Here is a 459,643-nt window from a genome sequence, read left to right on the forward strand (position 1 = left end):
GGCTTCGGCGGCGGGTTCGGCGGCGGCGGAGGTGGTGGAGGCTTCGGAGGCGGAGCCGGCGGTAGTTTCTAGAGATACGCGGTTTATCCCAAGTAGTACGCAAATTTCAGCAGCACTATTTCGTATAGAAAGGTCCAACCATGACCAAGCAATCACTTTTCGGACGCGTTGCCCAGCTGGCAAAAGCCAACATCAACGCCATCCTAGATTCAGCCGAAGATCCTGAGAAGATGATGGACCAGATGGTCCGCGACTACACCGACAACATTGCCGAAGCCGAGCAGGCTGTGGCGCAGACCATTGGCAACCTGCGAATGTTGGAAGATGACTACCGCGAGGACGAACAGGCGGTCACTGAGTGGGGCACCAAAGCACTCGCCGCTTCCAATAAGGCTGATGAATTCCGCGCAGCTGCTGACTCAGCCAACGCCGCCAAATTTGATAATTTGGCCAAGGTAGCGATCCAGCGTCAGATGCAGTCCGAAAGCGAGATGAAATCCGCCAACCCGACCATCAACTCGCAGCGTGAAATCGTTGAGAAGCTGAAGACCGGCTTGAACCAGATGAAGGAAAAGCGCATTGAACTTGTCAGCAAGCGCGACGAGTTGATCGCTCGTTCCAAAGCTGCCCATGCACAGAACCAGGTCAACGAAGCCGTCAAGTCCGTGAACCTCATGGATCCGACCAGCGAGATCAGCCGGTTCGAGGAAAAGATTCGCCGTGAAGAGGCAAAGGTGATCGGTGCTTCCGAACTCGCCTCGTCGAGTCTGGACGCTCAGTTTGAGTCCTTGGAGGATCTTGGTGAACAGACTGAGGTTGAGGCTCGCCTGGCGGCTCTGAAGGCCAACCAGACCGGAGCCTTGGAGAGCTAAGCTCATCGAAATGAATAGTGGCGCCGGGTCAGAATGATATTTCCGTTCCGGCGCCTTTCTTTTCGTTCAGTTCCATGAGTTAAAACAAAAGTGGAGATCCATTCGGATCTCCACTTTTTCTCTGTGGCGGGGATAGGATTTGAACCTATGACCTCCGGGTTATGAGCCCGGCGAGCTACCGAACTGCTCCACCCCGCGTCGGTAAATACAACATTACCAACTCGTAAACCGTATGGCGAATCGAGGGGCCATGTCGTACATCACAGTGGTGCTATGTCGGCCTAAGCGGCGAAAATCAACGGTTCTCAATGCATGGATCGGAGATCGATTATGGTGCCTAAAAATTGATCTGAACGCGGACTTCCTGGGGCGGATCACCTGCTAAATGGAATTCATTGAATGAGAGCTAATCCGAGTAGCCAAGCCCAACACTTTTCTTGACGTTAAATTCAGGCTTCAAGAAATAGCGCTAGACCGGCGCAGCCCAACGTCCTATGATTCCAGAACGCAGGACAGATCAATTGACCCTGCAGCCACTACCCCCAACTGAGATTGTTTTCCTCAGTTCATCGCATCGCGCCGGCAGGTGAGCCCTTAGCCGGCAAATAGCGTGTAGTTTTCTCCGAATCCTAAGCTAGTCGAATAAGATTTGAGGCTCGCCGGCGAAGCCGAAGGCCCCGGCCACCACATACGCCCTCGGGCAAAAGCATGTCGGCATAGAACTATCCGTAGGAGCGAAGAAATCTACCCACAATCCGGCGAGTTCGGGGTTTCTGGACCTCACGCAGCTTGCTTTCGAAGTCCAGATCATGCCCGTTTCGAAGTCTTGAACGCTGGTCGGCGCGTTATGACCCCTGGCTTGGAGGAATTACTCCCCGGTAACGATGCCGGATCACCAGCTCATGGCTTAAAGCAAAAGTGGAGATCCATTCGGATCTCCACTTTTCTCTGTGGCGGGGATAGGATTTGAACCTATGACCTCCGGGTTATGAGCCCGGCGAGCTACCGAACTGCTCCACCCCGCGTCGGTAAATACAACATTACCAACTAGTAAACCTCATGCCTAATTGAGCTGACATGTCCTTAGTCACAAGGCGAATCTAAGCCCGGGAAGTTGCTCTAAAAGTTTCTGCTTCTTGCTCGAAGCTGCCGCTGATCGGCCGCACCGCATTCGGCCTTGCATGGGTACATTACGGAAAATGCTGCTTGCCCGCTGGTCCCTGCGGAGACTCAATCCGTTGAATGCGAAGGCCTATAGCGTGGCGCAACTAGCTTCTAGCTTCGTACCTGCTTAGGGTTCAGCCTCAACCAATGAACCGGAACGATGGGGCCACGAACCGCCAAGGCCTGTGCCGCGGATTAGGGACCTACCAGAGGTGCTTCCTCATTCGTGCATATTGCGTCACCGCACCGCTGCGCGGCGGTGAGCTTGCCGCCGATCCCCGCTTAGCCTTCCCTTGGTGTCGCGTACCCAAATTCATCATTCGGGCGCGTACGGAACGTTGAAAAGAGGATCCCTATTTAAGCTGCAGAAAAGCAAAATCCCCCAGTCCGAAGACTGGGGGATTTTGCTTGGTCATCGCCGAATCATTCTCGACTTGTCCCATAAGTGGCGGGGATAGGATTTGAACCTATGACCTCCGGGTTATGAGCCCGGCGAGCTACCGAACTGCTCCACCCCGCGATGACTAGACTATTCTTCATCATCGCGGAGTGGAATGCAAATCGGGGGTTCAGCTTACGAACATGACTATCCGTTATTAGCGTCGTTAGGCTCAGCGGACTCGCTCGGAGCTTCCGGGGCTTCGGAGCTAGTCTGTACTTCACCTTCCGGGGCAGCTTCGCCGTTGATGGCAGCGTCAGCTTCCAAGGCACGGCTCAGGGCCTCCTGAAGTTCCTTCTGTGCTTCGCCGTAGGTGGCGAAGTCGCCAGCCTTCAGAGCTTCGTCAGACTTCTGGATCGCGGCATTTGCCGCATCCAGAGCATCCGTTAGCTTCTGGGTTTCAGACTGCGTAGGCTGTTCGCTCTCCCCCGGCTGTTCTTCTGGTGTCGCACCATCACCGTTCTCACCGGTTACGGCGCCCGAATCGCCACCAAAGACCTCGTCGAGAGCTTCTGAGAGCGTATTCGCGAAGCCAACCTGGTCACCGAAGGCAACTAGCACCTTACGCAAGGTTGGGTAACTGGTCTGGCCCGAGGACTGAACATATACCGGCTGAACGTAGAGGATACCGCCGCCGACTGGCAGCGAGAGCAGGTTACCGCTCTTCACCTCGGAAGCACCCTGGCGCAACAGGTTCAACTCTGTGGTCACACGTGGGTTGGTATCAAAGTTCTGCTGTGCCTGGCCTGGGCCAGGTACTGCCGTATCGCGAGGGAGCTCCAACAAGCGAAGCTTGCCGTAGTCTTCTGTCTTCACGCCATCTTCACTGCCCGCGTCTGCATTCGCTGATAGGAAGCCGAACAGCACGTTACGCTGTTGCCCGTTGGCTGCTGCCTGTGGAATGAAGGTGGAAGTCAGCGAGAACGATGCCGCATCTTGAGTTGGCATCTTCAATGACAGGAAGTAAGGAGGCTGCTTCACTCCCTGAGTTGAAGAGGTCGGATCATCCGGCACCGCCCACGCGTCATTGGACTCGTAGAACGCGTCGGGGTCATCAACGTGGTAAGTCGTGAGGACTTCGCGCTGAACCTTGAACATATCTTCCGGGTAACGCACGTGCTCCATCAGATCACCGGAAATGTTATCCAGCGGCTGGACGGCAGTAGGGAAGACCTTTTGCCAAGCCTGCAAGATTGGGTCTTCGGTATCCCACGCGTACAGATCAACCTTGCCGTCGTAGGCGTCAACGGTAGCCTTGACCGAGTTACGCATATAGTTCACGCGACCCGACAATCGATCGAAATCTGAAGCGTTAGTCAGCGAGTCGGAAACAGCCGATTCAATCTGCTGCTGCTGTGCATAGGGGAAATCATTTGAGGTGGTGTAGCCGTCGACGATCCATTTGACTCGCCCATCGATAATTGCCGGGTAGGCACTGGAATCGAGCGTCAGGTACGGGGCTACCTTGCTCACGCGATCGCGCGGGTTACGGTCGTACAGAATCTGTGATTCATCGTTGACCGCGTTGGAGAGCAATAGGTCTGTAGAAGCGAACTTCAACGCATACACCACACGGTTGAACAGGTTGCCTACGTTAGGGCCGCCTTCTCCCTGGAAGGTGTAGCGGGTGTCTTCGCCCTCGCCACCAGCGCTTGGACGGTCAAGCTCCTGATCGGTCCAGCCTTCCGGACCGCCAACTACCGAGTACTCAGGAGAGTTCTCACCGAAGTAAATGCGCGGCTCGTATTCTTCTTCGGTGATCAAATCACCGGTGGACGGAATGCCTCCGAGCATAAAGTCGGGGCGGCCACCGGCAGCTACGCGGTTACCGTAAGCAGCAACCAGCCCGTAACCGTGGGTGTAGGTAATGTGCTGGTTCACCCAGGTGTCATTGGGGTTGACGTTGACTTCACGTGCGGCGATAACCGTATCTTCGACTTTTCCGTCAATTTCGTAGCGGTCAACATTCAAAGTTTCAGGGAAGGTGTAGTACCCACGGAACTGTTGCAGCTGCGCAAATGCGGCAGAAACCAAGTTAGGGTCCAACAAGCGAATATTCGCCGTTGTTTCCGTTTCCTTAGCCAACGCGTTCTTCTCGGTGCTGACCTTGGCGTCGTACGGAGTGACTTCGACATCGTCCAAGCCAAAGGCCTCACGCGTCATCTGGATATTTCGATCAATATATTCGCGTTCCAACGTACGCTGCGAAGGAACCACTTGGTACTGCTGTATCAGGAATGGGTAAACGCCGCCGGCGACAATCATCGTCACCACGAGCATGGCGGTACCAATCAGTGGCAAGCGCCAGCGACCGTTGAACGCCGCAATCACGAAGGTAACTGCGATCAGAATTGCGACAATTGCCAGAATCATCCGTGCAGGGATGACCGCGTGAACGTCTTTGTACAGTGCACCGGCTACGCGCCCGGACTGATTGTTAAGCGTCTCGTACTGAGAGATCCAGAAATTGACAGCCTGGAGTAGCAGGAACACTGCCACGACCACTGCGGTATGCACACGGGCAGCCTTGCCCACCGTGATGCCGCCACGTTCTTCAACGCGAATGCCACCGTAGAGGTAATGCGTTAGCAATCCTGCAACTCCGCCGAGCAGAACTACAGAAATCAAGAATCCGGTAATCAATCCGATGAATGGCAGGGTGAAGATAAAGAATCCCAGGTCCATATTGAACTGCGGATCGGTGGATCCGAATGGAACCCGGTTGAGGAACAACATAATGGTCTGCCATTGTCCGGCTACCGCGATGGCTGAGAACAAACCCACCACTGCAGGAATGCCGATCATGAGGAAACGGCGAACCGGTTCGAGCTGCGCTTGGTAGCGGGACATGGAGTCTGGACGACTCGTCTCCGGTGCGTAGACAGGGCGATGCTTGTACGCGCTGCGCATAGAGAACCACATCGGCACGGCCATCAAGACCAACGCAATGAAGAAGATGATGAGTTTGGCGATGCGCTCGGTCCAATAGACTTCCGAGAATCCCAGCTGATTGAACCAGAGGATATCTGCGTAGAAGTTCGAGAGGAAGACAAACACGGCCACCAAGATGACCACCGCAAATACCGTCAGCGTCAGTGGAGACGCCTTTTTATTTGCGGGCTTAGAAGGTTGTTGCGGCCCTTGGGGTCTCGGTGGACCCCCGAACGGACTATCCGATCCGTATGACACTATTCATTCCTTACCTAAATGTCCCGCACGCCTTTGCTAACGCCAGAACTCGTATATCTATCACTGTACTTACTAAGCTTCAGACACCAAGTTGTATGAATGGTGTCGAGTGGATCTATGAGCAGGATTCCAACGTGGTGGGGTCGGCTCCTTGCTCAATTTTCGTCAGCGCCTGCCGTGCTTCATGCAGCGTGCCCACCTTTACGACATGCAGCCCGTTCGGCACTCGTCCTTGTACATCCGAGCAGTTCTCTGACGGCGCTAGGAAGACCGTCGCACCATCTGCCTTCGCGGCGACCATCTTCTGGGCAATCCCTCCGATAGGCCCGACTTTACCCTCGGCGGTAATCTCTCCGGTCCCGGCGATGTGATGCTCTCCGGCCAGCGATCCTTCGGTCAACCGATCAATGATCGCCAAGGCGAACATCATGCCGGCGCTCGGGCCTCCGACCTCTTCCACGCCAAATTTCACGTCGATGGGAAAATCAAAGGCGCTGCTCAAGTAGACCCCAAGCTGGCGAGAGCCCTCTGCATTGGCTGACGTGGTGACGCTGACCTCAGTCTCCTTCGGCTCACCCTCACCGGAGGCCCTGCGAACCGTCATCGTGCTTGGCTGATCTCCACGCTCATTGAGGTCTGCCTTCAAGTCTTCCAAGTTGGATACTGGTTTTCCTTCGAACCCCAGCAACCTATCTCCTGGCTTTAATGAATCCCTATTGGTATCCGTGGAGAAATCCGCGACTTCCAACCAAGTGGAATATTCGTGCCCCAGCTCATTCATGGCTGCTGCAATCGACAATTCTTGTGAAGAAACCATCATCGAATCGTTGGCCGCGCCACGTTCTTCGCTAGTAACTCCACGCGGAATCATGGTCTCTTCCGGGACGATATCTTTGTTCGGATTAAATAGCGCTTCGAGAATCACCGGGGTTGACACCCGATTCTGCCCACCGCCTTGAACGTAAATGGTCGTCATGTCCAAAATGCTGTTGGACTGAAAGCTCTTGGCACCGTCGATGGTGATGAGCTCCTTGCCCTCGTACTCCCCCAGCGTGTTCAGCACTGGTCCAGGTGTGCGCACGACAAAGTTGGTGGGTAAGAAGAGGATCAGACCAACCAACAGCAGGGCTAGTGTCCCTGCGATCGTGGTTTTCACGGGCTTGGAACCAGGAACTTGCGTACCCAAATTCGGGCTCGCGCCCTTCGTGGATGATGGTTCCTGTTCGTGCACTGACCTTGCTCCCGCCGCTCAAAAATATTTCAGGGGCGCTTTCACAAACGCCACCCCCTCTAGCCTACTGAAAGCCCATGCAGAACTTCATCAGCTATAAGGAGTATTCGATGTGCCGAAAGCGAACTCAGGCTTGCATCGATGTGAACTCTCAGGCGTAGGGGGTACTTTTAATGACATGGCACAGAACCCTCCGAATAACCGACCCGACGGTGACGACGACGAAAACAATCCGCAGGATCCAATGTCAGCGATGTTCTCACAGCTCTTCGGTGGCAGTTTCGACCCAAACGATCTCCCGCCTCAGCTTCGCGAAGCGATGGGTTCACAGGATCCCGCCGCTATGCAGCAAATGATGCAGCAGGCACAAGCAATGATGTCGGCAATGATGCAGAACAATGCCTCTGAAGGGCCGGTGAATTGGAAGCTTGCTTCGGATACCGCGCTTCAGTCCTATGCCGGTGAAGACCCCGAAGTTTCTGACTCGCGCAAAAGCGCCATTGTCGACGCTTCCTATCTGGCCGATCTGTGGCTCAATAACGCCACGGCTTTTGAGTCCAAGGGCGAAGCTACCGAAGTCTGGACTCGCAAACGCTGGTACGACAAAACTTTGGGTGTTTGGAAGAAGGTCACCGAACCGGTGGCCGAATCCGTGACCCGTGCAATCACCAGCGCAATGAAGGACCAAATCCCAGAAGAGATGAAGGGCATGCTCGGCAACTCCGATGCGATGTTCCGAAATCTTGGTTCCAGCATGTTTGGAATGCAGCTGGGAACTGCCCTAGGCGGCTTAGCCAAGGATGTGCTTGGAGGCACCGATATCGGGTTGCCCCTGGCAGGAACGACACCCGGCCTGGTCGCCGCCAACGTTGCCAACTTTGGCGAGGGGTTGGAAATCCCTGAGCAGGAAGTGCTGCTCTACGTGATTCTGCGCGAGCACGCTCATGCGCGACTATTCAATCGGGTTCCATGGCTTTCTTCGAAACTCATCGGAGCGGTCGAGTCTTACTCACGTGGCATTCATATCGATATGTCACGTGTCGAAGAAGCAGTTCGCGGCATCGATCCGTCAAATCCGGAGAACCTGCAGGAACTGCTCGGCGAAGGGCTGTTTACGCCAGAGCGCACAGGCCAGCAGGAAAAGGCACTTGAAAATCTCGAACTGACGCTGGCACTGATCGAAGGTTGGGTCGACCACGTTGTGTCGCTCGCGGCCGCCAACTTGCCATTCGCGGCTCACCTTCGAGAAACCATGCGCCGTCGCCGTGCCTCTGGTGGTCCTGCTGAATCAGCATTTGCTTCGCTGGTCGGCTTGGAACTGCGTCCGCGCAAGCTTCGTGAGGCTGCCGCCCTCTGGGAACACCTCCATGAGGAACGTGGTACCGAAGGCCGAGATGCTATTTGGGACCACCCCGATTTGATGCCTACGGCCGAAGATCTCAGCGAGCCGGCGGGCTTTACCAAGCGCCGAGAGTCGGCTGCATCTGAATATGACGAGTTTGACGCCGCGCTAGGCAAGCTACTCGATGGCGGATTCGATAAGCCGGAACCTGAAGTCGAAAACCCTGAGGATTCTAATCCAGACGATCCGAAGAACTAACTAAGAGCTCTGATGTAAGTAGGGGGTCCAAGCAGCTCAAGCTGCTTGGACCCCCTACTTTTCGTTGGAGCGGACCTCAAAATCGCAGGTCACTTGTCGTCGAGATCGTCAAACCCGCCAGTTTCGGTATCGGTCTGTCCGTTTTCTTTGGCATGTGCGCGGAAACCTGCGCTGAATCCGGCGAGATACTGGTCCGCTTCGGCTCTTCTTTCGAACCGGTCCAGCAGATCCTGGAACCTTTTTCCGTGCCCTTGGCCCGGCGTTGCCAAATGGACTAGCTCATGGACCAAAACATAGTCTTGCACCCAATTCGGGGCATACTTCAGTTTGGCGGAAAGTCGGATGGTCCGCTGGATTGGGGTGGCAGAGCCCCACCGTTTATTTTGATTATTGACCCAACGCACCGATACCGGATTAGCCAGCCCATCAAGATACCTTAGGTCCAAATATGTGGCCCGTTCCATCAACGAGTCCTCGGTGATGGCCGCCGATTGTCGGCTCTTACGCTGGCGGTATTTCTTGAGCATTTCGTCCACGAATGCGCGCTCCGTGCTTTCATTCAGCGCCGCGGGCACCTGAACGACCAACCGGTCCTCGCGCCATTGCGAGGAGATGGTCTTCTTTCGTTTGCTCGAACGTACGATACGGACCGGGATGTCATCCGCGGCGATAAAATCAACGGTCTGAGGGTATGCCGGCATCGGGTGCCTCCACTTCTATCCTTCACAGGTTTGCGATGGTTTGTCGCTTATGAGCTCACCATAGGTCCACGTAGGTGAACCGATTTTTCATTCCCTGCGAGCTGTCGATAACTAGCCTTGGTATTCGGCCAAAACCGCCAGTACCGCTTCACCGTAGCGTTCAAGTTTGCTGCGCCCCACTCCTGAGATTTTGCCCAGCCCTTGGACCGAATTCGGTCGATGCTCCGAGATTGCCATGAGCGTCGCATCGGTGAAAATCACAAATGCGGGAATCGAATTGCTCTGGGCCACCGAGGCTCGCCAGCTACGCAGCTGCTCAAAGAGCGCTTCGTCGTACGCGGCGGGGCAAGAGGAACATCGTTTGAGTTTCCGTTCCTTCGCAGTGGTCAAAAATGATCCGCAACCGGCGCAAACAGATGGCGTGAGTTTCTGCTGCTTGCGGCGAACCGGTGCTTGCTGCCGGCTGCTGGCCTGCCGCACAGATTTAATCCCGTCCAGGAATCTCGACGGATATCGATGCGCCCGGCCACCCGGGGTCCGGGCTAAGGACCACGACAGGTAGAGCCGTATGCGCGCACGAGTAATTCCTACGTAGAGCAGCCTACGTTCTTCATCGTAGCCAGCCTGGTCCTTCGCATAGGTGATCGGTACGAGTCCCTCGCTGAGGCCTGCCAAGAAAACAACGTCCCATTCAAGGCCCTTCGCCGCGTGGAAGGACGCGAGCGTGACGCCGTCCAAGGTCGGCGCATGTTGTGTCGCGGCGCGTTCTTCAAGTTCGCGGACCACATCGCGCAAGGTCACTTCGTGCCCCTGGTCGCCTTTGCCGGCAACCAGGTCGTCGGCCAGTCGCACGAGGGCGGATAACGATTCCCACCGTTGGCGTACCGCACCGGTGCTGCCGGTGGGAGCTTCCGGAGCATACCCGTGCGAGGAGAGCACATCGCGCACCAGCTGAGGCACCGACAAGTCTCCTGCAACATTTAATGCGGCGCGGAGTGCAAGCATTCCCTCTTTGACTTCACGCCTCGAGAAAAACCGCTCGGCGCCACGCATGACGTAGGAAATTCCGTGCGCCGTGAGCGCTTGTTCAAAGGCTTGAGACTGACCGTTGGTGCGGTATAGCACCGAGATTTCAGAGACGTCTTGCCCGTCTTTGACTAGCGCCTTGATGCGTTGTGCAACCTCATCCGCTTCCTGTTCATCGTCGGCAGCCTCGAAAAATTCAGGACTGGGTCCATGCTCGCGCTGGGCAATGAGTTCCAAGGGTTCTGGCCAAATGACGGTCGGATCAGGCATCGAAGTTTCTATCCGGCGCATGGACAACACCTTATTCGCCAGATTCACCACCTCGGGTGTCGAACGGTAGTCACGCACGAGCTTGACGACGGTTGCTTCGGGGAATCGGGTGCCGAAGTTCAACAGGTAATCAGGTCGGGCACCGGTGAACGAATAGATCGTCTGGGAGGCATCGCCCACCACACACAGTTCGTCGCGCCCACCGAGCCACAGGTCGAGCAGCCGCTGTTGCAGCGGCGAAACATCCTGGTACTCATCCACCACGAAATGTCGATACTGGGACCTGACGTTGGCAGCGACTTTCTCGTCTTCTTCAAGAATTGCGCTGGTAAGCAGCAAAACATCTTCAAAGTCGATCACGCTACGGTCGTCTTTGAGTTCCTCATAGGTTTGGAAGATGCGTGCCATGCTCACCGGTTCCAAGCCGTTGGGCAGATCTCTGCTGGCAGCGACCTTGGCGTAGCTTTCGGGAGAATGCATCGATACCTTGGCCCATTCGATTTCGGAGGCAAGGTCGCGCACCATGGCGCGGTCGCTCGAAATTCGAAGTCGGCGCGCGGATTCAGCGATGAGCGGCGCCTTGTGCTCCACCAAGTTTGGCAACGTCCCACCGACCGACTGCGGCCAGAAGTACTGCAGCTGCCGAAGCGCAGCGGCGTGGAATGTCCGGGTCTGGACGCCCGGCGCCCCCAGCAAGCGAAGCCGTGTGCGCATCTCGGATGCGGCACGGGTCGTGAAGGTCAGGGCCAGCACGCTGGTCGGGTTGTAGACCCCGGTATGCACACCGTGCGCTATGCGGTGTGTGATGGCGCGGGTTTTGCCGGTCCCGGCACCGGCAAGGATGCATATTGGGCCGCTCAGGGTCTCGGCCGCGAGCCGCTGTTCGGCGTCAAGCCCTGCCAAAAGATCGGGGGCCGTTATATTTTCTTGCTCGGTCACTTGCTTTGGGCCTCCGGGAGGGCTTCTCCGTACCAGTTACGGATCAGTGCGTGTGCGATGGAAATACCGCGCGGAATTTGCAGGGTGCCGGCGCTCAATTCGGAGCCGAGTTGTTCGCGGGTGAACCAGCGAAGATCGAGTATCTCGGCACCGTCAGGTACCAGCTGCGTGCTCAGTGCCTCGCCGGTGAAACCCAGCATGAGTGAGCGCGGCATTGGCCATGGCTGGGACCCACGGTAGGCAACATCGCCTACGTGTACCCCTGATTCCTCAAAGATCTCTCGACGCACCGCAGACTCAAGTGATTCTCCTGCTTCGACAAAACCAGCTAGGACCGAGTACATCTTGGATTTGAACATGCTGTTGGCACCGAGCAGCAAACGATCTTCGGAATCGACGATGGCGGCGATCACCGCCGGGTCGGTGCGCGGGAACAGCTCGTGGCCATTGTCCACGCAGCGTTGCACCCAACCGGAGGTAGAGGACCGAAGTTCGGAACCGCACCGGGGACAGAACACTTCGTTGCGTCTCCAGTTGGCTATTGCCTGGGCCTCAACAAACAACTCGGCCTGAGCCGCATCGAGAACATTAAATGCGTCTCGCAGCGTGGTCCATGATGACTCGGTCCGTTCATCAAGCACCGAGGAGTCGACAATAGCTAAAACAAATAAGTGCTGCTTGTCACGGCCAAGGTAGACGAATTTTTCCTGCCCGGACGCCTGATAGTCCGGGCCTGGGATCAAAAACAACGATTCGCCGTTTAGCGCAGCACCAAGCTCGGAAAGCAGCATCACTCGACTCTGCGGGTCGGCCATGACCTGTGGTAGCAGGTCAGGCTGGTCATGCTCGGTCACCGGACGCTCATACACGGATCGTGCGAAGCTCAATGAGGTGAGTGGTAATCGATATTTTTCTGCCAACGCCATACTCCTAACCTAGTGCAATTCGCTGAGCACTGGCTTGGTTTGGCTTCACGGTGAAAACAATTGCGAATGATCTAAATCGCATCTGCCGTCATGTGCGTTGAAACTAGCCATCTTCCGTGCGTCATTAACGAATGAAACGCCGGATCTCGCATACGGTGGAGGATGTGAAACGCTCTGCCATGGAACTCGCCGCTATTGCCACCGCCGCCGTGCCGGGATTGACCCCGGTAAGGTTCGCCGCGTTGTCCGATGATGCAGAAGACTTCGATTCGGCACTCATCGTAGATTCCCAAAAACACCGCTGGCGCGTACGCTCGCCGCGCCACGACGAAGCGAGTATGCGCCTGGAAGCGGAGCTTTCCGCCTTGCGCGCTTTTTCGGCCAAGGTCAGGGCCGCGCTTCCGTTCGCCCTGCCCTCTGTCGCCGGAACTGTGCGTCAGGGCCCCTTGCGAACCTTCGTATATAAAGATCTTCCCGGCCGGGTTCCCACCCTCGACGAACTTGTCGAGGAGGGAAGCAAGCTTGCGGTGGCCTTGGGTCAGTGCATGGCGGCGATCCACCAGATTCCCGATGATTCGGTCGAAGTTGCCGGATTGCCGACCTACACCGCCGATGAAGTTCGCCAGCGCAAGCTCAACGAGCTGGACACCGCCGCCGCGACGGGCCGAGTGCCTAGCCGCCTGCTGCGGCGTTGGGAGCACGCCATGGAAGATGTGTCGCTGTGGCGCTTTAACGCCACGGTGGTCCATGGCGACTTCGATGAAGAGCAGCTGCAGGTTTCACACTCAATCATTACCGCCGTCAAGGGCTGGACCGACTTGCATGTGGGCGACCCCGCCGACGACTTCGCCTGGCTCTCCGCCATTGATGACCAGAGCTTCAGCGAACGAGTATTCGCCGCCTATGTGGAGGCTCGCGGCAACTCAGCAGATCCGCACATCATGCGCCGTGCTGCGCTGGCTGCGGAATTCGCGCTCGCCCAGTGGTTGGTCAAGTCCCTGGACAGCAAAGACACCGAGCGCATTGCCGATGCCGACGAAATGCTGCAGGAACTGGATACGAATATAGCCGAGTACGGCGGTGAGCCGCTGTCCGTCGTTCAGGCTCCGCGCCCGCTGGCCGCTCCGGCATCCGCTTCGGTTGAGAAACCTGAAGTAGCGCCGAAGCCGAGCGCTCCGGCAATCAACTCTTCAAAGGTTACACAGCTACCCGTCGAGGATGAGGTAGAAACCGACGCCCCACCGGAGGACAGCACGCCCAAGCCTCCAGCGGTCTCCGCCGTCCCCGTTGAAGCTGGCGTGCAGTCCCCCGCGGCACAGCACACAGACGACGCAGCGGCCGCAGACAGCACTTCGCCGGAGGATGCCGCGAAGGCCGATTCGGGAAATAACCCTGCACCGGATGCGAAGCCAAGCGAGTCGGTGCCCGTGGAAGGCACCGACTCCAAGGAAGAAACTACTTCGTAACTTCCGTTTCGACCTGCTCCGTCAGGTTTTCGAAGGCCCCGGCGATCATGGATTCAAGTTCTTCTTCGGATGCCAGATATTCGGCGTGAATCGTGATGCCGGCGCCAACGTAGTAGAACGCGGCCTGAATCTGTTCCAGCGGGATCCCGTGCAGGCGTGACCAGCCAAGACGGTAGACCGCCAGCTGCACCAATTTGCTCTTCAGGTCCTTGCCGCTGGGCACCCTTCCGGTTTTCCAGTCGAGCATCAGCCAGGTGCCATCTTCAAGCTGGAAGACCGCATCGATGCGCCCGCGTACCGCAACCGGGCCCACACGTGTTTCCAGCGGCACCTCAACATATGCCGGTTGGCGTTCGGCCCATTCGCTGGCTAGGAACGCTTCCTTCATCGAGGCAAGATCCAGCACGTCGTCAATATATCGATCCGCTGGCTCCACGATCTCGCCTAGGTCGAGCATCTGGGTTTGTTCGTAGTATTCCTCGATCCAGGCGTGGAATGCGGTGCCTCGCCGGGCAGCCAGGCCGGGGCGGCGCGGAACGGGGCGGCGCAGGTTCTCCAGCACCTCCACAGGGTCTTCGGCAAGTTCAACGAACAATGAGGCCCGCACATGCTCGGGCGCAGCGATGACGCGTTCGCGGTTGTTCAGGAACTCGCGTTGCGCCAGCAACCTCTCCGCCTCGTCCTTCCAATGCTCACCGAAGCCGGTCAGCATCTGGCTCTTCGCCTTGGCGGCAACAACGTCTTCGGCAAGCGCACTGAGCACCTCGCGACGAGAATAGGGGTGCGGCGACTTTTGCACGGTGCCGGTAATCACCGGCCCGTCAAGCGGGTCGTACGGCCAGCGCGCCTCCATCGGTTGGGAGCGTACCGGATTTTCCTCGGGCCCCTGATCGTTTTGGACCCACACTCCAATTTCGGCGCGGGGTTCCTCCCCTTCGGCCAGTGGCAGCAGTGCGTCCATGAAGACCGAAGGTTCACAGGGCTTGGAGCGCGATCCCGACCAAATGCTGCTTGAACAGATCAGCAATGACTTAGCCCTGGTGACTGCCACGTAGGCGAGGCGGCGTTCTTCGGCAATATGATGGTCGTCCACCCGATCTTTGAAGATCGATTCGGCCTCGATCAGTTCCTTCAGCGCCGGCTGGTCGGTATCCCACTGCGGCAAATCGCCGGCATCTCCGCGCAACGGCCAAGGCAGCGCCTTATCGCCGCTGGTCCAACGATCGGATTTGGCTCCCGGGAAGACCCCCTCGTTCAAAGACATCACCGCGACGATGTCCCATTCGAGCCCCTTCGAGGCATGAATAGTCAATAACTGTACCGCCAGCGGATCAGCATCTTCGGAGGGCAGCGGGAGCCCCTTTTCCTTTTCGGCGGCCTGTTCAAGCCACATGAGGAAACCCGCCAACTCCACGCGCGGGGCATTGCGGCAATATTCGCGCACCACATCGGCGAAGGCATCCAGGTTCACCCGATATTTGTCCGCGGCAATCCACGGTCTGGCAGCCACCTCGATGTCCAGGTTCATGGCGCGTTCGACTTCTCGAATCAACGCTTCCAAATCATCGTTGGCGATCAAACGCAATTGCCGCAGTTCGGATCGCAGCGCTTCGAGCCGTTCATAGCCGGTATTCGACAACCGCCGGCCGTCGGAGCTCGTCCAACCAGCCGGAGGAAGGTAATCCAGCGCCTCGATCAGGCTTGCAGCGTCGTTGAGCTCCGCGCGGGCCGCCTCCTCCGTGCTTTGATTCTGGGTGATCGGTTCGGCGGAGTCCAGTTCGGGATTCAGCCCGCGCTCCCGGCGCCGGGCCAGCGAACGCGACCAATCGGCGAATGCTGCGAGGTCGGCGGCGCCCAAACGCCATCTGGCGCCTGCGAGCAAGCGCATCAGCTTGTCCGAGCGCAACGGATCCACCAGCACATGCAAACAGGACACGAGGTCGGTGAGCTCAGGGGTGCTGAGCAGCCCGGACAGCCCCACCAGCTGATAGGCAATGCCCCGTTCGCCAAGCACCTCGCCCATCACCGAGAGATTCGCCCGGTTGCGGCTGAGCACCGCGCTGGTCTTGTGCTCGGCACCGACGCCCTGGCGATTTTCTGCCACGATGAGGTCCGCGATCCGTTCGGCCTCCTCGCGGACGCTCGCGCAGCGATTGAGCACTACTCGGCCGGGCTGCGCAAAAGCCGAGGGTTCAAGCGGCTTGACGGAGACCGGTCCAATGGCCGGCTGCTGACCGCCAGCGGTAATGTGGTTTGCCGCGTCCAAGACGTTCACGGTATTCCGCCATGCCACCGTGAGGTGCTTGACATGTGCGAGGTCTCTGCTCGATTCGCGCACTATGGGGAATTCCTGGGGGAAGCGGAATAGCTGGCCGGCGCTGGCACCGCGGAATCCGTAGATGGATTGGTTGGGGTCCCCCACCGCGGTCACCGGGTGGCCATCGCCATAAAGTTGCGAGAACAGCACCATCTGGGCATGCGAGGTGTCTTGGAATTCATCGAGCAGCACCACCTTGTGGCTGGTGCGCTCGGCAAGCGCCGCGGCCGGAACTTCCTGCGCAATATGCGCCGCGTGGGAGACCAGATCGCCGTAGTCCATTACCCCGAGTTTCGCCTTGGACAGGGCGTATTCCTGGGCCAGCTCGGCGATGGTCGCGCGGGAGGCGAGCCGGTCGATCATGTTCTGCGCCGCAACGGTCCGTTTCTTTTCCTTGTCCGCCTGCATCGGGAACAGGGAGACTTCGGCAATGAGGTTGTCGAGCCATTGCTGGGCTTGCGGCGGGGAGACCAGATGCTCGGAGGACTCGGAGCTAAATGAGACGATTGCGTCGATCAGCGTGCTGGTCGCCGAGCCGAGATGCTCGTAGTTTCCGGTATAGCTCTCCAACACCTGATGGGCCAGCTGCCAGGATTGCGCGGCACCGAGCAATACCGTGTCTTCTTCGATCCCCAGGCGAAGTCCGTAGTCCTGCACCAAGGTATTGGCATAGGAATGGTAGGTGGATACCGCCGGGTCCAGGAAGTCTCTGGTTTCCTCTTCGCCGAGCAGCCCCGTGGCCACTAGCTGCGCGATCTTGGCTCGGATACGTGCGGAAAGTTCGCCGGCTGCCTTGCGCGTGAAAGTCACACCGAGGATTTCTTCCGGGCGAACCAGCCCGTTGGCGACGAGCCAAACCACCTTGTCCGCCATGGTCTTCGTCTTGCCGGAACCCGCGCCGGCGATGACCAGCATGGGTTCCAAGGGGGCACAGATGATCTCGGCCTGCTGCGCGGTTGGCGGGAACTGCTCCCCTAGGGCTTCGGAAAGTTCCTGCGGGGTGAATCGAATATTGCTCATGGTTCGGTGACCTGTCGTCCTTGCTCGCACAATGGGCAGATTTCGGGCAGCGTGCACGATCCGCGCAGGCCCTCGGAGCCAATGGTGTGCCGGGTGGTGAATTCGCTCTCGCCCATCAGCTCGGCCGCTTCGAGAATCAGCTCCCGCGCCCAGGTTTCTGTTCCAAGGGCCGGCTGATCCCGCAGGGTGACCGACTTCGTCGGGGTACCGACGTAGACCAGCGACGCTCCGGCTGGTTCGGTGGAAAGCGCGGCGGTTTCATCGTGCTGCTGCAATGCACCGAGCTGCACCGCGGTCTGGTAGACGGCCAGCTGCGGGTGGGTTTCGGTGTCTTTGAGCGTTGGCGCTTTGCCACCGGTTTTCAGATCTACCACCGTGGCCTTGCCCTGCGCGTCGGCTTCCACCCGGTCGATGACTCCGCGCAGCTGGATATGCTTGCCTTCCTGCGGAACGTCAACCTGGAAGGACAGTTCTCTCGCTCGTAGTTCACGCCCGGAGGTGCGCATGGCGATGCTGTATTGCGCGAGTTTTTTGAGCATTTCTTCGGCTCTGTCAAAGTCGCGCTGCCCCTCCCAATTCGGGAGCTTTTCCAGCTCCGGCCACCGCTGCTCGAGGATGTTCGAGTATTCGCTCCCGCTGGCCTCCGGGTGCTCCTCGGCGATGGAGTGAATCAAGGTGCCCAGGGAGGCGGCGAAGTCATGCGCCGCTTCTCCCCCGGCGCTTTGCACAAACCAGTTCAGCGGCGACTTCACCAGGGTCTCGACCTTGGAGGGTGACACGCGCAGCGGTTGATCGGCGGGAACCACCGGGGCGCTGGTGCTCAGTGGCTTCAATCCCCACCAACCCTTTGGGTGAGCGCCACGCACCGGGTATTCGCTGTCGGCCAATTGCCCTAGCACCGTGATGGCGTCGTGGTAAATTTCGTCGGCCGAAACGTGCTCGGGAGCGGGGACCGCACCGAGTTGCGCGGCCTTGGCGCGTTCGGCCATCGAACGCAGTTCAGCCACCAGCGTGGGCAGGGCCCTGATTCGTGGGACCGCGGTGAGTTCTCGTTGCGCGCCGCCGTTTGGGTCAACCAGGTCCAAGAACGATGAGGGTTGCGAGTCCTCGTTATCCACCGCCGTGCAAATCAACAATCGCGAGGCGCGCGAAACGGCGTTGCTGAAGCTTCGCATTTCATCATTGCGGATTCCGCGCACCAGCTGCGTCGGGGTGCGTGTGCTCAGGAAGGCCAGGCCGTGTTCTACCGCGTCGGCCAGGGCGTTGGAACCCAGCAGCTCACCGCGCAGCCGCAGGTTCGGCCAGCTGCCTTCCTGCAGGCCCGGAATGAATACGACGGGCCAGTGCTTGCCTGCGGCCGCCGCGGTGGTCAGCACCGTGACCGTTTTCGTCCCGGTGGCTCGCGAGGCCAGCGAGTCCATCGGCAGTTCCTGATGCAAAATGTGATCGATGAAAAGTTCCACGCTGGCACCGGGCAGCTGATCCACAAACCGTTCGGCTGCCTGGAATAGCGAAAGGACCGCGTCCAGGTCGTGATCGGCACGACGGGCGGTATTTCCGGTGCCCAGCGCTTCCTTGCGCCAGGCGTTGGCCCGGCCCGAAGCTTCCCACAACGCCCACAGCGCCGTTTCCGGGGTTGCCTGCCCGCTGGCAAGTTCGGTGCGCAAGGCACTGAACATGCTCAGCAGGCGTTCCAAGCCAAAGGCTACGGGCCCCAAGTCACGGCTCAGTTCCGGTTCATGAAGGCTCGCTTCGAGAAGCTCTTGGCTGGATCGCCGTCCGCCCACCGAGCTTTCGCGTTGGCGCAGCAGCTGCCTCAGGCGTCGAATTTCCAAGGCGGTGCTCATTCCGTAGCGCGAGAGCAGCAGGTTCTGCATCAGCAGCGGATCGTCGCTTACGCCGCCGGCCAGGGCCAGCTGGACCAGGTCGAGCAAGGGCCGTACCGCGCCCTCATCCTTCAAGGGGATTTCGGCCGGTGGAACCTGGACCGCGATCCCTTGGCCTTCGAGGAACCGGCTGAAGGACCGTACCTGTGAACCGTTGCGGACCACGATGGCCATGTCGGAGAGAGGGAAGCCCTCGTAGAGATCCATCTGGACTATGCGTTGGGCTATGTAGCGTTCTTCCAAGGTGGAGTTTTCAAAGCACAGAGCTTGAACCTGCCCGGTTTCGGTTTCCGCTGGCGCTTCCAGTTTTCGTCCGCGCAGGCCGGCCGCTAGCGGGATTCGCCGCACGACGCGCTTCCAAGCATCCATAATGGCCGGTGCCATGCGCAAGCTGGTATCCAATTCGAAGAGTTGAGCCTCATCCTTGCTGCTGTAATTTTGCGAGAAACGGTTCAGCTCATCGGGGCGTGCACCACGAAATCCTTGGACCACATTATCTGGCGCCGCAAAGGCAACGAGCCGGCGATCACGCGCGATCAGCCGCAGCAGCCGATGCTGCGACAAGGTCGCTTCTTGCAGGTCATCGACGAGGATCAGCTGCAGTTTTTCGTGCTCTTCGGCCAGGAATTCTGGATGCTGTTCGAACAATTGGGCGGCACGGGTCATCAGACCCGCCGGGTCAAAGGCTTCGGCACTGCCTAGGTCCAGTAGGTCGCGGTATTCCTGATAGAAGCGTGCCGCGGCCACCCACTCTGCGCGCTTGGCCTGTTCCCCAAGCTGCGCAATATCTACCGGTTCAAGTCCAAGCTCAGAAACCCGGTCAAAGAATTCACGCAGTTCTTTCCTGAACCCGCGTGTTTCTACCGCTAAGTTCAAGTCCTCGGGCCACCCCGGGCCCGCGGTCAATCCCTGCTGGTGGCCTTCGAGGAGGTTGCCGATGAGCGTATCCTGTTCAGGTCCCGAAAGGAGTCGAGGAGCCCGTTCCAAATTCGGCAGCAGGCCTTCCAAGCGTGCCCTTCGGATGAGATCAAAGGCATATGCGGACCAGGTCCGCACCACCGGCTCGGTAAAAGTTTGATCCGCTCGGCGGCTGAGGTCGTCTCGAATGCCGGCAGCGGTCAGACGAGTTGGCGCAATAATCAACAGCTGCAGCGGATCCAAACCAGCGTCCAGATGCGCCACGGCTGTGTCCAGCAGGGCCGTGGTTTTCCCGGTCCCCGGGGCCCCGGTCACGAGGGTAGGTTTGGCTACCGTTGCCAGCCTTTCAAGCAGCGAAGACGTATCCAGTTGTGCCGGGTCGGTCATATCTTCCATGTTCATAGTTGATCATCCGCTTCGGACAAGTAGCCCGGTTGCAACGCCGCTTTGAGCGAATCAATTTGCGCCCATTGGGCATCGTTCGGTTTCCAGCGTGCTTGGGCCATATTCACGCGTCGACCCCGGCGGGGAGTGTTCTCCCGCGTCCACTCGTCCTCTCCTCGTTCGCCGAGTGCCACAGTCAGGGTGCCGTCGGTCCGAAGAATGCGCCACCAGGGTGTCCCCTCCGGTGAACTTCCCATCGCCTTGCCAGCCTGCCGAGCGCCGCCGACCCCCAGGAGCTCTGCTACGTCGCCATAACTGAGTACCGCTCCCGGCGGGACAAGTGCCGCGAGGCGATGGACGGCCTCGGCATAATCGAGGGGCAAGTGGCTTGATTCGGAGCTCATGTCCCTATTGTGCCAACTTGGACATCCTCGTCCACAACCGGAGCGTCAGCCCAATGCTTGACCGAATGAGCGGGTAGCGTTGATTTCATGAATGAATGGCATAAGGGCCTTGCAGTTGGCTTTGACTTGGAAACCACTGGCGTCGACACCACTACGGCGCGCATCGTCACTGCGTCGGTGGTTCTGCTTGATGCCCAAGGTCAGGTTGTGAACCAGCGGGAGTGGCTGATTGATCCCGGCGTTGAAATTCCCGAGGCTGCTGCCGCGGTGCACGGCGTGTCCACCGAAAAAGCTCGTGCGGAAGGCATTCCTGCCGCTCAGGGCGTTGCCGAGATCCTCAACCTGCTCCAGTTCGCCGCCCAGCAGTCCCCGGTGGTCGCGTTCAATGCCGCCTATGACTTCTCCGTCCTGCATGCCGAGGCCTTGCGCTACGACCTGGTGCCGTTCATCCCCGGAAACGTGATTGACCCGTTCATCATCGACAAGCAGGTCGACAAGTTCCGCAAGGGAAAGCGCACGCTGGCAGCTGCCTGCGAACACTACGGCGTCGTCCTGGAAAATGCCCACACCTCCTTCGCCGATTCGGTGGCATGCGTGGCGGTAGCGCGAGCCATCGCCGAGAAGTACCCGCAGCTACAAGTTGATCCGCAGGATTTGCACGGCTGGCAGATCGGGTGGGCTCGCGAACAAGCCGCGAGCTTCCAGGAATACCTGCGCAAGCGCGATCCCCAGGCCCTCGTCGATGGCGCTTGGCCGATAAAAGACAGCTAAACCATGCATTTCCAGTGAATGTTAGGCACTTCACATCCTAAAAACTGGCTCCCGCGAGATTCCGGGTAAGTCATTAGTTCATCTTCAGTCACAAATCTGCGAATCATCTTCGATTCGTCCCCGATTTTGGCCGCATATGAAGAATAGTGAATGTGTTTTGCGGGCGGTTCGGGCGATATTGTTCGATAGTGATTCAATGGAGGGTACTCTCTATACCCCTTGAGAATTGAAGGAACGCGCCTAGTGATCACAGTTAGTGACCTGCGTAAGGTTTATCGTCAAGGCAGCAATGACGTTGTTGCACTGGATGGTGTCAGCCTTGAAGTCCCGACCGGGAAAATTCATGGCATCGTTGGACATTCCGGAGCTGGCAAATCAACACTTGTCCGCTGCCTGACGTTGCTTGACCAGCCTACGTCCGGCTCCGTTGCGGTTAACGGCAAGGAACTGACGAATGTCGACTCCGACGCGTTACGCAACGCTCGTCGCCGTATCGGCATGGTCTTCCAGCATGCCAATCTGTTCGATTCACGAACCACCGAACAGAATGTTGCCTACCCACTGGAATTGGTGGGCACACCGAAGAAGGAAATCGCCGAGAAAGTTGCGCAGCTTTTGGAACTCGTCGGGCTGACGAAGTTCGCCAAGGGCTACCCATCGCAGCTTTCCGGTGGTCAGCGACAGCGCGTGGGTATCGCCCGCGCGTTAGCGACAGACCCCGACGTGCTGCTCTGCGACGAGCCAACCAGCGCTTTGGACCCGGCCACCACCGATGAAATTCTTGAACTGGTTAGGAAGCTTCGCGACCGGTTGAACATCACGGTACTGATCATCACCCACGAGATGCACGTCGTCAAGCAGATTTGCGATTCGGTTTCCCTGCTCGAAGCCGGCAAGATCGTGGAGCACGGCGACCTCGAAGCGGTCATCACCAACGCTTCAGGACGTTTGGCTTCTACGCTGCTTCCACTGCCGGGAGAAGCCCCGCAGGCAGAAGGTGCAGGTCGCGTACTTGACCTGCTCTACACGGGCGCGCAAGCCACCGAGCCGGTCATCTCCGGCATCGCACGAAAGTTCAACACCGACGTCAATGTCTTGGCAGGTTCCGTAGAGCATCTGGGCGACCAGCAGTTCGCGCATCTGCGTGTGCAGTTTGCCCCAGACGTGGACATCGCTGCGATTATCGAACATTTGGAGTCCACAGGTATTGCAGTGACCGTGAAGGAGGCCAAGTAAGTTATGGATTACTTCACTGAACTCTTGAATAACCCAGGCATCACCAAGGCCATGTGGCCGGCCACCGTTGAGACCATGCAAATGGTTTTCATCTCGTCGGTAGTATCCGTCGTGGTGGGTTTGCTGATTGGCATTTTATTGCACACCACCGATAAGACTGGGCTGGCGCCCATGCGTTGGCTGAACGTGATTTTGTCGGGCATCATCGTGAATATCACCCGTTCAATCCCGTTCGCAATCTTGATGGTCGCCTTGATTCCATTCTCGGCATTGGTTGTTGGCACATCGCTAGGTCCCATCGCCGCCTCAGTCTCGCTGACTATCGGTACGGTCCCTTTCTTTGCTCGACTGGTGGAGACCGCGCTACGCGATGTCTCATCCGGAAAGATCGACGCCGCGCTGGTCATGGGCTCCACCAAGATGCAGGTTATTCGCAAGGTCATGGTTCCCGAAGCGCTACCCGGTATAGTCTCGGCGATCACCACCACCGTCGTGACGATCATTGGATACTCTGCCATGGCAGGTTTGGTTGGCGGCGGCGGCTTGGGCCGGTTGGCCTACAACTACGGTTACACGCGCTACGAACTTGAAATCATGATCATTACCATCATCATCATCGTGATAATGGTGCAAGTGGTACAGATCCTCGGCGACTGGATTGCCCGCAAGGTTGATCACCGCTAGGAAATCACTATTCCGCCGGGCCACCGGCGGACTGGGGCGGCACCCTCACCGCTCCATTCAGCTCCCCCGTTACCGGCAACGGTCCATATCAAAGGAATCACTCACATGCGTCAAAAGCTCGCTCTCGCCGTCACTGGTGTCGCCACTCTCTTTGCGGTGACCGCTTGCGGTAGCACCGGTTCCACCGAACCATCCGCAGAAGCCAGCCTGGACCCGGCAAACCCTGTTGTCGTCACTGTAGGCGCAAGCTCTGTTCCACACGCTCAGATTCTTGAGTACGTTGATGAAGAGCTTGCCAAAGATGCTGGCATCGATCTGGACATCGTTGAATACGATGACTATATCCTCCCAAACACCTCGTTGGAAGATGGCTCACTTGATGCCAACTACTTCCAAACTGAGGCTTACCTAGCCCAGCAGGTTGCGGACAAGGGCTACGAATTTGAGCACGGCAAAGGCATTCATGTCGAGCCGATGACCGTTTTCTCCAAAAAGTTCAGTGAGCCAGCTGACGTCACCGAAGGTGCATCTGTCGTCCTCAACAACGACCCAGCGAATCAGCTTCGCGGCTTGCGTCTGTTGGAAAGCACAGGCTTGCTTTCCGGACTGGAAGACAGCGACACCGTGTTGACCATTGAGGACGACGAAGCAAAGAACCCCAAGAAACTGAAGTTCACTGAGATGAATGCCGAACAGGTTCCACAGGTTTACACCAAAGACGATTCCGTCGACGTTGCGGTAATCAACGGAAACTTCATTGCCCAGGCCAAGTTGAATCTTGACGAAGAACTTGATCAGGAAAGCGGCGAAAACAATCCACATGCTAACTTCCTGACCTGGCGTGCCGGTGAAGAAACTCCTGCAATCACCAAGCTCGACGAACTGCTGCACTCCGATGAGGTTGGAGCCTACATTAGCGAAACTTGGACCGATGGAAGCGTCATCCCAGCTTTCTAAGCACAAGTAAATAATAGAGCTGCGCTGTTCCCGTTTTGAGGAACAGCGCAGCTCTACTTTATGCGGTCAAAGTCCTAGAGATTAGCCAGCTTGCGAAAGTCCCAGCAGCCGTGCCCCGTTCTCCCAGAGCACCGCTCGCATCCAGGATTTTCCGTGCCCCAACCGGGCTAGTGCCTGCAGCTGATGCGCATAGGGATAAGGGATATTCGGGTAATCCGAGCCGAGAATGACTTTGTCCTGGAGTGAAGCCAAACGGGAAATATAGCTTTGCGGCATCGGCGCGAATTCGTTGGTGAAGTCGGTACCCACCATGGTCGTATCCAGGTAAACGCCTGAAAACGCCTCGGCAAGATCGGCAAATTCGTGATACTCGGGCATCCCCATATGCGCTATGACCAGCACGAGGTCCGGATACTTCTCCAGCAGGATTCGAACGTTCTGCGGCCCGGTGTAGTTGCCGCTCAACGGTGCCGAACCGGCATGGATGACCACCGGTATCCTGCTTTGCTCGAGGACTTCCCATGCTTCGTCGAGCAGCGCATCGTGGGGCGCGAACCCGCCGACTTGGATGTGGATCTTGAATAGTTGTGCCCCGGCATCGATGGCCTGCCGAACGTAGCTGCCTACCCCGGGCTCCGGGTAAAAGGTTGCGCAATGCAGTGCCCCGTCGACGCGTTCGGCGAAGCGCGCCGCCCAATCATTGAGCCAACTGGCCATGCCCGCCTTATGCGCGTACGAAAGCGCAGGGATAGCCGCCAACCCGATCTCACGGAGCCGTTGGATTCGGGCGTCCTCAGCCATGCGATAGGTAATCGGCCAGCAACGACCATAACGTTGCTCCGCCTCATCGAAGTACGCCCAGACCTTTTCCAGCATCGGCTCGGGCAGAAAGTGCACATGGATATCGGCCAACCCGGGTATGCCCAGATAGTCCAACAAATCCGGAATCTGCTCGTCGGTCAGGGGAATCATGTGCTCGGCGATCGTCTCGGTCATCTGGTGCTCCTCTGGTTTTCACTGCCGTTGCTGATGCTGATGCTGTGGGCCAAGCTATCAGGGACCGCCGGCGGCTGCCCAGTTCCCGGCCCAGGATAGCAAGAGGCCACGGTAGCCGCTGCCCGGATGGGGCGAGCGGCTACCGTGGCCTCTTGGTGCTGATGGCTACTATGCGGTGGCCGCAGCGGCTGCCCGAGCGGCCGCTGGCAGTGCCGCGAAGATCTTCTCCATGGCTGCGTCGTCGTGTGCCGCGGAGAGGAACCAAGCCTCGAACACGCTTGGCGGCAGGTAGATGCCAGAGTCGAGCATCGAGTGGAAGAACGGCGCGTAGCGGAATGCTTCCTGCCCCTGCGCGTCGGCGTAGTTGTGCACGCCCTTGGCCGAGGTGCCGAAGGCCACCGAGAACAGCGAACCGACGCGCTGGATCGAGTGGTCCACCCCGGCGGTGTCAAAGGCCTCGCGCAGCGCGCCTTCCAGCGCGGTGGACGCCTTGAGGATGTGTGCGTAGACCTCCTCGGTGGCGTGGGTCAGCTGTGCGATGCCGGCCGCCATGGCGACCGGGTTACCCGAGAGGGTTCCCGCCTGGTAGACCGGGCCCAAGGGAGCCAGATAATCCATCACCTCGGCGCGGCCGCCCAGGGCCGCGGTCGGCAAGCCGCCGCCGATGACCTTGCCGAAGGTGTACAGATCCGCGTTCCAGCCCTCTTCCTTGCCGGTCAAGCCCCAGTACCCGGAGGACGAAGCGCGGAATCCGGTCAGTACCTCGTCGAGGATCAGCAGCGCGCCATGCTTGGCGGTGGTGTCCTTCAGGAACTTGTTGAACCCCTCCTCCGGTACCACCACGCCCATATTGCAGGGTGCGGATTCGGTGATCACGGCCGCGATATTCGCCCCATGCGCGGCGAACGCCGCGTCGATGGCGGCACGGTCGTTATACGGCAAAACCAGGGTCTCGGCGGCGGTGGCCGCGGTGACCCCGGCGGAACCCGGCAGCGCCAAGGTGGCGACGCCCGAGCCGGCATCCGCAAGCAAGCTGTCGAGGTGGCCGTGGTAGCAGCCGGAGAACTTGATGATCAATTCGCGGCCGGTGAAGCCGCGGGCCAGGCGCACGGCGGTCATGGTGGCCTCGGTGCCGGTGGAAACCATGCGCACGCGGTCCACGCCGCCCATGCGATCCTTGATCAGCCGGCCGAGCTTTGCCTCATCCGGTGTGGAGGCGCCGAAGGACAACCCGCGGTCGACCGCGGCGTGCACCGCCGACTGGATCTCCGGGTGGGCATGCCCCAGCAGGGCCGGACCCCAGGAACAGACCAGGTCAACGTATTCCTTGCCATCGGCATCGGTGAGGTAAGCGCCCTTCGCGCCGACCATGAACGGCGGCACGCCGCCGACGGAGCCGAAGGCGCGAACCGGCGAGTTCACGCCACCGGGCATGACGTCACGGGCCTCGGTGAAAAGTTTCTCGGAATTCGACATTTATTTTTTTCCTTCGTTCAACCAGCCGGCGACTTCGGCTGCGTAGTAGGTCAAGATTTGCTGGGCGCCGGCCCGGCGAATGGAAAGCAGGGATTCGAGCACCGCGGCGCGGCGGTCGATCCAGCCGTTGGCCGACGCGGCTTCGATCATCGCGTATTCTCCGGAGATCTGGTAGGCGGAGACCGGCACCGGGGATAGCTGGGCGATATCCGAGACGATGTCCAGGTAGCTCATGGCGGGCTTGACCATGACCATATCCGCGCCTTCGGCCAGGTCCAGTTCGACCTCCAGCAGCGCCTCGCGGCGGTTCGAGGCGTCCATTTGATAGCTGCGGCGATCCCCCTGCAGCTGCGAGTCGACGGCCTCGCGGAATGGGCCGTAGAAGGCGCTGGCGTATTTCGCCGCATAGGCGAGCACCGCCACGTCCTGCTGGCCGGCCTGGTCCAGGGCCTCGCGGATCACCGCGATCTGCCCGTCCATCATGCCAGAAGGGCCCAGGATGTGCGCCCCTGCCTCGGCCTGGACTACCGCCATCTCGGCATAGATTTCTAGGGTCCGGTCGTTGTCCACCCGGCCCTGGGCATCAAGCACGCCGCAGTGGCCATGAGAGGTGAACTCGTCCAGACACACGTCGGACATGATGACCAGCTCGTCGCCGACCTCTTCGCGAACGGCCGCGATGCCCCGGTTCAAGATGCCGTTCGGGTCGATTCCGGCGCTGCCGTTTTCGTCCCGGTCCTCCGGGATGCCAAAGAGCATGATGCCGCCCAGGCCCCGTTCGGCGGCATCCGCCGCGGCGGCCTTGAGCGAATCCATGGTGTGCTGCACGACCCCGGGCATGGAGCTGATCGGGTTCGGCTCGCCGATGCCCTCGCGGACGAAGGCGGGCAGGATCAACTGACGCGAGGACAGCTCGAACTCCGCGACGAGTCGGCGAACTGCAGGATTCTGCCGGAGCCGGCGAGGTCGGTGCTGAGGGAAAGCCATGTCACTTCTTTCTAAAATTGATGATTCGCATTGTGCAAAAGTTCTTGGGCCGCGCGAGCTAAACCGGCGGGCGTCGGTTCCCCGGCGATGGCGTCAACGCGCAACCCGGCCGCGCGCAAGGCCGCGGCCGTAGGCTGGCCGATGGCAACGGTTTTCACCCGCTCGGGCAACCGGTCACCGGCTAGCTCCACGAATCGGCGCACGATGCTTGGTGCGCTAAACACCAGCAGATCCAGCCGATCCAGCTGCCCGGTTATCTCTTCCGGGGCGAGCACGCGAATTCCCGGTGGCGCCGGCACCGCCGTAAGCGGTGCTCCCCCGCTGCCGGCGGCAACCGTGCGGTAAGCCAGGACCTCGTGGACTTCATGGGCGCCGAGCCCGGCCGAGAGCGTCGAGCTGGCCAGGTCCCCATGCGGATAGAAGATCTTCTGCCCCGGTTCCAGCTGCCACTGGGCCAGCATTCCGGCCGCGGACTGCTCCGTAGGCACAAAATCCGCATCGAAGCCCAACCGCGCGCGGGCGGCCTTGGCGGTCTTCGTTCCCACCGCCGCCACGCGCAGCCGCGGCGGAAGCGGGCGTCCGGCCAGCAAGGTGGCGATCACCTCCACGGTATTCACCGAGGTGAGTACCAGCCACTGGTAGGAGCCCGCCGCCAGTGCCGCGACGCCGCGGGACAGCTCGCTGCGATCCGCGGGCCAGACGGTGTCGATCAGCCGGGCACAGCAAGATTCGATGCCCAGCTGCTCAAATTCCCGCACGGTAGCCGCGGCTCGCGCCGCGTCGCGCAGGATCAACGCCTGATAGCTCATGGTCGCAATTAAGCCAAGCCTGCGACTACCGCCGCGCCGTCGGCGATCATCGATTCGGCCAGACCGCGTCCAAGCTCGCGTGCCTCCGCTACGGTGGCCGCGTCTGCTCGGGCACTGCGGCGCATGGTTTCGGAGCCGTCCGGGTTGCAGGCGACCGCCTCCAAGACGAGCGTGCCGCCCTGAACCCGGGCCAGGGCGCCGATCGGCGCCGCGCAGCCGGCTTCCAAAGCCGCCAGCAGCGCACGTTCGGCCTCGACCTGCAGGCGCGTTGGCAGGTGGTCCAGTTCGGCCAGCGCCCGATCCAGGGCCGGGTGATCCGAGCCGGCGGCGCGCACCTCCAAGGCCAGCGCCCCCTGCCCGGGGGCCGGCAGCATGATGGCCGGATCCAGGTACTCGGTGATGTGCGCTTCCAGGCCGAGCCGGCGCATGCCGGCGGCGGCGAGGATGACGGCGTCCAGGTCACCCTGCACGCTGCGCCCCACGCTTCCGTCGTCATGGGTGGCGCCGGTGCCTTTCACCCGGCCGAGCCGGGTGGGCACGTTGCCGCGGATGTCGACGATCTGCAGATCCTGGCGGAAGGCCAGCAGCTGCGCGGCGCGGCGCGGCGAACCGGTGCCGATCTTCGCCCCTTCGGGCAGTTCGGCGAGCGTCAGCCCGTCGCGGGCGCACAGGGCGTCGCGCATGTCTTCACGTTCCGGGATGGCGGCCAGCACCAGGCCCTCGGGCTGCGTGGTGGGCAGATCCTTCAGCGAATGCACCGCCAGATCGCAGCCCGAGTCCAGCAACCGCTGGCGCAAGGCGGCGGCGAAGACCCCGGTACCGCCAAGCTGCGAGAGCGGCCCGGTGATCACATCTCCCTCGGTCTTGACCAGAATCGTCTCCACCTGAAGCCCGGAGGCTTCGGCCAAGCGCGTGGCGGCCCACCCGGTCTGCGTGGTCGCCAGCGCGCTGCCGCGCGTACCTACACGAAAGCTCTCGCTCATGCCTGGGGCACCCCCACTTCGGAATCGACCGCAGCGATGGTCGGACGCAAGGAGCCGTCCAACGCGCGCTTTTCACAACAATTCGGGCGGCACACGTCAAACCATGGTCCACCGGCAACGGCGCTCATCCGGCCTGCGCGCAGCGCTTGGCCGTTGGCATCTGCCAGGCGCTCTTCGAGCAGATCGACCAGGCCCGAGACGAAAGCCCGGTGCGTTCCCGGAGTTGCGACCCGGCTAAAGGCCAACCCCAGTTCGGCGCAGCTGTCCTTGGCCTCGGTGTCCAGATCCCACAAGACCTCCATGTGGTCGGAGATGAACCCGATGGGCACCACCACGACCCCGGCCACCCCGGCGGCGGCGTCCTCGGCCAGCGCGTCGTTGATATCCGGTTCCAGCCACGGAACGTGCGGGGCCCCGGAACGCGACTGGTAGACCAGGCTGTGTTCCAGGCCCTGGGCCTCGGGAACGTTGGCCAGAATATGCTCGGCGACCGCACGGTGCTGGGCGGTATAGAGATTCTCGCTCGCCTGTGCGCGCAGCTGAGCAGGTCCCGCGGCGTCCGCGTCGGCCCGCGGAATCGAGTGCGTCACGAAGACGATCTTGATCTTGCCTTCGGCATTGTCCTTCGCCGCAAGTTGTTCGCGCACCTCGGCCAGCGAGGCCCCCAGCCCCTCGATGAAGGGCTGCACGAAGGCCGGAGTGTCGAAGAACTGGCGCAGCTTGTCAACTTCCAGCACACCCTCCAGCCCGGTATCGCGCAGTCCCATGCCGAGGTCTTCGCGGTACTGGCGGCAGGCCGAGTAGCCGGTGTACGCGCCGGTGCCCAGCAGCAGCACCTTGCGGTGCCCGTCCTCGGCGATCTGCTTCAGCGTGTCGTTGACGAACGGGTGCCAGTTGCGGTTGCCCCAGTACACCGGCACCCCGATGGAACGCGCGGTCAGTTCGGCCTGCAGGGCGGCAAGCAGCGCGCGGTTCTGCGCGTTGATCGGCGAGACGCCGCCGTTCTTGCGGTAGTGCACCGCCACCTCTTCGAGGCGTTCGTCGGGGATCCCCCGGCCTGCGGTGACATTGCGCAGGAACGGGATCACGTCCTCCTGGCCTTCGGGACCGCCGAAGGAGGAGAGCAGAATCGCGTCGTAGGCTTTCGGCGCCATCTTGCCGTTGGCGTCATAGCCGGTGCGTGGATCGAAATCCTGGGTCACTTCAAAACCTCGATGACCTCGGCGGCCGAGATACGCCGTCCGGTGTAGAACGGCGTCTCTTCGCGCACGTGGTGGCGGGCTTCGGTGTAGCGCAGGTGGCGCATCATGTCGACCAGGTCGATCATGTCGTCGGCTTCGAGGCAGATCTGCCATTCGAAGTCGCTGAAGGCGAAGGCGGCAACGGTATTTGCCAGCACGTTCGGGAATTCGCGGCCGAGCATGCCGTGATCGCGCAGCATCTTGCCGCGGTCCGCCGGATCCATGGTGTACCAGTCGGTGGTGCGCACGAAGGGGTAGACGGTCATCCATTCCTTGGCATCCAGGCCGCGGGCGAAGGCCGGCGAGTGGTCCTTGGCAAATTCGGCTTCGCGGTGCACGGCCATCGTGGAGTACACGATCTCGGTGCCGGCCAGCAGCGAGCTGCGGCGCAGCTGGCGCATCGAGGCCTGCAGCAGCTCGGCGGCCGGTCCGTGCATCCAGAGCATCACGTCGGCTTCTTCGCGCATCATCGACACGTCGTAGATACCGCGCACGGCCACACCGGATGCGGCAAGTTCGGCGACCAGCGAGTCGAAGGCCGCAACATCCGCCGCGCCTAGTTCCACGTTGGCGGAGCGCTTGAACACGGTCCACAAGGTGTAGAACATGGTCGGGTTTTCACCAGCGGCGTCGCGGTCTCGCATGACCGGTGAATTGTGCTGTACTTCGTAGCTCACTTAGTGCTCTCCTTGATCAACTGATCTATCTCATGCTTTAAAACTAGTTAGCGGGCGCTGATGGCAACTGTCCGCCGGGTGTGTCCGATGACTCGGGCCAACCCGGTGCCGGCAAGCCACGCGCCCACGAGGTCCAAACCATCAAACTTCTCCACCGCCGAGTTCACCTGCGCCCGGCGTGCGCTGGCGGCCTCGCCCTGCAGCGGCACCATGTCGTTGAAGCGCGACACGGCGCTTCCCACGACATCGTCCTGATGCAATTCAACACCGAGAATCTTTGAAGCATCTTTGACTGCCTGCGCAAGCAGCGCCTGCTCGTCTCCGGATTCGACCAGCGGCTCATGCTGCCCGATCCGGCCGAAGGACAGCCGCAGCACGTGGGTGCCCGGACCGGATTGCTCTGCCAGCCACGGCCATTTCGCGCTGGCATGGGTCATGGCCTTGGCCGCCAAGGGCGCTTCCTTGGCCACGAGCGCCCCGGAACCGCGCGGCGCATCGTCGAGTTCTGGCTTATCGACCACGAGCACCACCAGGGCGATGGAATTGGCCTCGGCCTCGGCGCTGATGCGCTGCTGCTCTTCAAGCAGCGGGTTGAGCAGCTTGAGCGCGGATTGGGCCTCGGTGGCAATGACTACCCGGTCCGCGCCGAGCTCCTGGCCCAGGGTCTGCACGGTGTACGGCTGCGCGGCTTCGTCGTGATGGCGGATCTCGGTTACCGGCGAATTGCGCACCAGCGCCACCGAGGATTCCTGCAGCTGCTCGGTCAGCGTCGTCACCAGCGTGTACATGCCGCCGTCCAGGCCGGCGACTCGCGAACCTGCCGGGGCATCGCCCTGCAGCTGGGCCACGGCCTTGGCCAGGGATCCGGTTCGCTGCATTGCTTCGCGCAGCCCCGGGGCTGCGGCGTCGATGTCGATCCGTGCCGGGTCGGTGGAATACACCCCGTTGACTACCGGGGCGACCAAAGCGTCAAGCACGCTCTGCCCCATGCGGTGGCGCACCACCTCGGCGAGCGAAAGCTTTTCCGTGGCCCACTTCTTGGGCATCGGCGTGACCAGATCGGCCGCGGCACGCACGGTGGCGGCCCGGCCGATGATTCGGCGCACCTCATCGCTGCGGATATTCGAGGGGATCCCCAGCAAGGAGCTCGGCGGCAGCGGATTAGCCTCGACGTTTTCGGCGTCCCCCTGGATCAGCCAGGCGCCGACCCCGGAGGTCTGGGCGATTTTTTCGCTCAGATCCAGCTCATCGAGGTATGCGCTGACGGTGCCGCCGCGCAACGCGAAAGACTCGGCTCCGGCGTCGAGGGCCAGGCCGGCGACCTCAACCCGGCGCAGGCAGCCACCGAAATTGTCCGAGGCTTCAAGGACCGTAACCCGGTATCCGGTCTGGCTCATTTCACGCGCGGCCACCAATCCGGCGATACCGCCGCCGACAACTATCGCGTGCGGTGCGGCATCGTGCGGTGCGCTGTCTTTCGAGGCCCGGGTTTCCGCGGCCGCGCGGACCTTTTCCAGCAGGCGCAGGGCATGTGCTGCCGTGTCTCCGGCGAGATCACGGCGGATTTTTGCCGCCGGACGTGCACCTTGTTTGTCTGCCGCCGGGGCGTTGCGCTGATTCTTGGTCATGGGCGCTGCACCTTCCACCTTCAACTCGATGTTCCCCGCCGAACGGGACGTGCCGGGATTGCCGGCGCGTCCCGGAAGCGGAGATCTGTCTTTGAAACCTAGCCTAGCCCTGTGTGCCTAGAGCGAGTGGATGAGTTCAACCACTCGGGTGAGCACCGTCGGATCCGTGGTTGGCGGCACGCCGTGCCCCAGGTTCAGCACATGCCCGCGGGCCTTGGCGCCGCTGGCTACGACCTGGCGGACGTGGGCTTCGAGCACTTCCCAGGGGGCCGTGAGCAGGGCCGGGTCAATATTTCCCTGCACCGACACGCTCTGGCCCAGCCGCTCGATCGCGGTTTCCAGCGGGATGCGGTAATCCACGCCCACGGTGTCCACGCCGGAGTCGCGCATGGCGGTCAGCAATTCGCCGGTGCCGGTGCCAAAGTGGATTAGCGGCACGCCGGTATCGCGGACGAAGTCCAGCGCACGCGAAGAATACGGGGCGACGAACCGCTGATAATCCGGAAGGGACAGCGAACCGGCCCAGGAGTCGAACAGCTGCGCGGCGGAGGCGCCGGCCTCCACCTGGGCGCGCAGGAACTTGCCCGAAGCGTCGGCGGCCCAGCTCATCAGCTTGTCCCAGACCTCGGGGTCCGAATGCATCATGGTGCGTGGGCCCAGGTGGTCGCGGCTCGGCTTGCCCTCAACCATGTAGGCGGCCACGGTGAACGGTGCCCCGGCGAAACCGATCAACGGGGTGCTGCCCAGCTCGGCGACGGTCAGCGCCACCGCTTCGCGGATCGGGTCCAGGGATTCATCGGTGAGCTCGGGCAGATTGGCCACGTCTTCTGCGGTGCGGATCGGCTTGTCCAAGACCGGGCCGACACCGGGGACGATGTCCACGCCGATGCCCGCCAGCCGCAGGGGGATCACAATATCGGAGAAGAAGATGCCGGCGTCGACCTTGTGCCGGCGCACCGGCTGCAAGGTGATTTCGCTGGCCATCGCAGGGTCCAGGCACGAGTCAAGCATGCTCACGCCTTCGCGGAGCTTGAGGTATTCGGGCAGCGAGCGCCCTGCCTGGCGCATGAACCACACCGGGTGGTGGCTCGGTGTGCGACCGGTCAGGGCCTGGATCAATGCGGAATCGGAGGTACGTCCATCAACGAAGGGATGGTTCTGCGACAGAGTCATGATTCAATGATGCCAACTCTTGCAGGTAAAAGCCCATTTGTGCCGTTCACCCTCAGGGGAAGGTGAGCAACATTACGGGCCAAAACCCCCATCAGTTAGGTTCGCCTGCGTTGTTTAGCTGCCCTAATTCGGCCTATTCTTGGAACATTGTGGTTTTCTTATCTCTTGTCGCATCGCATTCACAGCTCGACCTGGAGACCGTGGCGCAACTGAGCGCTTCGGCCAGCGGGCTAGCCGCCGCTTCCATCAATGGTTCGGCGGCTATCAACGGTGCCGTGGTGCTAGCCACCTGCAACCGGTTCGAAGTCTATGCGGATGTGGAAAACGTCGAAGATGCCACCGAGCATCTGGTCAATGAACTTTCCGCGCACACCGAGCTGTCCGCGGACTTCCTCGCCCGCCGGCTGACCACCCTGGAAGGGGAACCGGTAATCGACCACCTCTTCTCCGTGGGCGCCGGCCTGGACAGCGCCGTGGTCGGCGAACGTGAAATTGCCGGTCAGGTCCGTCGCGCATTGACCCAGGCCCAGCAGGAGAAAACAGCCACGAGCAGCCTCACCCGGCTCTTCCAAAACGCCACGCGCGCCGCGAAGGATGTCGGAAGCAGCACCGATTTGGGCTCCCAAGGAAAATCCGTCGTTTCGGTGGCCTTGGATCTCGCCGAAGAGCTGATGGATGGCAGCCGCAGCTGGCAAGACCAGGACATCGTGCTTTTCGGGACCGGATCCTATGCGGGCGCCACCATGGCGCTGCTGAAGGAACGCGGCGTCAAGCGCATCAGCGTGTACTCCCACTCGGGCCGGGCCACGGATTTCACCGATAAGCGCGGCGGCTTCCCGCTGAGCGAGCAGCACCTGACCCAAGCCCTGCGCGAAGCCGACGTCATCGTCGGCTGTTCCGGCGGTGGAAACCGTTTGGAAAGCCATACCTTGGAGGAACTGCGCGTTGAGGGCCAGCCGCTGATAGCCATCGATATGGCGTTGACCCACGATTTTGATCCAACCATTGCGCAACTGGCCGACGTTGAGCTCATCACCCTCGAATCGGTTCGGATGGCAGCGCCCAACGACCAGGCTCTGGCCGTGCACGACGCCACCAGGATCGTCACCAAGGCCGCCCGCGAATTCTCCGCCGCGCAGCGCGAGCGCGAAGCGGACCACGCCATTGTGGCGCTGCGCGCCCACACCAAGACCGTATTGGACGCCGAAGTAGCGAAGGTCCGCGCGCAGCACGGATGCACCGCCGCGGCCGAAGAAGTGGAACTAGCCATGCGCCGGATGATGCGCCAGCTGCTCCACGTGCCAACCATGCGGGCCCGCGAGTTGGCGGCCGAAGGCCGTACCGACGAATATGTGGCAGCCCTCGAAACCCTCTACGGGCTGGATCTCTCCGGTTCCGCGGCCACCGCGCCGGCCAAGCCGGTGCGTGTCGACGCAGAATCTGCAGATAACGCCGCCTGCCCGGTACTTCCCTTGGAGCAAAGCGCTTAAGCACTTCAGACACCCCGCCGTCGCTGGCGATATTTTCGGCGCGACATGGAATACTACTTGCAAGTAGGTGGTGGTTTTACGGGCGGAGCATTCGCCGGCAACCACCACACGCAGCAGGTTGAAAGGTCTACATCATGGCGGAACTCGGGGAAATCAAGAATCCACGCACCCAGCGGATGCCTCGCGAAGCGCGCCGCCGCCAGCTGCTGCAGGCAGCCCACCAGGTATTCGTAGCCCACGGCTACCACGGGGCTTCGATGGACGAGATCGCCGAGGTTGCACTCGTCTCCAAACCGGTGCTCTACCAGCATTTCCCCGGCAAGCGAGAACTTTATCTGGCCTTGCTCGACTCGCATCTGGCCGATTTCACCAAGCTGCTGGATGACGCAATCTCCTCGACAAACGAAAACCGCCAACGCGTCTTCGAAACGATCAACACCTATTACCAGTACATCAAACGTGAGTCGCAGGCCTATCGGCTGATCTTCGAGTCGGATGTGCTCTCCGATCCGCTGGTCGCCGCACGCATTGAAGAATTCAACAATGCGCTGGCAACTTCGATTTCGAAGGTTGTTGTCAAAGATACCGACCTCGACGAGGACGAAGGGTTGCTTGTGGGGCGCGCCTTGGCCGGCCTGTCCCAGGTTTCGGCACGATATTGGGCCACCAGCGGCGAGCCGGTGGACCAGGAAACCGCAGTCGACCTGATCTCGCGTTTAGCTTGGCGCGGAATTTCACGGTTCCCGAAGGAAAACTAGCTAGATTTGTTTCAGAGGCCCCTGACGGGACTCGTAATTCTTTCGAGAGGATCATTGACAATCATGGAAATCCGGATTGGCATTCAGAATGTAGCCCGCGAAGTCGTGCTCGAGTCCGAGCTGAGCAACGCCGAAGTGAACGAGCTGTTATCCAAGGCGATCTCCGAGGGTACGATGCTATCGCTGAAGGATCCCAAGGGCCGCGAAGTGCTGGTCCCAGCGGCCGGTATCGCCTATGTTGAGGTTGGTCCCGAAGAGGCCCGCCGCGTGGGCTTCGCCCAGTAAGGCAAACTTTCCTGCGCTAGCGTGGCCGCCCCCGGCATTTGGGGGCGGCCACGCTGCGTTAATCGTGGTTTGAATCACTCTTCTGTGATAATCCTAGGTGTGTGACCAATCCACGAATCCACAGCCCCCGCAAACATGCCGCAGCGAATCTGGACGAGCTGCTGCTCGCCTTGGAAAGCGAATTGGGGGTCCCCGCGCCCTTCGACGAGCAAACCCTCAAAGCTGCCCAGGAGGCAGTCGATAACTTGCGGGCACCGGAACACGACGACACCGCGCTGCCGTTTTTCACGATCGACCCCGAGGGTGCCACGGATCTCGACCAGGCCATGTACCTGGAACGAAAAGACGACGGCTACCTGGTGCACTATGCGATCGCCGACGTTCCCACATTCGTCGCCTTGAACTCAAAACTCGATGAGGTCACCAGGGAACGCGGACAGACCTACTATCTGCCGCAACGCAAGATCAACCTTCACCCGCCGCTGATTTCAGAAGATGCCGGTTCCTTGCTGCCCGGCGCGGTCCGCCCGGTATTCCTGTGGCTTATCACGCTGGATTCCGCGGGGGCCATCACTGACGTGCAGCTGCGCCGCACCACGATCAAATCCCGGGAAATGCTGGACTACGCCTCCGCGCAAGCGAAGCTGGACTCCGGCCACGGCGGGGAGCAGCTGGAGCTGCTGGCACAAATCGGCGCGGTGCGCATCGAGCAGGAACGCCTGCGCGGCGGTGCCTCGCTGAACCTTCCGGATCAAGAGGTCGAGCCCGACAATGGCGGCTACAAACTGGTCAGCCGCCAGCCCTTGCCGCTGGAAGACTATAACGCGCAGATTTCCCTGCTCACCGGCATGGCCGCCGCCCGGATCATGCTCGATCACGGCACCGGAATTCTGCGCACCATGCCGGCCCCGGATGAGAAGGACCTGGCAGAATTCAAGGAGCAGACCAAGCTGCTGGGACACCCCTGGGATGGACAGCTTAACTACGGCCAGTATCTACGCACCCTAGACGTGAATGATCCGCGGCAGCTGGTCATCATGCATCGGGCCGCCTCGCTGTTCCGCGGCGCAGACTATGACGTGATCAACGGGCAAAACGAAGACGAGATGGAGCAGGCGGCGCTGGCCGCCCCCTATGCGCACACCACCGCACCGTTGCGCCGCCTGGTGGACCGCTTCGTGCTGCTGTGCTGCTTCCTGCAAGCCAATGCCAAGCCCATCCCGGACGAGTTGCGCGAAGCGCTGGAGCAGTTGCCGGGGCTGATGCGGGAAAGTTCAATTTCGGCGAATCAGATCTCCCGGGCGGCCATCAACCTGATCGAGGCCTACGTCCTGCAGCACCGGGTCGGCGAGAGGTTTGAGGCCATCGTGTTGCGCGAGGCCACCGGAGCGCACAATGGCGATCCCGCCTCGACCGAGGCCAAGGACCGCCCCGGAAACCTGCAATTGGTCACCGAACCGATCACCGGGCAGTTCACCGGAAGCGCGGCACCAGGCACGCTGGTCACCGTCACGCTGCGTTCGGCGGACCCCGCCACACGCAAGATCATGTTCGACATCGTTGGCTAGCGCCCCCGGCCGACGGGAATCCGGCGCGGAGAGGCTATGCTTGGGCTATCACTATTTAGGATGCCCGGTCGCACCGTGCTGAACGAAGAGAACAGTTTCGTGGTGACTTCCCAGCGGTCACCATTGCGACATCCGCCCGTGCGGCGGTTGACGTGTATGACGCGATCGGCTCCGCTGGACCCGCACCGGCAGGTGCCGGCCCCCTGGAAGCTCAGGGCTGGCAGCACCAGTACCGGTGCCACAAATGAAACGAGAACACACACATCGTGACCGACACGACGCTATCGACCGAACAGGTCGAACTCCCCGAGCCAATTGATACCGCCGACGTAGAGGTTCCCAAGCAGACCTTCGCCGAGCTCAAGGTCCGCGAAGACATCGTCGCTTCGCTGCTCGAAGCAGGTATTGAGTACCCATTCCCCATCCAGTCGCTCACCCTTCCGGTGGCGCTCGGTGGCAACGACATCATCGGACAGGCGAAGACCGGTACCGGCAAGACCCTGGGCTTCGGCATCCCCGCGCTGCAGCGCGTCATCCGCGAGGGCGACAAGGGCTATGAGAAGCTCGAATTCCCCGGCGCCCCGCAGGCGCTGATCGTGGCTCCGACCCGCGAGCTGGCCATTCAGGTCGGCGCCGACCTGGCGCAGGCTTCGAAGCACTCGAATATCTCGATCACCACCATCTACGGCGGCCGCCCGTACGAGGAGCAGATCAACGCGCTCAAGGCCGGCACCGACGTGATCGTCGGCACCCCGGGACGCCTGATCGACCTGAACCGCCAGCGCGTGCTGAACCTGAAGCAGATCAAGACCGTGGTCCTCGATGAGGCCGACGAAATGCTGGATCTGGGCTTCCTGCCCGACGTGGAGCGCATCCTGGCCGCCCTGCCGCCGCTGCGCCAGGCGATGCTGTTCTCGGCTACCATGCCGGGCGCCGTGATCACCATGGCCCGCCGCTACATGTCCCGCCCGACCCACATTCGCGCCACCGACCCGGGCGACGACGATTCGCTGACCAAGCGCAACATCCGCCAGCTGGTCTACCGCGCGCACAACCTGGACAAGGACGAGATGGTGGCCCGCCTGCTGCAGGCCGAGGGCCGCGGCAAGACCATCATCTTCACCCAGACCAAGCGTTCGGCAGCCAAGCTCACCGACGAACTGATCGACCGTGGATTCAACGCCGGCGCCCTGCACGGGGACCTCGGCCAGGGGGCCCGCGAGCAGTCGCTGAAGGCCTTCCGCGCCGGGAAGGTCGAGATCCTGGTCGCCACCGACGTCGCGGCCCGCGGCATCGACGTGGACGACGTCACCCACGTGGTGAACCTGCAGTGCCCGGATGACGAGAAGACCTACCTGCACCGCGTGGGCCGCACCGGCCGCGCCGGCAACACCGGCATCGCGGTGACCTTCGTGGACTGGGATTCGGTGCCTCGCTGGTCGCTGATCAACAAGGCGCTGGGCCTGAATGTGCCCGAGCCGGTCGAAACCTACTCCTCCTCCCCGCACTTCTTCGCCGACCTGGACATCCCCAAGGGCACCAAGGGCCGCTTGCAGCGTGCAAAGAAGACCGCGCCGGCCGAGGGCGACGGTTCCCCGCGCCGCGACCAAGCCGAGCGCACCGAGCGCACCCCGCGCAGGCGCAGCACCGGTGGCCGCAGCCGTACCCGCACCGTCGAAGGCGAACAGTCCGGCGACCAGGGCGCCAGCCGCCACGGGCATTCCAAGGGCAAGCAGGACCGCCCGGCGCGCGAGGGCGAACGCCACCGCCAAACCCACCAGCACGAGGAACAGCCAGCTGCCGGCACCGACTCCGAGCAGGAATCGCGTGCGCGCCGCCGGCCCCGCCGCCGCACCCGCAGCACCGAAGGTGGAACGCAGGACTAATTAGTTCTCCGTTTCCATTCTTCTTCCGAAAGGATTCAGTACCAACGGTGCTCGCTCAACCAGAGGATTCCACCCTGCCCGAAACCGGAGCGCCCGCACTCACCGCGGGCGCTCCGGCGCAGGAAAATACCGTGCTGCACGGTGACAATGTGAAGGCTTTGTCGGAACTGCCCGACGGGAGTTTCACGCTGATCTATGTCGACCCGCCGTTTAACACCGGCCGGAAGCAAACCCGGGCGCAACGCACCATGGTGCGGGCCGCCGAGGGCGAAGGCGATCGGGTGGGCTTCAAGGGTCTTTCCTACAACACCGAGCTGGGGGCCGCGCGCTCCTATCACGACAGCTTCGATGACTACCTCAGCTTCATCGAGCCCCGGTTGCACGAAGCCCACCGGTTGCTTGCCGAAGACGGCACGCTCTATGTGCACCTGGACTACCGCGAGGTGCACTACGTCAAGGTGCTGCTGGACCAGATTTTCGGGCGCGAGAACTTCCTGAACGAATTGATCTGGGCCTACGACTACGGTGCCCGCGCCAAAAGCCGCTGGCCGGCGAAGCACGACACCATCTTGGTATACGTGAAGGACCCGAAGAAGTACCACTTCGATTCGGCCGAGGTGGACCGCGAACCGTATATGGCTCCCGGTCTGGTGACCCCCGAAAAGCGCGCCCTGGGCAAACTGCCCACCGATGTCTGGTGGCATACCATCGTCTCTCCGACCGGCAAGGAGAAGACCGGCTACCCGACGCAGAAGCCCGAAGGTATCCTGCGTCGGATCATCGCCGCCTCATCGCGCGAAGGCGACTGGGTGCTGGATTTCTTCGCCGGCTCCGGGACCACCGGTGCGGTAGCCGCGAAGTTGAATCGGCGCTTCGTGCTGATCGACCAGAACGCCGAGGCCATCGAGGTGATGCGTTCCCGCTTGCCGGAAACCACCACCTACAAAGAGGCCTGAGCTCCGGTTCCCGCCGCAATAATTCGATCCAGCATGTCCGGCTCGGTGAGATTCTCACCGAGCCGGTTCAGTTTTCCGGCCCCATGGTAATCGGAAGAACCGGTCACGATCAGGTCGTATTGCTTGGCCAGCCGGGCCAGGAAGCGCTTGCCTTCCGCGCTGTTGTCCCGGTGGTGGATCTCCACCCCGGCCAGTCCCACATCGATCATCTCGTGGAAGGTCGCTTCGGGCACGACCCGTCCGCGCAAGGCGGCCGCAGGGTGCGCGAAGACCGGCACTCCCCCGGCTTCCAGGACCAGGCGCACCGCGTCGCGCGGGTCGATGGCCGGGTGCCCCACGTAGTATCGCGAGCGCGCCGAGAGGATGTTGGCGAAGGCCTCATTGCGGCTTTCCACCACCCCCGCGGTAATCAACGCGTCGGCAATATGCGGGCGTCCCACCGTGGCGCCCGGCTGGCAATGCTCGGAGACCAAATCCCAGCTGATCGGAAAATCTTCGGCGAGCCGATCCACGATGCGCTGGGCGCGGATGACCCGGGAATTGCGCGAAAGATCCAATTCATCGAGCAACGGCTGATAGCCGGGGTCCTGCAGATAGCACAGCAGGTGCACGCTGATTCCCTGATGGTCCTGGCAGGTGATTTCCATTCCGGGGACAAAACCCACACCAAGTTTCGCCGCGGCCTGCCGCGCCTGGCCCCACCCGGCGGTCTGATCGTGATCGGTCAGCGCCACCACATCCAATCCGGCGTGCTGCGCGGCCGCGATCAGTTCGGCAGGCGGTTGCGTCCCATCCGAAACATTTGAATGGGTGTGCAGGTCAATTCGCATATCCCTAGATTAGCTGGCCTACTGCTACTTTGCCCGGATACCCGAATCGGTGACACACTAAGTAGTATGACCAATCAAGTTTCTTCGCCTTCGGGCAACGACCAGCCGCTCGAAGATCGCGTCAACAACCGCTCCCAGCGTCCCACCTCGGAAGCATTCAAGAAGTTCATGGCTTCCTCTTGGGCGCCGGACACCTCCCAGCTTCCCGCAGCAGATCCTGCCGCAAGCTTTGCAGCCACCCGCCGTGCGGCCCTCTCCGCGCACTACCCGGGCGAACGCCTGGTCATTCCGGCCGGCCCGGCAAAGGTCCGCTCGAATGATACGGACTACCGTTTCCGCCCGCATTCGGCCTTCGCGCACCTGACCGGTCTGGGCGTCGACCACGAACCCGATGCGGTCCTGGTGCTGGAGCCAACCGACGACGGGGCCGGGGACCAGGGCGGCAACCACGCGGCCACCTTGTACTTCGCGCCGATGGCGGGCCGTGACAGCTCGGACTTCTACCTCGACTCGCGCGCCGGAGAATTCTGGGTGGGCCCGCGTCCCACGCTGAGCACCATGTCCGCCCGCACCGGCATCTCCACGCAGTCGCTGGATCTGCTGGAAAATGCGCTGACCAAGAACTCGGGACCGCAGGCCCTGGGCGGGATCCGCATCCGCCTGATGCGCGAGATCGACCTGAACGTCGAGGCGCTGGTCGATACCTCGCGGATCAACACCGGACAGGATCTGGAGGCCAGCGATGCGCTGGATAACGAGCTCGCCGAGTTCGTCTCCGAGCTGCGCCTGGTCAAGGACGAGTACGAACTAGCCGAACTGCAGAAGTCCGTGGATGCCACCATCGCAGGCTTCGAAGACGTCGTGCGCAACCTGGATGCCGCCATCGCCCACCAGCGCGGGGAACGCATCGTGGAGGGCACCTTCTTCGCCCGCGCCCGCCTCGAGGGCAACGAACTGGGTTATGACACCATCGCCGCCTCGGGCAACAACGCCACGATCCTGCACTGGATCCGCAACACCGGCGAGGTCAACGAGGGCGAGGTGCTGCTGTTGGACGCCGGAGTGGAAGCCGAGTCGCTCTACACCGCGGACATCACCCGCTCCCTGCCGGTCTCCGGGAAGTACACCGAGCTGCAGCGCAAGGTCTACCAGGCCGTGCTCGACGCCGCCGATGCAACCTACGCCGCGGTCCGCCCGGGGCTGAAGTTCCGCGACCTGCACCTCATCGCCACCACCGTGCTCGCCGAACGCCTGCAGGATTGGGGGCTGCTCCCGGTTTCCCTGGAGGAGGCGCTGTCCCCCGAAGGCCAGCACCACCGCCGCTGGATGCCGCATGGCACCAGCCACCATCTGGGCCTGGATGTGCATGATTGCGCCCAGGCCCGTGCGGATCTCTACCTGGACGCGGAACTCGTCGAGGGCATGGTGTTCACCATCGAACCGGGCCTGTACTTCAAGAATGAGGACCTGGCCATCCCGGAAGAGTACCGCGGGCTGGGCGTGCGCATCGAGGACGACATCCTGGTCACCGCCGATGGTGCGGTGAACCTCTCCGCGGCCCTGCCGCGCAAGCCCGACGAGGTCGAGGCGTGGATGGCAAAGCTGCGCGGCTAGTCCGCCAGCGGTCATTGCACAGTTGCCAGGGGCAGCCGGTTTCCACCTCGGAAGCCCGGCTGCCCCTGGTTTTTTGCGTCGCTGGCTGCCTGGCGGGGACCAGCGGGCAAGCAAAAACCCGCCACGCTGCTCCGCTCGGTGCGGAAGACTTCGTGGCGGGTTTGCTGCGCTTGGTTACTGCTGCTTGGTCTCTTTGTCGGATTCCTTGGCTTCGGCCTGTGGCTGGCCGGCCGTCTCCGGGGCGGCTTCGCCGGAGGGCGGCTGCACCGCATCCTGCTTCACCGTCGGCTCGGCCTGCGCCACATCCTGCGCCTCGGGCTGCGCCGGCGCCGCGGGCTTTGGCTCGTCCACGCGCACACCGTAGCGCGGGCGGCCATCTGGCAGGTCGCCGAATTGGCTGGTCGGTGCGGGCGCTGCTTCCGTTGCCGGAGCTGCCGGAGCCTGCGTCGCAGCGGGGGCTGCCGGCGGCTGCGCCACCGGGGCGGCGGGCGGCTGTACCGGCTGCGCTGCCGGCACGGTGCCCGGTGCCGGCTGCGGGCGCATCGGCAGCTGGGCGGCCAGCTGCCGGGCGGTCTGCGAATGCTCGAAGTCCACGACCACGTCGAAGCTGGTCGCCACGAACTTGCTCGAGGAGGCGAAGTCGCGCTTGCCCCGGCGCATCGAGTAGGAAACGACTCCGGCGATCATCCAGATCGCCATGCCCAGGCCGATGGCCGAGAGGATCTGGTACAGGCCGGTTCCGCTGCCGCCGAAGAGCGAGAGCAGCAGGCCCACGAAGAGGCCCATCATGCCGCCCTGCGCCGCGCCGGACAGCGCCACCTTCGGGTAGGAAAGCTTCGCGGTCACCCGTTCCACGGTGCGTACGTCGTTGCCCACGATGCTCACGGCGGAGACCGGGAAGTTGTTATCTGCAAGATAGTCGACCAGTTTCTGGGCATCCAGATAGCTGGTGTAGCGCCCAAGCAGTTCGCCACGGGGCAAACCGTTGGGGCTGATTGAATTTACTCCATGCGGCGAGGTCATACCTATATTGTGCACGCTAATACTGTGAGTGCGCCCAGTTGTACACCCACTATCGCTGAGGGTGAAAGAATCCTGTGCCGCTTCGTGGCCCAGCACACCGCCAACGGCCCCTTTGCACGCTAGGCTAGAACGGTGAGCGCACACGTTTCTAAAATCTTTGTCGCCCGGCTCCTCGGGCTGGACGTCTTCGACCCCTTGGGCGATCGCCTGGGCCGGCTACGCGACGTCGTCGTCGTTTCGCGCGGCCCGCAGCGGGCCCCGGCCTGTGTCGGCGTGGTCGTCGAAGTTCCGGGTAAACGCCGCGTCTTCGTGCCGATGACCCGGATCCAGTCGATGGAATCCACCCAGGTCATCTGCTCCGGACTGGTCAACATGCGCCGCTTCCAGCAGCGCGGGCAGGAAATGCTCGTCGTCGCCGAAATGTTCGACCGCACGGTCACCTTCCTCGATGCCTCCGGGCGCGGTTTGATCGAGGACGTGGGCCTGACCCAGACCCGGCGCGGGGACTGGGAGATCAACGAGTACTTCGTCCAGCGCCTGGAGACGACCAGCACGCTGCTGGGCCTGCGCACCCGCCGCCGCAACAAGGTGCTGGTCTCCTGGGCGGAGATCCGCCAGGGGGCGCAGAGCGAACCGCAGTCCGCGGATAATTTCGTGGCCACCCACGATGAGATGAAGGCCGCCGACTTCGCCGACGCGCTGCATGAGATGACCGGCAAACGCCGGCTGGAAGTCGCCGCGCATCTGCAAGATGACCGGCTGGCCGACGTCTTGCAGGAGCTGCCGGACCGCGAACAGGTCGAAATCCTCTCCGCGCTCAGCCTGGAGCGCGCCGCGGATGTGCTCGAGGAGATGGACCCGGACGACGCGGCCGACCTGCTCGCCGAGGTGGAAGAGGAGACCAAGCACCAGCTGCTGGAGCTGATGAACGAGGAGGAGGCCGAGGACGTGCGCCGCCTGCTGGCCTATCCCGAAGGCACCGCCGGTTCGGTGATGACCCCGGTGCCGGTGATCCTCACCCCGGAATCCACGGTGGCCGAGGCGCTGGCTTCGGTCCGCTTCGAAGAGATCAGCCCGGCGCTGGCCTCCACGGTCTATGTGGTGCGTCCGCCGCTGGAGACCCCCACCGGCCGCTACCTGGGCCAAGTTCACATCCAGGCGCTGTTGCGCGCCGCTCCCCCGGAGCCCTTGGGCGATATTCTTGACAAGGAACTTGAACCGATGTCGGACCTGTCGAGCATCACCGACGTGGTCCGCCATCTGGCCACCTATAACCTCACCTCGGTGGGCGTGGTCAACAACGAGGGGCGGCTCGTCGGCGCCATCACCGTCGACGACGTCCTGGACCACATTCTTCCCGATGACTGGCGCTCGGCGGATTAGGCCGGCAAGCTTCAGCATTCTCGATCAGCAGCAAAGGAGTTCACCGGATGGCCGAACAGCGCAAGAGCAACGGGCTGGATACTCCCCTTTCGGCACGCAGCCGGTTCTGGCCGAAGTTCTCCCCCGATCCGGACCTCTTCGGTTCGGCGACGGAGAAATTCGCCCGCTTCATGGGCACCCCGCAGTTCCTGTTCTACATGACGATCTTCTGCGCCTTCTGGCTCGTCTGGAATACCGTCGCCCCGGCCGCCTGGCGCTTCGATGACGCGGCCATCGGCTTCACCGCGCTGACCCTGATGCTCTCCTTGCAGGCCTCCTACGCGGCCCCGCTGCTGCTGCTCGCGCAGAACCGCCAGGATGACCGCGACCGCGTCTCGCTCACCGAGGACCGCAACCGCGCCGAGCGCAACCTCTACGACACCGAATACCTCACCCGGGAGCTCGCCTCCCTGCGCCTGGCCATGCGCGATGTCGCCACCCGCGACTATGTGCGTTCCGAACTGCGCAATGTGCTCGAGGAACTGCTCGAAACCACCGACGGCGAAGACCTGCATCTGCGCGCCAAGCGCAAGAACAAGCACAGCAATCCGTCCACCGGATTAATCGACACGGTTGACTCCAACCGCTCCCAGCATCGGAAGGCAAACCCAAAGTGACCCAATCCGCGGCCCTGCACCGCGCCCTTGAATCCGTCATCGACCCGGAGCTGCGCCGCCCCATCACCGAACTGGGCATGGTGGCTTCCGCCGAACTGGTCGAGGGCACCGCGCAGGTGCGCATCCTGCTGACCATCGCCGGCTGCCCGATGCGTTCGACCATCGAGGCCGACGTGGCCAAGGCGGTGGGCGCGCTGCCCGAGGTGGCGGCGGTGAACGTCGTGCTGGATGTGATGGACCCGGTCCAGCGCGCCGAGCTGCGCGCGAAGCTGCAAGCCAAGCGCACGGTATTCTCCGACCCGGATTCGCTGACCCGGGTGATCGCGGTGGCCAGCGGCAAGGGCGGGGTGGGCAAGTCCTCGATCACCGCGAATCTGGCGGCCGCCATGGCCGCGGACGGGCTGAAGGTCGGACTGATCGATGCCGACGTGCACGGCTTCTCCATCCCGGCGCTGATGGGCATCACCGGGAAACCGACCCGCGTGGACGAGATGATCCTGCCCCCGGTGGCCCACGGGGTGAAGGTCATTTCCATCGGCATGTTCCTGGACTCGAACCAGCCGGTGATCTGGCGCGGGCCGATGCTGCACCGCGCGCTGGAACAGTTCTTGACCGACGTGTACTTCGGGGACCTGGACGTGCTGCTGCTGGACCTGCCCCCGGGCACCGGGGATATGGCGATCTCGGTTTCGCAGCTGCTGCCCAATAGCGAACTGCTGGTGATCACCACCCCGCAGGCCACGGCGACAGCGGTGGCCGAACGCGCCGGAACCATTGCCTTGCAAACCAAGCAGCAGGTCATCGGCGTGGTGGAGAATATGAGCTACCTGAGCCTGCCCGACGGCGGCAAGATGGAGATCTTCGGAACCGGCGGCGGGCTGCGGCTGAGCGAATCGCTCAGCGAACAGCTCGGATATCCGGTGGAGCTGCTCGCCCAGCTGCCGCTGGAAGAGGCGGTGCGGGTGGGCTCGGATCGAGGGGTCCCGGTGGTGCTGGGCGCCCCGGAGTCGCCGGTGGCAGGTTCCCTGCGCCAGCTGGCGCAGAAATTAGGGCAGCGGCCGCGCGGGCTTGCCGGGCGATCGCTGCCAATGTCCTTCTAGAGGTTCTAGGTGGCTTCCGTGTCAAAGGGGGCCAGCTCGTCGGCCGCCAGCGGTTTCTGCTTGGCGGTCTCAACGGCCGTTCGCACCGGGGCCTGCGCGGGGTGCGGCGGGGCCTTGGCCGCGTTCACCGCCTCGTCGAATTCATCGACGAGCGCTTCCTTGATGATCCGCCGCGGATCGTACTGCCGCGGGTCCAGCTTGCGCCAGTCCATGTCTGCGACCTCGTCGCCGACCTCTTCACGCAGCTGCTCCTTGGCGCCATTGGCCATGCGGCGTAGTTCCTTGACCAGGTTAGCCAGTTTTTTGGCGTACTCCGGAAGCTTCTCGGGACCCAAGATCACCACTGCGAGGATGGCGAGAATAATGAATTCTCCGCCATTGATTCCAATTAACTCCACGTATGAAAGATTACCTTGTCGGCTTCGAATGGTCGAAGTCACCGCGCCACGGCGGATGACTTATGCGTCAGCCCTGCTTGGCGGTGCGCAGCCCCAACGGGATGCGCGGCAGGCTCACGGTCAACGGGGCGCGGTTGGCCGGGTTGCGGTGCGCCAACGCGTCGCGCAGCATGGCGCGCCCACGGTGGATGCGCGACCGCACGGTGCCCAGCTTCACATTCAGGATCTGCGAGACTTCCTCATAGGAGAAACCCTCCATATCGCACAAGACGATCGCCGCCCTGAAGTCGGGGGCGAGCGCCTTGAGCGCCTTGGCCACATCGACGTCCAGATTGTTGAATTCGAAGTCCCGCTCGGGGGTGACCGCGTTGCTCGGGAAGCGGTCCTCGGCGCCCTCGGCAAAACGGTCAAAACGGATTTTGGACTTGCGCCGCGCCTGGTCGAGGAACAGGTTGGTGGTGATGCGGTGCAGCCATCCGCCCATGGTGCCGGGCGTGTACTTCTCCAACGCGTTGAACGCCCGCACGAAGGCTTCCTGCGACAGGTCCTCGGCATCCTGGCGGTTACCGGTCAGACGGTACGCCAAACGGAAGACCCGTTCGCCATGGTCGTGCACCATGGAGTCCCATGAGGGGGTCTCGGTTTCGGGGCCGTCCACGGGGGCAATTAGCTGGCTACTTGCAGTGTTCACTCTTCAATTGTGACCCGGAAAGCTGAGCTGAAGCTAAGAATCGCCTGCGCACCTGCCAGCAGTTCGTCCAAGATCGGCCCAACTCGGTAGGTACGATGGTCTCCGGACCACCCGACAGACAACCCCAAGGACCTCACACTCATGCCTTCGATGAATCCAGAACTCCTCGCCAGCTGGGGCTTCAGCCAAAACCAGCTGCCCGAGCGCGATCATGTGCTTGCCGCACGCGAGCGGGCCGCGGATCTTGGTGTTCGATGCATCGATCCGGCCGGGCGCTCGATGCTCGCCTTGCTCTGCACCCTGCGCGCCCCGCACAGCATCGTCGAGATCGGCTCCGGAGTAGGTGTCGCCTCCATGGCGATGCTCGAAGCCATGGGCGCCACGGGGACGCTGACGGCCATCGAATCGGATCTGGAGCATGCCAACGCCATGCGCCAGGGCCTGCGCGAAGCCGGAATCCTCTCGGCGCGCGTGCGCATCATCAACGAGCGCGCCGAAAGCGTGCTCTCCCGCTTGGCCGACCACGCCTATGACCTGGTGCTCATCGATGCCAGCGCGGAACTGCTGCTGGACTACGTGGCCGAGGCCAAGCGCCTGGTGGGTCCGGGCGGAGTGATCGTGCTGAATAACGCATTCGATGAACACCGCCTCGCGCGTCCCGCGGTACGCCGCGCCTCCACCGTCGCCACCCGCGATGCGCTGCGCCTGCTGCGCGAGGACCCGAAGCTGCAGACCCACCTTTTCCCCAGCGAGCAGGGATTGTTCGTCGCCACGGTGCTGTCCGCACCTAAAGCGCGCTAGCGGGGCGTTCGGCGGGTAGAAAAACCGAGGGCCGGCATCTTGCCGGCCCTCGGTTTGCTAAAGAATTATTCGGTGACCCCAACTAGACAGTTACGCAGTTCAGTTGCTTCCGCACTGTTCAGCTCCACCACCAGACGACCTCCGCCGTCGATTGGCAGTCTCAAAATCAGGCTTCGACCCTCTTTGGTGACTTCCATCGGCCCGTCACCGGTACGTGGCTTCATCGCAGCCATATGAGCTGTTCCCTTCGTCCGTGGCTAACGCGCGCAACATTTTTTGCCTTGCGCACAACCCAATGTCTAAGTCCACCTTCTGCGATGATTCGTCGCTGATAAGGGACACTTATCTTCTATTATTGCTAATTTTGCGTCGTGTCGCTAATCACACGCCGGGACTCCATGTCACGAATTGTATTTTCCAGTCGGGTGATCTCGGCAGCCAGCACATCAAGAGTGTCGTCTACTTGATCGCAGCGGTAGCCGCGCAGCCCCAGCGAGAACTTCACGGAGTCAATATCGTTGGCGCGCGGATGCTCCGGCAACAACACCGGCGGCAACGACGCTTCATGCTCCACGAGCCCCACAATTGGCTCGCTCGTGGATTCGAAATGCCGGCCGGCCGGAACCGATTTCCGTTGGCTTGAAATCAACAACGCCACGCCGCCCACGGCCAGGATTGCCAATGCTATGAGAAAAAATGGCATGGCTAGCTCCGGCTCGATTGCTTCTTGTCCAGGTCCTCCACCATATTACGCAACACGATGTCCACGGCTTCGTCGGGATCGTCGGTGAGGTGGAAGAGATCCAGGTCCTTTGGTGAAATGGCGCGTTCCTTGGCAACCACATCCGTCAACCAGTCCACCAGCCCACCCCAATATTCGGTGCCAACCAAGACAATGGGGAATCCGGTGATCTTCTGCGTCTGCACCAAGGTCAATGCCTCGAAAAGCTCGTCCAAGGTGCCAAAACCGCCGGGCAGCACGATGAATCCTTGCGAGTACTTGACGAACATGGTTTTGCGCACGAAGAAATAGCGGAAGTTGATGCCGCGGTTCACCCAGGAATTCAGCCCGGTTTCGAAGGGCAGTTCGATCCCCAGCCCCACCGAAGAGCCTTCCGCATCGCTGGCACCCTTGTTGGCAGCCTCCATCACGCCCGGGCCGCCACCGGTGATGGTGATTACCCCGGACTGGGCTAGCCGTTGCCCGATGCGATAAGCCTGCTTGTAGTACAGGCTGTCCGGATCGGTGCGCGCCGAACCGAAAACCGACACCGCTGGTCCCAGCCCTGCCAACGAACCGAATCCAGAGACGAATTCCGATTGGATGCGCAGCACGCGCCACACATCGCTATGCGTGACGTCTTCCTGCGGACTCTCCAGCAGATAGCGGTCAAGTTGCTCGGCTGGCTCTTTGTTTGGCCAGCTCGCCTCAACGTGGACCTTGCGCCCTGCATGCGCATTTTCTTCGCTTTTACGCTTATGGACCATGACCTCACTCTATCGGTAACCACCCAGCATCCAGCGCATTGCCCGATGCACGATTACGGAACAGTTTGATAACAACTTTTTGTGACGCATTCGTAGCCTCGCATTATGTGCGTCACATGAAGTAATGTCTAGATTATGAAAAGCGATCAGCAAGCTCAAGCTTCGTCTGACGGCCCCATCGTTGAATTGACTGGGGTCAACAAGCATTATGGGGCACTCCATGTACTGAACGACATCAATCTTCAGGTCACCAAGGGTGAGGTTGTAGTCATTCTCGGACCTTCCGGTTCGGGCAAGTCGACGCTCTGCCGCGCCATTAATCGTCTGGAGACGATTGACGACGGCAAAATCAGCATCGATGGCAAGATCCTGCCCGAGGAGGGCAAGGCGCTGGCGACGCTTCGCGCCGATGTGGGAATGGTTTTCCAGTCCTTCAACCTCTTCGCGCACAAATCCATCCTGGAGAACGTGACTCTCGGCCCGATCAAGGTCAAGGGGCTGAAGAAGGCCGCGGCGGACAAGCTCGCCATGCAGCTCTTGGAGCGCGTGGGCGTCGCCAACCAGGCCGGCAAATTGCCGGCTCAGCTCTCGGGCGGCCAGCAGCAGCGCGTGGCAATTGCCCGTGCGCTGGCCATGAGGCCGAAGGTCATGCTGTTTGACGAGCCGACCAGTGCGCTGGACCCGGAAATGATCAATGAGGTGCTAGACACCATGGTCGGGTTGGCCAAGGAAGGCATGACCATGCTGGTGGTGACCCACGAGATGGGCTTCGCCCGCAAGGCCGCCGACCGAGTGATTTTCATGGCCGACGGGCAGATCGTCGAGCAGGCCACTCCGCACGAGTTCTTCACCAACCCGCAGAGCGACCGTGCCAAGGACTTCCTGGGCAAGCTCATTACCAACCACTAATTCCATCACCGCATTCTGTATTCAGGAGGAATCATGCGTAAGAATCGTTTAGGCGCTGTCGCTGCAATGGCAGCCGTGGCGGCTTTGGCCCTCACTTCATGTGGCGGCGGGAGCGGCGAAGGCGATGCCGAGAGCATCCGCATCGGCATCAAGTTCGACCAGCCGGGCCTCGGCTTCAAAGACGGCAACAACTACACCGGATTCGACGTAGATGTTGCCAAGTACGTTGCCAACGAGCTGGGCTACGCCGAGGAGAACATCGAATGGGTTTCGGCCCCTTCGGCGAACCGCGAAACCATGCTCCAGAATGACCAGGTCGACATGATCTTCGCAACCTACTCGATCACCGAGGAACGCAATAAGGTTGTCGACTTCGCCGGACCATACTTCGTTGCAGGCCAGGATCTGCTGGTGGCCACCGATTCGGATATCGCCAGCCCCGAAGACCTCAACGGCAAGAACCTGTGCTCGGTCACCGGTTCCACGTCGGCCCAGAAGGTGAAGGACAACTACGCCGAGAACACCAACCTGCAGGAGCTTCCGGGCTACGCAGAATGCGTGACCCAGATGGGCGGCGGCACCATCGACGCGGTGACCACCGATGACATCATCCTCGCCGGTTTGGCGGCCCAGCCTGCCTACCAGGGCAAGTTCAAGGTTGCCGGTGCACCGTTCTCCGAGGAAAACTACGGAGTGGGCCTTCCCGACGGAACCGACAAGTGCGGCGACATCAACGCGGCGATCACCAAGATGATCGAATCCGGCGCCTGGGAAGAAGCCTTGACGGCAAACACCGAGGGCACCGGCTACACGCCGAACTCGGAAACCAACCCACCGGAACTCTCGGATACCTGCGCTTAGCAGCATCCGTAGCAAAGGGGCCAAGCGCATTGCCCTTGGCCCCTTTGCACACCTTCATGTTTCGCGGTGCCCCGTGCAGCGGGCACCACACCCATAGCCGCTTGGCCGCAGGTGCGGCCATCGAGATAGAGGCTTGCAGTGGACAACTATCTATCGATATTCACTGAATACGACGTACCCGGAGCATTCTGGGTCAACATCCAACTAACTTTCTGGGCCGCTCTGGGCGCCCTGCTCCTAGGCACGGTACTTGCGCTCCTTCGCATTTCACCGGTCGCCAGCTTCCGTGCGATAGGCGCCAGCTATGTGAACCTCATCAGGAACACTCCGCTGACGATCATCATCCTTTTCGGAGTGCTGGCGCTTTACGGGCAATTGGGCTTCAACCTGGGTGGAGATTTCCAGGGGAACTTCTTCCGCTTGGCGGTCATGGGACTTGCCCTCTACCACGCAGCATTCGTCTGCGAGGCCATCCGCTCGGGCGTGAACACCGTGCCGCTGGGGCAGGCCGAGGCCGCTCGCGCCATAGGGCTGAGCTTCTTGCCTGCGGCCCGCGAGGTCATCTTGCCGCAGGCCTTCCGCGGCGCAATCGTCCCGTTGGGCAACACCTTGATCGCGCTGATTAAGAACTCGACCGTAGCAGCCGTCGGCTCGGTGGCAACCGAGGCCTCCTCGACCATGAAGACCATGATCGAATTCCGCGCGGACATCGTGATCCCGATCTTCCTGACCTTCGCCGTCGGCTTTGTGATCATCGTGATCCCGGTGGGTCTGCTAACAACCTGGCTCTCCAAGAAACTGGCGGTGGCACGATGAGCGCCTCGATTCTCTTTGACACCCCGGGTCCTAAGGCCCGGCGAAACATCCTAGCCATCAACGTCGTCGGCGCGCTGATTGCGGCCGGACTCCTGGCTTGGATCATCTTCGGGCTGGCCAACAAGGACCAGATGCAGCCTTCCCAATGGGATGACTTCATCGAAGGCAGCACCTGGGCCAACTATCTGCTGCCGGGTCTGCTGAACACGCTCAAGGCCGCCGTGCTGGGCATCGTCGGCTCGGTGATCTTCGGCCTGATCTTCGGCGTCGGACGGCTTTCGCAGAACAAGCTCATCAACGGGTTCAGCACCGTTGTCGTGGAATTCTTCCGCGCCGTGCCGGTGCTGCTGATGATCGTGTTCTTCAACGTGTTCTTCTCCCGTTCCCTGCAACTGCCCGGAGATACCGCGCTGTGGGCTGTGGTCGCCGCACTGGTGTTCTACAACGGTTCGGTGGTCGCCGAGCTGGTGCGCTCCGGCGTGCATAACCTGCCCAAGGGGCAACGCGAGGCAGGCATTGCGATCGGCCTGACCCGCGGGCAGTCATTGCGGTTCATTGAAATCCCCCAGGCGTTGGTGGCCATGCTGCCGGCCCTGATCGGGCAGTTCATCGTCATCTTGAAGGACTCGGCGCTGGGCTACATCATCAGCTTCAACGAGCTGCTGTTCTTCGCACGCACCTACTCGTCTCCCAACGGCAACGTCCTGCAGGCACTGATCGTTGCCGCGGCGATCTTCATCCTGATCAACTTCACCCTGGGCAAGATTGCCGAGATCGTCTCGCGCCGTCTGGGCAGCAGGGAGAAGAAGGACAAGACCGGCGGCCAGGCCCCGCAGGCTGCAGTCGTCGGAGCTCCCTCGGTATTGCCGGTGGAACCAACTCCGAACGCCGAGGACGAACCGAATCCTCGGAGCTAGTCGGATTGCTCCTCGCCAGCAGTTGCCTCTCCTTTGGGGGAGGCAACTGCTGTTTTAACCCCCGGGTCCAAGGGTCCGGCTACTATTTGGTTTCGCTCAACCAGGCACGCAGGGTGTTGCGGCAATCGCGGATGGCCTGCTGCGTGACATGCTCGTCATCGGTGTGGGCCAGCAAGGCGTCGCCCGGGCCAAAGTTCACCGCCGAGATTCCCAGCGCAGAAAAACGCGACACATCGGTCCAACCGTATTTCGGCTTGGGCTCCTGCCCGAGGATCTCGACCAGCGAGGCCGCAATGGCTTGGTCCAGGCCCGGGCGGGCGCCTTCGGCACCATCGGTGCGTTCGACCTCAAATCCCTCGAACAGCGAGCGCACGGCCGCTTCGGCCTGGGCCAGGTCCTTATCCGGGGCGAAGCGGTAGTTGACCTCCACCTCGCAATAATCCGGAATCACGTTCCCGGCGATGCCACCGGAGATCCGTACCGCGTTCATCGATTCCCGGTAGGCCAGGCCTTCGACATCGACGGTCTGCGGCTCGTAGGCTGCCAAGCGTGCCAGGATCGGAGCGGCCTTGTGGATGGCGTTCTCCCCCATCCAGGCGCGAGCCGAATGCGCCGCGGCGCCGGTGGTTCGCACCAGGAAACGGCTTGTGCCATTGCAGCCGCCCTCCACCGTGCCGTTGGTCGGTTCAAGCAGAATCGCAAAGTCGGCGGTCAGCAGCTCTGGCGCATTCCGGGCCAGACGTCCCAATCCGGATTTCGCCGCGGCGACCTCTTCGTGGTCGTAGAAGATGTAGGTGACGTCATAGCGTGGATCGGTCAGTTCGGCGGCCAGAGCCAGCTGGACCGCGACCCCGCCTTTCATATCCGTCGCCCCGCGGCCGTAGAGCACCCCGTCGACCACCGTGGCCGGCACCGTGCCGCGCGCTCCTTGGGTATGCGGCAACGGCACCGTATCCAGGTGCCCGGCCAGCACCACCCGTCGCTCGCGACCGAGCCGAGTGCGCGCCACGATGGAGTCCCCGTCCCGATGCACCTCCAGGTGCTCCAGCGCCAACAACGCTTGATGGACCGCATCTGCCAACGCCTTTTCGTTTCCGGAGACGGATTCGATATTCATGATCCGTTCGGTCAAGCTGGCGACGTCTTCTCGAAGGTCTAATTCGTTCACAATACCCATCGTTCTACACTTTTTGAGTTCATACCGCTGTCATTTATCAACATTACTCGCAGTGCAAACGCTACGATCAGAGAATGACTTTTGAACCTGCAGCAACTTCTTTTGACTCCTCAGTACGTTTGGCCTCCGGTCATGGTTTGGCCACCATCGCGACCGATGGCACCGTACTTGACGTCTGGTACCCGGCCCCCGTTCTCGGTGTGCTCGCCGAGGCTCCAGAACTTTCCGGCGAACTTTCCGCCGCCGCACTCGACGACGCCCAGCGTGGCACCACGCAGAAGGTCATTTCGCTGACCATCGACCTCGATGTGGCGCCTGCCGACACCGCCGATGTGTGGCTGCGCCTGCACCTGCTTTCGCACCGCCTGGTCACCCCGAACTCGATCAACCTCGACGGCGTGTTCGGACACCTGGCCAACGTGGTGTGGACCAACTTCGGCCCTTGCCAGGTGGCGGGATTCGAAATGACCCGACTGAAACTGCGTGCCCGCGGCAACGTCGATGTCTTCGGCGTCGACAAGTTCCCGCGCATGGTCGACTACGTGTTGCCCACCGGCGTGCGGATCGCCGATGCGGACCGTGTCCGCCTCGGCGCGCACCTGGCCGAAGGCACCACGGTGATGCACGAGGGCTTCGTGAACTTCAATGCCGGCACCCTGGGCGCTTCGATGGTCGAAGGGCGCATCTCGGCCTCCGTGGTTGTCGGCGACGGCTCCGATGTCGGCGGCGGCGCCTCGATCATGGGCACGCTCTCCGGCGGCGGCAAGGAACGCATCACCATTGGCGAGCGCGTCCTGCTGGGAGCCAATGCGGGGGTGGGCATCTCCATCGGAGATGACTGCGTGGTCGAAGCAGGGCTTTACGTTACCGCTGGCACCCGGGTGCAGCTCGGTGCGAAGTCGGTCAAGGCCCTGGAGCTCTCCGGTGTCCCGAACCTGCTCTTCCGCCGCAATTCGGTCAGCGGCGCCGTGGAGGCACTGGCCCGCGCCGGACAGCAGGTCGAGCTGAACAGCGCGCTGCACGCCAACTAGTTCTCCCAACGCAAAAGGTCGAGGGACGCACCGGCTGGTGCGTCCCTCGACCTTTATCCGTGCAGTGCTCAGGGGAAGATGATGGTCACCATGGGTTGGATGTAACCGTGAAAGGCCCGCCCGTCACGCAACAACGAGGTGCTCGCGACGATCGTCGCGCCGCCGATCAGCCAGGCCCGCGGCTCGGTGAGCGGCACGTCGATGACCTGAATCTGCATTTCTTCCACCTCTTGGGCATGTTCTACCCCGTGGTCGATGAGAATCCGTTCGACCTCGTCCATGCGCTGCGGAATATAGTCTTTGGACTGCTCGCTGAATTTCGCACGGTGCTGCTGAGCGTACAAGGTGGCCTGCCCGTAGTGCGCGCTGGCCAGCTTCGCTAGTTCTGGATAGCAGCCGGCGCCTAGGTCCGCCAGCAGATCCACGGTGCCTTCGGCATCGTTTGTTGGATTTCGGGAAATGAGCGAATCCCACCAGGAGGACCATTCCTGCTTGATTTGCCCGGCCGCCACCTGCCGATTGCCGCGTGCCTTGATGCCAGGCGCAAGTCCGGAGTTCGGTCCCACCTCGGTCGGGTCCAGCCCGCCCAACTCGCGTAGGTAAAGTGCCAACACCATGCTCGGATTTGTATTTATGGCCAAAGTCCAATTATTGCCACGACGAAAATACACGCGCACCACCTGACTTTTCCACGCATCATTGCGCCCTAGAACCCTAGGATACGCCGAAATTCCGCGTTAAAACAGGGAACGGCCGGGCAAACACTTTCGTGCTTGCCCGGCCGTTTCGCCAAGACTCAATCGTCTATCCGCGGCTTAGACGCCCGGGTAGTTGCGCTCGGTCTCACCCATGTACAACTGGCGTGGACGGCCGATCTTGGTCTCTGGGTCCTTGATCAGTTCGCGCCACTGGGCGATCCAGCCCGGCAGGCGGCCGATGGCGAAGAGCACGGTGAACATCTTCTCCGGGAAGCCCATCGCGGTGTAGATCAGGCCGGTGTAGAAGTCCACGTTCGGGTAGAGCTTGCGTGAGATGAAGTATTCATCGTTCAGCGCCGTTTCTTCCAGCTTCATCGCGATGTCAAGCAGCTGGTTATTGCCCTGCTTGGCCAGCAGATCGTGTGCGGTCTGCTTGATGATGCGTGCACGTGGATCGTAGTTCTTGTACACGCGGTGGCCGAAGCCCATCAGGCGTACGCCGTCTTCCTTGTTCTTCACCTTCTCCATGAAGGCCTCAGGAGTTATGCCCGAAGACTGGATCTCGCGCAGCATCTTGAGCACTGCCTCGTTGGCGCCACCATGTGCTGGGCCCGACAGGGCATGGATGCCTGCGGAGACCGAGGCGAACATGTTCGCATCCGAGGAGCCGACCAGGCGCACGGTGGACGTCGAGCAGTTCTGCTCGTGGTCTGCGTGCAGGATCAGCAGCAGGTCGAGGGCCTTGACCACATCTGGGTCCAGCTCGTAAGGCTCGGCGGCGGTACCGAAGCACAGGCGCAGGAAGTTCTCGACCATGTTCATCGAGTTATCCGGGTACAGCAGTGCCTGGCCGATGGACTTCTTGTGCGCATAGGCGGCAAGTACCGGCAGCTTTGCCAGCAGGCGCAGGGTCGAACGCTCGACCTGCACGTCATCGGTTGGATCCAGCGAATCCTGATACCAGGTCGACAGGGCCGAAACGGCCGAGGACAGCACCGGCATGGGGTGTGCATCGCGGGGGAAGCCGCCGAAGAAGCCCTTGAGCTCTTCGTGCAGCAGGGTGTGGCGGCGCAGGGAACCATCGAAGGTTTCCAGCTCGGTCGCCGAAGGCAGTTCGCCGTTGATCAGCAGGTAGCTGACCTCGGTGAAGCTCGAGTGCTGTGCCAGCTGCTCGATTGGGTAACCGCGGTAGCGCAGGATGCCTGCGTCGCCGTCGATGTAGGTGATCGCGGACTTAGTGGCCGCGGTATTCATGAAGCCGGGATCGTAGGTTACGTTCCCGGTGGTCTTCAATAGTGGCGCTACGTTAAAACCATCATTGCCCTCGGCAGCCGGGATAACCGGTAGCTCTAGGCTGGATTCACCAAAATGTAGCTGTGCAGATTTAGTATCTGTCATTGCATCTCCTAACCGGAAAGGCTTTAGTTCCGAAAGGTCAGTCGTCACGGTAGAACATACCGCTAACTGACCCGTTCATGCTAATTAGACTGTCATCTTCACCGGGCGGCGGATGAATTCAACCGCTCAACGGCCGTGGCGATCCGTTCGTCGGAACCGGTCAGCGCCACACGTACGTGCGACTGCCCGGCAGTTCCGTAAAAGGCACCTGGGCCGGCGACGATTCCAAGCTCCGCCAGGCGCTGCAGCGTCTGCCAGCTGGAGCGGCCCTCGGTGCACCAGAGGTAGAGTCCGGCCACCGAATCCTCGATGGTCAACCCGAAGTTTTCAAGAGCTGGGCGCAACGCTTCGCGGCGCGCCCGATACAGTTCACGCTGCGCGGCCACATGCGCGTCATCACCCAGGGCGATGACCATTGCGTGCTGAATGGGACCCGGGACGATCATGCCGGCATGTTTGCGGCTGTTGACCAACGCGGGCATCAAATTCGGGGCACCGGCAACGAATGCGGCCCGGTATCCAGCGAGGTTCGATTGCTTGGACAGCGAGTACAGCGAGAGTAAATTATCCAGGTTTCCACCGTTGACCCGCGGGTCCAGAACACTGGGCACCTGACCGTCGAACTCATCCCAGCCAAGCTCGGCGTAGCATTCGTCGGAGGCCACGACCGCACCGAGTTCGCGCGCCTCGGCGACCAATTGGCGCAGCGATTCCACGTCGCGGACCTTGCCGGTGGGGTTACCGGGAGAATTGACCCAGACCAGCTTCACGCGAGCGCGTTCCGCCTCGGTCAGTTCGCTCAAATCGTCCGCGGCGATGGCCGTGGCTCCAACCAAGCGAGCACCGATATCGTAAGTGGGGTAAGCAATCTTCGGACGCACCAAGATGTCCTCGGCACCCATGCCGAGCAAGAGCGGGAGCCAGGCCACCAGCTCTTTGGAACCAACGGTGGGCATGACATCGTCAATACCGAGCCCGGTGACGTTGCGCCGTCGGGCATACCAGTCGACGATTGCCTGACGCACCGCGGGCGTTCCGTGGGTGGTCGGGTATCCATGGGAATTTGCGGCTTCTGCCAGAGCCTGCTGGATTACCTGTGGTGTGTCATCGACAGGTGTGCCGATGGAAAGATCGACAACACCACCTGGATGTTCGGCAGCCAACTCGCGGTAGGGTGCGAGCTGGTTCCAGGGGTAATCGGGGAGCTCAAGCATATACGGGGGAACCTAGCCTTGGTTTTGCAGAGGCAGGACACTGATCAACGAGTGGTCATTTCCTGTGTTTCCAATCTTAGCGGCGCCACCGGGTGAACCAAGTTCGTCGAAAAACTCGACATTGGCCTTGTAATAGTCGGCCCACTCGTCCGGAACATCGTCCTCGTAGTAGATGGCCTCGACGGGGCACACCGGTTCACAAGCACCACAGTCGACGCACTCATCGGGATGAATGTACAGCGAGCGTTCGCCTTCGTAAATGCAATCTACCGGGCACTCTTCGACACACGCCTTGTCTTTAACGTCGACGCACGGCTGGGCGATGATGTAAGTCACGGGTGCTGAGACCTTTCTTAGCGCAATTTTAAGATTTCACTTCGGTTTCACGGATTTAACGACTGCTCGTTGAATCCGCAAGTAAGCTCTAGCTACAGTCTAGTCCTGATACCCATGCAAGGGATCTCGCACGCTCATCCTGTGACGTAATCGACCATTCACATTTCGTTGCGCGACTGCGAAAGTGAATTCTTCTTACAATTACATGACGGAAAATATGCTCAAATTTGAAGATCTTACTCCCGGTGACCGCATTGTGGTCCGCTACCGACTTACCGAGTCATCTGTCGCCACAGGCAACCGCGCCAGCAGCGACGTACTTGGGGAGGTCATCGAGGTGAATGCGGACAAGATCCGCATCAGCACTCGGCGCGGCCCGGTCGAGGTGGAGCGTGAAAATATCACCCATGCCAAACGCGTTCCGCCGCCACCGGTACGCCGATCTCGTCCGCCAACCCTGAAGTAATCCCTCCGCGCGAGCCCGCGCGTTGACAGGCCCGCAGAGGTTCCACGGAGCCCCGCGGAGCTCCTTGCGCGGTTGCGCCGCCGCCCGCAGACCGCTGGTTTCGCGACATGTGATTTGAAGATACCAATCACTGGGCCAATTTCGCGTATGCTGGCCATATGCCGTCCGACGAACACGTCCAAGCCCGCGCTCGAGCATTGAGCTCGCCGTTGCGGCTTAGAATTCTGCGCCTATGCCTGCATGAGCCTCGCACCAACAAGGAAATAGCTGACATTCTCGAGTTGAACCCGGCTACCTCGTTGCATCACGTACGCACGCTGGTGAGCAGCGGTTTTCTCAGCGCAGAGGAACCTCGCCGGGGAAACCGGGGGGCGAAGGAAGTCCCGTATCGCAGCACCCGCCAATCGTGGGGTACCCGCATCCCCGATGCCGCTCCCCTGCTTGTGGACACGTTCTTGCAGGAAATCAACGGGCTGGAGCCCGAGGAAATTCAGGTCATCCGCGTGGGGTTGAAATTATCCGAGGCTACGCAGAAGGAAATGATGGGCCGCATTCGCGCGGTTATCGAAGACTATGCGATGCGCGAACCGGAGGTTGACGGCGTTGCCACCTCGTTGTTCCTGGCCCACCACCTCGATGTGACCGGCAATAAGTAGTTTTTGCGCAAAAAAATCCCCAGCCATTGGCTGGGGATTTTTTGGCTTAACGCTGGCGTTTGCGAAGCACTCGCAGTGCAGCGGTTAACGCGATCACGGCGGGCACGATCATTCCATACATCCACAACAGGGACGCGATGGTCGGACCTGGCAGGTACTGAAGGTACTGCAGCGGCAAGATCAGCGTGTCGTTTCCGAAATAGGAAATCGAGCCGACGACCAGGTAGCAGCCGATGAAGCCGACCGCCCCGGCCCAGAGCTTGCCCGAGGCAATCACAGACCAGTAAACGAGCAGCCCCAGCAGCAGCCAAGCCAGCAGCACTCCCCAGACCAGCGGGATATCGCCCGCGTAGCTCAGCGAAGCGTGGATTGCCGTACCGAGTAAACCTGCAACCACGGCGGCAACCAGGCCACGCAGCAGCGCGCCCGGGTTGCCGCCGACGGTGAGCGGCTGGTTAGCTCTTTGCTCGTGCACGCGTTGCCTTGGCACGGTCGTTTGCGTTCAGCAGCACCTTGCGGATGCGGATCGCTTCCGGGGTCACCTCAACGCACTCGTCTTCGCGAGCGAATTCCAGCGACTCTTCGAGAGTCAGGTTACGCGGTGGGGTCAGGTTCTCGAAGGAGTCCGAGGAAGCCGCACGCATGTTGGTGAGCTTCTTTTCCTTGGTGATGTTCACGTCCATGTCATCGGCGCGCGAGTTCTCGCCAACGATCATGCCCTCGTAGACCTCTTCGGTTGGACGCACGAAGAAGTTCATGCGTTCCTGCAGGTTGATCATCGCGAACGGAGTGACCACGCCAGCGCGGTCAGCCACGATCGAACCGTTGATGCGGTACTCGATCGGACCGGCCCATGGCTCGTAGCCTTCAGCCAACGAGGCGGCAATGCCGGCGCCGCGGGTTTCGGTCATGAAGCGCGTACGGAAGCCGATCAGGCCTCGGGCTGGAACCATGAATTCCATGCGGACCCAGCCGGTGCCGTGGTTGGCCATGTTGGTCATCCGGCCCTTGCGCGAAGCCATCAGCTGGGTGATTGCGCCGAGGTACTCCTCTGGCACGTCAATGGTCATGTGTTCCATTGGCTCGTTGACCTTGCCGTCGATCATCTTGGTGACAACCTGTGGCTTGCCAACGGTCAGTTCGAAGCCTTCGCGGCGCATCTGCTCGACGAGGATTGCCAGTGCCAATTCGCCACGGCCCTGAACTTCCCAAGCATCCGGACGCTCGGTTGGCAGTACGCTCAACGAAACGTTACCGATCAGTTCCTTGTCCAGGCGGTCCTTGACCTGGCGCGCGGTCACCTTGGCACCCTTCACCTTGCCGGCCAGCGGCGAGGTGTTGATACCGATGGTCATCGAGATGGCCGGTGGATCAACGGTGATCAGCGGCAATGGCTTTGGGTTCTCAAGGTCGGTGAGGGTTTCACCGATCATGATGTCCTCGATACCGGCGACTGCAACGATCTCGCCCGGACCGGCTTCTTCGGCCGGAACGCGGGCCAGGCCCTTGGTGGCCAGCAGCTCGGTGATCTTGACCTGCTTCATGGTGCCATCCTGGCGGGCCCAGGCGACGACCTGGCCTTTGCGCAGGGTGCCGTTGAAGATACGCAGCAAGGCAAGACGGCCAAGGAATGGCGAGGCGTCAAGGTTGGTGACGTGCGCCTGGAGAACTTCGCCCTCGTTGTAGGTCGGGGCCGGCACGTGCTTGATGATGGTCTCGAACAATGGCTCGAGGTCCTCATTGTCTGGCAGGGTGCCGTCTTCTGGCTGGTTCTTCGACGCGTAGCCGGCCTTGCCCGAAGCGAAGACGACAGGAACGTTCAAGATCGCGTCCAGATCCAGATCTGGAGCTTCATCGGCCAAGTCCGAGGCCAGACCCAGCAGCAGATCCATGGAGTCGGAGATGACGCCTTCGATGCGCGAGTCCGGGCGGTCGGTCTTGTTCACGACGATGATCACCGGAAGGTTGGCGCTCAAGGCCTTGCGAAGCACGAAACGGGTCTGTGGCAGTGGACCTTCGGAAGCGTCAACCAGCAGAACCACGCCATCGACCATGGAAAGGCCGCGCTCGACCTCGCCACCGAAGTCAGCGTGACCCGGGGTGTCGATGATGTTCATGGTCATGTTCTTGCCCTCGGCGGCCGGACCGCTGTAGAACACCGTGGTGTTCTTAGCAAGAATGGTGATGCCCTTCTCGCGTTCCAACTCGCCGGAGTCCATCACGCGATCTTCGGTTTCACCGTGGCTGTCGAATGCACCAGTCTGCTGGAGCATTGCGTTGACCAAGGTGGTCTTGCCGTGGTCAACGTGAGCAACGATTGCTACGTTGCGCAGGTCGTCGCGACGGATGAGAGTTGTATCTGACATACGGGAAGGCTCACTTCGTGTAGAGAATTTAGGGTCTCGGAGGCGGGGCCACAGGCGACCCAACATACTATTTTACGCGCTCGAGGCAATTGCGTTGTTTATCTGTGGCGCAACATACAGAAATTACTTGATTAACGGGATCTAGCCGCGTGTTGAAATCCAATAGCGGAGCTTCGTATTTCCGCCGTTTTCTTCAACCGAGGGACGGTTTTGATCTATTTGGCCGCCGCACGCGATAATCGTTGCGCGCGAGGCGGCGTTCTGCTTATCACAGGTTACCAAAGCCGAGTCGACACCGTGGGATCCCAGCTCGGCGAGGGCGAATCTGCACAGTTGGGTGGCGATTCCCTGTCCGCGGAATTTCGGGACAACACCATAGCCCAGGTGTCCGCCGACTTCGCTGAGAAAATCGTTGAGTTCGTACCTCACCGAAACACGGCCAACGAGTTGTCCGTCCAGTTCGGCAACGAACAGTCCGCTGCGCACCCATCCCTCGGGGACGAACTCGCCGCTGCGCCCCTCGGCCATGCGCTCGATGTACGCCTCCCAGTTTTGGCGTGCGGACCACGTCGGAAGAAAATCAAAGTCATCGTCCAGCAAGTCGTGATGAGCGGCGATAGCCTGCCTTTCATCATCCGGAACAAGCTCTCTGATCACTAGTTTCGTGGAACGCTGCATAGCCTCAGTATGTCAGCACCGGCTAGTAAGTCACTATTTCATCGCGGATTTCCGCAAGCCACCCAAGCGTTCCCCCGCGCAAACTCCGCACCCGGGCGCTGCCTTCGGGGAGCGACTGGTTCAATTCCGTGGCGGCGCGCAGCGAGCGAACACCGGTTTTGCACACGAAAACCAGCTCGGTTGCAGGGAAGCTCTGAAGCTCCCGCCAGCCTTCGTTGGCAAGTCTTTCCAGCGGGAAGTGGACACTGCCGGGAATGACCGCAAGCTCGCGTTCCCACCCCTGGCGAACATCTACCACCAGGACTTCCCGGGCGGCCCGAAGCAGTTCAAATTCACTTGCGTCTAGCTCCTGGGCGGAGCCTGCAACCGCACAGGACGCCACGGTATATTCACCGAGCCCGGTGACCGGAGCACGCTCCGGATCTCGTGCAAACGTCAAGATGCGAACGCTTGCCTCCAACGCGTCGTAGAGCCAGAGCTTTCCGCTCAAAGGTTCTCCGACGCCGGTGATCAGCTTCAGCGCCTCGGTGGCCATCAGCGAACCGATGACTCCGCAAAGGGCCCCGAAGACTCCTCCCTCGGCACAGGAAGGGACCGAATCCGCTTCCGGGAGGTCGGGAAAAATATCCCTGAGCATTGGGCCCACTCGGGGGTCGAACACCGAGACCTGACCGGAGAATTGGAAGATGGTGCCCCAGACCAGCGGCGTCTGGGTCAACTCCGCGGCATCGTTTGACAGGTACCGGGTGGCGAAATTGTCGCTGCCGTCAATCACCACATCGTGTTCGGCAAAAAGTTCCAACGCGTTGCCAGGATCCAGTCGCTGTGCGTAGAGCCGCACAGAAACTTCGCTGTTCAGTTCTTCCGCCAGGCGCCGCACCGATTCAACCTTAAGCTGGCCCTGGTCCGTTTCACGGTGCACGGTCTGGCGTTGCAGATTCGAGAGTTCGACGGTGTCCGGATCGATCACGCTCAGCTCTCCGACGCCGGCCGCGATCAGGTAGCTGGCGATAGGGCTGCCCAATCCCCCAGCGCCCACGATCAGTACCTTCGCGTTCGCGATACGCTCTTGGCCTTCCACACCCACCCCGGGCAGGGACAGATGGCGGGTGTACCGGGCGAGTTGTGCACGGCTGCGCGGCGGCATCGGCTTGGTAGACATCAGAATTCTCCAACGAGTCTTTGCATCATTCCCGCTGTCGGAGATGAGGCCAGCGCGAGATCGCGTTGCGGAATACGCCCGGCAAGGAACGCCGCGCGCCCGGCCCGGACCGCGTCGCGCATCGCGGCGGCCATCAAGGGCGCGTTTTGCGCTCGGGTCACCGCGCTGGCGAGCAGCACCGCATCGCAGCCCAGCTCCATCGCCTTGGCCGCATCCGAGGCGGTCCCCACCCCGGCGTCGAGGATCACCGGCACCCCGGCGCGCGCGGTAATCGTTGAGATGTTGTGCGGATTCAGGATCCCCATTCCGGAGCCGATCGGGGATCCGGCCGGCATGACCGCTGCCACGCCTAGCTGTTCGAGCCGCATGGCCAGGGCCGGATCATCGTTGGTATAGGCGAAGACCTTAAAGCCGTCGGCGACGAGTTCTTCGGCCGCGGTGAACAATTCGATCGGATCCGGCAGCAGCGTATGCTCATCGGCGATCACTTCGAGCTTGATCCAGTCGGTTTCCAACGCTTCGCGCGCCAGCTGGGCGGTGAGCACCGCATCTCGCGCGGTGAAGCATCCGGCGGTATTGGGCAGCGGGCGCACCCCGTTGCGCGCCAGCAGCTCGTACACCGATCCGGAACCGGCCGCGGCGAAATGGCGAATGGCGACGGTGGTCAGCGCGGTGCCCGAAACATGCAGGGCCTGCTCGAGGGTATGCATCGAGGTCGCCCCGCCGGTGCCGAGAATCAGCCGGGAGTCGAAGCGTTCCCCGGCGACCTCGAAGCCATCGGTGTCAAGAGTTAGCTCTTCCATCTTCAGCCTCCCTGAGCCGCGGTGACGAGTTCAACCCGGTGGCCGGGCTTCAGCTCGAAGTCATTCCAGCCACTGCGCGGGACAACTGCCGAGTCCACCGCCACCGCAACGCCTAAACGCGACCCGTCGCTGGCCCTCCCGTCCGTTCCGATGTTCTTTCCCAAGTGCGCCGCGAGCAGCTCGCGCACGGTGCTTCCCGCCGGCACGGTGGCCGCCTCGGTGTTGAGGATAAATTCGATCTGTTGCATCTTCTCTGGCTCCTAGAATGGTGTGCTGTTGGCGAGTTGCGCGCCAAACCTATCGAGTGAAACGCTGGTCAGCTGTTGTGCATCTGCCGGGTTCCCGAGCAGCAGCTCGGTCCCCAGCCGTGCGCCGAGCGGGGTAAGCAGCACCCCGTGGCGCGAATAACCGGTGGAAACCACCAGTCCCTCATCCACGCGTCCGAGCAGCGGCCGATCATCGGGTGTCGCCGGTCTGGCCCGCACGATCGCCTCGTTCAAGGTGGTGTCGACGATGCCCGGCACGAGCCTGCGCGCATTGTCCAGCAGGGCGTGCATTTCTCCCACGTTCACCTGCTCTTGGCCGTCCTCGCGGCTCGACGCGCCCAGCACGAGGCTCCCATCGGTGCGTGGCACCAGGTAGACCGGCTGCCGATGCACGATTCCGCGCACGGTGTGCTTGATCAGCGGCGCGCCCACCGGTCCTTGGAGCCTGAGGATGTCTCCGTAGACCGGGCGCAATGGCAGAGCCGGCGCACCTGCTAGCGCGCCCAACCCGTTGGCAAGCAGTACCTGATCGCCATGGATTTCTTGGCCAGTTGAGGTAAGCACTCCACTGGTCCGTGATCCCTGGCGCAGCAGCCGCACCGCCGTTTCGCGCACGATCGACCGGTCAAGCTCATCGATCAGGATGCGCAGCAGGGACCGCGGGTCCAGCTGCTGGTCTTCGGCGCAGCGGATGGCGCCGGCGATGCCGGTGGCAAGCGCCGGCTCGAGTTTGCGTGCCGCGCTGCCCAGCAGCCGCTCGGCGCTGAATCCCAGCGAGGCTTGCAGCTTCATGAGCGCAAGCAGTGCGTCCATATCCGCGGTTTCGGCGGCGACGACCAGCGTGGAGTTTTCTACGTACGCTGGTCTGTTGCCGGTGGATTGTTCCACGCGGTCAATGAATGCGGGGTATTCCTTGGCCGAAGTGGCCATCAGGCGGTGAAGTGCGCCCTGTCCCCAGGTGGTTTCGGCGGTCGGTGCGAGCATTCCCGCCGCGGCGTGGCTGGCTCCCAACCCAGGCGCCGGATCCACTAGCGTGATTTCGGCGCCGCGGGCGCGCAGTTCGAATGCCGTGGCAAGCCCGATGATTCCGGCGCCGACAATGACTATATGCACGAAGGCATTTCCTTCCTACGGCGGCATGACCCGCATCAGGTGTAGCGGTCGGCACATGGCCCTCTCAGCCCAATCGCTGTTGGGCTCCCGCGGAGTACTTGGATTATAAGCATGCCTCAGCTCACTTTGGCGAACTTCATGACTTCAACCTGTGCTTCTGCCTGTGTTTTACTCGTTGGCATGAGCGAATTCAGTGGTCCGGAGGATTTGTCTACCGATCATCGGCTGGCACAGGTTGTCATCGATGGCGAACGGCAACTGCTCTTGCCTGCCGTCCGCCGGGATCGGCAGGCATTATTGCGGCTGCTCCACGCAGATTTCGAAGAGGTTGGTGCCTCGGGCAGGTGCTATTCTCGCGCGCAGATTATCGAGCAGCTGTGCAATGAACCAGTCGTTGAATCGACTAGGGACGAAGTGCATGATCCGCGCGTGCGCAGGCTCAGCGATTCGCTGCTGATGCTGCGGTGGCGAACCAAGCCGGAGAACCTGAGCCAACGCACCTCGCTCTGGGTTCATTCGGCCCAAGGTTGGCAATTGCTCTTTCATCAAGGCACCGGTCAATCCGCGTCGTCCCAGATCAGCGGCCGGCGGCTCGGCGCCGCTGGGCAAACGACGGCATCTTTGCGTCCGCTTCGCCTAGCGGATGCACCGCAAGTCCTCGCGGCCTTCCTTTCGAGCCCGGATATGGCCCGGCAAGGCGAGGTGAGTACGCTTGCCGAGGCCGAAGCCTATGTCCGCATGTTGCTCGAGTTCCCGGCCCGGCAGGTTCCGTTGGCCGTCGTCGAGAATTCTGCGCTCGTTGGCCTGGTGTGCGGGACCATCGATGAGGCGAACCTGAGCGCCTGGGTCTGGTATTGGCTGCACGCGGAGCATCGGGGCCGCGGGTTGAGCAGCCGGGCGTTGGCCGCCCTCTCGGCGGAGTTATTCTCCAGCTACCGCTTGCAGCGACTGGAGTTGGGTTTGCGCGTGAACAATCCGGCGTCGAAGATAGTCGCCGAGCGTTGCGGGTTCATTCTCGAAGGACGCGAGCGCGGCAAGTTCCTGATCAATGGCCAGCGGATCGATGTGTTGAATTATGCGCGGTTGCCCACCGATCCCATCCCGCCGATCAGTCCGCTGGAGTTTCGCGCGGAGGCGGCGGGAGGCTGATTTTCTTCGGGGCCGCAGCGGAACGGAAAGAAAAAGAGTGGGACCGGTTACCCGGTCCCACTCTTTGCTGGTTCTAAGTTCTAGAACTCATTTGGAGGCGTCGGCGGTGTCGCCGGCGACCGACGGGTTGGCGCGGTGCCCGAGGTGTCGGGACCGTCCATCTTGCTGATGTCGATTTTCTCCAGTGTGCGAGCCGCAGCATCGCGGCCGCCAAGGCCGAAGGCCAGAGCCGCTGCCAGGGCCGCACCGATCACGATGGCGCCGAAGGCCATGTTGATAATCGAATCGGCCAGACCCATGTACTTCAGGCCCATCGCGATGAACAGTGCGATGGCCGTGTAGCGGATGATCTTCGAGGCGGTGGTATCGCCCATCAACCGACCGATCACACTTGCCAGCACGAAGCCGATGGCGATGATGACGCCACCGAAGATGACCTTGCCGCCCAATTCCAAGACCTCGTTGAGGATGTTGGTGATTGCCGGGAAGTTCAGCATGCTTGCTGCCATGACCGCGAAGAACAGGATAATTGCGATCTTCACGATGGTGGCGATGATTCCCGATGCGCTCTGCCCCTCGGGAACAACTCCCCAGCCCGCCACAACTCTGTCGGTCCCCACACCGCGCAGCGTTGATTCAAGCAGCTTGCCAACAAACTTGGCGATCAGGAAGCCCACGGCCAGAAGGATCAGGGCCATGATCACCTGTGGAATTGCGGTCAGGACGATCTGCAGCATCTCCTGCGCTGGTACCGAAATGGCCTCGATGCCCAAAACCTGCAGTGCGGAAATAGCCACGACCAGCAGGATCAGCGCAAACACGATATTTGCGATGACATCCACGATGGTCCGCTGCGTGCGCAGTGAGGTCTCGGGGTCGACTTCTTCGCCGTCGCCGGGAGTCAGTTTGCGAACGAGGGAACTGAAATCGACAGTTCCCAGACCGGTCTGGATCAGCTGCTTGATTACATTGGCGATCACGTAGCCAATGATGAAGATGAAGGCCGCACCGATGAGGTTAGGCAGGAAGCCCATGATTCCGGCGAGCAAGTCCTGCACCGGGGTCAGCACCTCGGTCAGCGAGAAGACCTGGAGAATAGCGATCAAGCCGAAGAGCCAAACGACCAGCGACGCGACCTTGCCTAGCGAATCACCGATCTGCTTGCCATCGGTGCCCTCCTTCTGGAGGAACTTAATCTTGGTGACGAGTTTGGCGACAGCCCATTTGACAACCTTGGCCACCAGCCAGGTGATGATGAGAATAACAAGCGCGATGGCAACTTTTTGCAGCATCGACGCCCAGTCAATGTTTCCTAGAACGTTCTGAGTTTGCATCTCTGCTCCTTCAACGTGGGGATAATTTAGACACTACGACGAGGATTTTTTGCTGACTAGGGCAAGGAGAGAACCGGCGGCCCTAGCGGATGACAAATACCGACATCGAAGAACTAATTCCGCACCTAAAGAGTGCAAATTCAACGGATAGAGCAGTAGATCACAAGATTTGATACGAAACCACTGTACTTGAAGATTTTGGTTTCGACCCCGGTCACAAGTTCGACTTTCCGGGCTTGACTTTGGATGACTCGCAAGTGTCTGAATTCCCGGTTACATGCATCCGGTTTCCCGTGCGGACGGGCGCACCAGGAATTCACCATCCCGGCTATGCCGGCACAACAGCTGGCATAGCCGGTCAAATTCAACGCATCCCTAGTACTGGCCCACGAAAATGGTGGCCGATCAGGAAACCGAGTCGGTGCCCTCGATGGTGCTGGTGACCTTGGACCCCAGCTCGACGGTGCGCGAGACCGTGCAGTATTTGTCGTGGGAGAGCTTCACAATGCGCTGGACCATTCCGGCTGCCTTGCGGCCTTCCACGGTATCGGGGAACTTCAGGTTGAAGGACATATCGATGTCTTCCATCTGGCTCGCGCCACCTGCTTCGACCTTGTAGCCGGTCGCGGTGACCTCGAATTTTTCGGGCTCCGCATGCCTGGTCGTCGCGGCATCGACGTCAATCGATGAGCACCCGGCAATCGCGGCCAGCAGCAGTTCGACCGGGGAGAGCAGGCCTTCGCCTTGGCCGAACTCGATGCTCGCACCGCTCTCGGTGCTGGTGGCCTGGTAGCGGCGCGAGGCCAGGCGTTCGATGGAGACTTCACGCAGGGAACGGGTATTTTCTGTCATGCGTCTATCGTTCCACGGGTCGCTCGCGGACCCTTGCATGACGCAGGGACACGCTAGGGCTTTTGGCGTCGGCACCGACAAGACCGGCTTGGTCCTCCGATTCGAATCCGCAACGCCGGAAAAATTCCAACCCAGCGATGTTTTGCGCGTTGAGCACCATTTCGATCTCCGCGCAGCTGGAAAGCGCAAAGGCCGCCAGGGCCCTGCCGATACCTTGTTGGCGATGCTCATGGTGGACCCATAGGAGCTCCACACGCCGTTCGTCCATGGCCATGAAACCCACGACCTGCGCGCCCAGGTGCGCTACGAAAATTTCTGCACGTTGCGCATAAACGGTTTCCAAGGTCGAGGCTACGGAGGTCAAATCCGCGGCCGAGAGGAAATCCAGGCGCCCTTCGACGGAGGATCGCCACACGTCCAGCAGTTCCGGAACTTCTTCGATGCCCGTCCATGGGCGGATGCGCAAGGAGTGCGCGGAGGACGGCTGGTTCATGTCGGGGCTCTGCGAATCCATTGCTACTCCTCCTGCGCAGGGTGCACAACGCACCCTACTGATTCGTAACCTAGTGCTTCCTGAACCCCGCGTTCAAGTGCTGATCGCAGTATTTCCCCGCTTGGCGCGCCGCCCTGAGGGTTCTTGCCACGTCCCGAAGCAAGCCTTCGGGTCGCCCAATACCGCTTCCCCGGCCCCGGCAGGACGCCATTGTTCCGGCACCGCTGATGTGACCTAGACAACGCAAGGTAAGTTCGACATCCTAGTCTTAGCATCAACGAACATTCGATTACGCGGTTTCACCACTGAAAACACGGTGATGAGCGGCCCGAGAACCGCCGAACCTTGGAGGAGAGCCCATGGCCGAGGCCTACATTATCGATGCGCTGCGCACACCGGTGGGGCGCCGCGGCAAGTCTCTGGCGGCCGTGCACCCGCTGGATCTCGCGGCCGCGCCGCTGGCGGAACTGGTGCGCCGCAACGGCATCGATTCGACGCAGTATGACGAGATCATCCTCGGCTGCATCGACCAGGTAGGACCAAACGCCATGGACATCGCCCGCAGCGCGTGGTTGGCTGCGGGCCTCTCGGAACAAGTTCCGGGAACCACCGTTGAGCGCCAGTGCGGCTCCGGCCAGCAGGCGGTGTCCTACGCGGCCCAAGCGGTGCTCAGCGGCACCAGCGATCTAGTGGTCGCCGGCGGCGTGCAATCGATGTCGAGCATTCCGCTGTCCTATTCCAATACGGCCGCCGCGCAGTTCGGCTTCCCCGACCCGTACACCGGCTCCGCGCGGTGGGCCCAGCGCTATGGGGACCAGGAGATCTCGCAGTTCCGCGGGGTGGAGATGATGGTCCAGAAGTGGGGGCTCACCCGTGCCCAGCTCGAAGATTTTTCCGTCGCTTCCCATGAAAAGGCCCTGCATGCCCAGGAGCAAGGCTACTTTGAGCGGGAGATCCTGCCGCTGGCCGAATTGCGCGCCGATGAGGGACCGCGCATACCGGACCGGGCGAAGATGGCCTCGCTGAAGCCGATTGTCGACGGCGGCCTGCACACCGCCGCCAGCGCCTCGCAGATGTCCGACGGCGCCGCCATGCTGCTGATCGCCTCCGAAGCCGCGGTCAAACGCTACGGGCTGAAGCCGCGTGCCCGGATCCACCACATCTCGGCCCGCGCCGCTGACCCGGTGATGATGCTCTCGGCACCGATCAACGCCACGCGGCACGCGCTGGCCCGCACCGGGATGGGCTTGGCGGACATGGACCTCATCGAAATCAACGAGGCCTTCGCCGCCGTGGTCCTCGCCTGGCAGCAGGAAACGCAGGCGGATATGGCTAAGGTCAACGTCAATGGCGGCGCCATTGCGCTCGGCCACCCCATCGGTGCCACCGGTGCCCGGTTGATGACCTCGCTGCTGCATGAGCTGGAACGCAGCGATACCCGTTGGGGTTTGCAGACCATGTGCGAAGGCGGCGGGCAGGCGAACGTCACCATCCTCGAACGGCTCTAAGCCCCGACCGGGCCAACGATTTCTCGATTAAGGATTCCCGCTCATGAACGATTCCCTGCCAGCAAGCGAAGAGCCGAACTCGAGGTCTGCCGCCCTCAAGGATTCGCATAACACCATCGGGGCACTGCTGCGCCGCGGCGCCGCGCGCAACCCCGAGGCCAGCGCCCTGCTCTTCGAAGAGCGCGAGTGGAGCTACCGCGAGCTTGAAAGCGCGGCGCGGCGCGTGGCCCGCCGGCTGCAGGAGGCGAACCTCCCGCCGGGTTCCCGGGTGGCCGCCTACGCGGCGAATTCCGATGCCTACGCGATCCTCTTCCTGGCCTGCGCCCTCGCCGGGCTGGTGCATGTGCCGGTGAACTTCGCGTTGAAAGGCGATGAGCTCAGCTACCTGTTGGAGGATTCGGGCGCGGTGCTGGTGGTAGCCGACGAACAGCGGCTCGCCCTGGTCGACCAGGTTCGCGCGCAGGGCCGGGCCCCGGCGGTGGAACGGGTATGGACGCTCTTGCCGGCCGGCACCGGGGAGCCCGCGATCTTGGAAACCGCGCTGGATCCCGGGGCGGCGCAGCTGCCGGCGGCGCAGGGCTCCGGGACCGAGCTGGTGCAGCTGCTGTATACCTCGGGCACTACCTCCGCGCCCAAGGGCGCGATGATGACCCACGCCGCGCTGCTGGCCCAGTATGTTTCCTCAATCATTGCCTTGGATTTCACCGCCGAGGACCGCCCGCTGATCGCGATGCCGCTGTACCACTCCGCGGCCATGCACGTGTTCCTGCTGCCCTATTTGTCTCTCGGGGCACGCGTCCGGCTGCAAGCCAGTCCCGATATCGCCGAGACCCTGGAAAGGGTCGAAGCCGAGGGCATCGGGTCGCTGTTCTTGGCCCCGACGGTGTGGGTGCCGCTGAGCAACCACCCGGACCTGGAAAGACGTGATCTCTCCTCGCTGGCCAAAGCCCAATACGGTGCCTCGATTATGCCGGTGACGGTTCTGGCGCGGCTGCGCTCACGCTACCCGAAGATCGGTTTCTACAACTGCTTCGGGCAATCCGAGCTGGGTCCGCTGTGTTCGGTGCTGCGCCCCGAGGAGCATGAGGCTCGTCCGGCCTCCTGCGGCCGTCCGGTGTTCTACGTCGAGGCCCGGGTGCTCAACGCCGCCGGTGAGCTAGCCGAGGCTGGCGAACCCGGCGAGATCCAATACCGCTCCCCGCAGGTGATGAGCGGCTACTGGAACAAGCCCGAAGCCACGGCGCAGGCCTTTGACGACGGCTGGTTCCGTTCCGGTGACCAGGTCACCGTCGATTCCCAGGGCTATATCCAGGTGGTGGATCGGATCAAGGACGTGATCAACACCGGCGGGGTGCTGGTCGCTCCGCGCGAGGTCGAGGACTGCATCTACGAACTCGAACAGGTAGCGGAGGTGGCCGTGCTCGGGATCGCCCACGAGCGTTGGATCGAAGCCATCACGGCGGTGGTGGTGCTCAAGGAAGGGGCCGAGCTGAGCGCCGAATCCGTGCGCAGCCACGTGAAAAGCCGGATCGCCGACTACAAGGTGCCCAAGCGCGTGGATTTTGTGGCGCAGCTGCCGCGCAACCAATCCGGGAAGCTGCTCAAACGCCAGTTGCGGGCCGAACGTGCCAGAATTGAAAGCGGACCGCGCGCATGAGCCAGCCCATCCCCATCACCACGGTGGAAACCAAGAATCAGGCAGCAACCGCGATCCGCGTGAAGACTCGGCCGGGAATCGTGCGCATAGTTTTCCAGCGTCCCGGGCAGGGCAATGCGCTGAATCTGGCGTTGGCGCGCGAGGCCTTGGCCGCGCTGCGCGCCGCGGAGGAAGATCCCGACGTGCAGGTGCTGACATTGACCGGCGAGGGCCGGTACTTCTGCGCCGGCGGCGACGTGTATTCCATGGCCGCGCTCGCTGCCCGGGACCGTCCGGCGTATCTGGCGCAGCTGGCCGGGGCGGCCCACGAGCTGGCACTGGCGATCGTGCGTTCCCGGTTGCTGGTGATCGCCGCGGTCAACGGCGCGGCGGCCGGCGCTGGATTGGGGCTGGTGCTTTGCGCCGACTGGGTGCTGCTCGACGAGTCCGCTCCGCTGGTGGCCGCCTATGCCTCCATCGGGCTGAGCCCGGACACCGGGGTCTCCTATTTCCTTCCCCGGCTTCTCGGCCATCAACGGGCAGTGGAGCTGACCCTGGGCGGGCGCAAGCTGGACGGTGAGCAGGCGGTCGACTGGAGGCTAGCCAACGAGGCGGTGTCCTCCGAAACCTTCGCGCCGCGTCTCGCGGAGCTCGAAGACGGCTTCGTGCGCGGCGCGGTGCAGGCGATCGGCCCCACCAAGTCCCTGCTCCGCGCCGGCGTCGCGGAGGAACTCGAAGCCCATCTACACGCCGAGGCTTCGAGCATTGCCCGCCTGTCGGAACACCCCGATTCGGTTCGGCTGGTCAACCGCTTCGCCGGCAAATAGCGCACGCGGGCCGGCGCAACGCTCAGCGGAGGCCGCCGGCTTGGAGATTGCGCAGGTAGGCCAGCGAGTCGGCGGCCAAGGCATTCTGGCTGCTGGCCAGCGGCCGCCAGATCGCTGCGGCCTCCGCGAGCGTGGGGTTGTGCGGGTTGAAGGACTTCACGCACAGCGGTCCGTCGTAGCCCGCGACGTCCAGAGCATGGACGAACCCGTGCCAATCGAAATGGTCAGCTCCCACGATTCCGCGGTCATTCGCGCTCAGCTGCACATGGATGATGTGCTCCGTGGCCCGGGCCACCGCGGCGGCAATGTCCTGCTCCTCGATATTCAGATGGTAGGTGTCCAGCCCCATGCCCAATCCGGGGCCCAGCAAGGGCTCTAGCGCGTCGAAGCACTGGTCGATAGTGTTCAGCAGCGAGGTTTCGTGACGGTTCAACGGTTCGATGGCCAGCGTGATGCCTCGCTCGGCGGCGTGCTCTACCAGTGGGGCCAACGCGGTGCGCAATTGCGCATAGGCCGCCCTGCGCTGCCCGTCGTCCAGCGCGAACAGCCGGCCCGTGGCGGTGTACAGCGGGCCGGCGACGGTGGTTGCGCCGAGCGAGGCCGCCGCGTTGATGCAGCCGCGGAGGTAGTCCTGCGTTGCCTCGACTTCTGCCCTCGGCACCCCGATGAGGTTGTGCCCCGCAGGCATCACTGCGGCAAGCAACGGGTGCAAACCCAGTTCGCCCAGCAGGTCCTTGGCCCGTTCTGGATCCCAGTCGCCGAGTTGTTCCAGTGGTAGCTCGATGGCATCGAACCCCAGCTGCGCCGCTTGGGTAGCCAAATGCGCCAAAGATTCATCGGTCAGCCTGGCGGTCCACACCCAGGTGCTCACCCCGAGTTTCCGTTGCATAACCCTCCGCCTCCTGAAATGGGCCGCCCGGTGCGACCGGCCTGTGCGTTGTCTGCCGTCGTACTTTCAGGTTACGCCCGGAAGAACGACGCGGATAGGGCGGCCATTGACTCTCAAAAACATCTGGGACTAGCCATCGGCAAATTCTCAATTCCACAATGGGCACTGACCCGCTCAACCGGGCCGGCTGATCCGTCTGGAGTTTCCGGGCTTCTTGGGTGAATTTTTTCATTCACAGCCGCTAGATCACTTCACCTGCCGAACACTTATTTACCGGTTGCCGGGGCACAGCGCCCTTGGTGCCTATTAGTGGTCTACGCGGTGTGAGTTCCGGTGGATGGATTGGGGTTCGGGTTCGGTGACTGAATGAAAAAATATTCGCCCTTGTTCCTGCGCCAAGTTCGTGGGTGATTCTCCGGTTGCAGCGCAACGGCAGCCCAGTCTGCAGGTGCTGGGACTGCTGGCCGGCGAGATGCTTTCCCGGAGGTTTTGACTGCCAACTTTATTTGGCGGTTAAATCGCGACACTAATTGGCGGTTCATGGAGCTCCAAGAGTGGAGCCCTCGTAGAACACCGCAACGCCGGAAACTCAATCACCAACGTTCGTACTTTTCAACGTGCTTGAAACGTCTTGCAACCCATAGTTTGTTGAGACAACACGGATAGGGTCAAACAGGCATCTAACCCAATACCATCTCCTGCAACGCGGCAAGCAACATGAAGAGGGCCACACCTGGCAGGTGCGGCCCCGTCATGTCTGGCAACTTCAGGTATTGGCGTAGGGTGCTGGACACTTATTCCAAAAGCTCTCCGACGCCACGAAGGTTTATTTCACCGAGGGTAACGATGTGCAGGTATTGTTCCGGTGCTTGCTGTTCAGCGGCGTCCCGACTGCAATATAGAGCCGTGGGCTGTGGATTCTCCATGATCCCGAAGATTGGATTCCCATCGGCGTCCTCATCGTACGATGACAAAGTAGTATGCGTCAGATACAAAACGCAGCCATCTACCAGGTCTATGCTTTCGGCACCCTGCACCTTTCGAGCTTCCCAGCTGACTTTAGTGTCTAGATACTTTTCCTGAATCGCAAAGCATTCACGTTCACTGGCCACGATCGCAATTATTGGCTCTATGTATTCAAGATCTGGAAATGGGCTGGGTTGTTTCCCATAGACGACGTAGACCATCAGATCTTCTGAATATTTCGAGCCAAGGCGAATCTTGATTTTTGTCAGGATGCTGCTTAGAGACGGCATGGAACCCCCTTCTGTACAGGAGCGTAGGCATCAGCATAGTAAGTCTTGCCTTTGTAGACAATAGTTCCGAGAGTACGGCCTGACCATGTGGTTTTTTTCGCAGATTTGCATGACAGTGCGTGATTTGTCTGCGTGAAGACAACAGGATAGTAAGTGCCGTTATATTTATCGCCCTTTATCTTTTGGGCTGGCTGGCTAATATCCGGGCCACCTTTGATCCACCAGGCTAATCGTTTAAATCGCGCCTGTGAAGAATGCTTGATCGAAGTGACTTTCGTGGTGCAATAGGTTGTGGATTTGAAGCCACCCGTACTATAGTTCCCAGATTTTCTGGTGTGAAAACCTGCGGCAACGATCTTGCAAGGCCCATAATTCACTTTTGCCATGGCACCCACATTGAATCCGGCTTTGTGTAGTTCGTCCATCTTATCCATCTTGGCTACTGCATCGGCAGGCGATTCCGCTTCGATGTAGTTCGATTCCGTAGGGGTTTTTTCGGGGAAGAAATCTTTCGTTGAAAGGGCGTATTCCGAGGACTGCTGCACCGTGTGGGTTTCGCTAACAGGAGTTTCAACAGCCTGCGCCATCCCCGGTAATGCAGCTACCAAAGACAACGCAAGGGGTAATGCTACAAAAGTAAAATTCATCGTTATGCCTGACGCTTGTAGTTTAAACTTTTGGTTCTGGACTCAATATTTTTATTATCTTCAATAGTGTAACTTCTCGCCTAAAGTTTTTACCACAATGCACCCTACAGCAGGCTGAAAGTTCATAGTCTTCGATAAGGGCTGATTCGAGGCATCGGTCACGTCCGACTTTGCGACCTATCGAAGAAATTAGAACGCTGACAGGCGAGATCACTATTGATCCAAGCCAGGTCATTGAATTTGAGTGCCAAGGCCGCGGGGTGTGCGGTCCCTAGGAGCTTTGGCCTTTCTGGTGCTCTTGACGGCCCTGATGGCAGGCTTCCTGAGCTGACGTCACCTCGACGCGAATGCTCTCCATCTCACGGTCGATGCGTTGGGCTTCGAGATTTTGGACCGTGCCCTCGCGTTTCTCGGCGCTCACATATATAGTCCCGCTTATGGGCGCCTAAAACCGCCACTTGGAGCTGCGATTTAGCCGTCAAACGAACCCAACAGTCACAACTTGTAAAGTGGCGGCTTTAATATCCCAAAAACGATCGTTATCTAGAGTCGGGGATCGATGACTTGCCTTGACCTGCGGTTTCGTGTCTTGGACTGTGTCCATGAGGCGACGATCGCTACCGCCTGTGTGGACACCCGAAGTCGTCGGTGCTTCCGTCCAAGTCCTCAAGGCGTGTTGCGCAACTCGATCTATCCAGCGCTGGTGGCCCGGTAAAGCTCGGCATCCGGCAAGAGCGCCCGCTGGGTCGCCCCAGCCGCCTCGACTTTGACCTTAAGGCTTATCGGCTTGACTCTGCCGTAACGTCAACTGGCATTGTAATATTTATGACTGAGAAAAACGGACCGGACATCGACCGGTCGATCTACCCAATGCCAATGTTTATCAACCTGGTTGTCAGCGACCTCACGGCTGGGGAAGCCTTCTACGCGTCCGCGGGTTTCGTGACGCTGGCGACTATCCCCGGGCCCGGCGGGGTGCCCTCCCTCGTTCACCTGCGTCGTGAGAAGTATCAGGACATCCTCATGACTCAGGGCACGGCGGCGCGCGGCACCGTATCGGCGTCCTTTGCCGCAGGTCAGATCGACCTCGACGAAGTCGCGGACTCTATCCGCGGCGCTGGCGGCAATGTCACCGGTCCGATCGATACGCCCTGGTTCACGACCGATGTCACCTTCTCAGATCCGGACGGCAACACCGTGACGCTGACTGCGCCGCGAATGGTCGACCAGACTGCGGCGCAGGCATGGGTGAACGATCAGATCACAGGGGACTTCGAGGCCCCCGAATCCGTCGTTCCTAACCCGAGCGAAAACTAACCAGGAGTACACCCATGCCGGAGTGGCCGATCAGAGACGTGTCGCAAGCGACAGGCGTCACAAGTAGAACCCTGCGACACTACGAACAGATCGGCCTGCTGCGACCTTCGCGGGTTGCTGAGAACGGGTACCGATTCTATGGGGACGCTGAGCTGTCGCGGCTCTACCGGATTCTGTCGCTGCGCTCATTGGAGCTTCCGCTCGCGACCATCCAAATTGCCCTCGACGACGATGCAACACTCGCCGAGGCAATCAGGTCTCATCTCGCCCTTTTGGAAGAGCGAAGAGACCGCACCAATCAACAGATTAATGCCGTCCGGCACACGCTGGAGGCGGTAACGAAAGGCCAGACTATGACTATCCAGGAAATCTTCGCCGGATTCGACCATGCCCAGCATGAGAGTGAAGTGCGTGAACGGTGGGGGGACGGCGCTTGGGAGCACAGCGTCAAGCGCCGCGACCAGATGAGCGCGGATCAACGTCGAACCGACGATGAGCGAAGCCTCGATATCAATGCCGCACTCCGCGATGCTGCGACTTCCGGAGGCAACCCTACTGGCGCGGAATTTCAAGCTCTGGTAGCTGCGCACCACCGCTGGGTGACTGAATACTGGGGAGGACGTGTCCCCGACCGCGATGCCTACACCGGGCTGTCGGAGCTTTATGTCGCAGATGCACGTTTCGCTGCAACTTACGGAGGACAGCGGAACGCTGAGGTCATCCGAGAGGCGATGCAGGCCTGGATCGCGACCAACCTCAAGTAGAGGACGCGACGGACGAGAAGCTTCCGCGTCGCCGTTGTCACTTTCGGAAGTAGGTTGCACAACTTTCAGCATCCGCATGCTCAGCCCTCGCGCGTCCGTCTCGAACGGACCGCCAGCGCTCTCACCCTCACAAACACCCAGAAAGGCTCCGATGACCCCTGGTACTCAGAGGATGAGGACGGGCCGTCGTCTCCGTCGATCGAGATTGGGCGGCTCGACCAAACCGCAGAATGTGTCCAGGTGCCCGAAGTCGCCGTGGACGCAGGCTGTCATGATGCGCCGCACGGAGGACTGATGTCTGTCCAGCGTGTGCTTTCCCCGTTCGATGGCGGGGAGTCATGGACGGTGCTGGGCGATGACGGGGCCCCGGTGGCTCCGATAGAACGGTACCTGGCGTACTTGACCCAGATTGAGCGGTCGCCCAACACGGTCAAGGCCTACGCCCACGATTTGAAGGACTGGTTTGAGTTCCTCAGTGGCCAGGCCCTGGACTGGCGTGAGGTGCGGTTGGAGAACGTCGCTGAGTTCGTCGCCTGGCTGCGCCGTCCGCTGACCCTGCGCGACGGGTCGGTTTCGATCCTGCCGACGGTGGAACACCACTGCACTGAAGCGACCGTCAATCGCAAGCTCTCCGCTCTCAACGCGTTCTATCAGCACGCCGCGCGCCACGGCATCGACCTCGGGAAGTTGCTGAAGACGTGGCAGCCGGCCGGAGGCCGCAGCTCGGGCTGGAAGCCGTTCTTGCATCACATCAGCAAGGGCACACCGCAGCCACGGCGCGCCATCGTGCTGAGCGCGCAGCGCAAACTCCCGCGCGTATTAACCGCCGCCGAGGTGCAGACGATCCTCAATGCTTGTGGCCATCTGCGGGACCGGTTCCTGTTCGCCGTGCTGTTTGACACCGGGATGCGGATCGGGGAGGCGCTGGGTCTACGACATGAGGACATCGCCGCGGCTGAGTCCCAGATCACGGTTCAGCGTCGGGTCAACGGCAACGGTGCACGCTCCAAGTCACGCAACCCGCGGACGGTGCCGGTGAGTGCAGAGTTGGTTCGGCTCTATTCCGACTATCTGTATCTGGAGTACGGCGATCTGGACTCCGACTACGTCTTTGTGAACCTGTGGGGTCGACCCCACGGTCACCCGCTGACCTACACAGCCGTTTACGACCTGGTCAAACGGCTGCGCCGACGTACAGGGATCGACTTCGATCCGCACTGGTACCGCCACACCGCGGCCACCCGGATGCTGCGTGACGGTGTGCCCATCGAGATCGTCTCCAAGCTGCTCGGCCACGCCGACATCACCACTACTGCCGCCGTCTACGGGCATCTGAGTGCCGAGGACGCCCGCCGGGCGCTGGAGGAATCGGGCTGGTTCACCGGCAGAGAGGTACAACTGTGAGCACACCCAGCCCGCTGATACCCGAACAACTACCGAGGACGGGGCGCGTTCGACGCCGAACGTCCCGTCAGTCGAGTAGTCGGGACACCGAGTACGGCCGGGATGTTTGGCGGCTGCGTGAGCTCGGCATCAAGGACAAGCGGCTCGCCCGCATCTCGTTCGAGGACATCCCACAGCTCTGGCTCAAGGCCTTGGCCAAACGATGGGCCCGCTGGCGCCTGGCCACGGGACTCGGAGTGGTCAGCGTCTCCTCGGGCACCCGGGCGGTCACCTCTTTCGGGCAGTTCCTCACCGCTGCGGCACCCTCCGTCCAGGGGCTGGGACAGCTGGACCGGGAGGCGCTGGAACGCTACCTCGCCCACCTGCACGCCCGATACTCGGGCACCGTGAAACACCGCATGCTAATCGGGCAGCTGAATCTGTTCTTCACCACCATCCGGCAACACGGCTGGGATGACTCTCTGCCCTCAGCGGTGATGTTCTACAGCGAGGACTTCCCCAAGGAAGCCATCCGGCAACCTCGCGCGCTGAGCGAAACCTTGATGACCCAACTGGAGAACCCGAACAACCTCGCCAAGTGGAACAACCCCAGCTACACGCTGATCACGCAGATCTTGATGGGGTGCGGGCTGCGCATCACCGACACCGTCCGCCTGCCGACCGATTGCATCGCCTACGACGGCGAGGGCGCGCCCTACCTTCGCTACCTCAACCACAAAATGAAACGCGAGGCCCTGGTGCCCATCGACGCCGACCTCGCCGACGCCATCACCGCGCAGCGACACCGCCTCCAAGAGGACTGGCCGGACGGGACGCCGGTGCTCTTCCCCCGCGTCACCCACAACGACAACGGCGAGGAGCCGGTCAGCGACGGCGTCTACCGCAAGGCCCTTCACCGCTGGCTCAAGCGCTGCGCCGTCCGTGACGAGCACGGCCAACCCGTTCGCGTCGTCCCGCACAGCTTCCGGCACACCCTGGGCACCAGGCTAATCAACCGAGACGTCCCCCAAGAAGTAGTCCGGCGAATTCTCGACCACGACTCCCACGTCATGACAGCCCACTACGCCCGGCTCAGCGACACCACGATCCGCCGGCACTGGGAAGCCGCGCGGAAGGTCAACATCAAGGGCGAAACCGTCACCCTCGACCCCGACGGACCATTGGCCGAGGCGGCCTGGGCCAAGCAACGGGTCGGGCGAGCGACCCAGGCCCTACCCAACGGCTTCTGCGGACTGCCAGTCCAGAAGTCCTGCCCGCACGCGAACGCGTGCCTGAGCTGCCCGATGTTCATCACCACCTCAGAGTTCCTGCCCGAGCACAGGCAACATCGTCACCAGGTCGTGCAGATCATCACCGCGGCCGAAGCCCGCGGCCAGCAACGACTGATCGAGATGAACCAGCAGGTCCTGGGGAACCTCGACCAGATCATCACCACATTGGAACGCGACCAAGACGGCGAGGCAGCACCTGATGCATGCCGATAACAGCCATCACCTGATCGCCGCCGCCCAGCAACGCCACGAGAACACGCGTGCCAAAGCCATCCAGGCTCTTCGCGACCTCGACCGCGAGGGCGGCGCGGTTACCTTTCAGATCGTCGCGCAAAAGGCGAAGGTCTCACGGTCCTGGCTCTACACCCAGCCCGATATCTGCATCGAGATTCGACGGCTCCGCGACCTACAGCACGGCTCGGATGGCTCACCCCTGCCCGCGCCCCAACGTTCCACAGAGGCATCCCTGCTACGCCGCCTCGAAGTTGCCAACGCGCGCGCCCGGGACCTCACCACCGAGAACCAGCAACTCCGGAAGCAACTGGAACACGCCCTAGGGCGACTACGGGCATCGACGGCGGAACGGTGACGAGGCCGAGCCGCTTGATAGACGGCTCAAGATAACTACGTCCACCAGGAAGACTTCCGATCCGCTGAGTCGCGTGCTGGACGTCATGTCCACGTCTGACCGGACTCTAGATAACGATCGTTTTCGGTGTGGCATCTACTGCGTCCTCACCGAGGATTCACAGCCGCCGCGCAACGACGAATCAAATCCTGATCTTCACCTTCATGCACGCTCGTATCTCCGCACCAGCGAGAACCATCGGAACTGACCGCAGTGAAGTGATTAAACCCTGGGCCTTGCCCACCGTGCCCAACAACTACTGGAGGTAGACCGCGCGTCATAAGTCCCAGCCCGTATCCAGCTTCCGGCGACATCGGATGATTCTGCGGAGCACCAACCAAATGGGTTTTCAACATTGCTTCAGGCAAAGCCGACCCCAGCTCATTTCGCATGATTAATGCAATACCGCGTGCAGCTTCATCGGGCGTGGCAGCGAAAGTTCCGGTGTACACCCATCCTGGGTGGTAATTGCGCAATTCTTCAGTGATCGCGGGATGGTTGCACTGTTCCCAATCATCAGGGCAATCAAAAGGGGAGGCTTGAATACCAAGAGGGCTAAAGATCAAGCTGTCGAGCACGTTGAAAAAAGGCTTCTGGTGGAAATCTTCGAGAGCTAAGCGTAAAAGTAGATACCCGATATTTGAATAGCGAAATACGCCGGGGTTTTGCACCTCTGCACGAGCGATAATGTCCTTTGAGTCCCAGGGTTCTGCGGCGTTTTCTACTGCTACTCGATAGTCTGGCCAAACAAAGTAATCATTGAGCCCGGAACGGTGTGAGTGAGCTGTCTTCGAACGACAGAGGCTTCAAATGCGCAGGTAGCCAGGCTAGGCGATCACCGATGTGTTGTTGCGGATTAAACGTCAAAAGAACGGCGGCGGCGGTGTAGGATTTCGCGATGCTGTAAATAGGGACCGTATGCTGCATGTCTCCATTCTGACACCCGGTACCGACAAGAGGAGAAGTGCCCAGCTGAATCGGCCTCCTAAACGATCGTATTCGGTGCGCATATTCGGCATTCTAAGATCAGGAAAAGATCGTTCCGATTCACTCCCTCCGAAAAATCAACGCGCCTCTGCACAGCGGTGTACTGCGCAAACGGCTGCCCCGAACTTTCCCGTAGAACGTTCCCCCTACTGGGACTGCACGAACCGCCATGTAGAGCTGCAACTTAACCGCCAAATAAAGTTATCAGTCACACCCCGAGGTTTTCATCTGACGCAACGAATCAGAACTCCCGGAAGTAGTGGCAAGTCATGGCAGGGTGCGGCGAGGATACCGGCGAGCGCTAGCCGCTAATAGTGAGCGTCGCGGTCCAGCGCGCCAACGCCTGGGCGAAAATCTCGGGCTGGTCAATATGCGCGTTGTGTCCGGCACGGTCCAGTTCGAGGAAGGAAGCGTTGGGGTAGCGGACCAGCAGCGCCTTGGCGTCCTCGAACCCGACGATATGGTCTTGCCTTCCACAGGCGATGAGCACCGGAATCTGCGAAATCCGCTCGCGGTCCACCGGCAACGTCTCCAGGAAGTAGCGGGTGGACAGATGCGCCATGGCGCGCAGGTCAGCGGCGAGCACTCCGGGCAGCACATGGCGCTCGAATTGTTCCCAGTTCGCGCGGGTCTGGATCACCGACATCTGCGCGTAGTGCCCGGCATTGACCGGACCCAGCTCCTCGAGCAGCAGTTCGTCTTCGTGCACCACGCTGCGCGCCGGCACCGTGCGTTCCTCGGCCGCCGGTCGGGTCACCGGCGCCAGCAGCACCATTCCGCGCACCTGGGATTCGAAGCGGTCTGCCATCTCCTGGGCGAGCAGGCCGCCGAGCGAATTGCCGATCAGCGCGAACGGGCGTGCCCCCAAGTGGCTTTGCAACAGCTTCTGGAGCCAGGCGGCGAATTCGGGCAGGCCGGCGCGGCCCGCCAAGGCTGGAGTCCCACCGAATCCGGGCAGGTCGATGTAGATGCGCTGCAGGGTGCCGGCAGTTTCCAACTGCTCATCGAGGGCGAAGAGGATCCGGTGGTCCACCCCGTTGCCGTGCACCAGGACCACCGGAAATCCGGTGCCGTAGACCGCGGCGATGCCCTCGGGCAGGGGTTGAGACGGCTGTTGCTCTCTCACGATGTTTCCTTGCGTTGGGTGGTTCTCGCCAATGGAGACGAGACTAATCGCTCGTGTCGCGCCGGGCAATGAACACGAACTGCCGCCCGGGCCTATCCGGGGCCTCCTGCACCGTCTCCACCGAGAATCCCGCGGCTTCCACCGTGCGCGTCAGCTCTTGGCGAGTGCGGTAGCGAAGTGTGGAATGCGAGACCAGTTCGGTGCCTTCCTGCTCGAAGCGAAAGGTCTCACGGAAGCTGAGCAACTCATCGGCGTAGTCCAGCACTTCGATCCAGGTGCTGACCGGCCCCAGCCGATCGATCAGGGTCGTTTCGCGGGTCAATTCCGGCGTCCAATTCAGCCAGGCACGCGCTTCGGGCCGCCGTGCCTCGAAAATCAGCCGCCCGCCAGGTTTCAGCAATTGCGCGATGCGCTCCAGGGTCTGCTGCCACTGGACATCGCCGGTGAAGACCATCGCGACGTTTGCGGTCATCACCGCCACGTCATAATCTCCTGCCGGCACATCATCCACCGTCCCATGCACCCATTGCACCAGCGGCGCCTGGGGCTTGGCTCCGGCCACCGCCAAGCTGCCGCCCGCAGGATCGACCCCGGTGACCTGCAGTCCGCGCGCGGCCAGTTGGCAGGCGAAGGTTCCGGTCCCGCAGCCCACGTCCAAGATCTTGCGCGCACCCAACGAGTCGATGATCTGCGCATAAGGCTCCAGATCGCTGCGGTCGGCATCAAGCGGGTCATAGAGCTCGGCGAGGCGCGCATCGGCGAAGCAAGCGTCGGCTTCAAGCTCCTGGCTCATAGGTCATTTCCCGCCGCGGGCAGGACACAGAATTCGTTGCCCGAGGGGTCCTGATAGACGCGCCAGGGCAGTTCGCCCCAATTCGGATGCAATTCCGTGCCACCGCGGCGCACGATCTCTCCGGCGAGCGCCGCGGCATCATCGGCGGCTTCCAAACGCACGTCCAGGTGCAGCCGGTTCTTTTCCGGTCCCTTGGCCAGCGGTTCGGGGCATATTTCCAGCACCGGCCCGCGATAGCTTGGATGGCGCAGCGTTCCGGGCCGGCCAAGCGCGGTCTGCTCCCAGCCGGTGAGCCAGGACCAGAAGGCGGCATCGCGACGCACATCGGAGGAATCCAGGGGCAGCGCGGCGATAGGTCCGGTATTGCTATAGCTTGCGCGGCCTTCCATGACGCAGAAGGCGTTGTCTTCAGGATCGCCCAGCACCACCCAAGGGACATCCTGCTGCCCGATATCCTTGGGACTCGCGCCCAAGGCGAGCGCGTGGGCGATCACCTGTTCTTGCTCCTGGCCACCGAGCAGGTCCAGATGCAGCCGGACCGGATCCCGCGGAGCTTCGGGAACACGTTGAAAGCACAGGTCGAGGGTCGGCCCGTCGGGGATGTGCAGGCGCGTTTCGAATCCGCTGGCATCCTCGTCCAGAAATTCGCAGCCTAGCAGCTCTTGCCAGAATCGACCGAGACGCTGCGGATCCACCGAGTCAAAAACGATGTTTTCCAGGTACATGCGCCCAGCCTACCGTGCGAGCAGTCGCTGGATCGTGCGCCCCGAAATCCACCGCGGGACCTGCTCCTGGTAGCGGCGATAGCGCTGGCCGAAGGCCCTTTCGAGCGCTGCTTCCTCGGCGGGAATCTGCACCCTGTCCAGCAGCAGCACAACTCCCGCGGCCGGAAGCAACGCCAGCGCGCTGCGCCGCCACAGGGCGTGCGCTACGAGCAACCCCGCCAGGCTCAGATACATCGGATTGCGAGTCAAGGCGTTCGCCGAGTCCGTCACCAGATCGTTCACCGAGTCCAAGGCCATCGGGTTGATGGTCGTTTGCCGGCGGCGGAAGGCCCGGAGGCTGGAGATATCCAGCGCCAAGCAGACCGGCAACAGCAATCCCGCGAATACTCGTGAGCGCGGCGAGCTGTGGCGATGGCGCGACAGGAGCGCCTGCAGCGCACCGGCGCCCAGCGCTAATACCGGCGGTGGAATGCGCAGCATCGACATGGCTCCTCTAATTCGCGGCTCCGTCTAATGCTTCGATGCTACGCTCCCGGCTAGAATTTCGCGCCCCTGCCCATCTCGTGAACAGGCACAAGCAAAGGTAGGATCGGCATAACCGGTCGGCCCAATATTTTCCAGGAGCATGCATGTCCTATCTAGTCGATTTCAAAGAGGTGAGCACCGCGGGTCTGGAAAGCTCACCGGTGGCCGATGCCCTCGCCGGATTGCGCGCCAATGAGGCCCGGTACCTGAAGAATAAGTTCGACCACGACCTCTTGCTCAGTGCCGCCCAAGACGTCCCCGAAATTGTCGACTGGGTGCACCGCATCCTCGCCGACGAACGCGACCTGCAGATCGCATCCCCGGTGCTGCAGGCGAGCCTCTTCGAAGCCGATGGCGCCAAACGCGCCTACCTCTTCTACGAATCCGGTCTCTCGATCAATGTGCTCTACTCCCTGGCACCCGGTGCGAAGCGTGCGGTGGGATTCAAGCTCTCCGAGGGGATGGAAGTGCCCGAGGAACTTGCCCAGCGCTTCAAGTTCGCCCGGCAGAAGTCGAAACTTGCCGGAACCATCCGCGGATCCTACTTCGTGCTCAAGGGCGAATACTAGCGGTCCGGCGGAGCTCCCTAGCCAGCTATCGGAATCAGCTCTAGGCTAAGAGCCACCGGGCCACGCTTCGGATCCAGAAGCGGCTCAACTCACCGCACCGACGAGGATATGAGCATGTCGAGTTCCAGCACCCCGACCTCCGATTCCACCGCATCTGGTTCGCCGCCGCGGATCCGGCGGCGGATCTTCGCTTGGGATCCCGGCCGCGACACCGTCATTGCCTTGGGCACGCTGCTGGCGTTCTGGGCCTGCTATTGGGCCGGCAGCGCGTTCGGCGGCGGGTTCTTGATTGTCGGCATCCTGCTTTTCGGCACACTCATTCCGGCGCTTACCGTGCTTAGGAAGCGTCGGGAAGGCTGGGCCGGGCTCGGCATAACCCGCAGATTCCTTCTCCGCTCCCTGATCATCGCCGCGCTCCTCGGGGCCGGCTCCGCCTACCAGCTCATCACCACTGCCGCCGCGCAGCAGGTCGAGCTCCTCCCCCACCTGCTAGCCAACCTGTTGGTGTTTTGGGAGCCCTTCTTCGTCTTCGGCTGGCTCTATCTACGCTGGGAACGCGCCTTCGGCTGGCTGCCGGCCATCGCGCTCACCGGCCTCGGTTTTGCCCTGCAGCATGTGGGATCGGTTCCGCTGCCGGTGGCGCTGAGCTTCGGATTGTTCGCCCTCGCCTTCGCGATCGTCTTCGCCTGCGTGCGTAACCTCGCGATCCTCTGGCCGCTGTTCTACCCCGTGGCCAGCGGCATCGGCACCCTGCAGTCGGGCTTGGCAATGGGCTGGGACGGTGTCGGCTCCGGCGCGTTCCTGCTAGCCGCGCAGGCAGTGATCCTCTTTTTCGTCGTCCGCGGCCTTCGCACAAAACTGACCTTCTAAATCCCAAGGAACCCTCCATGGAGCAATCCTCAGCGTTGGAAATCGTCAAGAACTATCATCGGGCCTGGACTTCGGGCGATGTCGAGCTGGCGAAGAGCTATGTCGCCGATGCCATCACCTGCCGGGCGCCGGGCCTCGATCTGGAGGGCAAACAGGCCTACCGGCAGTTCATCGCCGGGTTCGCGCCGCTGCTGACCAGTACCGCGCAGATCGCCGAATTCGCCGAGGGCAACCGCGTGGCGCTGTTCTACTACCCGCAGACCGCCAGCACCTCCTCCGCCGTGGCCGGCGAATGCTTTACCGTCTCCGACGGCCAGATCAGCGACAGCGTGCTGGTCTTTGACCGGATGTCCTATGCTCCGGCCGAGCCCCGCTAAGCCAGGAGCGGGATCTTGAACCACGCTAAGCAGGAGCTCATCGAGCGCATTCGCGAGAGATTAGCCGGCGAGCCGGTCCTGCGCGAGGTATCGATGTTCGGCGGCCACTCATTTATGGTCAACGAGAAACTACTGGTCGGCGCGCTCAAGGAAGGGGCGTTATTGGTTCATGTTGCCCCGGCGAACCACGCCGAGCTCTTGCTGAGCCCCGGAGCCGGCCAGGCGGAAATGGGCACCGGACGGAGCATGGGGCCGGGCTGGATCCAGGTGGACGCCGCGAGCCTCGAGAAGGACGATGCTTTGGCTTCGTGGCTGGGCACAGCCCTGGAATTCAACCGTGCGCTGACCGGTGGCGGCCGCTGAACCCGACGTTGGACTACTCTTGCGGTACGCTGCCCACCTGCTTGGCGGGCACTCCCACGACGATGGCCCCGGCCGGCACGTCTTTGGTCACCACCGCCCCGGCACCGACCACCGCGCCATCGCCGATGCGCACCCCGGGGAGCACCGTCACATTCGCGCCAAGCCAGACGCCGGCGCCAAGCACCACTCGCGCCGGGTGCATATCCGCGCGCCGGCTGGGCACGATGTCATGGTTCAACGTGGTGATCACCGCGTTATGCCCGATCAGCGAGCCCTCGCCGATCTCGATCCCGCCCTGGTCTTGGAATCTGGCGCCGCTGTTGACGAACACGTTCTCGCCGAAGTGGATATTCTTGCCGAAGTCGGCCGTAAATGGCGGGAACAGCTGGACGGATTCTGGCACCTCTCTCCCGGTCAGCTCGCCGAGCAGCGCACGGACCGCCGCGGGCGAGTGGTAGCTCCCGTTCAGCTGAGCGGCGATGCGCAACGCCTCCTGGCTCGCGGCGTGCATCGCCTGGTGATGCCCGGAACCTCCGGTGATGCTCTGGCCCGCGTTCAGGGCGGTTAATAGTTCCTCGAGTCCTGCAATGTTGCTCATGGTCTTACGCTAGCGCACCGCGCATGGACTTCGGCCACAATTTCCCTGCAAGCAATCTATGCTGGGTTGACCCCTTCGCCGTCAGGAGCCGCCCGTGTTGATCACCGATCCGAACGCACCGATTCCCGTTCAGTTGCGCAACGAGGAGTTCTTGCTGCGTCCGCTCACCGCCGAGGACGCCGCATTGGACTACGCGGCGGTGATGGAAACCCGCGAGTCCTTGCGGCTCTGGGAGCAGGACCCGTGGCCGGCCGATGACTTCAGCGTGGCGGAGAACCGCGAGGACCTCATCGAGCATGAGCGCTTCCACAAGGAGCATCGCGCCTTTACCTACACGATGCTCGATCCCAGCGAAACCGAGTGCCTGGGCTGCGTGTACGTCTACCCGCCCGGCGCCAAATTCCTGGCCAAATCAACTGTGAGCGCGGTGGGCCCCTGCGCCTGGGCGGAGCTGGAGGCGGTCATCTATTTCTGGGTTCGTGAATCGCGGCTGGAATCCGGGCTCGATGAACGCCTCTTGGCTGCGCTGCGCCAATGGTTCGCCGAGCAATGGCAGCTGCGCGACACCGTGTATGTCATCAGCGAGCCCTACGCGCATCAGCTGCAATTGATCGAGCGCAGCGACCTGGAACTGCGGTTCAGGGTGCGCGAGCCCGGGAAATCCGCGCCCTACCTCGCCTTCGGCTAGAGCCCTGCGCCGCCTTTGCGAAGGAGGAGGGTACCGGAGAGCTCGGTAATGCGTATGCGTATTTCGCAGGTGTTAAGCGGGGTTGAGATTCGTGCTTGTTTTTGGAATGGTGGCACCCACGTGCCCTGATCTTGGCATGTCCGCAACCGGAAGGAGAGCCTCGTGCTCACACTGACCGACCAGGCAGATACGATCGTTACCGCGATCGTCACCAACCAGTCCGAGGCAGCCGATGCCGGACTCCGAATCCATCAGTCCGAAGGTGCCGGAGCGCCGAACGAAGCAGCCTTCGCGGTGCAGATCGTTCCCGCACCGGAACCAGCCGACGTGGTAGTTCGCGGCGAAGGAAGCCCGGTTTACCTCGACGAGCTGATCACCGATGAGCTCGACGACAAGGTGCTCGACGCGGCCGTAGACGAGCAAGGCGCCGTCAGCTTCCAGATCCTCCCTAAAAGCTAACCTCGGTTCGCTCCTTAAGCTTCCCGCGAGGGTCGCCCAGCCGGGCGGCCCTCGCAGGCTTTTTGGGCATCAGCCCAGCGCTTCATCCGAATTCCCCGGTCGCAGAATTCGCAGATCCCGCAGATGCGGGAAACAATGGCATTATGCCTTTCGCCGATCAACTCATCGGTGCCGATGTCGCCGAACAGCTCGCCCATGAGATCCAGGCCGTCGTCCCGGAGCACCCCTTGCAATTCCTGCCGGCAGCCAGTGCCGCTCTGGCCGAGCTGAGCCTGCGCGAACGCGCCGATGCCCTGCGCGATGCCCTGCTGGCGGAATTCCCCGAAGACTACACGCGGCTGGCAACGGTCATTCGAGAAGCCAGCGAGCGTTCCGCGACCTTCACCGGTTGGATGATCTGGCCGGTGACCAGCGCGGTGGCGACCCGTGCGGTACGGGAGAATACCTCCGCGGCATTCAACGACGCTATGGCCCTGCTGGCCGCGCTCACAGGGAGATTGACCGCGGAGTTCGCCATTCGGACGCTGCTCATCCATGACCTGGACAAGGCCCTGGAGATCGCCGAAGAGTGGACCCGGTCCCCCGACGAGCACGTGCGCCGGCTGGCCAGCGAGGGCACCCGCCCCTATCTGCCCTGGGCGGTTCGCGTTCCGCAGCTCACCGCGACGCCCGGCCGCACCATCCCCATCCTCGATGCGCTGTACCGCGATGAAAGCCAGTATGTGCGTCGTTCCGTGGCGAACCACCTGAACGACCTGAGCCGCGATGCTCCGCAGCTGGTCACGCAGACCGCTCGCCGCTGGCTGCAAGCTCCCGAGAAAACCACACTGCCGCTGGTGAAGCACGGACTGCGTACCTTGATCAAGCGCGGAGATCCCCAGGCCCTGGCGGTCCTCGGCTTTGCTCCGGCGACGTTGGAGATCGACGGCCCGCGGCTCGGCCAGCAACAAGTTCCATGGGGTGGAAGCGTGGAATTCACCGCGGCCATCCGCAATGCCGGCGCCGAGCCGAGCGCGCTGGCCATCGACTACCTCGTCCACCATCTCAAGGCCAACGGGTCCACCAGCGCCAAGGTCTTCAAACTTGCCACGCGCACCTTGGCACCGGGCGAAAGCCTGGACATCGGCCGTTCCCATTCATTCCGGGCGATCACCACCCGCCGGTATTATCCCGGGCTTCATGGGATCGCATTGCAGATCAATGGGGTTCCCACGCACACCGTGCACTTTGAGCTGCTCGCCGAGCCTCCGGGCTGACATAGCGCGGCGAGCGGGGCACAATTTGGAATATGGATTCCAAAGAGATGCTCATCCAGCTGGCTACGCGGCCGCTGTCGGCCGCCCGAAATCTTCCACCGCTCGGCGCCGCGCAGCTCAACGCGCATCCTGCGGGACACCCGAATTCAATTGCCTGGCTGCTGTGGCATAGCGCCCGGGAACTCGATGTGCAACTAGCCGAGCTCAACGACCGGCGCCAGGTCTGGGAAGACTTCGGCGAGCGGTTTGAGCTCGGCGAGATCGGGATGGGCTTCGGCTACGGGCACAGCCCAGAGCAGGCGAGGAGCATTGTCGTCGAGGACCAGCAGCTGCTGCTCGACTACCTCGAGGCAACGCTCGCCGCGCTGAGCGGGTACGTCCGAACCTTGGGCGAAGCGCAGCTCGATGAGATCGTCGACCGCGCGTGGGAGCCGCCGGTGACCCGCGGGGTTCGGCTGCTCTCCATGCTCGACGATGCAATCCAGCATGTCGGACAGGCCGCCTACGCGGCCGGAACCCTGGCCTGATCGCTGAAGCCACGTCTGAGGCTGGCCGCTCCCCCAGGGGATCGGTCATCCTCGATCGGGAAGTTAGCCGTCCCGATCGAGGACTGCGCTCCAGCGCAAATTACCTTTCGCGACGGGCTACTTGACCCATTTGGCCAGTTCCGCCGCGGAAAGTTCTGCCAACCATATTTGCCATAGCGGGCCGAAGGTCACGCGGCGAACTCCGAGCGAGCCGAGCTCCGCGAGGTTCCCTGCGCCGTGGGCTTTGACCGGATGAGCGGTGACGTTGACCGGGATCTGCACCGCGTCGACAAAGCGCCGGACCTGTTCGGCGGTGCTCAGCCCCACGGGGTAGACCGCACGCGCGCCGGCCTGCTCCATCAGCTTCATCCGGGCGATCGCTTCTTCGGCGGGGTCCGCGAAGACGTCGGTGCCGAATTTCAACGCGTCGGTGCGCCCATTGATAACAAAGGAAACACCCGCCTCATCGGCGCTCTGGCGCGCGGCGGCGATGTAATCGGCATGTTCCTGGCGCTCGCGCACGCGCTTTGACTCGGAGTGCACCACATCCTCGATGTTCGCTCCGGCGGCGCCAGCATCGAGAAGCCGCCCGATAAGTTCCGCTGGTTCCAGTCCGTAGCCGGATTCAACATCGACGCTGACCGGGATGCTGACCGAATCCATAATGACTTGGCTGTGGCGCAAATAATCCTTGAAGTCCATCTTTTCGCCATCTGCGCTGCCCGTGGCATCCGCTACGGGGTGGCTTCCGATGGTGAGACCTTCAAATCCCGCACTGACCGCAACATTGGCGCTCCAGGTATCCCAAACCGTGGGAAGAACCAAAGTACGGCCGGAATCGTGCAGGTCGGTGAGCTGCTGGGCGAGCTGTGTGACATCAGACATGTGGGTTCTCCTTGGAGTCGCTGAACAAGGCTCAGCGTACCAGTGACCGTATCCGCACTCTAGGGTGGCTTCCAATCAGTGTTTTAATCCCCGCGAAGCCTCCCGAGCTCTTGTAATTTTCTCCACAGTAGGCAATCGTTCAACGTAGGAGAAAAGGAGAAAACGGTGGCGATGCGCTCGGGACGTAAGCATGATTGGGCAACGATCCCCAACGCCATCACGGTGCTCCGCTTCCTGCTGGTCATACCCATCTGCGGCTACCTGATCTCCGATACGCGGCCGGTGCTCACCGCCATCTTGCTGCTGGCCTTCGGCCTGAGCGATTGGATCGACGGTTTCATCGCACGCAAGTTCGGCCAGGTTTCCCGGCTCGGCATTCTGCTCGATCCCATCGCCGATCGCCTGGGCATCGTTGCCATCGCCATCGCCTTTGTGCTGAACGGATCGGTTCCGCTGTGGATCGGGTTGGCCATCTTCATCACCGATCTGGCCTTACTGTGCACCTACTTCTTCTTGCGCCTGTCTTCCCCGCCGGAATCAACATGGCTTGGAAAGATCAGAACAGGGATCATGATGCTGGGCTTGGCCTGTGTTGCGCTGGGGCGCATCGATCAGCTTTCGGTGCTCTTCACCCCGGGTGTCTACATTCTCGCCGCTGGCGCCCTGCTGCATCTGTTCGTCGGTTTCGGCTACCTGCGGATCATGCGAAACGTCGCCAAGGAACAGCGCAAGGCACCCTAGCCAGCAGGCTTCCGCGATTCGGCTTCCCTTGGAAGGAAGTTGCACGGCGATCCTGTCCCGCTCCGCCACTTATCCGGCGCTCGGTCAGTGGTCACTGCACTCATCGTTGCACGCCTCTGTCTCCCGTTCCCCGGTGAGCACGGCCAGCGGGGCGGCACAGCAGGCATCGCCCTTCCACGCTTCGACTCCTTCGCGGATGGCAAAGACGGCGATCACGAGTGCGGCGACCGAGTCGGCCCATGCCCACCCGAGCAGGCTGTTGAGCAGCAGGCCGGCGAGCAGGGCGGCGCTCAGGTAGGCGCAGATGAGGGTCTGCTTGGAATCTGCGACCGCGGAGGCGGACCCGAGCTCGCGGCCCGTGCGGCGCTCGAACCAGCTGAACAGCGGCATGACGATGAGGCTCAACCCGGCGATCGCGATACCCACCGGGGAGTGTTCCGGCTCGCGCAGCCCGGAGAGCGAAAGCACGGCATCCACCGAGACGTAGGCAGCCAAAGCGAAGAACGAGACCGCGATAACCCGCAGCGCGGTCTTCTCCCGGCGTCCGGGGTCGGGCGCGGCGAACTGCCAAGCCACCGCCGCGGCAGAGAGGACCTCGACGATCGAGTCCAGTCCGAAGCCGATCAGCGCCGCCGAGGAGGCGGCCGAACCGGCGATCAGCGCGATCACGGCCTCGATCACGTTCCAGGAGATCGTGATTGCCACGACGATCTTGATCCGCCGCCGCAGCACGTCCCTCCGTGCCAGCGTGAGCTCCGCGGCCATCACTGCACGGCACCCTTTGCGCAGCAGCCCGGGACCACACAGGCCGGATCCAGGCACGTCGCGCTTTCGTCCACGGCCAAGGTCACGTCCACGAGCGCGGTGAGCGCCGCGGCGAGGTGCGGGTCGGCGATCTCGTAGCGGGTTTGCCGGCCCTCGGGTTCGGCGACCACGATCCCGCAATCGCGCAGGCAGGCCAGGTGATTCGAGACGTTCGAGCGGGTCAATTCCAGGTCCCGCGAGAGCACCGCCGGGTAGCTCGCCCCACCGAGCAGGGTCATCAAGATGCGGGAGCGGGTCGGATCGGCCATGGCCCGGCCGAGCCGGTTCATGACATCCAGGCGAGAAGCAATAGTCAGCATACAATGACTATACAGCGCATACTGACCTATATGTCAGGGGCTCCAGATCAAGTGCCCGATCCCTTTGACATCGCCATGTGCCGCTCAACCGGCCCACTCGCTGCGCAACAAGCCATACACCCAGGAGTCGTATACCACGCCATCGACGATGCAGTCCTCGCGCAAGGTGCCTTCCAAGCGGAAGCCCAGTTTTTCGAGCACCCGAGCCGATGCGGCATTGCGGGTATCGACCTCGGATTGGATGCGATTGAGGTCGAAGGCGCCGAACGCCCAGCGCAGCAGGGCGTGCGCCGCTTCCGTCGCATAGCCGTTGCCCCAGGCGGCCTGGTTGAGGCAATATCCCAGAGAAGCGCTTCGAAATGCCGGATTCCAGCTGTTCAGCGTGCACCAGCCGATGAAAGCCTGGTCGGAGCGGCGTTCAATGGCCACGCGGGCACCGCTGCCTTCCTCCGCCATTTTCCTGCACCCCACCATGAATCGGGCGATCGACGCCCGGTCATCCCAGGGCGGCGAGTCCCAATAACGCAGCACCTGGACATCGCTTTGCAAGGCGAAAAGGTCCTCCGCGTCGGCATCCGTGAAGGGACGCAAGCGCAGGCGTTCGGTCTCCATGGTCGGGGTCGGCAGAATCATGAAATCATTCTGGCACAATCTCGAGAATCTCAACCCGGAGCCTGAGGTTGAAGTCGTGGATCGGCCCGGCTCGATTGGAATGCCTCCGCGAGGCCCGGACCGTGGGGATTCATGCGCTTGCAGAACCATGCAGACCGTCCAGAAAAGCCTTGGCCGCCGGCGAGAGGTTGAAGCCGCTCCACGCCAGGTACTCGATGCGCGTGGGCCCGTCGCTGATCGGGATGGCGCGGAAGTCGCCGCTGTCGGGGATCACCGCCGGGGAGAGGAGCGCGATGGCGAGGTTGCTGCGCACCAGGCCCAGCATGAGGTCGGTGCTCATCGCCTCGAACGCGACCTCACGACGGATCCCGGCCGCCGCGAAGGCAAGATCCGAGGGGGCTCGTCCGGTTGTGCCTACGGGGAAGTCCACAAACGTCTCCTCGGCCAGCTCCGTCAGCCGCAGTTCTCGCCGGCCGGCGAGCGCATGCTGAGCGGACACGACGGCGACGAGCCGTTCACGCGCCAGCACGCTGGCGTCGACCCCGCCGTGCGGTATCGCCCCGGGGAGCCCCAGCACGGCCACATCCATGCTTCCGTCGGCGATGGCTGCGATGAATTCGTCGCTGCCTCCGCCGCGCAGCCTGATCCCCACCGCTGGATGTGCACGGTGGAAAGCTCCAAGCACCGCGGGAATGTCGAGCGCAGTCACCGTCGGAATCACCCCGATGGTCAGCGTGCCGCGGATCTCGCCGGTCGCGGCGGCGGCAGCCGAGGCCGCGCGTTCGGCCGCGTCGAGGCTCAGCCTGGCCGAGACGAGGAACGCTTCGCCGGCGGCAGTGACTTCGACGCGGCGGCTGGTGCGGGCAAATAGGCTGAGACCCAGTTCGCGTTCCAGGGCCTTGATCTGGTGGCTGAGCGCGGACTGCACCACGTGGCAGCGCGCGGCGGCGCGGGTGAAGCTGCGTTCCTCGGCGACCGCGACCGCATAGCGCATCTGCTGAAGTTCCATGCATTCATGATTGCAGTTCATCGATGGCATGACAACAATGTGTTGGACTCATGATTCGGTGCGGCAGAAGATGAATATATGAACACAACGACGATCCCGCTGCCAGTTCCCGGCACCCTGCTGACCTCGCGCATCGGCTGGACGCTGCTGACGGCGATCGCCCCGGCCGTATGGGGCACGACCTACATCGTCACGACGCACTTGCTGCCCGAGGGGCATCCCTTCTTCGCAGCGCTGATGCGCTCGCTGCCCGCCGGGTTGCTCGCCCTGCTGATCGCCCGGCGGCTGCCGCGCGGGTCCTGGTGGTGGAAGTCCCTGGTTCTCGGCACGCTGAACATGGGCGCGTTCTTTCCGCTCTTGTTCCTCGCCGCCCAGCACCTGCCCGGCGGCATCGCCGCCACCTTGGGTGCGTCGCAGCCGATCGTGGTGGCGCTGCTCGCCGGAGCAATCCTGCACGAAAAGCTCTCCGCATGGCGGGTCATCTGGGGCCTCGGCGGCATGGCCGGGGTCGGCCTCGTGGTGCTCGGTCCCGACGCGGGCCTTGATCCCCTCGGCATCCTCGCGGGCCTAGCCGGGGCCGCCTCGATGGGCACCGGCGTCGTGCTCACGAAGAAATGGGGCAGGCCCGAGGGCGTCTCGGCGATCGGACTCGCCGGCTGGCAGCTCACCGCCGCCGGACTGCTGCTGCTCATCCCGGCCATGCTCTTCGACGGAATCCCGCCGGGCATCGATGGCCCGGCGGTCGCCGGATACCTGTGGCTGAGCCTGATCGGCGCGCTGTTGACCTACGGACTATGGTTCTCCGGCATCCGCCGGCTGCCGGTGACCGCGACCGCACTGCTCGGGCTGCTTTCCCCGCTGGTAGCCGCAACCCTCGGCGCGGCCATCGCCGCCGAGGTCCTCACCCCAGGCCAACTTTTCGGCTTCGCCGTCGCGCTCATCGCCATGGTCGCCGGTCAACTGGGCCCAACGAAGAAGAAAGCACGGTTCCCCGCATGAACATTGCAGTTCTCGGCGCCACCGGCATGGCCGGCAAAGCCATCGCCGCAGAAGCCCTCGACCGCGGACACCACGTCATCGCGCTCTCCCGAGGGCACCACGCCGCACCTCGCCACGACCGGCTGAGCACACTGGCCGTTGATGCAGCCGACACCGCAGCGTTGCACCCGGTGCTCGCCAAGGCCGACGCGGCGGTGCTCGCCATCCGGCTCGGCCCGGGCGAAGAGTCCCGATTGGCGCCGCTCACCCGAGGCGTTTTGGACGCCGCCGAGCAGCACGGCACTCGGGTGCTGATCGTCGGCGGCGCGGCACCGCTGCGCTCCCCGACGGATCCCGGCCGGCTCTTGATCGAAGACCCCGACTACGTGCCCGCTGCGTGGAAGCACGTCGCGCAGGCCAGCCTCGACCAGTTCAAAACCTGCCAGCGGCACCCCTACAGCGGATGGATCTATCTGAGCCCGCCGGCGATTCTCGAACCCGGCGAGCGCACGGGCGGTTATCGGCGCGGGCGGGGCACACTGCTCACCGATGCGCATGGCATCTCGCGGATCACCGCGGCCGACCTAGCCATCTCCGTGCTCGACGAACTCGAGAGCCCCGGCGGCGGCCAGCATTTCACCGTCGCGCAAGCCGCCTCCTGCTGATCCACTCTCCCGGGCAGCCCGGCGGAAATTCCGGAATGCGGCGCATCGGCACCATGTATAGTTTCAGGCATGTCGAGTCCCGAGTCAGACAAGTCGGGGACTGCCGGTCACCCCGCCAGTCCCCTGAACCGCTAAGCACCAGCGCCGCGCCCTGCGCGCACGCGTGCCTGACTTATCCGGGCCCCTGGCCGTGGTGACAAAAAGGAACCCCTTTTTGACCTCTCACCTCGGAGTCCTCGATGCCTTTTGCTCTCTACCTGCTTGCCCTGGCCGTTTTTGTCATGGGCACCTCAGAATTCATGCTCGCGGGCCTGCTGCCCGCTATCGCCACCGAACTTGACGTGCCCCTCGGCACTGCCGGGCTGCTGACCTCCGCCTTTGCGCTCGGCATGGTCATCGGCGCGCCGGTGATGGCCGCTTTCGCCCGGCGTTGGCCGCCGCGGCTCACGCTGCTGCTCTGCCTTCTCCTCTTTGCCGCAAGCCACGTCATCGGAGCGATAACGGCCCTGTTCTCGATTCTGCTCATCACCCGCGTGCTCGGCGCCCTCGCCAACGCCGGATTTCTCGCCGTCGCACTGAGCGCGGCCGGCACGCTCGTGCCGGAGAACCAGAAGGGGCGCGCGCTGTCGATCCTGCTCGCTGGAACCACGCTCGCAACCATCGCGGGCGTGCCCGCGGGGGCGCTGCTGGGCACGGCGATGGGCTGGCGCACCACATTCTGGGCGATCGCCGTCCTCTGCATTCCCGCAGCCATTGGCATCCTGCGCGGTCTCGGGCCAACTGCCGGGCAGCCCGCGGACGCTTCGGGCGCTCCGAGGCTGCGCGTGGAACTCGGCGAGCTAGCCACGCCGCGCCTGATTCTCGCCCTGGGACTCGGCGCCCTGGTCAACGGCGGCACCTTCGCCGCGTTCACCTTCCTGGCACCGGTAGTCACCGAACACGCGCAGCTGGCCGAAGGGTGGATACCCGTAGCCCTGGTGATCTTCGGCGGCGGGTCGTTCCTCGGCGTCACGCTCGCGGGGCGGCTCGCGGATCGGCATTCGGGGGCCGTGCTCGCCTTCGGCGGACCGCTGCTGCTTGCAGGCTGGGTTGCCTTGGCCTTGAGCGCATCCCATCCGGGCGCCCTGATAATCCTGCTGTTCGTGCAGGGAGCGCTGTCGTTCGGCGTGGGCAGCACCCTGATCACACAAGTGCTGTACGCGGCTTCGGGGGCGCCGACGATGGGTGGCTCGTACGCCACCGCGGCGCTGAACATCGGAGCCGCTGCCGGGCCCGCGCTGGGTGCATTCGGCCTGGCCACCGGGCTGGGCCTGCTCTCCCCCATCTGGGTGGCCTCCGCGCTGACGGCGATCGCGCTGCTGATCATGCCCTTGGCGGGGCGCACCCAGGCGAAGACTCCTGCGGACGCCAATTGCTGACGCTCTGCAGTTCGGTGCCTGCCGCAAATGCCCCGGGGCGCACAGCTCTGCAGCTCTTATTCAGCGGCCAATTCGAGGAGCCAGAGCAGCAATCATGCTGATGCGGTGACCGCAAGGAAATCTGCGTCGAGTCGCAAGCCTGGCCTTCCGGGGAAGGGACGAGCTGGATATTATCCAGATAAGGACTACGGATCGTGCGAATCGCGAATCCCGCTATTGTTCCGTGGCGAAAACATCGACGGTCAGCCATTCGATAACAGATGAGCATTGCACGCCAGGTCTGAAATCCATAGAATGAACATCAGTTCATTCTATGGAGGTGTTCGTGCGTGTAGCAGAACAGAATCGGGCCTTGCGCGAGACTACGCGCCAGGCGATCGAGCGCGCCGCCGTCCGCATTTTTGCACGGCATGGATTTGCTGCGTCGAGCATCCGGCACATCGCGGAAGAAGCTGGGCTCAGCATCGGATCCATCTACCGGCATTATGCGAGCAAGGAAGTCCTCTTCGACGACCTGCTCAAGCAAGCCGCGGCCGGCCTAGAAGCGGTCTCCGATACTCTTTCGGGCGACGGCGATCCGCTCGCCTTAGTGCGCGGTTTCACACATGACTTCCTCTCCGACCTTGCGGGAGATCAAGAGGCAGCCGAGTTCTATCTCGTGATCAACCAAGGATTCCTGAGCGACACCCCGGCAGGAACGGCGGCACGGCTCGCGACCGAACAGGGCTCTCTCTGGGAAGCCTTCGCCGAGCTCATCCGTCGGGGACAAACCTCCGGACAGTTCGCAGATGGCGATCCGGAGCAACTAACCGCCTATTATTTCGCAATGCTGTCGGGTATTGCGAACATGCGCCTGGTCATCCAGGACGCGTTGACCGACTCAGGCGCAGACGTTGTGCTTCGCCTACTAACTGGCGAGGGAAACCCATGATCGAGATCAAACGTGGCGACGAGCTTGGCGAGAACTCCCGCCGGGACATCACCGCGGTGCTAATCCACGGATTTGCCGACGACTTCAAGTACTTCTCGAAAGACCCGCAGGTTCTGGCGGACGCTTTCGAACACATGATCATCCTAGAGCGCTTCTATATTGCACTGGTCGATGGAGAACCTGCGGCGGTTGCGACCCTGACGGAAGGAGATCAGGAGTGCTTCAAGCCCAGCGGACGTGAATTTCGGCGTGCGTTGGGAAACTGGCACGGAGCAATCAGCTACTTTATCGTTCGGAGCCAGTTCCTCGGGGCCTACGCGGACGCACGGCCCGCTCTGGCCGAGATCGGCTTCGTGACCACCGTGCCACAACGTCAAGGCCAGGGCGTCGCAACCGCTCTGATGAAGCATTTGCTGCGGTTGCCTTACCAGGAATTCGTGCTCCGAGACATCAAGAATACGAACACCGCCGCGTTGGCGCTATACCGCAAGCTCGGATTCCGTGAATCGCACTCGCGCCCGGTGAAGTTTGCCAAGCGTGCCGGATTCTCGAACTATCTGTCGATGAGAATCCGGAGCTCAGAATAACGAGGAGAACAATGGACTTGACGGAACCACAGCTTTGCGACTTTTCAAGGTGCTACTCCATTGCCACTGTGCTCCGTAGTAATTGAATGGCCCGTTGGATCCTGCGTTGAACCCCCTGAGCTCGTCCCGGATTGAGCGTGCTCGCGATTTTTGGGGATACCGCTATTCCCGCACCGTGTAGCTGCTTGCGAAAAGTCAGCCGATCCCAGCAGAAACATTCAATAGCCACGGGCAGGGCAACGCGCCCGAGGCTGGCGCCCGCACCGGAATCAGACGCAGCTCAATGGCTTAACTAGATTGATCAATTTCATCAAGGTGCCCGCCGGTGCTTGTTCCCTCGCTAGCCGTTGCGCTCGGCCAGGCACGTGCCGAGCCGGAGCAATTCATCGAGGGAACCGGCGTTGCGTTCCATGCTCTGCTCATCCATGACGCCCATGTCCACCTCGTAGATGCCACGGTCCTGCAGGTTCAGCAGGATCGCGGTCCCGCCGCCGTCGTCGCCGATCATGAAGTAGCCGGGCAGGTAGGCCTGCACCTCGTAGTCGACGTTGCGTTGCACTACGCCCTCGGCCCCGAGGATGCTCAGGTTCCCTTCGGTGTACAGACCGTTGGAGATCCGAAGCAAATCCACATATTCCTCGGGCAGCGGACCGCCATACTCGCCCCGCTCGGTCTCCAGAACAGCGGGCGAGGCGGGCGGATGCAGGGTGAACTTCTCGCTCAGTGCCTCTCTTGAAAGCATGGTTCAACCATCCCACACGATGAATGCGTCGCGGTCGAGATAGTGCTGGAACGCCAGGAGCAGCTCCGCGGTTGTCGCGCCCGGTCGCTGCGCTAGGGCGTTGGCGACGATGCTTTGCACGTCATCGATCGCGAGGACATACTCGTAGTCGAGCGCGATCGCTTCGGCCGGCAGATCCATGGCGGCATCGGAGACGTCATCCACATCCCAGACCAGCACCGGCGCGGACTCCTCGAAGGACCGCCGGCCTGCGGAAGCATACAGGGCGTGCGTCCACGGCAGATCGCCCGCGGTCCGCAACACATCCCCCAGCAGCATTCTCATGGTTCTCAGCTTCCCTCGTTCAGACAGGCCAGTGGCGTGCGGCAGGATGCATGCACAGTTCCCAGGCAGGCGTTGGACGCAGAAAGGCAGAATTCCAGTTCATGGTTTCCACTTGGTGGCCACATGAGGACTTCACTCGCGGCTCGTCCTATTCCACAACTGATGGGTCAGTCCGCTGGAGGTGCCAATGGATTCGACGCTGAAGCGGTCTTCCAAGCCGGCCAGGTGATCCCAGATCCGGACACCGGAACCGAGCACGATCGGAACGATCACCACATGCAGGAAGTCGATGAGATCAGCCTGCAAGAACTGGCTCACGGTCGATGGTCCACCGCCAATCCGGACATCCAACCCGCCGGCCGCTTCCTGCGCCAGGCCAAGCGCTTGCTTCGGCGACGCATCGACGAAGTGGAAGCTGGTGCCGTTGGCGAATTCGAGTTTCTGGCGTGGATAGTGGGTCAGGATGTACACCGGGGTGAGGAAGGGCGGTTCGTCTCCCCACCACCCTTCCCAGCCGTCATCGGGCCATTCGCCCGTCTGCGGACCGAATTTACGGCGGCCCATGATCTCCGCCCCGATCCCCTGGCCCCACATGCTGAACATGGCCCGATCCACGGTCACCGGGTCATCGATGCCATGGATGCCGTGGATGACGCGTCCGTCGAATTTGCCGAAAAGCGCGCGGGCGTCACCGATCGGCTTCTCGAGCGTCACGTACTCACCTGCGGCATAGCCATCCGAGGAAACTAGCAAGTTATGTACCCGCGTCCGGACCATGGCAACTCCCTAAGCTCTTGAGATCTGGAATCACTTGAACCCTAGCGCAGAGCATTTTCGATCCGCAATCGGTTTGGCGGCCGAATATCTGGAGAGCGAGCTCCTTGACGGGCATGATGTTCTCAGCTCCACTGCTGCGATCCGGGAAAACGCCTCTCAGAATGCGGGTTTCTTGGCATTATTAGATCTTGATGCGGGCCCCTATCTCGTCGCCACACCTAACAATCACCGGTAAGTCCAACCAATCCCCCGCCACAGACACCCGGCTAGCAACCTTTGTTGACAGGCGATTGCTTGGCAACGTAGGTTGACAGCATGGAGTCAACACAGATCACCACGGTCGCGGCAGACACCAGCGACCCACGCTCCGGGCTTCGCGCTATCGCTTCCCTGCGTGCACTCACCGAGCGGCTCGAACTCGCGCAAGTTGAGGCGGCCCTGCGCTTGGGCATGAGCTGGCAGAACATTGCCGACGCACTCGGGGTCTCCCGCCAGGCAGCGCACAAGAAGTACGCGAAGAAGGTCGATCAGACTATCCCCGTAGCAAGGAGGGCCCATTGAGCAAGTTCAGCGACGCGGCAACTACATCGCACACGCTCTCGCTCGCCGCCATGGAGGAAGCCTCCCGCATCGGACAGCGCACCGCCGACATCGAGCATCTGCTTCTTGCACTCGTCCTCAGCGAGCAGAGCGCCGGACAGGTCCTGCGAAGCATGGGGATCACTCTTGAATCGGCAAGAGCTGCCGTCAACGAGCAGCATTCGGCACAACTCGCCTCGCTCGGCGTCAACAGCGGACTCCCGCCACAAGGGCGGATCGTCTTCCATGAAACCGGTGGCTACGAATGGAGCGACCGCGCGTTAGCCGTGATCAAACGCGCGAGCGGCGGCGGGCGTCGGGGAACTGCCGCTGACGTACTGGGTGAACTCATGACGGAGCCGAGCGGCATGATCGACCAAATACTACGGCGGCTAAATACGGCACCCGATCAGGTGATCGCGCTAATCGATGAAGCCCAGCACTTCACTGCCTTCAAGCCACGACACAGCATTCGGCCGGACCAACGTTCGGGAAGCATCGAGGCATTTATTCCCGCTGCCGTTGAACAGGTCTGGGATTTGCTCTACAGCCCGTCGCGGATACCTCAGTGGGAACCGACTATCAATGAAATCGCCGGCAACGATCCACTGGGACGCATCCATATTGGCGAACGCTGGAGCGCACGCACTCGCACGCAGCGGCCCGATGGCAAGCAGCTTCGAATTAAGCCTGAATTCCAGACCCAGGATGTCGAGCTTGTCGCATGCAGAGACGCAACATTGATCGAGTGGCAGTTCACCTTTCCAGAATCGGCGCGGGCCAACATCAAGCGAATACGTATTGAGTTGGAGCCTGCAGCTGGCGGCACCCAGCTTCATATCCACCTGCGCTGGGAACGCAATGCCAACCGCGTCGTTCACCCATGGATCGAACTGCTCCTTCGCCCGCTCGTTCGTTTCGGGATCTGGATGCAGCTGTCGCAACTGAGCGGTGGCATCGGCCGAGTTTTCCGCTAAGCGCTCCACTGCTCACAGCTCTGTGGTGCCTCTTCGCTGCCAGTCCAAGCGACAAACCAACTATCGGGCCCGTCCAGATTCCAGAGGCGAGGGAGACTAAATTCAAACGGGCCAGCGCCATGCCTGGATCGAATCGCCACCCCAGTCCCTCGACGAAAGGTTGGGCTTCGCGGCCTTGACGGGGCCCTCGTGCTCAGCGGCTCGGTGATGTTCAGCCGGCCAGGTGCCAGCACCGCTATGTACTTTTCCCGCTCAACCAGCAAGGCTGGGATCATGGAAAACTCTGCGATTCGAGAAATTTGTGCGCTGGCCGAGATCCACGGATTGACGCTGGATCCTTCGAGTATCACCATCAACGAACTAGGCTTGGATTTCCAGGTCGCCATCGGCACCACAAATTCCGGCGATTCCTGGGTACTGCGGATTCCACGTCGCCCCGATGTCACCGAACGCGCGGCGGTAGAAGGCCGGCTGCTCCACTGCCTAGCGCCGCACCTGGACGTAGCGATTCCCGATTGGAAAATCCATAGCGAGCAGTTGATCGCCTATCCGCTATTGCCCGGCGAACCGGGGCTCACCCTCGACGAGGCAGGGCAGCCACACTGGCATTTCGACCTGGAATCCCGGCACTACGCGCACTCCTTGGCGGATGTGATTGCGCAATTGCATGCGGTGGATCCACGGGTAGTTGCCGACAGCGGGATCGAGGTGTTCACTCCCGACTCCGTGCGCCAACGCAAGCGAGAGGACATCGCCACAGTCGTGAACGAATTTGAGGTAGCCCCAGATTTGCAGGACCGCTGGAACGCCTGGTTGGCCGATGACCGGTACTGGCCGCAGCACACCACCGTGACGCACGGAGAAATTTATCCCGCGCACCAACTGATGACCGGCGAGCGCATCGACAGCATACTGGACTGGACCACCGCGGCCATCGGCGACCCGGCCCGGGATTTCGTCTTCCACCAGGCAAGCGTTTCTCCGCAGGCGTTCGATGCCACCGTGGCCCGGTACGTAGCTCAAGGCGGGGTGGTTTCTCCGCTTTTGGCGGAGCACTGCGCCGAACTTTTCAGTACCGCCGCCGTTGATTACGGCCTCTTCGCGCTGCAGACCGGGGCCGACGAACATCTCAAGGCCGCAGCGGCCCAGCTCAATTCCTAGGCCGACTGCCCAGAGACTTTGCCGCCGCGCTGAGTACCGGACTTCGTCCATGGCTGTCCGGCCGACAAGTGCAATCTAGTCCGCTCGGATTCTTGTCTCGTGAGCGTTGCTCGCCTCGGCAAGTACGGTGAGCTCACCGCTGATTGGTTTCCACAGTGCCGCCCGGATAGCGGTGAGCTGCTCCAAATTCCGTGGAGTCAGCTCATCCAATGCACGAATGTAGTCCGGGACGATTTCTCGTGGCAACCGCAGGCCCATCGTCAGATGCGGAGTCCATCTCGACCCTCGACCATCCGGGTTCAGCGCGCTAATCTCGCGTGCAGCAGATTCCAGTTCTTCGGAGGTTTCAAGCAACCAGGCGACGGTTTGCTTTCGCTTCGTTCCGAAAACAACGGTGCCCACACGCTCCAGCCGTGCCGGGATCAGCGCAGGAAGCAACCGCGCAGAACATTGCGCAACCTCATCGGCCATTGCAGGTGAAAAGGTGATGGTGATATGCGGCGTCTGCTGTTGCACCGGAAACCCACACTCGGAAAGACGCGCGAACACCTCGCGGATCTGTTGCTCCTCGGCATCCGCCAATCGCAACAAGATGTTTTCTGGCGAGCTTCTCATCAGCGCTTCCTTATCCTGCACCTTATCCCTTGACGGCGACAGTTTACCGGTTGGGCTTCCCCACCATATCGCTCATGGAGCGGGTCGATGAAAAGGCAGAGGTATTCCCAATAACTCTCGTTGGCCGGGGTAAACAACAGAGTGCTTACTCCCTTGGCTTTGCCACAGCTTAGAGGCCTAGTGCTTGAGGCAGTTCAAGGGCTTCCCGGCGGTCCATATAATTGCGCGAATCCCGGATTGCAGTGCGGTACAGATCAGACCCAAGAATAGTCGGTTCAGCTTCGACGCCTGATTGTTGCCTTCGGGAATAGCGGCTTCACCATAATCAGACAAGGGGTATCTTCGCCCCACAGGTTGGTCTCCTCCAGAGCAAGAAAACCGCACTTTTCATAAAAGTGGCGCGTGCGTCGATATCCTTCATCCGGATGCGATGCTCCGAGCGTCTTCACTTCCAGCAGCTTGACCCCGTTGCCGAGCGCCTCGGCTTCAAGCGCCTCAACCATCGCACTGCCCACGCCGGATCCATGGAATTCACGATCAACAACTATCAGATGGATTTCCGCGACATGCGGAAAATGCCGGTCGACCAGCGTGAGTCCGATGACTTTCCCTGCGTTGTCCCGAACCGTCCAGGTTTCTTTGGTGCGCGCGGCGTCGATGTACTCCGCATTGGATTCAGGCTGCCCAAACCATTCGGGAACGGTTGACAACAATCGTGCGGTGTCTTCCGGGAGCTGGGCATCACGTCCCGCCGTCCAAGGTGCACTATTCATCTTCACAACCGCATCGACCTCTCGCAAAGCGCGCTAACCGTCCTATCCGAGCGTAGCCCAGCACGTCGATTGGCAGAGCGACAGTCATCCCTGATTTCGTGGTTCAAATATCTAGATACACGTTATACTTAGATACATGAACGACGATGAGGTGAAACCGGAATGGCCGTCAACGTGGACCCGCGCCGCACTGGGAACGGCTGTTCTCGCCAGTCTTGAGAATGGGCCGCTGCACGGGTACGGAATCGCGCAGGCAGTTAACGAACTTGGCTTCGGGCGCCCAAAAGGCGGATCCCTCTACCCGCTGCTCACCGGCCTGGAAAACGATGGCGCCGTGATCGCGCAATGGGAACAAGGGCAGAACGGCCCCGGAAAACGCAACTATGCACTGACTCCGCACGGGCAGACAAGGCTCCAAGAGGAACGCCGAGCCTGGCATGCTCTAGCCGAATCGCTAAGCGCGCCAAAACCAGCTACTGACAACGACTCGGACCGCGAAGGAAAGCAGCCATGACTCAGCATTCCCCTCAGCCACTCACCGAGCTTGATCTCACCGGGCTCATCGAAGAATTTCGTGCGGCCCGGGGAGCGGAAAGCGACGTTGAGTGGCTTCGAACCGTTGCAGGGCGCCTCATGCTCGACGACGTCAAGCTTTCTACCGCCAAAGAGGCACTCATCAAGCTTTTGCCGGTACTCAGAGATGCGCAGGAACCGGCGGAAGACCTGTTTGGGGATCCAAAGGTCTGGGCCAAGGATCAGCAGGAGCGCTGGCAGCAGTCCGGAACCCCTGCCTACGACCGGCACGAACTGCTCTCCACGGGGCAGTTCACGCAAGCCGTCTGCTTCAGCGCGACATTGATTGCGGTAGCAGTAACCATTGTTGCGCTGATCGACGATGGGTGGACAGCACCCTTGAGCTGGATGATGTTCGCCCTTCCCTTCTTTTTGGCAGCAGCAACCATAGGCCTAGTGCAGGTTTGGAATCTGGCGGTGCGCAAATTTACGCGCCCGATGGCGATGGTCTGGACCGCGGTGTCCTTAATCGTTGGCACTCTTGCCCTCAGCTCTCTCGCCATGCTCTTGCAAGGTTCGGCTGGGACAGGAAGCGTTCTTTGGTATCTGGCAGCGGTGCCGCCGTACGTGCTCATTCACTACGCAATCGGCGTCGTCCTGAAGCGCAAGCCAAAGACCACTACGCACCTCGCACCGGAAGCCACTGCAGTTTCTCAAGACGAATGGGTGGGCGAGCTCCAGGCGAATCTCCGGCTTCGTGGTGATCTCAGCGACCGGCGGATTCGCGTGATCGTGAACGAAACCCGCGCCTACGCCGCGGAGGCCGAGGCATCTCTGCAGGAGGAATTCGGTACTCCGGCCAGATATGCGGCCAGCTTCACACCGAATGAGCCCTATCGCGCACGCCGTGCAGCGTGGGCCTGGACTGCTGGCAGCGCGCTGATCGCGGCGCTCATCGCAGTTTCGATCCTCAACGCGCAATCATTCTTGACCTGGCAGACAACGATTTTCGCAGCATTGCTGGTCGGCACCCTCTGCTACGCAGTTCAGAGTTGGCGGGCGTCTTTCAAGAATCGGTAGCATCGAGCAATAATGCGGAGTTCGCGTCCGGCAGCGAAGCCCAGTTTTCGCCAATCCTGGCAGTTGCATGATTCCGCCACGGGCAACAGTGGAGCGGTCGCTGTGTTTGCCGATGGCAAATGGATAGGCTGGGTGGATGGCAACAGTTCTTCTCGTGCGGCACGGCCGCACCACAGCCAACGCCACGGGCCTGCTGGCCGGCCGGGCGTCCGGCGTCAACCTGGATCAGACCGGGATGGATCAGGCGGCACTGGCCGGAGAGCGGCTCGCCCAAGTGCCCTTAGCCGGGGTGGTCACGAGCCCGCTGGAACGCTGCCAGCAAACCGCACGCTACATTCTGGACCGCCAAGCCGGCGCTCCCTACGCGCCCACCGATCTTGATCTCACCGAATGCGACTACGGCCAGTGGCAAGGCCGCACGCTCAGCGAGCTGGCTGCCGAAGAGCTCTGGCCGGTGGTGCAGTCGCAACCCTCGGCAGTCACCTTTCCCGGCGGTGAATCCATGGCACTGATGCAGGCGCGATCGGTCGCGGCGATTCGACGCCACGATGCGGCCTTTGAAGCCGAGCACGGGCCAGAGGCCGTGTGGGTTGCGGTGAGCCACGGGGATATCATCAAGTCAGTTCTCGCCGACGCGCTCGGCATGCACCTTGACCTGTTCCAGCGCATTAACGTGGGCCCCGCCTCCATCTCGATCGTGCGCTACGGCGCCAGTCGGCCTAGCGTCTACGCAATGAACACCGATGCGGGTGATCTGTCGTGGCTGGCCAAAGGCCTCCACTCGGCAGATGCCCCGGTGGGCGGCGGCGCAGGGCAACAGACACCACGGACTTCAGGAGCCTAGAATATTTATATGCCTACACGTATTCACGAATTTTCCTGGCCCGATCGGGTCGTCGTTGGCGTCACCGGCCTTCCAGGGTCGCGTACGTTCTACCTGCAGGTGCGCGCGGGCAAGCAGCTTGTGAGCATCGTGCTGGAAAAGCAGCAGTCGGCCCAGCTCGCGGAGAATATCGATGACATTCTCGACCAGCTCCTCACCGTCGACGGCAACCCGTTCAGCATTCCCACCGGAACTCCCCCTGAACTTGTCGACAATGACCCGATTGAGGAGGACCAGGAGCAGTTCCGCGCCGGCGCAATGAGCCTGGGCTGGGACCCCTCCACGTCCCAGATCGTGATCGAGGCCCATCCCCTCGTCGAGGAAGATCCCGATGCGCAGCTCGGCGAAGAGTCGCTTCACCCCGACGAGGCTGAGGAGACCGAAATGCTGCGCGTCCGGATGCCGGTGGGCACCGCCCGCGCATTCGCCAAGCGCACCCGCGAGATCGTAGATGCCGGGCGTCCGATGTGCCTGCTGTGCGGCTATCCCGTGGACGCTGACGGACACACCTGCACCCTTCCCGAGGTCTAATGCAATCTCCTGAACTCATGGCCGCCGAGTTGGCGCTCACCGGCCGCATCACCACCGCGTCAAACGCCACCTTTCTTGGCAGCATCGGCGAGACGGTGGTCGTCTACAAGCCGATCGCCGGCGAAAGTCCGCTGTGGGATTTCCCCCAGGGAACGCTGGCCCACCGGGAGGTGGCCGCCTACCAGGTCTCGCAGGCCCTCGGCTGGGACGTGGTGCCCCGCACCTGGCTGCGCGATGGTCCGCTCGGCGTTGGCATGGTGCAGCTTTGGCAGGAGCCGGATCCCGCCCAAGACGCCGTGAACCTGATCGCGGCGGACCAGGTGCCGTCAACTGGTTGGAAACAGGTTCTCCAGGGACAAGATGAGAAAGGTCGAGCGGTCTCCCTCGTTCACGAAGACACCCCGGCGCTGCGACGCATGGCGGTGTTCGACGTCATCGTCAACAACGCCGACCGCAAAGGCGACCACATCCTCGCCCTGGCCAGCGGTCACCGGCACGGCGTGGACCACGGACTCACCTTTCACCGGGAGCACAAGCTGCGCACGGTGCTGTGGGGATGGCGCGGAGATAAGCTAACCGCCGAGGAAGAAGCGGGCATACACCGTGTCAGCGAAGGGCTGCACGGTGAACTGGGCCAAAGCCTGGCGGCGTTGCTCAGCGCCGAAGAACTCGCATCTCTCGCCGCGCGCTGCGCCAAGTTGCGCTCGGCAGGGCAGTTTCCGGCACCGAGCGGTGAGATGCCAGCGGTTCCCTGGCCGCTGTTCTAAGGGAATTACGAACACAATTTTCGCCGCTGGTTGGTTGTGCACAAAATCTGATTGCTGCACCAAGGTGGCAACCGCTCGGAAATGCGCATGACCGCCACGAACACTTGTTCATGGCGGCCATCGCAAAGGTTTAGCGTAGCTCAGGGACCACGGCATTGAACCTGAAATCACCACGTCGCCACACGAAACCACCGCCAGGCGTGCTCTGCCGGAAACCTGGCAGCTTCTCGAACGGGAAGACTACGGCAAGCCAATAACCCCCGATTTTTCCGGCTGCCTCTGTGCGGTCACCCGATTGCCCGCTGACATAACAGCCGACATGCTCGCCGCCAACACCGAACGCCCACGCCCAGCGGTCCAGAAAATGCCGTCATCGGTTCGGCATTCAAGCAGAGTTAATGCCTCGCTGTCGTTGCCTGCACCCACGCTGGTCTGGTGCAAGCTGAGGACGTCAACTGCGATGCCGTGAATCTCCAGTGCGGAAGTCAAAGCCTCAACCGGCCCAACACCATCATGCGTGCTGCTGTGTTGCTGCCCGGAAACGTCGAGAACAACCTCTACACGAGCGGCTCCCTCCATATCTACAACCTGATAGCTGTGCAACGCGAGGCGCTCGGCCGATGAGCCCTGATGCAGATAGACCTGCTGAAAAACACTCCACAGCCCGGCTGCACTAGCTTCGCTGCCGGTGGAGTCCGTATGCCGCTGCACGTGGCGGGCGAAGTCAATCTGCAGGCGCCGTGGCAGCTCAATCCCGTACTCAGCTTCGAGCAGATATGCGATTCCGCCCTTGCCCGATTGGGAGTTCACGCGTATTACGGCAGCATAATTTCGCCCTAAATCTGCCGGGTCGATCGGCAGGTAAGGGACGTTCCAGGGAATATCGTGTTCCGGACGCTGTTCGGCGCTTGCCTGAACGCGATGAGCGATAAACCCCTTTTTGATCGCATCCTGGTGGGTGCCGCTGAAGGCGGTGTGCACGAGGTCCCCGACGTAGGGTTGGCGCGGGTGCACCTCCAGACGATTGCAATACTCCACCGTTCGACGGATCTCATCGATGTCGGAAAAATCGATCATTGGGTCGATGCCTTGGGCATGGAGATTCAGCGCCAGAGTCGCGATGTCGACGTTTCCGGTGCGTTCGCCGTTTCCAAAGATGCACCCCTCGACGCGTTGAGCTCCGGCGAGGACCGCAAGCTCGGCGCAGGCGATCCCGGTACCGCGGTCATTATGCGGATGCACCGACAGGATGACGGAATCCCGGCGTGCAAGATTTTTGTGCATGTATTCGATCTGGTCGGCATACACGTTTGGAGTTGCGATTTCGACGGTGGCCGGAAGATTGAGAATCACCGGACGCTCAGGCCTCGCATCCCACAGCTCTGTCATGCTGTTGCAGATGTCGAGTACATAGTCCGGTTCGGTCAGATTAAAAACCTCTGGGGAAAATTCGAAGCGTACGTTCGGCATGTCCCCCGCAAATTCGAGCACATCACGTCCACCGGCCAAAATCAGTTCTTTGAGCGCTTCCCGCTCGTATCCGAGCACCAGGTTGCGCCACGTTGGGGCGGTCGCCGTATACATGTGGATCACGACCGGGTTGGAAATCCCCTTGAGCGAGGCAACCGTCCGCTCGATGAGCTCTCGTCGAGCTGGGGTGAATACGACGATCGTCACGTCATTCGGGGCGATGCCGGTTTCCGCGATCAGCCGCACGAAGTCGTAGTCGGTCTGTGATGCCGAAGGGTAGCCGACCTCGATCTCCTTGTAGCCCATGGCGACCATGAGCTCGAAGAAGCGGCGCTTGCGTGCCGGGTCCATCGGCTCAGCGAGCGCTTGGTTGCCATCGCGCAAGTCAACCGGAACCCACTGCGGAGCCTCGGTAAGCTGCTTCGACGGCCAGTCGCGTGCGGCCAGTGGCACGTCGACTCGAGAGTAGACGTTGGAGTAGCGGTGCGAGGGCATCTGTGAGTATCGCTGCTGGTTCCAGCTCGGTGCATTATCCGGCACGGAGCCTGCCGGAGTCGAGATATGGGGAAATGATGTCTTTGTCATTTTTGTTTCCTTCAGTCCAAGAATTGCGACCGGCACAGCATTCGCCTCCACGACGGGGAGCCGGTCTGGCTACGCCCCGCCGTGGCGGCGAAGTAGAAGGAAATTTTCGAAGAACATGGATAGACTGTAACACAACTCCTCAGACAAGCTGATGAGTTGGAAGGCGATTACGTGGCACAAGTGACTCGAACACCGTTGGCGGATCAGGCAGCGGATCTGCTACTCGAACGCATCCGGTCGGGCGAATGGGCGCTGGGAGAAAAACTCCCGGGCGAGACCACGCTTGCTCCCCAGCTCGGCGTCGGACGATCCACACTGCGCGAAGCCATTCGCCAGCTGGCAGGGCGCGGAGTACTGGCCTCCCGGCAGGGATCGGGTGTCTTCATCACAGCCCTGGATGTCTCGGAAGACTGGGATATCGTCTTGCGTCGCGCCGGCATCATCTCTGTCATCGAGGCACGCATCGCCATCGAAACGGAAGCCGCCTCGCTCGCAGCCGCACGCCGGACCCCGGCGGATGTCAGTTCGATCCGGAAGGCCCTCTCCGCCCGCGCCGAATACCGCGATGAAATCGAGAGCCACGTCGATGCCGACACCGCGTTCCACCGCGCGATCGTGGCCGCAGCGCACAATCCAATACTTCTGGATCTGTTCGACAGCTTCACCCCGCGGCTTCGCGAGGCGATGATCGAAATGCTGCGCATCCGCAAGACATTTGGGCACGCGACGGACCAGGACCTTCACGGTGGCCTCGCCGACGCGATCTTCGATAGAGACGCGGCCGCGGCCGCTCAGCGCAGCCGCGCTCACCTGATGTCGCTGCGAGACAGCCTCGCCTAGGCAAGTTCTAGCCGGCTCCTGCCAGAGAAGTATCGTTGGAAATGGTTCTCGCGGCGGCATCACCACGCCGGGTATAAAAGCCGTCCTCAGCCCGCGAACCTACAAGCACTTTTCAATGAATTTTTACAAGTTGAAGCTTAGCTCCACCGGGTTCTAGCACGGAGCAACCTCTCGCGAAATCGCATTCCGACAGAAATACTGTGGGCCAAATCTTCTCGACGGGCTCGCTCGACATAGGCGCAAGGCTTTCTGGGCGACAAGCCGTTGACGAGTGTCAGAGTCCACCTCGTCGGTCCGCTCCCTTGCCCGCACTCGTTCAGATCACGAGCCGGCAATTCTTTACGCCCGGATTCTCAGGAAGCAGCTGCTTCCCAAGAAACCGGCTTCACCCCATAGTTCAGCCTCCACCAGCGGCAAAAATCCCCCACTTCGCGGAGAAAGCGCGTGTACGCGTGAATCCGGCATCCCGATGAGAGGCTGCGAGCGTCTTCACTTCCAGGAAGCAGGCCCCGTGGTGGGCGGCGTCATCGATAACCCTGCGCATCGAGGTACCGAGGCCTGAACCGTGCACTGCTCGGCCGACAACGGTGAAACGCAGCTCGGCGTTGGATTCCGGTTGCCCGAACTACTGGGAAACCGTGACGAGCAGGAGCGCGACATCATTTGGCATGTGTCGATCGGGGCCTGCGACCCGCACTCCACCGTTCATGCCACCTTCAGCGGCGTGATCGAAGCTATCTGCTCCCCCGCAATGTCCTCTGCGCGATCGAGCTCGTAGTGGCTCTGCAGGTTGAGCCAGAACTCGGCCGATGTGCCGAAGTACTTCGCGAGCCGCAGCGCGGTGTCCGCCGAGATCCCACGCTTGCCGTGCACGATCTCGTTGATGCGCCGCGGCGGCACTCCGATCGACACAGCGAGCTTGTTCTGCGTGATCCCGAATCCCTCGATGAAGTCCTCCATGAGGACCTCGCCCGGGTGGATGGGCTGCATCTTCTCAGTGGTAGTCAACGATCTCCACCTCCTCTGGTCCGGCGTCTGTCCATTTGAAGCAGATCCGCCATTGGTCATTAACACGTATGCTGTGCTGGTCGACCCGGTCGCCTTTCAAGGCTTCGAGCCGATTGCCCGGCGGACTTCGCAAGTCACCCAGGTTCGTCGCTGACCCCACCTGGCGGAGCTTGCGCAGCGCCACCCGGAGTATCCGAGGATCAATGGACGGCACGCGCTCACGAAGCCACAGACGCTCGGTATCCTTGCTGCCAAACGATCTGATCACAGTTCCAGTATATAACGGAGCGCGTCAATAACGCTAGACGTTAAACATGAATACAGCCGCGTTCTGGGACGTACGCCATTGGAAAAGTGGGCACTAGCTGTAGCTCTCGCGGTCGGGCACAACGAAGCTGCACAGTGTATTCGCCTCACGGATGTCCTCGTCTGATTCTCCCCCGGAGATCTCGCTCAGCATGTCCAGCAGCGACTGGCCTGAGCTGCCCAGACGGAACAAAAAGAAGGCCCCCACCTCACTTGCGATTCGTTCCATTGGAACGCGGTGCTTCGTCTTTCCGCTGGTCGCGCAACGCGGTGGCTACGGCTACAAAGAAAGCGAATAACAATGCGATCCACAGGTTTTCAAGAACTTCTACCGGCGACCTACCCGATATCAGGCAATACGCTCCAATCAGCAGGCCCATGCCAAAAACGGAGATGCCGAGGTATAGCGCCACGCGTTGCATGGCAACCCGTGAAATTTTTCTCACTTGCGATACCTCCCACCTATAGATGTTTCTGAATACCTCGCTCAGGATAGGTGGCGTTTCTGAGCGGAGCAAATTGCCTCGCGATCACCTCAGCCACCCGTCTGAGGGTTGCAAGACGATTAGGCGGCGGTGGGGTGTCGGACCGCGAGGGTCACGGCCAGATCCTAGATGGTCTCGTATTCGATGGGGCCAACAGGCCCAATCCGGTCTAGCTGCGATGATCGCAATTCACTGAGTCTTCCTCGACGATTGTGCCCTCGGGATTGATCCGATTCATGCCTGCCGGATGGCGCTCAGTTCTTGGCATCAATTCATGGATAGAGCCTGCTACGCTGCCGCTGTGGATCATGGAACCGGGCTAGCGCGACTGCGTCACGATCGCCATGCCTCGGGCCCTCTTGCATGACACAATAGCCCGGCTCAAGTTTAATGATTCGCCCGACGTTTATGCCTACGAACAACACCATAATCGTTCGCCGCAGGCGGGCTCGACGATGCCGAAGAAGACCGAGCGCTTGCCAAGCTTAGATATTGAAGCGGAACTCCACCGCATTACGGTACGGAATAACCTCTGACTCTGAGCCATACTGTCCCTCATCGATAGACCTCTCGCCGGTGGCCAAGGAGCAGAATCCGGGTTCCGATATTTCTATCCCTCGTCGCTTCCTGCTCCGGGGCGAGACTGGCAGGCCGGGCCCTGTTGCTATTCGTGGAAACTGTTCCGATATTGGCTAGGAGACGTGCCAAGAGAAGCGCGGAAGTGGTCACGGAGCGTGAAGGCGCTTCCGAAACCGGCTTGCTCTGCGACCTGATCAATGGGGAGCGTTGTGGTCTCAAGGAGCGCTCTCGCGAGTTCGATTCGTTGTCGGGTGAGCCACTCCCCGACGCTTTGTCCGACTTCCGCGCGGAATCGTCGGGTGAAGGTCCGGCGACTCATTCCGGCGTGTTCGGCCAGCTCGGCGACGGGTAGCGGACGCTGAAGGTGTCGGAGTGCAAACGTTCGGGTCCCAGAGGTGCTCGAGTCGTCAGAATGGGGCACGGGTCTTTCCACGTACTGCGCCTGTCCACCGTCACGCCAGGGCGGAATGACGCAGCGTCGTGCAACATCGTTCGCAACCCGGCTGCCGTGGTCGATGCGGATCAGCTGCAGGCACAGGTCGATGCCGGCCGCGGCTCCGGCGGACGTGAAGATCCGTCCACTTTGCACATAGAGCACATCAACTTCTACCTCGATGGCCGGGTAGGAAGCGATGAAATGCTCAGTTCTCTTCCAATGCGTTGTGGCGCGACACCCTTCGAGTAGGCCCGCCGCAGCGAGCACATACGACGCCAGGCAAATGGCAACGATGCGCGCAGCGGGCGGGACGAGCGCGACGGCGGCAGCGAGGTCCTCTGGGAGCTGCTCCGGCCCAGTGATGTTCGCGTGGTGTTCCGCCGCGGGGATGACGATAGTGTCCGCGGTCGCGAGAACGGACGCGTCGTGCGTCACCGTGATCGTGAAGTCTGCGGCCGTGCGGACCGGGTGCCCATCTGGTGAGCAGGTGATCACCTCATACAGAGGCTCACCATTCTCGTCGAGCGCGGAACCGAACAGCCGCGTCGCGATACTCAGCTCGAAGGGAAGCACCCCTTGGGATGCGAGAACTACAACACGATGCATGGCCCAATCCTCCCACATAATGGCCAGCGGGCCACTCGTCAGGGCGATGCGAGGAGACCAGAATTGGAACCATGACAGATCACACCATGCAAGCGCTCACCCAGAACATTCTCGGCGGGCCAGAAGTACTCCACTTGACTGAACAGCCGCGCCCGACCCCTGGACCAGCCGAAGTCCTCGTCCGGGTCCGGGCGACGGGACTGAGCCCGACAGACTGGGTGCACCGGCGTATCCCCGGATTCCTCGGGGACGGATCGAAAGTGCTCGGCTGGGATGTGTCGGGCGTCGTCGAGGAGGTCGGCCTCGGTGTCTCCATCCACAAGGCGGGTGATGAGGTGTTCGGAATGCTCCCTTACCCGCAGGGGCACGGGGCCGCGGCCGAGTTCGTCGTTTCCCCTGCGCGGCACTTGACCCGGAAGCCCGCGAACATCGATCATGAAGCAGCTTCTGCCGTGCCACTCGCAGCGTTGACCGCGTGGCAGGCGCTCGTCAATGTCGCCGACGTGCAACCGGGACAGCGAGTTCTCATCCATGCGGCCGCTGGTGGAGTTGGTCACTTCGCCGTGCAGATCGCCAAAGCCAAGGGTGCATATGTGATCGGGACGGCGAGTTCCAAGAACCATGAACTGGTCACGTCGCTGGGAGCAGACGAAGTCATCGATTACACCAAAGATGACTTCTCGGCAGCCGCACAAGACATTGACGTAGTACTGGACACAATCGGCGGCGACTACGTTCCTCGCTCCCTGCGAACCCTCCGAGCCGGCGGCATCATCGTCTCCATCGCATTGAACACCACCACTGACCATTCTGCCGAAGCCAGCGCCATCGGTGCCCGCCACGAGATGATGCTCGTAGAAGGCGACCAGGCGGGCATGCAGGCGATCGCCGAACTCCTCCACGACGGGGCTGTCCGCCCCGTGATCGCAGCTACCTTCCCTCTGAGAGATGGGCACCGCGCCCACGAACTCGGCGAGAGCGGACACGTCGCAGGGAAAATCGTTCTGACCGTCTGAGTTCGGGCACGCGAGAGCGAAGCCAACCGTGTCTTCAACGGAGTCCGGTTAGCTTCGCTCTCGCCCCTGGTGTCCTTTGTCGCCAACCACAGGCTGCTCGAACGTTAGGCTCAACGAAACCGACCCCGAACTCCGATGGCCGCCGGATCGAGGGACGATTGCTAGGCCTCCGATGGGCCCACCATCGAAATCAACACGTTCGCGACGGCTGCGACAAGTCGGCTACAGCTTCAACGAAACTACACCGATCTCAAGAAGGATAAATTCATTCTAGTCAGGAGTTTTAGGCGTTGAAGCGGCACTCCACCACGTCGCCACGGTTGGCAAACGTCTGGGCTCAGGCCACCCGGACGCGCTGGTCGCCGACCACGAACTCGATTGCCAGCCCGCCACCGACTGCCTCGAGGTAGCTGCGGATCGTGCCGATCTTCGCGCTGTCGAGGTCGCCATGCTCGATCTTGGAGACTTGGCGCTGGCCCACGCCGATGCGCTCGGCGAGCTGGGCCTGGGTCAGGCCCGCCCCTTCGCGCAACTCGCGGAGGCGGTACGCACGCACCTCGGCGAGCATCCGCTCCTTGTGCGCTTCAACGAGCTCCCGGTCCACGGGGTGCTTGGCGACGAAGTCCTTCAGGGTCTTGGCCATCTCGATCGTTCTCCTCTCGATCTGCGCAGGTGCTCATCGAACAGTACGTCAGCCAGTGGAATGCTCCTCTTGTACAAACGCTACTAATCGCCAGCCTTGTCGCCCGCGATCAGCTCGATGTCTACACTCCAGACGCCAACAGTTTAGACCCTGCAAGATCTGCAGGCAATTATCCAGAACTTGTGCGTCAGACGTTGAAGCGGAATTCAACCCAGTTCGGGCACCGAACAACTTCTGCGCTCTGGTCAGAACAAATGATGATTGACCTCCATCCAACGGGGAAGTAGGCTCTCCGCGATGATGACAAGTCAGGCCCAAGTCGGACGCACCGGGAACGGCTCTCTGGTTGTTCCCTGATTCGTGTCCATCCTTGCGTGAGGTCAGCGGAGCTCACTCACGCCACCACCAGGAGAATCATGACAGCGCACTTCAATCACACGATCATCGCCTCAACGGACCCTGCCGATATGTCCAGGTTCTATCGAGACCTGCTCGAAGCGGACGACGCTCCGGCCTGGGGTCCGTTCGTCAACATCAAAATCGCCGATGGTGTCCTGCTGCAGTTCGCAAGCCCACCGATGGAGTTCCCGCCGCAGCACTACGCCTACCTGCTCGATGACGCGCATTTCGATCGCGCATACGCGAAGATCGTCGACCGACGGCAGGAGCACTGGGCCGACCCTCAACGATCCCGACCCGGAGAGATCAACAATGAGCACGGCGGTCGCGGCGTCTATCTGCTCGATCCCTCAGGCCACTACCTCGAGCTGATCACACGCCCCTACCTGTGAAATCCGCTCGCAGTTAGCGTCTATCAGCCACCGTCCCGCAAGCTCTCCGGAAGCCGGAAGTCACCCGGCTTCCGGAGCACGGTGTTCTAGACGTTGGAGCGGAACTCCACCACGTCGCCACAGATACCAACCTCTGTGCCGCTGTCTCGAAGTCGACCGACGTAACCTCTGAGAGCTACTCGACAAGAGGTAGGGAACGTACGAGAACCTAACCTTAACGGCATAGTGAAACTCCCATAGTTCTCTATGAACTCCAGGAGGCGCTCATTGTGGTTGGCCAAGGACACGGCTTTCAATTTCTTTCCGAACGTCTAGTTGTAAAGATCGTTGTAGTCATCGATGTTGGAACCATCCTCAAAATCGGCATGATCGTGATCGAGGACAGAACTGAGTAAAACGGTACGTTCGCTGCCGGTCCTTTTAGCGTTCATCCCCACCGCATTTCGGTGGTGTGGGAGATCAGAACGAACTTCACGAAAGCACGTCCAGAATCAGCCTCTGAAAAACTCCTCATGCAGCTTCCCTTGGACGTGGTCTGCGGTGCTGAGTAAAAGGGCACAGCGTCAGATATCTTCGGTACAGTGCTTTCATGGACGGACTTGTAAACGAGCGGCAGCTCGAAGTTTTGCGATGGATCTCCGATGGTTGCCCTGAAGGCAAGTGGCCCGAGGACGGATTCCCCTATAAGACCAGTGCCGCCGCATTGAAGTCCCGGGGACTCGTAACGATCACGCGTCACGGCAGTACTTGGACCGCCGCTGTTACCAAAGCGGGAACCCACTACCTTGAGCACGGCACCTACCCGCCTAGCGCGTCGCCTAAGGCCCCTACCGTTCCCGCCGTCCGAGCCCACCGCGCCGTAGCAGTCGATCTCGGCCTTGGCGACGGCGCGTCAGAGACGCTCGCACAAGCGAAGGCCCTCATCGCTCAACTCCGGGACTCAGAACGAATCACCGTCGCGGACCCAGTGGAGTCGACTCGCGCCCGTTACCGCCGCGTTCTCCACGCGTGCAGGGTCCATCATCTGGTACCGGAAGACCACGAATTACGCTTCACCGGACGCAGCTCAGGTGAGATCGTCATCATGCTCAGCACGGGCTCGTCTGCAGATTCTTCCGACTGGGATCGCATCAGAACGACTACGCGAAAGATCACGACAAACCTCGACGTGCTCCGCAAAGCATTAGAGACCACATCTATCCTCAAACCGGTCAGCGAACCCCTCCGGCCCCGAGCCATTGAGATAGTCCTTGATCTCGCCGAGCACCTACGCGCGCATGACTTCAAGCTAGGTGCGAACACCAAGCTCAAGACACCGAAGTTGTTCGTTCAAGACGACACCCGCCGCCGAAATCTCTACCTCACCGAGATCCTGAATGAGGTCCCCCACGTTACGACAGCAGCAGAGCAGCGCGAGCTTTTGCGTGCACCGTGGACGCGAATCCCGAAGTTCGACAGCTCGCCATCCGGCCGATTGCAACTCCATGTGGAACGAGACGGCACGCACGAGGTAAAGATCGACCGCCAAAACTATCGGTACGAACGCAACGGCGATACGTGGTCTGACGAGAAGAAGAAGCCCCTTGAACGTCAAGTCCGCGAAATCGCACGCGAGATCAAGAAAGGGGTGATCGATGACGACGACGCCCTCGAACGCCAGAAACAACGGCACGCCGAGGCGCACGAAGCACACCAACGCGAACAAGCTGCACAACTGCGCGCATGGGAGAACTTACGGGACCATGCCCGAGCGAAAGCGATCCTCGAACTCCGAGAAGCTACGTTTGCACGCGCGTTCGAGGCTTGGCAAGGAGCCCAAGAACTGCGGGCATTCGCGAAACAACTAGAGACAGAAGCCACGGCACAGGGACTGCTGGCGAACCGTCCGAAGTTGCGAGAATGGCTCGAATGGGCGCGTATTCGCGCAGACGACATTGATCCGCTTGCCAATCTCGAACACCTCGACGACGGTGTATTCGATGCCGAACCCTCAGCAGACGACCTTCGTCCCCACATGGAGGGCTGGGATCCTTTGCGTCATCGCAAGGACTACAGCGCCGGATATGGCAAACCAGAGCAGCAACAGGTGCACTTACCGCAACCGCGCGCCTGGCACATGGGTATGCGCGACAGACCAAGCTGGTGGCGTCACTAAACCGACGTTCCCAGCATGAAGCTGCGGGCCAATCCGAGATTGGGATGCTATGCCCTGGACATCAAGTACGGGGCAATGCGCTCGGCAGACAATGGACTACCAGTTTTGAACTGGTCTTCCACACGAGTTCCGACATAGCCCAACCTCCGACTTCCAGTAGCTACGTTGCCATCGTTAGCGATCGCGAGGATCAGAGTGTTCCGCTGAGCAGGTCGTACTGTGCACGGCGGAGGCCAAGAGCGCGAAGCCACCTGCGATGCCCAGAAGCATATATGGGAATCCGTTCGGGCAGCTATGGCAGGCGACCGCTGTCGCAAAAAAACAAGCGCGTCGCTCGATCCTGAGCACCGTGAACGGGGGCAAAGGAATCTCAGGTCAAGGTTGCTAGGCCATCGCCAATTATCCGAGCGCCGAATGTTTCGATGTCGTGTACGCGGTGTGGGCGGCGAGAACGGCTGTCACGGCAAGTACGGCTGCACTGAGCCCGATTACCGGCAAGTGATCCATCAGCACCATCGCAGCGATCGTGATCACCACCAGCACGGCTGCTGCGATGAAACGGGACCGTGCGAGGCGTCCGAAGCGGGACCGGAGGAACAACAGGTTCCCCGCCAGGTAAACGAGCGGACCTGCTGCCGTCACGAGAACGATGGCGGGCGTGAGGTGGTCATGCGAGATCCGAAGTTCGATGGACACGGCGACGAGGATCGCGCCCAGGACCATGAAGGAATGCGCGTAGGCATAGGCCGACCTTAGAGCACCCGTGGAAGAATCTCCGCCTTGCGTATCTGGCCCGGCGAGTGCGAAGTAGTTCCACCAGAGCACGAACAGCGACGCGAAGCCGACGACCATGCTCAACGCGAGTGACGGGGTGAGCTGCCCGTGGGAGACGATGCTGCCGCCCATGAGTAGGATGGATTCGCCGAGGGCGATGATGAAGACGAGACGGTTGCGCTCGGCCAGGTGCTCGGCGTCCGTGTCCCAATGGTGCATGGGGGCTGCACCGATACCAGGGATCCTATAGTGGGCCAGCGGGGCCGCGTAGTCGATGAGCACCGCGATCAACCAGAGCCCCAGCCGCCATTCGAGGGGAAGCGCCGCACCGAGGACCCAGAAGATGCCGGCCAAAAGTGTCCACAGCAACAGCATGCGGTAGTTGGCTGCGAGCTGGTGGCCGCGGTAGGCGATCATCATGAACACCGGACGAAGTATGCCCATGAACAGGTAGCACCCTACGAACAACCATGCTCCATCGCCGAAAGCGCTGGGGATGGCGATCGACATGCCCAGTGCGGCAAGCATCAGCACTCCGGAGAGCAGCTGCACCGGGGTGCGGCTCGGATCCAGCCAGTTCATCGCCCAGGCGGTGTAGTTCCACCCCCACCACACGGCGGCGAACACCACGATGGTCTGGGCAGCGCCCTCCCAGGAGAGATGCTCGATGAGCAGGTGCGAGAGCTGGATGATGGCGAAGACGTAGACCAAGTCGAAGAAGAGCTCGACGGGGCCAACCTCGGATCGGCGGTGCCCGGTGCGGGCGAGCGGGACGGTAGTCATGGTTGGCGATCCTCGTATATGCGTGTCGTATGGGGGTCTCGAAGGCGACAGCACCGATCGGGCGTACATCTGGCTGGACGCCCGATCGAGATGCAAGTGCCGGCTCTCAGCCTTCGCGGATTGTCATCTTCGCGAGCTTGTCGCCGTCGATGTCGAAGACGAACTTCGACCGGCCGTTGGCGTGGGTGGAGCGCCAGTCGCCGATGACCGCAATTGAACCACCTACGCTCTCGACTTTCTCGACGGTGAGCGTGCCGTGTGAACCGATGAACTCTTTGTCGCTCCAGGTTTTGATCTGATCGCGTCCAGTGAAGTCGCGGCCCCAATCGTCGACGGCTCCCTGCGGAGTGAAAGCGTCCAGGAAGGCTTGTTCGTCGTGGTTGTTAACCGCGGTGATAAACGCGGCCACTGGTTCGGGGATGGTCGGTGCTGCCATGAGATACTCCTCTTTTCGTGGGGTCGAGCTCAGCGAGTGGTGTAGCCGCCGTTGGCGAAGATCGTCTGGCCTGTGATCCACCAGCCTTCGGAGGCGAGGAAGCGGACGATCGGGGCGATGTCTTCGATCTTAGTGAGCTGGTTGCCCATGCCCTGGGACTTGTGGAACTCTACCCGCTCGGGGGTCTCCTGGCCGTAGAAGAACGGCGTGTCCATGGGGCCCGGTGCGATTGCGGTGACGGAGATGCCGCGGCCAGCGAATTCCTTGGCCGCAGCTCGGGTGAAGTGCTCGACCGGGGATTTGCCTCCGGCGTAGGTTGAGTAGCCGTCGGTGAAGGCAGCCAGCAAAGCCGTGACGATGGTGATGATCTTGCCACCGTCGGCGAGGTTCTTGCCGGCCTCCTGAATGAAAAAGTAGGCAGCCTTGGAATTGATGTCGAACATCGAGTCGTACTCGTCCTCGGTGGTCTCCATGATCGGCTTACGCAGCACCTTGCCGGATGTGTTCACCGCAATGTCAATCTTTCCCAGAGCCGCCTCCGCGTCAGCGAACAGGCGGGTCACGTTCGAGGGCACGGTGAGGTCTGCCTGGAAGATTGCCCCCTTGGCTCCAGCCGCTTTGACCGAAGCGAGTGTTTGCTCCGCGTCGGCGCGACTGGAGTCGGAGTTGTAGTGGATCGCGACGTTCGCGCCGCCCTCGGCCGCTTGGCGGGCGATCAACCCGCCGAGGTTCTTCGCGCCGCCCGCGATCAGAACGTTCTTGCCCTTGAGTGTGTGCTCAGCCATGATGTTCCCTCTGTATCGTCAGTATGCAACAGTATCATCCCGCTATATCAGCTAACATAGCATCATGACAGTAACGCCGACAAGCCATACACGGGAGCGATTGATTTTGGCGGCTGCCGACCTCATCGCTGCCGCCCCCGGGGAGGAGTTCTCGCTACGTGCGGTGTGCGAGACGGTCGGAGTGAAGATGCCGACGCTGTACCACTTCTTCGGCTCAAAGCAGGGTTTGATCGATGCGGTCATTAAACATGGTTTTGACCTGTATCTAGGCGAGAAGTCTTCGATGGAGTCGTCCGGGGACCCCATCCACGACATCCGCGTCGGATGGGACGCCCACGTCGCCTTCGGCCTGGCCAATCCCGGCTTCTACTCACTCATGTACGGCAAAGTTCAACCAGGCTACTCCCCTGAAGCGCAGTCGCGGCCAAGCGAAATCCTCCTCGGCCTCACGACGCGCGCAGCCACGCAGGGCCGGCTCGCCGTTCCTGCGCAGCAGGCTGCGGCACACATCCTCGTGACAAATATCGGTGTCACCCTGCGGCAGATCGCCTTGGCAGCGCCGGACCCTACCCTCTCTCAAGCTGTCCGTGAAGGTGCTATCTCAGCGATCACCGGTGCGGGAACACGAGCCGACAACCCGATCACCACCACCATCGAGCTCGCCGCAGCACAACCAGACGTCCTTGGCAGGGCAGAGACCCAGCTCCTCATCGAATGGCTCGGCGGGCTGAGCAGGGCGAACGAAAAGCGGCAGTAGGCCAGTGCGACGAACTTCGGAGAGAACTGCAGCCGTTCGGAGGGTAGCCAAGACATCTCCTCTCAAGCCAATTCTGCGCCCGTGGGCGGGACTCGCGTCCCCGTAAACAGAATGCTTAGTTCAAGGCGAGTCCGTCGTAGAAGTGCTCGATGCACCGATCATCGGGGACATGGAGTGTGGCTCTGTGCAGTCGTCCTTAGCAATCGCCAACGGGGCGCTCAGCCTCCTACACTTAGGGACCCCTGTGGATAGCTCACGCAAACTTTTTCCTGAGAGACGAAATCAACCGAATCGACCAGGTAACGACAGAATGCCGTTTAGCACCTGGAAACTCACCAGACATTAGATTGAAAAGCGGAACTCCACCGCGTTCCGGTACTTAACTGTGCGCGTTAAATTGCCGTCGACGCGAGACCCATGCAGACTTCGGACGAAGCTGCACCCGCGGCGAAGCCATTCAGCCCTCATGGTCGAAGCACGTGAGTCGAGGACTTTTGGGTTGCCCGGAACACGGTAAAGATCAGGACGGCCACAGCCAGAGCGCCGATTCCAAGATAGGGAAGCCTGATGGCATCCAGCCCGGCGGTCAGTACTGCACCGCCGCGCCCTCCGGCGGCGGCGATGTTGAACGCGGAGCTGTTGACAGCGAGGGCCAGCCCGGGCGCGATTCCATCGGCACTGGTAGCGATCCAGGTGTTCAGAGGCGGGAAGGTGGAAAATACGTGGCACCGACCGGACTGGCACTGACAAATCCTGCGACGAGCAATGAGAGTCCCGTGCCGGTGAGCGTGATCATGTGAGCACGGTTCAGCTCTCGATCCGCAACCGCCCACCCACGGCGTTCCCTGCCAGACACGCAGCACCGTAGATCAGCAGCAGCGGTGCGACAGCGCAGCCTTCTGCGCTGTTACCGTGGGAGCAGGCTGCATCATCTGCGTGGCTGGCTTCACTGCAGTTGCCGGCGCATCCGTCGGACCGTGCTTAATCGGTGTCAGCTAATCACGAGAAACGAACAAGCAAATGGCAACGATTCGGAATAAGCCGTCCACCGCAAGGAAGAGCGCCGTCGTGGTGTTTCTCTTCCTCGCAGTGTCCGCGATCAACCTGCCTCGCGTCCCTCAGCTCGTCGACTACACTGTGGGCGGCTGGGCCGTCGGTGGAGCGCTGCTGCTGACGGCACTTGTGCTTGCGATCAGCAGTTATCGAGCCCACACGAAGGCCAGCGCTTCGAGACCCGGGGGCGTTTAGCTAAGCAGGTTTAGACGTTGGAGCGGAACTCCACCACGTCGCTGCACGAAGCAACCTCATGCTCAACGAGGCAGACGATTCTCATCTTCATCGTCAGGCGTAATGATCATTCCCTCGTGTGTCACTGTCGCTCCGAGCATCCTTCCCCACTTGTCGAGGAACACCACATCAACATCGCCCAGCTCTGTCCATTGTTCCGAGCTCGCAGATTCAGGGAAGAAACACCCAAAACGGTCAATGGCTCGGATGATTTCTCGGTCATAGACAAACCTTCGCTTCACCACCGTCGGACGTGGCCGAAAATAGTATCCGTTCCCAGACTCGACGCCCACCGTTCTAATTGATTTCAGGTGAGCCAATGCCGCAAGCAACGGGTGGCCGTCGTCCCCGTTGTTGAAGGCGAATTCTATGTGAGCAGTGTTCGGTCGAAGTGAGTGCATCCACTCCGACTGTGCAGCGCGCGAAATGTATTTCCCATACCCAGAAACCATGTTCTTCCCTCTCGAAAACCTGTGGGTTACTGCACCACACAGTATCGCTGAATCCAGTCAGCTCGGCATGAATGCTCGCTGACCTCTCAGCCTAACGAAAGAGGGCTGGAACCGCACCGAAGTGCAGATCCAGCCCTCTCGCTGCAAAACCAATAGAGTTAAGAGCGAAACGAGATTAGACGTTGAAGCGGAACTCCACCGAGTTCCGGTACATACCAGCCTCTCAACAGTCACCACGCGCGACCGCGCAGGTCAACCTCACCGCCGGGCCAGGAAGCAAGTCGTCGTTCAATGGGCAGGAGGACGAGCGGCTGCCCTAACTGGTCGAAAACTGACTGCCCGGCGCGGCCGATCGAACGCTTTGCAGCAGAGATCCGAGTCCATCCGCATGAAGTGTAGATCCGAACGCAGGCCGTGCTCCTCGCTGGCACGGGAAGCAAGATCCACGACTCCGCACTTCGACCAATGCTCAGCGGTAAATGGCGATTGGTTTGATCACCAAGACGGGCCCTTGCACGACGGACTCACTCGCCTCGACCTCGACTCCCAGCCCTTTCGCGGGCTCCACGAAATGCTGCACCGCGTCCTTCAACGTGTCGATCTCGAGAGGCGTCGGTGAGACATCCTTCGTTAGCCGAAGCACTGGGTATTCCTCTCCGGCTTCGACGATCTGAACAACTTGACCGACGATTCCGAAGGTCCCACCCAGCTGGCCCATACGTCCGATCAGCCATTTCTTTGAAACGGAGAGAAGAACCGAGGGCCCTGGCTGCCCCACAGGGGTCGCCAATAGCGGGACCTCGTCGTCATCATCCGACGCGTCGCCGAGGAGCTGTCGAATGCTTTTTGATGAGTTGGCGGTTGTTTTCAGCTCTTCACCCTTTTGGGAGAAAAGATTGCCATCTCGCGTTGCCTGGTCAGCGAACCAGAGGAACAATCGCAAAACCGTCTGGAGTGGTCCTTGCGACAGCTCCGCTCTAAACTCGATCGTGTCGCCCGGCTCTACGCCTTCGAGAGCGCCTTCGCCCCAGCCATCGAACGCGCCAACCGCTTTCTTCTCGTGCAGAAGCTGATACCACGCGTCAAAGATGGAAAAACGAGTCCGCGTACGAACCATCTCCTCTTCGATCTCAGAAGATGCCTTCTTGCTCGCACCGACCCCTAAATCGACTACTGGAATCTTGACCTCGCCACTAAACCCACCTTCCCTTGCGGTGGTGGTTCTAGAAACGATCTCGTCAACTTTTCCCGATTCCAGAGCCGAAAGGGAGTTGATCGCGACCTCGTCGTTCAGATAGAAGAAGTCACGGTGCAGTCGATTTTTGGGTGATTGATAGATAGCCATAACTATTTGTTCCCTACTCCCAGAGGTTAAAACGAAACACGACTAGACATTAAATCTAAACTCCACCACGTCGCCGCAGCTAACAACCTCAGCGGACACTGGTCCGCGTGTCGCTGGCCTGATCGCGAGATAACCAGCGGCGAAGCACGTCGATCCACTCGTCGAAGGCGTCGAGGTGCGCATCATGGCTGCCGCCAGAGAGATCGACTCTGACCGTCTCGGGCCTGCGCCGGATCAGCTCGTCCTTGTCGGCATCGCTGAACATCCCGTGCTTGGCGAAAATCGCGAGCGTCGGAACCTGCAGAGCTTCCCACTCGTCCCAGCGCGGTTCATGCACAGCCTCGATCGTGCGTTGCATGACCGCGGCGTCGAAACGCGGGACGAGCCCATCATCCGTCGACTGGAGATCCGCTACCCAGGCATCAACGATCGCGTCATCACCGAGGAACTCGCGGGCAGCGGCCTCGTCCCGGAACGGAACCGGCCAGGACGCGAAGTACGCGCCGAGACCAGCAGCCTCGCGCGGATCGTCACTCCCCGACACATGACCTTCGAGCATCACGAGCCCCTCGACCAGGTCTGGGCGCGCTGCTGCTGCGAGAAAAGCAGTGTGTGGGCTCCCATCGACTGCCCGACGAGCGTCGCTCGACTCCCTGGGGCGAGCTCCTCGATCGCCGCCACGACGTCGCCGACGAAGGCGTCGCGGGATAGATCATCGGGAAGCCGCGTGCTCGCACCGTGCCCTCGCTGGTCCACGAGCAGGACCCGATGGTCCTGCAACGCTCGCGCCGTGCGCAGCAACTCCCGCGAGCTCCCGGCAAGCCCGTGCAGCAGCACGACGACAGGGCCGTCGCCGCCGAGGTCGGTGACCGCGATGCAGACGCCTCCGGGGCGTTGCACGACGCAGCTGGTCACGCGACCTGTAGCGGCGCGATCGCCGCGATCTGCTCACCTGCTGCGTCCTCGGCGCGGTCGAGCTCATAGTGGCTCTGCAGGTTGATCCAGAACTCGGCCGACGTGCCGAAGTACCTCGCGAGCCGCAGCGCCGTGTCTGCGGTGATCCCCCGCTTGCCGTGCACGATCTAGTTGATCCGCCGGGGCGGGACGCCGATCGACACGGCGAGCTTGTTCTGTGTGATGCCGAAGCCCTCGATGAAGTCCTCCATGAGGACCTCACCCGGGTGAATCGGCTCGATCCTGTCAGTGGTAGTCAACGATCTGCACCTCCTCTGGTCCAGCGTCGGTCCACACGAAGCAGATCCGCCACTGGTCGTTGATCCTGATGCTGTGCTGCCCGACCCGATCGCCCTTGAGCGCCTCGAGCCGATTGCCAGGCGGGACGCGGAGGTCCTCGAGAGACTCTGCAGACCCCACCTGACGTAGCTTGCGCAGCGCGACCCGATGGATCCTCGGATCGATCGAGCGCACGCGCTCACGACGCCACAGCCGTTCGGTGTCCTTGTTGCCGAACGATCTGATCACGAAACCAGTGTATAACGGAGTCCGTCATTAACGCTATACGTTAAACCTGAACTCCACCGAGTTCTGGCACGAAGTAACCTTAGAGATCGCCATCGATACCGATGCTGCCAAGTCGCGCGCCAAAGCCAGCACAGAGAACGTGGGCATCGCTCAGCTTCATCCACCAGCACGTCCAGCTGACCGGTTGCCCGCCGTCAGATGCATCGTTCTCACCGCACTTCCACCTAACTTGAACATCCGAGTCCACCAGCTCAAGTTGAAAGAAGTGCCGTTCGTGCACCTCAGGCTTCGCAGGCCACATGTCGTACGACTCGACGCCCAGCGAGCGAACGATCCTGGCTGCGAGGCCGGTCTCTTCCCCCACCTCGCGCACGACGGCATGCGCAGGCGACTCGCCCTCGGCGATTGACCCAGCGGGCACCTGCACACCAGTGACTTCCATCGGGTAATCGTCGTGTGTGAACACGAGCAGGTTTCCGTCGTGGACGACGTACCCGACTGCCTTTTTGACCGAACGTCTACTCATGCTCACGATGGTACAGCGTGTTGTACGGCAGACCACACCGTGCGTTTGAATCCCCTAGATTTGGGGGCAGCCTTTGTTCTCGACTTCCGATTTACCCGACGATACGCGTTGGACTCTGAGATCAGACCAGCGAGAGTGGGATCACTTCATTCGCCTGCTAGGCAAAGCACTGTCGGAGAATCTCAGACATTCGGCTTTCGATGCAGCGGGCGTTCCAAGAAAAACGACACGAGCCAGCATCCATTCGGGACTATTGGACGTCTTCAAGAACTCATGACCATGAATCATGTGACTCCGGAACAAACGGAGCGGGCTGTCACGCCTCGCAAGTTGGTGAGGTCGGCTCGCCAGAAACCGGCGCACGCGCTACGCAAGAACGTCACTGACCGCACTCTAGTTCGGAAGTAGGCGGATCTGCTCCGATTCGTAAATGAAGTTCTGGTCAACATACGACAGTAGCTATCGAGTCATCCCAAGAATAAGGACTGGGAAGAAAACTGGCCGGACGCTAACGACTACTTCCTCTGACGCCTTCAGCCAGCGATCAACGCCGATCTTTGGCACAGACATGGCGCAAAGGGCAGTTTGACACATTTATTTTGTGTCAAACTGCCCTCAAAAAGCGCGGGATTGCGCGCAACTACACGTTGAAGCGGAACTCAACCGAGTTCCGGCACGCACCAACCCCTGGGTGCCGAACCGGTGCCACGAATCAATCCACCGGCCACCTGGCACCTCGCGGGCAGCAGCCCAGGAAGAGCACAGAGTTGTGCCGTCTGCGATCGAAGCATAAAATGAACAAAAGTTCATTGAAAGGATCTTCGTGCCGCGGACGACGGAACAGAATGAAGCGTTGCGCTCAGCCACGCGCTCTGCTGTGGAGACGGCCGCCGTCCGGGTCTTCGCGCACCGTGGTTTCGCGGCCACGAACATGCGTCAGATCGCCGTCGAGGCGGGGATCAGCACTGGGTCGATCTACCGGCACTATGCGAGCAAGGAAGAACTGTTCGATGAACTAATCGATCAGGCCTCACGCGGGCTCGAGGCTGTCGCCGTTCAGCTCTCGACCGAAGGGGATCCGCTCTCCATGATCCGATCCTTCACCGAGGTATACGTGGCAGACCTCGCAGCGAACAACGGCGCGGCCGAGTTCTACATGGTGATCAACCAGGGCTTCTCGACGGACACTCCTGAGGGGACTGCGGCGCGGCTGGCTGCAACGCAGGGGACGCTCTGGCGGGCCTTCGCCTTGCTCATCGGTCGAGGCCAGGCCGCAGGCCAAATCATCGCGGGAGACCCAACCCGAATGACCTCTCACTACTTCGCCATGCTTGCCGGTATAACGACGATGCACGTTGCTCTTCGGGAGGGATTTGCGGAGCCCGATGTCGAGCTGATCCTACGAATGTTCACAGGAGGACCCCGATGAAGATCGAAGTCGCGCGCGCAGACGAACTGGATGAGGGGTACCGGCACAGGATCGCTGAAGTTCTCACGCAAGGGTTCGCCGAGGATTTCGCGTTCTTCTCCAAGGACCCCGGTGTGCTTGCCGACGCGTTCGCCCCGATGCTCATGCTGGAGCGCTTCCACGTCGCGCTCGTCGACGGCGAGCCCGCCGCGGTCGCGGTCGTCACCGTAGGCGAGCAGGAGTGCTTCGAGCCGGATCGGCGCGAGCTCCAGCGCGTGCTCGGTCCAATACACGGCATGATCAGCTATCGGATCATCCGAAGTCAATTCATGGGGGCCTATGACGGTGCCCGCACCGGTCTGACGGAGATTGCGTTCGTCACGACAGCGCCGCAGCATCAGGGCAAAGGCGTAGCCACTGCGCTGATGCGCCGGCTCCTGGAACTGCCCTCCGACGATTTCGTGCTGCGCGACATCAAGGACACCAACACCCCCGCCCTCAGGCTGTACGCCAAGCTCGGATTCACCGAAACACAGCGGCGACGCATCAAGTTCGCGAAGCGAGCGGGGTTCTCCGCGTATGTCTCCATGGGGCTCAATCGCGCTCAGGCTGATACTTGAAGAGCGTCCGGGCTCGACAGGCCCGGACGCGCGCTTCTGGGCTGTCCGCAAGTTCGGACTCTAGTTCGAAAATCTAAACTCCACCGCGTCGCCGCAGATAACAACCTCTCAGAACCCGGCGAATCCCCGAAGCGTCGACCCTCTCCTGGCCCAGCGAACACCAAACTCGCCGAGCAATTAGGCAACCCAGGTTGACATCCGGCCACATAGCAACATAGGTTGACGACATGGAGTCTCCGCGGATCGCAGCAGTAGCAGCCGATACCAGCGACCCGAAAGCAGGATTGCGGGCCGTAGCGTCCTTGCGCGTGCTCGCTGACACCTTGGAACTCCGGCAGGTCGAGGCCGCGTTGCGTTCGGGCATGAGTTGGCAGGAGATCGCCGACGCGCTCGGAGTGACGCGACAAGCTGCCCACAAGAAGCACTCCAAAAGAATTGACCCCGCGATCTCGACACCCAGGAGGAACAGATGAACAAACTCGTCCGCGCCGCTCAGACCAGCCAATCGCTTTCCCTGGCCGCCATGGAGGAAGCATCCCGGCTCGGGCTCCGCGAAGCCGACATCGACCACCTGTTCCTCGCATTGGTCATCAACGACCAGTCTGCCGGCTGCGCACTGCGCGAGCTGGGTATCGACATTGACAGCGCCCGTCTCGCCGTCGAGGACCAACGTGATGCACAGCTGACTTCACTCGGCATCGAGGCGTCGTTCCCCGAGGCCGGGCGCATCGTGTTCCATGAGACGGATGGGTACGAGTGGACTCGTCGCGCTCGGGACCTCATCGCGAAATCCAGCAGCAAAGGCAAGTCGGGCGACGCTGCCGCCGTTCTCCGGGAACTCGTCGCAGAGCCCAGCGGCCTGATCACGGATATCCTCGGCCGCCTTGGCACGACATCCGATGCGCTCATCGAACGCCTCGATCGGGCCGTCTCGCCCTCTATGAAGTCCATGCCCCTCGCAACGAAAGTGAAGGGACGGACCACGGGAACGATTGAGACTTTCGTATCCGCACCACTGGACGAAGTGTGGGCGTACCTCACAGATCCCGCACGTATCCCCGAGTGGGAACCGAGCATCGGCACCCTCGACCAGACCGGTCAAGAAGCGATGCCGGGTACGGTCTGGGAGGGCACGGCACCCGCAATCTATCCAGACGGCAAACCTGTGAAGATCAAGCCTCAGTTTCGTCGACGCAGTGTTGAGCTCATCGCAATTCACCAACCGGACAGGATCGCATGGAGCTTTGGCTATCCCGACGTCGCGCAGGGTAATTCGATTCTGACTGAATTCACCTTGGCGAACGCGACCGGTGGCACACAGCTGCGGATCAGCAGGTCCTGGTCGCGACGCCAAGGGTGGCGAGGACTTGTCGCATGGCCGCTGCGTCCAGTCCAGAAGTTCCTGGTGTGGATCACCCTGTTCCAGACCGGCAGCGCGATCAGCCGAACATTTCGCTAGTCCCAGGCACGGCGACTCGCCTGCTGGTCGCACATAGATCAAGTGCCCGGATCTCCACAGGGAGATCCGGGCACTCGAGCGGGACATTGAAGCGGAACGCGACTACACGTTGAAGCGGAACTCCACCACGTCGCCGTCCTTCATGATGTATTCCTTGCCTTCGATGCGCGCCTTGCCCGCGGACTTGGCGTTGGCGATCGAGCCGACCTCGACCAGGTCCTCGAAGCCCACAACCTCGGCCTTGATGAAGCCGCGCTGGAAGTCGGTGTGGATGACGCCGGCGGCCTCGGGAGCGGTGGCGCCCTTGTTGATGGTCCAGGCGCGGGTTTCCTTCGGGCCTGCGGTCAGGTAGGTCTGCAGTCCCAGGGTGTCGAAGCCGACGCGAGCCAGCTTGCCCAGGCCCGACTCGACGATGCCCGCATCTTCCATCATCTCTTCGGCTTCGTCTTCTTCCAGCTCGGCGAGTTCGGCCTCGAACTGCGCATCCAGGAAGATCGCCTCGGCCGGCGCGACCAGCGCCGAAAGCTTGGCCTGCATCTCGGTGTCGGCCAGTCCGGCTTCATCGGTGTTGAACACGTAGATGAATGGCTTGGTGGTCATCAGCTGCATCGGGGCGAGCTCTTCGAGGTCCACCCCGTCGGTCTTGGCCGCGGAGTACAGGGTCTTGCCCTCTTCGAGGATCTTCTGCGCGTTGAGCACCGCGTCCACGAAGGACTTCTCGATCTTCTTTGTGCGCAGCTCCTTCTCCAGGCGCGGCAGCTGGTTCTCGATGGTCTGCATATCGGCGAGGATCAGCTCGGTGGCGATCGTCTCGATATCCGAGGCCGGGTCGACCTTGCCGTTCACGTGGATCACGTCGTCGTTGACGAACGCGCGGGTGACCTGGCAGATCGCGTCGGCTTCACGGATGGTGGCGAGGAACTTATTGCCCAGGCCTTCACCCTCCGAGGCGCCCTTGACGATGCCGGCGATGTCCACGAAGGACACGGTGGCCGGCAGGATGCGCTCGGAACCGAAGATTCCGGAGAGCACCTTCAGCCGCGCGTCCGGCAGCGGGACGACGCCCACATTGGGTTCGATGGTCGCGAACGGGTAGTTGGCCGCCAGTACCTGGGCACGGGTCAGCGCGTTGAACATGGTGGACTTGCCGACGTTGGGCAGTCCGACGATTCCGATAGTAAGAGCCACGGGAGGAAATTCTACCTTTGCTTAGGAGATGCGGGAAATGAAGTGCTTAGCGGGTTTCTGAGGAGCGCCGTCCGCCCAGGGCCCGGGCGTCGTCGCCGGATTCCTTGAGCTTGCCGCGGATTTCCTTGGGCAGCGAGAAGATGATGTCCTCCTGGGCGGTGGTGACCTCCGCGACGTCGGTGAAACCGTAGTCGGCGAGCAGGGCCAGCACCTCCTGGACGAGCACATCGGGCACCGAGGCGCCGGAGGTGACCCCGATGCTGGACACGCCCTCGAACCAGGTCTCGTCCACCTCGTTGGCGAAGTCCACCCGGTAGGCCGCCTTCGCCCCGTGATCCAGCGCAACCTCGACCAGGCGCACCGAGTTCGAGGAGTTGGCCGAACCGACCACGATCACCAGCTCCGAGCTCGGGGCGATCTCCTTGATCGCCGCCTGCCGGTTGGTGGTCGCGTAGCAGATGTCATCGCTGGGCGGATCCTGCAGGTTCGGGAAGCGCTTGCGCAGCCGGCGCACGATCTCCATGGTCTCGTCCACGCTCAGCGTGGTCTGCGAGAGCCAGATGAGCTTGTCCGGGTCCTTCACCTGCACGGTGTCGGCCTCTTCGGGGTTGTTCACGATGGTGGTGACCTCCGGCGCTTCGCCGTAGGTGCCCTCGACCTCTTCGTGGCCTTCGTGGCCGATCAGCAGGATTTCGTAGTCGTTTTTCGCAAAGCGCACGGCCTCGCGGTGCACCTTGGTGACCAGCGGGCAGGTCGCGTCGATGGTGCGCAGGCCGCGGTCCTCGGCGGACTGCACCACCGCCGGGGAGACGCCGTGGGCGGAGAACACCACCAGCGCGCCGGTGGGCACCTCTTCGTTCTCTTCGACGAAGATCGCGCCGCGGGATTCGAGTTCGGAGACCACATGCACGTTGTGCACGATCTGCTTGCGCACGTACACCGGGGCCCCGTAGTGCTCCAGGGCCTTCTCCACCGCGATGACCGCGCGGTCCACGCCGGCGCAGTAGCCGCGCGGGGCGGCGAGCAGCACCTTGCGTTCGGTGACCTGCGAGGAGGCTGCGGCGATCTGCTCGGGAGTGCGGCGAATACGCGGAATCCGAGGGATCGGCAACGAGACCGGGACAGAAGTGGAAGTAGCCATATCTCTAGTCTACGAACCCGGCGCAAGTTAGCGCATGCTCATATGATGCGCGCCACCCTTAACGGGCTGTGAGATCTGCCTCCGTGGCCGTAATCGCTGCTAGCAAGGCAGGGAACTCGGCAGCCTGACCGGGGTGCGCACCACGGCGCCGACGCCATCGGTCCCGTGATAGGCACGGCACACGTTCACCCCGCGCTGCGCCAGCTTGGCCTTGATCTGCTTCAGCGCATCGGGTGAGAATCCGTACCATTGCATATGCATCAGCACCGTGTCCCCGGGGACTGCCGCGCCGGCCCGAGCCACGGTGATCGACTTGGATTTCGCCTCCCAGTCCCGCGTGTCCCGCGTCCAGGTCCAGATTCCCATGCCGCGGCTGTCGTAGCCGCAGCGCACGCTGGCATCGATGGCGCCGTAGGGTGGCCGGCCGAAGTTCGTATGCACTCCGCTGCCGCTCAATTGGGCGCCGGCCTGCAGGCAGGACAGCGGACGCAGGTCCGGATGGCTGATCGAATGGTTGATGACCCATTGCCCCTTGGCCCGGGCCAGCGCCGCGAGGTCCACGCCGTAGCGCGATTTGTAGGAGCCGAGGCAATTACCGGTCGGAGCGAGCACCAGGCCGATGTTGTTGGTCGCCGCATAGGAAATGACCGAGTTGAAGGAGCTCAGGCTGCTCGGGCAGTCGTCGAAGGTCAGCACCACCCGGCTGGTCCGATTCGGGCCGGTGGACTGCGGGGCCGCCGGCGGCTTCGGATAGGTCGTGACATAGCTACCGCTGACCCAGCCGGTGCGCCCGGCATAACTGACTTTGTACCATCCGTTGCCCGCGCGTGCATAGGCCGGGATCGTGCTCCCGCGCGGAATGGTCACCAGAATCCTGTACGAGGTGGACGCTCCGCTGCGCAGATTCAGGCTGTCCAGGGTGCGCACCGTGGCGGCGACTACGTAGGATCCGCTGACGTAGCCGGTATGCCCTGCGTAGCTGACCTTGTACCACCCGTTGGAGGCGCGCCCGGAGACCGGGACCGCGGTGCCTTTGGGGATCGAGATCAGGATCCGATAGGCGGTGGACGGGCCGGTGCGCAGATTGAGGTTGTCGGTGGTGCGTACCTTGGCCGGCAGGTCGATGGACAGCTCCGCGGCCACAGCGATGGCCGCGCTCGCGGGGGCTGCCGCCGCGGCGGCCAGAGGCGCCATGCCCACCAGTAATCCCAAGGCCAAACAGGTCGCGGTGGACGAACGAACAAGATTTTTCTTCCCCAATGGCCACCGCATGATTCTGCATCTCTCTATGTAATTTTCCCCAATTACCGCTCAGTGTCCTCCCCCGCCCGAAGGCGGACAACGGCTTGAGGCAGGATTATCCCAATCGTTGAAAAACGCGCCGCGCACCGCCTGCGCGGCATGAAAATCCGTCATTTTTTGCCCGGATTGTGACCCTGGCACCGCCGCTCGCGCACCCCGGCGGGCACCCTGCAATCCGGCAAATCGTCGGCATTGTGCGATAGTCTCTCATGAGCCACCGGCACGTTTAATCACGGACGGGCCCCGGTTATGCAGGAGAGGACCCATGCCACCAGAAGCGCCGCGCACCATGCCGGCAACGGCCGCGGAGACCAGTGCCGAAAACCCGTGGCCGCTGCGCATACTGACCGAAAAACTGAAGATCCACATCGAGAACTCCCCGGTCACCTGGGTGGAGGGCCAGCTGCTCGAAGCGAATGTGCGCAATGGCCACGGCTATCTGACGCTGCGCGATGTGGACGCGGACAACTCCTTCTCGGTGACCGTCTGGTCCTCGGTGATGCGCAAGCTGGAATCCACCCCGGAGGTCGGCGCACGCGTGGTCGCCCGGGTCAAGCCGAGCCTGTATGCGAAAACCGGGCGGCTCTCGCTGAACGCCACCGACCTGCGCCCGGTGGGCCTGGGCGAACTGCTCGCGCGGCTCGAACGCCTGCGCCAGGCCCTGGGCGCCGAGGGCTTGTTCGCGATGGAGCATAAGCTGCCGCTGCCGGTGCTGCCGCGCACCATCGGGCTGATCACCGGCCGCGATTCGGACGCCGAGAAGGATGTGGTGCGCAACGCGACGCTGCGCTGGCCGGCGGTGCGCTTTCGGATCATCAACACCGCGGTGCAGGGAAACGACGCGGTCGCCCAGGTGCGTGCCGCGTTGTCCGAGCTGGACGCCGACCCGGACGTCGAGGTCATCGTGATCGCCCGCGGCGGCGGCGCACTGGAGGATCTGCTGCCCTTTTCCAACGAAGAACTCATCCGCGACGTCTTCGCCGCCACCACCCCGGTGGTGGCGGCCATCGGGCACGAGGCGGACCGGCCCATCCTGGACGATGTGGCCGATCTGCGCGCCTCGACGCCGACGGACGCCGCGAAGCGCATCGTCCCGGATTTGAACGAGGAGTTCGCCGGCATCGAGCTCTCGCGCCAACGCCTGGACCGGGCGATCAACAACCTGCTGCAGCGCGAGGCGCAGACCATCACGGCGCTGCGCCAGCGCCCGGTGCTGGCCAATCCGCAGGCCATGATCGACGCGCGCGCCGAGGATCTGGGGCGCTGGCGGGAACGCTCGATGGCGCTGATCCGCCACCGGGTGCAACGCGCCGGGGACGAGCTGGGCCATCTGCGCGCGCAGATGCGTGCGCTCTCCCCGCAGCAGACCCTGGACCGCGGCTATTCGGTCACCCAGCTTGCCGATGGCACGGTGGTGCGCACCGCCGAGGAGCTGCAGCCCGGCCAGGGCCTGCGCATCCGCGTGGCCGCCGGCAAGCTGAGCGCCACCGTCGACGAAATTTTCCCGGCCGCACCGGCCACCGAAGCACTTTAAGGAATGACCATGACCGAGCAAATCCCCGAAGATATCGCACAGCTCTCCTATGAGCAGGCCCGTGAAGAACTGATGGCGGTGGTCAATCAGCTGGAGACCGGCGGCGTGCCGCTGGAAGCCTCGCTGGCGCTGTGGGAGCGCGGCGAAGCGTTGGCCGCGCACTGCGAGAATTGGCTCAACGGCGTCTCCGAACGCCTGGACCAGGCCCGCCGCCGGGTGGAAAACTCGGCCGACTAGTCCGCTCTTGCCTGCCCAGCGGCCAGTATCTTGGCTACGCTGGGCATTATGAGCATGGCATGGTGGGCACTGATCTGGGGTCTGGTTTCCGGGGCCTCGCTTTTATTGGGCGCCGCGGCGGGCTGGTGGCTGAAACTTCCGCGGGCTGCCGTGGCCGGGATCATGGCCTTCGGCGCGGGCGTGCTGATCTGCGCGCTGGCCTTCGAGCTGGTCGCCGAGTCCTACGCCACCGGCGGGCTGCCGGTCACCGCGCTCGGGCTGATCTGCGGCGCGCTGCTCTACTTCTTCGCGAACCGGATCGTGGCCAAGCGCTCCCGCGCCCCGGGTTCCGCCTCGGCCTCGGGCAATGCGCTGGCCGTCGGGGCGTTGATCGATGGCATCCCCGAATCGGTGGCTCTGGGTGTCGGGCTGGTCGCCGGAGGCGCGGTGAATCCGGCGATGCTCGTCGCCATCTTCATCTCCAACATTCCCGAAGCGCTGGCCAGCACGGCGCAGCAGAAGCAGGCGGGCAAGAAGGCCGGCGGCATCTTCCTGCTCTGGGGCTCGGTGACGCTGGTCGCCGGGGTGGCCTCCTGGGCCGGGTTCGCCCTGCTTTCGCTCACCGATCCGGGGTGGACCGCCTTCGCGATCGCGCTGGCCGCCGGCGGCATCCTGACCATGGTGGCCGATACGATGATCCCCGAGGCCTGGGCCGTGGAGCACGACTTCACCGGGTTGATCGCCACCGCCGGCTTCCTCACCGCCTTCGCGGTGCATGCCGTCGGCTGAGCTCCTACTTGGTCGCGTCCAGGCGCTTGCGTTCGGCGGCGACGTCGAAGTCGGCCTTCGGCCAGAGCGGGTCGATCTCCCGCAGGGTGTGCAGCAGCAGCTCCGCCACGCAGAGCCGCGCCCGCCATTTCTGATCCGCCGGGATCACATACCAGGGCGCATCCACCGTCGCGGTGCGTTCGATGGCCAGCTCGTAGGCGCGCTGGTATTCGGCGAAGAGCAGCCGGTCCTCGACATCGGCCGGGGAATACTTCCAGTGCTTGTCTTCGCGATCCAGCCGTTCGCTCAGCCGCGCGTACTGCTCCGCGGGGCCGATATGCAGCATCACCTTGTGCAGGTGGATTCCGCGTTCGTGCAGGGCGTGCTCGAAGTCGACGATCTTCGGGTAGCGCGCCTCGATCTGCTGAGTGCTGCTGAGCTTCTGCACCCGGTGGATCAGCACGTCCTCATAGTGCGAGCGGTCGAAGACGCCGATGATCCCGGGCCCGGGCAGCCGCTGCTGAACGCGCCACAAGAAATCGTGGGCCTGCTCTTCGTCGGTGGGTGCCTTGAACGCGTGGTGGTCCACGCCCTGCGGGTCGAACAGGCCCATCACGTGGCGCACGATCCCGCCCTTGCCCGCGGTGTCCATGCCCTGCAGCACCAGCAGCAGCGAGTCGCGCAGCTGACCGTGCAGCGCGGAGGCGAAAAGCCGCTCCTGCAGCTCGGTGAGCTCCGCGGCGATGGCCTCCAGCCGCTTGGCCGCCTTGCGCTTGCTGCGTGGGGCGTCCTTCGGCCACCAGTCGGGTTCGCCGGTGGCGCGCTGGGACAGGTCGACCTCGCCGACCACGCGAAGCCGGGCCAGCAGATTCTGTGGATATTCGCTCATCGCTTCAGCTTAGCGCCCAGGCCTAGGCCTAGGCCCGGGCGCGCCAATCCTCGAGGAATACCGAGATGCGGCCCACCGCGTCCTTCAGATCCCGCACCGCCGGCAGGGTGACCAGGCGGAAGTGGTCCGGGGCCGGCCAGTTGAACGCGGTGCCCTGGGTGATCAGGATCTTCTGCGCCTTGAGCAGTTCCAGGGCGAACTTCTCATCGTCGTGCATCGGGTAGACCTCGGGGTCCAGCTTCGGGAACATGTACAGCGCGCCCTTGGCCTTCTGCACGCTCACCCCCGGAATCGCCTGGAGCAGATCGTAGGCGGCGTCGCGCTGTTCGCGCAGCCGGCCGCCGGGCAGGATCAGGTCATCGATGGACTGGTAGCCGCCCAGCGCGGTCTGGATCGCGTGCTGCCCGGGCACATTGGCGCACAGGCGCATGTTGGTGAGCAGGTTGATGCCCTCCACGTAGTCCTTCGCCAGGTGCTTGGGCCCGGAGATGGCCATCCAGCCGGAGCGGAAGCCGCAGACCCGGTAGGCCTTGGACAGCCCGGAGAAGGTCAGCACCAGCACGTCGTCGGCCAGCGCCGCGGTGTTGATGTGCACCGCATCGTCGTAGAGGATCTTCTCGTAGATCTCGTCGGAGAAGACGATCAGGTTGTGCTTGCGCGCCAGCTCCAGGATCCCCTCCAGGGTCTGCTTCGGGTAGACCGCGCCGGTGGGGTTGTTCGGATTGATGACCACGATGCCCTTGGTGCGATCGGTGATCTTCGCTTCCATATCGGCCAGGTCCGGCAGCCAGCCCTCTTCCTCGGTGTTCAGGTAGTGCACCGGTGTGCCGCCGGCCAGCGAGACCGAGGCGGTCCACAGCGGGTAGTCCGGGGCCGGGATCAGCACCTCGTCGCCGTTGTTCAGCAGCGCGTTCAGCGACAGCGTGATCAGCTCGGAGACGCCGTTGCCCAGGTAGACGTCGTCCACCCCGATGGTCTGGATGCCGCGGGTCTGGTAGTACTGCGAGACGGCGGTGCGCGCCGAGAGGATGCCGCGGGAGTCCGAGTAGCCCTGCGCGTTGGGCAGGTTGCGGATCATGTCCACCAGCACCGCGTCGGGCGCCTCGAAGCCGAAGGGCGCCGGGTTGCCGATGTTCAGCTTCAGGATGCGGTGCCCCTCGGATTCCATCCGCTGGGCGTGCTCAAGCAGTGGCCCGCGAATGTCGTAGAGCACGTTGTGGAGCTTCGAGGATTGCTTGAATTCTGCCATGGGTACACTTTCTCATGATTGGGGCGGGGCGCGCGCCTTCTTGTCGGCGCATGAACACCCGCCGCGGTTAGTTGTTCAGCAGCTTGTACCGGGTGGCGGCGGTTTCCGGGTCCAGCGCGTCGGCTCCGCTGACCATCCGGTTGATGCCGATCAACGCCTCCTGGTCCAGCTGCTCGCTGACTTGGTCCACGACGTTTTGCGCCGGCTCGTCGAGGTCCGCACCGGCCAGCGGCACCAGCGGCGCGTCCGCGAAGATCTCCTCGCTGCCCGGGACGATATAGAAGCCCTCGTCGCCGATGATCGCGTCGGCGGCCCCGAGCACCAGCACCCGATCCAGCGAGGCGCGCAGCTGCCCGGGCAGCTGCTCCGCGGCCACGGTTTTCACCTCGGGCTTGGCGCATCCGGCGTCTTCCAGGGCTTCCAGCAGCTGGTCGCTGGCCGGCTGGGCGCCGATGAAGCTCAGCTCCGGGCAGGCGGCGGCGAGGCTGGGCACCGAATCCACCGCATGGTGCTTGGCCTCGGCGGCGCTCATCACCAGGACCGCGGAGCCATTGGTGCCGCTGGCGGCCAGGCTGCGCGCCGCGGTTCCGGCGGTGGCCGCCCGCAGCTCGGCTGCGGTGGACTCGGCGAGGGCCACGTCGGCGTTGCCGTCGAGCACCTGCTGGTAGGGATCCGCGCTCGGCTGGAGCTCGGTGACCTGGTAGCCGGCCGCACGCAGTGCCTCGGCATAGATCTTTCCCAGCGCGCGCTGGGTGGGGTCCGTCCCGGCGGACAGGGAGAGCTCGATCCCCTTGGATTCTTCGACCGGTTCCGGTCCCTGGCTTGTGCAGGCGGACAGCGTCAGCGTCGCGGCGAGGGCCAGCGCGCCGGCGGTGGTGGTTTTAGCTAAATTCATCTCCCCTGAATTCTAGGCCAGCGGGTCTTGCTTTTGCGCTAGCGCACGCCGGGCGAGGTCAAACGCAGGATGCTGTCCACTCGTTCGATGCGGTTCAGCCCCAGGATTTCCTCCCGGGTGAACCAGGCCGCTTCGCTGGTGGAGCCGTCCTGCTCGTGGCGCAGTTGGCCGCCGAGCAGCCGCGCCCGGTAGGTCACCGCCACGGTCTGCATCGGGTGCCCATCCCCGGAGTAGCGCTTCGCGGCGGGGATGATGCCGGTGCTGACATCGAGCAGGGAGAGCTGGCCCACCCGGTAGCCGGTCTCCTCGTAGACCTCGCGGATGACCCCGTCGGTGGCCTGTTCGCCCAGGTCCACCCCTCCCCCGGGCAAGGACCAGCGCGGGGTGAATCTGGCATCGCGATGACGCATATCCCACAGCGTGAGCAGCACCTTGGACTCGTGCTCCACCAGGGCGTAGGCCGCCAGGCGGGTGTCGAAGGGTTCACCGGTGGTTTCGGAACGTCGTGTCATAGGCCCCAATATATCGGCCGGGCGCCACCGGCGGCGGGATCTGCGGGCTGAGGCGAAGCAGAAAACCGCCAAACATTTCAACGAACCGCGGCGGGTATGGTGAAATATTCTTATGTCATCGCACGCAGAGTCTTCCTTCGGCACCGATCTGGACGAGATCGATCGAATCATCATCGACGAGCTGGTCAGCAATGCCCGCATCTCCAATGCGACGCTCGCGCAGCGCGCGGGCATCGCCCCGTCCACCGCCTTGCTGCGCACCCGCTCGCTGGTGGACCGCGGCATCCTCACCGGCTACCACGCGGAGGTTTCGCTGGCCGCGGTGGGGCGCACCGTGCAGGCGCTGATCTCGGTCAAGCTGCGCGCCCACGACCGCGAGAAGATCGACACCTTCCGCCAGCGCATCCCGCAATTGCCCGAGGTGCTCTCGATGTTCCACGTCTCGGGCGGCACCGACTACCTGCTGCATATCGCGGTCGGCTCCACCGAGGAACTGCGCGACTGGGTGCTGGACAACCTGGCCACCGACGAATCGGTCGGGCACACCGAAACCACGCTCGTCTTCGACCACCAGCTGGGAAACCGCGGGCCGCTGCCCTTCGGCGAGCTCTAGTCCCACCGGCATAGCAGAAGGCCCGCATCCTTGTCGATGCGGGCCTTCGTCATATGGTGTGCTAGGCGCGGCGGCGCTGCATCACGGCGTCCAGGTTCAGCTTCGGCTTGCTCGCTGCCGGGGCTTCGACCGGCTTTTCCGCCGGCGCCGGCGCCGGGGCTTCGGTTTTGGCCACGACGCTGGCGATCGAGGCGCGTTCTTCTGCGCTGACCTCGGCGGCCAGGCGCTTCGCGCCCTCGGCGGCCTTGAGGCTGATGTGCTTGGTCGGGCGCAGCGGTTCGGAGACCGGGATCGGCTCGGGACGTACCCGGGCGACGATTTCGCGCTGCGTCGCCTCGCGCACCTCCACGTAGGTAGGCTTGGGCACATTGGTCGGCTCCCAGGTGGCCGGCTGCTTCACGCCGCCGTCCCCGCGGGCCACGCGCACCGCCTCGGCACGCAGTTCCTCGGCGGTGATCGCCGGGGCGCGCCGGGCCGAACCCGGGCGGGCGTCGAAAACCTCATCCTCGCCCGACTTGCGGGTGATCACCTGGTTCGCCTCGTCGGCGAAGGCCGGGGTCTGCAGGGCCTGCTCGCGGGTGGCCTGCAGATGCGCCAGCAGCTTGCGGTTGCGATCGCGCACCGCCAGGGCGCGCAGCGTGGCCACCGACGCCAGGGCGATGGCGAAGAAGATGCCCACGGCGGAGAAGCTCAGCGCGGTGAAGGGCGCCAGCACGAGGCCGAGAAGCGTGGCGAGCACCGCCAACAGGCCGAGCACCGCCACCGCCAACCGCCCATAGCGCACACGTATCTTGAGTCCGCTCTCGGCAGACTGCGCTCGCGTTTCGCTATGTGACGTGCCAGCCATGGGGTCCTCCAACACCGTTTGAACGGTCAGATCAGGTGGAAGCCGAATAGTTAGCTTCCTCGGTCAACACTATGCAACGCCGGGTGCATCGACGGGCAAATTTCTCGGTGTGTCCGCAAGAATTCGCAAGTGATGGGCACTTCTGGGCCCGCAGCGGGCTTTCGGCCAACGGGCGCACCGCTTTATTCGTAGATGCGTTCTAGCATGCTGGAATCCAGCTCCTCGCGGTTTAGTGCAAATGTTCGATGGTCGCGCCATTGCCCGTCGATATGCAGGAACCCCTTGCGCAGCCCCTCGTCGCGGAAGCCCAGCTTGTCCACCACGCGCAGGCTCGGGGCGTTCTCCGGGCGGATGTTGATCTCCATCCGGTGCAGCGCCAAGTCCTGGAAGCAGTAATCGATCACCAGCGCGCAGGCCTCCGGGACCAACCCGTAGCCCGCATGGGCGCCGTCGATCCAATAGCCCAGCGAGGCGGAGCGCGCCGCCCCGTACTGGATCCCGCTGACCGAAATCTGCCCGATGATCGGCGGGTGGGCTCGGTGCAGCTGCGGCAGCGTCATAATCCAGGAGTACCCGGTGCCCTCGCGCGCCGCGGCCCGCTTGGCGACGAGCAGCTGCCGGAAGCTCATCGGCTCCGGCGGACCCAAGGGATTTGTCGGGTCCCAGGGCTTGAGCCAGCTCGCGTTCGCCGAGCGCAGGGCAAGCCATTGCTCCTGATCGCGCAGCAGCAGCTCGCGAAGCAGCAAGCGCGAGGAGGACAACTCGGGCAACGCGGCTTTTCCGCGCAGAAAACTCAGCATGCACATATCGTATCCCCGCGGAGCTCACCTGCACTTTTATGACCCACGGCGCGGGTGGCGCGTAGAGTAAAACCATGAATGCAGCCACTTCCCCACCGCCGGGCGAGAGCAAGCAGGCCCGGCGCGCCGCCGTGCGGGCAGCCCGCCGGAAGATCACCCCGAACAGCTCGGCGCTGCTGGCCGAACAGCTCGCCGCGCGCGTGCTCGATTACCTGGACTCCTCCACCGGAACCGTCACCCGGGTCGGGCTCTACCTGTCCATGCCCGATGAACCGGACACCTCGGTGCTGCTGCCCCGGCTGGTGCAGGCGGGCATCGAGGTCTACCTGCCGGTGTGCGAACCGGAATACCAGCTGCGCTGGGCGCATTGGACCCCCGAGGTGCAGCTGGTGGACAGCGCGCGGGCCCCGGTGCGCGAGCCGGTGGGCGAACGCCACGGCGCGCGGCTCTTCGACACGGTGCACACGCTGTTCATCCCCGCGCTGCTGGTCGACGAGCACGGCCTGCGCCTGGGCCAGGGCGGCGGCTACTACGACCGCTTCCTGCCGCAGGTGGCGGACAAGGCCACCCGGATCGCCGCACTGGTCTACGCGGACGAGTACGTGCCCGCCGGACATTTCCCGGTCGACGCGCACGACCGCCCGGTGGACCTGGTGATCACCCCGGAGCTGGTGCACACCATCGACCCCTAGCCGGTTGCCCACAGTTCGCCGCCGGGCGCGCGGCGAGCGTGCCGGGCGGGGTTTTGCTGGGGGCATGAGCAATTTATCCCCACGCCGCACCCCGGTGATTCCGCGGCCCCGGATCCGTGCGGCGCGCAGCCGCAGCGAGCTGTTCCGCCGCTACCGCAAGCCGCTGGCGCTGGCCTTCACCCTGCTGGCGTTGGCCGCGGCGCTGAACGTGCTGGCCACCGGGCAGCTGGCCCAGCGGCAGGTGGTGGTGGCGCTGGCGGATATCGCCGCCGGGCGCACGGTGAGCGCGCAGCAGATCGAGGTGCAAAGCGTTCCGCTGGCTCCCGATGACCGGCAGGTGATCAGCGAGCCGGCCGCGGTGCTCGGCCAACGATTGGCGGTAGCGGTCCCCGCGGGCACGGTGCTGCGCGAGCACCTGCTGGTCGGGCCGAATCTGCTCACCGGTTCCGCCGCCGGGACCGTCGCGGTGCCCATCCGGCTCAGCGATCCGGCGACGGTGACCCTGATTCATCCGGGCCAGCTGGTGGATATCGTCTTGACCACCGGGGACGGGTTCGAGCAGCAGATCAGTTCGCGCACCATCGCCCGCGCGGTGCCGGTGCTCTGGGTGCCCAGCAGCGATAGCGGCGGCGAGCTGGGAATGTTCAGCGCCGCCGGCACGCCCGGCGAAGGGATCATCGTGGTCGCCGCCGCCAATGCCCGCTCCGATGAGCTGGCCGGGGCGGTTTCGCGCGGCAAGGTCTCCGCGGTGCTGGTGAACTAGCCCCAGTGCGGCGGCTTGTCCCGCTTCATCGCTTCGGCCAGGTCCTCGGCCGGCTCTCCCCACATCCGCGGGTCATCGTCCTTGGCGCGCAGCTCGTCCAGCGGGTTCTGCGGTTGCTCGGCGGCTGGCGCGGAACCGTCCCGGCTTGCGGCCAGCGCCCGATCCACCGATTCGGTGGCGGGCACCGGCGCATAGCTGCCGGTCAGTTCGGCCTTGACGCTCAGCTGCTGGGGAGGGGCGATGACGCGCGGACGCTTCACCCGGCCGGCTGGCTTGCTCATTTCCCGTCGGTTTTCGGCTCTGCGCCTTCCGCGCGCGCCGGGATCGGCGCGGGAGTCGGCACCGCCTCCTCGGCGGGCTGCGCGGCCGCCGGTTTCGGCGCGGGCTTCTGCGCTGGCTGCTCCGCCGGTTTGGCCGCAGGTTTCTTCGCGGCCGGCTGGTCGGCGGTGACGGAGCTGGCCGAGACCGGCGGGGCCATCGGCACCCGGGTGCGCGGCCCGGTGTGCGTCGCCGCGGAGGCGGCGGGACTCAGCTCCAGGCTGCGGGCCAGCCGGTCGGTGACCGAGGCCGGGTCGGTGAACACGTCGATGGTCCACAGCGGCACGTAGCGCCAGCCGTGGTTCTCGAAGAATTCCGGGCGCAGCCGGCTGCGTTCGCGCACGGTCAGCCCGGCATAGTGCTCGGTGCCGTCGTAGACCACGGCCAGCGGGCGCACGGCGCCCGCCCCGTCCATATCCAGCGCGTGGGCCGAAAGATCCAGTACCCCGCGGTAGTCCTCGGCCACGATCGCGCCGCGTTCGCGCAGGCGCCGGGCCAGATCGGAGACGAGCGCGTCGAAACGCGGGCTGCGCATGGAGCTGACGCCGGAATCCCCGGCCTGCACGCGGCCGAAGAGCTCGAAGAACTGCCGCGCCCCGCGGTACACCCGGTCCAGATCCACATCGGCCGGCAGCAGCCCGGAGACCAGGGTCATCCGCTTGCGCGAACGGGTCATCGCGGACACGAACAGCTGCTCGCCGCCGGGGCGGGATAGCGCACCGAATTCGTGCAGCGTCTTGCCGTGCGGGGTCCGCCCGAAGCCCCAGGCGAAGATGACCGCGTCGCGGCGCACCCCGATCAGCCGGTCCATGGTGGTCACCACGAAGGGTTCGACCTTGGAGCGCAGGGCGTTCATTGCGTATTTGTGGTTGGGCAGCTGCACGCGGATCGCCTCGGCGATGGCCGCGGCGTGGGCCCGGTTCGAGGCGATCACCGCGAGCGACTCGGTGGAGTGCGCGGCGAAGTGCGCGAAGACCAGGTCCACGACCTTGGCGACCTCCGCGGCGGTGGTCTGCACGCCCTCCTCGCTGCTGGACAGCGTTCCGGTGGCATCGGGCACGTACACCCCGGTGAGCCGCGGGCTGCTTCCGGTGATCGTCACGGCCACGGGCAGGCGCGAGATGGCCGAATCGTAGTAGGTGTTCGAGAGCTGCTCGACCAGCCCCTCGTCGATGCCGCGGTACACGGTGGACAAGGTGCCGGTGACCAGCACGCGGTTCAGCGCGGTGAGCGCGGAGAGCCCGGGCTTGCGTTCCTTCAGCCGCGCGGTGGGGTCCACCGACACCTCGAAGGTCTTCGGGCCGCCGAGCATCTCATCGCCGATCGCGATGACCTGCTTGGAGCGGCGCACCGCATCGAGCACCTCGCGCAGCGTCAGGTAGTTGGCCTCCAGCAGGATCACCGCATCGAATTCGGTGTCTGCCGGCAGCGCGCTGCCCAGCAGCAGCGGAGCCGAAACGAAGACCGGGGTCAGCGAGTTGACCAGCGCCGGACCGAAGTCGAGCAGGCCGGCGACGGTGGGGGTGCCGTCCTTCAGGATGCCGCGCAGCGCCTTGGAGGCGGCCCGGTGGTCGGCCAGCGAGGCCTTCCAATTGCGCGCCAGCGCCCAGCGGATCCGGGAGGGGCCCGAGGCGATATGCGCCCCGTCGGCCAGCCGGAAGTCCGCCTCGATCTTCTCCAGCTTCGCGCCGTCGTTCATCGCGAGGAAGTCGTCCCCGGAGATCATCGCCTCCAGCGCCGACTGCCACCAGGCGAGCTCGAGCTCGGCGTCCACCGCGTCCGCGTCGATTTCCCGTTCGGCGAAGTCGGCTAGCAGATCCGCGAGCCCGCCTTCGGAGAGCTGTTCGGCGATCAGCGTGCGTTCGGGCAGCTCGGCCAGGTCTTCCTTGCGGTCCACCAGCGCGGCGATGGTGTCCAGCAGCGTGGCGATCGGCATTTCGCGCAGCCGCGCACCAAGCTGGGCCGGCAGCACCGCGGCGAGCTTGTCGATCCGCGCGCCGGCGTCGTGGTATCCGGCTTCCACATCCAGCAGCCCGCCGGGAACCGCGGGGTTCCGCTGGCTGGTGGCGTAGGTCCGCCAGGCGTCGCGCTGGACGGAGACCGCCTGCAGGGCCGCCTGCAGATCGGAGACATGCATGCCGGGGCGCACGTACTCCTTGGCGATCTTGCGCAGCCGGGAGCGGACGATGGAACCCATCTCCACCCCGTGCTCGCGGCGCCAGGCGCTGGAGGCGGTCGCGGCGATCAGGTCGTCGATCTCGCCTTCGAAGATGTCCGCCTCGAACTTGTCCAGCGAACCGCGCACGGCGACCAGCAGCTGGAGCTGGTCCCCCCACTTGTCGTAGCTGTCCTCCAGGCGGATCTGCGACTGCGCGGCGATCTTCTGCATGTGCTCGTGCAGGATCGGCAGGTCCCGGCCCAGCCCGCTGGCCAGGGTGAGCGCCTGCTCGGTGGCTTCCTGGTTGCGCAGCGGCGCGCCGAACCAGGGGCTGGTGGTGTGCGATTTGGAGAAGGCGCCGAGTTGCGCGGCGCGCTTGAGCTGCGCGGCGACGTGGCCGCGCTGGCCCATGGAGTCGAGCACCGAGCGTTTGAGCCGCACGGTGGTGGACGGGGCCGGGTCCAGCGAGGTGAGCCGGGCCAGCTCCTGCATCGCCTGGTAGGGCGAGCAGCCCCAGCGGCTGCGCACCGAATGCAGCGACTTGACGTGCTCGTGCAGCGCATTGCGGCTTGCGCGCAGCTTTTCCAGCAGGCTGCCCAGCTGCGGTTCGGTGGCGCGTTCGTTGCGCAGGATCGCGCGGATCAGCAGGTTGCGCAGCGCCTCGGGGTCCTCGTTGGGTTCCAGCAGCAGGCTGCCGGCGTCGAGCTGTTCGTTGAAGCGGCGCACGAATTCCTCGGCGGCCGAACGCTGCTCGGCGACGACCAGCACGCGCTTGCCCTGGGCGGCGAGCAGGCCGGCGGCGTTCAGCGCGGTCTGCGTGGCCCCGGTGCCGGCGGCGGCGTTGATGCTCACCGATTCGCCCGAGGAGATGTAGTCCAGCATGCGCGCCTGGGATTCGTCGGCGTCCAGCAGGTAAAGCTCTTCGGCCGGGTCGCGTTCGTCGCTGTTCTTGGCCAGCACGCTGGTTCCGGTGTGCACCTTGCGGGTGGAGCCGCCCGGCGCCGGAGCGATTGGCTCGCCGGAGCGCCGGGTTTTGGAGGAGTCCTTGATCAGGCTGGCGACGCGGCGCAGCCGCGAGCCGCCCGGCTCCTCGGTTTTGCCTTCGGGTTCCGCCTCGGTTGGCGTCTCGGAGTCCGCGTCGGCTGGAGCCTTGGCTGGCGCGGCTGGCTCGGCTTCGGCGGGCTCGCCGGTCTTTTCCTCGGCGCGGATCAGTGCCTCGATCACCGGGTGCGAGCCGGTGAGCTTCGCCGGGTCGGCCGGGTCGATCAGATCGGAGAAGGTGGAGACCAGCAGGCGGTGGCCGATGACCACGCCGGGAACCTCGGAGAGCTGCTGGCGCAGTGCGTCCATGCCGCGGACCGGGTCGAAGCGGGCGATGGAGTAGGCGGCGGCGTCCACCGCGTCCACGTCGATGCGGGCTTCGTGGTCGGATTCGAATTGCCTTACGAAGGCCGGGGAAATCTCCGCGCGGCCTACCAGCTGCACGTCGTAGTCGTCGTGGTCCAGGTGCTTGGTCAGGGTGATCCGGCCGAGCATGATCGGGGCGGATACCGGTTCGCTTTTGCCCTCGTGCACGGCACGCCAATTGGCGACACCGGCGGCCAGGTAGCCCACGTCGATGCCGCGCTCTTCCCAGAGCTCGGCGGTTTTGGCGCTCAGCGCCCGCGCGGTGCGCCGCGCCGCGGCAAACTGCTCCGCATCATGCAGCAAGGTGGACAGGCGGGTGCGCCGACCTGCAAGAAACTGGGCCAAACCCGATGGATTTGCGTGAGTGATGTCGATGCTGTTCGACATCGACGGCGCAAATCGCAAGGTGGTGTCGGCGCCGGCACTCTGGCCCAGGGATTTCACCCAGGTGGCGACGCGCTCGGCAGCAGCATTTTGGCCACTAGTCACGACAGTTATTCCCTTCACTGAACCGACCATCACGGCGCGCCACAATGACAGCGCGCCTCCTTCCTAACGTAGTGCACGCACCGGTGAGAACCGGGGCGCGAAACACGTTTTAAACCCGGCAAGCGGAACCGGACCTCACCGAAGGTCCCCTAGAGGGGCGCTGCAGGTGAGGCGGTTCCGCTTGGCGGCCACGGGCGGACCCGTGCCAGCTAGTGCTGTGGGATTACTCCCACTCGATGGTTCCCGGTGGCTTGGAGGTAACATCCAGTACCACGCGGTTGACCCCGTCCACCTCGTTGGTGATGCGGTTCGAGATCTTCGAGAGCAGGTCGTAGGGCAGGCGCGACCAGTCTGCGGTCATCGCATCCTCGGAGGAGACCGGGCGCAGCACGATCGGGTGGCCGTAGGTGCGGTGATCGCCCTGGACACCCACCGAGCGCACGTCGGCCAGCAGGACGACCGGCATCTGCCAGACTTCCTCGTCCAGGCCGGCCGCGGTCAGCTCGGCGCGGGCGATGGCGTCGGCCTTGCGCAATAGCGTCAGGCGTTCCTCATTGACCGAACCGATGATGCGGATCCCCAGTCCCGGGCCGGGGAACGGCTGGCGTCCCACGATTTCCTCGGGCAGGCCGAGCTCGCGGCCCACGGCGCGGACCTCGTCCTTGAACAGGGTGCGCAGCGGCTCGACAAGCTCGAAGTCCAGGTCCTCGGGCAGGCCACCGACGTTGTGGTGGCTCTTGATGTTCGAAGCACCTTCGCCGCCGCCGGATTCGACGACGTCCGGGTACAGCGTGCCCTGGACGAGGAACTTGACCGGTTCGCCCTTGCCGGCTTCCTGCTTCAGGATCGCGATCTCCGCGGCCTCGAAGGCACGGATGAATTCGCGGCCGATGATCTTGCGCTTGGTCTCCGGGTCGGTGACCCCGTCCAGCGCGGTCAAAAAGCGTTCGCGTTCGTCGGCGATGTAGAGCTTCGCGCCGGTGGCGGCGACGAAGTCCTTCTCCACCTGTTCCGCTTCGCCTTCGCGCAGCAGACCGTGGTTGACGAACACGCAGGTGAGGTTGTCGCCGATGGCGCGCTGCACGAGGGCTGCGGCCACGGCCGAGTCAACGCCGCCGGACAGGCCGCAGATGGCCTTGCCGTCGCCGACCTGGGTGCGGATGTGCTCGATCTGCTCCTCGGCGATGTTGCCGGCGGTCCAGTCGGCCTTCAGTCCCGCACCGTTGTAGAGGAAGTTCTCCAGGATGTCCTGGCCGAACTCGCAGTGCTTGACCTCCGGGTGCCACTGCACGCCGTAGAGGCGCTTGGCCTCGTTGGCGAAGGCGGCGACCGGGGCGCCTGCCGTGGTGGCGAGCACCTCGAAGCCTGCAGGTGCCTCGGAGACGGAGTCGCCGTGGCTCATCCACACGTTCGGTGCCTTGTCGGCACCGGCGAGCAGCGAACGGGCATCGCCGTTGAAGGTCGTTTGGGTCGAACCGTATTCGCGCAGGCCGGTCTCCGCGACGGTGCCGCCCAGGGCGTTTGCCATGGCCTGGAAGCCATAGCAAATGCCGAGGACCGGGATACCGGCTTCGAAGAGGTCTGCACCAACACTCGGCGCACCCTCGGCGTAAACGCTGGAGGGACCACCGGAGAGGATGATCGCTGCAGGGTTCTTGGCCAGGATGGCTTCGGTGGACAGGGTGTGCGGAACGATCTCCGAGTACACACGGGCCTCACGTACGCGGCGAGCGATGAGCTGCGCGTATTGGGCCCCGTAGTCGACGACCAGAACCGGCTTATGTTCTGGGGTGAGGGGAGCAGTAGTCACGAGCTCTAGTCTACGCGGTTCGCCGGGCGCGAAATAGCGCATGACGTGTCATCAGCGTCACCCGGAGGGTGTGGCGGCGCGCATGCATCGGGCGCGGTAGGCAAAAATCCCCGCCACGGCGATGCGTGACGGGGATGAAGCAGAGCAGCCTAGTAGCGTTTGGCGGCCTTGGGGTGGGCAGCCAGCTCGGCGTCCACCTCGGCGTGCACCGTGCGTTCGGTGAAGAAGGAGAGCAACGGGATCACCCCGCCCAGGGCGATGGTGATGAAGCGGCTAAATGGCCAGCGCATCAGCGACCAGAGGCGGAAGTCGGCGAACAGGTAGACCACATACATCCAGCCGTGCACGATCAGGATGCCCAAGGAGATGTTCACTCCCCCGCTGATTTCGGCGCGGTTGAGCATCGAAATGGTGTTGGCGGTGCCGCCCAGCAATTCGCCGCCGACAAACAGCTCCAGCTGCCAGAAGTACTTGAAGATCATTTCCGCCACCAGCAGCAGCAGCATCACGCCGGTGGCGTAGGCGAACACCTTGTAGAAGATGGCGGCCGAGCGGATCTGGGCCGGGGTGCCACCGAATTTGCGGGGGCGGGCGGCGGGAGTGGTGCTGGACATCTGCAAGGAGTCCTTTCCGAAGGTGGGAGGTGGGGGCTAGTTCTCGAGGTGCTTCTCGCGGGCGGCGGTCTGCGCGGCGGCTTCGGCGATCTCGTCCATGCCGCGCTGGTAATCATCACGCACCAGCCGGTACCAGAGGAAGAAGGCGAAGCCTGCGAAGACGACCCATTCGATGCCGTAGAAGACGTTCAGCCAGTTGATCTGCGGCTCCTGGGGCTGCGGACCGACGTAGATCGCATCGATGCCCGGCTGGTTAGCTGGTTGGCCATCGACGCTCAGTGCATGTGCGGTGACGAACCCGGAGTACAGGTTCTGGTCCCAGATGTTGGCCAGCTGCGCGGTGGACAGGGTGGCCAGCGCCGTGTTGCGCACATCATGGTTCAGCTCCGGGCCTTCCGGCGGCAGCAGGCGCCCGGTGATTTCCACCGAGCCCTCGGGAGCCGCGGACGGGGTGCCGGTTTCCGGCTGCCAGCCGCGGACCACGGCCATCGCCTCGCCATTCGGTGCGCCGTCCACGGCGAAGGCCGTTACCACCCAACTGCCGAGGCGGTCATCGTCCACGCGGCCCTCGACCAGCACGTCGGTGCCGGGAAGGAATTCGCCGGAGAAGGTGACAATCTGATCCGATTTGGTGCCTAGCATCTCCACGCCCGGGGTGTAGTGCTCGGTCAGCGGGACCGGAACCTCGGTTTCGTCGATCTTGACGGCCGGTTCGGTGGAGGAAGCCCCGAATTGCCAGCCCGAAAGGGCCACAAATCCGGTGGCCACGAGCAACGCACCGAGCAATGCGGCGATCCATTTGGGTTTCAGAGCGGTTTTCAGCACACTCTAACCGTACTTCGATTGCTTGTAGAAGTTCCACTGGGCACGGGGTGAGATTGGCCTAACCCGATAGCTTGCGCACTTCGGGAACCATCTCGCCTCCTCGTTCGTTGAGGGGCAGGTTAAACGCCGCAGTCCCGCCGCGCCGGGGATCGGCGTGGCGGGACTGCGGTGCAAGGAGCTTAGAAGCGGTCCGACTCGTAGGGCGAGAGAACCACGTCGACGCGCTGGAATTCCTTGAGCGTCGAGTAGCCGGTGGTGGCCATCGAGCGGCGCAGCGCACCGACCAGGTTGGAGGTGCCGTTGGTCTCGTGGGACGGGCCGAAGAGCACGTTCTCCAGGGTGCCGACGGTGCCGATCTGCGCGCGGTCTCCACGCGGGCTGGCCTCGTGCACGGCCTCCATGCCCCAGTGGAATCCTGCGCCGGGAGCTTCTTCGGCACGCGCCAGGGCGGTGCCGAGCATCACCGCGTCGGCGCCCATGGCGACCGCCTTGACGATGTCCCCGGAGTTGCCCAGGCCGCCGTCGGCGATCACGTGCACGTAGCGTCCGCCGGTCTCTTCGATGTAGTCGCGGCGGGCCGCTGCCACATCGGCGATGGCGGTGGCCATCGGGGCGTGGATGCCCAGGGTGCGCCGGGTGGTCGAGGAGGCGCCGCCGCCGAAGCCGACCAGCACGCCGGCTGCGCCGGTGCGCATCAGGTGCATGGCCGGGGTGTAGCCGGCCGCGCCGCCGACGATGACCGGGACGTCGAGCTCGTAGATGAACTGCTTGAGGTTCAGTGGTTCGGTGGTCTGCGAGACGTGCTCGGCAGAGACCGTGGTGCCGCGGATGACGAAGATGTCAACGCCGGCATCGAGCACGGTCTTGTAGTGCTCTTGGGTGCGCTGCGGAGTCAGCGAGCCTGCCACGACCACGCCGGCGTCGCGGATCTCGGAGAGCCGGGAGCTGATCAGCTCCGGCTGGATCGGCGCCGCGTAGAGCTCCTGGAGCTTCGCGGTGATCTTCGAATCGTTGCGGACCGACGCCTCGGACTTCAGCCCAGCGATTTCGGCGAGCACCGGTTCGGGGTTCTCGTAGCGCGTCCACAGCCCTTCGAGGTTCAGCACGCCCAAGCCGCCGAGCTTGCCCAACGCGATGGCGGTGGCCGGGGAGGTCACCGAATCCATCGGTGCGCCCAGGATAGGGGTGTTGAACTGGAAGGCGTCGATCTGCCAGGACACCGAAACGTCCTTGGGATCACGGGTGCGGCGATTCGGTACGATCGCTACGTCGTCCAGGGAATATGCCTTCGTGGCCCGCTTGCCACGGCCGATCTCAATCTCGTTACTCACCAGACAAGGTTACCAAGTTCCGCGCAGATTCCCGCTTTATCTCGCACGGCACGCCCCGCACCAATACAGGCACGGGGCGTGATTCCGGGAGAAGGCGGTGAGCAAGCTCACCGCTTTCCGCGTGCCGGGGCGGGTGGATCGGCCTTAGCCGGCCGGATTCAGTGTGGCCAGGGTGCCCGCCAGGGCGGTGGCGGCACGTTCCTCGGCCTGCGCGATGCGCTCCATCTGATCGGCCATGCGCCCGAAGAGCTCGCTGCGGACTTCGGGATCCACGTCCGGATCGATCATTTCGCTCAGGTCGATCCAGTCGGCGCTGAGCTGCGCGTAATCCGCGGCATGTTCTGCCAGCGGTTCCAAGCCGGGTAGTTCCGCGCATTCGTCGAGGAAGTCCGCGTAGAGCCCGCGCAGGCCGCCGAAGCCGCCGAAGCGGGTGTCGGTCATGAAGCCGTGCAGCTGGGCCAGCCCCGCGCTCAAGCGCTGCGGATCGGCGAAGATCTGCGTCCAGCCCTTCTTGGTGCTGGTGTCGCGCAGCCGTTCGGCCCAGGTGTGCATGCCGGCGATGCCGAAGCGGTTGGCGAAATGCACCGGGATCCCCTTCAGCTCGGCGGTGCCCAGCAGCCGGCCGTTGGTTTCGGTGATCGCCTCGAGCACATTCGCGGTGAGCGTTTCCAGCTTGGGCGAACGGCGCGAAGGAATCCACGCCTGCCAATGCTTTTCCTTCTTGCGCTTGGCGCGGGCGGCGGCCAGGTCGCTCGGGCTGATCGGCATCAGCGAGCCCGATCCGTCGTCGACGAGCAGGTCATCCTCGTGTTCGCCGACGATGGCCAGGTCGATGGTTTCGGCCTCATCGACCTCGCTGGATTCGATCCAGGGCAGGGCACCGACTGCCACGCGCACGACTACCGCACGTCCGGCGTCCAGCGCGTGGTCCAGGTATTCGGCGGCGCGTTCGGCCGAACCGGTGGTGCGTTCGTTGACCTTAGCCCCGCTGCGGGTGAGCAGGTTCTGCGTGTACGGCTCGGGGTGTGCGCGGGTGACGATGGTTGCGGTGGTCACCTCTTCGTACTCGAAGGTGAAGACCATGAAGCCGATGCCTCCGGCCAGACCGGCCAGCAGGGCCTCGCTCATCGGTTCGCCGGTGGCGGGATTGGTCACTCCGGCCTGGGTGAGCACTCGATGCCAGAGGCCCGCGTCGTACTGCACAACGTCGGTCGGAGCCGGGTATTCGGGAAGCTCCTCCGCCGGTGACGGTGCCGGGGCTGGCGCAGGGGCCGGCTTGGGCTTCTTGCCGGTTTTCTCTGCCGCCCTGGCATCCCGTGCTTCCTTGGCGTAGTTCCGGGCGGCCGCGGCGCGCACGGCCTTGGGGCCTTCGGGTTTGTCGGTCAGGATGTTCTTGCGCGCGGTCGTATAGCTCTCCCCGGTACGTTCCATGCGTTCGCGGGCGAGCTTCTTCAGATTCGCGGGTTGTGCCAAGATAATGTCCTTCGTTCACGGATACGCGCAGGCGGGTAGCTCCCGCGCACCGGTGGGTGCCGCCGTGCCTTCATTCTACGTGGGCACGGCTGCCGCTTTCATCCACTGGACGCGCAGGCCTTGGCGTTCGCCATTGGCTCCCCCAGTGGCGTGCCCCGCGCGGTGGACGGAGTTCTCCCGCTAACCGGTGGCTAGTCCCAATACGTATTACGCCGCGGCTGCTGCTCCGGATCAACATGCTTCGGCAAAATCACATGCGGCAACCCATCCACCAGCACCACCTGGATCCGCCCCGCATCGGCATCCATATGCGCACCACGGCACAAAGCCCCCAGATTGCCCAGCTTCGTTTCCCCACCCAGCCACCACGGATCAATATGGTGGAACTCCACCTTCTCCGGCGGCTCCGTGCAACCGGGCACAATGCACCCGCCATCGCGGGCCAGCACCGCCCGCTTGAGCTTCACCGGCACAATGCGTTGGGCACGGCCATAATCAAGCAGTTCGCTCTTCGAATTGAACACCGCCGGAATGATCTCGGCCTGGCACAAGAGCCGTCTCAGCTCTCCGGGAGGCAGATGCACCCCGTGCGCGGTCCGCGCATCCCCGGCAGCCAGATCCTGCAGGTTCTCCAACTTCAGATGCACGATCACCTCCGGTCGGATCCGCGACCCTCCACCAGTGGTGGTGGTGAGGATGTCCAGCAGCGCGTTCAGCGCCCGCTCGGGTACGGTGGCGATGGTTTCGGTCTCTTCGGGGTCCCAGCGTGCTTCGTTGCCCACCCCTTCGGGAAGGAAATCCGGGAGGCCCGAACTGGCGGTGTTTGGTTCGGTGGTGGCTTCCGGTACCGCCGGTTCGAGAATGCTCGGATCCACGGCCCCGGCCACGTCTTCATCCTCGTCGGTGCTGTTTCGTTCGCTGCTGGTCGGGTCGATGGTGCCGGATGCTTCTGCTTCGTCGTGGGACGGCGCAGGGTCACCGGGGTTCGTGCGCACCGCCTGCCCCACCCGGGTGCGCGGATTATTGGCCTGCGCGATCAACGAATCGAGCACCTCGCCCTCCAGCGTGCTCACCCGCAAGAGGAACTCCCGGCTGAGCGCATTGCGCACCGGCAACGCATACAACCCGCGCCGCACCGACGCTTTGGTCGCGGTGCCCGGCGTGGTGGCGGCGCTGCTGATCAGCTTCGTCACGTGCTTCTCGGCTTCCTTCACGCTCTGCGCCCCGCGCAGCACGTCGGCGGCGTGTTCTTCCACCGCCCGCCCGTCAGTATGGCGCAGTGTTGGTTCGGTGCCGGTGCCTTCGAAGGTCAGATCCTTCGGTTCGCGTTTGGCCAGCTTGCGGCTGGTCTCCTGCACGAGGGACGGATGCAGCACCGGGGTTCGGTCGGGGTCCGGGGTGGTGAACAGTGCACCGAGGTGGGTGAAGCGCGGCGGGACCGACTGGCCTGCCGGGTTCCGGCGGCCAATGAGATCACTGGCGTCCTGGATGAGGGCGGCCGCTTCGGTGTAGGGCAGGTGCAGCCAAGAGGCGAGCAGGGCGGCGGGGTCCAGGAAGCTGGGCCTTCCGGTGCAGCGCTGCGCGTCCCGGGTGGTGTCGGCGCCGGTGGTGCGCAGCGCGTCCAGTTCGTCCGGGTGGAGGGTGTGGGCGTTGGTGGCCGCGATCCGGTCCGCGGCGGCCACGCGCAGGCGGGCGGCTTCATCGGCCAGCGCCTGTCCGGCAGAAGCCAGTTCCAGGGCCAGGCGCGGGTCCTCGGTGCCGGCCAGGTGTTCGCGCAAGGTGCTGAGCAGCTGTGTGGTGCCGGTGAACAGGGCCCGCAGGTCGGTGCCCGCCAGGCTCGGGGAAGCCGCGGCGGCTGGGCCGGTGAGCTCGGTGAGCTCCCGGTCCAGCTGGCTGAGGGTGTCCCCGAGGGCGGTGGTGTTCATGGGTTCGAGTATGCGCCCGGACAAACGGAGGTGAGCGTGCGGAGCGCGGACTGTGGATAAGCTTCCGCGCAGGGGAAACTAGGTGTTATGCGGGCCGGTCCCCCGGCTTGCTTGCGAGCATCAGCAGCGGAACCAGCTGCCGGGAGGTGATCGCCGCGCTCAGGTTCGCCATGGCCGCCGGGCCGTCCTCGCGCAGGACCAGCGGGGTGGCCAGCGGGTCGGTTCCGGCCGCCAATGCCCCGCGCATCTGCTTCAGCACCTCGAGCACCTCCACGGTGCGCTCGACCTGCCCGGTGACCGCAAACCCGGCGTCCTTCAGCGCGCCGGCGTAGTCCGCGGCGGATTCCACGAAGGAGGCCTCGGCCCGCTCAGCCCACGGCATCGGGTAGGACAGGTTGTTGGTGCCCATCAGGTCGTAGATGCCGAAGACCGCCCCGGGACGCAGCAGCCGCCAGACCTCCGCGAAGACCGAAGGCTTGTCGGCCAGGTTCATGCCCACGTGCATCAGCACCGCCGCGTCGAAGCTGGCGTCGGCCAACCCGGTGTCGTGCCCCGGGCGCTGCAGCATGGTGATGGATCGATCCAGCGCGCAGTTCGCGTCCAGCTCCCGGGCGAGGTCCACAAATTCGGCGGTGATGTCCACCCCGGTGACCAGGGCGCCGCGCATGGCGAAACAGCGCGCCGGCCCGCCCAGGCCGGCGCCCACGTCGAGCACCCGGGTTCCCGCGCCGAGTTCGAGGGAATTCGCCACGAAGCTGGTCGCCTGCAGCCCGCCGGTGTGGAAATGGTCCGCCTCGCGCAGGTCAGCCGGCTTGAAGGCCTGCGGATTCACTCCCGCGCTGCGCAGCGCGGCGAAGACCCGATCGCGCAGGGTGCCGCTGGTGTACCGGTCGAAGGATAGCTCGATGCTGTTCATCACTTGCTCCTTGGCAGCCGCGAGAGACGTGCAGGTCCCCGAGCTCGCGCGGGGTGCGCCTCTCCTGTGCTCTTTAGTTTAAACCCTGCGGCCCCTTCGGGAACATGGCAAAGCGCCCCGGTCCTTCCGCTGGGGGAAGGTCCGGGGCGCTGGGCCTGGCTGCTTTAGCGTGAACGGTAGTTCGGCGCCTCGACGGTCATCATGATGTCGTGCGGGTGCGATTCCTTCAGCCCGGCCGAGGTGATGCGCACGAACTTGCCGCGGGCCTTCAGCTCGGGGATGGTGCGCCCTCCGACGTAGAACATCGTCTGGCGCAGGCCGCCGGCGAGCTGGTGGACCACCGCGGAGAGCGGGCCGCGGTATGGAACCTGGCCCTCGATGCCCTCGGGGATCAGCTTCTCATTGGACGGCGCATCGGCCTGGAAGTAGCGGTCCTTGGAGTAGGAGGTGTTCTTGCCGCGGGTTTCCATCGCGCCCATGGATCCCATGCCGCGGTAGGCCTTGAACTGCTTGCCGCCCATGAAGACCAGATCGCCCGGGGATTCTGCGGTGCCGGCCAAAAGCGAGCCGAGCATCACCGAGTCGGCGCCGGCGACCAGGGCCTTGCCGATGTCCCCGGAGTGCTGCAGGCCGCCGTCGGCGATCAGCGGCACGCCGGCCGGGATGGCGGCCTTGGCCGCCTCGTAGATGGCGGTGACCTGGGGCACGCCCACGCCGGCGACGATGCGGGTGGTGCAGATCGAGCCGGGGCCCACGCCCACCTTGATGGCGTCGGCGCCCGCGTCGATGAGCGCCTGCGCGCCCTCGCGGGTGGCGGCCTGGCCGCCGATGACGTCCACATGCGCGGCGGCCGGATCCTTCTTCAGCCGCGCGATCATGTCCAGCACGCCCTGGGAGTGGCCGTTGGCGGTGTCCACCACCAGTGCGTCCACGCCGGCCTCGATCAGCGTCATCGCCCGCTCGTAGCCTTCGCCGAAGAAGCCCACGGCGGCGGCGACGCGCAGTCGGCCGTCCTCGTCCTTGGTGGCCAGCGGGTACTGCTCGGCCTTGTCGAAGTCCTTGACGGTGATCAGCCCGGTGAGCACACCGGAGTCGTCGACCAGCGGGAGCTTCTCGATGCGGTTCTTGGAGAGCAGCTCGATCACGGTATCCCGGGCGACGCCTTCCTTGGCGGTGACCAGCGGCATGCCGGTCATCACCTCGTAGACCTTGGTGGTCATGTAGTTCTCGCGCGGCACGAAGCGGGTGTCGCGGTTGGTGATGATGCCCAGCAGCTTGCGGTTCTCATCGATCACCGGCAGGCCCGAGACGCGGTACTGGGCGCAGAGGTCGTCCCATTCGGCCAGGGTGGCGCCGGGGTGCACGGTGACCGGGTCGGTGATCATGCCCGACTCGCTGCGCTTGACCTGGTCCACCTGCTTGGCCTGGTTCTCGATGGACAGGTTGCGGTGGATCACGCCGATGCCGCCCTGGCGAGCCAACGCGATTGCCATGGAAGCCTCGGTTACGGTGTCCATCGCCGCCGAGCTGATCGGGGTCTGGATGTTGATGCGCTTGGTGAAGCGGGTGGTGGTGTCCGCGTCGGAGGGGATCACATCCGTGGGGCCAGGCAACAACAAGACGTCGTCGTAGGTGAGTCCTTCAAAGGCAAAGGGGTTGAACTCAGTCACGTAAGAACCTTTCGGAGCGAAAGCGGAGGTTGCTTAAATGGTAGATCCCTTTTGGGGTGCTGACGATTCCCGTTGGTGATCTGTGTCTAAGCTAACGTCACAGGGCCGGTTTTTTATTCCTTGTTCCAGCCGGTGGCCTGCGTGAAGGAGGCGGCGAAGCGGTCGGCGGCGCTGGTCACAAAAGTCTTGGACAAATGCGAATCGTCCAGGTAGACCAGCACGTTGCCGATCACCGCCTTGCAGGTGCCTTCCGGGCAGAGCATGCCGGTCAGATCCAGCGAGACCACCCGGGAGCCGTAATCGTGGGTCTTCAGGAACCGGTCCACCGGGTTCACCTCAGCCAGCTTGTCCGTGGCCGGGGCATCGCAGGCCTCGGGCGCGGCCCGGTTGCGGTCCACGCATTCGGGGATGGAATATTCATAGCGCGGGGTGTCGCGCATCGCGATCACCTGGCTGCCGGCCTGCACGAAGGGCTCGATGGCGCCGGCGTAGTCATCGGCCATGACCTCCTGGGCTCCGGCGCTGCGCCCGGCGTCGTCGGTCCAGGTTGCGGTGCGCGTGGCCACGGTGAGCACCATTTCCGGGGCCAGCGCCTCCACGTAGGCGCGGGCCGCGGGCAGGAAGGCGGCGCATTCGGGGTCATCCAGGTTGTCGGTGGAGCCGTAGCGGCAGCCCGGCTGGTAGATCATCACCCAGCTGCCGCCGGCCTCTTCGACGGTGCGTGCGGCGGCCTCCGACCAGTGCTGCACATGGGAGTCGCCGAGCAGCACCAGATCGGGCTTGGCCGCCGGATCCCCGCCCTGGTTGCAGAACAGGATCGCCGGGTCCTTCGGGGTGTGTGCACCGCTGCAGTTCTCACCCGGGGTCTGCCATTCGGTGTCCAGTTCGGTGCGCAGCGGCAGGGTCAGCGCCGCCGGGGACGGATCCCAGGTGTCGGGGGCCATCGCCCCGGGGTTCTCCTCCGGGGCTTGGGCGGCGGCCTGCGCGCGGCGCTTTTCGACATTTGATTCCCAGGCGGCGATCGGCACGGAGGCCACCGAGAGGGCCACCACGATCACCAGCGCCTGGCTGACCAATTGCGGTTTGCCCAGGAAGCGCAGCACCGGCAGGGCGCCGGCGCGCTGCACGGCCAGCAGCGGTTTTTCCACCCAGCGGGTGCTCGCCGCCGACAGCGCGATGGAGCCGAGGATCAGCAGCGCCCCGGCCAGCGGCGAGGCGTGGTCCACCGGCGCCAGGTGCAGGTAGAAGACCAGCAGCGGCCAGTGCCACAGGTACATGCCGTAGGACAGTTCGCCGAGCTTCGCCAGCACCGGCTTGCCCAGCCAGCCGGCGGGGTTGCTCCGGCGTGCGGTGCCCGGGGCGATGACCAGCAGGGCGGCGCCCAGGGTGGGCACCAGCGCGAGGAAGCCGGGGAATTGGCCCTGCACGTCCAGCAGCGCGCCGCAGCCAATGATGATCACCAGTCCGGCCCAGCCGCCGATCCGGCGCAGCGCCTCGGGCAGCCGGGACAGGGCGGGCAGGCCCAGGGCCAGCAGCGAGCCGAGCGCGAACTCCCAGAGCCGGGTGCCGGTGTGGAAGTAGGCCAGCTGCTGATCGGCCGCGGTGAGGTAGATGGAGTAGCTCAGCGAACCGGCGAAGATGGCCGCGAACATGATGGCCGCGATCTTCGCGAAGCTGTGCCGGGAGAAGCAGCGCCGCCAGATGAACGCGGCGCCGATGAGCAGCAGCGGCCAGAGCAGGAAGATCTGGCCTTGGACCGAAAGCGACCAGAAGTGCTGCAGCGGGGAGGCGGCGGAGGTGTTGAAGGCGTAGTAGTCCACTTCGGCGGTGGCCAGCGTCCAGTTCTGGATGAAGAACAGGGAGGAGAAGGCCTCCTGGATGAGCGCCAGCCAGCGGGTTCCGGGCAGCACCAGCCAGGCGGTGAGCGCGGTGGCGATGATGATCAGCGCCGCCTGCGGCAGCAGCCGGGAGAAGCGGTGCAGCCAGTTGCCCAGCACCGAGGGCTTGTCCCCGGACTGGAGCTTGCGCGCCAGCGATCCGGTGAGGAAGAAGGCCGAGAGCATCAGGAAGATGTCCACGCCGCCGGAGACCCGTTGGAACCAGATGTGGTAGCACATCACCAGCAGTACGGCGAGCGCGCGCAGGCCCTGCAGATCGGCACGGAATTCCGTGCGCGGCACGGTGCTCCGTGGGCTGGGGATCGCTGGTGACACGCGGTGCCGCTTTCCTCGTCGATTGGTGGGCAATTGTCCAAGATGACGGGGAACGGCACCGGACAACCAAAGATTCTACCAAGGGCAGCTCATTTTGCGCATAACGCAAGCTGTGCGAGCGCACCAGAGCCGGATAAGGCTATCGGGCTCACCGGGGTGACGTGCGGTGTTTACCCCTCGGGCCGGGGCGAACCGATTCTGTCACAGTGGGCGCGCCTCGGCCCGCGGCGAGCGGCGGGCAAGACAGCAAAAAGCCGCCGCCTCCCCCGCAAGACTAAAGTCTTTAGGGGAAGCGGCGGCTTCTTGGTATTGCTAGTGGGCGTGAGCCTCTTCCTCGGGAGCCTTCTCGGCAACCAAGGTTTCGGTGGTCAGCACCAGGGCAGCGATCGATGCCGCGTTGAGCAGCGCCGAACGGGTGACCTTGACCGGGTCGATGACCCCTGCGTTGAGCAGGTTCTCGTAAATGCCGGTCTTGGCGTTGAAGCCCTCGTTCGGGCCGGTTTCGGCCACCTTGGAGGCTACTACCGCGCCGTCGAAGCCGGCGTTGGTAGCGATCCAGAACAGCGGCTGAACCAGGGCGCGGCGCACAATGCCCACGCCGGCTGCCAGATCGCCGGTCGCCGAGGCGACGCGTGCGTCTTCGTCCAGAGCCGAGAGCGCGTCAACCAGTGCGGTACCGCCACCGGCGACGATGCCCTCTTCAAGAGCCGCACGGGTGGAGGACACTGCGTCCTCGATGCGGTGCTTGCGTTCCTTGAGCTCAACCTCGGTGGAGGCGCCAACCTTGATGACACCGATGCCGCCGGAGAGCTTGGCCAGACGTTCGGCCAGCTTCTCGCGGTCCCATTCGGAGTCGGTGCGGGCGTGCTCTGCACGCAGCTGGGCTACGCGCTCGGCGACGTCTTCCTCGGTTCCGGCGCCATCAACGATGGTGGTCGAATCCTTGGTGATGGTCACGCGGCGGGCGGAACCGAGAACCTCGGTGCCGACCTGGTCCAGCTGCAGGCCGAGCTCGGCCGAGACAACCTGGGCGCCGGTGAGGATCGCCAGATCCTGCATCATGGCCTTGCGGCGGTCGCCGAAGCCCGGAGCCTTGACGGCAACCACGTTCAGCAGGCCGCGCAGCTTGTTGACCACCAGCGTGGACAGGGCTTCGCCCTCGACGTCCTCGGCGATGATCAGCAGTGGCTTCTTGGTCTCCAGCACCTTTTCCAGCAGCGGCAGGAATTCTGCCACGGTGGAGATCTTGCCCGGGTTGATCAGCACGACCGCGTCTTCCAGGACAACTTCCTGGCGTTCCTGGTCGGTGATGAACTGCGGGGACAGGTAGCCCTTGTCGAACTGCATGCCCTCGGTGAGGACCAGTTCGGTGGCGGTGGTCGAGGACTCTTCGATGGTGATCACACCATCGGTGCCCACGGTCTTGAAGGCCTCGGCCAGCAGTGCGCCGATTTCCTCGTCCTGTGCCGAGATGGCTGCCACGTTGGCGACCTTGTCTTCGACCGCCACGGCGTTGGCCTTCAGGCGTTCGGCGACAATCTCCACCGCCAGTTCGATGCCCTTGCGGATATCGCCCGGTGCGGCGCCGGCCGCTACGTTCTTCAGACCTTCCTTGACCAGTGCCTGTGCCAGCACGGTCGCGGTGGTGGTGCCGTCGCCGGCCACATCATTGGTCTTCGTGGCGACTTCCTTGGCCAGCTGCGCGCCAAGATTCTCGTATGGGTCTTCCAGATCGATCTCACGCGCAATGGTGACACCGTCGTTGGTGATGGTCGGGGCGCCCCAGCTCTTGGCGAGCACCACATTGCGGCCGCGTGGGCCAAGGGTGACCTTCACCGTGTTTGCGAGCTTATCGATGCCCGCTTCGAGGGCGCGTCGCGCTTCCTCGTTGAATGCTAGCTGCTTAGCCATGCATTAACTCCTGAAATAGCATCGGTCGCAGTTCGGCCCCGAACCCCGTCAAACGCGTTCGCGTTAAAGGAGTTGGGACCGGAGAGCTGCGAGGTTGGCGTTACTTTACGACGACAGCCAAGACGTCGCGAGCCGAGAGCACCAGGTACTCTTCGTTGCCGACCTTGACCTCGGTTCCGCCGTACTTCGAGTACAGCACCACGTCGCCTTCGGCAACGTCCAGTGGAATGCGGTTGCCGTTGTCGTCAACGCGGCCGAGGCCTACTGCAACAACGGTGCCTTCCTGTGGCTTTTCCTTGGCGGAGTCAGGGATGACCAGACCGGAAGCGGTGGTGGTTACGGCCTCGACCTGCTTGATGACGATGCGGTCTTCGAGTGGCTTGATGGAGACAGACATGGTCTCTCCTTTTCGTGTATGAACCAATGAATGTAGGGTTTCGCCCTATGGCATTGGACCAACCGTCGTCGCGGTGCCAGTTGGTGTGATCCAGTCAGGCGGTGTGTCTTATTGAACTGGATAAAAATCCTGTTCAACTGGACACCCACAGATGACTTTAGGCCGTGGATTAGCACTCGGTCAAGGCGAGTGCTAACGATTGACCGAGTTCGTCACACTGGTTCGCCCAGAGCGCACTGCGGCCGACTCCTCGATGTCCTCCGGGGCGGAGAGATCCATCTCGGAAAGCTTGACGACCTTGGACTTGGTGACCATCCGGTGCACCAGCCACAGCCCCAGGAACAGCGGCAGCCCGATGTAGGCCGAAAGCACTTCCAGTCCATGCCCGGCCATCACCGCCTGATAGTTCTGCCCGACAATCACCGCGATCAGCATCACGAAGGCCACGATGGGTCCCAGCGGGAACAGCGGCGCGAGATAGGGCAGGTCCTTGACGCTGTAGCCCTGTGCCAGATAGCCCCGGCGGAAGCGGTAATGCGAGATCGCGATTCCCACCCAGACGATGAACCCGCACAGCCCGGAGACGTTCAGCAGCCAGATGTACGCGGCGCCCTGGCCCACCAGCGCGGTCAGGAAGCCGAACAGGCCCACCGCCGAGGTGGCCAGCAAGGCCATGATCGGCACCCCGCGGGAGTTGGTGCGCCCGAAGACCTTGGGCGCCTTGCCGTCATGGGCCATGGAGTAGAGCATGCGGGTCGAGGCGTAGAGCCCCGAGTTTCCCGCGGAGAGGATGGCGGTGAGGATGACCGCGTTCATCGCGGCGGCGGCAAAGGCGATGCCGGCGCGTTCGAAGACCAGGGTGAACGGCGAGGAAGCCACATCGGCTTCGCCGCTGGCCAGCAGGCTGGGATCGGCAAAGGGAATCAGGCAGCCAATGACGAAGATGGCACCGATGTAGAAAAGCATGATGCGCCAGAACACCCGGCGAATGGCCTTGGGCACCTCGCGGCGCGGATCTTTGGCCTCACCGGCGGCCACGCCCACCAGCTCGGTGCCCTGGAAGGAGAACCCGGCGATCATGAAGACCGAGACGATGGACAGCCAGCCGCCGTGGAAGACGTCCTTGCCTTCGCGCCAATTGGCCAGCGGATCCGTTTGCGCGCCGAGCACCCCGAAGATCATCAGGATGCCGGCGGCCAGGAAGGCGACGACGGTGACCACCTTGATCATGGCCAGCCAGAATTCGCCTTCGCCGAAGGCCTTGGAAGACAGGGCGTTCAGCGCGGTGAGCGCCGCCAGGAAGGCCCCGGCCCAGATCCAGCCCGGCACATCTGGAAGCCAGAAGCTCATGACGATGCCGGCGGCGACAAGTTCTGCCGCGACGGTGATGGCCCAGTTGAACCAGTAGTTCCAGCCGATGGCAAAGCCGAAGGAAGGCGAGACGAAACGGGTCGCGAACGTCTGGAAGGAACCGGCCACCGGAATCTTGGCGGTCATCTCCCCCAGCGACTGCATCAGCAGGTAGACCATCAGGCCCACCGCGGCGTAGGCCAGCAGTGCGCCGCCCGGGCCGGCTTGGGCGATGGTGCCGCCGGAGGCTACGAACAGCCCGGTGCCAATCGAGCCGCCAATGGCGATCATCTGCAGGTGGCGGCTGCTCAGCCCGCGTTTGAGCTGGTGCTGGGCCGGATCTGTTCCCGTTGCTGGATTCTCCACTGCGGTGCCACGCTGCACCGCTGCGGGTTGACTCGTGCTCTGCCTAAGTTTGTTCACAGGTGACATACAACACGAGAAGGCGGGGTCGATGCGACGTGCGCCACAGCAGGGACGGGACTAGCGAGCGCCTCCCCCGCTCACCATGGCGGCGCCTTCGAGGCTGCAGGCCCACGCCGCTTCTCCTCATGGGCTGGAGAAGACTAAAGCATGGCCGCTGGCATGGCGGACGAGATGGAAGGTGCCCCATTCAAGACGCATGCTTTGCTTGGCCTTCACATATGTAAGAATTAGCAAAGCTTGCTCTAGCGATCGGCCACCTTCGCCGACCTTTGCACGGACGGGCCCGCAAAAGCCTCGGATTTGAGCGCCTCCCGCTGTATTTCATAGAGCTTGATAGCTCGGAACAAGCCCCATTAATATGACGCGCATTTGTCACATTATGTCCGTAGTACCTCCCCGTAGCCTCGAAACCCCGAACGCCGGGAAGGGTGCCGGATGACGATAGGCTTGTTCCATGGCTCAGGCTTCAAATGATTCAACACTCAACGACCAATTCGCGGCTCTCCTCTCCCCCGAGGGGTGGGCTCTATTGGCGACCGTCGATCCGTCCATGGCGGCAACCAAGGACGCGGCGTGGTCCTTGAACGAAAAACTTCGCAAGGAAGGGCATGACGCCCAGGTGGTGCGTGCGGTGATCTCCCAAGCCGAGCTGCGCTTCCGCGGCCGGGTCAAGTTTGGCCCCTTTGCCGATACCTTGATCTTCACTCCCGCAGGGCTTGAGCAGGCCACCCGCCTGACCATCGCCGGGCTGCACGCCCGCCGCTTCGTTCAGGCCGGCAGCACCCACGTGGCCGACCTGGGCTGCGGCATCGGTGCCGACTCGATCGCCCTGGCCAGCGCCGGATTGCAGGTCACTGCCGTGGAACAGGATGAAACCACCGCCGCGGCTACCACCTTGAACTTGATGCCCTTCGAAAATGCCCGCGTTGTGCACGGCAGCGCCGAAACCGCGGACCTCACCGGCATCGATGGCGTATGGCTGGACCCGGCCCGACGCACCGACGCAACAGGCAGTACCCGCCGACTCTTCGACCCGGAGGCATTCTCCCCTCCCCTGTCCTTCGTGGAGAAGCTCGTGGACTCCGGACTGGACGTCGGAGTGAAGCTCGGCCCGGGCCTGCCGCATGAAGCGATTCCGGCCGGTGCCGAGGCGGTGTGGATATCCGATCACGGCTCGGTAATCGAAGCCGGCTTGTGGTTCGGCAAGCTGAAACGCCCGGACGTGGCCCGCGCGGCCCTGGTCATCGATAAAACCGGTGCTCACGAACTGACCAGCGAGCTCACCGTGGAGCAGGATCCGCTGGCTCCGGTAGGCGAACTCCAAGCACATCTCTATGAACCCGATGGTGCGGTGATTCGTTCGCACCTGATTTCCACATTGCTCGAATCCACCGGCGGACACTTGCTGGATGAGCACATTGCCTACTTCACGCACGCAGAGCAGTTGCAGACCCCATTCGCCCGCGGGTTCAAAGTCTTGGAAGTCCACGACTACAACGTGAAGAAGTTGAAGTCCTGGGTGAAGGCCAACGGCATTGGCAGCTTGGATATCAAAAAGCGCGGAGTGGATGTGCTGCCCGAGGAGCTGCGCCGCATCCTGCTGGCTGGTGCCCCGAAGTCGGCGAAGAAGCACGCAACGCTCATTCTTGCCCGTATCGGCCAGAATCGTGTGGCCGTCGAGGCGGAACCGCACTAATCTATAGTGATGCACCTCCCACCGGATGAATGTCATGGCAGGGGTGACGCAAAACTTACAATAAGAATGGAAGGCCTTCGAATAATTCGATGGTTTAACCGTCTAGTTTTATTCGGCTCCGGAGCCTTCCGTCCGAGACGTCAGCATTAGGAGCGCCGTGCAGAAAATCGAGTTCGCCAAGTCTTCTCAGTCCACCATTGGTGTTGAATGGGAAATCGCCTTGGTCAATCGCGAAAGTGCGGACTTGTGCTCGGTCGCCGAAAAAATCCTTGATCAGCTCAAGGAAGATGCAGGGCTAAGCAGCGAGGATGAGCACCCCACGGTGAAGCCCGAACTGCTGATGAACACAGTTGAGATAGTTACCGGGGTTCACAACACCGTCGCTGAAGCTGCGCAAGAGCTACGCACCAATGTGCGCATGCTCAACGAGGTGGCTGCAAAACACGGTGTGGACTTGTATTCCGCTGGTTCGCATCCCTTTGCCGCCCCGATCTCACAGCCCGTCACCGACAAAGAGCGTTATGCAAACTTGATTGACCGTACCCAATGGTGGGGACGGCAAATGGTCATCTACGGCATTCACGTACACGTAGGACTTGATGACCGCGACAAGGCTCTGCCAATCACCGATGGTCTGATCAACTACCAGCCGCATTTCCAAGCACTCAGCGCCTCCAGCCCATACTGGGGTGGAGAAGACACCGGCTATGCCTCGCAGCGTGCATTAATGTTCCAGCAGCTGCCAACCGCAGGGATTCCTTTCCACTTTGATTCATGGTCGGAATACGAAGCCTACGTGGCCGATATGCTCCACACCGGAGTTATTGATGACATCTCAGAGATTCGCTGGGATGTCCGACCAGTCAATCGTCTCGGCACCGTGGAAATGCGTATCTGTGACGGAATGAGTTCCTTAGAAGATATCTCAGCCATTACTGCCTTGACCCAGTGCTTGGTCCACGACATGTCCATGGCGATTGAGGCCGGATACAAGGTTCCAGTCATGCCTGCATGGTACCGGGTGGAGAACAAGTGGCGGGCCGCCCGTTATGGGCTGGATGCCATAATCATCCTCAACGCCCAGGGCGACGAGATGCTGGTGACTGACCATCTGCGCGCCGAAGTGAAGCGACTGGCCCCGGTCGCCGAGCAGCTCGGATGCCCGGACGAACTGCAGGGCATTGTCCGACTCATCGAGCGCGGCGCAGAATACCAGCTGCAGCGCAATACTTTTGTCGCATCCGGTGGCGATTTCAAGGCTGTGGTGCAGGAGAATGTGGCCCGCATGAAGGCCGTTTAATACAACTAAGTAGTAAAGGTGAAACAGAAATTTAGGTCCGTTAGATTCCGACGATTCGGAATCTAACGGACCTAAATTTGTTTTCCTGCCCACAAGACCGGATTGCTCCGTACTCATGACTGCATACTGCTGAGCTTGTTCGAGAAATCATCATCATTCACGAGGTTCAGCTATTTGCAGCACGTGAACTAGTAGCCTGAGGACATTAACAATGAATGTAATTTGCGCAACGTCGATTTCTACGACAAATACCGCAATTTCTAGGCAATCTGTCCTGAGAGAATATTTCCTGCGAACTAGCTGCCAATAGTTGAGCTCGATCATGCCTAGAAATCAAGCCCTCATACAGGTAACAGCATGACCGGTACTACAAATTAGATCCGTAACCTAGGTGCGAAAATTACTTACGATATTGAAGGACGACCTACGATCTTGCATACCGCACAGTCACTCGGCCACAATGTATGGATTTACATAAAAGGCCAATTGAGCAACCTACAAGCTGATGGCTCTGTAATCCCGTCGGAACGCGCGATCGGATACCTTCGCACCTATCTCACCGGAAGTAACCCGGTAGTTTCTGGGCAATGGCCCGCCATCGGCAGACGCTTCGAGCATCTCGGCACACCCGACGACAGTCCCAACGTAATCACCGCAACCGATCTTGTCGCAGTTTCTTTCCTCTCCGTTAACGTGCCACCACGACCGGCCTGGACCATCCTCACAAAACGCGCGTCAGCCTTGACCGAAGTACTGGGGAGAATCCCATCGCAACTGGCGATAGAGGATCTAGGGTGCACCGCTGAAATGTACCAATCCGAGTCCGCACTACAGGAGCTTTGGAATCTCCTACGACGCGATGAGGAAGGAAGTCTATGGAAAATGGGAGCAACTACCGTCAGCAAACTCATGGCCCGCAAGCGTCCCGCGCTTGTTCCGATTCAGGATAGCGTAGTCATGCGCGAGCTCGGTTCAGCAGACTCCACTTACTGGGTCCAATGGTGGCAGGCGATGCACCTACAGATCGAAGGCCTCGTCGTCGTGACCGAATTCGCCCGTCAGTTGCGCAGTAGCGTACCTGAAGCCAGACACCTCAGTCTGCTGCGCACACTCGATATCGCCATCTGGATGCATGGCAAGAAACGCATTGATTCGGCCTAGCGGATCGTTCAACACAACAATCGAACTACACAGTTCGCGATATACAACCGTCGTTTGCTCTAGTTGGGGTTTTATTCCATCTACAGGGGTTTACCCCGGTAATTGAATAGCTGAACGATGACGATGCCGAGTAACGTAGTCACCAACTCGCATCCAGCCATCCCGATCTCTGCAGGTAATTGATCCATCATTCGTCCAACGTCAGATGACATTTGGTCTTCTAGTATTCCATCAGTTGCGGTTGAGCCCATGTTTGCGCGTACCTAGGGCGAGCTTGAAATGGCTCTCCGCTGTGTCGATCTCCCGCAACGGCGTCGTGGGGTCAAACACACGTAGCAGCGAGAAACGAAAATTTGTCGGTTCGAGGCCGCGCAACTCGACGTTTCCGCCGTGCCCGTTGGTCGCATACGCTTTCCAACGCTGACAGATGTTTTCTGCACCGTCAGCCTTGCCAATGTATTGGCGGCCATCACTTGTGTCGGTAATAAGGTAGACGCCCATCACTGATGAGAGCGCTGTGCGCCACGAAGCGTAGCGGTGCTCCCGCATCACCGCTTGGAGTTGCGAGTGGTCCAGCACAAGCTGGTCGAAGCCTGGGAAAGCAACCGGTCGCGCATCTGCTATCTCTTTGACTGGGTATGTCGCCGCAGTGAGGCCATTTAGCCGCCAAGCTCGCGGCGATCTCCACCCGATCACGAGGCGATTTTTTAGGTCTGCCATCCGTGCCGAAACAACCAAATCAAACTTCCGAAGTACCCCATCATTGGCGATCTCCCCGCGATTCTCCACTATGGACCAAAAGCGTGCCCGATCGCCGCCTTCACGAACGAATACAATCCAGATTGACGGCGGATCCACTGGAAAGACTCGTGTCTTCGCCGACTGTTGGCTTGTATATCTCAAGATTTCCTCGTCCGATGAGTCAGCGTGGATACCCAGCAAACCGGAGCCTTCGTGCTCTCTGACGTGCGCATGCCGTATCACCTGGACCTCAGCTGGGTTGATGCCGGCACTCAGCAAGATCGGTTCGAGCGTCAACGTCATTAATAGCTCCTCATAATTTCGTTGCACCACTACATGGCTAGGTGGGCAATCCAAGCTTGTCGAAAAAGGCCCTGTTCCGCTCAGTTGCCCCGTTGACCAATCCGTCAAAGCTTATGACCTCGATATATGCCTTGGCTGCGTCGTTGAACCCAAAGTATCCGAGTCCGTCGTGCGTCGGTCGCAAATTCGATACTTCACAACGCTCGATCATTTTGTCGGTGAGGTCCGCGATGATGTAGCAGAAGGCCGGAGGCTCGTGCGTCGGAGGAATTAGACGGCCTGTTGCAGTGAGCACCCCACCAGCGCGAATTCGCTTTACGTAGTCGAGGCACTGCTGGATAGGGTTCTTTTCTTCTGTCGCGTCCTTGCGCATCGGCCGTTTAATCTCGACCACCACGATCGACGGCAAAGGGAGCTTGAGTCCTTCCGCTGCGAGCACGGGTGAGCCAGTCAGACGCGTAGCGACAATATCAGGTTCTTTGGCCGAATCGGAGTTTGTGATTGGCATGCTCTTCAAAGTTTTATCTGACGCGAGGTAGTCGTGGAACGCCAGCCTTTCATCGATAATCCACAAATTGGAACCTTCGGAGCTGACCTCGTTAGATTCCGTGCGCATCGGAACAATCAATGAATGAATAGCATCTTCTCGACTGTATTTTCCTTCTTTGTCTGCCCGGATCAGTCGCGAAAGAAGATCCAGCACCGTACGACGCCGTGCCACGTAGGCGGCCATGTCGGACTGATTCATCTCACTAACAGTGTCCAGATACTCTTTAAGTCGAAGCGAGTAGTCTTCAGATGGTTCCGAACCGGTTTCCGCAAAAATCTGTTGTCCTTGCGTTAGTGCTTCAGCTTCGATCTTCTGAAGGTGACGGTGTAATTGAACTTCAAGATCCGAGTCCTTGACCGACGGTTCAACAGTTATTCCACGAGCCTCAATCTTTGCAAGAACGGGTCGATATCGCGGCGCACGGTTGCTCACAAAGTCGTGGATTCGTTGTTTACTTTGCTCACGAGAGTCTTTGAGCGGATGCTCCAGGATCCTCGCGACTTCTTGAAGAACGTGATCACGGATGTCGTCCAAGGAAGGCTCATCCACGAGTAGTTCGCCGGCGATATGGTCGCTGATATCGAATGCCGTCCGATCCGAACGGACATGATTGTCAAGAAACGCAGATGTCAGGTAGCAGGCGTAAACGAACTCACCAGATTCTTGACCGTTGAGCTTGCCGTGGAGTCCAGGCAACTTTCCGCTCAGGTTCTCCTCGACGACGACGCGACTCGCCGCGCACCAATGCAGGCGTGGCACTGAGTTCCGTGTTGACGTCCTAAGACGCAGGCTCAGCATGTCGAATTTATGGCCTTTGACCTCGATCGTCGTCGTCGACATTTCCGAGGCTACGAACTCGTCCATCAAGTCAGACAATAAGATCGATTCGTCTTCGTCCGAGATCGTCACGATGGGAGCCCCGCCCGGCCTAAGGAAGTACCAGATGCAATGCTCGAGCACCTCTCGAGCGATGGCTTCTATGCCCTTTGGAGCGTGCTGCTGAAATGACCGCTTAAATCCGCGGAGGCTTACAGCGGTCCCCGTTTGTGTGCGACTCGCCGAGTCGACTTCATGCTCGACCTCTCCCTCGACAGAGAAATTAAAGTTGCGCCCTGTGAGCCGACCTTCCTCGTCCGTGTAAGTACTTTGAACTGATATCTTGTCGAAGGCCTTGAGCCAGAGCAGCCTACCGACGCCCCGACAACCAAGGCTAGCTTTGTAATCGCTGTCCAACGTCTCGAAAGATTTCATATTCTGCGAAGTGAATCCAACACCGTCGTCTTCCACGGAGAAGCCGACGATCGGTTCCAGCAGAGAGCGCCCCAGTCCCCCTTGTCCCAGGTCGAACTCAGGCTGCGCATTGCGATGCACGCTCACACTAATTCGGCCGCGATAGTCCGAGTTTCCGTTCTGCGCATCGATCGCCTGGATACTGTTCACGATCGCCTCAAGCAAGGGCAGAAGTGCGTGGCTCTTAGGCAAGCTGGTGTTGCGAACACGGCCGGCCAGTGAAGTTGTCAATGCCATGATCCATCCCTTCATTTCGTACAAGTCGAGCCTACCAATATGCGCCGACAGGTTCGGCTCAAGAACAAGCAGGGAGCGGCATAGGCATCAGGCTCAAATCCGGAGTTTCTGTCTCGGCATCTATTGATCGCCAATTTAATCGATCACAAGACACCACTGCACCGACTGATCGCAAAAACCAATTTGAGAGCGCCCCGTTGTCTGACACGCCCACGGTTGCTCTGCCTGTAAGGACGGAAAACCTCACTCATTCCCCATTGAATTTCCTTCTCACGAAAGCCCGACGGCTCATGGCCGAAGTGTACGGTCCTGAAAAAATCCATTCAGGCAAGTGGCAAAGTGCAGCTTCGGGGCCGCGCGGTAAAAAAACTACGGCATCCAGCTCATGCAGTAATCGAGGTTCGCAACGACTGTCCGAGCTGCCGCTTCGTCGTCGGCGGCTTCGATGGCATCCACCAGGGACTCGTGCCCCTCGCGAAGGCAACCGTCGAAACCGTCAGCTAGTCGTTGGGCCATCTTGGTACCGTAGAAGACAGCGCCGAAGCTCTCGTAAATCTCATGCAGCAGCGGAACTCCGGATGCACGCGCCATTTCAAGGTGGAACTGCCAGTCAGCCTGCGACCATGCTAGGTAGTCCTGTTCCTGCCAGGCATCGCTTCGCTGACGCAGCAGGGTACGCAAGCGCTGGATCACCTGCGCATCAGAGGATTTCGCAGCGAGCCGTGCGGCCTGGGTATCCAAAGCAAAACGCACCTGCAGCACATCCTGATCGGAGTGTTCCCGGTAGACGCGTTGCGCGGTTCCGCTGATTTCACTGGTGGCCCGCACATAGGTGCCGTCTCCCCTGCGCACCTCGAACATGCCCGTGCGCGCCAGGGCTTTAATTGCTTCGCGCAGCGTACCGCGCGAAACACCCAGTTCGGCGATCAGCTCCGGTTCCGCCGGAATGCGATCCCCCACCGCCCAGCGTCCTTGCGTTACTGCATCGCTCAACCGGGCAACGACCTCATCGGCCAGCGGCGGGCGCATTGGCATGTTACTCATGATTTCTCCACTTCGGCTGAACCGTCAACTTCAACCAACTGCCGGGAATCGGCCTCGGTGCGCAGGCCTCCGAGCTTGAAGCAGAACACCAGCTGAACCACCGCGAAGACCAGCACGATTGCCAGTCCCAAGGTCCAGGATCCCAAGGCGCCTTGCATCAGACCAAGTGCAAACGGGCCAAGGGCCGCAATCAAGTAGCCTACCGACTGGGCCACCGTCGACAGGGCCGTGGTTTCTTCCGCGCTTCCGCCACTGCGGCTGAGCATAAGCATCACCAGCGGGAAAACGCCGAATCCCAGTCCGATGAGGATCGAGCTGATCAAGGACAATTCAACGGGCAGAACCAGCAGGGCCAGAAAGCCGAGTACCGAGCAGCTCGTGGTCAGCAAGAAAGCGCTGCGCAGCCAACCCGGCTTTGAAGCCATCCACAGCATAATCAAGACTGCAGGGATGCTCACTCCCTGCACGATTCCGAGCATCAACCCGGCGGCCGCCGGCTCCAGCCCGCGGGAGATGAGAATGTGCGGCAACCAGCTGACCACCGTGTAGACCAGCAGCGACTGGATTCCGAAGACCGTGGTGAACAACAAACCCTTGCCCGTGGCCAGCAGCGGCCAAGGTGAGACATGCGCGCCCGCAGCGGGCTTCGTGCGGTTTCCCGAGAAAGACAAGGGCACAAATGCCAGCAGTGCCAAGCTGGCCGGCATTACCCAAAATGCCAAGGCGGTAGTGGGCGATCCGACTTGCATCGCCAGAGGGATGCTGACCGCGGAGGCGAAGGTCGCGCCGATTGACATGGTTGTCGTATACGCGGCGGTCATCGAGGCCGAACGGTGCCCGTGATGTTCGCGGATGAAGGAAGGCATGGCCACATTGCAAATAGCCAGTCCGCTCATGCCCACCACTGTGCCTGCCAGTAGCGCCCAAGTAGAGTCGACAACTCGCAGGGCCAAGCCAGCCGTGAGCAGCAGCAAGGAAAGGGCAATGCCCAGTTCAAGGCCGGTACGGCGAATCACCAAGCTGGTCGCGGCACCAGCCACCGCGAAGCACAGCACTGGAATTGTGGGCAGCAGCGAGGCGATAAAGGTGCCATAGCCCAGCGTTGCCTGCAGTTCGTGAAAGAGCGGCGAGGCGGAGGAAATACCCATTCGCAAATTCAACCCGACGAGGATTACCGCGGCGACGGCAAGGGCACCGACCACCCAGGGGGACTTCCTAGCTTGCGGGGCATCGGGCAGGACGGACTGTTCAGATGAGTTGGCGATCACGTTTAAACATTAGACGTTTGATGTTTAGGAGCAAAATTAGGTAATCTGATCCACCTTCGTGCAGGCGGCATCCTGTCTATGCATGTTCGGTGATTTTATTTATATGCAATGCCGGCGGGCGACTCCTAAATTTCATCGTCCGGTCACCAGCCATCATTACGATCTAGTGGTTATCGGCCCACCAAATGAAGGTCGGGCCACCTAGTGCATCTGAAAGGAACTTCGGTGAGCAATTCTTCATCTGTCCCACGTCGCGGAGTATTGATCGGCAGCACCGCTGCAGCAATTACCGGACTGCTTGCTGCTAGCAGCACAGCGGCGACCGCAGCCCCGGCCAAGAAATCTCCAGCGGCAACCCCGAAGCTTAAGTTCGCCGCAGACGGCAAGTTCAAGATTGTTCAGTTCAACGACACCCAGGATGGCCCGCGCACCGATCGCCGCACTCTGGAGCTGATGGACAAGGTGCTGGATGCCGAAAAGCCGGGCTTCGCGCTCATCAACGGCGATGTCATCAATGGATCGCCGAAAACTGCCACCGAGGTCAAGCAGGCTATCAACAACGTTGTGCAGCCAATGGAATCCAGGGGCATCCCTTGGGCACTGACCTTTGGCAACCATGACGAGGACTCGATGCCCAACGGCACCAATATGACGGATGCCAAAATCGTAGACTTCATCCGCAGCTACAAGTTCAACGCCAACTCCAAGAATGACAAGATCCAGGGCGAATCGAACACCCAGCTACTGATCGCCTCTTCCAAGAACGCCAAACCCGCCTTCGGCATCTGGCTGCTTGACTCGAACCGCTACGCGCCTAAGACCATTGGCGGACAGGACTTCGAAGGGCTCATGTCCTACGACTGGATCCGCCCAGAGCAGATCGCCTGGTACCGCGAAGCCTCCAAGGCCACCGAAGCACGCTATGGCAATGTCCAGTCCTTGATGTTCTTCCATATCCCACTATGGGAACACCACCACATGTGGTATGGCTCCCAGTTCACTTCGAATGATGCCGACCATGAGAAAGCCGTGGCCAAGCACTCCATCGAAGGAGTCAAGAACGAAGGAATCTACGTGGGCGCTTTCAACTCCGGCATGTTCTCTGCCTTGCAGGAGCGCGGCGACGTTCGTGGCGTGTACTGCGGCCACGACCACATCAATACCTTCAAGGGCGACTACTACGGCATCGAGCTGGGCTACGCCCCAGGCACCGGCTTCGGTACCTACGGCCTGGGCGGAACTGAGAACCACGAGCTTCGTGGTGCCCGCGTCTTCGAGCTGGATGAGAACAAAGACGGGGTCTACACCGGAACTCGTACGGTATTCGCCAAGGACCTAGGAATCGACATGAGTGCGAAGGCGCAACCGCTCGATGAGCCACTGCCGATGCCGTAGCCATCACCGCTTGCTGCGCGCTGAACCATCAGCGTGCAGCATTGCTCATAGAATCGAACTTCGAGGAGTTCCAAGGTGTCTTGAAATTGGACTGGTTCGCGTTCTGCGAAACATGAGGCTAACTGTCACCGATGTCTCGATATATGAATTCTTGCCGAGGTGTTGATACAGAACTGTTACTGATGTATCTAGAGGTCACGTTTTTAATTGGTTTCTGGATCAAGCACCAGCCGTGAACAAGTTGCCGCGTCAAAATAAGTAGTGTCAAGCGCAGCCCCGAAGCTTATTTATGACCTCTGCCGAGGGTCGGCAGACCGCCTGAAACAATTTTGACGTATGGCACCCGATCCGCGTCGGTCTTTGCTTTAGCAGGATGATGCTCCTTGCTGCGCTGAGCTTCCTTCACTTCATATCGTTCCAGCGGGGTTCCCTCAGCCGCCCATTGATTAGCGCCATAGGTCTGGCGGAGCCGCGCTTCGAAGGTCGAAGATGTGGTGAGTTTTGGCTCAAGCCCCTTCACCGGGATTTGGTACCGCAGTTTCTCGAAGTCAGCACCGGTCAAGTACTCCATGCCGTCTTTAGACTGCGGCTCGATGCTGAGCTCATCGCAGAGTGCGAGGAGCTCGCTTTCTGAGATCTCAAGCTGTGATTCAGCCACCGCCAGTCGAACTTTGTCATCCGGCTTCCGATACTTCTTGTGAACCGTTTTCATTGCCTGGTTCTTCACAGCCTGCAGCCCCGCATCCTGCGGCGCCGCATTGTGAGTAACTTGCTTCGGCATTGGGCTCACTACCAGCGCCAGGTGCCGAGTCGCAGGTAGTGCACTTGCGGGTAATGGCAACCCGTTGACCTTACGGATCTCGACGGTCGCTGGCGCCAATTTTCGGCTGCGATTAGCCTTTACCCTGGCAGGAGCTGGTTTCGGTGTTTTCGGGGCGGCAGATCGCGCTGCACGCGATTGCTTCCCGCGCTCATGGCGCTCAATTCTTGCCTTCGCCTTGGCCAGCCGCCGCTTTTCATCAGCTGATGGCTCGATAGCTTGTGGAGCGAACCTCTTGACGTCAAGCGCCTTCTCGCGAGGTGCCTGCTTGCTGGCCAGCGCTGAGAGCTTGGCAAAAGCTTCGGCGTCAAGATGTCCACGTAGATTCAAAGCAAGCTCCCCCAAAAAGTTAACGTCCCTAGTCGAGCCAGAGTTGGTTCTGAGGTTGAATCTATCGCTCTTCCTCGATCGTAAGCTACTTTGTCTCTAACTTTGACGCTCGCTGGAAACATCGGCGTCTGGCTATCTCTTTCGTTTGGCACCTTTCGGCGACTTAGCCGGCGATGGTTTCTTTTTCTTGAGAATCTGAGCAGCCATCAGCCTCGATCGACCATTGTTATTCGATGATTTGTTAGTCCTTAACGCTGGCGCTACCCGGGTTCTTGCGCCATATGGTCGCTTAGTTCTGCAATACTCATAAACAATCAAAAAGCACGCCAAGAACGCGTCAACGTCAACCGGGGGCTAGTGATAATAGTGTTGGACTTTACTGCGATTGACTTCGAAACCGCTAATTCCTTCCGCGGATCTCCATGTGCGGTTGGGCTCATCCGCGTACGCGATGGAGAAATCACCGAGCAATGCCACTGGCTTATTCGTCCTCCAGAAGCGGCGGACTGGTTCGATCCTTGGAACATCAAGATTCATGGGATCACCCCCGAAATGGTCGCCGAAGCTCCGCGGTGGAAAGAAGTATTGCCTCATATCGTGGGCTTCGTTGGGACAGACACGCTGGTGGCCCATAACGCAGCTTTCGATACCGGAGTGATCCGCTACGCTTGTGCAGCTGACGGCATTCAATGGCCAGCGTTCGATTTCCTTTGCACACTGGTAGCGGCACGCAAAGCACTGGCACTTCCCTCCTACCGACTGCCCTATGTCGCGGTTTCTTTAGGTTTCTCATTAGAGAACCACCACGACGCCCACGCCGATGCATCAGCGGTGGTGAAGATCGTCAACAAATTAGCACAACGAGAAAACGCCACGGATTTGCAGGACTTAGCGCAAAAAATAGGTGTCTGTCTCGGAACCATGAGCCTGGGAAAATATTCAGGCAGTGTGGCGCAAGGTTCTTCATCGCGTGGATTCACGCCTGTTTCAGTAAATGCAGATGCAGACCCGGCGGGGTACCTCTTCGGGCGTGTCGTCGTCTTTACCGGAACGCTACAGTCGATGACGCGCGATACGGCGCGTCAAGAATGCGCTCGGGTTGGTGCCATTCCTGAAGAGAACACGACCAAGCGAACCAACGTTTTGGTTGTGGGTGATATTGATCCTTCAGTTTTACGTCCTGGTTCAAATCTCACCGGTAAAACACGCAAAGCGTTTGAACTTCAAGACAAGGGACAGCAAATCGAGGTCATGACCGAGGACGACTTCCTCCGCTGCCTCGGAGGGACGCAGCTCGATGGCGTAGAGATTATCCTTGCATCCCAACAAGAAACATGTTCATCCACAACTTCCCTAATTACTACGGTAACGGATCTCAGAACTTCAGACTCCTTAAGATCAAAGAGCGATCAGCCTGTAGTCCCAAAGCCGCCAAAACCGTTAAGACGGACACCCATTCCTACCGAACAGAAATGCTCGATTACTACATGCGACGCCACGGCGGCTTTCAAAACGCGGACCAACCCCACATGGTGCGCTGAACACATTGTCGCTATCCAATTTCAAGGCGGACTACGGGCACTCGAAGAATTTACTCATCCCAATGATTGGCAACTAACTGAATGCTTGGATTGCCATGTACAAGCCCACTACCGCTTCAATTACACACTGGAAAAGAACGGAGAAAACGAACCGACTTGCCGCGCCTGCTATTGGCGTCAGTGGGCAGATAGAAACCGCCTCGAACAAGGAAGCTGGGCAGAGATCACCCCAGTTCCATTCCTCGATGCTAAATCGATCAGCGAAGATCACGGGTACACCTATCTAGGTCCCCTGACCGAGCCTTCACTCGCGGATGATCCTCATCAGGTGAAGTGCAATCATTGCGGAAAGATTAGCGCTGAAAGACTAAGTGATATCGCATTCGGTTGCACATGCACCCCTCGTGTCTAACAATTTCGAAGGTACCTGCCGTGAAGACGGTTCGCAAAGATGAGCAGTGCGCACTAATGCGCCTGTCGCATAGTCCCACTGGTTAGGTCCCGTTGAGCAGTCCCGCGACAATGCGATAACTAACCGATTCTCTCCAACCCATTCATCCCAAACCGGGACGGCGTCAACCCATCCAAGGAACCATGGGCCCGTTCTTGATTGCAAATGTCTTTCCCTTCATCAGCCAAATACTTCGCCTCCACCAAAGTATCCATAATTTCTCCGGAGAGCTGTTCAAGCCTGAATTGGGCGTTAAACGACTCAATAAAACCGTTCTGCCAGGGCGAACCCAAATCGATAAACGCAGTGCGCACCCCGACCGTGTTGCACCAATCCACCAGCGCGCCGGCCGTGAATTCAGGTTCCTGGTCGCACCGCACGAACGCCGGATGGATCCCGGTTTCAGCAAAGATGCCCTTCTGAGGCCGCTTCCAGGTCCTGAGCCTTGAAAGACCGGCGGTCAATGATCGCCAGCGTAGCCCTCGTGTACTCATCGATGACAGTAAAGAACCAGATATGCCGGCCGCAAGAAGTCACATCCGAATGAAAACCGAAGCTGAGCAGGTGCGTCGGATACTCGGCGGTCAAACGCTTCTGGTCCCCGGTCCCAGGACCGGTGCGGCGCTTCTTTCGACGTCTAGGCTTGCAGACCAGGGCTTCCTCTCACCTCTGACGTCGAACGCGCTTGTTGTTGAAGAAGGTGCTTCTCCATCGATCGGTGCTTAGCAGGTGCCAACGGGCCTTGCGCCAGTCCCACGTCGGATGCTTGGACGCATCGGCCCGCAGGTCTGCTCGAGCCTGCGCTTCGTCAAAGTTCATCGGTGGTTTTTTCTTGCGCAGTGCAGACCGGTTCTGGCCCAAAACTTGGCAGCGAAGCGTTCAGGAGAACTTGACGTCTCGATACGATGGGGCTGGACCTTCCCACGGCGCCAGATCCGGGCCGACTAGTGGGGTTTTCCCCGCTCCGTCGGCGGCTTCCCATCGCTGGCAGGGTGACGGTGGCCAGGGCAAGCTCGTCAACTTCCGGCGACATTCCGGGTCGTTGGACATCGTCCAGTCCTTCGGCGCCGAGCAACTCGTAGCGCCGGACAGTGGGATCGCTGAAGCTGGTGATCTCCCCGATCTGGACATCTGGCAGGCAATCGATTGCCAGCAACACCGTGCGCGCCCGCGAGGTGACCGACGCGATTAAGGTTTTTCCGCAGGTCATTGATTCATGGATTTACCGGCCCCGTCACGCAGTGAAAGGATTTTGCGTAGTTGGCCATGGATCCCATTCCATGGTTACCCGAACCAGATTAAAATAACGATTGGCTACACTAGTATCCCTGTCCGATCAATGGACTACCTCTGCGTTCCGATCAGGCTTCGAACCTCAAACATAAGGATGTCATTGACACCTACCCCTTCCATAGCCGCGATCAAGTCGGGTGCGATCTCGATGGTATTCGCGTCCTGGTCAACACTGACATAAAGCCTAAATGACTCGGATACTAGGCGAGCGAGTTCAAAGGACATCCCGTTACGCAATAAGCAGATGACGAACCTATCGCTTGTGCCGTACTTGATCTTTAGATAGAAGTCTTCCTCAACCAGCTTTAGTGCGAATAATATCTCCAAATACTTCGTTAGCGTGTAGTCGAGGAAGTCCATCTCAGCTTTGATTCTGACAATTGCCAGATTCACTAGTGCGGATCGGTTCTTCGTGGATCGACGTACATAAGCGGGGGCATGTTCGACAGGCGAGCTTTTCACGTCGCCCCACTTCGAACCCACGAAGATCAATTCCCCGTCCTGCCGTCTCCAGTAGTATAGATACCTGCCAATCATGAGCTTCAGTGGAGCCCCCTCTGCTCGCCAGGACAGGAACATACTGTAGAAGTTCCGGGCCGCCGAAACATCATGAAGGCGAACGAGATCGTCGGTACCTTGATTTAGTTCAACGCCGTGTAGGAATACGTCTCTTATGAGTGCGATCAACTCGTCGGAGTTGGTCGCTAAGATTCCCTCGTGTTCGTCGACCCTATCTTGCATCAGCCGCTCATAGCGGAACACATCGAAATCGTGTACGCCATGCAGAAAACAAAGTCTACCCACTTCCGTAAGCGCAAGTCGCACCTCGTCAAGTCCTGAGGCACCACGCTCAATATTCTCCAAACGCTCAAGCGCTTCAATGCGCGGCTGTTCTGCCGGTCCCGCCTCGAGTAGTGGATTCTCCACAGGATCAGAAGCGGGCTTAGCGGGATCGGCCACGTCACTCAACCAGTTGACTGGGTTCCAGCTCGCGGGTGCATAAGAACTCTTGATGACATAGACCTTCGGAAGAAGGAGGGATAGACGTGGGCGCTGACTCGAGAATATTTGACTAAATCGCGCGACGCGCCCGACTAGGTTGCGGAATGAGGATCGTGCGAGGTAGCCGCGACCCTTGCCTGGCGTCATTAATACCATCGTGTCCGCAGGGGTGTTAACCCCCTCCAGGAGCGTTGAGGTAGTGACGAGGTAACGGCGCTGCGCTGTATGATCTTCACGAAAAAGATTCTCAACGTACTGACGCAGCACGTCCGGTATCTGGCCATGATGAAATAGAACACCACTTCGGATCACATCGATGAGTACATAATCCGCATCGATTAGATCGGCTATCGCCGTGATCGCCCTCTCGGCGAGGGGAGATAGCTCGGCATTGCCAACCTCCGCCGACAGGCGCACAGCCATATCCTGTGCATCGCGAGGTTTATTGAGGTATACGATGGTGCGCTCGCCCGCGAGGCTCACAACAGCCGCAGCGTCATCGTCTGGGAGAGTTTCGGCCGTCTCAAATGTCCGGCCAAGGAACTGATCGAAGGCACGAATGGGTCCGCCAACTTCAGCTGCATGGAACTGCTCAACTTTGACTTGTTCGTTGACGGTCCGAGCCTGCACATCGTCGTCCTTGCCGTTGACGTGGCGGAGACTTTCGGGATTCTCAAGGAACGGGGTGTAATAGGCGATGTGCAAGTCTTTATTGCGCTGATGAGTGATAAGAATCACCTGTGATAGCTCGAGTGATCGCGCATCGTCCGTGAGAATATTTTGGGCCTCATCCACGAGCAGATGATCAATGCGGAGCTCCGGGTTATCCACGAACAGGCGATGAAGTCGTTCCTGAGTTAGCACGGCAACGAACGAAGCCTCACTGCTGTATGCCTCTGGATGGGTAATCACCCGCGTTGACATGCCGCGTTGATTCATCACCCGCATAAGTTCGGCTTTTGTCTGAGCGATAAGTGCTTTCGAAGGCACGATAATACACACCGCTCCGGGTAGGGAAGTGAGTGCTCGGCCTATTAGCATCTCGGACTTGCCGTATGAAGTGGGCGCGATGATCGCGGCACGTTGATGTGAGCTATTGAAAGACTGCAATGCGAGTTGCTCTCGCGTCCAAGTCACTTGGCCATGCCCTACGAAGTTCATGCCATGGGCGGCACTCAGTACTGTCTGCAGAGAATCTTCGTAGAACGCGTCCGGATGAGCGGCTCGAATCGCCGCTATGACCGGCATGATCTCGCGGGTGTCCGCGATATCAATCAACGGCTCGAAGTCTGAGGTGTCGATCGAGTATTGCAGCACAATACGGTAGCCAAGCTTTTCTACTGTTGCATCGCCTAGGTGCATGAAGACGACGGCGAACGATAGAAGCTCTTGGTATTCCTCGCCAGTTAGTGCCTGCGCGAGAACAAGTTTCTCGTAGAGTTCGAAGAAGCGCGAACCCTCCAGATTCTGCGGGTGTCTCAACTTCCGGACAGTCAGATCCACGGCCATCAGACGGCCTCCTTAAGTGATTCACGAAGTACCGAAACTAGGTCTTCAAGATCAGACTGCTGGATGAGCAGAAGGCGCAGTTCATCGAAGCGTCCGCGCCCAGTGACGCTCTCAATAAGTTGTTCACCTGTGTCAGCGTTGATTTCATTGAGGCTGAAGGGGTGCATGACCACTGCGCACAGCAGTGCCTTAACCTTCACGGTGGAGCCCTTATTTATTGTCATGAAGTCGGTGCGCAAAAGCTTCTTCACACTGGAAGCGTCACTTGTCTGTAAGGCAGCATCAGCATCAAAAATCGCGGCGTCCCAGCGTTTCTTGCGAACGTCGGACGTAAACATCTTATGGAGGCCGTTCTCGGCAGTGTTTATCAGTTCTCGGACTTTGCTATCGGCAGTCTGGGAATTATTGACCCGACCGGATTTCACTTCGCCGTACCAGAGACCACCGTCATGATGATCGCGGAACGTCAGATCGAAACCTTTCTTGACGTTGCGTTCTTCCTTATTGAGGTAGACACAGGCGCTCACGAGTCGATCATGGCCATAAGGCAGCAGGAGATGGACGATCAGTTCACCGGCGAGGCCAAGCTGCGCTTCGTCGGCTTTCGAGTCGTACAACTTGAAGAATTCGTCGACAGTGAGGTCGAACGAGTAGTAGTCCGGGTCTTCGCCGGCTTGGACTCGACCGTAGCAGTAGTCCATGAGTCGTGATCTCAGCGTTTGTTTGATTTCGTCTGTAACGCTCTCAAGAACCAGGATACTCGCGTCGGCGACTGTAACGACCCTTAAACCATCCATGAAGGATCCTCCGAGCTCATCATGAGTCCATCTGTGAGCATGTCAAAAGCCATGACCCACCCTTGGTTTTTGGAGCATTCCCGACAGGGAGCGGTGCTCGCCGGACGGCACGTGAAGGTCGCTGGCGTGAGACGACTGGTAGGAGACCATTCGCATGCCATCAGTATCAAATCTGTTGAAGAAGTAGGTTGCGTACTTGTCGGTTTCGGGGGCAGCTTCGAGTGCGATGAGCGGCAGAAGTAGAACGGGAATCGATCCGGTTCCGCCAACTAAGTACAAGAGTCCCTCATCCATCATCTGTGCAACTTCGACTTCGTCCAGTCGGAACGGAGTCTGAGGTCCGTGAAGCACTTCGACTTGTTGAATGTATATACCGTCACGGCGACGAGCACTCTTTGCTCGGACAAGCTGTAGTTTTCGCCACGCGAGTCCAACACTTTTTTGAAGCTGGGATAGGAGCCCCTCCATGTGATCTACCTGAGTCTTAATTTCACGTTGAGTGAGGGACCCAGAATGCCCCTTCCATTGGTTGCGCAGCGTACCGGCTTGTTCGAGTATGGAGATCGATTCGATGCTGAGGATGCGCTCCAGCGCGTTCGTGTCTGCGCCTGCAAACGCAAAGCTGACTTCCTGTCGATCATCGGGCGTTTCCGACATTAGGTCTCGTCGATACGCGGAGGCGAGTCTTTCGGTTATCTTAAGCCAGCTTCCGAATGATGCGCGCGCCGGGGTACCTCCATCACTGCGCACCAGCTCGTCGAGGAGATCCGCCCGTTCCGTGTTCTGCTCGCTGTCCGCCTTGAGTACCGATAGCAAGACAATCGCGAGATAAGCAGCGTACGCCTCCCAGACCAGAAAGATCTGGGCATGCCTTTCGGTGTCCGTATTCTTCGTTTCCATTGTCCAAAGCGCCCCAGCAAGGGGATACGGTAGATCTTGGGCCCAACGAACGGTGCCTTCATCTAGCAGAGGTTCGAACAGCGCCGAGATTTCTTCGGTACCCGAAAGGTTTGCCCAAACGGTCTCACGGCTGGAGTCAAGTAGGTTCTGTGTGCTTTCAAGCATCGCGTCGACTTTGGCAAGTGATCGCTGTATATCCAATGAAGGTATGGGGATCAGAACTTCATCTGCGAGGCGTAGTTGATTGGTTGGAGTGTTGGTGATGACACGTGCACTTGCATGTGGGTTGAGTCGGGCGAGTGCCCGTCGGACACTGGCGATGCCGTTATCGCTTTGCAACCAGCCATTCACATACTCAGGTAGTAAATTCTTGTCATCAATTTCGAATCGGATCTCTCGAGATTCATCTATCGCAGGCTGATCCACGGCAGTCTCTGCGACACCCGTTACCTTAATGCTTGGGTTGGATGGGATACTTGCACGCTTCTCGTTGAGATCAGCATGTATGCGGGTAACAAACTGCGACAGTCGTTTTTCGGGCCAAGAGATAGCGCGAGTAGCGCTTGTTGTCTTGGAGTTCCGTTCGAAGGCCGTGAGAGTATCGATTACCGTGGAAATATCGGCGGCGTCTCCGATCCGCGCCACTGTATGCTCGTCATATCGTGCGCTTATGAATGCGTCCAAGTCAGCATCGGATGGAATCTCGACAGGCCAAATAAGCCCGCAACGTCCCACGTTAATCTTGGTTCGGAAGAAATGAGCGCTTGGCACGGTTCGCGATATCGGCCCACTTTTTATGCTATGCACTGCAGCGCGAAGGTTGCTCGCTCCGTCCTCTGTTAAAGTCCTCTCTAGGAATCCACGGTGCCGTCCTCGTGAGAATTCAGTTCTGAGGTCAATCAGCTGCACCACGCCCGTACGGCGTGGCGTCTTGATGTTATTGATAACCAAGGCAAAACCGGGTGCATCGGTAGATGGTGCAAATGATCCTGCAGGAAGCGAAATAACGGCCTCCAGCAAATCTCTCTCAATGAGTTCGCGGCGTACATTGGCACTGTGATCCCGGAGGAGTGCCGACGCATGAACAAAGATAACCGCGCGACCGCCGCCCTGTTCAACATGTTTGAGCATCGAAACGATTCTGGAGATGAATAACCACGTGGAGTCTTGCGAGCTTGTCGGCATTCCGAGGGGGAAATCATTCAGATCCAGGCGCCCATTTTGACGATCCTGTGCGATCTGTGTAGGCCATCGGAGGCCAAACGGCGGTTGCGAGATGATTATGTCAAATTTTTTGTCTCCGAAGAGTGAGCCTTGAAGCGAATCCCCTGTGCGGATGTCGGCATTGACATCTGCAAAGTAGGAGTTGAGCCTTGCGAGAATGGTTGTTTCGGCGTTTATCTCTTGCCCAAATATCCTGACTTTACCTGCGTTTTTTGCGGCATGTTCCCCTACATGAAGTGCGAGACCGCCTGCGCCAAATGTCGGGTCAAGGATGTCGATCTCATCAGTTTCTTTGAGACGGTCTAGTCGCAAGGCCTCCGTGACGATGGTTGTGAGTGAATCCTTGGCAACAAGCTCACTGTATTGCTTCCCGCCTCCGAGCGGAGATTCAAGGATTCCTAGAAGGATTTTCCTGCCTGGAATCGCGTCGCAGTATTCAGCAAACGGACCAAATGAATCAGATACTTGTTTGGGAAGATTCTCTGCGATATTCGGTATTTCGAGTAGTTCTTCGGGAAGCGCTCGACCTGTCCGTTTAGAGCTCATTTGCGCAATCGCAAGGCCTATTTCTGAAACGGACAGGTTTCTATTCCCACGAAATTGGTCGGCGAGTGCCCAAAGGCTTTTGGCGTAGTTGCGCTCAATCTCGCTCTCGGGTCGGTATTTATCTACTGCCATGATTCATCCTTTAACGGTGCCGCATTAAGTTCGTCACGACGCGCTCGCCAATCCGGCAAAAAACCGTCCATCAACTCAGTGAATCTTTCGTTGTGATTTCGCTCGAGCAGGTGTGTCATTTCATGCACCACTATGTACTCAAGGCAGTTGGGATTCTTCTTGGCGAGCTCCAAGTTGAACCAGATATGTGCGCTTTCACGGTTGCATGAGCCCCATTTGGTCTTCATGCGGCGTACGGTCCACTTCGAGACACTGCGACCGACAATCGGCTCCCATTTAGCGATCAAAGCAGGGATCGCCTGCTTGAGCGCAGCCCTGTGCCACTCCTCCATTGCTTCTCGGCGCTGGTCGGCAGTGCAGTCTGCTGGCGCGATCATCGTCAGCTTATTGCCGCTGATGTCGATTCGTATTCGACCTGGCTCGTTTACGAGCTTCAGTCGGTACCGCTGACCCCATACGTAGTGGGATTCCCCAGTGACCATTTCGCGTTCGCTCTGCCGCGTGGCACTGCGCAATTGTTCGCGTTGTTTCTTGATCCAGGGCAGGCGCTGCACGACAGCGAGGCGAATCGCGTCGTCGTCCAGGCGATCCGGGGCGGCGACACGCACACGGCCAAGAGGAGGGTAGACGGCAATGTGCAGGTTCTTGATGTGTTTGTAGACCACATCAATATCAATTCCTGAGACCGTCATGTAGGCACTAGCTGTACTCATTGCGAGCCTTCACTAGGTCAAAGAGTTCGTTGAAGCGATCGAAATCAGCGGGGAGGACCCGTCGAATTGCGCGTGCAACTTCTTTCTCTTTGAACTTATTGCCAACCCAATCGTGTGGCTTGCTCGTCATGATCGCGGTATCCACCTTGATCGGTGTTTCCGGATCAGTCCACTCGAAGTCATAAATAGCTCGCTGTGCGCCATTCGTAGCCCAAGCAGGGTAGACGGTGTCTGACTCTTTTGAGCCAACTTTCTGAGCGTGCGCGATCAACTGTTCCAAGTATGTCTTGTAATCGAGGGCTCCCTGGCGGCGCTGTTCAATGATCGCATCCAGCAGGCTCGACATGCTCTCGTAGTACTTCGGATTCATCGCGTTTTCATCGATGATGACCTTGCGGATGTTGTTCGCAATGGTTTCGGCAACAGCCTCGGGATCCTTCTTGATCCCTGGCGGCAGTTTGTCGATGGCTCCCGCGCCTTCGCGAACGATCAGATCGACAAGACCGACATTCGCGAAGTCTGCAACCATTTCTGATCCGTCAGCGTGGATGTAGGTATCGAGTAGGAATCGCATGCCGGCTTCGTACTGTTTGAAGTCGACGTTTTCGCCTGCGCCTAGTTTCACCTCGTCACGCACGGAAGTGTAGTGGGTGATTTCCTTGCTGATTGCAGCGGCCTCAGCTTCTGAGAACCCAGCTTCGGTCATGTCATTGGCAATTGCCGCGTAGGATCGCGTCAGGCCAGCCACTGACTTGTAGAGCTCTACGCGTTTGGCTTCGTTGCGCTTGATCTGGTCGGCATTTCCGTGATCAACGGCGCAGAAATAGTGCTGGTACTGAAGGGTTCCCCGAGGCGGTTCAACCGCTTCGCACAATGCACGGATACGCTCAAGCGCCTCATCGAGATCCTCACGCGCGAGCTGGACCCGGTCCTTGAGCAGTCCTTCGATGTCCTTCTTCTCGTACCCGTCCAGCGCACCATTCGTATAGTCGGTGATAGCGTCCTCAAGGGAATTGAAGAGATCTTGGTAGTCAACGATGTAGCCGTAGTCCTTGTCGTCGCCGTCCAGGCGATTGACGCGGCAGATGGCCTGGAAAAGGCCGTGGTCGCGCATCGACTTGTCGATGTACAAGTAGGTCGCCGCCGGTGCGTCAAAGCCCGTCAGGAGCTTGTCAACGACAATCAGGAGGCGCATCTGGCCCGGTTCCTTGATGAACCGTTCCTTGACGTCCTTTTCGAACTGCTCAACCTTCGTCATGGCATGGTCGGCAGGCTCATCAAAGTGATCGGCAAGCATCTGGCGATAAATTTCATACTGGCGCAATTTTTCGGTGGCGCCGTGGCCCGAGTCTTCTTTGGAGATATCACCGGCTTGCGGTGCATAGCTGGTGACGATGGCGCATTTGCCCTTGAATCCGGCTTGGCAGAACATCTCGTAGAACTTGCAGGCTTGGTAAATGCTGGCGCTGACGAGCATGGCGTTGCCGCGCATGTCCATCAGTCGTGGTTTGGTTTCCATGTCCAGCAGAATGTCGTTGACGATCTGCTTCGAACGCTGCTCGGAGCTAACCACTTTTTGCATGGTGCCCCAGCGCTTCTTCAGCTCCGCCTTAGACAGATCAGTCATGCCTTTGGTTTTGGCATCGAACCATTGATCGACCTTGGCCGGAGATGTCAGATCCTGGTCAATGTTGCGGGCTTCGTAGCGCAGGTCGAGCACGACGCCGTCCAGCACGGCTTCATTGAACTTATACGTGTGAATAAAGCTGCCAAACGTTTCAATGCTGGTTGCTTTGTCAGCCTTGAGTAGCGGCGTACCTGTGAAACCAATGAACATGGCCCCAGGGAGCAGTTGCTTCATGGCTCGGTGCATCTTGCCAGACTGGGTGCGGTGGGCTTCATCAACAAAGACGAAGAAATTTCCCTTGGCAGAAAAGCCAGCCGGAATCTTGGAGTTGAGTTCAGCGATAAATTCACCGTCGGCGTCATTCTGAGTGGCTTCGTCGTCTCCGCTGCGGAACTTATGAACCAGGGAACCGATGAGCCACGGTTCGTGCCGGTTGAGAGCACCCATCAGATCAGCGCCCGACGTAGTCCTGTAGATGTCTTCGTTGACACCGTTGAAGACCTTCTTGATCTGGTCGTCAAGCTCGGTGCGGTCGGTGATGATCAGAACACGCGCCTGGCTGTCGCCGACGGTCTGGTGCTCACGAATCCACTTCGCCAACCACACCATGGTCAGAGACTTGCCCGAGCCCTGGGTATGCCAGATGATGCCGCCCTCGTGCTTGGCAATCCGTTCCTGGGCGGCTTTGACACCAAAGAACTGGTTGTGGCGGCAAGTCTTTTTTACGCCGGAGTCAAAAACCATGAAGTCATGGATGATCTCCAGGAACCGATCTTTCGAACACATCTGAACCAATGCACGGTCCAGCGGCTCTTCAATTTCTGAGAGCTCTTTCCATTCCAGCCAGTATTTTTCGGGAGTGTCGATCACGCTATAGCGCAGACCTTCGACATCGTTGCCCGCCATGACCAGCTGGACGGTCGTGAAGAACGGGCGAATGAAGTCCTTCTTCTGGTTGCCGATGTTTTGGCGGATTCCTTCCGAGACGGCCACCTTGGAGCGCTTAAGCTCGATCACGCCCATAGCCAGACCGTTGACGTACAGCACGACATCGGGCCGTTTAGTGTGTTCGCCCTTGATGGAGACTTCCTCAGCCACGACGAAATGATTGGCTTGGGGATCACTCCAATCGATCAGCCAGACGGTTTCGGTATTTTCACCAATACCAGGCTTCACCTTTACGCCGTATCGCAGCATGTCGTAGACATCGCGGTTGGCTTCATACAGGTTTCGCCCGCCACCCAATGATGCGTTTTTCTTGAGCTGATCGACTGCCTTGTTGATCAGGTTGTCGTCATAGCCACGAGCCCGGAGGTTCTGCTCCAGCGTATCGGTTTCGATGTGGGAGTTACCTTCACGGTATTCCCAATTGCCCCCGTACTCATAGCCAAGTTCCTCGAGGAACAGCTTCACTACGCGATTTTGTGTACTACGTTCAATCTGACCAACTGTACTCATGATGCATCTCCCCCAAGATCTTGTTCTATTTCTTGAGTCTGCCAACGTCCGAAGCTCACGCCCGAGACAGCAACCTTCCATTCGTTCCGACCATTCGCACTACGCCCAGTCACCACTGCAGCCGCCGCAGACGGCGAAGCAAACACGTGGTTCCTCGTGAATTGGGCAACGGTGCCGGATACCGAAATTTCGATGGTGCCGTCTTGCTCAAGCTTTTCTCGGAGGCTCTTGTAGCCGTCGTCAACACCGTTCCAAGAATTTCGGGCGGTTGAACCCTCAAGCACGATGAACTCGCCATCTATTTCTTGCGCCGTGGCAACGAAGCCGTGCTTCTTCGATCGCAATTCAAAAACAGGCGACACCGATTCTTTCACCACTTCGCCACCCGACGATGCGTCTTTAGATTCAGTGACCATCGTGGTGTTGCGGAATAGATTCACACCCAAGACTGGCAATGCGATCTTGGCCTGCGCAATGAAGTACTCCATATCAGAAATATCAGATTCTGGTAGGGGAAGCGGTGCCGGTGCCGTCCCATTGATGAGGCGTGTGCGGTTGGCTTTCTGTGCAAGCGATATAAATCGTGATTCAAGGTAGCGGGCATGCGCTTTGGTGAGGTTCGCGTCCTTGCTTGTTAGCAAGATCGCCCGATCCCAGAAGTCTTTGCCGCCTTGTTCCTCGGAGCGTGAATGTTGGTACAGCCGCTTCGATACGTCGTCACCTTCACCAATGTAGGCAATAGTGCCACCCATGCTGTCTGGATCATCGCCGAGCAGAATATAGATACCGGTACGGTTTGCTTCAGGGCGTTTCAATAGTGCACCAAGATCCGAACGTGGAGCAGCCACGACGTGACCAGTCCAGTTCATGATCTCGGCCGTCAGTAGGCCACCGGGCGTACCGTCAGCCAAAAACAGGCGAACAGACTTTCCAACACTCATGCGCCGGCCACCTCCGGCACTAGCCGTGTGCGACCAGTGAGCAGTTCTTGCATCATGCCTAATTTGATTGTGCTAACTTTCGCAAGGCGATCGCAAAGCGCGTTCATCTCCATCTCAGCATCGTCAAGGATCGCCACGATCGCACGCTGCTCATTGAGAGGCGGTAGCTGGATCAGGAAGTTTTTAAACGTTGGCAACCGGAGCGAATCAACGGTGGCTTTTACTGTGTTCTCCATAGCGTGAGCTCCAAAGAACTGACGCATAAAATAGTAGACAAATCTACCATCGGCGCCATCAAAGAAGTCGCTAATCTTGTATACGCGTTGATGCACCTCAAATTTACCGTCGATGTAATGGAAGATCGACCCTATGCCACCCTCGCCGGGAATGAGTATGGCTTCGCAATCGTAGGAATAGGTATCGATGTGCTCAACGGTCGCGGAACGGACGAAGAAAGGATATTTTCCCCCAGACCTTTTGTCTTGGTTGTTTCGCGATCCTGTCTTTATTCGTGCCAGCTCCCCAAGCCGTAATTCAGTCCATCGCTCGTTGAATCCGGGCAGTTGGGTCTTGCCGGTGAGGAGCTTCTGCATCAACCCCTGCTTGATCGCCTGCTTTTTGGCGATCAAACGCTGAAGAGTAACCTCCAGATCGTCAATATCGCCGAGGGCTTCTGCGATCGATCCCTGTTCGATCATGGAAGGTACCCAAAGTGAAAACTCGGAAAGATTATTGGCGCCTAGATTTGGCTGCGCAGCACCACCAGCCCACTTTTCAATCTGTTGGGTGCACAGTTCTGATGCCAGATACGCCGAAAGGAACGATGTAGTTACCTTTGATGGCTTGGGCCTAATTATGACGAGGGAACTTGCAATAGCTCCTTCTGGCATCGACTGCTCGACTACACCAAACTTACCAAGCGAACCGCGTAGACAGAACAGGATGTCACCATAGGCGTATTTTCCTGCGCCAAGGCGATCGAACTTTTCCTGTGTAATGTAGTTCATTCCCCGCATTGAGATGCGGCCGCTACGCAGGTGTCCAGCATTCACGAACGGAATCCCAATTTGGACGAATGTACCCGGTGATGGGTAGTTATTTCCTCGATCCCCATTCTCGAAACTACAGATTGAGCCCAGCGTTGAAAATTCCGGCTTTGCATCGTCAATTATCATTTGATACCCATTTTTGCCAGATGCCCGGCCACTTTCGCAGTTAACTCCTGCAACTCAATCTCAAGATCGCCGACCTTCTCGTCGTACCGATCACCGAGTTCCTTAATACGAGAAACGAGATTGTGTGTTAGCTTCGTAATTTCACCGTCAATGCCGCCAGCGATCGACCTCTGCCATTTTTCTTCGAGGACGAGCTCCTTAACATCCGGCTCAGTGAGCTTGCCGTATTGCGCGACGACAGAACCGTCCAGCTTGGATTTAGCGTCCTTGGCGAGCTTCTTGGCCGCCGATTCACCGTTGTAGAGCTTGATGAGATGTTCGAGGGCTTTGATCTCCTCTGGGTCGCCGTGTTCGCGTTTGGATTCTTTGAGTCGTGCAGAGGCGAGAGCCTTAGTGATTTTTCCATCGTCCATGGCCTCTGCGAGAAGGCCTTCTTCCACGGCGTGCTCTTCGCTGTATTCCGCGATCTGGCGAGCAGCGTCGTCTGCGATGGCAGTCAGCTGGTCAATGTAGGCTTGATCCTCCGTGAAATACCGATTCACGATCAGCGCGGGCGGAATCAAGTCCATCTTGTACTTGGTGGCCGACCGGCCAGTTCCGACAATGAGATCCGGAATCTCCGAGATCTTCCGGTCCTTATCTTCGATAGTTTTGCGCGGCTTGGCTGCATTCAGCCAGCCTCCGTTCATGACTAAGAAGATGTCGTCGTGCATGATGGCATGCCAGTAAGACATGAATTGCTCATAGACGTCGTATTCGTCCAGAAGCGCCGTGCTCTTGAAGCGGGCGAGCAGATCATCGCCCAGTTCGGCGGCTAGATCGTTGGGCTTCAAGTTTTCATCAATCGCTTCCAACGCCGCACGGTGCGTAGAGTACCACGCCGCAAGCTTAACGCGGGTCTGCTCCGAGAAGTCAGCGAATTCGTCCGAATCCAGAATGGCCTGTTGTACGTCCGAGATGTCGACGGTCAGCTCACTGTATCCCTCGCGCCCAGTGTCCTTGAACAGTTGCTCTCGCAGTGACGGGAACGCGTCCCAACTGGCCCGCAGGGCATCTATATCGCGGTTCGGGATACCACCATGCAAATGTGCGTAGAGGTCCTGGACGTCTTCTGGTTCCGAAGAGTCGATGTAGCGCGGAATGTTGAGGTTGTAATTATTGGAGGCATTTCCAATCTCCGATAGCGGCACCATGCGCGAATAGCGCTCAACTTCCTGCTGCTTGTCGAAGATGTCGACGATCTTGTGCATGTCCTGGGATCGTAGGCGGTTTTTGTTCCCGTCTTTCAGGAAACTCTTGGAAGCGTCAACCATGAATACGCCAGTGCGCGCTTGGGCGTTTTCTTTGTCGAGCACAATGATGCAGGCAGGGATACCGGTGCCGTAGAACAGGTTCGCAGGTAGACCGATAATCCCCTTGATAAAGCCACGCTTGAGCAGCTGCGTACGAATCCCGGCTTCTTTGCCTCCGCGGAAGAGAACGCCGTGGGGAAGAATGACGGCAGCTTTGCCGGTGCTCTTCATGGATTTGAGGATGTGTAGCAGGAACGCGTAGTCGCCGTTCTTTTCCGGCGGCATACCGTACTCGAATCGCCCGAATTCGTTTTCCAGCCCATTGCCCCAGGACTTGGTGGAGAATGGTGGATTCGCCACGATGAAGTCAAAGGTATCGAGAGAGTCACCTGTGGTGAACTGCGGACTCGTAATGGTGTCGCCCTTGCGGATGTCCGCGATCTCGTTGCCGTGCAGGATCATGTTCATTTTGGACAGTGCCCATGTGGCATTGTCCTTTTCCTGACCGTAAATTGTCAGGCCATTGCTCGATTCGGAAGCAACTTTGAGCAGCAGCGAACCTGAACCGCAAGTGGGGTCATAAACGGTTGCGGATCGCGGAGTGTCCGGGGTGACGTTGATCAGCTTTGCGATCACACGCGACACTTCGGCCGGGGTATAGAACTGCCCCTTGGATTTACCGGATTCGGTAGCAAAATGCCGCATCAGGTACTCGTAGGCGTCGCCCAGCAGGTCGTCACCTTCGGCCCGCGATCCACGGAAATCGAGATCCTGGAAGATGGTGATCAGCTTGGAGAGCCGGTCCTGCATCTCTTTGCCCTTGCCGAGTTTTTCTTCATCGTTGAAGTCGGCGAGGTCGATGACTTTCTGAAGGTCAGAGGCTTCGGCAAGCTTGGCGATGATCTTGTTGATCTTGTCGCCGATCTCCTTGTCGCCCTTGAGCGCAATCATGTCGTCAAACGATCCACCGGCCGGTACTTCGATCAGTGAGTCCGGGTCATTTTTGGATTTGTCCGATACGTACTTCACGAACAACATCGTCAGAATATAGTTCTTGTATTCGCTGGCATCCATGCCACCGCGCAGCTCATCGCAGCTCTTCCAGAGAGAGCTGTAGAGGTCGGATTTCTTTAGCGCCACTACGCGGCTCCCCTGTGTTGTTGCTGGATCGTTCGTCGTGCTCATTTTTGTATCCCCAAGGCATGGTTATGCCCAGGTTACTCTTAGTTTCAATCTACCCGGTACACACGACAAATATCGTTAAGTCGCTTCGGTTGCGGATTGCAACGGGTCGGAGCAAACTCACCCAAAGACCGTCAGCTACTCTCATTTCCAACACATTTGGACTATATTTCAAAGGTAGAAGATTCTGCGCATAGCTCTTTTGCATCAACGAAGCGACTTTCTAAATTTGCTATTCCTCGATTGTCGTCAAAGCCTGTCGAATTCACCGCTACTGCAAAATCGCAATCCATGAACGCTCACAGCCAGAATCAATGAGTACTGTATCCCTGCACCGACGGCCGAACATTTACGACATGCTCGCCCTAGCATTCGTTCCACTCGGGGTTGCATTCCACTCTATCTTCCGACAGCTCCCCGAAATGGTGGCACATCCTTGGCAGATCAACCAATCGCGGCCATCAATGACTAACATAACTTTGCGACTTTTCATCAGGCACACTACACAGCCTGTTTCCGTGCTGTGCTTACGTTGTCCATAAATCAACACCACCGTCTCTCGGCTTCTGCATTTCATATACGGAACGTTTTAATGGCGCAACTAGACGCACGGGGCCTCGCAGAAGGAATAGCTCTGTGCCGGCAAATACTTCGGCACAGCAAATAACAATGCGTATGCTCAATCAACCGTTCGAAGTTCTCGATTACTCGTCTAATAAAAACCGAGTAACAGGCTGCGACGAATCAGTGGCAAAATCCAATCCGGAAGGCTCTGCGCCAGCAGCGACCAATTGAGCGCCCAGCGCCGCCACCATTCCCCCGTTATCCGTGCACAGCGAGAACGGCGGAACCACTAATGTGATGCCAGCCGAAGCGCAACGTGCGGCCAGTAGCTCTCGCAGTCGTGTCTTCGCTGCAACTCCCCCACCCAACAGCAAAGTCTTCAGGCCATGCTCCTTCATAGCGCGCACAGCCTTGGACGTAATCACGTCCACCACCGCTTCCTGGAAAGATGCGGAAATATCCGCTACCGGGATCGGCTCCCCCGCCGCTTCAAAATGCTCCACGCAGCGAGCCACGGCGGTCTTCAAACCGGAGAAGGAGAAATTGTTTCGGTGCTTGCCCGGTTCTTCGGCGGAGCCCACGAACTTCGGCAGCGACAGCCCGCAAGGGAAACGGAAGGCTTTCCTGTCCCCGTCCTTGGCTGCCTTGTCGATGGCCGGGCCTCCTGGGTATCCGAGGCCCAGCAGGCGGGCGGTCTTGTCATAGGCTTCGCCGGCCGCGTCATCGATGGTCGCACCGAGCAGCTGCACGTCGTTGGTCAGCGAGGTGATCTTCAGGATTTCGGTGTGGCCACCGGAGACCAGCAGCGCGCCGAAGGTCGGTGGAAGCATGGTATCTTCAAGGACCCCGACACCCACGTGCGCCACCAAGTGGTTGATGCCGTACAGCGGCTTGAAGGTAGCCAATTCTGGACTTTTTTCGTTTCCCCGTTCTTCACGCCAGCTGCTATCAAAATCTATGCTGCGATTGCCGGCTGGGAAATGAGCGTTACCCATAACGGAGAACCACTAGTTCCTGCAACAACCACGGACTTGGCTTGGGGTCGTGGATGAGATCTTGTTGTATCTTAGGGATTCATGACCCTTCAACCCGGTGATGTCATTCTTACTGGCTTCCCCACGCAATGCCGTCGGCTCACCCATGGTAACGAATTCCGTTTCCCAGTGCAGGGTAATGGAGAACTGAAAAATCCGGTAATCGCAACGAAAAAGCTTGCCTCACAAATGATCAACTGGGCATAAAATGGCTGATTCCTCTCGAACTATCCTGCCCAGGACTTCACCGAACTTAGTGGGACTCAGTTGAACCGCGACCTGATGCCAGCACTCGTCATGGCGGAAAAATTCCTCAGCGACATCCACAAATCCCCATCGCAGGTGATCGCACGACCGGCCGGATACTTCTATTTGTGCCAAGAAAAGTAGAGATAGCCCGGGGAAGCTTGCTTCCCCGGGCTATCTCCGGGTTTCGGGAACCGGCCTAGCGCTATACCGGTCTTGACCGAGCCCGCGACTAACTTCTATACGAAGGCCAACTTACGCACGGTGAGGTTCTTGTACGTTGCCGTCCCACCCGAAACGAACAATTTGATCCCGGAATCCGAAGCCAGCGGGAATACCCGGTGCGAGTGGACGATCCTGCCATCCCCCAAGAACACCTCGACGCTGGAACGGTCCACCAAGATACGCACCTTGAGGCGTCCGCTTGGCGCCTCTAATGGGCTCTTGGTTTCGCTCTTATCCCCGGGGTGGAAGCTCGGCTTGCGGTTCACGTAGGCGAACCCTCCGGCCAGATAGATTCCGGTGGCCACGTGACGTGTGCCGGTTTTTGCCCGGCACAGCTCAAATCCCACGTTCTCCGGCGGGTTGGCCGGATCCCAGCTCAATTCGCATTCCAGCTCGTAGGCGCTGCTCGAGAAATCCAGGACTTGGTCCCCGGATACCGCCGGGCTGCCTAACCTTTTCGCCGGACCGGCCAGCTTGTCCAACTGCTTTACTGGAACCGAGGCGAGGTAGTAGCCTTCAGCACCGGCGATCATCCGCACCTCGCGCACAATCATGTCATCACCGTTGTAGCCATCAGTGGCCATGCTCGGGGCATTGTGTGGGTAATCCCAGAAGTTGTTCCACCCAATGACACGGCGCAGTTTGGGATTTTCACTCCCGTCGGCACGATGGTCCGGATAGGTCACCCCACCATAGAAGTCAAAGCCCCAGTCAAGCCATTGCGGATCATCGTCCTTCGTGGTGAAGGCCTTTCCATCAAAGTCGCCCACCCAGTATGCGTAGGTTGCGGGCAGATCATGTGGCTTGCCATTGGCGCTGGTGCCAAGCACCCATTGTTTGGTTCCGTCAGAAGCCTGGATCTGGAACAGGTCCGGGCATTCGAGGGTGCCCAAGGTGGTGCGCACAAATTCGCTGGTTCTTTTCCACCGCTTCAGGTTCACCGAGGTATACAACCCGATGCGGTCCCCCTCAGCATTAAGCATGACCCACTGTGAGCTTTGCTCATGCCAGATGATCTTCGGGTCTCGGAAGGCTTCCACGCCTGGGTTAGCCAGTACCGGCTTGGTCCCACCGGGCTTGAAGCTGCGTCCCTTATCGGTGGAGTACCAGAGGTACTGGGCTTGCACCCCGCCCGGCGCCTGGGTGACCAGAGCAATCAACGCGCCTTTCCCGTAGCCCGCGGTGTTCTTTTCGTCGATGGCAATCGAGCCGGACCAGCAATCCCCATTAGGACTTTCATGCTTGCTGATGGCTACGCCATGGTCGGTGAAGTTCACGTGGTCCGTGGTGGTCGCCAAACGCCAGCTCGTACCGGTGCCACCGAGAATGTAGTCCTCGTTGTAAAGGTAGTAATACAGGTATTCACCGTCCAGATACACCGGACGCTGCGGGTCATTCTTCCAATTATCCGGAACGCTGAAGTGATAACTGGGACGGTAGCTCATCGCAGCAGAAGCCTTCTTGTTATTTTTTCCCCGTTTTGATGGGGCCGCAACGGCCGCCCCAGCGCCTAGTCCGGTCAGAGTCAAGGCAGTGGCCGAGGCCATGGTGGCAACAATGCTTCGTCTGGACGGCCCGCCATGGGTCGTGTCTTTATTTGCGCTCATGTCATTTCGCTTTCGTCCGCCAGCACCCAGTGCTGGCTTGATTCATCGATAATGTGCTTTTGCAGGTTCGTACTGGTGGACCAGCGCTGGATTTGTTCGCGTAGGGCCGCACGCTTTGGTGCGTCGAGGCTAGCGTCTCGGTCAGGGTCTGGCACCGCACCCACGAGCAGCTGAGTATACGGATGGCTCGGGTTATCCAGCAGATGCACGGATTCTCCTGATTCCACGATTCGACCCTCGTTGAGCACGGCAATCCGGTCCGAGAGGTAACGGGCCGAGGCCAGATCGTGGGTGACGTACAAGATGGTGATCCCGTGCTCGTCACGCAGCTTATGCAGCAGGTTCAACACTCCAATGCGCACCGAGACGTCTAGCATTGAGGTCGGTTCGTCGGCCAGAATGATGCTCGGCTTGGCTGCCAGCACTCGGGCAATCGCGATGCGCTGACGCTGTCCGCCAGAGAGCTCGTGCGGGAAGGAGGAGAGCACATCCGGGCTGAGGCCCACGGTACTGACCAGCTTTGCCATTTCACTGCGCTTTGACTTAATTTCTGGCTGGTGCAGAGCCAAGGCACGTTCTAAGATATGCTCCACGCGGAAGGTAGGATTCAGCGAACCGAAGGGATCTTGGAAGACCATCTGCACTTCGCTGCGGTACTTGCGCACCGCTGCCCCCTTCAGCCCCGCAATATCTTTTCCATTAACTAGAACTTCACCGGAATCCGGAGTTTCAAGCAGAGCAAGACAACGGGCCAGCGTTGATTTGCCGGATCCCGACTCCCCCACCAGTGCCACGATTTCCCCACGTTGCATCTCCAGATCGATATCCCGCAAGGCCGGAATTTTCTTTCGACTAAACAGCGCGGAGCTGGTGAACGATTTGCTCAGCGAACGGATTCGCACGGCCGGACCCACTGCGGTCCGCTGGGTAGCAGTTGAAGTCATAGCAGTTCTCCTTGCGACAGCACAGGCTGATCCGAGGGAGCCACCCAATGGCCCTCGCCGGTGTCTTCCAGATCCTGGATGTTGGTGAATTTGGTGCCTTCGGCCAGCCCGGTGAGCTTAACCCGTGGGCCATGCAAAGGTGGGAAAGCTCCCAGCAGCGCTTGAGTATAGGGGTGCCGGGAACCATGGCGCAGCGTTGTTGCCGGAGCCAGCTCCACAATACGACCGCCATACATGATGCCAATACGGTCAGAGAGTTCAAGCATCAACGACATGTCATGGGTGATGAACAAAATCGCGAAGCCGAGTTCTTTTTGCAGTTCACGGATCTGCTCCAAGATCTCCTGTTGCACCACCACATCTAGCGCAGTAGTAGGTTCGTCAAGGATCAACAGCCGCGGATTCAAAGCGCAGGCCATGGCAATAACAATGCGTTGGCGCTGGCCTCCGGAAAGCTGGTGCGGGTACGCGCGCAACCGTACCGGATCGATGCGCACCATCTTAAGCAGTTCGTGGGCACGGTGCAGCGCTGCCGCCCGGGTACCGCCACGGTGGGTGCGGATCACGTCGATGAATTGCTCACCGATACGGGTGACCGGATTCAGGGAGTTCATGGCCGACTGGAACACCATGGCCACGTTATTCCAACGCCAAGCACGCAATGCTGCCTCATCCATGCCCAACACGTCCGTGCCGTCAAAGAGGACTTTGCCGTTGCTGATCCGGGCAGGGTCCTTGAGCAGACGCATGATCGAGTTCGCGATCGTGGACTTGCCACAGCCTGACTCTCCGGCGAGGCCAAAGATTTCACCGGAATGGATGGTGAAGCTGACCCGGTCCGCACCGCGGACCGCACGCTCGTCGCTGACGTATTCGACGGTCAGGTCCTGAACTTCCAATACCGGGACGCTCATTTTTCTTCCTTTCGCGCCACGGTGGTCGCCGCGGTGCTCTTCGTTGCATGCTTAGGCCGGCGCAGGCGCGGGTTGGTAATCTCATCTACCGCGTAGTTGCACAACGCCAAGGCGAAGGCCACCAACGCAATAGCCAGACCCGATGGAACAAAAATCCACCACTGGCCGAGCATCAGCGAACCATCGCTGGTAGCCCAGAACAGGTTGGTGCCCCAGGAGAGCGTGTTTACGTCTCCCAGACCCAGGAATTCGAGCCCGGCCTGGGCACCAATGGAACCGATAATGCAGCCCAGCAGGGTGGTCATGACCACCGAGGCCATATTCGGCAGAATCTCGCGCACCATAATGCGCAGTGGACGTTCACCGGAGACCTGGGCGGCCGCCACATAATCTTTGCCCCGAATGGACATGGCTTGAGAACGCATGACGCGGGCACTGCCGGCCCAACCGGTAATCACCAGCACCACGATCACCGTTCCAAGGCCCGGCGGCATGAATGCTGCCAGGATGACCAACAACGGCAGACCCGGAACCAGCAGGAACACGTTGGTCACCAGCGAGAGCGCTTCGTCCAGGCCACGGCCGAAGTACGCGCCGCTCAAACCGATCAGCACGCCGATCACGGTGGACAAGATCCCAGCGGCAAAGCCGACAAATAGCGAGGAGCGCGCGCCCCACAAGGTCAAGCCGAGGACGTCTTGTCCCTTAGTGGTCGTGCCCAGCCAGTGTTCCAGACTCGGAGCGGCGGCACCGGCAGAGGTGATGCGTGCCGGATCTCCCGGGAAGAATACCGGGGCCAGCAGCGCCAGCGCAATGAACACTACAATGATGCTCAGCCCGGCCACCGCCTTGCCGTTGCGCAGCAAGGTACGCAGCAGGCGTGTGGCACCTAGTCGAGCGCGAGCCGTGGAGCTTTCTGCCGCCGGGTCCTCGGGAGTCAAGGTCACGGAATCTATGGTTATCTGGCTCATGAGGTTCAGCCCTTCCGCACACGAGGGTCAAGTCGGACGTAGACCAGGTCTACAAGGAAGTTCGCGATCAGCACCGCGGCGGTAATGGTCAAGAACATGCCCTGCATCAATGGGTAGTCAAGGCCTTGGACTGCGGCGAGCAGCTGGTAGCCAACGCCCGGGTAGGCGAACACTACTTCGGTGAGCAAGGCTCCACCGACGATAAACCCGATGCTCATGCCCATGCTTGTCACTGAAGGGAGCATTGCATTGCGTGCCGCATAGTTCAGCATGATGCGGTGCGGGCGCAGGCCCTTGGCCTCGGCCATCAGGATGTAATCCTCGGAGTTGGTTGCGATCATGGTGTTGCGCATGCCCAGCATCCAGCCGCCCAAGGACACCAGCACAATGGTTAGTGCCGGCAGGAACAGGTGGGCTGCCACATCCAAAATGAATTCAAGGTTGAATCCGGGGACCAGACCCACGGAGAAGGCGTGGCGCATCGGAGCGACACCCATATTGATGCCAAAGATGTACAGCGCACCCATGGCGAGCCAGAAGTACGGGAAGGAACCGATGAATACCAGCAGTGGCGGAGCCACCGAATCCAGGAAACCGCCACGGCGCCAGGCCGCCAGGATACCCAGCAGGTTACCGAGGATCACCGCGATCACCAATGAGGTGATACCGAGCAGCAGGGTCCAAGGCAGCTGAGAGGCGATAACTTCGGAGACTGGCGTGGGGAAACGGGAAATCGACATACCGAAATCGCCGGTGAGGATGCGGCCAAGGTAGCTGAAGTATTCGGGGATAAGCGGGCCGCCGTCTACGCCCATCATGGTGCGTAGCGCGTCGACCTGCTGTGGTTCGAGGCGTTGCTGCGAACGGGAAAGCATGCGGGTGACCGGGTCACCGGGCATCAGTCGCGGCAGCAGAAAGTTTAGGGTGATGGACGCCCAGAAGGCTAGCAGGTAAAAGCCCAGACGCCGGAAGAGGAAGCTCATAATATGTGTCCTTCACGAAAGATCGCGTCGTGGTGGGCAGCCAGAGGCCGCCCACCACGTGGGAGCTTGATGCTATTTCGCGGGTTCTAGGTTGGTGAGCACCAGCACGGTGGTCGGTGCGCGGTTGCTCAGAGTCGCGTAAGGGTTTTCCTCGGTGGGCCAACCAACAAAGTTCTCGGTGGTGTAGGCACCCCACTCCGGGCCAGGGAACAACGGCACAACCGGAGCTAGTTCGCTATACAGCGACTGCAAGTCATTGATGACCTGCTTCTGCTCGCCTTCATCACCGGTAGCAACAAACTTGTTCAGCAGGTCATCTGCTTTTTTATCGCTGAAGCGGTGGTAGTTGTCAAAGGTCTGCTTGCCGACCGGCTTGACGTTCTCGCTTCCCATGAGGTTCAGGTAGTACTGATACGGGGTCGGAGCATTAGCAGTCCAGACGATGCCGGTATCAAATTCACCGGTCTCATAGGCTGCGGTCACCGCGGCCCAGTCAGGAGAATCAACGGTGGCCTTAATGCCCACGTCCTGAAGGTTCTGCGCGATAATGTTTGCTACCGACAGCCAGTCAGTGGAGCTTGAACCCACGGAGATGTCGAAGGTGAAAGGTTTACCCTCTGGGGTGGTGCGCTGTCCTTGGGCGTTTTCCTTGTAGCCAGCTTCATCCAGCAACTTCTTGGCGCCTTCAAGATCGCGCTTGGTCCAGTCGCACTTCTCTACGACCGAGGCATCACGCCACTTGTCGTAGTTGCCCGACAGTCCGGTGCAGTCGGCCGGAACGGTGTAGTCACTCATGCCAACCTTGACCGCCTGTTCACGGTCAACGGCCATGCTTAGTGCTTTGCGCACCCGCACGTCGGAGAATTCTTCCTTGGTGGTATTCAGCTGCCAATTGATCTCGGAGCCTGTCGTTGGGAACCAGTAGTGGCGGTGTTCTGGGTCTTTGTCGACATAGGTGGTCTGGATGTCCGGCATGTAGGTCTGAGTCCAGTCGACATCGCCGGAGATGGCGGCCAGGTTGGCACCGTCGTTGCCGGCGAAGGCAAGCATCCGGATGCCGCCAAGCTTCTGCTTCTCGGGCTGCCAGTAGTTCGGGTTCTTTTGCAGCTCGAAGGACTGGGCCTGGAAGTTGGCGATCTCGGTGTATGGGCCGGTGCCGACCGGGGTCGGGTTCTCTTCGTTGCCTGGCTTGTCGAACTTGGACCAGATGTGCGCAGGCACGATGACCTGTTGCCCCAATTCGTACAGTGCCGGGGCGAAGGCCTTCTTGAAGGTGAACTGAACGGTGGTCTTATCCGGGGTCTTGATGGACTTCAGGTAGTCGTAGCCGCCGAGCAGTTCCTTCTGCAGTTCCACCGAAAGCTTCACGTCCTCGGAGGTCAGCTCGGTGCCGTCGGAGAACTTGACTCCTGGACGCAAAGTGAAGGTCAGCGACTTGCCATCCTTGCCCGCTTCCCATTCGGTGGCCAGCCAAGGTACCGTGTCGCCGCCGGCAGGGTTGTAAACCAGCATGGACTCGTAGATGGACTGGCCGGTCATTGGCGCGGCGTTGGGCGAGAACGGGTTGAAATTCTTGGAGAAGGTACCCATGTCTTCACGCGGGATGGTGAGGAACGCTGAGCTGGTTGTTGCTCCGTCAGCTTCGGTTCCGCCTGGATTTGATGCGACGCATCCGGTCAGCGCGAGCGCGCCTACCGCGGCGGTCGCAGCCACGGCAAGGTGCGCGCGGCGTAAGTATTTGACTATCATGGAAGTTCCTCATCCATTCATGTGATGTGTAGCGGAGGGGAAGCTCATCTTTGGCCGTGCATGGCCACAGATGAACGAATGCGTGGAGGGCAGCCGATGGTAATTTGGCGATTCTCAATCGGTGAGCCCTCTACCATTTGATTCAGTAATGACACCCCTGCCATACCCATTTCTTCAAAGGGCAAGGCGATGGTTGTCAGTTTTGGTCGCATATGTGGTGCCAGAATCTCTTGATCATCAAAACCGACGATTGAGATGTCTTCCCCCACTCGCAAACCGAGTTCCTTGATTGCGTCATAGGCGCCCATGGCGATCCGGTCATTACCGCAGAAGATCGCGGTCGGCGGATCTGGTTGAGCCAGTAACTCTTGAGTGCCGTGATATCCGCTATCGGCGGTACCGTCACCGGCAACAATCTGTGACTCTTCCTGGCTAATTCCGTGATCCCGCAGAGCCTGCTTCATGCCGGTTTGGCGCCCGATCTGAGCAGGGATTCCTTGGGCAACAGTGATATGGCCAATGTTGGTGTGTCCGGCCCGTGCGAGGATTTCGGCTGCGGCGTAACCGCCTGCCACTTCGTCCGGGACGATTGATGGAAATTCTCCGGCGGCGTCGAAGCAGTTGACCAAAACGCAGGGAACCGATTTTGCATTCTCCGGCACGATGATTTCTCGGTGCCAGGTGGTTGCAATGATCAGCCCGCCTACTTGTTGTTCAAGGAGCTTCTCCACCGCGAGCATTTCCATGCCGGGGTCATCATCGCTGGGTGCGATGAGCAGAAAGTTTCCATCTTTCCATGCCGAGCGTTGCGCTCCCTTGATCACGTCGGTAGCAAAGGGTGATGTAGCAATCTCGGTCACCAGACCGAACCAGGCGCTGCGTTTGCTAGCCAGAGTTCTTGCGGCCGCATTGGGGCGGTAGCCCAGCATGCGCGCCGTCTGGTTGATTCTCTCTCTGGTGGTTTCGGGGATATTTGCTTCCATCCGGCCATTGAGCACAAATGAGACGGTTGTTCGGCTTACGCCGGCCGCCTTGGCGACATCGGCCATGGTCACGGATTGTTGCGTCATTTCCCCTCCTCCCCGTTGAGATCAATGCGAAACTGGCCGTATTGCAGATTTGCTAACACGATTCAGTAACGCGCGTTACTACGCTGAGAAATAAGGTAACGCACATCACTTGCGGGTGTCAAGCAGTCAATTCTTATTTGCGCGTAAATGCAGAACTCTGCGAAGATCGCGCGCTTTCGACAGAACCGGTATCTCCCGCAGCAAGATATTTGGGCGCACAGAACTACCCAGAAACTATTCTGGGTATCCAGGAATTTGATGATCAGACGCGGTGAAGAGACTAGTCAATTCGACTCTCGACAAAGAAGCTTCATAAGTCACACCGGGAGGCTGTGGTACTTCCCTACAGTTCGAGCCCTAAGAATATTTAGCTCCCAAGCTCGGTCAGCTTTGGTTCAGCGGACCTTCATTGAATCGCGCTCAATCAGCGGCATCTCCACCTGATGCTCAACAGGATCCAGCTTTCCATCAAGAAGTAGCTCAACGGCGAGCGCTCCCATTTCTTCATAAGGAAGTCTGATCGATGTCAGTTGCGGACGCAGATAGCTAGCGATAATCTCATCGTCAAAGGAAAGAACCGAAAGATCTTTACCGGGAACTAGCCCTTGTTCAGCCAATGCCTGGAAGACTCCCATGGCCACGCGGTCATTCGCGCAGATGACAGCATCAGGCTTGTGCCCATCGGTAAGCATTTGAGCGGTCGCCGCATATCCATCGGTGGGATTCCAGTCTTCGAGAACCCATTCGCCGAGTACTTCAAGTTTCGATTCTTGCAAGGCGTTGCGCAGCGAAGTGAAGCGGCGGGTAATACTCGGATAGCTCATCGGGTCATTCTCAGCATTTTGATGCGCCCCGATCAGCGCGACACTTCTAGCACCGGTTTCCAAAACTCTGTGCACCGCACGGGCACCGGAATCCAGCTCGTTCGGCAGCACTGCGGTGCAGGGGCTGTCATCAAGCCCATTGACCAATATGGTGGGCAGACCCGTGACTGGGATTTTCAAGTCATGTTTCCGTGAATCCATAAATCCCAGGATGAGACCATCAACGTCCCGATGAGCCATCTGCTTGATGGCATCAGCTAGCTGATCATGCTTCCCGAAAGTCTCTGCAATCAGCACCGTATGGCCGCGCTCCTCGGCCGCACGAAGAATGCCGGTGATCATGCCGGAAGCAAAACGTGTGACCGTGACCTGATCAGAAATCAGTCCCAGGGTTCGGGTCTTGCCACTGCGCAATGACTGAGCGGCAGCATTTGGACGGTAACCCAGTTCCTTGGCTGCCGCGCGAACTCTCTCGGTGGCCTCCGCAGAAAGCCTGGTCCCAGGCTTGTTGTTCAAGATCAAACTGACTGCGGCCTTTGACATCCCTGAAGCTTCTGCGACGTCAGCTATTGTTACCCGCTTGGCTTTTTGCGTATTCACGTGTCCTTCTTGCGACTGGGTACCTGCAATTATTCGAGCCTAGCCTATTGCAGCGACGCCCTGACGCTGTTACAGTCTTATGCTAAATCCATTTAGCAGATCTTGATTAAGGATGGCAACGTTGCCCGAACTACAACAAGTCGCGGTCATGCGACCAGAGCTTCACTTCTCCCCCAAGAAAAACTGGATCAATGATCCCAACGGTTTGTTCTTTGATGGCGAGCAATACCACCTGTACTTCCAGCACAACCCCAACGGAGTTGGCCACGGCTACATGTCCTGGGGACACGCGGTCAGCACCGATCTGGTGAACTGGACCGAACTTCCCATAGCCATCCTGCACGGGGATACCGCAGACATCTTCTCCGGCTCCATCGTTGTGGACCAGGAGAACACCAGCGGTCTCGGAGACGGAAGCACCGCGCCGATCATCGCGGTGTACACCGCGGCAGCCAAGGACGAAAGCAACCAGTCCCAAGCGCTGGCCTACTCGCTGGACGGTGGCGCAACCTTCACCAGGTACGCACAGAACCCAGTACTGGACCGTGGTTCCAAGAACTTCCGTGACCCCAAGGTCTTCCGCTACGAATCCGCCCAGGGCTCGTGCTGGGTCATGGTGGCAGTAGAAGCCATCGAACGCAGAGTGCTGATCTACCGTTCGGAAAACCTCATCGACTGGACCGAGGCATCTAGCTTCGGCCCACAAGCAGCCACCGCCGGCATCTGGGAATGCCCGGACCTCATCCAGCTGCCGGTCGCCGGCAACGATCAGCTCAAGTGGGTCCTGCTCGTTTCACTGAATCCCGGCGGCGTGGCAGGCGGCTCCGGCACGCAATACTTCGTGGGAGAATTCGACGGTTTCACGTTCACCCCCGACAAGCAGCAGGACGCACATGACTCACTGGCCTTCGAGCAGCTGAGCCAGGGCAGCTGGCTGGACTGGGGCCGCGACTTCTACGCCGGCGTCAGCTTCCACGGCCTACCGGTGGACCAGCAAACCATCATCGCCTGGATGAGCAACTGGGACTACGCCCGCGATCTGCCCCACGACGGCTGGCGCGGTTCCATGAGCGCAGCTCGCACCCTGGACTTGGTGCAGCTTTGCGACGGCGGTTTTGAGATTCGTCAACGCCTTAGCGGCCTGCCCGAGTCTGCTGTACCAACCAGCGCGGTGCTTACCGGCGAGACTCGCATCGAGCTCAACACCCCGGCACTTTTGGAACTGAGCCTCACTGGTGACTTCACCGGACAAGCACGGTTGCTCCTGCACCGCGCAGATCACAGCGTGATCAGCGAAGTGACCGTTGAGCCAACTCTGATCCAGCACCACCGCGGCGCAGGCAAGGTTGAGCATGAGCTCTACGCTTCCAGCCAGCGCATGCCGCTACCGGAGGATTCCACCGAACTAGTCATCCAGATTCTTCTGGATCATGGTTCCATTGAAATTCTGGGCGCGGATGGCCGCCGCTCACTGACCGATCAGCTCACCGGCGAAGCTGTGCCAGCCTATGGAGTGCTCCAGTACTCCAGCAGCACGCGCGCAGCTGTGGGTGTACTGCAATTGAGTGAAACGAGCTTGGAGCGCAGCGCATGAGCAGTATTACCGTCATGGGAGAATCGTTAGTAGACGTCGTCTCGGGATTGGCCCACCCCGGTGGTTCACCACTGAACGTTGCCGTCGGACTCGCGCGCCTAGGACATGTTGTGCAATTCCATACCGAATTTGGTCAAGATGCCCATGGGCAACAAATTGCCGAGCATCTGAAGCAAGCAGGTGTGAAGGTAGCTTCCGGCTCGGTCACCGAGCGGGCTACCTCGGTGGCTCAGGTTCACGTTGACGAGCAACTAAACGCCCATTACACCTTTGATATCCACCAGCAGATTCCACCGGTGGCAGCAGACGCCGTCACTGAACTCTTGCATACTGGCTCCATTGCCGCGTGGATTGAACCCTCGGGGCAGAGCATCGTTGATGCCTTCTCTCATGCCGCAACTAGTTCACTGCGCAGTTACGACCCAAATCTTCGTCCAGATCTGGTGGAAGACCGCGAAGCAGCAATCGAAAGAATCGAATTGCTGATGAGACTGAGTCATATCGTTAAGCTCAGCGATGTAGACGCTCAGTGGCTCTACCCTGATCTGGATCTGTGGGACGTATTGGCGCATGTTTCCAGCCTCGGGCCAGCTTTCGCGGTGATGACTCAAGGTGGTGACGGCTGCCTAGCTGTTGCCCACGGAAATCGATATGACATTTCGGCCTTGCCGACAGACCTCAAAGACACCATCGGCGCCGGTGACGCCTTCATGTCCGGACTGCTTTACGGTTTCCTCTCGCTACCTGAACTAGCTCTAGCGCTACGCACCGGAACCGCCTCCGAACCTGCTGATATCAGGCAAGCGCTGCACCACGCGTTAACTTCGGCAGCATTAACCGTGGCACAGGCCGGTGCGAATCCGCCGTGGGTCAATGATTTCTCCCGCGCATTAGCTCACTAAGAACTTTCCAACGATGACAAAGAAACCAGGGCAAAGATGACTGGACTAAGCACAACTCTTAGAAACCCTACGTACCTTCACAGTTCCTTCTCGATGCTGCTGTTCTTCGCATCATGGGGAATTTGGTGGTCATTCTTCCAAATTTGGCTCACCAGCGAATCCAACGGTTTGGGGCTCAGCGGCGCACAGGTCGGTACCGTCTATTCGGTGAACTCGCTCGTGACGCTGTTCTTGATGTTCGGCTATGGTGCTCTGCAAGACCGGCTGGGTCTGAGAAAGCATCTTGCGGTAGTGATTGCCGCGGTGACCGCGCTCACCGGACCGTTCTGCATGTGGGTCTACCAGCCGCTGTTGCAGTCCCATTTCATGATGGGTGTTATTGCCGGCGCAGTCGTATTCTCTGTTGGATTCCTTGCAGGCGTAGGCCTCTTTGAAGCGCTTACCGAACGTTACAGCCGCCGCTTTAACTTCGAATACGGACAAGCGCGCATGTGGGGATCATTCGGTTACGCCGTCGTGGCACTGGCTGCAGGCTTCCTGTTTACCATCAACCCAATGCTGAATTTCTGGATCGGCTCGGTACTCGGAGTGATTCACCTGCTGTTGTTGTTGCTTTGGCGCTTCGAAGCCAAACCAGCAGCTCCTCTCCCAAGCAGCGGAAAACTGTCTCCAGCATCTACTCCGGGCTTTCGTGAAATGCTGGGTCTTTTCCGCTTACCAAGCCTGTGGCTCATCATCGTATTCGTGATGCTGTCCTGGACGTTCTACACGGTCTTTGATCAGCAAATGTTCCCCGACTTCTACACGGGACTCTTTGAAGACCAGGAAACCGGTCAGCAAGTGTATGGCATCCTCAACTCGGTGCAGGTCTTCGTTGAAGCCGCCATGCTGGGACTCGTGCCTCTGCTAATGCGCCGCGTGGGCGTGCGTTCAGCACTGCTCTTGGGTGTCGCCATCATGTTCGTTCGTATCTTGGGCTGCGCGCTCGTTGATGATCCGCTGCTCGTCTCCGCAATTAAGATGCTGCACGCCATCGAAACGCCGTTGTTCATTCTTCCGGTGTTCCGTTACTTCACCCTGCACTTCAACCCGGCGTTGTCTGCGACTTTGTACATGGTTGGGTTCCAGGTATCTTCGCAAATTGGAAACGTCTTGCTCTCCACACCGTTGGGCATGCTCCACGATCAAGTGGGCTACCGCCAGACCTTCATCACCATCTCGTTGGTAGTGCTGCTTGCTGGAGTATATGGATTCTTTGCGCTGAGAAAGGACGATCAGCAAGTCATGGGTGACCCATTCATTCGTCACTCAAAAACTGCTGTTGACGCCTAACTGAGCATTCGTTCAAGCGGGGCGGGTTGCCTTTGAGACTCACAGCATCCCGCTCCGTTAACGCGTAGTCAACCGCTTGCCAGAATCTCGCTCATGTTGATGCATCATCATCGTTCATTCATGACGCTGAGCCCGGGTACCGTCGTTTTGACCGGCCTGTCTGCTAGATGCCGCCAGATCACCCCGGGCGATGAGGTCTTCTGCGGTGTTGAGGGAATTGGCGGACTCCGCAACCGGGTTATCGCAGGCTCCTACTCATCTACATGATCAACGCAGTAAGCGTCCGCACCCCGAAGGGTACGGACGCTTACTGCATCTCCAGCCAGATGCTTAGCCGCGTGGCTCCAGCACAATGTTAGTGACCGGTTGCGACGAATCTGTAGCAAAATCCAGGCCCGAAGGCTCGGCGCCAGCGGCCACCAGCTGGGCGCCGAGGGCTGCGACCATGCCACCGTTATCCGTGCACAGCGAGAACGGCGGAACCACCAGCGTGATGCCAGCCGAAGCGCAACGCGCAGCCAGCAGCTCCCGAAGACGGGTATTCGCCGCAACTCCCCCACCCAACAGCAAGGTATTCAATCCATGCTCCTGCATAGCTCGCACAGCCTTGGAGGTAATCACGTCCACCACAGCTTCCTGGAAAGATGCGGCAATATCTGCCACGGGGACTACTTCCCCGTTGGCTTCGAAGTGCTCCACGCAGCGAGCCACCGCGGTCTTCAGCCCAGAGAAGGAGAAGTTGTTCCGGTGCTTGCCCGGTTTTTCGGCGGAGCCCACGAACTTCGGCAGCGACAGCCCTCTCGGGAAACGGAACGCCTTTTTGTCTCCGTCTTTGGCTGCTTTGTCTATGGCCGGCCCACCTGGATATCCGAGCCCCAACAGACGAGCCGTCTTGTCATAGGCTTCGCCAGCCGCATCATCGATGGTCGCACCAAGCAGCTGCACGTCGTTGGTCAACGAGGTGACTTTCAGGATTTCGGTGTGGCCTCCAGAAACCAACAGCGCGCCGAAGGTCGGTGGAAGTACAGTACCCTCAAGCACCCCGACACCCACGTGTGCAACCAGGTGGTTGATGCCGTACAGCGGTTTGTCGGTGGCCAGTGCAAGGGCCTTCGCCGCGGCCACGCCCACCATCAGCGCACCGGCCAGCCCGGGACCGCTGGTGACAGCGATGGCGTCGATTTCCTCCAAGGTCACGTCAGCTTCGGCGAGCGCCTGTTCCAAGGTAGGCACAAACGCTTCGAGGTGCGCGCGGGCGGCGATCTCCGGGATGACTCCCCCGAAGCGCACATGTTCATCCATGGAGCTGGATACGGTGTTGGCCAGCAACTGGGTACCACGCACGATCCCGATTCCTGTTTCATCACAAGAGGATTCGATCCCCAGTACTAAGGGGTGCTGCGGGGTGCTCATTCGGTGGCCTCCGTGGTGTCTAGCGCGTGCAGTGGAAGGCACATGATCAGCGCATCGATGCCGCCCTTGTAGTATCGCGGGCGGCGATGGATGGTCTCAAATCCCATGGACTCATAGAGTCCAATGGCTGAGGGGTTGTCAAAGCGCACCTCGAGCATCAGATCCAAGGCGCGGTTGGCCCGTGCGGTGTTGATCAGTTCTCTCAGCAGTGCCCGGCCTAGTCCTTGGCCTTGGTACTCGGGAATGATCGCGATGGTTTGCACGTCGGCGATTGGCAGCACGGTGCATAAGCCGGCGTAGCCGATGATCTTACCGGCGTCCTCATAGACCCAGTATTTTCGGGTCTCCAGCTGAGCCAGCTCGGCTTCGAATCCGGCCAGTGGCCAAGCGTCCTCGGGGAACAGCTGGGTTTCCAGCGTGTGGACTGCGGGAATGTCCTCGGATGTCATCTCGCGAAGGTTGATGCTCATGCTTTGGCCTTCTTCATGAACGCCGGTACCTGGGCATCTGATTCACGCAGGTACTGCGGAGCGGTATCCGACAGGTCGAGTCCAGATGCCAGGTCATCCATGCCACGATGGGCCAGATGCCGTGCATCGACTACCCAGTCAAAGGAACGTTCCCGTGGCTGACTACCAACGGATTCCAGCTGTTCCTTATACAAGCCAGCGCCCACGCCATAAACCGGTAGCACAGGCAGCTCAGTAGCAGCGGATACATGCGGACCGTCCAGCAGTTTACCCTCTGCGTCATAGCGCGCCCAGTACAGTTCCTTACGACGGGCATCCGAGGCCACCACGAATTCTTTCGGGTTCTCACCGGAACGAAGCACGCGTTCGGCGAGCGCATGCAGCGACATGACTCCATGGACCGGAACGTTCCAGACAAAGCCGAACGTGCGTGCAGCCACCAGACCGACGCGCAGTCCGGTAAAGGGGCCAGGGCCCACGCCAACGAAGATGCCAGCCAAGTTCTTGCCCTCTTCATTGTTCTCCTCCAGCAGGTCCCGGACGTAGCTGGCCAGAGTTTCGGTCTGGTCGTTGCCTTTCGGCGAGGTTCTCTGAGCGATTACTGAACCAGTGGTGTAATCGACCAGCGCCACCGAGGCATGCGCCGAGGTGTCTATGGACAGATAGTTAGGCATGTGTTTCTCCCGAGTGCTGCAGCCCGATGGCGTGCAGCAAAGCGTTTTTCAGTTCGGTGAAATTCTCGTCGGCCCAGCGCGGGCCTATGGCCTTGAGCGTGAATAGGCGAGGCTCGTCGAGCTCTTCGTCTGATTCTTCCCACGGATTGCTCGCCGGAACGGCCCAGACCTCACGGTCCAGCTGGATTTCCAGCCGTGAATCGCTCAGGTGCTCAATTTTGCCTAAACCCCATTCCACCACGGTGACCGAATCGGCCAGGGTGGATTCCAGATCCAGGGTGTCCACGTCGCTGTCCCCGTTGAGCCGGTAGGCGTCCACATGAATCAGCCCCGGCCCATTCCCCAATGACGGGTGCTGGCGGGCAAGCACGAAGGTGGGCGAGATGATTCCCTCGCGGACGTTCAGTCCCAGCCCGAGCGATTGGGTCAAGGTGGTCTTGCCGGCCCCAAGGGAACCGGTGAGGATCACCAAGTCCCCTGCGGACAAGTGACCGCCCAGTGCTTCACCGAGTGCTTCGGTAGCGGTCAGGTCTTCGAGTTGGCAGCTGAATTCCAAAACTTCTTCAGTCACCGGCTTGGCCCCAGGTTCCCTCAACGTAGTAGCGCGGTACGCGCGGTGAGATGCGGGTGACCATCTCGTAGTTGATGGTGTTGGCCGCGTGCGCCCAAGTGGTCGCGGACTCTCCCCCTTCGCCGAAGATAATCGCTTCGGCACCGAGGAATTCCGCGGGATCAATATCCAGCCCCAGATCGATGACGCATTGGTCCATGGCGATCGTGCCACGCACCGGATAGGTCTTGCCGTGGATGGTGACCGGAGCACCGGTAGCCACGCGTGGCAGTCCATCGGCGTATCCCATTGGGATCAGCGCCAGGTAGGTTTCTTTCGCGGTGAGGTAGCGCAGCCCATAGGAGACGCCCTGCCCGGTGTTGACCTTCTTCACGTTGGCGACCTTGGTGACCAGCTTCATTGCCGGACGCAAACCATAGGTAGCAGGTGTTTCGCCTTCGAACGGGCTCAACCCGTAGAGGCCCAGACCCAGACGCACCATTTCATGGTGGGAGTCCGGGCGGGAGAGAATCGCCGGGGTATTGGCGACGTGGCGCATCTCCAGATTGAAGCCGGCGGCCTCCACCATTTCGATGGCCTGATCGAAGACCTCAAGCTGCAGATCCGTTTCGGGGCGCTCGGGTTCATCGGCTACCGCAAGGTGGGAGAACACGCCCACAACGCGCAGCAGGCCTTCGGACTGGAACTTCGCGGCACGTTCCAGCAAGGAAGGCAGATCTGCCATGGTGGAACCGTTGCGTCCCAGCCCCGTGTCCACCTTCAGGTGAATGCGGGCCGGGGTCTGCACCGCCTGCGCGGCGGCCGCGATCAGCTCCAGATCCCAGCCGGAGACTCCGAGGTCGATTCCCGCGGAGATGGCCTTTTCGAAGGGTGTGTCATTGGTATGCAGCCAGGCCAGCATGGGCGCCTCGATGCCCGCCTCGCGCAGGGCCAGGGCCTCGGCCACATGCGCGCAGCCAATCCAGCGTGCTCCGGCCTCCAGTGCCGCAGTGGCAACCGGCAAAGCTCCGTGCCCGTATCCGTCGGCCTTGACCACGGCCATGACCTTAGCCGGGGCCACCAGATCGGCGACTTGCTTGACGTTGCTGCGGATCGCGGACAGGTCGATGACTGCACGGCGTTCCCAACCAATGTAAGGAGCGGTGTCGCCTGCTTCCGGCGCGTTGATTTCCTCAAGAGATTCAGAGTTCACCAAACTATCTTCCCACTTTTCCGCAACCGATGCCGCGCTGGTACCCGTAGCCTCCGGACCACCGCCCGTTGGCAGGTTAAAGGTAAAGGGCCGCTGCGCTCAAAACATGTTTGAGAATAGCGGCCCTTGCGCGTTTGTGTGGGTTGTTAGCGGAGAGTTTTCAGTTCGTCGCGGATCTGCTCCAGCAAGGCCAGCTGCGGGTCGATAGGATCTTCTTCATCGACAATGCCGCGGCGGCGGGCCATTGCTTCGTTGGCCTTCGTCATTGGCAGCACCAGTGCGAAGTAGACAGCTGCTGCGATCAACAGGAAGTTGACCAGCGCGGTCAGGAAGACACCGAACTTGATGTCAACTCCGTTGATGGTCAGTAGCAGGAAGCCATCGAATGATGGCGAACCGACCAAAGCGGCGATCAATGGCATCAGCACATTGTCGACCAAGGCGGTAATTACGGCACCAAATGCGGCACCGATCACAACGGCAACCGCCAGATCGACGACGTTGCCCTTCATTATAAAATCGCGGAATCCCTTAAGCATGATTTGAGCATACACAGCAAAAACACAGCGACAGCGGACATTTTGCGCGAAAACTTAAATTTTGTAAGAAATTCGGTTCCCGTTAGGAAGAATGTCTAGATTTTGCGAAGCAGCATCCGGTGCACCGAATGATCCGCGCTCTTGCGCAGCACCAACTGCGCGCGGCCACGGGTGGGCAGCACGTTTTCCTTCAAATTCGGTTCGTTGATGCGCTTCCAGATGCCGTGCGCCGTCTCGCGCGCCTCGTCGTCAGTCAACTGCGCATAGCGGTGGAAATAGCTCGCCGGGTCGGCGAAAGCGCCCGAGCGCAGGTTCATGAAACGGCGGATGTACCACTCTTCAATGTCCTTGGTCCGCGCGTCGACATAGACGGAGAAGTCGAAGAAGTCGCTGAGCGCCAGGCCCACGGTTCCATCCGAACGGGTCCGCGCCGGCTGCAAGACGTTGAGCCCCTCGACGATCAGCACCTGCGGCGAGCGAATCACATTGCGCTCTTCGGGAATGATGTCGTAGGTCAGGTGCGAGTACACCGGGGCGCCGACTTCCGGCACGCCGGACTTCACCGCCGAGACAAAGCGCAGCAGCGCGCGGCGGTCATAGGATTCGGGGAACCCCTTGCGGTCCATGATGCCGCGGCGTTCGAGCTCGGCGTTGGGGTAGAGGAACCCGTCGGTGGTAATCAGCTGCACGTCCGGGGTTTCCGGCCAGCGGCGCAGCATGTCGCGAAGCACGCGGGCGGTGGTGGACTTGCCCACCGCCACCGAACCGGCGACGCCGATGACAAAGGGTGTTCGGTTCGTTTGCTCGCCGAGGAATGTCGTTGTTGCCCGGTGCGTCGCCCCTGCGCCTTGGACATAGAGGTACAGCAAACGGCTCAATGGCAGGTATACGTCGCGAATCTCATCGAGGTCCAATGCGTCGCCTAAACCGCGTAGCCGTTCAATATCCTCTTCGTTGAGGGGTTGTTCCATCTTGTTAGAGAGGCGGGCCCAGGTCTCGCGCTCTAGCTCGACGAAAGGGGTAATCGGTGTCTCTAACGTTCCTTGTGGTTCCACGGAGACAAATTCTGCCAAGGATTACCCCAACATCCCAAACTTTGCCATCGCTTTCTTTGCAAATGACCCATAATTCGCGTTCTCCGGTGACCTATGACACGCGACTTTTTGAGTGATGCGCCACGATATCTCCCATCATTGGGGAATCAACCGGTACGCTTTTTCCTATGTGCGGAATTGTTGGATATGCGGGAGCGTCGAGCTCAGTCACCGATCACGGTGCACTTGACGTTCTAATTGAAGGTTTACGTCGGTTGGAGTACCGCGGTTATGACTCGGCCGGTGTTGCCGTGGTCGCCGATGGTGCCATTCACTCACGCAAGAAGGCTGGCAAACTTGTCAACCTGGAAAATGTTATCGCCGAGGAACCGTTGCCTGGGTCTCACACCGGTATCGGCCACACTCGGTGGGCCACCCACGGCGGGCCAAGCGACGGCAACGCCCACCCTCACCTGGCCGATGGCGGCAAGCTTGCAATGATCCACAACGGAATCATTGAGAACTTCGCGGGCATCAAGGCAAAGCTGGTAGCCGAAGGGGTCGAGCTCCTCTCGGACACCGATACCGAGGTTGCAGCCGCCCTGCTGGGCAAGCTCTACAGCACCGAAGCCAATGGCGATCTCACCCTGGCCATGCAGCTGGCCGTGAAGCACCTCGAAGGTGCTTTCACCCTGCTGGCAGTTCACCAAGACCACCCGGGCGTCGTCGTGGCAGCCCGCCGCAACTCCCCGCTCGTGCTGGGCCTGGGCGATGGCGAAAACTTCCTCGGTTCCGATGTCTCTGGCTTCATCGACTTCACCCGTCGTGCGGTGGAACTGGGCCAGGACCAGATCGTGACCATCACCCCGAATACCCATAGCATCACCGACTTCGACGGCAACCCTGCCGAAGGCAAGGAATTCCACGTTGACTGGGATGCAGCCAGCGCCGAAAAGGGCGGCTTCCCTTCCTTCATGGAGAAGGAAATCTTCGACCAGCCAGCCGCCGTGGCCGACACCCTCTTGGGCCGCTCGGACGCCGATGGCCGCCTGACCCTCGATGAGCTGCGCATCGATCCGGAAGAACTTTCCAAGATCTCCAAGATCGTTGTGCTCGCCTGCGGCACCAGCGCTTACGCCGGTTCCGTAGCCAAGTACGCCATCGAATCGTGGTGCCGCATTCCGGTCGAGGTGGAGCTCTCCCACGAGTTCCGCTACCGCGAGCCGATCGTTGACGAGAAGACCTTGATCGTTTCGATCTCGCAGTCCGGGGAAACCATGGACACCCTGATGGCCGTGCGCTACGCCAAGGAGCAGGGCGCAAAGACCATGTCGATCTGCAACACCAACGGGTCGACCATCCCCCGCGAATCCGACGCGGTGCTCTACACCCACGCCGGTCCGGAGATCGCGGTGGCTTCCACCAAGGCCTTCCTGGCGCAGATCACCGCCACCTACCTGCTGGGCCTGTACCTGGCTCAGCTGCGCGGCAACCTCTTCCAGGGCCAGATCAAGGACATCTTGGCCGACCTGGGCAAGATCCCGGCGAAGATCCAGGACATCCTGGATCGCGCCGACGAGATCAAGGAACTTGCCCGCTCGATGGAAGACGCTTCCTCGGTGCTGTTCCTGGGCCGCCACGTCGGTTACCCGGTGGCCATGGAAGGCGCGCTGAAGCTCAAGGAGATCGCCTACATCCACGCCGAGGGCTTCGCCGCCGGCGAGCTGAAGCACGGACCGATCGCCCTGATCGACGACGGCCAGCCGGTCTTCGTGGTGGTTCCTTCCCCGCGCGGCCGCGATTCGCTGCACTCGAAGGTTGTCTCGAACATCCAGGAGGTCCGCGCCCGTGGCGCCAAGACCCTGGTCATCGCCGAAGACGGCGATCACGATGTGAAGGACTACTCCGAGTGGGTCTTCTACGTCCCGGAGACTCCAACGCTGCTGATGCCGCTGCTGGCCACCGTGCCGTTGCAGCTCTTCGCTTGCGAACTTGCCTCGGCCAAGGGCTTCGATGTGGATCAGCCTCGCAACCTGGCCAAGTCGGTAACCGTGGAGTAATCTACGCTTTTCCATAGTTGCGGGCATCCCTTCGGGGGTGCCCGCAATTTTTTGTCTTCCTAGGCTCTGGATAGACTGGAGATCATGATTGCAGGAATCGGTGTCGACATTGTCGACGTGCCACGCTTTGGCCGACAGCTCGAACGCACCCCACGCCTGCGTGAACGACTCTTCACTGCCGTGGAACGCGATTTGCCGCTTCGCTCCCTGGCCGTGCGATTCGCCGCCAAGGAGGCCATCGCCAAGGCTCTGGGCGCCCCGGTAGGGATGAATTGGCAGGATTGCACCATCGCCAAGGACGAGGCCGGAGATCCGCAGGTGCTCATTCGCGGCACGGTTGCCGCAGCCAGTGAACTGCGCGGCATTACTTCCTGGCATCTGACCATGTCGCATGACGGCGATATGGCCGTGGCCATGGTTGTCGCCGAGCGATAAAACGACACGTTAGCAGTTAAAACGGGCGTATCACCGCTTGGGTGAGTAAAGTTTGTCTTATGATCCCTGTCTACAGTGTTGCGCAAGTCCGTGCGGTCGAGGCCCAAGAGATCTCCACACGTGGAAGTGAAGCGCTGATGCGCGCCGCCGCCGGTGAACTCGCCGCCGCGGCCGAGAGCATGCTGGCCCAAGCGCCAACGGCCACCGACAACCTGGTGGTCGCTCTGATCGGCCCGGGCAACAACGGCGGTGATGGGCTCTACGCCTTGGCCGAACTGGCACAGCGCGGCTACCAGACCCTCGCCCTGCAATGCACCGACACCTGCCACACCGAAGCCTTGAAGGCCTATACCGCTGCTTCCGGCACCGTGAAGCCGGTGGCAGCAGGCCAGTCCGAGCTGGCTGCGGCGGCCTTGGTCATCGATGCGATCTATGGAATTGGCTACCGCCCCGGGGCACAGCTGCCCCAGCTGCCCGCCGGCGCACGCGTGCTGGCCTGCGATGTTCCCTCCGGGCTGGACTGCGAAACCGGCGTTGCCGATGACCGGGTGCTGCTTGCCGAGCGCACCATCACCTTCGGGGCGCTGAAGACCGGACTGATCTCCCGCGATGCCCCCTTGGTGACCGGTGAGATTCAGGTCGCCAGCCTGGACTTTGATTTTTCCGCGCTCAGCCCGGAAACCGATTTGGTCGATGAGCTCTCGGCCCGTGCGCTGCTCGATGAGCACCGCAGCTGGCGGGACGCCGGACGCCACAAGTACGAACGTGGAGTCCTCGGCCTCATTGCCGGCTCCGCGCTCTACCCCGGTGCCGCGCTGCTGACCGCCCGGGCCGCGGTTGCCTGCGGCGCGGGGCTGCTGCGCACCCATGTACCCGGAGAGGTGCAGCCACTGCTGTCCATCGCCGCGCCGGAAACCGTTCCGCTGGATGACCAGCAGATCTCTGAGGCATTGTCTTTGGCTCGGCGCCACCTCCACGGGCGCGGGGCGAAGATTTCGGCCTGGGCCATTGGCCCGGGAATCGACAGCCGCACTCCCCCCACTGGGGTTATCGCCAACGTCTTCGAAAGCCGCCAGCCGGCGGTCATCGACGCCAGCGGGCTGGATGTGGTTCCCGCCGGGCCCAGCGAGCAGCCACGTGTGCTGACCCCGCATGCCAAGGAGCTTCGCATGCTGCTGCGCCGCGCCGGGGTGAGCGTCACCACCGAGGAAGTCGCCCAGGACCCGATCCGCTGGACCCGTTGGGTGGCCCTTGCCTACAACGCGGTGGTGCTGCTGAAGGGGCCGACCAGCTATGTGGTCGCCCCGGACGGTGCCAACCTCGTGGTCTGCCATGCGGCGGCCCAGCTGGCGACCGCAGGCTCTGGAGACGTGCTCACGGGCATTCTCGGCTACCTGCTCTCCGACAGCTCGCTGACGGGCATCCAGGGCCTGGAAACCGTCAGCAATGGCCGCCTGATGGAGCTCACCGCCTGCGCGGCTGTCATCCATGGCCATCTGGGCCGGGTGAGCGCCGCAGAGGGTACCGTGAGCGCCTCGCGCTTGATCGAAAACCTGCCGGCGGTTATGAAGGAATTCGGTTTCTAGGCAAAGCCTCTTAAATCAGAAAAATGTGGTCTCTGCGCGATACGCAGAGACCACATTTTCTTTTCAGGGATTACTTTTAGTCGAGCTCGAACTTCTCGCCGGGCCCGGTGATAACCCAGCCCTGCTCGCGCCACTTCGGGCGGTCCAGCACATTGCGCCCATCGATCAGCGCCCGGGTGCCGACAACCTCGCCGAGCTCTTGGGGGTCCAGCGCCCGGAATTCGTTCCATTCGGTCAGCAGCAGTACCAGGTCCGCGGCCTTCGCCGCCTCGCGCCAGGAATCCACATAGTTCAGCCGCGGGAAACGTCCGGCCGCGTTCTTATTGCCCTCCGGGTCATAGACCGAAACCTCGGCCCCGGAGTTGTACAGCCGCACCGCGATATCCAGCGCCGGCGAGTCGCGCACGTCGTCGCTGTCGGGCTTGAAGGTCACCCCGAGCACGCAGATCCGCTTGCCCGCCAGCTGCTCCCCCAGGATCGAGGAGGCCAGCGAAACCACGCGGTCGCGGCGGCGCAGGTTGATCTGGTCCACCTCGGCGAGGAAGCCCATGGTCTGGCTCAGGCCCAGCTCGCTGACCCGGGCCTGGAGGGCGCGGATGTCCTTGGGCAGGCAGCCGCCGCCGAATCCGACGCCGGCGTTGAGGAATTTGCGTCCAATGCGCGCATCGTGGCCGATCGCGTCGGCCAGCGTCTTGATGTCCCCGCCGACGTTCTCGGTGACCTCGGCGAAGGCGTTGATGAAGGAGATCTTGGTGGCCAGGAACGCGTTGGCGGCCACCTTGACCAGCTCCGAGGTTTCCAGGTCGGTGACGACCTCGGGGGTGCCGGCGGCGAGGATCGGCGCGTAGACCTCGCGCAGCTTGCCCAGCGCACTCTCGTCAGCCAGGCCGTAGACCAAGCGGTCCGGTGTCAGTGTGTCCTTCACGGCGAAGCCCTCACGCAGGAACTCCGGGTTCCAGGCCAGGGTGATCTTGCTGTCCGGGCTCGCGGTGGCTTCGATGCGTTCGGCCAGCCGGCGTGCGGTGCCCACGGGCACCGTGGATTTGCCCACGATCAGCGCCTCGCCGGTGATGTGTTCCACCAGGGAGTCCACGGCCGCATCGACGTAGCTCATATCCGCGGATTGGGAGTCCGCGCGCTGCGGGGTGCCGACGGTGACGAAGTGGATGTCGGCCAGCTCGGCGACCTGCGCGTAGGAGTCGGTGAACCGCAGGCGCCCGCTGGAAACATGCTTGCGCAGCAGCTCGGGCAGGCCCGGCTCGTGGAAGGGTAGGATCCCGGCAGCCAGTGCCTGGAGCTTCTCCGGATTAACATCCAGGCCGATGACCTCATAGCCCAGTTCTGCCATGCACGCTGCATGGGTTGCACCAAGATAGCCGGTGCCGATGACGCTGATACGCAAAGTCACGAAGTACTACTCCCCAGATATCTAACCCAATAACTACTAGTTAGCATGCCACACCCCCGCACCATGATCCCTGCGGGAACGCGGTACGGGGGTGTGAGTTTTCTTGATGTTTACTGGGTGGTTGCCTTAAAGCGCCAGGTGCGTTGCCACGGCGCCGGCCAGCAGCTCCGCTTCGAGCTGGGCCTGGTCCTGGGTGGCGGCCTCGACCATCACGCGAACCACTGGCTCGGTGCCCGAGGGGCGCAAGAGCACCCGTCCGGTGGAACCCAGGCGGGCCTCGGTCCCGGCGATCTCATTGAGCAGCGGTTCGCACTCGGCAACCCCTGCCTTGTCCACGCCGCGCACGTTGATCAGCACCTGCGGCAGCACGGTGAGCACGGAGGCAAGCTCCTTGAGGGTCTTGCCGGTGGCCTTCACGCGGGCTGCCAGCAGCAGGCCGGTCAGCACCCCGTCACCGGTGGTGGCGTACTTGCTGAAGATGACGTGGCCGGACTGCTCGCCGCCCAGCGAGTAGTTGCCTTCGCGCATGCCTTCGAGCACATAGCGGTCTCCGACGCCGGTCTGCTTGAGCGTGATGCCGGCTTCTTCCATGGCGATCTTCAAACCGAGATTGCTCATCACGGTGGCCACCAGGGTGTCATCCACCAGTTCGCCGCGGGCTTTGAGGTCAATGGCCATCACGGCCATGATCTGATCCCCGTCAACGACGGTGCCCTCGTGGTCCACCGCGAGGCAGCGGTCCGCGTCGCCGTCGTGGGCGATGCCCAGGTCCGCACCGTGCTCGAGCACGGCGGCCTGGAGCTTTTCCAGGTGGGTGGAGCCGTAGCCGTCATTGATGTTGATGCCATCTGGCTCGGCGCCGATGACAATGACCTCTGCGCCGGCATTCTTGAATACCTCTGGCGAGCAGCCCGAAGCCGCGCCGTGGGCGCAGTCCAAGACCACCTTGACGCCTTCGAGGCGGTTTGGCATAGCCGCCAGCAGGTGCATGATGTAGCGGTCCTCGGCGTCGGAGAAACGCGAGATCCTTCCTACGGCGCCACCGGTGGGGCGCGGGTTCGGCATGTCCAGGCAGGCTTCGATCGCGTCTTCCAACGCGTCGTCCAGCTTCTTGCCTCCCCGGGCCAGGAACTTGATGCCGTTATCCGGCGCGGCATTATGCGAGGCGGAGATCATCACGCCGAAGTCGGCGTTGAGATCACCGACCAGGAATGCGGCGGCCGGAGTCGGCAACGTGCCCGCATCCTTAACGTCAACACCGGAAGCGGCCAGACCAGCCTCGATCGCGGCGGAGAGGAAGTCGCCGCTGATACGCGGATCCTTCGCCACCACGGCAACCGGCTTGCGTCCGTCTTCCGACTGACTTAAACCAAGAACCACCGAAGCTGCTTGCGCTAGATCCAGCGCCAGCTCGGGGGTTAACAACTCGTTTGCTTTTCCTCGGACCCCATCGGTCCCAAATAACCTTGCCATCATCGTCAATCATAAGCCCTGCGCATCGATTTACCCGTGCACATGTGAGCTTTGGAACGCTATGTGAGAAAACTTTAATGGCCAAGAGGTCACAAACGGGCGTTTAAAGGCCAAAGGCCCGCATCCGAAGATGCGGGCCTTTGGGAAACCTGTGGGTAAGGTTTAGCGCTTCGAGAACTGCGAAGCCTTGCGGGCCTTCTTGAGACCAGCCTTCTTGCGCTCGATGACGCGTGCGTCACGAGTCAAGTAGCCGGCCTTCTTCAGCGCCGCGCGGTTTGCATCGCGATCGATCTCGTTCAGCGAGCGGGCAATGCCAAGACGCAATGCGCCGGCCTGGCCGGAGATGCCGCCACCGTGGATACGGGCGATAACATCGTATGCGCCTTCTAGACCCAGAACCTTGAATGGCTCGTTAACATCCTGCTGGTGCAGCTTGTTAGGGAAGAAGTTTTCCAGGGTGCGGCCGTTGACGACCCAGTTGCCCGAGCCTGGGATCAGGCGAACGCGGGCAATAGCCTGCTTGCGGCGGCCTACTGCGCCACCTGGAACGGTTAGTGGAGCGCGCTCGGTGTCGGCTACGACGGTCGATGCAGCGGTCTCGGTGGTGTAAGTCGAAGGGGTTTCGCCTTCGAATTCGGTGGTCTCTTCAGCGTTCTCAGCCACGATAATCTCCTATTAAGTCTTTGTTCTCGGGGCCAGTACTACTGAGCGACCTGGCTGATTTCCAGTACCTTTGGAGCCTGAGCAGCGTGTGGGTGCTCGGCGTCGCGGTATACCTTCAGCTTGGACAGCTGAGCGTCGGAAAGCTTGTTCTTTGGCAGCATGCCCTTGATGGCCTTCTCGACGGCCAGAACTGGGTTCTTCTCAAGGAGCTCGGCGTAGTTAACGCTCTTCAGACCGCCCGGGAAGCCCGAGTGACGGTAGGCGCGCTTGTCCTTCAGCTTCTTACCGGTCAGGGCGACCTTCTCGGCGTTGATGATGATGACATGGTCGCCCATGTCCATGTGAGCTGCGAAGGTTGGCTTATGCTTGCCGCGCAGCAGGGTTGCGGCCTGGACGGCGAGACGGCCGAGTACTACGTCGGTGGCGTCAATGACAAACCACTGACGAGTCTGGTCAGCCGGCTTAGGGGTGTACGTACGCACAGTAATTGCCTTACGTTGATTCGTTTCTGGTCAAACAGTCGCAGGTGTCGAGGCGTGAGATCCTCCAGTGACGAGCACTGTCGTGTTGTTCTTGTGCTTAGACCAGTACGTCAGGTGAGGACTGATGATGACCGGCCGTCCATATATTGTTCGCACACCCAGCAGACCAGCGACTATGCAACTAAGCCGTCACGCTTGGGCGTGTAGTGTCGAACGTGGACATACACAACTCATAAAAGTTTAGCCGATTAACACTCAGACGACCAAAACAAAGGTGCCTCTAGGTGAGCAATGACACCCGAAGGGTCATTAATCGAGGTCTTTTAATGAATCTTTTAATGAATCCTTCTGCGAAACGTCGCGTCTTGCCCTGGTGAGTGCCGCTCGCTCGGCGAGCTCGTGGTCATCAGGATAGTAGACCTCTTCGAGCACCAACGCGTGCGGATGAGCCAGAATCGACTTCGAATCGCGCACCATCAGCGCCAGGCGTTCGGCCAGGAAACCGGGCTCTTCCCTGCCGCTGGCCACACGCAGCGCCGCCCCGATCAGCGAACGCACCATATTGTGGCAAAACGCGTCGGCCTTCAAATGCACCATGATGTTCCCATCCTCGGCACGGCTGAATTCGAACTCCTGCAGCGTGCGGATGGTGGTGGCCCGCGGGCGCGGCTTGCAGTAGGAGAGGAAGTCGTGGCGTCCGAGGACCGACCGGGCCTCGGCGTTCAACAGGTCGATGTTGATGTCTTCGCGGTACCACATGGTCAGCTGCCGGCTCAGTGGATCCCAGCGGTGGATGCCGTCGGCAATGCGGTAGGAGTAGCGACGGGCCAAGGCGGAGAAGCGTGCGTCGAAACCCTCGGCGGCCTTGGCCACTTCATGGACCCACACGGCCTTATCCTGGCGGCCCAAGAGGCCATTGATGCGGCGCAGAAGCGCCGGGCCCGGTAACAGATCCGAATTGCGCGGCAGCGCCAGGTATTCTTCCTCGGTCAGATCGAAGTGGACTACCTGCCGGCGCGCGTGCACCCCGGCGTCGGTGCGTCCGGCGACGACCACCCGGACCAGGCGGCGGATCAGGGTTTCCAGTGCCTCTTCGACCAGCTGCTGCACACCGACGACATTGGGCTGCCGCGCCCAGCCGTTGTAGGCTGCGCCGTCGTATCCAAGCACCATGCGCATGCGGATCAGCGCCGGGGACGAACTAGTACCCAGAGCGGTGGTACCGAATGGATCAATGATCTCTGACTGCGAATTCATGCTTTCAATTATCCCTTGGAACAAGAGTGAATCGCGAACCGAAGCCCCAACCGCGGCTGGACATGCGCTTTCTGCCGCATCTTGACCTGCCGGCAGCACTGCGATTCGCGCGCTCTGCAGTCCTCCGGCCAAGTGCCGCAGGGAGCGAATGAACCTGTTCGGCAGGCAGGGCATGCCAAGACGCCCCCGCATATCGATTCCGTTCACTGCGGAACATTGCTGCCGCACGCTTGTGGTCGTAATTCACGGCTTAATCGCGGCAGCCGTCATCAGTCCACGATGCTCGCGTTCCGTCGTCCACATGGCAGGGTTTACCTATTTATCCACTGTTGGACACGGCGTATCATCATGACTATGAGCGGCGCGATGAACTACATCCGGAAGGATCTGGAGTCGACGGTACAGATCTTCTTGGACAAACACGGTGGCAGCATGGCACCCCGTGATTTCTTGCGCGTAGTTTCGGATGTGTCAGATAGCATCAGCGAACCATTGACCGAGGGCGAACGTAATTTCCTGTTGGAGAACACAGACCTGTCAGAGGCCGATTTAAGCCCTGAAGGACGGCTGAAGTCCGATTTGATCGTCCTCGACGCCCAAGCAAAATCACTGGATCTGGTGGAGAAATCCGCCTACACCACCGCTGAAGTTGCGCAGATCGTTGGTCGGGACGAGGCGAATGTGCGCCGCGCGAAAGCTAAGGGTGACTATTTCGCGCTAGCTCGAAGTGAGGGGAAACAATCCCTGTTCCCGAAATGGCAGTTCACCAGCGAGGGCGTGGTCCCCGGACTGCGGGAACTGATTCCCGCTTTCCCGCGTTTCTATCACCCGCTGGCGATCGAAACCGTAATGACCCAATCCAATGAGGACTATCTCGGAGGGCGCTCCCCTGCGGATTGGCTTATTACCGGTGGTGCACTTGAAGCCGTACTGGAATTGGTTTCTCATTTGGAATTCGAGTGACTGCCAAGGCACCGAAGAATCCTCGCAAGCCACCTGTGCCGCTCACCCTGCTCCCCCATGATTTGAGGATTTGGCAAGGACCTCTGTGGAGAATACACACAAGTTCCGGAGCCTTTGGCGCGCCATGGAACAACCTGCGCGAGTACGGTCCAATCAAGGCTTTCAGATGGGAGCCTCATCCTCTCCCGGTAAATGTTCATCCCGGGCTTGGAGTCTCCTACACAACTCCTAGTTACGTCACCGCCTTTGCCGAGGTCTTTCAGACAGTTCGCGCGATTTCCTTCGACAAGAGCCGAACACTCTCCGCGTGGTCGCCGATACGCCCACTTCAGCTCCTTGATTTGACTACATCTACATGGCTGCTGAGACATCGGGCCTCGGCTTCCTTGAATGGACAGCCCAAGAATGTTTGCCGAGCATGGGCTAAGGAGATCAACCTGCAGCTTGGCGCTGACATTGACGGCATCTACGTGAATTCAACGATGGTTGGTACGCCCATGGTGGTTCTCTTTTCGCGCGCGCGTACCGCTTTCCCGATGGCACCCGCTTTTTCCCGGAACCTGACCCACATTGATGTGTTGACCATGGCGCGCAAAGCCTCGGCACAACTGGGGTGGCCTATCGTCTGAATGAACGCCGCGGACAGGCACCACGTCCGGACCGAATGATTTGCCGGGCTTCGTTGCGTTAAATAGTTATCCCCGGACATTCCTTGCGGATTGTCCGGGGATAACTTGACCGTTTTACCGGTGAAGATTCACAAGCTCAGGCTTAGGCTTCTTCGGTGGTAGCTTCGGTTGCCTTCTCGGTAGCCTGGGTGGCTTCCTTGACGACTGCCTGCTTTGGCGAAACCGGTTCCATAACCAGTTCGATAACAGCCATAGGAGCGTTGTCGCCCTTGCGGTTACCAATCCGGGTGATGCGGGTGTAGCCACCCTGGCGATCGGCCATAGCAGGTGCGATGTTCGCGAACAGCTCGTGAACGATCGACTTGTTGGTGCGCGAGCGCGAAGCGATAACCGACTGGACGCGACGACGCGAGGCCAGATCTCCACGCTTTGCGAAGGTGATCAGGCGCTCTGCGTGTGGACGCAGACGCTTGGCGCGTGTCAGGGTGGTGGTGATCTTCTTGTTCTCGAAGAGCTGTGCGGACATGTTAGCGAAGATCAATCGCTCATGTGCTGCACTGCCGCCGAGACGCGGACCCTTAGTAGGGGTAGGCATGGTAGTTCTCCTAGATGAATGACCGAGTCCGCCGGTATGTGACCGGCAGGTCGGGTGAAGTAGTGTGTCGCGAGACTAAGGTCTTTACAGGCCTTCGTCGTAGACGTCGTCGCCATCTTCGATGGCACTACGAGCGGCAAGGTCGAACCCTGGAGGGGAATCCTTCAGTGCTAGACCCAGTTCAACAAGCTTGGCCTTGACTTCGTCAATGGACTTCGCACCGAAGTTACGGATGTCCATCAGGTCGGCCTCGGAGCGAGTTACGAGTTCACCCACGGAGTGGATGCCCTCACGCTTCAAGCAGTTGTACGAGCGAACGGTCAGTTCCAGATCCTCGATCGGCAGCGCCATGTCTGCAGCCAAAGCTGCATCCGTTGGCGATGGGCCGATTTCGATACCTTCGGCTGCGGTGTTCAGTTCGCGGAACAAACCGAACAGCTCAACCAGCGTGGTACCTGCGGATGCAACAGCATCGCGCGGGGTGATCGACGGCTTTGCTTCAACGTCAACGATCAAGCGATCGAAGTCGGTGCGCTGCTCAACACGGGTAGCTTCCACGCGGAAGGTCACCTTCAGCACCGGCGAGTAGATCGAATCAACTGGGATTCGACCGATCTCGGTGTCGGCACTCTTGTTCTGAGCAGCTGACACATAGCCACGGCCACGCTCGATGGTCAGTTCCAAATCGAACTTGCCATTGGCGTTCAAGGTAGCGATGTGCAGCTCAGGGTTGTGGAACTCTACACCCGCTGGTGGGGTGATATCCGCTGCGGTGACGACGCCTGGGCCCTGCTTGCGCAGGTAGGCGACGACCGGCTCGTCGTGCTCGGAAGAGACCGACAGGTTCTTGATGTTAAGAACCAGTTCGGTGACGTCTTCCTTGACACCGGCTACGGTAGAGAACTCGTGCAATACACCGTCGAGTCGAACACTGGTGACAGCTGCACCAGGGATCGAGGACAACAGGGTACGGCGGAGTGAGTTGCCTAGGGTGTAACCAAAGCCTGGCTCCAACGGTTCAATGATGAACCGGGAGCGATTCTCGGAAACTACTTCTTCGGTCAGGGTTGGGCGCTGCGTAATGAGCACTTACATTTCCTTTCAGCGAGCGTCCGCTATATGACGCCTCACGGGGGTGGAAACGACGGTAGCCTGTTGGCCGTTCGTCTGTTGCAGGCATGAGAGTCCAAGAACGTCACCGACCCATTCGTCAAGAATGGCTCGGTGACTTCTTTAGGCTCAGCCTAGCGAATCAATTAGACGCGGCGACGCTTTGATGGGCGGCAACCGTTGTGGGCACTTGGGGAAACATCCTGGATGGATCCAACCTCAAGGCCAGCAGCCTGCAGCGAACGGATCGCGGTTTCGCGTCCCGAGCCCGGGCCCTTGACGAAAACGTCAACCTTGCGCATGCCGTGCTCCTGGGCGCGCTTAGCGGCAGATTCAGCGGCCATCTGAGCAGCGTATGGGGTCGACTTACGCGAGCCCTTCATGCCTACCTCGCCGGCCGAAGCCCACGAGATAACAGCACCGGACGGATCGGTAATCGATACGATGGTGTTGTTGAAGGTGCTCTTGATATGCGCCTGTCCCTGCGCGATATTCTTTTTGTCCTTGCGACGCGGCTTACGTACCGCTCCACGAGTCTTTGGGGGCATTTCTTCTCCTACGAAAAAAGTATTTGAACTAGACCGCTAAGATTTAGCGAGTCTTCTTCTTACCTGCGACGGTACGCTTCGGGCCCTTGCGGGTACGAGCGTTGGTCTTGGTGCGCTGACCGTGGACCGGCAGGCCCTTACGGTGACGAATACCTTCGTAGGATCCGATCTCGACCTTGCGGCGGATGTCAGCCTGAACCTCGCGGCGCAGGTCACCTTCTACCTTGTAAGTGCCTTCGACGAAGTCACGCAGCTGAACGAGGTCAGCGTCGCTGAGATCCTTAACGCGCGTGTCCGGGTTGGTCCCGGTCGCTGCGATGATCTCTTCTGCACGGGTCTTGCCCACGCCGTAGATGTAAGTCAGCGCGATAATTACGCGCTTTTCGCGTGGAATGTCCACGCCTGCTAAACGAGCCAAGTGGCTACCTTTCAACCAACGGAGGTCTGGAGCAGTACCACCCAGGATATCTCCTGGCCCCGGCCTCCGAACCCGGGGGTGTGCATCGAAACTTCGATGCGGTACTGCCTATATGACTACGCGTGGGAAATTCCGAAGAACGGAATTAGCCCTGACGCTGCTTGTGGCGTGGATTCTCGCAGATCACCATGACCACGCCATTACGACGGATCACCTTGCATTTATCGCAGATCGGCTTCACGCTAGGGTTAACCTTCAAGGCTTTGTCCTTTTGCGGTTGCAGTTATTGAGTGGAGCAGTGAATAAGCAGCTTGTCCCAAGGACATTCCTCAGACGGGCGTTTAAACGATCTCTCGTTCAACGTCCGTCAGGCTAATGTCTATGGACTGCAGATTTACTTGTAGCGGTAAACGATACGGCCTCGGTTGAGGTCGTATGGGCTCATTTCAACCTGCACTCGATCCTCTGGGAGAATACGAATGTAGTGCTGACGCATCTTACCCGAGATAGTGGCGAGCACCACGTGACCGTTTGGCAGCTCTACGCGAAACATCGCGTTCGGCAGCGCTTCGGATACGGAGCCCTCTACCTGGATGACGCCTTCCTTCTTGCCCATTTTCCCCGCTAACTTTTGTTGTTGACGATTTTCCATCAACAAGTAATTGGTTCTGGCTGTTTACGACTTCACCGAACCCTAAGAGTTTTAGGCTCAGTCAAATAGACAACCAAAAATTAAGAATACGCCATTGGCAGACTCTAGGACAAATCCAAGGACGCACTTAAACTGTTAGCTCCGGCACGCTGGGCCTGCCGGAGCCAGAACTTAAGGCTTGATCGGCGAGGGAGTCACGCCGAATGGCGCCAATCCCGCTTCGCCGCCATCGTGTGCGGTGAGTACCCAGATCCCGCCCATGTGGATGGCTACGGTGTGCTCCCACTGCGAGGCGTTCGCCTTGTCGTCGGTGACCACCGTCCAGTCATCTTCCAGCACCGAGGTCGCGATCTTGCCGCGCACCAGCATTGGTTCGATGGCCAGCGCCATGCCGGGCTTGATCCGCGATCCGCGGTGGCCGGTGTTGTAGTTCAGCACATCCGGGGCCATGTGCATGGCCGAGCCGATGCCGTGGCCGCAGTACTCCTCCAAGATGCCCAGCGGGGCCCCTGGCTGGGAGCTGACGAAGTCGTCGATGGCTTCGCCGATCTGCCCGATGTACCGCGCCTTGGAGAAGGCGGCGATGCCGGCCCACATGGCCTGCTCGGTGATCTCGCTCAACCGCTGGTCCGCCGGGTCCACCTTGCCGATGAGCAGGGTGCGTGCGGAGTCCGAATGCCAGCCATCGATGATCGCGCCGCCATCGACCTTCAGCACATCCCCGTCCTTCAGCTCGTACTCGCTGGGGAAGCCGTGGACGACCTCGTGGTTCACCGACGCGCAGATGTTCGCCGGGAAACCGTGGTAGCCGAGGAAGTTGCTGGTGGCGCCGTGGCGTTCGAGCACCTTCGCGAAGGCCGCGTCGACCTGCTTGGTGGTGACCCCCGGACGGGCGGTGGCGCTGGCCTCGTCGAGTGCTTCGGCGAGCACCAGTCCGGCCTCGCGCATCTTCAAAATCTGCGAATTGGTTTTGTACTCAATTCGTGGCTGACCTAGAGCCAATGTCATGCCCCTTAATTCTTTTGGGTCTCAGAACCCAAGTAAGCGTTTGGATATGTGTAGCTAAACCACGCAGGGACCGTGCCACGGCCCTCAGAGGCTGTTCGCGGCACGGTCCCTACGTGTAAGTGGAAATGCTTAGGCGGTAACGTTCAACGCCGAGAGCACACGCTCGGTGACCTCGTCGATGGCGCCAATGCCATCGACCTTGCGCACGATGCCGCGCTCTTCGTAGCGATCCACCACGATGCGGGTCTCTTCGTTGTACAGGCCCAGGCGGTGGCGGATGACCTCTTCGGTGTCATCGGCACGGCCTTCGATCTCAGCACGCTTGAGCAGGCGCGCTACCAGCTCTTCGTCATCGGCGGTCAGCTGCAGCACCGCATCCAACTCGACGCCCTGAGCGGCAAGCATGGCATCCAGGGCATCAACCTGCGCGCTGGTGCGTGGGTAGCCATCGAGCAGGAAGCCGTTGGCGACATCTTCCTGGCCCAGTCGATCTTCAACCATGTTGTTGGTGACCGAGTCCGGCACGAAGTTGCCGGCGTCGATGTACTTCTTCGCCTCGACACCCAGTGGGGTGCCGCCCTTGACGTTGGCGCGGAAGATATCACCGGTGGAGATCGCGACGATCTCCAGACGCTCGGAAATCTTCACTGCTTGGGTGCCTTTGCCGGCACCCGGTGGACCAATAATTAACAGTCGACTCATCGCAGTAGCCCTTCATAGTTTCGTTGCTGCATTTGAGCATTGATTTGCTTGACGGTTTCCAGACCCACACCAACCATGATGAGGATCGAGGTGCCGCCAAATGGGAAGTTTTGGTCTGCGTTGAACAGCACGAAGGCGATCAGCGGGATCAACGCGACGAACGCCAGATACAGGGCGCCCGCGAAGGTGATTCGGGAAATCACGAACTGCAGATACTCGGCCGTTGGCTTGCCGGCGCGAATGCCCGGAATGAAGCCGCCGTACTTCTTCATATTGTCTGAGACTTCAATCGGGTTGAAGGTAATCGCGACATAGAAGTAGGTGAAGCCGATGATCAGCAGGGTGTAGACGAGCATGTACCACGGCGAAGAGGACGCCGAGTGCTCCTGCAGCCACATGGCCCAACCCGGCAGGGTGCCGTCATCGTTCTGGTTGAACGAGACGATCATCTGCGGCAGGGCGAGGATCGAGCTGGCGAAGATCACCGGGATCACGTTCGCCATGTTGACCTTCAGCGGAATGTAGGTGGAGGTGCCACCCACGGTGCGCCGCCCTATGGTGCGCTTGGCGTACTGCACCGGAACTCGTCGCTGGGACTGCTCCACGAACACGACCAGCGCGATCACCAGGAAGCCGACGGCGATGACACCGATGAAGGTGCCCCAACCCTGGGACTGCGCGATGGCGCCCATGGCGGCCGGGAAGCCCGAAGCGATCGAGATGAAGATCAGGATGGACATGCCGTTGCCGATACCGCGTTCGGTGATCAATTCGCCCATCCACATGATCAGGCCGGTGCCTGCGGTCAGTGCGAAGATCATCAGCAGAATCACGATAATCGAGTCATCGGGAATCAGCGGCAGGGTGCAGCTCGGGAACAGTCCGCCGGTACGCGCCAGAGTGATCAGCGTGGTGCCCTGCAAGAGCGCCAACGCGATGGTCAGGTAGCGGGTGTACTGGGTCAGCTTGCCTTGGCCGGCTTGGCCTTCCTTGTGCAGTGCTTCGAAGTGCGGGATCACCACACGCAGTAGCTGCACAATAATGGCCGCCGTAATGTACGGCATGATACCCATGGCAAAGATCGAAACTTGCAACAGGGCGCCGCCGCTGAAGAGGTTTACGAACTGATATAGACCACCGGTGGTTGAACCCAATGCTAGACACTGCTGAACGTTGCTGTAATCCACGCCCGGGGCCGGAATAAAAACGCCGACTCGATAGATCGCAATGATCCCGAGGGTGAAAAGCAGTTTGTTGCGCAGGTCAGGCGTCCGAAAAACTCGGGCTATGGCGCTGAACAAGCGTCCTCCTGAAGTATGTGCTTGAGTCTAGGTAAAGACTCTTGCTATGACCTAATGATTCTAGCCGTCTTATGTACTATCTCGCCAAATACGCCACACAGCTATAACCCCATTTTTTCGCAGTGGTTGCGGAAATACGGTGGTTTACTTGGGATTTTACAGCGTAATACTAAGAGTAACGCGAGATAAGAAAATCCCCGGTGAGCTTGTCTGAACAAGCTCACCGGGGATTTAGCTTTAGCGCAAACCCTGAATTAGAGGGTTTCTGCCTGGCCGCCAGCAGCAGCGATCTTTTCGGTTGCGGAAGCCGAGAAAGCGTTAACCTTCACGTCAACCTTGACCGTCAGGTCGCCGGTGCCCAGCACCTTGACAGGCTGGTTCTTACGAACAGCGCCCTTGGCAACGAGTGCCTCGACGGTAACTTCGCCACCTTCTGGGAACAATTCCGAGATCTTGTCCAGGTTTACAACCTGGTACTCGACGCGGAATGGGTTCTTGAAGCCACGCAGCTTTGGCAGACGCATGTGCAGTGGAAGCTGTCCACCTGCGAAACCTGCCTTGATCTGGTAACGAGCCTTCGTACCCTTGGTACCACGGCCTGCAGTCTTACCCTTGGATGCCTCGCCACGACCCACGCGGGTCTTGGCGGTCTTGGCACCCTGAGCTGGACGCAGGTGGTGAACCTTAAGTGCTTTTTCTTCAGCCATCTTTACTTCGCCTCCTCAACCTTCAACAGGTGTGGAACCTTGTTGACCATACCTACGGTCACAGGGTCAGCGGAGCGGACAACGGTGTGTCCGATGCGCTTCAGACCCAGCGAGCGAACGATGTCGCGCTGAACCTGGCTACCACCAATGATGGACTTAATCTGGGTGATTTCCAGCGTGGCATCGCCTGGAACAATGTTCTTAGCCATTGATTAAGCACCTGCCTTCTGGGTCTGGATGTGACGCAACATTGCTGCTGGTGCAACCTCGTCCAGCGGAAGACCGCGGCGAGCTGCAACTGCTGCAGGCTCTTCGAGACCCTTCAGCGCTGCAATGGTGCCCTTCACGATGTTGATCTGGTTGCTTGAACCCATCGACTTCGAAAGGATGTCCTGGATACCAGCGCATTCCAATACCGCACGCACCGGACCGCCGGCGATAACGCCGGTACCCGGAGCAGCTGGACGGAGCAAGACGACGCCAGCGGCGGCCTCGCCCTTGACCAGGTGCGGGATGGTGCCGCCAACGCGTGGAACGCGGAAGAAGGACTTCTTGGCTTCTTCAACGCCCTTGGCGATAGCTGCTGGAACTTCCTTGGCCTTACCGTAGCCAACGCCAACCATTCCGTTGCCGTCGCCCACGACGACAAGTGCGGTGAAGCTAAAGCGACGACCACCCTTGACGACCTTGGATACGCGGTTGATAGCTACAACGCGCTCAAGGAACTTGTCCTTGTCGTCATTGCGGCTGTCCTTCGAATCGCGGCCTCGGCCACGACCCTCGCCACGGCCACGGCCTTCTCCACCACGGCCACGACCCTCGCCGCGAGCGGCGCCGGTCTTCTCCGTGGCAGGAGCTGCAGTAGTCGAGGCTGCTTCAGTAGCTTCAGACACCTGAGTTTCCTTCTTGTTAGTAGCTTCGCTCACAGTGCCAGCCCACCTTCACGTGCGCCGTCGGCAATGGCTGCCACGCGACCGTGGTAGCGGTTACCGCCGCGGTCGAAGACAACTGCTTCGATGCCTGCAGCCTTGGCGCGCTCTGCGACGAGCTCACCAACGCGCTTGGACTTTGCGGTCTTGTCGGCATCGCTTGCGCGAAGATCTGCTTCCATGGTCGAAGCGCTGGCCAGGGTCAGACCCTGTGAGTCGTCCACGATCTGTACGAACATGTGACGAGCCGAACGGTTGATGACCAAGCGTGGGCGTACCGAGGTACCAACGATGCGCTTGCGCACACGCAGGTGGCGACGACCGCGTGAAGCGGACCTGCTCTTGCCCTTGATTCCGATAGCCATAATTATTTACCAGCCTTTCCGACCTTGCGGCGGATGATCTCGCCAGCGTAGCGAATGCCCTTGCCCTTGTAAGGCTCGGTCTTGCGCAGCTTGCGGATGTTAGCGGCAACTTCACCGACGTGCTGCTTGTCAATACCAGCGATGGTGATTTTGTTGTTGCCCTCGACGGTAAAGGTGATGCCGTCAGGAGCCGTGACGCTAACTGGGTGCGAGTAGCCGAGAGCGAACTCCAGGCCGGCGCCCTTAGCGACAACACGGTAACCGGTACCGTGGATTTCCAGCTTCTTTTCGTATCCGTCGGTCACACCGATGATCAGGTTATTGATCAGGGTGCGGCTCAAGCCGTGCAACGAACGCGCATCGCGCGAATCGTTCGGGCGGGATACGGTAACGGTGTTCTCATCCTTGGCAACGGTGATAGGAGCCGAGATGGTGACCGAAAGCTCACCCTTCGGGCCCTTTGCGGTGACCTGCTGGCCATCCACATTCAGCTCAACGTTTGCCGGGACGGTGATCGGAAGACGTCCAATACGTGACATTGTATGTTTCTCCCTTCCCGTTACCAGACGTAGGCGAGGACTTCCCCACCTACGCCCTTCTTTGCAGCCTGACGGTCAGTAAGCAGACCGGAGGAGGTGGACAGGATTGCGATACCAAGACCACCGAGCACGTGAGGCAGGTTGGTGGACTTTGCGTATACACGCAAGCCTGGCTTGGAGATACGGCGTACGCCAGCGATTGAACGCTCACGCGATGGGCCGTACTTCAGGGTGATGGTCAGCGTCTTGCCGACTTCTGCTGCTTCTTCCTCGAAGGAGGCAATGTAGCCCTGATCCTTCAAGATGTTGGCAATGCGCACTTTGAGCTTGCTCGACGGCATCGACACGGAGTCGTGGTGTGCCGAGTTGGCGTTGCGCAGTCGAGTCAGCATATCTGCGACTGGATCTGTCATAGACATGTGGGCTTCAGCCCTTCCTCGTTACGGTTTCCGCTAGGGACCTGTAACGTAGCGAGTTTAGTTGTTGGTCTTGAACGGGAAGCCCAGAGCCTTGAGCAAGGCACGGCCTTCATCGTCAGTCTTGGCGGTGGTCACCACAGTGATGTCCATACCGCGCACGCGATCGATCTTGTCCTGGTTGATTTCGTGGAACATCGACTGTTCGGTCAGACCGAAAGTGTAGTTGCCATTGCCATCAAACTGGCGGTCGCTCAGACCGCGGAAGTCGCGGATACGAGGCAGTGCCAAGGTGATCAAGCGATCGACGAATTCCCACATGCGATCGTTACGCAAGGTGGTGTGGGTACCAATCGGCATGCCTTCGCGCAGCTTGAACTGTGCGATCGACTTGCGAGCCTTGGTGACCACTGGCTTCTGACCGGTAATTGCGGTCAGATCGCGCACGGCGCCTTCGATGAGCTTCGAGTCCTTAGCGGCCTCGCCGACACCCATGTTCACGACGACCTTGGTCAGGGTTGGTACCTGCATCGGGTTGACGTAGCTGAACTGCTCCTGCAATGCAGGGCGGATGTCTGCGGCGTACTTTGCCTTCAGACGTGGCTGGATCTTGGTGGCTGTCTCAGTCATTACAGATCCTTTCCGGAAGCCTTGGCGTAACGGACGCGCACAGTCTTGGACACACCGTTCTTCTCGACGGTTTCCTCGCGGAAACCAACGCGGGTTGGCTTCTTGGTCTCTGGGTCAACCACTGCAACGTTGGAAACGTGCACTGGAGCCTCGACAACCTCGATGCCACCGGACGTGGTTCCGTTTTCGGACTGTCCAGCCTTGGTGTGCTTGGTGACGCGGTTAACGCCCTCAACCAGAACGCGCGAAGTGGCGGTGATGACAGTCAGGACCTTGCCCTGCTTGCCACGCTCTTTGCCTGAGATGATCTGAACCAGATCACCCTTTTTGATCTTTGCACCCATGCTTACAGCACCTCCGGAGCCAACGAAACGATCTTCATGAACTTCTTGTCACGAAGTTCGCGACCCACTGGACCGAAAATACGGGTTCCGCGGGGCTCACCTTCGTTCTTCAAGATCACAGCAGCGTTCTCGTCGAACTTGATGTAGGAACCGTCTGCACGACGGATTTCCTTCTTGGTGCGAACAACGACAGCCTTGACGACGTCGCCCTTCTTCACGTTGCCGCCTGGAATTGCATCCTTGACGGTAGCGACAATAGTGTCGCCAATGCTTGCGTAGCGACGCTTCGAGCCACCGAGCACGTTGATGGTAAGGATTTCCTTAGCACCAGTGTTATCGGCAACTTTTAGTCGCGACTCTTTCTGAATCACTTCTTACTCCTGTCGTCTCGCTGGTTCTCTCTGGGAGCCTTGCGGAACGGATATGGTCTCCACGATACGATCGCTTACCCCCACCGGCGCGGGCGCACCGAATGCTGATCCCAATTGCTGGCAGGGCCGAGGCGTAAAATATCGAGGCTGTACTGCGCAACCCGACGGTGTCAGGCCGCACTGCATCGCACCGAAGGTGGATAGTCCTCGAATGAAATGCGCACAGAACCTTAAGTCTAGCCTAGATTCACGCCATTTAGAAATGGTGTGGTAATAGGAAAGCTAGCGTTCTTGGTCACACCCGCGGCCCGGATTGCTCCCGGCTTTACGGGCTTGCTGGCGGCTGCAGATGCAAAGTTGCGCTGAGCGCCAAATGATCCGAGCCGGGCAACCGAATGGATTTCGTCTCCGCGACCGCAAACCCACGAGAAATGATGTGATCAATCTCTATGACTGGACTCGGCAGTCGCGTGGCCGGCCAAGTCGCCGCAGGAACAAACCCCGAAGCTTCATCTAGCCCCTGCACCGCGCGGCGGTATTGCGGATGGCCGCGCGTGGCATTGAAGTCGCCCGCCAAAATCACCGGGTTTTCACCATGCGTTTCGATCCACTTCTCCACGCTGCCAAGCCCCTGCTCCCAGGTTTCCGCATTGCCCAATGGCGGATACACATGCACTGCGGCCAAGGGCACCTGCTGTCCCTGAACCTCGATCAGCACCGTGGGCATGCTGAACCACCCGGTCTCTTCGGTACTCAGCTCCGTCTCGGTCTGGGTCAACGGGAGTTTTGAAAAGATGACTGTGTCCCGGTTTCCATCTTCCGGCGCCGGAGCTGTCCGGTAGAGATATTCGGTCATGGCCCCGCGGGCCGCGAGCGATTCATGCAACGGCTCACTGGTCTCCACCAAAACAAGCACATCTGGATCTTCGCTGCTGATCTCGCGCGCCAGCTCGGCTGGATCTGCCTGGGCCTTATAGGTATTAAACGAAAATACCTTCAGCGCCGGTCGGTGATCCGTGCCAGACGGCGGATTGAACTGCAGGTAAGGCTGCAATCCGAAAATGAGCACCAACAACAGCACCGCGCCGGGAAATAATTTGCGCCGCCAGCAGGCATAGACCAGCGCGGCAAGTGGGATGAGCAGAAGCCACAGCGAGGCCGCCTGCACCTTGGGCAGCACTCCCCCGGCGAGCCACGGTACATGCGCGAGCCCCGCAATCACCAGTGACAGCAGCACGACTGGGATCCACAAGGTCTTCTTCCGTTTTTGCAGATCAATTGTGGGCATACCGGGAGCTTATCCTGTCGAGATGTTTAGCCAGAATCAGCCCCACGGCTCGCGGTATTTATTCCATGGCCCAGCCGGTAGCGTTGCAGAACTCGCAGGGATTCTCGTGGCGGATCTGGCCGTTGGAGCCGCCGGTGGGGGCCAAACTTCTCCGGGTAGGACGAACGGTGAGTGTTGCGGCGATTAGTTGACGGCCATAACCCGCACTGCACGGATGCAGCGCTCCCCTGCGACGGTTGCCTAGGCGCGCTGCTCGTGGAGCATTCTGCGCTCCCGGACACAGCCGAGATGATTCTGGAAATTCTGCCCGGCGCGGGAAGAAGACCGAACGAGTCGAACTGCAGTAATTTGAGTTGCTGCCGATGTCCAAGGCCTATTGCCATCGCCGGATCCGCCATTTCGACCGCCGACGGCTGTACCGTTGTGGTCATGTCTTGGGTTGAGGTCGCAAATGATGTATTCGTGAAATCCTATGGCGCAGATAGAGTCAACATTGCCGCGATCCTCGGGCCTAGCGGTACGACCGTCGTTGACACCGGCGGTTCGCCCAGCGAAGCCAGAGCCATAGTGGATGAGCTGAGGCAACGCTTCGGCAAACCAATCGTGGGCGCGATCAATACCCATGCGCACTACGATCATTGCTTTGGAAATTCCGTATTCGCTGAACTGGGCGTACCCATTATCGGCCACCAGCGGATCCCTGCCCACTTCGATTCCTTTGAAGCACCACGTTTGGCGGCGTGGCGCAAGGATCCCGGCCGAGAACCAGACAAGGCATGGGACCAGGTCGCCTTGGTGCACCCGTCCGTGCTTGTGGAACAAGCGACCACGCTGACCGCTGGTGGACGCGAGATTGCCTGCTTGCCCATTTCGCGTGGACACACGGACACAGATCTTGCGGTCTTCGTTCCCGACGCCCGAGTATGGATGCTTGGGGACGTGATCGAAGAATCCGGTCCTCCCATGTTTGGTTCGGGAAGCTGGCCGCTTCACTGGCCCGAATCCTTGCGCACGCTGCTGGCTGGAATCGAGCCAGCGGATGTGATTGTTCCAGGGCACGGGCGGGCCGTGGATCGCCAATTTGCCGCCACGCAGGCCACAGAACTCCATGCTGTGGCCGATGCGGTTCGAAGCGCCTGGAACGCCGGGCGCAGCATCGATGAAGCACTAGCCGCGGCCGAATTGCCTTGGCCCCGCTGGATGCTGCACTCCGCATTTGAACGAGGATTCTCCGAACTATCCGCACAAGGGTGAAGTCGATGCACAAGCACGCGGACCAAGCGCAGCTCAGGCCTGCTGCTCCGCCGCCCACCGGGCTACGCGCTCCTTGCTCTGCGCTTCGGAGAGATCCTCCACCCTGGACATCAGCGACCAGCGTACTCCAAAGGGATCGATGATCGAGGCAAAACGATCACCGGACACGAAGGTTGCCACCGGCTCGCGGATTGCGGCTCCCGCCGCCTCGGCCTTTGCCACTAGCTCATCGACGTTCGGGCAGTACAGGCCCATGGAGTAGCAGGCTTCGGGTTGCGCGGGTGGTGCAACGAGTCCGTAGTCGGGGCTCGGCTCTCCCAACTGCAGTTTACCGTTGCCAAAGTCCAGGTCTGCGTGGACCAGCACTCCCCCGATCTCGGTGGAGTCCACGACTCTGGCGTCAAAGACCTCACGGTAGAACTCCACGGCCCCAGCCGCATTCCGGATCGCCAAAAACGGAGTCAACGATGTGGATCCGCGAGGGATCCCTGCGACGGTGTGCTGCCCGGTCACACCCATTTTGTTTTCTTCTCGATATTCCATACCTTCACCCTAGGAGCTTGTGGCACGCTGAGTCTTGTAGATTCGCGCCAATCGTGGAGGTGAACAGTCATGGACAGCTCGGCCGAACGTCGTGGCGTGCTCTACCCCGCGAAGTTGCCAGACTTCATGCGAGTGCCAGCTCCCGAAGAGTTGCGTGACCGCGTGGGCTGGTTCTGGCTGGCTCGCTGGGATATTGCCCCAGGCCGTTCCTCGCGCCAAGAATTGCTTCCGTTCCCCTGCATGAATGTGGATATTCAACGCCAGGGCGTGACGCTCTCCGGCGTTGCTTCCGGTGCCTCGCATCGTGATTTGAGCGGAACCGGCTGGGTCCTCGCGGCCATGCTCCTGCCCGCGTCCACCCCGGCCTTCGGCCTTGATCCGCGCAGCTTGCTCGGAGCCGAGATGCGCATCCCGGGACCGACACCGCACGAACCGATCTGCGCATTGCTGGCCGGCCCGGTGAACAGGGAAACCATCGAATCGGCGATCAGGCTCTTCGCGGCCTGGCTCGAAGCGAAGATCCCGCGTGCTTCGGTCCAAGGGCTTCTGGCGAATCGCATGCTTGAGCTGGCCGCCGGGCAGAGGGAAATGATCAATGTCCCCCAGCTGGCACAGGCCATGGGGATATCGGTGCGCAGCGTCCAGCGCCTGGCAAATGATTACGTGGGGCTCGCACCGTTGACCATCATCCGCCGATACCGTCTGCAAGAAGCCGCACAGCGGCTGCGTGAAAGCCCTGAAACAACGATCGCCCAGATTGCCGCCGAGTTGGAGTACGCAGACCATGCGCATCTGACCACCGATTTTCGCCAGGTACTCGGTTTCACCCCGAGCGCCTACCGCGCAAATTCGAAAGCAGCAGACACGGTCTTTCGCGAGCCTAGTCAAACAGCGCGGCCACCGCACTGATTTCGACGAGTGCGCCCTGCACGCCCAAGCCTGCGACGAGGCTCGCGGTCACCAGCGGCGGATTCGCGGAGCTCAGTTCGCCGGCGATAGCCCCGTAGGCGCGGGATACATCAACGCCCTCGGCAAGTTGGACGTTCCAGGAGATCACATCGGCCAGATCCGCGCCGGCGGCGTTCAGAGCGATGCGTGCGTTGTGCAACGCCCGAGCGGCCTGCACCGCCACATCATCGGCACCGATGAGCGTCCCGCGCTCGTCAACCGAGTTTTGCCCGCCCACGTAAACCATTCTTGCCCCTGGCGGCACCACCGCCACGTGGCTGAAGGCAGTCGAGTGGACAAGGCCCGCGGGCCGGATGAATTTGATAGAAGCCATGCCCTATGCTGACAGCGCTGCGCCGCTACTTCAAGAGCTCTGGTTTTACCGTTCTCCCGTTATGTTGTTGACAACTCATTAACACCGAGGAACATAGGAACCGTCGTCCGACCAATCTCGGCATGGTGCCTTGCCCCCTGCTTATCCAATAGTCCGGGGGTGTTGCCGCCGAGATTGGGATGGCAGCTGACTGGGAACGCCTGCTGAACAGTTCTTACGAAGTTCGGTGAAACCGTTTACGCGGGAGACGGATGGATAATGCCGGTAGCGGTATCAGCGACAAAGTTGTTGTGCCACGAATCTTCACCAGCATCGAGTGAACAACGCACCTCAGCCGATCCGCGCTCGATGTCAGCGGATGTGAGGGTATAGGTCGGTGTGAAAAAGTTGATGGCCTTCCCCGGAGGCACCACTGCTTCAGGGAACTGCTGGTTGAGATCCCCATCAAAGTTTCCATTCAGCGCAACTTTGAGCGAAGTCTTTCCTTCATTGGAAAAACGTCCCGTAAAAGCGAGGATATCGCCGGCCCGGAGACCCTGCTTTGGCGCCCCGTAGTTGGCTTCCTGTGCCTCCCGCGTACCTAGGATCTGGTCACCGCCAGCGTATCCCTGCCCAACTTCTTTCCATGCATGATGCCCCCATTCACCGGCATTGGCGGATATGACATGGAATTCACCGACATTGACCCACTTTTCTGGTTGCCCGGGAGTTATAGAACGCAGCACCATGTTGAATGGGCCCGTTTCTAGATCCGTATACGTGTCGGCGGCCCGACGAAGTGCGCTTTCGCTGAGCGCGGCCGATTCCAGTCGCGCAAAAACAATATTTGTGTACCCATTGTCCTCCAATAGAACTCCGAGTGACCCATCTGCCAGACGCGTTCCCGTGGAGTACGCAGAACTTCCCGGACATATTGAGGCGACCGGTTGCCATTGAGTACCTGCATCAAATGACACGCTCAGAACGGTGTTGCGGCGAAGTGAGCTATCGCGGTTATTCGTGGCCAACAAGATAGGTCTCGGCTTGTCATTCTCGATAGAAAATATGCTGCCGTTATCACCAGGATCCGGCAGTGAAGGGACCGGAATTAGCGGCCCGTAGCTGTGCCCACCATCGCTGGATACGGCTTGGACCCGGTGACCTGGTGCGCGTGAGTTCAGCAAGACTCGACCATCCGAAAGCTCGGCTACCTTATTCTCATTGGCCTCCTCCGCCGTAGACTCGCCAAGCGTCCAAGTCTCACCGTGATCATCGGAATAGGCCGAGGCGGCTTTGATGACGCCGTTTTCAAGCAGCACCATCTGCTGCACCAATCGGCCGGCAAAGCGACCTCGGGTCAGTTGAATGCCGGCACCGGCGGCAGCAAAAATCCCAGTGATCCCCGGGCGTTTGAGCTGTTCTGTGATCCTACGGTATCGCCAGCTCAATCCGTCATCATCCGAATAGGCGAGATCCACATGTTGCACCGTATCCTCGGGCTCGATGCCTTCAACGGACTCAAAGAAGCCAGCATGAGTGCCCGCGGCGTGGAAACAGAATATACGTGAGGTCTGCTGATCTACTACCAGGCTGGGGTCGCCGAAGCCTTGCAGACCGGTGCCGGTACGGATATTCAGCTGTGCGCCCCACGAAAGGCCATGGTCCGTGCTTCGCCGAAGCAACAGATCGATAGTGTTGGGCAGATCGTCAAGATTTGGGCGGCCATCGTAGGCTGCGAGTACGGTTCCAGCGGTCGTGACGGCCAGAGCCGGGATGCGGTACTGGCGGTGTCCGTTGACGCCACGAGTTGCCAATATCTGCGAAGAAAAGTTTGGTGATCGATCTGACATGTTCCATGTCTACCGCGGCGGGGAGCATGTATCAACTCCTCATTGATGTCATTACGCACTGATGCGCACCGTAGTCCCCTACCAGCCGGTCTGCCGCGAACATCGATATGGGCCCCAGTACGTGAATGCGGAATCTTCGCACCAAGCTGCAGTCCGTTATAACGCACTCTGCTGCAGTCGCAACCCGGGGGCACAAAAAACGCCCCGGGCCGCTTGCGCAGTGCTCCGGGGCGTTTTCAGTTATTCACGTAATCCGTGAAATCACCGAGAAAGCTTACTTAGCCTTCTCAACGATCTCAACGAGACGCCAGTTCTTGTCTGCTGACAAGGGGCGAGTCTCTGCGATTACAACCAAGTCGCCAATGCCGGCTTCGTTGTTCTCGTCGTGAGCCTTCACGTTCTTGTTGCGACGCATGACCTTGCCGTAAAGGGCGTGCTTAACACGGTCCTCAACGTCAACGACGATGGTCTTCTGCATCTTGTCGGAAACCACGTAACCACGGAGGGTCTTGCGGTCGTTGCGCTCTACAGCTGCGTCCACGACGTTATCCTTCTCGCTCATTACTTGGTTTCCTTGCCCTTCTTGGTCTCTTCAACCGGGACAACAACTTCCTTACGAAGACCCAGCTCGCGCTCACGCATTACGGTGTAGATGCGTGCGATGTCGCGCTTGATAGCCTTCAGGTTGCCGTGAGTCTCAAGCTGGCCGGTAGCCGACTGGAAACGCAGGTTGAACAGTTCTGCCTTGGCCTTCTTCAATTCCTCGTTCAAACGAGTATTATCGAAGCCGTCCAGGGAGTCGACGCTTAGATCCTTAGAACCAATAGTCATCCCTATTCACCACCCTCACGACGCACGATGCGTGCCTTCAATGGCAGCTTGTGGATTGCGAGACGCAATGCTTCCTTAGCTACCTCTTCTGAAACGCCATCAAGTTCGAACAAGATGCGTCCTGGCTTTACGTTTGCAACCCACCACTCCGGGGAACCCTTACCGGAACCCATGCGGGTTTCGGCTGGCTTCTTGGTCAGTGGACGGTCTGGGTAAATGTTGATCCAGACCTTACCGCCACGCTTGATGTGACGGGTCATCGCGATACGAGCTGCCTCGATCTGACGGTTCGTCACGTAAGCAGGAGTAAGAGCCTGAATGCCGTATTCACCGAAAGCAACAGTGGTTCCGCCCTTGGCAGCGCCGGAGCGCTTCGGGTGGTGCTGCTTACGGAACTTCACTCGACGTGGGATAAGCATTTAAGCCTGTCCTCCTTCCGCAGCCGGAGCTGCAGCGCCCTTACGCTCTGGACGACGACGACGCTCTCCACCACGTGGACGATCGTTGCCACCGCCGCGACCACCGCGAGCCGGAGCTGCTGCGGCCTGCTGTGCAGCAAGTTCCTTGGCGGTTACGTCGCCCTTGTAGATCCAGACCTTCACGCCGATACGGCCGAAGGTGGTCTTGGCTTCGAACTTGCCGAAGTCGATGTTCGCACGCAGGGTGTGCAGCGGCACACGACCTTCGCGGTAGAACTCCTTGCGGGACATTTCTGCACCGCCAAGACGACCGGAGCACTGAACGCGGATGCCCTTGGCACCAGCGCGCATTGCCGACTGCATGGCCTTCTTCATCGCGCGGCGGAAAGCCACACGCGAAGCAAGCTGCTCGGCGATGCCCTGGGCGACCAACTGGGCCTCCATGTCAGGGTTCTTGACCTCGAGGATGTTCAGCTGAACCTGCTTAGCCGTCATCTTCTCCAGTGCGCCACGGATGCGATCTGCTTCGGCGCCGCGGCGGCCGATCACGATGCCCGGACGTGCGGTGTGGATATCCACACGAACACGGTCACGAGTGCGCTCGATCTCGACGCGGGCGATGCCTGCACGATCCATTCCGGTGGACAGCAATGCGCGGATCTTTACGTCTTCTTTTACGTAATCTGCGTAGCGCTGTCCTGGCTTGCTGCTATCGGCGAACCAGTGCGAAACGTGGTCAGTGGTGATGCCGAGACGGAAACCGTTCGGGTTTACCTTCTGTCCCATTTAGTTCTCCCCACCCTTCTCCGGGGTTGAAACAACCACGGTGACGTGGCTGGTGCGCTTCTTGATCTGGAATGCGCGACCCTGAGCTCGCGGCTGGAACCGCTTCATGGTCGGACCTTCGTCAACAAACGCTTCGCTGATGATCAGCTCGTCCTCATTGAATGCTTCACCTGCACGGTCTGCAGCGGCACGGGCGTTAGCCACTGCCGATGCAACAACCTTGTACACTGGCTCCGAAGCTGCCTGTGGGGCAAACTTCAGGATAGCCAGCGCTTCGTTGGTCTGTAGACCACGAACAAGGTTGACGACGCGCCGGGCCTTCATAGGCGTCACGCGAATATGGCGCGCAATTGCCTTGGCTTCCATTGCTTTCCTTCTCTCGTCTCTCGAAGAGGGGGAAGCATCTCTAGATCCCTAACGGGACCTAGCGACGCTTGCCCTTCTTGTCGTCCTTTACGTGGCCACGGAACGTGCGGGTGGCTGCAAACTCTCCGAGCTTGTGGCCAACCATTGATTCGGTGACAAACACTGGAATGTGCTTACGACCGTCGTGCACGGCGATGGTGTGTCCCAGCATGTCCGGGATAATCATCGAACGGCGGGACCACGTCTTGATGACGTTCTTGGTGCCCTTTTCGTTTTCAGCTTCGACCTTAAGGAAGAGGTGCTGATCGACGAAGGGGCCTTTCTTCAGGCTGCGTGGCATGTTTCCAGGCTCCTATCGCTTGTTCTTGCCGGTACGACGGCGACGCACGATAAGCTTGTCGCTGTCCTTGTTCGGACGACGAGTGCGTCCTTCACGCTTACCATTAGGGTTGACCGGGTGACGACCACCGGAGGTCTTACCTTCACCACCACCGTGTGGGTGATCGATCGGGTTCATGGCGACACCACGCACGGTTGGGCGAACGCCCTTCCAGCGCATGCGGCCGGCCTTGCCCCAGTTGATGTTGATCTGCTCGGCATTGCCAACTTCGCCGATGGTTGCGCGGCAGCGCACATCAACGTTGCGGATTTCACCCGAAGGCAAACGCAGCTGAGCGAAGCGGCCCTCACGAGCCACCAGCTGGATCGAAGCGCCAGCGGAACGTGCCATCTTGGCACCGCCGCCCGGACGCAACTCGACCGCGTGGATTACGGAACCAACCGGGATATTGCGAAGCGGCAGGTTGTTACCTGGCTTGATATCCGCGTTTGGACCGGCCTCAACCTGGTCGCCCTGCTGGAGCTTGTTCGGAGCAACGATGTAGCGCTTGGTTCCATCAATGTAGTGGAGCAAAGCGATACGTGCGGTGCGGTTCGGGTCGTACTCGATGTGAGCAACGGTTGCCGGAACGCCGTCCTTGTCGTGACGACGGAAGTCGATCACGCGGTAGGCACGCTTGTGTCCGCCACCCTTGTGTCGGGTGGTGATCTTACCGGAGTTGTTGCGGCCGCCGCTCTTGGTGAGCGGGCGAACCAGCGACTTTTCCGGAGTCGATCGGGTGATTTCTGCGAAGTCAGCTACCGACGAGCCGCGAAGGCCCGGGGTAGTTGGCTTGTACTTACGAATTCCCATTTTTCTTATTCCTCGTTAAAGTGGTCTCCGCTTAGGAAAGCGGACCGCCGAAGATGTCAATCGATCCTTCTTTCAAGGTGATGATTGCGCGCTTGGTATCCTTGCGTGCACCCCACCCGAACTTGGTGCGCTTGCGCTTACCGGATCGATTCATGGTGTTTACGGACTCAACCTTGACGTTGAAGATAGCTTCAACGGCATTCTTGATTTCCGACTTGTTCGAACGTGGGTCGACCAAGAAGGTGTACTGACCTTCATCGATCAGGCCGTAGCTCTTTTCCGAAACGACTGGTGCGATGACCACATCGTGCGGAGCCTTTGAGAAGACGCTCACTTGGCTTCCTCCTTCTGGACCAGTGCTTCGAAGGCAGCCTTGGTGAAGACTACGTCATCCGAAACCAGAACATCGTAGGTGTTCAACTGGTCGACGTATAGGACGTGCACGGAATCAAGGTTGCGCACCGAAAGTGCTGCAACATCGTTCGCGCGATCAATTACGACGAGCAGGTTCTTGCGCTCGGTCAGCGAACGCAAGGTTGCCAGAGCTTCCTTGGTCGACGGGGTTTCACCGGCAACCAGGTTCTCGATCACGTGGACACGATCGAAGCGTGCGCGATCAGACAGGGCGCCGCGCAGTGCAGCAGCCTTCATCTTCTTCGGGGTACGCTGCGAGTAATCACGTGGGGTTGGACCGTGGACAATGCCACCGCCGGTCATGTGTGGAGCACGGATCGAACCCTGACGGGCGCGGCCGGTACCCTTCTGCTTGAACGGCTTGCGACCGGCGCCGGAAACTTCCGAGCGGTCCTTGGTCTTGTGGGTACCCTGGCGGGCAGCAGCAAGCTGTGCAACGACAACCTGGTGCAACAGCGGGACGTTGGTCTGTACGTCGAAGATACCTGCTGGCAGGTCGACGTTAAGTGCCTTAGTCATTTACTTATGCTCCCTTCACGGCGGTGCGTACGAGAACGACGCGACCGCGAGCGCCTGGAACGGCACCCTTGATCAGCAGAAGGTTCTTCTCAGCGTCGATGGCGTGAATGGTCAGGTTCTGAGTGGTTACGCGCTCAGCACCCATGCGACCGGCCATCTTCTGTCCACGGAAAACGCGACCTGGGGTCGATGCGCCGCCGATGGAACCTGGCTTGCGGTGGTTCTTGTGCGCACCGTGGGAAGCCGGAGCACCCTTGAAGTTGTGACGCTTCATAACGCCGGCAAAGCCCTTACCCTTCGAGGTGCCTACAACGTCGACCTTCTGGCCTGCGTTGAACAGCTCGACGGACAGTTCCTGTCCAGCGGTGTACTCGGCTGCATCTTCAGTGCGCAGCTCCACCAGGTGACGACGTGGGGTCACGCCGGCAGCTTCAAAGTGACCAGCCAGTGGCTTGGTGACCTTGCGTGGGTCGATCTGGCCGTAGCCGATCTGGACTGCGGTGTAGCCATCACGCTCAGCGTTAACTAGCTGGGTGACAACGTTGCTGTCAGCCTGCACGACGGTGACTGGGATCAGAATGTTGTTTTCATCCCAAACCTGGGTCATGCCGAGCTTCGTGCCCAACAGTCCCTTGACATTACGGGTTGCGGTCATAGTTTTCTCGCCACCTCCCCTTAAAGCTTGATTTCGATGTTGACATCCGCTGGCAGGTCGAGACGCATCAGCGAATCAACAGCCTTCGGGGTCGGATCAACGATGTCGATCAGACGCTTGTGCGTGCGCATTTCGAAGTGCTCACGGCTGTCCTTGTACTTGTGTGGCGAACGGATAACGCAGTACACGTTCTTTTCCGTTGGCAGCGGCACTGGGCCGACTACGGTTGCGCCTGCGCGCGTGACCGTCTCAACGATCTTCCGGGCCGAAACGTCAATGACCTCGTGGTCATACGACTTCAGCCGGATGCGGATTTTCTGTCCCGCCATGGCGTCATGCCTCTTTCTGTTAGCACTATCTAGAATTACTGTGCCTATATACGGGCCCTTGCGGACCGGCACGCCTTACGCTGCGGCTGAATCCGGATCAGATCCGGGTTCCTCACCCGCAGGTGGCTCCGACCCCCGCGGTCGGGCGTGTCGTGTAAATTTTAGTCACGACAAAACCGACAGGGTTTTCACTTTGTGCGAAGGTCTTTTGGTTTGCAACGGTTGTATCGATCCCGAACCCCAGGCATTATCCTGTGTGAGAGTCGATCCCGGTCGCGCAAACCACTACCGATTACCCCTCGCGGGGATCGGGTTGCAATCAAGCAACTTATCTAGTCTGACAGGTCGACCGCCGTGGCGCAAATCTTTTGCCCGGATTCGGGCCAGTGATCTTGACCTCACGAACCGGCATTGCCGCGATCTCGGCGTGCTTGCTCCGCGTCCCGCGGGTCAACCTCCTCGCTCTTGGGCTTGCGTTCAACGCGCACCAGCTTGAGCACCGCCGCGACAATCAGCGCGACGCCGGCAAGCACCAGCCAAAGGAATGCCAAGTACCGCAAGAACCACAGCACCGCCGCGGTAATGGCGATCGCGCCCCACCAGATGTAGCGCTTCTGCCCCAGCTTCAGGCCGAGAACGATCAATGCGGCAAAGAAGAAGAGGCTAAAGACCTGCGCCGCCCCATTGCCATCTGCCAGGGTGCTCAACTGGGTCAGCGAGGCAAGAACGGCGGACGCGACCAGATACCCATGGGCCACCGGGGAGCGTCTGCCCATGAAGTGGCGAACGGCCAGGATGCCGGCAACGAGCGTGAAGTACAGGAAGAAGATGCTGATATCTGGCAGGTGAAGGATCCGGGTGTAGCTGCTGAAGCCCAACAATGCGCCGAGCACTATCAGCACATCGCTCCCCCACCGAAGCCAGCGCGTCGGCAATTCGTACATCCGGACTAGAGCGGCGGCACCAAAGATCAGCACCGCACCGGCAATAATCCACACCGCCCGCAGGTCGTTGAAATGCACCAACGCCCCGGCGATCAGGGTGCCAAGAATCATCGCCGCGAAATAGATACGCGCAGCGGCTCCGCTGGCCTCGCGGGTGGTCACCAGTTCTCGGGGAAAATGTGGAACCGGCTCGGCGAACCGGCCGTGCAAGAGCGAAATGATCAACAGCACCATTGCAGTGAATAGCAGCTGCCAGGTTGGGTCCATCCAGGGTTGCAGGCCTGATGGCCTAGTCCCCCGCCAGAACTCGATGCCTTGGCCAATGGCTCCCAGCAATGCAAGACTGGCGCCGGCGGCCAACCACGGGATTTTCCGGGTGTGAACCAAAAGCCCGAGCTGTAGCGCGGCAACCAGGAAGATCAGCGCGAACCACCCGGGGGCGGGAGCTACGAACCCAATGCAGAACAACGCGAAGACCGTGCCAAAGATCGGCGAGAAGCGCAGTGTGGCCGAATCGCGCAATCGCCACTGCATCGCCAGGCTGATCAGAGCCAGTGCCATGAGCAGAATCTGAATCATCTGCACAGACCACCACGGTCCGTGAATCCAGCCGGTGGCTGAGTAGCTTTGCACGCCTTGGACGTAGCACAGGCCGCACAGTCCCATGATCGCTGCGAAGAGCAGGAACTCCGCATGCTTCGACTGCCCCCTGATGCCCAAGAAGCCTGCCACCGAATGAATGATCCACAAGGACAATCCCAACAGCATGGTGCCACGGTCAGGCAACCCAAACATCGCATCACCGATGAGTAGGACTAGCGGCAGCAGGCAAACCAGTCCAACGGTAATCCACCGCATCTCGCGGCTCAACCGTCGTCCGGTTCGCATGACGAGGCACAAGCGAAGCAGTTGCGGGACCATAACCGATACCAGCAGCAGTGCGAAGCGACCATGGGAATCAAAATTCATCATGTCCACAAACCACCAGATGCTCAGGGTGAAGGTGATTTGTGCGGCGCCTGCGTAGCTCATCTTCCAGCGTGCTGACTGAACCAGATGCGCACCACGCAGATAGAAGACTAGATTCACAAGTCCCACAAAAGGCAGGGTGTTTTGTGGCCCCTGGAAGCTGAGCAGGAAGAGTCCACCACTAGCCGCCAGCACCATGGTGCGCAATATTTGCACTGCGCGTTCCTGGCCGAAGCCATCGTTGCGCCAGCCGGCCAGAATCACGCTGGCCAACGTTAGTAAGATTCCTGCGAAGAACCAGTTGCCGGCAGGTAGTCCAAGGAAGCTTGCCGTCCCTGCATCCACGCCAGCAACTTGGTTCACCATAGCTCCGAGGTACCCCAGGGTGATCAACACCAGCAGCGCGGAAGCACCGAAACGAATGAGTTGCCCACGCGTCCGGTCGGCTAGCCGAGCGCCTTGGAGCGTCGAGAAGAGCCACAGCGCAAACAAAGGTACCCACAGGCCCACCACCCACGCTAGCTGCAGCGAAACATTCTCCGACACGTTCATCGCGTACCAGCTTGACCTAGCCGTTTGGTGATCAAAACCGCTCAGCATCTGCTGCACCGTGCGACCGGCAAATCCGCCGAAGACAAGGAACCCGATCCACCGGGTCTGGTCTAGCGCCAGATGCCAGCGGCGATCCGTTTCGCTGCGCATCGCGAGCGTGAGTCCCACAAGAGCCACGGCTACCCCCGGCAACACCCGCCAGCCCAACGAATCGCTGGCGGTGATCGCCAGCAGGACAAGCGCAACGATGGCGACTGCTTCAATCTTTCCTCGCTTGCCCAAGGCTGGAACCGCGAAGAGCTGGAGCACGGGAATCAACAGCACCGCATACCACCAAGGAATGAGTTCTCCGGTGGCATTGAGCATAACCGCGAACGTTGAGGCGCAGACCAGCGCCCAGAGCAGCATCCGTTCGGCCCGCCACCAGTTGGCTGGCACCGTGAAAAGCCGGCGATAGCCTTGCGCATAATGCGTGATCGCTAAGGCCTGCGCCGCCCAAAGAAGCGCGATGAGCACCCACGTAGTCCCTGGTTCCCAGGCCAGATAATTTGAGGTGGCGAAAATCAGCAGCATGAAGCTCACGCGTGCCGCGTAGAGCCGATACAGCCGGAACCTCACCAGCAATCTGATGGAGACCAGCAGGTGGGCTGTCACCAAGAAGAACACCCACACCAAGTCGCGGGCATGCAAGGTGGTCCATATGACTAATGCCAGGCCGAGCACCAACAGCGGCAGCAACTGCGCGGTGGCGGACACGGCCGAGTAGAAGGGCGAGGAGCGAACCTTTGCGCTGCGCACGGCCAGGACAAGCAACACCAGGGAGAGCAACAGTATGAAGAGCAGGTAGAACAAGATGCCGCGTTGCACCGTGGCCGCGCAGGCCATGGTGGTGGACACCAATACGAAGACCGCAATCCAAGCTAGTACCCGGGAGCGTAAACGGAGGGTGGCAAAACCCACGGCAAGGGTGCCCAGCACCGAGAAGACCAGCCACGCCACTGCCGCTGACACCGACAGCGTCAGGTAGGTCGCGATTCCCGATAATGGCAATAAGGCCAATCCGGTTCCGGCGAAGGCGCTGGCGGCAGGCTTGAGATTCTGCTTTGCGCCGTGCACATAGAGACCTCCCCCGTAAAAGGCCGCGGCCAATGCGAACAAGGCGATGAGCTTAGGCAGCGGCGGTAATGCGAAACTCAGGAACAGGGCTCCGGCGGCCACGATCAGCAGGGCGGCCACGTAGAGGGTGACGTTGATATTGCGCAGTTCTCGTTCACGCGGGGTCAGCTGCTTCACCGGGCGGACAGGCGCTGCGGGTGCTTGGACCGGCGGCCGCGCATTGACCTGTGCAGAGGGGTTCGCCACCGGGGCACCCAGGGGCCAAGTGCTCGCCTCTTGGCTCGGTGGCGGCAGAACGTGCGTGGAAGGTTGCTGGGTGCGCGAAGGCATCGCCGACGGCTGCTGGGCGGTACGCGCCGCGTAATTAGTGGCGGCGTTGTAGCCTTCCTGCCAGGCTTGATGCTTAACCTCGGAGTTCACCGCGTGGTTCCTGCGGCCAACGCGAAAGCCTATGAAGAAGCTGGCTGCCACGAGCAGGAGAACCAAAATGAACCAGAACATGCCGCGACCTTAGATCGATGAACTCGCAGAGGGATATCCACGCAATCCAATTAGACCACTGTATTGACATACTTGGCACTTAACGCACGGATGTTAAGCAAAAAGATCTCCACCCCTTCCGAAGAAGTGGTGGAGATCTTTTTTGTCAGACCAGTAGGCCTAGATCAGTTAAGCAGCGAACTACTTGGTGATCTTGGTGACCTTGCCCGAACCAACGGTGCGGCCGCCTTCACGGATAGCGAAGCCGAGGCCATCTTCCATGGCGATTGGCTGAATCAGCTCAACCGACATTTCGGTGTTGTCGCCTGGCATGACCATCTCGGTGCCCTCTGGGAGGGTGATGACGCCGGTCACGTCGGTGGTGCGGAAGTAGAACTGCGGACGGTAGTTCGAGTAGAACGGGTTGTGACGTCCGCCTTCGTCCTTCGACAGGATGTAGACGTTGGCATCGAAGCCGGTGTGTGGGGTGATCGAGCCTGGGGCTACGATAACCTGGCCACGCTCGACATCGTCGCGCTTCAGACCGCGAAGCAGCAGGCCACAGTTCTCGCCGGCCCATGCTTCGTCGAGCTGCTTGTGGAACATCTCGATACCGGTAACGGTGGTCTTCTGGATCGGACGGATGCCGACAACTTCGACCTCCGAGTTGATCTTCAGGGTGCCACGCTCGGCGCGACCGGTCACAACGGTACCGCGACCGGTGATGGTGAAGACGTCTTCGATTGGCATCAGGAATGGACGATCGCGATCACGAACTGGGTTCGGGATGTAGGTATCGACAGCATCCATCAGTTCCTCGATGGACTTGGTCCACTCAGCATCGCCTTCCAGAGCCTTCAGGCCCGAAACGCGGATAACTGGTGCATCGTCGCCATCGAAGCCCTGCGAGGAGAGAAGTTCGCGAACTTCCATTTCGACGAGCTCAAGGAGCTCCTCGTCCTCAACCATGTCGGACTTGTTCAGTGCAACCATCAGGGTTGGCACGCCAACCTGGCGGGCCAGCAGAACGTGCTCGCGGGTCTGAGCCATCGGGCCGTCGGTAGCAGCAACCACGAGGATTGCGCCGTCCATCTGAGCCGCACCGGTGATCATGTTCTTGACATAGTCAGCGTGGCCTGGAGCGTCAACGTGTGCGTAGTGACGGGTCTCGGTCTGGTACTCAACGTGCGAGATATTGATGGTAATACCGCGCTGGCGCTCTTCTGGCGCCGAGTCAACCGACGCGAAGTCGCGCTGCTCGTTGAGATCAGGGTACTTTTCAGCAAGTACCTTGGAGATGGCGGCGGTCAACGTGGTCTTACCGTGGTCAACGTGACCAATGGTGCCGATGTTGACGTGCGGCTTGGTCCGCTCGAACTTTGCCTTTGCCACAGGTTCCTCCTAGAAACGTTTTACAGAAGACTTACTTTCGTTTGCGCGATTCGCAAACGAACTGGAATCAGTCTACTGGGGGCTTGGATATTTACGAAAATTTCGGTCCTGCGCGGGTCCTGCATGTGATGCAAATCCCTCGTTGGCCGTTTGCGAGGCCGGCTTCATTGGCAATAAAGCCGGCTTCGCGATCGGCCACTCCCCCACACTGGCGGGGTCACGGCCAAGTTTGCTTCCTGGACGATTACTCGCCGCGGGCCTTCTGGATAATCTCTTCGGCAACTGCCTTCGGGACCTCAGAGTAGCTGTGGAAGGTCATCGAGTACACTGCACGACCCTGGGTCTTGGACCGCAGATCACCAATGTAACCGAACATCTCCGACAGTGGCACGTGGGCATTGATAACCTTCACGCCAGCTGCATCGGACATCTCGGTGATCGAGCCACGGCGGGAGTTCAGGTCGCCGATAACGTCGCCCATGTACTCTTCCGGGGTACGAACTTCGACGCTCATCAGTGGTTCAAGCAAGATTGGGTTAGCGCGGCGTGCGCCTTCCTTGAATACCTGTGAGCCAGCGATCTTGAACGCCATTTCCGAGGAGTCAACGTCGTGGTAAGCACCGTCGATGACGGTAGCCTTCACGCCGACCATCTGGTAACCAGCAAGGATGCCGTACTGCATGGCGTCCTGGATACCGGCGTCGATGGATGGGATGTACTCACGAGGGATACGACCACCGGTGACGGCGTTCTTGAACTCGTAGGTAACTCCGTCGACAACCTCTAGAGGTTCGAACGATACCTGGACCTTTGCGAACTGGCCCGAACCACCGGTCTGCTTCTTGTGGGTGAAGTCAACCTTCTCCACAGCCTTCTTGATGGTTTCGCGGTATGCGACCTGTGGCTTACCCACGTTGGCTTCCACGCGGAATTCGCGCTTCATGCGGTCCACCAGGATATCCAGGTGAAGCTCGCCCATGCCGCCGATTTCGGTCTGGCCGGTGTCGTCGTTCAACGAAACGGTGAAGGTTGGATCTTCCGCAGACAGCTTCTGGATAGCGGTCGACAGCTTTTCCTGGTCACCCTTGGTCTTAGGCTCGATGGCCACGAAGATCACTGGTGCTGGGAACGACATCGATTCAAGCACGATCGGGTTCGCTGGATCGCAAAGGGTATCACCGGTGGTGGTATCCTTCAGGCCGATCACGGCGTAGATGTGACCTGCGTGGATCTCTTCAACCGGATTCTCCTTGTTGGAGTGCATCTGGAAGAGCTTGCCAACGCGTTCCTTCTTCTGCTTCGTCGAGTTCAGCAACTGGGTACCAGATGATGCCTTGCCCGAGTAGACGCGGATGAAGTTCAGTTGGCCGAAGAATGGGTGCGCGGCGATCTTGAAAGCCAGTGCCGAGAATGGTGCATCCTCGGAAGGCTCGCGAGTCAGCTCGACCTCTTCGTCCTTTGGATCGTGACCCACCATGGCGCCCACGTCAAGTGGGTTTGGCAGGAAGTCGATCACTGCGTCGAGCATTGGCTGCACGCCGCGGTTCTTGAAGGCCGAACCACAGAAGACCGGGTAGATCTCCGAGTTGATGACCATCTTGCGAATGCCGGCCTTGAGCTCGTCATTGCTGATCTCTTCGCCTTCGAGGAACTTCTCCATGAGCTCGTCAGAGCCCTCGGCGACATCCTCAACCAGCTTGGCGCGGTACTCGTTGGCCTTTTCCTGCATATCTGCAGGAATTTCGCGAGTCTCGTAGGCGGCACCCATGGTGACGTCACCCTTGGAGTCACCTTCCCAGACGAATGCCTTCATGGTCATCAAGTCGACCACACCGGTGAATTCGTGCTCGGAACCGATAGGCAGCTGCATCACCAATGGCTTGGCACCCAAGCGCTTGACGATGGTATCTACGGTGAAGTAGAAGTCAGCACCCAGCTTGTCCATCTTGTTGACGAAGCAGATACGCGGAACGTTGTACTTGTCAGCCTGGCGCCAAACGGTCTCAGACTGAGGCTCAACGCCTTCCTTGCCATCGAACACGGCAACGGCGCCATCGAGCACGCGCAGCGAGCGCTCCACCTCAACGGTGAAGTCAACGTGGCCAGGGGTGTCGATGATGTTGATCTGGTTGTTGTTCCAGAAGCAAGTCACGGCCGCGGAGGTAATGGTGATACCGCGTTCCTTTTCCTGCTCCATCCAGTCGGTGGTCGACGCACCGTCGTGGGTCTCACCGAGCTTGTGATTCACACCCGTGTAGAACAGGATGCGCTCAGTAGTAGTGGTCTTACCAGCATCGATGTGTGCCATGATGCCGATATTTCGGACCTTATTCAGGTCAGTAAGCACGTCCTGTGCCACGTTGTCTCCCTAAAAGGTGAGGCTAGGATTGGCTGGGTGCCTTTTGACACCCAGCAATTCCAAGCGGTTCTTACCAGCGGTAATGGGCGAAGGCCTTGTTGGACTCGGCCATCTTGTGAGTGTCTTCGCGACGCTTCACAGCGGCACCCAGACCGTTCGATGCATCCAAGATCTCGTTCATCAAACGCTCGATCATGGTCTTCTCGCGGCGAGCCTTCGAGTAGCCAACCAACCAGCGCAGTGCAAGTGCGGTTGCGCGGCCTGGCTTGACCTCGACGGGAACCTGGTAAGTTGCGCCACCAACACGGCGTGAACGAACCTCGAGGGCCGGGCGGATGTTATCCATGGCCTTCTTGAGAGTCGTCACAGCGTCGGTGCCGGACTTTGCGGCTGCACCTTCGAGTGCACCGTAAACAATGCGCTCTGCAGTGGACTTCTTGCCGTCAACGAGAACCTTGTTGATCAGCTGAGTGACCAATGGGGATTCGAAGACCGGATCAGAAACTAGTGGGCGCTTTGGCGCCGGACCCTTACGAGGCATTACTTACCATCCTTCTTCGCGCCGTAGCTGGAACGAGCCTGCTTACGACCCTTAACACCCTGAGTATCAAGAGCACCACGTACAATCTTGTAACGAACACCTGGGAGGTCCTTTACACGACCACCGCGAACGAGCACGATGGAGTGTTCCTGCAGGTTGTGTCCGACACCTGGAATGTAAGCGGTAACTTCGATGCCACCGGCAAGGCGCACACGTGCGACCTTACGCAGAGCCGAGTTTGGCTTCTTCGGGGTGGTGGTGTACACACGGGTGCATACGCCACGACGCATTGGGTTGCCCTTGAGGGCAGGAGCCTTGGTCTTGACGACCTTAGGCGAGCGGCCCTTACGGACCAGCTGCTGAATAGTAGGCACTTTCGTGTCCTTCCATTGTCTAAGTTTGTCGGCACCACAACCGAACAGAATCTGCGAAGTTGTGGAGCTAGCTGCTTGCTTTGCGGCCAACAGGAACGGAAAGTCCCTAGGCGTGCGAAAGTGTGGCATTTGTTGCGCAACCTGCCCGCAACCCGGACCGAGTCCATTTTGCCACACCTAAAACAATTGATCTCAGTCTAGCATTAAACCGCCATCGCTCTAGTTTCCGTAAGCTATCTCACCAATGCACTGATCCTATCGAGCCAAGCTGAACGGCGGCAATACCGCAGGTGACCACGGGGTGAATCTAGCAGCGTCGTTTGCGGCAAATCATCTTTAGTGGACTATTCCCCCACTGATCTATCCACTAATTGGTCTGCGCTTAAATGGAACGCCCGCCGGCACACGAGGTACCGGCGGGCGTTTTGACTAACTAGTCAGAATCCGTGTTTAGCGGAAGTCCGAACCGTGGTCGTAGTCGTCCATCGAGATGGCCTGGAACTCTGGCGAAAGGTTGCCCTCCAGCGCATCGTCGTACAGGCCCGAAGAGAAGGCCGAAGAACCGGTGAACAAAGTTGCCTTTGCTTCGTCGGTTGGCTCGACATTGATCTGGGTGTAGCGATCCAAGCCGGTACCGGCCGGGATCAACTTACCGATGATCACGTTCTCCTTCAGACCCAGCAATGGATCCGACTTGCCTTCCATCGCAGCCTGAGTCAGGACGCGGGTGGTTTCCTGGAAGGAAGCAGCCGACAGCCATGAATCGGTGGCAAGCGATGCCTTGGTAATACCCATCATCTCGTCACGACCGGCGGCCGGGCGCTTGCCCTCGGTGACTGCCTTCTTGTTCGCAGCGGTGAAGCGCGAACGGTCGGCCAGCTCGCCCGGAAGCAAGTCGGTTTCGCCGGATTCGATGACGGTGACGCGACGCAGCATCTGGCGGACGATGACTTCCACGTGCTTATCGTGGATGCCTACACCCTGGGACTGGTACACGTCCTGGACCTCACGGACCAAGAACTTCTGAGCTTCACGTGGGCCGAGGACTCGAAGAACCTGCTTCGGATCCAAGGTACCGCTGGTGAGCTGAGTACCGGCGACGATGCTTTCGCCCTCTTCAACCAACAGGCGAGCACGACGCAGAACCGGGTAGGCCTGCTTCTCGTCGCCGTTGTCTGGAGTGACGACAACGCGCAGCTGCTTCTCGTCGTCCTCGATCGACACGCGACCGGTGACCTCGGACATCGGAGCCACACCCTTAGGGGTACGGGCTTCGAACAGTTCCTGGATACGAGGCAGACCCTGGGTAATATCGTCAGCCGATGCGACACCACCGGTGTGGAAGGTACGCATGGTCAGCTGGGTACCGGGCTCACCGATGGACTGTGCGGCGATAATGCCGACGGCCTCGCCGATGTCCACGGTCTTGCCGCTGGCCAGCGAGCGACCGTAGCACAGAGCACAGGTTCCCACGGCCGAATCACAGGTCAGCACGGAGCGGACACGGATCTCATCGACGCCGGCTGCGTACAGCTGGTCGATGAGCACGTCGCCCACATCGGCGCCGGCTGCTGCCAGCACGTTGCCGTCCGCGTCCTTGGCCTCGGTGGCCAGGGTGCGGGTGTAAGCCGAGTTCTCGACGGTTTCGTGCATCATGCGCACACCAACGGAGTTGTTGGCGATCGGCACGGTCAGGCCGCGGCGGGTGCCACAGTCTTCTTCGCGCACGATAACGTCCTGTGAAACGTCCACCAGACGACGGGTCAGGTAACCCGAGTTAGCGGTCTTCAACGCGGTATCGGCCAGACCCTTACGGGCACCGTGGGTCGCGATGAAGTACTCCAGAACCGACAGGCCTTCGCGGTACGAGGACTTGATCGGGCGAGGAATAATTTCACCCTTAGGGTTGGACACCAGACCACGAATACCGGCGATCTGCCGCAGTTGCAGGTAGTTACCACGAGCCTTGGAAGTCACCATGCGGTTAATGGTGTTCAGCTCTTCCATGCCGTTCTTCATCGCCTCGGCAACCTCATCGGTAGCCTTGGTCCAGATGTCGATCAGGTCCTGGCGGCGTTCGGTATCGGCAATCAAGCCCTTATCGAACGAAGCCTGAACCTTCGCGGCACGAACCTCGTAAGGAGCAAGGATGGCTGCCTTGTCCATATTCGAGGTAATATCCGAGATTGCCACGGTGACGCCCGAGCGGGTTGCCCAGTAGAAACCGGCATCCTTCAGGTTGTCCAGGGTTTCGGCGGCGGTGATCTTCGGGTAGCGCTCGGCCAGATCGTTGACGATCTCCGAAAGCGCATCCTTGCCGGTCACGTGTGCAACCCATGGGTAGTCCGCTGGCAGGGTGTCGTTGAACAACACCTGGCCCAGCGACGTCTCCAAGAGCGCATCGGTGCCTGGCTCCCAGCCTTCCGGAGCTGGCTGCTCCTCGGAAGGAACGAAGTTCGGTACGCGAATCTTGACCGGTGCGTTCAGGTGCAGCTCACGCAGGTCCATTGCCATAATGGCTTCGGCAACCGAGGTGAAGGTGCGTCCGGCACCGGCTTCGGTAGCGCGCTTGGTGGTCAGGTGGTGCAGACCGATGATCATATCCTGCGAAGGAAGTGCCACCGGGCGGCCGTCCGAAGGCTTCAAGATGTTGTGCGAGGACAACATCAGGATGCGCGCTTCGGCCTGGGCTTCTGGGCTCAGCGGCAGGTGAACTGCCATCTGGTCACCGTCGAAGTCGGCGTTGAAGGCAGCACAAACCAGCGGGTGCAGCTGCAATGCCTTGCCCTCGACCAGCTGAGGTTCGAACGCCTGGATGCCCAAACGGTGCAGGGTAGGTGCACGGTTCAGCAGTACCGGGTGCTCGGTGATGATCTCTTCGAGAACATCCCAAACCTGTGGGCGGTAACGCTCAACCATGCGCTTGGCGCTCTTGATGTTCTGTGCGTGGTTGAGGTCAACCAGGCGCTTCATCACGAACGGCTTGAAGAGCTCCAGGGCCATCTGCTTAGGCAGACCACACTGGTGCAGCTTCAGCTGCGGACCAACCACGATGACCGAACGGCCCGAGTAGTCAACACGCTTGCCGAGCAGGTTCTGACGGAAACGACCCTGCTTGCCCTTGAGCATGTCGCTCAGGGACTTCAGCGGGCGGTTACCCGGTCCGGTGACCGGACGGCCACGACGACCGTTGTCGAACAGCGAGTCAACAGCTTCCTGGAGCATGCGCTTTTCGTTGTTCACGATGATCTCGGGGGCACCGAGATCCAGCAGGCGCTTCAGGCGGTTGTTGCGGTTGATCACGCGGCGGTACAGGTCGTTCAGGTCCGAGGTGGCGAAACGGCCACCGTCGAGCTGAACCATCGGACGCAGCTCTGGTGGGATCACCGGAACGGAATCCAGCACCATGCCCTCTGGCGAGTTCTGGTTGACCAGGAAGGCGTTGACCACCTTCAGGCGCTTCAGTGCACGGGCCTTCTTCTGGCCCTTGCCCTCGTCGATGATCTTCTTGAGCAGTTCGGCTTCGCCGGCAAGGTCGAAGTTCTGCAGGCGCTTCTGGATCGATTCTGCACCCATAGAGCCTTCGAAGAACAGTCCGTACTTCTCACGCATGGTGCGGTACAGGCCTTCATCGCCCTCAAGGTCAGCGACCTTCAGGCCCTTGAAGCGTTCCCAGACCGCACGCAGGCGCTCTGCTTCGAGCTTCGCGCGCTTGTCGATCTGCAGCACGGTCTTCTCTGCCAGGGTGCGAGCCTTGTTCAGCTCGGCGCCCTTGGCACCGTCGGCCTCCATGCGCTCAAGCTCGGTTTCGAGCTCGGCGGCAATGGCCTTCTTGTCGGCTTCCGCGTTGTTTGCCAGGTTGCGCAGTTCCAGATCATGCTGGGCCTGCAGGTTAGGCAATTCGGCGTGGCGACGCTCTTCGTTGACGCTGGTGATCATGTAGGCAGCGAAGTAAATGACCTTTTCGAGGTCCTTCGGAGCCAGATCCAGCAGGTAGCCCAAACGCGATGGAACGCCCTTGAAGTACCAGATGTGGGTCACTGGAGCGGCAAGCTCGATGTGTCCCATGCGCTCACGACGAACGTTAGCGCGGGTCACCTCGACGCCACAACGCTCACAGATGATGCCCTTGAAACGTACGCGCTTGTACTTACCGCAGTAGCATTCCCAGTCCCGGGAAGGGCCGAAGATCTTTTCGCAGAAAAGTCCGTCCTTCTCTGGCTTCAGGGTGCGGTAGTTAATGGTTTCCGGCTTCTTGACTTCGCCGTAGCTCCAACCGCGAATTTCTTCTGCGGTAGCAAGGCCAATGCGCATGAGGCCGAATGAGGAATCGCTGGACATAGGGTCCTTTTCTCTCTTCTTTGGTGTCTGAAGTCGATACGAATAAGTAAGTCTTGGTGAGCCGCTACGCTCGCTGGGCCCGCGGGCCGCTCAAGGCAGCGGTGGAACCTAGACCTCCTCTACGGAGTTTGGCTCCGACCGGGAAAGGTCGATGCCCAGCTCTTCCGCTGCACGGAACGATTCCTCGTCCGATTCACGCATTTCGATAGTGTTGCCGTCGGTACCAAGTACCTCAACGTTCAAGCACAACGACTGCATTTCCTTGATGAGCACCTTGAACGACTCTGGAACACCTGGCTCCGGAACGTTCTCGCCCTTGACGATGGCTTCGTAGACCTTCACACGACCGTGGATATCATCCGACTTGATGGTCAGAAGTTCCTGCAGGGTGTAAGCGGCGCCGTAAGCTTCCAGGGCCCAAACTTCCATCTCACCGAAGCGCTGGCCACCGAACTGGGCCTTACCACCAAGTGGCTGCTGGGTAATCATGGAGTATGGACCGGTGGAACGTGCGTGGATCTTGTCGTCCACCAGGTGGTGAAGCTTCAAGATGTACATGTAGCCAACGGATACCGGATCCGGGAATGGCTCGCCGGAACGACCGTCGAACAGACGGGTCTTACCGGTGTTGCCGATCAGACGGTCGCCGTCACGAGTGACGTTCGTCGAATCCAGGATTCCGCGGATTTCCTCTTCCGAGGCACCGTCGAAGACCGGGGTGGACACGGTGGTCGGACCGGACTGGCGAGGCAGGTTAGGCAGGTTTCGCACCCAAGCCGGCTCGTTCTCGATATTCCAGCCCTGCTTGGCAGCCCAACCCAGGTGGATTTCCATAACCTGGCCGACGTTCATACGACCTGGCACACCCAGTGGGTTCAACACGACGTCAACCGCGGTTCCGTCCTCGAGGAAAGGCATATCCTCAAGTGGCAGAATCTTGGAGATAACGCCCTTGTTGCCGTGACGGCCGGCAAGCTTGTCACCGTTGGTGATCTTGCGCTTCTGTGCCACGTACACGCGAACCAGCTGGTTCACGCCTGGGGACAGGTCATCATCGTTGTCGCGATCGAAGATGCGCACGCCGATGACGGTACCGGACTCGCCGTGCGGCACCTTCAGCGAGGTATCGCGCACTTCGCGGGACTTCTCACCGAAGATCGCGCGCAGCAGGCGCTCTTCCGGGGTCAGCTCGGTCTCGCCCTTAGGAGTGACACGGCCTACCAGGACGTCGCCTGCTTCAACCTCGGCGCCGATGTACACGATGCCGCGGTCATCAAGCTGGGAGAGGATGTCCTCGGACACGTTCGGGATATCGCGGGTGATTTCCTCGGCACCAAGCTTGGTGTCGCGGGCATCGACTTCGTGCTCTTCGATGTGAATCGAGGTGAGCACGTCCTCGAAGATCATGCGCTGCGAAAGGATGATCGCATCCTCGAAGTTGTGCCCTTCCCATGACATGAATGCCACGAGCAGGTTCTTACCCAGGGAAAGCTCGCCCTTGTCGGTCGAAGGACCGTCGGCGATGATCGACTGGAATTCCAGGCGATCGCCCTCGGTGACCAGCACGCGCTGGTTGTACGCGTTGCCCTGGTTCGAGCGTGCGAACTTCATGATCGGGTACATCGACTCGGTGCCGTCATCGTTCATGACAACAACCAGGTCCGCGGAAACCTCGGTGACAACACCTGGCTTCAGGGCGACCACGGAATCGCCGGCGTCGATAGCGGCGTACTTCTCCATGCCGGTACCAACCAGTGGCGACTCGGAGGCCAACAGCGGCACAGCCTGGCGCTGCATGTTGGCGCCCATCAGTGCGCGGTTCGCGTCATCGTGCTCGAGGAATGGAATCAGTGCGGTGGCAACCGACACCATCTGGCGTGGCGAAACGTCCATGAAGGTCACTTCGCTCGGCTCAACGATGACGGGCTCGCCGCCACCGCCCTTTTCACGGACCAAGACGGCGTCTTCTTCGAAGCGGCCGTCTTCGCCCAGTGGAGCGTTGGCCTGTGCGATGAAGTGCTGCAGCTCGTCATCTGCGGTCAGGTACTCGACCTCGTTGGAAACAACGCCGTCCTTCACCTTGCGGTAAGGGGTTTCGATGAAGCCGAAGGAGTTGATCCGGCCGTAGGTAGCCAACGAACCGATCAGGCCAATGTTCGGGCCTTCGGGAGTTTCAATTGGGCACATACGTCCGTAGTGGGACGGGTGAACGTCTCGAACTTCCATGCCTGCGCGGTCACGGGACAGACCGCCTGGGCCCAGAGCCGACAGGCGGCGCTTGTGGGTCAGGCCGGCCAGCGGGTTGTTCTGGTCCATGAACTGCGAGAGCTGCGAAGTACCGAAGAACTCCTTGATGGCAGCTACCACGGGGCGGATGTTGATCAGCGTCTGCGGGGTGATCGCCTCGACGTCCTGGGTGGTCATGCGCTCGCGCACAACACGCTCCATACGCGAAAGACCGGTGCGGATCTGGTTCTCGATCAGCTCGCCCACGGCGCGGATACGACGGTTGCCGAAGTGGTCGATGTCGTCCACGTTAACCGATACGTCGACGATCTCGCCCTTGCGGGTGCCGGAGATGGTCTTCTCGCCTGCGTGCAATGCAACGAGGTAGCGGATCATGGCGACAATGTCGTCTACCGACAGCACCGCAGGGCTCTCGGCGTCAACCGGAGTCTCGACACCCAGCTTGCGGTTGATCTTGTAACGACCAACCTTGGCCAGGTCGTAGCGCTTTGGCTCGAAGTACATGTTGCGCAGCAGACCCTGTGCGGCATCAACCGTTGGCGGCTCGCCCGGACGCAGCTTGCGGTAGATATCCAGCAATGCTTCGTTCTGGTCCTTGATGTTGTCCTTTTCCAAGGTGGCACGCATCGAGTCGTACTGACCGAACTCGGACAGGATCTTCTCTTCGCTCCAGCCAAGGGCCTTGAGCAACACGGTGACCGACTGCTTGCGCTTACGGTCCAGGCGCACACCGATCTGGTCGCGCTTGTCGATTTCCAGCTCGAACCAGGCGCCGCGCGAAGGAATGATTCGCGAGGAGTAGATGGTCTTGTCACTGGTCTTGTCCGGAGCGGACTCAAAGTACGCACCAGGGGAACGGACCAGCTGCGACACAACAACACGCTCGGTGCCGTTGATGACGAAGGTGCCCTTGTCGGACATCAGTGGGAAATCGCCCATGAAGACGGTCTGCTGCTTGATCTCGCCGGTTTCATTGTTCATGAACTCGGCCTTGACATACAGCGGTGCCGCGTAAGTGGCGTCGCGATCCTTGCACTCAGCGATGGAGTACTTTGGGTCAGCGAATTCCGGATCGGAGAAGCTCAAGGACATAGTGTCCTGGAAGTCTTCGATCGGGGAAATCTCCTCGAAGATTTCAGCCAAGCCCGAGGTGTCTGGCACGCTGGTGTCACCAGCGGCTTCGGCCTTGGCTAGGCGAGCCTTCCAGAGTTCATTGCCGATGAGGCGGTCAAAGCTCTCAGTCTGCAATGCCAGCAGGTTAGGCACTTCAAGGGGTTCGTGAATCTTTGCAAAAGAAAGTCGGCCAGCGTATGCAGCATCGCGAGCCGAACTAGCGGTTTGGTTGTTAGGGTTGCTCGAGGCGACCAAGATGGATCCTTCCAAAGACCGTCAGGTTTCCGAACGCCAACCGTGCTAAGGTGCCTGTCATAGGACAAGCCCTCTTGTGACGACGCGAACCCACCGCTATATGAAGGCCGCGCGCAAACAGGTATGGCGCAAATTTCTACTCTACCGGAGTATTTTAAGCTTGTCGATATCCGCCGGAGAGATTCGTGCTATAGTTTCTTGCCGCCTTTTTAGGTCGCCGGAAATTTCCCGGAATTCGCAAGCGCACCCCTCTCCCGGCGGCGACCGCGGCCAAACCCAGTTCGCCCAACGCCTCAGCGTTTTCCCACGTGAACTGGCAAATAATCATCTGCTCCGGGGCTTCGAAGCACGACCACGCAGAACACGCTCGCTTCCCCATGGGCTCCATTGCATTTTTCTGTGTTGTTACTCACAGCAGGCGTTCCAGCTTCTGGTTTGGCCACCCTTACGGCCCATGCGGCTCACCTTCGAATCACCTTTATAAGCATCCGGGGACCGCTCCCCTGCCCTTCCGCACCCATTGAGGCTGCGTTCTCGGTATCGGCTTGCGTCACGATTCTGGCCTGGCGCACTTTTCCAGCAACGACAAACGCTTAACCTGGTGTCGTCTGAAATTCCGGACTGCTGATCTAAAAAGTCCCTACTACCAACCCTGTGATCACGATTACATAGACAGGTAGCTCGACGGGGACGCCGAGGAATTCGATATTCCAGCTCCCGCTCGAATCCCCTAGTTTTCCAAGGAGAGCAGTGAGAACCAGTCAACCAGCCCAGAGCCTCAAACGAGGCTTGAGCACTCGGCATATACGATTCATTGCCCTAGGATCAGCAATTGGAACGGGACTGTTTTACGGCTCGGCAGGCGCCATACAAATGGCTGGACCGGCAGTACTGCTCGCTTATCTTGTTGGTGGCGCCGTGGTCTTCATGGTCATGCGGGCGCTGGGCGAGATGGCGGTTCGCAATCCGGTCTCGGGGTCCTTCGGCAGCTACGCATCTACGTATGTCGGACGTTTTGCCGGCTTCGCCACCGGTTGGACCTACACCTTCGAAATGTTCGTCGTCGCCTTAGCTGATGTGACAGCCTTTGGCGTGTATATGGGCTTCTGGTTCCCCAACGTTGAACGCTGGATTTGGATCCTCGCAGTCGTCTTCTTCATTGCAGCGGTGAATCTGCTGTCGGTCAAGGTTTTTGGCGAGCTGGAATTCTGGTTTTCGCTGATCAAGGTGGTTGCGATCATCGCGATGATCGCCGGCGGAATCTTGGTCATCCTCTTCGGTCTTGGCAATCAAAGCGAAGGCGCCGCCGGGATCTCAAATCTCTTCGCACACGACGGATTCATGCCCCAGGGCATCTGGGGCGTACTGATGTCCTTCACCATTGTGATGTTCGCATTCGGTGGCACCGAGGTTATTGGCATTACCGCCGGAGAAGCGCAGAATCCTCGAAAGGTCATCCCGCAGGCGGTCAATTCGGTGCCCGTACGTATTCTGCTGTTTTACATACTGACTCTGGGCGTCATTATGAGCATCCAACCTTGGAACACGATCAATGGCGAGGAAAGCCCCTTCGTCTCGATTTTCTCAAGCATCGGGCTCTCCTCAGCGGCTCACGTTTTGAATTTCATTGTGATTACCGCGGCCTTGTCGGCAATTAACGCAGATATATTCGGCGCCGGTCGCATGATCCACGGGATGGCACGGCTTGGACAGGCACCGCAAGTATTTACCAAGACCACCGCCAACGGGGTCCCCTGGGTGACGTCGATGTCAATGATCGGTGCGTTGCTGATCGGCGTGCTGCTCAACATTTGGTTCAAGGACCAGATTTTCTTCCTGATTGCAGCCCTAGCAACCTTTGCGACGGTCGTGGTTTGGCTAATGATCCTGATTTCGCATATCGCGATGAAGCGCAAGATCATGCAGAACAATCTTGCACCCTCGGCTTTCCCGGTACCGCTGTGGCCATTGGGAAGCTACATTGCCGTAGCGTTCATGGTCTTCGTGATCATCATGATTGGCATCGTTCCGCAGACTCGCAGCGCCTTGCTCACAGGCGTCGCCTGGATAGCCCTCTTGGCAATTTGCTATTGGTTCTTCGTGCGAGGCAAAGCCGTACCGGCCGGCGGCACCGATGAATATGACGGTGACCAACAGCAGAGCGATCCATTGGAGACGCAGGACGTACATAGCTAATCGACATAATCACAAGTCCAAAACAGCGAGCAGCGGGGCACCCGCCGCTCGCTGTTTTGGCTAGTACCGATCGTTTATGCGCCCCATGTCTCCAAATCGTGATGAATATGAGTTAGCCTCGGGGAAAGGCTAAAGCTCTTCGAGGAGAAAGCAGTTGGGTTACACGACCAGATTCTGGCACTGAACGCCATGGCTCGAACTCTAACCCGCCAGAGAACAGCAATGAACAACCAGGAGTGAAGAACATGCATCAGTCAAAAGTCAATGAAGCTCTCACCCGTGTCAGCCTCGATGCTTCACGCCGGGATATCTCGATCGAAATAGTGCCGCGTGAAGCGGCTTCCTCGCTCGAAGAAGCCGCTAAATTGCTGGGCGTCATTCCCGCGCATCTGCTCAAAACGCTAGTCATCAAGCGTTCCGACGACACGTATCTATTTGCGCTGATCCCAGGTGGTCGCAAATTGAGCTGGCCTAAGCTGCGAGCCGAGGTTGGAGTCAACAAGCTTTCCCTGCCAGAGGCGGATATAGCTTATGACGTCACCCGTTATGTGCACGGCACCATCACTCCGTTTGGTTCGCACACGGTTTTGCCGCTCTACATTGATTCCAGTGTCTTCCAAGAACCTGTCCCGGAAGTCATCGCCCTGGGCTGCGGCGAACCGGAGCACGGCTTGCTGGTACATCCGCGCGATTTGGTTACCGGATTTGATGCCACGATTGCTGATATTTCCGTTCCCGAGTAGGAGATATTGCCGCTGGTTTCGGAAGCTTCTTGGCCCACCCATTGAGCGCGGTGAGCGACTTAATTGATTCGTTTCGCAGCCAAAGCCCGACTGGCTTCTCCACGAAGCGAGCCACGAGGTAGGCCACGATCAGCATGATGCTTATGGTCAACGCCAGGAGCACATATTTGTTCAAGCTGGCGCTCAGCGAGTGAATGATCCACCAGCCCCAGAGCTGGTGGAACAGGTACAGCGGGTAGGTCAGTGAGCCTGCCACGACTAGCCAACGAGCCTGGACAGACCTCAATGGTGTGAGCACGCAGAGCGCCAGCAACGCGATACACAGCACTGCCAATACCGAGAAATGCCATGCAGGCACGGTCAGGCCGGAAAGATAGTCGCTGTCAAAGCTTCCCTTGAGGCCAGTGAAGTAGGCGGACACTACCGCGTTGAATGCTACTAAGGCCCAGCGTCCGAGGGTATGCCCGTTCTGATAGATCAGGAACAAGACCATGCCCGCGGCAAACTGTGCCGCGTACTGACCGGCAAACCACTCTTGCAGCTTGGGCATCTCGGCCACATGCAAAAGGATTCCCAGAGCCGGCCAGATGAACGCCAGCCACATGATGTTTTTGGTCTTCACCAGTCCGAATACCAGGAGCAATCCGAGCAGGACGTAGAAACGGAATTCTACCCACAGCGTCCAGTAGACGCCGTCCAGATCCCGAACGCCCATCCCCTGCTGGACCATAGTGAGGTTTGGAACGATATCCCCGCTGCTTCGTCCGTCCTTCTCAGCCGGCCAGATTTTGAAGGTCAGAATCGCCGCCGCAATGACGGCCAACCAATAGGCCGGATATAGCCGGCCAAGTCTCGATCCGATGAAGTGGATGATGTTTTTCCCCTGGACAGACATCAGGATCACGAATCCGGAGATCAGGAAGAAAAGCTGTACGCCGATCGAGCCATACCGAGTGAACTCTGATAAGACAGGCCAAGCTTCTGGCGCTTTGACACCCCAGTGGCTATGCCCCCAGGTTGTGTAGTGGTAGAGCACAACGATCAAGGCAGCGCTAATGCGCAGCGCGTCTAGTAAGCCTAGCCGTGCACCCGTCTTCTTGGATTCTTGCGTTTCGGTTTTCGACACCTATTCACTGTAAACAATGAACTTGAATAAACCCTGTTAATAGAAACGTTATAAACTTATAAAGTTGTGATACGAGATTTTTTCACGTTAACGACCAAAGGGCCCATGGACACGAAGTCCATGAACCCTTTGGTAATAAGTTGCGAGTGACCGCTGAACTTACTACTTAACCGAGACGGTTGCGCCGGCAGCTTCGAGAGCTTCCTTTGCCTTCTCAGCAGCGTCCTTTGCGGCACCTTCAAGAACAGCCTTTGGAGCAGCGTCAACGAGCTCCTTGGCTTCCTTCAGGCCGAGGGAAGTCAATGCACGAACTTCCTTGATGACTGCGATCTTCTTGTCGCCAGCCGACTCGAGGATAACGTCGAATTCGGTCTGCTCTTCAGCTGCGGCTTCGCCACCGGCTGCTGGGCCTGCAACTGCAACAGCAGCTGCGGAAACCTCGAAGGTCTCCTCGAATTCCTTCACGAACTCGGAGAGCTCGATGATGGTCATTTCCTTGAATGCTGAAAGCAGCTCTTCAGTGCTGAGCTTCGCCATGGTCGGCGTCCTTTCGATTTTGGCCCTGGGGCCTATGAATTGGGTTTACGATGCGAGAGAGTCGCGAAAGCTTAGGCTTCTGCCGGAGCTTCCTCGGCAGCAGCGCCGCCGTCCTCTTCTAGCTTCAGACGCAAAGCGTCCACCACGCGTACAGCTGCGGCGGCCGGAGCCTGCAGTACTGCAGCAACGCGAGTGAGCTGAGTTTCGCGGGATTCCAAAGCTGCCAAAGCAGCGATGCCAGCCTTATCAAGGGCCTTGCCCTCGAAGAAGCCGGACTTGACGACAAGCTTCTCGTTAGCCTTGGCAAATTCCGTGAGGCTCTTTGCGGCAGCAACTGCGTCACCCTTAATGAAGGCGATTGCAGTCGGACCGGAAAGCTGACCATCGAATGCATCGATGCCAACTTCCTTCGCTGCGATAGCGGTCAAGGTGTTCTTCACAACTGCGTACTTGGTCTCCTGACCAAGTGAGCGGCGAAGTTCCTTGAGCTGTGCAACGGTAAGCCCACGGTATTCAGTCAAGACAGCCGCAGTTGATTCCTTGAAGTCTGCAGTGATTTCTTCAATCGCTACAGTCTTGGTAGGCGTTGCCATAACACTCCTTCCGGGGATTTGTTCGGTACCGTTTCATAACCGGCGGAGCCCATAAAAAAGGCCCCGCGCAGGAGCACAGGGCATTTCAACTAATTCAAGTCAAAACAAATCTATGAAACCTGCGTTGGCCGCTCTTTCGAGCTCTTAGGAGTTTATGCAAGCATGCACTCGGCCGACGGTCTTCGGTACATCTAGTCTAAACGGCCAAGGCAGCAACTTCCAAATCCAATGGCGCCAAGGCGGGCATGATTCGAATCACTCAATGGCCGTTAAAATGACAAGGCCTGAGGTCAGCACTTGGGGGACGCTGACAACAGGCTACTTGTCGACACGAAAGTTTTGGGGAAACTTCCGTATCCGGCTTCTACATGGTCTTGGGGGGCCCATGTAGAAACCGCCGATCAAGTCGGTCATTTAAGCTTATCACTACTCATTGCGACTACGGAACAGATCACAGGCAGATAACGGCGACAGTACAGGTAATTCACATATTTGGCACCCAATAGCTATCACCAGATGAATACCATCTAGTCAGCTCGGGTTTCCCTGGCAGTCTAGCTGCGAAACAGCAGAACAAATAGTGAGCGGTTTCCGTGACTGCCTCCACCTTTGCAATTCGCCAAGCGCGGACGTTGAACAAGCTTTTGACTAGGCCTTCAGGCGACTTGTTAGCCTGTCTAGGAAACCATGGAGAGCGAAAACAAAAACCGCGGGACGGACCAGATCTCTCTGGTCAGTCCCGCGGTTTTAGCGCTCGTTGGGCTTTAGGCCTCGATGCGAGTTACGTTCGAATCAACAGGGATGCCTGGACCGAAGGTGGTCGAAACGGTTGCCTTCGAGATGTAGCGACCCTTCGAGGAGGAAGGCTTCAAGCGAAGTACTTCTTCCAGAGCTGCTGCGTAGTTCTCGGTCAGCTGCTTGGCTTCGAACGAAGCCTTGCCGATGATGAAGTGAAGGTTGGCGTGCTTGTCGACGCGGAAGTCGATCTTGCCACCCTTGATGTCATTAACAGCCTTGGCGACATCCATGGTCACGGTGCCGGTCTTAGGGTTTGGCATCAGGTTACGAGGACCCAAGATCTTACCCAAGCGGCCAACCTTACCCATGAGGTCTGGGGTTGCCACGGCCGAGTCGAAGTCGGTCCAGCCGCCCTGGATCTTTTCGATCAGGTCGTCCGAGCCAACAAAGTCGGCGCCGGCTGCGATTGCAGCTTCGGCCTTGTCGCCATTGGCGAAGACAACCACGCGGGCGGTCTTACCGGTGCCGTGTGGAAGGTTCACGGTACCGCGAACCATCTGGTCAGCCTTGCGTGGGTCAACGCTCAAACGGAAAGCTACCTCAACGGTGGAGTTAGTCTTTTCGCCTGCGATTTCCTTAGCCAGGACAATTGCCTCGGTTGGATCGTAGAACTTGTCAGCCACGATCTTGGCCGCGGCGGCTACGTATGCTTTGCTGCGCTTTGCCATCTGCGTTATCTCCTTATGCAGTCGTGGTCATATGGACCGCGCCCGGTCCTGCCACGGGCGGACAGGGTGTTCCCTGCTCGCCTTAGATTAAATTCTTTGTTGCAGTCACCGAAGTGAACTACGAAAAGCTAAAAATTAGCCTTCGACGGTGATGCCCATGGAACGGGCGGTACCGGCGATGATCAACGAGGCGGCAGCCAAGTCGTTGGCGTTGAGGTCAGCCATCTTGGTGGTGGCGATTTCTTCAACCTGAGCCTGGGACAGCTTGGCAACCTTGACGGTGTGCGGGGTAGCCGAACCCTTGGCAACGCCAGCAGCCTTCTTGATCAGCTCTGCTGCTGGAGGGGTCTTGGTGATGAAGGTGAATGAACGGTCTTCATACACGGTGATTTCAACTGGTACAACGTTACCGCGCTGCGACTCGGTCGCTGCGTTGTAAGCCTTGCAGAATTCCATGATGTTGACGCCGTGCTGGCCAAGTGCAGGACCAATTGGCGGAGCCGGGTTAGCGGCGCCTGCCTGGATCTGCAGCTTGATGAGTCCGGTGACCTTTTTCTTTGGGGCCATGTCGGGTCCTTATACTCTTGCAGTTCCCACAACACAGGAGCGTGCTGCGGGTTGTGGCCGTCGTGGCGCGACAGCCGGACGTGCCCTCACCCCGTAAAGCAAACGGAATGGGGCACGAAGACTTAATACTACTGGATCTTGGTGACCTGGTTGAAGTTCAAGGTCACTGGGGTCTCGCGCTCGAAGATCGAAACGAGGACAACCAGCTGCGCCGATTCCAGCTTGATTTCCGAGATCGTCGCCGGCATGGTCTCGAACGGACCATCGTTGACGGTAACCGATTCGCCAACCTCGAAATCGACGGTGACTTCGGTGATTGGTGAACGTCCCGGCTTGGAAGCCGATGGCTGCTCAACCGGATCGACCACCGTGTGCTCCAGCATGGAGAACACTTCGTCGAGGTTCAGCGGGTTAGGATCATGGGCGTTTCCTACGAATCCGGTAACACCTGGCGTGTGTCGAACGACACCCCAAGAAGCGTCGGTCAGCTCCATGCGAACCAGGACGTAGCCCGGGATGCGCACGCGGCGAACGATCTTGCGCTGAGTGTTCTTAACCTCAACGACCTCTTCCATCGGAACCTGGATTTCATAGATGAAATCGTCCATGTCCTGAGTCTGGATACGAGTCTCTAGGTTCAGCTTCACGCGGTTTTCGTAACCTGCGTAGGTGTGAATGACGAACCAGTCACCCGGCTGGCGACGCAGCTTCGAGCGGAATTCTTCCTTGAGCGCGGCGACTACGTCGACGTCGTCTGCTTCAGCGGCTTCGTCTTCTTCGGCTTCGCCCTGAACGTCTGCTTCAGCAGCTTCGTCCTCGTCGGCTTCATCCTGAACGTCTGCTTCAGCAGCTTCGTCTTCGTCGGCTTCGCCCTGAACGGCTTCTTCAGCAACAACGGCTGGAGCTTCGGTCTCGTCGGTTGCAACCTCGGCGGCGGTTTCTACCTGCGCGCCGTCAGCTTCAACGAACTCGTTTTCGACCTCGTCATTAATCTGCGGTTCGAGTTCCTTGTCGGACACTGCAGCTCCTGCTTTCTTTGACTGAATGACATCTACTACCTGCGGGCGATTATACCGCCGCGGCAAATAAATTACTGTTCTGGCTGATTGGTGAACAGGAGGATCGAACCTTGGCCCAGTACGAAGTCAAGGATCGTGACGATCAACATAACGACGCAAACAAAACCGATTACAACCAGCGTGTAATTGACGAGCTCGCTACGCGTTGGGGTAACGACCTTCTTCAGTTCTGAAATTACCTGGCGCAGGAATAGGAAGATGCGTCCGAAGAAGCCCTTCTTTGCCTTCTCACCATTTCCGGGGTTTACGGCAGCTGATTCGCTCAACCTGATCCTCGTTTCAATTTTTTTGGCCAGTTGAAACAATCACGGTGCGCCGCAGCCTGACCGACCACAACACACCGTGATTTGAGATTCGCTGTGCGATTATTACCATCGCTACTGCGCAGGGCAGACAGGACTCGAACCTGCAACCTGCGGTTTTGGAGACCGCTGCGCTACCAATTGCGCCACTACCCTTTGAGCTACCGCTCTTACTGAGAACATCTTAGCCGATCAGGACTTTTCCATGTCGGTTGCGATGTCTCAGCAACGAGAAATAACTTTACGCAACGAACCAGCAAATGTCGAACTGACTGCACCCTGTGTGTCGCACACCGCATTCTGACCACTAGTTAGTGATCAGTTGGTGTCATTTTTCGATTTCACTGAGCATCGGCAAATACTGGGAACTAGGATTGGAACTAACAGCAGCTTACGTAACCGTCAGGATGCATTTTCTATGTCTAGAATTTCACGCCGCATCGGCGCCATTTCCGAGTCCGCAACGCTAGCGGTCGATGCCAAGGCGAAAGCGCTCAAGGCAGCCGGTCGTCCGGTCATCGGCTTCGGCGCCGGCGAGCCGGACTTCGCAACTCCGGATTACATCGTCGAGGCGGCGGTCAAGGCCGCCCAGGATCCGAAGAACCACCGGTACTCCCCCGCGGCGGGCCTGCCTGAACTGCGCGAAGCGATTGCCGAAAAGACTCTGCGCCACTCCGGATACGAGCTGGCTGGCGCGCAGGTGCTGGTGACCAACGGCGGCAAGCAGGCGGTCTACAACACCTTTGCCGCATTGCTCGACCCGGGAGACGAAGTCATCATTCCGGCTCCTTACTGGACCACCTACCCGGAGTCGGTGCAGCTGGCGGGCGGGGTGCCCGTATCCGTCTTCGCCGGCCCCGAGCAGGGCTACAAGGTCACCGTCGAGCAGCTCGAGTCCGTGCTGACCGAGCGCACCAAGGTCTTGCTCTTCGTTTCCCCCTCGAACCCTACCGGCGCGGTCTACACGGCAGAGCAGATCAAGGAAATCGGCCGCTGGGCGGCCGAAAAGGGCTTGTGGGTTGTCACCGATGAGATCTACGAGCACCTGACCTACGGGGACGCGTCGTTCAGCTCCATTGCGACGCTGGTTCCGGAGCTCGAAGACCGGGTGGTCATCCTCAACGGCGTGGCCAAGACCTACGCCATGACCGGTTGGCGTGTGGGCTGGATGGCCGGCCCACTGGACGTCATCAAGGCGGCCACCAACCTGCAGTCCCATGCGACCTCGAATGTTGCCAATGTGTCCCAGCGTGCCGCCTTGGCCGCCGTGGCCGGCCCACTGGATGCCGTCGAGGAGATGAAGGTCGCCTTCAACCGCCGCCGGCTGGCCATCGTCGAGGGCTTGAACGCCATCGACGGATTGCACTGCCCGATGCCTGAGGGCGCCTTCTACGCCTACTCGGACGTACGCGGGCTGCTGGGCAAGAAGATCCGCGGCGTGGTGAACCACACCAGCGCCGAGCTGGCCGCGTTCATCCTGGAGCAGGCGGAAGTCGCGGTCGTACCGGGCGAAGCCTTTGGGCCCTCGGGCTATATCCGCATGTCCTATGCGCTAGGCGATGCAGACCTGGCCGAAGGCGTCTCCCGGATGGCCCGGTTGCTGGGCGAAGCCGAGTAAAGCGGCATCCGAACAGTGCGGGCCCGATCCACCGGATCGGGCCCGCACTCGTTGACGCCTAGAGGATCTTCCGATCCACCGCCCAGCGCGTGAGTTCATGGCGATTCGAGAGCTGCAATTTGCGCAGCACGTTCGAGACATGCGATTCCACGGTTTTCACCGAGATGAACAGCTCCTTGGCCACCTCCTTGTAGCTGTAGCCGCGGGCGATCAGGCGCATCACCTGCAGTTCCCGGTCCGAAAGCAGATCCAATTCCTCGTCGATGCCGGTCGCTTCGGCCACTTTTGCACCGCCGAATGCGTCAAGCACAAAGCCCGCCAGCCGTGGCGAGAACACCGCATCTCCCCCGGCCACCCGGCGCACCGCGTCCGAGATTTCGGTTCCGGAAATGCTCTTGGTCACGTAGCCCCGGGCCCCGGCCCGAATCACCGTGACCACGTCCTGCGCCGAATCCGAAACGCTCAGCGCCAGGAACTTGGTGGAACCCAACAGGTGCGCGCAACCGCGCAAGACCTCGGCGCCCCCGCCGCCGCGGCCGCCGGGCAGATGCACGTCGAGCAGGACCACGTCCGGCCGCTGGCTTTCGATGACTTCGATAGCCTGTTCAACGGACCCCGCCTCACCGACAATGCGCAGGTCCTCACCGAGATCCGCGCGGAGCCCGGAGCGGAAGATTCCATGGTCGTCTACCAACACCACAGTGAAGTTCTGCTGTTCGCTACTCATGATTCTGTATCTTCCTGACTGCTGTTCCTTGGCATTTTCAACTCTACTTCGGTGCCCGTCTCGCCGCTGCGAATAGAAGCCTGCCCGCCGGCCCGCTGCATCCGCCCGATAATCGATTCGCGCACCCCATAGCGGTCCTTGTCGATCCCGCCTACGTCGAAGCCCTTTCCGCGATCCCTGATGAACACCTCGATCAGCTGCTCGCTGCATTCGACATACACCGAGATCGTCCCCTCGGCATGTTTTGCGGCATTCATCATCGCTTCCCGGCTCGCCGCCACGAGCGCCTGCTGTCCGTCGAAGCCCCTGGCATTGCCGACGGTAATCACATCGACATCGCGCAGCAGCAATTTCTCGACGTTGTCGGCCTCGGCCTGGATTTCCACGACCACGTCTTTCTCGTCGAGCTCTTCGGTCTCATAGAGCCAAGCGCGCAGCTCGCGTTCCTGCACGCGCGCCAGGGTTCGCACCGCGGCCGGGTCATCGCTGCGTTTTTGGATCACGGCCAGCGTCTGCAGCACCGAGTCGTGCAGATGCGCGGCAAAGTCCGCGCGCTGCGCCGCGGCCTGCCGATTGCTTCTCTCCGAAAGATAGTCGCGCCACAACCTGGCGCCCCAGGGCAGCAGCACCACCACCGCACCGGTGATAATCGCCAGCGCCGCCCACATCCCGCCGAGCAGATCGGAGGTGCTCACGCTCCCGCTGAGAATCGCCAGCAGCCCGCCGATCGCGAGCAGCAGGCCCAGAATCAACCGCCCGAAGACGAGCGCCTTGGCCTTGCGGTCACCGTCGAGGTGCTGCCCATCGACCTGCAGCCAGGCGAGCAGCACGCCGGCGATGATGCCCAAGCTGGGCCAAATCAGATCCCAGCGAATATTCAGCCCGAGCCACTGCCCCAGCGCCAGCAGCGCCACCAGCAGCAAGGCCGCGCCGATGAGGGTTTCACGCCAGGAGGAAAGCTTCTCGCTCATCTCGCGCGGGGAAAATATGCCCTGCTGTACGCGGCCCATTTCCTCCGCGAGCGTGCGCGGCCCCGTACCCCGGGAGCGCAGCGCTCCGGCCTTGGATTCTTCGGCGCTGGGAGTGAACACCCACAGCCAGGCGTAGAGCAATACGCCGGCCCCGCCCAGGGCGGTAAGCCCCAAGAACCCGATACGCAGGTAGTTCACCGGTATGCCAAGGTGCACAGCGAGGCCGCCGCACACCCCGGCGATCAGCCGGGATTCACTGCGTACGATCTGATTTCGCTGCTCGGTTCGTTCCATACTGACAAGTCAAGCACGTTCCCGGGCAGAAAACCGGGTCGCTGCCGGAAGTCAGGGCGGCCCCTAGGGAAGAATCAGGGTAGCCCCTCATAGCGCTAAGCCCGCCCCCGGGAGAAGATTTAAGCATGGACAACGAGAACTCTCCGCGCAGCAACGTTTTCGACCAATTACGCAAAATTGGCATCGAACGGCAAGATTCCCAGTGGCTGGGCGGCGTTGCGGCGGGCATCGCACAGCGATTCAACATCGATGTCGTGCTGGTGCGCGGGGTATTCGTCGCGTTGAGTTTGCTCGGCGGAACCGGCTTCCTGGTTTACGGGCTGGCTTGGGGGCTCTTGCCCGGCCCCAAGGGCACGATCCCCTTGGAGCGGGCGGTGCACGGCAAGGACTGGACCAGCGCGCTCACCGGAGCCCTGGTATTTTTGCTCATCGGCTTCTTCCTCGCCCCCTGGCTGCTCAGCACCGTGGCCCCGATTCTGTGGCCGCTGCTGGTGATCGCCGGAATCCTCTTCGTGATCTTCAGCCGACGCGACACCAAGTTTGCCGGCACCTCCAAACCCCGCCGCACGCCGAAGCCCAGCGACCCGGCACCCGGCTCCGTCGTTGAAAAGCCTTGGCGCGCGCAGCGTGCCCAGTCCTTCAGCACGCAGGCACCCGTTTATCCCGAACAGTTCCCACCGGCTACGAAGCCGCTGCGCAATCCAGAAACCACGCACCCGCACACCGACAAGAGCAACGCAGACTCCGAGGAGGACTCCATGGACCCCGAACCTCGCGGCTTCGGCCATATCCCGCAGGACCACGGGCCGCAGCTGGATCCACATTTCGCCAAGGCGAATAAAAAGCTGCGCAATGCTCCCCCGGTTCCCGGCTGGGTTGCCACCATCATCGTCGGCGTCACCATCCTGACGGTGGCGTTGGTGCTCGCCGCGGATTACCTCGGGGCGATCGCGCTGCCGGGCAACGGGTGGGGCACGGCATTTGCCATCGGCTTGTTCGTGGTCGGCTTGGCGCTGGTCTTCGTCTCCCTCGCGCACCGCACCAGCGGCGGGCTGCTCGGGCTGGCCATTCCATTGCTGGTACTCACGGTGATCTTCGGTGGCAACGATTTCCGCGGCATGCAGGGCGAAACGGTCGGCGTGGCCACGGATTCGAACCAGTACAGCTCGGTGTTCAGCAAGTCGACGGTGGACCTGCGCCACCTGTCCACGATCACCGAGCCGACGACGGTGGAGGTCTCCTCGGTCTTCTCCAAGGTGGATCTCGAACTGCCCACGAACATTCCGGTGCAGATCCAGGCCGACGGGCTGTTCCTCTCCTCGCTCAACGAAAACAATTCGCAGCCGGCGGGCGGCTTCGCCGCAGATGCCCCCACGCTCACGGTCGTGATCAATGGCGTATTCTCTGGATACGATCCCGAGTACTCAAGCGATGGAACCGGCGCCTCCAACCCAACGTTCTAAGGAGCGGACAGCATGAATTCTGATCAGCAAACCGAAGCAAAATTTCCTGCCGGCACCTTGGTGTTTGGCCTGATCCTCGTCGTGGTCGCGCTTGCGACGCTCAGCCGAACCCTATTCAGCTGGCACTTCGACACCCCGTTGTTCTTCATCGCGCTGGTTGCCCTGGCCGGGGTGGGGATGATCTTCGCGGGCATCTCCTCGGCACGCAAGGCCAGCGGCAAGAACACCGAACTACCTTCCCACAACGACTAGCACCCACCTTTTTTAGGAGCACTCATGGATACCTTCTTCAACCAGATCCGTTCGATCCCGCTGCGCCGCGGCCCCTCGCGCATGGTTGCCGGGATCGCCGGCGGCATCGCGGATAAGTTCGGCTGGGATGTCACCTTGGTCCGCATCGGGCTGCTGCTCTCCTTCCTCCTGCCGGTCATCGGCATCGGCGCGTACATCGTGGCCTGGCTGCTGATTCCGGCCCAGGATGACAGCATCGTGCTGCAGAAACTGCTGCGCAAGTTCTAATCCCCCGGAGTATCTCCGAAACAGAGCGGGTTGTTCGCTACCTCAGGTGGCAAACAACTCGCTCTTGTGGTTTTAACCACGTAGAATCTTAGAGAACTCGATGCTCAATGGTGCGCGGAATCGAATGAAGTCCGAAGGGTTTTCCTCGGATACCCGGCCCGCTCCGCAGCAGCATTCAGCAAGGAACCCGTCGTGTATCCGAAGTCTTCCCTACTTACTAAGTGAGGGTAAATGCGCATTGGAATCATGACTTCGGGAGGCGACTGCCCGGGATTGAACGCGGTGATCCGCGGTGCGGTGCTCAATGGCATCAAAAGCTATGACTACGAATTTGTTGGCTTCCGCGACGGCTGGAAGGGAGTCAAGGAAGGCGACTTCTTCGAGCTTCCCCGGACCGCCGTCCGCGGTATCGCCAAACAGGGCGGAACCATTCTAGGCACCTCGCGCACCAACGCGTTCGAGGGAGAAAATGGCGGAGCCGAGCATATCGCCGCCACGCTGGAGAAGAACAATGTCGACGCCTTGATCGCGATCGGCGGCGAGGGGACCCTCGCCGGCGCGCAGCGCCTGTGCGAGGCCGGGCTGCCGGTGGTTGGCGTCCCGAAGACCATCGACAACGACCTGGACGCCACCGACTACACCTTCGGTTTCGACACCGCAAACCAGATCGCCGTGGAGGCCATCGACCGGCTGCGCACTACCGGGGACTCGCACCATCGCTGCATGATCGCCGAGGTCATGGGCCGGCACGTCGGCTGGATCGCCATGCACGCCGGCATGGCCTCCGGCGCCCATGCGATCCTCATCCCCGAGGTTTCCACCACCATGGAAGAGATCTACCAGTGGGTGCGCGAAGCCCACGAGCGTGGCCGTGCACCATTGGTCGTGGTCTCCGAGGGGTTCGTCCCCGAGGGCCTGGACGAGGCGTTCTCGGTGCGTGGGGTGGATACCTTCGGCCGGGCGCGGCTCGGTGGAATCAGCGAAATGCTCGCCCCGCTGATCGAGGAGCAAACCGGCCTCGAAACCCGCGCCACCGTGCTGGGCCATATCCAGCGCGGCGGCGTGCCCACCGCGTTCGACCGCGTGCTGGCCACGCGGCTTGGCATGGCCGCGGTGAATTCGGTCGCCGATTCGGCCTGGGGCACCATGGTCGCGATCCACGGCACCAAGGTCAACCGCGTCCCGCTGCGCGCGGCGCTGAACAACCTCAAGCGGGTTCCGATGGACCGCTACAACGAGGCCCGGATCCTCTTCGGCTAAATTCCGCACCGGCAAAGCAACAGCGGTCCGGCACCTCCCGCGGGAGGTGCCGGACCGCTATTGCGTTAAGCTGCTCAGGCCGGGGGCGGGGTCCGCAGGAAACCGGTGAACCGGCCCGCGGTCTGTCCGGCGTCCGTGGCCACGATGACCTCTTGCGCGGCCGGGTAGACACTCTCGCCGTCCACGACGCTCAGCACCGCTTCGGGGTCCACATTGCGTTTGATCACGCCCAGCGCGATCGGTCCGGCTTCATAGTGCAGGGAGGCCGAGGTCAGCTTGCCGACGGTGCGCTCACCGAGCTTGATCTCCGAACCGGCGGCCGGCAAGGTGTGCATCGACCCGTCGAGGTCGAGGAACACCAGGCGACGCGGCGGGTGGCCGATGTTGTGCACGCGGGCAACGGTTTCCTGCCCCTTGTAGCAGCCCTTGTCCATGTGCACCGCGGTGCGCAGCCAATCCAGTTCATGCGGGATGGTCTTGTCATCATTCTCGAAACCGAAGCGCGGCTCCCAGGCGGCGATGCGCAGGGACTCGACCGCCATGCTCCCGGCAAGCTCTTCCTCGCCGACGGCTTCTTCCAAGCGCTCAAGTTCAACAACATGCAAGAACCACGGTCGTTCCAGACCCGGGTGGTCCTCGCGTGAATAGGCCCATCCCCCGGCGCTGACCTGCGGCCACGGATTGCGCCACACCAGCTCGTTGCAGCTGGGAATCTCGCGCACCGCGCCGAGCACGCCATGGGTGCTCGAAAGGTTTGCCAGTTCCACCCGCAGCATGAACCGCATCGATTCGAGGAATTTCTGCAGCGGCTCGGCGCGGCCCTGCTCGACGATCAGCAGCACCCGATCGGTGTCGATGAGCACCTTCATCTCGTGCTCGATACGCCCCTGAACCGAAAGCAGCAGCGCCTGGCTGGAGGCCCCCGGCTTCAGCCCGGTGAGCGACTGGCTGCTGAGCGTGTTCAACCAGCTCTGCCGGTCCTCGCCACGCAGTTCCAGCACGTCAAGGTGGCTCAGGTCGGCAATCGCCTGGCCTTGGAATAGCTTGCGGGCCTCGCGGGTGGGCGCGCCATAATGCGCTGCCACGCCGGCATCTGCCCCGGATGCCTCGATTGCTGCCGCACGATCCAGCAGCACCGAACGATATTGATTTTCGCTCATGTCAGGAATCCATCGCCTCTGTAGTAACACGTTTCAGCGCGGCTGAGGCATGAGCCTTGAGATCTTGATTGCCCAAGGACACATCCCAACGCCAAAATAGATCTCCGCCGACAAGCCCGTACATCCGGGTCGAGGAGGCGTACTGCTTCGCGTTCTTGCTGCGCAACAACGCTTCGGTGGCCAGATGCACCCGCGGACCGTCGATCAGCCCGTAGTAAAGTTCGCTGATCCCGCCAGGCTGCAGGATCTGCGCCTGAATTTTGAAGCCCTCTGCGGTGTGCAGCTGCTGCACGTCGTCGGCCGAGCGCAAGGCCGGGAAGATCTCTCCCGGGGTCATTCCTGGGCCCGCGTCTGCATCCTGCTGCTCACGGTCCAGCGACCAGAAGCCGTTTTCAACGGCCAGGATCCGCAGCTTGGTGCCGTCGGCTTCGGTGAGCCACGCTTCGCTGCGGTATTCCAGATACGGGGCGCCGACCTCGCGGAAGGTGACCTGCTGCCAAAAGTGCGGGTCCGCATCCTCCCCGTCGCCGAGGCGCCCGCTTCCTTCCCAGCTGCCGATGAGCCACGAGAAGGGCACGAGTTCCGGCATGAGGTCCGTGGGAATGTCAAAAGCCATAGACTAGCTGCTCCTAAGTTGCCCGGTTAAATGGAAACAGCGCACACGTTTTTGTGTGCGCTGCTTCTACTTCTGCCCCTTGAAGAGACGCTTTACTACAAGTCCGGCGAATCCGGCCATGCCCAGACCTGCAATGGTCAGCAAGGCGAGGAAGAAAATTTCGAGTGCAAGGTAATTTTCATTCATGCCTACATCTTAGCCCGAGCACTTCGGTATTTCCGACACTCGTGACGAAGCAGGCATCACATTTCGTGATTAGCTCAGCAGGGCCATCACGTACCAGCTCATCGCTCCGGCCAGGATCAGGATCCCGCTAGCCAGGGCGAGCACACCGGAGAGCGTGCGGATGCTGCGGGTGGACAAGGCCAACGCACGCAGGCTGCCCACCAGCAGCCCCGCCAGCACCCCGATGGTCAGCGCCTGGTACCAGGTGGGACCGAAGGTCAACGCGCTGGCCGCCGCGCCGAGCGCCCCGCCGATCAAGGGGGCCAGCACGAAGGTAATCCGGTCCGGCAACCGGGTAATGGCGATCGCCCCGGCGCCAACGAGCGCGATGAGGGTGAAGACGGTGACCCCCAGCGCCCCCTCGCCGAGGCCCATGGCGGCCCATCCCGAGCCTTGCGCCACGATGGCCAAACCGGTGATCCCCGAAACCACTCCGGCTAGCCGCCCATCGGCGGTGGAGCCGCGCATGACCTGCGTAATGAAAATCATCAGCACCCCGGCGGCAATGACCTCGACGCTATGCGAGGTCTGCGTGGCCCCCGGCATGAAGAGCGTCGCCGCGGTGGAGGCCAGGGCGGCGATCGCGAGGATGATGCTGATCGTCCAGGGAGTCTCCGAACGCGTCATCCGCGGCCAGGTATAGGCGAAAACTAGCTGCAGCACCACGGCGACCGCCGCCATCGCAAAGTTCAGCGAACTGAGGCTGGCGGCGCCAGCCAACAGGGCCGCGGCGAGCAGCCCACTAATCAGTACCTTGATTCGCAAACTAAATTTCCCATCGGTAATAGTCCGGGCACTTGCTCGTTCACATGCGCACTTTGAGTGATTCTTTCTTTATACTGTGACACGTAAAAACGATTTTTTCGCACACCACTGGCAGGAGGAACTCCATCATGGCGCACCTACTGCTCCTGAGTAATAATGCAAGCACCGGTGCCGAGGTGCTTCCGGCGCTGGAACTGCTGCTTCACGAGAACCGCTGCTTGCCGGCCAACACCGAGGCGCTGAGCCAAATCGGCGACGCCGAAGCGGTCATTCTCGACGCGCGCACCGAGCTGATTGCCGCGCGAGCCCTGGCGCAAACCATCCACTCTACCGTCAATTTACCGTTGTTGCTGGTCATTGGCGAGGGTGGCCTGGGCGTTCTGAATTCCGCTTGGCATGCTTCCGACTTCATTTTGCCTACCGCGGTCCCCGGGGAGCTCGAGGCCCGGATCCGGCTGATCCTTTCGGCCGCACCGGAGGTGGTGGTCCAGGAGAATACCTCCGGGCTGACCATCGATGAGCTGAGCTACACCGCGCGGATCGACCGCCGCATGCTGGATCTGACCTACAAGGAATTTGAGCTGCTCAAGTACCTCTCGCAGTTCCCCGGACGCGTCTTCACCCGCGAGCAGCTGCTCCACGAAGTGTGGGGCTACGACTACTACGGCGGTACCCGCACCGTCGACGTTCACGTGCGTCGCTTGCGCGCCAAACTCGGCACCGATCATGAGCAGCTGATCGGCACCGTGCGAAATGTCGGCTACCGCTTCTACACCGAAGTTTAAGTTTCTCCCGCCACTGGTAGCTGCACGGAATCACCGGCTAAGGTGAAGGTATGAGCGAACTGCCACAAACTACTTTGTCCATCGAGAAAACACAAGGTGAGCTGGAAGAACGCGAACTTGCTGAGGTACGCAAGCTTGCCGCCGCAGCTCAGGAACACGACGGCAACCCGCCGCTGAGCGACCAGACCCTGGTCGCCCTTGGCTCCGAGGAATTCTCGGACAAGGTCTTCTCGCTGCGCGCCGAGCAGCAGGCGGACCCCGGAGAGTCCACGCTGGTCGGCGTGGTGGCCGCGGTGCGTGATCCGGAGGCCGATTCCTGGGTGGTCGAACTCGTGGTGCACCCGCAGCATCGCCAGCAAGGCATCGCCTCGGCTCTCGTGCAGCGCCTCGGCGAAGAGCTGGAACTGAGCCGCATTCAGGCGTGGGCCCACGGCGGGCATCCCGCGGCCAAGAAGCTGGCCGAGGCAATCGGTCTGGCCACCGTGCGCGAACTCCATAAGCTGCGCCGCGAAAGCCCCGAGGCGCTGGAAGTTCCGCAGCTGGACCGCGGCAGCAGCGTCCGCACCTTCCGGGTGGGCGAGGACGAGCCTGCCTGGTTGGCCGCCAACGCGGCGGCATTCGCGGACCATCCGGAGCAGGGTTCGCTCACGCTGGCGGATTTGGACTCGCGCATGGCCGAATCCTGGTTTGATCCTGCGGGCTTCTTCTTGGCTTTCGACGCCGCGGAGCAGGTCATCGCCTTCCACTGGACCAAGATCCACCCGGCCACCGGGGATTCGGTCCGCCCGCTGGGCGAGGTCTACGTGGTCGGCGTGGTCCCCGAAGCCCAGGGCCTGGGCCTGGGCCGCGTGCTCACCGCCCTCGGCGTGAACTACCTGCTGGAAATGGGAGTGGGCGCCGTCTTGCTCTACGTTGACGCCGAGAACCAGGCGGCGGTCAGCCTGTACCGTTCGCTGGGCTTCACACTCTGGGACACCGACATCATGTACGGCCCGCAGCCGATAGAATCGTAGGGTACCGGGCAGAGCAGAGCCTCTGGCCAGCGCAATGAGGTGCAACTAGGTTTCCACTTGCAGAAAGAAGCGAGTTCAGTAGATGACTACCACCCCGAAGCAGCCGGCCTCACAGTTACGTGATGTGCCAGCGTCGAAGATGAACGAAGACCGCATCGAGCCGGCCATCAAATCGCCGGCCCGGCATCCCGAGGGTGGATTCAACAACGAACGATTCCTGGATCGGGAATTGTCCTGGCTGCACTTCAATGCGCGCGTTCTGGAACTCGCCGAAGACAAGGATCTCCCGCTGCTGGAGCGGGTGAACTTCCTCTCAATTTTCGGCTCGAACCTCGACGAGTTCTTCATGGTGCGCGTGGCCGGGCTCAAGCGCCGCATCGCCACCGGCCTGGCGGTGCCCGCAGCCAACGGGATGAACCCGGTCGACCAGCTCGAACTGCTGCTCAATTCGGCCCACGAGCTGCAGACCCGGCATGCCCTGGTCTTTTCCGAGCAGGTCCGCCCGGCCCTCGCGGAGGAAGGCATCCGGATTACCCGCTGGGATGAACTCGGCGAATCCGAGCGCCAGCACCTCTCCTCCTGGTTCGTTTCCCAGGTGTTCCCGGTGCTCACCCCGCTGGCGGTCGACCCCGCGCACCCCTTCCCCTACATCTCCGGGCTGTCGCTGAACCTCGCGGTGGTGGTCCGCAACCCGCTGACCGGCAAGGAGCTCTTCGCCCGGCTCAAGGTGCCCGATACCATCGCCCGGCTGGTCGGCATCGACGGAGCCAAGGCGGCGCACTCCTCGCAGCGCACCGCCCGGTTCATCCCGCTCGAAGCGCTGATCGCCGTGCACCTGGACCTGTTGTTCCCGGGCATGGAAATCGTCGAGCACCACTTCTTCCGCGTCACCCGCAATGAGGATCTGGAGGTCGAGGAGGACGACGCGGAGAATCTGCTCCAGGCCCTGGAGAAGGAATTGCTGCGCCGCCGCTTCGGCCCGCCGGTGCGCCTGGAGGTCGCCGACGACATTGACCCGCAGGTGCTCGAACTGCTGGTGCGCGAGCTGAATATCGAGGAAGACGAGGTCTTCCGGCTGCCGGCCCCGCTGGATCTGCGCGGGCTGGGCGTCATCGCCGCGCTGGACCGCACCGAGCTGCACTACACCAAGCATGTGGGCCACACCTCCCGGTTCCTGAACGAATCGGAGACCGCGAAGGCCGCGAATGTCTTCGGCGCGGTGCGCCGGCGCGACATCCTGCTGCACCACCCCTACGATTCCTTCTCCACCTCCGTGCAGGCGTTTTTGGAGCAGGCCGCCGCGGACCCGAAGGTGATGGCGATCAAGCAGACGCTGTACCGCACCTCCGGGGACTCCCCGATCGTCGACGCGCTGATCGACGCGGCCGAGGCCGGCAAGCAGGTGCTGGCGCTGGTGGAGATCAAGGCGCGCTTCGACGAGCAGGCGAACATCACCTGGGCGCGCAAGCTGGAGCAGGCCGGGGTGCACGTGGTCTACGGCATCGTGGGCCTGAAAACCCACTCGAAGCTCTCCCTGGTGGTGCGCAAGGAAGGCGACAAGCTGCGCCGCTACTGCCATATCGGCACCGGCAACTACCACCCGCGCACCGCCCGCTACTACGAAGACTTTGGCTTGCTGACCTGCGACGAAGCCGTAGGCGAAGATGTTTCGCGGCTGTTCAACCAGCTCTCGGGCTACGCGCCGCGGTCCACCTACCACCGGCTGCTGGTGGCCCCGCGCACGGTGCGCACCGGGCTGCTGGAGCTGATCGAGAAGGAAATCGCCAACGCGCGAAACGGGGTCGCCGCCTACGTCTGCATCAAGGTGAATTCGATGGTCGACGAGGCCATTATCGATGCCCTGTACCGGGCCAGCCAGGCCGGGGTGAAGGTGGATGTGATCGTCCGCGGCATTTGCGCGCTGCGCCCGCAGTTGCCGGGCCTGAGCGAGAACATCCGCGTCCGCTCGATCCTCGGCCGCTTCCTGGAGCACAGCCGCGTGTTCTTCTTCGGCAATGCCGGCGACCCGCTGGTCTACATCGGCAGCGCCGATATGATGCACCGGAACCTGGACCGCCGCGTGGAGGCGCTCGTTTCGCTGCACGCCCAGGAGGACATCGACTCCCTCACCGACCTGCTGGGGCGCTATATGGACGATTCAACCATGAGCTGGCATCTGGGCTCCGATGGCGCGTGGACCCGCCACCACCAGGATGCCGAGGGCAAGGCGCTCACCGACATCCAGTTCTGGCTCACCGAAGAGCACACCCGGCGCCGGCAGAGCGGACTGCACAACTAGTGACCGCTTCCCAGTCCCAGCATTCACGTCTGCAGCTGTGCGAACTACAGCGCTCAAGCGATGCCGAAGAGATCCGCCTGGGCGAATTCGATGTGGTCGCCGCCGGAGCGATCCCCTGGCAGCTGCGCGACGGCGAACTGCACGTGCTGCTGATCCACCGCCCGCGCTATGACGATTGGTCCTGGCCCAAGGGCAAGCTCGACTCCGGCGAGTCGATCCCCGAATGCGCCATCCGCGAGCTGCGCGAAGAGGTCGGCCTGCGGCTGAACCTCGGCATCCCGCTGGCGGCCACCGCCTATTCGGTCAAGGGCAAAACCAAGGTCGTCTACTACTGGGCGGCCAAGGTGGACCCTGCGCTGCAGGCGGAGCCCGACGGCGTCGAATGCGATGAGCTGCGCTGGGTCGCGGCGGCCGAGGCCGCGGCGCTGCTGACCAACCCCTCGGATCTCGCCCCGCTCGAGGATCTGCTCAAGGCCCACCAGAAGCAGCGCCTGGAGAGCCTGGCCTTCATCATCCTGCGCCATGCCAAGGCCAAGCCGCGCGGCAAGTGGACACGCGCCGAGGGCGAACGCCCGCTGGCGGCCACCGGCCGCCGGCAGGCGCAGGCGGTGGCGCGCATGCTCGACGCGTGGGGCCCGGAGCATGTGGCTTCCTCCCCGTGGACGCGCTGCGTGCAAACGGTGACCCCGTACCTGGTGCTGCACGCGCTGAAGCTGAAAACCATCCGCTCCATCACCGAGCACGAGGCCAAGCGCAAGCCGCACAAGGCCCAACGCGCCATCGAGAAGCTCGTGGCCAAGTCGCGTTCGCAGGTGATCTGCACGCACCGCCCGGTGCTCCCGCTGATCATCGAGGTCCTGCGCTCCCGGGTTTCGGCGAAGGTCGCGGCCCTGCTGCCGGCCCAGGACCCGTTCCTGGATCCGGGCGGCGTGATCGTGGCCCAGCAGGCCATCGGCGCGAAGCATCAGTTCGTGTCCGTGGAGATCCACGCGCCCTATCACGACTAACTCGTGCACGGTCGTTGCATCTATTCCGAAATGGGACTATGACTAGAGGTGAGAGAAGTCACCAGCGAGGAGGCAACCGCCATGACTGCCCAACAGCCAGAACACCCGGTGCAGAAGATCGTGCACCAGGGCTTGCGCATGGACCACGACCCGGGGCGCGGACGCTACTCGCTATGGCACGGCTCCACCTTCGTCGGCTTCATCGGCTACCACCGCGAGGGGCAGCAGGTGACCTTGCAGCATACGATCGTGAACGAGGAGTTCGGCCGCCGCGGCTACGCCCGCGCGCTGGTGACCATGGTGCTCGATGAGCTGCGCGCCGAGGGAGCCACAATCGTCCCCGAATGCAGCTATGTGCAGGATTACCTCTCCCGCTACCCGGAGTACCGCGATATGCTCGCGTGAGCCGGCACCGCTTTTAGCGCGATCGGGCCATGGAAAGCTAGGATGGAACGGTGACTCCACAGACTATCGCCACACAATACGAAGACCTGCTGGCCGATGTGCTCGCCCATGGCGCCGCGAAAGAGGACCGCACCGGCACCGGCACGCGCTCCGTTTTCGGCCGCCAGCTGCGCTTCGACCTGAGCGAATCCTTCCCGCTGATCACCACCAAGCGGGTGCATTTTAAGTCGGTTGCCGCGGAACTGCTCTGGTTTTTGCGCGGTGAATCAAATGTGAAATGGCTGCAGGACCAGGGTGTGCGCATCTGGAACGAATGGGCCGATGAAGACGGCGAGCTCGGCCCGGTCTACGGGGTGCAGTGGCGCAGCTGGCCGACCCCGGACGGCGCGCATATCGACCAGATCTCCCAGGTCATGGATTCCCTGCAAAGCAACCCCGATTCGCGCCGGCACCTCGTGTCGGCCTGGAATGTGGCCGAAATCCAGAAGATGGCCTTGCCTCCCTGCCACGTGTTCTTCCAGTTCTACGTCGCCGAGGGCAAGCTCTCCTGCCAGCTCTACCAGCGCAGCGCCGACATGTTCCTCGGCGTTCCCTTCAACATCGCTTCCTACGCGCTGCTGACCCTGATGGTCGCCCAGCAGCTGGATCTGGAACCGGGCGAATTCATCTGGACCGGCGGCGACACCCACATCTACACCAACCACCTGGAACAGGTCCGCGAGCAGCTGCGCCGCGAACCCTACCCCTACCCGAAGCTGGAATTCGCGTCCAAGCCGGCCTCGCTCTTCGACTACACGCTGGAAGACTTTGTGCTCAAGGACTACCAGCACCACCCGACCATCAAGGGGGCCGTGGCCGTATGAGTCCACGCCACGCCACCGGCCAGGCACCGCTGATCGGCGCGATCTGGGCGCAGGGCGCCAACTCGATCATCGGCGCCGCCGGCTCCATGCCCTGGCATGTGCCCGAGGATCTGGCCCATTTCAAGGCCGTCACCGCCGGGCACCCGGTGATCATGGGACGCAACACCTGGGAATCCTTCCCGGCCAAGTTCCGCCCGCTGCCCGGGCGCAGCAATATCGTGCTGACCTCCCGCAAGCAGGATCAGCTCCGCGCCGACGGCGGCATCCCGGCCGGCGGCCTGCGCGAAGCGCTGGATATCGCCCGGCAGAGCCCGGGCAGCGAAGAGATCTGGATCATCGGCGGCGGGCAGCTCTACGCCGCGGCCCTGGAGCTGCTCGATGTTGCGGTGGTCACCCGGCTTGATCTGAGCCCGGCCGGCGATACCAAGGCCCCGGCGCTCCCGGAAGATTTTAAGCTCTCCGCGGCCGACCCGGCCGAGGCCTGGCATAGCTCAAAGAGCGGTATCGGCTACCGCTTCGAATCCTGGATCCGCGAAAAGGACTAACCGACGTGAAAAAATATCTTGGCGAGCTCAAGGCACACCCCGAGGCGCTGTTCATCCTCGGCTACATGCTCTTCCCCCTGCTGGCGCTGGTGGTGGCGGCCCTGGGCTTCTTCATGGTGCTCAGCGGGAACAAGGTCTTCGGGCTGATCATGCTGCTGGTCCCCACCCAGCTGTTCATCTTCGGCGCGATGTGGGCCATCAACAATCGCAAGAAGCTGCTGGAGGAAAAGTAACTCTTCGGCTTCCACGAATCACACTCGAGCCCTGCTGGGCCTCGGGTGTGATTCTGCTTTAACTGCTGTAACGAACCCGGCCCAGATTGCCCGCGCGCCCTACCATGGAGATATGACTTCATCTGTTGGATTTGTTGGTTACCGCGGCATGGTTGGCTCCGTGCTGATGCAGCGCATGCTCGACGAAGGCGATTTTGCGCACCTCGACCCGGTCTTCTTCTCGACCTCGAACGCCGGCGGCGCCGCCCCGGCATTCGCCGAAGGCTCCGGGGCGCTGCAGGACGCCTACGATCTTGAAACCCTGGCCAAGCTGCCCATTATCGTCACCGCGCAGGGCGGGGACTACACCTCCAAGGTCCACAGCGAATTGCGCAAGTCCGGCTGGGATGGGCTCTGGATCGATGCGGCCTCCACGCTGCGCATGAACGAGGACTCGGTGATCGTGCTCGACCCGGTCAACCGCAGCGTGATCGATCATTCCCTCGTCGCCGGGGTCAAGGACTTCGTCGGCGGCAACTGCACCGTCTCGTGCATGCTCATGGGACTCGGCGGGCTGTTCAAGAACAACCTGGTCGAATGGGGCACCTCGATGACCTACCAGGCCGCCTCCGGCGGCGGCGCCCGTCACATGCGCGAGCTGCTCACCCAGTTCGGCGACATCAACTCCCACGTCGCCTCCGAGCTGGACGACCCGGCCTCCGCGATCCTGGAGATCGACCGCAAGGTGCTGACCGCGCAGCGCGGCGGGCTGGACGCCACCCAGTTCGGCGTGCCGCTGGCCGGCTCGTTGATCCCGTGGATCGACGCGGACCTGGGCAACGGCCAGTCCAAGGAAGAGTGGAAGGCCGGGGTCGAGACCAATAAGATCCTGCAGACCAGCGGAGAGCGGCACGTGGCGGTGGACGGGCTGTGCGTGCGCATCGGCGCGATGCGCTCGCACTCGCAGGCGCTGACCCTGAAGCTGAAGGAAGATCTGGCGGTCTCCGAGATCGAGTCGCTGCTGGACTCCGACAACGAATGGGCCAAGGTCGTGCCCAACACCAAGGAAGCCACCGTCGACGCGCTGACCCCGGTCGCCGCCTCGGGCACCCTGGACATCCCGGTGGGCCGCATCCGCAAGCTGGAAATGGGCCCGCAGTACATCTCGGCCTTCACCGTCGGCGACCAGCTGCTCTGGGGCGCCGCGGAGCCGCTGCGCCGCATGCTGGCCATCGCCCAGGGCCGCCTCTAGGCACACGGCAAAGCCCCTTCGAGCCATCGGCTCGAAGGGGCTTTTTGCGCGCTCTAGAGCGCCAGGCCGATCAGCAGCGGCTCGTTGACCAGCATGATGCCAAAACGCTCGTGGACCCCTTCGCGCACCGCGCGGGCGATGGCCAGCAGATCCGCGGCGCTGGCCCCTCCCCGGTTGGTGATCGCCAGGGTGTGCTTGGTGGACAGGGCCGCGCGCCCGCCGGCCAGCTCGTAGCCCGCGGTGCCTTGAAGCCCGAAGCCCTTGGCGAAGCCCGCCCGGTCGATCAGCCAAGCCGCCGACAGCTTCACCAGGCCCGCCTCGGGCACCGGGTAATTCGGTGCGTCCGCCGGTAGCCGCTTCAGCACCTCGGCGGGCAGAATCGGGTTGGTGAAGAAGGAGCCGGTGGAGTGCGAGTCGGGATCGTTCGGCTCGTACACCATGCCCTTGGAGCGCCGCAGCTCCAGCACGCTCTGGCGCACCTTTGCGGCCGGCGCGCTGTCCCCGGCTTCCACGCCGAGCCGCCGGGCCAATTCCGCATAGCGGATCGGCGCGGAGGCCTCCGTGCGGCGCAGTGCGAAGCCTACTTCCAGCACCACGTAGCGCGGCGAACCGTTCTCGCTCGTGCGCTTGATCAGCGAGTCGCGATAGCCGAAGGACAGCTGCTCCTTGTCCATGGTGAGCCGCTCGCCGGTTTCCCGGTCGTAGAGCCGCACCCATTGAAGGGTCTGCGATATGTCGGCACCGTAGGCCCCCACATTTTGCACCGGGGTGGCCCCGGCGCAGCCCGGGATGCCCGAGAGCGCCTCCAGCCCGCTCAGTTCCTGGGCCAGGCTGAATTCAACCACGGCGTCCCAGTTCTCCCCGGCGGCCACGCGCAGCAGCGCGGTGTGCGGGCTCTGCTCTTCCACGCGCACCCCGCGGGTGGCGATCTGGATGGCGGTCCCGGGGAATCCCGCATCGGAAATGACCAGGTTCGAGCCGCCGCCGACGAGCAGCACGCGCTCCCCGGCGGCGTCGGCCGCCGCGATGGCCGCGACCAGCTCGTCCTCGGCGGTGGCGACCAGCAGCGACTGGGCCGGGCCGCCGACCTGCGATGTCGTCAAATTCTTCAGCATGCTCCTACTTTCGGATAATTACGTGTGCTAGTGGTCTTCGGCCTGGCGGTACCCTGCCATATTGGCGGAAAGGCAGAAGGCAAGCACCACCAGAATCGAGATGCTGCCCAGCGCCGGCAGCAGCCCGATCGCCCCGGCCAGCAGCCCCAGCAATGGCGGGCCGCCCAGGAAGGCGCCGTAGCCGATGGTGGAGACCACCGAGACGCGGGTGGCCGCATGCAGCGGATCCGCGGAGGCGGCGCTCATCGCCAGCGGGAAGGTCAGCGCGACGCCCATCCCCCACACGGCCAAGCCGATGAAGGCCAGCGGCAGGCTGCCGCCGAAGGCGAAGAGCAGCACGCCGGCCAGGGCGGCGATCGCGCTGGCCTGGATCATGCGCACCCGGCCCAGCCGGAGGATCAGATCCCCGGACAGCAACCGGGTCAAGGTCATCGTGCTCACGAACACCCCGTAGCCGATGGCGCCCACCGCCGCGCTGCTCTGGTAGCCGTCGGCCAGGGCGAGGGCCACCCAGTCGCCGGCGGCCCCTTCGGCCAGGGCCATGCCCAGCACCAGCACGCCGAGCAGCACCGTGCGCGGTTCCCGCCAGGCCGCCTTCAGCGAAGGCCCGGAGTGCGTGCGCGGGGTCCTGGCGAAGTCCTCGCCGAAGAACCGTGCGCTGTAGAGCACCGTGCCCACGATGAGCAGGCCCATCGCGCCGTAGTGGTATTGCACCGGCAGCGCCAGCGCGGCCGAGCCGGCACCGATTCCGGCGCCGAGCACGGTGCCGATGGAGAAGAATCCGTGCAGCGCGGGCATGATGCTTTTGCCCAGGGCCCGCTCCATGGCCGCGCCCTGCACATTGGAGGCCACATTCCACGCGGCGGTCCCCAGCCCCTGGGTGAAGAGAAATACTCCGGTCAGCCAGGTGGAGCCCAACGCCCCGGAGCCCAGCCCGACCAGCAGCAGCGAGCTGCCCGCCACGCTCGCCGCGACGCGCATGACGTTGGTGGCACCCACGCGCAAGACGGCCTGCCCCGAGAGGGCTACCGACAGGAAGGAGCCTGCGCTGAGGCAGAGCAGCAGCAAGCCGACATTCGCGTGATCCAGCGCCAGCGCGTCGCGCACCGCCGGCAGCCGGGAAACCAGAGCGGAGATCAGCAGGCCGCTGGCCAGGTAGGCCGCCATCAGCGAATTGCGCCAGGCGATGACCGCTCCGGGCGCTTCGCCTACCGGGTGCTTGTTCAGAGCTGCACCACGGCCTGGCACTTCATCAGCACCTTGGTTCCGTTGGCCGATACGGTCAAGTCCACGCGCGCGGTGCGGGCTTCGGCATCCAGCGCGCCGATCTTGCCTTCGATGTCGATGGCGGTGCCCGCCGCGTCGCCCGGGTTGCTCCCGGCCGGGTCTTCGACGATGACCGGCTTGGTGAAGCGGGTCTGGTAGTCCAGGATCGCTCCGGGGTTTCCCACCCACGCGCTGACCAGTTCGATGACCGAACCCATGGTGAACATGCCGTGGGCGATCACCGAGTCGAGCCCAACTTCCTTAGCGAAGCGCTCGTTGTAGTGGATCGGGTTGAAGTCCCCCGAGGCGCCGGCATAGCGCACCAGATCGCCCCGGTTCACGCTCACCGTCTTCGAGCCGATGACTTGTCCCTTTTCCAGGGTGGAGAATTCGATCATGGCCTAGTCCTCTGCTCGTACCAGTAGCGATGAAGTGGTGGTGGCGACCTTCTCGCCGGCCACGGTGGTGATCTCGGAGCGGGTGGTGATCATCGCCCCGGCCCCCATTTCGCGCACCTGGTCCACGTAGAGCTCGGCGAGCAGTTCGTCGCCGGCAACGATCGGCCGGTGGTGGGTGAACCGCTGGTCGGCATGCACCACGCGGGAGAAGTCGATTCCCGAGGCCGGATCGGCGATGAGCTGGGCATCGGCACGCTGCGCGATGATGATGGCGAAGGTTGGCGGGGCAACCAGATCCGCGTACCCCAGATCGCGGGCCGCGCTCACCTCGAAATGCGCCGGCGAGCTTGCCTTGGTTGCGGTGGCGAATTCACGAATCTTTTCGCGTCCTACCTGGTAGGACGCACCGGCGGGGTAGATACGCCCCACGAGGTCAGGGTTGATACCCATTAGTTCTCCTGCACGTTGTGAGTTGCTAAGTAGCTTCTGGTGGCTCTGTTACTTCTGCTTCTTGGCGCGCGGGGTCGCCAATCCATTGGCAATGCGCCAGTTGCGGGTATCCCGGGCACGGACAGCCAGCGCCACAATATGGCACAGCATGCCAACGACCATAATGCAGATCGCGGTGTAGACCAGCGGCAGCGAAGGAATGTTCGCACCGATGATTGCCAAGATAATCCCAAAGCCCATAACACCCATGGCGGTGAACACAAGCTTCTTGTAACGCGGAGAGGCCGCTTCCCATGGAGTGTTGGTCATGGCATCCAGTTTAGTTGACGGTGCGCGCCACGGTGCCCAGCGCGAAACGAAATTGCGCGTGAAACTCAGAACAATGGAGATTGTTCCTCGAAGAACTCACCGCGCTGCTCTTTCACGCTCACCACGCGAGTCTTCAGTTCCGCGGCATCGAGCAATCTTAGAGTCGTCTCCGCGCCGCTGTCCACGAGAATCACCTGGCCAAGCACCCCGCGAATGCGCAGATTCAGTTCGCTTCCCGGAACCGCTCCCGCCCATGGGTGGACGGACTTGGCATCCCATGCGCGGATTACCTCACGCGCAAATGCGGGCTGTTCCCAACGCTGATCCATCAATTCCACGCCATAGGCCGATAGGTCCCCCTGCGATTCGAGGAAGGTTTGCGTGCGCCGCGCGGCCGATGCATTGGCAGCGTCCAGACTCGCGGCATCCATGTCCCACGAGGTCAGCCCTTTAACCTTGGATTTTTGTCGAACCTGCTGCTTCAGACCCACATGCTCGGTGACAAGGTCCTCCAACACGCGGATCGCTGCGCCATCTACCGCCCGGGCGACGTAGCGTGCGGCTACCGCCCCTTGCTGCGCCAGTCGCGTCCACTTGCTCTGCATCGAGGTGGTTCCGACCTTGGTAGCACCTTGAGCGAAACTTGCGACGTACAGGAAATGCGGTTGCTCCAGGTATTTGCGCAGCCCCTCGGGCGCTTCTCCGGTCTTATGGAATTGGTGCATGAATTTGCTTTGGTCCAAACGGCGGCAGCCATCGCATTGCGTGCCGGTGTTCAGTCCCTTGAGCTTCGGGCAGGGATGCAGGCTGCGTGAACCATCGGCGCGCATGCTCACATATCCCAGACAGAACTTCGTCTCCCCCACGCTCAGCGTGATCGATCGGTTCTCGCGAAGCGGTTCATTGATCCAGTCATCGCCACGGCGCAGGCGCAACATTGGATCTGGCTCATTTTGCGAAAAACTAATTCCATGGCAGAGCTGCCGGTTTTCACGTTCGAGAATCATCCGACCCTTTCAAAAGTCCTGCACACAACGTTAGAGCGTTAAACACCGCGACAATGCACTACCAACATGTATCTCGTTCATGCCTAATTCTTAGTGGACAGCATTAGTGTGGAAGAAGATGACGAAATATTGGTATGCCCTCGGGCCTACTACTTTATGCAGAGGTGGCCGAAATTTCTCCCCATTCAGATGATCACCACGCCGTCCTACCTACTCCGATCAGCAATTCCGCCGGCGGCGACGGGCCGCTTGCCTATGACTTCGCGCTTTCCCTGCGGCAATCGCTTCCAAAGTTCATGATGGAATACCGCTTCGCCGCGGACGAAGTACTGACCAAGGTTTCGATCCTGCGCGAGGAATTCTTGTATTTGCACAAGTACAACCCGATCGAGCATGTCACTTCACGCGTGAAATCACCGGAGAGCATTCTTCGAAAAGTAGTCAAGCGCGGCATCGATCCAGCCCTCTCTTCAATTCGCGCGAACATTACCGATATCGCCGGAATCCGGATTACCTGCAGTTTCATCAAGGACACCTACAAGATCCTTAATACGCTCACTTCACAGAACGATCTCAAGGTGCTTCAGGTCAAGGACTACATCAAGAACCCGAAACCGAACGGCTATAAAAGCTTGCACGTAATCCTGGAGATTCCGGTGTTCCTCTCGGAGGGGCCAGTCCCGGTGATCGTCGAGGTGCAGATTCGTACCATCGCCCAAGATTTCTGGGCCAGTTTAGAACACAAGATTTTCTACAAGTACGAAGGCTCCGTGCCGAGCCATTTGGTCGAGGAACTGACCGAAGCGGCCGGCGCAGCCGAAAAACTTGATTTCCAGATGCAGCGGCTTCACACGGCCGTGCATGGGCACGATGCGAATGCGGGAGACCCGGCTACCGGTGAACCATTCGATGAAGAGCTGCTCGAGCAGGTCCGCACATTGGCGCTGAAAGCATCGAGGAACACGGCCGATAATATCGGCCAGCCTTAGAAAACGAAGAAAGCCTCGAAAACTCAACGAGTTTTCGAGGCTTTTGTCGGTAGCGGCGCCGGGACTCGATCCCGGGACCTCACGATTATGAGTCGTGCGCTCTAACCAGCTGAGCTACGCCGCCACAAGTGGGAAGTCATCCTGTAGAAGCCAAGAAGACTTCCCACTCAGAGCCCCCTGCCGGAATCGATCCGGCGACCTCGTTCTTACCAAGAACGCGCTCTACCACTGAGCTAAGGGGGCAACGAGTAAATACTCTACACGGATTTCTCAGCAAAGAAAAATCGGACCAACCCCGCGTGAACCAAACCCCAATTTCCCATAAAGATCCAAGTGAAAACGGTTATTCACTTTCTCTGTTCGCGGACTTTGAATGGCCCTCACCAAAAACCTTGCCCGTGACGCTACTCACTCAAAGCTAGTCTTCTCGGCTATGCGCCCGCACTCTTCCCCGCAGTCCCAGTTCCGCCCAATTTTGCCCTCGCAACCAAGGCGGCTGGTTGCATTGGCCGACCATCACGCCGCCGCTGCGCAGGCAAGCAACCAGTGTCCATTGAATTCAGAGAACCCCTACTGAGCATGGATTTTGTGAGGTCAAGCACTAAGCGGTGCCTGATTTTGAAAACACATAATTTGTGTGTAAAGTATTTACCTGTTGCCCCCTTAGCTCAGTGGTAGAGCGCGTTCTTGGTAAGAACGAGGTCGCCGGATCGATTCCGGCAGGGGGCTCGGATAAAAGGGAGAAAATCTGTTCGCAGATTTTCTCCCTTTTTGCTTGCCAAAATACTTTCCGAATCAGAGCACGGGCCACGATCCCGCTATAGGCGCAGCCCCCAGGCCAGCAGCTTGCGCATTGCGGGGACAATACCTGTCAACTCATTCAACGCCTCTAGAGCTTCAAGCCACAGCGATTTATTGACGTTTTCCACAGGCGCTCAGCCAGGTAAGTTTCCACTAATCCACAGTTGGTAAACGCCACCCCAAACCCTCCACGCCACCCACGTACAGTGGAAATATGTTCGAAGAACACAACGAAGACAACAAACACTTCGAAACCCAGCCCCCACCCAGGCCACCCACCCCAGGCGTCCTGAACCAACCCATGCCCTTCATCGAGGACCTCAACACCCGCCTAGCCACCATCCTGGAACACGGCAACCAAACCACCCTCACCCAAACCATCGACGACCTCGAACGACTCAAAGCCAGCTGCAGCGCAGCCCAAGCCAAACTCGCCTACCACTACGAAAAAACAGTCGTCCGCGACCACGAAGACCGCGGCATCCACATCGACCACAGCGCACGCGGCGCCGCCGCAACCATCGCCATCAACCGCCGCCAAACCACCCACGGCGCCTGCAACTACCTCATCTCCTGCCGCATCCTCAACGAAGACACCCCACACCTGGCCCACGCCTTCGAACAAGGAGAGCTCACCGAACGCCAAATACTGGCCATCACCGCACCACTGCAAGAAATCGACACCAACCCACGCCGCGAATTCGACGCCCTCTTCGCAACCCACCCCGACATGTTCAACCACCTCGGCCCCAACGCCATCACCGACACCGTCCGCAAATTCACCGAACGCTACCAAAGCAGCGAAAAAGCCATCCAAGCCGAAGACGAAGCCGCCAAACGCTACATCCGCTTCCGCAAAGGCAAAAACTGCGTCATGCTCAGCGCCAAGCTCCCCCTCATCGAAGGCACCGCACTGGCCAAATCCATCAAACAACGCGCCAAAGCCATCCACCGCACCGGAAACGACCCCCGCACCAAAAAGCAGCTCCAAGCAGATATGCTCATCTGCAGCCAACTCAACGGCTTCCCACCCAAAATCCCGCTCTTCCTCGACGTCAAGCTCATCATGACCGACAAGGCCCTGTTCCTCGGCGACCGGGAACCGGCGAACCTGCCCGGCTACGGCATGCTCCCGGCCCAATACGCCCGCGAACTAGTCGCCGGAGCCCGGGTAGACCTCGAAGACCCCTTCCACCTCAGCCGCCACGACGACGAACTGAACCGCAGAATCTTCACCTTCCCCGAAATCCAGCGGATCTACACCGCCCCAGGAAATCAAGACCTCATCGCCATGGACTCCAAAGCTCGCGAATTCCCCGAAAGCCTCAAAGAGTTCATCCGCATCCGCGACGCGCACTGCCAAACCCCTTACTGCAACGGAGTCCCGGAAGAAATCGACCACGTGGTCCAGCACCACCTGAACGGGCCGACCACCGTGCACAACTCCTCCTTCCGCTGCTCATTCTGCAACAAGGCGAAGGAACTGCCGGGATGGTATGAAAAAGTCGATCCGTACCTGCCCCACTCCATCGTGATCGACACCGGAGACGGACGGACCTACCGGTCCCTGGCTCCCCCGGCAACCGGAGTAGTCCGGGATACAACACCACCGGTCATCCACCTGCCCAAGCATCAACGAGAGTAAGCAACTTGGCTGAAGTAGTCCTGCCCGAAGCACAGCCACAGGCCTCTAAGTAACGCGCCGCAGGGCAGTTAGCCGTCCTCCTAGGACTCCTAGCTTGCTGCGCCAGCACGCCGAAGCCCGGCCATCGACTACGAAGCCAGGATGATGGGGCAGAGCATCTTTGAAAACGGTAGGCGGCCTTCTGGCGCCTTACCGGAATAATAACCTCAAGAGATATCGGGGTTAAACAAAAGCACCCTCCCGAGCCGTTTTCACGGCTCAGGAGGGTGCTATTGAAATCAGAGCTTAGTAGTCGCGACGTCCGCCGCTACGGCCCGAATCGCCGAAACGGCTCTTGCCGCCACGTCCGCCGCCGCCGAAGCCGCCGCGCTTTTCGCCACCGCGTCCGCCGCCGCCGAAGCCGCCGCGTCCGCCACCGAAGCCACCGGAGCGCTTACGGTCGCCGTAGCCACCGCGATCCGAGTCTTCGGCTGGGCTACGACCGTTGTCGAGCTCCAGGTCGATGGCTTCGCCGCCGATGCGCGTCTTGGACAGTGCACGCCACTGGTCCTTGCTCAGCTCTGCTGGCAATTCGACCAGGGTGTGATCCGAACGGATGTCAATGCCACCGATTTCGGAGGAGTTGAAGCCGCCCTCGTTTGCCAGTGCGCCGACGATCGAGCCTGGCTGAACGCGGTTACGACGGCCAACGGCCAGACGGTACATGGCGTTGCCCTCGGCTGCAGTCTTGCGTGCACCGCGCTCACGTGGTTCGCGACGGGCTCCGTCACGACCGCCCTCACGTCCGCCTTCGCGGTCCATGCGGGCCTTCTTCGATGGTGGGACGACTGGTTCGGTCATCAGCAATGGACGACCGCCCTGAGCCATCAGTGCCAGTGCGGCAGCGATTTCCAGCTGATCCAGGTCTTCGTGCTCGCTGGCGAAACGCTCCACGATTTCACGGAAGGTAGTCAGATCCTGGCCACTGATGGTCTGGTCGATACGGTCAATGAAACGCTGGATGCGACGGTCGTTGACCGAGTCCAGGGAAGGGAGCTGCATCTGGGTCACCGGCTGGCGGGTAGCCTTCTCGATGGCACGCAGCAGGTACTTCTCGCGTGGGGTCATGAAGAGGATCGCGTCGCCCTTGCGGCCTGCACGGCCGGTACGGCCAATGCGGTGCACGTAGGACTCGGTGTCGTGTGGGATGTCGTAGTTGATGACGTGGGAGATGCGTTCCACGTCAAGGCCACGAGCGGCCACGTCGGTTGCGACCAAGATATCGATCTTGCCCGAACGCAGGTTCTCGACGGTGCGCTCACGCTGCTGCTGCGGGATATCACCGTTGATAGCTGCGGCGGTGAAGCCACGTGCCTTCAGCTTGTCGGCAAGATCTTCGGTAGCCATCTTGGTGCGCACGAAGGCGATAACGCCTTCGAATTCCTCGGATTCGAGGATACGGGTCATGGCGTCCAGCTTGTGGGCACCCATAACCTGCAGGTAACGCTGGGTGATGTTGGTGCCGGTCGAGGTGGTCGACTTGACGGAAACTTCCTGTGGGTTGCGCAGGTATTCCGCAGCGATACGACGAATGGTGCGTGGCATGGTTGCGGAGAACAGTGCAACCTGCTTGTCGGCCGGGGTCGACTCCAAGATCTTGTCAACCTCTTCGGCGAAGCCCATGCGAAGCATTTCGTCGGCCTCGTCCAAGACAACGTACTGGAGGTTGGACAGGTCCAGGGAACCCTTGTTGATGTGGTCGATGACTCGACCTGGGGTACCAACAACAACCTGTGCACCGCGGCGCAGGCCGTTGAGCTGTGGGCCGTATGGGGAGCCACCGTATACCGGCAGGACGGTGAAGTCGCTGAGGTACTTGGCGTAGGAAGTGAAAGCTTCAGCAACCTGAAGGGCTAGCTCGCGGGTTGGAGCCAGAACCAGGATCTGCGGGGTGCGAGCTGGACCGTTGAGGTCAGCAAGCTCGGCCATGCGGGACAGTGCCGGCAGCGCGAACGCAGCGGTCTTACCGGTACCGGTCTGAGCCAAACCAACAACGTCACGGCCTTCAAGAAGCAGTGGGATGGTGGCGGCCTGGATTGGCGATGGCTTCTCGTAGCCGAGGTCGGCCAGTGCTGCAAGCACTCGGGCGTCAAGACCAAGTTCGCTGAAGAGCACGGTCGGCTCTTCGGTGGTCTTTTCGTCATTGGTGTTTACGGGCATGTCAGATGACACGAAGAATTACCTCATTCGTTTGGGGGAAGGCCTACCCGTCCCCAAAAGAAAGAACGACGCATAGGCTACACAGTAAAAAACTACTCACGCTCATCAAGCGCTCCCCTATGACATAAAAACCGCGCTCACACTTGGCGGAAGAAATACAACACGAGAAGGCTCTAGCCTCAAAAATTGGGCGAGATGCAAGGAAACCCTGATGTTCGCGAACACCTAATACTATCGACATCAGGGGCCATTTGTCAGGGTGAGAGCCGTGTGAGTTCGGGCACCGCGACGCAGAGGACCCAAAACCGTTGCCGGAACGCTAGGCTGGAAGACGTGAAAAAGCCCGCGAATCCCTCACTTACGGACGTGTCAACCCCCGGTGCACTGCGTATCTCCCGGTTTGTTTGGATATTGGCCGGAGTGCTCTTCTTGGGCTTCGCAGCCAATCTGTTCTTCGATACCTGGACTGGCCGGTCCCTGGACCTAGGGCCGCTGGCACTCGTAGCCCTGCTGGCGGTGGCCGGCATTGCGTTCTGCCTCTTGGCCATCCGCCTGTGGAAGGGCGAACGGTCGGCACGTGCCCAGTTGACCTGGATCGGACTGATCGCGGCGCTGCCTACCCTGCTGCGCATGGGACGCTATGCGATTCTTGCGGCCGTGGTGCTCGTCGCGGTGCTGCTGATGTGGACACCTGCAAGCATCAAGTATTTTAAGCTCGTCTCGCCAAAGCCCAAACAGAAATAGTCGACGGCCGCGTTAAACACCGCGGGACTCGTAACCCAAATGGTTGCGAGTCCCGCGGTGTTTTTTCTGCTTAGAGCGCCGTGAAGGCGCGCTCCAGATCATCGATCAAATCGGCGGTGTCTTCGATACCCACCGAGAGGCGAAGCAAATTCACCGGGACGGCCAGTTCGGTTCCCTTGACCGAAGCGTGAGTCATCTCCGATGGGTAGTTCATCAACGATTCGATGCCACCGAGCGACTCGGCCAAGGTGAAGAGCTTCGTGCTTTCGGCAATCTTCCGCGCGGCGGCCTCGCCACCGGCGAACTGCACCGACACCATGCCGCCAAAACCGCTCATCTGCTTCTTGGCGATCTCATGGCCGGCGTGATCCGCGAAGCCCGGGTAGAGCACGCGCTCCACTTCCTTGCGTTCGCGCAGCCAGGCAGCGACCTGGGCCGCATTCTCGCTATGCGTGCGCATGCGCACGCCCAGGGTCTTCAACCCACGGGTGGTCAGAAAGGCGTCCATCGGGCCGGAGACGGCACCGACCGCGAACTGGATGAAACCGATCTTCTCGGCCAGCTCGTCGTCGTTCACGATGATCGCACCACCGACAACATCGGAGTGCCCGCCGATGTACTTGGTGGTGGAATGGACGACGATATCCGCACCGTGGGTCAGCGGCTGCTGCAGGAAGGGACTGGCGAAGGTATTGTCGACAACCAGCAGCGCTCCGGCCGCGTGGGCGATCTGGGCGACCCGGGAGATATCGGTGATCTTCATCATCGGGTTCGACGGGGTCTCAACCCAGACCAGCTTCGCCTTGTTCTTTTCGATCGCGGCGGTCAAAGCCTGCTCATCGGACATGTCCACCGGGGTGTTGCCGATGCCCCAGGCGCCAAGCACTCGGTCGATCAGGCGGAAGGTTCCACCATAGGCGTCGTTGCCCAGCACGATGTGGTCCCCCGGGCGCAGGATCGCCCGGATCAAGGAGTCCTCGGCCGCCAGGCCCGAGCTGAAGGAAAACGCATGTTTGCCGAATTCGGCTCCGGCCAGCTGCGCCTGGAGCGAATCACGGGTTGGGTTGGTGCCTCGGCCATATTCATAGCCGTTGCGCAATTTGCCGATCGCTTCCTGCGCATAGGTCGAGGAGAAGTGCAGCGGCGGAACTACCGCGCCGGTCACCGGTTCAAATTCCTGGCCGGCGTGTACGAAACGAGTATTTGATCCCTGGGTATTTTCGGTCATGACGTTCCTGTCCTTGTGATGGAATTCGTTAGCGGGTGACGTAGGCCAGCAGGTCCGAGGCGGACAGCGCGGCGACGACGTCTCCGCCGTGCGTCAGCAGCACCGCCGGGTGCACGGCCAGCAGTTCTTGGGCACGGGCGAGATCTTCCCCCACGCCGAGCAGCGGGATGGCCAGCTGCTCGAGCTCTGCCAGCTCGCTGGTGGCCGCGGCACCGGCCAGGAGCGCGTCGGCGATGGTCGCCGCGCCGATGACCCCGCGAATTTCGCCGATCCGGGCGGGCAGCTGGCTGGTGGCCACGACCAGCGCTTCGGCACCGGACTCGCGTAGCGCCGCGGCGGCCTGGACCAGGGTGGTCTCGGGTGCTAGGGCCGGTTGCGGCTGGGTAGCCAGCGCGCGGGCTATGCCCACCAGCTCGGAGTCCGCCTCGCAGGTGAAGCCCTGGGTGAGCATCCAGGAGTCGTTGAAGATCTTCGCCAGGTAGCCTCGGCCGCCGTCGGGCGCGATGACCACTACGACGTCGTCCTCGCTCAGGTCCTTGGCCACGCGCAGCGCCGCCACGATGGCCATGCCGGATGAACCGCCCAGCAGCAGTCCCTCCTCGCGAGCCAGCCGGCGAGTCATCTCGAAGGAGTCGGCATCCTTGACCGCCTCGACCGCATCGGGCACCGCAGGATCGTAGTTGCCCGGCCACATGTCCTCGCCGACGCCTTCGACCAGGAACGGGCGGCCGGTGCCGCCGGAGTAGACCGAACCGTCCGGGTCCGCGGCGATGACCTTGACCGGACCCGTGGCACGATCGGCGGAAATCTCTTTGAGGTATCGTCCGGTACCGGTGATGGTGCCGCCGGTGCCCGCGCCGATCACCACATGGGTGAGCTTGCCGTCGGTATCGTTCCAGATTTCCGGGCCGGTCGACTCGAAGTGGCTTTCCGGGGCTCCGGGATTGGAGAACTGGTCTGGCTTGTATGCGCCCTCGATCTCGCGGACCAGACGGTCCGAGACACCGTAGTAGGACTCAGGGGATTCCGGGGCTACCGCCGTGGGCGTCACCACGACTTCGGCTCCGTATGCGCGCAGCACGTCGCGCTTTTCCTCGCCGACCTTGTCCGGGGTGACGAAGATGGTGTTGTAGCCCTTCAGCTGTCCGACCATCGCCAGCCCGACACCGGTGTTGCCGCTGGTAGGTTCGACAATAGTTCCGCCGGCCTTCAGCTCGCCGCTCTGCTCCGCACGCTCAACCATTTTCAGGGAGATGCGATCCTTGATGGATCCGCCCGGATTCAGGTATTCGAGCTTGACCAGCACGGTGGCTTTGATACCGTCGGTCACGCGATTGAGTTTGACGAGTGGCGTGTTGCCAATCAGATCTAGAACTGTAGACGCATACTTCATGTCAAGAACTTTACCGGCGGATGTCACACATGTCGTGGCCGCTCGTAGCTTAGCGTCATCCAGTAGCCATCACCGGCCCGAAATGTTAGCGATGGGCCCGAACAGGGAAGAGGTACCGAGCGTGCACACCGCGGCGATCAGCAGCACCTATGACCCGCGGCGTCCGGTCAATTTGCTGAAGTCCTTGGGGATTTTGCGTCGCGGCCTCGGCGACCCGACCATCCGCCTGTCGGCCACGGACGCCTGGTTGGCCTTTGCGACGCCGCAGGGAGATGCGACGCTGCACATCTCGAAATTGTCACCCGCTGGCGTCGCTCGATTCGGCGCGTGGGGGCCGGGTGCGCGCTGGGCCATCGATTTCGCGCCGGAGCTCTTGGGCAGCCAGGACGATTGGGCGCGCTTCGATGAGCCGGACTTCTTCGCCGCCCTGCCCGAAATAGTGCAGCGCCAGCGCAGGGAACATCGGGATATGGTGCTGCCGCGGACCCACCGGATCTTCGAGCATGCCGCCGGTGCGGTGCTGGAACAACGCGTCACCGGTATCGAAGCTAATCATGCGTGGCGCTGGCTGATCCGGCACCATGGAAGACCTGCACCGGGCCCGGCGCCCGACGGGCTGCGGCTTTTTCCGCGCCCGGAACAAATCGCGGCGCTCAAACGCTGGGATTGGCAAGGCGCCCGGGTTGAGAATCAGCGGGCGCAGACCTTGGGCAGGCTAGCGTTCGCCGCGAGCCGTTTGGAATGGTGGGCCGCCCCGGAACTGGGTGAGATCAAGCCGCAGGCTAGTGGCGCGGGCACCCTGGAAGCTGCGTTGCTGGCCATACCCGGGATCGGGCCTTGGACGGTTGCCGAAACCTTGCAGCGTTCCCACGGCTCCCCCGACCATATTTCGGTCGGCGACTTTCATCTGGCAGGGTTCGTTGGCCAGATGCTGACCGGCCGTCGCGTTAAGGATTCGACAATGCTTGAGCTGCTGTCTCCTTTTGCCGGACAGCGCCAGCGCCTGATTCGGCTGCTTCTGCTTTCCGGCCAGAAAAAGCAAAGCTTCGGGCCACGCTATGCCCCGTTGGATCATCGAGGTCGTTAGCAGCCCGAAGCTTTAGTTGCTAGATAGCTTTTGTACTATTCCGCCTGCGCGCCTTCCTCGGCGATCTGCGCGTGCACCTCGGACATGTCGATGCCCTTCACTGCGGTGACTAGATCTTCGAGCTGGGCCGCATTCAGTACACCAGGCTGGGAGAAAACCAGGACCTTTTCGCGGAATGCCATCACGGTCGGAATCGACGTGACATTGGCAGCGCGGGCCAAACCCTGTTCGGCTTCGGTGTCCACCTTCGAGAACACAACGTCAGGGAACTTTTCCGAAGTTTGCTCATAAACCGGCGCGAACTGACGGCAAGGACCGCACCACGCTGCCCAAAAATCAACGAGCACAATGTCATTGTCTTCAATCAGCTGGGCGAATTCTGCTTCGCTCACATTTTTAGTTGCCATGCTTACACGGTAGCCGAATTCGGCCACAAGTACGTAGCTGAGAGACATGGAGCGCAGTTCGAAAACCCGAAATATCGGGATTTTTGCGTACTTTTCCGGAGATGCAAAAAACTCCCAGATCCTAAGATCTGGGAGTCATTTGTGGCAGATACTGGATTCGAACCAGTGAAGGCGTTGCCAGCTGATTTACAGTCAGCCCCCTTTGGCCACTCGGGTAATCTGCCCCGTTTGTTCACGTCGGAACGAGAAATAACTCTACAGGAGTTTCGGGGACTTGTGAAATCGAGAGGCGCATTTTTGATGTAAGCCTGATCACAGCCCAAATTCGCGCTACTAAACCGGTAGGCTATGAAGCGAATTGGACCCGTAGAACACCAAGGAGAAATCACATGGCTAGCGATTCCACTTTTGATGTCGTCAGCAAGGTAGACAGCCAAGAAGTCGCCAACGCACTACACCAGGCCCAGAAGGAAATCGTGCAGCGATACGACTTCAAGGGCGTCGGCGCCGAGATCGATTACAGCGGCGAGAAGATCCTGATGAAGGCCAACGCCGAGGAGCGCGTCAAGGCTGTGCTGGACATCTTCCAGTCCAAGCTGGTCAAGCGCAACATCTCGCTGAAGTCCTTGGACGCTGGCGAACCTTATGCTTCGGGCAAGGAGTACCGCATCGAGGCGTCCATCGTCGAGGGCATCGCCCAAGACGTTGCCAAGAAGATCAATAAGCTCATTCGCGACGAAGCGCCGAAGGGCGTCAAGTCCACCATCCAGGGCGACGAGCTGCGTGTTTCGTCCAAGTCCCGCGACGACCTGCAGGAGACCATGACGCTGCTGCGCGGCTTCGACGAAGCTGACCTCCAGTTCGTGAACTTCCGCTAGGAACCCGCCGGAGCGCCAATGACAAAGCCGTTGCCAACTGTTCGTTGGCAACGGCTTTGTCATTGCATGGTGAATTTTCAACCGAAGTATTTAGCGGCCTCGGGCCATCGCTTCCAAACGGGCTACTCGGTCGTCCATGGATGGGTGGGTCGAGAACATCTGCTTCAGGCGCGAGCCGAAGGGGTTCGCGATCATCAGGTGCGAGCTGTTCACCAGCTTCTGGTCTTGCGCGGCCAGCGGGGCGGCGCTGATCCCGGATTCAAGCCGGCGTAAGGCGCTGGCCAGCGCCAGCGGATCTCCGGTGAGTTTGGCGCCATCTTCATCCGCATCGAATTCACGGGTTCGGCTCACGGCCATCTGGATGAGCGACGCGGCAAGCGGTGCCAGCAAGGACATGGCAATCAACGCGATGGGGTTGACGTTGCGGTTGTCCCGTCCGCCGAAGAACAGCATGAATTGGGCGACGGAGGTAATCACGCCGGCCACGGCCGCCGCCACCGAAGAGGTGAGGATGTCCCGGTTGTACACGTGCATCAGTTCGTGGCCCAGCACGCCGCGCAGCTCGCGCTCGTCGAGCAGCTGCAAGATTCCCTCGGTGCAGCATACCGCGGCGTTCTGCGGGTTGCGGCCGGTCGCGAAGGCGTTGGGCGAGGTCGTTGGGGATACGTAGAGCCGCGGCATCGGCTGCTGGGCGTTAATCGACAGCTCGCGAACGATGCGGTACATGGCCGGCTGATCCGCTTCGGTGATGGGGTAGGCGTGCATCGAGCGCAGGGCGATCTTGTCGCTGTTCCAGTAGCCATAGGCGGTGGTGCCCACGCCGATCAGGGCAAAGATCCAGATGAATGAGCCGTTTCCGCTGCCGAAGGAAATCAGCGAGCCGAGCGCCAGCAGGAGGGCAAACATGCCACCGAGCAAAAGCGCGGTTTTGAAGCCATTGTTGTGTTGATGCACCTTAGGTCCACTCCCATATACGAAATCCCATTGCGGTTCCCTTTAGTGTATTTGAACGAGCCAGTCGATGTTTTTGTTCCCAGCCGGAGGCCCGCGCACCGGGCGTGAGATGGATCACGGCGCCCCTCGCGGATGTGCTTTAGTTCCCGGCTCTTTCCCGATTGAGCCGCGGGGTGACTACCATCACCTTGTGCGGCCGCGCCCGGCCGTTGGGCATACGATCGACTCATAATGCTCGATCCATGGCGCCCTTGCGGCCCGTGGCGGCTCGGTGGAAGTAGAAACGATTAACTAATGAGTTCCGGCAGCAATAAACCCGTTCGCTCCGAACATTCCCTTGGCCTGATCCAAGGCACGACCGCATATTTGGTCTGGGGCCTGCTCCCCCTGTACTTCCTGTTGTTGCCGGAAATCTCCGCCTTCGAATTCGTCGCCGTGCGCATCGTCTTCTCGCTGGTTTTCTGCGCCCTGCTGCTGTTCGCGACCAAGCAGATTCGCTTGTTCCTCAGCATGTTCAGGGATCGCCAGGCGGTGGGCCGGCTGGCGCTGGCCAGCGTGCTGATCGCGGTGAACTGGACGCTCTATGCCGTGGCGGTGCTCACCGGCCATGTCCTTGAAGCCTCGCTGGGCTACTTCATCAATCCCATCGTCGCCATCGTGCTCGGCGTGATTGTCCTGAAGGAAAGGCTGAGCCGGTTGCAGTGGTCCGCCTTGGCCGTTGCCACGATCGCGGTGCTGGTTCTGACTTTCGGCCTCGGCCGGGTCCCGTGGATCTCGCTGGGCTTGGCGTTTTCCTTCGGCTTCTACGGACTGGTCAAGAGCCAGGTGGGGAAAAGCGGTACGGCCCTTGGCGCGCTGACCATGGAAACGCTCATCTTGGCGCCGCTCGCTGGCGGCTTCCTGATCTGGACGTCGAGCCAGGGCGCCTCGGCGCTAGCCGGCGTTGAGTTACCGATGCTGGCCCTGTTGGCTGCCAGCGGCATTATCACCGCCGTGCCATTGCTGCTTTTCGGCGGTGCCGCACGCCGCCTGCCGCTGAGCACCCTGGGCTCCTTGCAGTTCTTGGCACCGATCATGCAGTTCATCCTCGGCCTGCTGGTTTTCGGCGAGTCGATGCCGGTGGAGCGTTGGATCGGCTTCGGGTTGGTCTGGGCGGCGGTTGTGCTGATCATTCTCGACATGGTTCGCACGCCGCGGGCAGGGCGCGGCCCGGAACCTAAACAGGTTAGTTGACGCACGAGAGGCCTGGTTCAACAGAACCAGGCCTCTCGTGTTTGAGCGAGTTACGCGTGCTTGCGAATCGCTGCCTCGAGGACATCGAAGGCTTCGCTCAGCAGAGCGTCCCCGATGACCAACGGAGGCAGCAGGCGCGCCACGTTGCCGTAGGTACCGCAGGTGAGGATCAGCACCCCCTGGGCCAGGCACTCGGCGGCGACCTTCTTGGTCAGCTCCGCGTCTGGTTCCTTGCCACCGGCCTTGACCAGTTCGAGGGCAACCATCGCGCCGCGGCCGCGAACGTCACCCAGCGCCGAAACATCCTTTTGCAGGGCTTCGAAGCGGGCGAAGAACTGCTTTTCGATCTCGCGGGCGCGCCCGGCCAGATCCTGCTCTTCCATGAACTTGATGCTCTCCAGCGCCGCGGCCACCGCGACCGGGTTGCCGCCATAGGTTCCGCCGAGTCCGCCGCCGTGCACCGAATCGAGCAATTCTGCGCGCCCGATGAGTCCCGACAATGGCATGCCGCCGGCGATGCCCTTGGCCACGGTCACCAGATCGGGTTCGATCCCTTCGATTTCCGAAGCGAACCACGCACCGGCGCGGGCAAATCCGGCCTGGACTTCATCGGCGATGAAGACGATGCCGTTTTCCTTGGCCCATTCGACCACGCGCGGCAGGAAGCCGGTGGCCGGGACTATGAAGCCGCCCTCGCCCTGGATTGGCTCGATGATGATCGCGGCAATCTGGTCGCCGCCAATCTGCTTCTCCATGGCCAGGATCGCGCGCTCGGCGGCTTCCTTGCCGGAGATGTTCGGGTTTTCCTCGCGGTATGGGTAGCTCATTGGCATCCGGTAGATCTCCGGTGCCAGCGGACCGAAGCCGCGCTTGTAGGGAGCTGCCTTGGCGGTCAGGCCCATGGTGAGGTTGGTGCGGCCGTGGTAGGCGTGGTCGAAGGCGACAACCGCCTGGCGGCCGGTAGCCACACGAGCAACCTTGATCGCGTTTTCTACCGCTTCGGCCCCGGAGTTGAAGAACACCGCGCGCTTCTCGAAGTTGCCCGGAGTGATCGCTGCGAGCTTCTCGGCCAGCTCGATGTAGTTCTCATAAGGGGCCACCATGAAGCAGGTGTGGGTGAAACGAGCCGCCTGCTCGGCGACGGCCTTGGCCACCGCAGGGTTGGAAGCGCCTACGGAGGTCACGGCAATGCCGGAGCCCAGGTCGATCAGCTGGTTGCCGTCAACGTCGACGATGATGCCGCCATCGACATCGGCTGCGTAGACCGGCAGGCTCGATGCCACGCCGGCGGCGACCGCCTTGGCACGGCGGGCGCTCAATGCTTGGGACTTCGGTCCTGGGAAGGCACCATTAATCTGGCGTTTCTGCTCAATGCGGTAAGTAACGTCCACCGTGTTTCCTTTCGAAAAATATTGCCGGTCCTTGTTGCCGGAATGACTCTATCTAGAAGAATATGGCCGTGCGGCGTATTGCTCTACCCATACCAGCACAATAATGAACCACATTCACAGTGCACTTGCACAGAGAAAAAGCCTCCTCCGCTCCGGACGCTGGTCCGAAGAGGAGGAGGCTTAGTTCTTTAGGCAGTGGCCTGGTGTTTATTCGTTGCCAGTGGTGACCGGCTCGACATCGTCATCGTGCTTTTCCGGATTGCGCGAGAGATTCACTAGGCTGATCGCCAGGCCGCCCCAAATGGTCAACATGGCGATGATCATGAAGGTGATTGCAATGCCGCTCATGACTAGTACTCCTTTCCAACTGGATCGGGCAACTCTTCTGCCTCGACGTGTTTCTGATGTTCCGCAAATTCGGGATCATTCAGCTTCGACTTTTTGCTCCATGGAACGAGCGCGAGCAGCACCGCACCGACGATCAAGGCACCTGCCATGCCCCAGCCGAAGACACCGTTGAACCAGACCGGGTAGCCGGAATACGGCTCGGCGATCTTGGTCTGGATTTCGTTGATCAGCATGTAGCCAAGCGCTGCCGGACCGACACCACCGACGAGAACCATCCACGCGGTACCCAGCTTGATGGAGCTGTGGCGGTTCAGGTGCTTGGCCAGGCGCGGCAGCATGCCCAGGCCAGCGCCGAAGACAATGACCAGAACCAATGCACAGGCGAGAATGCCGAACTGGTTCACGAACGCGTCCATGGTATCCAGCAGGTACAGACCGGTGGTGGTTGGGAACAGAATCATCGAAACGAGCGCCACCGGAAGGGTCACCACCAAGGTAGCGGCCTTGCGGTTCCAGCCCAGCTTGTCTTGGAACGCCGCCACGATGACTTCGAGGATCGAAATCAGCGAGGTAATTCCCGCGAAGACCAGCGAACCGAAGAACAGCACGCCGATGACCGAGCCGAAAGGCGCGGCAGAAACGATGGTCGGGAAGGCAATGAAGGCCAGCCCAATGCCGCTGGCGGCCACATCGGAGACCGCGGAGTTCGCGTTGTAGGCCATGAAGCCCAGCGCCGCGAAAACGCCAATGCCGGCAAGCAGTTCGAAGCTGGAGTTGGCGAAGGCCACCACGTAGCCCGAGCCGGTCAGGTCGCTCTTGCGCCTCATGTACGAGGAGTAGGTGACCATGATGCCGAAGGCGATGGACAGGGAGAAGAAGATGTGGCCGAAGGCCGCAGCCCAAACCCCTGGGTTCGACAATGCTTCGAAGTTCGGAGTGAAGAAGGCGTTCAGGCCATCGACTGCTCCGGGAAGGAAGACGGACTGGACCACAAGGATCAAGAACATCACGATCAGCAGCGGCATGATGAAGCCGTTGGCACGCGAAATGCCCTTGTTGACACCGGCGACCATAATGATGATGGCTACCAGCCAGACGCCGAGCATCGGCCCGAAGACCCCGCCCACGATATCCATCGAGACACCGGCTTCGGGTGCGACCTGGAGGAAGTCGCTCTGGAAGAAGGCACCAGCGCCATCGGGGTTGTCATCCCAGGCCTTCGTGAGGGAGAACCAGCAGTACATGGCCGCCCACGCGATAATTGCCGCGTAGTAGATGGCGATAATGAAGCAGATCAGTACCTGCCACCAGCCAAGCACCTCGGCCTTGCGGCTCGCCCGGCGATATGCCAGCGGGGCCGAACCTCGGTAGCGGTGGCCTATCGAATAGTCAAGGAATAGCAGTGGAATACCGGCGCAGAGAATTGCGACGAGGTATGGAATGAGGAACGCGCCGCCACCGTTCTCGTAGGCGACATAGGGGAAACGCCAGATGTTTCCCAGACCAACGGCTGAACCAATCGCCGAGAGAATAAAAAGCTTGCGCGACGAGAACGTCTCGCGCTTGCCTTCAGCGAGTGGAGCGCCCTTTTTCAAAGATGGAGTGCTCATGGCACTAAACTAGCGCAAATGGTTCACATTATGGGCAATTCTCCAAGAAAAATGTCCATAATCTGAACAACTTCGTTTTTCGGGAACTTTTGCGCGGCACCATAGAATTGCGGTATGGCAATCACACTACGCGCCCTATTGGCCCTTGACGAGCTGGATCTTCGTCCGCTCAACGATCATTCGGCAGCCAATGACACCGCAATCACCTGGGGCGCGGTCACCGAACTTCTCAATCCGGCAGACTTCCTCACCGGTCGAGAAATCGTGCTCACCACGGGCGTACGGCAGAAGACGACGGCCAGCCAACGAGAATTCGTCAAGACCCTCGCGCAGAACGACGTCGTGGCCTTGGGATTCGGTACCGGCTTGGGCCACAAAAATGTCCCAGCCTCGATCTTGCAAACAGCAAATGAGGTCGGTCTCCCGGTCTTCGAGGTTCCCTATCAGATTCCCTTTGCCGCAATCACTCGAATCATCGCCGAGGCGCTGAACGCGGACCACCTGCAGCGGCTCGAACGGCTGCTGCGCTCGCACCAGCGGCTGACCCGCGCATTGCTGTCCTCCGATCTGGACACCATGCTCGACGAACTCGCCCGGATATTGAAGACCGACGTGGCGTTGACACTTTATGGCGAATGCATCAGTGGCAACTACGATGCGCAACGCGATTGGAATAGCCTGCCGGTGGCCACCGGCATCCGCGACAAATGCGTTCTGCACCTGGCGCAGCCGTACGCGCCGGATCCTCTGATCGAATACGCGCAGTCGCTGATCGGATTGGAAGTTGCCAACAACGCCCGGCTGCTCGCCTCGGAGCGCCAATCCAACGGGCAGGTGCTGGCGGACCTGGCCGCCGGCACGCTGGCCGGGGACGATGCGACGGTCAGAATCGGCGCGCTGGGGCTCAATCCGAAGCGCGAGCATGCGGTGATCCTGATTCAGGCCGCGACGCACCCCGAACGCCTACCGGCGCTTCCCTTGCCAGCCGAACTGAGCTCACAGGTTTCCGTGATCATCGAGGACCGCCTGGCGATTATTGTGGCGCACAACCAGCTGCAGCATTCGGTTCGACGACTTGATACCTATCTGAATGACGCGGGTATCACCACACGGGTGGGATATGGCGGGCGCTACCCGAATACCCCGGGCATCCGGTGGAGCTATTTTGAAGCTCTCGAAGCCTTGCGCCATGGTGACCGCGTCAACGTGCCCAATAAGTTGTCGCTAACCTCGCTGTTGCTTGCCGCCCGAGATGTGCCCTTGCAGGACCTGGCCGAGGAAGCCTTGGGGCCGATTCGCAAATTTGATGCAACTCACGATTCCGACCTCGAACGGACGCTGCGTGAGTACCTTAATCGCGACGGTTCGGTGGGCGCCGTCGCGGAATCACTGGGCTTGCACCGCAATACCGTGCGCTATCGCATGCAGCAGATATCCGAACTCACCGGGTACGACCCGAACGTCACAAGCGATCGTGTGCAGCTGTGGATCGCGTTGAGCGCACTTGAACTGGGCTAATTCTCGATAGGATAAAGACATGGCTGACATGTTTCTTGAGAAGTTCCGTTCCCTCGTCCCCAAGTACCTTGAGGACCAGTGGAATGAAGCTGACGGATTGACCGCCGAAGAATTGGCCGAGGGGCTGGCCCAATCGGGGGTTTCCATTCCTTTCGTGCTCGAAGAGTTCTACCTTGCGGTGGGTAATAACGAGGATTTCACCGAGGCCTACCATTTCTTCTTCGATCCCGAAGAGCTGGAAATCGACGGGGACTACCTGTTGTTCCTCGAAGACGAAGAAGAGAAATACGTTTGGGGCTTTAAAGCCTCCCAGCTCGACGTGCCGGATCCGATCGTTTACCGCCGCAATAATGCCAAGGGAACCTGGGTCAGCGAAGAAGGAACCTTCAGCGAATTCACCTTGGACCTGTTCAGCTGGGTCTTCGAAGAACTAGCCGCCGAACTGGATGACTAGTGCTGCATAGTTCCCACGAACCAGCAGGATATCGCTGCCCTTTTTGCGAGCTTGTCAACGAGCAGCCATTTAGCGAAGGCAACCTCTGCGCGCCGAGCGATCTGATCTATCAGACCGAATTGGTGGCCGCGATCATGGCCTGCGACGGATTCGGGAACTACGGCGGTCATGTGATGATCATTCCCACGGCGCATTTGGAAGCGCTCTACGACCTGGATGAGCGAACCGGCTCTGCCATCATGTGGGAGACCAAGCGCGTCGCCCTGGCGATGAAATTGGCGTGGAATCCGGAAGGAACCAGCACCCGCCAGCACAACGAGCCTGCGGGCAATCAGCATGTCTGGCACTATCACCAGCATGTGTTTCCGCGCTATGCAGACGACGAGCTGTACCGCCAGCTGCGCCATCGCGTCCCGGTCGACGACCGGGCGCAGAAGGCCAGGGAGCTGCGCGCGGCGCTATGCTCGCCCGAGCACCCAAACCGCCTTCAGCAGGACGAAATCATCCGCTGACAGGACCGCTCACAGGGCCTGATGTTTCCAAGCTCGCGCACCTGGCGCACACGGTTGGCCGCCCAATTCTGCGCAACGAGCGAATCCTTGCGGCCCAACCCGTTCTACGGCCTGGCGTTTTGCCTCATCCTGCAAATGCCCTTCGCCAAGAAACCGGTAGCCGGCTGGCGGATTAAAAACAAAGCGCTGCTGGCGATCCCGGATGAGACCGCCAGCAGCGCATATTGTCAGTGGGCCTAAGCCTCGCGGGTCACTACTGCATCGGCGAAGGAAATCAGCGCCTGCTTGATGGTTCCCTCGGGCAGTGGCGCAAGTACGGCAATGGCGTCGTCCGCCCAGCGGCGGGCGACCTTCCATGCTTCGGCGGTGGCCGGGTGCGCGGCGACCGCCGCGACGGCGACCGCCAGCGCCTCATCGGTGCTCAAGTCCGCCTCGACCAGCGCTACCGCCGCCTGCGCCGCTTCGTCACCGTGCTCGGCTGCCTGGCGCAGCAGCAAGATTGGCAGCGTCGGCACGCCTTCGCGCAAGTCCGTGCCGGGAGTCTTGCCCGACTCGGCTTCCTTGGACGCAATATCAATCACGTCGTCGGCAACCTGGAAGGCGACGCCAACCTTTTCACCGTACTCGCGCAGCACGTCGATAAATTGTGGGCAGCCGCCGAAGTTGGCTCCATAGGCCCCAGAGGTTGCCAGCAGGGAAGCGGTCTTGTCGCTGATCACCTGAATGTGATGGGCAATCGCGTCTTCGCTTTCGCGCGGGCCGATTGACTCGTGCAACTGGCCGAGGCACAGCCTCTCGAAGGTGCGCGCCTGCCAATTCACCGCCTCGGTACCGAGCTCGGCGCCAAAGACCGACGCGCGGGCGAAGATCAGGTCCCCGGCGAGGATGGCGACAGAGTTTCCCCAGACCTCATGGGCGGTCGGTGCACCGCGACGCATGGGAGCTGAGTCCATCACGTCATCGTGGTACAGCGTAGCCAGGTGGGTTAACTCAACGATAGCGGCGGCCTTGATGACCTCGTCGTTGATGCCCTCGCCGAGCAGCGCCGCGAGCAGCACCAGCAGGGGGCGCACACGTTTACCGCCAGCCTCCACAAGGTGGCGGCTGGTGGCATCTATCAGCGGGTCGGAGTTGGCGATCGCGTCGCGCAGCAGCTTCTCAACCTTGGCCATGCCGGTGGAGATGGCGGGACCAAACTCCGGGTCCTCGGCGATCAGCGCGAAGCCCGAGGGAAGATTGATGGCCGCAGCGAGCACCGCGGTTTCAGGATTCAGCTCAATCGAGTCGGACACGTCGTGCCCGGCTGCGGTCCAGTTGCTCTTGGAATCAGTCACTGTTTTAAGGCTTACTTATCTTTCATCGGGTTGGTCATCGCAGAGTGCGAAGACTCCATGCATGCCAAATGCACGCAAACTTCACTCTAGCCGATGCTTACCAGTCAACGTCTTCGGGCGCTCCGCAACCACCGTCAATGACAGTCGAAGTACCTGAACTGTATTCGCCCCCGAGTTTACCGGTTGCTGCAGGCGCGGAGGAACAGACCCGGCGCATCTCACATGGGTGAGCAGCAACACCTCCACGCGACCGTCCAGCCCGTTGCGCGGTAGGCTTAGCCTTATCATGTCTGCCGATTCGACCGCTCTCGCCGCCAGCGCGCATCAATCTACGACACCGGCCCTGACCAGTGTCACCTTCGATTTCAAAGATGCCGCGCAGTCATTAATTTCCGACTCCCTGCGCCACCACGCCATGGTTTGGACGCGCAATGGAAATGGCCTCGTCGGGTTCGGCGTCGCCGCCCAGATCCACACGCAGGGCGAAGAACGCTTCGCACAGGCCCGGGGATGGTTTGCCCAAATCATCAAGCTGGCGCAGATCACCGACCCTATTGCCCGTCCCGGCAGCGGCCTGGTCGCCTTCGGTTCCTTCGCTTTCTCCTTCACCAGCACCTTCGCCTCACGGCTGGTCATCCCGGAGGTCGTGCTGGGCAAGGACGGGGATCAGGCCTGGATCACGATCACCGGACCGGCAAAGAAGCTCGAAGGGATGGAATTTGCCGACGCCCTGCGATTGGCCGAGGCAAAGCTCGCAAGTTCGGCGATTCCCGCCCAGGACCCAGGGGAAATCGAGCTCACCACCGGCCAGCTCACCGCGGGATCCTATCTGGAAGCCGTGACGGCGGCGCTGGGACAGTTCGAAGAGCGAGGCATTTCCAAACTGGTGCTGGCACGCGACATCCTGGCCCGGAGCACCAAGCCGATCGATCTGGCCTCGGTGCTGCGCACCTTGACCGAACAATATGAGAATTGCTGGACCTACGCCGTTGATGGTTTGGTTGGTGCGACTCCGGAGATGCTGGTGCGCGTCACCAACGGGCTTGCCGAGGCTCGCGTGCTGGCCGGTACCCTGGACCGGGCCATCGAAGGCGCCAACGCGCCCGGATACGCGCAGGAAAAGCTCTTCGAGGATCCCAAGCAGCGCCACGAACACCAGTTGGCCATCGATTCGCTGACCGAATCCTTGAATCCAATTTCCCACGGCATGCAGTCGCCCGAGGAACCGTTTATCCTGGCGCTGCCCAATGTCTGGCATCTGGCAAGCGACGTCCGCGCCGAATTGCGCGCCGACGCCGAGGGCCAGCTCCCCTCGGCACTGGATGTTGCGCAGATTTTCCACCCGACCGCCGCGGTGTGCGGCACCCCGACGAAGCCGGCCGGAGTATTGCTGCGTGAGTTGGAAGGCATGGACCGCGGCCCCTATGCCGGGCCGGTGGGCTGGGTGGATAGCCGCGGGGATGGCGAATTTGGCATCGCGTTGCGTGGCGGAATGCTCGAAGCGGAGAATCTCATGCGGCTCTACGCAGGATGCGGCATTGTGCCCGGCTCCGAACCGGAAGCCGAACTGGCCGAGTCCTGGGCCAAGATGCGTCCGATGCGCCAGGCCCTGCGCGCAGAATAGAATCCAGCAGCATCTGAGAGCCAAGTCTGAGCATAAGTAAAACTTATGCTTTGCGCTTCATGTGTGATGGAAATCTCGGTCTCGTGTGTCCGTGGTTATGATTGTTCCTACGCAATGATCCACTCGCATTACCGAAAGTAGGTTCTGATCCTATGCGTCCTCTCAAGAAGCGCTTCGTCTCAACTCTCGCCGTCTCCTCGGTGGCCCTCCTGGCCCTCACCGCCTGCGGTTCGGGGACTTCCGACGAGTCCGAAGACAGTGGATTCCCGGTCAACGCCGGCAAGCTCACCTTCTGCTCCGATATCCCCTACGAGCCCTTCGAATTTGTCCAGGACGGAAAGAACGTCGGCTTCGACATGGACATCGCTGCCGAAATCGCCAAGGATGCCGAGCTCGAGCTGAATGTCATCGATGCCAGCTTCGACTCGATCGAGTCGGGCCTGTTCAGCGTCCAGTGCGATATCGCGATCTCCTCGGTCTCCATCACCGAGGAACGTTCAGCCAAGATGGATTTCTCCACCCCCTACATGGACGATGATCTGGTGCTGATCGCGGCCGAAGGTTCGGGAGTTACCGATCTGGAGTCCGCGAAGGGCAAGAAGGTCGGCGTACAGCAGGCGACCACCGGCGAGAAGTACGCCAAGGAGCAGGGGCTCACCGACACCATCGGCTATGAAGATGCCGGCCTGCAGACCCAGGCGCTTCTAGCAGGCCAGGTCGACGCGCTGCTGGGCAACCAGTCGGTACTTGGCTACACCATCAAGGACAAGCCAGGCTACAAGGTGGTCGCAGACTTCAAGACCGGCGAACAGCTGGGCATCGCGGTGCCCAAGGAACAGGCCGAAACCCTCGAGCTGGTCAATGGCACCCTGAAGCGTCTGACCGATGCCGGAACCATGGAAGAACTGACCGTGAAGTGGTTCGGCGAGAAGTAATTCTGCGTCGCTGAACCAATGAACACCAGGCGGAGTCGAGGCGAGACTCAAAAAGTCCTCGCCGCGGCTCCCCTTACCTTTACGAGAGGTTTTCAAGCATGGCAATGACTACAAGTCAGCGTGCCCGCATGAGCAAGACCATCCAGATCGTGATCTTCGTGATCGCGGTCGTCGCGATTCTGTTTGCCGTGGACTGGGAAAAGGCGCGCTATGCGTTCTTCTCCTTCGAAAAATTGGGACCGATGTTCCCGGACATGATCCTCATCGGCCTGAGAAACACCGTGTTCTACACGGTGATTTCCTTCGCCTTTGGCCTGGTCCTGGGTTTGCTCCTGGCCCTGATGAAGATGGCCTCGTTCGCACCGTACCGGTGGTTCGCCACCGCATTCATCGAGTTCTTCCGTGGCATTCCCGCCATCCTGGTGCTCCTGGCCTTTGGATTCGGTTTGCCTCAGGCATTTGGAACCAACTGGCCACAACCGGTGAACATCATGTTCGCCTTGGGCCTGGTCTCCTCGGCCTACATCGCGGAGACCCTGCGCGCAGGTTTGCAGGCTGTGCCCAAGGGACAGACCGAGGCCGCCCGCTCCCTGGGCATGCCCGCCTGGCGTGCCATGGTCACCATCGTGATCCCGCAGGCGTTCAAGATCGTGCTCCCTCCGATGACCAACGAAATCATCTTGCTGACCAAGGACACCTCGCTGGCTTTCATCCTCGGTGCCGCCTTCACCCAGTACGAGATGACTAAATTCGGTCGTGACGGCATCTCATCGTTGGATGCAGGTATCACCCCGCTGGTGGTTGCCGGTCTGTTCTACCTGGTGATCACCATTCCGCTGAGCCTGATTGCTCGTAAGTTCGAATCCCGCTCGGCGCGGACCAAGCGATAGTTAGGAACAGAGAATGACGACTCCAAACAATGAGCTATCGGTCAAAGCTTCGGGCGTGAACATCGTCGGCCTACGCAAGGCCTACGGTTCAAATGAAGTGCTCAAGGGAATAGACCTCGAGGTCAAACCGGGCGAAGTGGTGTGCCTGATCGGCCCATCGGGTTCCGGCAAGTCCACCTTGCTGCGCTGCGTGAACCTGCTCGAACAGCCCAACGGCGGAACCATCCATGTGGCAGGTTTTGAGACCACCGATTCGGAGGTCAATCTGGATAAGATGCGCCAGCATGTGGGCATGGTCTTCCAGCAGTTCAACCTCTTCCCGCACCTGACGGTGTTGGAAAACTGCACGGTGGCCCAGCTCAAGGTGCTCAAGCGGAATAAGAAGGACGCCAGCAAGATCGCCCTGAGCAACCTGGAACGGGTGGGCCTGGGCGACTTCGGCGAACGCTACCCGGATCAGCTCTCCGGTGGGCAGCAGCAGCGCGTGGCGATCGCCCGCGCGCTATCGATGGAACCAACGCTGATGCTCTTCGATGAGCCAACCAGCGCCTTGGACCCGGAGACGGTCGGAGAAGTTCTTTCGATTATGAAGAACCTCGCCAAGTCCGGCATGACGATGCTGGTGGTGACCCACGAGATGAGCTTCGCCAAGGAAGTTGCCGATCGTGTGGTGTTCATGGACGGAGGCGTCGTGGTCGAAGAAGGCAAGGCCGTGGACGTGATCGGCAATCCGCAGCAGCCGCGTACGCAGGACTTCCTGCGTCGGGTTTTGGACCCAACGCACGTAGACCTCTAGGCGGTACGGTCCGCTAAAAAGCAGGGCGTGGAGTCAGCGATCGCTGATTCCACGCCCTGCTTTTTTGGGATTATGCGGGCCAGCGAAGCTCGGTTATGCGCGAGCTTAGTTCAAGGTTATCGGCCCGCAACCCCGCTCTGCTTGCACCGATTTCGATCAGCCGCAGCTTGCCTGCCTTGGGGGCCCGTAGTGCCTCGCGTAGCTCGGTCGGCGTCGCCACCCGTTGGTATTGCCATCCATAAGCCGCCGCCAGCGCCTCCAGCCGGGCATTTTGCGGCGTGGCGAAGAGCCGCTCGACCGCCTGCGCGTAGCGTCCTGACTGCTCTACCTGGCCGTGTTCCAGCGTGGAGAAGATCGCGCCTCCCCCATCGTTGTAGACCACCACGTCGAGGTCCGGCTCCGCTTCCCCCGGGGTCCAGGCCAGGGAACTGGCATCATGCAGGAAGGTGATATCTCCCATCACGCTCAGCGTCGGTTCACCGGTGGCCAGCGCCAGGCCCAGCGCGGTCGAGATCGTTCCGTCGATCCCGGCAAGCCCGCGGTTGGCGAATACCGTAGCCCCGGCCGCGGCGGCGGGAATCGCGGCTAGATCGAAGTCGCGGACGATATTCGAGGATCCCAAGAGCAGCGGGCCGGAATGCGACCGCCAAATTTCCTCGGCAACCACCGGGCCGCTGAGTGGCGTTTCGGGTGCCAGGCCCTGCCGCACGGCGAGCGCCTGGGCATCTAGCTCCTGCCAGCTCGCCAGCCAACCCTCCGGCGCGGTCCCGGCGAATTCGACCAGTTTCTCCGGTTCGCCAATCACCATTTCGCGGCGGCGTCCGGGTTCATACCAGGCCACCGGTCCCGGCTGCCAGATCGCGCTGGACACCGCGGGGTTCGCCAATAGCTTCCCCACCGGGCGGCTGAGCGTAGGACGGCCGAAAAGCACCACGCGGTCAATCTGCTCCGCCCCCACGGCAAGCAATGGCCGGTAGTGGCCGATGGCCTGGGCTGAGTAGCGCGCATTGGAGGACGGTTCGGCGAACAGCGGCAGCCCGAGCGCCTCGGCGAAGATTTGGGCTTCGGCGCCGGCTCCATGGCCGGCGACCACGACGGTTCGGCGGGTTGCCAGGGTCTCGGGCCTAGCCCAGGGTGCCGGCGCCGTGGCCGTGTGCCAGCGCCCCGGGGCCAGTTCGGTCCAGGGCTGATTCGCGACGCGGTCTGCTTCTCCGGGGGTCAGCGGGTCGCGGAACTGCAGGTTCAGCTGCACCGGGCCCGCTGGATGCTGGGTTGAACCTGCCAGGGCCGCAAGTGCTTGGGCGAGCGCTGGTGCCGGGTCGGCACCAGCGGCGACGTTCAACGCGGTACGCACGTGGGGGCCGAATAGGTTCTTCTGGTCGGTGCTTTGGCTTGCTCCGGTCCCCAGTAGCTCATCGGGGCGGTCGGCCGAGAGCACCAGCAGCGGCGTTGCCGTGTGGTTGGCCTCCATTATGGCCGGCAGCAGCTGCCCGATCGCGGTTCCGGAGGTGGCGGCCAGCGCTACGGGAGTCTTTGATCCGTGGCTCAGCCCCAGCGCCAGGAAGCCTGCCGAACGTTCGTCGATGCGTACGTGTATCCGCAAGTGTCCGGCGGCTTCCGCCTCGGCTGCGGCGTAGGCCAGGGGCGCGCTACGTGAGCCTGGGGATAGCACCAGGTCGCGCAGCCCGGCGCGAATCAGTGCAGCCAGAACCTGACGCGCCGTGCCAATTGCCGGTTGTCCTTCGTCTTGCCGCGCGCTCACGCCGTGTTCCACCCCTGAAGTATCGCCTGAAAGCATCGGTTCAAGTCTATGCCCAGATATGGCAAGACCCCGGTGCGGACGCTCAGTGCTGCACTGAGTCGCCCGCACCGGGGTCTAGGGTCGGCTAAGACTGAAGACTAGTCTTTGTTCTTGCCGTTTCCTTTGCCGTTGCCGTTTCCATTTCCGTTGTTTCCGTTGCCGTTGCCCTGCTTGAAAACCTGGACTACGGATGGGCGCGGGCCGTAGAACTGGCCCTTCCCGACCGAATCTGCGGAATTGATGAAGTCCGGGAAGAGGGAGGTCGGCTGCGCGAAGCTGCCGCCCTCGCCCGGGTGCTGGACCGAGACGAAGACCGAGTTGTCCTTGTCGTGAACCACCGGGCCGCAGGTCTCTGCACCGGTTGGCACGGCCAGGAACTGCTCGACCCGTCCGCGATCCTTGCCGTGCAGGCTGACCTTGTGCAACGCGTCAGACAGGCCGATGACCCCTGGTGCGCCATCGGTGGAGATCCACAGGTTACCGGCCGAGTCGAAGGCGAGGTTGTCCGGGCAAGAAATCGGCGAGACCTTGTCGGTCGGGTACCCGGAGAAGTAGGTCGAGGAATTGACCCGCGGGTCTCCGGCGACCAGCAAGATGTTCCAGGTGAAACGGGTGCTGGTTGCGTCGTTCCCGGCTTCGGTCATTTCCAGCACGTGGCCGTCGCGGTTCGCGGTACGCGGGTTCTGCTCGGTGGCGCCTTCCTTGCCGGCCTTGCCGCGGTCGGTGTTGTTGGTCAGTGCCACGTACACCTTGCCCGATACCGGGCTCGGCTCGACATCTTCTGGACGGTCCATCTTCGTGGCGCCGACCTTGTCCGCAGCCAATCGGGTGTAAACCAAGACCTCGTCGAGGCTCATGCCTTCGACCATCGACTCGCCGTTGCGCACCAGCGGCAGCCACTGGCCGGTGCCGTCGAACGCGCCGTCCGTTGGGACCTGGCCGCTGCCGTCAAATTCGGAAACCGGGGAGTTTCCGGAGAATTTGGCCACGTATAGGTCACCCTCGTTGAGCAGGGTCATATTGTGCTGGCGATCGTTCTTGCGGTAGGTGTCCTTCGAAACGAACTTGTAGATGTATTCGAATCGCGAGTCATCGCCCGAGTAGGCCACGGCCTTGCCGTTCTTCGCCACGCGCACGGTAGCGCCCTCGTGCTTGAAACGGCCCAGGCTGGTGTGCTTGACGGGGGTGGAGTTCGGGTTCTGCGGGTCGATCTCAACGATCCAGCCGAAACGGTTTGCCTCATTTTCGTAGCCCGCGTTGTTCAGGCCGAAGCGTGGATCGGTGTGCTCCCAGCCGCGGCCCGAAGGGCTGGTGCCGATGCCGTAGCGGGATTCCTCGGCGGTTCCGCGGCCCTGGAAGTACTGGTCGAAGTTCTCTTCGCCGGACAGCACGGTGCCCCACGGGGTGGTTCCGCCGGCGCAGTTGTTCAGCGTGCCGAGCACCAGCTTGCCGGTAGGGTCCGCGACGGTCTTCAGCAGCTCGCTGCCGGCGGCGGGACCGGTAACGGCGAATGGGGTATTTGCGGTAATGCGGCGGTTGCGTTCCCCGCCTACCACGTAGGTCCAACGCTTGTCGTTCTTCTTGCGCTTGATCTCCACGACGCTCAGGCCGTGGGAGCTCATCGCGATGCGGCGGGCCTCGTCGGTGTTCTCGGCAAACCACTGGGCATCGAACATCATGTCTTCGTTGGAGTACTCGTGGTTGGCCACCAGCACGCCGGTGCGTCCGGAATACTTATCGGCGATGATGTCCAGGTAGTCGCAGTTGTAGCCGAACTGCAGGTCCTGGGCCTTGGCGGACTGCTTCGTGGCGTCGAATTCCGGGCTCGACTTGAATAGCGGATCGCCCCAACGGATGATCGCGTGCCAGTCATAGCCTTCGGGGACGCTCATATTGTCCACGGAACGCGAAACCGGTTCGATGGCTTCGAATTTCAGGTGGCCGCCCTTGCCGCGGCCGGTCTCTACCAGCGGTGCGGCCACGGCGCCCGGGGCGCCCAGCAGCTGTGGGCCGATAACCAGCGCCGAGGCGCCGACTGCGCCTAGGCCCAGCACGTTGCGGCGGGAGAGGGCCTGGTCGGCGATGTCCTTGAAGTAGCTATTACCCGAGGTGTTGCACTCTGGCTTAACGCAAGCGTCGCCGCATTTGAAGTGGCAGGTAGCTGCGGAACGTCCGCCGCGGGTGTGGCCCAGCATTGGCAACAGGGTTCGGATGGGATTCATAACTACGGCACTTCCTCATTCTTTGGCTCAAGTTCAGGGGAACGAACTAGTTGAGCTTTTCATCAAGAGGTGAGCTGTTGCCGTCGCGCAGGTTAACTGCGCGTAAACACCTGTCAGGAGCGATTTTCTGGCTGCTCCAGATACGCGTAGCAGTCACGGAGTCGTTGTTCCCACCAAATTCTGCGTGGCGCGGCGACCCGCAGCTTGTGCAATTTCTCAGCTTCCGGCTCCACTGGTCGAACCGGCAATTGACCGGCGGTGGCCAGCAACGGCTTCGATGTCACGTCGTCGGTGAATAGCGAGCCGGTGGACAGCCCGCAGGCGTAGGGAAGCTCCGGCAGGGCCGCAGCCAGGGCGGCGGCCTGCGCCAGCCCCACGGAGGTGTCCAGGGCACTGGAGACCACCACGTCCAGCCCTGACTTGGCGGCGATTTCCAGTACCTTCTTGATGCCGCCCAGGGGTTGGGCCTTGATGACCATCAGGTCCGCTGCGCCCAGGCGGGCGACTTCGAGCGGATCGGTATGCTTGCGCACGGCCTCGTCGGCGGCGATTTTCAGCTCTACTCCGCGGGCGCGCAGCCGTTCGCGGACCTGGGCCAGCCCAGTAATTCCGGGAACCGGCTGTTCGGCGTACTGCAGGTCGTATTCCGCAAGGGCAAGGAGCGCGGTGATAGCTTCCTCGATCCCCCAGCCGGCATTCGCATCGACGCGCAAGGCGGCCTCCGGGAAGAGCTGGCGGGTCTTCGCGACCCGGGCAATGTCATCTTCCAGGCTCTGGCCCTTCTCGGCGACCTTGATCTTGATGGTGTGCGGTGCATCGTAGTTTGCAAGGACGCGGCTCACTTGGTTCGCAGCCACCGCCGGAAGCGTCGCATTCACCGGGATGCTGGAGCGCAGGGCCGGTGGGAAGGGCTGATAGGCGGCTTCGATGGCCGCGGCAAGCCAGCGCGAGGCCTCTGGCGGACCATATTCGAGGAAGGCGGAGAATTCCCCCCAGCCGGCCGGCCCCTGAATCAGCAAGGCTTCACGCTCGGTCACCCCGCGGAATTTAACCCGCATGGGTAAACGCACCACGTGCGCATTCGTTATCAGTTCTTCCACCGGAGGCAGGGCAAAATTCATAAGCCTAGACTATCGATAGTGTCTAGGCTTACAGGCATCGGCGATAGGGCTGGTCGGCCAAAATGTGAGATTCTAGAGTCATGAGTCCGCGGTCATTCCTCCTTGCCCCTCGCCACCTTCGCTGGTGGTGGGCCTTGGTGCTGCTCGCCGGACTATTTGCCGTCGAATATTTGTTCTTCGTTCAGCTTCGCGTAGGGCAATGGGCCGATCAGGCTGCCTTCGTGGGGTGGACCCAGTGGTGGCCGCGCACGGAAATACTTGACCCGGTGCGCGAATTCTTGAATCTCCTGCCGTGGATCTGCGCCGGAATTTCAGGGATTTTCCTACTCTATCGAGTGATTCGGGATCGTAGTTTCCTGCGCGCGGCCCTTGCCGTCGCGGCGGTGGCCGCGGCGTTGCTGAGCACCCAAATACTCAAACATCTGCTCTTGGGACGGCCCGACTTTAATTTCGGCACGGCTGGCAATTCATTCCCGTCCGGACACACCACGGCCGCCGCGGCAGCCATGGGGCTGATGTATCTCATTTCGCCGCCAAAGCTCCGTCCGGTGGTGCAACCTATCGCCTGGATCTTCGCGACGGCCACGGGGCTCGCTACGCTGATTTGCGGATGGCACAGGCCCAGCGATATCGCCGGAGGATTCCTCATCGTGGCGTTCTGGCTGGTGCTGGCAAGCGCCATCCTGCAGCGCATCCAACCGCTGGCCCCGGTCGTTTCAGAATCAGCGTGGTCCCGTAAGACCGGGATTGGCTGCCTGGTGATCTGGTTGCTGGTTTTGGCTGCCTCGGTCCTGCTGCCGCACCCGCACATCCAGCGCATCCCCGAAGCGCTGCTGATCGCCTATGCGATCCTCGGATTGGTCCATGTGACTGCGGTTTCGCTCATCGCCGGGCTGTGCCTGCGCTCGGTAATCCTGGGTCCGACGCGCCAGCTGCAGAACTAGGCGGCCCCGCCGCGCCGGAACACGGTCTATCTAACCTCATTGGACTCTTGCGCTGCAGCCGATCAGGCTTGCTGCATTTTTGCCTGCAAGATCGCTGACGCGCGTTGCGACTCGGGTACGGTGACCGCGAAGCGTTTGCCGTTGTGCAGCTCAAATGCCAGCCCCTCGCTCTTGCGAAGCACCACGGCGGATCCTCCGGGGAAGAATCGCCAGCCCCAACCGCCCCACAGCATTGGAGAAATTTCTTCGCTGTGCACTTCCTTGATCTGCTCCAGGCCAAGGGTGCGCAGCGGGAATCCGAAGATGGCCGAGGAGACCCGGAATTTATCGTCGTGGATTCGCACGCGCACCAGGCAGACTCCGAGAATCAATGGGGTCAGCAGCAGCACAAAGATCGATCCGGCGACCAGCAGCATGAGGCTCTCGGAACCGTCATCGCCCTTCAGCACGGTCAGCATCAGGATGCCCACCACCAGCGGGAATAGTCCCAGCAGCCAGAACCCCCACGGGGCGCTGGCTTTCTGGTTGAAGTTCTCGGCGGCAGTTTCCGGTTCGGGCATCACCGGTTCATCCACCGTGCGCCCCTGGGCTTGGGCTACGCGACGGCGGCGCTGTTCTTGGTGTTCGCGCGCGAATTGCTGGTATACCCCGGCGATCCAGACCGGCAGCAGGCCAATGAGCGAAGCGAGCACACCGACAAAGGTCAGCCCGCCGCTCACTGCCTGGGTGGGATCCCCTGCTATTGCCGTTGGCACGGCGCAGACTACGAACAGGCCGGCGCTGGTCCACGCTGCCAAGGCGCCGAGGAACAGTAACGCAATATGCAGCATCGGCTTGCTGGCCAACGCTAGGGAGAGGAAACCCAGCAGCCCTCCGCCGATGGCGAGGCTCAAGCACACCGCCACAAAGACCCGGGTGTCGGTGAAGCCGTCGGGGTATGAACTTCCGGACCAGTGGGTGGCGGTAATCGCTGGCAGGCTCTCGCCCAAGACCAGTCTCGTTCCCAACACCACCAGGAGCGGCAGCACCAGCAGGAGCGTGACCAGCGAACGGTGTTTGACCTCAAAGCGTGATGTTGAAATGATCGCATCCTATTCACTGGGGTTGGCGCTCGGCTGGTGCATGTCGATTTTTGATGCCCAGAATGCCTCGCCGAAGTATGTAAATCATTCTAGTAAACGCTTTATGGCTTGCAAATAATTCTTATGGTTGCGAATCATTTTGGTGCTTGGCCGGCAAATAGCTATCGCCCGGCACGGGGCCAGGCGATAGCTATTGGTTGATCTTCCCTACAGCGCTGTCAGGGCCGCCTTCGGATCGGTCATCGCATCCGCAACGAAACGCAGGAACCCTGCGGCCGTTCCGCCGTCGCACACCCGGTGGTCGAAGCTCAAGGTCATCTCGCAGATCGAGCGGACCTTGATCTTTCCGTTGACCACCCACGGTTTTTCGACGACCCGGCCAATGCCCATAATTGCCGCTTCCGGGTAATTGATGATCGCGGCCGAGCCATCGACGTTGAACACGCCATAGTTGTTTATCGTGAATGTGCTGCCGGACAGATCGCTGACCTGCGCCTTGCCCTCACGGGCCAGGGCAGCGAGGCGGGCGAACTCTGCCGAGAGTTCTCCGGCGTTGAGCTTATCTGCACCGCGCACGTTCGGCACGACCAAACCGCGATCGGTCTGCGCGGCGAAACCAAGGTTTACCCCGTCGAACACGGTATGGCGCAACGAACCATCGGCTTCGGTGTCGATGCGGCTGTTCATCGCCGGGAAACGAGCCAACCCGGCGACGGCGAAGCGTGAGATCAACGCGAGCATGCTTGGCGCGCTGCCCTGCGCTTCCTTGAGCTTGCCGCGAAGCTTCAACAGCTTGGTGACATCCACGTCCACCCACACGGTGGCTTCGGGAATTTCTCGGCGTGAGGTAGCCATCGCGTTGGCGATGGTTCGGCGCACGCCGGTAAGCACCTGCGAGCTGGCCACCGGCAAGCCGGTGCGCGAATCGGCATCCGAGGAGGCGGGCTGTGCCGCCGAGCCCTGGGCAGGCTTGGCCTGCTCCTGCTTGGCCGCAGCTGGCGAATCGGCAGCAGCTGCGCCCTGGCCGATGAGCGACTGCACATCGCTGCGCAGAATCAGCCCGTCGGCTCCGGTTCCGCGCACCTGGTTGATATCCACGGAGTTTTCGCGAGCGAGCTTGCGCACCAGCGGATTGATAACCCGTGTTGCCACCGACGTCGTTTCGCTGGACGCCGCTGCCGTGGTGATCCCGTTGCGCGGGCGACGGCGGCGGCTGGCACCGGTCTTGGCGGCACCGGTTCCGTATCCGATCAGGACGTTGCCGCTGCCTTCGTCTTCCTCCGCCGGCGCCTGCGTTCCGGCAAGCTCCTCCTCGAGGTAGCTCTGCGCCCCGGCAGCTGGCTCCTCGGCCGGGGCTGCTTCGTCTCCCCCGGTGTTCACCGAGAAGAACGGCTCATCAACCAGCATCATCTGGCCGGCCTCGCCGTGCAAGGTGGAAACTACGCCCTCGAAAGGCGAGGGGATCTCCACCAATGACTTGGCGGTTTCCACCTCGGCGATGGGCTGGTCCACGGCCACCGAGTCGCCGGCGGCAACCATCCAGCGAACAAGTTCTGCTTCGGTCAGCCCTTCACCCAAATCGGGTAGGAGAAAAGTCTTGACGCTCATTTATGCCTCCCACTGAAGTTGATCTACCGCATCGAGGATGCGCTCGGCACTTGGCAGGTTGTATTTCTCCAAGGTTGGTGCCGGATAAGGGATGTCAAAACCGGTCACGCGCAATACCGGGGCGGCCAAGGAGTGGAAACAACGTTCCTGGACGCGGGCCACGATTTCGCTTGCTACGGAGACGAAACCTTGGGCTTCGGCCACCACGATCGCGCGTCCGGTTTTGCGTACCGAGGCGCAGACGGTCTCGTCGTCGAAGGGCACGATGGTGCGGATGTCGATGACTTCGAGGCTGATGCCCTCTTCGGCGGCGAGCTTAGCCGCTTCCATGGCGGTGGAAACGCTCGGCCCGTAGGTGATCAGCGTGGCGTCGGAGCCGGCACGCGCGATCCGCGCGCTGCCTTCGGTGCGTGCCGCACGCTTGGCTTCGTACTCGGCGGCCAGCGCCGCGAGGTCCACCTGCTCCTTGGACCAGTAGAGCTTCTTGGGTTCGAAGAACACGACCGGGTCCGGCGAGTCGATCGCCTCGCGCAGCATCAGGTAGGCGTCCTTGACGGTGGCCGGGGTGAAGACCTTCAGGCCCGGGGTGTGCGCGTAGTACGCCTCGGAGGAATCGCAGTGGTGCTCCACGCCGCCCACGCCGCCGGCGTAGGGGATGCGGATAACCATCGGCAGCTCCACGTTTCCGCGGGTGCGGTTGTGCATCTTGGCCACATGCGAGGCGATCTGCTCGAAGGCCGGGTAGGCGAAGGCGTCGAACTGCATTTCGATCACCGGGCGCATCTCGTTGATGGCCATGCCGATGGCCATGCCGACGATGCCGGATTCGGCCAGCGGGGTGTCGAAGCAGCGGTCGGTGCCGAAGCGTTCGGTCAGCCCGTCGGTGATGCGGAAGACCCCGCCCAGGGTTCCCACGTCCTCGCCGAAGATCACCACGGAGTCGTTGGCCACCAGCGCGTCGGCGAGCGCGGTGTTCAGCGCCTTGCCGAAGGTGACCGGTTGGTTTTCGTTGGCTGCCTGGGCGGCTGCGCGTGCGGTTGCATCGCTGACGTTCGGGTTCACCCGTGATGTCGTGGCGGTCATTGCTAGGCCTCCTCGCGGGCTAGTTCGTCGGCCAGCAGCGCCTGCTGCTCGGCCAGCTGGGTGGTTTTGGAAGCAAATACGTGTTCGAACAATTCGCTCGGCGGGGTATCGGCGTCCTGGTTCATGCCGTCGCGCAGCTTCTTCGCGACCGCCTCGGCGCGCTCGGTGATCTTCGCCTGCGCCGCCTCGGTGAGCAGTCCGGCATCGTCGAGGTAGGCCTGCATGCGCGTCACCGGGTCCTTAGCGATCCAGCCCTTGACCTCGGCGTCCTCGCGGTAGCGCTTGTCATCGTCGGCATTGGTGTGGGCCTGCATGCGGTAGGTGTGCGCCTCGATCAGCAATGGGCCGTTGCCTTCGCGGGCCAGCCGGACCGCGCGTCCCATCACGGCCATCAGCGCCATCAGGTCGTTGCCGTCTACCCGCTCGCCCGCCATGCCGTAGCCGACGGCCTTGTGCGCCAAGGAGGGTGCGGCCGACTGCTGCGCGAGCGGCACGGAGATGGCGTACTTGTTGTTCTGCACGAAGAAGATCACCGGAAGCTTGAAGACCGCGGCGAAGTTCAGCGCCTCGTGGAAGTCGCCCTCGCTGGTGGCACCGTCGCCGCACATGGCGACCACCACGGTGTTTTCCCCGCGCAGCTTCGCCGCGTGGGCCACGCCGACCGCGTGCAGCAGCTGGGTGGTCAGCGGGGTGGACATCGGCGCGCAGTTGTAGGCCTTGGGATCGTAGCCGCAGTGCCATTCACCGCGGAAGCTGGTCATAACCTCCATCGGGGCTACGCCCTTGGTGAGCACGGCGACGGTGTCGCGGTAGGTCGGGAACAGCCAGTCGCCGGCTTCGAGGCACAGGGAGGCGGCCACTTGGCAGGCTTCCTGTCCGTGGCTCGAGGGGTACACGGCCATGCGGCCCTGGCGGACGAGGGCCGAGTTCTGGTCGTTAACACGGCGGCCAACGGCGAGGGCAGAATATGCGTCCATGAGCTCGGCGGGGCTTGGCAGCGGGTACTCGTGCCCCGGCTCGGTGCCTTGGTCGCTCTGCTCGCGCAGCGTTCCATCCGGATCCAGAAGATTAATCATATGCCGTGCTGGCAGCATGTAATCTTCGGGGGTAATCCCGAACTTCTTACTGACTTCGGAGATGCGATCTTCGTGAGCTTCGGTGCTCATGCCATCCCGCCTTTCGTTCTCTGGTTGGGTCTCAAGAAACCACGCCTTGTGACTCAACTCACCCAAACATCATTTGCAATCAATTATGCGCAGGACGATCAATTTGTATCCACTCCGGAGTTGAATCGTAGAAAGTTGCGCTGAAGATCCGTATACTTGTAGACGATTAGTACGAACAAAATGGGTTTGGCGGATACTCGTCCTGCCCCTGCAAGGAGAAGAAATGGCCGCGGATGCGGAGCTGAAGCTGGACGATGTTGACCGAGCGATCCTGGCCGAGCTCACCAGCGACGGGCGGCAATCGGTGACGACGGTGGCGCAGCGCGTTCACGTTTCCCGGGCCCATGCCTATTCACGTATCGCAAAGCTGCAAGATGCGGGGGTCATTACCCGATATACCGCCGTGATTGATCCGGTGAAAGCGGGATTAAAGGCCAGCGCATATGTGACCCTGAAACTGCGCCAGCACTCCTGGCGCGAACTGCGCGACCATCTCGCCTCGATTCCCGAGGTGCATCATATCGGTCTGGTCGGCGGAAATTTCGATGTGATTCTGCTGGTCCGGGCCAAAGACAATTTAGATCTGCGACGCGTGGTTTTTGAACATCTGCAATCTTTGCCTACGGTGCTGGACACCCAGACGTTGTTGATCTTCGAGGATTCCGATACCCGCTAAGCGCGGACAGCAAAAAGCGGGCGGAGCAGCATTTACTGTTCCGCCCGCTTTTCGCTGTTTAATTGCTGCCGGTAAAGACCGGTGGCCGCTTCTCCTGGAAGGCTTTGAACCCTTCGGCATAGTCGCTGGTGTCGCACAGCGCCGCCTGCGCCTTGTTTTCGGTGCGCATGGAGGCCCAGAGGCCTACCCGCTGATCGCGGATCTCGGCAACGAGCGCCTTGGATGCGACAAAGGCTTGGGTCGCGCCGTGGGCCACCTTCGAGATGATCTCTTCGCTGCGTTCGATCAGTTCCTCGGCCGGGAACGCGCGAGAAAATAGTCCCGAACGCACGGCCTCAGCACCGGAAATCAGCTCGGCGGTATAGATCATGTCGAGCGTGCGGTGGGCTCCCAAACGCTCGGTGAGCAGCCAGTGCCCGCCGGAGTCGAGGGTTGCGCCGAGATTTGCGAACGGCGAACCGATCTTCGCATTCTCCGCGACATACACTACGTCGGTGGCTACCGCGAGCCCCAGCCCAACACCCAGGCAGGCGCCTTGCACGATGGCGAAGGTGGGAGCCGGGAAGCTGGACATCTTCTCCAGCAACGGCTGAACCTGGCCATCCAGGTACCCCATAACGTCGTCATCGGCCGGGTTGACTCCGGAAATATCGCGGCCCGCGCAGAATCCGCGGCCTTCGCCGGTGAGCACCAGCGCACGTACCGTTCCCTCGGCCACCCCGGCGGCTGCCTGGTCGTAGGCCTCGGAGAGCTCATGCAGAGCGGCCGGGTCCAAAGAATTCATCTTCTTCGGTGCGTTGAGCACCATGCGGGCAACGCCCTGGTCAATGCTTAGCTCGATCATGGCTTATCCCCTAGGAGTCGAAGTTGACGCTGAGCTTGTCGCTGGTTGGGTGCGACTGGCAGGTCAGCACGTAGCCGGCTTCCACCTCTTCCGGTTCCAGCGCGTAGTTCTCCGCCATGGTCACGGTTCCCGAAGTGACCTTGGCACGGCAGGTGCCGCAGACTCCGCCGGCGCAGGCGAAGGGAACGTCCTGGCGAACTCGCAGAGCCGCATTGAGCACGGTTTCGTTGGCCCGTACCGGGGACTTCACCTCGCCCTGCAAACCATCGAGGGTGAAGCTGATTTCGATGCTCTTCTCGTTTTCATCGACAAGCACTGGCCGTCCCACATGGCCCTGCGGACGATTCGGCTCACCGGTGGTGAACAACTCGAAGCGCACCTTTTCGCTCGGGACTTCCAGCTCGGTGAGCTGATCGCGAACCATCTGAACCAGCTCGAATGGACCGCAGAGGAACCATTCGTCGACCTTCGGCGCCTGTAATACGTTAGTGAGCAAGGCCGAAAGCTTCTCGGCATCGATACGTCCGGAGAGCAATGGGGAAATACGCTGTTCGCGGCTCAGCACGTGGTGCAATGCCAGGCGTGCCGGGTAGCGATCTTTTAGATCTGCCAGCTCCTCCAGGAACATGACGTCCATGGCTGCCTTATTGGCGTAGATCAAATCGAATCGGGTATTTTCGTTCGCTTCGAGAATGGTGCGTGCAATCGCCAACACCGGGGTAATCCCGCTGCCTGCGGCCACGGCCACGAACTGGTCCTGGTTCACGGTATCCACCGAGCTTGGATCGTTCATTTCGGTGAGCTTGTGCTTCGAAATAAACGCTCCGGTAGGACTCATCACATCGATCTGGTCTCCGGCGACAAGTTCTTCGTTGGCCCAGGTGGAGAACTGACCGCCAAGGTCCCGCTTGATTGCGACCTTGATCAGCTCTCCGGTCGGTGCCGCGCAGATCGAGTAGGAGCGGCGAACCTCAACTAGCTCACCTTCGGCGTTTGGCAGTTCTTTGCGCAGCGCGACGTACTGGCCTGCCAAGTAATCGAAGTCGCTCGAAAGCTCTGCCGGAATCGCGAAGCTGACCTCGATGGAATCCTTGGTCAGCCGGCGCACCTCGGCGACCGTCAGGCGGTGGAAGGTGGCCCGACGACGGGTGGGGGTAGTTTGTTCGCTCATGAAAGCACCTTGAAATAGTCGAAGGGTTCTAAACAGTCTTTGCAGGAGTACAACGCCTTGCACGAAGTCGACGCGAAGCGCGCGAGCTCTCGGGTATTCAAGGAATGGCACCGTGGGCACTTGACGCTCATGCCCAAGGTGACGCGCCCGCTATGTCCGGTACCGGTCGGCGGGGCAATTCCATACTCTTCGAGTTTGCGCTTCCCATCTTCGGTCATCCAGTCGGTCGACCAGGCCGGGGTCAGTACCAGCTTCACGTCGACCTTCTCGATGCCCACCGCGCGGAAGGCCAGGTACAGATCTTCGGTAATCACGTCCATGGCCGGGCAACCGGAATACGTCGGGGTGATCACCACCTGCACGCTGCCGTCCGCATTGGCGTTGACCTCGCGCAAGATGCCCAGATCCGCGATGGAAAGCACCGGGATTTCTGGATCGTTGACCTTGGCGGCAACGCCATAGAGTTCTTCTGCACTGGTTATTGCACTGCTCAAGACTGTTGCTCCCTTCAAACGGATTAGGGAATCGGTTACCAGCTCGCACCGGGGTGCTTGCGGGCAAGAACTTGCATCTCGGCCAGAATGTAGCCCATATGCTCGGAATGCTCTCCGGCGCGTCCATGCGCCATCGCCAATCCCGACTTCGGTATTTCTAGCCCGGCTTCGGCGAGGACGGAGGTGATCTCGGCGTCCCATGCTTCGCGCAGCGAGGACGGGAGAACCGCCACATCGCCTAGTTCGCTGTGCAGCTCTTCGTCCTGGAACATCTCTCCGGTGTAAGGCCAAAGGATCTCCAGCGCGTGGCGCATCTTTTCGGCCGATTCCTCGGTTCCCTGTCCCAAGCGGGTGGTCCAGGCGATGGCGTGGTCCCGGTGGTAGTCAACTTCCTTGACCGCCTTGGCGCAGATCGCCGCGATGGTTTCATCCGCGGATTCCAGCAATCGGCTGTAGAGCAGGTGCTGGTAGATCGAGACGATGAGCTGGCGCATGATGGTGACGCCAAAATGGCCATTTGGCTGTTCCACGATCTGCAGCGAGGTGAATTCCTCTTCCTCGCGCCAATAGGCCAGATCGTCTTCGGTCTTATCCCACGCCAAACCGGCATAGTTCAGGAACGAACGGGCATGGCCAAGGACATCGAGGGCAATATTGCCCAAGGCAATGTCTTCCTCGATTTCCGGAGCACGGGAGATCCAGTGCGAAAGCCGCTGGGCGAGGATCAGCGCGTCATCACCGAGGTGCAGGGCATACTGGGCGACTTCGTCGCTTGGCTTGGCTCCTGCCACCGCGATATCTTCCGGACGCAGCGCGTTGCCCGGGGTGACGCGGGTGGCCGAGGCCAGCGCGTCGCCGAAGCTATCGAGCGAAGCATCGAGTTCTTCGTGGTTCACAGGTGCTTCACCCCTTCGCTTGCCTTGTAGTAGGTGGCGTGGCGGTAGTCCTTGCCCTGCGGCGACTCGAAGAACGCGTCCTTGCTGTCCGGGTCGGAGGTGATGATATCGGTGGAAAGCACCACCCAGAGGGAAATGCCTTCGTTGCGCCGGGTGTACAGATCCCGTGCGTTGCGCAGCGCCATTTCCTTATCCGGGGCATGCAGCGATCCGGCGTGCACATGCGAGAGTCCGCGGGAGGAACGGACGAATACTTCCCACAGGGGCCAATTGCTCTTTTGGCTCATGCTAGGCAACCTCACTTTGTTCTTGCTTTGCGGCGTATGCGGTAGCGGCTTCACGGACCCAGGCACCTTCGCGGTGGGCCTTGCGGCGATGTTCAAGCCGCTGGGCGTTGGCTGGACCATTGCCCTTGATGACGTTCATGAATTCGTCCCAGTTCAGATCCTTGTGGATCCACTGTTTTTTCTCTTCATCGAAGTGCAGGTCCGGATCCGGCAGGGTCATGCCCAGCACCTTCACCTGTTCTTCGATCATTCCCACGAAGCGCTGGCGCAGTTCATCGTTGGAGAAGCGCTTGATCTTCCAGGCCATGGATTGGGCGGAGTTCGGCGACTGGTCATCCGGTGGACCGAACATCATCAGCGACGGCTCGTAGAAGCGGTTGATGGCCTCTTGCGCCATCTTCTTCTGTGCCTCGGTGCCGCGGGAGAGGGAGAGCAGGATTTCGAATCCCTGGCGCTGGTGGAAGGATTCTTCCTTGCAGATGCGCACCATTGCGCGTCCGTATGGGCCATAGGAGGCACGGCATAGCGGCACCTGGTTGGCGATTGCAGCACCATCGACGAGCCAACCGATGGCACCCATGTCGGCCCAGGTGCGTGCCGGGTAGTTGAAAATCGAGGAGTACTTGGCGCGTCCGGTCAGCAGCTGGTCGTTCAGCTCGTCACGGTCGGTGCCCAGGGTTTCTGCCGCGGAGTACAGGTACAGCCCGTGGCCGGCCTCGTCCTGGACCTTCGCCATCAGAATCGACTTGCGCTTCAACGAAGGGGCGCGCGTAATCCAGTTGGCCTCTGGCTGCATGCCAATGATTTCGGAGTGAGCGTGCTGGGACACCTGACGGGTTAATGTCTTGCGGTAGGGCTCTGGCATCCAGTCACGAGGTTCAACACGGGAATCGTCGTTAATTAGGGCGTCGAAGCGCGCCTGTGATTGCTGCTCTTCATAGCTTGGGACGGCACTCAGTCCCGGCTCCTGCGGTGTGATCGGGGCCATGGTTCACCTCACTGAAATTCAATTTACATACTGACCGTTCGTTCAGTATATGAGAGTGCGCTCGATCACGTCAACAGCAACGCCGCGATGCGGCGTCACACTTGAAGGTAATGACCGCGAACCGGGCCCGCGGGCACAAAAATGCCCCAGGCATCGCCTGGGGCATTTGAGGGTCGTGCGGCTGCCGGTTATGCGTTTACGGCGGCCTTCTTGTTCTTGAAGATCAACGCATCAACCGATACGCGGCCCGGTCCCACGAGGAACAGCGCAAGGGCGCCGGCGGCCAACGCCAGCACCAGCTCAAAGCCGCCGTTCTCCACGAAGACGCCACCTGGAATGTGAACCATGAATAGCGCAACGACCATTTGCGCACCCAGCAAGCCTGCGAACACGCGGGTCAGCAGGCCGAGGATCAAGGCTGCGCCACCGACGATCTCAAGGGTCGCGGCGACCGGTGCGATAATTCCGGCGGCCGGAATTCCCATCTGGTCAAAGGACGCCGTGGTGCCCTCCAAGGTGTACTGGAAGTACTTCTGCCAGCCGTGAGCTAGGAAGAGGAAGCCAAAGGCAAGGCGCAGCATCGTTTGGGCAATGACCTGCAGGCGCGGGTTGTCGATGAGGTTATTCATATGGGCGACTCCTGGTGGATTGATCCGAAAGCATCGGATCTCGAATGGTCAGCTCCGCGTCGACGGGTCGGCGCTAGCTCTGGTTCCAGACTAAGTTAATTTACTTTAATCTTCAACTAACGTTGCGTGGCGCAACAACCAAGCCCAAAAGCGCGCACACAAATTCGGCCCACCCTGGCACCGCCTCGGATGAGGACGCTGCAAGAGTGGGCCGAATTTACGCGGTAGCGCTGGGAAAACCTAGAGCACCTTGGACAGGAAGTCGCGGGTACGTTCCTGCTGAGGGTTTCCGAACAGCTCCTCTGGCTTGCCTTCCTCGCAAACCACGCCACCATCCATGAAGACCACACGGTCCCCCACTTCACGGGCGAAGCCCATCTCGTGCGTGACCAACACCATGGTCATGCCCGAGTCGGCGAGCTCCTTGATCACCTGCAGCACCTCGCCAACCATCTCCGGGTCCAACGCGCTCGTTGCCTCGTCGAAGAGCATGATGCCCGGGGACATCGCCAACGCACGGGCGATCGCCACGCGTTGCTTCTGTCCGCCGGAAAGCGAGGCCGGACGGGCATTGGCCTTTTCCGCCAAGCCCACACGGGTCAGCAGCTCTTCGGCTTTGGCCCGCGCCTCGGTCCGGTTCAGCTTCTTCAGCTCCACCGGCGCCAACATGATGTTCTCTGCCACCGACATATGCGGGAACAGGTTGAAATGCTGGAACACCATGCCCACATGGCGACGGACCTCGTTGATATCCACCTTCGGATCGGTGACGTCGAATCCGTCGACAATCACCTTGCCCGCGGAAATATCTTCCAGCTTATTCAGGCAGCGCAGCAGCGTGGACTTGCCGGAGCCCGAAGGCCCGATCACGCAGACAACTTCGCCTTCGCCCACCTGAAGATCGATGCCCTTGAGGACCTCGTTTGAGCCGAAGGACTTGCGCAGTTCCTTGACCTGGATCTTCGACGTGGCAGTTTGCTCGCTTACGGTGCTCACTTGTTAAACCTCCGATCGGCAAAGTTTGCCAATTTGGTCAGGGCCATGATGGCGATGAAGTAGATGACGCCAACGATCAGCAGGGTCTCGGTGACACGGAAGTTCGCCGCGTAGATCTGCTGACCCTGGTAGAGCAGCTCGGCAAAGCCGATGGCGAGCAGCAAGGAGGAATCCTTGAGCATGATGATCAACTGGTTGATCAAGGAAGGAGTCATCATCTTGAAGGCCTGCGGCACCACAACCTTCTGCATTGACTTCCCGTAGCCAAGGCCCAGCGAACGGGAGGCTTCCAGCTGTCCTGGATCAACCGACTGGATGCCGCCGCGAACGATCTCGGCAATATAGGCGCCGGCGTTCAGCGACAGCGTGAGCACACCTGCAACCCAGATGCTGACATCCCAGCCGGTGAGCTGAGGCAGGCCGAAGTAGAACATGAAAGCCCAGAGCAGCAGCGGCGTGCCACGGAAGATATTGACGAATGACGTCGAAATTCCGCGGACCACGATGTTGCCCGAAATCTTCATGAAGCCAAAGAGCAAACCAAGGACCATGGCCACCGCGAAGGAAATCGCCGTCACCAACAGGGTGTTCCCCAAACCGGTCATCAACGCCGGCAAGGACTTGGCCACCAGGTCGAAGAAGTTGCTCGGCACCGCGGCGCTCGGATCGGCCAGGTACTCGTTCAGGATCTTGTCGTACTCCCCGCTGGCCTTCAGCTCGGCCAGCCCGTCGTTGAAGGCCGCCAGCAGTGCGGTATTCTCGCCCTTGTTGACCGCGAATCCGTAGGAGCCGCCCGGCACCTTGTCGGTCACGGTCTTCAATCCGTTGTTCTGCGCAATGCCGTAGGCAAGGACCGGGTAGTCGTCGATGACGGCCACGGCGCTGCCGGATTTCACCGATTCGTACATGGTGGCCGACTGGTCCAAGGACTTGACGGTGAAGCCATACTCGTCCGCGATGGACTTCGCATAGGTCTCGCCCTCTGAACCGGTCTTGGCTACAACGGTTTCGCCCTCCAGGTCCTCATAGCCCTTGGTGGTCTCATCGTCGCGATCCACCGCCATCTGAACACCGGATTCAAAGTATGGCTCGGAGAAATCATAGATTTCCTTGCGCTCGTCGGTAATCGACATACCGGCGATCACGCCATCGACCTGATTCGAGGACAACGCCTGCAAGGCAGCGCTGAAGCCCAGGGAACGAATCTCGACGTTGAAGCCTTGTTCCTCGGCGATGGTATTGATCAGATCCATGTCGATCCCGGTGAGCTCGCCATCCTGGCGGAACTCGAACGGAGCGAAGGTGGTGTCGGTGCCGATGACGTAGGTTTGACCCTCGACGCTCTCGTTGCCCTGGGCCAACGCCCCGGGGGCCCCGGCCACCAGCGCCATGAAACCGATGGCAGCCGCAGCAATCCACCGAGTCAAACGCCTCGACCTCAAAGTTGTGCGTGTGTTTTTCACTGCTGAATCACTTTCTATTGCGAATAGGGCGCTTTGCCCTTGGTGCAGTTCGATTCTTTATGTTAGTTAGCCTATGGCCAATGTCGGCCGGCCGACACCCTTTGCACCATGTCCGCGTGCCAAAACGAGGAATTTGCCGCCCGATTCCTGTCCGCGCTGAGCATAGCCAACCCCACAATCGCCGCTGGTGAGATTGAATGGGTGCATGACTTCTGCATCGATTACCGCTAGCGCGCCGCTCGCAGCGAAGATTCCCACGATCCGCGAATTCCATGGTGATACCTTCACCGACGATTATGAGTGGTTGCGGGAAAAGACCAGCAAGCAGGTACTCGACCACCTGCATGCGGAGAATGCCTATACCGATGCGGTCACCGCGGATCAGGAAGAGCTGCGCCAGGAGATCTTCAAGGAGATCAAGGCGCGCACCGTCGAAACCGATTTATCGGTCCCCACGCGGCGGCGCGGCTGGTGGTACTACACCCGTTCGGTTGAGGGCAAGCCCTACACCATCCAGTGCCGGGTCAAGGCCGAAGACTCCCCCGATGCCCGCGCCGACTGGACGCCTCCGGTCATCGACCCGGTCGAAGCGCTGCCCGGAGAGCAGGTGCTGCTCGACGGCAACGAGCTGGCCGAGGGCCAGTCATTCTTCGCGCTGGGCGGCATGGCCATCAACGAGCCGAGCAACCTGCTGGCATACTGCATCGATACCCAGGGGGACGAGCGCTTCACCCTGTACATCAAGGATCTGGAAACCGGGCAGCTGCTTCCGGACGTCATCGAAGGCGTGTTTTACGGGCTGGCCTTCTCCCCCGATTCCTCCACCGTCTACTACCTGGTCGTTGACGATACGTGGCGCCCGCATCAGGTGCGCGCCCATGTGCTGGGCAGCGATCCGGCCAGCGATACGGTAGTTTTCCAGGAAGATGATCCGGGCATGTGGCTCGGCTTCGATCTCAGCGCCGATCTCCAGCAGTTGCTCATTTCCATCGGCAACTCCGAATACGCGGAAACCAGCGTCTTGGATCTGAACGACAAGGACGGACAGGTTCGCCTGCTCGTTCCGCGCGAACTGCGCCTGCTCCACGGGGTCGACCTGTTGCCCGGAGACGATCGGCGCGCCCTGATCACCCACGATCATCAGGCACCGAACAATATGCTCTCGCTGGTCGAGCTGGCGCAGCTGGGCGCCGATACCGATCCGGCGAGCTGGCGCACCGTGCTCGGGCACGAGTCCACGGTCAAGATCGAGGGCACCGCGCTGACCGCCACGCATCTGGTGGTTTCCGTGCGTCGCGATACCTGCGAACGGGTTCAGCTGATCCCGTTGGAGTCGCTGGGCACCGAATCCCAGCTGCCGGTGCTCGAGCCGGCCTTCGACGAGGAGCTGTTCACCGCCGCTGCCACCTTCGCCGATCTGGAAGCCCCGCTGATCCGCATCGGCTACACCTCGGACTTCACTCCGGCGCGCGTCTACGACCTGTGGCTGGATGACAAGGAATTGGTGCTGCGCAAGCAGACTCCGGTCAATGACTACGACTCGGCGGATTACCTGTCCACACGCGAATGGGCGACGGCCGCCGATGGCACCAAGATTCCGTTGACGGTGATGCGCCGCGCGGATTTGGACACCTCGGTGCCGAATCCGGTGCTGATCTACGGTTACGGCTCCTATGAGGTGTCGATGGATCCGGGATTCGGGATTCCGCGGTTGAGCGTGCTGGACCGCGGGGTGGTCTTCGTGATCGCCCACGTGCGCGGCGGCGGCGAGCTGGGCCGCGACTGGTACCTGCAGGGCAAGAAGCTCGCCAAGCGGAACACCTTCACCGACTTCATCGATGCCACGCGGTACCTGATCGATGCGGGCTGGGCCGATCCGGCGCGCATCGCGGCCCTGGGCGGCTCGGCGGGCGGCCTGCTGATGGGCGCCATCGCCAATCTGGCGCCGCAGCTGTACACCTCGATCATCGCGCAGGTTCCCTTCGTGGACCCGCTGACCTCGATCCTGGATCCGGAGCTGCCGCTCTCGGCCCTGGAGTGGGAAGAATGGGGCAACCCGATCGAGGACAAGGAAGTCTACGAGTACATGAAGGCCTACTCCCCCTACGAGAACGTTACGGCCGTGGACTACCCGCGCATCGCCGCGGTGACTTCCTTGAACGACACCCGCGTGTTGTATGTGGAGCCGGCCAAATGGGTGGCGAAGCTGCGCGAGGTCGGCACCGGCAGCGAACCGATCTTGCTGAAAACCGAGATGGAGGGCGGCCACGGCGGCGCCTCGGGCCGCTACGAGGCGTGGAAGAATCGCGCCTGGGATTACGCCTTCGCCCTCGATGCGCTGGGCAAGAACCCGGCCACGGCGAAGTAGCCCGCGAGGACACCTAAGCCTGAATTCACCGATCCGCCCGCAACCTTCGATTGTTTTCGATGGCTGTGGGCGGTTTCGTTTTCAGCCGCGGGGAATCCTCTGGCCGTGCCCTCGGCGAAGTTCCACCACCGGAAGCACTTCTCGACCGGCGCGCAGCCCTGCCGGAGCCGGCCGCCGGGCCGGACAAGGGCGGCTCGGCGATGGAATATCAGCAATTCAAGGAACCCGCTATTCTGCGTGTTCACCAGCGCCTTTGCCGCTGGGAGGCGCCGGCTCTCCGCGCAATTGTGACGTCCGCCATTAGACAGCAGGGCTTGAGATGGGTCACAATCTAGTATTACCTAATGATCGTTCGGTAACTAATTCGGCGGAGGTCCCTATGAGCGAAACCCAAATCGATAAGTCACTACCCCACGCAATCTTGCACAATGACTATGCCACCCAGTGGATGGGCATTGAAGTGGTGGAAGTGAGCGACGGGTTTGCGGTCATTACGATGACGCTTCGCCAGGAAATGCTCAACGGCTTCGGCATCGCCCATGGCGGAATGATCTTCTCGCTGGCCGATACCGCGTTTGCCTTGAGCTGCAATCCGCCGGAAGGCTCCGCGGACACCATCACCGTGGCCTCCGGCGCAGACATCAATTTCCTCAAGCCAGGGATCCCGGGACGCCTGCTGACGGCAACCGCGCAGCGCGTCTCGCAGCAAGGACGCAGCGGAATTTACGACATCACGGTCACCCAGCCGGGAACGAATGGCGGGATTGAAACCGTGGCCGAGTTCAGGGGCCGCTCGCGCACCGTTCCCAAGCCTAAGAACCGCTAAAACATTCAGTCACCACACGAAAGTATGAGCATGTCACAGCCAACTGACCGCGATAACTTGCCCAACCCACTGGATCCCGAAGAGACGATGAGCCGGGACCAGATCGAGTCGATTCAGCTCACTCGACTGAAGGAAACGCTGGACTACGCGTACACCAATGTTCCTTACTACAAGGACAAATACGATGCGGCTGGCGTGCACCCCACAGACTTGAAGGAACTGGCAGATCTGAAGCTGTTCCCGTTCACCGAAAAAGAAGATCTGCGCAAGAGCTACCCCTTCGGCATGTTCGCCGTTCCGCAGCATCAGGTGGCGCGGATCCACGCTTCCTCGGGCACCACCGGCCGCGCCACCGTGGTGGGCTACACCCAGCAGGACTTGGATGACTGGGCCAAGATGGGCGCACGTTGCTTGCGCCTCTCCGGAGTCAAGCCAGGCTGGAAGGTCCACAACGCCTACGGCTACGGCTTGTTCACCGGTGGCATGGGCGCGCACGCGGCTGCCGAGCGCCTGGGCACTACCGTCATTCCAATGTCCGGCGGACAGACCGAAAAACAGATTACGCTGATCAAGGACTTCGAGCCGGACGCGATCCTGTGCACCCCGACCTACCTGCTGACTATTGGCGATGCCATGCAGCGGGCAGGCTTGGACCCGCGCGACACCTCGCTGAAGGTCGCCGTCTGCGGCGCCGAACCGTGGACCGAAGAGATGCGCCACGAGCTGGAAGAGATGTTCGGCATCGACGCCTGCGATATCTACGGCCTCTCCGAAGTCATGGGCCCGGGCGTGGCCGGCGAATCGGTCGAGCTCAAGGACGGCAGCCACATCTGGGAGGACCATTTCCGTCCCGAAATCGTGGATGCGTTCGACGAAACCAAAGTATTGAACGACGGCGAACACGGCGAGCTGGTCTTCACCTCGCTGACCAAGCAGGCGCTGCCGATCATCCGCTACCGCACCCATGATCTGACCCGCCTGATGCCAGGTACCTCCCGCCCAGGTCACCGTCGCATGGGCCGGATCACCGGACGCAGCGATGACATGATCATCCTGCGCGGGGTGAACCTGTTCCCAAGCCAGATCGAGGAATTGATCCTGAAGGTGCCATCGCTTTCGCCGCACTTCCAGCTCATCCTTTCCCGTCCAGACCGCATGGACCAGCTGGCAGTGAAGGTGGAGCGCCGCATGGATGCCTCATCCGGGGACGCCGCCAACGGGGCCAAGGAGCTGGCCAAGCTGATCAAGATCCACGTCGGTTCTTCCTGCGCCATCGACGTGGTCGAGCCAGAATCCTTGGAGCGTTCCATGGGCAAGCTCAAGCGCATCTTTGATCTGCGCAACAGCTAACCCAGTGAGCACATGGGATAATCGATAAATCATGGAAACTACCGATATTGTGAACCGTCCGGCCAAGCGTGGCCGCCCCGGGTACGACCAGGAAACCGTATTGCGCATTGCCGTAGAGGCATTCAACGAATACGGCTACGACGCGACCTCCATGGGCAAGCTCGCTGACCGGCTGGGTATCAGCAAGTCCGCGATTTACCACCACGTCCCTTCCAAAGAGGACCTGCTGCGTCTGGCGTTGGATGAAGCGCTCATTCCCCTGGAAGCGGTGATCGCCGAGGTCCGCTCCCATGAGGGCAGCGCCGATGAGCGTTTGGAATTCTTCTTGCGCGCTACCTTCCGGATCCTGTTGGCCAAGCGTTCCTACGTGACACTGCTGCTGCGCTTGCGCGGCAACACCGAACTGGAACGCCAAGCTCTTCAGCGCCGACGGGCGATGGACCGCCAGCTCGCTGAGCTGGTCACCGCAGCCCAATCCGACGGCAAGCTGCGCGCGGACTTGGAACCGCGGGCCACGGCCAGGTTGCTGTTCGGCCTGATCAACTCTGTAGTGGATTGGTACCGCGCTGACGGTCCGATCAACGGACCAGAATTGGAAGACCAAGCCATTTCATTGCTCTTCAACGGATTGCACACCACAGCGGCTTAATCGCTGGATTGCATCTTGCGCTGGCTCCCACCTGATCGGTGGGAGCCAGCGTCGTTTAAGCGTGCCACAGGGCAAGCGGCAATGTGGCGTATGCCTCCTTGTAATCTTGTCTTCCTCACAGGAATCACCGTTAGCATCTAAGGGGTGCCTCGTGCACCTGTCGTTGCCAATCGATCGAGTGAAGAGCACCGTGGATTCCTTCTTAGAAACCCTGTTCATGGCTACTGCAGACAGCGGTAGTTCCTATGTCCAGATCCTGCTGTCAGCCGCTAGCATGCTGCTAGTTTTCGTCTCCGCAATCCTTCTTGCGCACCGCAATGATTTGGGTTGGTGGACGCTGATTCTCTCGGTTTTCGTAGGACCCATGATCTCCGCATTGCAGTATGACCTGCTGGGCCTGATCTACGCGATCCCGTTGCTGCTTCTGCCGATTTTCGGCCTATGGCGTTTTTCGCAGTTCATGCTCAACGGCAAGTTCACGCGCGAAGTGACCAAGACCCCGGTCACCCTCTGGTCTGCCGTGGGCATGGTTGTCGGCTTGATCCTGCTGGTGGCCTTGCGCTTCGGCCCCTTCCTCTTCAACTCCGGCTTCTTGACCGCCACCCCGGAAGTCTGGGTGATGTATTTCGCTGACGCCGCCATTTTCGCTTCCTTCGTCATGATTGCGCGCGGCGTTCGCGAAGGCTGGCTGCTGCTGGCTGTGGCAGCTATCGCGGACCTGGTGGTGTACTTCTTGATTTCGCCAATGCTGGGCATGCTTGGCCTCTACGTCTTCATCGCCCTGGCCGCCGCGTACGGCTACTTCCTGTGGCGCGGTCTTCCTGCCCAGGCTGCCGAGCCGGTGCAGGTCGAGCTGGACGAGGAAGGCCTGGCCTTGCAAAAAGCCAAGCAGGCAACCTTGGACAAGCTGAATGCCAAAACCGAAAAGTAGCTGAACCTAGAATGATCCCGCCCCAGTGTGAACTGGGGCGGGATCATTTTTTTGTGGCTACTTGCGCCAGCTGTCGTTCAGGTTCAGGGAACCGTCCGCATTCACGGTCGCGACGCGGTTGGCCCCTGATTCCCAAGTGGCATTGCCGCTCTGGTCGTACTTGACGTACTTGTATTCGAACTGCGTTCCTGCCGGAAGGTCCACCGTTCCGCTCCAGCTCGGGTAGCTGGCAGCTGATAGCTGTGGCGCCTTGGCCGGATCCCAGCTTCCTAGTTCCGGCTGGTTGCCGACGATGCGGATGTTCTGCCCCATGACGGTTTGGGCGGTGACCGCGACGCTGACATCAGCGGTGTCCTCGACCGGATCCGGCGTTCCTGATCCGCCATCGGATTCGGCACCGATGTGCAGGGCCATGGCACCGTAGGCAGGCAGTGTCGCGGTGAACTTGCCGTCGGCGCCCACAGTGATGGTCTTCGAGCAATCGCCTCCGGACACCACATCACAATAGGTGCCACCGGCCAGCGAGCTGGTGTATTCGCGGGTGGTTGCCGCCGAGGTGTTGTTGATGGCTACGAAGCCCTTATTGCCGCGGCCGTATGCGATCTGGTTGCCGCCATCGTCCCACCAATTGCTGACAGCCGCGTCGCCGACGGTGTTGTTGAAGCCCACCATTCCGGTGATTTCATCTTGCCGCTGTTCGCAGGTCCAGGCGGAGGAGTCGCAGTCGGCATTGGGTACCGATGCGTCACTGACGCCCGGAGCGCCTGCATCCTTGTCGGTGAACTCGTATCCGGAATACACGGTGGGTGACCCGTAGGGCCAGGACAGCATGAAAACATTGCCCAGCAGGTACTTGGCGCCCCACTTGTAGTTCATGGATTCGCCGTTGCGTTCGGTGTCGTGGTTGGTGACAAAAACCCCGGCCCGGTCACTGGTGAGCTTGCCGTCGCCGATGAAGCGCAAGTTGGCGATTTGCGCGTCGAAATCATGATGGAGCTGTCGTGCGTAGTCGAATTCGTGCGAGTCGCCGCTGCCGAGGTACTCGCTTTCCTGGATCGGTTCACCCGACGCCCCGATCACCTCGTGCACCCAGTACACGCCGGGGTTCTTCATCTTGGATTTGATGCCTTCGAGGTCCGTTGCGGGCATGTGCTTCGAGGCATCGATGCGGAATCCGGATACCCCAAGCGAGACGAGGTCATCGAGATAGTCGGCGATGTTTTGCTGGACGTAGCTGCTGGAGGTTTTCAGATCCTGCAAGCCCACGAGGCGGCAGTGCTGCACTTGCCAGCGGTCGGCATAGTTGTTGATGTTGGTGCGGCAATCGTTGAAGTCCTGGGCCGAATACTCTGGGAAGTTGTCATCGGAGAAAGCCGAGCCTGCGGTTCCAGTACCGGTCTGCCCGGCTCCGGTCATGTGATTGACCACGGCGTCTGCGATCACTTTCACGCCTGCGTCGTTGCAGCTTTTGACCATGGCGGAGAATTCCTCGCGGTTGCCCAGTTTCGAGTCCACCTTGTAGCTCACCGGCTGGTACGAGGTCCACCATTCAGTGCCGCGCAGGTGCTCAGCTGGAGGCGAGACCTGGACGTAGCCATATCCTGCTGGGCCGATGCTGGACTCGCATTCCTGGGCTACCGAATTCCAGTTCCATTGGAACAGGTTGAGGATGACATCCTTGCCGTCGTTGGATGGGGTGGCGGCTTGGGCGGGTGCTGCGAACAACGGTGCGGCGAGCAGGGCGAGCGAGGCGCCGAGTGCTGCCACCGGCTTCACCGTCCTGGCTCCGTGCCGGCGTTGTGTTGATTTGGCGCGTGATGGCAAAAGTTCCACAGAAAAACTCCTTTATTGTGATGATCGGGCTGCGATAGCTCGACGCGACAGCGTCGGGATCGCTCAACCACACGTTCCCCATCAACGCGTGACCTGTCACACAACTGTAAGCGTTTTCTTAGCTCTCTCCAATAAGTAAATTCCTGTAAATACAGGAAACCCGCGAAACTGTCCGCGTAAATTGCCCTAAAATTTTTTCACTCCGCGTCAAATCTTGCCAAAATTGGAAACGCTTTCATAGATATCCGGCAAAGCTGTCCTGGCTCCGAGCACGCAAAAGGGTGGATGCCGTGGTTGACGGCATCCACCCTTGCTGAAGTTGCGTTTTAGCCTTCGAAGTTGGCGTAGGTGAGGTTTTCTTTCTCCACCAAGGTCAAGACATCGTAGGTCGCGACAATCTCATCATTCTGGTTGTGCAAGATCGCATCCCATGCGACCTCGCCATATTCATCGGTGACTCGCGGCGTGATTTTCTTGGCCGTCAGGGTCACGCGGATTGAATCTCCGGCAGCCACCGGGGTGATGAAGCGCAGGGATTCCAATCCGTAGTTGGCTAACACTGGCCCCGGCGCTGGCTCTACGAAGAGGCCGGCAGCCCACGACACGAGCAGGTACCCGTGGGCGACGATTCCCGGGAAGAACGGGTTCGCTTCGGCTGCCTTTGCATCGGTGTGGGCGTAGAAGGTGTCGCCAGTTTTCTTGGCGAATTCGCTGATCTCTTCAAGGTTCACTACGCGCAGATCAGAGGCGAAGCCATCGCCTACTTGCAGCTCGGCCAGCGACTTGCGGAACGGGTGCGTGTATTGCTCCTGGCCGCCGAACTTTTCGCATCCGGCCAGGCGCTGTTCAGCACCGGCATGCCACACGCCGCTGAGCGCAGTGAGCATATTCGGCGAGCCCTGAACGGCAGTGCGCTGCATATGGTGCTTCACTGATCGGATTCCGCCCAGCTCCTCGCCGCCGCCGGCGCGCCCTGGGCCACCATGGACCAGGTGTGGCACTGGTGAACCGTGACCGGTCGTTGATCGCGCGGTTTCCCGGTTCAGGATGTGCACGCGGCCATGGTGGGCGGCGATTCCCAGGGCCAGTGAACGCACGGTGTCGGTGTCATTGCTGCACACGGTGGCTACCAGCGACCCTGCACCCATGGCGGCCAGCCGCACGGCTTCGTCAAGATTGTCGTAGCCGATGACGGAGCTGACCGGTCCGAACGCCTCGCGGGAGTGCACAAGCGGGTTGCGGGCATCGGCCCATCGCAGAACCACCGGAGACATGAAGGCACCGAATTCGGCCACGGCGTCGCGTTCTGGCGCCACGCGTACGGCTGGGGCATCCAGGCGGCCAAAGGCCAGCTCGCCACCAGCGTCAATCATGTCCTGCACTGCAGCACGCACATCAGCCAGCTGTTCCAGGGAAGCCAAGGCACCCATGGTCACGCCCTCGACGCGGGGGTCGCCAATGACAACCCGCTGCTCGATTCGCTGGCCGATGGCGGCAATGACCGGTTCTACCAGATGGGAAGGCACGATATTGCGGCGGATCGCGGTGCATTTCTGGCCGGCCTTGGAGGTCATCTCGGTGACGACGACCTTGACGAAGGCCTCGAATTCCGCTGTTCCCTCCTCTGCATCAGGGCCGAGGATGGCCGCGTTCAGGGAGTCGGTTTCTGCTGCGAAGCGCACTCCCCCGTCGATGACATTTGGATGGGACTTCAGCTTGCTGGCCGTGGCGGCCGAGCCGGTGAAGGCGAACATGTCACGGTAGTCGAGGTGGTCCATCAGGTCGCGGGCTGATCCCGAGAGAAGCTGCAGGGACCCTTCGGGAAGGATGCCTGATTCGAGCATCATCCTCACGGCTGCCTCGGTGAGGTACCCCGTTGGAGTCGCTGGCTTGACGATGGTGGGAACACCAGCGATAAACGCCGGGGCAAACTTTTCGAGCATGCCCCATACCGGGAAGTTGAACGCGTTGACCTGCACCACGACACCACTCATTGCGGTGTAGATATGCGTGCCGATAAAAGAGCCGTCCTTGCTCAGCGGTTCCGTTGGCCCGTCCAGGATGACATTGCTATTGGGAAGTTCACGGCGGCCCTTGGATGAGAATGTGAACAGAACACCGATTCCGCCATCGATATCCACCATGGAATCGATTTTGGTGGCCCCGGTCTTGAAGGAAATCTCGTAAAGGTCTTTGCGTCGCTCGTTCAGATACAGCGCGAGTTCCTTGAGCTTGAGTGCGCGCTCATGCAAGGAGAGCTTGGCCAGCTCCTGATGCCCGGTGCCACGGCCATAGTCCACCGCCGCTGCAACATCCAGCTTGTCATTGGTGACAGTGGCTAGAAGTTCTCCGGTGTTGGCGTCACGGACTTCTGTTCCGCCCTCGGACTGCGGGGTCCGCCATTGTCCGGCGATAAAGCTGGGTACCACGCTGATCTGTTTTGTCGACATCGACATAATTCCTTCCTGAACGGTCGGTCAGTATTAACCTTAACCTTATCAGCAAGGGCGTGACCGTGAACACCTCAAATTGTTGTTCGCGAGAATTCTCCACCCCGCCCGCTACTCAGGAATTCCGTGCGAGATCACTCAGGTGATCGAGACCCTCCTCGCTCATGCCCTGGGACAACAGATAGGAGCGGGCCGTACCAAGCCATGCACAGCATTCCGACAGGGCCGTGGCTCTTTCTTGAATGATTTCCCGCAGCTCTTCTTCACCCCGATAGCTCTCGTAGGGATGCTTTCGCGGCGAGACACGATGCCATTCATTGATACCCCGCACCGCCAGCTCATCATGGACGAGAATCTGATCCCGGGAACCTGCGAGATCCAGCAGCATGGTGGCAATCAAGCCGGAGCGGTCGCGGCCTGCCGAACAGTGGATCACGGTTGACCCTTGGGAGTTCGCCAAATTCTCGAAGACTGCACGCAGTTGGTCGCCGAATTCTTCGCACACCAACCTGTACATGGCGGTGTGATTCATATATGGCACGGCAATCGATTCGAACCTCGGATTGCCGGGCGTCTCCAGCGGCAGGTTCACCAGTTCAATGCCGGAGAACGCTGCCTGGGGTACGGCGGGGTCATGCTCCCGCCGGCGGATCTCGTTGGGGTTGCGCAGGTCCACGACCTTGCTGACTCCGCCCTCGTGCATTTGCTGCCAGCCCCGGGCACTAAGCCACTCGTGGCGACCCATTCGATAAAAGGCTCCGCAAATATGCCGCGCATTCACGGATCCTTCCCATTCCAGATCTCCGCTTTGCTTTTGATAGTTCAGGCCCCGGCTCATTTACCCATTGCAACATATTGATTCTCTGTTGTAGAGTTCTACTCATTGGCAACTGCCAATCAGTCTATTGAAGGAGGGGTAACGATGATTGCTTACCGCCGTTCCCGGTCATTGATCTCTTTTTCTAAGGACTTATCCCCATGCATTTTCCTGCTGGAGAACCAACCACCAGCTCACAGGTAACCTCGTCCAACTTCGCTGACGCAGATACCAAACTCAAATTCCGCAGGCACAAGCCCGTATGGAACGAATCATCCTCGGATGAGCCACCGGCTGGCCAGCGCTACTCCACCTGGCCGTTTATCGAAAAGGGCATGCGCGGGCCGCAACCATACCCGCTATGGCTGATTGAGGACGCCGGTGCCGTAGACACCGAATTAGGCATCCTCAAAACCGGCAAAGAAGGCGACGTCTTCCTGTTGGAACGAGCAACACAGGAGCGCTCAAGCTTACTGGCCGCCAAACGCTATCGCTCCCGCGACCACCTTCAATTCAGCCGTTCGCAAGCTTATAGCGATGGCAGGTCTGCCCGGCGCTCGCGCGATAATCGAGCCATCAGCCACAATTCCGCCTACGGCCGGGACATCGCCGCTTTGCAGTGGGCCAACGCGGAATGGACCTACCTCTTGCGCTGTTACGAAGCCGGCATTTCGGTGCCGTATCCGGTACAGATTGACGGCACCGAAATCCTCATGGAATTCATTGCCGACCCGGACAATTCGCTGGCGGCAGCACCCCGCCTGCAACAGCTTGCGCGCTTTGATCCACGGCTTCCCGAACTATGGGATCAACTCACTGACGCCCTTGAGAAGTTCGCTGGATTGGGCATTGCCCATGGCGACCTGTCCGCCTACAACCTCCTGGTTTCCGGCGAGCGCCTAGTGGTCATCGATGTTCCGCAGTGCGTGGATTTGGCGGGCAATCCGCAAGGCATGGACTTCTTGCACCGCGACTGCGTCAATTTGTGCGAGTGGTTTGATTCCAAGGGACTGTCACATGATCCAGATGAGCTCTTTGCTTCACTGCTAGGACATCTCTTCTAGGATCCAGAGGGACAATGGCCTCCGCGAGTCATTCCTGACCGGCGGAGGCCATTGTCGCTGAAGGTTATATGGCGGGTTTCCTACCAGCTGTAGAAGCCTTGGCCGCTCTTGCGCCCCAGCTTGCCCTCGGCCACCATATCCCTGAGGATCTGCGGTGGAGCAAACCGGTCACCCAAGGTCTCATGGAGGTATTCTGCGATTCCCAGGCGCACATCCAAGCCGACAATGTCGGTGGTTTTCAGCGGTCCGGTCGGGTGCTTGTAACCCAGGACCATGGCATTATCGATGTCTTCGGCGCTGGCTACGCCTTCTTCCACCATGCGCATGGCTTCCAGGGCGATTGCCACGCCCAGGCGCGAAGAAGCGAAGCCCGGAGCGTCATTGACCACCACGGCGGTCTTCCCCAGCGCCTGTACCCAGCTGCGCGATGCATCAACCAGGTTCTTATCAGTCTGCTCGCCGATGACCACCTCGATGAGCGTCGAAGCGGGCACCGGGTTGAAGAAATGAAGCCCGAGGAACTTGCCGGGCCGAGCCAGTTCCTTAGCCAGCCCGCTGACCGACAGGGAGGACGTATTCGAGGCCAGCACGGCCTCGGCGTCCAGCACCTGCTCCACAGCCTGCAGCGAGGAGACCTTCAAATCCCAGATTTCCGGAACTGCCTCGATCACCAATTGAGCGGTGGCGAATTGCTCGTAGTCCGTGCTCACCGAGAAACGCTGCATGAGCTCATCTTTGGATTCGCACACGACGCCGCGCGCGATGGACTTGTCGACGGACTCGGCGACCCTCTCATAGGCAGCCTGCGCAGAGTCCTCATCGCGCTCAACGACAACCACCGTGCTGCCGCTGGTCAGCAGGGCGTGGGCGATTCCCGCGCCCATGCGGCCGCCGCCGAGTACTCCGCTGTACTTAGGCAGCTGGCCCATCACAATTTCATTGGTTGCACTCATGGTTACTTCTTCTTTCGATCAAGGAATGCCTGCATGCGTTCAAACTTGGCTTGGGATTCGAACAGCATCCCCTGGGCCAAAGTGTCGATGACCGGATGGGCTTCACGCGGAGCGTGGAATACCGACTTGGTGATCCGCACAGCCAAGGGATCCTGGGCCGCAATGCGATCAGCCAGCGCCTCAGCCGCCGCATCCAGTTCGCTTGCCGGATGCATTTCCGTGATCAGTCCTGTTTCCAGGCACTGCCGGCCGGTGAGCACCTTGCCAGCCAGGAGGATCTCCTTGGCCATCGGTTCACCCACCAGCTCCTTGAGCCTCCAGGTCGCGCCGGCCGCGGCGATGATGCCGAGGTTGGTTTCGGGATTGCCCATGCGCAGCTCTTCGGTGCCGATGCGGAAGTCCGCGGCGTAGGCCAGTTCTGCTCCCCCGCCCAAAGCAAATCCGTCAAGGGCGGCGATCACGGGCATCGGCAGCTTGGCGACGCGATCGAAGATCCCAGAGTTGATCCCGGCGAGTGCATCATCGCGGCGGCGTTCTCGCAGCTGCGAAATGTCGGCACCGGAAGCAAAGATCCCCTTGCTCCCCTTGGGATTCGCGGCGCTGGGCGCTTGGCTGGCAGTGCCGGCCAAGATCAGGATTTTGGGATTCCTTTCCAGGTAATCGCAGACGGCATGCAGTTCGTCGACCATCGCCTGGTCGATCGCATTGCGCACCTCGGGCCGGTGGAGCCGGACCCATAGTCGATCATCGGTTTCGCTGACCTTGAGGGTCTGGAATTCGCTATCGAGGCTTTCCATTTTAGGCTCCTTCCAGCAAGATGGCCGAGCCTTGACCCACGCCGACGCACATGGTGGCCACCCCGAGCTTGCGCCCAGCTGTTGCCAGCTCGCGCTCCATGCGGCCCAGCAGCGTGATCACGATGCGCGAACCGCTTGATCCCAGCGGATGGCCCAGCGCGATGGCTCCGCCGTCGCGGTTCACGATCTCTTGGTCGACGCCGAGTTCGCGCATGCTGGCCAGCGACTGGCTGGCGAAGGCTTCATTGATCTCCATGGCGCCGATCTGCTCGATGCCCAGCCCGGCACGTTCCAGCACCTTGCGGGTGGCTGGAACTGGGCCCATGCCCATGATTTCCGGCTCCAGGCCGGCGGCCTGGCCATCGACGATGCGGGCGCGCGGGGTCAGCCCGTACTTCTTCAGGGCGCGTTCGGAAACCACCAGGATGGCCGAGGCGCCGTCGTTCAGCGTGGAGGCGTTGCCGGCGGTAACTACGCTGCCGCCCTTGACGACCGGGCGCAGTCCGGACAGCACGTCCATGGTGGTGCCGGGGCGCGGGCCTTCATCGGTGTCCACGATGCTCTCGCCCTTGCGGTGCTTGACGGTCACCGGGACGATTTCATCGACGAAGCGGCCAGCTTCAATGGCGGCGATGGCCTTTTCGTGGGACTGCACGGCGAACTGGTCGCAGTCCTCACGGGAGATGTTGTAGACGCGGGCGACTTCCTCAGCGGTCTCCGGCATGGAGAAGGTGGCCTTGCCATCACGCGAGTAGTCGCCGGAGAGGAACTGCGGGTTGGTGAAGCGCCAGCCGATGGAGGTGTCGAAGGTTGCTCCTGGCATGGCGAAGGCCTTGGATGGCTTTTCCATCACCCAGGGGGCGCGCGACATGGATTCGGTGCCGCCGGCGATCACGATGTCCGCAGCTCCTGCCTTGATCATATGGCTGGCCATCGTAATGGCGCTCATGCCCGAGGCGCATAGGCGATTGACGGTTATCCCGGGGACTGTCACCGGAAGGCCTGCGAGCAAGGCTGCCATGCGTGCCACGTTGCGGTTCTCTTCGCCGGCGCCGTTGGCGTTTCCGTAGATCACTTCATCCACGTGTGCCGGATCGATCCCTGCGTCTTCAATGACACGGCGGATGGTCACTGCGGCCAGGTCGTCGGGGCGCACAGCACTGAGCGCTCCGCCGTAACGGCCTACCGGCGTACGTGCTCCACCAACGAGAAATGCCTCGGTCATCTGTGCTCCTTATGCCAAAGTGGTAAGTGACTCTCAACACCTAAACTTACCGACCATTCGTTCAATAATAAAGTCGCGGGTCAGCAAATTTTCACAATTGCACTTTTTCAGCCCTCGGCCATCCGGGCTGCTCCTGGCTGTTCTAATTGCCTTTTATCCCACGCGGCGTCCAATCGATTCCATGTCAGCGGTTGATATTAGAAATTGATTCGAATACCCTCTGGTACTTAACGGACTCTGGAAAAATCCCAGATCGTGGACCGCGGCCAAGGCGATGAATTACTTCCTGGCCTTTGGACGATCGGTCGACGGAAAGCTGAAAACGACGGAGCAGCGATGCAACCGGAAAATAGCCAGCCAAACGACAACACGAATACCCATAATTTCACTCCAGACCTTGACCATGACATTGGTCCGGACATGAACACCCAAGAAGGCCGGCAAGAAGTACGCAAGGCCACCGCCGCTTCGGCCATGGGTAATATGACAGAATGGTTCGACTACGGTGTCTACGCCGTAGCCGTCACCTATATCACCGCCCACTTCTTCCCCACCGAGGGCGGCACCTTCATGGCTCTGGCCACCTTCGCCCTCTCCTTCCTGGTCCGCCCGATTGGCGGCCTGGTCTGGGGCCCACTGGGCGACAAGCTGGGACGCAAGAAGATTTTGGCGTTGACCATTATCTTGATGTCCCTGGCCACCTTCCTCATCGGCGTACTGCCGACCTTTGAAACCATTGGCATCGCCGCACCAATTCTGCTGGTGCTGCTGCGCATGGTCCAGGGCTTCTCCACCGGCGGCGAATACGGCGGTGCGGCCACGTTCATGGCAGAATATGCGCCGGACCGCAAGCGCGGATTCTTCGGCTCATTCTTGGAATTCGGCACCTTGGGCGGTTTCGCCTTGGGTACGGCCGTGATGCTTGGCCTGCAAGTGATGCTCAGCGAAGAAGCCATGATGGCTTATGGCTGGCGTATTCCATTCTTCCTCGCATTGCCAATGGGCCTGATCGGCCTGTACCTGCGTAGCAAGCTGGAGGACACCCCTGTCTTCCAGGAGATCGAAGCAGCCGGCGAAGCCCAGCAGGGCGGTTCGCTCAAGGAACTGGTAATGACCTACTGGCGCCCGATGCTGACCATGACCGGTCTGGTCATCGCACTGAACGTCGTGAACTACACGCTGCTCAGCTACATGCCTACCTATCTGGAAACCCAGCTGGGATTGGATCCCAACGCTTCGCTGGCCACCATCTTGATTGGTGAGGTAGCGATGATGGCGGTCATTCCATTTGCCGGCTCGCTCTCTGACCGGGTCGGGCGAAAACCAATGTGGTACGCCTCGGTGATCGGCTTGTTCGTGCTGGCGCTGCCAATGTTCTGGCTGATGGGCCAGTCCTTCGCCTTGGCCATTGTCGGCTTCGCAGTACTGGGCCTGCTCTATATTCCACAGCTAGCCACGATTACCGCAACCTTCCCGGCCATGTTCCCTTCCCATGTGCGTTTCGCAGGCTTTGCCATCACCTACAACATCGCTACGGCGATCTTCGGTGGCACCGCAGCCATGGTCAACGAGGCAGCGATCAATGCCACCGGCTTCCTGCTCTTCCCAGCCATCTACATGATGGCAGCATGTGTCATTGGTGTGATCGCCATCAAGTTCATGCCGGAAACCGCAGGTGCTTCGCTGCGCGGCACCGAGATCCCCGATGCATTGGACACCGGCATCCTCGCTGCAGTGAAGCAGGATGAAACCCGAACCTCCTAAGCACTCGAACACAACAGCCAAGGGGCGCATCTGCATTATGCAGATGCGCCCCTTGGCTGTTTCAGGCGAGTTGGTTCCCCGCTTAGAAATTGGTGCTCGATTTGGCATGCTTGCGGGCGAAACGCCAGCCGATCCACAGCACCACGGCAAACAGCGGAATCGTGGCGATGGTGTAGAGCCCTACCGGGAAGACCTCACCATTTTCTCCGGTCAGGGTATCGAAGGAAATCAGCACGGTGATGATCAGCAAGCTGACCAGGCCAACCCAACCAGTAACCGGAGAGCCTGGCATGGGCAGTGACGACACCGCGCCCTTCTTGCGGCGCAGCATCAGCTGGCAGCCGAAGATCGAAGCCCAGGTGAACAGCACGCCGATGGAGGCGGTGTTCAACGCAAGGTCGAAGGCGAAGGATTCACCTAGCCAGATGTTCAAGATGACCCCGGCCAGGTAAACCACGCCCACGGTAATGATGCCGGCGGAAGGAACAAAATGCTTGTTCATTTTCGACAGCCACTGCGGAGCATGCCCGTTCCCGCTCATGGTGCGCAGTATGCGTCCAATGGAGTACAACCCGGAATTGCATGAAGACAGCGCGGCGGTGATGACCACCAAGTTCATCGCACTGCCAACCCAGCCCAGCCCCATCTTCTCGAAGACAGTCACAAACGGGCTCACCCCGGATTCGTATTCATGCCAGGGCAGCACCATGGCCAACAGCGAAACACTGCCTACGTAGAAGACCAGGATGCGGACTACTACGGCGCGGATCGCAGAGGGAACTTCCTTTTCTGGGTTCTCCATCTCACCGGCGGCAATACCCACCAGTTCAATGGCGTTGTAGGCGAAGATCACCGAGTTCAGCACCAGGATGCTGACAAAGAAGCCGCGAGGGAACAAGCCACCTTGGCCATTCTCGTCTCCGATAAAGAGATTGGAAACCGATGCTGTGTGCTCCCCTACCTGCGCATTGGTCACCACCATGTAGATGCCCACCGCCAGGAACAAGATAATCGCGGTGACCTTGATGCACGCTGCCCAGAATTCAAATTCGGCAAAGGCCTTGGCGCTGAACAGGTTAATTGCCACCAGCAGCAGCAACGCGCAGAACGCCGAAACGGTGACCGGGATATTCGGGAAGAAGTATTGGAAGTACAAGCCAATCGCTATCAGCTCCGCAACGCCGGTCATGATCCAATTCAGCACGTACATCCAGCCGGAAACGAAAGCGCCCTTGGGACCGAAGAGCTCAGCCGCGTAGGAGACAAAGGATCCGGAGGTCTGCCGATACATGATCAGCTCTCCCAACGCCCGCATCAGCAGGTAGGCCAGCGCACCGGCTACCAGATAGGACAGCACCAGGGCCGGACCGGTGGATGCCAACCGGCCACCGGAGCCCATGAACAATCCCACACCAATGGCTCCGCCAATGGCGATCATCTGGACGTGGCGACGGCTCAGGGATTTCTTATAACCCTCTGCGCTGATTTCTGCATCTTCCCGGTGATGCACTCCAGATGGCATAGATCAACTCCTGACTCACTGGTCCAGAGGCTGAACCGGTACAAAAATCGTGAAATGAATCCCGTGATCCAAAAGGCGGGCTGAAGCGTGGCGGCGGAAATATCGCGCCCATTTGCGTCTTAAGCCGTGAAAAGTCTACGCCTGCTTTCTTAGAGTTCGGCACGAAACCGACTAGCATGCATAGGGTGAGTAGCCTGAATAATTCCGTTTTGCCCAAGAAGGTCTCTGATGTCTTCGATCCACAGCGCTGGCGCTTGGTTGAAGGCTTCGACTTCACCGACATTACCTACCATCGCCAGGTGGAGCGTGACGCCCAGGGAAACATCGTGCGAGACCTGCCTACCGTGCGCATCGCTTTCGACCGCCCAGAGGTGCGCAATGCCTTCCGCCCGCACACCGTAGATGAGCTCTACCGGGCCATGGACCATGCACGGATGACCAGCGATGTCGCTACCGTGATCTTGACCGGCAACGGTCCATCGGAAAAAGACGGCGGACATGCCTTCTGCTCCGGTGGGGACCAGCGCATTCGCGGCCGCGACGGCTACCGCTATGCCGAGGGCGAGACCCGCGAGTCCATCGACCCGGCCCGTGCCGGACGCCTGCACATCTTGGAAGTCCAACGCCTGATGCGCACCATGCCCAAGGTGGTGCTGTGCGTGGTCAACGGCTGGGCCGCCGGCGGCGGGCATTCGCTGCACGTGGTCTCAGACCTGACCATCGCCTCGAAGCAGAACGGCAAGTTCAAGCAGACCGACGCAACCGTCGGCTCCTTCGACGCCGGCTACGGTTCAGCCTTGCTGGCCCGCCAGGTAGGGCAGAAGACCGCTCGCGAGATCTTCTTCCTGGCCCGCGAATACTCGGCCGACGACATGGTCCGCATGGGTGCGGTCAACGAATCGGTGGAGCACGCCCGCCTCGAGGAGGTCGCATTGGAGTATGCGGCAGATATTGCCCGCCAGTCGCCACAGGCCATCCGCATGCTGAAGTTCGCCTTCAACCTGGCCGATGACGGCTTGGCCGGGCAGCAGGTCTTCGCCGGTGAAGCCACCCGCATGGCCTACATGACCGATGAAGCAGTGGAAGGACGCGACGCGTTCTTGGGCAAGCGCGACCCTGACTGGTCCAACTACCCTTACTACTTCTAAATCGTCGGTGAAGGAACGAGAACCGGATATGGACGCACAACTAGCAGAACTGCTGGCAGCCTTGGCCGACGCGGCCAACGACGAGGGCCCGGCCGTTGAGGTATTGGCCGATGAGTCCAGCCCCCGCGGCTGGCGCATCCAGTACCTTGCGGCCTCGGACCTGCCGGGCTTCGAGCAGCCCATGGCAGTGGTGCGCACCTCCGGTTCCACCGGCAGGGCCAAGCGCACGGTGCTCAGCGTCTCGGCGCTGGCATCCAGTGCGCAGGCCACGGCCGAGTTCCTCGGCTTTGAAGGCCAGTGGCTGCTGGCCTTGCCGGTGCACTATGTCGCCGGCTTGAGCGTGCTGACCCGTTCCCTGTTCGCTGGCACCAAGCCGGTGGTGATGGACACGACCGGCAGCTTCTCTGCGCAGAAGTTCACCGACGCGGCCGAGGAAATGGTCGATGCCCGCCGCCTGACTTCCCTGGTCCCCACCCAGTTGGCCCGCCTGCTGGACAATCCGGAGCCACGGACCATTGCGGCGCTGAAGCGTTTCGACGCCATCTTGCTCGGCGGCGCACGGGCCAGCAAGGACCTGCTGCAAAGCTCGCGGCATCTGGGCCTGAAGATCTTCCAAACCTATGGCGCTGCGGAAACTTCGGGCGGTCTGGTCTACAACGGAACCGCCCTGCCGGGGGTGAAACTTGCCGAACGCCAGGGACGCATCCTGGTCTCCGGGCCGATGCTCGCCGACGGCTACGCAAATAATCCCGAAGCCACCGCCGAACACTTCGTCATCGACGAAGGCACGCGCTGGTACCTCACCGATGATCTGGGCAGCGTCGACGGCAACCGGCTGAATATCGCCGGGCGTATCGACGATGTGATTAATACCGGTGGCGTAAAACTGTCGGCCGGGAAAATTGAGGGCCTGCTCGAAGAGTTCTTCAAGCAGTGCCTGGTGCTGCCGGTACCCGACGCGCAATGGGGCCAAAGCGTAGGTTTAGCCTATTCAGGTCCGACAAATACGCAGGATGCCTTCGAAGCCGTGCGTCAAACTATTGGATCCGCGGCCGTTCCCAAACGGGTCCGCCACTACCCTTCCGGGCTTCCATTGCTGCCCAACGGGAAGTTCGATCGACGCCGAATCCTCGACGAGTTGCGCGCCGGCGGCTGATCCGATTCGCCTTGCCCGAAGTTTCGCGGGAAACTAAGGGGTCCGAGTTTTTGATCTCGCCGAAAGGAACGAGAAGTGGCAACGCTTTCCCAGTGGGTCGCCGGCGCACGCCTGCGCACCCTGCCCATCGTCATCGCCCCGGTAGTTATCGGCACCGCGGCCGCAGTGGGCGAAACCGGCCAATTTTTATGGTTCCGCTTTGTCCTTGCCCTGCTTGTGGGGCTCCTGCTCCAGGTCGGCGTGAATTACTCAAATGACTACTCCGACGGAATCCGCGGAACCGACGACGAACGGGTCGGCCCGCTGCGCTTGACCGGCTCCAAACTAGCGAAGCCGAAGCACGTGAGAAACGCGGCCTTCGGATGCTTCGGGTTGGCGGCGATTCTCGGATTGCTGCTCGTGATTCTTTCCGCTTCGTGGCCACTGCTCTTGGTGGGCGTCGCGGCGATCTTTGCCGCCTGGGGTTACACCGGCGGCAAGAACCCTTACGGATACCGTGGTTGGGGAGATCTCTACGTCTTCATTTTCTTCGGCTTGGTGGCCACGCTGGGCACCACGTACACGCAGATTGGTCAGCTCACGCTGGCTTCGCTGCTCGGTGCGATCGGCACCGGCCTGATCGGTTGCGCGCTGCTGATGGCAAATAACGTCCGCGACATTCCCACGGACCGCGAAGTTGGCAAGATTACCTTGGCGGTGCGACTGGGCGAACAGTCGGCCCGGTTGAGCTACGTGCTGATGTTGAGCGCCGCCATTGTCTTGCCGCTGCTGCTCACGGGGTCAAACGGTTGGATGTGGCTCATCTTGCTCAGCTTCATCCCGGCCGCCGCTCCAAGCTGGCTGATGCTGCGCGAAGAATCGCTGCCTAAGCTGGTGCTGGTGCTCAAGCAGACGGGCCTGGTGAACGTGGTCTACGCCGCGCTTTTCAGCTTGGCCATCATGCTGCACGCCTGGCTCTAAGGCAGAAGCCTTCCAAAGTGAACAACTTTGGAAGGCTTCGCTTATTTGTTTTCCGGTCGCTGCGATTCGTCGAAGGAATCCTCGATGGCTTCTTCGGCCAGCTGGGATTCGGTCTTCGATGCGCTGGTTTTGGCAAAGGCGTTGCGCGCGTCCTCGTTTGCTGCCAAACGTAGTTTGTTGAAGAACAAATAGGACACGGCAAAGGCGACTATCAGGGCAATCAGGCCCGAGGTGAAGATCGGCCAGGCCATTAGCTTCCACATTGCCAAGAAGACAACGCAGAACAGACCCAACCGAAGCACCGAATATTTCACAAACTGCATACGTTAAAGTCTACCGATGAACCTGTGAGCCAGAAAGTCATTAGACTAGAGGCATGGTCCGCATCATTATTTTTGCCGCACTCATTTCGGTGGCGCTCATGATCTACACATTGATCGAGTGTGCACGCACCGAGCGACATCGGGTGCGCTCCCTGCCCAAAACGGCATGGTTAGTCATCATCATCCTCCTGCCCCTGCTGGGGCCGGGATTGTGGTTTGTTTTAGGTCGTCCGGCCGCGGGGGCAAGCAAGTCCCCGGACAAGCAGAATGCTCCCGACGACGACGAGGATTTCCTCCGCCAGCTGGAAATCTGGCGGCGCCAGCAGCAGCGCGAAACCGAGCTCAAAGCACGTGAGGAAGAACTCAAACGAAAAGAGCGCGAAGCGAAGAAGAAACCTAACAAGGGTAATTCTTCGGACGATTCAGATACTCCGTCCAAGGACAGCTAATTTTCAGCGAAGCGAACTGCAGGGCCCGGCTTATGCCGGTCCCTGCAGTTCTTTCTACGCAACGTTTTCGCTGCGGTGCTAGCCCGTTGCTGATTCCAAGCCCGGAAGGCCGCTAAGCTGCCGCTGGCGGCTGTTGGGCGGCGGCCTAGCCGCGGTGGACTTCAACTTCCGGATCGGCTGGTCACGGCAAGGAGCTTTCCGGGCATGGAAAAGCCCCGAGGGCTGGACCTTTGAGTGGTCCGTCCCTCGGGGCTGCCCCGGCAACCGGGGTCCCGGGTGTGGGCTAGACTCCGGCGTAGGAGTGCAGGCCGTCGAAGAACATATTCACGATGGTGAAGTTGAAGATCACGCAGCCGTAGCCGATGATCGACAGCCAGGCCGAACGGGGCCCGGTCCAGCCACCGGTGGCACGTGCGTGCAGGTAGCCGGCGTAGACCACCCAGATCACGAAGGACCAGACTTCCTTCGGGTCCCAGCCCCAGTAGCGTCCCCAGGCCGCTTCGGCCCAGATCGCGCCGGCCATCACGGTGAAGGTCCACATGACAAACGAAATGGTATTGATCCGGTAGGCGAAGTTCTCCAGCGCGCCCGCTCCGGGAACCAAGCGCATGAATGGCAGCTTGTCCGGCTGGCCGGCGGCCAGCTTGCTCATCCGCGAGTGCTGGATCAGCTGCAGCACGTTCATGGCGAAGCTGATGGAGAACAGCGCCGCGGCGAATACCGCGATGGACACATGGATGACAATCCACGGGCTCTGCAAGGCGGGTACCAGGTGGCCCAACGGAGTGGGGAAGCCCAGGGTCGCGCCGCACAGCATCAGGGTCACCAGGCCGATGATGAAGCTGCCCATGAACCGCAGGTCCTTGAAGAACAAAACCACCAGGTACACCACGGTGACCACCAGCGCGCCGGTGGACAAGAACTCATACATGTTGCCCCACGGCACGCGGTGCGCCGCGACGCCGCGGGCGACGACCGCGAAGCCATGCATCGCCACGCCAAGCCAGGTCAGCACCACCGCGATGCGTGCGATATTGCGCGTCGAGGAGTGCTCGGTGTAGTTCATCTTGTCGTTGACGATGTCTTCGCCAACGTTGTCGGCGCGCGCCGGCTGCGCACCGCGCTTCGGGCGTTTCGGCTGCGCCACCGCGGTCGTTCCGGCACCAACGAGCATCTCGGAGTCGCGTTTTAATGCGGCCGCATCAATTTCGCTGATGCTCTTATTGCTCTTGGCCAGGTCCAGCGCGAAGAAAATGAAGGCAACCATGTAGACGAATGCCGAAAGCAACATGAACAGCTGGCTGTAGTTGCCCAGCGTTTCGTTGATTGGCGCGAGGTTTGAGCCGTTAGGCATTTACTTCTCCTTGGTCCTGCTTCTGGCTGGCCACTGGCCACTTGCTGTCAAAGATATTGTGCAACTCTGCGGATTCACGTTCAAGGCGCGGATCCTCGCCGCGGGCCAGCAGCGCGTATTCAATGCTGCGCTGCCCGTCCTCGTTCTTCAGCTTCACCCAGACGCGTCGGCGCGGAGTGAAGAGCGAGACCGCCAGCCCCGCGAGGGACAAGAAGGCGAAGATGAGGATCGGCGTTTTGCTCGGATCGTAATTCACATCCACGGCGATGAAGCGCTTCAGGTCGTCGAAGGCGATGCTCCCCTTGCCATCGGGCAGGTCATAGGTCTGCCCGGCTTCGAGCACTATGCCGCCGGAGTCGAGATTGCGTGAATTCACCTCGGTGAGGTTCTCGGTGTCCAGCACATACACGTTCTGCGGCACGCCGTCGTCGAGGCCCAGGTTTCCGGCGAAGGAGTTCAGGTGAAGCTGCGGGTTGATCGCGTTGGGATCCCCGGAGATGCCAAAGCCGGTTTCATCGACCAAGGCGGTGGGCAGCAAGAAGCCCTGGAAACCCAGCTGTTCTGGTTTCGCGTCCGGTGCCTTGATGACCATCAGGGAGGTGTACACCGAGTCCTGCGGCACCGAAACCACCGGGCCGGAGAAGGACACATCCCCGTTGCCGTCACGGACCGTCACCACCGGCGCGTAGCCGTTGCCGACCAAGTACACGTCGGCGCCGTTGATGCGCAGCGGGTGGTTGACCTTCAGCTCTTCTTTCACCGGTTCGGCATCGGCAGAACGCCGGGTCTCCACATGCGCGGTGAAATCCAGGGGCTGGCCGAAGTGCGTCTTCGATTCGCGGTCGAAGACGATGTCGAATTTGTCCAGCTTCACCGAATAGGCGGTGAGATTCTCCGGGTTGAAGCTGGTGCCCGGGGTGAAGGAATCATAGGAAACCAGCGAGTTCACGAAGGTCTCCCCCTCCACGATGACGCGCTGCCCGGCGTAGCCGAAGGCTCCGCCGATGGCCACCGAAACGAGCACACCGATCAGCGAGATGTGGAAGGTCAGATTGCCGATTTCCCGGGTGTAGCCGCGTTCGGCCGCTACCGAACGACCGGTTGCATCGGAGCGACGCTCAACACGGTAACCGCGCTTGCGCAGCACCTTGTAGGCATCATCGATGACTTCATCATCGCTAGGAGTATCCGCTTCATCTTCAACCAGCGAAAGTGAGGTGTACTGCGGCAACCGATCGAGTCGGGCGGGAGTGCGTGGCGGCGGGGTGCGCAGTGCCTGCGCGTGCTTCTTCACCCGGGGAATGATGCAACCCACCAGCGAAACGAAGAGCAGAATATAAATCGCGGAGAACCATGCGGAGGAATACACATCGAAGAGCTGGAACCGGTCAAGCCAGGGGCCGGTTGCCGGGTTCTGCTCGAGATACTCATTGACCGTCTCGGGGTTCATCGACCGCTGCGGGAAGATCGATCCCGGAACCGCAGCGACCGCGAGCAGCAGCAGCAAGAACAGGGCGGTTGGCATCGAGGTCAGTTGCGTCCAGATCCACCGCAGCGAACCAAGGAAACCCAGGGCAGGTGCGTCGCCTCGGTCTTTGCCGGTTCGTTTATTTTTCGCCATTAGATCGGCAACCTCACTTCATTGGCAAACCAGTTTTGTAATTCAGCGACCCAGGTTCCCCAGAGCCCGGAGATCATGACCAGTCCGAGCAGGATCAGCATTCCCCCACCCAGACGCATAATCAGCAGCTGATGCTTGCGGAAGAATGCCAGCGCCTGCATGCCGCGCTGCAATCCGAGGGCGATCAGGATGAACGGAAAACCCAATCCAAGGCAATAGAACACCGTCAACAGCGTTCCGCGGGCAACGTTCGCATCGGTGCCAGTGGACATGATCAGCACCGCGCTGAGCGTAGGCCCGATGCACGGGGCCCAGCCCAAACCGAAGGTCAGCCCCAGCACCGGCGCTCCCCAGAGCCCTGCCGGTGGTTTCCGATGAATTTTTCGGTCCCGTTGCATCCAGGAAATTCCGCCCATGAAGACGATGCCCATAAGCACCACGACCAGGCCCAAGGCCTGGGTTACCCAGGCGCCGTTGAACTTCAGCCACGCGGTGGCCTGGCTGAACAGCACGCCGGCCGCGATAAAGACTACCGAGAATCCGAGGACAAACAGCAGCACGCCCAGCAGGACCCGACCGCGGCGGTGCTCGCGCAGATCGGCGCCGGTCAGCCCGGTGACATAACCGAGATATCCCGGGACCAAGGGCAGAACGCACGGTGAGAGGAAGGAAACCAGTCCCGCAAGCATGGCCACCGGGGCGGCCAGCAGCAGCGACCCGTCGAGCGCAATGTCGGCGAAGGGATTCGAAGAGATCAACGGGAGGCTCACAACTCTTCGGTGAGCGCGGTGTCGATCAGGGACTTCAACGTCCCCTTTTCGATAGCACCTATGACGCGGGCGCGAACCCGTCCCTCGCGGTCCAGAACCAGCGTGGAGGGAACCGCCTGCAGTGGTACGTATTTGGTCATCGCCAATTGGATCTGGCCATCGGTGTCTTGCACGGATTCATAAGGGATTTCGAAGCTGCGCTCGAAGGCCAGCGAGGCTTCGGCCTCATCGCGGACGTTGACTCCGATGAATGGAACGTCCTCGCCAAAGTCCTCGGAGAGTTCTTTCAGGTGCGGTGCCTCGATTCGGCACGGTGCGCACGCGGCGTACCAGAAGTTCAGCACCACCGGCTTACCGCGCAGGGCCGCCAGATCGATGGGCGTGCCCTGATAGGTCTCGGAGGTCAGTTCGATTGGCTCGCTGCGCTTCGCGGGCAGATATTCCTGCACCGCGCCGTCGCCGGCGATGTAGTTTTTGTTATCTCCGGAGCGCGCCTGCTTGGCTAGCGGATCCTCGGTGACCGAGCATGCGGCCAGCGGCACAGCCGCCGCGGCAACCAGCATCGAGCGCAGCATGGTGCGACGATTCAGGAAGCGAGGATTCTGCGAGGATTCATTCATTTGGCTTAGGCTCCAGGGATGTTCGCCGCGCCCGCCAGCAGGTCTGGGCTCGGTTCGGTGTAATTCACGGAGCGAAGTTCGTCTCCGTCAAACTCAAAACTCGTTATTGAGCTCAGCGTGCATTCGCGCTGGCGTGGGTCATGCCAGAGCGGCTTGCCTTCACCGGCGCGCCGGGTCACCCAGATAGGCAGCTGGTGGCTGACGATAATGATCTCGGCGCCGTCGCCGTGTTCGGCCACCGCCGCCTGGCGCTGGTCGTCCATGGCCTGTCGCATGCGAGCGACCTGCGCGGCGTACGGTTCGCCCCATGAGGGTTTCAGCGGATTGCGCAGCAGCGGCCAGTACCGCGGATTCTTCAGGAGGGACTTGATCTGTGCCAGACCTTCAAAGCTGTTGCCTGCCTCGATCACCCGGTCATCGGTGATGATGGGCAGGCCCAAAGCCTGGGCCGCGGGCTGTGCGGTCTGCTGCGCTCGAAGCAGCGGGGAGGCAACCAGACGGACTACTCGGGCGCCTTCGGCCTGACGCTTGGCGAAGTACTCTCCGGCTCGATCCGCCATCTGGAAACCCAGCTCGGAAAGGCCATACCCCGGGATCCGGCCATACAAAACGCGGTTCGGGTTGAAAACTTCCCCATGGCGCAACAAATGAACGGTTGAAACTGGCATGGTTACAGTCTCTCAAACAATCAACCTAAAAGATGAAAATTGTGGCCACGATCAAGTATTCACAGCCTCTGCATGGGATTCCCATATCAAAAAACCATCCTTTCGGAGGGGCACATCACAAACGCCACGGACTAGGCTAGTAGTTAGAGTTACTCACCGTTTAGCAGCAATCAAAGGACGATCATGAGCACCAACGATCCGAACCAGCCAGGCCAGCCATATGACCCGTTAGCCGGGTCCGGGAGTTCGAACCCGAACCCCTACGGCGAAAATCCCTACGGTGGGCAGCCGACCCCTTACGGTCAGCCGGCAGCGCAGCAGCTTCCGCAGTTCCAGCAGCAAGGTGGCTACGCTCCGGTCCAGCCGCCTGCCGAGCGTCCCAAGACCTTGCAGATGGCGTTTATTTTCATCATGCTTGCCGGGGTGCTCAGCGCCGCAGCCAGCTGGCTGATCAACAGCACCAACCTCTTCGGCAATATGGTGCGCTCGCAGTGGACGATGTTCGAAGATCAGATGCGCATGCAGATGGAGTCTTCCAACGACGCCGCGATGAATGCAGAGATCGAACGCATGATAGAAAACCCCGACACTTTCCTGTCGCAGATCACTTCCACCATGACCACCTTCACCGTGGTGGGCATGTTCATCACGCTCATCGCCTACTTCTTGGTCGGCTACTTCGTCGGTCGAGGGGTCCGCGCGATGCGGATCATCGCCACGATCCTGGCGGCCATCTCCGTCGTTGGCATGCTGATCAGCCTGCCGATGTTCAGCATGTACGCCAACGCGGCTGATGCCACGATGATCAATGTGGTTTATGCCCTTGGATTCATTGCTGGCGTCGTCGGCGTGGTCTTCGCCTGGTTGCCGGCTTCCTCGCAGTACATCGCCCAGCGCAGCCAGGCGCGCCGGGCTGGCTACCGCTAAACCGTTTCGGGTCCTCAGACCCAGCGCTGAAATTGGCGTAGGCCGTGGCTCATTTGAGCCACGGCCTACGCCTTTAGATTTTAACTGCCCGGTTGCCGCCTAGCGTTGTACCGCGTGGTAGGCCAGGATCTGCAGCTCGGTGGACAGGTCCACGCGGCGGACGATCATGCCCGCCGGAATGCGCAGCGGCTGTGGCGCGAAGCTGAGCACCGACTTCACCCCATGCGCCGCAAGCGCGTCGATCAGCCCCTGGGCCGCGACTCCGGGAACCGCTAGGACCGCGATATTGATCTGCTCCCGCGCAATCACCTCGCCGAGCTCACCGACCGGTTCCACGATAAAATCGCCGACCTCGCTGCCGACCAGGGATACGTCCGCATCGAGGATGGCGCGCACCTGGAAACCTCGGCTGGCAAAACCTGCGTAGCCGCTCAGCGCACGTCCGAGGTTACCGGCGCCGAGGATGGCCACACGCCAGTCCTGGTTCAGGCCCAAGGTCCGGTTGATGTGTTCGGCCAGCTCGGTCACCACATATCCGACGCCACGAGTTCCATAGGAACCAAGCAAGGAGAGGTCCTTGCGGAGGATCGCCGGGTTCACTCCGGCTTCCTTGGCCAGCACACCCGAGCTGGTGCGTTCCACGCCCTGGGCTTCGAACGCATTGAGCGCCCGCAAATACTGGGTCAGGCGCGTCAGCGTCGCTTCGGGCAATACCCGCGGTTCAAGTTCAGCCATGCGCCGCTGCTCTGCTTTTCGAACGGGCCGGTAAATGCATCAAGGGGCCTCTCATGCCATTAGCTGCCCAACAGGCGTTCAAGCCGTTTGGCATCAATGGTCCAGAAGTCCCGGACCTGACCATCAACGAGGAGTACTGGCACCTCTTCGTGGTGGCGTGCCAGCAGTTCGGGATGCTCGTCGATGTCTATTTCGGAGAACTCCATGTTCATCCGTTCGGTGACGTCGTTGACTGTCGCCCTGGCGGCCTCGCACAAATGGCATCCTTGGCGCACCAGTAACTGGATCTCATGCATTTTACTCACCTGTCCATAATCTCACGAGCCGCAACCAGCGTCTAAGTCGGCAATGAAATAAACTGGATCAAATGCAGTCTTCAGAGCACCTCACCAGCCAGAACACGTCGGCGCCACGCGACGTCGTTGCCGCCTTCTTCGACGTGGACAACACCATGGTCCGTGGTGCCTCCCTCTATCTGCTGGCCAGGAAGATGCATCAGCGTCGTTTCTTCCGGCTACGCGAAATTCTCTGGTTTGCCCTCAAGCAGCTGCGCTTTGCCGCCCGCGGCGAGCATCTGGGCGACATCCATCAGATTCGCGACCGTGCGCTGCTGATGGCCAAGGGCATTTCGGTCGCCGAGATGGCGCAGATTGGCCAGGAAATCTATGACGAGTACATTGAGCCTAAGTTATGGAAAGGCACGGTCTCCATCGCCCATCAGCATCGCGCAGTGGGCCGAGAAGTTTGGCTGGTCACCGCGACCCCGCTAGAAGTAGCGAACGTCATATCCGAACGCTTGGAACTCACCGGTGCCTTGGGGACCGTGGTTGAAAATGTGGATGGTAAATACACCGGCGCGCTGGCCACCCCGATCTTGCATGCGGCCGAAAAAGCTCAGGCCGTTCGTACGCTGGCTAAGGAACGTGGAATCAAGCTTTCCAAGTCCTGGGCATACTCGGACTCCTACAACGATGTGCCGTTGCTTGAGGCGGTGGGACATCCTGTTGCGATCAACCCGGACGCGCGGCTGAGGGCCTACGCCAAGCGTCGCGGATGGCAGGTCTACGACTTCCGCACCGGACAGCGTGCGGCGCGGATCAGCCTGCGTCTGGCCGGTGTGCTGGGCGCGGTGTGGGCGGCGAAGCGTTCACTGCCAAGCCGCCGCGGGAAATAGCTGGGGAAAAAGCAATCGCCACCGTCAAGGTCAAGCCTTGATACGGTGGCGATAATTGCCAAGAGGCAAATGCTGCTTGAAGCAGATTTACTTCTTATTACGACGCTGGTGACGAGTTTTACGAAGCAATTTACGGTGCTTCTTCTTCGACATACGCTTACGGCGCTTCTTGATAACAGAGCCCATAGTGGTTCCTCACAAACTAAATAAATATGTCAACCAAAATGTAGGCTTAAGAACAAGCATAAGCTACAAGGTTGACCGGACGTTAAACGTTCCTTAATAGATTACCCGCTTTTCGGCCATGCTCTGACCATCGCGCGGCTATCGACCGAGGGAACCTGTTCCACGCTGCGGGTCAATCGCCGCAGCTTGCAGGTAGGCTTCCACTGCGTTTTCCGGAACGCGATAGGAGCGACCGAATTGAACAGCAGGCAAGTCGCCTGCATGAATCAGGCGATAAACCGTCATTTTAGAAACACGCATCATCTCGGCCACTTCAGCGACCGTCATGAAACGGGCTCCTGCAAAATTCTGTTTATCCGCCATAGGGGAATTTCTCCTGACGCTGATCTCTGATTCGTCGTTTATATTGCTCGCGTGAACAAATACGACTTGGGATCAACATCGGCAATCATATTCACGTTCGCTCGATCCCAGTCTAGTCGCACTTACGTAACTTTTGCATCACGGAACACACCTGAACCACATTTAGATCTCAAAAAAGAGCTTTTAAAAGCTGCTGGCCGCCGTTCCGAGGCCGGAAACGGCGTCGAAACAGCGGCCAAGAGGTCGCTTGAGGGTCGAGGGACTAGATCAAGCCCTGAGCCAGCATTGCGTCGGCAACCTTGACGAAGCCGGCGATATTGGCGCCGGCAACGTAGTTGCCCGGCACCCCGTATTCGTCGGCGGTGGTTGCGCAACGCTCGTGAATGCCTACCATGATCTCGGTCAGGCGAAGCTCGGTGTGCTCGAAGGTCCACGAGTCGCGGCTAGCGTTCTGCTGCATTTCCAGCGCAGAAGTAGCCACGCCACCGGCGTTGGCGGCCTTGCCCGGACCGAAGAGGATGCCAGCATCCTGGAATACCGAGGTCGCCTCGGCGGTGGTTGGCATATTGGCGCCTTCGGCCACGGCGATAGTTCCCGCGGCAACCATCTTCTTCGCCGAGGCTGCTCCAAGTTCGTTCTGCGTGGCACACGGCAGGGCTACCGCGCCCTGCACGTCCCAGACGTTTCCGTCGGCCACGTAGGAAACCTTCTTGCTCCCCCGGCGCTCGGCGTATTCGCTGATACGTCCGCGCTCTACTTCCTTGATCTGGCGCAGCAGATCAAGATCGATGCCATTTTCGTCGACGATGAATCCGCTGGAATCCGAGGCGGTAATCACCTTCGCGCCCAGATCCTGAGCCTTCTCGATGGCATGCAGCGCCACGTTTCCGGACCCCGAAACGACCACGCGCTGGCCGTCGAAGCTCATCCCGCGGGTCTTGAGCATCTCTTCGGTAAAGATCACCGCGCCGTAGCCGGTGGCTTCCGGGCGTACCAATGAGCCGCCCCAGCTCAGCCCCTTGCCGGTCAGCACGCCAGACTCGTAGCGATTGGTGATTCGCTTGTACTGGCCGAAGAGGTAACCGATCTCACGGCCACCGACACCAATGTCACCGGCTGGAACGTCGGTGTATTCGCCGATATGACGGTAGAGCTCGGTCATGAACGACTGGCAGAAGCGCATCACCTCGCCGTCGGTCTTCCCGCGCGGGTCAAAGTCCGAGCCGCCCTTGCCACCACCAATTGGCATGCCGGTCAGGGAGTTCTTGAAGATCTGTTCGAAGCCAAGGAACTTGACGATGCCCAGATAAACCGAAGGATGGAAACGCAGTCCGCCCTTGTATGGGCCCAGCGCGGAGTTGAACTCGACACGGAAACCGCGGTTGATCTGCACACGACCCTGGTCATCTACCCAAGGCACGCGGAAAATGATCTGGCGCTCTGGCTCGCACAGGCGCTGAAGAATAGCAGCCTCTGCATACTCTGGGTGCTTCTGTGACACCGCTTCGAGGCTCTCGAAGACTTCGGTCACGGCCTGGTGGAATTCTGCCTCACCGGGATTACGGCGGAAGACTTCGTCGCGAATACTCGCTAGTTGCTTGTCCAAGTTTTTCTCCTCATCACTTGGGGCAGGCCTCAGGGGCGCGCAAAAGCCCACCGGCCCGGCAACTCTGCCCCACGCAAGAGAATGCCATGCCTGACATTCTCAATGAAAATTCTTTGTTACATACAGCGCTCGCCTGCGTAACTTAAATATCACCGACCGCAATGCCCGAATCCGCTTTTAGTCAGGTCAGATAGCTAACGTCGACGGCCGAAGCGTGGGAAGCGCTCCAATATTTCTTGCGCTCGTCCCGTGACTTGTTCGAGCCCCCGCCCTACACTGCGTCCGAGCTGATGAGCTGCGGCTGGAAGTGCGTTGGCGTCCTGCGGATCTTGAATCAGGTCCAGGTCCACCGGCATCAGCTCCGCCGCCGGCTCCTCGGCCGGCAAAAACTCTACGCACCAGGAGACCAGGGTGTCGATCGCTTCGCACTGCACACTGTAGATGCGGCGTTGGCCTTGGGCTGTCATGCTGACCAGGTCCGCTTCACGCAGAACCTTCAGGTGCTTGGAGACGGTCGGTTGAGAAATATCCAACTGAACCACCAAGGCACCAACCGCCATCGGCTCGAGCTTTAACGCCTCGATGATCTTGCGTCGGGTTGGTTCTGCCAATGCAGAAAATACGTCGTCAATAGCCACAGACATTACCCTATCGGCAGATGGCCTTACAGGAACGAATTTTTTGCCCCTGTTGAGGGTCGAGATTGATCACAGGAAAGCGAACGCCTTAGTCAAACCACGGGTCCAGCCCATAGAGCGGGAAAACTTCCTTACGCGTGGCGATAATCGTACGGTCCACCGGATCGGCCGGATCATAACCGACCTCCCAGTTCCGCCACCACAATTGGGCGTCATCCCCCATCAGATAGGGCACCGCCCGGCCGTAGGTTTCCAGCACATGGCGCCGGAAGCCCTCCGGAACGTAGGTACGCAAGGCAATGGGCTTGCCGGCGGCGATCGCCGTCAGGTGGGTCCACGTGCGCGGCACGACGGCGGTGACGTTGTAGCCGCCGCCTCCGGTAGCCAGCCAGCGGCCCTGGCAAACCTCGTCCGCCAGCTGGGAGATATCCAGAGCCACCTGGCGCTGGGCGTCCACCGATAGCTTCAGATTGGTCATGTCGTCATCGCGATGGGCATCGCAGCCGTGCTGGGACACGATGACCTCCGGATTGAAGGCGCGCACCAGCTGCGGAACCACCGCGTGGAAGGCGCGCATCCACGCGGCGTCCCCGGTCATCGCGGGCAAGGCGATATTCACCGCGCTGCCCTCGGCCTGCGGGCCTCCGGTCTCGTTGGCGAACCCGGTGCCGGGAAAGAGCGAAAGCCCCGACTCATGGATGGAAATCGTCAAGACCCGGTCATCGTCCCAGAAGATCGATTCGGTACCGTCACCGTGGTGGGCATCGACGTCGATATAGCAAACACGTTTCGCACCGCGCTCCAGCATGCGGTGAATGGCTGCGGCGGCGTCGTTGAAGATGCAGAAGCCGCTGGCCTTGTTGCGCTTGGCATGATGCATCCCGCCGGCGAAGTTCACCGCGCGCACGGTTGATTCATCCATGATCGCCTCCGCGGCGATCACCGAACCGCCCACGATGCGCGCGGCCGCCTCATACATCCCGGCGAAGACCGGGTCGTCTTCGGTTCCCAAACCAAAGTCGACCGCGATCTGCGTGGGGTCGGCGCTGACCTGCTTCACCTGGTCCAGGTAGCCCTGGTCGTGAACGGTCCGCAGCACGGCGTCGCTGGCGACCTCGGGGGCCGAGATGCTCACCGTCGGAGCATCATAAACTTCAAGCTGCCTGCTGAGCCGATGGGTCAGCTCAAGCCGGGCGGGGTGCATCGGATGGTAGTCGCTGAACTTGTACTTCAAGTACTGTTCATCCCAGAGCACCAGGGTGGGTTGCGGCGCATGTCGAGGTTCTAACACCTTTGTAGGCTACCCGATTGTGATCCTTGTAACCCATTTATGGCCGTCCGGGACATTTTGCACGTGTTTCGCGGGGCTAAGACGAGCGCAATTGGTTGCGAACGCGTAAATTACAAGGAGAACCCTCCGTCCCAACGAAATGGCGAATTAAGGCGATGAGCACCCAGAGCGAACCGCGCGACAAGGCGCGGGTAGCTGAATTACGCGAAAAGCGGCGCAAACAGTGGTTGGCGTTGCGCGTGCGGATCGCCGACTTCACGGTCCGCTCCCCCGCCCGCTTGGCCCTAGGCGCCTTCCTCGTGGCCATCGCGATTTTCACTTCCCTGCTGGCAGCCCCGTTCTCCTCGGCTTCCGGGGAAGCGACCGCATTGCACGACGCGCTGTTCACCGCCGTCTCGGCGGTCTGCGTCACCGGCCTGACCACGGTCTCCACCGCGGTCCACTGGTCCTTCGCCGGGCAGCTGATCATGATCATCGGCGCCTTCATGGGCGGGCTGGGAATCCTGACCCTGGCCTCGATCCTCTCCCTGGCGGTCTCGCGCAAGCTCGGCGTGCGCGGCAAGCTGATGGCGCAGAATTCCATGAACACCACCGGGGCCTCCGCCCTGGGCGAGGTCGGCTCGCTGCTGCGCATCGTGATCCTGACCGCGGTCAGCCTGCAGGCGTTGATTGCGCTGCTCCTGGTCCCGCGCTTCGCGGTGCTCGGCGAAAACCTGCCTTCGGCCATCTGGCACGGCGTGTTCTACGCGGTCTCCTCCTTCAACAACGCCGGCTTCACCCCGCACTCCGACGGGCTGGTGCCCTACGGAACGGACCTGTGGATCCTCGGCCCGCTGATGTTCGGGGTGTTCCTGGGTTCCCTGGGCTTCCCCGTGATCATGGTGCTGCTCGTCCACCGGTTCAATGCGAAGAAATGGAATCTGCACACCAAGCTCACCCTGATGGTGACCCTGATCCTGCTGGTCGCCGGCGCCCTGCTGTGGCTCGTGGTCGAATGGAACAACCCGCGCACCATTGGGACCATGGATTCCGGCGACAAGCTCGTCCACGGCCTGTTCGCCTCGGTGATGACCCGTTCTGGCGGATTCAACCTCGTGGACCAAAACGACATGAGCCAGGTATCGGTGCTCATCACCGATGCGCTGATGTTCGCCGGCGGCGGTTCGGCCTCCACGGCCGGCGGCATCAAGGTCACCACGATCGCCGTGATGTTCCTTGCGATCATGGCCGAGGTGCGCGGCGAGCGCGATGCGAAGGCTTTCGGCCGGCGCATCCCGGAAGGCACCATGCGCGTGGCGGTGTCGGTGGTCGCCCTCGGCGCCACCTTGGTGATGGTGTCCACCGGCTTGCTGCTGGCCATCGACCAGGAGGTCGGTTTCTCCCGCGCATTGTTCGAATCGATCTCCGCATTCGGTACCGTAGGACTGAGCATGGGAGTCTCCGCAGAGATGCCTCCCGCAGGTAAATACGTACTGAGCGCCCTGATGTTCGCCGGACGTATCGGAAGCATCACCTTGGCCAGCGCCTTGACCATGCGTCATCGCGATACGCTGTATAGCCTCCCCGAAGAAAGGCCGATCATTGGCTGAGAAAAGTATGGAGCACAACGCACCGGTGCTCGTCATCGGACTGGGACGCTTCGGCGCCTCAGTGGCCGAAACCCTGGTCAAGCAGGGCCGCGAGGTGCTCGCCATCGAACGCAGCCCGGAATTGGTCCAGCAGTGGGCCAGCACGCTGACCCATGTGGTGGCGGCCGACGCCACCAATATCGATGCGCTGCGCCAGCTGGGCGCCCAGGAGTTCAGCTCCGCGGTGGTCGGGGTGGGCACCTCGATCGAGTCCTCGGTGCTGATTACCGTGAATCTGGTGGATCTGGGGATCGAGCACCTCTGGGTGAAGGCGATTACGCCTTCCCACGGCAAGATCCTCACCCGCATCGGCGCGAACCATGTGATTTATCCGGAGGCCGATGCCGGGGTTCGCGCGGCCCACCTGGTCGGTGGACGCATGCTGGACTTCATCGAGTTCGATGATGGCTTCGCGATTGTGAAGATGTACCCGCCAAAGGAAACCCAGGGCTTCACCCTGGCCGAATCGCAGGTGCGTTCCAAATACGGGATCACCATCGTCGGGGTGAAAACCCCGGGCGAGGACTTCACCTACGCGGTGCCGGACACGATGGTCACGAGGCGTGACATATTGATCGTCTCCGGGCACGTGGACCTGCTCGAACGCTTCGCCGCCCGCCCCTAAACGGGCGTTAAGACGGCTATGGCGCCGGTCCCCCAGTTCGGGGTGCCGGCGCCATAGAACTTTTAATCGCTGGATTAGCCGAGTTCTGCGCTGAGCTGCGCGGCACGCGCGGCGGCGGCCTTGGCCCCGGCTTCGATAATCGCTGGAATCCCCTGCGCATCGAAGGTCAGAATCGCTTGCTCGGTGGTGCCCTTGGGGCTCGTAACCGCACGACGCATATCTGCCGGGTTGGCCTGCGGGTCAGCGAGCATCTTGCCGGCCCCGGCCACGGTGGCACGGGCCAGATCCATGGCGAGCTTCTCGTCGAGCCCCATGGCGATACCGGCGTTGGTCATCGCTTCGGCCAGGTAGAAGCCATAGGCCGGGCCGGAGCCCGAGATCGCCCCGAGCGCGTTTTGCTGCGACTCGTCGATCACGTGGACCTCCCCGGAACCGGCAAAGAGCTCGGCGACAAGGTTGATTTGCGTCTCGCTCACCGCCTGGCCTGCGCTCAAGCCGACGACTCCGGAACCAACCATCAGCGGCGTGTTCGGCATGGAACGGATCACCGGCTGTCCGTCGCGCAGCTGCCCCTGCATGGTGGCGAGGGTAATCGCCGCGGCCACCGAGACCACCACGGTCTGCGCAGGCAAGGCTTCGGAAATCTCGGCGCAGAGCGCGGTAATCCCTACCGGCTTAACCCCGAGGAAAACGATGTCCGCTTCGGCGGCGGCCTTCGAATTCGCTTCGGGATCTTCGTCGCCGATCAGCACGTTGATGCCCAGTTCGCGCAGTTGCGCGGCACGGTTGTCGCTGCGCAGGGTTGCGGTAATTTTCTTCGGGTCATGTCCGGCGCCCAAGATACCGCGCAGGATCGCTCCGTTCATTGAGCCCGTGCCCAAAAATGCGAGTCGGAGATTATTCGTAGCTTCGCTCATACAGTTATTTTGTCACCCGTTCAGAGTCTTGATTAATTGACAGATGCTGGCGTGCAAATTCGAGCGTCTGGCCCAGCCATTCTTCTTTTTGCCCCGCCTGCTTGGCCTTGCGCGTTGATACTTCCACCGCGACCACGCCATCCCACTGGGAATCGCGCAAGAAATTCAGCGATTCAACGACCGGCTGCGTACCCAATCCGGGCACCAAATGCTCATCCTTGCCGTTATCCAACCCATCACACAGGTGGACGTGGGTCAACCTGTCCCCCAGGTCCTCAAACGCTTGGCGAGAGTTCATAGTTGCAATGGCCGCATGGGAAAAGTCCCAAGTGACATGGCGATAGTCCTCGGGGACCGGGTTCCAATGCGGCAGATACATCTTGGAGGATTCACGTCCGCGGCTGCGCCACGGGTACATGTTTTCAACCGCGATTTTCATGCCCGTGGAGTCGGTCAGCCGGCGTACGCCCTCGACGAATCCTTCGGCATAGTTCCCCTGCCAACGAAACGGCGGGTGCGCAACAACCACGCTGGCTCCTACCGCTTTCGCCAGGATCACCGATCGCTCGATTTTTGCCCACGCCGAACCCCAGACCTGCTGGGTAAGCAGCAGGGTTGGCGCGTGTATCGCCATAATAGGCAATTGGTATTTGTCCATCAGGGCCATCAGCGCGGTGGCTGACTGACTGGCCTGGTTGCCGGTCACCAACACCTCAAGCCCGTCGTAGCCCACGTCCTTGGCTATCGCGAAGGCGTCATGTACGGTCAGCGGATAGACCGAGGCACTGGATAGTGTCACCGGTACCCGAGGTACACGCTGCTGGTCTTCCATATCCGACCCCTCCTCGTCGCGCCGCTGCATAGCGGCGCCTTTTCCAGTGAAGCGCTAGGCCGTAGGTTCGCCGAGACTTAAGGTCTTCAACGAGCCCAAGGCAACCTCTCCTACCCCCACGCTACTACTGAGCGGTGTCGAAGAGTCAAACATCACGTGATCAAAACGTCGCAGCATGAGACCTTCGCGTAACGCCCAAGGGCAGATGCGGACACTTTTGAGTTTTAATGCGCTCATCGCCTCATGAGCAACGATCGCACCGGCGAGCAGCTGCGGGGCGCGGATTTCCGAAACGCCCGGCAGTTCGGCGCGTTCGTCCCAGCTCATCGCGGTCAGCCGGTTGGTCCAGAGTTTCAGCGAATCGCGGTGCAGCACGCGTTTGACGTATGGCCCCTCCCCGCTGGGGGCGGATCCGGTGATCCGCGACAGCGACCGGAAGGTTTTCGAGGTGGCCGTGGCCAGCGTGGGCTTGCCGTATTGGCGCAGTTCGGTGGTCGGGTCGGTGAGCACATCACGCACGTAGTTGCGCAGCTCCCGGACTTCCTTGATCGAAGGCAAATCGTTGGGCAGCCATTCGCGGGTCAGCCTGCCGGCGCCCAGCGGCACGGAGAAGGCGACCTGGGGGAATTCGTCGGTGCCCACCGCAAGTTCGAGCGAACCACCGCCCATATCCAGGTTGAGGATCGATTCGGACGACCAGCCGAACCAGCGGCGCACCGAGTAGAAGGTCATTCCGGCTTCTTCTTCGCCGGAAAGCTCCATCAGGCTCACACCGGTTTCCCGGCTCACCCGTTCGAGCACCGCTACGCCATTGGAGGATTCCCGAATGGCAGAGGTGCAAAATCCCATGAAGTCTTCGACCCGATGGCTTTTGGCGAACTCGGCTGCCTCCTTGATGAAGGCGATGAGTTCTTGCTGCCCCTCTTCGGTGATGGCGCCATACTCGTTGAGGTAGCGCACCAGCGACAACGGTCGTTTATGCGAGGCATAAGAGACCGGTCGGGCGCCTGGGTAGGCGTCCACCAATAATAGGTGGACGGTATTCGAACCAATATCCAAAACGCCAAGTCTCATGGTGCGCTCCTCAACTCAGAGACGAAGTCTACTTCTCGCTCTTCTTGGCGGTGGTTTTCTTCGCCGTGGTCGCCTTCTTGGCCGGGGCCTTCTTGGCTGCGGGCTTCTTCGCGGGAGCCTTTTTCGCTGCCGTGCGCTTCACCGGGCCACGGGCGCGCTTATCCGCCAGCAGCTCAATGGCTTGCTCACGCGTCAGCTCCTCCAAGGAGGTTGTGCGCGGCACGGTGATGTTGGTGACGCCGTCGGTAATGTATGGGCCGAAGCGACCATCCTTGACCACGATGTTCTTCTCGCTCGTCGGGTCCACCCCGAACTCGGCTAGCGGCGGCACCGCGGCGCGGCGGCCACGCTGCTTGGGCTGTGCGTAGATCGCCAGCGCCTCGTCGAGGGTGATGGTGAAGATCTGCTCTTCGCTGTCGATGGAACGCGAATCGCTGCCCTTCTTCAGATACGGACCGAAGCGGCCGTTCTGCACGGTGATCTCTTCGCCCTCGGCGTCGGCACCGAGCACCCGGGGCAGGCTCATCAGCTGCAGAGCCTCATCCAGGGTGACGGTTTCCACGGTCATGGTCTTGAACAGCGACGCGGTGCGTGGCTTGACCTTGACCGGCTTCTTCGGCGGCTTTGGCTTGCCGTTCTTGTAGTATTCCACCGGCTGCGCGGCGATTTCCTCTTCCGTGAGCTCCGGGATGATCTCGGTGACGTAGGCGCCGTAACGGCCGTCCTTGGCCACGATCTTGCGGCCGGTAGCCTCTTCGATGCCCAGCTCGCGTTCGGAGACCTGAGCGGTGGCGAACAGTTCCTCGGCCTTCGCCGCGGTCAGCTCGTCCGGAGCCAGTTCCTCGGGCACATTCGCGCGCTGCGGGTCGGTGCCTTCTTCGGCGCCTTCCGGGATGGCGCGTTCCAGGTATGGGCCGAACTTGCCCACGCGCAAGGTGATGTCATCGGTGATCTTGATGGAGTTGATCGCCCGAGCGTCAATGTCGCCGAGGTTGTCCACCACGTGCTTCAGGCCCTCCGGGCTGGTTTCGCCCTTGCCGCCGAAGTAGAACATGTTCAACCAGTCGGAGCGCGCACGGTTGCCCTGCGCGATTTCGTCCAGGTCGTCTTCCAAGCGTGCGGTGAAGTCGTAGTCCACGTACTTGGCGAAGTGCTCTTCGAGCAGGCGGATTACCGAGAACGCGATCCAGCTTGGCACCAGGGCGCCGCCGCGCTTGGTCACGTAGCCGCGATCCATGATGGTGGAGATGGTCGGCGCGTAGGTCGAGGGACGGCCAATCTCGCGCTTTTCCAGCTCGGCGACGATGGACGCTTCGGTATAGCGCGCCGGCGGGGTGGTTTCGTGGCCCAGTGCGGTCAGCTCATCCCCGGTCAGCCCCTGTCCCACGGCGAGCTGAGGCAGGCGTGCCTCGGCGTTCTCTGGCTTATCTGCCGCGTCGCTCTCGGAGTCCTTGCCTTCTTCGTAGGCCGAGAGGAAACCGCGGAAGGTGATGACGGTACCGGAGGCAGAGAATTCGGCAACGCGCTGATCGCTAGCGGTGCCCGCGAGCTTGATGGTGGCGGTGAATCCCTTGGCATCTGCCATCTGCGAGGCGACGGTGCGCTTCCAGATCAGCTCGTACAGGGTGAATTCATCCTTGGAGAGCTGGGAGCGGACGTCCTTTGGGCGGCGGAACATGTCACCGGCCGGACGAACTGCTTCGTGGGCTTCTTGAGCGGAGTCGGACTTGCCCTTGTACACGCGGGGGCTCTTGGGAATCGAATCCGAGCCATAAAGTTCGGTGGCTTGGGTGCGGGCGGCGCGGACGGCCTCATTCGACAGGAATACCGAGTCGGTACGCATGTAGGTGATGTAACCGTTTTCGTACAGACGCTGCGCGATCTGCATGGTCAGCTTCGAGCTCCAGCGTAGCTTGCGGCTGGCTTCCTGCTGCAAGGTCGAAGTGGTGAAGGGCGCTGCCGGACGTCGGGTGTAGGGCTTGTCCTCCACGGAGGTGACGGCAAAGTCGCTGTTGGCCAAATTGCTGACCAATGATTCGGCGGCTTCCTGGTTCAGCTCCGCGACCGGGTTGCGGGTGGTCTTCAGCTGGCCGCGGTCATCGTAGTCGCGGCCCGAGGCGACGCGCTTGCCGTCCACCGAGGAGAGCTTGGCGGCGAAGGTTTCCCCAACGGTGGTGGCGAAGCTTCCCTTGACATCCCAGTACCCGGCGGAGACGAAAGCCATGCGCTCACGTTCGCGCTCAACCACCAGCCGGGTGGCGACCGACTGGACACGGCCGGCGGAGAGCCCGCGGGCAATCTTGCGCCACAGAACCGGAGAGATCTCGTAACCGTAGAGGCGATCCAGGACGCGGCGGGTTTCCTGCGCATCGACCAGATTGGTATCCAGCTCACGCATCGAGCCCAGGGCGCGCTCGATACCTTCCTTGGTGATTTCGGTGAAGGCAAGACGGCGTACCGGGACCTTGGGCTTAAGCACCTGGAGCAGGTGCCACGCGATGGCTTCGCCTTCGCGGTCCGCATCTGTTGCGAGGTAGAGTTCGTCGGCATCTTTGAGCTTGGCCTTCAGCTCCGAAACGCGCTTCTTCTTATCCGGGTACACCATGTAATAGGGTTCGAAGTCGTTATCGATGTCGACCGCAAATTTGCCCACGGAAGTTTTCTTGAGCTCGGTGGGAAGCTCGGAGGGCTGGGGAAGATCGCGGATGTGGCCCACCGAGGCGTCCACGTCGAAGCCCTCGCCCAGATATTTGGCGATTGACTTTACCTTGGCAGGAGACTCCACGATAACGAGTTTCTTGCCGGTCTTTTCCTTGGCCTTTGCGGGCACAGCTCTCCTTTTATACAACGCGGTTCCGAACGCTTCCCAGCGAGGTAACGCTCGGGCGGCAATCGCAGCACCATTCCTTGCGACCAGAATCAGTCGCAATTCCCGATGATCTTACACCGAAGAACTGCACAACTTTTCTCTAGCTCGCACCTCCACCCGGGTGCTGGTACTCGGGTAGTAGTGAGATTAAGTAGAACATACGCTTTGAGTCGATGTTGCGTTCTTCGGCCGTGGCCATTGCCTCATACTCGTAAACGAGGTCCAATAATCGCCGATTAAACTCCTTTTGCTTCGCTTCGGGAAGAAACACTAAACCACTGGTCAGCAAGGGTGGGCGGTCGGCATCCGGCTCGATTCCCGACTTGGCTTCCGCCTCGCGCCGCTCCACTTCGGCATTCAGCCTTGTGCGGAACGCGTTCAACTGCACGTTGAGGTAGGCCGTTTTCGCGTTCGTCGAATCGATCTGGGTGTTTAGCTCCAGCCTTTCGCCCGCGGCGCGCCACCGGCGTTCTCGCGCGTCGCCTTCGCTGGCCGCGCGCGCCACGTACCCGTATTTCTCCAGTGCGCGCAAGTGATAGCTCATGGCGCTGGGCGTCAATGAGCACATCGATGCCAGCTCCGTTGCGGTGCGCGTGGTTTGCGATGCGAAAAGCTCGTCGAGCACGATCAGCCGAGCATCATGGGCCAGCGCGCGGATCGCCTGCGGGTCGGTGATCGAGACCACTTGTGGGGGTTGATCTTCCGCGTCGGCGCGCTGCGCGCCGTCTTCCTCGACTGTGTTCCGTGTCATAACGAAAAAGTTTAGCCTTTGTTTCAGATTTTACGAAGCATTCCATGCCGCAGAAGGCGAGCAATAGCTTCATAAAGCCTTTCAGTGAAATTCTCCTCGCCCTCACCGATCAGTGAATCAAGGGCTACAACCAACTGCGCGACCGATAATTCACCATCGCAGGCCGACAGGAATCCGGCCTGCGCCGAGTCCAAAATTTCGGTTCGGCGGATCCCCACGCCCTGGCGCAAGAGGATCACTCCTGGATGTTCGGCACCGGGGCGCTGATGACGTTCCTCGGTGACATCTTCTGCGACTAGCAGGTGCCACTGCTTCCATTCTTCTCCGGCTTCGCGCAATGCATCTGCCATCAGAATGTCTCGCTCCAAGGCAGGAGCCAGCGGCTGTTCCACCTGGTGCGGTATCTGTTCGAAGAGACGGAAGGTTACCTCCGGTTGCGCGGGCCGGCGGAAATACACCATGCCGAAACCGACCGCACCGACCTGGCGGGATTCGAAGTCGTCGAGGTAGGCGTCATAGGCGGCCGCGTAGGCGGCGCTGTCCTCGCTTTGCGACGCATCGCGCAACCAGGTTTCGGCATAAACGCTCGGAGTGGCCTGTTCACGTTCAATCACCCAGACGTCCAAGTCATCGGCAAACCAATCGGAGACCCGCCGCGCCCATGGTTCATTGGATTCCTCATCTAGGCGAGGTATCTCCCAATTCGACAGCATCTGCATATGTGCACCGGGGTTCAGATGCTCGGGGGCCTGGGCAATCAGCGTGCTCACCAAGGAATCGCCGGCCATGCCACCATCACGGTAGGTGAAGCGGTCTTGCTCACGCTCGGACTTATTGCGCGGTGTGATCACGAATGGCGGATTGCTGGCGATCAAGTCGAATTTCTGGCCGGCCACCGGTTCGAACAGGCTGCCCTGCAATAGCGTAACCCGCTCTTCTAGCCGCTGCGGGTCCAGCTTCAAAGCTCGGTGGTTGAGCACCAGGTTAAACCGGGTGAACGCCAGTGCGCGGTCCGAAAGGTCCGTGGCGGTCACGTGCTTGGAGTGCGAGAGCAAATGGAATAGCTGTATTCCGCATCCCGTGCCGAGATCGAGGGCCCGTTCAGCGTCCGGACGGACGGTGACCTGCGCAAGCGTGCGCGAAGCATGGCCAATGCCTAAAACGTGGTCCGTGCGCAGAACCCCGGGACGCTGGTGCGAACCCAGGTCGTGAGCCACCCACAATTCACCATCTACATCCGAGCCATGCACCGCCAACGCCACCTTAGCCCGGTACCCCGAGGCCCATGGCTCAATCAACCCGAGCTTGAGCAGCCCGTCGGCACGCACCGTGGGGAATGCCGCGGCGATCGCCGCGACTGATTCCGCCTGTCCCAACTGGAACAGCCGAACGGCGCACGCCAGGGAACCGGCTTCGGGCTGCTTGTTCAGAACTCGAAGCGCCGGGTGGATCTGATCCCGACCATAAGCAGCCACCGCATCATCACCTAATAGCTCGGTGATGGCATCAAAGCCAAACTTCATTGTTGTCAAGTCGGCATGGAGCTTGTCCAGCAACGCGAGGTCGTAACTACTAGGGGCATCTTCAATGGCAGAAAATTCAGCGGCATTCACAGTTCCAAGTCTAACGAGTCCGCGGGTGTTACAAGACTGCGCAACAACTGCCCAACCGCCTTAGGATGTTCGGTATGCCAGTCGTGACCATCACCTATTTGCAGCAGCTTTCGAGTGCCGAAATGCGCCCGAGTGCCAGAAAACTTCCGCAGCATGCGAGGATCGAACGCGCCCAACAGATCTCGGCCGAGTTTTCCCGCTTCCTCTATCAAAGCGTGGGGAGCAAATTGAACTGGGCAGATCGGCTGACTTCCAGCCGTGAACAATGGGATGCGACGCTGCGCCGTGCGGGCTCTGAAACCTATGTGCTCTACCAGGATGGGGTGCCGAAGGGGTACGCGGAACTGGTGACCGAGGTGACCGAGGCCCAGAGCGAGGTAGAGATCTACTACTTCGGGCTATTCCCCGAAGCCATCGGGCAGGGTCTCGGTGGTCTGTTGCTCAGCGAAGCCAATCGTCGGGCTTGGGATCTGCACACGCGCTTCGAAGATCTCCCGCCGGTGGGCCGGGTGTGGCTGCACACCTGCTCGTTGGATGGGGAAGCGGCCATCCCGAACTACCAAGCACGAGGCTTCAGCGTTTATGACACCACGGCCGAGGAAACCGAAGTAATCGATGCGTCACTCGACCTGTGGCCAAGTTCCTAAGCGCCGATTAAATGCCAGCGCGCCGCATGATCTCTAGATCATGCGGCGCGCTGGTTCTTGCCTAGGCTTCGATCGATACTTCGGTGCAGTCTGGGCACCGGCGCAATTCTTCATCCTTGGCGCAGTCTTCACAGAAGAGACGCAGGTTGCGGCATGTCGGGTTCGCGCAATTCTCGAACTTGTTCGTGGGCCCCTGGCAACCGACGCATTCGCCGATGGTCACCGCATCCTCGGAGAATTCGGTGTGCATGCGCTTGTCGAAGACATACAGGGAACCTTCCCACAGGCCCTTGTCACCGTACTGTTCGCCGTAGCGGACGATTCCGCCCTGCATCTGGTAAACCTCTTGGAAACCGCGCTTGACCATCAGCGCGGAGAGCACCTCGCAGCGAATGCCGCCGGTGCAGTAGGTGACGATCGGCTGATCTTTCAGGTGGTCGTACTTTCCCGAATCGAGTTCATCCATGAACTCGCGGGTGGTTTCCACCGCTGGAACGATCGCGTCCTTGAACTTGCCGATCTGGGCTTCGAACGCGTTTCGGCCATCGAAGAAGTGAATCTTCTCCCCAACCTTCTCCTTCGTTTCGACCAGTTCGTGGAGCTGCTCGGGACGCAGGTGGACCCCGCCGCCGACCACACCGTTCTCGTCGATCTCGATCTCGCCCGGGGCGCCGAACGTGACAATTTCGTCACGGACCTTGACGGATATACGCGGGAAGTCTTCGGCCGAGCCCTCGGACCACTTAATATCCATCTTTGTGAATGGAGGGAACTCGCGGGTAGCCTTCACGTATTTCTTGACGGCAGAAATCTCGCCGCCAACGGTCCCGTTGATGCCGTCCTTGGAGATGATAATTCGACCGCGCAAGCCCCAGCGTTCCAGCAGCGAACGCTGCCACAAGCGGACGGCTTCCGGGTCGGGAAGCGGAGTAAATGCGTAATACAAAACGATGCGATGAATGGCCACCATATAAGGGTAGTAGCTTTTCGGCACAAATCGCCGCGCAAAAGAGCAAAGTCACATTCTCGGTCCCGACCATTGTCCGGGTATCAGCATTGACTATAGTTTCAAGTAAGCAACGATTAGCTCAACGTCAGCTAATTCCTAGGTGAGACAGGGTAGGGTCAAAACATGGCATCAAACGCAAGCGATGAACTGATTGGTACCTGGGTAGACGGCTGGGCAGGCGTCCGTGGATACGAGACCCGCCATGAGGGGCGAGTCCACGCGGCCCTCCGTCACGATACGACCGGGGACTGGGAATACGTTATTTATGAGCCTTCCAAGGAAGAGCTCGCAGCGGTCGCCGAGACGCTTAAAAAGCATCCAAAGCGCCGTCTCACCGCATTCGATGACTCAATCGAGGGACTGCTGCGTACCGCCAGCGAGGTTGGCCTTCAGGTGTCCGCAGACGATGAAGTCCTCATGGTCACCGAATTAGCCGTGCACGACGTCGAAGTACCTTTGCCCGCAGATGGCTTCGTCTTCCAGATCGAACGCGACGGCACCCATGCCTATGTTTCGCTGCATCCAGAAGACAATCAGGAGATCGTAGCCGCTTCCGGCCACGTCTCGGCAGTCGCCGGATTCGCGATCTTCGACCGCATCATTACCGGTACAGATTTCCGCCGTCAGGGTCTTGGAACTTTGATCATGCGCGCGCTTGCCTCACTGGCCCAAGAGCACGATGTGGACGAGGGCCTGCTCATCGCCTCCGTTGACGGCCAGCAGCTCTACGCTTCCTTGGGCTGGACCTCGCTAGGCAAGGTTGTCCTGTTCAAAGGCTAACCGCCACCATTTCTTCGCTGATCGCCGTCGGAATTATTTTCGACGGCGATAAGCTTTTAACTACCCACCGTTGCTCAGAGAGGCTCTAGACGTGAAGTCCGTGCGCGCGTTGCTGGATCCGTTCAATCGGCAAAACGATCCCGAAGCGGTCATCCATCGCAGGTCGGTGGCCGCGAAAGATGAGATCACCGCGCCATGGCCGACCTGGATCCACGACGCGGTCCGGCAAACCTTTGAGGAACTAGGCATTCAGCGGCCCTGGCTGCACCAGGTGCAAGCCGCGGAATCCGTTCACGCGGGAAACCACACGATCATTTCTACCGGCACGGCCTCCGGCAAATCTTTGGCATATCTCATGCCCAGTATTGACCTGCTCTACCGCACCCGAGAGACCGGCCCCAATGACGCCGAGGCCCAAGGGACCATCTTGTACATCTGCCCCACCAAGGCCTTGGCGGCAGACCAGTTGGCTTCGGTGCAGGCTTTGAAGGTGCCAGGCGTTCGGGCCTCTAGCTATGACGGCGACACCGACCAAGGAACCCGCAGCTGGGTCAGGCAACACGCGAACTTTGTCTTCACCAACCCGGATATGCTCCATCGTGGCATCCTGTCCAACCATCAGGCCTGGTCGCGTTTCTTCAAACGGTTGCGCTACGTGGTCATCGACGAGGCGCATTCATATCGCGGAGTTTTTGGTGCCCACGTCGCAAACTTGATGCGCCGGCTGCGGCGCATCTGCGCCCACTACGGAAACGACCCGGTCTTCATCGGCGCCTCGGCAACCAGCTCGGACCCGGAAGAATCCTTCTCGAGGCTCATCGGCGCCCCGGCGCAGGCTGTTACCCACGATTTCTCCGCTTCGGGGGAACTAGTCATCGGACTGTGGGAACCGCCCTTGACCGACCGGACTGGTGAAAATGGTGCCCCGCTACGTCGCACGGCGATCGCAGAGAGCGCCTCAATCCTTACCGACCTAATGGCGGACCATGTGCGCAGCATCGTGTTCATCAAATCCCGCCGCGGCGCAGAGACCATTGCGGCACTCACGCGCAAGCATTTGGAAAAGTTCGCTCCAGAACTCAGCGTCCGCTTGGCGGCCTATCGATCTGGATACCTGCCGGCCGAACGCCGCGAAGTTGAAAAACAATTGCGCTCCGGCCAATTATTGGGAGTGACCTCGACATCCGCATTGGAGCTTGGCATCGACATCGCCGGGTTGGACGCGGTGGTGGTCGCCGGATGGCCCGGAACGCGCGCTTCATTCTTCCAACAGATCGGCCGTGCCGGAAGAAGCGGACAAGATGCGCTTGCCATATTTGTCGCCGCCGAAGACCCGCTCGACACCTATCTGGTGCACCATCCCGAGGCAATATTTGAACTCGGAGTCGAAGCGACGGTCTTTGACCCGCATAATAAATACGTACTCAGCGGCCACTTGTGCGCAGCCGCCCAGGAACACCCGTTGCGGCCCGAAGAATTAGCTCTTTTTGGCCCGCAGACCGAAGAGTTGCTGGACTCCTTGGTGCAGCGCGGCTACTTGCGCCGTAGGCCGGCCGGATGGTTCTGGACCCATCCGCAACACGCCGCCTCGATGTTCTCCATTCGGGCAGACGGCGGTGGCCCGGTCGACATTATCGACGCCGAAACCGGAGCGCTGCTTGGAACCATGGATTCGCCGCAAACACATTATCAGGCACACCCCGGAGCCATTTACGTGCATCAAGGAGCCAGCTACCACGTTGAAGAACTCGACGAACAAAATCATGTGGTCGTGGTCAGTCGAGTCAATCCGGATTATTACACCAACGCCCGCGACCTGACAACGGTAGAGGTCCATTCCCAAGAGCGCAGTAGCAAACATCAGGTACTCGGTATATTTTTCGGCGAGGTCACCGTCACCACTCAGGTGGTCTCGTTCCAACGCAAATCGGTAGCCTCCAACGAGGTGCTCTCCGAGGAATCTCTGGAGCTGGAAGCTCGTGAACTCCATACTAAATCTGTGTGGTTCACGCTCACCGAACAGCGGCTACTGGGTGCCGGGCTCACCGTGGATCAGTTCCCGGGGGCATTGCATGCGGCCGAACATGCGATGATCGGGCTGCTTCCCCTGGTCGCGACCTCGGACCGTTGGGATATTGGCGGGGTGTCTACGGCCCTTCATATGGACACCGGCCACCCCTCCATCTTCGTTTATGACGCCCAGCCGGGGGGAGCCGGATTCGCCGAGCGTGGTTTCGAGCGTTTCCTAGATTGGGTGCGAGCTACCCGAGACGCCATCCAATCGTGCGAATGCGCCCACGGGTGCCCCAGCTGCGTGCAGTCACCGAAGTGCGGAAACCGCAATAACCCATTGGACAAAAGCGGTGCCATACTTCTGCTGAGCACCGTGCTGCAGGATATTGTGCCTGCCCATCATCGCTGATCTAAGGGCGGTGCACCGGCCCGGGCTCGCGCCGTAGCCGCGTGCAGCTTCACCTCAAGGGCGACGAAGGTCACCGGCACACTGACGGTTACACGCACAGAGGTTCCTCCGTCCTCCACGGCGCATTGCTCAAGTTCGGCTTCGTTAGCCGCCGATACGCTTCGGGCGATCTCGCAGGGGTCCCCGGCGCGTAGACCTCTAGCGGTATCTGCGGCGGCTAGCGCCGCCAAATCGGCGGCAGCCGCCGCTCGCATCGATGCATGGGTCGCGGCCGTCCAGAGGAGCACCGCCGAGGCCAGGATCAGTGCCACCGCCACTAACGCGGTGGCCGTCACCGTTCCATTGCCGCGCTCGCCTCTTGCACTGGTTGGTAGTCTCATTCCAGCGCCACGCTCGCTTCGCCATGGACCTGGATCGGTCCAAGCAATGGAATGCGCACAGACTTGCTGACATGAACTTCGGAGAATCCCCCACCCTGTGAAATCGCATATGTCGCGTCATCTCCGGCGAGCCTGACCCCGCTTGAATGCACTACCGAGCTTTCTTCTCCGCGTGCCAGTTCTCTGGCCATGGCAGCGGCAGCCTGTTGCACTTGGATCTGCTTCATACCCAACACTCCAAAGCACAACAGTAAGGATAAAAACACGGCAACAGCCGGTAGCAGCACCGCGAATTCCGCCGTGCTGCTACCTCTCTCATCGTTGAAGTTCATTGCCTACAGCGACAGGGCCTTGCTGATAAGTCCCATCAGCATGCCACGCACATCCCCACTGGACAGGATGCTGATCAGCAATCCGGCGAAGGCTACGGCGGCCAGAGTGACCATAGCGAATTCTGCGGTGGTTGAGCCCTCTTCGTCAGCAAGACGCTCGGAAATCATAGCTTCCATACGTTTCATGATTTTTCCTTTCGTTGTTTCCCAAATGCGAAATAATTTGGGGTGGTGCCTTCAGCTTGAGCCACCTGAACGTTTCACGGATTAGGTTCCTTTCAAGCTGGGGATTACTCGTTCAGAGCCCCGGCAGCAAGGCAATAATCAGCGGCACCACGCCTAAGGCAATGAACGCTGGCAAGGCGCAGGCGCCCAAGGGAAGCACCAGTCTGGTACCGAATTGCGCGCCCAGCCTTGCGACTCTTTGGCTGCGTTCGCGACGTTGCAGCGCTGCCGCATTGCGCAGCAAGCTCGCCGCCGGGGCTCCGGTGACATGAGCGAAGCGCAAAGCCTTTTCAAGTGGCCGCAACCAATCCGGTGCCGAGTGCCAGGCTTTATCCCACTCCATGTTCATTTCCAAGCATCGTGCGACGGTGCAGAGCTGTGCCCCTTGCGGGACGCCGCGACCCAGCGTGTCCAAAATGTCTTTAATGGGCATCCCCGAATCCAACAAGCTTGCGCTGACATCCAGAATCAGCTCGACAGGCTGAATCTGGATGTCGACGGCCTTGGCTTGCGGACGCTTGATACTCAGCGTTCTTTCGTGCCTCTCGTGGCTAGAAATAGCCAGCAAGACCGCGGCAACCGCACAGCACAACGCGAAGAACGTCATTGCAGCGCCTGCCGAGTGGTGGTGCGCAGCAGGTACCTGCACCACAGCCGATTGAGCAGCCACAACGCCATCCCGAGGACCACGCTTAGCTGCGCTGCCCACGAGGTGGCTAGGGCACCTGGCACGTCAATGCCTAGAAGAATCCCGGCGCCGAACCCAACCAGTGGCAGCCAGGTCAGCAACTTGGCCGTTGCCTTGGGGCCGGCCATGGCGGCGTCGAATGCTTGTGTTGCGACCAGGTCGGCTTCCAAATCATCGGCCAACCGTTCCAGCACCTCCGCAAGGCTTGCGCCGCTGCGCTCGGAAACCCGCAAGCACCAATGCATTCGATGCACCGACGAGGGAAGCGCGTTGTTCGCCGTCGGTTCGGTCGGCGAAGGGCTCCTAGCACCCAGCCGATGCGTGGCGCGTAATTGGTGAAGCGCCTGGTGCACCGGACACTGGCTGTGTTCGGCGGCCAGCAATGCATCAACGGCGGGGTAGAAAGTGAGTCCGCTGCGCACCAAGGCGGCAAGTTCGCGAATCGTGCGGGCATCTTCGGCCAACATATGCTTCGGCTCATCCGGCCGTCGCGTGGACCCGAAAATACCGTGCTTCTGCCAGGGACGAGCGCCCGTTTCGTTTTTAGCCGTGCCAGGGAACCAAAGCCAGAGTGCCACTGCGCTTAACAGGAGAATCAACATCGCCGTTCAGCCTTCGCTTTGGGCCATCTGCTCGGCGAGCGCCCTGATAGTTGCATGACCGAGTTTCTGTTCAAGAATCGGCAACGAAGCCCGGTCCAGGGGTGCGTGCCGATTGCTGTCGACCGCCGTGATCACGCTCATTTGCCCGTCTCCCGCGGAGTTCAGGATGCCTAGGGCCACCGGACCGCGTTGCCCCTGCTCTCCGCGCGCCATGTGAATAATAAGGTCAAGCGCGCTGGTCGCCTGCAGGGCTGTCGCTTGGAGGTTCCATCCGGCTAGCGCGCCGAGAGCTGCCAGGCGGGCGGGAACCGCTTCGGGGCTATTGGCGTGCAGAGTTCCGGCAGCACCTTGATGGCCGGTATTCATTGCGGCCAAGAAATCTCGGATCTCTGCCCCTCGGCACTCCCCGACGATCAACCGATCCGGTCGCATCCGAAGTGCTTGAACCACCAGATCGCGCAGTTCGATGTTGCCGGCCGCTTCAACATTAGCCGCACGGGTCTGCATGCCGACCACATGTTGGTGGGTGACGTGGAGCTCCTGGGAGTCTTCCACGACAATGATGCGTTGACCCTCGTGAGCCAGCGAGAGCATTGCCTGAAGCAGGGTGGTCTTGCCGCTGCCGGTGCCTCCGGTGACGAGAAAATTCAGTTCCCTTTCCATGATCTCTGCAAGCAACGGATGCCACCAGCACGCGGCGTGTTCCAGTACCCCGGCGAGGTCCAAGGGCTTGGTTTTCTTAACACGGATCGAGATCAGCGGCCCCTGCGTTGCAATCGGCGGGAGCACCGCGTGGACTCGGTAGTGTTTCAAGCTCATGTCCATAAATGGGCTTGCATCGTCTAATCTTCGTCCAGCCAGCGAGGCTAGGTGGACGGCCAGCCTGCGGACCTGTTCGGCCGACCCGAAGACGTATTCGGTGGGTTCCAATCCGCGAGGCGAGTCGGTCCACACCCTGCCCTGCCCGTCAACCAGGACATCGGTCACCTCGGGTTGTTGGGCGAATGGTTCGAGTACCGATAGTCCGGCGACTTCGTCTTGCAGTGCTTTTAATGATTCGGCGGCTCCCGAGGCGCCTAAGGCGGCCCCAGAATCCTGTACGGCCCCGGCGAGGGCTACCGCGTCGAGTTGCCCACCGGTGGCCATCGCCCGCTGACGCACCGATTCGAGGATGCGTTCATCGACTTCGCGACGCGTTGTGTGCCCCGAGCCTTGCGCACTGTGTTTGCCCGTGCTCATCGCTTGTTCCCCTCGGATTCTGGCAGGAGCCGCAGGTCCGCTAGCGCATGGCGGACTTTTCGAGAGCGCAGCGCGTCAAAGAGCACGCCGCGTTGTATCGCCCGGGAGATCCTCGGCAAGCTCGGAAAATGCCCTAGATACTGTCCCGTCGCGGTATTCGAATTTCGCAGGTTCCTTGGACCGCAGCGGATATGCGCTGCGACCGGTGGCTTGCCGGTATCTTCACAGGTCAAGACCTGCCGGTCAACGAATTGCTCAAGCACCGCACGCTGCGGGTGCACCGCGCGTCCGGTATCGACCACTAGCAGGTCGAAGCCTTGCCTGGCCGCCGCCAATAATCGCACCACCAGTTGTTCATCCAGCTCGCTGGGTGCGGCGCTGGGCGACCAAGTCAAAACCGCGGTGTCTCGCACCGTTGGCAAGGTATCCACCAGCTGGTGCGGTGCCAACGCGCCACCGGAGCGGCACAGCTCTTCCCAGCCGATTCCCGTGGGCGGATCGAGCGTCACCCGCGGCCACAATCCGGTGGAATGGGGATCCAGATCGATCAGCAGGCTCTTCAATCCGCACAGCGTGCCCGCGTGGGCAACGAGCGCCGCCAAGGTACTGGTACCCAAGCCGCCGGCGAGGGAGCCTAGGGAAAGACAATGCGCCTGGCCTGCGCGCATTCCCCAAAGTCCGAGGTACTCCCCCAACCATTGCTGCGCCCTGGGCAAGATGGCCACTCTGGCACGCGGGATCTGGCTGGCCACCGACCACAGCTGCTGGTCGTCTTCTTCAAAGCCGAGGACAACGTCGCAGAGTCCGGGGAATGCCAGCGCTTCGCCCGCCATATCCGCGCCCCAGAGCACCGGGCCGTTCCCGGGAGCCGGCAGATCCTTGAGCTCGGCACATTGGTGTATGCGCACGGCCGCCACCAGGGCGATGAGCGCACAGCTTTCGACAAGCCGCTCGTCGTTGCTGACCAGGGTGCAGGCTAGTTCGCCAGCGCCCCAGAGGCGCTCAGGGCCTACCGCGGCCGAGCTCGGCGCATCGCAGGCTTGTTCGGTTGCCACAAACCGCCCATCGCTCTTCACCGGCGGTGAGGCGGAGCTGGGAAAAGATAACCAATTCATAGTTGAACGGTGCCATCGTTTCGCTGCTGCCGAGCCGATGCTTGGCAAGCTGGGGATATTGTCCGACTTCAATGCACAATAGAACAATGAGCATGCTTGCCTTTATCGCCGCTGACCCCGAAGGCTACGCCATCCTCGAAGTTCGCCACGCACTAAGTGGCAAGCCAGTATTCCCGGGCCGCCCGGTGTCCAAAGCCCAGTTCCCGACGGCTGTTCGCACTATTGAAGACGAACATGCCCCACGCTGGGTCATGCTGCGCACCGCGGACTGGATGCCCTCCTTGCTGGCAGCGGGAGTCTTCATTGCCAAGGCGCACGTGCTTTCGCTCACGCAGCGAATCCTGCACCGCAGCCCACTGAGCGCGCAGCAACTGGATGACATCGATCTGGAAAACCCGCACAGCCCAATGGCCCGGCCCAATCAAGACGCCTTATTCGAAACACCCGTCAACGGGGAAAGCCTGGACGAAGTCGTGGCCATGTATGTGCGCCAACGCCAGGCTCTGCCCGAAGAGCCGGCAGCGCGCCGAAAGCTTGAATTGCTCATTCATGCCGAGTCGGTCGGTGCGCTCGTAGCCTGCGAAATGGAGCATGCCGGGCTTGCCTGGAACGAGGCAGATCACCGCGCGCTGCTGCGTGAGAAACTTGGCCCTGCGGTCGGCGAAGGGGTGCGTCCGGCCAAACTCGCCCACCTCGCCGAGGCCCTCGGACAGGCCTTGCGGTGGCCCGGGCTGAACCCGGATTCCCCGCACGAACTCCTGCGTGCCCTGCACCGGGCAGGTTTTTCAGTCCAGTCGGTGCGGGCCTGGGAGCTGGAACAGCTCAAGGATCCGCTCATCGCGCAGGTCCTCGAATACAAGAAGCTTTCCCGGCTGGCCAGCACGCACGGGGACGCCTGGCTTGACCAATGGGTCAAGAACGGGCGGTTCCACCCGCATTACGTTTTGGGCACCGTCGCCTCCGGGCGCTGGGCCGCCAGCGGCGGCGGAGCCCTGCAGCTGCCCCATTCGATCCGCCAGGTGGTGGGCACCGCCGCAGGACGCACCTTCGTCATTGCCGACGGCCGGCAGCTCGAGCCACGCATTCTCGCCGCGATCTCCCAAGATCGTCGGCTCCAAGAGGCGGGCCAGCAAGATGACCTTTATCAGTGGCTCATCGATGCCAGGCTCGTCTCGGACCGCAACGAGGCTAAATTGGGAATGCTCTCGGTCATCTACGGCGGCGGTGGCGGCACCTCCGGTGCGGTGGGCGTGGCCTTGAAGAAAAACTTCCCGCAGGCCATGGCGTATGTGGATCAGGCTGCGAAAGCAGGCGAGCGCGGCGAAGGAGTTCAAAGCTGGCTAGGCCGCGGCTGCCCACCGGCAGATGAAAGTTGGGTGCAAGCCCAGCGAGCTACCCAAGATGAGGCCGGGCAACGAGCCGCCGATGCCGCGGCACGGTCGCGTGGCAGGTTCACCCGAAATTTCGTGGTGCAGTCAACCGCCGCCGAGTGGGCGTTGGTGTGGATGGGCCATGCCCGTCACCTGATTCGCCAGGCCGGATGGGCCCAGTCCTGCCAGCAGGTGTTTTTCGTTCACGACGAGGTCGTTTTCGAGTGCCCGGTAGAACTGGCCGATCGCCTCGGTGAGTTGGTGCGCCACGCGGCGCTGCTCGCCGGACGCACGCTCTTTGGCGAGCACAGCCCAAATTTTCCGGTCAGCGTCGCTATCTCGCAGAACTATTCCGAAGGCAAATAGCCGCTTACTTCAGCTTGATTTCGCGTTGCGCGTTCCAAGGTTTGTTCCAGCCCAACTCGGCAAATAAACGATCGATCACAATCGCGGTGAATCCCCAGATCAGGTGTCCCTCGTATTCGAAGGCCGGGGATTTGAAGCGTTGCGCACCGCGCTGCACCACCGCGGTCAGCCGGTTATGCGGATCGAGCAGGTGCGTTACCGGCGCCCGAAAGACATCCGAGCTTTCGCGCAGATCCGCCGCATAGACCCTGGATTCGGTGTGCCACCAGCCCACCACGGGGGTGACCAAGAAGCTAGAGACCGGAAGCTCGGTTTCGGTCAATTGGCCAAGTACTTCAATCCCTGAAATATCAACCCCGGTTTCTTCCCACGCCTCACGCAGTGCCGCAGCGCTCGCCGAACCATCGTCGGGGTCTATCCCGCCGCCGGGGAAGGCGATCTGCCCGGCATGTTTGCGCAGCGTGGAGGCGCGCTCCACAAAAAGCAGGTCTAGCTCCTCGGGCTTGGCCGCCTCGTGCACGCCCCGCCCGGTGGCCGACCCGAATAAGATGAGCACCGCCGCCTTGCGCACGCTGTTGGCGTCCATCTGGTTGAAAACCCAGTGTTTCGGAAGTTTTACCGTAGAGCCCATTTTTTGGGCATGCGTCGCGATGACTTTTTCCAGCTCGGCACGTGCACTCATGCGTCCAGTCCGTATCCTTCGGCACGCAGTTCCCGGCGGGTGGACCCGTCGAGCATTTTCTGCAGCAATTCTTCGCGTCCCGGAGCGAGCTCATACTTCAGCAATTTCTGTGCCTTCGCCGGAATCTCCTCGCCAATCCCTGAGGACGGGCAGAGCTTTGCCAAGACGCAGGCGCCACAGGCCGGCTTGCGGGCATGGCAGACTCGGCGCCCGTGAAAGACGACGCGATGGCTGAGCATGGTCCAGTCGCGCTTTTCGAATAATTCGCCCACGGCGTGCTCAACCTTAACCGGGTCGGTTTCCGCGGTCCAGCCAAAGCGGTTGGCGAGCCGGCCGAAGTGCGTGTCCACGGTGATGCCCGGGACGCCGAAGGCGTTTCCCAACACCACATTCGCGGTCTTCCGCCCCACCCCGGCAAGTTTAACCAGATCTTCGAGCCGTGCAGGGACCTGGCCGCCGTGGCGTTCCACCAGCGCTGCCGAAAGCCCCAGCAGGGAATCTGTCTTGGCGCGGAAAAATCCGGTGGGCCGGATCAGTTCTTCAAGTGCCCCGCGTTCGGCCTGGCTCATCGCCAGCGCGTCGGGATACCTTGCGAAGAGCCGTGGGGTGATCGAATTGACTCGGACGTCGGTGGTTTGCGCGGAGAGCACCGTTGCCACCAGCAGCTCGAAGGGATTCTCGAAATCCAATTCGGCCACCGCATAGGGGTATGCCTCGGCCAACAGGCGGTGCATCTTCCGTGCCCGCCGTTTGAGTCCGATCTCTGATTCAACTTTCACTTTTGCTGCCACGAGATGATCGTGTCATGAGCCGGGAAAAATATCACTGTTTGCCTGCATTTCACCGCGTCGAAATGACCGCTCGGCGCACAAAATGCCCGTTACTGGCCCCGTCAGTGACACAAACCACAGGCTCGGCGTTCGAGCGTGTAACTTTGATCACAGAGTAATTTTTGTTTAACCGAAAGGACGCGATCACCGGTGAGTGACTCCAAGACCCTGGACAACCTATCGCATGAGACTCGTGCGTTTGCCCCTAGCAAAGACTTCAGCGACCAAGCCATCGGCTCGGCGAGCCAGTACGCGGCAGCAAGCGAAGACCGGTTGGGCTACTGGGCGCAACAGGCACGGAGCGTGTTGACTTGGGACACCGATTTCACCGAGACCTTGGATTGGTCCGAAGCACCGGTGGCCAAGTGGTTCGTCGGCGGCAAACTCAACGCGGCCTATAACGCATTGGACCGCCACGTGGAGAACGGCCTGGGCGAACGGGTTGCCATTCATTTCGAAGGCGAGCCGGGAGACACCCGCAGCTACACCTACGCGCAGCTGACCGAAGAGGTGAAGAAGGCGGCCAACGCCTTCGAATCCTTGGGCGTCGCCAAGGGCGACCGGGTGGCCGTCTACCTGCCGATGATCCCCGAAGCGGTGATCACCATGCTCGCCTGCGCGCGCATCGGCGCGATCCATTCGGTGGTCTTCGGCGGTTTCTCCGCCGACGCGCTGCGCTCCCGCATCGATGACGCGGACGCCAAGCTCGTGGTCACCGCGGACGGCACCTGGCGCCGCGGAAAGCCGTCGCCGCTGAAGCCTGCGGTGGACGCCGCCCTTGAAAAGCCCGGCCACACCGTGGAAAACGTGCTGGTGGTCAAGCGCAACGGCGAGCCGACCGAATTCGGTGCACTGGACAAGTGGTGGGATGACGTAGTCGGCACCGCCGCCACCGAGCACACCGCGGTAGCCCACGATTCCGAGCACCCGCTGTTCGTGCTCTACACCTCGGGCACCACCGGCAAGCCGAAGGGCATCGTGCACACCACCGGCGGCTTCCTGGCCCAGGGCGCGGTCACCCACCGCGACACCTTCGACCTGCACCCGGAAACCGATGTGTACTGGTGCACCGCGGATATCGGCTGGGTCACCGGGCATTCCTACGTCACCTACGCCCCGCTGATCAACGGCGCCACCCAGGTGATGTACGAAGGCACCCCGGACACCCCGCATCAGGGTCGCTGGTGGGAACTGATCGAGAAGTACAAGGTCTCCATCCTCTACACCGCGCCGACCGCGATCCGCACCTTCATGAAATGGGGACGCGAGATCCCCGACGGCTACGACCTCTCCAGCCTGCGCGTGCTCGGCTCGGTCGGCGAACCGATCAACCCGGAAGCCTGGATGTGGTACCGCGATGTCATCGGCACCAACAACGGCAAGAACGGCGAGCGCAAGGAGCACCCAACCCCGATCGTGGACACCTGGTGGCAGACCGAAACCGGGGCGCATATGATCACCCCGATGCCTGGGGTGACCGCCACCAAGCCGGGCTCTGCGCAGGTCGCCGTGCCGGGGATCAGCATCGACGTGGTCGACGAGGCCGGCGTTTCGGTGGCCGACGGCGAGGGCGGCTTCCTGGTCATCCGCGACCCGTGGCCAGCCATGCTGCGCGGCATCTGGGGCGACATGGAGCGCTACAAGGAGACCTACTGGTCCCGCTTCGAGGGCATGTACTTCGCCGGCGACGGCGCCAAGAAAGACGAGGACGGCGACATCTGGCTGCTGGGCCGGGTGGATGACGTGATGAACGTGTCCGGGCACCGGCTGTCCACCACCGAGATCGAGTCTTCGCTGGTCGCCCACCCGTACGTGGCCGAGGCCGCGGTGGTCGGCGCCAAGGACGAGACCACCGGCGAGGCGGTTGTCGCGTTCGTGATCCTGCAGACCGAACCGCCCGAAGGCGAGGACGTGGTCGCCACGCTGCGCGCCCACGTGGGCAAGGACATCGGCCCGATCGCCAAGCCGCGCCACATCCTGGTGGTCCCCGAGTTGCCCAAGACCCGCTCGGGCAAGATCATGCGCCGCCTGCTCAAGGACGTGGCCGAGGGCCGCGAGGTCGGAGACGCGACCACGCTGTCCGACGCGACCGTGATGACGCAGATCGCGCAGTCGATGAAGAAGTAGCAAGCTCCGGCCCCCAGGCCGGGATCCACGGGCCGCCGCCTGCGCCACCGCCAACCGGTTCAACCGGCAACGGAGTGCGCCAGCGGCGGCCCGTTTCGTTTTTAGCTGGCGCATAAACGTTCATGAAGCGCCGGAGCAAACGCGAGGTGTATTAGATTGTTTCCATGTCTGAAAACGCTTCGCGCACCATCTTGTTACTCAACGGACCGAACCTGAACCTGCTAGGAACCCGCGAACCCGAAATCTATGGCCATGAAACGCTCGCCGATGTCGAGGCGCTGGCGCAGCGCACCGCGGCGGGATACGACCTCACCGTGGAGGCCTTCCAGTCGAACCACGAGGGCGTGCTCATCGATGCGATTCACGAAGCGCGGCTGACCAAAGCCGGCATCATCATCAACCCGGGCGCCTACACGCACACCTCGGTGGCCATCGCCGATGCGCTCAGCGGGGTGTCGCTGCCGGTGATAGAGGTCCATATTTCCAACGTGCACCGGCGTGAGGCATTCCGCCATCACTCCTACGTCTCCCCCGTGGCCGCCTCGATCATCATCGGCGCCGGGACCAATGGCTACCGGCTCGCGGTCCAGCAGCTGGCGCATATCCTCGGCCGCTAGCCGCCGATGCATTCACCGGTCTTGATCGAGGTGGTGCGGTCCCCGGCCGCCTTGAGCGCGCGTTCGATCTCTTCGAGGCTCAGCGCGAAGCCCACCTCGTCATTGCCTCGCGACTTGGCGAAGATCATGCCTACCGCTTCGCCGGAATCGTTGACCATGGGGCCGCCGGAGTTGCCTTGGGCCACCTTGGCCGTCAGCTGGTAGACCGAGAGCGCGGCGGGGTTCTCGCCATAGATATTGGCGATGGACACCGTGGCGCGTGAGGCGACCACCGCGCCGCGCACCTGCAACGGCCCACCGGCCGGATAGCCGATGAAGGCAGCTTGCTCGCCGCGGCCCAGATTCTCGTCGGCGAGCTCCAGAGGCTGCGCTTCCATCCCGTCGACACGCAGCACCGCGATATCGGCTTCCGGATCAAAATAAACTACCTTTCCGCGGTGAAGTTGATCACCCTCGACCTCCACCGTAGCCGCGCTCAAACCTGCCACCACATGGGCATTGGTCATCACCAATTGGTCGTCGATGACGAAGCCGGAACCGGTGAGGTTCACACCGCATTGAACGGCCGTCCCGGAGATCTTTGCCACCGAACTCACCGAGGCCCGCTGCAGGTCGTTGGCGGACCATTCGCCTTCCTCGACCGGCTGCACCGGCGGGGCGAAGGGATCGAGCAGGGCGGGGATGGTTTCGGCCATGACCGCCGAACGCGCCGAGGAGATTGCCGAGTTCACGAATTCGGGTGTCATCCCACGGATCGAGGCGATCATTTTCGACTTGTCGATCTCGCTCGAAAGCCGCGGAATACCCATGCTTGACGTGGAAAATGCCAGTGCGCCGATGATTGTGGCGGTAATGAAAACCGAAAGCACGCCACCGGCCAAACCGTCTGCGGCACGCAGGAAATCGAAGTTCATCCAGCGCCTGATGCGGGTGGCGATTACCCTGCCCAGGGCCTGGCCCAAAATGATCAGCACGGCGGCCGTGGCGACCATCAGAGCGACCCGCCACCAGGGGTTTGAGGCGAAGGTCGAGACCAGCGGAATGGCGAAGAATGCGGCGATGCCTCCGGCGATGAGCCCGAGCATGTCGCCGACCGTATAGAGGAAGCCGCGACGGATTCCGGCAATAAAAAATGAAAGTAAAACTACACAGATGGCAACGTCTAGCCAACTGAATACTCCGAGCACCGAGACCCCACTTCATTCACAAACTTACTATTAACCCAAGGTACCCTTAGAAGCTGATGGATTTCTGCGAGAATATTCGCGAGTTTTTGTATGACGAGCGTGATTCTCAACATTTCTTGGTTAAACCACGTGTGGAAACTGTCACATTGTTACCGAATACGGCACAATGAAGTGAGCGCTTACTACTGTTGACAGGAGATTTAATGGATATCGAGGTACTGCGCCGCGCGCCGCTTTTCGCGTCGCTTGGTGATGAAGTATTCGCCACGCTAACCGAAGAATTGACCGAGGTCGATCTGTCTCGCGGTGCATCAGTGTTCCGCGAAGGCGATCAGGGTGACCGTCTCTACTTCATCGTCTCGGGCAAGATCAAGCTTGGACGCACTTCCGCCGACGGACGTGAAAACCTGATTGCCGTGCTCGGCCCAGGTGAACTGTTCGGCGAAATGGCGCTGTTCGATCCACACCCGCGCAACGCAACCGCAACCGCCGTGTCGGAGACCCGACTAGCTGGTCTGAGCCATGAAAACATGCGCAAGGCGATCCTGAACTCCCCGGAGGTCTCGATCCAGCTGCTGCAGGCTTTGGCTGCGCGTCTGCGTCGCACTAATGAATCCCTAGCCGATCTGGTGTTCTCCGATGTTCCTGGCCGTGTGGCTAAGGCGCTATTGGACCTCGCTGACCGTTTCGGTCGCCCAGCCACCGATGGCATCCTGGTCGCTCACGAGCTGACCCAGGAAGAGCTGGCCCAGCTGGTCGGCGCCTCCCGCGAAACCGTGAACAAGGCCCTGGCCGAGTTCGTGCAGCGCGGCTGGCTCCGTCTGGAAGCCCGCGCCGTCGTGATCCTGGACATCCAGCGTCTGCGCCAGCGTTCGCGCTAAGCACCGCTGAGCAAAAGGCCGGACAACCCTCGCGGGTTGTCCGGCCTTTTGCTTTTGACCGTCGGTCTAGTGGCCCGGTTCCGCCTGCCAAGGACGCGTCGATTCACCCCCGAGCGCGCTAAGCACTTCGAGATAATAGGTTCCGTCACGCACCAGCAGGTCCGGATGCTGCACATCCAAGGTGCGCGCTCGCGACAGGTAGGCGACCGCACCGTGGGCATCGGCCATCCGCTCCAGCATCTGCTCGACCGCTGGGCTGGTTATCTGCGACAACCTCAGGCCAACGGTGCTCGGCTGGCCAATGCGGTCTCCCAGCTCGCTGGTGGCTCGCTGGGCCATGATCTGCTCGGAGCTGCACCATTGCGCCCATTTGCCCTTCGCGCGCAGCAGGCGGGGCTCCTGGTGCACGGGAACCGTTGCGGTGAAGTACCAGGTGTCGAATCGCCGGAAGGCGAAGTTGGGACTCAGCCAGTGGCTGACCGGGCGCAGCAGGTCGGTGCGCAGGCCGAGCCCGCGCCGGCGAAGAAATTCCTCGAAGGCCAGGTCCTGTCCGGCGATGGCTTCGCGGGCGGACATCCATTCCTCGGGATCGTTCATTTCGACAACCGACTGTTCGTCGGTTCCGGCCAGCAGGATCCCGGTTTCTTCGAAAAGTTCGCGGATGGCGCACACCAGATGGGCTCGAACGAGCTGCTGGTCCAACACGTCCATGCGCTTGGACCACTGCGAAAGGTTCGGGCCGAACCACTTGTACTCCACGCGGTCTCCCGCTTCGACGCTGCCTCCGGGAAAAGCCACACTCCCGAGAGGGGACTCGCCGGGGCGGTAGCCCAGGAACGTTTCTACTCCGTGCACCCCGTCTTGAACCAGGCAGACCGAGGAAGCACGGCGGGCGGTGCGCGGGGTCCGCGAACCGAAAGTGAACCAGTTTTCCGCCGCTGGAATTTGATGCGGCGGTAGTTCTACGAGGCGACGCGAAACTCCGGTGCGCGTCGCGGACGGACTAGACCGCCCTTGGCGCACACCGGAATCGCGTTGTGGACTACTCAAATTCGGCGATGACCTCAACCTCGACCGGAGCGTCCAACGGCAGAACCGCCACGCCTACGGCCGAACGTGCATGCACGCCAGCCTCGCCCAGGACATTTCCGAAGAATTCCGAGGCCCCGTTGATGACCCCAGGCTGGCCGGTGAAGGACGGGTCCGAGGACACGAAGCCAACGACCTTCACGATACGCTTAATGCGATCTAGGTCACCAATTTCTGCCTTGATGGCAGCCAGTGCGTTCAGTGCGCAAGTCTGCGCCATGGCCTTGGCATCTTCGGCCGAAACCTCGGCGCCGACCTTGCCAAGAGCTGAGAGTTTTCCGTTAATCAGCGGAAGCTGGCCGGAGGTGTAAACGTAGTTGCCGGTGGTGATTGCTGGCAGGTAGGCCGCGACCGGCTTTGCCACCGCTGGCAAGGTCAGATCGAGCTCTGCGAGGCGTGCTTCGACACGCGAGGAAGTAGCTTCTTGCATGGGGTTTTACTCCTTCTGAAAGTTAGGCTTTTGGACGCTTCATGTAGGCCACTGGATTGGTGCCGTTGGGGCCGGGAACGATCGCTACGAGCTCCCAACCATCGTCACCCCACTGGTCCAGAATCTGCTTGGTTGCGTGGATAACGAGCGGCAAAGTGGCGTATTCCCATTTAGTCATACTCGATACGTTAGCGCGTCCTTGTAAACTAGTAGGTATGGCAGCCAAGAAGTCACCCTTTTTTGATACAGCTACCACTTTGGGAAAGATCGTTGCGTTCTTCGGAATCAGTGCCCTTTGTGGCGTGCTGGCCGCGGGCATGCTCGTTCCCGTGGCAGCTATCGCAAAAACCGGTTTGACCACCGGAAATAATATTGTAAGCGCGCTTCCGAGCACATTCGAGAAGCTTCCCATTCCCGAGCCCTCGCAGGTCTTGGACTCCGATGGAAAGCTGATCGCGACGTTCTATGAACAGAACCGCGATCCGGTGGACCTCAAGGACATTTCTCCGTTCATGCGCAAAGCAATTGTTTCGGTGGAGGATGAGCGTTTCTACGAGCACAGCGGCATTGACCCCAAGGGCATTGCCCGTGCGGTCATCAGCAACGCCACCTCTTCTTCGCGTTCCGGTGCGTCCACGCTGACTCAGCAGTATGTGAACAACCTGCTGGTCAATAACCAGATCTTGACCGGAGCCGACGAGACGACGGTATCGGGCAACAAGGACTACTCGGACAAGATCCGCGAGCTGAAGTACGCGGTAGCCATTGAAAAGGAAATGTCCAAGGACGAAATCCTCGAAGGCTACCTGAACCTCGTGTTGTTCTCGGGTCGTGAGTATGGCGTGCAGGCCGCCGCGCAGCGCTTCTTCTCCGTGGATGCCAAGGACCTGAACCTGCAGCAGTCGGCGATGCTCGCCGGCATGGTGCAGTTGCCTAACGTCTACAACCCAATCAAGAACCCAGAACGCTCCTTGGATCGACGCAATAAGGTGCTGGGCAACATGTACCGCACCGGCGCGATCACCAAGAAGGAATACGACAAGGCCGTAAAGTCCAAGCTGGGCGTGGATCCAAGCTCGTCGGCTTCGGGTTGCATGGCTGCCGATGACGCGGGTTACTTCTGCGACTACATCACCAACTTGGTTCTCAAAGACAAGAACTTCGGCAAGACCAAGGAAGACCGCGAAAACCTGCTGTTCCGTGGCGGCTTGGTTATCAAGACCACGCTGAACTCCGCGTTGAATAAGAAGGCCGCCAAGGACGCCCGCGAGGCCATTGATCCTGATGCCAAGTCGAACAAGGACATCCACTCATCGCTGGTTTCGATTGAACCAGGTACCGGAAATATTCTGACTATGGCGCAGAACACCACCTACGCCCCAAAATCCGAAGAAACCGGCAGCCGGACTTTCTACAACTTCGCAGTGGAACGAGCGTTGGGTGGCGCTGGCGGCTTCCAGGGTGGCTCGACCATGAAGCCCTACACAACTCTTGCATGGCTCCACGAGGGCAATCACATGTACGACAAGATCAACGCGAAAAAGGAAACTTTTAGGCCCGGAGACAAGTGGAGGGCTTCCTGCCTTCCCGGGGGAACTGCAACCGTAGGCTCGAGTTGGACTCCAAAAAATGCTTCGCGCGGCTTCTACCGCACCATGACCGTGGATACCGGCCTGTACTGGTCGATCAACTCGGCCACGATTCAGGAAGCCAATAAGGTTGATTTGTGCACCATTGCCGATTACACCAAGAAATTGGGCCTGTTGGATCAGGATGCAGACGATGGCAAGCCAGCGCCAATTTCACCGGCGAACCCAGCGTTCATCATCGGTTCGGCAAATATCACCCCGATGGCACAGGCTGCGGCTTTCGCAACCTTTGCCAACAAGGGCGAATACTGCGCACCACGGGCCATCACTTCGGTGGTCGATAAGGACGGAACCAAGTACAAGGTGCCGAAGCAAGACTGCTCCCAGCAGATCGACCCGCAGTACGTGGCCGACCTGAACGGCACGCTGAAGAAGATCGCCACCAACCGTGTCTCCAAGGGCCAGGTTGCCGGACCGATCGCAGGCAAGACCGGCACCAATGACTACGCCACCTCCACCTGGTTCGTCGGCTACAGCACGGGCATTTCCACCGCGGCTTGGGTCGGACGCCTGGACGGCAAGGCCGCCACCAAGCAGAACTCCCTGCACGGGGCGATGATCAACGACGAACGCGCTCCGGAGATGGTTGACTCCTCGACCTATGCGGCTCCATTGTGGGTTGACTTCATGTCCAAGGCAGTTCAGCAGTACGAGCGCGATTCCTTCGGTTCGGTCAGCAAGGCACCGAAGCCGAAGCCAAAGCCAAAGGATGACGACGACGACGAGGACAAAAAAGAAGATTCCAAAAAGGAAGATTCGAAAAAGGAAGACTCCGAAAAAGAGGATTCCAAGGAGTCCGAAGACGACAAGTCTGAAGCCACCGGCAATGGAAACGGTAATGGCAACGGAAACGGCCAAAACAAGTCGAAGCCGACTACTCCGGCCAAGCCCGGAGGGGATTCGGACGACTAGGTAGTCGCCGAAAGGCCGCGTTCAACTTTGGTTGAACGCGGCCTTTCGGTTTAGATTGGCACTATCACCAGACCCGAACGGGTCTGTTCCCTTGAAAGGACAATGACGGACCGGTCATGGTTGAACACACTAATTTCTCTTCGGCATTCGGTCGAGCCACCGGCACGGCAGCACTGCTTGCCGGCGGCGCCGTCGCAGCAGGCGCGGCGGTGCTTGGCTACGGACTATACGAAACCCAGAAATTCGGGCTCCGTCGCGAAACCGTCAAGGTGCTTCCCCGCGGCGCGGGCGATATCCGCGTGCTCCACCTCTCGGACATCCACATGATCCCCGGCCAAGCCCTCAAGCGACGCTGGCTGCATCGGCTCGCCGACGAGCGCCCCGACTACGTGATCAACACCGGTGACAATCTCAGCCACCGCGATGGCGTTCCGGCGCTGATCGACGCGCTGAAGCCATTGATGGCATTCCCCGGCGCCTTCGTGCCGGGCTCGAATTGCTACTACGGGCCGCGCATGAAGAACCCCTTGCGCTACCTCAGCGCAAGCTCCGGCACGCCAAACCCTTCGAGCCGTGACAAGCTGCCCTTCGAAGAGATGCACCGGGCCTTCGGATCCGCCGGATGGGTCAACATGACCAACCGGGCTTACTCCACCGTGCTCAACGGAATCCGGCTTGATCTGACCGGCATCGATGATCCGCACCTGGATCGCGACCAATTCGCTGGATGGCCGCAAGGTTCGGTCACCGGATACCAGGCTCCGCACGTACGCATCGCGCTGACCCATGCCCCCTACCAACGAGTGCTGGATCAGCTCACCGAGGCCGGGGCGGATATCATCTTCGCCGGCCACACCCACGGCGGACAGGTATGCATTCCGGGATACGGCGCCCTGGTGTCGAACTGCGATTTGCCGACGTGGCGAGCCCGCGGGCTGACCGAATGGGAATATGCCGGGCGCACCGTCCCACTGAACGTCTCGGCGGGCCTGGGCCACTCCCGCTTCGCACCATTTCGCATTGCCTGCCCGCCCGAGGCAGTACTGCTCACGCTCACCGCAAGGGACTGATCATCCATTCCTTCAGGCCCCGCACTTGGTTCAAGTGCGGGGCCTGAAGCCGTCTCTGAGCCAGCAACAAATAATCTATCCACTAGTGATTATTTGATTGAATTTTCCCAACTACTGACTGTAGGCTGTAGTCCGGTCGATATTGTTATTGGTGATGGTGGGGAACTCGCATGGCGCGACAACAAAACTCAGAAGCAGCTGAAGCGGTGTCGTTGACAACCACCTTAAAACGGCTGGGGCCGTTCGTCCGCCCGATTCTTCCGCGGCTCATCGGCGGCTTCCTCTGCGCCTTGGGCGCAGGTATTGTCGCCCTCGTCATTCCACAGGTCCTCGCCTGGCTGGTGAACAACGTCCTGGACAGCGATGGAACGAACAACGCAATCTGGATCGCCATGGCGATTGTCGGCGCCTTGGGTTTCCTGGAAGCGTTGTTCATCTTCCTGCGCCGCCAATTCGTGCTCAACCCGGCGGCAGGGCTGGAAGCGCAGATGCGCATCCGCTTCTACAAGCATCTGCAGCGCCTGCCCGTGGCTTTCCACGAGCGCTGGGGCTCGGGCCAGCTGCTTTCCCGCTCGATGTCGGATCTGTCGCTGCTGCGCCGCTGGCTCGCCTTCGGCGCCATGATGCTCATCGTGGACACGGTCACCGTGATCACCGGGCTGGCGCTGATGTTCTACCACTCGTGGATCCTCGGACTGCTCTACCTGCTAGGCGCCATCCCCATCTCGATCAAGGCCTACCACTTCCGCAACAACTACCGGGCCGCGAGCCGGCTGAGCCAAGACCAGGCCGGCGACCTGGCGACCGCCGTCGAAGAGTCCGTCCATGGCATTCGCGTCATCAAGGCCTTCGGCCGCGGCCCCCACGTGTACGCCGGATTCAGCGAGCAGGCCAAATCGCTGCAACAGACGGAAATCAGCAAGGCCAAAACCCTGGCCAGCTTCCTGATGGCCGTCGTCGCAATCCCCGAAACGATCTTGGGGCTGGGCGTCTTGATCGGCATCTCGCTGGTTGCCGGCGGGCAGCTGAGCATCGGCTCGCTCGTGGCCTACTTCGCCATCGCAGCGGTGATCGCAGGCCCGGTGGAAGGCATGGGGATGCTGCTGGGCATGACTCTGAGCACCAAAACCGCACTGGACCGCCACTTCGAAGTGATGGACGCTTCCAACGACATCGTCTCCCCCGCCCAGGCGAACTCCCCGGCCGAACGCAGCGGCGAAGTACAGCTCAAGCACGTTCGGTTTGCCTACCCCGATGCCTCCGGGCGCGGGCGCCCCATCCTTGCCGATATCGAGCTGACGATCCGCGCCGGGGAAACCATGGCGCTGGTCGGAATCACCGGCTCGGGCAAGTCGACTCTGCTGAATCTGATCCCCCGACTGCATGAGGTGAGCGCCGGGCAGGTACTGGTGCACGGGCAAGACGTGCGCGAATGGGATCTGGAAGAGCTGCGCGAAGAAATAGCCGTGGCTTTCGAAGACACCACCCTATTCTCGAATTCGGTCCGCGAAAACGTGCTGCTCGGTGCCCCGGCGGATTACAGCCCCGCGCAGCGCGAAGCGCTCTTGGCGCAGTCCCTTGACGTGGCGCAGGCGCACTTTGCCTATCAGCTGCCGCAGGGGGTCGATACGCTCATCGGCGAGGAAGGCTTGTCCCTGTCCGGCGGCCAGCGCCAGCGTCTGGCCCTGGCCCGCGCCATCGCCGCCCGGCCCCGGATCCTGGTCCTGGACGATCCGCTCTCCGCCTTGGACGTGCGCACGGAGGAAGCCGTCACCACGAAGCTGCGCGAGGTCCTGGAGGGCACTACCACCTTGGTGGTGGCTCACCGGCCTTCCACCGTGATGCTCGCCGACCGGGTGGCCTTGCTGCGCGATGGGCGCATCGACGCGATCGGCAGCCACACGCACCTGCTGAGCACGAACGAACATTACCGATATGTGATTGCCAGCCTGGATGACGAAGCACCGATGAGCGAAGAGGTCGCCCGATGAGCCAACCATTAGGTGTCACCGAAGAGGACAACATCAACCTCTCCGGCGCCCAACGCAAACGAGTACGCCGCCGTTCCTTCAGGCTCCTGGCGACGCTCGCCATGCCGCAGAAGAAACTCTTCATTCTCACCGTGGTGCTTGTGCTGGTTTCCAATGCGGCCCGCGTCGTCCTGCCAATCCTCATTGCCTTGGCCATCGACTGGACGCTGCCGCAGGTCCGCGAGGGTAACTGGAGCGCGCTGGGAGTTTCGGGCGGCGCCTACATTGTTTGCGCCATTCTGGCCGGCGTCCTGCTGGCCTGGTACATCAATTGCGCCGCCCGCATTTCGCAGGCCATGCTCTTGGATCTGCGGCAGCAGGTCTTCCGCCACACCCAGCGGCTGAGCCTCGAGTTCCATGAGAACTACACCTCGGGCCGGATCATCTCGCGGCAGACCTCGGACTTGGAAACCCTGCGTGAACTGCTAGATCAAGGAGTATCCGAACTCGCCTCCTCGTGCGTCTTCGTGATTTTCACGCTGGCCACCATCTTTATCCTGGATTGGCGCAGCGCTTTGGTGCTGTGCATCGCGGCCATACCGGTGGCGATCCTCTTCTTCTGGTACCAGAGCCGTTCCGAGGTGCTCTACCGCGAGTCCCGCGTGGTTTCCGCGAAGGTGATCTCCATGTTCGTCGAAACGATGACCGGCATTCGCGCGGTCAAGGCGTTCCGCCGAGAAGCGGCAAATGACGAAAACTATGCTGAGATCGCCGAAAAATATCGGGTCAACTCGGTGCGCTCCTTCAACTTATTCGGCATTCTCCAGCCGGGCCTGGTGCTCATTGGAAACCTCACGGTCGCGGTATTGCTCGCCTACGGCGGCTTCCGCATTCTGGATGGGACGCTGGCCGTTGGCGTGATGGTGGCGCTGCTGCTTGCGGCTAAACGCGTCTTCCAGCCGGTCGAACAGATCGCCATGTTCTACTCCTCCTTGCAGTCGGCCACGGCAGCCCTCGAAAAGGTCTCCGGGCTCTTGGAAGAGGAACCTAGCGTCAGGGAACCGCTGGCACCGCGCAGTATCGAGCAGGTCAAGGGAGAGATCGTCTTCAGTGACGCGGTCTTCGGCTACGGGCAAGGGCCGATCATCATGGACCGCTTCGATCTGAAGCTTGAAGCCGGGCAAACGGTGGCGGTGGTTGGGCAGACCGGTGCCGGCAAATCCACGCTCGCAAAACTCATTTCCCGTTTCTACGATCTGCGCTCGGGCAGCCTGGAAATCGATTCGGTCCCGATCAATGAGCTCTCGAATCAGGAACTGCGCCGGCATGTGGTGATGGTCACCCAGGAAGCGTTCCTGTTCTCCGGGACGGTTGCCGAGAACATTGCGCTCGGCAAGCCCACCGCGACGCTCGCGGAGATCCAGGATGCGGCTAGGGCGGTGGGCGCCGATGAATTTATCCGCGAACTTCCCGAAGGCTATGAGACCGACATGAATAAGCGTGGCGGTCGCGTCTCCGCCGGGCAACGCCAGCTCATCTCCTTCGCTCGCGCCTTCTTGGCCGACCCGGCCGTGCTGATCCTGGATGAGGCCACCAGCTCGCTGGACATTCCTTCGGAGCGCGCGGTGCAACGCGGCCTGCAGCAGCTGCTGGGGAACCGTACGGCGTTGATCATCGCCCACCGGTTGTCCACGGTGCAGATCGCCGACCGGGTGCTGGTGGTGCACGATGGGAGAATCATCGAGGACGGCTCCCCGCAACAGCTGATCGCGGACGAGGGACGTTTCGCTTCGCTGCACAAGGCGTGGAAGGACTCGCTGGTCTAACCGGCCGCAAGCACATGGCAAACGAATTGGGCGACTTCCTTCCGGCCCCGAACCAGGGGGCGGACCCGGAAGTCTACGAGATTGAAAATAGCGCGCTGGATCGAACCGGGGTGCTCTTTGCGCAATTGCGCTCCTTGGCGCCCTGGGCGGGCAAGGTCCTGCTGGATTTGGGGTGCGGCAGCGGCTATTGGCTCCCCAAATATCTCACCGAGCATGGCACGGTTATCGGCGTAGAACCGGATCTGCGCCTGCTGGACGCCGCGCGGGCGCGCAGTTCGCGGGTTCAGGTGCTGCACGGGTCTGCCGAACATCTTCCGCTGGCGGACTCCAGCGTGGAGGTGGTGCACGCGCGCTTCGCCTATTTCTTCCCCTCAACGAACTACGACTGCGCCGCCGGACTACGCGAGGTCCTGCGTGTCCTGCGCCCCGGAGGGTCGCTGCTGGTGATCGACAACGACCACCAGCACGGAGAATTCGCTTCGCTTTTACGGCAGAGCAACTGGGCCGCGGATCAGGGCGAGGATGGCTACATCCGGCGGTGGTGGGCCGCGCAGGGAGCCCAACGCCATGAGGTGATGAGCAGTTGGAGTTTCGACTCGGCAGAGGATCTCGCCAAGGTACTTCACCTTGAATTTCCGGCGGATCTGGCTCGCGACTGGATCGCGCGGCATCCGTTGGCGACCGAGTTGAGCTACGGCTACGTGCTGTATCACGTACGCAAGGACGCAGCCGAGCTGGGCGGCTAGTTCCCTGCTTAGCGAAAAGGCCGGGGCGAAGGAATTTCTCCTTCACCCCGGCCTTTCGTTTTTGCCCTTAGCCGGAGAATTTCTCCCCGGTCAAACGCTCATAGGCGTCGATGTACCGGGCGCGCGTCTTCTCCACAATCTCTGCGGGCAACGCCGGTGGCTCGGCCCCGGAATTCTTGTCCCAACCGGATGCCGCTGAGGTCAACCAGTCGCGCACGAACTGCTTGTCAAAACTCGCCTGGGCCTTGCCCGGTGCGTAGGACTGGGCATCCCAGAAGCGCGACGAGTCGGGGGTGAGCACCTCGTCGCCGAGCGTGATCTCGCCGTTGCTCGGATCGGCGCCGAATTCGACCTTGGTATCGGCAAGGATGATGCCGCGTTCACGGGCGATCTGCTCGGCGCGTTCGTAGAGGGCGACGGTCTTCTCGCGCAAGGCCTCGGAGACCTGCGCGCCGACGCGTTCCACCGTCTGCGCAAAGGAGATGTTCTCGTCATGCTCGCCGACCTCGGCCTTGGCCGAAGGGGTGAACAGCGCCGGCTGCAGGCGTGAACCGTCAACCAGGCCCGCGGGCAACGGCAGCTCGCACACGGTCGAGGAGACCTTGTATTCGGCCAGACCCGAGCCGGTCAGATAACCGCGGGCAATGCACTCGATAGGGTACATCTCAAGCTTCTTGCACACCATCGCGCGGCCGGCTACCGCCGCCGGCACCTCGGTGGAGATCACGTGGTTGGCGAATTCGTCCAGCTGCCCGAACCACCACAGGCTCAGCTGGGTCAGCACCTTGCCCTTATCCGGAATCTCGCTGGTCAGCACGAAGTCATAGGCGCTGATTCGGTCCGAAGCGACCACCAGCACACGGTCGGAGTCCGCGAAGCTCACCCCGGCCGGCAGGTACAGGTCGCGCACCTTGCCCGAATAGAAGTGGTCCCAGCCATCCAGGGAAAGCGTTTCGGTCTGGAATCCTGCCATTACTTGCTCTCCCCGTTCACTACGATTTCTCCGCGTTCGGCCTTCAAGGCGATATCGCTGCGCGACTGGGCACCGCTCCAACTGATCTTGGAAACACCCGCGTAGGCGTTCGCCCGGGCGGCGGCAAGGTCATCGCCCAGCGCGACGACCGCCAAGACGCGGCCACCGGCCACGGTGATGTTGCCTTCGGCGTCGGTGCTGGTGCCGGCATGCATCACATGCACCTCGCCGACATGGTTGGCTTCTTCCAGCCCTTCGATCACCGCTCCCTTGACCGGGGCATCCGGGTAATTCTCGGCGGCGATGACCACGTCCACGGCGGTTTTCGAGGACCAGCGCAGCTGCTCGGCGTCGTCGAGCTTGCCGTTCGCCGCGGCGAGGAGGATTGCGCCCAGCGGGGTCTTCAGCCGAGCCAAGACCGCTTGGGTCTCCGGGTCGCCGAAGCGGGCGTTGAATTCGATGACGCGGATGCCGCGCTTGGTGATGGCCAGTCCGCAGTACAGCACGCCGGTGAACGGGGTGCCGCGCTTTTCCATTTCGCGCAGTGTCGGGTAGGCGACGCGGTCCATCACCTCGTCGACAAAGCCTTCCGGAAGCCATTGAAGCGGCGAGTAGGCGCCCATGCCACCGGTGTTGGGGCCTTCGTCGTTGTCGAAGATGCGCTTGAAGTCCTGAGCTGGGGACAGCGGGACGGCGTGCTTGCCGTCGCAGATGACGAACAGCGAAACTTCCGGGCCATCGAGGAATTCTTCGATAACCACGGTGCCGCCGGCGGCAAAGCAGAGCTCTGCGTGGGCCAGTGCCTCGGCACGGTCTGCGGTCACCACAACCCCCTTGCCAGCGGCCAGCCCGTCGTCTTTGACCACATAGGGTGCGCCGAAATCGTCAAGGGCGGCTTCGGCTTCGGCAGTATTCGTTGCCACATGCGCCATGGCGGTGGGAACCTGCGCGGCGGCCATGACGTCCTTGGCGAATGCCTTGGAGGCTTCCAGCTGTGCCGCGGCGCGGGTTGGCCCGAAGACGGGAATCCCGGCTTCGATGAGCGCATCGGCAACTCCGGCGGCCAGTGGCGCTTCGGGCCCAACGATTACCAGCTCGCTGGCTAGCTCGCGGGCTAGCGCCAGAACCGCTTGCGGGTCCTGCGCGTTGATCTCATGGGTAGTGACGTCCTGTGCGATTCCGGCGTTGCCGGGAGCGCAATGAACCTCATTGACGTAGGGGTCTGCACTAAGTGCACGGACAATTGCATGCTCACGGCCGCCTGGGCCAATCACCAGTACCTTCACTGCACCGAGTTTACCGGAGAACCACGCACGATTAGTGGTCTGTGACCGGGCGATGAAAAGTTGCCCAGATCACCGCGCCAGCCCCTGGGGGCTTGCCTTCCTTGGGAAAGCCCTCCGTGCGGGCCTGCGCCTAGACTTGGCCTCATGGGTTCAGCGATAGACATCACACAGTGCAGCGAGCTGCTGCGGATCACCCGCAATTCGGTGATCGAATCGCGGCATTATGGCGCAGCGGTAGTTCTGGATCCGGCCGGGCAGGTTCTGGAGGCCATCGGCGATCCCGAAGCCTTGGTCTTTCCGCGATCCGCGCTGAAGCCTTTTCAGGCGATCGGTTCGCTGCGCGCCGGGGCGGCGTTGGAATCCGCGCAACTGGCGCTTGCCTGCGCCAGCCATCTGGGAACCGAACAACATCAGCTGCTCGCGCGCAGCGTGCTCGACTCGGTGGCGCTGGGCCAAGAGCATCTGCAATGCCCGGCCTCGTGGCCCGGCGATTCGGCAACACGCTCCGAGATGGCCGCGCGCGGCCACAGCCAAAACAAGCTTGCCTTCAACTGTTCGGGCAAACATGCCGCTTTTCTCGCGGCGGCTGTGGCCAGCGGTGAACCGCTCGGCAGCTATCTGTCGCCCGAGCATCCGGTGCAGCGTTCGGCCTCTCGGGCGATGGAAGAGTTCTGCGGGCCGATCACTTTCCTGGGCGTCGATGGCTGCGGGGCTCCGGCACCGCAGATGTCGCTGCGGTCCCTGGCGGAGGGGTTTCGAAAGCTGGCGGCATCCACCGACCCGGCTGCCCGGTCGGTGGCCAGCGCCATGCGCGAACACCCGTGGGCGGTACGCGGTGCGGGCAGCCCCAATACGCTGGTCATCGAGTCCACCGGAATCATCGCCAAGCTCGGTGCCGAAGGGGTGCTGGGCATGTCCGCCCCTAACGGGGTCAGCGTGGCGGTGAAAATCCTTGATGGCGCTTCGCGCGGAATCGATGTGCTGGCGTTGGGCCTGCTGGCTGCCCATGGTGCGCTGAGCATGCGGAAGCTGGAAGAATTATCAGACCGGCTGAGCAGCGCGGCGCACACCGCCGGGGCGCGTGCTGCCGGGGTTCGCTACCTCGGCCGGGACTTCGCGGCCCGCTAGCCCCACCGAAAACGAAATCCAGGGGCGGAATATGACATTTTTTCGTCATCCAAGGAAGGGAATTTAACGCCATGGCGATCAAGCGAAGAATAGACGAGCACGCCGGCCGCGCAGCACTTCGCAACTGGACCGAAAACGCGGAAATCCAAGGGAAAACAGCCCGCCCAACGCTGGCCATGGCGGTGCGTTTCGCCTTGGAGGAACTCGCTTCGCGGGCCGAGGGGAACTCGGTTGAGGTGCGGGTTCCGCCCTTTGGTGTGACTCAATGCATTGAAGGGCCCCGCCATACCCGTGGTACACCGCCAAATGTGGTCGAAATGCCCGCCGAATTATGGCTTTCACTGGTCACCGGGCGCACCGGCTGGGCTGCGGCAGTGCAATCGGGGCAATTGCACGCCTCCGGACTAAGGGCAGACTTGTCGGCACACCTGCCGCTAATTGAGTACCCTTAAAGCTATGGAGCAACACCCCGCTACCCCGCCATCCGCCGACCAGCCAATCCAGGTGCAGGTTCATTCGGCACCGCGCTTCTGGCCAATAGTCCTCGCCGGCGCCGTACTCGGCGCCTTGGTAGGCGTAGTCATTGGCTTGATTGGTGAACCGTCCATGGATTACACCGTGGGATCGGCCGTCGGATTCTTCGCCATGTTCTGCGCGGGACTTGGCACCGGGCTAGGCGCGCTCGCATATGTAATTATCGATCGCGTCACTTCGCGCAAGACCACCCCAAAACTGGCGGTGCCCCTGGCCGGGGACACCGGCAGCGAGCGACAAGGCTAGGCGCCCTCCCCTTCCCAGGAAGGCAAGCGGTGGCCGCGCACCTGGTCGCCGTTCACCACATAAACGGTCGGTGTCGACCAATAGATACATGAGAGAATAATTGACATGGCGCGTGGCGATGGATTCCTGAATCATGACTTGCTTCCCAACGAAAAAGGGCCGCAGGACGAATGCGGCGTTTTTGGTGTCTGGGCACCTGGCGAAGAAGTTGCAAAACTAACCTATTACGGGCTGTACGCGTTGCAGCACCGCGGACAGGAGTCCGCGGGCATCGCAACCAGCGACGGCGCGCGAATCAACGTGTACAAGGATATGGGCCTGGTCTCCCAGGTCTTCGACGAAAACACGTTGAACTCGATGACCGGCCACCTGGCCGTGGGGCACTGCCGCTATTCGACGACCGGCGCCAGCCACTGGGCCAATGCGCAGCCGACCCTGGGCCCGACCCAGACCGGCACCGTAGCCCTGGCGCATAACGGCAACCTCACCAACTCGGCGCAGCTCGCCGAAATGGTCGAGGCCAAGCAGGTCTCCGAGGGCGGCAAGCTGCGCGGCGAAATTGCCCAGGGCAATACCACCGATACCGCGCTGGTCACCGCCCTGCTTGCGGGCAAGGAGGGCCAGAGCCTCGAAGAGACCGCGCTCGAGCTGCTGCCCAAGATCGAGGGCGCCTTCTGCTTCGTGTTCATGGACGAAAACACCATGTACGCGGCCCGCGACCCGCACGGGGTGCGTCCCCTGGTCCTGGGACGGCTGAACCGCGGCTGGGTGGTTGCCTCCGAGCAGCCGGCCCTGGCCACCGTGGGCGCGTCCTTCATCCGCGAGATCGAACCGGGCGAACTGATCGCCATCGACGAGACCGGCATCCGCTCCACCCGCTTCGCCGAAGCCACCCCGAAGGGCTGCGTCTTCGAGTACGTCTACCTGGCCCGCCCCGATGCGACCATCGCCGGTCGCTCGGTATACGAAGCCCGCGTGGAGATGGGCCGCCAGCTGGCCCGCGAAAACAGCGCGGACGCGGACATCGTCATCCCGGTCCCGGAATCCGGCACCCCGGCGGCCATCGGCTACGCCGAGGAGTCCGGCATTCCGTTCACCCACGGCTTCGTGAAGAACGCCTATGTGGGCCGCACCTTCATCCAGCCCTCGCAGACGCTGCGCCAGCTGGGCATCAAGCTGAAGCTCAACGCGCTGGAGACAGTACTGCGCGGCAAGCGCGTGGTGGTCGTGGACGACTCGATCGTGCGCGGCAACACCCAGCGTGCGGTGGTGCGCATGCTGCGCGAGGCCGGAGCCGCCGAGGTGCATGTGAAGATCTCCTCGCCACCGGTGAAATGGCCTTGTTTCTACGGCATCGACTTCGCCACCCGCGCGGAGCTGATCGCCAATGGCGCGGCCGTGGACGAAATCGGAAAGTCCATCGGCGCCGATTCGCTGGCGTACATCTCCGAGGACGGCATGATCGGGGCCACCGCGCAGCCGCGCGAGAAGTTGTGCACCGCCTGCTTCACCGGCGACTACCCGATCCCGCTGCCCGGTGATGAGCGCCACGGGAAGAACCTGCTGGAGCAGGCAAATCAGAGCGGTTGCGAGCCCGGCCCGGATGCCGAGCTCGAAGCAACCCTCTAGTCACCAATCCATCACCCACCTCGTTGCAAGCGGCACCGGCTATCCGGTGTTCACGACAGAAAAGGATCCATCTGCCATGAGCGGCACGCAAGAGCAGCCAACCTCCATCACCTACGCCGGAGCGGGCGTCGACGTCGAGGCCGGTGACCGTGCCGTCGAGTTGATGAAGGGCGCGATCAAGGCCACCCACACCACCGGCGTGGTCGGCGGAGTCGGCGGATTCGCCGGCCTGTTCGACGTTTCCTTCCTCACCGGGTACAAGAAGCCCTACCTGGCCACCTCCACCGACGGGGTGGGCACCAAGGTTGCGATCGCGCAGAAGCTGGACATCCACGACACCATCGGCCAGGACCTGGTGGGCATGGTGGTCGATGACATCGTGGTGGTTGGCGCCAAGCCGCTGTTCATGACCGACTACATCGCCACCGGCAAGGTCGTTCCGGAGCGCATCGCGGATATCGTGCGCGGCATCGCCGAAGGCTGCAAGCTGGCCGGCACCGCCCTGGTGGGCGGCGAAACCGCCGAGCACCCGGGCCTGCTGGCCGAGGACGAGTACGATGTGGCCGGTGCCGCCACGGGCGTCATCGAAGCCGATCAGCTGCTCGGCCCGGAGCGGGTGCAGGCCGGGGATGTCGTCATCGGCATGGCCTCCTCGGGCATCCACTCCAACGGCTATTCGCTGGTGCGCCGCGTGATCGCGCACGCCAAGTGGGAGCTGGAGCGCGAGGTCGCCGAATTCGGCCGCACGCTGGGCGAGGAGCTGCTGGTTCCGACCCGCATCTACACCACCGCCTGCCTGGACCTGATCGGCGAGCTGAACGACGGGGAGAACTTCGGGGTGCACGGCTTCAGCCACGTCACCGGCGGCGGCCTGGCGGCCAACCTGGCCCGCGTGCTGCCCAAGGGCCTGATGGCGCGCGTGGACCGCTCCACCTGGTCACTGCCCGCGGTCTTCTCCACCATTGCGGCGCTGGGCAATGTGCCGCAGCCGGATCTTGAGCGCACCCTGAACCTGGGTGTGGGCATGGTCGCGGTGGTCGAGCAGAACGTCGCCGACCGCGCGGTGGCACTGCTGAACAAGGCCGGCATGGGCGCCTGGATCATGGGTTCGGTCGAAAACCTCGAGCCTTCCGCTAGCTCCGCGGGTCTGGACTTCGTCCAGGGCGCCAAGGGCGTGGACGGCGGCGCAGTCCTGCTGACCGGCAACTACGCCAAGTAGCATTCGAAGCATCCCGCAAAAGGGGGCGAAACGGCACCAGCACGGTGCCGTTTCGCCCCCTTTTTTGCCCGCTTATCCACAGCTTGCCCGCCGCCTGCCGACACCGGCCCATCGTGGGGCATGCTGGGGCACATGAGTACGCATGCAGCCACCGCCCAGGCGCTGGACCTGCTGGCGAAAGGCGTCAGCCAGGTCGAGCGGGCCACGCGCGCGCTGGCCGGGATCGACCTCGCACCGGGCCACGCCGCGTACTTCGCCTGGCTGACCGAGCGCTGCGCGGCCGAGCTTGCCCGCAGCCAGATTCATGCGGCCGACGCGCTGCGCTCCAGCGGTGCGCATCAACTAGACGAGCGGTCCCTGCAAGCTGTTGCCGAGGCCGGCCCGGCCCCCACCCTCGAAACCCTTGAACAGCTTTCCGGCCAGCGGGCCAGCGGGCGCGCTCACTTCACGGACTGCACCTCGATGTACACCTCATGGCTCCAGGTGCCGGTCTCCGCTGCCAACTACCGGCTCGCCCAGGCGGACGCGCTGATCGCGCGGGTCACCGAGGACGGAGTGCGCCATGGTCCGGGCTACCCACGGCTGTCCGCCGAATTCAGCGGACGGGAAACCGATCCCCGCCTGGTGGCCCAGGCCGCCAGCAAACTCCGCGGCGTGCACAAGGACCTGCCCTCCGCCGCGCAACGCGACCAGCTCGAAGCGCAGGCGGCCACCCTGCTTCGCCAGGAGCCAGCTACCGCCCTGACGCACCTGGGCACGCTGGTCCAAGAGCAGGTCGGCACGCAGCGCCCGCCCCATGCGCTCGTCGCCGAAGCCGGGATATTCCGCAAGGGCATGCGCAACGGCCTGGTGATCTATCAGCTCAAGGTGCTGCCCCATGAGGCGGAAATCATCGAATCCCTCCGCACGCAGATCGACAATCCGGCGACCATCGCCGGCAACCGGCAAGAGCTCGCGCAGCTGACCGCGCGGACCTACGCGCAGGCAGGCGGCGCGTCGTCCAATTCCGCTCCCGAGCCCGGGGCGGTGCCCGCGCCACCCCCAGCAACCACGCCGTGGGACGATCCGGAAACCATGCCCCGCTGGGCGCAAGACGGTGCCCCCGAAGAGCAAGGGTCCCCGGCGGAGAATTCCGGCGACCAGTCCGCTGCCCACGCAGGGCCAGGAAACGCGGAATCCGGGGCTCCGGCTCCCGCGGATCATGCCGCGGCGCCGGCAGCCCTGCCCGGTGATTCCTTCTACCCGCAGACCTTCGAAGACCTCACCCCGGCGATGCGGCACCTGACCGCACTGCTCAGCGCGCTTCGCTCCACCGGCGCCACGGGAAAGAAAACCACCGGCATCGTCACCCCGCAGGTCGTCGTGCATCTGGACTTCGCCAAAATGATCGCGGGCGACAAGAGCTACGCGATCACCGAAAACGGCATTCCGCTCTCCGATGCCGAGGCCCGCACGCAGATGTGCAATGCGGGGATCCTCCCGGTGGTTTTTAATGGCAAAGGACAGATACTCGATGTCGGCCGGTCCGAACGGCTCTTCCCGCCGCATATGAAACGACCCCTGATTGCCCGCGACCGTGGCTGCCTGTATCCGGGATGCACCATGCCCGCGGGGCGCTGCGAAGCGGACCACCTCCTGCCGTGGGAGGAGGGCGGCGAGACGAGTGTTGAAAACGGGGCGATGTCCTGCCCCCGGCACCACCACGCGCGCCATGCCGGGCTCTTCAAAGTCATCATCCGCAAAGACCGGCCTCCCGCGGTGCTTTTGCCCCGGTCGCTGGACCCGCCGCAAATCCCCCGCCGGAATACCTACTGGCTCTCGCCCGCGGAGGTTCTCGATTCCCACCCCGGCTAGCCCTGGAGCGATGGTCCTACACCTCGCTCAAGCCACGGCACAAGTCCGGGGTGCCTCAGCTCGATTCCTCTAGAATCGGTACGACGGCGCCTACCGAAATGGAGTGTGGCATGCACGAACAGCACCCGGAGCCCGGATTGGCTCGGGCCAGCAAACGGCTGGTTCCGCTGTTCGCCATCTATCTGGTCTTGCTTGGTTGGATGGTGCTGTGGAAGCTGGAGATTCCGTTCGTCGGTTCCGGATCGCTGCGGCTCATTAAGCTCGTGCCGTTCGTCGCTTGGGCCGAGTCCGGCTCCAGTGCACCAGTCGAAGTTGGACTGAACCTTGTCCTGTTTATGCCCTTCGGCCTCTATCTGGGCCTCTTGGCTCGCGCTTGGCATTGGCTGCACGCAGTTGGCTTGATGGCCGGGGTCAGCCTGGCCTTCGAGATCATCCAGTACGTTCTCGCGCTGGGGAGTTCCGATGCCACCGATGTCATTGTCAATACCCTCGGTGGCCTGACCGGATACGTCCTCGCTGCACGACTGGCAAGGAGCGCACGACCGCGTATTTGGTGGAAGATATCGGTCCTCTGCACGGTTCTCACCGTGATTCTGGTGCTGCTCACTGCCCTCTTCATCCTGTCCCCTGTGCGTTATGCACCGTTGGGCGCGTAGCCAGGATCATCGACGACGAGTACGGATTATCCCCAGCCGCGAATTTTGCCTTCGGTGGCTAATCGAGCTGTCGCATCGCATGAGACAGCGGCACCCGCCAACGCCACGTGGCTTTCTCCTCGCCGCGCACGTGGCCATTGGTTACCAAGGCGACCGGTAATCCGCGTTTGACGAAGTTCAGCAGGATCTTGTACCCGCTCATCACCGCCAGCGATGAGCCGAGCACCAACAACCCGGTAGAAGCCTCCTCGAGCTGTGCCATCTGCTGCTTGCGCTCCACCGGCACGCTCTCGCCGAAGTACACCACATCGGGTTTCAACGCCAAGGAGCCGCAATTTTCACACCTAGCCATGATGAACCGGTCGACCCAATACTGCGGCAGTTCCACATCGCCATCCGGGTTGATCGCGCTGGGGTCGATTTCAACGGATTCGATGTAGCCGACATTGAGCTCCTGCAGGCGGATGTCGAAGTGTTGGCGGTCCTCGCTCTGGCCGCAGTCCAGGCAACGCACAATCGAAAGGTCGCCATGCACCGGGATCACCGTTTTTGATCCGGCCCGATGGTGCAGCCCGTCAACGTTTTGCGTAATGATTCCACTGATCCGGCCGGTATCTTCCCAGCCCACCAGCCGGCGGTGAATTCCATTCGGTTCGGCTTGGAACATGTGGCGCCAGCCCACGAACCCGCGGGCCCAATAGCGGTGGCGTGCCTCAGGACGGTATTTGAATTCCTGATAGGTCATCGGACGGTGGCGCTGCAGCGAGCCGTTTGGTCCCCGGTAGTCGGGGATCCCGGAGTCGGTGGAAACTCCGGCACCCGTCACCACCAGCACATTGCCTCGGTCGAGCATTGCCTGCACGCCGGCTCTGGCGTCTTCTTCCGGGGAAGGATCCGCTTGCTGCTCCACGATGCGTTGCATGGACCGGATGGCCGAGTGGTGGGCCATTTGGATGGAAAGCTCTTCGGGGGTGCTCACGTTCTGACCTTTCGGAGCATTCGGGGACGACAAAGGCCGCAACGACCTTGAAGCTAATTTAGCTTAGTCGCTGCGGCATGTCGCAAAAATGTACTGAAGAGCTGCACAACTTCATATGAAGGCAGGCACCCGAGCCAATGACTCTCGGTTGAGTAGCTGAGGATTAGTCAGCGTCGTCGTCTCCGGAGTACTTCTTAGTCAGCTCGTCGTAATCAGACTCTTCGTCGTCATGCGATGAATTATCAGGCTCCAGATTCTGGGCATGATAATCGGACCGGACACCAAGCTCACGCTCTAGTGCCGTAAGGTCAGTCGAGGGCGAGTAGTACTTAATATCTCGCGCTTGACGCTGTGCTTTAGCCTTTTGACGGCCGCGCCCCATGGCGTGACCCCCTCTTTTCAGTAGAGTCGGGAGGTGGTCCACCTAACAGGTGAAGGCCCCCGAATATGTGATCAGTTCTTTCGTAATTAAAGGTTAACACGATTCGACGGCGAGCGCTGAACGCAACACGTGTCAGACCCGTTAGACTGTCGATTAGTCCAACGACTATTTAGTGAGCTTGCTCCCTTTCAAACCAAGGCGAACCTTCAAGGAGCACTACAGGTGGTGGAAAAAGATCTACCCGAGCCGCAAGCGGCATTACCGCCATTGCAGCCCGAACCGGAGAAGCCCAAACGGCAAATCGGCCAGTGGGTTTTACTCGTCATCGCCGTTTTAGCCCTAAGCGCTGCGGTGGTATTCGTTGTACTTCGCTTTATTACGCCAGCTACGCCAGAGGCGAACAATGTGGAGCGGAATCCGAGCCCCGGCCTGGATGGAATTATCGCCGCGTCCATTCCACCGGAACAACTCATCCTCGGCGACTGCCTTCGCGGCTTCGAGTCTCCGCTTGCAGTGCAGACCGTAGTGACCTGTGATTCTGCACATAATGCTCAGCTCATCGGTTCCTTCGAGCTAGTCGGCGAAGAATACCCGGGCTCTAACGAGTTGCTGACCGAGTCCGAGTCGCTGTGCAAGTCGGTTTCCTTGGACCCCAGCGCCGGCCTCGATTCAACTTGGACGTATCACTTCTCCCGTCCGTCGGAAAGCACCTGGACGCAAGGAGACCGCCAGGTCTCCTGCTTCCTGAGCCTCTCCGAAGGCAATGTGCGCAACTCGCTGCTTCCAGAGAACGAAGAAAGCTAAGCCCCGCAGATTTTCAATAGCCGTGGCCGGTGGATTCCACCGGCCACGACTATATCCGATGCCCTGGCATTAAGGTTGCGGCGCCTCACCCCGAGCGACCCTGAGCCGGTCGCCCTCCGGATCGAGACCGACCTTGACGGTATCCCCATCCTGGATGCTTCCACCGAGAATCTCCCGCGCTAGCCGGTCACCGATTTCTCGCTGGACCAGCCGGCGCAGCGGACGGGCGCCGTAGGCCGGATCATAGCCAGTCAAGGCCAACCACTCTCCGGCGGATTCGTCCACATCGAGGCTGAGCCGGCGTTCGGACAGCCTTTCGGCCAGCAGGTCGATTTGCAGCTTCACGATATTGCCAAGCTGCTCGATGCTCAACGGATCGAAGATGATGACCTCGTCCAAACGGTTCAAGAACTCCGGCTTGAAGGACGCGTTGACCACGTTCAGCACCGCAGACTTCTTGTCTTTGTCCTCCATGGTTGGATCCACCAGGAACTGGGAACCCAAATTTGAGGTCAGGATCAAGATCGTGTTCCTGAAATCCACGGTGCGTCCCTGCCCGTCGGTCAAGCGGCCGTCGTCCAGCACCTGCAGCAGGATGTCGAACACCTCCGGGTGCGCCTTCTCCACCTCGTCGAGCAGGATGACCGAGTATGGTCGACGGCGCACCGCTTCGGTGAGCTGCCCGCCCTCTTCGTATCCCACATATCCTGGAGGCGCTCCGACGAGTCGGGCGACCGAGTGCTTCTCGGAGTACTCGGACATGTCAATCCGCACCATGGCCCGTGGGTCGTCAAAGAGGAAATCGGCCAGCGACTTGGCCAGCTCGGTCTTGCCCACACCGGTAGGCCCAAGGAACAAGAAGGACCCGGTGGGGCGGTCCGGATCGGCAATCCCGGCACGTGTGCGGCGCACCGCGTCGGAGACCGCCGCAACCGCTTGCTGCTGGCCGATCAGCCGCTGTCCGATGCGCTCTTCCATCTGCAGCAGCTTCTGGCTTTCGCCCTGCAGCATCCGCCCAGCGGGGATGCCGGTCCAGGCCGAGATGACCTCGGCAATATCGTCCGCCGTGACTTCGTCAGCCACCATGGTGTGTTCCGCGGTGTTGCCGGCTTCGGCTTCGGCCGCTGCCTCAAGTTCGCCTTGCAGCGTCGGAATCTCCCCGTACAGCAGGCGCGAGGCGTTCTCCAGGTCCCCCTCACGCTGGAACTTTTCGGCCTGCGAGCGCAGGTCGTCCAGTTTCACCTTCAGGTCGCCGACGCGGTTCAGCCCAGCCTTCTCCGCGTCCCACTGAGCGTTGAGTGCGTCCAGCTTTTCCTGCTTGTCCGCCATGTCGAAGCGCAGTGCTTCCAGCCGTTCGATCGAGGCCGGGTCGCTCTCTCCGGAGAGCGCCAGCTCCTCCATGGTCAGCCTGTCGACTTCGCGGCGCAGCTCATCAATCTCTTCCGGTGCGGAATCGATCTCCATGCGCAGCCGGCTCGCGGCCTCGTCAACCAGGTCGATAGCCTTATCCGGCAGTTGCCGCCCGGAGATATAGCGGTTGGACAGCGTGGAGGCGGCGACCAACGCCGAGTCGGCGATGGAAACCTTGTGGTGCGCCTCGTAGCGCTCCTTCAGGCCACGCAGGATCGCGATGGTGTCGTCCACGCTTGGCTCCCCCACGTAGACCTGGGCGAAACGGCGCTCCAGGGCCGGGTCTTTCTCGATATTCTCGCGGTACTCATCCAGCGTGGTCGCGCCGATGAGCCGCAGCTCGCCACGGGCGAGCATCGGCTTGAGCATATTTCCGGCGTCCATGGCGCCTTCGGAGGCCCCTGCGCCGACCACCGTGTGGATTTCATCGATAAATGTGACGATCTGCCCGGCGGAGGACTTGATCTCTTCGAGTACCGACTTCAGTCGTTCTTCGAACTCGCCGCGGTATTTGGCGCCAGCGATCATGGACCCGAGGTCCAGGGAGATCAGCGTCTTGCCGCGAAGGGACTCCGGTACGTCACCGGCGATCATGCGCTGGGCGAGTCCTTCGACGACGGCGGTCTTGCCTACGCCGGGTTCACCGATCAGCACGGGGTTGTTTTTTGTGCGCCGCGAGAGCACCTGAACGACGCGTCGGATTTCCTTGTCGCGGCCGATGACCGGATCCAGTTTGCCCGCGCGTGCCAGCGCCGTCATATCGGTGCCGAACTTTTCCAGCGCTTGGAAGGTGTCTTCCGGGTTCGGATTGTCGACCTTGCGGTCCCCGCGGATGGTTGGCAGGGTTCCTACCAGCAGCTCGCGGGTGGCTCCGGCATTGCGCAGGGCTTCGCCGGCCTTGGTCTGGTCGGAGGCCAGCGCGATTAGCAGATGTTCGGTGGAGACATAGGTGTCCCCCATATTGTTCGCGATCTCCTGGGCGGTGCTGACCGTTTGGAGCAGCTGACGCGAAAATTGCGCTTGGGCCACCGAGGATCCGGAGTTGGCCGGCAGTGCATTGATGGCGCTGCTTGCCTCGACGGAGAGGGCGTCAACGTCCAGTCCTGCGGTTTTCAGCAGCGCCACGGCGACCGAGTCCCGTTGATCCAGCAGAGCCTTCAACAGGTGAGCCGGTTCGATCTGCGGATTGCCCGCGGTCGACGCATTCATCCCGGAAGCAGATAGTGCCTCTTGGCTATTGGTAGTGAGCTTGGTGTCCACGCGCATCCTTTCTCTCTGAGGGTGAACCCATAAACTTGAGTGTACTTAACTCAACTCTACTCTTCATATCGATATTCCGCGGTTGCGAAATATTTTTCGAGAAATTCGCGTCGCGACGCAAATAGCTTGCCTCGAGGTATCGCCGGCAGCCCAGGCACGGGCAGACGGTGCGCGGCCCACCCCCAGCTCCGGTACACGCATCGGAGCACAATGCACTCCATGATTGTTCGGCCCCAGCACCGCGGCCTGGCGCGTGCCCCGCGAAAGCAGCCTCGCACGGCAACGGGCTGAGCCGCAGATTTTTAGCTCATGGCTCGTGGGCCGATGGGCAACCGATGCGGTTCAGCCGAGGCGAGCGCGCGACTCCGCGATACTGCACCTAGCCGGTCGGCACGTCACGCCGGCGGAATCCGGCGAAGCCAAGCGCGAACAAGAGGACGGCGACCCCCGCCAGCCCGAGCATGTGCCCGAGCTCCGGTTGCTCGGTGAACGCGGCCGGCAGCCAGTAGAAGGGCGAGATTCCGTGCACCCAGTCCGGCAGGTCCCGCAGTAGCCCGCCGAACATGCCGATCACGAAAGTGTAGATTAGCAGCACCCACCCGGCGCCCGACGCCCGCGGGATCCACGCATACAGGACCGTGGCGAATCCCAGATAGCTGGCCAGGGCCACAAGGTAGGGCCACAGCACCCCGGTATAGTCAGCGAACGTCTGTTCCGCGTAGCCAACGGATGCCGCGCCTAGCCACATGGCCCAGATGCTGACCGCGGCAAGCATGCCGGTACCCAGTGCCGCGACCAGCAGTTGGGCGCCGAACCAGCGATGCCGGGATATCGGCTTGGCCAGCGCGATTTCGGCACGGCCGGCGCCTTCCTCCACCTTGGCCCGCTGCCCCATCACGACGGCGTATGCGGCGCAACACAGCATGGCGAACATGATCATCACCCCGAGGAAGGCCGTGGTGAACTGGCTCGGATCCGCACCGAACACCGCGGCGAAGACCGGATTGCTCTCCGGGATTTCGGCGATCATGGAGGTGATGTCCGGCAGCAGGGTGCCCGAGGCGAACCACATGAGGCCCAACCCTATGGCGCTCCAGCTGAACGCGGTGCGCTGCTGGAGCCAGGCGAGGGTGGCCGGCCCGCGCAGCACCGCCCGGGCATCGGACCGGCCCGCGCGAACCGCAATCAGGCCCCCGCCGAAGTCGCGGCGTGATCCGAGGAAGGCGCCGACGAGGAGGAACACGAAGATGGCGACGAGGCACAGCGCGGCCGGCCACCACCGCACGTCGACGAAGGGCCGCATCTGCTGCGGCCAGGCGATCGGGGAGAACCACGACAACGCGCTGCCGTGCCGCTGCTGGATATCGCCCGCGGCGCGGAGCATGAAGGCAAGACCGAACGCCGCGAGGCTGATGCCCACCGCGCCCCGGCCGTGCTCGGTCACCTGCGCGGCCACCAAGGCGATCGCGCCGAACACCATGGCGCTCAGCCCGCTCCCGGCGGTCAGTGCGAACGAGTCGGCCAGAGCCAGTTCCGCCCCGCCCACGCCGGAGAGGACGAGCGCAGAGGCGAGCGCAATGACGGCGTTGACGGCGCACAGGGTGATTGCCGCCGCGACCGCGGGCGCGTGCCGCCCGACCGTCCGGGCGAGCACCAGCTCCGAGCGTCCGCTCTCCTCCTCGCCACGCGTGTGCCGCACGATGTGCAGGATGCTCATGATCGCGAGCCCCATGACCATCCAGGTGATGCCCTCGTTGGCGATGGCGACGCCCACCGTGTAGTTCTCGATGCCGTACCCCGGTCCGCCCATGGCGATGCCGCTCGGGGTCTGCATGATCAGCGCGCGCCCGGCTCGCGCCTGATCGCCCAAGGCGCCAAGCGCCACCACGAAGTACGCGTAGAAGAATACGATCGACGCCGTCCATACGCTCAGCCGCACGCGGTCCCGGCGCAGCATGAACCGCACCAGCGCTCCGGTTCCGGCCAAGGCCGATCCGCGGGCCGAACGCTCCGGCGCAGCGGCCGTTGCGGAGGCGAGGTGGGCATTCATCGCGCACCCGCGCCCTTGGCGCCCTCCGGCGATCCGCCCACCGCTGCGGTGCCAGGGTCGAGCACGTCGCCGTAGTGGCGCATGAACAGGTCCTCCAGCGACGGCGGGGTGGCGCTGAGGCTGCGCACCTCGAGCGCGGTGAGCGCCGTCAGCACGGCGCCGATCTGCGCGTTGTCGGCATCGAAGGTGACCCGGGTGGCGCCGGCGAAGGCCGTGGCGGCCAGGTCATGGACCCCGGGCAGCGCGGCGAGCGCCGACGGGTCCGCGCCGACCACCGCGCTCACGCTGGTGCGCGTGAGGTGCCGCAGCTCCTCCAGCGTGCCGGACTCGACGTCCTTCCCGTTGCGGATGATCGTGACGGTGTCGCAGACCTTCTCGACCTCGGAGAGGATGTGGCTGCTGAGCAGCACGGATTTGCCCGCGGCTCCGGCCTCGCGGACGTACCCGGTGAACACGGACTCCATCAGCGGGTCCAGCCCGGAGGTCGGCTCGTCGAGCACGTACAGCTCCGCGTCGGCCAGGAAGGCCGCAACCAAAGCGACCTTCTGCCGGTTGCCTTTGGAATAGGTGCGCGTCTTCTTGCGCGGGTCCAGTTCGAAGCGCTCCAGCAGCTCGGTCTTGCGGGCTTTGAGCCGGCGCTTGTCGGCGCGGCCACCGAGCCGGGCGAGGTAGTCGATGCACTCGCCTCCGGTCAGGTTGGGCCACAGGCTGACGTCTCCGGGCACGTAGGCGATGCGCTGGTGCAGCTTGACGGCGTCGCGCCACACCTCGCCGCCGAACAGTCGGGCGGAGCCCGCGTCGGCCCGCAGCAGCCCGAGCAGAACGCGCAGGGTGGTGGATTTGCCGGCCCCATTGGGCCCCAGGAAACCACGGATCTCCCCGGGCTGCACACTCAGGCTCAGCCCGTCCAGGGCCCGCACCCTGCCGAAGGACTTGGACAGTTCGTGGATCTCGATAGCTGGTGTCGTGCTCATGGCTCACTCACTTTCACATGCCTGTCGCAGTTGTTGCTACTCAGCGCGCCCGGGCCCGGTGCCACCGGCGGCCCAGGGCGCAACGCGGACGCTGCCGGCTCCCGCTAGGGCGGGGTGGACATGTAGCTGAGGCAGTCCTCCAACGCACGACGGGAGGTGAGATAGCCCTCGGTGAACAATTCCAGCATCGGCAGGTAGCTGCTGCTCAGGTAGCCGCGGACGATCGATGCGAGGTCGGATGGGTCCGCCGGTGGCTTGAGCGTCACCTCCAGCAGCAGCGCGCCGAGCGCGGAAAGCGTGAGGTAGCGCGCCCGCGCCGCTTCGTCCCGGCTGGGCACGATCACCCCCGCGGCGACGCCCTCGCGGCTGTAGCCCACCGCGTCGTCGACCATATGGTCGATGAACTCCCGGGCCAGCGGGCCGCCGTCCTGCATGGACCGCAGAACGTACCCGAGGACCGCCGCATTCTCCTCGGCGGCCGCGAACATGTGCATGAGGCTCTGGCCCGCGGCGGCCTCGGCGACGTGCTCGCGCTTGAGCCGGCGAATCGTGGCCAGCATGTTCTCATCGCAGGCGTCGCGGAGCTTGGCCTTCGAGCCGAAGTGGTGCATCACCAGGCCGGCGCTCACCCCGGCGTCGGAGGCGATGGCCCGCACCGAGGCGCCGAAGCCCTCTACCGCGAACCGGTAGGCCGCCGCATCGCGGATCCTGGCGCGCGCGGTCAGGTCGCTGCTACCCGGCGACGACGCGGACGACGTGCTTCCCGCAGGGTCTTGCCCACCCTTAGCTGAACGCATGTTCAAGATTCTAGTCCTGTGTTCAGCCCCGTGTACAGGTCCTGCTGGTCTTCGGCTCGCGGGGATGCCGAAGGGCCTGCGCGCGATCTTTGGCGTGGCTCGGTCTGCGGATGGCGAGGCCGTGCTCAGGCAAGGCGGGGCCTATCCACGTTGCCATTCCGCCAAGGTATCGCAGGCCACGGTCTTGACCTGGCTAGCAAAACTGGCACAGTATGTCGCATGACCAATCCAGATGCCCCAAATCACTACCGCCAAGACCCAGCCGAGCTGGTGGACGTGTTCATTGGGCAGCATCGCCAGATGCTGCTCGGATATCTCGATGGGCTGACCGAGTCCGAGGCAAGGACACATTTGGTTGCCTCGAAGACCACGCTGCTCGGGTTGCTGAAGCATGCGGTGTTTGTTGAACGGGTCTGGTTTGGCGAGGCAGCCACCGGGGCCTCGCGCGCTGAACTCGGTATTCCGCAGTCCCCGGATGAATCATTTGACCTGGCGCCAGGGGACACTATCGCCTCGGTAAGCCGGGCTTATCGACAAGCGGTAGCCCGCTCTCGCCAGATCCGCCAAGGCCTGGCGGATGATGCGGTGCTTTCCGGAAATCGGCGTGGTCCGCTCTCGCTCGCCTGGATACAGCTGCACCTGCTGCGCGAGCTCGCCCAACACTGCGGGCATGCGGAAATCCTTCGCGAACAGCTGCTCGGCGCACGCACCGAAAGTTGCAGAAGTCTCGTGAAGGCAGCAAGGCCGACTCCCTGAATAATGGGAATCGGCCTTGATATTGCTCTTGGATTTTAGCGGCGGACGTTGCCGATGAAGTAGTCGGAAGGAACGATTTCCTTGCCCAGCGGCATCAAGGATACCGGGATCATCTTCAGGTTGGCGATGCCCAGTGGGATGCCGATAATTGATACGAACATCGGGATCGCGGTGAGCACATGGCTGATGGCAATCCAGATACCGGCGAAGATCAACCAGATGACGTTGCCCAACGTCGAAAACGCGCCGACCGGCCCGCGGTCAACGACCGTGCGCCCAAATGGCCACAGCGCGTAACCGGCAATTCTGAATGACGCGATGCCGAAAGGAATCGTGACGATCAACAGGCAGCAGATGATACCGGCTAGGACATAGCCCAACGCCAGCCAAAGTCCTCCAAAAACAAGCCAAATGATGTTCAATAAACCGCGCACTAGATCTGTCATACTTCTAGGATGCCTGTTCGAGGCGGCTATTCGCCATAGGGGAACACCCGGAACGCCCCCTAGTATTTCTCGATGCCCGCTTCGCGGGTGTGCAACGCCCTATAAATTCCAAGTTTGTGCCGGCCGGTACTCGGCTAGGATTAATAATCATGAGCGAACGTAGCGAAGAGCAGCCTGCAGTCACCGGCAAGGCGGCCAAAGACCCATCTTATTTCCGTGCCGAACCGGTCTCTTTCGTACGCAGAGGCAATCGGCTGCAAGGACGCCGCGCAGCTGCTTGGGACCGCAACGCCGATCGCTACGTGATCGAGCCGCCGCGTAAAATTGCAGATACTTCGGTGGCAGACGACTTCCGCTTGGATCCCGAGCAGGCATTCGGACGCGTCGCCCCGCTGATCGTAGAAATCGGCACGGGCTTGGGCGAATGCATCGCCAATGCCGCCAAGGATGACCCCGAGCGCAATTACCTGGCCGTCGAGGTGTACCTTCCGGGATTGGCCCAGCTGATGCTGAAGGTTGAATCATTCGAGTTGGAAAACGTTCGCGCGGTGCAGGCCAACGCGCCAGAAGTACTCGAGGTCATGCTCGAAGAGAATAGCGCCGATGAGCTCTGGATCTTCTTCTCGGACCCTTGGCACAAGCCGCGTCATCACAAGCGCCGCCTCATTACCTCCTCATTCCTGGACAAGGTCGCGCGCGTGCTGAAACCCGGCGGGACACTGCGCTTGGCCACCGACTGGTCGAACTATGCCGAGCAAATGCGCGAGGTGCTGGAAGCTCACCAGGCTTTCGAAAACCAGTACCCCGGCAACGCTGCCGGGGAGGAAAGCAACCTGACCAAGGTGCGCCGGAACGGCATGGAGGGCTTCGACCCTGAACCGGAATTTGTCGATGACCGAGGTGGCTGGGCACCACGATTTGAGCGTCGCATCCTCACCAGCTTCGAAGGCAAGGCCTTGAAAGCGGGACGTTTGGTCTTCGACTTGGCCTTCACCCGAGCCGCCAAGTAGGTCTTAGTTTCGCAGGGCCATGATTGCAATAGACTTGCAGCCATGGCCCTTAGCGCATCCCCCACCCTAGAATTCGCCGGTGTCCGGCTCGAACAGCTCGACCCGAAGCATGCGGCAGATCTCAGCGCTCTGGTGGCCCGCGACGGGCTGGACCAGGCCTGGTTCGCTAAGACCCCTTCGGCGCAAGCCATGTACTCCGAGATTGAGCGGCGGCTGGCCCTGCAGGGCGAAGGCAAGATGGCCCCGTTCGCAATTCTCGATCTGCAAAGCAACAAAGCAGTGGGCGCGACGACCTACCTCAACATCGATGCGGTCAATCGTCGGGTGGAAATCGGTTCAACCTTCCTGGGACTTGCCCACCAAGGCACGGGCATCAATGCCGCCGCGAAGTACCTATTGCTTCAGCGCGCCTTCGAAGAGCTCGACTGCATCGCCGTGGCTTTCTGCACGCATTGGCATAACCGGCAGTCCCGGGAAGCTATCGCCCGGCTAGGCGCCAAGCAAGATGGGGTGTTGCGCAATCACATGTATGACGCTCGCACCGGCACCTTGCGAGATACCGTGGTTTTCTCGATTTTGCCGCACGAATGGCCCAGCGTGAAGCAGGGGCTCTTGGCGCGTTTAGCCAAGCACGACCGCATCTAGGCTCCCGCAGTCCTTAGCTGAGCAGGGATTTCGCCGCGTCTTCGCGCAGTTGCACCTTGCGAATCTTGCCGGTGACCGTAATCGGGAACTCATCGAGGATCATCACATAGGCCGGGATCTTGTAGTGCGCCAATTGCCCTTCGGCGAAGTTCTTGATGTCTTGGACCCCAAGGGGCGTTTTGCCAGCCTTCATCTTGATGCAGGCACAGATCTCTTCTCCATATTTTTCATTTGGCACGCCCACCACGGAGACATCTTCTATATCGGGATGCCCGAATAGGAACTCCTCGATCTCCCGCGGGTAGATGTTCTCTCCCCCGCGGATCACCATGTCCTTGATTCGCCCGACGATGGTGCAGTAGCCGTCCTCGCGCATCACCGCGAGGTCTCCGCTATGCAGCCAGTTCTCCGAGTCGATGGCTTCTTCGGTTTTCGCCGCGTCGTTCCAGTAGCCGAGCATTACCGAGTAGCCTCGGGTGCAGTACTCGCCGGGTTGCCCGCGCTCCACCGTCTCGCCGGTTGCCGGGTCCACGATCTTGACCTCAAGGTGCGGATGCACCCTGCCGATGGTTTCCGTGCGAGCCGCCAAATCGTCATCGGCACGCGTCTGGCAGGAGACCGGACTGGTTTCGGTCATCCCATAGGCGATGGAAATCTCGGTCATGTTCATCTCCTCGAGGCAGCGGCGCATCACCTCGACAGGACATACCGAACCTGCCATGATTCCGGTACGCAAGGTGCTCAGGTCATGGGTGCCGAAGCTGGGATGATTCTGCATGGCGATAAACATGGTGGGCACCCCATAAATCCCCGTGCATTTTTCCTCGGCGATGACTCGCAAGGTGGTTTCGGCATCGAAGCTCGGGGCGGGAATCACCATAGTGGTACCGTGCGCGGTGCATCCGAGATTACCCATCACCATGCCAAAGCAGTGATAAAACGGCACCGGGATGCAGAGCCGATCTTCCGGTCCAAGCCGAATGGTCTGGGTGACGAAGAACCCGTTGTTCAAGATATTTCGATGGCTGAGCGTTGCGCCCTTCGGATATCCGGTGGTCCCCGAGGTGTATTGAATATTAATCGCTTGATCCGGGGCCGTCTGCGCCAGGCGTTGCGCGACCTGCCCCGCTTCCACACCCTGTCCGCCGTGGATTAGTTCGGTCCAGTCCTCGGTGTCGAGGTAAACCACCCGCTCAAGGGTTGGGGTGTCCACCGCGCAGCGTTCGACCATGTCTCGATAGTTGCTTGTCTTGAAGCTGGACATGGTGATCAGCATTCGCAGGCCACTGTGATTGACCGCGTAGGAGTATTCGTGGCTGCGATATGTCGGATTGACGTTCACCAGGATCACGCCGATTTTTGCGGTGGCATATTGCGTGAGCGTCCACTCGGCGCAGTTCGGCGCCCAAATGCCCAGCCGGTCGCCTTGCTGAAGGCCCGCCGCGAGCAGACCGCGTGCGAGGTCGTTGACCGCCTGGTCTAGCTCATTCCATGACCATCTTCTTCCGCTGGCGACCTCCACGAGCGCTTCACGTTCACCGTACTTGGCGACGGTACGCTCTAAATTTGCGCCGATGGTTTCGTCGAGAAGCTGTGCACCTGTTTCGCCCTGGGCATATGATTTCATGCGCGCACCGGCAAACCGGGGGTCGCGGAAACCGAAGGTGCCGGCTGAAAGTGCGCCGTTGCTGAAAGATGTTCCTGCACGAAGCTCTCCGTTCTCAAAACAGTCCTGCTGCACTATTTTCTGGTCCGGAACGGTGCTCCGGTGTGCAACTGCGCGATTCACGAAAGGTGAGGTGGATCACGTTATTCTGAGACTAATCCGGATGCTGGCAAATGGCCAGTTGAAATCGGTGAGAGGCGCCGTCGAGGGTGCGAGAGGTACGCGGAGCGCGGGACTAGCGGCCGATGGCGCGGCGGGTGGTAAATAGGGTGACGCTTGGCTCGCGGCGTGCCGGGCGCATGCCACGGGCCATGGACACCACATCTCCGGCGGCCGTACCCGCGGCGAAGACCCGGGTTTGGCCTTGCTGGACCGCGTGCAGCTCATCGCGCAGTTCGGCCACTTGGCCCTGGAGGTGGGCTACCTGGTTTTGCAGCTCGATGATGCGTTTAATGCCTTCGAGCGAAACGCCTTCCTTGCTCAGCAGCTGCACCTGGCGCAGCAGCGAAACATCACGTTGAGAGTAGCGACGCTGCTTGCCGGCTTGGCGGCTTGGAGAGACCAATCCGATGCGGTCATATTGCCGCAGCGTCTGCGGATGCATGTCGGCTAGTTGCGCGGCGACTGAAATGACGAATACAGGTCGCAAGAACTCGTGGGCCATGAAATTCAGTCTCCTTACTTCCGCTGCTGGGGATACATCCATTGTCCACCGCGGCGTGCCCCTTTCGGGGCACGCCGCCGCGTTGCACTACATCGCTCCTGGATTAATCCTAGAGCCTGGCCTTGGCTTCAAGTCCCGCGCGAGGATCTTCCCCCGCGGTGGCGGCAGCGAAGTCTTCGATGGCCGCCTTCGCCTTGTCGTTCAGGTTCTGTGGAATCACCACATCCAAGACGATCAGCATGTCACCGGTGGACTTCGAGGTCTTCACCCCACGCCCCTTCAGGCGCAAGGTACGACCCGAGTTCGAACCGGCGGGCACCTTCACGGCTACTTGTTCCCCGTCGAGAGTCGGCACGTGGATCTTGGCTCCGAGGACTGCCTCATCAAAGGTAACCGGCAGGTGCACACGAATGTTGTTCTCTTCGCGTTTGAAGAACGGGTGCTCGGTGACTTTGACCTTGACCAGCAGGTCGCCGTTGCCGGCTCCGCCAGGTTGGCCTCGTCCACGCACACGCACCGACTGGCCATCCTTGATTCCTGCCGGAACACGCACGTCAATGACTTCACCGCTCTGCTCACGCAATCCGATGGTGGTGCCCTTGATGGAACCAGCGAAGGAGATGGTGGTGCTGGCCGTCCGGTCAGCTCCCTTGCGCGGCGGGGCGCTTTGGCCGAATCCGCCGCCGAATCCAGCCCCGCCGCCGAAGAGATCGGAGAAGTCGGGCTGTCCGCCGCGGCCGCGCGGGCCTCCCCCACCGCCGAAGAGGTTGGAGAAGACGTCGTCGAATCCCGCCTGGCCGCCCGGGGCGCCGCCAGCTCCGCCGGCGCTGAACCGGGCGCCTCCACCCATGGCGCGGATGGCGTCGTATTGTTCGCGCTCTTCCTTATCGGAAAGCACCGAGTTGGCCTCGGAGATGTCCTTGAATTTCCGCTCGGCGTCCGCATCGCCCTGGTTGGTATCCGGGTGGTACTTACGCGCTTGCTTGCGGTACGCCTTCTTGATGTCCGCCTCGTTGGCGTCCTTGGAGACGCCCAGAATGGCGTAGAAGTCTTTGTCGATCCAGTCCTGACTTGCCATCAGGGCCCCCTTTCTTTCGACTAGCGATTCGAAACTGCCCACTGACGAATTCTCGGCAGTGGGCAGTTTCGCTATCTAGATGTGCGGCTATTCGCCGGTGGCGACCAGCACCTGCGCGGCGCGCAGAGTGTAGGTGCCCTTGCGGTAACCGGCTCGCAATACCTGTCCCACATGGTCCGCCGGAATTTCGGGGACCGGCTGGCGCAGCAAAGCTTCGTGGACGTTAGGGTCGAATTCGACCCCAGCCTCGTCGATTCGCTCCAGGCCGTGCGATGCCAAAACCGTGTCCAGCTTGTTGGCGATGGCCGCAAACGGTCCATCGGCCAGGTCGCCGTGAGCACGAGCGGCATCGATGTCATCGAGTACCGGCAGCAAGGTGGAGAGCACCGACTGGACGGCGCTGTCGCGCACTGCCACCCGGTCGCGCTCGACGCGCTTGCGGTAGTTGACATACTCGGCCTGCAGGCGGAGCAGGTCGTTGCGCAACTCGTTTTCCTTCTCGGTGACCTCAGCCTGCACCTCTTCGACGCCGGCGGCCGCCTCGTTCAGGATCGCCTCGGCCTGACCCAAAGCGTCTGCAGTCTGCTGCTCATTGGCGGCATCCTGCTCGTTCTCCGGCTCCTGGCCGGAGTTGGCGTTCTGGTCCTGTGCCTCGGACATATTCCCGTCTCTCCCTTACTTCTTGACGTTCTCGTCGTCTTCGTCGATTACCTCGGCGTCGACGATGTCTTCATCAGCATTCGAAGCCTGCTCACCCTCGGGAGCTTCGGCGCCTTCGGTCGGGGCATTGGCGTAGATTGCCTCGCCCAGCTTGGTCTGCGAAGCCTGCAGCTTCTCAAACGCGGCCTTGACCTCGTCGTCGTTGTCCTGCTTCTCCAGGGTTTCCTTCAGCGCGTCGACGTCGGCCTGAACCTCGGTCTTGACCTCTTCCGGAAGCTTGTCCTCGTTGTCCTTGATGAGCTTGTCAACCGAGTAGGCTGCCTGTTCGGCGGCGTTACGGGTCTCGGCTGCCTCGCGGCGGGCCTTGTCCTCTTCGGCGTGGGCTTCAGCTTCCTGCACCATGCGCTCGATGTCTTCCTTCGACAGCGAGGAGCCGCCGGTGATGGTCATCGACTGCTCGGTGCCGGTGCCCTTGTCCTTGGCGGAGACGTGCACGATGCCGTTGGCGTCGATGTCGAAGGTGACCTCGACCTGCGGGATGCCGCGCGGCGCCGGGGCGATGCCGGTCAGTTCGAAGGTGCCCAGCGGCTTGTTGTCGCGGGTGAACTCGCGCTCGCCCTGGAAGACCTGGATGGACACCGAAGGCTGGTTGTCCTCAGCGGTGGTGAAGGTCTCCGAACGCTTGGTTGGGATCGCGGTGTTGCGCTCGATCAACTTGGTCATCACGCCGCCCTTGGTTTCAATACCCAGGGACAGTGGGGTGACGTCGATGAGCAGCACGTCCTTGCGCTCGCCCTTCAGCACGCCTGCCTGCAAGGCTGCGCCCACGGCGACAACCTCATCAGGGTTGACGCCCTTGTTGGCTTCCTTGCCGGCCATGTCCTTGACCAGATCGGCAACGGCTGGCATACGGGTCGAACCGCCAACGAGGATCACGTGTGCGATCTCCGAAACCTTCACGCCGGCTTCGGCGATCACGTCGTGGAATGGCTTCTTGGTGCGATCGAGCAGATCCTTGGTCAGGTCCTGGAACTTGGCACGCGAAAGGTGCTCGTCCAGGTGCACCGGACCCTCTGGGGTGACCGAGAGGTACTGCAACGAGATGTTGGTGCTGGTGGCCGAGGAGAGTTCCTTCTTGGCCTGCTCGGCAGCTTCCTTCAGACGCTGCAGCGCGATCTTGTCCTTGGACAGGTCTGCGCCCTTCTGCTTGGCCTGAGCCAGCAGCCAGTCAACGATGCGCTGATCCCAGTCGTCGCCGCCGAGGCGGTTATCGCCAGCGGTGGAGCGGACCTGGATGGTGGAGAAGCCGTCTTCGTCCTTGCCAACTTCGAGCAGGGAAACGTCGAAGGTACCGCCACCGAGGTCGAAGACCAGGATGAGTTCGTCTTCTTTGCCCTTTTCCAGGCCGTAGGCCAGCGCCGCGGCGGTTGGCTCGTTGACGATGCGCAGCACGTTCATGCCCGCGATTTCGCCGGCTTCCTTGGTGGACTGGCGCTCGGCATCGTTGAAGTATGCAGGAACCGTGATGACCGCGTCGGTGACCTTTTCGCCCAAGTACGACTCGGCGTCGTTCTTCAGCTTCATCAGGGTGCGCGCGGAGATTTCCTGAGCGGTGTACTTCTTCTCGTCTACGTCGATGGACCAGTCGGTACCCATGTGACGCTTGACCGAAGCGATGGTGCGGTCGATGTTGTTCACTGCCTGGCGCTTGGCGATATCGCCGACCAGAACTTCGCCGCTCTTCGAGAAAGCAACGATCGACGGGGTAGTGCGGTTGCCTTCCGCGTTTGCGATAACGGTTGGCTCACCACCTTCGAGCACGGAAACTACGGAGTTGGTGGTTCCTAGGTCGATACCTACGGCACGCGACATAATGGCTCTCCTTTGCCTTGGTTGAAAGTACTAACGCTGAGGATTTTTATCCTGATTGAGCGTTCTGGACTCAAGTTTACTCAGCCGCTTTCGACTGTCAAATTAACTTGAGCCAACCTCACTCAACTTTGCGTTCTGTCTTCTTCAACGAACAAAGGGCAAGAATGATTCCCATGCCGAAAAATAATTTTCAGACACAGGACACCCAAGGCATTCAAGGACAATCCACCCTGCGCTCCCGGCGCCTCAACCTACCGAAAAAACGGTCCTTCCGGGAGCTGGATCGCCGCACCCAGGTTGCTGTCATCCTCGCTGGAATTATCGAGCTGACTTTGATGTTTGCAGCCTTGCGCGATCTTCGTCGACGCCCCGTTCAGCTGGCGAGAGGGCCAAAACCACTGTGGGCCGTGGTCAGTTGCCTCAACGTACTAGGAAGCATTTCCTACTTTGTTTTTGGGCGTCGCAAAGACCCTCAAAACTGATTTACAGACACAATGGAACAACCCGCTCTCGTGATGACGAGAGCGGGTTGTTCGCTGTCAGCGTGGACGCTTTGGCAATGAAAAACTCGATTGCCACACTGGCTAGATCAGTTCATCTACCAACAATGGTCCTGCGAATAATCCCTACAGATGGTCCAGTAGGAATGCTCCGTTCTACTACTTAGCCGAGCCCTGAGGTTCCACTAGGACTGCCGCGGTGCGCGCCGGAATAGTCAGCTCACCGGTGGCACTGTCGAACGAAGTTGACTTCACCCGGTCATCACTGCCTTTCGCAAGAGACTTGGCAAGCGAGTAGTCGTGACCTACCAGCTCCTCAAGCTTTTGCGTGCTCTCCTTCGGCGAGGCATTGAAGAGGACTAAGGCACCGTCATGCTTGCGATCGACATCCTTACCCACCGTGTCGTCAATGCGCATCACGATAATTCCCGGTTCAGCCTCAGACCCGCCCAGCGGGAAGCTCACCTTTTGCCCAATGAGATCAGCTGAGCCCAATCGCAAGAGTCCAACTTCCTTGCGGGTCTGCAGCAAGTCCAAGGCTGCCCCTTCAGCATCAGCCATGGCCTTGGCATCCGGCTTGAGCGCAGGGTCTTCTAATAGTGGAGCCATCAGATCCCACTTCTCCCCGTTATCTGCCTCGGGCGGAAGACCCGAGCCAAAAGTATTTTCCACTCCGGAGAAGTCGATGCGGTTGAACCAGTCCCCCGAGTTATAGGAATTTCGGTCCAAAGACTTTGAACGCAATAACTCGGTTCCGGCATGCCAGAACGGAACAGCTTGTGAATACATCACGGTTGCTTGTGCGAGAGTATTCATCCGCACCCGATCCTCCATGGAAGTATCTCGTGGCAACTTGAGCACAGTGAGGTCGTAGAGCGTTTCATTATCGTGCGCGTCAACATAGTTGATCACTTCTCCCGGCTGCGAAGCATAGCCTGCTTTCGCTCCGCGGTAATCCAATTCATCACCACGGTGCACACTGCCATCCGAAGCGAGGAATTCGAAGTCTGCGAGATTGCCAGCCAAGCCGAGCTTCACTAGGTCGGTTTCGTGGCCGAGATCTTTCAACGCTTCCTCGGTGCTCCCATTGACCTTATTACCGTTGGGATCCGTTCCCAAGCCAGTACCAAAGCCCTGACGGAATGTTGAGGATGAATCAACAGGACTGCCACCATGAACGGCATCGCGCAGTCGGTCGTTAAAGGTCCCGATGCCGGTACCGTTCATTTGCCCCTGAGTCGCTTGATAGAAGCGAGCATTGTCCGCCACCTCACCAAAGTTCCATCCTTCGCCATAGAGGTAAATGGACTTGCCGTCCACTCCGTCACGTCCCGGCTTCAGTTCATCTAATGCACTGCGTACGGCTTCCATGGTTTCTCGTGAGTGGTGGCCCATGAGGTCAAAACGGAATCCATCAACCTTATAGTCCTTGGCCCACACCACCAGGGCATCAACCATCAGTTTCTGCGCCGCAGCGTGTTCCGTGGCCAGGTTCTGACAGCAGGTCGAGGTTTCCACTTTACCGGTGGCATCAAGTCGGTGGTAGTAGCCAGGCACGATCTTATCCAGCACACTGCGATCGGCTTGACCCGAGGCTGCGGTGTGATTGAACACCTGATCAAGCACTACTTCTAGCCCCATGCTGTGCAAGGATCCAACCATCGAGCGGAATTCTTCGACACGGTTCGCTCCTTCAGGGTTCGTGGCGTACGAACCTTCCGGAGCCATGAAATGGAAGGGGTCGTACCCCCAGTTGAATCCGTCTTCATCACCGTGGGCAGTAACGCACTCTTGTTGTTTGCTGGAAGCTGCCGGCAGCGACTTCAGATCACAGTCCGTCTCAACACGTTGTGACTGTTCCTCCTCAATGGTGGCGATATCAAAACTTGGCAGCAGGTGAACGGTAGTCAGGCCAGCCTCGGAAAGCTGTTTGAGCTGTTTACTCCCGGCCCCATTTGCTCCAAACGCTCCGTAGCGGCCCCGCTGATTCTCGGGCACCGAAGCATCTGAAATCGAGAAGTCACGGATCTGCAGTTCATAGATGCTGCGGTCCACGTCCTTTTCGACGTTTTTGGCTTTGGCCTTACGCCACTGTTTTGGCTGGTGGTGAGGGTCTTCCAAGCTCACCGCGACCGAGTGGGTGGAATTAGTGGTCAACGCAACCGAATATGGATCGGTAACAATATTCGTTTCGATCTTGCCCGTTTCAGGGACAAAGACCTGAACTTCCCACCGGTACTTCGCCTCAGCCATCTGAGGTTTACCCTTTACCGTCCACACACCGCTGTCCTTCGAATAGCTAGCAGCGTATCGTGCAGTCTTCTCCTTCTTGTCAGTAATCAGCAGTGTTGTTTTTTGGGCCGTGGGTGCCCAGAGCCTAAAGGTAGGGCGTTTACCGGTGAAGCTCACGCCGAGTTCTACATCGTCAAGCGCCTTGGCATAGAGATCATCAATGACACCAGCACTCTGAACTCCGGTGAAGGCGGTGAGTTTCTGGGTATCCCCTTCGCCATCAAATCGTGCCAATGCCAGTTGTGAACGCAATGCAGAGGCTACGTCTTCGCGATCTAGCTCAACACGCAAGGCACGGTAGTCGGCAAGGTGTGGGAACTTCTTGCGTTGTTCGGCACTCAACCCACCAATAATTTCTTTGAGCTCGATTGGCTTCGCACCGGAGATCTCTTCTCCCTCCAATTTCAAGCTGGCGTCCTTTGAAGCGTAGAGGGCATAGTTTTCACCAGTGCCTAGATCACGAGGAATCGCTAGGGTGTCAGCGGAAATCCACTGCGCTTTCATTTGACCAACGCCGGCGACTGTTTGGGTGTCAGAACCAATCTGCAACAGGTGAGTCTTCGAGTCGTAGCTGAAGCTCACTGGCTTTCCTTCGGTTACCGAAAGACTGTAGTTAGCACCTCCGACGGCACCGTCAACGCCATAATTTTCGTCCCACCCGAAGTTGTGTGACACCTTAAATTCGTAGGTACCAGCCGGGATCTTCTCCGTAGTGAATTCGTAGGTACCGTCAGCATCAGCGTCCGCCATTAAAGTAGCGAGACAGGTTGGATCCCAGTCGGATTTACAGCCCAATTCGTCTTGAAAACTTCCCGGTAAGGTGATCATCGGACCCTGTTGATCGCTTTGTGCGATGTTGTTGCGGGGATCGAAGAAGAACTTGACGGTCCCACCTTCGTGAGAATATTTAAGGTTGTCACCACCGGCAATACCAGCAGCGCCATAGTTCAGATCCCATGATCCGTTGATGGCTACCTTGTAGTCATAGTCCCCTGCTGGGACATCGAATTCACCAGAATAGACCCCGCCAGGCTGTTCAGTGAGTTTGGCTGCCTCGCAGGCCGGATCCCAGTCGGTGACACAACCCATTTCGGTGTTATGGCTTCCCGGCACGGTGACCATGGAGATATCCGATTCAGCCGGTTTTTCCTTCGCAAACCCGGAAACGTCGTTGCCCACGGAAGCATAGGTGGAAGCGGCGCTGTGTTCTCCTGCGGCATTGGTACTCACGGCACGATATTCCACCAAGGTGCCTTGTGGTAGCGATGAAACGTCGTGGAAGACTCGTGGGGTGTGGTCTTCTGCCACGCCCAGTAGGTGCCACTTCTCGGTGCCCACTTCACGCCACGACATGCTTGTTTCAGCCCACGCCTGTTCGCCTAAATCCACGGATACGGGTGTTACGCCGCTGAGCCCGGCCCCAGATTTTGGAGCGGAAATCTCAGGTGTGAAGGCAGCACTATCTACGTTCTTGTCAGCTTTATAAACCACTGCAGATAGCGCTGGCACCGTCACGTTGAGTTTCCCGTCCGCAGCACTGCTGAGTTTGTCTTCGGCGCCATAGAGCGCTGAGTAGGTTGCGTCGGAGGTCAGAGTCGACAACTCAACATCAGCGGATTCTTCCGAGTTGTTCAGGGCCACCAGGTATTCGGTTTTCTCGTCACGGTCCACACGCGAGAATGCATAGACTCCCTTGGAATCTTGGGCGTATAGCTCTACTTGTGCCCCGCCCTTCAGCGCTTTGTTTGATTCGCGAAGTTTAGAGAGGGCCGCGATGTGCTGGTACATCGGAGAATCACTGTCATAACGATCTTGGGTTCCGAGCTTTTCTCCGGTAATCAATTCTTGGTTCTGATACTCCGAGACTTGAGAAGCGAACAGTGATTGGCGAGAATCCTTGTCTCCACCGGTGCCTGCAAATCCTTGTTCGTCACCGTAGTAAACCACCGGCTGGCCACGGGTCAGGAACATCAGTTCATGGGCCAGTTCATCACGTTTGAGTTTCTGATTGCTGTTGTTCAGGAAGTACCCAATGCGCCCCATATCGTGATTGCCAAGGAAAGTTGGTAGAGCATCAGCTGAGGTGTTTGCCGTGGTGTAGTAGTCATCCGCCGAGAACAGCGTGCTTAGCGTTTTGGCTGAATTTCCTCCCGCGAAACCGGCAGCAGCAGATTGGAACGTGAAATCAAGGACGGAATTCATTTCCGTCTTACGCACGTAGGGCGAAAGCTTCTTTGCATCGGCATCATAAACTTCGCCAAACATGAAGAAGTCGTCTTTACCCTGGGCTCGTGCATAGTCCTGAACTTGTTTGGTCCATTGTTCCCAGAATTCAAAATTCACATGTTTTGCGGTGTCGATGCGGAAGCCATCAATTCCGAAGTCCACCCAGTTCTTGTAGACCTCTGCGAAACCGTTGACTACCTTAGGATTTTCGGTCATGAGGTCATCAAGCCCCTGAAAATCGCCATAGGTGACCGACTCACCTTCCCAGGTTGAGTCCCCGCGGTTGTGATAGAGCGTTGGATCATTGAGCCAGTCGGGGACCTTCTTGACTTGGTCAGAAACAACCGGGGTATAAGGGAAGGAACTGGAAGCGTCTAGCTCTGGGAAGGTATCACTGCCTGCGTAGTCCGCCGGGTCAAAGGCTTGACCCTGAGCATCCTTATAGGGAAGGGAAGACTGCTCAACGTAGGAATACTTCTTTTCCTTATTGTCGATGAGATCCGCGGTATGGTTCACGAGGATGTCGAAATACACCTTGATGCCACGCTTGTGGGCGTCATCAATCAGTTCGGAGAGTTCTTCATTGGTGCCTAGATGTGGGTCGATCTGAGTGAAATCGGTGACCCAATAGCCGTGATATCCGGCGCTGGCATCATCACCACTACCCTGAACCGGCATGTTCTTAAAACTGGGCGTGAGCCAGATGGCGCTGGTGCCAAGGCCCTGAATGTAGTCGAGCTTGGAGTGTAAGCCTGCGATATCACCGCCTTCATAGAATCCTTTGTCCGTCGGATCAAACCCGGTGGTTAGTCGATCACCTTCCAAACCGCCGGTGTCGTTAGCCGTTGAGCCATTGGCAAAGCGGTCTGTCAAGACGAAATAGAATTGCTCACCAGAACCGGCTTGCCTGACCGGCGCAGCGACCAATTCGGCATCAGTATCTGAATATTCTCCGCGAAGGTCCAGTGGCACAACTTGTGTAAGCCCAGTGGCCGTATCAAAGGTGAAGCGCAATCGGCTATCCGCACTCAGGGCTAGGGGAATGTTCTCTTCTCCCCCATCCAGTCCATAAGACGTGTCAAAGCTTTTGTTCAACGCTACTTTGTATTCATAGTTCCCCGCCGGAACTTCCACTTCCAGGCTGTATTGCCCTTCCTGGTCCGTGGATTGCAGGCTGGTAGCTTCACAGTCAGCCATCCAGTCAGCGGAACATCCCAACAACGACTGAAAAGAACCGGCCAGAGTCACAGAAGTTTCATCTGCCACGGCGGGAATACTAGCCAGGGGTGCGAGCGCCAGCATCGGGGTTGCGGCCAAGGCGGTGACCCAACGACGCCAACTACGTTTATGAAGGTATGGTGGCAGAGGCTGACTGCGCACGGAGGAAGCAGCGCTTTTGCTGTTCACGAAATGCTCCATTGAGTTCGAAGGTGCGAGCGGCAAGCCATAAGAGCTGACTCGCCAGTGATTCAGCCCACACTACTGAGCGAATTCCATCAAGTGCAAGCGTTTCCAACATTTACACTCGGATGCAGGGAAAACATCAAACTTTTCAGTATTTTTCCAACTTTTTACATAGGAAACGTTTGCACAATGCGGCGCAAAAGTCTCCAATTCCCATTGTCCGGTCAGGTCGGCAACCCCACTACAAAAAGAACCTCCAGACAGCTTTTGGCTGTCTGGAGGTTCTTTTTCGCACTAGTTCTTACCGTCCGCCGGTAGCAGGGCTTGATGCACGACGTGGTCCACGTGAGCGACCACCTGCGGCACCTGCAGCATTGCGGCCTCCGGATCGTGCTGAGCGTGGGGAGTTCGACGGACGCTCGCCATTCGCTCCACGAGCCGAACGGCTTGGACGCTCAGCATTAGCGCCGCGTGATTCGCGTGCTGGACGCTCCGACTGGTTCGATGCACCGGAACGATCTGAACGGCGACGGTCTCCGCCGCGGCCCTGCGCCTCACCGGCAGGCTTGCCGCCGCGTGCATTGCGTGCGCCACCGCGTCCGCCACGGGCGTTCGAGGATTCGCCGGCAGGCTTCTTCTTCGCTGGGTTGCGGGTCTGCTGTGCTGGAGCAACATAAGGAACGAGTTCGGCAACTTCGCCGACGACCTTAGCCACAACTGGCGAGTTCAGGTTGACCTTTTCGAAAGGTACCTTCAGCCCGGCCTGCTTCAGCAAAGTCGAAACGTCGCCCTGCTGATCAGGGGTGCAGATGGTCACTACGGTTCCATCCGAACCTGCACGTGCGGTACGGCCCGAGCGGTGGGTGTAGGCCTTGTGTTCTGCCGGTGGGTCCACGTGCACAACGAGCTCCACACCATCAACGTGTACGCCACGGGCGGCCACGTCGGTGGCTACCAGTACCTTCGCCTCACCCGAGGAGAAGGCTGCGAGGTTGCGATCACGAGCGTTCTGCGACAGGTTGCCGTGCAAATCAACTGCCGGGACTCCAGCCTTTGAAAGGACAACTGCCATCTTCTTGGCGTGGTGCTTGGTGCGCATGAACATGATGCGGCGTCCGGTGCCCTGAGCCAGAATACGGATCAGTTCCTTTTTGTCGTCAGCCGGGATCACGAAGACGTGGTGTTCCATGGTGTTCACCGCGGCTTCCGGGGCATCAACCGAGTGGATGGTTGGATTGCTCAGGTAGCGCTTGACGACCTTGTCCACGCCATTGTCCAAGGTGGCGGAGAACAGCATGTGCTGGATTCCTGTTGGCATGCGGTCCATGATGCGGCGCACTACCGGCAAGAAGCCCATGTCGGCCATGTGGTCGGCCTCGTCCAGAACCGAAATTTCCAGCTGGGACAGGTCAACGACCTTCTGCTTGATCAAATCGTCAAGGCGGCCGGGGCAGGCAATGACAATGTCAACGCCCTCGTTCATGGCCTTCTCCTGGCGGCTCTGAGCCACGCCGCCGTAGATCACGGTGGTGCGCAGTCCGGAGGCTGCCGCCAGTGGGTCCACTGCCTTGGCAATCTGGGTGGCCAATTCGCGGGTTGGAGCCATGATCAATGCTCGTGGGAAGCGAGCCTTGCGACGCTGTGGTCGCTGCGCCAAGCGCGCTACCAATGGGATCGAGAAGGCAAGGGTCTTGCCGGAACCGGTCTGTCCACGGCCCAGGACGTCGCCGCCTGCAAGTGTGGTGGGAAGGGTCGCTTCCTGAATGGGGAAGGCCGATTCGATGCCTAGCTTCGCCAAGACATTCGATAGGTTTTCGGGCACGCCAAGGGCGCTAAAAGTTGTAGTCACGCTCAAACTTTCTCTCTGATTCGCACGCCGGTTTCGACGTTTGGTTTCGCCGAGCCAGGAGGAAGTCCACCACAAGCAAAAGCCATAATCGGGCCGATAACTTGGGGAGAGGAAAGGCGCATTGCGGCGCAGATCATCAGCGGGAAATCTAAACTGTCGACGAATGCGCACCGAGCTTTCCGGGAGAATCACCAAATCACTTACTGGTGCGCACAACCCCAGTCTACAGGCCATTGACGGACCCAGACAGTGCCTGAGTCCGTCAAATGCCCGCAAATCAAGAGATCTCAGACACGTCGGGGGTTATTCGGCCTTCTTCGCGAGCTTCGAGGGCCACCAGACTTTCGGCCCGATTTCCTCCACTAGCGCCGGCACCAGCAGGCTTCGAACGACGAAGGTATCAAGCAGAACCCCGAAGGCCACGATGAATCCCAGCTGGGCGAGGAACATGATCGGCACGACACCCAAGGCCGCAAAAGTCGCTGCCAGAACTACACCCGCCGAGGTGATCACCCCGCCGGTTACCTTCAGCCCCCGGCGCATGCCCTCGCGGGTTCCATACTTCAAGGTTTCCTCACGCACCCGGGTCATCAGGAAGATGTTGTAGTCCACGCCGAGGGCCACCAGGAATACGAAACCGAACAGGGGCACCGCCGGGTCTGCGCCGGAGAAGTTGAAGATGCCGTTGAACACCAAGGCGCTCACGCCCATTGCGGTTCCGTAGGAGATGACCGTGGTGACGATCAACAGCACCGGCGCGAGCACCGAACGCAGCAACAGCATCAGAATGATCAGGATCGCTATGAGTGTCAGCGGAATGATCTTGGCCAAATCCGCCAGAGCGGTATCGGCCGTGTCGAGCTGCGTCGCGGTGGTTCCGCCGATCAGCGCCTCGGCGTCCACCGCATGAACCGCCGCGCGGAGTGCGCCAATGGTTTCCTTGGCTTCATCCGAGTCCGCGGCGTCGCTCAATGTGATGGAGATCAGGCTGCGTCCCTCGATCACTTGCGGGTCGGCACCGCGTGCGGCCATGGCTGGCCCGCCGTCTTCTGCCTGCAAGTAAGCGGAGTCCACTCCGGTGACATCCAGTACATCTTCGAGGATGATGGCCGCATCGGCTTCGCTCACCACCGCGATGGCTGGTGAGCCGGATCCCGCAGGGAAGTGCTCACCGAGGGCGGCCTGCCCGTCCCGTGATTCCGAACCGCCAATGACCAGCTCGCTTTGCGGAACGCCATGCGCCTTGAGCTGGGTTACCCCCAGCGCACCCGCGGCAAGAACCAACAACGTGAGGATCCAGATGGGACGCGGATGGGCAGCGACGAAGTTCGCGATGCGCCCCCACAGCCCTTCTTTCACCACGGCATGCTCACCGTGCTGTGCGGCTTTCGGCGGGAATGGCCAATAGGCGGCCCGGCCGAGCAGGCCAAGCACTGCGGGCAGGAAGGTCAGAGCGGCAATGATGGAGAAGATGATGCCGCTGGCCCCAATCGGCCCCAGCGCCTTGTTCGAGTTCAGATCGGAGAACAGCAGGCAGAGCAGGCCGACCGTCACGGTGCCGCCGGAGGCGACAATCGGCTCCAAGGAGCTGCGCCAGGCCTTGGCGACGGCTTGGCGCTTGTCCTTGCCTTCCGCCAGAGCTTCCTTGTGCCGCGCCACGAAGAGCAACGAGTAATCCGTCGCCGCACCGATCACCAGAATCGACAGGATTCCTTGCGACTGCCCGTCGAGGCTGATCCACTGCGCATCGGCCATGTAGTAAACAGTGAGGATCGCCGCGCAAAGCGCCACCACCGAGGTGAGCAATACTGCAAATGGCAGCAGCACCGATCGATAGACCAGCAGCAGGATGACGAGCACGGCCACGAGGGCTACGCCCAGAAGCACCCCGTCAATTCCGCCGAAGGCTTCGGTGAGGTCGGCGCTGAACCCGGCGGGGCCGGTGACATAACCCGTGGTGCCATCGGGGATGATCTGCGCCAGCTTCGCCCGAAGGTCTTCGACTCCAACATTCGCTTTCACCTCTGCGCTCACCGGCACCAGCAGTTCAACGGCTTGCCCGTCTTCCGAAACGAAGGGGCCGGTAACCTGCCCGTCAAGATAGGCGAAGTCCGCGAGCTGCGCGGCCAGGTCCTCCCCGGCACTGGCCGGGAGGTCGGTTTCGCTCGTGACCAGAACCACCGCCGGAATCGCATCCGAGGTGCGGAACTTGTTCTGCCATTCAAGGGCTCGGGTCGCCTCTGCGGTTGCCGGCAGGAAGGCAACCTGGTCATTCGTCTGGACTTCGGAGAGCTTGCCGAAAGTTGGCCCGCCCACCCCTGCAATCGCCAACCAAAGCAAGATCACCAGGGAATACACCCCCAAGCGGACTCCCACGGCTTTCTTTTTCGAAGGCAACTCTGGCTTTCTCAGATGCGGCACGATTTGTTCCTTTTCGCAATGACACGGTTCTGCCAAGAATGTCGGGCAAGCTCAGCCTAGCAGAAAGTAGTTCCATCATGGAATGATTAAATGAACTATACAATCAAAGTCATGTCTACGACTACAAACCATCAGCTTGTGGCGCTATTAAGAGAATTCGGCCTTGCATCCGATCGATATGTTGAGTCGACCGGATCGATCCACGGCACGCACCGCACGGATATGAACGCGCTTTCGATCATCATGAAGCATCAGCTGCGCGGCGCCCTTCCCTCCCCGCGGGATCTAAGCCGGGACCTGCAGTTAAGCTCGCCGGCAACGACGGCGATGCTCGATCGGCTGGAAAAGATCGGCTATATCGAACGGCAGCGAACCGACAAGGACCGCCGGGTCGTGCGCATCGCGATGACCGACAAAGCACGCCGCGCAGGGAAGGAGATGTTTCTGCCGCTGGGCAAGAACATGCTCGAAATCGTCGCCGACTACGATTCCGAGCAAATCTCGCTCATTACCGATTTCATGAGCCGAGTCGTAGCCGGGGTCGACGCCGCCAGAGCTGAAGTCGTGTCACGTCACGAAGCCAAATCCGCTCCGGGGGCCGAAACACACTAAGCTGATCCAGTGACTCTTGCACTTTGGATCTCCCTGCTCGGAGCGAGCATCGTCATCAGCTTCACCCCGGGCGCTGGCGCAATCAATACGATGACCAACGCGATGAGGCTTGGCTTCCGCTCATCCATCTGGGGAATCCTCGGCCAGCAGATCGCGTTGCTCATGCACGTGATCATCGTTGCCGCTGGAGTCGGGCTGCTGGTTGCCGGATCACCGGCGATCTTCGCCGCGGTGCGCTATGCCGGCGCGGCCTATCTGGTGTATTTGGGCATCCGCATGATTCTTTCCAAACCGGATGTCGCCTCGGACGGAACCACTCAAGGCGGTGCGGTGGGCCGCTGGGCCATGGTTCGGCGCGGAATCCTGGTGAATCTGCTGAACCCCAAAGCCATCGTGTTCTTCCTGGCGTTCACACCGCAGTTCATTCGTCCGGACCAGCCGCTGATCGCGCAGTATGCCATCTACATCGGCACGATCATTTGCGTGGATATCTTGGTGATGTGGTTCTTCTTCGCCGCCACGGCACGCACCTTTCAACGATTCACCGCCACCACGCGCGGAGCGAAGATCCTTAATCTGGTCTTTGGCACGCTCTTCATTTTCGTGGCCGCACTGCTGCTTTTCCTGCATTAGTCACCGCGCAGCACCAGGGCACCGAAGCGCGTAGCAAAATCGTTGCCTTTTTGTTCTCATAAATAGGGCGCGTAGCTCTCGAAGGTTAGCCCCACTTGTGCCTAGACTAATGACATGTTCCGGATAATGATCGTGTGCACGGGAAACATCTGCCGTTCGCCTATGGCCGAGTACATGCTCAAAAATGCGTTGGGCGACGCGGGGGTCTCCGAGGTCGAGCTCTCTTCCAGGGCGACCACCGACGGGGAAGTTGGCCATCCCATCGACCCGCGGGCGGCAAACACCCTGCGCGAGCACGGTCTTGATGCCACCGAGCATGTGGCGCAACAGGTCACCGTCGAAGAACTGGCGCATATGGACCTGGTATTGGCAATGGACACCGATCACTTCGAATTCCTTGTGCCGGACCTAGCCGAGATCGACCAAGCCGATCGACCGCTGCTTCGCATGTTCCGGTCTTTCGATCCGGCAATTGCCAACGAGCCCCATGACAGCCAGGGCGTTTACGACCCTTGGTATGGCGACGCCGGGGATTTCAGGGAAACTTGGAAGATGATCGCTGCCAGCCTGCCCGCCCTCGTCGATTATGTGCGGAGTAATATCGCCTCCCGTGGAAACCGCTAGACCATATATTATTGCCCTCGACGGTCGTTCCGGCGCGGGCAAAACACAATTCGCGGCCGCCCTAGCCACCACCCTGGGGGCCAGCGCAAGCGCAGATATCTTGCACCTCGAAGACCTGTATCCCGGATGGGATGGGCTTGGACGCGCCCGGAAGCTCTACGCTGAGCTCCTTCCCGAACTGGCTCAAGGCCACGAAGTGGCTTGGCAAGCCTGGGACTGGGAAACGAACCAATACGGGGCGCCACGAACCTTTGCCCCCGGCCCGGTGCTCATCATCGAAGGCGTTGGCGCCGCTGGAACCGCTGCGCGCGACTTCGTGGATGTGAGCATCTGGCTGGACGCGCCCGCGACCCTGCGCCGCGAGCGGGCGTTGGCGCGAGACGGCGAAACCTACCGCCCGTACTGGCAGCAGTGGGCTGCCCAAGAGACGGCCTATCTCCACGCAGAGGCCCCGCAAGAACACGTCACCATCGTGCTGAATGCGGCAACGGAGCAAACCCCGAGCCAACAGCTACGCACGGCGCATCGATTCCTCCCGGCCGCGCTGCAACGCCTGCTCCCCCACGATGACCCGGCGCCGGCCCCAGCGCTGCAGGCGACCTTCGCGGCGCCGGCAGATGTAGCGGCCCTGTTTGAGGCCGTAGCTTCCGCCCTGCCGAGGGCCGCACTGCTGGAATCCACGAGCCACAAACTTACCGATCCGTTGGATCGCAATAGGTACTCGGTGCTCGCCTTGGCGCTGGATCCCGCCGCCGCAGTCCTTTCGAGCGT

The 459,643-nt window shown here is 60.9% G+C and carries 434 protein-coding genes, 8 tRNA genes, 5 pseudogenes and 1 riboswitch (1 of these 448 cut by a window edge); of the genes and pseudogenes, 166 read left to right on the top strand and 281 right to left on the bottom strand.

The genetic code is table 11. The features are described 5' to 3' along the window. The first annotated feature begins 140 nt into the window (after positions 1-140). Positions 141-872 (top strand): PspA/IM30 family protein, encoded by a 732-nt coding sequence (locus CQ017_RS05950; protein WP_096284621.1) that lies wholly within the window; start codon positions 141-143, stop codon positions 870-872. 124 nt (positions 873-996) lie between these two features. Here the strand turns inward: CQ017_RS05950 and CQ017_RS05955 are convergent. The 5 genes from CQ017_RS05955 to CQ017_RS05975 all read right to left on the bottom strand — a co-directional run bounded on the left by CQ017_RS05955 (position 997) and on the right by CQ017_RS05975 (position 6,820). After that, positions 997-1,070: transfer RNA gene (locus tag CQ017_RS05955), tRNA-Met, on the bottom strand. Between the two features lie 753 nt (positions 1,071-1,823). Then, positions 1,824-1,897 (bottom strand) — tRNA-Met (locus tag CQ017_RS05960). Positions 1,898-2,482: 585 nt separating this feature from the next. Continuing rightward, positions 2,483-2,556, bottom strand: a tRNA-Met gene (locus tag CQ017_RS05965). A gap of 66 nt (positions 2,557-2,622) precedes the next feature. Beyond that, on the bottom strand, positions 2,623-5,664 hold the full coding sequence (locus CQ017_RS05970) for a UPF0182 family protein (RefSeq protein WP_105552997.1): 3,042 nt from the start codon (positions 5,662-5,664) through the stop codon (positions 2,623-2,625). Positions 5,665-5,779: 115 nt separating this feature from the next. After that, positions 5,780-6,820 carry a PDZ domain-containing protein gene (locus tag CQ017_RS05975; protein ID WP_146112437.1) on the bottom strand — a complete coding sequence of 347 codons (1,041 nt, stop codon included), beginning with the start codon at positions 6,818-6,820 and terminating at the stop codon, positions 5,780-5,782. Positions 6,821-7,073: 253 nt separating this feature from the next. Here CQ017_RS05975 and CQ017_RS05980 point away from each other — a divergent pair, with 253 nt between their 5' ends. Continuing rightward, complete coding sequence (locus CQ017_RS05980; protein ID WP_096284615.1) at positions 7,074-8,495, top strand: zinc-dependent metalloprotease; 1,422 nt, start codon at positions 7,074-7,076, stop codon at positions 8,493-8,495. A gap of 89 nt (positions 8,496-8,584) precedes the next feature. Here the strand turns inward: CQ017_RS05980 and CQ017_RS05985 are convergent, their stop codons facing one another. The 3 genes from CQ017_RS05985 to nudC all read right to left on the bottom strand — a co-directional run bounded on the left by CQ017_RS05985 (position 8,585) and on the right by nudC (position 12,357). Continuing rightward, complete coding sequence (locus CQ017_RS05985; protein ID WP_105552999.1) at positions 8,585-9,196, bottom strand: M48 family metallopeptidase; 612 nt, start codon at positions 9,194-9,196, stop codon at positions 8,585-8,587. 111 nt (positions 9,197-9,307) lie between these two features. Beyond that, complete coding sequence (locus CQ017_RS05990; RefSeq protein WP_096284610.1) at positions 9,308-11,431, bottom strand: ATP-dependent DNA helicase UvrD2; 2,124 nt, start codon at positions 11,429-11,431, stop codon at positions 9,308-9,310. Continuing rightward, positions 11,428-12,357: an NAD(+) diphosphatase gene (gene nudC / locus CQ017_RS05995; protein ID WP_105553000.1), complete on the bottom strand. Its 930-nt coding sequence runs from the start codon at positions 12,355-12,357 to the stop codon at positions 11,428-11,430. The genes CQ017_RS05990 and nudC overlap by 4 nt, the downstream gene beginning before the upstream one ends. Positions 12,358-12,521: 164 nt before the next feature. Between nudC and CQ017_RS06000 the strand changes: the two genes are divergently transcribed. Continuing rightward, positions 12,522-13,823 (top strand): phosphotransferase, encoded by a 1,302-nt coding sequence (locus tag CQ017_RS06000; RefSeq protein ID WP_105553331.1) that lies wholly within the window; start codon positions 12,522-12,524, stop codon positions 13,821-13,823. Here the strand turns inward: CQ017_RS06000 and CQ017_RS06005 are convergent. The 3 genes from CQ017_RS06005 to CQ017_RS06015 are packed head-to-tail and all read right to left on the bottom strand — an operon-like array spanning position 13,813 to position 20,752. Beyond that, complete coding sequence (locus tag CQ017_RS06005) at positions 13,813-17,160, bottom strand: ATP-dependent DNA helicase (RefSeq protein WP_096284607.1); 3,348 nt, start codon at positions 17,158-17,160, stop codon at positions 13,813-13,815. The two genes, CQ017_RS06000 and CQ017_RS06005, sit on opposite strands and share 11 nt — an antisense overlap. After that, on the bottom strand, positions 17,157-20,366 hold the full coding sequence (locus CQ017_RS06010) for an ATP-dependent DNA helicase (RefSeq protein ID WP_105553001.1): 3,210 nt from the start codon (positions 20,364-20,366) through the stop codon (positions 17,157-17,159). The genes CQ017_RS06005 and CQ017_RS06010 overlap by 4 nt, the downstream gene beginning before the upstream one ends. Beyond that, positions 20,363-20,752 (bottom strand): MGMT family protein, encoded by a 390-nt coding sequence (locus CQ017_RS06015; RefSeq protein ID WP_105553002.1) that lies wholly within the window; start codon positions 20,750-20,752, stop codon positions 20,363-20,365. The genes CQ017_RS06010 and CQ017_RS06015 overlap by 4 nt, the downstream gene beginning before the upstream one ends. Before the next feature lie 87 nt (positions 20,753-20,839). On the opposite strand from CQ017_RS06015, the gene CQ017_RS06020 reads away from it, so the two are divergent. From CQ017_RS06020 to CQ017_RS06035, 4 genes are all read left to right on the top strand, one after another. Continuing rightward, complete coding sequence (locus tag CQ017_RS06020; protein ID WP_096284601.1) at positions 20,840-21,523, top strand: 3'-5' exonuclease; 684 nt, start codon at positions 20,840-20,842, stop codon at positions 21,521-21,523. A gap of 243 nt (positions 21,524-21,766) precedes the next feature. Continuing rightward, positions 21,767-22,759 (top strand): methionine ABC transporter ATP-binding protein, encoded by a 993-nt coding sequence (locus CQ017_RS06025; RefSeq protein ID WP_105553003.1) that lies wholly within the window; start codon positions 21,767-21,769, stop codon positions 22,757-22,759. A gap of 3 nt (positions 22,760-22,762) precedes the next feature. Beyond that, positions 22,763-23,443 (top strand): methionine ABC transporter permease, encoded by a 681-nt coding sequence (locus CQ017_RS06030; protein ID WP_105553004.1) that lies wholly within the window; start codon positions 22,763-22,765, stop codon positions 23,441-23,443. Between the two features lie 105 nt (positions 23,444-23,548). Further along, the gene (locus CQ017_RS06035) at positions 23,549-24,400 is read left to right on the top strand and encodes a MetQ/NlpA family ABC transporter substrate-binding protein (RefSeq protein ID WP_105553005.1); all 852 of its coding nucleotides are present in this window, start codon (positions 23,549-23,551) and stop codon (positions 24,398-24,400) included. 81 nt (positions 24,401-24,481) lie between these two features. On the opposite strand, the gene CQ017_RS06040 is transcribed toward CQ017_RS06035, so the two are convergent. The 9 genes from CQ017_RS06040 to hemE form a co-directional block, all read right to left on the bottom strand. Next, positions 24,482-25,396: an amidohydrolase family protein gene (locus CQ017_RS06040; RefSeq protein WP_258133518.1), complete on the bottom strand. Its 915-nt coding sequence runs from the start codon at positions 25,394-25,396 to the stop codon at positions 24,482-24,484. 168 nt (positions 25,397-25,564) lie between these two features. After that, complete coding sequence (gene hemL, locus CQ017_RS06045; RefSeq protein ID WP_096284592.1) at positions 25,565-26,872, bottom strand: glutamate-1-semialdehyde 2,1-aminomutase; 1,308 nt, start codon at positions 26,870-26,872, stop codon at positions 25,565-25,567. Further along, the gene (gene hemB / locus CQ017_RS06050; protein WP_105553006.1) at positions 26,873-27,859 is read right to left on the bottom strand and encodes a porphobilinogen synthase; all 987 of its coding nucleotides are present in this window, start codon (positions 27,857-27,859) and stop codon (positions 26,873-26,875) included. Positions 27,860-27,870: 11 nt separating this feature from the next. After that, entirely contained in the window at positions 27,871-28,668 is a 798-nt protein-coding gene (locus tag CQ017_RS06055; protein WP_105553007.1) for a uroporphyrinogen-III synthase, read from the bottom strand. 8 nt (positions 28,669-28,676) lie between these two features. After that, entirely contained in the window at positions 28,677-29,651 is a 975-nt protein-coding gene (gene hemC / locus CQ017_RS06060; protein WP_105553008.1) for a hydroxymethylbilane synthase, read from the bottom strand. Continuing rightward, positions 29,648-30,853, bottom strand: coding sequence for a ferrochelatase (locus CQ017_RS06065; protein ID WP_258133519.1), 1,206 nt, complete (start codon positions 30,851-30,853; stop codon positions 29,648-29,650). Before CQ017_RS06065 ends, hemC begins: the two co-directional genes overlap by 4 nt. Beyond that, complete coding sequence (gene hemQ / locus CQ017_RS06070) at positions 30,850-31,536, bottom strand: hydrogen peroxide-dependent heme synthase (RefSeq protein ID WP_096284654.1); 687 nt, start codon at positions 31,534-31,536, stop codon at positions 30,850-30,852. The genes CQ017_RS06065 and hemQ overlap by 4 nt, the downstream gene beginning before the upstream one ends. An 80-nt stretch (positions 31,537-31,616) precedes the next feature. Further along, positions 31,617-33,197 (bottom strand): protoporphyrinogen oxidase, encoded by a 1,581-nt coding sequence (hemG, locus tag CQ017_RS06075; protein WP_105553009.1) that lies wholly within the window; start codon positions 33,195-33,197, stop codon positions 31,617-31,619. 117 nt (positions 33,198-33,314) lie between these two features. Then, entirely contained in the window at positions 33,315-34,370 is a 1,056-nt protein-coding gene (hemE, locus tag CQ017_RS06080) for a uroporphyrinogen decarboxylase (protein WP_096284582.1), read from the bottom strand. Positions 34,371-34,519: 149 nt separating this feature from the next. On the opposite strand from hemE, the gene CQ017_RS06085 reads away from it, so the two are divergent. From CQ017_RS06085 to CQ017_RS06110, 6 genes are all read left to right on the top strand, one after another. Then, on the top strand, positions 34,520-35,860 hold the full coding sequence (locus tag CQ017_RS06085; RefSeq protein WP_105553010.1) for a glutamyl-tRNA reductase: 1,341 nt from the start codon (positions 34,520-34,522) through the stop codon (positions 35,858-35,860). A 134-nt stretch (positions 35,861-35,994) separates the two neighbouring features. Then, entirely contained in the window at positions 35,995-36,618 is a 624-nt protein-coding gene (locus CQ017_RS06090; RefSeq protein WP_096284578.1) for a TetR/AcrR family transcriptional regulator, read from the top strand. Between the two features lie 63 nt (positions 36,619-36,681). Next, positions 36,682-36,903, top strand: coding sequence for a DUF3107 domain-containing protein (locus tag CQ017_RS06095; RefSeq protein ID WP_096284576.1), 222 nt, complete (start codon positions 36,682-36,684; stop codon positions 36,901-36,903). Positions 36,904-37,004: 101 nt separating this feature from the next. Continuing rightward, positions 37,005-38,471 carry an RNB domain-containing ribonuclease gene (locus tag CQ017_RS06100; protein WP_105553011.1) on the top strand — a complete coding sequence of 489 codons (1,467 nt, stop codon included), beginning with the start codon at positions 37,005-37,007 and terminating at the stop codon, positions 38,469-38,471. Between the two features lie 266 nt (positions 38,472-38,737). Continuing rightward, a complete protein-coding gene (locus CQ017_RS06105; RefSeq protein WP_105553012.1) occupies positions 38,738-40,357 on the top strand; it encodes a DEAD/DEAH box helicase in 1,620 nt (539 codons plus the stop codon). A 74-nt stretch (positions 40,358-40,431) separates the two neighbouring features. After that, complete coding sequence (locus CQ017_RS06110; protein ID WP_105553334.1) at positions 40,432-41,313, top strand: site-specific DNA-methyltransferase; 882 nt, start codon at positions 40,432-40,434, stop codon at positions 41,311-41,313. Here CQ017_RS06110 and CQ017_RS06115 read toward each other — a convergent pair. After that, complete coding sequence (locus tag CQ017_RS06115; protein ID WP_096284570.1) at positions 41,298-42,143, bottom strand: PHP domain-containing protein; 846 nt, start codon at positions 42,141-42,143, stop codon at positions 41,298-41,300. The two genes, CQ017_RS06110 and CQ017_RS06115, sit on opposite strands and share 16 nt — an antisense overlap. Positions 42,144-42,209: 66 nt before the next feature. On the opposite strand from CQ017_RS06115, the gene CQ017_RS06120 reads away from it, so the two are divergent. Then, on the top strand, positions 42,210-43,757 hold the full coding sequence (locus tag CQ017_RS06120; RefSeq protein ID WP_105553013.1) for an aminopeptidase P family protein: 1,548 nt from the start codon (positions 42,210-42,212) through the stop codon (positions 43,755-43,757). A 174-nt stretch (positions 43,758-43,931) separates the two neighbouring features. Here the strand turns inward: CQ017_RS06120 and CQ017_RS06125 are convergent, their stop codons facing one another. After that, the gene (locus CQ017_RS06125) at positions 43,932-44,780 is read right to left on the bottom strand and encodes a general stress protein (protein ID WP_181150505.1); all 849 of its coding nucleotides are present in this window, start codon (positions 44,778-44,780) and stop codon (positions 43,932-43,934) included. A gap of 132 nt (positions 44,781-44,912) precedes the next feature. Here CQ017_RS06125 and CQ017_RS06130 point away from each other — a divergent pair, with 132 nt between their 5' ends. The 3 genes from CQ017_RS06130 to CQ017_RS06140 are packed head-to-tail and all read left to right on the top strand — an operon-like array spanning position 44,913 to position 47,919. Next, positions 44,913-46,163, top strand: a complete 1,251-nt coding sequence (locus CQ017_RS06130; RefSeq protein ID WP_105553014.1) for a magnesium transporter MgtE N-terminal domain-containing protein — start codon at positions 44,913-44,915, stop codon at positions 46,161-46,163. A gap of 47 nt (positions 46,164-46,210) precedes the next feature. Then, positions 46,211-46,819 carry a DUF1003 domain-containing protein gene (locus CQ017_RS06135; protein WP_096284564.1) on the top strand — a complete coding sequence of 203 codons (609 nt, stop codon included), beginning with the start codon at positions 46,211-46,213 and terminating at the stop codon, positions 46,817-46,819. Then, a complete protein-coding gene (locus CQ017_RS06140; protein WP_258133520.1) occupies positions 46,816-47,919 on the top strand; it encodes an Mrp/NBP35 family ATP-binding protein in 1,104 nt (367 codons plus the stop codon). Before CQ017_RS06135 ends, CQ017_RS06140 begins: the two co-directional genes overlap by 4 nt. Positions 47,920-47,924: 5 nt before the next feature. Here CQ017_RS06140 and CQ017_RS06145 read toward each other — a convergent pair whose 3' ends face one another. Both CQ017_RS06145 and sigE read right to left on the bottom strand, forming a co-directional pair. Next, complete coding sequence (locus tag CQ017_RS06145; RefSeq protein ID WP_105553015.1) at positions 47,925-48,317, bottom strand: sec-independent translocase; 393 nt, start codon at positions 48,315-48,317, stop codon at positions 47,925-47,927. A gap of 67 nt (positions 48,318-48,384) precedes the next feature. Next, on the bottom strand, positions 48,385-49,008 hold the full coding sequence (sigE, locus tag CQ017_RS06150; protein WP_255248371.1) for an RNA polymerase sigma factor SigE: 624 nt from the start codon (positions 49,006-49,008) through the stop codon (positions 48,385-48,387). Positions 49,009-49,149: 141 nt separating this feature from the next. On the opposite strand from sigE, the gene CQ017_RS06155 reads away from it, so the two are divergent. After that, positions 49,150-49,809 (top strand): O-methyltransferase, encoded by a 660-nt coding sequence (locus CQ017_RS06155; RefSeq protein WP_105553016.1) that lies wholly within the window; start codon positions 49,150-49,152, stop codon positions 49,807-49,809. A 65-nt stretch (positions 49,810-49,874) separates the two neighbouring features. Here the strand turns inward: CQ017_RS06155 and CQ017_RS06160 are convergent, their stop codons facing one another. The 3 genes from CQ017_RS06160 to CQ017_RS06170 all read right to left on the bottom strand — a co-directional run bounded on the left by CQ017_RS06160 (position 49,875) and on the right by CQ017_RS06170 (position 51,297). Then, positions 49,875-50,042: a DUF3117 domain-containing protein gene (locus tag CQ017_RS06160; RefSeq protein ID WP_096284556.1), complete on the bottom strand. Its 168-nt coding sequence runs from the start codon at positions 50,040-50,042 to the stop codon at positions 49,875-49,877. 125 nt (positions 50,043-50,167) lie between these two features. Beyond that, positions 50,168-50,512 (bottom strand): DivIVA domain-containing protein, encoded by a 345-nt coding sequence (locus CQ017_RS06165; protein ID WP_096284554.1) that lies wholly within the window; start codon positions 50,510-50,512, stop codon positions 50,168-50,170. Between the two features lie 2 nt (positions 50,513-50,514). After that, the gene (locus tag CQ017_RS06170; RefSeq protein ID WP_105553017.1) at positions 50,515-51,297 is read right to left on the bottom strand and encodes a TIGR00730 family Rossman fold protein; all 783 of its coding nucleotides are present in this window, start codon (positions 51,295-51,297) and stop codon (positions 50,515-50,517) included. Between the two features lie 177 nt (positions 51,298-51,474). Between CQ017_RS06170 and CQ017_RS06175 the strand changes: the two genes are divergently transcribed. The 4 genes from CQ017_RS06175 to CQ017_RS06190 all read left to right on the top strand — a co-directional run bounded on the left by CQ017_RS06175 (position 51,475) and on the right by CQ017_RS06190 (position 54,800). After that, positions 51,475-52,206: an amino acid ABC transporter ATP-binding protein gene (locus CQ017_RS06175; RefSeq protein WP_219843920.1), complete on the top strand. Its 732-nt coding sequence runs from the start codon at positions 51,475-51,477 to the stop codon at positions 52,204-52,206. Positions 52,207-52,239: 33 nt separating this feature from the next. Further along, positions 52,240-53,067: a glutamate ABC transporter substrate-binding protein gene (locus tag CQ017_RS06180; RefSeq protein WP_096284548.1), complete on the top strand. Its 828-nt coding sequence runs from the start codon at positions 52,240-52,242 to the stop codon at positions 53,065-53,067. Positions 53,068-53,205: 138 nt separating this feature from the next. Beyond that, complete coding sequence (locus CQ017_RS06185; protein WP_096284546.1) at positions 53,206-53,883, top strand: amino acid ABC transporter permease; 678 nt, start codon at positions 53,206-53,208, stop codon at positions 53,881-53,883. Continuing rightward, positions 53,880-54,800, top strand: a complete 921-nt coding sequence (locus CQ017_RS06190; protein ID WP_096284544.1) for an amino acid ABC transporter permease — start codon at positions 53,880-53,882, stop codon at positions 54,798-54,800. Before CQ017_RS06185 ends, CQ017_RS06190 begins: the two co-directional genes overlap by 4 nt. Before the next feature lie 82 nt (positions 54,801-54,882). Here the strand turns inward: CQ017_RS06190 and dapE are convergent, their stop codons facing one another. After that, positions 54,883-55,977 (bottom strand): succinyl-diaminopimelate desuccinylase, encoded by a 1,095-nt coding sequence (gene dapE / locus CQ017_RS06195; protein WP_105553019.1) that lies wholly within the window; start codon positions 55,975-55,977, stop codon positions 54,883-54,885. 74 nt (positions 55,978-56,051) lie between these two features. Between dapE and dapD the strand changes: the two genes are divergently transcribed. Beyond that, positions 56,052-57,008: a 2,3,4,5-tetrahydropyridine-2,6-dicarboxylate N-succinyltransferase gene (dapD, locus tag CQ017_RS06200; RefSeq protein ID WP_096284540.1), complete on the top strand. Its 957-nt coding sequence runs from the start codon at positions 56,052-56,054 to the stop codon at positions 57,006-57,008. A 68-nt stretch (positions 57,009-57,076) separates the two neighbouring features. On the opposite strand, the gene CQ017_RS06205 is transcribed toward dapD, so the two are convergent. The 4 genes from CQ017_RS06205 to fdxA all read right to left on the bottom strand — a co-directional run bounded on the left by CQ017_RS06205 (position 57,077) and on the right by fdxA (position 60,654). Next, positions 57,077-57,625, bottom strand: a complete 549-nt coding sequence (locus CQ017_RS06205; RefSeq protein ID WP_105553020.1) for a hypothetical protein — start codon at positions 57,623-57,625, stop codon at positions 57,077-57,079. Positions 57,626-57,823: 198 nt separating this feature from the next. Beyond that, the gene (locus tag CQ017_RS06210) at positions 57,824-59,104 is read right to left on the bottom strand and encodes a citrate synthase (RefSeq protein ID WP_096284536.1); all 1,281 of its coding nucleotides are present in this window, start codon (positions 59,102-59,104) and stop codon (positions 57,824-57,826) included. 98 nt (positions 59,105-59,202) lie between these two features. Next, positions 59,203-60,318 carry a succinyldiaminopimelate transaminase gene (dapC, locus tag CQ017_RS06215; protein ID WP_096284534.1) on the bottom strand — a complete coding sequence of 372 codons (1,116 nt, stop codon included), beginning with the start codon at positions 60,316-60,318 and terminating at the stop codon, positions 59,203-59,205. 12 nt (positions 60,319-60,330) lie between these two features. After that, positions 60,331-60,654, bottom strand: a complete 324-nt coding sequence (fdxA, locus tag CQ017_RS06220; protein WP_096284532.1) for a ferredoxin — start codon at positions 60,652-60,654, stop codon at positions 60,331-60,333. A gap of 217 nt (positions 60,655-60,871) precedes the next feature. On the opposite strand from fdxA, the gene CQ017_RS06225 reads away from it, so the two are divergent. Together CQ017_RS06225 and CQ017_RS06230 are read left to right on the top strand one after the other, a co-directional pair. Then, positions 60,872-61,120, top strand: a complete 249-nt coding sequence (locus tag CQ017_RS06225) for a hypothetical protein (protein ID WP_096284530.1) — start codon at positions 60,872-60,874, stop codon at positions 61,118-61,120. Positions 61,121-61,278: 158 nt separating this feature from the next. Beyond that, on the top strand, positions 61,279-61,776 hold the full coding sequence (locus tag CQ017_RS06230) for a helix-turn-helix domain-containing protein (RefSeq protein WP_096284528.1): 498 nt from the start codon (positions 61,279-61,281) through the stop codon (positions 61,774-61,776). 46 nt (positions 61,777-61,822) lie between these two features. On the opposite strand, the gene CQ017_RS06235 is transcribed toward CQ017_RS06230, so the two are convergent. From CQ017_RS06235 to thiO, 7 genes are all read right to left on the bottom strand, one after another. Beyond that, positions 61,823-62,251, bottom strand: a complete 429-nt coding sequence (locus CQ017_RS06235) for a hypothetical protein (protein ID WP_096284526.1) — start codon at positions 62,249-62,251, stop codon at positions 61,823-61,825. Continuing rightward, positions 62,232-64,142 (bottom strand): translational GTPase TypA, encoded by a 1,911-nt coding sequence (typA, locus tag CQ017_RS06240; protein WP_096284523.1) that lies wholly within the window; start codon positions 64,140-64,142, stop codon positions 62,232-62,234. The genes CQ017_RS06235 and typA overlap by 20 nt, the downstream gene beginning before the upstream one ends. A gap of 141 nt (positions 64,143-64,283) precedes the next feature. Continuing rightward, the gene (locus CQ017_RS06245) at positions 64,284-64,820 is read right to left on the bottom strand and encodes a GNAT family N-acetyltransferase (protein ID WP_105553021.1); all 537 of its coding nucleotides are present in this window, start codon (positions 64,818-64,820) and stop codon (positions 64,284-64,286) included. A 22-nt stretch (positions 64,821-64,842) separates the two neighbouring features. Continuing rightward, positions 64,843-65,982, bottom strand: coding sequence for a ThiF family adenylyltransferase (locus CQ017_RS06250; RefSeq protein WP_105553022.1), 1,140 nt, complete (start codon positions 65,980-65,982; stop codon positions 64,843-64,845). Beyond that, entirely contained in the window at positions 65,982-66,785 is an 804-nt protein-coding gene (locus CQ017_RS06255; protein ID WP_105553023.1) for a thiazole synthase, read from the bottom strand. Before CQ017_RS06255 ends, CQ017_RS06250 begins: the two co-directional genes overlap by 1 nt. A gap of 2 nt (positions 66,786-66,787) precedes the next feature. Then, entirely contained in the window at positions 66,788-67,033 is a 246-nt protein-coding gene (gene thiS, locus CQ017_RS06260) for a sulfur carrier protein ThiS (protein WP_105553024.1), read from the bottom strand. Between the two features lie 12 nt (positions 67,034-67,045). Further along, positions 67,046-68,164, bottom strand: a complete 1,119-nt coding sequence (gene thiO, locus CQ017_RS06265; RefSeq protein ID WP_105553025.1) for a glycine oxidase ThiO — start codon at positions 68,162-68,164, stop codon at positions 67,046-67,048. Next, positions 68,160-68,265: riboswitch (TPP riboswitch) on the bottom strand. It overlaps the preceding gene by 5 nt. Before the next feature lie 79 nt (positions 68,266-68,344). Here thiO and CQ017_RS06270 point away from each other — a divergent pair. After that, positions 68,345-69,313: a GNAT family N-acetyltransferase gene (locus tag CQ017_RS06270; protein WP_219843916.1), complete on the top strand. Its 969-nt coding sequence runs from the start codon at positions 68,345-68,347 to the stop codon at positions 69,311-69,313. Between the two features lie 80 nt (positions 69,314-69,393). On the opposite strand, the gene CQ017_RS06275 is transcribed toward CQ017_RS06270, so the two are convergent. From CQ017_RS06275 to CQ017_RS06285, 3 genes are all read right to left on the bottom strand, one after another. Further along, positions 69,394-70,647 (bottom strand): mechanosensitive ion channel, encoded by a 1,254-nt coding sequence (locus tag CQ017_RS06275; protein ID WP_105553027.1) that lies wholly within the window; start codon positions 70,645-70,647, stop codon positions 69,394-69,396. Between the two features lie 405 nt (positions 70,648-71,052). Next, positions 71,053-71,499 (bottom strand): OsmC family protein, encoded by a 447-nt coding sequence (locus CQ017_RS06280; RefSeq protein ID WP_096287836.1) that lies wholly within the window; start codon positions 71,497-71,499, stop codon positions 71,053-71,055. Positions 71,500-71,503: 4 nt separating this feature from the next. Then, positions 71,504-72,013 carry a GNAT family N-acetyltransferase gene (locus CQ017_RS06285; RefSeq protein WP_096287834.1) on the bottom strand — a complete coding sequence of 170 codons (510 nt, stop codon included), beginning with the start codon at positions 72,011-72,013 and terminating at the stop codon, positions 71,504-71,506. A 338-nt stretch (positions 72,014-72,351) separates the two neighbouring features. Between CQ017_RS06285 and CQ017_RS06290 the strand changes: the two genes are divergently transcribed. Genes CQ017_RS06290 through CQ017_RS06300 form a run of 3 tightly spaced genes read left to right on the top strand, consistent with a single transcriptional unit; the run spans position 72,352 to position 75,963 of the window. Then, positions 72,352-73,500 (top strand): acetyl-CoA C-acetyltransferase, encoded by a 1,149-nt coding sequence (locus tag CQ017_RS06290; RefSeq protein ID WP_105553028.1) that lies wholly within the window; start codon positions 72,352-72,354, stop codon positions 73,498-73,500. Between the two features lie 43 nt (positions 73,501-73,543). Further along, complete coding sequence (locus tag CQ017_RS06295; protein ID WP_105553029.1) at positions 73,544-75,157, top strand: fatty acyl-CoA synthetase; 1,614 nt, start codon at positions 73,544-73,546, stop codon at positions 75,155-75,157. After that, positions 75,154-75,963, top strand: coding sequence for an enoyl-CoA hydratase/isomerase family protein (locus CQ017_RS06300; RefSeq protein WP_258133523.1), 810 nt, complete (start codon positions 75,154-75,156; stop codon positions 75,961-75,963). The genes CQ017_RS06295 and CQ017_RS06300 overlap by 4 nt, the downstream gene beginning before the upstream one ends. 22 nt (positions 75,964-75,985) lie before the next feature. Here CQ017_RS06300 and CQ017_RS06305 read toward each other — a convergent pair whose 3' ends face one another. The 4 genes from CQ017_RS06305 to CQ017_RS18055 all read right to left on the bottom strand — a co-directional run bounded on the left by CQ017_RS06305 (position 75,986) and on the right by CQ017_RS18055 (position 79,176). Beyond that, positions 75,986-76,852: a sugar phosphate isomerase/epimerase gene (locus tag CQ017_RS06305; protein ID WP_105553030.1), complete on the bottom strand. Its 867-nt coding sequence runs from the start codon at positions 76,850-76,852 to the stop codon at positions 75,986-75,988. Positions 76,853-77,646: 794 nt separating this feature from the next. Then, positions 77,647-78,108, bottom strand: coding sequence for a hypothetical protein (locus CQ017_RS06310; RefSeq protein ID WP_105553031.1), 462 nt, complete (start codon positions 78,106-78,108; stop codon positions 77,647-77,649). Beyond that, a complete protein-coding gene (locus tag CQ017_RS17845) occupies positions 78,096-78,755 on the bottom strand; it encodes a hypothetical protein (RefSeq protein WP_146112438.1) in 660 nt (219 codons plus the stop codon). The genes CQ017_RS06310 and CQ017_RS17845 overlap by 13 nt, the downstream gene beginning before the upstream one ends. Before the next feature lie 271 nt (positions 78,756-79,026). Then, positions 79,027-79,176, bottom strand: coding sequence for a hypothetical protein (locus CQ017_RS18055; RefSeq protein WP_181148222.1), 150 nt, complete (start codon positions 79,174-79,176; stop codon positions 79,027-79,029). A 404-nt stretch (positions 79,177-79,580) separates the two neighbouring features. Between CQ017_RS18055 and CQ017_RS06315 the strand changes: the two genes are divergently transcribed. From CQ017_RS06315 to CQ017_RS06335, 5 genes are all read left to right on the top strand, one after another. Next, positions 79,581-80,072, top strand: coding sequence for a VOC family protein (locus tag CQ017_RS06315; RefSeq protein ID WP_013347428.1), 492 nt, complete (start codon positions 79,581-79,583; stop codon positions 80,070-80,072). A 14-nt stretch (positions 80,073-80,086) separates the two neighbouring features. Further along, on the top strand, positions 80,087-80,836 hold the full coding sequence (locus CQ017_RS06320) for a MerR family transcriptional regulator (RefSeq protein WP_105553033.1): 750 nt from the start codon (positions 80,087-80,089) through the stop codon (positions 80,834-80,836). Positions 80,837-81,130: 294 nt separating this feature from the next. Further along, positions 81,131-82,240 (top strand): site-specific integrase, encoded by a 1,110-nt coding sequence (locus CQ017_RS06325; protein ID WP_181150506.1) that lies wholly within the window; start codon positions 81,131-81,133, stop codon positions 82,238-82,240. Next, the gene (locus CQ017_RS06330) at positions 82,237-83,724 is read left to right on the top strand and encodes a site-specific integrase (RefSeq protein ID WP_258133524.1); all 1,488 of its coding nucleotides are present in this window, start codon (positions 82,237-82,239) and stop codon (positions 83,722-83,724) included. The genes CQ017_RS06325 and CQ017_RS06330 overlap by 4 nt, the downstream gene beginning before the upstream one ends. Further along, on the top strand, positions 83,711-84,100 hold the full coding sequence (locus CQ017_RS06335; protein ID WP_105553034.1) for a DUF6262 family protein: 390 nt from the start codon (positions 83,711-83,713) through the stop codon (positions 84,098-84,100). The genes CQ017_RS06330 and CQ017_RS06335 overlap by 14 nt, the downstream gene beginning before the upstream one ends. A gap of 146 nt (positions 84,101-84,246) precedes the next feature. On the opposite strand, the pseudogene CQ017_RS06340 reads toward CQ017_RS06335, so the two are convergent. The 6 genes and pseudogenes from CQ017_RS06340 to CQ017_RS06360 all read right to left on the bottom strand — a co-directional run. Next, positions 84,247-84,858: pseudogene (locus tag CQ017_RS06340) on the bottom strand (serine hydrolase); the annotation flags it as partial. 37 nt (positions 84,859-84,895) lie between these two features. Then, positions 84,896-85,066, bottom strand: a complete 171-nt coding sequence (locus CQ017_RS18225; protein WP_181148221.1) for a hypothetical protein — start codon at positions 85,064-85,066, stop codon at positions 84,896-84,898. Positions 85,067-85,427: 361 nt separating this feature from the next. Beyond that, positions 85,428-86,252 (bottom strand): alpha/beta fold hydrolase, encoded by an 825-nt coding sequence (locus CQ017_RS06345; protein WP_219843917.1) that lies wholly within the window; start codon positions 86,250-86,252, stop codon positions 85,428-85,430. A 43-nt stretch (positions 86,253-86,295) separates the two neighbouring features. Further along, entirely contained in the window at positions 86,296-87,045 is a 750-nt protein-coding gene (locus tag CQ017_RS06350; RefSeq protein ID WP_105553036.1) for a bifunctional 2-polyprenyl-6-hydroxyphenol methylase/3-demethylubiquinol 3-O-methyltransferase UbiG, read from the bottom strand. Beyond that, positions 87,042-87,770: a VOC family protein gene (locus CQ017_RS06355; protein WP_105553037.1), complete on the bottom strand. Its 729-nt coding sequence runs from the start codon at positions 87,768-87,770 to the stop codon at positions 87,042-87,044. Before CQ017_RS06355 ends, CQ017_RS06350 begins: the two co-directional genes overlap by 4 nt. Positions 87,771-87,779: 9 nt before the next feature. Continuing rightward, the gene (locus tag CQ017_RS06360; RefSeq protein WP_105553340.1) at positions 87,780-88,250 is read right to left on the bottom strand and encodes an isoprenylcysteine carboxylmethyltransferase family protein; all 471 of its coding nucleotides are present in this window, start codon (positions 88,248-88,250) and stop codon (positions 87,780-87,782) included. Positions 88,251-88,399: 149 nt separating this feature from the next. Here CQ017_RS06360 and CQ017_RS06365 point away from each other — a divergent pair, with 149 nt between their 5' ends. The 4 genes from CQ017_RS06365 (at position 88,400) to CQ017_RS06380 (ending at position 90,474) form a co-directional block, all read left to right on the top strand. Then, positions 88,400-88,864, top strand: coding sequence for a phage tail protein (locus tag CQ017_RS06365; RefSeq protein WP_105553038.1), 465 nt, complete (start codon positions 88,400-88,402; stop codon positions 88,862-88,864). 114 nt (positions 88,865-88,978) lie between these two features. Next, on the top strand, positions 88,979-89,734 hold the full coding sequence (locus tag CQ017_RS06370; protein WP_105553039.1) for a hypothetical protein: 756 nt from the start codon (positions 88,979-88,981) through the stop codon (positions 89,732-89,734). 17 nt (positions 89,735-89,751) lie between these two features. Further along, positions 89,752-90,111 (top strand): nuclear transport factor 2 family protein, encoded by a 360-nt coding sequence (locus CQ017_RS06375; RefSeq protein ID WP_105553040.1) that lies wholly within the window; start codon positions 89,752-89,754, stop codon positions 90,109-90,111. A 15-nt stretch (positions 90,112-90,126) separates the two neighbouring features. Next, a complete protein-coding gene (locus CQ017_RS06380; RefSeq protein ID WP_258133526.1) occupies positions 90,127-90,474 on the top strand; it encodes a TfoX/Sxy family protein in 348 nt (115 codons plus the stop codon). 13 nt (positions 90,475-90,487) lie between these two features. Here the strand turns inward: CQ017_RS06380 and CQ017_RS06385 are convergent, their stop codons facing one another. After that, positions 90,488-91,072 (bottom strand): DapH/DapD/GlmU-related protein, encoded by a 585-nt coding sequence (locus tag CQ017_RS06385; RefSeq protein WP_096288845.1) that lies wholly within the window; start codon positions 91,070-91,072, stop codon positions 90,488-90,490. A gap of 94 nt (positions 91,073-91,166) precedes the next feature. On the opposite strand from CQ017_RS06385, the gene CQ017_RS06390 reads away from it, so the two are divergent. From CQ017_RS06390 to CQ017_RS06405, 4 genes are all read left to right on the top strand, one after another. After that, positions 91,167-91,760, top strand: coding sequence for an N-acetyltransferase (locus CQ017_RS06390; RefSeq protein WP_105553041.1), 594 nt, complete (start codon positions 91,167-91,169; stop codon positions 91,758-91,760). Positions 91,761-91,922: 162 nt separating this feature from the next. Then, positions 91,923-92,219, top strand: coding sequence for a Fe-S cluster assembly protein HesB (locus CQ017_RS06395; protein WP_096288849.1), 297 nt, complete (start codon positions 91,923-91,925; stop codon positions 92,217-92,219). Positions 92,220-92,362: 143 nt separating this feature from the next. Beyond that, entirely contained in the window at positions 92,363-93,475 is a 1,113-nt protein-coding gene (locus CQ017_RS06400) for a DNA alkylation repair protein (protein ID WP_105553342.1), read from the top strand. Positions 93,476-93,507: 32 nt separating this feature from the next. After that, positions 93,508-94,002, top strand: coding sequence for a DinB family protein (locus CQ017_RS06405; RefSeq protein ID WP_096288851.1), 495 nt, complete (start codon positions 93,508-93,510; stop codon positions 94,000-94,002). Between the two features lie 117 nt (positions 94,003-94,119). Here CQ017_RS06405 and CQ017_RS06410 read toward each other — a convergent pair whose 3' ends face one another. After that, the gene (locus CQ017_RS06410; RefSeq protein ID WP_105553042.1) at positions 94,120-94,887 is read right to left on the bottom strand and encodes an isocitrate lyase/phosphoenolpyruvate mutase family protein; all 768 of its coding nucleotides are present in this window, start codon (positions 94,885-94,887) and stop codon (positions 94,120-94,122) included. Between the two features lie 171 nt (positions 94,888-95,058). On the opposite strand from CQ017_RS06410, the gene CQ017_RS06415 reads away from it, so the two are divergent. Next, a complete protein-coding gene (locus CQ017_RS06415; protein ID WP_105553043.1) occupies positions 95,059-95,628 on the top strand; it encodes a CDP-alcohol phosphatidyltransferase family protein in 570 nt (189 codons plus the stop codon). Positions 95,629-95,712: 84 nt separating this feature from the next. On the opposite strand, the gene CQ017_RS06420 is transcribed toward CQ017_RS06415, so the two are convergent. The 4 genes from CQ017_RS06420 to CQ017_RS06435 form a co-directional block, all read right to left on the bottom strand. Beyond that, entirely contained in the window at positions 95,713-96,393 is a 681-nt protein-coding gene (locus CQ017_RS06420) for a cation transporter (protein ID WP_096288862.1), read from the bottom strand. Further along, positions 96,393-96,752 (bottom strand): helix-turn-helix transcriptional regulator, encoded by a 360-nt coding sequence (locus tag CQ017_RS06425; RefSeq protein ID WP_096288864.1) that lies wholly within the window; start codon positions 96,750-96,752, stop codon positions 96,393-96,395. The genes CQ017_RS06420 and CQ017_RS06425 overlap by 1 nt, the downstream gene beginning before the upstream one ends. Positions 96,753-96,836: 84 nt before the next feature. Continuing rightward, complete coding sequence (locus tag CQ017_RS06430; RefSeq protein WP_096288866.1) at positions 96,837-97,385, bottom strand: GNAT family N-acetyltransferase; 549 nt, start codon at positions 97,383-97,385, stop codon at positions 96,837-96,839. A 109-nt stretch (positions 97,386-97,494) separates the two neighbouring features. Continuing rightward, positions 97,495-98,394, bottom strand: coding sequence for a LysR family transcriptional regulator (locus CQ017_RS06435; RefSeq protein WP_258133529.1), 900 nt, complete (start codon positions 98,392-98,394; stop codon positions 97,495-97,497). 57 nt (positions 98,395-98,451) lie between these two features. On the opposite strand from CQ017_RS06435, the gene CQ017_RS06440 reads away from it, so the two are divergent. The 5 genes from CQ017_RS06440 to CQ017_RS06460 all read left to right on the top strand — a co-directional run bounded on the left by CQ017_RS06440 (position 98,452) and on the right by CQ017_RS06460 (position 102,952). Continuing rightward, entirely contained in the window at positions 98,452-99,372 is a 921-nt protein-coding gene (locus CQ017_RS06440) for an EamA family transporter (protein ID WP_096288870.1), read from the top strand. Continuing rightward, a complete protein-coding gene (locus CQ017_RS06445; RefSeq protein WP_105553045.1) occupies positions 99,369-100,016 on the top strand; it encodes an NAD(P)-dependent oxidoreductase in 648 nt (215 codons plus the stop codon). The genes CQ017_RS06440 and CQ017_RS06445 overlap by 4 nt, the downstream gene beginning before the upstream one ends. 239 nt (positions 100,017-100,255) lie before the next feature. After that, on the top strand, positions 100,256-101,434 hold the full coding sequence (locus CQ017_RS06450; protein WP_105553046.1) for a Cmx/CmrA family chloramphenicol efflux MFS transporter: 1,179 nt from the start codon (positions 100,256-100,258) through the stop codon (positions 101,432-101,434). Positions 101,435-101,759: 325 nt separating this feature from the next. Further along, positions 101,760-102,365, top strand: a complete 606-nt coding sequence (locus tag CQ017_RS06455) for a TetR/AcrR family transcriptional regulator (RefSeq protein WP_258133530.1) — start codon at positions 101,760-101,762, stop codon at positions 102,363-102,365. Continuing rightward, a complete protein-coding gene (locus CQ017_RS06460) occupies positions 102,362-102,952 on the top strand; it encodes a GNAT family N-acetyltransferase (protein ID WP_096288878.1) in 591 nt (196 codons plus the stop codon). Before CQ017_RS06455 ends, CQ017_RS06460 begins: the two co-directional genes overlap by 4 nt. Positions 102,953-103,292: 340 nt before the next feature. On the opposite strand, the gene CQ017_RS06465 is transcribed toward CQ017_RS06460, so the two are convergent. The 3 genes from CQ017_RS06465 to CQ017_RS06475 form a co-directional block, all read right to left on the bottom strand. Further along, on the bottom strand, positions 103,293-103,694 hold the full coding sequence (locus tag CQ017_RS06465) for an SMI1/KNR4 family protein (protein ID WP_096288880.1): 402 nt from the start codon (positions 103,692-103,694) through the stop codon (positions 103,293-103,295). A gap of 3 nt (positions 103,695-103,697) precedes the next feature. Continuing rightward, positions 103,698-104,018 carry a hypothetical protein gene (locus CQ017_RS06470; protein ID WP_146112440.1) on the bottom strand — a complete coding sequence of 107 codons (321 nt, stop codon included), beginning with the start codon at positions 104,016-104,018 and terminating at the stop codon, positions 103,698-103,700. Between the two features lie 132 nt (positions 104,019-104,150). Further along, a complete protein-coding gene (locus CQ017_RS06475; RefSeq protein WP_105553049.1) occupies positions 104,151-104,795 on the bottom strand; it encodes a dihydrofolate reductase family protein in 645 nt (214 codons plus the stop codon). A gap of 315 nt (positions 104,796-105,110) precedes the next feature. Here CQ017_RS06475 and CQ017_RS06480 point away from each other — a divergent pair, with 315 nt between their 5' ends. The 3 genes from CQ017_RS06480 (at position 105,111) to CQ017_RS06490 (ending at position 107,512) form a co-directional block, all read left to right on the top strand. Continuing rightward, positions 105,111-105,356 carry a hypothetical protein gene (locus CQ017_RS06480; RefSeq protein WP_096288886.1) on the top strand — a complete coding sequence of 82 codons (246 nt, stop codon included), beginning with the start codon at positions 105,111-105,113 and terminating at the stop codon, positions 105,354-105,356. Then, positions 105,353-106,351, top strand: coding sequence for an SRPBCC domain-containing protein (locus CQ017_RS06485; RefSeq protein ID WP_105553050.1), 999 nt, complete (start codon positions 105,353-105,355; stop codon positions 106,349-106,351). Before CQ017_RS06480 ends, CQ017_RS06485 begins: the two co-directional genes overlap by 4 nt. Positions 106,352-106,624: 273 nt before the next feature. Further along, entirely contained in the window at positions 106,625-107,512 is an 888-nt protein-coding gene (locus tag CQ017_RS06490; protein ID WP_096288943.1) for a macrolide 2'-phosphotransferase, read from the top strand. 75 nt (positions 107,513-107,587) lie between these two features. Here the strand turns inward: CQ017_RS06490 and CQ017_RS06495 are convergent, their stop codons facing one another. Both CQ017_RS06495 and CQ017_RS06500 read right to left on the bottom strand, forming a co-directional pair. After that, the gene (locus CQ017_RS06495) at positions 107,588-108,127 is read right to left on the bottom strand and encodes a 2'-5' RNA ligase family protein (protein WP_096288890.1); all 540 of its coding nucleotides are present in this window, start codon (positions 108,125-108,127) and stop codon (positions 107,588-107,590) included. A gap of 275 nt (positions 108,128-108,402) precedes the next feature. Then, on the bottom strand, positions 108,403-108,900 hold the full coding sequence (locus CQ017_RS06500; RefSeq protein WP_105553343.1) for a GNAT family N-acetyltransferase: 498 nt from the start codon (positions 108,898-108,900) through the stop codon (positions 108,403-108,405). A gap of 136 nt (positions 108,901-109,036) precedes the next feature. On the opposite strand from CQ017_RS06500, the gene CQ017_RS06505 reads away from it, so the two are divergent. From CQ017_RS06505 to CQ017_RS06525, 5 genes are all read left to right on the top strand, one after another. Beyond that, complete coding sequence (locus CQ017_RS06505; RefSeq protein ID WP_105553051.1) at positions 109,037-109,414, top strand: PadR family transcriptional regulator; 378 nt, start codon at positions 109,037-109,039, stop codon at positions 109,412-109,414. Continuing rightward, complete coding sequence (locus CQ017_RS06510) at positions 109,411-110,493, top strand: hypothetical protein (RefSeq protein WP_105553052.1); 1,083 nt, start codon at positions 109,411-109,413, stop codon at positions 110,491-110,493. The genes CQ017_RS06505 and CQ017_RS06510 overlap by 4 nt, the downstream gene beginning before the upstream one ends. A 136-nt stretch (positions 110,494-110,629) precedes the next feature. Then, positions 110,630-111,337 carry a histidine phosphatase family protein gene (locus CQ017_RS06515; RefSeq protein WP_105553053.1) on the top strand — a complete coding sequence of 236 codons (708 nt, stop codon included), beginning with the start codon at positions 110,630-110,632 and terminating at the stop codon, positions 111,335-111,337. A 9-nt stretch (positions 111,338-111,346) separates the two neighbouring features. Continuing rightward, positions 111,347-111,907 carry a DUF3090 domain-containing protein gene (locus tag CQ017_RS06520; RefSeq protein WP_105553054.1) on the top strand — a complete coding sequence of 187 codons (561 nt, stop codon included), beginning with the start codon at positions 111,347-111,349 and terminating at the stop codon, positions 111,905-111,907. Beyond that, entirely contained in the window at positions 111,907-112,674 is a 768-nt protein-coding gene (locus CQ017_RS06525; protein WP_105553055.1) for an SCO1664 family protein, read from the top strand. The genes CQ017_RS06520 and CQ017_RS06525 overlap by 1 nt, the downstream gene beginning before the upstream one ends. Before the next feature lie 240 nt (positions 112,675-112,914). On the opposite strand, the gene CQ017_RS06530 is transcribed toward CQ017_RS06525, so the two are convergent. Then, positions 112,915-114,639, bottom strand: a complete 1,725-nt coding sequence (locus CQ017_RS06530) for a 2-isopropylmalate synthase (RefSeq protein ID WP_374954988.1) — start codon at positions 114,637-114,639, stop codon at positions 112,915-112,917. Between the two features lie 261 nt (positions 114,640-114,900). On the opposite strand from CQ017_RS06530, the gene CQ017_RS06535 reads away from it, so the two are divergent. Beyond that, complete coding sequence (locus tag CQ017_RS06535; RefSeq protein ID WP_105553057.1) at positions 114,901-115,569, top strand: FadR/GntR family transcriptional regulator; 669 nt, start codon at positions 114,901-114,903, stop codon at positions 115,567-115,569. Between the two features lie 705 nt (positions 115,570-116,274). Here CQ017_RS06535 and CQ017_RS06540 read toward each other — a convergent pair. From CQ017_RS06540 to CQ017_RS06560, 4 genes are all read right to left on the bottom strand, one after another. Further along, positions 116,275-116,577, bottom strand: coding sequence for a HigA family addiction module antitoxin (locus CQ017_RS06540; RefSeq protein WP_096288907.1), 303 nt, complete (start codon positions 116,575-116,577; stop codon positions 116,275-116,277). Continuing rightward, positions 116,564-116,845, bottom strand: a complete 282-nt coding sequence (locus CQ017_RS06545; RefSeq protein ID WP_105553058.1) for a type II toxin-antitoxin system RelE/ParE family toxin — start codon at positions 116,843-116,845, stop codon at positions 116,564-116,566. The genes CQ017_RS06540 and CQ017_RS06545 overlap by 14 nt, the downstream gene beginning before the upstream one ends. Before the next feature lie 93 nt (positions 116,846-116,938). Continuing rightward, positions 116,939-117,091, bottom strand: coding sequence for a hypothetical protein (locus CQ017_RS18060; RefSeq protein WP_181150507.1), 153 nt, complete (start codon positions 117,089-117,091; stop codon positions 116,939-116,941). 941 nt (positions 117,092-118,032) lie between these two features. Next, complete coding sequence (locus tag CQ017_RS06560; RefSeq protein WP_105553060.1) at positions 118,033-118,989, bottom strand: GlxA family transcriptional regulator; 957 nt, start codon at positions 118,987-118,989, stop codon at positions 118,033-118,035. 71 nt (positions 118,990-119,060) lie between these two features. Between CQ017_RS06560 and CQ017_RS06565 the strand changes: the two genes are divergently transcribed. After that, entirely contained in the window at positions 119,061-120,005 is a 945-nt protein-coding gene (locus CQ017_RS06565) for an NADP-dependent oxidoreductase (RefSeq protein ID WP_219843919.1), read from the top strand. A gap of 337 nt (positions 120,006-120,342) precedes the next feature. Here CQ017_RS06565 and CQ017_RS06570 read toward each other — a convergent pair whose 3' ends face one another. Then, on the bottom strand, positions 120,343-120,648 hold the full coding sequence (locus CQ017_RS06570; RefSeq protein ID WP_096288917.1) for a helix-turn-helix transcriptional regulator: 306 nt from the start codon (positions 120,646-120,648) through the stop codon (positions 120,343-120,345). Positions 120,649-121,064: 416 nt separating this feature from the next. Between CQ017_RS06570 and CQ017_RS06575 the strand changes: the two genes are divergently transcribed. Beyond that, positions 121,065-121,439: a VOC family protein gene (locus tag CQ017_RS06575; protein ID WP_105553061.1), complete on the top strand. Its 375-nt coding sequence runs from the start codon at positions 121,065-121,067 to the stop codon at positions 121,437-121,439. 589 nt (positions 121,440-122,028) lie between these two features. Next, positions 122,029-123,594, top strand: a complete 1,566-nt coding sequence (locus tag CQ017_RS06580; RefSeq protein WP_105553062.1) for a hypothetical protein — start codon at positions 122,029-122,031, stop codon at positions 123,592-123,594. A gap of 399 nt (positions 123,595-123,993) precedes the next feature. On the opposite strand, the gene CQ017_RS06585 is transcribed toward CQ017_RS06580, so the two are convergent. The 3 genes from CQ017_RS06585 to CQ017_RS06595 form a co-directional block, all read right to left on the bottom strand. Continuing rightward, the gene (locus CQ017_RS06585; RefSeq protein WP_105553063.1) at positions 123,994-125,151 is read right to left on the bottom strand and encodes a low temperature requirement protein A; all 1,158 of its coding nucleotides are present in this window, start codon (positions 125,149-125,151) and stop codon (positions 123,994-123,996) included. 106 nt (positions 125,152-125,257) lie between these two features. Continuing rightward, on the bottom strand, positions 125,258-125,587 hold the full coding sequence (locus tag CQ017_RS06590) for a nuclear transport factor 2 family protein (RefSeq protein ID WP_105553064.1): 330 nt from the start codon (positions 125,585-125,587) through the stop codon (positions 125,258-125,260). A gap of 29 nt (positions 125,588-125,616) precedes the next feature. Further along, positions 125,617-126,372, bottom strand: a complete 756-nt coding sequence (locus CQ017_RS06595; RefSeq protein WP_105553065.1) for an SDR family oxidoreductase — start codon at positions 126,370-126,372, stop codon at positions 125,617-125,619. A gap of 64 nt (positions 126,373-126,436) precedes the next feature. On the opposite strand from CQ017_RS06595, the gene CQ017_RS06600 reads away from it, so the two are divergent. The 3 genes from CQ017_RS06600 (at position 126,437) to CQ017_RS06605 (ending at position 128,377) form a co-directional block, all read left to right on the top strand. Further along, positions 126,437-127,129 (top strand): TetR/AcrR family transcriptional regulator, encoded by a 693-nt coding sequence (locus CQ017_RS06600; RefSeq protein WP_105553066.1) that lies wholly within the window; start codon positions 126,437-126,439, stop codon positions 127,127-127,129. Between the two features lie 479 nt (positions 127,130-127,608). Beyond that, positions 127,609-127,929 carry a hypothetical protein gene (locus CQ017_RS17850; protein ID WP_146112441.1) on the top strand — a complete coding sequence of 107 codons (321 nt, stop codon included), beginning with the start codon at positions 127,609-127,611 and terminating at the stop codon, positions 127,927-127,929. Positions 127,930-128,149: 220 nt separating this feature from the next. Next, positions 128,150-128,377: a hypothetical protein gene (locus CQ017_RS06605; protein WP_105553067.1), complete on the top strand. Its 228-nt coding sequence runs from the start codon at positions 128,150-128,152 to the stop codon at positions 128,375-128,377. Positions 128,378-129,337: 960 nt separating this feature from the next. Here the strand turns inward: CQ017_RS06605 and CQ017_RS06620 are convergent. From CQ017_RS06620 to CQ017_RS06640, 6 genes and pseudogenes are all read right to left on the bottom strand, one after another. Next, entirely contained in the window at positions 129,338-130,213 is an 876-nt protein-coding gene (locus CQ017_RS06620; RefSeq protein WP_105553069.1) for a hypothetical protein, read from the bottom strand. Positions 130,214-130,301: 88 nt separating this feature from the next. Then, positions 130,302-130,772, bottom strand: a complete 471-nt coding sequence (locus CQ017_RS18360) for an alpha/beta fold hydrolase (RefSeq protein WP_258133531.1) — start codon at positions 130,770-130,772, stop codon at positions 130,302-130,304. Then, complete coding sequence (locus CQ017_RS18365; protein WP_308729555.1) at positions 130,772-131,128, bottom strand: alpha/beta fold hydrolase; 357 nt, start codon at positions 131,126-131,128, stop codon at positions 130,772-130,774. Before CQ017_RS18365 ends, CQ017_RS18360 begins: the two co-directional genes overlap by 1 nt. Next, positions 131,125-131,427 (bottom strand): annotated as a pseudogene (locus tag CQ017_RS06630) (HigA family addiction module antitoxin). Before CQ017_RS06630 ends, CQ017_RS18365 begins: the two are co-directional and overlap by 4 nt. Continuing rightward, positions 131,414-131,695 carry a type II toxin-antitoxin system RelE/ParE family toxin gene (locus CQ017_RS06635; RefSeq protein WP_028850008.1) on the bottom strand — a complete coding sequence of 94 codons (282 nt, stop codon included), beginning with the start codon at positions 131,693-131,695 and terminating at the stop codon, positions 131,414-131,416. The pseudogene CQ017_RS06630 and the gene CQ017_RS06635 overlap by 14 nt, the downstream one beginning before the upstream one ends. A gap of 79 nt (positions 131,696-131,774) precedes the next feature. Beyond that, positions 131,775-132,221 carry an NUDIX domain-containing protein gene (locus CQ017_RS06640; RefSeq protein WP_105553070.1) on the bottom strand — a complete coding sequence of 149 codons (447 nt, stop codon included), beginning with the start codon at positions 132,219-132,221 and terminating at the stop codon, positions 131,775-131,777. Between the two features lie 823 nt (positions 132,222-133,044). Between CQ017_RS06640 and CQ017_RS06645 the strand changes: the two genes are divergently transcribed. The 4 genes from CQ017_RS06645 to CQ017_RS06660 all read left to right on the top strand — a co-directional run bounded on the left by CQ017_RS06645 (position 133,045) and on the right by CQ017_RS06660 (position 135,708). Then, on the top strand, positions 133,045-133,650 hold the full coding sequence (locus CQ017_RS06645) for a TetR/AcrR family transcriptional regulator (RefSeq protein ID WP_105553071.1): 606 nt from the start codon (positions 133,045-133,047) through the stop codon (positions 133,648-133,650). After that, entirely contained in the window at positions 133,647-134,249 is a 603-nt protein-coding gene (locus tag CQ017_RS06650) for a GNAT family N-acetyltransferase (RefSeq protein ID WP_105553072.1), read from the top strand. Before CQ017_RS06645 ends, CQ017_RS06650 begins: the two co-directional genes overlap by 4 nt. A 227-nt stretch (positions 134,250-134,476) precedes the next feature. Then, positions 134,477-134,722: a hypothetical protein gene (locus CQ017_RS06655; protein ID WP_096146702.1), complete on the top strand. Its 246-nt coding sequence runs from the start codon at positions 134,477-134,479 to the stop codon at positions 134,720-134,722. Beyond that, on the top strand, positions 134,719-135,708 hold the full coding sequence (locus CQ017_RS06660; protein ID WP_105553073.1) for a Clp protease N-terminal domain-containing protein: 990 nt from the start codon (positions 134,719-134,721) through the stop codon (positions 135,706-135,708). Before CQ017_RS06655 ends, CQ017_RS06660 begins: the two co-directional genes overlap by 4 nt. A gap of 102 nt (positions 135,709-135,810) precedes the next feature. Here CQ017_RS06660 and ychF read toward each other — a convergent pair whose 3' ends face one another. The 3 genes from ychF to CQ017_RS06675 all read right to left on the bottom strand — a co-directional run bounded on the left by ychF (position 135,811) and on the right by CQ017_RS06675 (position 139,231). Continuing rightward, positions 135,811-136,896, bottom strand: a complete 1,086-nt coding sequence (gene ychF, locus CQ017_RS06665; protein ID WP_096283047.1) for a redox-regulated ATPase YchF — start codon at positions 136,894-136,896, stop codon at positions 135,811-135,813. A 46-nt stretch (positions 136,897-136,942) separates the two neighbouring features. Next, positions 136,943-138,037, bottom strand: coding sequence for a 4-hydroxy-3-methylbut-2-enyl diphosphate reductase (locus CQ017_RS06670; RefSeq protein ID WP_096283046.1), 1,095 nt, complete (start codon positions 138,035-138,037; stop codon positions 136,943-136,945). Between the two features lie 99 nt (positions 138,038-138,136). Next, positions 138,137-139,231, bottom strand: a complete 1,095-nt coding sequence (locus CQ017_RS06675; protein ID WP_181150508.1) for an SH3 domain-containing protein — start codon at positions 139,229-139,231, stop codon at positions 138,137-138,139. 373 nt (positions 139,232-139,604) lie between these two features. On the opposite strand from CQ017_RS06675, the gene xseA reads away from it, so the two are divergent. The 3 genes from xseA to CQ017_RS06690 are packed head-to-tail and all read left to right on the top strand — an operon-like array spanning position 139,605 to position 141,878. Further along, positions 139,605-140,873, top strand: a complete 1,269-nt coding sequence (gene xseA / locus CQ017_RS06680) for an exodeoxyribonuclease VII large subunit (RefSeq protein WP_105553075.1) — start codon at positions 139,605-139,607, stop codon at positions 140,871-140,873. Between the two features lie 9 nt (positions 140,874-140,882). Then, the gene (locus CQ017_RS06685) at positions 140,883-141,110 is read left to right on the top strand and encodes an exodeoxyribonuclease VII small subunit (RefSeq protein ID WP_096283043.1); all 228 of its coding nucleotides are present in this window, start codon (positions 140,883-140,885) and stop codon (positions 141,108-141,110) included. Positions 141,111-141,158: 48 nt separating this feature from the next. Beyond that, the gene (locus tag CQ017_RS06690) at positions 141,159-141,878 is read left to right on the top strand and encodes a ZIP family zinc transporter (RefSeq protein WP_308729556.1); all 720 of its coding nucleotides are present in this window, start codon (positions 141,159-141,161) and stop codon (positions 141,876-141,878) included. Positions 141,879-141,882: 4 nt separating this feature from the next. Here CQ017_RS06690 and CQ017_RS06695 read toward each other — a convergent pair whose 3' ends face one another. The 4 genes from CQ017_RS06695 to CQ017_RS06710 form a co-directional block, all read right to left on the bottom strand. Beyond that, positions 141,883-142,746 (bottom strand): PPK2 family polyphosphate kinase, encoded by an 864-nt coding sequence (locus CQ017_RS06695; protein ID WP_105553077.1) that lies wholly within the window; start codon positions 142,744-142,746, stop codon positions 141,883-141,885. A 28-nt stretch (positions 142,747-142,774) separates the two neighbouring features. Continuing rightward, positions 142,775-143,995, bottom strand: coding sequence for a pyridoxal phosphate-dependent aminotransferase (locus CQ017_RS06700; RefSeq protein WP_096283041.1), 1,221 nt, complete (start codon positions 143,993-143,995; stop codon positions 142,775-142,777). Between the two features lie 67 nt (positions 143,996-144,062). Beyond that, positions 144,063-144,890: a glycine betaine ABC transporter substrate-binding protein gene (locus CQ017_RS06705; RefSeq protein ID WP_105553078.1), complete on the bottom strand. Its 828-nt coding sequence runs from the start codon at positions 144,888-144,890 to the stop codon at positions 144,063-144,065. Positions 144,891-144,928: 38 nt separating this feature from the next. Next, positions 144,929-145,402 carry an NUDIX hydrolase gene (locus CQ017_RS06710; RefSeq protein WP_105553079.1) on the bottom strand — a complete coding sequence of 158 codons (474 nt, stop codon included), beginning with the start codon at positions 145,400-145,402 and terminating at the stop codon, positions 144,929-144,931. A gap of 112 nt (positions 145,403-145,514) precedes the next feature. On the opposite strand from CQ017_RS06710, the gene CQ017_RS06715 reads away from it, so the two are divergent. Further along, positions 145,515-146,015: an Lrp/AsnC family transcriptional regulator gene (locus CQ017_RS06715; RefSeq protein ID WP_105553080.1), complete on the top strand. Its 501-nt coding sequence runs from the start codon at positions 145,515-145,517 to the stop codon at positions 146,013-146,015. A gap of 61 nt (positions 146,016-146,076) precedes the next feature. Here the strand turns inward: CQ017_RS06715 and CQ017_RS06720 are convergent, their stop codons facing one another. After that, positions 146,077-146,862 (bottom strand): hypothetical protein, encoded by a 786-nt coding sequence (locus tag CQ017_RS06720; protein WP_146112443.1) that lies wholly within the window; start codon positions 146,860-146,862, stop codon positions 146,077-146,079. A gap of 182 nt (positions 146,863-147,044) precedes the next feature. Then, positions 147,045-147,662 (bottom strand): GNAT family N-acetyltransferase, encoded by a 618-nt coding sequence (locus CQ017_RS06725; protein ID WP_105553082.1) that lies wholly within the window; start codon positions 147,660-147,662, stop codon positions 147,045-147,047. A 74-nt stretch (positions 147,663-147,736) separates the two neighbouring features. On the opposite strand from CQ017_RS06725, the gene CQ017_RS06730 reads away from it, so the two are divergent. Together CQ017_RS06730 and CQ017_RS06735 are read left to right on the top strand one after the other, a co-directional pair. Then, a complete protein-coding gene (locus CQ017_RS06730) occupies positions 147,737-148,354 on the top strand; it encodes a 5-formyltetrahydrofolate cyclo-ligase (RefSeq protein WP_105553083.1) in 618 nt (205 codons plus the stop codon). A gap of 64 nt (positions 148,355-148,418) precedes the next feature. Then, positions 148,419-149,117: an RcpC/CpaB family pilus assembly protein gene (locus CQ017_RS06735; protein WP_105553084.1), complete on the top strand. Its 699-nt coding sequence runs from the start codon at positions 148,419-148,421 to the stop codon at positions 149,115-149,117. Here the strand turns inward: CQ017_RS06735 and CQ017_RS06740 are convergent. The 14 genes from CQ017_RS06740 to CQ017_RS06805 all read right to left on the bottom strand — a co-directional run bounded on the left by CQ017_RS06740 (position 149,114) and on the right by CQ017_RS06805 (position 170,308). After that, positions 149,114-149,398, bottom strand: a complete 285-nt coding sequence (locus tag CQ017_RS06740; RefSeq protein ID WP_105553085.1) for a hypothetical protein — start codon at positions 149,396-149,398, stop codon at positions 149,114-149,116. The two genes, CQ017_RS06735 and CQ017_RS06740, sit on opposite strands and share 4 nt — an antisense overlap. After that, positions 149,395-153,489, bottom strand: a complete 4,095-nt coding sequence (locus tag CQ017_RS06745; protein ID WP_181150509.1) for a DNA helicase — start codon at positions 153,487-153,489, stop codon at positions 149,395-149,397. Before CQ017_RS06745 ends, CQ017_RS06740 begins: the two co-directional genes overlap by 4 nt. Positions 153,490-153,712: 223 nt before the next feature. Next, positions 153,713-155,341 (bottom strand): glutamine-hydrolyzing GMP synthase, encoded by a 1,629-nt coding sequence (gene guaA / locus CQ017_RS06750; protein WP_374954985.1) that lies wholly within the window; start codon positions 155,339-155,341, stop codon positions 153,713-153,715. A 107-nt stretch (positions 155,342-155,448) separates the two neighbouring features. Then, positions 155,449-155,913: a DUF3817 domain-containing protein gene (locus CQ017_RS06755; RefSeq protein ID WP_096283031.1), complete on the bottom strand. Its 465-nt coding sequence runs from the start codon at positions 155,911-155,913 to the stop codon at positions 155,449-155,451. A gap of 36 nt (positions 155,914-155,949) precedes the next feature. Then, positions 155,950-156,738, bottom strand: coding sequence for an SURF1 family protein (locus CQ017_RS06760; protein WP_105553086.1), 789 nt, complete (start codon positions 156,736-156,738; stop codon positions 155,950-155,952). 179 nt (positions 156,739-156,917) lie between these two features. After that, positions 156,918-158,069, bottom strand: coding sequence for a GuaB3 family IMP dehydrogenase-related protein (locus CQ017_RS06765; protein WP_105553087.1), 1,152 nt, complete (start codon positions 158,067-158,069; stop codon positions 156,918-156,920). A gap of 144 nt (positions 158,070-158,213) precedes the next feature. Beyond that, positions 158,214-159,542: a DUF4872 domain-containing protein gene (locus tag CQ017_RS06770; RefSeq protein ID WP_105553088.1), complete on the bottom strand. Its 1,329-nt coding sequence runs from the start codon at positions 159,540-159,542 to the stop codon at positions 158,214-158,216. Positions 159,543-159,733: 191 nt separating this feature from the next. Continuing rightward, entirely contained in the window at positions 159,734-160,651 is a 918-nt protein-coding gene (locus tag CQ017_RS18545) for a DUF222 domain-containing protein (protein WP_374954989.1), read from the bottom strand. Between the two features lie 901 nt (positions 160,652-161,552). Next, positions 161,553-162,383: a class I SAM-dependent methyltransferase gene (locus tag CQ017_RS06780; RefSeq protein WP_105553090.1), complete on the bottom strand. Its 831-nt coding sequence runs from the start codon at positions 162,381-162,383 to the stop codon at positions 161,553-161,555. Positions 162,384-162,547: 164 nt separating this feature from the next. Continuing rightward, entirely contained in the window at positions 162,548-164,053 is a 1,506-nt protein-coding gene (gene guaB, locus CQ017_RS06785; RefSeq protein WP_096283025.1) for an IMP dehydrogenase, read from the bottom strand. A gap of 113 nt (positions 164,054-164,166) precedes the next feature. Then, complete coding sequence (locus CQ017_RS06790; RefSeq protein ID WP_146112444.1) at positions 164,167-166,266, bottom strand: acyltransferase family protein; 2,100 nt, start codon at positions 166,264-166,266, stop codon at positions 164,167-164,169. Positions 166,267-166,578: 312 nt separating this feature from the next. After that, the gene (gene groL / locus CQ017_RS06795) at positions 166,579-168,177 is read right to left on the bottom strand and encodes a chaperonin GroEL (RefSeq protein WP_105553092.1); all 1,599 of its coding nucleotides are present in this window, start codon (positions 168,175-168,177) and stop codon (positions 166,579-166,581) included. A gap of 100 nt (positions 168,178-168,277) precedes the next feature. Beyond that, a complete protein-coding gene (gene groES / locus CQ017_RS06800; protein WP_096283020.1) occupies positions 168,278-168,574 on the bottom strand; it encodes a co-chaperone GroES in 297 nt (98 codons plus the stop codon). Between the two features lie 192 nt (positions 168,575-168,766). After that, positions 168,767-170,308, bottom strand: a complete 1,542-nt coding sequence (locus tag CQ017_RS06805) for an amino acid permease (RefSeq protein ID WP_308729557.1) — start codon at positions 170,306-170,308, stop codon at positions 168,767-168,769. Positions 170,309-170,804: 496 nt separating this feature from the next. On the opposite strand from CQ017_RS06805, the gene CQ017_RS06810 reads away from it, so the two are divergent. The 3 genes from CQ017_RS06810 to CQ017_RS17855 all read left to right on the top strand — a co-directional run bounded on the left by CQ017_RS06810 (position 170,805) and on the right by CQ017_RS17855 (position 174,507). Then, positions 170,805-172,046, top strand: coding sequence for a class I SAM-dependent methyltransferase (locus CQ017_RS06810; RefSeq protein ID WP_105553093.1), 1,242 nt, complete (start codon positions 170,805-170,807; stop codon positions 172,044-172,046). A gap of 157 nt (positions 172,047-172,203) precedes the next feature. After that, positions 172,204-173,346, top strand: coding sequence for a glutamate--cysteine ligase (locus CQ017_RS06815; RefSeq protein WP_105553094.1), 1,143 nt, complete (start codon positions 172,204-172,206; stop codon positions 173,344-173,346). 432 nt (positions 173,347-173,778) lie between these two features. After that, positions 173,779-174,507, top strand: a complete 729-nt coding sequence (locus tag CQ017_RS17855) for a DUF6308 family protein (protein ID WP_146112445.1) — start codon at positions 173,779-173,781, stop codon at positions 174,505-174,507. 231 nt (positions 174,508-174,738) lie between these two features. On the opposite strand, the gene CQ017_RS06825 is transcribed toward CQ017_RS17855, so the two are convergent. From CQ017_RS06825 to CQ017_RS06840, 4 genes are all read right to left on the bottom strand, one after another. Continuing rightward, complete coding sequence (locus tag CQ017_RS06825) at positions 174,739-175,551, bottom strand: GIY-YIG nuclease family protein (RefSeq protein WP_105553096.1); 813 nt, start codon at positions 175,549-175,551, stop codon at positions 174,739-174,741. A 37-nt stretch (positions 175,552-175,588) separates the two neighbouring features. Then, positions 175,589-177,628, bottom strand: coding sequence for an ATP-binding protein (locus CQ017_RS06830; protein ID WP_105553097.1), 2,040 nt, complete (start codon positions 177,626-177,628; stop codon positions 175,589-175,591). Positions 177,629-177,997: 369 nt separating this feature from the next. Next, on the bottom strand, positions 177,998-178,672 hold the full coding sequence (locus CQ017_RS06835; RefSeq protein WP_105553098.1) for a FadR/GntR family transcriptional regulator: 675 nt from the start codon (positions 178,670-178,672) through the stop codon (positions 177,998-178,000). Next, complete coding sequence (locus CQ017_RS06840; RefSeq protein ID WP_105553099.1) at positions 178,669-179,940, bottom strand: CynX/NimT family MFS transporter; 1,272 nt, start codon at positions 179,938-179,940, stop codon at positions 178,669-178,671. The genes CQ017_RS06835 and CQ017_RS06840 overlap by 4 nt, the downstream gene beginning before the upstream one ends. A 225-nt stretch (positions 179,941-180,165) precedes the next feature. Here CQ017_RS06840 and CQ017_RS06845 point away from each other — a divergent pair, with 225 nt between their 5' ends. Further along, a complete protein-coding gene (locus CQ017_RS06845) occupies positions 180,166-181,335 on the top strand; it encodes a metallophosphoesterase family protein (protein ID WP_105553347.1) in 1,170 nt (389 codons plus the stop codon). A 283-nt stretch (positions 181,336-181,618) separates the two neighbouring features. Here the strand turns inward: CQ017_RS06845 and CQ017_RS17860 are convergent, their stop codons facing one another. Continuing rightward, entirely contained in the window at positions 181,619-182,485 is an 867-nt protein-coding gene (locus CQ017_RS17860; RefSeq protein ID WP_146112446.1) for a hypothetical protein, read from the bottom strand. Positions 182,486-182,851: 366 nt separating this feature from the next. Between CQ017_RS17860 and CQ017_RS06855 the strand changes: the two genes are divergently transcribed. Then, entirely contained in the window at positions 182,852-184,438 is a 1,587-nt protein-coding gene (locus CQ017_RS06855) for an exonuclease domain-containing protein (RefSeq protein ID WP_258133533.1), read from the top strand. A 111-nt stretch (positions 184,439-184,549) separates the two neighbouring features. Here the strand turns inward: CQ017_RS06855 and CQ017_RS06860 are convergent. From CQ017_RS06860 to CQ017_RS06905, 11 genes and pseudogenes are all read right to left on the bottom strand, one after another. Further along, a pseudogene (locus tag CQ017_RS06860) lies at positions 184,550-185,347 on the bottom strand (integrase core domain-containing protein); the annotation flags it as partial. Next, the gene (locus CQ017_RS17865) at positions 185,286-185,687 is read right to left on the bottom strand and encodes a hypothetical protein (RefSeq protein ID WP_146112447.1); all 402 of its coding nucleotides are present in this window, start codon (positions 185,685-185,687) and stop codon (positions 185,286-185,288) included. The gene CQ017_RS17865 and the pseudogene CQ017_RS06860, both read right to left, overlap by 62 nt. Positions 185,688-185,821: 134 nt before the next feature. Next, positions 185,822-188,281: a DEAD/DEAH box helicase gene (locus CQ017_RS06865; protein WP_105553101.1), complete on the bottom strand. Its 2,460-nt coding sequence runs from the start codon at positions 188,279-188,281 to the stop codon at positions 185,822-185,824. Then, on the bottom strand, positions 188,281-189,078 hold the full coding sequence (locus tag CQ017_RS06870; RefSeq protein ID WP_105553102.1) for a hypothetical protein: 798 nt from the start codon (positions 189,076-189,078) through the stop codon (positions 188,281-188,283). Before CQ017_RS06870 ends, CQ017_RS06865 begins: the two co-directional genes overlap by 1 nt. Before the next feature lie 42 nt (positions 189,079-189,120). Beyond that, on the bottom strand, positions 189,121-191,880 hold the full coding sequence (locus CQ017_RS06875; protein ID WP_105553103.1) for an N-6 DNA methylase: 2,760 nt from the start codon (positions 191,878-191,880) through the stop codon (positions 189,121-189,123). Then, positions 191,871-192,593 carry a M48 family metallopeptidase gene (locus CQ017_RS06880; RefSeq protein ID WP_105553104.1) on the bottom strand — a complete coding sequence of 241 codons (723 nt, stop codon included), beginning with the start codon at positions 192,591-192,593 and terminating at the stop codon, positions 191,871-191,873. Before CQ017_RS06880 ends, CQ017_RS06875 begins: the two co-directional genes overlap by 10 nt. After that, positions 192,580-195,678, bottom strand: a complete 3,099-nt coding sequence (locus tag CQ017_RS06885; RefSeq protein ID WP_105553105.1) for a type I restriction endonuclease subunit R — start codon at positions 195,676-195,678, stop codon at positions 192,580-192,582. Before CQ017_RS06885 ends, CQ017_RS06880 begins: the two co-directional genes overlap by 14 nt. Then, positions 195,675-196,619: a GIY-YIG nuclease family protein gene (locus CQ017_RS06890; protein WP_105553106.1), complete on the bottom strand. Its 945-nt coding sequence runs from the start codon at positions 196,617-196,619 to the stop codon at positions 195,675-195,677. The genes CQ017_RS06885 and CQ017_RS06890 overlap by 4 nt, the downstream gene beginning before the upstream one ends. Beyond that, a complete protein-coding gene (locus CQ017_RS06895; RefSeq protein ID WP_096254328.1) occupies positions 196,616-197,794 on the bottom strand; it encodes a restriction endonuclease subunit S in 1,179 nt (392 codons plus the stop codon). The genes CQ017_RS06890 and CQ017_RS06895 overlap by 4 nt, the downstream gene beginning before the upstream one ends. Further along, the gene (locus CQ017_RS06900; RefSeq protein ID WP_105553107.1) at positions 197,791-200,271 is read right to left on the bottom strand and encodes a type I restriction-modification system subunit M; all 2,481 of its coding nucleotides are present in this window, start codon (positions 200,269-200,271) and stop codon (positions 197,791-197,793) included. Before CQ017_RS06900 ends, CQ017_RS06895 begins: the two co-directional genes overlap by 4 nt. A gap of 701 nt (positions 200,272-200,972) precedes the next feature. Beyond that, positions 200,973-201,749: pseudogene (locus CQ017_RS06905) on the bottom strand (tRNA (adenosine(37)-N6)-threonylcarbamoyltransferase complex transferase subunit TsaD); the annotation flags it as partial. Positions 201,750-201,908: 159 nt separating this feature from the next. Between CQ017_RS06905 and CQ017_RS18550 the strand changes: the two are divergent. Continuing rightward, positions 201,909-202,073, top strand: a complete 165-nt coding sequence (locus CQ017_RS18550; protein ID WP_374954986.1) for a hypothetical protein — start codon at positions 201,909-201,911, stop codon at positions 202,071-202,073. A gap of 278 nt (positions 202,074-202,351) precedes the next feature. Here CQ017_RS18550 and CQ017_RS06910 read toward each other — a convergent pair whose 3' ends face one another. The 8 genes from CQ017_RS06910 to CQ017_RS06945 form a co-directional block, all read right to left on the bottom strand. Continuing rightward, complete coding sequence (locus tag CQ017_RS06910) at positions 202,352-203,944, bottom strand: glycoside hydrolase family 32 protein (RefSeq protein ID WP_258133534.1); 1,593 nt, start codon at positions 203,942-203,944, stop codon at positions 202,352-202,354. Beyond that, positions 203,941-204,888, bottom strand: a complete 948-nt coding sequence (locus CQ017_RS06915; protein ID WP_105553109.1) for an ABC transporter ATP-binding protein — start codon at positions 204,886-204,888, stop codon at positions 203,941-203,943. Before CQ017_RS06915 ends, CQ017_RS06910 begins: the two co-directional genes overlap by 4 nt. Beyond that, a complete protein-coding gene (locus tag CQ017_RS06920) occupies positions 204,885-205,802 on the bottom strand; it encodes an ABC transporter ATP-binding protein (RefSeq protein WP_105553110.1) in 918 nt (305 codons plus the stop codon). The genes CQ017_RS06915 and CQ017_RS06920 overlap by 4 nt, the downstream gene beginning before the upstream one ends. After that, positions 205,799-206,773, bottom strand: a complete 975-nt coding sequence (locus CQ017_RS06925; protein WP_105553111.1) for an ABC transporter permease — start codon at positions 206,771-206,773, stop codon at positions 205,799-205,801. Before CQ017_RS06925 ends, CQ017_RS06920 begins: the two co-directional genes overlap by 4 nt. A 5-nt stretch (positions 206,774-206,778) precedes the next feature. Next, the gene (locus CQ017_RS06930; protein WP_096256852.1) at positions 206,779-207,756 is read right to left on the bottom strand and encodes an ABC transporter permease; all 978 of its coding nucleotides are present in this window, start codon (positions 207,754-207,756) and stop codon (positions 206,779-206,781) included. A 72-nt stretch (positions 207,757-207,828) separates the two neighbouring features. Then, positions 207,829-209,505 carry an ABC transporter substrate-binding protein gene (locus tag CQ017_RS06935; RefSeq protein ID WP_105553112.1) on the bottom strand — a complete coding sequence of 559 codons (1,677 nt, stop codon included), beginning with the start codon at positions 209,503-209,505 and terminating at the stop codon, positions 207,829-207,831. Between the two features lie 44 nt (positions 209,506-209,549). Then, complete coding sequence (locus CQ017_RS06940) at positions 209,550-210,575, bottom strand: LacI family DNA-binding transcriptional regulator (protein ID WP_105553113.1); 1,026 nt, start codon at positions 210,573-210,575, stop codon at positions 209,550-209,552. Between the two features lie 395 nt (positions 210,576-210,970). Then, the gene (locus CQ017_RS06945; RefSeq protein WP_146112448.1) at positions 210,971-211,999 is read right to left on the bottom strand and encodes a LacI family DNA-binding transcriptional regulator; all 1,029 of its coding nucleotides are present in this window, start codon (positions 211,997-211,999) and stop codon (positions 210,971-210,973) included. 121 nt (positions 212,000-212,120) lie between these two features. On the opposite strand from CQ017_RS06945, the gene CQ017_RS06950 reads away from it, so the two are divergent. The 4 genes from CQ017_RS06950 (at position 212,121) to CQ017_RS18555 (ending at position 216,094) form a co-directional block, all read left to right on the top strand. Further along, complete coding sequence (locus tag CQ017_RS06950; protein ID WP_181150511.1) at positions 212,121-213,593, top strand: glycoside hydrolase family 32 protein; 1,473 nt, start codon at positions 212,121-212,123, stop codon at positions 213,591-213,593. Beyond that, entirely contained in the window at positions 213,590-214,495 is a 906-nt protein-coding gene (locus CQ017_RS06955; RefSeq protein ID WP_105553116.1) for a carbohydrate kinase, read from the top strand. Before CQ017_RS06950 ends, CQ017_RS06955 begins: the two co-directional genes overlap by 4 nt. Positions 214,496-214,531: 36 nt before the next feature. Beyond that, entirely contained in the window at positions 214,532-215,827 is a 1,296-nt protein-coding gene (locus tag CQ017_RS06960) for an MFS transporter (protein WP_105553117.1), read from the top strand. 99 nt (positions 215,828-215,926) lie between these two features. Next, a complete protein-coding gene (locus CQ017_RS18555) occupies positions 215,927-216,094 on the top strand; it encodes a fumarylacetoacetate hydrolase family protein (RefSeq protein ID WP_374954990.1) in 168 nt (55 codons plus the stop codon). A 63-nt stretch (positions 216,095-216,157) separates the two neighbouring features. Here the strand turns inward: CQ017_RS18555 and tsaD are convergent, their stop codons facing one another. From tsaD to coaA, 7 genes are all read right to left on the bottom strand, one after another. Then, a complete protein-coding gene (gene tsaD / locus CQ017_RS06965) occupies positions 216,158-217,240 on the bottom strand; it encodes a tRNA (adenosine(37)-N6)-threonylcarbamoyltransferase complex transferase subunit TsaD (RefSeq protein ID WP_105553118.1) in 1,083 nt (360 codons plus the stop codon). Next, complete coding sequence (gene rimI / locus CQ017_RS06970; protein ID WP_105553119.1) at positions 217,237-217,710, bottom strand: ribosomal protein S18-alanine N-acetyltransferase; 474 nt, start codon at positions 217,708-217,710, stop codon at positions 217,237-217,239. Before rimI ends, tsaD begins: the two co-directional genes overlap by 4 nt. Then, positions 217,707-218,384, bottom strand: coding sequence for a tRNA (adenosine(37)-N6)-threonylcarbamoyltransferase complex dimerization subunit type 1 TsaB (gene tsaB, locus CQ017_RS06975; protein WP_105553120.1), 678 nt, complete (start codon positions 218,382-218,384; stop codon positions 217,707-217,709). The genes rimI and tsaB overlap by 4 nt, the downstream gene beginning before the upstream one ends. Next, the gene (tsaE, locus tag CQ017_RS06980) at positions 218,377-218,955 is read right to left on the bottom strand and encodes a tRNA (adenosine(37)-N6)-threonylcarbamoyltransferase complex ATPase subunit type 1 TsaE (protein ID WP_105553121.1); all 579 of its coding nucleotides are present in this window, start codon (positions 218,953-218,955) and stop codon (positions 218,377-218,379) included. Before tsaE ends, tsaB begins: the two co-directional genes overlap by 8 nt. Beyond that, positions 218,948-220,147, bottom strand: a complete 1,200-nt coding sequence (gene alr / locus CQ017_RS06985; protein ID WP_105553349.1) for an alanine racemase — start codon at positions 220,145-220,147, stop codon at positions 218,948-218,950. The genes tsaE and alr overlap by 8 nt, the downstream gene beginning before the upstream one ends. 146 nt (positions 220,148-220,293) lie before the next feature. Beyond that, positions 220,294-220,686, bottom strand: coding sequence for a large conductance mechanosensitive channel protein MscL (gene mscL, locus CQ017_RS06990; protein WP_105553122.1), 393 nt, complete (start codon positions 220,684-220,686; stop codon positions 220,294-220,296). A gap of 95 nt (positions 220,687-220,781) precedes the next feature. Further along, positions 220,782-221,741, bottom strand: coding sequence for a type I pantothenate kinase (coaA, locus tag CQ017_RS06995; protein WP_105553350.1), 960 nt, complete (start codon positions 221,739-221,741; stop codon positions 220,782-220,784). A 167-nt stretch (positions 221,742-221,908) separates the two neighbouring features. Here coaA and glmS point away from each other — a divergent pair, with 167 nt between their 5' ends. The 3 genes from glmS (at position 221,909) to CQ017_RS07010 (ending at position 225,801) form a co-directional block, all read left to right on the top strand. Then, on the top strand, positions 221,909-223,780 hold the full coding sequence (gene glmS / locus CQ017_RS07000) for a glutamine--fructose-6-phosphate transaminase (isomerizing) (protein ID WP_096283615.1): 1,872 nt from the start codon (positions 221,909-221,911) through the stop codon (positions 223,778-223,780). Between the two features lie 84 nt (positions 223,781-223,864). Next, positions 223,865-224,215, top strand: a complete 351-nt coding sequence (locus CQ017_RS07005; protein ID WP_096283617.1) for a holo-ACP synthase — start codon at positions 223,865-223,867, stop codon at positions 224,213-224,215. A gap of 59 nt (positions 224,216-224,274) precedes the next feature. After that, positions 224,275-225,801, top strand: coding sequence for an NAD(P)H-hydrate dehydratase (locus CQ017_RS07010; protein ID WP_105553123.1), 1,527 nt, complete (start codon positions 224,275-224,277; stop codon positions 225,799-225,801). A 76-nt stretch (positions 225,802-225,877) separates the two neighbouring features. On the opposite strand, the gene CQ017_RS07015 is transcribed toward CQ017_RS07010, so the two are convergent. The 5 genes from CQ017_RS07015 to truA all read right to left on the bottom strand — a co-directional run bounded on the left by CQ017_RS07015 (position 225,878) and on the right by truA (position 231,006). Next, the gene (locus CQ017_RS07015; RefSeq protein WP_105553124.1) at positions 225,878-227,209 is read right to left on the bottom strand and encodes a UDP-glucose/GDP-mannose dehydrogenase family protein; all 1,332 of its coding nucleotides are present in this window, start codon (positions 227,207-227,209) and stop codon (positions 225,878-225,880) included. Between the two features lie 126 nt (positions 227,210-227,335). Continuing rightward, positions 227,336-228,682, bottom strand: a complete 1,347-nt coding sequence (gene glmM, locus CQ017_RS07020) for a phosphoglucosamine mutase (protein ID WP_096283776.1) — start codon at positions 228,680-228,682, stop codon at positions 227,336-227,338. 162 nt (positions 228,683-228,844) lie between these two features. Beyond that, entirely contained in the window at positions 228,845-229,345 is a 501-nt protein-coding gene (rpsI, locus tag CQ017_RS07025; RefSeq protein WP_096283623.1) for a 30S ribosomal protein S9, read from the bottom strand. 38 nt (positions 229,346-229,383) lie between these two features. Beyond that, positions 229,384-229,827 (bottom strand): 50S ribosomal protein L13, encoded by a 444-nt coding sequence (gene rplM / locus CQ017_RS07030; RefSeq protein ID WP_096283625.1) that lies wholly within the window; start codon positions 229,825-229,827, stop codon positions 229,384-229,386. A gap of 309 nt (positions 229,828-230,136) precedes the next feature. After that, a complete protein-coding gene (truA, locus tag CQ017_RS07035; RefSeq protein ID WP_374954991.1) occupies positions 230,137-231,006 on the bottom strand; it encodes a tRNA pseudouridine(38-40) synthase TruA in 870 nt (289 codons plus the stop codon). Between the two features lie 432 nt (positions 231,007-231,438). On the opposite strand from truA, the gene CQ017_RS07040 reads away from it, so the two are divergent. Beyond that, positions 231,439-232,047, top strand: a complete 609-nt coding sequence (locus tag CQ017_RS07040) for a hypothetical protein (protein ID WP_146112450.1) — start codon at positions 231,439-231,441, stop codon at positions 232,045-232,047. Then, positions 232,044-232,676, top strand: coding sequence for an RES family NAD+ phosphorylase (locus CQ017_RS07045; protein ID WP_181150512.1), 633 nt, complete (start codon positions 232,044-232,046; stop codon positions 232,674-232,676). The genes CQ017_RS07040 and CQ017_RS07045 overlap by 4 nt, the downstream gene beginning before the upstream one ends. A gap of 148 nt (positions 232,677-232,824) precedes the next feature. Here the strand turns inward: CQ017_RS07045 and rplQ are convergent. The 19 genes and pseudogenes from rplQ to CQ017_RS07140 form a co-directional block, all read right to left on the bottom strand. Continuing rightward, positions 232,825-233,271, bottom strand: a pseudogene (rplQ, locus tag CQ017_RS07050) (50S ribosomal protein L17); the annotation flags it as partial. Positions 233,272-233,355: 84 nt separating this feature from the next. Continuing rightward, positions 233,356-234,360 (bottom strand): DNA-directed RNA polymerase subunit alpha, encoded by a 1,005-nt coding sequence (locus tag CQ017_RS07055; RefSeq protein ID WP_096283635.1) that lies wholly within the window; start codon positions 234,358-234,360, stop codon positions 233,356-233,358. Between the two features lie 167 nt (positions 234,361-234,527). Next, positions 234,528-234,929 carry a 30S ribosomal protein S11 gene (rpsK, locus tag CQ017_RS07060; RefSeq protein ID WP_096283637.1) on the bottom strand — a complete coding sequence of 134 codons (402 nt, stop codon included), beginning with the start codon at positions 234,927-234,929 and terminating at the stop codon, positions 234,528-234,530. A 43-nt stretch (positions 234,930-234,972) separates the two neighbouring features. Then, complete coding sequence (gene rpsM, locus CQ017_RS07065) at positions 234,973-235,347, bottom strand: 30S ribosomal protein S13 (RefSeq protein ID WP_096283639.1); 375 nt, start codon at positions 235,345-235,347, stop codon at positions 234,973-234,975. 145 nt (positions 235,348-235,492) lie between these two features. Next, positions 235,493-235,606 (bottom strand): 50S ribosomal protein L36, encoded by a 114-nt coding sequence (rpmJ, locus tag CQ017_RS07070; protein ID WP_013349661.1) that lies wholly within the window; start codon positions 235,604-235,606, stop codon positions 235,493-235,495. A gap of 135 nt (positions 235,607-235,741) precedes the next feature. Next, positions 235,742-235,963 (bottom strand): translation initiation factor IF-1, encoded by a 222-nt coding sequence (gene infA, locus CQ017_RS07075; protein ID WP_096256877.1) that lies wholly within the window; start codon positions 235,961-235,963, stop codon positions 235,742-235,744. A gap of 207 nt (positions 235,964-236,170) precedes the next feature. Next, positions 236,171-237,001 (bottom strand): type I methionyl aminopeptidase, encoded by an 831-nt coding sequence (map, locus tag CQ017_RS07080; RefSeq protein WP_105553351.1) that lies wholly within the window; start codon positions 236,999-237,001, stop codon positions 236,171-236,173. A 135-nt stretch (positions 237,002-237,136) separates the two neighbouring features. After that, on the bottom strand, positions 237,137-237,709 hold the full coding sequence (locus CQ017_RS07085; RefSeq protein ID WP_096283641.1) for an adenylate kinase: 573 nt from the start codon (positions 237,707-237,709) through the stop codon (positions 237,137-237,139). Further along, a complete protein-coding gene (secY, locus tag CQ017_RS07090; protein ID WP_105553129.1) occupies positions 237,706-239,010 on the bottom strand; it encodes a preprotein translocase subunit SecY in 1,305 nt (434 codons plus the stop codon). The genes CQ017_RS07085 and secY overlap by 4 nt, the downstream gene beginning before the upstream one ends. Positions 239,011-239,264: 254 nt before the next feature. Beyond that, positions 239,265-239,717, bottom strand: coding sequence for a 50S ribosomal protein L15 (gene rplO / locus CQ017_RS07095; protein WP_105553130.1), 453 nt, complete (start codon positions 239,715-239,717; stop codon positions 239,265-239,267). A gap of 2 nt (positions 239,718-239,719) precedes the next feature. Then, positions 239,720-239,926, bottom strand: a complete 207-nt coding sequence (rpmD, locus tag CQ017_RS07100) for a 50S ribosomal protein L30 (RefSeq protein ID WP_096283647.1) — start codon at positions 239,924-239,926, stop codon at positions 239,720-239,722. Between the two features lie 3 nt (positions 239,927-239,929). Beyond that, positions 239,930-240,610 carry a 30S ribosomal protein S5 gene (gene rpsE / locus CQ017_RS07105; RefSeq protein ID WP_176484079.1) on the bottom strand — a complete coding sequence of 227 codons (681 nt, stop codon included), beginning with the start codon at positions 240,608-240,610 and terminating at the stop codon, positions 239,930-239,932. A 29-nt stretch (positions 240,611-240,639) separates the two neighbouring features. Then, positions 240,640-241,011 carry a 50S ribosomal protein L18 gene (gene rplR, locus CQ017_RS07110; protein WP_096283652.1) on the bottom strand — a complete coding sequence of 124 codons (372 nt, stop codon included), beginning with the start codon at positions 241,009-241,011 and terminating at the stop codon, positions 240,640-240,642. A 2-nt stretch (positions 241,012-241,013) separates the two neighbouring features. After that, positions 241,014-241,550 carry a 50S ribosomal protein L6 gene (gene rplF, locus CQ017_RS07115; RefSeq protein ID WP_096283654.1) on the bottom strand — a complete coding sequence of 179 codons (537 nt, stop codon included), beginning with the start codon at positions 241,548-241,550 and terminating at the stop codon, positions 241,014-241,016. Between the two features lie 20 nt (positions 241,551-241,570). Continuing rightward, positions 241,571-241,969, bottom strand: coding sequence for a 30S ribosomal protein S8 (gene rpsH, locus CQ017_RS07120; protein WP_096283656.1), 399 nt, complete (start codon positions 241,967-241,969; stop codon positions 241,571-241,573). Positions 241,970-242,026: 57 nt separating this feature from the next. Next, positions 242,027-242,596 carry a 50S ribosomal protein L5 gene (rplE, locus tag CQ017_RS07125; RefSeq protein WP_096283658.1) on the bottom strand — a complete coding sequence of 190 codons (570 nt, stop codon included), beginning with the start codon at positions 242,594-242,596 and terminating at the stop codon, positions 242,027-242,029. Then, entirely contained in the window at positions 242,596-242,940 is a 345-nt protein-coding gene (gene rplX / locus CQ017_RS07130; protein WP_096256888.1) for a 50S ribosomal protein L24, read from the bottom strand. Before rplX ends, rplE begins: the two co-directional genes overlap by 1 nt. A 2-nt stretch (positions 242,941-242,942) precedes the next feature. Further along, a complete protein-coding gene (gene rplN, locus CQ017_RS07135) occupies positions 242,943-243,311 on the bottom strand; it encodes a 50S ribosomal protein L14 (RefSeq protein ID WP_096283660.1) in 369 nt (122 codons plus the stop codon). Positions 243,312-243,636: 325 nt separating this feature from the next. Next, positions 243,637-244,599 (bottom strand): endonuclease/exonuclease/phosphatase family protein, encoded by a 963-nt coding sequence (locus CQ017_RS07140; RefSeq protein ID WP_105553131.1) that lies wholly within the window; start codon positions 244,597-244,599, stop codon positions 243,637-243,639. A 429-nt stretch (positions 244,600-245,028) separates the two neighbouring features. Between CQ017_RS07140 and CQ017_RS07145 the strand changes: the two genes are divergently transcribed. Beyond that, entirely contained in the window at positions 245,029-245,853 is an 825-nt protein-coding gene (locus CQ017_RS07145; protein WP_181150513.1) for an MBL fold metallo-hydrolase, read from the top strand. 33 nt (positions 245,854-245,886) lie between these two features. Here the strand turns inward: CQ017_RS07145 and CQ017_RS07150 are convergent, their stop codons facing one another. After that, on the bottom strand, positions 245,887-246,396 hold the full coding sequence (locus CQ017_RS07150) for a glyoxalase/bleomycin resistance/extradiol dioxygenase family protein (protein ID WP_096283666.1): 510 nt from the start codon (positions 246,394-246,396) through the stop codon (positions 245,887-245,889). Between the two features lie 69 nt (positions 246,397-246,465). Here CQ017_RS07150 and CQ017_RS07155 point away from each other — a divergent pair, with 69 nt between their 5' ends. Next, on the top strand, positions 246,466-247,305 hold the full coding sequence (locus tag CQ017_RS07155) for a helix-turn-helix transcriptional regulator (protein WP_096283668.1): 840 nt from the start codon (positions 246,466-246,468) through the stop codon (positions 247,303-247,305). On the opposite strand, the gene CQ017_RS07160 is transcribed toward CQ017_RS07155, so the two are convergent. The 20 genes from CQ017_RS07160 to rpoB all read right to left on the bottom strand — a co-directional run bounded on the left by CQ017_RS07160 (position 247,277) and on the right by rpoB (position 271,701). Beyond that, positions 247,277-247,678: a RidA family protein gene (locus tag CQ017_RS07160; RefSeq protein WP_105553133.1), complete on the bottom strand. Its 402-nt coding sequence runs from the start codon at positions 247,676-247,678 to the stop codon at positions 247,277-247,279. The genes CQ017_RS07155 and CQ017_RS07160 overlap by 29 nt on opposite strands. 236 nt (positions 247,679-247,914) lie before the next feature. After that, positions 247,915-249,507, bottom strand: coding sequence for an exo-alpha-sialidase (locus tag CQ017_RS07165; protein ID WP_105553134.1), 1,593 nt, complete (start codon positions 249,505-249,507; stop codon positions 247,915-247,917). 274 nt (positions 249,508-249,781) lie between these two features. Beyond that, positions 249,782-250,069 carry a 30S ribosomal protein S17 gene (gene rpsQ / locus CQ017_RS07170; protein WP_096256894.1) on the bottom strand — a complete coding sequence of 96 codons (288 nt, stop codon included), beginning with the start codon at positions 250,067-250,069 and terminating at the stop codon, positions 249,782-249,784. Next, positions 250,069-250,338 carry a 50S ribosomal protein L29 gene (rpmC, locus tag CQ017_RS07175; RefSeq protein WP_096283676.1) on the bottom strand — a complete coding sequence of 90 codons (270 nt, stop codon included), beginning with the start codon at positions 250,336-250,338 and terminating at the stop codon, positions 250,069-250,071. The genes rpsQ and rpmC overlap by 1 nt, the downstream gene beginning before the upstream one ends. 2 nt (positions 250,339-250,340) lie before the next feature. Continuing rightward, positions 250,341-250,757: a 50S ribosomal protein L16 gene (rplP, locus tag CQ017_RS07180; RefSeq protein WP_096283678.1), complete on the bottom strand. Its 417-nt coding sequence runs from the start codon at positions 250,755-250,757 to the stop codon at positions 250,341-250,343. Next, positions 250,758-251,543: a 30S ribosomal protein S3 gene (gene rpsC / locus CQ017_RS07185; RefSeq protein ID WP_096283680.1), complete on the bottom strand. Its 786-nt coding sequence runs from the start codon at positions 251,541-251,543 to the stop codon at positions 250,758-250,760. It abuts the gene before it with no gap. Continuing rightward, positions 251,544-251,909 carry a 50S ribosomal protein L22 gene (rplV, locus tag CQ017_RS07190; protein WP_096256898.1) on the bottom strand — a complete coding sequence of 122 codons (366 nt, stop codon included), beginning with the start codon at positions 251,907-251,909 and terminating at the stop codon, positions 251,544-251,546. It abuts the gene before it with no gap. 58 nt (positions 251,910-251,967) lie between these two features. Next, positions 251,968-252,249, bottom strand: coding sequence for a 30S ribosomal protein S19 (gene rpsS / locus CQ017_RS07195; protein ID WP_096283683.1), 282 nt, complete (start codon positions 252,247-252,249; stop codon positions 251,968-251,970). A gap of 12 nt (positions 252,250-252,261) precedes the next feature. Beyond that, complete coding sequence (rplB, locus tag CQ017_RS07200; RefSeq protein WP_096283685.1) at positions 252,262-253,101, bottom strand: 50S ribosomal protein L2; 840 nt, start codon at positions 253,099-253,101, stop codon at positions 252,262-252,264. A gap of 31 nt (positions 253,102-253,132) precedes the next feature. Beyond that, positions 253,133-253,435 carry a 50S ribosomal protein L23 gene (rplW, locus tag CQ017_RS07205; RefSeq protein WP_096283687.1) on the bottom strand — a complete coding sequence of 101 codons (303 nt, stop codon included), beginning with the start codon at positions 253,433-253,435 and terminating at the stop codon, positions 253,133-253,135. Next, a complete protein-coding gene (rplD, locus tag CQ017_RS07210; RefSeq protein ID WP_096283689.1) occupies positions 253,432-254,034 on the bottom strand; it encodes a 50S ribosomal protein L4 in 603 nt (200 codons plus the stop codon). The genes rplW and rplD overlap by 4 nt, the downstream gene beginning before the upstream one ends. A 4-nt stretch (positions 254,035-254,038) precedes the next feature. Next, positions 254,039-254,689: a 50S ribosomal protein L3 gene (gene rplC / locus CQ017_RS07215; RefSeq protein ID WP_105553135.1), complete on the bottom strand. Its 651-nt coding sequence runs from the start codon at positions 254,687-254,689 to the stop codon at positions 254,039-254,041. A gap of 20 nt (positions 254,690-254,709) precedes the next feature. Beyond that, positions 254,710-255,018 (bottom strand): 30S ribosomal protein S10, encoded by a 309-nt coding sequence (rpsJ, locus tag CQ017_RS07220; RefSeq protein ID WP_013349689.1) that lies wholly within the window; start codon positions 255,016-255,018, stop codon positions 254,710-254,712. A 398-nt stretch (positions 255,019-255,416) separates the two neighbouring features. Further along, on the bottom strand, positions 255,417-259,019 hold the full coding sequence (locus tag CQ017_RS07225; protein ID WP_146112452.1) for a hypothetical protein: 3,603 nt from the start codon (positions 259,017-259,019) through the stop codon (positions 255,417-255,419). A gap of 261 nt (positions 259,020-259,280) precedes the next feature. Next, on the bottom strand, positions 259,281-260,471 hold the full coding sequence (gene tuf / locus CQ017_RS07230; protein ID WP_105553137.1) for an elongation factor Tu: 1,191 nt from the start codon (positions 260,469-260,471) through the stop codon (positions 259,281-259,283). 244 nt (positions 260,472-260,715) lie between these two features. After that, complete coding sequence (gene fusA, locus CQ017_RS07235; protein ID WP_105553138.1) at positions 260,716-262,830, bottom strand: elongation factor G; 2,115 nt, start codon at positions 262,828-262,830, stop codon at positions 260,716-260,718. 70 nt (positions 262,831-262,900) lie between these two features. Continuing rightward, on the bottom strand, positions 262,901-263,371 hold the full coding sequence (gene rpsG, locus CQ017_RS07240; RefSeq protein WP_096283700.1) for a 30S ribosomal protein S7: 471 nt from the start codon (positions 263,369-263,371) through the stop codon (positions 262,901-262,903). Continuing rightward, complete coding sequence (gene rpsL, locus CQ017_RS07245; RefSeq protein WP_096283780.1) at positions 263,371-263,745, bottom strand: 30S ribosomal protein S12; 375 nt, start codon at positions 263,743-263,745, stop codon at positions 263,371-263,373. Before rpsL ends, rpsG begins: the two co-directional genes overlap by 1 nt. Positions 263,746-264,195: 450 nt before the next feature. Continuing rightward, positions 264,196-268,086 (bottom strand): DNA-directed RNA polymerase subunit beta', encoded by a 3,891-nt coding sequence (locus CQ017_RS07250; protein ID WP_105553139.1) that lies wholly within the window; start codon positions 268,084-268,086, stop codon positions 264,196-264,198. A gap of 108 nt (positions 268,087-268,194) precedes the next feature. Continuing rightward, on the bottom strand, positions 268,195-271,701 hold the full coding sequence (rpoB, locus tag CQ017_RS07255; protein ID WP_105553352.1) for a DNA-directed RNA polymerase subunit beta: 3,507 nt from the start codon (positions 271,699-271,701) through the stop codon (positions 268,195-268,197). A 750-nt stretch (positions 271,702-272,451) separates the two neighbouring features. Here rpoB and CQ017_RS07260 point away from each other — a divergent pair. Then, entirely contained in the window at positions 272,452-273,897 is a 1,446-nt protein-coding gene (locus CQ017_RS07260; RefSeq protein WP_105553140.1) for an amino acid permease, read from the top strand. A gap of 245 nt (positions 273,898-274,142) precedes the next feature. Next, entirely contained in the window at positions 274,143-274,640 is a 498-nt protein-coding gene (locus CQ017_RS07265; protein WP_105553353.1) for an aminoacyl-tRNA deacylase, read from the top strand. Here CQ017_RS07265 and CQ017_RS07270 read toward each other — a convergent pair. From CQ017_RS07270 to CQ017_RS07305, 8 genes are all read right to left on the bottom strand, one after another. Next, entirely contained in the window at positions 274,594-275,766 is a 1,173-nt protein-coding gene (locus tag CQ017_RS07270; RefSeq protein ID WP_105553141.1) for an acyltransferase, read from the bottom strand. The genes CQ017_RS07265 and CQ017_RS07270 overlap by 47 nt on opposite strands. Positions 275,767-275,928: 162 nt before the next feature. After that, a complete protein-coding gene (gene rplL / locus CQ017_RS07275; protein ID WP_105553142.1) occupies positions 275,929-276,303 on the bottom strand; it encodes a 50S ribosomal protein L7/L12 in 375 nt (124 codons plus the stop codon). A 71-nt stretch (positions 276,304-276,374) separates the two neighbouring features. Continuing rightward, complete coding sequence (gene rplJ, locus CQ017_RS07280) at positions 276,375-276,896, bottom strand: 50S ribosomal protein L10 (protein WP_105553143.1); 522 nt, start codon at positions 276,894-276,896, stop codon at positions 276,375-276,377. Between the two features lie 764 nt (positions 276,897-277,660). Then, positions 277,661-278,362 (bottom strand): 50S ribosomal protein L1, encoded by a 702-nt coding sequence (gene rplA / locus CQ017_RS07285; protein WP_105553144.1) that lies wholly within the window; start codon positions 278,360-278,362, stop codon positions 277,661-277,663. A 135-nt stretch (positions 278,363-278,497) separates the two neighbouring features. Continuing rightward, the gene (rplK, locus tag CQ017_RS07290) at positions 278,498-278,929 is read right to left on the bottom strand and encodes a 50S ribosomal protein L11 (RefSeq protein ID WP_096283716.1); all 432 of its coding nucleotides are present in this window, start codon (positions 278,927-278,929) and stop codon (positions 278,498-278,500) included. Positions 278,930-279,057: 128 nt separating this feature from the next. Then, positions 279,058-279,948, bottom strand: coding sequence for a transcription termination/antitermination protein NusG (gene nusG, locus CQ017_RS07295; RefSeq protein WP_105553145.1), 891 nt, complete (start codon positions 279,946-279,948; stop codon positions 279,058-279,060). A 71-nt stretch (positions 279,949-280,019) separates the two neighbouring features. After that, positions 280,020-280,274, bottom strand: a complete 255-nt coding sequence (gene secE, locus CQ017_RS07300; protein ID WP_105553146.1) for a preprotein translocase subunit SecE — start codon at positions 280,272-280,274, stop codon at positions 280,020-280,022. Between the two features lie 119 nt (positions 280,275-280,393). Continuing rightward, positions 280,394-280,466, bottom strand: a tRNA-Trp gene (locus tag CQ017_RS07305). 262 nt (positions 280,467-280,728) lie between these two features. Between CQ017_RS07305 and CQ017_RS07310 the strand changes: the two genes are divergently transcribed. After that, the gene (locus tag CQ017_RS07310) at positions 280,729-281,928 is read left to right on the top strand and encodes a pyridoxal phosphate-dependent aminotransferase (protein ID WP_105553147.1); all 1,200 of its coding nucleotides are present in this window, start codon (positions 280,729-280,731) and stop codon (positions 281,926-281,928) included. 58 nt (positions 281,929-281,986) lie between these two features. Here the strand turns inward: CQ017_RS07310 and CQ017_RS07315 are convergent, their stop codons facing one another. After that, positions 281,987-282,655 carry a response regulator transcription factor gene (locus tag CQ017_RS07315; protein ID WP_105553148.1) on the bottom strand — a complete coding sequence of 223 codons (669 nt, stop codon included), beginning with the start codon at positions 282,653-282,655 and terminating at the stop codon, positions 281,987-281,989. Next, complete coding sequence (locus CQ017_RS07320) at positions 282,652-283,920, bottom strand: ATP-binding protein (RefSeq protein WP_105553149.1); 1,269 nt, start codon at positions 283,918-283,920, stop codon at positions 282,652-282,654. Before CQ017_RS07320 ends, CQ017_RS07315 begins: the two co-directional genes overlap by 4 nt. Before the next feature lie 125 nt (positions 283,921-284,045). On the opposite strand from CQ017_RS07320, the gene CQ017_RS07325 reads away from it, so the two are divergent. The 4 genes from CQ017_RS07325 to CQ017_RS07340 all read left to right on the top strand — a co-directional run bounded on the left by CQ017_RS07325 (position 284,046) and on the right by CQ017_RS07340 (position 287,162). After that, complete coding sequence (locus tag CQ017_RS07325) at positions 284,046-285,383, top strand: PspC domain-containing protein (protein WP_105553150.1); 1,338 nt, start codon at positions 284,046-284,048, stop codon at positions 285,381-285,383. Positions 285,384-285,395: 12 nt separating this feature from the next. After that, positions 285,396-285,635, top strand: coding sequence for a hypothetical protein (locus CQ017_RS07330; protein WP_105553151.1), 240 nt, complete (start codon positions 285,396-285,398; stop codon positions 285,633-285,635). Positions 285,636-285,659: 24 nt separating this feature from the next. After that, positions 285,660-285,902: a PspC domain-containing protein gene (locus CQ017_RS07335; RefSeq protein WP_096283732.1), complete on the top strand. Its 243-nt coding sequence runs from the start codon at positions 285,660-285,662 to the stop codon at positions 285,900-285,902. Between the two features lie 231 nt (positions 285,903-286,133). Next, entirely contained in the window at positions 286,134-287,162 is a 1,029-nt protein-coding gene (locus tag CQ017_RS07340; RefSeq protein ID WP_105553152.1) for a 6-phosphofructokinase, read from the top strand. A 74-nt stretch (positions 287,163-287,236) separates the two neighbouring features. On the opposite strand, the gene CQ017_RS07345 is transcribed toward CQ017_RS07340, so the two are convergent. The 3 genes from CQ017_RS07345 to CQ017_RS07355 form a co-directional block, all read right to left on the bottom strand. Then, positions 287,237-288,322 carry a folate-binding protein YgfZ gene (locus tag CQ017_RS07345; protein WP_181148212.1) on the bottom strand — a complete coding sequence of 362 codons (1,086 nt, stop codon included), beginning with the start codon at positions 288,320-288,322 and terminating at the stop codon, positions 287,237-287,239. A gap of 1 nt (position 288,323) precedes the next feature. Then, positions 288,324-288,938 (bottom strand): FABP family protein, encoded by a 615-nt coding sequence (locus CQ017_RS07350; protein ID WP_105553153.1) that lies wholly within the window; start codon positions 288,936-288,938, stop codon positions 288,324-288,326. 255 nt (positions 288,939-289,193) lie between these two features. After that, positions 289,194-289,928 (bottom strand): hypothetical protein, encoded by a 735-nt coding sequence (locus tag CQ017_RS07355; RefSeq protein ID WP_105553154.1) that lies wholly within the window; start codon positions 289,926-289,928, stop codon positions 289,194-289,196. 128 nt (positions 289,929-290,056) lie between these two features. Here CQ017_RS07355 and CQ017_RS07360 point away from each other — a divergent pair, with 128 nt between their 5' ends. From CQ017_RS07360 to asd, 9 genes are all read left to right on the top strand, one after another. Next, a complete protein-coding gene (locus CQ017_RS07360) occupies positions 290,057-290,713 on the top strand; it encodes a response regulator transcription factor (RefSeq protein ID WP_105553155.1) in 657 nt (218 codons plus the stop codon). Positions 290,714-290,763: 50 nt separating this feature from the next. After that, entirely contained in the window at positions 290,764-291,726 is a 963-nt protein-coding gene (gene mshD / locus CQ017_RS07365; protein ID WP_105553156.1) for a mycothiol synthase, read from the top strand. Between the two features lie 82 nt (positions 291,727-291,808). Then, positions 291,809-294,025, top strand: a complete 2,217-nt coding sequence (locus CQ017_RS07370; protein WP_105553157.1) for an RNA degradosome polyphosphate kinase — start codon at positions 291,809-291,811, stop codon at positions 294,023-294,025. Beyond that, positions 294,025-295,032 carry an NUDIX hydrolase gene (locus CQ017_RS07375; RefSeq protein WP_105553158.1) on the top strand — a complete coding sequence of 336 codons (1,008 nt, stop codon included), beginning with the start codon at positions 294,025-294,027 and terminating at the stop codon, positions 295,030-295,032. The genes CQ017_RS07370 and CQ017_RS07375 overlap by 1 nt, the downstream gene beginning before the upstream one ends. An 81-nt stretch (positions 295,033-295,113) precedes the next feature. Next, positions 295,114-295,437, top strand: a complete 324-nt coding sequence (locus CQ017_RS07380; RefSeq protein WP_105553159.1) for a GNAT family N-acetyltransferase — start codon at positions 295,114-295,116, stop codon at positions 295,435-295,437. 50 nt (positions 295,438-295,487) lie between these two features. After that, complete coding sequence (locus CQ017_RS07385) at positions 295,488-296,300, top strand: thymidylate synthase (protein WP_105553160.1); 813 nt, start codon at positions 295,488-295,490, stop codon at positions 296,298-296,300. After that, positions 296,297-296,845, top strand: coding sequence for a dihydrofolate reductase (locus CQ017_RS07390; protein ID WP_105553161.1), 549 nt, complete (start codon positions 296,297-296,299; stop codon positions 296,843-296,845). Before CQ017_RS07385 ends, CQ017_RS07390 begins: the two co-directional genes overlap by 4 nt. 5 nt (positions 296,846-296,850) lie before the next feature. Next, positions 296,851-297,078: an NF038396 family protein gene (locus CQ017_RS07395; protein WP_096283756.1), complete on the top strand. Its 228-nt coding sequence runs from the start codon at positions 296,851-296,853 to the stop codon at positions 297,076-297,078. 112 nt (positions 297,079-297,190) lie between these two features. Then, positions 297,191-298,309, top strand: a complete 1,119-nt coding sequence (gene asd, locus CQ017_RS07400) for an aspartate-semialdehyde dehydrogenase (protein WP_105553162.1) — start codon at positions 297,191-297,193, stop codon at positions 298,307-298,309. Between the two features lie 53 nt (positions 298,310-298,362). On the opposite strand, the gene CQ017_RS07405 is transcribed toward asd, so the two are convergent. The 6 genes from CQ017_RS07405 to CQ017_RS07430 form a co-directional block, all read right to left on the bottom strand. Further along, on the bottom strand, positions 298,363-299,424 hold the full coding sequence (locus CQ017_RS07405) for a UDP-N-acetylmuramate dehydrogenase (RefSeq protein WP_105553163.1): 1,062 nt from the start codon (positions 299,422-299,424) through the stop codon (positions 298,363-298,365). Positions 299,425-299,451: 27 nt separating this feature from the next. Next, on the bottom strand, positions 299,452-300,672 hold the full coding sequence (locus tag CQ017_RS07410) for an MFS transporter (protein WP_258133536.1): 1,221 nt from the start codon (positions 300,670-300,672) through the stop codon (positions 299,452-299,454). After that, complete coding sequence (locus CQ017_RS07415) at positions 300,648-301,088, bottom strand: MaoC family dehydratase (protein WP_105553164.1); 441 nt, start codon at positions 301,086-301,088, stop codon at positions 300,648-300,650. Before CQ017_RS07415 ends, CQ017_RS07410 begins: the two co-directional genes overlap by 25 nt. A gap of 3 nt (positions 301,089-301,091) precedes the next feature. Beyond that, the gene (locus tag CQ017_RS07420) at positions 301,092-301,538 is read right to left on the bottom strand and encodes a MaoC family dehydratase N-terminal domain-containing protein (protein WP_105553165.1); all 447 of its coding nucleotides are present in this window, start codon (positions 301,536-301,538) and stop codon (positions 301,092-301,094) included. A gap of 48 nt (positions 301,539-301,586) precedes the next feature. Beyond that, a complete protein-coding gene (locus tag CQ017_RS07425; RefSeq protein WP_096283766.1) occupies positions 301,587-301,847 on the bottom strand; it encodes a hypothetical protein in 261 nt (86 codons plus the stop codon). A gap of 65 nt (positions 301,848-301,912) precedes the next feature. Next, a complete protein-coding gene (locus CQ017_RS07430) occupies positions 301,913-302,854 on the bottom strand; it encodes a DUF2797 domain-containing protein (RefSeq protein WP_258133537.1) in 942 nt (313 codons plus the stop codon). A gap of 272 nt (positions 302,855-303,126) precedes the next feature. On the opposite strand from CQ017_RS07430, the gene CQ017_RS07435 reads away from it, so the two are divergent. Then, entirely contained in the window at positions 303,127-303,843 is a 717-nt protein-coding gene (locus tag CQ017_RS07435; RefSeq protein ID WP_374954780.1) for a GTP pyrophosphokinase family protein, read from the top strand. A gap of 50 nt (positions 303,844-303,893) precedes the next feature. On the opposite strand, the gene CQ017_RS07440 is transcribed toward CQ017_RS07435, so the two are convergent. Both CQ017_RS07440 and CQ017_RS07445 read right to left on the bottom strand, forming a co-directional pair. Next, positions 303,894-303,967 (bottom strand) — tRNA-Met (locus CQ017_RS07440). Positions 303,968-304,014: 47 nt separating this feature from the next. Continuing rightward, positions 304,015-304,086, bottom strand: a tRNA-Thr gene (locus CQ017_RS07445). 414 nt (positions 304,087-304,500) lie between these two features. Here CQ017_RS07445 and CQ017_RS07450 point away from each other — a divergent pair. Both CQ017_RS07450 and CQ017_RS07455 read left to right on the top strand, forming a co-directional pair. Next, positions 304,501-304,572 (top strand) — tRNA-Thr (locus CQ017_RS07450). A 286-nt stretch (positions 304,573-304,858) separates the two neighbouring features. Beyond that, positions 304,859-306,289, top strand: a complete 1,431-nt coding sequence (locus CQ017_RS07455; protein WP_105553168.1) for an HNH endonuclease signature motif containing protein — start codon at positions 304,859-304,861, stop codon at positions 306,287-306,289. Positions 306,290-306,574: 285 nt separating this feature from the next. Here the strand turns inward: CQ017_RS07455 and CQ017_RS07460 are convergent, their stop codons facing one another. Then, on the bottom strand, positions 306,575-308,488 hold the full coding sequence (locus tag CQ017_RS07460) for a DEAD/DEAH box helicase (RefSeq protein ID WP_105553169.1): 1,914 nt from the start codon (positions 308,486-308,488) through the stop codon (positions 306,575-306,577). Positions 308,489-308,854: 366 nt separating this feature from the next. Here CQ017_RS07460 and CQ017_RS07465 point away from each other — a divergent pair, with 366 nt between their 5' ends. Continuing rightward, complete coding sequence (locus tag CQ017_RS07465) at positions 308,855-309,232, top strand: hypothetical protein (RefSeq protein ID WP_096283522.1); 378 nt, start codon at positions 308,855-308,857, stop codon at positions 309,230-309,232. Positions 309,233-309,302: 70 nt separating this feature from the next. Here CQ017_RS07465 and CQ017_RS07470 read toward each other — a convergent pair whose 3' ends face one another. Together CQ017_RS07470 and CQ017_RS07475 are read right to left on the bottom strand one after the other, a co-directional pair. Next, on the bottom strand, positions 309,303-310,460 hold the full coding sequence (locus tag CQ017_RS07470; RefSeq protein WP_105553171.1) for a cystathionine gamma-synthase: 1,158 nt from the start codon (positions 310,458-310,460) through the stop codon (positions 309,303-309,305). A gap of 28 nt (positions 310,461-310,488) precedes the next feature. After that, a complete protein-coding gene (locus CQ017_RS07475; RefSeq protein ID WP_105553172.1) occupies positions 310,489-311,853 on the bottom strand; it encodes a pyridoxal-phosphate dependent enzyme in 1,365 nt (454 codons plus the stop codon). 91 nt (positions 311,854-311,944) lie between these two features. Here CQ017_RS07475 and CQ017_RS07480 point away from each other — a divergent pair, with 91 nt between their 5' ends. After that, positions 311,945-312,940 carry a DNA-3-methyladenine glycosylase gene (locus CQ017_RS07480; RefSeq protein ID WP_105650038.1) on the top strand — a complete coding sequence of 332 codons (996 nt, stop codon included), beginning with the start codon at positions 311,945-311,947 and terminating at the stop codon, positions 312,938-312,940. A gap of 35 nt (positions 312,941-312,975) precedes the next feature. Here the strand turns inward: CQ017_RS07480 and CQ017_RS07485 are convergent, their stop codons facing one another. After that, the gene (locus CQ017_RS07485) at positions 312,976-313,347 is read right to left on the bottom strand and encodes a co-chaperone YbbN (RefSeq protein ID WP_096283570.1); all 372 of its coding nucleotides are present in this window, start codon (positions 313,345-313,347) and stop codon (positions 312,976-312,978) included. Between the two features lie 142 nt (positions 313,348-313,489). Further along, a tRNA-Tyr gene (locus CQ017_RS07490) sits at positions 313,490-313,571 on the bottom strand. 165 nt (positions 313,572-313,736) lie between these two features. On the opposite strand from CQ017_RS07490, the gene CQ017_RS07495 reads away from it, so the two are divergent. Further along, positions 313,737-314,225 carry a YajQ family cyclic di-GMP-binding protein gene (locus CQ017_RS07495; RefSeq protein WP_105553174.1) on the top strand — a complete coding sequence of 163 codons (489 nt, stop codon included), beginning with the start codon at positions 313,737-313,739 and terminating at the stop codon, positions 314,223-314,225. 90 nt (positions 314,226-314,315) lie between these two features. On the opposite strand, the gene htpX is transcribed toward CQ017_RS07495, so the two are convergent. Then, a complete protein-coding gene (gene htpX, locus CQ017_RS07500) occupies positions 314,316-315,179 on the bottom strand; it encodes a zinc metalloprotease HtpX (RefSeq protein ID WP_105553175.1) in 864 nt (287 codons plus the stop codon). 294 nt (positions 315,180-315,473) lie between these two features. Here htpX and rarD point away from each other — a divergent pair, with 294 nt between their 5' ends. Next, complete coding sequence (gene rarD, locus CQ017_RS07505) at positions 315,474-316,412, top strand: EamA family transporter RarD (RefSeq protein ID WP_105553176.1); 939 nt, start codon at positions 315,474-315,476, stop codon at positions 316,410-316,412. A gap of 50 nt (positions 316,413-316,462) precedes the next feature. On the opposite strand, the gene gabT is transcribed toward rarD, so the two are convergent. The 3 genes from gabT to CQ017_RS07520 form a co-directional block, all read right to left on the bottom strand. Beyond that, positions 316,463-317,803: a 4-aminobutyrate--2-oxoglutarate transaminase gene (gene gabT / locus CQ017_RS07510; protein WP_105553177.1), complete on the bottom strand. Its 1,341-nt coding sequence runs from the start codon at positions 317,801-317,803 to the stop codon at positions 316,463-316,465. Positions 317,804-318,010: 207 nt separating this feature from the next. After that, positions 318,011-318,151, bottom strand: coding sequence for a methionine/alanine import family NSS transporter small subunit (locus CQ017_RS07515; protein ID WP_105553178.1), 141 nt, complete (start codon positions 318,149-318,151; stop codon positions 318,011-318,013). A 2-nt stretch (positions 318,152-318,153) separates the two neighbouring features. After that, positions 318,154-319,761 carry a sodium-dependent transporter gene (locus CQ017_RS07520; protein WP_105553179.1) on the bottom strand — a complete coding sequence of 536 codons (1,608 nt, stop codon included), beginning with the start codon at positions 319,759-319,761 and terminating at the stop codon, positions 318,154-318,156. Between the two features lie 114 nt (positions 319,762-319,875). Between CQ017_RS07520 and CQ017_RS07525 the strand changes: the two genes are divergently transcribed. The 4 genes from CQ017_RS07525 to CQ017_RS07540 are packed head-to-tail and all read left to right on the top strand — an operon-like array spanning position 319,876 to position 322,485. Continuing rightward, positions 319,876-321,279 carry a PucR family transcriptional regulator gene (locus CQ017_RS07525; RefSeq protein ID WP_105553180.1) on the top strand — a complete coding sequence of 468 codons (1,404 nt, stop codon included), beginning with the start codon at positions 319,876-319,878 and terminating at the stop codon, positions 321,277-321,279. Between the two features lie 19 nt (positions 321,280-321,298). Then, positions 321,299-321,733, top strand: coding sequence for a hypothetical protein (locus tag CQ017_RS07530; protein WP_096283502.1), 435 nt, complete (start codon positions 321,299-321,301; stop codon positions 321,731-321,733). Further along, positions 321,733-322,245 (top strand): HIT family protein, encoded by a 513-nt coding sequence (locus tag CQ017_RS07535; RefSeq protein ID WP_105553181.1) that lies wholly within the window; start codon positions 321,733-321,735, stop codon positions 322,243-322,245. Before CQ017_RS07530 ends, CQ017_RS07535 begins: the two co-directional genes overlap by 1 nt. A gap of 21 nt (positions 322,246-322,266) precedes the next feature. Further along, positions 322,267-322,485, top strand: a complete 219-nt coding sequence (locus CQ017_RS07540) for a hypothetical protein (RefSeq protein ID WP_105553182.1) — start codon at positions 322,267-322,269, stop codon at positions 322,483-322,485. On the opposite strand, the gene CQ017_RS07545 is transcribed toward CQ017_RS07540, so the two are convergent. Next, complete coding sequence (locus tag CQ017_RS07545; protein WP_105553183.1) at positions 322,482-323,579, bottom strand: polyprenyl synthetase family protein; 1,098 nt, start codon at positions 323,577-323,579, stop codon at positions 322,482-322,484. The genes CQ017_RS07540 and CQ017_RS07545 overlap by 4 nt on opposite strands. 286 nt (positions 323,580-323,865) lie before the next feature. Between CQ017_RS07545 and CQ017_RS07550 the strand changes: the two genes are divergently transcribed. From CQ017_RS07550 to CQ017_RS07565, 4 genes are all read left to right on the top strand, one after another. Then, on the top strand, positions 323,866-325,203 hold the full coding sequence (locus CQ017_RS07550) for an isochorismate synthase MenF (RefSeq protein WP_105553184.1): 1,338 nt from the start codon (positions 323,866-323,868) through the stop codon (positions 325,201-325,203). 152 nt (positions 325,204-325,355) lie between these two features. Continuing rightward, positions 325,356-326,138, top strand: coding sequence for an ABC transporter substrate-binding protein (locus CQ017_RS07555; RefSeq protein ID WP_105553185.1), 783 nt, complete (start codon positions 325,356-325,358; stop codon positions 326,136-326,138). A gap of 98 nt (positions 326,139-326,236) precedes the next feature. Then, entirely contained in the window at positions 326,237-327,028 is a 792-nt protein-coding gene (locus CQ017_RS07560; protein ID WP_105553186.1) for an amino acid ABC transporter permease, read from the top strand. Between the two features lie 13 nt (positions 327,029-327,041). After that, positions 327,042-327,824 (top strand): amino acid ABC transporter ATP-binding protein, encoded by a 783-nt coding sequence (locus CQ017_RS07565; RefSeq protein ID WP_105553187.1) that lies wholly within the window; start codon positions 327,042-327,044, stop codon positions 327,822-327,824. Between the two features lie 70 nt (positions 327,825-327,894). Here CQ017_RS07565 and menD read toward each other — a convergent pair whose 3' ends face one another. The 3 genes from menD to CQ017_RS07580 form a co-directional block, all read right to left on the bottom strand. Beyond that, positions 327,895-329,586, bottom strand: coding sequence for a 2-succinyl-5-enolpyruvyl-6-hydroxy-3-cyclohexene-1-carboxylic-acid synthase (gene menD, locus CQ017_RS07570; protein WP_258133538.1), 1,692 nt, complete (start codon positions 329,584-329,586; stop codon positions 327,895-327,897). Between the two features lie 137 nt (positions 329,587-329,723). Further along, on the bottom strand, positions 329,724-331,847 hold the full coding sequence (locus CQ017_RS07575; protein WP_105553189.1) for a PhoX family phosphatase: 2,124 nt from the start codon (positions 331,845-331,847) through the stop codon (positions 329,724-329,726). 113 nt (positions 331,848-331,960) lie between these two features. After that, on the bottom strand, positions 331,961-332,968 hold the full coding sequence (locus CQ017_RS07580; protein ID WP_105553190.1) for an o-succinylbenzoate synthase: 1,008 nt from the start codon (positions 332,966-332,968) through the stop codon (positions 331,961-331,963). Between the two features lie 80 nt (positions 332,969-333,048). Between CQ017_RS07580 and CQ017_RS07585 the strand changes: the two genes are divergently transcribed. Beyond that, positions 333,049-333,912 carry a phosphatase PAP2 family protein gene (locus tag CQ017_RS07585; RefSeq protein ID WP_105553191.1) on the top strand — a complete coding sequence of 288 codons (864 nt, stop codon included), beginning with the start codon at positions 333,049-333,051 and terminating at the stop codon, positions 333,910-333,912. Positions 333,913-333,974: 62 nt separating this feature from the next. On the opposite strand, the gene CQ017_RS07590 is transcribed toward CQ017_RS07585, so the two are convergent. From CQ017_RS07590 to pdhA, 4 genes are all read right to left on the bottom strand, one after another. Then, a complete protein-coding gene (locus CQ017_RS07590; protein WP_105553192.1) occupies positions 333,975-334,940 on the bottom strand; it encodes a hypothetical protein in 966 nt (321 codons plus the stop codon). A gap of 261 nt (positions 334,941-335,201) precedes the next feature. Next, complete coding sequence (locus CQ017_RS07595) at positions 335,202-336,602, bottom strand: dihydrolipoamide acetyltransferase family protein (protein WP_105553193.1); 1,401 nt, start codon at positions 336,600-336,602, stop codon at positions 335,202-335,204. Next, positions 336,603-337,685 (bottom strand): alpha-ketoacid dehydrogenase subunit beta, encoded by a 1,083-nt coding sequence (locus CQ017_RS07600; RefSeq protein ID WP_105553194.1) that lies wholly within the window; start codon positions 337,683-337,685, stop codon positions 336,603-336,605. It abuts the gene before it with no gap. Between the two features lie 2 nt (positions 337,686-337,687). Beyond that, positions 337,688-338,851, bottom strand: coding sequence for a pyruvate dehydrogenase (acetyl-transferring) E1 component subunit alpha (gene pdhA, locus CQ017_RS07605; RefSeq protein ID WP_105553195.1), 1,164 nt, complete (start codon positions 338,849-338,851; stop codon positions 337,688-337,690). A 223-nt stretch (positions 338,852-339,074) separates the two neighbouring features. On the opposite strand from pdhA, the gene CQ017_RS07610 reads away from it, so the two are divergent. Continuing rightward, complete coding sequence (locus tag CQ017_RS07610; protein ID WP_105553196.1) at positions 339,075-339,527, top strand: Lrp/AsnC family transcriptional regulator; 453 nt, start codon at positions 339,075-339,077, stop codon at positions 339,525-339,527. A gap of 58 nt (positions 339,528-339,585) precedes the next feature. On the opposite strand, the gene CQ017_RS07615 is transcribed toward CQ017_RS07610, so the two are convergent. The 9 genes from CQ017_RS07615 to CQ017_RS07655 all read right to left on the bottom strand — a co-directional run bounded on the left by CQ017_RS07615 (position 339,586) and on the right by CQ017_RS07655 (position 347,223). Beyond that, the gene (locus tag CQ017_RS07615) at positions 339,586-340,371 is read right to left on the bottom strand and encodes an enoyl-CoA hydratase/isomerase family protein (protein ID WP_105553197.1); all 786 of its coding nucleotides are present in this window, start codon (positions 340,369-340,371) and stop codon (positions 339,586-339,588) included. Positions 340,372-340,381: 10 nt separating this feature from the next. Further along, positions 340,382-341,542: a 1,2-phenylacetyl-CoA epoxidase subunit PaaE gene (gene paaE, locus CQ017_RS07620; RefSeq protein ID WP_105553198.1), complete on the bottom strand. Its 1,161-nt coding sequence runs from the start codon at positions 341,540-341,542 to the stop codon at positions 340,382-340,384. Further along, positions 341,539-342,036, bottom strand: a complete 498-nt coding sequence (gene paaD, locus CQ017_RS07625) for a 1,2-phenylacetyl-CoA epoxidase subunit PaaD (protein WP_105553199.1) — start codon at positions 342,034-342,036, stop codon at positions 341,539-341,541. The genes paaE and paaD overlap by 4 nt, the downstream gene beginning before the upstream one ends. 35 nt (positions 342,037-342,071) lie before the next feature. Then, the gene (paaC, locus tag CQ017_RS07630) at positions 342,072-342,932 is read right to left on the bottom strand and encodes a 1,2-phenylacetyl-CoA epoxidase subunit PaaC (RefSeq protein ID WP_105553200.1); all 861 of its coding nucleotides are present in this window, start codon (positions 342,930-342,932) and stop codon (positions 342,072-342,074) included. Further along, positions 342,929-343,219: a 1,2-phenylacetyl-CoA epoxidase subunit PaaB gene (paaB, locus tag CQ017_RS07635; RefSeq protein ID WP_096283458.1), complete on the bottom strand. Its 291-nt coding sequence runs from the start codon at positions 343,217-343,219 to the stop codon at positions 342,929-342,931. Before paaB ends, paaC begins: the two co-directional genes overlap by 4 nt. A gap of 1 nt (position 343,220) precedes the next feature. Then, the gene (gene paaA / locus CQ017_RS07640) at positions 343,221-344,207 is read right to left on the bottom strand and encodes a 1,2-phenylacetyl-CoA epoxidase subunit PaaA (protein WP_105553201.1); all 987 of its coding nucleotides are present in this window, start codon (positions 344,205-344,207) and stop codon (positions 343,221-343,223) included. 188 nt (positions 344,208-344,395) lie between these two features. Next, positions 344,396-344,836, bottom strand: coding sequence for a DoxX family protein (locus CQ017_RS07645; RefSeq protein WP_105553202.1), 441 nt, complete (start codon positions 344,834-344,836; stop codon positions 344,396-344,398). Positions 344,837-345,076: 240 nt separating this feature from the next. Beyond that, positions 345,077-345,832, bottom strand: a complete 756-nt coding sequence (locus CQ017_RS07650; RefSeq protein ID WP_105553203.1) for an amino acid ABC transporter ATP-binding protein — start codon at positions 345,830-345,832, stop codon at positions 345,077-345,079. Beyond that, positions 345,829-347,223: an amino acid ABC transporter substrate-binding protein/permease gene (locus tag CQ017_RS07655; RefSeq protein WP_105553204.1), complete on the bottom strand. Its 1,395-nt coding sequence runs from the start codon at positions 347,221-347,223 to the stop codon at positions 345,829-345,831. Before CQ017_RS07655 ends, CQ017_RS07650 begins: the two co-directional genes overlap by 4 nt. Positions 347,224-347,500: 277 nt before the next feature. Here CQ017_RS07655 and CQ017_RS07660 point away from each other — a divergent pair, with 277 nt between their 5' ends. From CQ017_RS07660 to CQ017_RS07685, 5 genes are all read left to right on the top strand, one after another. Beyond that, positions 347,501-349,663 (top strand): S9 family peptidase, encoded by a 2,163-nt coding sequence (locus CQ017_RS07660; RefSeq protein ID WP_105553205.1) that lies wholly within the window; start codon positions 347,501-347,503, stop codon positions 349,661-349,663. 379 nt (positions 349,664-350,042) lie between these two features. Next, positions 350,043-350,489 carry a hydroxyphenylacetyl-CoA thioesterase PaaI gene (gene paaI / locus CQ017_RS07670; protein WP_096283446.1) on the top strand — a complete coding sequence of 149 codons (447 nt, stop codon included), beginning with the start codon at positions 350,043-350,045 and terminating at the stop codon, positions 350,487-350,489. 30 nt (positions 350,490-350,519) lie between these two features. After that, positions 350,520-351,839 (top strand): phenylacetate--CoA ligase family protein, encoded by a 1,320-nt coding sequence (locus CQ017_RS07675; protein WP_105553207.1) that lies wholly within the window; start codon positions 350,520-350,522, stop codon positions 351,837-351,839. 31 nt (positions 351,840-351,870) lie between these two features. Beyond that, positions 351,871-352,488: a TetR/AcrR family transcriptional regulator gene (locus CQ017_RS07680; protein ID WP_013349779.1), complete on the top strand. Its 618-nt coding sequence runs from the start codon at positions 351,871-351,873 to the stop codon at positions 352,486-352,488. 151 nt (positions 352,489-352,639) lie between these two features. Further along, the gene (locus CQ017_RS07685) at positions 352,640-353,419 is read left to right on the top strand and encodes a nicotinamide mononucleotide transporter (RefSeq protein WP_105553208.1); all 780 of its coding nucleotides are present in this window, start codon (positions 352,640-352,642) and stop codon (positions 353,417-353,419) included. Between the two features lie 57 nt (positions 353,420-353,476). On the opposite strand, the gene CQ017_RS07690 is transcribed toward CQ017_RS07685, so the two are convergent. The 3 genes from CQ017_RS07690 to CQ017_RS07700 all read right to left on the bottom strand — a co-directional run bounded on the left by CQ017_RS07690 (position 353,477) and on the right by CQ017_RS07700 (position 358,540). Continuing rightward, positions 353,477-355,252: a carbohydrate-binding module family 20 domain-containing protein gene (locus CQ017_RS07690; RefSeq protein ID WP_258133541.1), complete on the bottom strand. Its 1,776-nt coding sequence runs from the start codon at positions 355,250-355,252 to the stop codon at positions 353,477-353,479. Between the two features lie 326 nt (positions 355,253-355,578). Beyond that, positions 355,579-357,702 (bottom strand): phenylacetic acid degradation bifunctional protein PaaZ, encoded by a 2,124-nt coding sequence (gene paaZ, locus CQ017_RS07695; RefSeq protein ID WP_105553209.1) that lies wholly within the window; start codon positions 357,700-357,702, stop codon positions 355,579-355,581. A 115-nt stretch (positions 357,703-357,817) separates the two neighbouring features. Next, entirely contained in the window at positions 357,818-358,540 is a 723-nt protein-coding gene (locus tag CQ017_RS07700; RefSeq protein WP_105553210.1) for a tyrosine-protein phosphatase, read from the bottom strand. A 140-nt stretch (positions 358,541-358,680) separates the two neighbouring features. Here CQ017_RS07700 and CQ017_RS07705 point away from each other — a divergent pair, with 140 nt between their 5' ends. After that, on the top strand, positions 358,681-359,583 hold the full coding sequence (locus CQ017_RS07705; RefSeq protein ID WP_105553211.1) for a serine protein kinase RIO: 903 nt from the start codon (positions 358,681-358,683) through the stop codon (positions 359,581-359,583). Between the two features lie 80 nt (positions 359,584-359,663). Here the strand turns inward: CQ017_RS07705 and CQ017_RS07710 are convergent, their stop codons facing one another. The 3 genes from CQ017_RS07710 to CQ017_RS07720 are packed head-to-tail and all read right to left on the bottom strand — an operon-like array spanning position 359,664 to position 362,558. Next, a complete protein-coding gene (locus CQ017_RS07710) occupies positions 359,664-360,536 on the bottom strand; it encodes a 3-hydroxyacyl-CoA dehydrogenase family protein (RefSeq protein ID WP_105553212.1) in 873 nt (290 codons plus the stop codon). Between the two features lie 2 nt (positions 360,537-360,538). Further along, positions 360,539-361,333, bottom strand: coding sequence for an enoyl-CoA hydratase/isomerase family protein (locus CQ017_RS07715; RefSeq protein ID WP_105553213.1), 795 nt, complete (start codon positions 361,331-361,333; stop codon positions 360,539-360,541). Between the two features lies 1 nt (position 361,334). Continuing rightward, positions 361,335-362,558 carry an acetyl-CoA C-acyltransferase gene (locus CQ017_RS07720; RefSeq protein ID WP_105553214.1) on the bottom strand — a complete coding sequence of 408 codons (1,224 nt, stop codon included), beginning with the start codon at positions 362,556-362,558 and terminating at the stop codon, positions 361,335-361,337. Positions 362,559-362,894: 336 nt separating this feature from the next. Between CQ017_RS07720 and CQ017_RS07725 the strand changes: the two genes are divergently transcribed. Then, a complete protein-coding gene (locus CQ017_RS07725; RefSeq protein WP_105553215.1) occupies positions 362,895-364,322 on the top strand; it encodes an MFS transporter in 1,428 nt (475 codons plus the stop codon). Between the two features lie 82 nt (positions 364,323-364,404). On the opposite strand, the gene CQ017_RS07730 is transcribed toward CQ017_RS07725, so the two are convergent. Beyond that, positions 364,405-365,844 carry an amino acid permease gene (locus tag CQ017_RS07730; protein ID WP_105553216.1) on the bottom strand — a complete coding sequence of 480 codons (1,440 nt, stop codon included), beginning with the start codon at positions 365,842-365,844 and terminating at the stop codon, positions 364,405-364,407. Between the two features lie 176 nt (positions 365,845-366,020). Here CQ017_RS07730 and CQ017_RS07735 point away from each other — a divergent pair, with 176 nt between their 5' ends. From CQ017_RS07735 to CQ017_RS07745, 3 genes are all read left to right on the top strand, one after another. Next, complete coding sequence (locus tag CQ017_RS07735) at positions 366,021-366,992, top strand: 1,4-dihydroxy-2-naphthoyl-CoA synthase (RefSeq protein ID WP_181148211.1); 972 nt, start codon at positions 366,021-366,023, stop codon at positions 366,990-366,992. 28 nt (positions 366,993-367,020) lie between these two features. Then, positions 367,021-368,148 (top strand): AMP-binding protein, encoded by a 1,128-nt coding sequence (locus CQ017_RS07740; protein WP_105553217.1) that lies wholly within the window; start codon positions 367,021-367,023, stop codon positions 368,146-368,148. 75 nt (positions 368,149-368,223) lie between these two features. After that, complete coding sequence (locus CQ017_RS07745) at positions 368,224-369,108, top strand: 1,4-dihydroxy-2-naphthoate polyprenyltransferase (RefSeq protein ID WP_105553218.1); 885 nt, start codon at positions 368,224-368,226, stop codon at positions 369,106-369,108. 41 nt (positions 369,109-369,149) lie between these two features. Here the strand turns inward: CQ017_RS07745 and CQ017_RS07750 are convergent, their stop codons facing one another. After that, entirely contained in the window at positions 369,150-369,431 is a 282-nt protein-coding gene (locus tag CQ017_RS07750) for a DUF4229 domain-containing protein (protein ID WP_096283418.1), read from the bottom strand. 53 nt (positions 369,432-369,484) lie between these two features. On the opposite strand from CQ017_RS07750, the gene CQ017_RS07755 reads away from it, so the two are divergent. Next, positions 369,485-369,880 (top strand): PLDc N-terminal domain-containing protein, encoded by a 396-nt coding sequence (locus CQ017_RS07755; protein WP_105553219.1) that lies wholly within the window; start codon positions 369,485-369,487, stop codon positions 369,878-369,880. Between the two features lie 283 nt (positions 369,881-370,163). Here the strand turns inward: CQ017_RS07755 and ccsB are convergent, their stop codons facing one another. From ccsB to CQ017_RS07780, 5 genes are read right to left on the bottom strand one after another with little or no spacing between them, the layout of a single operon-like run. Further along, positions 370,164-371,234: a c-type cytochrome biogenesis protein CcsB gene (gene ccsB / locus CQ017_RS07760; protein WP_096283414.1), complete on the bottom strand. Its 1,071-nt coding sequence runs from the start codon at positions 371,232-371,234 to the stop codon at positions 370,164-370,166. Continuing rightward, positions 371,227-372,855: a cytochrome c biogenesis protein ResB gene (locus CQ017_RS07765; RefSeq protein WP_096283412.1), complete on the bottom strand. Its 1,629-nt coding sequence runs from the start codon at positions 372,853-372,855 to the stop codon at positions 371,227-371,229. The genes ccsB and CQ017_RS07765 overlap by 8 nt, the downstream gene beginning before the upstream one ends. Continuing rightward, entirely contained in the window at positions 372,855-373,625 is a 771-nt protein-coding gene (locus CQ017_RS07770) for a cytochrome c biogenesis CcdA family protein (protein WP_255248329.1), read from the bottom strand. Before CQ017_RS07770 ends, CQ017_RS07765 begins: the two co-directional genes overlap by 1 nt. After that, positions 373,622-374,245, bottom strand: coding sequence for a TlpA disulfide reductase family protein (locus CQ017_RS07775; RefSeq protein ID WP_096283410.1), 624 nt, complete (start codon positions 374,243-374,245; stop codon positions 373,622-373,624). Before CQ017_RS07775 ends, CQ017_RS07770 begins: the two co-directional genes overlap by 4 nt. 5 nt (positions 374,246-374,250) lie before the next feature. After that, positions 374,251-374,913 (bottom strand): histidine phosphatase family protein, encoded by a 663-nt coding sequence (locus CQ017_RS07780; protein WP_105553220.1) that lies wholly within the window; start codon positions 374,911-374,913, stop codon positions 374,251-374,253. 183 nt (positions 374,914-375,096) lie between these two features. On the opposite strand from CQ017_RS07780, the gene CQ017_RS07785 reads away from it, so the two are divergent. After that, positions 375,097-375,840, top strand: a complete 744-nt coding sequence (locus tag CQ017_RS07785) for a DUF4199 domain-containing protein (protein WP_105553221.1) — start codon at positions 375,097-375,099, stop codon at positions 375,838-375,840. Positions 375,841-375,939: 99 nt separating this feature from the next. On the opposite strand, the gene CQ017_RS07790 is transcribed toward CQ017_RS07785, so the two are convergent. Both CQ017_RS07790 and CQ017_RS07795 read right to left on the bottom strand, forming a co-directional pair. Beyond that, complete coding sequence (locus tag CQ017_RS07790) at positions 375,940-376,611, bottom strand: redox-sensing transcriptional repressor Rex (protein ID WP_374954992.1); 672 nt, start codon at positions 376,609-376,611, stop codon at positions 375,940-375,942. Positions 376,612-376,634: 23 nt separating this feature from the next. Continuing rightward, on the bottom strand, positions 376,635-376,871 hold the full coding sequence (locus CQ017_RS07795; protein WP_105553223.1) for a glutaredoxin family protein: 237 nt from the start codon (positions 376,869-376,871) through the stop codon (positions 376,635-376,637). A 71-nt stretch (positions 376,872-376,942) separates the two neighbouring features. Between CQ017_RS07795 and CQ017_RS07800 the strand changes: the two genes are divergently transcribed. Beyond that, the gene (locus tag CQ017_RS07800; protein ID WP_105553224.1) at positions 376,943-377,749 is read left to right on the top strand and encodes an HAD family phosphatase; all 807 of its coding nucleotides are present in this window, start codon (positions 376,943-376,945) and stop codon (positions 377,747-377,749) included. 87 nt (positions 377,750-377,836) lie between these two features. Here the strand turns inward: CQ017_RS07800 and CQ017_RS07805 are convergent, their stop codons facing one another. The 5 genes from CQ017_RS07805 to CQ017_RS07825 form a co-directional block, all read right to left on the bottom strand. Continuing rightward, positions 377,837-377,935 carry a 30S ribosomal protein bS22 gene (locus CQ017_RS07805; protein ID WP_005504750.1) on the bottom strand — a complete coding sequence of 33 codons (99 nt, stop codon included), beginning with the start codon at positions 377,933-377,935 and terminating at the stop codon, positions 377,837-377,839. Positions 377,936-378,073: 138 nt separating this feature from the next. After that, on the bottom strand, positions 378,074-378,298 hold the full coding sequence (locus CQ017_RS07810; RefSeq protein WP_096257016.1) for a helix-turn-helix domain-containing protein: 225 nt from the start codon (positions 378,296-378,298) through the stop codon (positions 378,074-378,076). 262 nt (positions 378,299-378,560) lie between these two features. Next, positions 378,561-379,904 carry an NADP-specific glutamate dehydrogenase gene (gdhA, locus tag CQ017_RS07815; RefSeq protein ID WP_105553225.1) on the bottom strand — a complete coding sequence of 448 codons (1,344 nt, stop codon included), beginning with the start codon at positions 379,902-379,904 and terminating at the stop codon, positions 378,561-378,563. Positions 379,905-380,098: 194 nt separating this feature from the next. After that, positions 380,099-380,548, bottom strand: a complete 450-nt coding sequence (locus CQ017_RS07820; protein ID WP_258133542.1) for a helix-turn-helix transcriptional regulator — start codon at positions 380,546-380,548, stop codon at positions 380,099-380,101. A gap of 82 nt (positions 380,549-380,630) precedes the next feature. Next, positions 380,631-381,746: an acetoin utilization protein AcuC gene (locus CQ017_RS07825; protein WP_105553359.1), complete on the bottom strand. Its 1,116-nt coding sequence runs from the start codon at positions 381,744-381,746 to the stop codon at positions 380,631-380,633. 242 nt (positions 381,747-381,988) lie between these two features. Between CQ017_RS07825 and CQ017_RS07830 the strand changes: the two genes are divergently transcribed. Both CQ017_RS07830 and CQ017_RS07835 read left to right on the top strand, forming a co-directional pair. Continuing rightward, positions 381,989-383,422: a TrkH family potassium uptake protein gene (locus CQ017_RS07830; protein ID WP_105553226.1), complete on the top strand. Its 1,434-nt coding sequence runs from the start codon at positions 381,989-381,991 to the stop codon at positions 383,420-383,422. 7 nt (positions 383,423-383,429) lie between these two features. Then, a complete protein-coding gene (locus CQ017_RS07835) occupies positions 383,430-384,086 on the top strand; it encodes a TrkA family potassium uptake protein (protein ID WP_096283393.1) in 657 nt (218 codons plus the stop codon). Positions 384,087-384,160: 74 nt separating this feature from the next. Here CQ017_RS07835 and proC read toward each other — a convergent pair whose 3' ends face one another. The 6 genes from proC to CQ017_RS07865 all read right to left on the bottom strand — a co-directional run bounded on the left by proC (position 384,161) and on the right by CQ017_RS07865 (position 392,142). Further along, complete coding sequence (gene proC / locus CQ017_RS07840; protein ID WP_096283391.1) at positions 384,161-385,003, bottom strand: pyrroline-5-carboxylate reductase; 843 nt, start codon at positions 385,001-385,003, stop codon at positions 384,161-384,163. Between the two features lie 4 nt (positions 385,004-385,007). Continuing rightward, positions 385,008-385,865: a sugar phosphate isomerase/epimerase gene (locus CQ017_RS07845; RefSeq protein WP_255248328.1), complete on the bottom strand. Its 858-nt coding sequence runs from the start codon at positions 385,863-385,865 to the stop codon at positions 385,008-385,010. Between the two features lie 24 nt (positions 385,866-385,889). Continuing rightward, positions 385,890-386,909 carry a Ppx/GppA phosphatase family protein gene (locus CQ017_RS07850; protein WP_096283389.1) on the bottom strand — a complete coding sequence of 340 codons (1,020 nt, stop codon included), beginning with the start codon at positions 386,907-386,909 and terminating at the stop codon, positions 385,890-385,892. Between the two features lie 28 nt (positions 386,910-386,937). After that, positions 386,938-389,739, bottom strand: a complete 2,802-nt coding sequence (gene topA / locus CQ017_RS07855) for a type I DNA topoisomerase (RefSeq protein ID WP_105553227.1) — start codon at positions 389,737-389,739, stop codon at positions 386,938-386,940. 139 nt (positions 389,740-389,878) lie between these two features. Next, positions 389,879-390,529, bottom strand: coding sequence for a helix-turn-helix transcriptional regulator (locus CQ017_RS07860; protein ID WP_096283385.1), 651 nt, complete (start codon positions 390,527-390,529; stop codon positions 389,879-389,881). Positions 390,530-390,552: 23 nt separating this feature from the next. Then, positions 390,553-392,142: a methyltransferase gene (locus tag CQ017_RS07865; RefSeq protein ID WP_105553228.1), complete on the bottom strand. Its 1,590-nt coding sequence runs from the start codon at positions 392,140-392,142 to the stop codon at positions 390,553-390,555. A 74-nt stretch (positions 392,143-392,216) separates the two neighbouring features. Between CQ017_RS07865 and CQ017_RS07870 the strand changes: the two genes are divergently transcribed. Then, positions 392,217-392,789: a GNAT family N-acetyltransferase gene (locus tag CQ017_RS07870; protein WP_105553229.1), complete on the top strand. Its 573-nt coding sequence runs from the start codon at positions 392,217-392,219 to the stop codon at positions 392,787-392,789. 61 nt (positions 392,790-392,850) lie between these two features. Here CQ017_RS07870 and CQ017_RS07875 read toward each other — a convergent pair whose 3' ends face one another. Beyond that, positions 392,851-393,756: a rhodanese-related sulfurtransferase gene (locus tag CQ017_RS07875; protein ID WP_096283550.1), complete on the bottom strand. Its 906-nt coding sequence runs from the start codon at positions 393,754-393,756 to the stop codon at positions 392,851-392,853. A gap of 165 nt (positions 393,757-393,921) precedes the next feature. Between CQ017_RS07875 and CQ017_RS07880 the strand changes: the two genes are divergently transcribed. Together CQ017_RS07880 and CQ017_RS07885 are read left to right on the top strand one after the other, a co-directional pair. Next, positions 393,922-394,578 carry a GNAT family N-acetyltransferase gene (locus CQ017_RS07880; protein ID WP_096283380.1) on the top strand — a complete coding sequence of 219 codons (657 nt, stop codon included), beginning with the start codon at positions 393,922-393,924 and terminating at the stop codon, positions 394,576-394,578. Positions 394,579-394,669: 91 nt separating this feature from the next. Continuing rightward, positions 394,670-397,000 (top strand): DEAD/DEAH box helicase, encoded by a 2,331-nt coding sequence (locus tag CQ017_RS07885; RefSeq protein WP_105553230.1) that lies wholly within the window; start codon positions 394,670-394,672, stop codon positions 396,998-397,000. Here the strand turns inward: CQ017_RS07885 and CQ017_RS07890 are convergent. The 7 genes from CQ017_RS07890 to CQ017_RS07920 form a co-directional block, all read right to left on the bottom strand. Next, a complete protein-coding gene (locus CQ017_RS07890; protein ID WP_105553231.1) occupies positions 396,991-397,380 on the bottom strand; it encodes an Rv3654c family TadE-like protein in 390 nt (129 codons plus the stop codon). The genes CQ017_RS07885 and CQ017_RS07890 overlap by 10 nt on opposite strands. Continuing rightward, positions 397,377-397,712: a TadE family type IV pilus minor pilin gene (locus tag CQ017_RS07895; RefSeq protein WP_105568710.1), complete on the bottom strand. Its 336-nt coding sequence runs from the start codon at positions 397,710-397,712 to the stop codon at positions 397,377-397,379. Before CQ017_RS07895 ends, CQ017_RS07890 begins: the two co-directional genes overlap by 4 nt. A gap of 3 nt (positions 397,713-397,715) precedes the next feature. Continuing rightward, positions 397,716-397,898 carry a DUF4244 domain-containing protein gene (locus CQ017_RS07900; protein ID WP_105553233.1) on the bottom strand — a complete coding sequence of 61 codons (183 nt, stop codon included), beginning with the start codon at positions 397,896-397,898 and terminating at the stop codon, positions 397,716-397,718. 112 nt (positions 397,899-398,010) lie between these two features. Further along, positions 398,011-398,544, bottom strand: coding sequence for a type II secretion system F family protein (locus CQ017_RS07905; RefSeq protein WP_105553234.1), 534 nt, complete (start codon positions 398,542-398,544; stop codon positions 398,011-398,013). After that, entirely contained in the window at positions 398,541-399,092 is a 552-nt protein-coding gene (locus tag CQ017_RS07910; RefSeq protein WP_181150514.1) for a type II secretion system F family protein, read from the bottom strand. The genes CQ017_RS07905 and CQ017_RS07910 overlap by 4 nt, the downstream gene beginning before the upstream one ends. 141 nt (positions 399,093-399,233) lie before the next feature. After that, positions 399,234-400,466 carry a TadA family conjugal transfer-associated ATPase gene (locus CQ017_RS07915; RefSeq protein WP_105553236.1) on the bottom strand — a complete coding sequence of 411 codons (1,233 nt, stop codon included), beginning with the start codon at positions 400,464-400,466 and terminating at the stop codon, positions 399,234-399,236. Next, a complete protein-coding gene (locus CQ017_RS07920; protein ID WP_146112454.1) occupies positions 400,463-401,521 on the bottom strand; it encodes a hypothetical protein in 1,059 nt (352 codons plus the stop codon). Before CQ017_RS07920 ends, CQ017_RS07915 begins: the two co-directional genes overlap by 4 nt. Positions 401,522-401,667: 146 nt before the next feature. Between CQ017_RS07920 and CQ017_RS07925 the strand changes: the two genes are divergently transcribed. After that, entirely contained in the window at positions 401,668-403,317 is a 1,650-nt protein-coding gene (locus tag CQ017_RS07925; RefSeq protein WP_181148209.1) for a bifunctional 3'-5' exonuclease/DNA polymerase, read from the top strand. A 4-nt stretch (positions 403,318-403,321) separates the two neighbouring features. On the opposite strand, the gene CQ017_RS07930 is transcribed toward CQ017_RS07925, so the two are convergent. Continuing rightward, on the bottom strand, positions 403,322-403,999 hold the full coding sequence (locus tag CQ017_RS07930) for a CoA pyrophosphatase (RefSeq protein WP_096283360.1): 678 nt from the start codon (positions 403,997-403,999) through the stop codon (positions 403,322-403,324). Further along, complete coding sequence (gene nth, locus CQ017_RS07935) at positions 403,996-404,790, bottom strand: endonuclease III (protein ID WP_258133543.1); 795 nt, start codon at positions 404,788-404,790, stop codon at positions 403,996-403,998. The genes CQ017_RS07930 and nth overlap by 4 nt, the downstream gene beginning before the upstream one ends. Before the next feature lie 189 nt (positions 404,791-404,979). Between nth and acs the strand changes: the two genes are divergently transcribed. Beyond that, positions 404,980-406,956, top strand: coding sequence for an acetate--CoA ligase (gene acs, locus CQ017_RS07940; protein ID WP_105553240.1), 1,977 nt, complete (start codon positions 404,980-404,982; stop codon positions 406,954-406,956). A gap of 164 nt (positions 406,957-407,120) precedes the next feature. Then, entirely contained in the window at positions 407,121-407,573 is a 453-nt protein-coding gene (gene aroQ, locus CQ017_RS07945) for a type II 3-dehydroquinate dehydratase (RefSeq protein WP_105553241.1), read from the top strand. On the opposite strand, the gene CQ017_RS07950 is transcribed toward aroQ, so the two are convergent. Continuing rightward, positions 407,570-408,760 carry a MarP family serine protease gene (locus tag CQ017_RS07950; RefSeq protein WP_105553242.1) on the bottom strand — a complete coding sequence of 397 codons (1,191 nt, stop codon included), beginning with the start codon at positions 408,758-408,760 and terminating at the stop codon, positions 407,570-407,572. The genes aroQ and CQ017_RS07950 overlap by 4 nt on opposite strands. A 203-nt stretch (positions 408,761-408,963) precedes the next feature. On the opposite strand from CQ017_RS07950, the gene CQ017_RS07955 reads away from it, so the two are divergent. Further along, positions 408,964-409,641: a Crp/Fnr family transcriptional regulator gene (locus tag CQ017_RS07955; protein WP_096257040.1), complete on the top strand. Its 678-nt coding sequence runs from the start codon at positions 408,964-408,966 to the stop codon at positions 409,639-409,641. A 66-nt stretch (positions 409,642-409,707) separates the two neighbouring features. Here the strand turns inward: CQ017_RS07955 and CQ017_RS07960 are convergent, their stop codons facing one another. Genes CQ017_RS07960 through CQ017_RS18065 form a run of 3 tightly spaced genes read right to left on the bottom strand, consistent with a single transcriptional unit; the run spans position 409,708 to position 411,338 of the window. Beyond that, positions 409,708-410,664 carry an NUDIX hydrolase gene (locus tag CQ017_RS07960; RefSeq protein ID WP_105553243.1) on the bottom strand — a complete coding sequence of 319 codons (957 nt, stop codon included), beginning with the start codon at positions 410,662-410,664 and terminating at the stop codon, positions 409,708-409,710. Between the two features lie 19 nt (positions 410,665-410,683). Continuing rightward, positions 410,684-411,160, bottom strand: coding sequence for a RidA family protein (locus CQ017_RS07965; RefSeq protein ID WP_105553244.1), 477 nt, complete (start codon positions 411,158-411,160; stop codon positions 410,684-410,686). Positions 411,161-411,182: 22 nt separating this feature from the next. Then, positions 411,183-411,338, bottom strand: a complete 156-nt coding sequence (locus CQ017_RS18065; RefSeq protein WP_096283344.1) for a hypothetical protein — start codon at positions 411,336-411,338, stop codon at positions 411,183-411,185. 37 nt (positions 411,339-411,375) lie between these two features. Between CQ017_RS18065 and CQ017_RS07970 the strand changes: the two genes are divergently transcribed. From CQ017_RS07970 to CQ017_RS07990, 5 genes are all read left to right on the top strand, one after another. Beyond that, the gene (locus CQ017_RS07970; RefSeq protein ID WP_105553245.1) at positions 411,376-413,721 is read left to right on the top strand and encodes a transglycosylase domain-containing protein; all 2,346 of its coding nucleotides are present in this window, start codon (positions 411,376-411,378) and stop codon (positions 413,719-413,721) included. Between the two features lie 116 nt (positions 413,722-413,837). Beyond that, positions 413,838-414,791, top strand: coding sequence for a metallophosphoesterase (locus CQ017_RS07975; RefSeq protein WP_105553246.1), 954 nt, complete (start codon positions 413,838-413,840; stop codon positions 414,789-414,791). Between the two features lie 170 nt (positions 414,792-414,961). Next, complete coding sequence (locus CQ017_RS07980) at positions 414,962-416,782, top strand: ABC transporter ATP-binding protein (RefSeq protein WP_105553247.1); 1,821 nt, start codon at positions 414,962-414,964, stop codon at positions 416,780-416,782. Then, a complete protein-coding gene (locus tag CQ017_RS07985; RefSeq protein WP_105553248.1) occupies positions 416,779-418,587 on the top strand; it encodes an ABC transporter ATP-binding protein in 1,809 nt (602 codons plus the stop codon). The genes CQ017_RS07980 and CQ017_RS07985 overlap by 4 nt, the downstream gene beginning before the upstream one ends. A 14-nt stretch (positions 418,588-418,601) precedes the next feature. Beyond that, positions 418,602-419,333 carry a class I SAM-dependent methyltransferase gene (locus CQ017_RS07990; protein WP_105553249.1) on the top strand — a complete coding sequence of 244 codons (732 nt, stop codon included), beginning with the start codon at positions 418,602-418,604 and terminating at the stop codon, positions 419,331-419,333. A 67-nt stretch (positions 419,334-419,400) separates the two neighbouring features. On the opposite strand, the gene CQ017_RS07995 is transcribed toward CQ017_RS07990, so the two are convergent. Continuing rightward, on the bottom strand, positions 419,401-420,306 hold the full coding sequence (locus tag CQ017_RS07995; protein WP_105553250.1) for a phosphoribosylaminoimidazolesuccinocarboxamide synthase: 906 nt from the start codon (positions 420,304-420,306) through the stop codon (positions 419,401-419,403). Continuing rightward, complete coding sequence (gene purD, locus CQ017_RS08000; protein WP_105553251.1) at positions 420,306-421,592, bottom strand: phosphoribosylamine--glycine ligase; 1,287 nt, start codon at positions 421,590-421,592, stop codon at positions 420,306-420,308. The genes CQ017_RS07995 and purD overlap by 1 nt, the downstream gene beginning before the upstream one ends. Before the next feature lie 144 nt (positions 421,593-421,736). Between purD and CQ017_RS08005 the strand changes: the two genes are divergently transcribed. The 7 genes from CQ017_RS08005 (at position 421,737) to CQ017_RS08035 (ending at position 428,858) form a co-directional block, all read left to right on the top strand. After that, complete coding sequence (locus CQ017_RS08005; protein WP_105553252.1) at positions 421,737-422,720, top strand: asparaginase; 984 nt, start codon at positions 421,737-421,739, stop codon at positions 422,718-422,720. Between the two features lie 71 nt (positions 422,721-422,791). Further along, on the top strand, positions 422,792-423,172 hold the full coding sequence (locus tag CQ017_RS08010) for a sterol carrier family protein (protein ID WP_105553253.1): 381 nt from the start codon (positions 422,792-422,794) through the stop codon (positions 423,170-423,172). Between the two features lie 4 nt (positions 423,173-423,176). After that, positions 423,177-423,500 (top strand): hypothetical protein, encoded by a 324-nt coding sequence (locus CQ017_RS08015; protein ID WP_105553254.1) that lies wholly within the window; start codon positions 423,177-423,179, stop codon positions 423,498-423,500. A gap of 105 nt (positions 423,501-423,605) precedes the next feature. Next, positions 423,606-425,129 (top strand): amidophosphoribosyltransferase, encoded by a 1,524-nt coding sequence (gene purF, locus CQ017_RS08020; protein ID WP_105553255.1) that lies wholly within the window; start codon positions 423,606-423,608, stop codon positions 425,127-425,129. Positions 425,130-425,205: 76 nt separating this feature from the next. After that, positions 425,206-426,348, top strand: a complete 1,143-nt coding sequence (purM, locus tag CQ017_RS08025; protein WP_105553256.1) for a phosphoribosylformylglycinamidine cyclo-ligase — start codon at positions 425,206-425,208, stop codon at positions 426,346-426,348. A gap of 132 nt (positions 426,349-426,480) precedes the next feature. Next, on the top strand, positions 426,481-428,202 hold the full coding sequence (locus CQ017_RS08030) for an HNH endonuclease (RefSeq protein ID WP_105553257.1): 1,722 nt from the start codon (positions 426,481-426,483) through the stop codon (positions 428,200-428,202). A gap of 110 nt (positions 428,203-428,312) precedes the next feature. After that, complete coding sequence (locus CQ017_RS08035; protein ID WP_105553258.1) at positions 428,313-428,858, top strand: VanZ family protein; 546 nt, start codon at positions 428,313-428,315, stop codon at positions 428,856-428,858. Positions 428,859-428,916: 58 nt separating this feature from the next. Here CQ017_RS08035 and CQ017_RS08040 read toward each other — a convergent pair whose 3' ends face one another. Then, positions 428,917-429,807 (bottom strand): Sir2 family NAD-dependent protein deacetylase, encoded by an 891-nt coding sequence (locus tag CQ017_RS08040; RefSeq protein WP_105553360.1) that lies wholly within the window; start codon positions 429,805-429,807, stop codon positions 428,917-428,919. Positions 429,808-430,000: 193 nt separating this feature from the next. Further along, the gene (locus tag CQ017_RS08045; protein WP_096283320.1) at positions 430,001-430,219 is read right to left on the bottom strand and encodes a DUF3073 domain-containing protein; all 219 of its coding nucleotides are present in this window, start codon (positions 430,217-430,219) and stop codon (positions 430,001-430,003) included. Positions 430,220-430,624: 405 nt separating this feature from the next. Here CQ017_RS08045 and CQ017_RS18070 point away from each other — a divergent pair, with 405 nt between their 5' ends. Beyond that, the gene (locus tag CQ017_RS18070) at positions 430,625-431,023 is read left to right on the top strand and encodes a septum formation family protein (protein WP_181150515.1); all 399 of its coding nucleotides are present in this window, start codon (positions 430,625-430,627) and stop codon (positions 431,021-431,023) included. A 69-nt stretch (positions 431,024-431,092) separates the two neighbouring features. On the opposite strand, the gene clpB is transcribed toward CQ017_RS18070, so the two are convergent. The 4 genes from clpB to CQ017_RS08070 form a co-directional block, all read right to left on the bottom strand. After that, on the bottom strand, positions 431,093-433,693 hold the full coding sequence (clpB, locus tag CQ017_RS08055; protein WP_105553260.1) for an ATP-dependent chaperone ClpB: 2,601 nt from the start codon (positions 433,691-433,693) through the stop codon (positions 431,093-431,095). 379 nt (positions 433,694-434,072) lie between these two features. Next, on the bottom strand, positions 434,073-435,743 hold the full coding sequence (locus CQ017_RS08060) for an ABC transporter permease (RefSeq protein WP_105553261.1): 1,671 nt from the start codon (positions 435,741-435,743) through the stop codon (positions 434,073-434,075). Beyond that, positions 435,740-436,717 (bottom strand): ABC transporter ATP-binding protein, encoded by a 978-nt coding sequence (locus CQ017_RS08065; RefSeq protein WP_105553262.1) that lies wholly within the window; start codon positions 436,715-436,717, stop codon positions 435,740-435,742. Before CQ017_RS08065 ends, CQ017_RS08060 begins: the two co-directional genes overlap by 4 nt. A gap of 104 nt (positions 436,718-436,821) precedes the next feature. After that, entirely contained in the window at positions 436,822-437,514 is a 693-nt protein-coding gene (locus CQ017_RS08070) for a TetR/AcrR family transcriptional regulator (RefSeq protein ID WP_105553263.1), read from the bottom strand. Positions 437,515-437,733: 219 nt separating this feature from the next. Between CQ017_RS08070 and CQ017_RS08075 the strand changes: the two genes are divergently transcribed. Continuing rightward, complete coding sequence (locus CQ017_RS08075; RefSeq protein WP_105553264.1) at positions 437,734-438,270, top strand: DinB family protein; 537 nt, start codon at positions 437,734-437,736, stop codon at positions 438,268-438,270. A gap of 35 nt (positions 438,271-438,305) precedes the next feature. On the opposite strand, the gene CQ017_RS08080 is transcribed toward CQ017_RS08075, so the two are convergent. Continuing rightward, a complete protein-coding gene (locus tag CQ017_RS08080) occupies positions 438,306-438,716 on the bottom strand; it encodes a YccF domain-containing protein (protein ID WP_255248325.1) in 411 nt (136 codons plus the stop codon). Positions 438,717-438,865: 149 nt separating this feature from the next. Here CQ017_RS08080 and trmB point away from each other — a divergent pair, with 149 nt between their 5' ends. Together trmB and CQ017_RS08090 are read left to right on the top strand one after the other, a co-directional pair. Beyond that, entirely contained in the window at positions 438,866-439,726 is an 861-nt protein-coding gene (trmB, locus tag CQ017_RS08085; RefSeq protein WP_105553265.1) for a tRNA (guanosine(46)-N7)-methyltransferase TrmB, read from the top strand. 42 nt (positions 439,727-439,768) lie between these two features. Then, positions 439,769-440,371: a GNAT family N-acetyltransferase gene (locus CQ017_RS08090; protein WP_105553266.1), complete on the top strand. Its 603-nt coding sequence runs from the start codon at positions 439,769-439,771 to the stop codon at positions 440,369-440,371. A 13-nt stretch (positions 440,372-440,384) separates the two neighbouring features. On the opposite strand, the gene CQ017_RS08095 is transcribed toward CQ017_RS08090, so the two are convergent. The 5 genes from CQ017_RS08095 to dnaK form a co-directional block, all read right to left on the bottom strand. After that, positions 440,385-441,998, bottom strand: a complete 1,614-nt coding sequence (locus CQ017_RS08095) for an AMP-binding protein (protein WP_105553361.1) — start codon at positions 441,996-441,998, stop codon at positions 440,385-440,387. Positions 441,999-442,272: 274 nt separating this feature from the next. Then, positions 442,273-442,701, bottom strand: a complete 429-nt coding sequence (locus CQ017_RS08100; protein ID WP_105553267.1) for a heat shock protein transcriptional repressor HspR — start codon at positions 442,699-442,701, stop codon at positions 442,273-442,275. A 109-nt stretch (positions 442,702-442,810) separates the two neighbouring features. Next, on the bottom strand, positions 442,811-443,779 hold the full coding sequence (locus tag CQ017_RS08105; RefSeq protein WP_105553268.1) for a DnaJ C-terminal domain-containing protein: 969 nt from the start codon (positions 443,777-443,779) through the stop codon (positions 442,811-442,813). Positions 443,780-443,866: 87 nt separating this feature from the next. Continuing rightward, entirely contained in the window at positions 443,867-444,439 is a 573-nt protein-coding gene (locus CQ017_RS08110; RefSeq protein ID WP_105553269.1) for a nucleotide exchange factor GrpE, read from the bottom strand. A gap of 15 nt (positions 444,440-444,454) precedes the next feature. Next, positions 444,455-446,311, bottom strand: a complete 1,857-nt coding sequence (gene dnaK, locus CQ017_RS08115; protein ID WP_096283306.1) for a molecular chaperone DnaK — start codon at positions 446,309-446,311, stop codon at positions 444,455-444,457. 173 nt (positions 446,312-446,484) lie between these two features. On the opposite strand from dnaK, the gene CQ017_RS08120 reads away from it, so the two are divergent. After that, positions 446,485-446,793 (top strand): PLD nuclease N-terminal domain-containing protein, encoded by a 309-nt coding sequence (locus tag CQ017_RS08120; RefSeq protein ID WP_013349867.1) that lies wholly within the window; start codon positions 446,485-446,487, stop codon positions 446,791-446,793. Positions 446,794-446,970: 177 nt separating this feature from the next. Here the strand turns inward: CQ017_RS08120 and pulA are convergent, their stop codons facing one another. The 3 genes from pulA to CQ017_RS08135 all read right to left on the bottom strand — a co-directional run bounded on the left by pulA (position 446,971) and on the right by CQ017_RS08135 (position 457,003). Continuing rightward, entirely contained in the window at positions 446,971-452,736 is a 5,766-nt protein-coding gene (pulA, locus tag CQ017_RS08125) for a pullulanase-type alpha-1,6-glucosidase (RefSeq protein ID WP_258133545.1), read from the bottom strand. A gap of 298 nt (positions 452,737-453,034) precedes the next feature. Continuing rightward, positions 453,035-454,582 carry a DEAD/DEAH box helicase gene (locus tag CQ017_RS08130; protein ID WP_105553272.1) on the bottom strand — a complete coding sequence of 516 codons (1,548 nt, stop codon included), beginning with the start codon at positions 454,580-454,582 and terminating at the stop codon, positions 453,035-453,037. A gap of 303 nt (positions 454,583-454,885) precedes the next feature. Beyond that, the gene (locus CQ017_RS08135; protein ID WP_374954771.1) at positions 454,886-457,003 is read right to left on the bottom strand and encodes an MMPL family transporter; all 2,118 of its coding nucleotides are present in this window, start codon (positions 457,001-457,003) and stop codon (positions 454,886-454,888) included. Between the two features lie 111 nt (positions 457,004-457,114). Between CQ017_RS08135 and CQ017_RS08140 the strand changes: the two genes are divergently transcribed. From CQ017_RS08140 to pabB, 4 genes are all read left to right on the top strand, one after another. Continuing rightward, positions 457,115-457,615, top strand: a complete 501-nt coding sequence (locus CQ017_RS08140; protein WP_105553363.1) for a MarR family winged helix-turn-helix transcriptional regulator — start codon at positions 457,115-457,117, stop codon at positions 457,613-457,615. A 9-nt stretch (positions 457,616-457,624) separates the two neighbouring features. After that, positions 457,625-458,248 carry a LysE family transporter gene (locus CQ017_RS08145; protein WP_105553273.1) on the top strand — a complete coding sequence of 208 codons (624 nt, stop codon included), beginning with the start codon at positions 457,625-457,627 and terminating at the stop codon, positions 458,246-458,248. Positions 458,249-458,362: 114 nt separating this feature from the next. Beyond that, positions 458,363-458,872, top strand: a complete 510-nt coding sequence (locus CQ017_RS08150; protein WP_105553364.1) for a low molecular weight protein-tyrosine-phosphatase — start codon at positions 458,363-458,365, stop codon at positions 458,870-458,872. Continuing rightward, positions 458,859-459,643, top strand: the 5' end (the start) of a protein-coding gene (gene pabB, locus CQ017_RS08155) for an aminodeoxychorismate synthase component I (protein WP_258133546.1). 1,228 nt of this gene lie beyond the right edge of the window; only the first 785 of its 2,013 coding nucleotides appear in the window; the start codon lies at positions 458,859-458,861; its stop codon lies beyond the right edge, outside the window. The genes CQ017_RS08150 and pabB overlap by 14 nt, the downstream gene beginning before the upstream one ends.

It is taken from the genome of Arthrobacter sp. MYb224, assembly GCF_002975455.1.
GTDB lineage: Bacteria > Actinomycetota > Actinomycetes > Actinomycetales > Micrococcaceae > Glutamicibacter.

Bases quoted from the DNA above. Each gene is read 5' to 3' on its own strand.
- CQ017_RS06290 (WP_105553028.1), top strand. From the start codon at position 72,352: ATGGCCGAGGCCTACATTATCGATGCGCTGCGCACACCGGTGGGGCGC.
- CQ017_RS06135 (WP_096284564.1), top strand. From the start codon at position 46,211: ATGGCCGAACAGCGCAAGAGCAACGGGCTGGATACTCCCCTTTCGGCA.
- CQ017_RS06055 (WP_105553007.1), bottom strand. From the start codon at position 28,668: ATGAGCTATCAGGCGTTGATCCTGCGCGACGCGGCGCGAGCCGCGGCT.
- rarD (WP_105553176.1), top strand. From the start codon at position 315,474: ATGAGTTCCGGCAGCAATAAACCCGTTCGCTCCGAACATTCCCTTGGC.
- CQ017_RS06325 (WP_181150506.1), top strand. From the start codon at position 81,131: ATGTCTGTCCAGCGTGTGCTTTCCCCGTTCGATGGCGGGGAGTCATGG.
- rplO (WP_105553130.1), bottom strand. From the start codon at position 239,717: ATGGCTGAAGAAAAAGCACTTAAGGTTCACCACCTGCGTCCAGCTCAG.
- CQ017_RS08035 (WP_105553258.1), top strand. From the start codon at position 428,313: ATGCACGAACAGCACCCGGAGCCCGGATTGGCTCGGGCCAGCAAACGG.
- CQ017_RS07140 (WP_105553131.1), bottom strand. From the start codon at position 244,599: ATGCCCACAATTGATCTGCAAAAACGGAAGAAGACCTTGTGGATCCCA.
- CQ017_RS08030 (WP_105553257.1), top strand. From the start codon at position 426,481: ATGAGTACGCATGCAGCCACCGCCCAGGCGCTGGACCTGCTGGCGAAA.
- CQ017_RS07825 (WP_105553359.1), bottom strand. From the start codon at position 381,746: ATGCACCCCGCCCGGCTTGAGCTGACCCATCGGCTCAGCAGGCAGCTT.
- CQ017_RS06530 (WP_374954988.1), bottom strand. From the start codon at position 114,639: ATGCCCTCGCACCGCTACTCCAACGTCTACTCTCGAGTCGACGTGCCA.
- paaI (WP_096283446.1), top strand. From the start codon at position 350,043: ATGAGCGAAACCCAAATCGATAAGTCACTACCCCACGCAATCTTGCAC.
- CQ017_RS06155 (WP_105553016.1), top strand. From the start codon at position 49,150: ATGCCTTCGATGAATCCAGAACTCCTCGCCAGCTGGGGCTTCAGCCAA.
- CQ017_RS06170 (WP_105553017.1), bottom strand. From the start codon at position 51,297: ATGGTCCATAAGCGTAAAAGCGAAGAAAATGCGCATGCAGGGCGCAAG.
- CQ017_RS07860 (WP_096283385.1), bottom strand. From the start codon at position 390,529: ATGACACGGAACACAGTCGAGGAAGACGGCGCGCAGCGCGCCGACGCG.
- CQ017_RS06865 (WP_105553101.1), bottom strand. From the start codon at position 188,281: ATGGCCGTGGATCTGACTGTCCGGAAGTTGAGACACCCGCAGAATCTG.
- CQ017_RS06560 (WP_105553060.1), bottom strand. From the start codon at position 118,989: ATGCATCGTGTTGTAGTTCTCGCATCCCAAGGGGTGCTTCCCTTCGAG.
- CQ017_RS06730 (WP_105553083.1), top strand. From the start codon at position 147,737: ATGAATGCAGCCACTTCCCCACCGCCGGGCGAGAGCAAGCAGGCCCGG.
- CQ017_RS07700 (WP_105553210.1), bottom strand. From the start codon at position 358,540: ATGAGCCGGGGCCTGAACTATCAAAAGCAAAGCGGAGATCTGGAATGG.
- CQ017_RS06435 (WP_258133529.1), bottom strand. From the start codon at position 98,394: ATGAACTGCAATCATGAATGCATGGAACTTCAGCAGATGCGCTATGCG.
- CQ017_RS08060 (WP_105553261.1), bottom strand. From the start codon at position 435,743: ATGAATGCCCACCTCGCCTCCGCAACGGCCGCTGCGCCGGAGCGTTCG.
- mshD (WP_105553156.1), top strand. From the start codon at position 290,764: ATGAGCGAACTGCCACAAACTACTTTGTCCATCGAGAAAACACAAGGT.
- CQ017_RS08075 (WP_105553264.1), top strand. From the start codon at position 437,734: ATGACCAATCCAGATGCCCCAAATCACTACCGCCAAGACCCAGCCGAG.
- CQ017_RS06700 (WP_096283041.1), bottom strand. From the start codon at position 143,995: ATGGCAGAATTCAAGCAATCCTCGAAGCTCCACAACGTGCTCTACGAC.
- CQ017_RS06920 (WP_105553110.1), bottom strand. From the start codon at position 205,802: ATGAGCGTCCCGGTATTGGAAGTTCAGGACCTGACCGTCGAATACGTC.
- CQ017_RS07925 (WP_181148209.1), top strand. From the start codon at position 401,668: ATGAGCATGCTTGCCTTTATCGCCGCTGACCCCGAAGGCTACGCCATC.
- dapD (WP_096284540.1), top strand. From the start codon at position 56,052: ATGACTTTTGAACCTGCAGCAACTTCTTTTGACTCCTCAGTACGTTTG.
- CQ017_RS07900 (WP_105553233.1), bottom strand. From the start codon at position 397,898: ATGAAACGTATGGAAGCTATGATTTCCGAGCGTCTTGCTGACGAAGAG.
- CQ017_RS18065 (WP_096283344.1), bottom strand. From the start codon at position 411,338: ATGACTAAATGGGAATACGCCACTTTGCCGCTCGTTATCCACGCAACC.
- rpsJ (WP_013349689.1), bottom strand. From the start codon at position 255,018: ATGGCGGGACAGAAAATCCGCATCCGGCTGAAGTCGTATGACCACGAG.
- CQ017_RS07475 (WP_105553172.1), bottom strand. From the start codon at position 311,853: ATGAAGTATGCGTCTACAGTTCTAGATCTGATTGGCAACACGCCACTC.
- rpmC (WP_096283676.1), bottom strand. From the start codon at position 250,338: ATGACTATTGGTTCTAAGGATCTAAGCGTCGACTCCCTGGACGGCTTC.
- CQ017_RS07040 (WP_146112450.1), top strand. From the start codon at position 231,439: ATGAGCGGCGCGATGAACTACATCCGGAAGGATCTGGAGTCGACGGTA.
- rplL (WP_105553142.1), bottom strand. From the start codon at position 276,303: ATGGCGAAGCTCAGCACTGAAGAGCTGCTTTCAGCATTCAAGGAAATG.
- xseA (WP_105553075.1), top strand. From the start codon at position 139,605: ATGCCACCAGAAGCGCCGCGCACCATGCCGGCAACGGCCGCGGAGACC.
- CQ017_RS07730 (WP_105553216.1), bottom strand. From the start codon at position 365,844: ATGCCATCTGGAGTGCATCACCGGGAAGATGCAGAAATCAGCGCAGAG.
- rpsG (WP_096283700.1), bottom strand. From the start codon at position 263,371: ATGCCTCGTAAGGGTCCGGCGCCAAAGCGCCCACTAGTTTCTGATCCG.
- CQ017_RS06320 (WP_105553033.1), top strand. From the start codon at position 80,087: ATGCCGGAGTGGCCGATCAGAGACGTGTCGCAAGCGACAGGCGTCACA.
- groL (WP_105553092.1), bottom strand. From the start codon at position 168,177: ATGGCTAAGCAGCTAGCATTCAACGAGGAAGCGCGACGCGCCCTCGAA.
- CQ017_RS06030 (WP_105553004.1), top strand. From the start codon at position 22,763: ATGGATTACTTCACTGAACTCTTGAATAACCCAGGCATCACCAAGGCC.
- CQ017_RS06715 (WP_105553080.1), top strand. From the start codon at position 145,515: ATGTCATCGCACGCAGAGTCTTCCTTCGGCACCGATCTGGACGAGATC.
- CQ017_RS06305 (WP_105553030.1), bottom strand. From the start codon at position 76,852: ATGCAACGGAAACTCGGGGTGAGCACCTGGGTGTGGACCGCCAGGCTG.
- CQ017_RS06275 (WP_105553027.1), bottom strand. From the start codon at position 70,647: ATGCAAACTCAGAACGTTCTAGGAAACATTGACTGGGCGTCGATGCTG.
- hemB (WP_105553006.1), bottom strand. From the start codon at position 27,859: ATGGCTTTCCCTCAGCACCGACCTCGCCGGCTCCGGCAGAATCCTGCA.
- CQ017_RS07565 (WP_105553187.1), top strand. From the start codon at position 327,042: ATGACGACTCCAAACAATGAGCTATCGGTCAAAGCTTCGGGCGTGAAC.
- CQ017_RS07835 (WP_096283393.1), top strand. From the start codon at position 383,430: ATGGAGCACAACGCACCGGTGCTCGTCATCGGACTGGGACGCTTCGGC.
- CQ017_RS06780 (WP_105553090.1), bottom strand. From the start codon at position 162,383: ATGAACAGCATCGAGCTATCCTTCGACCGGTACACCAGCGGCACCCTG.
- CQ017_RS06710 (WP_105553079.1), bottom strand. From the start codon at position 145,402: ATGACACGACGTTCCGAAACCACCGGTGAACCCTTCGACACCCGCCTG.
- rpsH (WP_096283656.1), bottom strand. From the start codon at position 241,969: ATGTCTATGACAGATCCAGTCGCAGATATGCTGACTCGACTGCGCAAC.
- CQ017_RS06370 (WP_105553039.1), top strand. From the start codon at position 88,979: ATGTCGAGTTCCAGCACCCCGACCTCCGATTCCACCGCATCTGGTTCG.
- CQ017_RS06595 (WP_105553065.1), bottom strand. From the start codon at position 126,372: ATGGCTGAGCACACACTCAAGGGCAAGAACGTTCTGATCGCGGGCGGC.
- CQ017_RS06470 (WP_146112440.1), bottom strand. From the start codon at position 104,018: ATGAGAATGCTGCTGGGGGATGTGTTGCGGACCGCGGGCGATCTGCCG.
- CQ017_RS06010 (WP_105553001.1), bottom strand. From the start codon at position 20,366: ATGAACATGGAAGATATGACCGACCCGGCACAACTGGATACGTCTTCG.
- CQ017_RS08090 (WP_105553266.1), top strand. From the start codon at position 439,769: ATGGCCCTTAGCGCATCCCCCACCCTAGAATTCGCCGGTGTCCGGCTC.
- CQ017_RS06640 (WP_105553070.1), bottom strand. From the start codon at position 132,221: ATGAGTAGACGTTCGGTCAAAAAGGCAGTCGGGTACGTCGTCCACGAC.
- CQ017_RS06335 (WP_105553034.1), top strand. From the start codon at position 83,711: ATGCATGCCGATAACAGCCATCACCTGATCGCCGCCGCCCAGCAACGC.
- CQ017_RS06650 (WP_105553072.1), top strand. From the start codon at position 133,647: ATGAAGATCGAAGTCGCGCGCGCAGACGAACTGGATGAGGGGTACCGG.
- CQ017_RS07480 (WP_105650038.1), top strand. From the start codon at position 311,945: ATGGGCCCGAACAGGGAAGAGGTACCGAGCGTGCACACCGCGGCGATC.
- CQ017_RS07525 (WP_105553180.1), top strand. From the start codon at position 319,876: ATGGCAATCACACTACGCGCCCTATTGGCCCTTGACGAGCTGGATCTT.
- CQ017_RS07530 (WP_096283502.1), top strand. From the start codon at position 321,299: ATGGCTGACATGTTTCTTGAGAAGTTCCGTTCCCTCGTCCCCAAGTAC.
- dapE (WP_105553019.1), bottom strand. From the start codon at position 55,977: ATGGGTATTGTGAACGAATTAGACCTTCGAGAAGACGTCGCCAGCTTG.
- CQ017_RS06940 (WP_105553113.1), bottom strand. From the start codon at position 210,575: ATGACGCAACAATCCGTGACCATGGCCGATGTCGCCAAGGCGGCCGGC.
- CQ017_RS06005 (WP_096284607.1), bottom strand. From the start codon at position 17,160: ATGAGCAATATTCGATTCACCCCGCAGGAACTTTCCGAAGCCCTAGGG.
- rpmD (WP_096283647.1), bottom strand. From the start codon at position 239,926: ATGGCTAAGAACATTGTTCCAGGCGATGCCACGCTGGAAATCACCCAG.
- CQ017_RS07315 (WP_105553148.1), bottom strand. From the start codon at position 282,655: ATGAGTAGCGAACAGCAGAACTTCACTGTGGTGTTGGTAGACGACCAT.
- CQ017_RS06035 (WP_105553005.1), top strand. From the start codon at position 23,549: ATGCGTCAAAAGCTCGCTCTCGCCGTCACTGGTGTCGCCACTCTCTTT.
- CQ017_RS17845 (WP_146112438.1), bottom strand. From the start codon at position 78,755: ATGAATTTTACTTTTGTAGCATTACCCCTTGCGTTGTCTTTGGTAGCT.
- CQ017_RS08015 (WP_105553254.1), top strand. From the start codon at position 423,177: ATGGAGCAACACCCCGCTACCCCGCCATCCGCCGACCAGCCAATCCAG.
- CQ017_RS07735 (WP_181148211.1), top strand. From the start codon at position 366,021: ATGCATAGGGTGAGTAGCCTGAATAATTCCGTTTTGCCCAAGAAGGTC.
- CQ017_RS06420 (WP_096288862.1), bottom strand. From the start codon at position 96,393: ATGGCCGCGGAGCTCACGCTGGCACGGAGGGACGTGCTGCGGCGGCGG.
- CQ017_RS06475 (WP_105553049.1), bottom strand. From the start codon at position 104,795: ATGGTCCGGACGCGGGTACATAACTTGCTAGTTTCCTCGGATGGCTAT.
- CQ017_RS07595 (WP_105553193.1), bottom strand. From the start codon at position 336,602: ATGAGCGTCAAGACTTTTCTCCTACCCGATTTGGGTGAAGGGCTGACC.
- rimI (WP_105553119.1), bottom strand. From the start codon at position 217,710: ATGAGCATCAACCTTCGCGAGATGACATCCGAGGACATTCCCGCAGTC.
- paaZ (WP_105553209.1), bottom strand. From the start codon at position 357,702: ATGTCGACAAAACAGATCAGCGTGGTACCCAGCTTTATCGCCGGACAA.
- CQ017_RS06880 (WP_105553104.1), bottom strand. From the start codon at position 192,593: ATGAGTACAGCTAGTGCCTACATGACGGTCTCAGGAATTGATATTGAT.
- CQ017_RS07985 (WP_105553248.1), top strand. From the start codon at position 416,779: ATGAGCCAACCATTAGGTGTCACCGAAGAGGACAACATCAACCTCTCC.
- mscL (WP_105553122.1), bottom strand. From the start codon at position 220,686: ATGCTTAAGGGATTCCGCGATTTTATAATGAAGGGCAACGTCGTCGAT.
- CQ017_RS07990 (WP_105553249.1), top strand. From the start codon at position 418,602: ATGGCAAACGAATTGGGCGACTTCCTTCCGGCCCCGAACCAGGGGGCG.
- thiS (WP_105553024.1), bottom strand. From the start codon at position 67,033: ATGCAACAGATCGAATTTATCCTCAACACCGAGGCGGCCACCGTGCCG.
- CQ017_RS07795 (WP_105553223.1), bottom strand. From the start codon at position 376,871: ATGCATGAGATCCAGTTACTGGTGCGCCAAGGATGCCATTTGTGCGAG.
- CQ017_RS07415 (WP_105553164.1), bottom strand. From the start codon at position 301,088: ATGATCGAATTCTCCACCCTGGAAAAGGGACAAGTCATCGGCTCGAAG.
- CQ017_RS07575 (WP_105553189.1), bottom strand. From the start codon at position 331,847: ATGAATCCCATCCGAACCCTGTTGCCAATGCTGGGCCACACCCGCGGC.
- CQ017_RS07810 (WP_096257016.1), bottom strand. From the start codon at position 378,298: ATGGCGGATAAACAGAATTTTGCAGGAGCCCGTTTCATGACGGTCGCT.
- CQ017_RS18555 (WP_374954990.1), top strand. From the start codon at position 215,927: ATGCATCATCATCGTTCATTCATGACGCTGAGCCCGGGTACCGTCGTT.
- CQ017_RS07655 (WP_105553204.1), bottom strand. From the start codon at position 347,223: ATGGCGCTGGTGGCCGGGGCCCCCGGGGCGTTGGCCCAGGGCAACGAG.
- CQ017_RS06355 (WP_105553037.1), bottom strand. From the start codon at position 87,770: ATGTACCTGGAAAACATCGTTTTTGACTCGGTGGATCCGCAGCGTCTC.
- CQ017_RS06525 (WP_105553055.1), top strand. From the start codon at position 111,907: ATGCAATCTCCTGAACTCATGGCCGCCGAGTTGGCGCTCACCGGCCGC.
- CQ017_RS06895 (WP_096254328.1), bottom strand. From the start codon at position 197,794: ATGATAATTGACGATGCAAAGCCGGAATTTTCAACGCTGGGCTCAATC.
- CQ017_RS06515 (WP_105553053.1), top strand. From the start codon at position 110,630: ATGGCAACAGTTCTTCTCGTGCGGCACGGCCGCACCACAGCCAACGCC.
- CQ017_RS07430 (WP_258133537.1), bottom strand. From the start codon at position 302,854: ATGATTCTCGAACGTGAAAACCGGCAGCTCTGCCATGGAATTAGTTTT.
- CQ017_RS07495 (WP_105553174.1), top strand. From the start codon at position 313,737: ATGGCTAGCGATTCCACTTTTGATGTCGTCAGCAAGGTAGACAGCCAA.
- CQ017_RS07615 (WP_105553197.1), bottom strand. From the start codon at position 340,371: ATGATCGAGCTAAGCATTGACCAGGGCGTTGCCCGCATGGTGCTCAAC.
- CQ017_RS07915 (WP_105553236.1), bottom strand. From the start codon at position 400,466: ATGAGCACGGGCAAACACAGTGCGCAAGGCTCGGGGCACACAACGCGT.
- CQ017_RS06510 (WP_105553052.1), top strand. From the start codon at position 109,411: ATGACTCAGCATTCCCCTCAGCCACTCACCGAGCTTGATCTCACCGGG.
- CQ017_RS07820 (WP_258133542.1), bottom strand. From the start codon at position 380,548: ATGTCTGTGGCTATTGACGACGTATTTTCTGCATTGGCAGAACCAACC.
- CQ017_RS07955 (WP_096257040.1), top strand. From the start codon at position 408,964: ATGGATATCGAGGTACTGCGCCGCGCGCCGCTTTTCGCGTCGCTTGGT.
- CQ017_RS06565 (WP_219843919.1), top strand. From the start codon at position 119,061: ATGACAGATCACACCATGCAAGCGCTCACCCAGAACATTCTCGGCGGG.
- CQ017_RS06575 (WP_105553061.1), top strand. From the start codon at position 121,065: ATGACAGCGCACTTCAATCACACGATCATCGCCTCAACGGACCCTGCC.
- CQ017_RS06365 (WP_105553038.1), top strand. From the start codon at position 88,400: ATGTCCTATCTAGTCGATTTCAAAGAGGTGAGCACCGCGGGTCTGGAA.
- CQ017_RS07580 (WP_105553190.1), bottom strand. From the start codon at position 332,968: ATGAATTTTGCCCTGCCTCCGGTGGAAGAACTGATAACGAATGCGCAC.
- CQ017_RS06695 (WP_105553077.1), bottom strand. From the start codon at position 142,746: ATGAGCGAATATCCACAGAATCTGCTGGCCCGGCTTCGCGTGGTCGGC.
- CQ017_RS06655 (WP_096146702.1), top strand. From the start codon at position 134,477: ATGGAGTCTCCGCGGATCGCAGCAGTAGCAGCCGATACCAGCGACCCG.
- CQ017_RS07805 (WP_005504750.1), bottom strand. From the start codon at position 377,935: ATGGGCTCTGTTATCAAGAAGCGCCGTAAGCGTATGTCGAAGAAGAAG.
- CQ017_RS07765 (WP_096283412.1), bottom strand. From the start codon at position 372,855: ATGGCGAAAAATAAACGAACCGGCAAAGACCGAGGCGACGCACCTGCC.
- CQ017_RS06660 (WP_105553073.1), top strand. From the start codon at position 134,719: ATGAACAAACTCGTCCGCGCCGCTCAGACCAGCCAATCGCTTTCCCTG.
- CQ017_RS07780 (WP_105553220.1), bottom strand. From the start codon at position 374,913: ATGCCAGTTTCAACCGTTCATTTGTTGCGCCATGGGGAAGTTTTCAAC.
- CQ017_RS18360 (WP_258133531.1), bottom strand. From the start codon at position 130,772: ATGCTCGAAGGTCATGTGTCGGGGAGTGACGATCCGCGCGAGGCTGCT.
- CQ017_RS07675 (WP_105553207.1), top strand. From the start codon at position 350,520: ATGTCACAGCCAACTGACCGCGATAACTTGCCCAACCCACTGGATCCC.
- CQ017_RS07995 (WP_105553250.1), bottom strand. From the start codon at position 420,306: ATGGCAGGATTCCAGACCGAAACGCTTTCCCTGGATGGCTGGGACCAC.
- rplK (WP_096283716.1), bottom strand. From the start codon at position 278,929: ATGGCCCCAAAGAAAAAGGTCACCGGACTCATCAAGCTGCAGATCCAG.
- CQ017_RS07585 (WP_105553191.1), top strand. From the start codon at position 333,049: ATGAGTCCGCGGTCATTCCTCCTTGCCCCTCGCCACCTTCGCTGGTGG.
- CQ017_RS06440 (WP_096288870.1), top strand. From the start codon at position 98,452: ATGAACACAACGACGATCCCGCTGCCAGTTCCCGGCACCCTGCTGACC.
- CQ017_RS06445 (WP_105553045.1), top strand. From the start codon at position 99,369: ATGAACATTGCAGTTCTCGGCGCCACCGGCATGGCCGGCAAAGCCATC.
- CQ017_RS07405 (WP_105553163.1), bottom strand. From the start codon at position 299,424: ATGCTGAAGAATTTGACGACATCGCAGGTCGGCGGCCCGGCCCAGTCG.
- CQ017_RS07905 (WP_105553234.1), bottom strand. From the start codon at position 398,544: ATGACGTTCTTCGCGTTGTGCTGTGCGGTTGCCGCGGTCTTGCTGGCT.
- infA (WP_096256877.1), bottom strand. From the start codon at position 235,963: ATGGGCAAGAAGGAAGGCGTCATCCAGGTAGAGGGCTCCGTATCCGAA.
- rpsQ (WP_096256894.1), bottom strand. From the start codon at position 250,069: ATGAGCGAGAAGGATAACGTCGTGGACGCAGCTGTAGAGCGCAACGAC.
- CQ017_RS06480 (WP_096288886.1), top strand. From the start codon at position 105,111: ATGGAGTCAACACAGATCACCACGGTCGCGGCAGACACCAGCGACCCA.
- rplV (WP_096256898.1), bottom strand. From the start codon at position 251,909: ATGGAAGCCAAGGCAATTGCGCGCCATATTCGCGTGACGCCTATGAAG.
- CQ017_RS07705 (WP_105553211.1), top strand. From the start codon at position 358,681: ATGCATTTTCCTGCTGGAGAACCAACCACCAGCTCACAGGTAACCTCG.
- CQ017_RS06490 (WP_096288943.1), top strand. From the start codon at position 106,625: ATGGAAAACTCTGCGATTCGAGAAATTTGTGCGCTGGCCGAGATCCAC.
- CQ017_RS07150 (WP_096283666.1), bottom strand. From the start codon at position 246,396: ATGGAATATCGAGAAGAAAACAAAATGGGTGTGACCGGGCAGCACACC.
- typA (WP_096284523.1), bottom strand. From the start codon at position 64,142: ATGTCAGATACAACTCTCATCCGTCGCGACGACCTGCGCAACGTAGCA.
- CQ017_RS07895 (WP_105568710.1), bottom strand. From the start codon at position 397,712: ATGAACTTCAACGATGAGAGAGGTAGCAGCACGGCGGAATTCGCGGTG.
- CQ017_RS17865 (WP_146112447.1), bottom strand. From the start codon at position 185,687: ATGACCTGCGGAAAAACCTTAATCGCGTCGGTCACCTCGCGGGCGCGC.
- CQ017_RS08140 (WP_105553363.1), top strand. From the start codon at position 457,115: ATGTCTACGACTACAAACCATCAGCTTGTGGCGCTATTAAGAGAATTC.
- CQ017_RS06415 (WP_105553043.1), top strand. From the start codon at position 95,059: ATGCGCTCGGGACGTAAGCATGATTGGGCAACGATCCCCAACGCCATC.
- rplX (WP_096256888.1), bottom strand. From the start codon at position 242,940: ATGGGTGCAAAGATCAAAAAGGGTGATCTGGTTCAGATCATCTCAGGC.
- CQ017_RS07345 (WP_181148212.1), bottom strand. From the start codon at position 288,322: ATGAGCGAAAATCAATATCGTTCGGTGCTGCTGGATCGTGCGGCAGCA.
- CQ017_RS08065 (WP_105553262.1), bottom strand. From the start codon at position 436,717: ATGAGCACGACACCAGCTATCGAGATCCACGAACTGTCCAAGTCCTTC.
- CQ017_RS07830 (WP_105553226.1), top strand. From the start codon at position 381,989: ATGAGCACCCAGAGCGAACCGCGCGACAAGGCGCGGGTAGCTGAATTA.
- CQ017_RS06580 (WP_105553062.1), top strand. From the start codon at position 122,029: ATGGACGGACTTGTAAACGAGCGGCAGCTCGAAGTTTTGCGATGGATC.
- CQ017_RS05950 (WP_096284621.1), top strand. From the start codon at position 141: ATGACCAAGCAATCACTTTTCGGACGCGTTGCCCAGCTGGCAAAAGCC.
- rpsK (WP_096283637.1), bottom strand. From the start codon at position 234,929: ATGCCCCCAAAGACTCGTGGAGCGGTACGTAAGCCGCGTCGCAAGGAC.
- CQ017_RS07485 (WP_096283570.1), bottom strand. From the start codon at position 313,347: ATGGCAACTAAAAATGTGAGCGAAGCAGAATTCGCCCAGCTGATTGAA.
- CQ017_RS07520 (WP_105553179.1), bottom strand. From the start codon at position 319,761: ATGAGCACTCCATCTTTGAAAAAGGGCGCTCCACTCGCTGAAGGCAAG.
- CQ017_RS06925 (WP_105553111.1), bottom strand. From the start codon at position 206,773: ATGAGCCAGATAACCATAGATTCCGTGACCTTGACTCCCGAGGACCCG.
- CQ017_RS06090 (WP_096284578.1), top strand. From the start codon at position 35,995: ATGGCGGAACTCGGGGAAATCAAGAATCCACGCACCCAGCGGATGCCT.
- CQ017_RS07555 (WP_105553185.1), top strand. From the start codon at position 325,356: ATGCGTCCTCTCAAGAAGCGCTTCGTCTCAACTCTCGCCGTCTCCTCG.
- CQ017_RS08070 (WP_105553263.1), bottom strand. From the start codon at position 437,514: ATGCGTTCAGCTAAGGGTGGGCAAGACCCTGCGGGAAGCACGTCGTCC.
- CQ017_RS06280 (WP_096287836.1), bottom strand. From the start codon at position 71,499: ATGACAGAAAATACCCGTTCCCTGCGTGAAGTCTCCATCGAACGCCTG.
- CQ017_RS06495 (WP_096288890.1), bottom strand. From the start codon at position 108,127: ATGAGAAGCTCGCCAGAAAACATCTTGTTGCGATTGGCGGATGCCGAG.
- CQ017_RS06605 (WP_105553067.1), top strand. From the start codon at position 128,150: ATGGCAACGATTCGGAATAAGCCGTCCACCGCAAGGAAGAGCGCCGTC.
- CQ017_RS08040 (WP_105553360.1), bottom strand. From the start codon at position 429,807: ATGGCCCACCACTCGGCCATCCGGTCCATGCAACGCATCGTGGAGCAG.
- CQ017_RS07360 (WP_105553155.1), top strand. From the start codon at position 290,057: ATGGCGCACCTACTGCTCCTGAGTAATAATGCAAGCACCGGTGCCGAG.
- CQ017_RS06910 (WP_258133534.1), bottom strand. From the start codon at position 203,944: ATGAGCGCAAATAAAGACACGACCCATGGCGGGCCGTCCAGACGAAGC.
- CQ017_RS06600 (WP_105553066.1), top strand. From the start codon at position 126,437: ATGACAGTAACGCCGACAAGCCATACACGGGAGCGATTGATTTTGGCG.
- CQ017_RS07310 (WP_105553147.1), top strand. From the start codon at position 280,729: ATGTCTAGAATTTCACGCCGCATCGGCGCCATTTCCGAGTCCGCAACG.
- CQ017_RS07800 (WP_105553224.1), top strand. From the start codon at position 376,943: ATGCAGTCTTCAGAGCACCTCACCAGCCAGAACACGTCGGCGCCACGC.
- CQ017_RS07550 (WP_105553184.1), top strand. From the start codon at position 323,866: ATGTCTGCCGATTCGACCGCTCTCGCCGCCAGCGCGCATCAATCTACG.
- CQ017_RS06270 (WP_219843916.1), top strand. From the start codon at position 68,345: ATGAGCGAATTCAGTGGTCCGGAGGATTTGTCTACCGATCATCGGCTG.
- CQ017_RS07740 (WP_105553217.1), top strand. From the start codon at position 367,021: ATGGACGCACAACTAGCAGAACTGCTGGCAGCCTTGGCCGACGCGGCC.
- CQ017_RS06930 (WP_096256852.1), bottom strand. From the start codon at position 207,756: ATGAGCTTCCTCTTCCGGCGTCTGGGCTTTTACCTGCTAGCCTTCTGG.
- CQ017_RS06465 (WP_096288880.1), bottom strand. From the start codon at position 103,694: ATGCTTTCAAGAGAGGCACTGAGCGAGAAGTTCACCCTGCATCCGCCC.
- CQ017_RS06310 (WP_105553031.1), bottom strand. From the start codon at position 78,108: ATGCCGTCTCTAAGCAGCATCCTGACAAAAATCAAGATTCGCCTTGGC.
- hemG (WP_105553009.1), bottom strand. From the start codon at position 33,197: ATGACCAAGAATCAGCGCAACGCCCCGGCGGCAGACAAACAAGGTGCA.
- CQ017_RS08045 (WP_096283320.1), bottom strand. From the start codon at position 430,219: ATGGGGCGCGGCCGTCAAAAGGCTAAAGCACAGCGTCAAGCGCGAGAT.
- CQ017_RS06350 (WP_105553036.1), bottom strand. From the start codon at position 87,045: ATGAGCCAGGAGCTTGAAGCCGACGCTTGCTTCGCCGATGCGCGCCTC.
- CQ017_RS06570 (WP_096288917.1), bottom strand. From the start codon at position 120,648: ATGGCCAAGACCCTGAAGGACTTCGTCGCCAAGCACCCCGTGGACCGG.
- CQ017_RS08005 (WP_105553252.1), top strand. From the start codon at position 421,737: ATGGGTTCAGCGATAGACATCACACAGTGCAGCGAGCTGCTGCGGATC.
- purM (WP_105553256.1), top strand. From the start codon at position 425,206: ATGAGCGGCACGCAAGAGCAGCCAACCTCCATCACCTACGCCGGAGCG.
- paaA (WP_105553201.1), bottom strand. From the start codon at position 344,207: ATGGCCCCGATCACACCGCAGGAGCCGGGACTGAGTGCCGTCCCAAGC.
- CQ017_RS08095 (WP_105553361.1), bottom strand. From the start codon at position 441,998: ATGAAATCATATGCCCAGGGCGAAACAGGTGCACAGCTTCTCGACGAA.
- proC (WP_096283391.1), bottom strand. From the start codon at position 385,003: ATGAGCGAAGCTACGAATAATCTCCGACTCGCATTTTTGGGCACGGGC.
- rplD (WP_096283689.1), bottom strand. From the start codon at position 254,034: ATGACTAAGGCACTTAACGTCGACCTGCCAGCAGGTATCTTCGACGTA.
- CQ017_RS07515 (WP_105553178.1), bottom strand. From the start codon at position 318,151: ATGAGCGGCATTGCAATCACCTTCATGATCATCGCCATGTTGACCATT.
- CQ017_RS07325 (WP_105553150.1), top strand. From the start codon at position 284,046: ATGGACAACGAGAACTCTCCGCGCAGCAACGTTTTCGACCAATTACGC.
- CQ017_RS07370 (WP_105553157.1), top strand. From the start codon at position 291,809: ATGACTACCACCCCGAAGCAGCCGGCCTCACAGTTACGTGATGTGCCA.
- CQ017_RS06885 (WP_105553105.1), bottom strand. From the start codon at position 195,678: ATGAGTACAGTTGGTCAGATTGAACGTAGTACACAAAATCGCGTAGTG.
- aroQ (WP_105553241.1), top strand. From the start codon at position 407,121: ATGTCTGAAAACGCTTCGCGCACCATCTTGTTACTCAACGGACCGAAC.
- CQ017_RS07845 (WP_255248328.1), bottom strand. From the start codon at position 385,865: ATGCAGCGGCGCGACGAGGAGGGGTCGGATATGGAAGACCAGCAGCGT.
- CQ017_RS06040 (WP_258133518.1), bottom strand. From the start codon at position 25,396: ATGACCGAGACGATCGCCGAGCACATGATTCCCCTGACCGACGAGCAG.
- CQ017_RS07155 (WP_096283668.1), top strand. From the start codon at position 246,466: ATGGACAGCTCGGCCGAACGTCGTGGCGTGCTCTACCCCGCGAAGTTG.
- CQ017_RS06875 (WP_105553103.1), bottom strand. From the start codon at position 191,880: ATGGCAGTAGATAAATACCGACCCGAGAGCGAGATTGAGCGCAACTAC.
- hemL (WP_096284592.1), bottom strand. From the start codon at position 26,872: ATGTCGAATTCCGAGAAACTTTTCACCGAGGCCCGTGACGTCATGCCC.
- CQ017_RS08080 (WP_255248325.1), bottom strand. From the start codon at position 438,716: ATGACAGATCTAGTGCGCGGTTTATTGAACATCATTTGGCTTGTTTTT.
- ccsB (WP_096283414.1), bottom strand. From the start codon at position 371,234: ATGCCTAACGGCTCAAACCTCGCGCCAATCAACGAAACGCTGGGCAAC.
- CQ017_RS06295 (WP_105553029.1), top strand. From the start codon at position 73,544: ATGAACGATTCCCTGCCAGCAAGCGAAGAGCCGAACTCGAGGTCTGCC.
- CQ017_RS07350 (WP_105553153.1), bottom strand. From the start codon at position 288,938: ATGGCTTTTGACATTCCCACGGACCTCATGCCGGAACTCGTGCCCTTC.
- CQ017_RS06460 (WP_096288878.1), top strand. From the start codon at position 102,362: ATGATCGAGATCAAACGTGGCGACGAGCTTGGCGAGAACTCCCGCCGG.
- CQ017_RS06400 (WP_105553342.1), top strand. From the start codon at position 92,363: ATGCCTTTCGCCGATCAACTCATCGGTGCCGATGTCGCCGAACAGCTC.
- CQ017_RS06960 (WP_105553117.1), top strand. From the start codon at position 214,532: ATGACTGGACTAAGCACAACTCTTAGAAACCCTACGTACCTTCACAGT.
- purF (WP_105553255.1), top strand. From the start codon at position 423,606: ATGGCGCGTGGCGATGGATTCCTGAATCATGACTTGCTTCCCAACGAA.
- CQ017_RS07645 (WP_105553202.1), bottom strand. From the start codon at position 344,836: ATGAATAACCTCATCGACAACCCGCGCCTGCAGGTCATTGCCCAAACG.
- CQ017_RS07460 (WP_105553169.1), bottom strand. From the start codon at position 308,488: ATGCCCGTAAACACCAATGACGAAAAGACCACCGAAGAGCCGACCGTG.
- rplJ (WP_105553143.1), bottom strand. From the start codon at position 276,896: ATGGCAACGCCTACCAAGACTGTAGCGATTGAAGAAATCACTGCAGAC.
- CQ017_RS06015 (WP_105553002.1), bottom strand. From the start codon at position 20,752: ATGAGCTCCGAATCAAGCCACTTGCCCCTCGATTATGCCGAGGCCGTC.
- CQ017_RS07320 (WP_105553149.1), bottom strand. From the start codon at position 283,920: ATGGAACGAACCGAGCAGCGAAATCAGATCGTACGCAGTGAATCCCGG.
- CQ017_RS06385 (WP_096288845.1), bottom strand. From the start codon at position 91,072: ATGAGCAACATTGCAGGACTCGAGGAACTATTAACCGCCCTGAACGCG.
- CQ017_RS06670 (WP_096283046.1), bottom strand. From the start codon at position 138,037: ATGGCTACTTCCACTTCTGTCCCGGTCTCGTTGCCGATCCCTCGGATT.
- CQ017_RS06315 (WP_013347428.1), top strand. From the start codon at position 79,581: ATGACTGAGAAAAACGGACCGGACATCGACCGGTCGATCTACCCAATG.
- CQ017_RS06500 (WP_105553343.1), bottom strand. From the start codon at position 108,900: ATGAATAGTGCACCTTGGACGGCGGGACGTGATGCCCAGCTCCCGGAA.
- CQ017_RS07160 (WP_105553133.1), bottom strand. From the start codon at position 247,678: ATGGCTTCTATCAAATTCATCCGGCCCGCGGGCCTTGTCCACTCGACT.
- CQ017_RS06160 (WP_096284556.1), bottom strand. From the start codon at position 50,042: ATGGCTGCGATGAAGCCACGTACCGGTGACGGGCCGATGGAAGTCACC.
- CQ017_RS07880 (WP_096283380.1), top strand. From the start codon at position 393,922: ATGGCATCAAACGCAAGCGATGAACTGATTGGTACCTGGGTAGACGGC.
- CQ017_RS07145 (WP_181150513.1), top strand. From the start codon at position 245,029: ATGTCTTGGGTTGAGGTCGCAAATGATGTATTCGTGAAATCCTATGGC.
- CQ017_RS06935 (WP_105553112.1), bottom strand. From the start codon at position 209,505: ATGATAGTCAAATACTTACGCCGCGCGCACCTTGCCGTGGCTGCGACC.
- CQ017_RS06520 (WP_105553054.1), top strand. From the start codon at position 111,347: ATGCCTACACGTATTCACGAATTTTCCTGGCCCGATCGGGTCGTCGTT.
- CQ017_RS07715 (WP_105553213.1), bottom strand. From the start codon at position 361,333: ATGGAAAGCCTCGATAGCGAATTCCAGACCCTCAAGGTCAGCGAAACC.
- CQ017_RS07965 (WP_105553244.1), bottom strand. From the start codon at position 411,160: ATGCAAGAAGCTACTTCCTCGCGTGTCGAAGCACGCCTCGCAGAGCTC.
- CQ017_RS07785 (WP_105553221.1), top strand. From the start codon at position 375,097: ATGAGCACCAACGATCCGAACCAGCCAGGCCAGCCATATGACCCGTTA.
- CQ017_RS06120 (WP_105553013.1), top strand. From the start codon at position 42,210: ATGACCAATCAAGTTTCTTCGCCTTCGGGCAACGACCAGCCGCTCGAA.
- CQ017_RS06675 (WP_181150508.1), bottom strand. From the start codon at position 139,231: ATGGCGCCTCTGGCCGCCGCGGCGGCAGCCCCCGCGAGCGCGGCCATC.
- trmB (WP_105553265.1), top strand. From the start codon at position 438,866: ATGAGCGAACGTAGCGAAGAGCAGCCTGCAGTCACCGGCAAGGCGGCC.
- CQ017_RS06180 (WP_096284548.1), top strand. From the start codon at position 52,240: ATGCGTAAGAATCGTTTAGGCGCTGTCGCTGCAATGGCAGCCGTGGCG.
- CQ017_RS06410 (WP_105553042.1), bottom strand. From the start codon at position 94,887: ATGTCTGATGTCACACAGCTCGCCCAGCAGCTCACCGACCTGCACGAT.
- rpsC (WP_096283680.1), bottom strand. From the start codon at position 251,543: ATGGGACAGAAGGTAAACCCGAACGGTTTCCGTCTCGGCATCACCACT.
- CQ017_RS07910 (WP_181150514.1), bottom strand. From the start codon at position 399,092: ATGTTGGCCGAAGATGCCCGCACGATTCGCGAACTTGCCGCCTTGGTG.
- CQ017_RS06115 (WP_096284570.1), bottom strand. From the start codon at position 42,143: ATGCGAATTGACCTGCACACCCATTCAAATGTTTCGGATGGGACGCAA.
- nudC (WP_105553000.1), bottom strand. From the start codon at position 12,357: ATGGCGTTGGCAGAAAAATATCGATTACCACTCACCTCATTGAGCTTC.
- CQ017_RS07930 (WP_096283360.1), bottom strand. From the start codon at position 403,999: ATGAGTGCACGTGCCGAGCTGGAAAAAGTCATCGCGACGCATGCCCAA.
- CQ017_RS07010 (WP_105553123.1), top strand. From the start codon at position 224,275: ATGATCCCTGTCTACAGTGTTGCGCAAGTCCGTGCGGTCGAGGCCCAA.
- CQ017_RS06690 (WP_308729556.1), top strand. From the start codon at position 141,159: ATGAGCATGGCATGGTGGGCACTGATCTGGGGTCTGGTTTCCGGGGCC.
- rplA (WP_105553144.1), bottom strand. From the start codon at position 278,362: ATGGCAAAGCGCAGCAAAGCATACGTAGCCGCCGCGGCCAAGATCGTG.
- CQ017_RS07980 (WP_105553247.1), top strand. From the start codon at position 414,962: ATGGCGCGACAACAAAACTCAGAAGCAGCTGAAGCGGTGTCGTTGACA.
- CQ017_RS06230 (WP_096284528.1), top strand. From the start codon at position 61,279: ATGCCGTCCGACGAACACGTCCAAGCCCGCGCTCGAGCATTGAGCTCG.
- rplF (WP_096283654.1), bottom strand. From the start codon at position 241,550: ATGTCACGTATTGGACGTCTTCCGATCACCGTCCCGGCAAACGTTGAG.
- CQ017_RS07165 (WP_105553134.1), bottom strand. From the start codon at position 249,507: ATGTCAGATCGATCACCAAACTTTTCTTCGCAGATATTGGCAACTCGT.
- asd (WP_105553162.1), top strand. From the start codon at position 297,191: ATGACTTCATCTGTTGGATTTGTTGGTTACCGCGGCATGGTTGGCTCC.
- CQ017_RS06095 (WP_096284576.1), top strand. From the start codon at position 36,682: ATGGAAATCCGGATTGGCATTCAGAATGTAGCCCGCGAAGTCGTGCTC.
- CQ017_RS06890 (WP_105553106.1), bottom strand. From the start codon at position 196,619: ATGAGTGTTGGAAAGTCTGTTCGCCTGTTTTTGGCTGACGGTACGCCC.
- guaA (WP_374954985.1), bottom strand. From the start codon at position 155,341: ATGCGCTATTTCGCGCCCGGCGAACCGCGTAGACTAGAGCTCGTGACT.
- CQ017_RS08010 (WP_105553253.1), top strand. From the start codon at position 422,792: ATGGCGATCAAGCGAAGAATAGACGAGCACGCCGGCCGCGCAGCACTT.
- CQ017_RS07710 (WP_105553212.1), bottom strand. From the start codon at position 360,536: ATGAGTGCAACCAATGAAATTGTGATGGGCCAGCTGCCTAAGTACAGC.
- rplR (WP_096283652.1), bottom strand. From the start codon at position 241,011: ATGGCTATCGGAATCAAGGGCAAGAGCAGGTCCGCTTCACGCGGTCGT.
- CQ017_RS06720 (WP_146112443.1), bottom strand. From the start codon at position 146,862: ATGGCTGGCACGTCACATAGCGAAACGCGAGCGCAGTCTGCCGAGAGC.
- hemQ (WP_096284654.1), bottom strand. From the start codon at position 31,536: ATGCGAGACCGCGACGCCGCTGGTGAAAACCCGACCATGTTCTACACC.
- CQ017_RS18225 (WP_181148221.1), bottom strand. From the start codon at position 85,066: ATGCAGCATACGGTCCCTATTTACAGCATCGCGAAATCCTACACCGCC.
- CQ017_RS08120 (WP_013349867.1), top strand. From the start codon at position 446,485: ATGCCGAAAAATAATTTTCAGACACAGGACACCCAAGGCATTCAAGGA.
- CQ017_RS06810 (WP_105553093.1), top strand. From the start codon at position 170,805: ATGGCTCAGGCTTCAAATGATTCAACACTCAACGACCAATTCGCGGCT.
- CQ017_RS07680 (WP_013349779.1), top strand. From the start codon at position 351,871: ATGGAAACTACCGATATTGTGAACCGTCCGGCCAAGCGTGGCCGCCCC.
- CQ017_RS07725 (WP_105553215.1), top strand. From the start codon at position 362,895: ATGCAACCGGAAAATAGCCAGCCAAACGACAACACGAATACCCATAAT.
- CQ017_RS06705 (WP_105553078.1), bottom strand. From the start codon at position 144,890: ATGAATTTAGCTAAAACCACCACCGCCGGCGCGCTGGCCCTCGCCGCG.
- CQ017_RS07540 (WP_105553182.1), top strand. From the start codon at position 322,267: ATGTTTCCAAGCTCGCGCACCTGGCGCACACGGTTGGCCGCCCAATTC.
- hemE (WP_096284582.1), bottom strand. From the start codon at position 34,370: ATGACTCTGTCGCAGAACCATCCCTTCGTTGATGGACGTACCTCCGAT.
- dnaK (WP_096283306.1), bottom strand. From the start codon at position 446,311: ATGTCGCGTGCCGTAGGTATCGACCTAGGAACCACCAACTCCGTAGTT.
- CQ017_RS06620 (WP_105553069.1), bottom strand. From the start codon at position 130,213: ATGGCTATCTATCAATCACCCAAAAATCGACTGCACCGTGACTTCTTC.
- CQ017_RS06255 (WP_105553023.1), bottom strand. From the start codon at position 66,785: ATGGAAGAGCTAACTCTTGACACCGATGGCTTCGAGGTCGCCGGGGAA.
- CQ017_RS06835 (WP_105553098.1), bottom strand. From the start codon at position 178,672: ATGAGTAACATGCCAATGCGCCCGCCGCTGGCCGATGAGGTCGTTGCC.
- CQ017_RS06300 (WP_258133523.1), top strand. From the start codon at position 75,154: ATGAGCCAGCCCATCCCCATCACCACGGTGGAAACCAAGAATCAGGCA.
- CQ017_RS07600 (WP_105553194.1), bottom strand. From the start codon at position 337,685: ATGACCGCCACGACATCACGGGTGAACCCGAACGTCAGCGATGCAACC.
- tsaD (WP_105553118.1), bottom strand. From the start codon at position 217,240: ATGAGCACCCCGCAGCACCCCTTAGTACTGGGGATCGAATCCTCTTGT.
- CQ017_RS08110 (WP_105553269.1), bottom strand. From the start codon at position 444,439: ATGTCCGAGGCACAGGACCAGAACGCCAACTCCGGCCAGGAGCCGGAG.
- CQ017_RS07775 (WP_096283410.1), bottom strand. From the start codon at position 374,245: ATGAATGAATCCTCGCAGAATCCTCGCTTCCTGAATCGTCGCACCATG.
- CQ017_RS06020 (WP_096284601.1), top strand. From the start codon at position 20,840: ATGAATGAATGGCATAAGGGCCTTGCAGTTGGCTTTGACTTGGAAACC.
- CQ017_RS06425 (WP_096288864.1), bottom strand. From the start codon at position 96,752: ATGCTGACTATTGCTTCTCGCCTGGATGTCATGAACCGGCTCGGCCGG.
- CQ017_RS07890 (WP_105553231.1), bottom strand. From the start codon at position 397,380: ATGAGACTACCAACCAGTGCAAGAGGCGAGCGCGGCAATGGAACGGTG.
- CQ017_RS05985 (WP_105552999.1), bottom strand. From the start codon at position 9,196: ATGCCGGCATACCCTCAGACCGTTGATTTTATCGCCGCGGATGACATC.
- CQ017_RS07085 (WP_096283641.1), bottom strand. From the start codon at position 237,709: ATGAGTCGACTGTTAATTATTGGTCCACCGGGTGCCGGCAAAGGCACC.
- pdhA (WP_105553195.1), bottom strand. From the start codon at position 338,851: ATGAGCACCGAAGCTCACGAAGATCGCATCTCCGAAGTCAGTAAGAAG.
- CQ017_RS07330 (WP_105553151.1), top strand. From the start codon at position 285,396: ATGAATTCTGATCAGCAAACCGAAGCAAAATTTCCTGCCGGCACCTTG.
- CQ017_RS07660 (WP_105553205.1), top strand. From the start codon at position 347,501: ATGACTTCTGCATCGATTACCGCTAGCGCGCCGCTCGCAGCGAAGATT.
- CQ017_RS06915 (WP_105553109.1), bottom strand. From the start codon at position 204,888: ATGACTTCAACTGCTACCCAGCGGACCGCAGTGGGTCCGGCCGTGCGA.
- CQ017_RS06585 (WP_105553063.1), bottom strand. From the start codon at position 125,151: ATGACTACCGTCCCGCTCGCCCGCACCGGGCACCGCCGATCCGAGGTT.
- CQ017_RS06735 (WP_105553084.1), top strand. From the start codon at position 148,419: ATGAGCAATTTATCCCCACGCCGCACCCCGGTGATTCCGCGGCCCCGG.
- CQ017_RS05980 (WP_096284615.1), top strand. From the start codon at position 7,074: ATGGCACAGAACCCTCCGAATAACCGACCCGACGGTGACGACGACGAA.
- CQ017_RS06190 (WP_096284544.1), top strand. From the start codon at position 53,880: ATGAGCGCCTCGATTCTCTTTGACACCCCGGGTCCTAAGGCCCGGCGA.
- CQ017_RS07335 (WP_096283732.1), top strand. From the start codon at position 285,660: ATGGATACCTTCTTCAACCAGATCCGTTCGATCCCGCTGCGCCGCGGC.
- CQ017_RS08105 (WP_105553268.1), bottom strand. From the start codon at position 443,779: ATGGCAAGTCAGGACTGGATCGACAAAGACTTCTACGCCATTCTGGGC.
- paaB (WP_096283458.1), bottom strand. From the start codon at position 343,219: ATGAGCCAAAAGAGCAATTGGCCCCTGTGGGAAGTATTCGTCCGTTCC.
- CQ017_RS07390 (WP_105553161.1), top strand. From the start codon at position 296,297: ATGAGTCCACGCCACGCCACCGGCCAGGCACCGCTGATCGGCGCGATC.
- CQ017_RS07870 (WP_105553229.1), top strand. From the start codon at position 392,217: ATGCCAGTCGTGACCATCACCTATTTGCAGCAGCTTTCGAGTGCCGAA.
- rplE (WP_096283658.1), bottom strand. From the start codon at position 242,596: ATGACTGAGACAGCCACCAAGATCCAGCCACGTCTGAAGGCAAAGTAC.
- CQ017_RS06245 (WP_105553021.1), bottom strand. From the start codon at position 64,820: ATGCAGCGTTCCACGAAACTAGTGATCAGAGAGCTTGTTCCGGATGAT.
- rpsS (WP_096283683.1), bottom strand. From the start codon at position 252,249: ATGCCACGCAGCCTGAAGAAAGGCCCCTTCGTCGATCAGCACCTCTTC.
- CQ017_RS18550 (WP_374954986.1), top strand. From the start codon at position 201,909: ATGACCCTTCAACCCGGTGATGTCATTCTTACTGGCTTCCCCACGCAA.
- dapC (WP_096284534.1), bottom strand. From the start codon at position 60,318: ATGCTTGAGCTCCCCGATTACCCCTGGAACCAGCTCGCACCCTACCGC.
- CQ017_RS06755 (WP_096283031.1), bottom strand. From the start codon at position 155,913: ATGTCCAGCACCACTCCCGCCGCCCGCCCCCGCAAATTCGGTGGCACC.
- CQ017_RS07265 (WP_105553353.1), top strand. From the start codon at position 274,143: ATGCATCAGTCAAAAGTCAATGAAGCTCTCACCCGTGTCAGCCTCGAT.
- tsaB (WP_105553120.1), bottom strand. From the start codon at position 218,384: ATGCCTAACTATCTGTCCATAGACACCTCGGCGCATGCCTCGGTGGCG.
- CQ017_RS06210 (WP_096284536.1), bottom strand. From the start codon at position 59,104: ATGACAGATACTAAATCTGCACAGCTACATTTTGGTGAATCCAGCCTA.
- CQ017_RS07470 (WP_105553171.1), bottom strand. From the start codon at position 310,460: ATGACCGAAAATACCCAGGGATCAAATACTCGTTTCGTACACGCCGGC.
- CQ017_RS08100 (WP_105553267.1), bottom strand. From the start codon at position 442,701: ATGGCCCACGAGTTCTTGCGACCTGTATTCGTCATTTCAGTCGCCGCG.
- CQ017_RS06405 (WP_096288851.1), top strand. From the start codon at position 93,508: ATGGATTCCAAAGAGATGCTCATCCAGCTGGCTACGCGGCCGCTGTCG.
- CQ017_RS07340 (WP_105553152.1), top strand. From the start codon at position 286,134: ATGCGCATTGGAATCATGACTTCGGGAGGCGACTGCCCGGGATTGAAC.
- CQ017_RS06205 (WP_105553020.1), bottom strand. From the start codon at position 57,625: ATGGTGTTGGCACTTTACCTACGCGAGTTGGGCGGGCTGGACCCGACC.
- CQ017_RS07005 (WP_096283617.1), top strand. From the start codon at position 223,865: ATGATTGCAGGAATCGGTGTCGACATTGTCGACGTGCCACGCTTTGGC.
- CQ017_RS06725 (WP_105553082.1), bottom strand. From the start codon at position 147,662: ATGCTGAGTTTTCTGCGCGGAAAAGCCGCGTTGCCCGAGTTGTCCTCC.
- CQ017_RS06225 (WP_096284530.1), top strand. From the start codon at position 60,872: ATGCTCAAATTTGAAGATCTTACTCCCGGTGACCGCATTGTGGTCCGC.
- CQ017_RS07970 (WP_105553245.1), top strand. From the start codon at position 411,376: ATGGCAGCCAAGAAGTCACCCTTTTTTGATACAGCTACCACTTTGGGA.
- CQ017_RS06430 (WP_096288866.1), bottom strand. From the start codon at position 97,385: ATGATTCTGCCGACCCCGACCATGGAGACCGAACGCCTGCGCTTGCGT.
- CQ017_RS06360 (WP_105553340.1), bottom strand. From the start codon at position 88,250: ATGCTGCGCATTCCACCGCCGGTATTAGCGCTGGGCGCCGGTGCGCTG.
- CQ017_RS07420 (WP_105553165.1), bottom strand. From the start codon at position 301,538: ATGGGTATCAACCCTGACCTCGTGGGGCGTATCTACCCCGCCGGTGCG.
- CQ017_RS07380 (WP_105553159.1), top strand. From the start codon at position 295,114: ATGACTGCCCAACAGCCAGAACACCCGGTGCAGAAGATCGTGCACCAG.
- CQ017_RS06375 (WP_105553040.1), top strand. From the start codon at position 89,752: ATGGAGCAATCCTCAGCGTTGGAAATCGTCAAGAACTATCATCGGGCC.
- CQ017_RS07750 (WP_096283418.1), bottom strand. From the start codon at position 369,431: ATGCAGTTTGTGAAATATTCGGTGCTTCGGTTGGGTCTGTTCTGCGTT.
- CQ017_RS06830 (WP_105553097.1), bottom strand. From the start codon at position 177,628: ATGGCATTGACAACTTCACTGGCCGGCCGTGTTCGCAACACCAGCTTG.
- CQ017_RS07975 (WP_105553246.1), top strand. From the start codon at position 413,838: ATGGTTGAACACACTAATTTCTCTTCGGCATTCGGTCGAGCCACCGGC.
- CQ017_RS06165 (WP_096284554.1), bottom strand. From the start codon at position 50,512: ATGCCATTTTTTCTCATAGCATTGGCAATCCTGGCCGTGGGCGGCGTG.
- CQ017_RS06285 (WP_096287834.1), bottom strand. From the start codon at position 72,013: ATGGATTCGCAGAGCCCCGACATGAACCAGCCGTCCTCCGCGCACTCC.
- CQ017_RS06740 (WP_105553085.1), bottom strand. From the start codon at position 149,398: ATGAGCAAGCCAGCCGGCCGGGTGAAGCGTCCGCGCGTCATCGCCCCT.
- rplB (WP_096283685.1), bottom strand. From the start codon at position 253,101: ATGGGAATTCGTAAGTACAAGCCAACTACCCCGGGCCTTCGCGGCTCG.
- CQ017_RS07755 (WP_105553219.1), top strand. From the start codon at position 369,485: ATGGTCCGCATCATTATTTTTGCCGCACTCATTTCGGTGGCGCTCATG.
- truA (WP_374954991.1), bottom strand. From the start codon at position 231,006: ATGCGCATGGTGCTTGGATACGACGGCGCAGCCTACAACGGCTGGGCG.
- CQ017_RS06825 (WP_105553096.1), bottom strand. From the start codon at position 175,551: ATGACGTTGACGCTCGAACCGATCTTGCTGAGTGCCGGCATCAACCCA.
- CQ017_RS07560 (WP_105553186.1), top strand. From the start codon at position 326,237: ATGGCAATGACTACAAGTCAGCGTGCCCGCATGAGCAAGACCATCCAG.
- CQ017_RS08150 (WP_105553364.1), top strand. From the start codon at position 458,363: ATGTTCCGGATAATGATCGTGTGCACGGGAAACATCTGCCGTTCGCCT.
- CQ017_RS06505 (WP_105553051.1), top strand. From the start codon at position 109,037: ATGAACGACGATGAGGTGAAACCGGAATGGCCGTCAACGTGGACCCGC.
- groES (WP_096283020.1), bottom strand. From the start codon at position 168,574: ATGTCTGTCTCCATCAAGCCACTCGAAGACCGCATCGTCATCAAGCAG.
- CQ017_RS07455 (WP_105553168.1), top strand. From the start codon at position 304,859: ATGTTCGAAGAACACAACGAAGACAACAAACACTTCGAAACCCAGCCC.
- CQ017_RS07250 (WP_105553139.1), bottom strand. From the start codon at position 268,086: ATGTCCAGCGATTCCTCATTCGGCCTCATGCGCATTGGCCTTGCTACC.
- CQ017_RS07425 (WP_096283766.1), bottom strand. From the start codon at position 301,847: ATGACCAACACTCCATGGGAAGCGGCCTCTCCGCGTTACAAGAAGCTT.
- rplC (WP_105553135.1), bottom strand. From the start codon at position 254,689: ATGACCGCAACCCGTAATGTCAAGGGACTGTTGGGCACGAAGCTCGGC.
- CQ017_RS06590 (WP_105553064.1), bottom strand. From the start codon at position 125,587: ATGGCAGCACCGACCATCCCCGAACCAGTGGCCGCGTTTATCACCGCG.
- CQ017_RS06955 (WP_105553116.1), top strand. From the start codon at position 213,590: ATGAGCAGTATTACCGTCATGGGAGAATCGTTAGTAGACGTCGTCTCG.
- glmM (WP_096283776.1), bottom strand. From the start codon at position 228,682: ATGGCAAGGTTATTTGGGACCGATGGGGTCCGAGGAAAAGCAAACGAG.
- CQ017_RS06870 (WP_105553102.1), bottom strand. From the start codon at position 189,078: ATGGATGGTTTAAGGGTCGTTACAGTCGCCGACGCGAGTATCCTGGTT.
- CQ017_RS06125 (WP_181150505.1), bottom strand. From the start codon at position 44,780: ATGACCTCGCCGCATGGAGTAAATTCAATCAGCCCCAACGGTTTGCCC.
- glmS (WP_096283615.1), top strand. From the start codon at position 221,909: ATGTGCGGAATTGTTGGATATGCGGGAGCGTCGAGCTCAGTCACCGAT.
- CQ017_RS07610 (WP_105553196.1), top strand. From the start codon at position 339,075: ATGGCCGCGGATGCGGAGCTGAAGCTGGACGATGTTGACCGAGCGATC.
- paaE (WP_105553198.1), bottom strand. From the start codon at position 341,542: ATGAGCGAACAAACTACCCCCACCCGTCGTCGGGCCACCTTCCACCGC.
- CQ017_RS07850 (WP_096283389.1), bottom strand. From the start codon at position 386,909: ATGAGACTTGGCGTTTTGGATATTGGTTCGAATACCGTCCACCTATTA.
- CQ017_RS07720 (WP_105553214.1), bottom strand. From the start codon at position 362,558: ATGACCGAGGCATTTCTCGTTGGTGGAGCACGTACGCCGGTAGGCCGT.
- rplP (WP_096283678.1), bottom strand. From the start codon at position 250,757: ATGCTTATCCCACGTCGAGTGAAGTTCCGTAAGCAGCACCACCCGAAG.
- CQ017_RS06900 (WP_105553107.1), bottom strand. From the start codon at position 200,271: ATGAGCACGACGAACGATCCAGCAACAACACAGGGGAGCCGCGTAGTG.
- CQ017_RS06450 (WP_105553046.1), top strand. From the start codon at position 100,256: ATGCCTTTTGCTCTCTACCTGCTTGCCCTGGCCGTTTTTGTCATGGGC.
- CQ017_RS06250 (WP_105553022.1), bottom strand. From the start codon at position 65,982: ATGTCTACCAAGCCGATGCCGCCGCGCAGCCGTGCACAACTCGCCCGG.
- CQ017_RS06685 (WP_096283043.1), top strand. From the start codon at position 140,883: ATGACCGAGCAAATCCCCGAAGATATCGCACAGCTCTCCTATGAGCAG.
- hemC (WP_105553008.1), bottom strand. From the start codon at position 29,651: ATGAGCGAGAGCTTTCGTGTAGGTACGCGCGGCAGCGCGCTGGCGACC.